Annotated in this window: 436 protein-coding genes, 6 tRNA genes and 2 other RNA genes (1 of these 444 cut by a window edge); 261 read left to right on the top strand and 183 right to left on the bottom strand. The window is 67.9% G+C overall.

Annotated elements, in window-relative coordinates; translation table 11 throughout:
* Nucleotides 1-51: 51 nt before the first annotated feature.
* Nucleotides 52-1,920 carry a flavin-containing monooxygenase gene (locus tag AC3B6C_RS24805; RefSeq protein WP_488374480.1) on the bottom strand — a complete coding sequence of 623 codons (1,869 nt, stop codon included), beginning with the start codon at nt 1,918-1,920 and terminating at the stop codon, nt 52-54.
* Nucleotides 1,921-2,082: 162 nt separating this feature from the next.
* Here AC3B6C_RS24805 and AC3B6C_RS24800 point away from each other — a divergent pair, with 162 nt between their 5' ends.
* Nucleotides 2,083-3,315, top strand: a complete 1,233-nt coding sequence (locus tag AC3B6C_RS24800) for a helix-turn-helix domain-containing protein (RefSeq protein ID WP_488374479.1) — start codon at nt 2,083-2,085, stop codon at nt 3,313-3,315.
* An 11-nt stretch (nt 3,316-3,326) separates the two neighbouring features.
* Here the strand turns inward: AC3B6C_RS24800 and AC3B6C_RS24795 are convergent, their stop codons facing one another.
* Nucleotides 3,327-4,013, bottom strand: coding sequence for a response regulator (locus AC3B6C_RS24795; protein ID WP_488374478.1), 687 nt, complete (start codon nt 4,011-4,013; stop codon nt 3,327-3,329).
* Nucleotides 4,010-5,182, bottom strand: a complete 1,173-nt coding sequence (locus AC3B6C_RS24790) for a sensor histidine kinase (RefSeq protein ID WP_488374477.1) — start codon at nt 5,180-5,182, stop codon at nt 4,010-4,012. The genes AC3B6C_RS24795 and AC3B6C_RS24790 overlap by 4 nt, the downstream gene beginning before the upstream one ends.
* 253 nt (nt 5,183-5,435) lie before the next feature.
* Between AC3B6C_RS24790 and AC3B6C_RS24785 the strand changes: the two genes are divergently transcribed.
* The 6 genes from AC3B6C_RS24785 to crcB (AC3B6C_RS24760) all read left to right on the top strand — a co-directional run bounded on the left by AC3B6C_RS24785 (nt 5,436) and on the right by crcB (AC3B6C_RS24760) (nt 9,968).
* On the top strand, nt 5,436-5,987 hold the full coding sequence (locus tag AC3B6C_RS24785) for a universal stress protein (protein WP_488374476.1): 552 nt from the start codon (nt 5,436-5,438) through the stop codon (nt 5,985-5,987).
* A gap of 26 nt (nt 5,988-6,013) precedes the next feature.
* The gene (locus AC3B6C_RS24780) at nt 6,014-6,625 is read left to right on the top strand and encodes an MSMEG_1061 family FMN-dependent PPOX-type flavoprotein (protein WP_488374475.1); all 612 of its coding nucleotides are present in this window, start codon (nt 6,014-6,016) and stop codon (nt 6,623-6,625) included.
* A gap of 145 nt (nt 6,626-6,770) precedes the next feature.
* On the top strand, nt 6,771-8,651 hold the full coding sequence (locus AC3B6C_RS24775) for a propionyl-CoA synthetase (protein ID WP_488374474.1): 1,881 nt from the start codon (nt 6,771-6,773) through the stop codon (nt 8,649-8,651).
* Between the two features lie 2 nt (nt 8,652-8,653).
* Nucleotides 8,654-9,136, top strand: coding sequence for a DUF6790 family protein (locus tag AC3B6C_RS24770; RefSeq protein WP_010844514.1), 483 nt, complete (start codon nt 8,654-8,656; stop codon nt 9,134-9,136).
* Nucleotides 9,137-9,150: 14 nt separating this feature from the next.
* Nucleotides 9,151-9,603, top strand: a complete 453-nt coding sequence (gene crcB / locus AC3B6C_RS24765; protein ID WP_488374473.1) for a fluoride efflux transporter CrcB — start codon at nt 9,151-9,153, stop codon at nt 9,601-9,603.
* Nucleotides 9,600-9,968, top strand: a complete 369-nt coding sequence (gene crcB, locus AC3B6C_RS24760) for a fluoride efflux transporter CrcB (RefSeq protein ID WP_488374472.1) — start codon at nt 9,600-9,602, stop codon at nt 9,966-9,968. Before crcB (AC3B6C_RS24765) ends, crcB (AC3B6C_RS24760) begins: the two co-directional genes overlap by 4 nt.
* 77 nt (nt 9,969-10,045) lie before the next feature.
* On the opposite strand, the gene AC3B6C_RS24755 is transcribed toward crcB (AC3B6C_RS24760), so the two are convergent.
* On the bottom strand, nt 10,046-11,269 hold the full coding sequence (locus tag AC3B6C_RS24755) for an acyl-CoA dehydrogenase family protein (RefSeq protein WP_488374471.1): 1,224 nt from the start codon (nt 11,267-11,269) through the stop codon (nt 10,046-10,048).
* Nucleotides 11,270-11,300: 31 nt separating this feature from the next.
* Nucleotides 11,301-12,671 (bottom strand): acyl-CoA dehydrogenase family protein, encoded by a 1,371-nt coding sequence (locus tag AC3B6C_RS24750; RefSeq protein ID WP_488374470.1) that lies wholly within the window; start codon nt 12,669-12,671, stop codon nt 11,301-11,303.
* 183 nt (nt 12,672-12,854) lie between these two features.
* On the opposite strand from AC3B6C_RS24750, the gene AC3B6C_RS24745 reads away from it, so the two are divergent.
* Nucleotides 12,855-13,313 (top strand): DUF2752 domain-containing protein, encoded by a 459-nt coding sequence (locus AC3B6C_RS24745; RefSeq protein WP_488374469.1) that lies wholly within the window; start codon nt 12,855-12,857, stop codon nt 13,311-13,313.
* Between the two features lie 43 nt (nt 13,314-13,356).
* Nucleotides 13,357-14,016 carry an MBL fold metallo-hydrolase gene (locus tag AC3B6C_RS24740; protein WP_055477005.1) on the top strand — a complete coding sequence of 220 codons (660 nt, stop codon included), beginning with the start codon at nt 13,357-13,359 and terminating at the stop codon, nt 14,014-14,016.
* Nucleotides 14,017-14,130: 114 nt separating this feature from the next.
* Here the strand turns inward: AC3B6C_RS24740 and AC3B6C_RS24735 are convergent, their stop codons facing one another.
* Nucleotides 14,131-14,706 carry a TetR/AcrR family transcriptional regulator gene (locus tag AC3B6C_RS24735; RefSeq protein ID WP_055477004.1) on the bottom strand — a complete coding sequence of 192 codons (576 nt, stop codon included), beginning with the start codon at nt 14,704-14,706 and terminating at the stop codon, nt 14,131-14,133.
* A gap of 149 nt (nt 14,707-14,855) precedes the next feature.
* Between AC3B6C_RS24735 and AC3B6C_RS24730 the strand changes: the two genes are divergently transcribed.
* Nucleotides 14,856-16,559 (top strand): nitroreductase family deazaflavin-dependent oxidoreductase, encoded by a 1,704-nt coding sequence (locus tag AC3B6C_RS24730; RefSeq protein ID WP_488374468.1) that lies wholly within the window; start codon nt 14,856-14,858, stop codon nt 16,557-16,559.
* A gap of 44 nt (nt 16,560-16,603) precedes the next feature.
* On the opposite strand, the gene hisN is transcribed toward AC3B6C_RS24730, so the two are convergent.
* Nucleotides 16,604-17,407: a histidinol-phosphatase gene (gene hisN, locus AC3B6C_RS24725; RefSeq protein ID WP_488374467.1), complete on the bottom strand. Its 804-nt coding sequence runs from the start codon at nt 17,405-17,407 to the stop codon at nt 16,604-16,606.
* A 19-nt stretch (nt 17,408-17,426) separates the two neighbouring features.
* Here hisN and AC3B6C_RS24720 point away from each other — a divergent pair, with 19 nt between their 5' ends.
* The 7 genes from AC3B6C_RS24720 to smpB all read left to right on the top strand — a co-directional run bounded on the left by AC3B6C_RS24720 (nt 17,427) and on the right by smpB (nt 22,797).
* Entirely contained in the window at nt 17,427-17,819 is a 393-nt protein-coding gene (locus AC3B6C_RS24720) for a hypothetical protein (protein WP_488374465.1), read from the top strand.
* Nucleotides 17,820-17,865: 46 nt separating this feature from the next.
* Nucleotides 17,866-18,981 carry a peptide chain release factor 2 gene (gene prfB / locus AC3B6C_RS24715; protein ID WP_010844503.1) on the top strand — a complete coding sequence of 372 codons (1,116 nt, stop codon included), beginning with the start codon at nt 17,866-17,868 and terminating at the stop codon, nt 18,979-18,981.
* Nucleotides 18,978-19,934, top strand: a complete 957-nt coding sequence (locus tag AC3B6C_RS24710; protein WP_010844502.1) for a mechanosensitive ion channel family protein — start codon at nt 18,978-18,980, stop codon at nt 19,932-19,934. The genes prfB and AC3B6C_RS24710 overlap by 4 nt, the downstream gene beginning before the upstream one ends.
* Nucleotides 19,934-20,491, top strand: a complete 558-nt coding sequence (locus tag AC3B6C_RS24705) for an Rv3103c transmembrane domain-containing protein (RefSeq protein ID WP_488374464.1) — start codon at nt 19,934-19,936, stop codon at nt 20,489-20,491. The genes AC3B6C_RS24710 and AC3B6C_RS24705 overlap by 1 nt, the downstream gene beginning before the upstream one ends.
* 90 nt (nt 20,492-20,581) lie before the next feature.
* Nucleotides 20,582-21,268, top strand: coding sequence for a cell division ATP-binding protein FtsE (ftsE, locus tag AC3B6C_RS24700; RefSeq protein ID WP_010844500.1), 687 nt, complete (start codon nt 20,582-20,584; stop codon nt 21,266-21,268).
* 53 nt (nt 21,269-21,321) lie between these two features.
* Nucleotides 21,322-22,230: a permease-like cell division protein FtsX gene (ftsX, locus tag AC3B6C_RS24695; RefSeq protein ID WP_010844499.1), complete on the top strand. Its 909-nt coding sequence runs from the start codon at nt 21,322-21,324 to the stop codon at nt 22,228-22,230.
* A gap of 90 nt (nt 22,231-22,320) precedes the next feature.
* A complete protein-coding gene (smpB, locus tag AC3B6C_RS24690; RefSeq protein ID WP_010844498.1) occupies nt 22,321-22,797 on the top strand; it encodes an SsrA-binding protein SmpB in 477 nt (158 codons plus the stop codon).
* 1 nt (nt 22,798) lies between these two features.
* On the opposite strand, the gene AC3B6C_RS24685 is transcribed toward smpB, so the two are convergent.
* Nucleotides 22,799-23,086 carry a hypothetical protein gene (locus tag AC3B6C_RS24685; RefSeq protein ID WP_488374463.1) on the bottom strand — a complete coding sequence of 96 codons (288 nt, stop codon included), beginning with the start codon at nt 23,084-23,086 and terminating at the stop codon, nt 22,799-22,801.
* A gap of 147 nt (nt 23,087-23,233) precedes the next feature.
* Nucleotides 23,234-23,590, bottom strand: a complete 357-nt coding sequence (locus AC3B6C_RS24680) for a hypothetical protein (protein WP_488374462.1) — start codon at nt 23,588-23,590, stop codon at nt 23,234-23,236.
* Between the two features lie 141 nt (nt 23,591-23,731).
* Here AC3B6C_RS24680 and AC3B6C_RS24675 point away from each other — a divergent pair, with 141 nt between their 5' ends.
* Together AC3B6C_RS24675 and ssrA are read left to right on the top strand one after the other, a co-directional pair.
* The gene (locus tag AC3B6C_RS24675; RefSeq protein WP_010844495.1) at nt 23,732-24,313 is read left to right on the top strand and encodes a TetR/AcrR family transcriptional regulator; all 582 of its coding nucleotides are present in this window, start codon (nt 23,732-23,734) and stop codon (nt 24,311-24,313) included.
* A 61-nt stretch (nt 24,314-24,374) separates the two neighbouring features.
* Nucleotides 24,375-24,748: a transfer-messenger RNA gene (ssrA, locus tag AC3B6C_RS24670) on the top strand.
* Nucleotides 24,749-24,804: 56 nt separating this feature from the next.
* Here the strand turns inward: ssrA and AC3B6C_RS24665 are convergent.
* The 7 genes from AC3B6C_RS24665 to AC3B6C_RS24635 all read right to left on the bottom strand — a co-directional run bounded on the left by AC3B6C_RS24665 (nt 24,805) and on the right by AC3B6C_RS24635 (nt 31,331).
* On the bottom strand, nt 24,805-25,683 hold the full coding sequence (locus AC3B6C_RS24665) for a metal ABC transporter permease (protein WP_010843460.1): 879 nt from the start codon (nt 25,681-25,683) through the stop codon (nt 24,805-24,807).
* Complete coding sequence (locus tag AC3B6C_RS24660) at nt 25,680-26,471, bottom strand: metal ABC transporter ATP-binding protein (protein WP_488374460.1); 792 nt, start codon at nt 26,469-26,471, stop codon at nt 25,680-25,682. Before AC3B6C_RS24660 ends, AC3B6C_RS24665 begins: the two co-directional genes overlap by 4 nt.
* A complete protein-coding gene (locus AC3B6C_RS24655) occupies nt 26,468-27,391 on the bottom strand; it encodes a metal ABC transporter substrate-binding protein (protein WP_488374459.1) in 924 nt (307 codons plus the stop codon). The genes AC3B6C_RS24660 and AC3B6C_RS24655 overlap by 4 nt, the downstream gene beginning before the upstream one ends.
* Before the next feature lie 76 nt (nt 27,392-27,467).
* Nucleotides 27,468-28,109, bottom strand: a complete 642-nt coding sequence (locus AC3B6C_RS24650; RefSeq protein ID WP_010843457.1) for a class I SAM-dependent methyltransferase — start codon at nt 28,107-28,109, stop codon at nt 27,468-27,470.
* The gene (locus AC3B6C_RS24645; protein ID WP_488374458.1) at nt 28,106-29,239 is read right to left on the bottom strand and encodes an ABC transporter permease; all 1,134 of its coding nucleotides are present in this window, start codon (nt 29,237-29,239) and stop codon (nt 28,106-28,108) included. Before AC3B6C_RS24645 ends, AC3B6C_RS24650 begins: the two co-directional genes overlap by 4 nt.
* The gene (locus AC3B6C_RS24640; RefSeq protein ID WP_014927682.1) at nt 29,236-30,075 is read right to left on the bottom strand and encodes an ABC transporter ATP-binding protein; all 840 of its coding nucleotides are present in this window, start codon (nt 30,073-30,075) and stop codon (nt 29,236-29,238) included. Before AC3B6C_RS24640 ends, AC3B6C_RS24645 begins: the two co-directional genes overlap by 4 nt.
* Nucleotides 30,076-30,095: 20 nt before the next feature.
* Nucleotides 30,096-31,331: a CaiB/BaiF CoA transferase family protein gene (locus AC3B6C_RS24635; protein WP_044508103.1), complete on the bottom strand. Its 1,236-nt coding sequence runs from the start codon at nt 31,329-31,331 to the stop codon at nt 30,096-30,098.
* Nucleotides 31,332-31,465: 134 nt separating this feature from the next.
* Here AC3B6C_RS24635 and AC3B6C_RS24630 point away from each other — a divergent pair, with 134 nt between their 5' ends.
* On the top strand, nt 31,466-33,250 hold the full coding sequence (locus AC3B6C_RS24630; protein ID WP_488374457.1) for a long-chain-acyl-CoA synthetase: 1,785 nt from the start codon (nt 31,466-31,468) through the stop codon (nt 33,248-33,250).
* 18 nt (nt 33,251-33,268) lie between these two features.
* On the opposite strand, the gene AC3B6C_RS24625 is transcribed toward AC3B6C_RS24630, so the two are convergent.
* Nucleotides 33,269-34,027 (bottom strand): alpha/beta hydrolase, encoded by a 759-nt coding sequence (locus AC3B6C_RS24625; protein WP_488374456.1) that lies wholly within the window; start codon nt 34,025-34,027, stop codon nt 33,269-33,271.
* On the opposite strand from AC3B6C_RS24625, the gene pgm reads away from it, so the two are divergent.
* From pgm to AC3B6C_RS24610, 3 genes are all read left to right on the top strand, one after another.
* A complete protein-coding gene (pgm, locus tag AC3B6C_RS24620; protein ID WP_488374455.1) occupies nt 34,026-35,669 on the top strand; it encodes a phosphoglucomutase (alpha-D-glucose-1,6-bisphosphate-dependent) in 1,644 nt (547 codons plus the stop codon). The genes AC3B6C_RS24625 and pgm overlap by 2 nt on opposite strands.
* Nucleotides 35,670-35,738: 69 nt before the next feature.
* Nucleotides 35,739-36,491 carry a DsbA family protein gene (locus tag AC3B6C_RS24615; RefSeq protein WP_488374454.1) on the top strand — a complete coding sequence of 251 codons (753 nt, stop codon included), beginning with the start codon at nt 35,739-35,741 and terminating at the stop codon, nt 36,489-36,491.
* A gap of 121 nt (nt 36,492-36,612) precedes the next feature.
* Nucleotides 36,613-36,685 (top strand) — tRNA-Ala (locus tag AC3B6C_RS24610).
* A 58-nt stretch (nt 36,686-36,743) separates the two neighbouring features.
* On the opposite strand, the gene AC3B6C_RS24605 is transcribed toward AC3B6C_RS24610, so the two are convergent.
* From AC3B6C_RS24605 to AC3B6C_RS24590, 4 genes are read right to left on the bottom strand one after another with little or no spacing between them, the layout of a single operon-like run.
* Nucleotides 36,744-37,043: a YciI family protein gene (locus tag AC3B6C_RS24605; protein WP_010843449.1), complete on the bottom strand. Its 300-nt coding sequence runs from the start codon at nt 37,041-37,043 to the stop codon at nt 36,744-36,746.
* Between the two features lie 18 nt (nt 37,044-37,061).
* Nucleotides 37,062-37,595 carry an SRPBCC domain-containing protein gene (locus tag AC3B6C_RS24600; RefSeq protein ID WP_488374453.1) on the bottom strand — a complete coding sequence of 178 codons (534 nt, stop codon included), beginning with the start codon at nt 37,593-37,595 and terminating at the stop codon, nt 37,062-37,064.
* Nucleotides 37,585-37,938: an ArsR/SmtB family transcription factor gene (locus AC3B6C_RS24595; protein WP_010843447.1), complete on the bottom strand. Its 354-nt coding sequence runs from the start codon at nt 37,936-37,938 to the stop codon at nt 37,585-37,587. The genes AC3B6C_RS24600 and AC3B6C_RS24595 overlap by 11 nt, the downstream gene beginning before the upstream one ends.
* Nucleotides 37,935-38,291: a VOC family protein gene (locus AC3B6C_RS24590; protein WP_488374452.1), complete on the bottom strand. Its 357-nt coding sequence runs from the start codon at nt 38,289-38,291 to the stop codon at nt 37,935-37,937. Before AC3B6C_RS24590 ends, AC3B6C_RS24595 begins: the two co-directional genes overlap by 4 nt.
* Before the next feature lie 195 nt (nt 38,292-38,486).
* On the opposite strand from AC3B6C_RS24590, the gene AC3B6C_RS24585 reads away from it, so the two are divergent.
* A complete protein-coding gene (locus AC3B6C_RS24585) occupies nt 38,487-39,212 on the top strand; it encodes an alpha/beta fold hydrolase (RefSeq protein ID WP_488374451.1) in 726 nt (241 codons plus the stop codon).
* Here the strand turns inward: AC3B6C_RS24585 and AC3B6C_RS24580 are convergent.
* The 8 genes from AC3B6C_RS24580 to AC3B6C_RS24545 all read right to left on the bottom strand — a co-directional run bounded on the left by AC3B6C_RS24580 (nt 39,196) and on the right by AC3B6C_RS24545 (nt 47,439).
* Nucleotides 39,196-40,149, bottom strand: a complete 954-nt coding sequence (locus AC3B6C_RS24580; protein WP_488374450.1) for a hypothetical protein — start codon at nt 40,147-40,149, stop codon at nt 39,196-39,198. The two genes, AC3B6C_RS24585 and AC3B6C_RS24580, sit on opposite strands and share 17 nt — an antisense overlap.
* Before the next feature lie 110 nt (nt 40,150-40,259).
* Complete coding sequence (locus tag AC3B6C_RS24575; protein WP_010843443.1) at nt 40,260-40,637, bottom strand: VOC family protein; 378 nt, start codon at nt 40,635-40,637, stop codon at nt 40,260-40,262.
* A 249-nt stretch (nt 40,638-40,886) separates the two neighbouring features.
* On the bottom strand, nt 40,887-42,179 hold the full coding sequence (locus AC3B6C_RS24570; RefSeq protein ID WP_488374449.1) for a vWA domain-containing protein: 1,293 nt from the start codon (nt 42,177-42,179) through the stop codon (nt 40,887-40,889).
* On the bottom strand, nt 42,176-43,480 hold the full coding sequence (locus AC3B6C_RS24565) for an AAA family ATPase (protein ID WP_488374448.1): 1,305 nt from the start codon (nt 43,478-43,480) through the stop codon (nt 42,176-42,178). Before AC3B6C_RS24565 ends, AC3B6C_RS24570 begins: the two co-directional genes overlap by 4 nt.
* Before the next feature lie 40 nt (nt 43,481-43,520).
* Nucleotides 43,521-44,906 (bottom strand): hypothetical protein, encoded by a 1,386-nt coding sequence (locus AC3B6C_RS24560; protein ID WP_488374447.1) that lies wholly within the window; start codon nt 44,904-44,906, stop codon nt 43,521-43,523.
* Between the two features lie 131 nt (nt 44,907-45,037).
* Nucleotides 45,038-45,472 (bottom strand): iron chaperone, encoded by a 435-nt coding sequence (locus tag AC3B6C_RS24555; protein ID WP_488374446.1) that lies wholly within the window; start codon nt 45,470-45,472, stop codon nt 45,038-45,040.
* A gap of 100 nt (nt 45,473-45,572) precedes the next feature.
* Entirely contained in the window at nt 45,573-46,328 is a 756-nt protein-coding gene (locus AC3B6C_RS24550; RefSeq protein WP_488376409.1) for an ABC transporter permease, read from the bottom strand.
* Nucleotides 46,329-46,425: 97 nt separating this feature from the next.
* Nucleotides 46,426-47,439 (bottom strand): ATP-binding cassette domain-containing protein, encoded by a 1,014-nt coding sequence (locus AC3B6C_RS24545; protein WP_488374445.1) that lies wholly within the window; start codon nt 47,437-47,439, stop codon nt 46,426-46,428.
* A 124-nt stretch (nt 47,440-47,563) separates the two neighbouring features.
* On the opposite strand from AC3B6C_RS24545, the gene AC3B6C_RS24540 reads away from it, so the two are divergent.
* Complete coding sequence (locus AC3B6C_RS24540; protein WP_055476648.1) at nt 47,564-48,325, top strand: TetR/AcrR family transcriptional regulator; 762 nt, start codon at nt 47,564-47,566, stop codon at nt 48,323-48,325.
* A gap of 25 nt (nt 48,326-48,350) precedes the next feature.
* Here AC3B6C_RS24540 and AC3B6C_RS24535 read toward each other — a convergent pair whose 3' ends face one another.
* Complete coding sequence (locus AC3B6C_RS24535; RefSeq protein WP_488374444.1) at nt 48,351-49,550, bottom strand: NAD(P)/FAD-dependent oxidoreductase; 1,200 nt, start codon at nt 49,548-49,550, stop codon at nt 48,351-48,353.
* A gap of 88 nt (nt 49,551-49,638) precedes the next feature.
* Between AC3B6C_RS24535 and AC3B6C_RS24530 the strand changes: the two genes are divergently transcribed.
* A complete protein-coding gene (locus tag AC3B6C_RS24530; RefSeq protein WP_488374443.1) occupies nt 49,639-51,300 on the top strand; it encodes an ABC-F family ATP-binding cassette domain-containing protein in 1,662 nt (553 codons plus the stop codon).
* Nucleotides 51,301-51,302: 2 nt separating this feature from the next.
* Here AC3B6C_RS24530 and AC3B6C_RS24525 read toward each other — a convergent pair whose 3' ends face one another.
* Nucleotides 51,303-52,673 (bottom strand): LLM class flavin-dependent oxidoreductase, encoded by a 1,371-nt coding sequence (locus AC3B6C_RS24525; RefSeq protein WP_055476646.1) that lies wholly within the window; start codon nt 52,671-52,673, stop codon nt 51,303-51,305.
* A 176-nt stretch (nt 52,674-52,849) separates the two neighbouring features.
* Here AC3B6C_RS24525 and AC3B6C_RS24520 point away from each other — a divergent pair, with 176 nt between their 5' ends.
* Together AC3B6C_RS24520 and AC3B6C_RS24515 are read left to right on the top strand one after the other, a co-directional pair.
* Nucleotides 52,850-53,221, top strand: a complete 372-nt coding sequence (locus tag AC3B6C_RS24520) for an ArsR/SmtB family transcription factor (protein WP_010843435.1) — start codon at nt 52,850-52,852, stop codon at nt 53,219-53,221.
* Nucleotides 53,222-53,224: 3 nt separating this feature from the next.
* Nucleotides 53,225-53,713, top strand: coding sequence for an SRPBCC family protein (locus tag AC3B6C_RS24515; protein ID WP_014927663.1), 489 nt, complete (start codon nt 53,225-53,227; stop codon nt 53,711-53,713).
* Nucleotides 53,714-53,716: 3 nt separating this feature from the next.
* On the opposite strand, the gene ygiD is transcribed toward AC3B6C_RS24515, so the two are convergent.
* Nucleotides 53,717-54,559 carry a 4,5-DOPA-extradiol-dioxygenase gene (ygiD, locus tag AC3B6C_RS24510; RefSeq protein ID WP_488376405.1) on the bottom strand — a complete coding sequence of 281 codons (843 nt, stop codon included), beginning with the start codon at nt 54,557-54,559 and terminating at the stop codon, nt 53,717-53,719.
* A 137-nt stretch (nt 54,560-54,696) separates the two neighbouring features.
* Here ygiD and AC3B6C_RS24505 point away from each other — a divergent pair, with 137 nt between their 5' ends.
* From AC3B6C_RS24505 to AC3B6C_RS24480, 6 genes are all read left to right on the top strand, one after another.
* Nucleotides 54,697-55,932: a serine hydrolase domain-containing protein gene (locus AC3B6C_RS24505; RefSeq protein WP_488374442.1), complete on the top strand. Its 1,236-nt coding sequence runs from the start codon at nt 54,697-54,699 to the stop codon at nt 55,930-55,932.
* Nucleotides 55,933-56,021: 89 nt separating this feature from the next.
* Nucleotides 56,022-56,621 carry a DUF1707 SHOCT-like domain-containing protein gene (locus tag AC3B6C_RS24500; protein ID WP_488374441.1) on the top strand — a complete coding sequence of 200 codons (600 nt, stop codon included), beginning with the start codon at nt 56,022-56,024 and terminating at the stop codon, nt 56,619-56,621.
* Between the two features lie 99 nt (nt 56,622-56,720).
* Nucleotides 56,721-57,572 (top strand): ABC transporter permease, encoded by an 852-nt coding sequence (locus AC3B6C_RS24495; RefSeq protein ID WP_010843430.1) that lies wholly within the window; start codon nt 56,721-56,723, stop codon nt 57,570-57,572.
* A gap of 40 nt (nt 57,573-57,612) precedes the next feature.
* Complete coding sequence (locus tag AC3B6C_RS24490; protein WP_010843429.1) at nt 57,613-58,401, top strand: ABC transporter ATP-binding protein; 789 nt, start codon at nt 57,613-57,615, stop codon at nt 58,399-58,401.
* A 39-nt stretch (nt 58,402-58,440) separates the two neighbouring features.
* Nucleotides 58,441-59,511, top strand: a complete 1,071-nt coding sequence (locus tag AC3B6C_RS24485) for an ABC transporter substrate-binding protein (RefSeq protein ID WP_488374440.1) — start codon at nt 58,441-58,443, stop codon at nt 59,509-59,511.
* 80 nt (nt 59,512-59,591) lie between these two features.
* Complete coding sequence (locus AC3B6C_RS24480) at nt 59,592-60,686, top strand: LLM class flavin-dependent oxidoreductase (protein WP_488374439.1); 1,095 nt, start codon at nt 59,592-59,594, stop codon at nt 60,684-60,686.
* Nucleotides 60,687-60,725: 39 nt separating this feature from the next.
* On the opposite strand, the gene AC3B6C_RS24475 is transcribed toward AC3B6C_RS24480, so the two are convergent.
* The 3 genes from AC3B6C_RS24475 to AC3B6C_RS24465 form a co-directional block, all read right to left on the bottom strand.
* A complete protein-coding gene (locus AC3B6C_RS24475) occupies nt 60,726-61,772 on the bottom strand; it encodes a PHP domain-containing protein (protein ID WP_488374438.1) in 1,047 nt (348 codons plus the stop codon).
* A 90-nt stretch (nt 61,773-61,862) separates the two neighbouring features.
* The gene (locus AC3B6C_RS24470; RefSeq protein WP_010843425.1) at nt 61,863-62,207 is read right to left on the bottom strand and encodes a histone-like nucleoid-structuring protein Lsr2; all 345 of its coding nucleotides are present in this window, start codon (nt 62,205-62,207) and stop codon (nt 61,863-61,865) included.
* A 191-nt stretch (nt 62,208-62,398) separates the two neighbouring features.
* Nucleotides 62,399-63,157, bottom strand: coding sequence for a hypothetical protein (locus AC3B6C_RS24465; RefSeq protein ID WP_488376402.1), 759 nt, complete (start codon nt 63,155-63,157; stop codon nt 62,399-62,401).
* Between AC3B6C_RS24465 and AC3B6C_RS24460 the strand changes: the two genes are divergently transcribed.
* From AC3B6C_RS24460 to AC3B6C_RS24430, 7 genes are all read left to right on the top strand, one after another.
* Entirely contained in the window at nt 63,048-63,275 is a 228-nt protein-coding gene (locus tag AC3B6C_RS24460; protein WP_488376420.1) for a hypothetical protein, read from the top strand. The genes AC3B6C_RS24465 and AC3B6C_RS24460 overlap by 110 nt on opposite strands.
* An 18-nt stretch (nt 63,276-63,293) precedes the next feature.
* Nucleotides 63,294-64,139, top strand: a complete 846-nt coding sequence (gene trhO, locus AC3B6C_RS24455; protein ID WP_055476639.1) for an oxygen-dependent tRNA uridine(34) hydroxylase TrhO — start codon at nt 63,294-63,296, stop codon at nt 64,137-64,139.
* Nucleotides 64,136-65,194, top strand: a complete 1,059-nt coding sequence (locus AC3B6C_RS24450; protein ID WP_488374437.1) for a CobW family GTP-binding protein — start codon at nt 64,136-64,138, stop codon at nt 65,192-65,194. The genes trhO and AC3B6C_RS24450 overlap by 4 nt, the downstream gene beginning before the upstream one ends.
* A gap of 207 nt (nt 65,195-65,401) precedes the next feature.
* Complete coding sequence (locus AC3B6C_RS24445) at nt 65,402-66,424, top strand: N-acetylmuramoyl-L-alanine amidase (protein ID WP_010843422.1); 1,023 nt, start codon at nt 65,402-65,404, stop codon at nt 66,422-66,424.
* Between the two features lie 91 nt (nt 66,425-66,515).
* On the top strand, nt 66,516-67,439 hold the full coding sequence (locus tag AC3B6C_RS24440; RefSeq protein WP_014927651.1) for an SDR family oxidoreductase: 924 nt from the start codon (nt 66,516-66,518) through the stop codon (nt 67,437-67,439).
* A 4-nt stretch (nt 67,440-67,443) separates the two neighbouring features.
* The gene (locus AC3B6C_RS24435; protein ID WP_488374435.1) at nt 67,444-68,241 is read left to right on the top strand and encodes a fructosamine kinase family protein; all 798 of its coding nucleotides are present in this window, start codon (nt 67,444-67,446) and stop codon (nt 68,239-68,241) included.
* Complete coding sequence (locus AC3B6C_RS24430; RefSeq protein WP_014927649.1) at nt 68,238-68,846, top strand: nucleosidase; 609 nt, start codon at nt 68,238-68,240, stop codon at nt 68,844-68,846. Before AC3B6C_RS24435 ends, AC3B6C_RS24430 begins: the two co-directional genes overlap by 4 nt.
* A 4-nt stretch (nt 68,847-68,850) precedes the next feature.
* On the opposite strand, the gene AC3B6C_RS24425 is transcribed toward AC3B6C_RS24430, so the two are convergent.
* From AC3B6C_RS24425 to AC3B6C_RS24410, 4 genes are all read right to left on the bottom strand, one after another.
* Nucleotides 68,851-69,828 (bottom strand): DUF6542 domain-containing protein, encoded by a 978-nt coding sequence (locus AC3B6C_RS24425; RefSeq protein ID WP_488374434.1) that lies wholly within the window; start codon nt 69,826-69,828, stop codon nt 68,851-68,853.
* Nucleotides 69,829-69,832: 4 nt separating this feature from the next.
* Nucleotides 69,833-71,086 (bottom strand): DNA recombination protein RmuC, encoded by a 1,254-nt coding sequence (locus AC3B6C_RS24420; protein WP_488376398.1) that lies wholly within the window; start codon nt 71,084-71,086, stop codon nt 69,833-69,835.
* A gap of 61 nt (nt 71,087-71,147) precedes the next feature.
* Entirely contained in the window at nt 71,148-71,792 is a 645-nt protein-coding gene (locus AC3B6C_RS24415; RefSeq protein WP_488374433.1) for a methylated-DNA--[protein]-cysteine S-methyltransferase, read from the bottom strand.
* Nucleotides 71,793-71,901: 109 nt separating this feature from the next.
* Nucleotides 71,902-73,458: a DNA-3-methyladenine glycosylase 2 family protein gene (locus AC3B6C_RS24410; protein WP_488374432.1), complete on the bottom strand. Its 1,557-nt coding sequence runs from the start codon at nt 73,456-73,458 to the stop codon at nt 71,902-71,904.
* 119 nt (nt 73,459-73,577) lie between these two features.
* Between AC3B6C_RS24410 and AC3B6C_RS24405 the strand changes: the two genes are divergently transcribed.
* The 5 genes from AC3B6C_RS24405 to AC3B6C_RS24385 all read left to right on the top strand — a co-directional run bounded on the left by AC3B6C_RS24405 (nt 73,578) and on the right by AC3B6C_RS24385 (nt 77,517).
* Nucleotides 73,578-73,925 carry a hypothetical protein gene (locus tag AC3B6C_RS24405; RefSeq protein WP_488374431.1) on the top strand — a complete coding sequence of 116 codons (348 nt, stop codon included), beginning with the start codon at nt 73,578-73,580 and terminating at the stop codon, nt 73,923-73,925.
* Between the two features lie 83 nt (nt 73,926-74,008).
* On the top strand, nt 74,009-75,307 hold the full coding sequence (locus AC3B6C_RS24400; protein WP_010843413.1) for an AI-2E family transporter: 1,299 nt from the start codon (nt 74,009-74,011) through the stop codon (nt 75,305-75,307).
* Between the two features lie 58 nt (nt 75,308-75,365).
* Nucleotides 75,366-76,445 (top strand): redox-regulated ATPase YchF, encoded by a 1,080-nt coding sequence (ychF, locus tag AC3B6C_RS24395; RefSeq protein ID WP_488374430.1) that lies wholly within the window; start codon nt 75,366-75,368, stop codon nt 76,443-76,445.
* Between the two features lie 7 nt (nt 76,446-76,452).
* Nucleotides 76,453-76,944 (top strand): peptide-methionine (S)-S-oxide reductase, encoded by a 492-nt coding sequence (locus AC3B6C_RS24390; protein ID WP_488374429.1) that lies wholly within the window; start codon nt 76,453-76,455, stop codon nt 76,942-76,944.
* 135 nt (nt 76,945-77,079) lie between these two features.
* A complete protein-coding gene (locus tag AC3B6C_RS24385) occupies nt 77,080-77,517 on the top strand; it encodes a VOC family protein (protein ID WP_488374428.1) in 438 nt (145 codons plus the stop codon).
* 2 nt (nt 77,518-77,519) lie between these two features.
* Here AC3B6C_RS24385 and AC3B6C_RS24380 read toward each other — a convergent pair whose 3' ends face one another.
* A complete protein-coding gene (locus tag AC3B6C_RS24380; RefSeq protein WP_488374427.1) occupies nt 77,520-78,887 on the bottom strand; it encodes a S1C family serine protease in 1,368 nt (455 codons plus the stop codon).
* 136 nt (nt 78,888-79,023) lie between these two features.
* On the opposite strand from AC3B6C_RS24380, the gene AC3B6C_RS24375 reads away from it, so the two are divergent.
* The 4 genes from AC3B6C_RS24375 (at nt 79,024) to AC3B6C_RS24360 (ending at nt 82,644) form a co-directional block, all read left to right on the top strand.
* On the top strand, nt 79,024-79,677 hold the full coding sequence (locus tag AC3B6C_RS24375) for a GNAT family N-acetyltransferase (protein WP_488374426.1): 654 nt from the start codon (nt 79,024-79,026) through the stop codon (nt 79,675-79,677).
* Nucleotides 79,678-79,687: 10 nt separating this feature from the next.
* Nucleotides 79,688-80,224 carry a putative immunity protein gene (locus AC3B6C_RS24370; RefSeq protein WP_488374425.1) on the top strand — a complete coding sequence of 179 codons (537 nt, stop codon included), beginning with the start codon at nt 79,688-79,690 and terminating at the stop codon, nt 80,222-80,224.
* A gap of 405 nt (nt 80,225-80,629) precedes the next feature.
* Entirely contained in the window at nt 80,630-81,607 is a 978-nt protein-coding gene (locus AC3B6C_RS24365; protein ID WP_488374424.1) for a glycoside hydrolase family protein, read from the top strand.
* A 155-nt stretch (nt 81,608-81,762) separates the two neighbouring features.
* Entirely contained in the window at nt 81,763-82,644 is an 882-nt protein-coding gene (locus AC3B6C_RS24360; protein WP_488374423.1) for a sulfurtransferase, read from the top strand.
* Nucleotides 82,645-82,690: 46 nt separating this feature from the next.
* Here the strand turns inward: AC3B6C_RS24360 and AC3B6C_RS24355 are convergent, their stop codons facing one another.
* Both AC3B6C_RS24355 and AC3B6C_RS24350 read right to left on the bottom strand, forming a co-directional pair.
* Nucleotides 82,691-83,662, bottom strand: coding sequence for an isopenicillin N synthase family dioxygenase (locus tag AC3B6C_RS24355; protein ID WP_488374422.1), 972 nt, complete (start codon nt 83,660-83,662; stop codon nt 82,691-82,693).
* Entirely contained in the window at nt 83,659-84,159 is a 501-nt protein-coding gene (locus AC3B6C_RS24350) for a nucleoside deaminase (RefSeq protein ID WP_488374421.1), read from the bottom strand. The genes AC3B6C_RS24355 and AC3B6C_RS24350 overlap by 4 nt, the downstream gene beginning before the upstream one ends.
* Before the next feature lie 89 nt (nt 84,160-84,248).
* On the opposite strand from AC3B6C_RS24350, the gene AC3B6C_RS24345 reads away from it, so the two are divergent.
* The gene (locus tag AC3B6C_RS24345) at nt 84,249-85,829 is read left to right on the top strand and encodes a PucR family transcriptional regulator (RefSeq protein WP_488374420.1); all 1,581 of its coding nucleotides are present in this window, start codon (nt 84,249-84,251) and stop codon (nt 85,827-85,829) included.
* On the opposite strand, the gene cynS is transcribed toward AC3B6C_RS24345, so the two are convergent.
* Nucleotides 85,817-86,269 carry a cyanase gene (cynS, locus tag AC3B6C_RS24340; RefSeq protein WP_044508091.1) on the bottom strand — a complete coding sequence of 151 codons (453 nt, stop codon included), beginning with the start codon at nt 86,267-86,269 and terminating at the stop codon, nt 85,817-85,819. The genes AC3B6C_RS24345 and cynS overlap by 13 nt on opposite strands.
* Nucleotides 86,270-86,524: 255 nt before the next feature.
* On the opposite strand from cynS, the gene AC3B6C_RS24335 reads away from it, so the two are divergent.
* Nucleotides 86,525-87,391, top strand: coding sequence for a formate/nitrite transporter family protein (locus AC3B6C_RS24335; RefSeq protein ID WP_035717720.1), 867 nt, complete (start codon nt 86,525-86,527; stop codon nt 87,389-87,391).
* 16 nt (nt 87,392-87,407) lie between these two features.
* Here the strand turns inward: AC3B6C_RS24335 and AC3B6C_RS24330 are convergent, their stop codons facing one another.
* Nucleotides 87,408-89,432: a DUF2339 domain-containing protein gene (locus AC3B6C_RS24330; RefSeq protein ID WP_488374419.1), complete on the bottom strand. Its 2,025-nt coding sequence runs from the start codon at nt 89,430-89,432 to the stop codon at nt 87,408-87,410.
* A 158-nt stretch (nt 89,433-89,590) separates the two neighbouring features.
* Here AC3B6C_RS24330 and AC3B6C_RS24325 point away from each other — a divergent pair, with 158 nt between their 5' ends.
* Nucleotides 89,591-90,100 carry a carboxymuconolactone decarboxylase family protein gene (locus AC3B6C_RS24325; RefSeq protein WP_488374418.1) on the top strand — a complete coding sequence of 170 codons (510 nt, stop codon included), beginning with the start codon at nt 89,591-89,593 and terminating at the stop codon, nt 90,098-90,100.
* A gap of 81 nt (nt 90,101-90,181) precedes the next feature.
* A complete protein-coding gene (locus tag AC3B6C_RS24320) occupies nt 90,182-91,432 on the top strand; it encodes an MFS transporter (protein ID WP_488374417.1) in 1,251 nt (416 codons plus the stop codon).
* Between the two features lie 29 nt (nt 91,433-91,461).
* Here the strand turns inward: AC3B6C_RS24320 and AC3B6C_RS24315 are convergent, their stop codons facing one another.
* The gene (locus tag AC3B6C_RS24315; protein ID WP_488374416.1) at nt 91,462-92,067 is read right to left on the bottom strand and encodes a TetR/AcrR family transcriptional regulator; all 606 of its coding nucleotides are present in this window, start codon (nt 92,065-92,067) and stop codon (nt 91,462-91,464) included.
* Nucleotides 92,068-92,181: 114 nt separating this feature from the next.
* Between AC3B6C_RS24315 and AC3B6C_RS24310 the strand changes: the two genes are divergently transcribed.
* The 6 genes from AC3B6C_RS24310 to urtE all read left to right on the top strand — a co-directional run bounded on the left by AC3B6C_RS24310 (nt 92,182) and on the right by urtE (nt 98,492).
* Nucleotides 92,182-93,228 carry an oxygenase MpaB family protein gene (locus AC3B6C_RS24310; protein ID WP_488374415.1) on the top strand — a complete coding sequence of 349 codons (1,047 nt, stop codon included), beginning with the start codon at nt 92,182-92,184 and terminating at the stop codon, nt 93,226-93,228.
* A 279-nt stretch (nt 93,229-93,507) separates the two neighbouring features.
* Nucleotides 93,508-94,821: an urea ABC transporter substrate-binding protein gene (urtA, locus tag AC3B6C_RS24305; RefSeq protein ID WP_014927625.1), complete on the top strand. Its 1,314-nt coding sequence runs from the start codon at nt 93,508-93,510 to the stop codon at nt 94,819-94,821.
* A 100-nt stretch (nt 94,822-94,921) separates the two neighbouring features.
* Entirely contained in the window at nt 94,922-95,809 is an 888-nt protein-coding gene (gene urtB / locus AC3B6C_RS24300; RefSeq protein ID WP_010843391.1) for an urea ABC transporter permease subunit UrtB, read from the top strand.
* Nucleotides 95,806-96,918, top strand: a complete 1,113-nt coding sequence (gene urtC / locus AC3B6C_RS24295; protein WP_014927624.1) for an urea ABC transporter permease subunit UrtC — start codon at nt 95,806-95,808, stop codon at nt 96,916-96,918. Before urtB ends, urtC begins: the two co-directional genes overlap by 4 nt.
* Complete coding sequence (urtD, locus tag AC3B6C_RS24290) at nt 96,915-97,796, top strand: urea ABC transporter ATP-binding protein UrtD (protein ID WP_488374414.1); 882 nt, start codon at nt 96,915-96,917, stop codon at nt 97,794-97,796. Before urtC ends, urtD begins: the two co-directional genes overlap by 4 nt.
* A gap of 3 nt (nt 97,797-97,799) precedes the next feature.
* Nucleotides 97,800-98,492, top strand: a complete 693-nt coding sequence (urtE, locus tag AC3B6C_RS24285) for an urea ABC transporter ATP-binding subunit UrtE (RefSeq protein WP_488374413.1) — start codon at nt 97,800-97,802, stop codon at nt 98,490-98,492.
* 11 nt (nt 98,493-98,503) lie between these two features.
* On the opposite strand, the gene AC3B6C_RS24280 is transcribed toward urtE, so the two are convergent.
* Nucleotides 98,504-99,244: a guanylate cyclase gene (locus AC3B6C_RS24280; protein WP_488374412.1), complete on the bottom strand. Its 741-nt coding sequence runs from the start codon at nt 99,242-99,244 to the stop codon at nt 98,504-98,506.
* Nucleotides 99,245-99,291: 47 nt separating this feature from the next.
* Between AC3B6C_RS24280 and AC3B6C_RS24275 the strand changes: the two genes are divergently transcribed.
* Entirely contained in the window at nt 99,292-99,471 is a 180-nt protein-coding gene (locus AC3B6C_RS24275; RefSeq protein ID WP_010843386.1) for a hypothetical protein, read from the top strand.
* 86 nt (nt 99,472-99,557) lie between these two features.
* Nucleotides 99,558-99,983 (top strand): hypothetical protein, encoded by a 426-nt coding sequence (locus AC3B6C_RS24270; protein ID WP_010843385.1) that lies wholly within the window; start codon nt 99,558-99,560, stop codon nt 99,981-99,983.
* A 117-nt stretch (nt 99,984-100,100) separates the two neighbouring features.
* Here the strand turns inward: AC3B6C_RS24270 and AC3B6C_RS24265 are convergent, their stop codons facing one another.
* Both AC3B6C_RS24265 and AC3B6C_RS24260 read right to left on the bottom strand, forming a co-directional pair.
* Complete coding sequence (locus AC3B6C_RS24265) at nt 100,101-100,433, bottom strand: transglycosylase family protein (RefSeq protein ID WP_014927620.1); 333 nt, start codon at nt 100,431-100,433, stop codon at nt 100,101-100,103.
* A gap of 278 nt (nt 100,434-100,711) precedes the next feature.
* On the bottom strand, nt 100,712-102,019 hold the full coding sequence (locus AC3B6C_RS24260) for a cytochrome P450 (RefSeq protein WP_488374411.1): 1,308 nt from the start codon (nt 102,017-102,019) through the stop codon (nt 100,712-100,714).
* A gap of 86 nt (nt 102,020-102,105) precedes the next feature.
* Here AC3B6C_RS24260 and AC3B6C_RS24255 point away from each other — a divergent pair, with 86 nt between their 5' ends.
* A complete protein-coding gene (locus AC3B6C_RS24255; protein ID WP_488374410.1) occupies nt 102,106-102,741 on the top strand; it encodes a TetR/AcrR family transcriptional regulator in 636 nt (211 codons plus the stop codon).
* Nucleotides 102,742-102,754: 13 nt separating this feature from the next.
* Here the strand turns inward: AC3B6C_RS24255 and AC3B6C_RS24250 are convergent, their stop codons facing one another.
* Nucleotides 102,755-103,840, bottom strand: a complete 1,086-nt coding sequence (locus AC3B6C_RS24250; protein WP_488374408.1) for an NADH:flavin oxidoreductase/NADH oxidase — start codon at nt 103,838-103,840, stop codon at nt 102,755-102,757.
* A 128-nt stretch (nt 103,841-103,968) separates the two neighbouring features.
* On the opposite strand from AC3B6C_RS24250, the gene AC3B6C_RS24245 reads away from it, so the two are divergent.
* The gene (locus AC3B6C_RS24245) at nt 103,969-104,757 is read left to right on the top strand and encodes an enoyl-CoA hydratase (protein ID WP_488374406.1); all 789 of its coding nucleotides are present in this window, start codon (nt 103,969-103,971) and stop codon (nt 104,755-104,757) included.
* A gap of 26 nt (nt 104,758-104,783) precedes the next feature.
* On the opposite strand, the gene AC3B6C_RS24240 is transcribed toward AC3B6C_RS24245, so the two are convergent.
* From AC3B6C_RS24240 to AC3B6C_RS24225, 4 genes are all read right to left on the bottom strand, one after another.
* Entirely contained in the window at nt 104,784-105,935 is a 1,152-nt protein-coding gene (locus tag AC3B6C_RS24240) for an acyl-CoA dehydrogenase family protein (RefSeq protein WP_014927612.1), read from the bottom strand.
* 20 nt (nt 105,936-105,955) lie between these two features.
* A complete protein-coding gene (locus tag AC3B6C_RS24235; protein ID WP_488374405.1) occupies nt 105,956-107,188 on the bottom strand; it encodes an acyl-CoA dehydrogenase family protein in 1,233 nt (410 codons plus the stop codon).
* 126 nt (nt 107,189-107,314) lie between these two features.
* Nucleotides 107,315-108,436, bottom strand: a complete 1,122-nt coding sequence (locus AC3B6C_RS24230) for an AI-2E family transporter (RefSeq protein WP_488376394.1) — start codon at nt 108,434-108,436, stop codon at nt 107,315-107,317.
* A 251-nt stretch (nt 108,437-108,687) separates the two neighbouring features.
* Entirely contained in the window at nt 108,688-111,093 is a 2,406-nt protein-coding gene (locus AC3B6C_RS24225) for an acetyl-CoA acetyltransferase (RefSeq protein ID WP_488374404.1), read from the bottom strand.
* Between the two features lie 173 nt (nt 111,094-111,266).
* Here AC3B6C_RS24225 and AC3B6C_RS24220 point away from each other — a divergent pair, with 173 nt between their 5' ends.
* The 5 genes from AC3B6C_RS24220 to AC3B6C_RS24200 all read left to right on the top strand — a co-directional run bounded on the left by AC3B6C_RS24220 (nt 111,267) and on the right by AC3B6C_RS24200 (nt 116,820).
* Nucleotides 111,267-112,505, top strand: a complete 1,239-nt coding sequence (locus AC3B6C_RS24220; RefSeq protein ID WP_488374403.1) for an acyl-CoA dehydrogenase family protein — start codon at nt 111,267-111,269, stop codon at nt 112,503-112,505.
* 19 nt (nt 112,506-112,524) lie between these two features.
* Nucleotides 112,525-113,817, top strand: a complete 1,293-nt coding sequence (locus AC3B6C_RS24215; RefSeq protein ID WP_488374402.1) for a wax ester/triacylglycerol synthase domain-containing protein — start codon at nt 112,525-112,527, stop codon at nt 113,815-113,817.
* Nucleotides 113,818-113,922: 105 nt separating this feature from the next.
* Complete coding sequence (locus tag AC3B6C_RS24210) at nt 113,923-114,324, top strand: hypothetical protein (protein ID WP_488374401.1); 402 nt, start codon at nt 113,923-113,925, stop codon at nt 114,322-114,324.
* Between the two features lie 160 nt (nt 114,325-114,484).
* Nucleotides 114,485-114,949, top strand: a complete 465-nt coding sequence (locus AC3B6C_RS24205; protein WP_488374400.1) for a hypothetical protein — start codon at nt 114,485-114,487, stop codon at nt 114,947-114,949.
* Nucleotides 114,950-115,104: 155 nt separating this feature from the next.
* Complete coding sequence (locus tag AC3B6C_RS24200; RefSeq protein ID WP_488374399.1) at nt 115,105-116,820, top strand: HNH endonuclease signature motif containing protein; 1,716 nt, start codon at nt 115,105-115,107, stop codon at nt 116,818-116,820.
* A 26-nt stretch (nt 116,821-116,846) separates the two neighbouring features.
* Here the strand turns inward: AC3B6C_RS24200 and AC3B6C_RS24195 are convergent, their stop codons facing one another.
* Complete coding sequence (locus AC3B6C_RS24195; RefSeq protein ID WP_488374398.1) at nt 116,847-117,815, bottom strand: hypothetical protein; 969 nt, start codon at nt 117,813-117,815, stop codon at nt 116,847-116,849.
* Nucleotides 117,816-117,884: 69 nt separating this feature from the next.
* Nucleotides 117,885-118,469, bottom strand: coding sequence for an HhH-GPD-type base excision DNA repair protein (locus AC3B6C_RS24190; protein WP_010841430.1), 585 nt, complete (start codon nt 118,467-118,469; stop codon nt 117,885-117,887).
* A 48-nt stretch (nt 118,470-118,517) separates the two neighbouring features.
* Here AC3B6C_RS24190 and AC3B6C_RS24185 point away from each other — a divergent pair, with 48 nt between their 5' ends.
* The gene (locus AC3B6C_RS24185) at nt 118,518-119,057 is read left to right on the top strand and encodes a hypothetical protein (protein WP_488374397.1); all 540 of its coding nucleotides are present in this window, start codon (nt 118,518-118,520) and stop codon (nt 119,055-119,057) included.
* Between the two features lies 1 nt (nt 119,058).
* Here the strand turns inward: AC3B6C_RS24185 and AC3B6C_RS24180 are convergent, their stop codons facing one another.
* The 5 genes from AC3B6C_RS24180 to AC3B6C_RS24160 all read right to left on the bottom strand — a co-directional run bounded on the left by AC3B6C_RS24180 (nt 119,059) and on the right by AC3B6C_RS24160 (nt 123,805).
* On the bottom strand, nt 119,059-119,721 hold the full coding sequence (locus AC3B6C_RS24180) for a lysoplasmalogenase (RefSeq protein WP_488374395.1): 663 nt from the start codon (nt 119,719-119,721) through the stop codon (nt 119,059-119,061).
* Entirely contained in the window at nt 119,718-121,016 is a 1,299-nt protein-coding gene (locus AC3B6C_RS24175) for an alpha/beta hydrolase family protein (protein WP_488374394.1), read from the bottom strand. Before AC3B6C_RS24175 ends, AC3B6C_RS24180 begins: the two co-directional genes overlap by 4 nt.
* A gap of 51 nt (nt 121,017-121,067) precedes the next feature.
* Nucleotides 121,068-121,970, bottom strand: coding sequence for a hypothetical protein (locus AC3B6C_RS24170; protein ID WP_010841426.1), 903 nt, complete (start codon nt 121,968-121,970; stop codon nt 121,068-121,070).
* Nucleotides 121,971-122,183: 213 nt separating this feature from the next.
* Nucleotides 122,184-122,843, bottom strand: a complete 660-nt coding sequence (locus tag AC3B6C_RS24165) for a GAP family protein (RefSeq protein WP_010841425.1) — start codon at nt 122,841-122,843, stop codon at nt 122,184-122,186.
* Nucleotides 122,844-122,974: 131 nt separating this feature from the next.
* Nucleotides 122,975-123,805: an Rv1157c family protein gene (locus tag AC3B6C_RS24160; protein WP_035717022.1), complete on the bottom strand. Its 831-nt coding sequence runs from the start codon at nt 123,803-123,805 to the stop codon at nt 122,975-122,977.
* 300 nt (nt 123,806-124,105) lie between these two features.
* Here AC3B6C_RS24160 and AC3B6C_RS24155 point away from each other — a divergent pair, with 300 nt between their 5' ends.
* From AC3B6C_RS24155 to AC3B6C_RS24140, 4 genes are read left to right on the top strand one after another with little or no spacing between them, the layout of a single operon-like run.
* Entirely contained in the window at nt 124,106-125,176 is a 1,071-nt protein-coding gene (locus tag AC3B6C_RS24155) for a thiamine ABC transporter substrate-binding protein (protein WP_010841423.1), read from the top strand.
* 37 nt (nt 125,177-125,213) lie between these two features.
* On the top strand, nt 125,214-126,839 hold the full coding sequence (locus tag AC3B6C_RS24150; RefSeq protein ID WP_488374393.1) for an ABC transporter permease: 1,626 nt from the start codon (nt 125,214-125,216) through the stop codon (nt 126,837-126,839).
* Nucleotides 126,836-127,873, top strand: a complete 1,038-nt coding sequence (locus tag AC3B6C_RS24145; RefSeq protein ID WP_488374391.1) for an ABC transporter ATP-binding protein — start codon at nt 126,836-126,838, stop codon at nt 127,871-127,873. Before AC3B6C_RS24150 ends, AC3B6C_RS24145 begins: the two co-directional genes overlap by 4 nt.
* A 22-nt stretch (nt 127,874-127,895) precedes the next feature.
* Nucleotides 127,896-128,789 carry an EamA family transporter gene (locus tag AC3B6C_RS24140; RefSeq protein ID WP_014927582.1) on the top strand — a complete coding sequence of 298 codons (894 nt, stop codon included), beginning with the start codon at nt 127,896-127,898 and terminating at the stop codon, nt 128,787-128,789.
* 8 nt (nt 128,790-128,797) lie between these two features.
* Here AC3B6C_RS24140 and AC3B6C_RS24135 read toward each other — a convergent pair whose 3' ends face one another.
* Nucleotides 128,798-128,974, bottom strand: a complete 177-nt coding sequence (locus AC3B6C_RS24135) for a hypothetical protein (RefSeq protein WP_010841419.1) — start codon at nt 128,972-128,974, stop codon at nt 128,798-128,800.
* Between the two features lie 210 nt (nt 128,975-129,184).
* Between AC3B6C_RS24135 and typA the strand changes: the two genes are divergently transcribed.
* The 7 genes from typA to cofG all read left to right on the top strand — a co-directional run bounded on the left by typA (nt 129,185) and on the right by cofG (nt 138,439).
* The gene (gene typA, locus AC3B6C_RS24130) at nt 129,185-131,098 is read left to right on the top strand and encodes a translational GTPase TypA (RefSeq protein ID WP_010841418.1); all 1,914 of its coding nucleotides are present in this window, start codon (nt 129,185-129,187) and stop codon (nt 131,096-131,098) included.
* A 63-nt stretch (nt 131,099-131,161) separates the two neighbouring features.
* On the top strand, nt 131,162-133,117 hold the full coding sequence (locus AC3B6C_RS24125) for an ABC transporter family substrate-binding protein (protein ID WP_488374390.1): 1,956 nt from the start codon (nt 131,162-131,164) through the stop codon (nt 133,115-133,117).
* Nucleotides 133,114-134,013 carry an N-acetyl-1-D-myo-inositol-2-amino-2-deoxy-alpha-D-glucopyranoside deacetylase gene (mshB, locus tag AC3B6C_RS24120; RefSeq protein ID WP_010841416.1) on the top strand — a complete coding sequence of 300 codons (900 nt, stop codon included), beginning with the start codon at nt 133,114-133,116 and terminating at the stop codon, nt 134,011-134,013. The genes AC3B6C_RS24125 and mshB overlap by 4 nt, the downstream gene beginning before the upstream one ends.
* A gap of 12 nt (nt 134,014-134,025) precedes the next feature.
* Nucleotides 134,026-134,433 (top strand): hypothetical protein, encoded by a 408-nt coding sequence (locus tag AC3B6C_RS24115; RefSeq protein ID WP_010841415.1) that lies wholly within the window; start codon nt 134,026-134,028, stop codon nt 134,431-134,433.
* A 60-nt stretch (nt 134,434-134,493) separates the two neighbouring features.
* Nucleotides 134,494-135,633, top strand: coding sequence for an FO synthase (locus tag AC3B6C_RS24110; protein WP_488374389.1), 1,140 nt, complete (start codon nt 134,494-134,496; stop codon nt 135,631-135,633).
* Nucleotides 135,634-135,689: 56 nt separating this feature from the next.
* Entirely contained in the window at nt 135,690-137,195 is a 1,506-nt protein-coding gene (locus AC3B6C_RS24105) for a flavin-containing monooxygenase (RefSeq protein WP_488376392.1), read from the top strand.
* Nucleotides 137,192-138,439 (top strand): 7,8-didemethyl-8-hydroxy-5-deazariboflavin synthase CofG, encoded by a 1,248-nt coding sequence (gene cofG, locus AC3B6C_RS24100; protein WP_488374388.1) that lies wholly within the window; start codon nt 137,192-137,194, stop codon nt 138,437-138,439. Before AC3B6C_RS24105 ends, cofG begins: the two co-directional genes overlap by 4 nt.
* Nucleotides 138,440-138,484: 45 nt before the next feature.
* On the opposite strand, the gene AC3B6C_RS24095 is transcribed toward cofG, so the two are convergent.
* Nucleotides 138,485-138,868 (bottom strand): rhodanese-like domain-containing protein, encoded by a 384-nt coding sequence (locus AC3B6C_RS24095; protein ID WP_488374387.1) that lies wholly within the window; start codon nt 138,866-138,868, stop codon nt 138,485-138,487.
* Entirely contained in the window at nt 138,865-139,521 is a 657-nt protein-coding gene (locus AC3B6C_RS24090; protein ID WP_010841410.1) for a cysteine dioxygenase, read from the bottom strand. Before AC3B6C_RS24090 ends, AC3B6C_RS24095 begins: the two co-directional genes overlap by 4 nt.
* A gap of 438 nt (nt 139,522-139,959) precedes the next feature.
* Between AC3B6C_RS24090 and fdxA the strand changes: the two genes are divergently transcribed.
* Together fdxA and dapC are read left to right on the top strand one after the other, a co-directional pair.
* A complete protein-coding gene (gene fdxA, locus AC3B6C_RS24085; protein ID WP_004019217.1) occupies nt 139,960-140,289 on the top strand; it encodes a ferredoxin in 330 nt (109 codons plus the stop codon).
* A gap of 10 nt (nt 140,290-140,299) precedes the next feature.
* Entirely contained in the window at nt 140,300-141,442 is a 1,143-nt protein-coding gene (dapC, locus tag AC3B6C_RS24080; protein WP_488374386.1) for a succinyldiaminopimelate transaminase, read from the top strand.
* Nucleotides 141,443-141,454: 12 nt separating this feature from the next.
* Here dapC and AC3B6C_RS24075 read toward each other — a convergent pair whose 3' ends face one another.
* Together AC3B6C_RS24075 and dapD are read right to left on the bottom strand one after the other, a co-directional pair.
* Nucleotides 141,455-141,700: a DUF3072 domain-containing protein gene (locus tag AC3B6C_RS24075; protein ID WP_014927574.1), complete on the bottom strand. Its 246-nt coding sequence runs from the start codon at nt 141,698-141,700 to the stop codon at nt 141,455-141,457.
* A gap of 60 nt (nt 141,701-141,760) precedes the next feature.
* Entirely contained in the window at nt 141,761-142,726 is a 966-nt protein-coding gene (gene dapD, locus AC3B6C_RS24070; protein ID WP_014927573.1) for a 2,3,4,5-tetrahydropyridine-2,6-dicarboxylate N-succinyltransferase, read from the bottom strand.
* A 190-nt stretch (nt 142,727-142,916) separates the two neighbouring features.
* Here dapD and AC3B6C_RS24065 point away from each other — a divergent pair, with 190 nt between their 5' ends.
* The 10 genes from AC3B6C_RS24065 (at nt 142,917) to AC3B6C_RS24020 (ending at nt 151,513) form a co-directional block, all read left to right on the top strand.
* Nucleotides 142,917-143,432: a DM13 domain-containing protein gene (locus AC3B6C_RS24065; RefSeq protein ID WP_488376388.1), complete on the top strand. Its 516-nt coding sequence runs from the start codon at nt 142,917-142,919 to the stop codon at nt 143,430-143,432.
* Between the two features lie 4 nt (nt 143,433-143,436).
* Nucleotides 143,437-144,537 carry a succinyl-diaminopimelate desuccinylase gene (gene dapE / locus AC3B6C_RS24060; RefSeq protein ID WP_488374385.1) on the top strand — a complete coding sequence of 367 codons (1,101 nt, stop codon included), beginning with the start codon at nt 143,437-143,439 and terminating at the stop codon, nt 144,535-144,537.
* A gap of 46 nt (nt 144,538-144,583) precedes the next feature.
* Nucleotides 144,584-145,375, top strand: a complete 792-nt coding sequence (locus AC3B6C_RS24055; RefSeq protein ID WP_010841403.1) for an LOG family protein — start codon at nt 144,584-144,586, stop codon at nt 145,373-145,375.
* A 43-nt stretch (nt 145,376-145,418) separates the two neighbouring features.
* Nucleotides 145,419-145,955, top strand: coding sequence for an LOG family protein (locus tag AC3B6C_RS24050; protein ID WP_010841402.1), 537 nt, complete (start codon nt 145,419-145,421; stop codon nt 145,953-145,955).
* A 76-nt stretch (nt 145,956-146,031) separates the two neighbouring features.
* On the top strand, nt 146,032-147,837 hold the full coding sequence (locus AC3B6C_RS24045; protein ID WP_488374384.1) for a long-chain-acyl-CoA synthetase: 1,806 nt from the start codon (nt 146,032-146,034) through the stop codon (nt 147,835-147,837).
* A 14-nt stretch (nt 147,838-147,851) separates the two neighbouring features.
* The gene (folP, locus tag AC3B6C_RS24040; RefSeq protein WP_488376385.1) at nt 147,852-148,733 is read left to right on the top strand and encodes a dihydropteroate synthase; all 882 of its coding nucleotides are present in this window, start codon (nt 147,852-147,854) and stop codon (nt 148,731-148,733) included.
* Nucleotides 148,730-149,761, top strand: coding sequence for a glucosyl-3-phosphoglycerate synthase (locus AC3B6C_RS24035; protein ID WP_010841399.1), 1,032 nt, complete (start codon nt 148,730-148,732; stop codon nt 149,759-149,761). The genes folP and AC3B6C_RS24035 overlap by 4 nt, the downstream gene beginning before the upstream one ends.
* 112 nt (nt 149,762-149,873) lie before the next feature.
* A complete protein-coding gene (locus AC3B6C_RS24030; RefSeq protein ID WP_488374383.1) occupies nt 149,874-150,269 on the top strand; it encodes a DivIVA domain-containing protein in 396 nt (131 codons plus the stop codon).
* 102 nt (nt 150,270-150,371) lie between these two features.
* Nucleotides 150,372-150,539: a DUF3117 domain-containing protein gene (locus tag AC3B6C_RS24025; RefSeq protein WP_004019232.1), complete on the top strand. Its 168-nt coding sequence runs from the start codon at nt 150,372-150,374 to the stop codon at nt 150,537-150,539.
* A gap of 2 nt (nt 150,540-150,541) precedes the next feature.
* On the top strand, nt 150,542-151,513 hold the full coding sequence (locus tag AC3B6C_RS24020; RefSeq protein WP_488374382.1) for a putative RNA methyltransferase: 972 nt from the start codon (nt 150,542-150,544) through the stop codon (nt 151,511-151,513).
* Here the strand turns inward: AC3B6C_RS24020 and glgA are convergent.
* On the bottom strand, nt 151,492-152,658 hold the full coding sequence (glgA, locus tag AC3B6C_RS24015) for a glycogen synthase (RefSeq protein ID WP_488374381.1): 1,167 nt from the start codon (nt 152,656-152,658) through the stop codon (nt 151,492-151,494). The two genes, AC3B6C_RS24020 and glgA, sit on opposite strands and share 22 nt — an antisense overlap.
* 130 nt (nt 152,659-152,788) lie before the next feature.
* Between glgA and glgC the strand changes: the two genes are divergently transcribed.
* On the top strand, nt 152,789-154,003 hold the full coding sequence (gene glgC, locus AC3B6C_RS24010; RefSeq protein ID WP_488374380.1) for a glucose-1-phosphate adenylyltransferase: 1,215 nt from the start codon (nt 152,789-152,791) through the stop codon (nt 154,001-154,003).
* Here glgC and AC3B6C_RS24005 read toward each other — a convergent pair.
* The 3 genes from AC3B6C_RS24005 to cofD are packed head-to-tail and all read right to left on the bottom strand — an operon-like array spanning nt 154,000 to nt 156,976.
* Nucleotides 154,000-154,596 (bottom strand): NUDIX hydrolase, encoded by a 597-nt coding sequence (locus AC3B6C_RS24005; protein WP_488374379.1) that lies wholly within the window; start codon nt 154,594-154,596, stop codon nt 154,000-154,002. The genes glgC and AC3B6C_RS24005 overlap by 4 nt on opposite strands.
* Nucleotides 154,593-155,942 (bottom strand): coenzyme F420-0:L-glutamate ligase, encoded by a 1,350-nt coding sequence (locus AC3B6C_RS24000; RefSeq protein ID WP_488374378.1) that lies wholly within the window; start codon nt 155,940-155,942, stop codon nt 154,593-154,595. The genes AC3B6C_RS24005 and AC3B6C_RS24000 overlap by 4 nt, the downstream gene beginning before the upstream one ends.
* A complete protein-coding gene (gene cofD / locus AC3B6C_RS23995; RefSeq protein WP_488374377.1) occupies nt 155,939-156,976 on the bottom strand; it encodes a 2-phospho-L-lactate transferase in 1,038 nt (345 codons plus the stop codon). The genes AC3B6C_RS24000 and cofD overlap by 4 nt, the downstream gene beginning before the upstream one ends.
* 693 nt (nt 156,977-157,669) lie before the next feature.
* Here cofD and AC3B6C_RS23990 point away from each other — a divergent pair.
* Nucleotides 157,670-157,927 (top strand): WhiB family transcriptional regulator, encoded by a 258-nt coding sequence (locus tag AC3B6C_RS23990; RefSeq protein WP_171011557.1) that lies wholly within the window; start codon nt 157,670-157,672, stop codon nt 157,925-157,927.
* A gap of 87 nt (nt 157,928-158,014) precedes the next feature.
* On the opposite strand, the gene AC3B6C_RS23985 is transcribed toward AC3B6C_RS23990, so the two are convergent.
* Nucleotides 158,015-158,536: a metallopeptidase family protein gene (locus AC3B6C_RS23985; RefSeq protein WP_035717019.1), complete on the bottom strand. Its 522-nt coding sequence runs from the start codon at nt 158,534-158,536 to the stop codon at nt 158,015-158,017.
* 122 nt (nt 158,537-158,658) lie between these two features.
* Here AC3B6C_RS23985 and AC3B6C_RS23980 point away from each other — a divergent pair, with 122 nt between their 5' ends.
* The 3 genes from AC3B6C_RS23980 to manA all read left to right on the top strand — a co-directional run bounded on the left by AC3B6C_RS23980 (nt 158,659) and on the right by manA (nt 161,827).
* A complete protein-coding gene (locus AC3B6C_RS23980; RefSeq protein ID WP_014927557.1) occupies nt 158,659-159,168 on the top strand; it encodes a DUF3499 domain-containing protein in 510 nt (169 codons plus the stop codon).
* A gap of 218 nt (nt 159,169-159,386) precedes the next feature.
* Nucleotides 159,387-160,544: a hypothetical protein gene (locus AC3B6C_RS23975; RefSeq protein WP_010841388.1), complete on the top strand. Its 1,158-nt coding sequence runs from the start codon at nt 159,387-159,389 to the stop codon at nt 160,542-160,544.
* Nucleotides 160,541-161,827, top strand: coding sequence for a mannose-6-phosphate isomerase, class I (manA, locus tag AC3B6C_RS23970; protein WP_488374376.1), 1,287 nt, complete (start codon nt 160,541-160,543; stop codon nt 161,825-161,827). The genes AC3B6C_RS23975 and manA overlap by 4 nt, the downstream gene beginning before the upstream one ends.
* A gap of 34 nt (nt 161,828-161,861) precedes the next feature.
* Here the strand turns inward: manA and eccE are convergent, their stop codons facing one another.
* A complete protein-coding gene (gene eccE / locus AC3B6C_RS23965; RefSeq protein ID WP_488374375.1) occupies nt 161,862-163,577 on the bottom strand; it encodes a type VII secretion protein EccE in 1,716 nt (571 codons plus the stop codon).
* A 222-nt stretch (nt 163,578-163,799) separates the two neighbouring features.
* Here eccE and eccB point away from each other — a divergent pair, with 222 nt between their 5' ends.
* Complete coding sequence (gene eccB, locus AC3B6C_RS23960) at nt 163,800-165,296, top strand: type VII secretion protein EccB (protein ID WP_488374374.1); 1,497 nt, start codon at nt 163,800-163,802, stop codon at nt 165,294-165,296.
* A 24-nt stretch (nt 165,297-165,320) separates the two neighbouring features.
* On the opposite strand, the gene hpxO is transcribed toward eccB, so the two are convergent.
* Nucleotides 165,321-166,478, bottom strand: coding sequence for an FAD-dependent urate hydroxylase HpxO (gene hpxO, locus AC3B6C_RS23955; protein ID WP_488374373.1), 1,158 nt, complete (start codon nt 166,476-166,478; stop codon nt 165,321-165,323).
* Nucleotides 166,479-166,587: 109 nt separating this feature from the next.
* A complete protein-coding gene (locus tag AC3B6C_RS23950) occupies nt 166,588-167,214 on the bottom strand; it encodes a TetR/AcrR family transcriptional regulator (RefSeq protein ID WP_488358014.1) in 627 nt (208 codons plus the stop codon).
* Nucleotides 167,215-167,331: 117 nt separating this feature from the next.
* Here AC3B6C_RS23950 and AC3B6C_RS23945 point away from each other — a divergent pair, with 117 nt between their 5' ends.
* The 5 genes from AC3B6C_RS23945 (at nt 167,332) to nrdF (ending at nt 172,530) form a co-directional block, all read left to right on the top strand.
* Nucleotides 167,332-167,889, top strand: a complete 558-nt coding sequence (locus tag AC3B6C_RS23945; protein WP_488374372.1) for an NAD(P)H-dependent oxidoreductase — start codon at nt 167,332-167,334, stop codon at nt 167,887-167,889.
* 394 nt (nt 167,890-168,283) lie between these two features.
* Nucleotides 168,284-168,517, top strand: coding sequence for a redoxin NrdH (locus tag AC3B6C_RS23940; protein ID WP_004019249.1), 234 nt, complete (start codon nt 168,284-168,286; stop codon nt 168,515-168,517).
* Between the two features lie 196 nt (nt 168,518-168,713).
* On the top strand, nt 168,714-169,181 hold the full coding sequence (gene nrdI, locus AC3B6C_RS23935; RefSeq protein ID WP_488374371.1) for a class Ib ribonucleoside-diphosphate reductase assembly flavoprotein NrdI: 468 nt from the start codon (nt 168,714-168,716) through the stop codon (nt 169,179-169,181).
* Nucleotides 169,182-169,266: 85 nt separating this feature from the next.
* Nucleotides 169,267-171,459: a class 1b ribonucleoside-diphosphate reductase subunit alpha gene (gene nrdE, locus AC3B6C_RS23930; RefSeq protein ID WP_014927549.1), complete on the top strand. Its 2,193-nt coding sequence runs from the start codon at nt 169,267-169,269 to the stop codon at nt 171,457-171,459.
* Nucleotides 171,460-171,525: 66 nt separating this feature from the next.
* The gene (nrdF, locus tag AC3B6C_RS23925; RefSeq protein ID WP_010841379.1) at nt 171,526-172,530 is read left to right on the top strand and encodes a class 1b ribonucleoside-diphosphate reductase subunit beta; all 1,005 of its coding nucleotides are present in this window, start codon (nt 171,526-171,528) and stop codon (nt 172,528-172,530) included.
* 49 nt (nt 172,531-172,579) lie between these two features.
* On the opposite strand, the gene AC3B6C_RS23920 is transcribed toward nrdF, so the two are convergent.
* Both AC3B6C_RS23920 and AC3B6C_RS23915 read right to left on the bottom strand, forming a co-directional pair.
* On the bottom strand, nt 172,580-173,389 hold the full coding sequence (locus tag AC3B6C_RS23920) for an SWIM zinc finger family protein (protein WP_488374370.1): 810 nt from the start codon (nt 173,387-173,389) through the stop codon (nt 172,580-172,582).
* Entirely contained in the window at nt 173,386-176,388 is a 3,003-nt protein-coding gene (locus AC3B6C_RS23915; protein WP_488374369.1) for a DEAD/DEAH box helicase, read from the bottom strand. The genes AC3B6C_RS23920 and AC3B6C_RS23915 overlap by 4 nt, the downstream gene beginning before the upstream one ends.
* A gap of 180 nt (nt 176,389-176,568) precedes the next feature.
* Here AC3B6C_RS23915 and AC3B6C_RS23910 point away from each other — a divergent pair, with 180 nt between their 5' ends.
* Entirely contained in the window at nt 176,569-176,739 is a 171-nt protein-coding gene (locus tag AC3B6C_RS23910; RefSeq protein ID WP_193363200.1) for a hypothetical protein, read from the top strand.
* 9 nt (nt 176,740-176,748) lie between these two features.
* Here the strand turns inward: AC3B6C_RS23910 and AC3B6C_RS23905 are convergent, their stop codons facing one another.
* Nucleotides 176,749-177,237 (bottom strand): beta-class carbonic anhydrase, encoded by a 489-nt coding sequence (locus tag AC3B6C_RS23905; protein WP_488374368.1) that lies wholly within the window; start codon nt 177,235-177,237, stop codon nt 176,749-176,751.
* 137 nt (nt 177,238-177,374) lie between these two features.
* On the bottom strand, nt 177,375-178,424 hold the full coding sequence (locus tag AC3B6C_RS23900; RefSeq protein ID WP_488374367.1) for a TroA family protein: 1,050 nt from the start codon (nt 178,422-178,424) through the stop codon (nt 177,375-177,377).
* A 291-nt stretch (nt 178,425-178,715) separates the two neighbouring features.
* On the opposite strand from AC3B6C_RS23900, the gene ctaD reads away from it, so the two are divergent.
* Genes ctaD through AC3B6C_RS23880 form a run of 4 tightly spaced genes read left to right on the top strand, consistent with a single transcriptional unit; the run spans nt 178,716 to nt 182,967 of the window.
* Nucleotides 178,716-180,500, top strand: a complete 1,785-nt coding sequence (gene ctaD / locus AC3B6C_RS23895; protein ID WP_488374366.1) for an aa3-type cytochrome oxidase subunit I — start codon at nt 178,716-178,718, stop codon at nt 180,498-180,500.
* Between the two features lie 3 nt (nt 180,501-180,503).
* The gene (serB, locus tag AC3B6C_RS23890) at nt 180,504-181,745 is read left to right on the top strand and encodes a phosphoserine phosphatase SerB (protein WP_010841372.1); all 1,242 of its coding nucleotides are present in this window, start codon (nt 180,504-180,506) and stop codon (nt 181,743-181,745) included.
* A 15-nt stretch (nt 181,746-181,760) separates the two neighbouring features.
* On the top strand, nt 181,761-182,531 hold the full coding sequence (locus tag AC3B6C_RS23885; protein WP_488376380.1) for an aminoacyl-tRNA hydrolase: 771 nt from the start codon (nt 181,761-181,763) through the stop codon (nt 182,529-182,531).
* Nucleotides 182,518-182,967, top strand: coding sequence for a cupin domain-containing protein (locus AC3B6C_RS23880; RefSeq protein WP_488374365.1), 450 nt, complete (start codon nt 182,518-182,520; stop codon nt 182,965-182,967). Before AC3B6C_RS23885 ends, AC3B6C_RS23880 begins: the two co-directional genes overlap by 14 nt.
* Nucleotides 182,968-182,971: 4 nt before the next feature.
* On the opposite strand, the gene AC3B6C_RS23875 is transcribed toward AC3B6C_RS23880, so the two are convergent.
* Nucleotides 182,972-183,976 carry an LLM class flavin-dependent oxidoreductase gene (locus tag AC3B6C_RS23875; RefSeq protein WP_488374364.1) on the bottom strand — a complete coding sequence of 335 codons (1,005 nt, stop codon included), beginning with the start codon at nt 183,974-183,976 and terminating at the stop codon, nt 182,972-182,974.
* Nucleotides 183,977-184,098: 122 nt separating this feature from the next.
* Between AC3B6C_RS23875 and AC3B6C_RS23870 the strand changes: the two genes are divergently transcribed.
* Both AC3B6C_RS23870 and AC3B6C_RS23865 read left to right on the top strand, forming a co-directional pair.
* Nucleotides 184,099-184,935, top strand: a complete 837-nt coding sequence (locus AC3B6C_RS23870; RefSeq protein ID WP_035717033.1) for an ABC transporter ATP-binding protein — start codon at nt 184,099-184,101, stop codon at nt 184,933-184,935.
* On the top strand, nt 184,935-185,759 hold the full coding sequence (locus tag AC3B6C_RS23865) for an NUDIX hydrolase (protein ID WP_488374363.1): 825 nt from the start codon (nt 184,935-184,937) through the stop codon (nt 185,757-185,759). Before AC3B6C_RS23870 ends, AC3B6C_RS23865 begins: the two co-directional genes overlap by 1 nt.
* Nucleotides 185,760-185,770: 11 nt before the next feature.
* Here the strand turns inward: AC3B6C_RS23865 and AC3B6C_RS23860 are convergent, their stop codons facing one another.
* A complete protein-coding gene (locus tag AC3B6C_RS23860; protein ID WP_488374362.1) occupies nt 185,771-186,370 on the bottom strand; it encodes a maleylpyruvate isomerase family mycothiol-dependent enzyme in 600 nt (199 codons plus the stop codon).
* A 108-nt stretch (nt 186,371-186,478) separates the two neighbouring features.
* Between AC3B6C_RS23860 and AC3B6C_RS23855 the strand changes: the two genes are divergently transcribed.
* Nucleotides 186,479-186,883, top strand: a complete 405-nt coding sequence (locus AC3B6C_RS23855) for a MarR family winged helix-turn-helix transcriptional regulator (protein ID WP_035717031.1) — start codon at nt 186,479-186,481, stop codon at nt 186,881-186,883.
* On the opposite strand, the gene ligD is transcribed toward AC3B6C_RS23855, so the two are convergent.
* Nucleotides 186,864-187,844: a non-homologous end-joining DNA ligase gene (ligD, locus tag AC3B6C_RS23850; protein WP_488374361.1), complete on the bottom strand. Its 981-nt coding sequence runs from the start codon at nt 187,842-187,844 to the stop codon at nt 186,864-186,866. The two genes, AC3B6C_RS23855 and ligD, sit on opposite strands and share 20 nt — an antisense overlap.
* A 101-nt stretch (nt 187,845-187,945) precedes the next feature.
* On the opposite strand from ligD, the gene AC3B6C_RS23845 reads away from it, so the two are divergent.
* Both AC3B6C_RS23845 and AC3B6C_RS23840 read left to right on the top strand, forming a co-directional pair.
* Nucleotides 187,946-188,734: an enoyl-CoA hydratase/isomerase family protein gene (locus AC3B6C_RS23845; RefSeq protein WP_010841363.1), complete on the top strand. Its 789-nt coding sequence runs from the start codon at nt 187,946-187,948 to the stop codon at nt 188,732-188,734.
* A gap of 63 nt (nt 188,735-188,797) precedes the next feature.
* On the top strand, nt 188,798-189,769 hold the full coding sequence (locus AC3B6C_RS23840; protein ID WP_488374359.1) for a class I SAM-dependent methyltransferase: 972 nt from the start codon (nt 188,798-188,800) through the stop codon (nt 189,767-189,769).
* 77 nt (nt 189,770-189,846) lie between these two features.
* Here the strand turns inward: AC3B6C_RS23840 and AC3B6C_RS23835 are convergent, their stop codons facing one another.
* On the bottom strand, nt 189,847-190,335 hold the full coding sequence (locus AC3B6C_RS23835) for a hypothetical protein (RefSeq protein WP_488374358.1): 489 nt from the start codon (nt 190,333-190,335) through the stop codon (nt 189,847-189,849).
* Between the two features lie 299 nt (nt 190,336-190,634).
* Here AC3B6C_RS23835 and AC3B6C_RS23830 point away from each other — a divergent pair, with 299 nt between their 5' ends.
* A complete protein-coding gene (locus AC3B6C_RS23830; protein ID WP_488376379.1) occupies nt 190,635-191,834 on the top strand; it encodes a class I SAM-dependent methyltransferase in 1,200 nt (399 codons plus the stop codon).
* 25 nt (nt 191,835-191,859) lie between these two features.
* On the opposite strand, the gene AC3B6C_RS23825 is transcribed toward AC3B6C_RS23830, so the two are convergent.
* A complete protein-coding gene (locus AC3B6C_RS23825) occupies nt 191,860-193,197 on the bottom strand; it encodes an outer membrane protein assembly factor BamB family protein (RefSeq protein ID WP_488374357.1) in 1,338 nt (445 codons plus the stop codon).
* A 129-nt stretch (nt 193,198-193,326) separates the two neighbouring features.
* Between AC3B6C_RS23825 and AC3B6C_RS23820 the strand changes: the two genes are divergently transcribed.
* On the top strand, nt 193,327-194,073 hold the full coding sequence (locus AC3B6C_RS23820) for an acyltransferase (protein WP_010841357.1): 747 nt from the start codon (nt 193,327-193,329) through the stop codon (nt 194,071-194,073).
* 49 nt (nt 194,074-194,122) lie between these two features.
* Here AC3B6C_RS23820 and AC3B6C_RS23815 read toward each other — a convergent pair whose 3' ends face one another.
* Genes AC3B6C_RS23815 through AC3B6C_RS23805 form a run of 3 tightly spaced genes read right to left on the bottom strand, consistent with a single transcriptional unit; the run spans nt 194,123 to nt 197,916 of the window.
* A complete protein-coding gene (locus AC3B6C_RS23815; RefSeq protein ID WP_488374356.1) occupies nt 194,123-195,463 on the bottom strand; it encodes a glycosyltransferase family 4 protein in 1,341 nt (446 codons plus the stop codon).
* Complete coding sequence (locus AC3B6C_RS23810; protein WP_488374355.1) at nt 195,460-197,094, bottom strand: 1,4-alpha-glucan branching protein domain-containing protein; 1,635 nt, start codon at nt 197,092-197,094, stop codon at nt 195,460-195,462. Before AC3B6C_RS23810 ends, AC3B6C_RS23815 begins: the two co-directional genes overlap by 4 nt.
* Before the next feature lie 3 nt (nt 197,095-197,097).
* Nucleotides 197,098-197,916, bottom strand: coding sequence for a class I SAM-dependent methyltransferase (locus AC3B6C_RS23805; RefSeq protein ID WP_488374354.1), 819 nt, complete (start codon nt 197,914-197,916; stop codon nt 197,098-197,100).
* Nucleotides 197,917-198,101: 185 nt separating this feature from the next.
* On the opposite strand from AC3B6C_RS23805, the gene AC3B6C_RS23800 reads away from it, so the two are divergent.
* The 10 genes from AC3B6C_RS23800 (at nt 198,102) to ligA (ending at nt 208,758) form a co-directional block, all read left to right on the top strand.
* On the top strand, nt 198,102-198,887 hold the full coding sequence (locus AC3B6C_RS23800; RefSeq protein ID WP_010841353.1) for an electron transfer flavoprotein subunit beta/FixA family protein: 786 nt from the start codon (nt 198,102-198,104) through the stop codon (nt 198,885-198,887).
* Nucleotides 198,888-198,940: 53 nt separating this feature from the next.
* Nucleotides 198,941-199,897: an electron transfer flavoprotein subunit alpha/FixB family protein gene (locus AC3B6C_RS23795; protein ID WP_010841352.1), complete on the top strand. Its 957-nt coding sequence runs from the start codon at nt 198,941-198,943 to the stop codon at nt 199,895-199,897.
* Nucleotides 199,898-199,997: 100 nt separating this feature from the next.
* On the top strand, nt 199,998-200,984 hold the full coding sequence (locus AC3B6C_RS23790) for a GNAT family N-acetyltransferase (protein ID WP_488374352.1): 987 nt from the start codon (nt 199,998-200,000) through the stop codon (nt 200,982-200,984).
* Nucleotides 200,981-201,925: a lysophospholipid acyltransferase family protein gene (locus AC3B6C_RS23785; RefSeq protein WP_488374351.1), complete on the top strand. Its 945-nt coding sequence runs from the start codon at nt 200,981-200,983 to the stop codon at nt 201,923-201,925. The genes AC3B6C_RS23790 and AC3B6C_RS23785 overlap by 4 nt, the downstream gene beginning before the upstream one ends.
* Before the next feature lie 61 nt (nt 201,926-201,986).
* Nucleotides 201,987-202,466: a DUF4334 domain-containing protein gene (locus AC3B6C_RS23780; RefSeq protein WP_010841349.1), complete on the top strand. Its 480-nt coding sequence runs from the start codon at nt 201,987-201,989 to the stop codon at nt 202,464-202,466.
* A 143-nt stretch (nt 202,467-202,609) separates the two neighbouring features.
* Nucleotides 202,610-203,830, top strand: a complete 1,221-nt coding sequence (locus AC3B6C_RS23775) for a cysteine desulfurase family protein (RefSeq protein ID WP_193748539.1) — start codon at nt 202,610-202,612, stop codon at nt 203,828-203,830.
* Nucleotides 203,830-204,948, top strand: a complete 1,119-nt coding sequence (mnmA, locus tag AC3B6C_RS23770; RefSeq protein WP_488374350.1) for a tRNA 2-thiouridine(34) synthase MnmA — start codon at nt 203,830-203,832, stop codon at nt 204,946-204,948. Before AC3B6C_RS23775 ends, mnmA begins: the two co-directional genes overlap by 1 nt.
* A complete protein-coding gene (locus AC3B6C_RS23765) occupies nt 204,945-205,964 on the top strand; it encodes a uroporphyrinogen decarboxylase/cobalamine-independent methonine synthase family protein (protein ID WP_488374349.1) in 1,020 nt (339 codons plus the stop codon). The genes mnmA and AC3B6C_RS23765 overlap by 4 nt, the downstream gene beginning before the upstream one ends.
* 41 nt (nt 205,965-206,005) lie before the next feature.
* Nucleotides 206,006-206,392, top strand: coding sequence for an MmcQ/YjbR family DNA-binding protein (locus tag AC3B6C_RS23760; RefSeq protein WP_010841345.1), 387 nt, complete (start codon nt 206,006-206,008; stop codon nt 206,390-206,392).
* A 275-nt stretch (nt 206,393-206,667) separates the two neighbouring features.
* Entirely contained in the window at nt 206,668-208,758 is a 2,091-nt protein-coding gene (ligA, locus tag AC3B6C_RS23755; RefSeq protein WP_488374348.1) for an NAD-dependent DNA ligase LigA, read from the top strand.
* A 4-nt stretch (nt 208,759-208,762) separates the two neighbouring features.
* Here ligA and AC3B6C_RS23750 read toward each other — a convergent pair whose 3' ends face one another.
* Nucleotides 208,763-209,278, bottom strand: coding sequence for an O-acetyl-ADP-ribose deacetylase (locus tag AC3B6C_RS23750; RefSeq protein WP_488374347.1), 516 nt, complete (start codon nt 209,276-209,278; stop codon nt 208,763-208,765).
* A gap of 29 nt (nt 209,279-209,307) precedes the next feature.
* The gene (locus AC3B6C_RS23745; protein ID WP_035717011.1) at nt 209,308-209,976 is read right to left on the bottom strand and encodes an ACT domain-containing protein; all 669 of its coding nucleotides are present in this window, start codon (nt 209,974-209,976) and stop codon (nt 209,308-209,310) included.
* Nucleotides 209,977-210,152: 176 nt separating this feature from the next.
* Between AC3B6C_RS23745 and gatC the strand changes: the two genes are divergently transcribed.
* Together gatC and gatA are read left to right on the top strand one after the other, a co-directional pair.
* Nucleotides 210,153-210,464: an Asp-tRNA(Asn)/Glu-tRNA(Gln) amidotransferase subunit GatC gene (gene gatC, locus AC3B6C_RS23740; protein ID WP_010841341.1), complete on the top strand. Its 312-nt coding sequence runs from the start codon at nt 210,153-210,155 to the stop codon at nt 210,462-210,464.
* Nucleotides 210,461-211,966: an Asp-tRNA(Asn)/Glu-tRNA(Gln) amidotransferase subunit GatA gene (gene gatA / locus AC3B6C_RS23735; RefSeq protein WP_010841340.1), complete on the top strand. Its 1,506-nt coding sequence runs from the start codon at nt 210,461-210,463 to the stop codon at nt 211,964-211,966. Before gatC ends, gatA begins: the two co-directional genes overlap by 4 nt.
* Nucleotides 211,967-212,007: 41 nt before the next feature.
* On the opposite strand, the gene AC3B6C_RS23730 is transcribed toward gatA, so the two are convergent.
* Together AC3B6C_RS23730 and AC3B6C_RS23725 are read right to left on the bottom strand one after the other, a co-directional pair.
* Complete coding sequence (locus AC3B6C_RS23730) at nt 212,008-213,252, bottom strand: alpha/beta-hydrolase family protein (RefSeq protein ID WP_488374346.1); 1,245 nt, start codon at nt 213,250-213,252, stop codon at nt 212,008-212,010.
* Nucleotides 213,249-213,950 carry a hypothetical protein gene (locus AC3B6C_RS23725; RefSeq protein WP_488374345.1) on the bottom strand — a complete coding sequence of 234 codons (702 nt, stop codon included), beginning with the start codon at nt 213,948-213,950 and terminating at the stop codon, nt 213,249-213,251. Before AC3B6C_RS23725 ends, AC3B6C_RS23730 begins: the two co-directional genes overlap by 4 nt.
* A 165-nt stretch (nt 213,951-214,115) precedes the next feature.
* On the opposite strand from AC3B6C_RS23725, the gene AC3B6C_RS23720 reads away from it, so the two are divergent.
* From AC3B6C_RS23720 to AC3B6C_RS23710, 3 genes are all read left to right on the top strand, one after another.
* Complete coding sequence (locus AC3B6C_RS23720) at nt 214,116-215,408, top strand: sensor histidine kinase (RefSeq protein WP_488374344.1); 1,293 nt, start codon at nt 214,116-214,118, stop codon at nt 215,406-215,408.
* Between the two features lie 9 nt (nt 215,409-215,417).
* Nucleotides 215,418-216,068: a response regulator gene (locus AC3B6C_RS23715; protein ID WP_010841336.1), complete on the top strand. Its 651-nt coding sequence runs from the start codon at nt 215,418-215,420 to the stop codon at nt 216,066-216,068.
* 149 nt (nt 216,069-216,217) lie between these two features.
* The gene (locus tag AC3B6C_RS23710; RefSeq protein WP_014927505.1) at nt 216,218-217,252 is read left to right on the top strand and encodes a 6-phosphofructokinase; all 1,035 of its coding nucleotides are present in this window, start codon (nt 216,218-216,220) and stop codon (nt 217,250-217,252) included.
* Between the two features lie 14 nt (nt 217,253-217,266).
* Here the strand turns inward: AC3B6C_RS23710 and AC3B6C_RS23705 are convergent, their stop codons facing one another.
* The gene (locus tag AC3B6C_RS23705) at nt 217,267-217,500 is read right to left on the bottom strand and encodes a PspC domain-containing protein (RefSeq protein ID WP_010841334.1); all 234 of its coding nucleotides are present in this window, start codon (nt 217,498-217,500) and stop codon (nt 217,267-217,269) included.
* Nucleotides 217,501-217,633: 133 nt separating this feature from the next.
* Here AC3B6C_RS23705 and gatB point away from each other — a divergent pair, with 133 nt between their 5' ends.
* Complete coding sequence (gene gatB / locus AC3B6C_RS23700) at nt 217,634-219,139, top strand: Asp-tRNA(Asn)/Glu-tRNA(Gln) amidotransferase subunit GatB (protein ID WP_010841333.1); 1,506 nt, start codon at nt 217,634-217,636, stop codon at nt 219,137-219,139.
* 460 nt (nt 219,140-219,599) lie between these two features.
* On the opposite strand, the gene AC3B6C_RS23695 is transcribed toward gatB, so the two are convergent.
* A complete protein-coding gene (locus AC3B6C_RS23695; RefSeq protein WP_488374343.1) occupies nt 219,600-220,796 on the bottom strand; it encodes a PQQ-dependent sugar dehydrogenase in 1,197 nt (398 codons plus the stop codon).
* 107 nt (nt 220,797-220,903) lie between these two features.
* On the opposite strand from AC3B6C_RS23695, the gene AC3B6C_RS23690 reads away from it, so the two are divergent.
* On the top strand, nt 220,904-222,106 hold the full coding sequence (locus tag AC3B6C_RS23690; protein ID WP_488374342.1) for a DoxX family protein: 1,203 nt from the start codon (nt 220,904-220,906) through the stop codon (nt 222,104-222,106).
* Nucleotides 222,107-222,175: 69 nt separating this feature from the next.
* Here the strand turns inward: AC3B6C_RS23690 and ilvD are convergent, their stop codons facing one another.
* The 3 genes from ilvD to AC3B6C_RS23675 all read right to left on the bottom strand — a co-directional run bounded on the left by ilvD (nt 222,176) and on the right by AC3B6C_RS23675 (nt 226,217).
* Nucleotides 222,176-224,020 (bottom strand): dihydroxy-acid dehydratase, encoded by a 1,845-nt coding sequence (gene ilvD, locus AC3B6C_RS23685; protein ID WP_014927502.1) that lies wholly within the window; start codon nt 224,018-224,020, stop codon nt 222,176-222,178.
* A 273-nt stretch (nt 224,021-224,293) separates the two neighbouring features.
* Nucleotides 224,294-225,640, bottom strand: a complete 1,347-nt coding sequence (gene mgtE, locus AC3B6C_RS23680) for a magnesium transporter (protein WP_488374341.1) — start codon at nt 225,638-225,640, stop codon at nt 224,294-224,296.
* Between the two features lie 97 nt (nt 225,641-225,737).
* Nucleotides 225,738-226,217 carry a PH domain-containing protein gene (locus tag AC3B6C_RS23675; protein ID WP_488374340.1) on the bottom strand — a complete coding sequence of 160 codons (480 nt, stop codon included), beginning with the start codon at nt 226,215-226,217 and terminating at the stop codon, nt 225,738-225,740.
* A 346-nt stretch (nt 226,218-226,563) separates the two neighbouring features.
* On the opposite strand from AC3B6C_RS23675, the gene AC3B6C_RS23670 reads away from it, so the two are divergent.
* The 3 genes from AC3B6C_RS23670 to ilvC all read left to right on the top strand — a co-directional run bounded on the left by AC3B6C_RS23670 (nt 226,564) and on the right by ilvC (nt 230,158).
* A complete protein-coding gene (locus AC3B6C_RS23670) occupies nt 226,564-228,528 on the top strand; it encodes an acetolactate synthase large subunit (protein WP_044506995.1) in 1,965 nt (654 codons plus the stop codon).
* Nucleotides 228,525-229,028, top strand: coding sequence for an acetolactate synthase small subunit (gene ilvN, locus AC3B6C_RS23665; protein WP_004019305.1), 504 nt, complete (start codon nt 228,525-228,527; stop codon nt 229,026-229,028). The genes AC3B6C_RS23670 and ilvN overlap by 4 nt, the downstream gene beginning before the upstream one ends.
* A gap of 116 nt (nt 229,029-229,144) precedes the next feature.
* Complete coding sequence (gene ilvC, locus AC3B6C_RS23660) at nt 229,145-230,158, top strand: ketol-acid reductoisomerase (RefSeq protein ID WP_010841326.1); 1,014 nt, start codon at nt 229,145-229,147, stop codon at nt 230,156-230,158.
* An 82-nt stretch (nt 230,159-230,240) separates the two neighbouring features.
* On the opposite strand, the gene AC3B6C_RS23655 is transcribed toward ilvC, so the two are convergent.
* The 6 genes from AC3B6C_RS23655 to AC3B6C_RS23630 all read right to left on the bottom strand — a co-directional run bounded on the left by AC3B6C_RS23655 (nt 230,241) and on the right by AC3B6C_RS23630 (nt 235,453).
* Nucleotides 230,241-230,522, bottom strand: coding sequence for a hypothetical protein (locus tag AC3B6C_RS23655; protein ID WP_488374339.1), 282 nt, complete (start codon nt 230,520-230,522; stop codon nt 230,241-230,243).
* Nucleotides 230,522-231,259, bottom strand: coding sequence for an SDR family NAD(P)-dependent oxidoreductase (locus AC3B6C_RS23650; protein WP_488374338.1), 738 nt, complete (start codon nt 231,257-231,259; stop codon nt 230,522-230,524). The genes AC3B6C_RS23655 and AC3B6C_RS23650 overlap by 1 nt, the downstream gene beginning before the upstream one ends.
* Before the next feature lie 27 nt (nt 231,260-231,286).
* Nucleotides 231,287-232,051: an SDR family NAD(P)-dependent oxidoreductase gene (locus tag AC3B6C_RS23645; RefSeq protein ID WP_488374337.1), complete on the bottom strand. Its 765-nt coding sequence runs from the start codon at nt 232,049-232,051 to the stop codon at nt 231,287-231,289.
* Nucleotides 232,048-233,424 carry an MFS transporter gene (locus AC3B6C_RS23640; protein ID WP_488374336.1) on the bottom strand — a complete coding sequence of 459 codons (1,377 nt, stop codon included), beginning with the start codon at nt 233,422-233,424 and terminating at the stop codon, nt 232,048-232,050. The genes AC3B6C_RS23645 and AC3B6C_RS23640 overlap by 4 nt, the downstream gene beginning before the upstream one ends.
* Nucleotides 233,425-233,521: 97 nt before the next feature.
* Nucleotides 233,522-234,400: a polysaccharide deacetylase family protein gene (locus AC3B6C_RS23635; RefSeq protein ID WP_488374335.1), complete on the bottom strand. Its 879-nt coding sequence runs from the start codon at nt 234,398-234,400 to the stop codon at nt 233,522-233,524.
* Between the two features lie 3 nt (nt 234,401-234,403).
* Nucleotides 234,404-235,453 (bottom strand): asparaginase, encoded by a 1,050-nt coding sequence (locus AC3B6C_RS23630; protein WP_488374334.1) that lies wholly within the window; start codon nt 235,451-235,453, stop codon nt 234,404-234,406.
* Nucleotides 235,454-235,699: 246 nt separating this feature from the next.
* Here AC3B6C_RS23630 and AC3B6C_RS23625 point away from each other — a divergent pair, with 246 nt between their 5' ends.
* The gene (locus AC3B6C_RS23625; protein WP_055475512.1) at nt 235,700-236,722 is read left to right on the top strand and encodes a LacI family DNA-binding transcriptional regulator; all 1,023 of its coding nucleotides are present in this window, start codon (nt 235,700-235,702) and stop codon (nt 236,720-236,722) included.
* Between the two features lie 123 nt (nt 236,723-236,845).
* Here AC3B6C_RS23625 and AC3B6C_RS23620 read toward each other — a convergent pair whose 3' ends face one another.
* Nucleotides 236,846-237,511, bottom strand: coding sequence for a chymotrypsin family serine protease (locus AC3B6C_RS23620; RefSeq protein ID WP_010841325.1), 666 nt, complete (start codon nt 237,509-237,511; stop codon nt 236,846-236,848).
* Nucleotides 237,512-237,853: 342 nt separating this feature from the next.
* Between AC3B6C_RS23620 and serA the strand changes: the two genes are divergently transcribed.
* Together serA and AC3B6C_RS23610 are read left to right on the top strand one after the other, a co-directional pair.
* The gene (serA, locus tag AC3B6C_RS23615; protein ID WP_044508049.1) at nt 237,854-239,449 is read left to right on the top strand and encodes a phosphoglycerate dehydrogenase; all 1,596 of its coding nucleotides are present in this window, start codon (nt 237,854-237,856) and stop codon (nt 239,447-239,449) included.
* On the top strand, nt 239,446-240,453 hold the full coding sequence (locus AC3B6C_RS23610) for a 3-isopropylmalate dehydrogenase (protein WP_488374333.1): 1,008 nt from the start codon (nt 239,446-239,448) through the stop codon (nt 240,451-240,453). Before serA ends, AC3B6C_RS23610 begins: the two co-directional genes overlap by 4 nt.
* Before the next feature lie 155 nt (nt 240,454-240,608).
* On the opposite strand, the gene AC3B6C_RS23605 is transcribed toward AC3B6C_RS23610, so the two are convergent.
* Complete coding sequence (locus AC3B6C_RS23605) at nt 240,609-241,838, bottom strand: MFS transporter (protein WP_488374332.1); 1,230 nt, start codon at nt 241,836-241,838, stop codon at nt 240,609-240,611.
* A 149-nt stretch (nt 241,839-241,987) separates the two neighbouring features.
* Between AC3B6C_RS23605 and AC3B6C_RS23600 the strand changes: the two genes are divergently transcribed.
* From AC3B6C_RS23600 to AC3B6C_RS23580, 5 genes are all read left to right on the top strand, one after another.
* Nucleotides 241,988-242,758, top strand: a complete 771-nt coding sequence (locus AC3B6C_RS23600) for a fumarylacetoacetate hydrolase family protein (RefSeq protein WP_055475510.1) — start codon at nt 241,988-241,990, stop codon at nt 242,756-242,758.
* Nucleotides 242,755-243,579 (top strand): alpha/beta fold hydrolase, encoded by an 825-nt coding sequence (locus AC3B6C_RS23595; protein ID WP_488374331.1) that lies wholly within the window; start codon nt 242,755-242,757, stop codon nt 243,577-243,579. Before AC3B6C_RS23600 ends, AC3B6C_RS23595 begins: the two co-directional genes overlap by 4 nt.
* 46 nt (nt 243,580-243,625) lie before the next feature.
* The gene (gene gltX, locus AC3B6C_RS23590) at nt 243,626-245,104 is read left to right on the top strand and encodes a glutamate--tRNA ligase (RefSeq protein WP_488374330.1); all 1,479 of its coding nucleotides are present in this window, start codon (nt 243,626-243,628) and stop codon (nt 245,102-245,104) included.
* Nucleotides 245,105-245,190: 86 nt separating this feature from the next.
* Nucleotides 245,191-245,262 (top strand) — tRNA-Gln (locus tag AC3B6C_RS23585).
* A 54-nt stretch (nt 245,263-245,316) separates the two neighbouring features.
* Nucleotides 245,317-245,389 (top strand) — tRNA-Glu (locus AC3B6C_RS23580).
* A gap of 131 nt (nt 245,390-245,520) precedes the next feature.
* Here AC3B6C_RS23580 and AC3B6C_RS23575 read toward each other — a convergent pair.
* Both AC3B6C_RS23575 and AC3B6C_RS23570 read right to left on the bottom strand, forming a co-directional pair.
* On the bottom strand, nt 245,521-246,018 hold the full coding sequence (locus tag AC3B6C_RS23575; protein ID WP_010841318.1) for a PPOX class F420-dependent oxidoreductase: 498 nt from the start codon (nt 246,016-246,018) through the stop codon (nt 245,521-245,523).
* Between the two features lie 60 nt (nt 246,019-246,078).
* A complete protein-coding gene (locus AC3B6C_RS23570) occupies nt 246,079-246,813 on the bottom strand; it encodes an IclR family transcriptional regulator (protein WP_010841317.1) in 735 nt (244 codons plus the stop codon).
* Nucleotides 246,814-246,921: 108 nt separating this feature from the next.
* Between AC3B6C_RS23570 and leuC the strand changes: the two genes are divergently transcribed.
* From leuC to AC3B6C_RS23555, 3 genes are all read left to right on the top strand, one after another.
* Nucleotides 246,922-248,385, top strand: a complete 1,464-nt coding sequence (gene leuC, locus AC3B6C_RS23565) for a 3-isopropylmalate dehydratase large subunit (protein ID WP_010841316.1) — start codon at nt 246,922-246,924, stop codon at nt 248,383-248,385.
* A gap of 51 nt (nt 248,386-248,436) precedes the next feature.
* Nucleotides 248,437-249,030 (top strand): 3-isopropylmalate dehydratase small subunit, encoded by a 594-nt coding sequence (gene leuD / locus AC3B6C_RS23560; RefSeq protein ID WP_010841315.1) that lies wholly within the window; start codon nt 248,437-248,439, stop codon nt 249,028-249,030.
* A 173-nt stretch (nt 249,031-249,203) separates the two neighbouring features.
* Nucleotides 249,204-249,833 (top strand): HU family DNA-binding protein, encoded by a 630-nt coding sequence (locus AC3B6C_RS23555; RefSeq protein WP_488358004.1) that lies wholly within the window; start codon nt 249,204-249,206, stop codon nt 249,831-249,833.
* Between the two features lie 118 nt (nt 249,834-249,951).
* Here AC3B6C_RS23555 and AC3B6C_RS23550 read toward each other — a convergent pair whose 3' ends face one another.
* The 3 genes from AC3B6C_RS23550 to cofC form a co-directional block, all read right to left on the bottom strand.
* Nucleotides 249,952-250,869 carry an NUDIX domain-containing protein gene (locus AC3B6C_RS23550; protein ID WP_488374326.1) on the bottom strand — a complete coding sequence of 306 codons (918 nt, stop codon included), beginning with the start codon at nt 250,867-250,869 and terminating at the stop codon, nt 249,952-249,954.
* Nucleotides 250,870-250,913: 44 nt separating this feature from the next.
* Nucleotides 250,914-253,112, bottom strand: coding sequence for an RNA degradosome polyphosphate kinase (locus AC3B6C_RS23545; protein WP_488374323.1), 2,199 nt, complete (start codon nt 253,110-253,112; stop codon nt 250,914-250,916).
* A 74-nt stretch (nt 253,113-253,186) separates the two neighbouring features.
* Nucleotides 253,187-253,918, bottom strand: a complete 732-nt coding sequence (gene cofC, locus AC3B6C_RS23540; protein ID WP_488374319.1) for a 2-phospho-L-lactate guanylyltransferase — start codon at nt 253,916-253,918, stop codon at nt 253,187-253,189.
* A 144-nt stretch (nt 253,919-254,062) separates the two neighbouring features.
* Here cofC and AC3B6C_RS23535 point away from each other — a divergent pair, with 144 nt between their 5' ends.
* Complete coding sequence (locus AC3B6C_RS23535; protein ID WP_010841310.1) at nt 254,063-255,070, top strand: NAD(P)H-dependent glycerol-3-phosphate dehydrogenase; 1,008 nt, start codon at nt 254,063-254,065, stop codon at nt 255,068-255,070.
* An 18-nt stretch (nt 255,071-255,088) separates the two neighbouring features.
* Here AC3B6C_RS23535 and AC3B6C_RS23530 read toward each other — a convergent pair whose 3' ends face one another.
* Together AC3B6C_RS23530 and AC3B6C_RS23525 are read right to left on the bottom strand one after the other, a co-directional pair.
* The gene (locus tag AC3B6C_RS23530) at nt 255,089-255,691 is read right to left on the bottom strand and encodes a DUF3515 domain-containing protein (RefSeq protein WP_014927484.1); all 603 of its coding nucleotides are present in this window, start codon (nt 255,689-255,691) and stop codon (nt 255,089-255,091) included.
* Nucleotides 255,692-255,774: 83 nt separating this feature from the next.
* Complete coding sequence (locus tag AC3B6C_RS23525) at nt 255,775-256,020, bottom strand: Lrp/AsnC ligand binding domain-containing protein (protein WP_014927483.1); 246 nt, start codon at nt 256,018-256,020, stop codon at nt 255,775-255,777.
* Nucleotides 256,021-256,248: 228 nt separating this feature from the next.
* Here AC3B6C_RS23525 and AC3B6C_RS23520 point away from each other — a divergent pair, with 228 nt between their 5' ends.
* From AC3B6C_RS23520 to AC3B6C_RS23510, 3 genes are read left to right on the top strand one after another with little or no spacing between them, the layout of a single operon-like run.
* The gene (locus AC3B6C_RS23520) at nt 256,249-257,289 is read left to right on the top strand and encodes a thiamine-phosphate kinase (protein WP_488374318.1); all 1,041 of its coding nucleotides are present in this window, start codon (nt 256,249-256,251) and stop codon (nt 257,287-257,289) included.
* 26 nt (nt 257,290-257,315) lie between these two features.
* A complete protein-coding gene (locus AC3B6C_RS23515) occupies nt 257,316-257,837 on the top strand; it encodes a gamma carbonic anhydrase family protein (RefSeq protein WP_488374317.1) in 522 nt (173 codons plus the stop codon).
* A 26-nt stretch (nt 257,838-257,863) separates the two neighbouring features.
* Nucleotides 257,864-258,547, top strand: a complete 684-nt coding sequence (locus AC3B6C_RS23510; protein ID WP_010841305.1) for a uracil-DNA glycosylase — start codon at nt 257,864-257,866, stop codon at nt 258,545-258,547.
* A 184-nt stretch (nt 258,548-258,731) separates the two neighbouring features.
* Here AC3B6C_RS23510 and AC3B6C_RS23505 read toward each other — a convergent pair whose 3' ends face one another.
* A complete protein-coding gene (locus AC3B6C_RS23505; protein ID WP_488374316.1) occupies nt 258,732-259,580 on the bottom strand; it encodes an enoyl-CoA hydratase/isomerase family protein in 849 nt (282 codons plus the stop codon).
* A gap of 107 nt (nt 259,581-259,687) precedes the next feature.
* Nucleotides 259,688-259,879: a 50S ribosomal protein L28 gene (gene rpmB / locus AC3B6C_RS23500; RefSeq protein ID WP_004023092.1), complete on the bottom strand. Its 192-nt coding sequence runs from the start codon at nt 259,877-259,879 to the stop codon at nt 259,688-259,690.
* Nucleotides 259,880-260,160: 281 nt separating this feature from the next.
* On the opposite strand from rpmB, the gene AC3B6C_RS23495 reads away from it, so the two are divergent.
* From AC3B6C_RS23495 to AC3B6C_RS23485, 3 genes are all read left to right on the top strand, one after another.
* Nucleotides 260,161-261,810 (top strand): DAK2 domain-containing protein, encoded by a 1,650-nt coding sequence (locus AC3B6C_RS23495; protein WP_010841303.1) that lies wholly within the window; start codon nt 260,161-260,163, stop codon nt 261,808-261,810.
* 8 nt (nt 261,811-261,818) lie between these two features.
* Nucleotides 261,819-264,053: an ATP-dependent DNA helicase RecG gene (recG, locus tag AC3B6C_RS23490; protein WP_488376375.1), complete on the top strand. Its 2,235-nt coding sequence runs from the start codon at nt 261,819-261,821 to the stop codon at nt 264,051-264,053.
* Between the two features lie 119 nt (nt 264,054-264,172).
* Nucleotides 264,173-264,961: an HNH endonuclease family protein gene (locus AC3B6C_RS23485; RefSeq protein ID WP_010841301.1), complete on the top strand. Its 789-nt coding sequence runs from the start codon at nt 264,173-264,175 to the stop codon at nt 264,959-264,961.
* A gap of 2 nt (nt 264,962-264,963) precedes the next feature.
* Here the strand turns inward: AC3B6C_RS23485 and AC3B6C_RS23480 are convergent, their stop codons facing one another.
* The gene (locus tag AC3B6C_RS23480) at nt 264,964-265,302 is read right to left on the bottom strand and encodes a DMT family transporter (protein ID WP_014927475.1); all 339 of its coding nucleotides are present in this window, start codon (nt 265,300-265,302) and stop codon (nt 264,964-264,966) included.
* Nucleotides 265,303-265,549: 247 nt separating this feature from the next.
* Between AC3B6C_RS23480 and AC3B6C_RS23475 the strand changes: the two genes are divergently transcribed.
* The 11 genes from AC3B6C_RS23475 (at nt 265,550) to AC3B6C_RS23425 (ending at nt 276,331) form a co-directional block, all read left to right on the top strand.
* Complete coding sequence (locus tag AC3B6C_RS23475; RefSeq protein ID WP_010841295.1) at nt 265,550-266,863, top strand: glutamate-5-semialdehyde dehydrogenase; 1,314 nt, start codon at nt 265,550-265,552, stop codon at nt 266,861-266,863.
* Nucleotides 266,863-267,807, top strand: coding sequence for an AAA family ATPase (locus tag AC3B6C_RS23470; protein ID WP_197282763.1), 945 nt, complete (start codon nt 266,863-266,865; stop codon nt 267,805-267,807). The genes AC3B6C_RS23475 and AC3B6C_RS23470 overlap by 1 nt, the downstream gene beginning before the upstream one ends.
* On the top strand, nt 267,807-269,204 hold the full coding sequence (locus AC3B6C_RS23465) for a vWA domain-containing protein (RefSeq protein ID WP_488374315.1): 1,398 nt from the start codon (nt 267,807-267,809) through the stop codon (nt 269,202-269,204). The genes AC3B6C_RS23470 and AC3B6C_RS23465 overlap by 1 nt, the downstream gene beginning before the upstream one ends.
* A gap of 48 nt (nt 269,205-269,252) precedes the next feature.
* Nucleotides 269,253-270,032 (top strand): nicotinate-nucleotide adenylyltransferase, encoded by a 780-nt coding sequence (gene nadD / locus AC3B6C_RS23460; protein ID WP_010841292.1) that lies wholly within the window; start codon nt 269,253-269,255, stop codon nt 270,030-270,032.
* A 10-nt stretch (nt 270,033-270,042) separates the two neighbouring features.
* Nucleotides 270,043-270,405, top strand: coding sequence for a ribosome silencing factor (gene rsfS, locus AC3B6C_RS23455; RefSeq protein ID WP_010841291.1), 363 nt, complete (start codon nt 270,043-270,045; stop codon nt 270,403-270,405).
* On the top strand, nt 270,402-271,115 hold the full coding sequence (locus AC3B6C_RS23450; RefSeq protein ID WP_010841290.1) for a histidine phosphatase family protein: 714 nt from the start codon (nt 270,402-270,404) through the stop codon (nt 271,113-271,115). Before rsfS ends, AC3B6C_RS23450 begins: the two co-directional genes overlap by 4 nt.
* Nucleotides 271,116-271,129: 14 nt before the next feature.
* Nucleotides 271,130-271,927 carry a diglucosylglycerate octanoyltransferase gene (gene octT, locus AC3B6C_RS23445; RefSeq protein WP_488374314.1) on the top strand — a complete coding sequence of 266 codons (798 nt, stop codon included), beginning with the start codon at nt 271,130-271,132 and terminating at the stop codon, nt 271,925-271,927.
* A 31-nt stretch (nt 271,928-271,958) separates the two neighbouring features.
* Nucleotides 271,959-272,819 carry a DegV family protein gene (locus tag AC3B6C_RS23440; RefSeq protein WP_488374313.1) on the top strand — a complete coding sequence of 287 codons (861 nt, stop codon included), beginning with the start codon at nt 271,959-271,961 and terminating at the stop codon, nt 272,817-272,819.
* Nucleotides 272,820-272,938: 119 nt separating this feature from the next.
* Nucleotides 272,939-273,922 carry a ComEA family DNA-binding protein gene (locus AC3B6C_RS23435; RefSeq protein WP_488374311.1) on the top strand — a complete coding sequence of 328 codons (984 nt, stop codon included), beginning with the start codon at nt 272,939-272,941 and terminating at the stop codon, nt 273,920-273,922.
* 3 nt (nt 273,923-273,925) lie between these two features.
* A complete protein-coding gene (locus tag AC3B6C_RS23430) occupies nt 273,926-275,323 on the top strand; it encodes a ComEC/Rec2 family competence protein (protein ID WP_488374309.1) in 1,398 nt (465 codons plus the stop codon).
* Nucleotides 275,324-275,482: 159 nt separating this feature from the next.
* Nucleotides 275,483-276,331, top strand: a complete 849-nt coding sequence (locus AC3B6C_RS23425) for a potassium channel family protein (protein WP_488374308.1) — start codon at nt 275,483-275,485, stop codon at nt 276,329-276,331.
* Between the two features lie 115 nt (nt 276,332-276,446).
* On the opposite strand, the gene AC3B6C_RS23420 is transcribed toward AC3B6C_RS23425, so the two are convergent.
* The gene (locus AC3B6C_RS23420) at nt 276,447-277,859 is read right to left on the bottom strand and encodes an amino acid permease (RefSeq protein ID WP_488374307.1); all 1,413 of its coding nucleotides are present in this window, start codon (nt 277,857-277,859) and stop codon (nt 276,447-276,449) included.
* Between the two features lie 165 nt (nt 277,860-278,024).
* Between AC3B6C_RS23420 and holA the strand changes: the two genes are divergently transcribed.
* Complete coding sequence (holA, locus tag AC3B6C_RS23415) at nt 278,025-278,993, top strand: DNA polymerase III subunit delta (RefSeq protein ID WP_010841284.1); 969 nt, start codon at nt 278,025-278,027, stop codon at nt 278,991-278,993.
* Nucleotides 278,994-279,109: 116 nt separating this feature from the next.
* Here the strand turns inward: holA and rpsT are convergent, their stop codons facing one another.
* Nucleotides 279,110-279,370 carry a 30S ribosomal protein S20 gene (gene rpsT, locus AC3B6C_RS23410; protein WP_010841283.1) on the bottom strand — a complete coding sequence of 87 codons (261 nt, stop codon included), beginning with the start codon at nt 279,368-279,370 and terminating at the stop codon, nt 279,110-279,112.
* 239 nt (nt 279,371-279,609) lie between these two features.
* Here rpsT and AC3B6C_RS23405 point away from each other — a divergent pair, with 239 nt between their 5' ends.
* The 4 genes from AC3B6C_RS23405 (at nt 279,610) to AC3B6C_RS23390 (ending at nt 284,551) form a co-directional block, all read left to right on the top strand.
* The gene (locus tag AC3B6C_RS23405; protein ID WP_488374306.1) at nt 279,610-280,755 is read left to right on the top strand and encodes a sulfotransferase family protein; all 1,146 of its coding nucleotides are present in this window, start codon (nt 279,610-279,612) and stop codon (nt 280,753-280,755) included.
* A gap of 93 nt (nt 280,756-280,848) precedes the next feature.
* Nucleotides 280,849-282,732 (top strand): circularly permuted type 2 ATP-grasp protein, encoded by a 1,884-nt coding sequence (locus AC3B6C_RS23400; RefSeq protein ID WP_488374305.1) that lies wholly within the window; start codon nt 280,849-280,851, stop codon nt 282,730-282,732.
* Nucleotides 282,729-283,706 (top strand): alpha-E domain-containing protein, encoded by a 978-nt coding sequence (locus AC3B6C_RS23395; protein ID WP_014927458.1) that lies wholly within the window; start codon nt 282,729-282,731, stop codon nt 283,704-283,706. The genes AC3B6C_RS23400 and AC3B6C_RS23395 overlap by 4 nt, the downstream gene beginning before the upstream one ends.
* The gene (locus tag AC3B6C_RS23390; protein ID WP_010841279.1) at nt 283,703-284,551 is read left to right on the top strand and encodes a transglutaminase family protein; all 849 of its coding nucleotides are present in this window, start codon (nt 283,703-283,705) and stop codon (nt 284,549-284,551) included. The genes AC3B6C_RS23395 and AC3B6C_RS23390 overlap by 4 nt, the downstream gene beginning before the upstream one ends.
* Nucleotides 284,552-284,564: 13 nt before the next feature.
* Here the strand turns inward: AC3B6C_RS23390 and AC3B6C_RS23385 are convergent, their stop codons facing one another.
* Together AC3B6C_RS23385 and AC3B6C_RS23380 are read right to left on the bottom strand one after the other, a co-directional pair.
* On the bottom strand, nt 284,565-284,990 hold the full coding sequence (locus AC3B6C_RS23385) for a type II toxin-antitoxin system PemK/MazF family toxin (RefSeq protein WP_488374304.1): 426 nt from the start codon (nt 284,988-284,990) through the stop codon (nt 284,565-284,567).
* Nucleotides 284,991-285,677 carry an alpha/beta hydrolase family protein gene (locus AC3B6C_RS23380; RefSeq protein ID WP_055475491.1) on the bottom strand — a complete coding sequence of 229 codons (687 nt, stop codon included), beginning with the start codon at nt 285,675-285,677 and terminating at the stop codon, nt 284,991-284,993.
* 130 nt (nt 285,678-285,807) lie between these two features.
* On the opposite strand from AC3B6C_RS23380, the gene lepA reads away from it, so the two are divergent.
* Genes lepA through AC3B6C_RS23365 form a run of 3 tightly spaced genes read left to right on the top strand, consistent with a single transcriptional unit; the run spans nt 285,808 to nt 290,729 of the window.
* Entirely contained in the window at nt 285,808-287,715 is a 1,908-nt protein-coding gene (lepA, locus tag AC3B6C_RS23375; protein ID WP_044508042.1) for a translation elongation factor 4, read from the top strand.
* Nucleotides 287,716-287,746: 31 nt separating this feature from the next.
* Nucleotides 287,747-289,804, top strand: a complete 2,058-nt coding sequence (locus tag AC3B6C_RS23370; protein WP_488374303.1) for a M3 family metallopeptidase — start codon at nt 287,747-287,749, stop codon at nt 289,802-289,804.
* Between the two features lie 7 nt (nt 289,805-289,811).
* Nucleotides 289,812-290,729, top strand: a complete 918-nt coding sequence (locus tag AC3B6C_RS23365; RefSeq protein ID WP_488374302.1) for a cation diffusion facilitator family transporter — start codon at nt 289,812-289,814, stop codon at nt 290,727-290,729.
* Nucleotides 290,730-290,742: 13 nt separating this feature from the next.
* Here AC3B6C_RS23365 and pcaC read toward each other — a convergent pair whose 3' ends face one another.
* Genes pcaC through pcaH form a run of 4 tightly spaced genes read right to left on the bottom strand, consistent with a single transcriptional unit; the run spans nt 290,743 to nt 293,674 of the window.
* Nucleotides 290,743-291,150 carry a 4-carboxymuconolactone decarboxylase gene (gene pcaC, locus AC3B6C_RS23360; RefSeq protein ID WP_488374301.1) on the bottom strand — a complete coding sequence of 136 codons (408 nt, stop codon included), beginning with the start codon at nt 291,148-291,150 and terminating at the stop codon, nt 290,743-290,745.
* On the bottom strand, nt 291,147-292,343 hold the full coding sequence (locus AC3B6C_RS23355; protein ID WP_488374300.1) for a lyase family protein: 1,197 nt from the start codon (nt 292,341-292,343) through the stop codon (nt 291,147-291,149). The genes pcaC and AC3B6C_RS23355 overlap by 4 nt, the downstream gene beginning before the upstream one ends.
* A complete protein-coding gene (pcaG, locus tag AC3B6C_RS23350) occupies nt 292,336-292,893 on the bottom strand; it encodes a protocatechuate 3,4-dioxygenase subunit alpha (protein WP_488374299.1) in 558 nt (185 codons plus the stop codon). Before pcaG ends, AC3B6C_RS23355 begins: the two co-directional genes overlap by 8 nt.
* Before the next feature lies 1 nt (nt 292,894).
* The gene (pcaH, locus tag AC3B6C_RS23345; RefSeq protein ID WP_014927449.1) at nt 292,895-293,674 is read right to left on the bottom strand and encodes a protocatechuate 3,4-dioxygenase subunit beta; all 780 of its coding nucleotides are present in this window, start codon (nt 293,672-293,674) and stop codon (nt 292,895-292,897) included.
* Nucleotides 293,675-293,745: 71 nt separating this feature from the next.
* Here pcaH and AC3B6C_RS23340 point away from each other — a divergent pair, with 71 nt between their 5' ends.
* Nucleotides 293,746-294,495, top strand: a complete 750-nt coding sequence (locus AC3B6C_RS23340; protein WP_488374298.1) for an IclR family transcriptional regulator — start codon at nt 293,746-293,748, stop codon at nt 294,493-294,495.
* A gap of 13 nt (nt 294,496-294,508) precedes the next feature.
* Here AC3B6C_RS23340 and AC3B6C_RS23335 read toward each other — a convergent pair whose 3' ends face one another.
* The 3 genes from AC3B6C_RS23335 to AC3B6C_RS23325 form a co-directional block, all read right to left on the bottom strand.
* Nucleotides 294,509-295,852, bottom strand: a complete 1,344-nt coding sequence (locus AC3B6C_RS23335) for an MFS transporter (RefSeq protein ID WP_010841268.1) — start codon at nt 295,850-295,852, stop codon at nt 294,509-294,511.
* A 39-nt stretch (nt 295,853-295,891) separates the two neighbouring features.
* Nucleotides 295,892-296,776, bottom strand: coding sequence for a shikimate dehydrogenase (locus AC3B6C_RS23330; protein WP_014927447.1), 885 nt, complete (start codon nt 296,774-296,776; stop codon nt 295,892-295,894).
* A 104-nt stretch (nt 296,777-296,880) separates the two neighbouring features.
* Nucleotides 296,881-297,525 carry a TetR/AcrR family transcriptional regulator gene (locus AC3B6C_RS23325; RefSeq protein WP_010841266.1) on the bottom strand — a complete coding sequence of 215 codons (645 nt, stop codon included), beginning with the start codon at nt 297,523-297,525 and terminating at the stop codon, nt 296,881-296,883.
* A gap of 107 nt (nt 297,526-297,632) precedes the next feature.
* Between AC3B6C_RS23325 and AC3B6C_RS23320 the strand changes: the two genes are divergently transcribed.
* Complete coding sequence (locus AC3B6C_RS23320; protein WP_488374297.1) at nt 297,633-299,426, top strand: bifunctional sugar phosphate isomerase/epimerase/4-hydroxyphenylpyruvate dioxygenase family protein; 1,794 nt, start codon at nt 297,633-297,635, stop codon at nt 299,424-299,426.
* A 30-nt stretch (nt 299,427-299,456) separates the two neighbouring features.
* Here the strand turns inward: AC3B6C_RS23320 and AC3B6C_RS23315 are convergent, their stop codons facing one another.
* The 5 genes from AC3B6C_RS23315 to AC3B6C_RS23295 are packed head-to-tail and all read right to left on the bottom strand — an operon-like array spanning nt 299,457 to nt 303,548.
* Entirely contained in the window at nt 299,457-300,239 is a 783-nt protein-coding gene (locus tag AC3B6C_RS23315) for an SDR family NAD(P)-dependent oxidoreductase (RefSeq protein ID WP_010841264.1), read from the bottom strand.
* Nucleotides 300,240-300,257: 18 nt separating this feature from the next.
* Nucleotides 300,258-301,475, bottom strand: coding sequence for a TetR/AcrR family transcriptional regulator (locus AC3B6C_RS23310; protein ID WP_010841263.1), 1,218 nt, complete (start codon nt 301,473-301,475; stop codon nt 300,258-300,260).
* Nucleotides 301,472-301,912 (bottom strand): MaoC/PaaZ C-terminal domain-containing protein, encoded by a 441-nt coding sequence (locus AC3B6C_RS23305; RefSeq protein WP_014927444.1) that lies wholly within the window; start codon nt 301,910-301,912, stop codon nt 301,472-301,474. The genes AC3B6C_RS23310 and AC3B6C_RS23305 overlap by 4 nt, the downstream gene beginning before the upstream one ends.
* Entirely contained in the window at nt 301,909-302,364 is a 456-nt protein-coding gene (locus AC3B6C_RS23300) for a MaoC family dehydratase N-terminal domain-containing protein (protein WP_010841261.1), read from the bottom strand. The genes AC3B6C_RS23305 and AC3B6C_RS23300 overlap by 4 nt, the downstream gene beginning before the upstream one ends.
* Nucleotides 302,364-303,548 (bottom strand): lipid-transfer protein, encoded by a 1,185-nt coding sequence (locus AC3B6C_RS23295; RefSeq protein ID WP_488374296.1) that lies wholly within the window; start codon nt 303,546-303,548, stop codon nt 302,364-302,366. Before AC3B6C_RS23295 ends, AC3B6C_RS23300 begins: the two co-directional genes overlap by 1 nt.
* Before the next feature lie 219 nt (nt 303,549-303,767).
* On the opposite strand from AC3B6C_RS23295, the gene AC3B6C_RS23290 reads away from it, so the two are divergent.
* The 10 genes from AC3B6C_RS23290 (at nt 303,768) to AC3B6C_RS23245 (ending at nt 313,103) form a co-directional block, all read left to right on the top strand.
* Nucleotides 303,768-304,592: an SDR family NAD(P)-dependent oxidoreductase gene (locus AC3B6C_RS23290; RefSeq protein WP_010841259.1), complete on the top strand. Its 825-nt coding sequence runs from the start codon at nt 303,768-303,770 to the stop codon at nt 304,590-304,592.
* 26 nt (nt 304,593-304,618) lie between these two features.
* Entirely contained in the window at nt 304,619-305,458 is an 840-nt protein-coding gene (locus AC3B6C_RS23285; RefSeq protein ID WP_488374295.1) for an enoyl-CoA hydratase-related protein, read from the top strand.
* A gap of 27 nt (nt 305,459-305,485) precedes the next feature.
* Entirely contained in the window at nt 305,486-306,475 is a 990-nt protein-coding gene (locus tag AC3B6C_RS23280) for a DUF7064 domain-containing protein (RefSeq protein ID WP_488374294.1), read from the top strand.
* Nucleotides 306,476-306,486: 11 nt separating this feature from the next.
* On the top strand, nt 306,487-308,046 hold the full coding sequence (locus tag AC3B6C_RS23275; RefSeq protein ID WP_010841256.1) for an AMP-binding protein: 1,560 nt from the start codon (nt 306,487-306,489) through the stop codon (nt 308,044-308,046).
* 17 nt (nt 308,047-308,063) lie between these two features.
* Nucleotides 308,064-309,110, top strand: coding sequence for a phosphotransferase family protein (locus tag AC3B6C_RS23270; RefSeq protein ID WP_488374293.1), 1,047 nt, complete (start codon nt 308,064-308,066; stop codon nt 309,108-309,110).
* A 2-nt stretch (nt 309,111-309,112) separates the two neighbouring features.
* The gene (locus AC3B6C_RS23265; RefSeq protein WP_488374292.1) at nt 309,113-309,520 is read left to right on the top strand and encodes a hypothetical protein; all 408 of its coding nucleotides are present in this window, start codon (nt 309,113-309,115) and stop codon (nt 309,518-309,520) included.
* 24 nt (nt 309,521-309,544) lie between these two features.
* Nucleotides 309,545-309,862 carry an AMP-binding protein gene (locus AC3B6C_RS23260; protein WP_488376372.1) on the top strand — a complete coding sequence of 106 codons (318 nt, stop codon included), beginning with the start codon at nt 309,545-309,547 and terminating at the stop codon, nt 309,860-309,862.
* A gap of 1,410 nt (nt 309,863-311,272) precedes the next feature.
* A complete protein-coding gene (locus AC3B6C_RS23255) occupies nt 311,273-311,644 on the top strand; it encodes a hypothetical protein (RefSeq protein ID WP_488374291.1) in 372 nt (123 codons plus the stop codon).
* Nucleotides 311,645-311,797: 153 nt separating this feature from the next.
* Nucleotides 311,798-312,256, top strand: coding sequence for a hypothetical protein (locus tag AC3B6C_RS23250; RefSeq protein WP_488374290.1), 459 nt, complete (start codon nt 311,798-311,800; stop codon nt 312,254-312,256).
* Between the two features lie 268 nt (nt 312,257-312,524).
* Complete coding sequence (locus AC3B6C_RS23245; RefSeq protein WP_488374289.1) at nt 312,525-313,103, top strand: hypothetical protein; 579 nt, start codon at nt 312,525-312,527, stop codon at nt 313,101-313,103.
* 469 nt (nt 313,104-313,572) lie between these two features.
* Here the strand turns inward: AC3B6C_RS23245 and AC3B6C_RS23240 are convergent, their stop codons facing one another.
* Together AC3B6C_RS23240 and AC3B6C_RS23235 are read right to left on the bottom strand one after the other, a co-directional pair.
* A complete protein-coding gene (locus AC3B6C_RS23240) occupies nt 313,573-315,501 on the bottom strand; it encodes a flavin-containing monooxygenase (protein WP_488374288.1) in 1,929 nt (642 codons plus the stop codon).
* Entirely contained in the window at nt 315,498-316,568 is a 1,071-nt protein-coding gene (locus AC3B6C_RS23235; RefSeq protein ID WP_488374287.1) for an LLM class F420-dependent oxidoreductase, read from the bottom strand. Before AC3B6C_RS23235 ends, AC3B6C_RS23240 begins: the two co-directional genes overlap by 4 nt.
* A gap of 299 nt (nt 316,569-316,867) precedes the next feature.
* Here AC3B6C_RS23235 and AC3B6C_RS23230 point away from each other — a divergent pair, with 299 nt between their 5' ends.
* The 5 genes from AC3B6C_RS23230 to AC3B6C_RS23210 all read left to right on the top strand — a co-directional run bounded on the left by AC3B6C_RS23230 (nt 316,868) and on the right by AC3B6C_RS23210 (nt 322,523).
* On the top strand, nt 316,868-318,070 hold the full coding sequence (locus tag AC3B6C_RS23230) for an acyl-CoA dehydrogenase family protein (RefSeq protein WP_238553907.1): 1,203 nt from the start codon (nt 316,868-316,870) through the stop codon (nt 318,068-318,070).
* An 88-nt stretch (nt 318,071-318,158) separates the two neighbouring features.
* Nucleotides 318,159-320,024, top strand: coding sequence for an acyl-CoA dehydrogenase (locus tag AC3B6C_RS23225; protein ID WP_488374286.1), 1,866 nt, complete (start codon nt 318,159-318,161; stop codon nt 320,022-320,024).
* Nucleotides 320,025-320,142: 118 nt separating this feature from the next.
* Nucleotides 320,143-321,039, top strand: coding sequence for an alpha/beta hydrolase fold domain-containing protein (locus tag AC3B6C_RS23220; RefSeq protein ID WP_010841247.1), 897 nt, complete (start codon nt 320,143-320,145; stop codon nt 321,037-321,039).
* Between the two features lie 27 nt (nt 321,040-321,066).
* A complete protein-coding gene (locus tag AC3B6C_RS23215) occupies nt 321,067-321,591 on the top strand; it encodes a flavin reductase family protein (protein ID WP_488374285.1) in 525 nt (174 codons plus the stop codon).
* Complete coding sequence (locus AC3B6C_RS23210) at nt 321,588-322,523, top strand: alpha/beta hydrolase fold domain-containing protein (protein WP_488374284.1); 936 nt, start codon at nt 321,588-321,590, stop codon at nt 322,521-322,523. The genes AC3B6C_RS23215 and AC3B6C_RS23210 overlap by 4 nt, the downstream gene beginning before the upstream one ends.
* A 20-nt stretch (nt 322,524-322,543) precedes the next feature.
* Here the strand turns inward: AC3B6C_RS23210 and AC3B6C_RS23205 are convergent, their stop codons facing one another.
* Complete coding sequence (locus AC3B6C_RS23205) at nt 322,544-324,544, bottom strand: glycoside hydrolase family 15 protein (RefSeq protein WP_488374283.1); 2,001 nt, start codon at nt 324,542-324,544, stop codon at nt 322,544-322,546.
* Nucleotides 324,545-324,694: 150 nt separating this feature from the next.
* On the opposite strand from AC3B6C_RS23205, the gene AC3B6C_RS23200 reads away from it, so the two are divergent.
* Nucleotides 324,695-324,895, top strand: a complete 201-nt coding sequence (locus AC3B6C_RS23200; RefSeq protein WP_014927430.1) for a hypothetical protein — start codon at nt 324,695-324,697, stop codon at nt 324,893-324,895.
* 396 nt (nt 324,896-325,291) lie between these two features.
* Here the strand turns inward: AC3B6C_RS23200 and AC3B6C_RS23195 are convergent, their stop codons facing one another.
* Genes AC3B6C_RS23195 through AC3B6C_RS23175 form a run of 5 tightly spaced genes read right to left on the bottom strand, consistent with a single transcriptional unit; the run spans nt 325,292 to nt 330,780 of the window.
* Nucleotides 325,292-326,029, bottom strand: a complete 738-nt coding sequence (locus tag AC3B6C_RS23195) for a sirohydrochlorin chelatase (RefSeq protein WP_488374282.1) — start codon at nt 326,027-326,029, stop codon at nt 325,292-325,294.
* On the bottom strand, nt 326,026-327,321 hold the full coding sequence (locus AC3B6C_RS23190; RefSeq protein WP_014927416.1) for a sulfate adenylyltransferase subunit 1: 1,296 nt from the start codon (nt 327,319-327,321) through the stop codon (nt 326,026-326,028). The genes AC3B6C_RS23195 and AC3B6C_RS23190 overlap by 4 nt, the downstream gene beginning before the upstream one ends.
* A complete protein-coding gene (cysD, locus tag AC3B6C_RS23185) occupies nt 327,321-328,286 on the bottom strand; it encodes a sulfate adenylyltransferase subunit CysD (RefSeq protein WP_425307016.1) in 966 nt (321 codons plus the stop codon). Before cysD ends, AC3B6C_RS23190 begins: the two co-directional genes overlap by 1 nt.
* A complete protein-coding gene (locus AC3B6C_RS23180; protein WP_488374281.1) occupies nt 328,268-329,020 on the bottom strand; it encodes a phosphoadenylyl-sulfate reductase in 753 nt (250 codons plus the stop codon). The genes cysD and AC3B6C_RS23180 overlap by 19 nt, the downstream gene beginning before the upstream one ends.
* Nucleotides 329,017-330,780 carry a nitrite/sulfite reductase gene (locus AC3B6C_RS23175; protein WP_488374280.1) on the bottom strand — a complete coding sequence of 588 codons (1,764 nt, stop codon included), beginning with the start codon at nt 330,778-330,780 and terminating at the stop codon, nt 329,017-329,019. Before AC3B6C_RS23175 ends, AC3B6C_RS23180 begins: the two co-directional genes overlap by 4 nt.
* A gap of 368 nt (nt 330,781-331,148) precedes the next feature.
* On the opposite strand from AC3B6C_RS23175, the gene hemW reads away from it, so the two are divergent.
* Nucleotides 331,149-332,348 (top strand): radical SAM family heme chaperone HemW, encoded by a 1,200-nt coding sequence (hemW, locus tag AC3B6C_RS23170; RefSeq protein ID WP_488374279.1) that lies wholly within the window; start codon nt 331,149-331,151, stop codon nt 332,346-332,348.
* 19 nt (nt 332,349-332,367) lie between these two features.
* Here the strand turns inward: hemW and AC3B6C_RS23165 are convergent, their stop codons facing one another.
* Entirely contained in the window at nt 332,368-332,826 is a 459-nt protein-coding gene (locus AC3B6C_RS23165) for a type II toxin-antitoxin system VapB family antitoxin (RefSeq protein WP_488374278.1), read from the bottom strand.
* Between the two features lie 161 nt (nt 332,827-332,987).
* Here AC3B6C_RS23165 and hrcA point away from each other — a divergent pair, with 161 nt between their 5' ends.
* The 14 genes from hrcA to AC3B6C_RS23095 all read left to right on the top strand — a co-directional run bounded on the left by hrcA (nt 332,988) and on the right by AC3B6C_RS23095 (nt 346,945).
* Complete coding sequence (gene hrcA, locus AC3B6C_RS23160; RefSeq protein ID WP_010841232.1) at nt 332,988-334,022, top strand: heat-inducible transcriptional repressor HrcA; 1,035 nt, start codon at nt 332,988-332,990, stop codon at nt 334,020-334,022.
* A 185-nt stretch (nt 334,023-334,207) separates the two neighbouring features.
* Nucleotides 334,208-335,374 carry a molecular chaperone DnaJ gene (dnaJ, locus tag AC3B6C_RS23155; protein ID WP_010841231.1) on the top strand — a complete coding sequence of 389 codons (1,167 nt, stop codon included), beginning with the start codon at nt 334,208-334,210 and terminating at the stop codon, nt 335,372-335,374.
* A gap of 57 nt (nt 335,375-335,431) precedes the next feature.
* Entirely contained in the window at nt 335,432-336,181 is a 750-nt protein-coding gene (locus AC3B6C_RS23150; RefSeq protein WP_488374277.1) for a 16S rRNA (uracil(1498)-N(3))-methyltransferase, read from the top strand.
* Nucleotides 336,178-336,957, top strand: a complete 780-nt coding sequence (locus tag AC3B6C_RS23145; protein ID WP_488374276.1) for an alpha/beta hydrolase family protein — start codon at nt 336,178-336,180, stop codon at nt 336,955-336,957. The genes AC3B6C_RS23150 and AC3B6C_RS23145 overlap by 4 nt, the downstream gene beginning before the upstream one ends.
* Nucleotides 336,958-337,087: 130 nt before the next feature.
* Nucleotides 337,088-338,170, top strand: a complete 1,083-nt coding sequence (locus AC3B6C_RS23140; RefSeq protein WP_035716998.1) for a PhoH family protein — start codon at nt 337,088-337,090, stop codon at nt 338,168-338,170.
* Nucleotides 338,167-338,754 carry an rRNA maturation RNase YbeY gene (gene ybeY / locus AC3B6C_RS23135; RefSeq protein ID WP_010841227.1) on the top strand — a complete coding sequence of 196 codons (588 nt, stop codon included), beginning with the start codon at nt 338,167-338,169 and terminating at the stop codon, nt 338,752-338,754. The genes AC3B6C_RS23140 and ybeY overlap by 4 nt, the downstream gene beginning before the upstream one ends.
* On the top strand, nt 338,751-340,220 hold the full coding sequence (locus AC3B6C_RS23130) for a hemolysin family protein (protein ID WP_488374275.1): 1,470 nt from the start codon (nt 338,751-338,753) through the stop codon (nt 340,218-340,220). Before ybeY ends, AC3B6C_RS23130 begins: the two co-directional genes overlap by 4 nt.
* Nucleotides 340,217-340,561: a cytidine deaminase gene (locus tag AC3B6C_RS23125; protein ID WP_488374274.1), complete on the top strand. Its 345-nt coding sequence runs from the start codon at nt 340,217-340,219 to the stop codon at nt 340,559-340,561. The genes AC3B6C_RS23130 and AC3B6C_RS23125 overlap by 4 nt, the downstream gene beginning before the upstream one ends.
* The gene (era, locus tag AC3B6C_RS23120; RefSeq protein ID WP_488374273.1) at nt 340,554-341,465 is read left to right on the top strand and encodes a GTPase Era; all 912 of its coding nucleotides are present in this window, start codon (nt 340,554-340,556) and stop codon (nt 341,463-341,465) included. The genes AC3B6C_RS23125 and era overlap by 8 nt, the downstream gene beginning before the upstream one ends.
* A 55-nt stretch (nt 341,466-341,520) precedes the next feature.
* Nucleotides 341,521-342,933 carry a YhgE/Pip domain-containing protein gene (locus AC3B6C_RS23115; RefSeq protein WP_014927405.1) on the top strand — a complete coding sequence of 471 codons (1,413 nt, stop codon included), beginning with the start codon at nt 341,521-341,523 and terminating at the stop codon, nt 342,931-342,933.
* 55 nt (nt 342,934-342,988) lie between these two features.
* Nucleotides 342,989-344,878: a pyruvate kinase gene (locus AC3B6C_RS23110; RefSeq protein ID WP_488374272.1), complete on the top strand. Its 1,890-nt coding sequence runs from the start codon at nt 342,989-342,991 to the stop codon at nt 344,876-344,878.
* Nucleotides 344,879-344,932: 54 nt separating this feature from the next.
* Nucleotides 344,933-345,736: a DNA repair protein RecO gene (gene recO / locus AC3B6C_RS23105; RefSeq protein ID WP_010841221.1), complete on the top strand. Its 804-nt coding sequence runs from the start codon at nt 344,933-344,935 to the stop codon at nt 345,734-345,736.
* The gene (locus tag AC3B6C_RS23100; protein WP_014927403.1) at nt 345,717-346,538 is read left to right on the top strand and encodes an isoprenyl transferase; all 822 of its coding nucleotides are present in this window, start codon (nt 345,717-345,719) and stop codon (nt 346,536-346,538) included. Before recO ends, AC3B6C_RS23100 begins: the two co-directional genes overlap by 20 nt.
* Entirely contained in the window at nt 346,535-346,945 is a 411-nt protein-coding gene (locus AC3B6C_RS23095) for a hypothetical protein (RefSeq protein ID WP_010841219.1), read from the top strand. The genes AC3B6C_RS23100 and AC3B6C_RS23095 overlap by 4 nt, the downstream gene beginning before the upstream one ends.
* 450 nt (nt 346,946-347,395) lie before the next feature.
* On the opposite strand, the gene AC3B6C_RS23090 is transcribed toward AC3B6C_RS23095, so the two are convergent.
* The 3 genes from AC3B6C_RS23090 to AC3B6C_RS23080 all read right to left on the bottom strand — a co-directional run bounded on the left by AC3B6C_RS23090 (nt 347,396) and on the right by AC3B6C_RS23080 (nt 349,819).
* Nucleotides 347,396-347,824 (bottom strand): Fur family transcriptional regulator, encoded by a 429-nt coding sequence (locus tag AC3B6C_RS23090; protein ID WP_488374271.1) that lies wholly within the window; start codon nt 347,822-347,824, stop codon nt 347,396-347,398.
* On the bottom strand, nt 347,821-348,195 hold the full coding sequence (locus AC3B6C_RS23085; RefSeq protein WP_010841217.1) for an ArsR/SmtB family transcription factor: 375 nt from the start codon (nt 348,193-348,195) through the stop codon (nt 347,821-347,823). The genes AC3B6C_RS23090 and AC3B6C_RS23085 overlap by 4 nt, the downstream gene beginning before the upstream one ends.
* Nucleotides 348,196-348,280: 85 nt before the next feature.
* The gene (locus AC3B6C_RS23080; protein ID WP_488374270.1) at nt 348,281-349,819 is read right to left on the bottom strand and encodes a M28 family peptidase; all 1,539 of its coding nucleotides are present in this window, start codon (nt 349,817-349,819) and stop codon (nt 348,281-348,283) included.
* Nucleotides 349,820-350,022: 203 nt separating this feature from the next.
* Here AC3B6C_RS23080 and AC3B6C_RS23075 point away from each other — a divergent pair, with 203 nt between their 5' ends.
* The 5 genes from AC3B6C_RS23075 (at nt 350,023) to AC3B6C_RS23055 (ending at nt 356,086) form a co-directional block, all read left to right on the top strand.
* Nucleotides 350,023-351,408, top strand: coding sequence for a glycine--tRNA ligase (locus AC3B6C_RS23075; RefSeq protein ID WP_010841215.1), 1,386 nt, complete (start codon nt 350,023-350,025; stop codon nt 351,406-351,408).
* A 135-nt stretch (nt 351,409-351,543) separates the two neighbouring features.
* Nucleotides 351,544-352,029: a cold-shock protein gene (locus AC3B6C_RS23070; RefSeq protein ID WP_055475468.1), complete on the top strand. Its 486-nt coding sequence runs from the start codon at nt 351,544-351,546 to the stop codon at nt 352,027-352,029.
* Nucleotides 352,022-353,338: a deoxyguanosinetriphosphate triphosphohydrolase gene (locus tag AC3B6C_RS23065; RefSeq protein ID WP_035716997.1), complete on the top strand. Its 1,317-nt coding sequence runs from the start codon at nt 352,022-352,024 to the stop codon at nt 353,336-353,338. The genes AC3B6C_RS23070 and AC3B6C_RS23065 overlap by 8 nt, the downstream gene beginning before the upstream one ends.
* Nucleotides 353,339-353,487: 149 nt before the next feature.
* Nucleotides 353,488-355,410, top strand: coding sequence for a DNA primase (dnaG, locus tag AC3B6C_RS23060; protein ID WP_044506955.1), 1,923 nt, complete (start codon nt 353,488-353,490; stop codon nt 355,408-355,410).
* A 124-nt stretch (nt 355,411-355,534) separates the two neighbouring features.
* Nucleotides 355,535-356,086: a dihydrofolate reductase family protein gene (locus tag AC3B6C_RS23055; RefSeq protein WP_488374269.1), complete on the top strand. Its 552-nt coding sequence runs from the start codon at nt 355,535-355,537 to the stop codon at nt 356,084-356,086.
* A 51-nt stretch (nt 356,087-356,137) separates the two neighbouring features.
* On the opposite strand, the gene AC3B6C_RS23050 is transcribed toward AC3B6C_RS23055, so the two are convergent.
* A tRNA-Ile gene (locus AC3B6C_RS23050) sits at nt 356,138-356,211 on the bottom strand.
* Between the two features lie 141 nt (nt 356,212-356,352).
* Here AC3B6C_RS23050 and AC3B6C_RS23045 point away from each other — a divergent pair.
* From AC3B6C_RS23045 to AC3B6C_RS23020, 6 genes are all read left to right on the top strand, one after another.
* On the top strand, nt 356,353-357,066 hold the full coding sequence (locus tag AC3B6C_RS23045) for a GntR family transcriptional regulator (protein ID WP_488374268.1): 714 nt from the start codon (nt 356,353-356,355) through the stop codon (nt 357,064-357,066).
* A 78-nt stretch (nt 357,067-357,144) separates the two neighbouring features.
* Nucleotides 357,145-358,572 carry an allophanate hydrolase gene (locus tag AC3B6C_RS23040; protein ID WP_488374267.1) on the top strand — a complete coding sequence of 476 codons (1,428 nt, stop codon included), beginning with the start codon at nt 357,145-357,147 and terminating at the stop codon, nt 358,570-358,572.
* Between the two features lie 32 nt (nt 358,573-358,604).
* A complete protein-coding gene (locus tag AC3B6C_RS23035) occupies nt 358,605-359,309 on the top strand; it encodes a cysteine hydrolase family protein (RefSeq protein ID WP_488374266.1) in 705 nt (234 codons plus the stop codon).
* Nucleotides 359,310-359,397: 88 nt separating this feature from the next.
* Nucleotides 359,398-360,996, top strand: coding sequence for a permease (locus AC3B6C_RS23030; RefSeq protein ID WP_010841207.1), 1,599 nt, complete (start codon nt 359,398-359,400; stop codon nt 360,994-360,996).
* 154 nt (nt 360,997-361,150) lie between these two features.
* A tRNA-Asn gene (locus AC3B6C_RS23025) sits at nt 361,151-361,223 on the top strand.
* Between the two features lie 191 nt (nt 361,224-361,414).
* A complete protein-coding gene (locus AC3B6C_RS23020; protein WP_488374265.1) occupies nt 361,415-362,479 on the top strand; it encodes a hypothetical protein in 1,065 nt (354 codons plus the stop codon).
* A gap of 59 nt (nt 362,480-362,538) precedes the next feature.
* Here AC3B6C_RS23020 and AC3B6C_RS23015 read toward each other — a convergent pair whose 3' ends face one another.
* Both AC3B6C_RS23015 and AC3B6C_RS23010 read right to left on the bottom strand, forming a co-directional pair.
* A complete protein-coding gene (locus tag AC3B6C_RS23015; RefSeq protein WP_010841205.1) occupies nt 362,539-362,727 on the bottom strand; it encodes a hypothetical protein in 189 nt (62 codons plus the stop codon).
* Between the two features lie 60 nt (nt 362,728-362,787).
* Nucleotides 362,788-363,180: a winged helix-turn-helix transcriptional regulator gene (locus AC3B6C_RS23010; protein WP_010841204.1), complete on the bottom strand. Its 393-nt coding sequence runs from the start codon at nt 363,178-363,180 to the stop codon at nt 362,788-362,790.
* A gap of 102 nt (nt 363,181-363,282) precedes the next feature.
* Between AC3B6C_RS23010 and AC3B6C_RS23005 the strand changes: the two genes are divergently transcribed.
* The 5 genes from AC3B6C_RS23005 (at nt 363,283) to AC3B6C_RS22985 (ending at nt 367,329) form a co-directional block, all read left to right on the top strand.
* The gene (locus tag AC3B6C_RS23005; RefSeq protein ID WP_055475464.1) at nt 363,283-364,143 is read left to right on the top strand and encodes an SDR family oxidoreductase; all 861 of its coding nucleotides are present in this window, start codon (nt 363,283-363,285) and stop codon (nt 364,141-364,143) included.
* Nucleotides 364,144-364,318: 175 nt separating this feature from the next.
* Nucleotides 364,319-364,966, top strand: coding sequence for a dihydrofolate reductase family protein (locus AC3B6C_RS23000; RefSeq protein WP_014927392.1), 648 nt, complete (start codon nt 364,319-364,321; stop codon nt 364,964-364,966).
* 110 nt (nt 364,967-365,076) lie between these two features.
* Nucleotides 365,077-365,829, top strand: coding sequence for an isocitrate lyase/PEP mutase family protein (locus AC3B6C_RS22995; RefSeq protein ID WP_010841201.1), 753 nt, complete (start codon nt 365,077-365,079; stop codon nt 365,827-365,829).
* Between the two features lie 67 nt (nt 365,830-365,896).
* Entirely contained in the window at nt 365,897-366,322 is a 426-nt protein-coding gene (locus tag AC3B6C_RS22990; RefSeq protein ID WP_010841200.1) for a pyridoxamine 5'-phosphate oxidase family protein, read from the top strand.
* A gap of 62 nt (nt 366,323-366,384) precedes the next feature.
* Complete coding sequence (locus AC3B6C_RS22985) at nt 366,385-367,329, top strand: hypothetical protein (protein ID WP_488374263.1); 945 nt, start codon at nt 366,385-366,387, stop codon at nt 367,327-367,329.
* A 5-nt stretch (nt 367,330-367,334) separates the two neighbouring features.
* Here AC3B6C_RS22985 and AC3B6C_RS22980 read toward each other — a convergent pair whose 3' ends face one another.
* Entirely contained in the window at nt 367,335-368,534 is a 1,200-nt protein-coding gene (locus AC3B6C_RS22980) for a TetR/AcrR family transcriptional regulator (RefSeq protein WP_035716995.1), read from the bottom strand.
* Between the two features lie 200 nt (nt 368,535-368,734).
* On the opposite strand from AC3B6C_RS22980, the gene AC3B6C_RS22975 reads away from it, so the two are divergent.
* The 5 genes from AC3B6C_RS22975 to AC3B6C_RS22955 all read left to right on the top strand — a co-directional run bounded on the left by AC3B6C_RS22975 (nt 368,735) and on the right by AC3B6C_RS22955 (nt 374,077).
* The gene (locus AC3B6C_RS22975) at nt 368,735-369,541 is read left to right on the top strand and encodes an enoyl-CoA hydratase-related protein (protein ID WP_010841197.1); all 807 of its coding nucleotides are present in this window, start codon (nt 368,735-368,737) and stop codon (nt 369,539-369,541) included.
* An 82-nt stretch (nt 369,542-369,623) separates the two neighbouring features.
* The gene (fadD5, locus tag AC3B6C_RS22970; RefSeq protein WP_010841196.1) at nt 369,624-371,228 is read left to right on the top strand and encodes a fatty-acid--CoA ligase FadD5; all 1,605 of its coding nucleotides are present in this window, start codon (nt 369,624-369,626) and stop codon (nt 371,226-371,228) included.
* A 229-nt stretch (nt 371,229-371,457) separates the two neighbouring features.
* Entirely contained in the window at nt 371,458-372,588 is a 1,131-nt protein-coding gene (locus AC3B6C_RS22965; RefSeq protein WP_010841195.1) for an NDMA-dependent alcohol dehydrogenase, read from the top strand.
* Nucleotides 372,589-372,611: 23 nt separating this feature from the next.
* Nucleotides 372,612-373,430 (top strand): serine hydrolase domain-containing protein, encoded by an 819-nt coding sequence (locus AC3B6C_RS22960; protein ID WP_488374262.1) that lies wholly within the window; start codon nt 372,612-372,614, stop codon nt 373,428-373,430.
* A 128-nt stretch (nt 373,431-373,558) separates the two neighbouring features.
* The gene (locus AC3B6C_RS22955; RefSeq protein WP_010841193.1) at nt 373,559-374,077 is read left to right on the top strand and encodes a DUF3145 domain-containing protein; all 519 of its coding nucleotides are present in this window, start codon (nt 373,559-373,561) and stop codon (nt 374,075-374,077) included.
* 58 nt (nt 374,078-374,135) lie between these two features.
* Here AC3B6C_RS22955 and AC3B6C_RS22950 read toward each other — a convergent pair whose 3' ends face one another.
* The 6 genes from AC3B6C_RS22950 to aceE form a co-directional block, all read right to left on the bottom strand.
* A complete protein-coding gene (locus AC3B6C_RS22950) occupies nt 374,136-375,587 on the bottom strand; it encodes an acyl-CoA carboxylase subunit beta (RefSeq protein ID WP_010841192.1) in 1,452 nt (483 codons plus the stop codon).
* 37 nt (nt 375,588-375,624) lie between these two features.
* Entirely contained in the window at nt 375,625-376,893 is a 1,269-nt protein-coding gene (locus AC3B6C_RS22945; RefSeq protein ID WP_010841191.1) for a KasA/KasB family beta-ketoacyl-ACP synthase, read from the bottom strand.
* The gene (acpM, locus tag AC3B6C_RS22940) at nt 376,893-377,195 is read right to left on the bottom strand and encodes a meromycolate extension acyl carrier protein AcpM (protein WP_010841190.1); all 303 of its coding nucleotides are present in this window, start codon (nt 377,193-377,195) and stop codon (nt 376,893-376,895) included. The genes AC3B6C_RS22945 and acpM overlap by 1 nt, the downstream gene beginning before the upstream one ends.
* A 131-nt stretch (nt 377,196-377,326) precedes the next feature.
* A complete protein-coding gene (locus AC3B6C_RS22935) occupies nt 377,327-378,235 on the bottom strand; it encodes an ACP S-malonyltransferase (protein WP_488374261.1) in 909 nt (302 codons plus the stop codon).
* Nucleotides 378,236-378,430: 195 nt separating this feature from the next.
* Complete coding sequence (locus tag AC3B6C_RS22930) at nt 378,431-379,702, bottom strand: PucR family transcriptional regulator (protein ID WP_014927379.1); 1,272 nt, start codon at nt 379,700-379,702, stop codon at nt 378,431-378,433.
* Between the two features lie 76 nt (nt 379,703-379,778).
* Entirely contained in the window at nt 379,779-382,661 is a 2,883-nt protein-coding gene (gene aceE / locus AC3B6C_RS22925) for a pyruvate dehydrogenase (acetyl-transferring), homodimeric type (RefSeq protein WP_442902690.1), read from the bottom strand.
* 152 nt (nt 382,662-382,813) lie between these two features.
* Between aceE and AC3B6C_RS22920 the strand changes: the two genes are divergently transcribed.
* The 4 genes from AC3B6C_RS22920 (at nt 382,814) to AC3B6C_RS22905 (ending at nt 385,882) form a co-directional block, all read left to right on the top strand.
* Nucleotides 382,814-383,431: a hypothetical protein gene (locus AC3B6C_RS22920; RefSeq protein ID WP_488374260.1), complete on the top strand. Its 618-nt coding sequence runs from the start codon at nt 382,814-382,816 to the stop codon at nt 383,429-383,431.
* A 216-nt stretch (nt 383,432-383,647) separates the two neighbouring features.
* Nucleotides 383,648-384,070 carry a DUF3052 domain-containing protein gene (locus tag AC3B6C_RS22915; protein WP_010841185.1) on the top strand — a complete coding sequence of 141 codons (423 nt, stop codon included), beginning with the start codon at nt 383,648-383,650 and terminating at the stop codon, nt 384,068-384,070.
* Complete coding sequence (locus AC3B6C_RS22910; protein WP_014927376.1) at nt 384,067-384,549, top strand: peroxiredoxin; 483 nt, start codon at nt 384,067-384,069, stop codon at nt 384,547-384,549. Before AC3B6C_RS22915 ends, AC3B6C_RS22910 begins: the two co-directional genes overlap by 4 nt.
* A gap of 130 nt (nt 384,550-384,679) precedes the next feature.
* Nucleotides 384,680-385,882 carry an RtcB family protein gene (locus AC3B6C_RS22905; RefSeq protein WP_488374259.1) on the top strand — a complete coding sequence of 401 codons (1,203 nt, stop codon included), beginning with the start codon at nt 384,680-384,682 and terminating at the stop codon, nt 385,880-385,882.
* A gap of 84 nt (nt 385,883-385,966) precedes the next feature.
* On the opposite strand, the gene AC3B6C_RS22900 is transcribed toward AC3B6C_RS22905, so the two are convergent.
* The 7 genes from AC3B6C_RS22900 to AC3B6C_RS22870 all read right to left on the bottom strand — a co-directional run bounded on the left by AC3B6C_RS22900 (nt 385,967) and on the right by AC3B6C_RS22870 (nt 388,960).
* Entirely contained in the window at nt 385,967-386,164 is a 198-nt protein-coding gene (locus AC3B6C_RS22900) for a CsbD family protein (RefSeq protein WP_010841182.1), read from the bottom strand.
* A gap of 87 nt (nt 386,165-386,251) precedes the next feature.
* Nucleotides 386,252-386,800, bottom strand: coding sequence for a hypothetical protein (locus tag AC3B6C_RS22895; protein WP_488374258.1), 549 nt, complete (start codon nt 386,798-386,800; stop codon nt 386,252-386,254).
* The gene (locus AC3B6C_RS22890; protein ID WP_488374257.1) at nt 386,797-387,393 is read right to left on the bottom strand and encodes a hypothetical protein; all 597 of its coding nucleotides are present in this window, start codon (nt 387,391-387,393) and stop codon (nt 386,797-386,799) included. Before AC3B6C_RS22890 ends, AC3B6C_RS22895 begins: the two co-directional genes overlap by 4 nt.
* Nucleotides 387,390-387,944 carry an Asp23/Gls24 family envelope stress response protein gene (locus AC3B6C_RS22885; protein ID WP_488374256.1) on the bottom strand — a complete coding sequence of 185 codons (555 nt, stop codon included), beginning with the start codon at nt 387,942-387,944 and terminating at the stop codon, nt 387,390-387,392. Before AC3B6C_RS22885 ends, AC3B6C_RS22890 begins: the two co-directional genes overlap by 4 nt.
* Entirely contained in the window at nt 387,937-388,116 is a 180-nt protein-coding gene (locus AC3B6C_RS22880) for a hypothetical protein (protein ID WP_004022968.1), read from the bottom strand. Before AC3B6C_RS22880 ends, AC3B6C_RS22885 begins: the two co-directional genes overlap by 8 nt.
* A complete protein-coding gene (locus AC3B6C_RS22875; RefSeq protein WP_488374255.1) occupies nt 388,113-388,451 on the bottom strand; it encodes a hypothetical protein in 339 nt (112 codons plus the stop codon). The genes AC3B6C_RS22880 and AC3B6C_RS22875 overlap by 4 nt, the downstream gene beginning before the upstream one ends.
* Nucleotides 388,451-388,960: an Asp23/Gls24 family envelope stress response protein gene (locus AC3B6C_RS22870; protein ID WP_014927370.1), complete on the bottom strand. Its 510-nt coding sequence runs from the start codon at nt 388,958-388,960 to the stop codon at nt 388,451-388,453. The genes AC3B6C_RS22875 and AC3B6C_RS22870 overlap by 1 nt, the downstream gene beginning before the upstream one ends.
* A gap of 124 nt (nt 388,961-389,084) precedes the next feature.
* Here AC3B6C_RS22870 and AC3B6C_RS22865 point away from each other — a divergent pair, with 124 nt between their 5' ends.
* From AC3B6C_RS22865 to AC3B6C_RS22800, 14 genes are all read left to right on the top strand, one after another.
* Nucleotides 389,085-389,738, top strand: coding sequence for an RNA polymerase sigma factor (locus AC3B6C_RS22865; protein WP_010841176.1), 654 nt, complete (start codon nt 389,085-389,087; stop codon nt 389,736-389,738).
* A complete protein-coding gene (locus AC3B6C_RS22860) occupies nt 389,731-390,207 on the top strand; it encodes a hypothetical protein (protein WP_488374254.1) in 477 nt (158 codons plus the stop codon). The genes AC3B6C_RS22865 and AC3B6C_RS22860 overlap by 8 nt, the downstream gene beginning before the upstream one ends.
* A gap of 281 nt (nt 390,208-390,488) precedes the next feature.
* Nucleotides 390,489-391,562 (top strand): tyrosine-type recombinase/integrase, encoded by a 1,074-nt coding sequence (locus AC3B6C_RS22855; RefSeq protein ID WP_488374253.1) that lies wholly within the window; start codon nt 390,489-390,491, stop codon nt 391,560-391,562.
* Nucleotides 391,563-391,985: 423 nt separating this feature from the next.
* Nucleotides 391,986-392,144 (top strand): helix-turn-helix domain-containing protein, encoded by a 159-nt coding sequence (locus tag AC3B6C_RS22850; protein WP_488374252.1) that lies wholly within the window; start codon nt 391,986-391,988, stop codon nt 392,142-392,144.
* 538 nt (nt 392,145-392,682) lie between these two features.
* The gene (locus AC3B6C_RS22845) at nt 392,683-394,092 is read left to right on the top strand and encodes a DUF3631 domain-containing protein (protein ID WP_488374251.1); all 1,410 of its coding nucleotides are present in this window, start codon (nt 392,683-392,685) and stop codon (nt 394,090-394,092) included.
* A gap of 417 nt (nt 394,093-394,509) precedes the next feature.
* Nucleotides 394,510-394,977, top strand: a complete 468-nt coding sequence (locus AC3B6C_RS22840; RefSeq protein WP_488374250.1) for a hypothetical protein — start codon at nt 394,510-394,512, stop codon at nt 394,975-394,977.
* Nucleotides 394,978-395,434: 457 nt separating this feature from the next.
* Nucleotides 395,435-395,680, top strand: coding sequence for a hypothetical protein (locus tag AC3B6C_RS22835; protein ID WP_488374249.1), 246 nt, complete (start codon nt 395,435-395,437; stop codon nt 395,678-395,680).
* 442 nt (nt 395,681-396,122) lie between these two features.
* Nucleotides 396,123-396,827, top strand: coding sequence for a hypothetical protein (locus tag AC3B6C_RS22830; RefSeq protein ID WP_488374248.1), 705 nt, complete (start codon nt 396,123-396,125; stop codon nt 396,825-396,827).
* Nucleotides 396,828-397,512: 685 nt separating this feature from the next.
* Nucleotides 397,513-398,025, top strand: coding sequence for an HNH endonuclease (locus AC3B6C_RS22825; RefSeq protein WP_488374247.1), 513 nt, complete (start codon nt 397,513-397,515; stop codon nt 398,023-398,025).
* A gap of 93 nt (nt 398,026-398,118) precedes the next feature.
* Nucleotides 398,119-398,604 (top strand): hypothetical protein, encoded by a 486-nt coding sequence (locus AC3B6C_RS22820; RefSeq protein WP_488374246.1) that lies wholly within the window; start codon nt 398,119-398,121, stop codon nt 398,602-398,604.
* Nucleotides 398,605-398,830: 226 nt separating this feature from the next.
* Entirely contained in the window at nt 398,831-399,205 is a 375-nt protein-coding gene (locus AC3B6C_RS22815; RefSeq protein ID WP_488374245.1) for a hypothetical protein, read from the top strand.
* 141 nt (nt 399,206-399,346) lie between these two features.
* On the top strand, nt 399,347-399,541 hold the full coding sequence (locus AC3B6C_RS22810) for a hypothetical protein (protein ID WP_488374244.1): 195 nt from the start codon (nt 399,347-399,349) through the stop codon (nt 399,539-399,541).
* Between the two features lie 15 nt (nt 399,542-399,556).
* Nucleotides 399,557-400,237 (top strand): hypothetical protein, encoded by a 681-nt coding sequence (locus AC3B6C_RS22805; RefSeq protein WP_488374243.1) that lies wholly within the window; start codon nt 399,557-399,559, stop codon nt 400,235-400,237.
* A gap of 162 nt (nt 400,238-400,399) precedes the next feature.
* Nucleotides 400,400-401,230: a hypothetical protein gene (locus tag AC3B6C_RS22800; protein ID WP_488374242.1), complete on the top strand. Its 831-nt coding sequence runs from the start codon at nt 400,400-400,402 to the stop codon at nt 401,228-401,230.
* Between the two features lie 477 nt (nt 401,231-401,707).
* On the opposite strand, the gene AC3B6C_RS22795 is transcribed toward AC3B6C_RS22800, so the two are convergent.
* The 8 genes from AC3B6C_RS22795 to AC3B6C_RS22760 form a co-directional block, all read right to left on the bottom strand.
* Nucleotides 401,708-402,067: a hypothetical protein gene (locus tag AC3B6C_RS22795; protein ID WP_488374241.1), complete on the bottom strand. Its 360-nt coding sequence runs from the start codon at nt 402,065-402,067 to the stop codon at nt 401,708-401,710.
* A 351-nt stretch (nt 402,068-402,418) separates the two neighbouring features.
* Nucleotides 402,419-402,655, bottom strand: a complete 237-nt coding sequence (locus AC3B6C_RS22790) for a hypothetical protein (RefSeq protein WP_488374240.1) — start codon at nt 402,653-402,655, stop codon at nt 402,419-402,421.
* A 379-nt stretch (nt 402,656-403,034) separates the two neighbouring features.
* A tRNA-Val gene (locus AC3B6C_RS22785) sits at nt 403,035-403,109 on the bottom strand.
* 324 nt (nt 403,110-403,433) lie between these two features.
* On the bottom strand, nt 403,434-404,141 hold the full coding sequence (locus tag AC3B6C_RS22780; protein ID WP_010841167.1) for a CPBP family intramembrane glutamic endopeptidase: 708 nt from the start codon (nt 404,139-404,141) through the stop codon (nt 403,434-403,436).
* 51 nt (nt 404,142-404,192) lie between these two features.
* A complete protein-coding gene (locus AC3B6C_RS22775) occupies nt 404,193-405,284 on the bottom strand; it encodes an NAD(P)H-binding protein (protein ID WP_488374239.1) in 1,092 nt (363 codons plus the stop codon).
* 103 nt (nt 405,285-405,387) lie between these two features.
* Nucleotides 405,388-406,371: a helix-turn-helix transcriptional regulator gene (locus AC3B6C_RS22770; RefSeq protein ID WP_488357991.1), complete on the bottom strand. Its 984-nt coding sequence runs from the start codon at nt 406,369-406,371 to the stop codon at nt 405,388-405,390.
* Nucleotides 406,372-406,446: 75 nt separating this feature from the next.
* On the bottom strand, nt 406,447-406,752 hold the full coding sequence (locus tag AC3B6C_RS22765) for a hypothetical protein (RefSeq protein WP_488374238.1): 306 nt from the start codon (nt 406,750-406,752) through the stop codon (nt 406,447-406,449).
* Nucleotides 406,753-406,929: 177 nt separating this feature from the next.
* Nucleotides 406,930-408,072, bottom strand: a complete 1,143-nt coding sequence (locus AC3B6C_RS22760) for a serine/threonine-protein kinase (protein ID WP_488374237.1) — start codon at nt 408,070-408,072, stop codon at nt 406,930-406,932.
* 157 nt (nt 408,073-408,229) lie between these two features.
* Between AC3B6C_RS22760 and AC3B6C_RS22755 the strand changes: the two genes are divergently transcribed.
* Entirely contained in the window at nt 408,230-409,054 is an 825-nt protein-coding gene (locus AC3B6C_RS22755; protein WP_488374236.1) for a maleylpyruvate isomerase family mycothiol-dependent enzyme, read from the top strand.
* Between the two features lie 117 nt (nt 409,055-409,171).
* Here the strand turns inward: AC3B6C_RS22755 and AC3B6C_RS22750 are convergent, their stop codons facing one another.
* Together AC3B6C_RS22750 and AC3B6C_RS22745 are read right to left on the bottom strand one after the other, a co-directional pair.
* A complete protein-coding gene (locus tag AC3B6C_RS22750) occupies nt 409,172-411,175 on the bottom strand; it encodes a protein kinase domain-containing protein (protein ID WP_488374235.1) in 2,004 nt (667 codons plus the stop codon).
* Nucleotides 411,176-411,307: 132 nt separating this feature from the next.
* Entirely contained in the window at nt 411,308-412,117 is an 810-nt protein-coding gene (locus AC3B6C_RS22745) for a spermidine synthase (RefSeq protein ID WP_488374233.1), read from the bottom strand.
* A 120-nt stretch (nt 412,118-412,237) separates the two neighbouring features.
* Here AC3B6C_RS22745 and AC3B6C_RS22740 point away from each other — a divergent pair, with 120 nt between their 5' ends.
* A complete protein-coding gene (locus AC3B6C_RS22740; protein ID WP_488374232.1) occupies nt 412,238-413,275 on the top strand; it encodes a cobalamin biosynthesis protein in 1,038 nt (345 codons plus the stop codon).
* On the opposite strand, the gene AC3B6C_RS22735 is transcribed toward AC3B6C_RS22740, so the two are convergent.
* Nucleotides 413,253-414,248, bottom strand: a complete 996-nt coding sequence (locus tag AC3B6C_RS22735) for an SURF1 family cytochrome oxidase biogenesis protein (protein ID WP_488374231.1) — start codon at nt 414,246-414,248, stop codon at nt 413,253-413,255. The genes AC3B6C_RS22740 and AC3B6C_RS22735 overlap by 23 nt on opposite strands.
* A 35-nt stretch (nt 414,249-414,283) precedes the next feature.
* On the opposite strand from AC3B6C_RS22735, the gene AC3B6C_RS22730 reads away from it, so the two are divergent.
* Nucleotides 414,284-415,288, top strand: a complete 1,005-nt coding sequence (locus AC3B6C_RS22730; protein WP_488357977.1) for a zinc-binding metallopeptidase family protein — start codon at nt 414,284-414,286, stop codon at nt 415,286-415,288.
* 113 nt (nt 415,289-415,401) lie between these two features.
* Here the strand turns inward: AC3B6C_RS22730 and AC3B6C_RS22725 are convergent, their stop codons facing one another.
* Together AC3B6C_RS22725 and AC3B6C_RS22720 are read right to left on the bottom strand one after the other, a co-directional pair.
* A complete protein-coding gene (locus AC3B6C_RS22725) occupies nt 415,402-415,881 on the bottom strand; it encodes a low molecular weight protein-tyrosine-phosphatase (RefSeq protein ID WP_488374230.1) in 480 nt (159 codons plus the stop codon).
* A 48-nt stretch (nt 415,882-415,929) separates the two neighbouring features.
* Entirely contained in the window at nt 415,930-416,616 is a 687-nt protein-coding gene (locus tag AC3B6C_RS22720; RefSeq protein ID WP_488374228.1) for an HAD hydrolase-like protein, read from the bottom strand.
* A 30-nt stretch (nt 416,617-416,646) separates the two neighbouring features.
* Between AC3B6C_RS22720 and cobC the strand changes: the two genes are divergently transcribed.
* The 6 genes from cobC to AC3B6C_RS22690 all read left to right on the top strand — a co-directional run bounded on the left by cobC (nt 416,647) and on the right by AC3B6C_RS22690 (nt 422,503).
* Nucleotides 416,647-417,852 carry an Rv2231c family histidinol phosphate aminotransferase CobC gene (gene cobC, locus AC3B6C_RS22715; protein ID WP_488374227.1) on the top strand — a complete coding sequence of 402 codons (1,206 nt, stop codon included), beginning with the start codon at nt 416,647-416,649 and terminating at the stop codon, nt 417,850-417,852.
* Nucleotides 417,830-418,972, top strand: a complete 1,143-nt coding sequence (locus tag AC3B6C_RS22710) for a Nif3-like dinuclear metal center hexameric protein (protein WP_488374226.1) — start codon at nt 417,830-417,832, stop codon at nt 418,970-418,972. The genes cobC and AC3B6C_RS22710 overlap by 23 nt, the downstream gene beginning before the upstream one ends.
* An 80-nt stretch (nt 418,973-419,052) precedes the next feature.
* Nucleotides 419,053-419,790 (top strand): zinc ribbon domain-containing protein, encoded by a 738-nt coding sequence (locus AC3B6C_RS22705; RefSeq protein WP_488374225.1) that lies wholly within the window; start codon nt 419,053-419,055, stop codon nt 419,788-419,790.
* A gap of 4 nt (nt 419,791-419,794) precedes the next feature.
* Nucleotides 419,795-420,487, top strand: a complete 693-nt coding sequence (locus tag AC3B6C_RS22700) for a histidine phosphatase family protein (protein ID WP_488374224.1) — start codon at nt 419,795-419,797, stop codon at nt 420,485-420,487.
* A 70-nt stretch (nt 420,488-420,557) separates the two neighbouring features.
* An RNA gene (rnpB, locus tag AC3B6C_RS22695) (RNase P RNA component class A) lies at nt 420,558-420,973 on the top strand.
* Nucleotides 420,974-421,054: 81 nt separating this feature from the next.
* A complete protein-coding gene (locus AC3B6C_RS22690; RefSeq protein ID WP_488374222.1) occupies nt 421,055-422,503 on the top strand; it encodes an RNB domain-containing ribonuclease in 1,449 nt (482 codons plus the stop codon).
* Between the two features lie 23 nt (nt 422,504-422,526).
* On the opposite strand, the gene AC3B6C_RS22685 is transcribed toward AC3B6C_RS22690, so the two are convergent.
* The 3 genes from AC3B6C_RS22685 to panB all read right to left on the bottom strand — a co-directional run bounded on the left by AC3B6C_RS22685 (nt 422,527) and on the right by panB (nt 425,935).
* Nucleotides 422,527-424,020 (bottom strand): CYTH and CHAD domain-containing protein, encoded by a 1,494-nt coding sequence (locus AC3B6C_RS22685; RefSeq protein WP_010841150.1) that lies wholly within the window; start codon nt 424,018-424,020, stop codon nt 422,527-422,529.
* Nucleotides 424,021-424,088: 68 nt separating this feature from the next.
* A complete protein-coding gene (gene pip / locus AC3B6C_RS22680) occupies nt 424,089-425,066 on the bottom strand; it encodes a prolyl aminopeptidase (RefSeq protein ID WP_488374221.1) in 978 nt (325 codons plus the stop codon).
* Nucleotides 425,067-425,089: 23 nt separating this feature from the next.
* A complete protein-coding gene (gene panB, locus AC3B6C_RS22675) occupies nt 425,090-425,935 on the bottom strand; it encodes a 3-methyl-2-oxobutanoate hydroxymethyltransferase (protein WP_055476622.1) in 846 nt (281 codons plus the stop codon).
* A 327-nt stretch (nt 425,936-426,262) separates the two neighbouring features.
* Between panB and glnA (AC3B6C_RS22670) the strand changes: the two genes are divergently transcribed.
* The 4 genes from glnA (AC3B6C_RS22670) (at nt 426,263) to AC3B6C_RS22655 (ending at nt 432,431) form a co-directional block, all read left to right on the top strand.
* The gene (gene glnA, locus AC3B6C_RS22670) at nt 426,263-427,603 is read left to right on the top strand and encodes a type I glutamate--ammonia ligase (RefSeq protein WP_010841147.1); all 1,341 of its coding nucleotides are present in this window, start codon (nt 426,263-426,265) and stop codon (nt 427,601-427,603) included.
* A 66-nt stretch (nt 427,604-427,669) separates the two neighbouring features.
* On the top strand, nt 427,670-430,720 hold the full coding sequence (locus tag AC3B6C_RS22665; RefSeq protein ID WP_488357967.1) for a bifunctional [glutamine synthetase] adenylyltransferase/[glutamine synthetase]-adenylyl-L-tyrosine phosphorylase: 3,051 nt from the start codon (nt 427,670-427,672) through the stop codon (nt 430,718-430,720).
* 77 nt (nt 430,721-430,797) lie between these two features.
* On the top strand, nt 430,798-431,748 hold the full coding sequence (locus tag AC3B6C_RS22660) for an endonuclease/exonuclease/phosphatase family protein (protein ID WP_010841145.1): 951 nt from the start codon (nt 430,798-430,800) through the stop codon (nt 431,746-431,748).
* Nucleotides 431,745-432,431 carry a biliverdin-producing heme oxygenase gene (locus AC3B6C_RS22655; protein WP_010841144.1) on the top strand — a complete coding sequence of 229 codons (687 nt, stop codon included), beginning with the start codon at nt 431,745-431,747 and terminating at the stop codon, nt 432,429-432,431. The genes AC3B6C_RS22660 and AC3B6C_RS22655 overlap by 4 nt, the downstream gene beginning before the upstream one ends.
* 42 nt (nt 432,432-432,473) lie before the next feature.
* Here AC3B6C_RS22655 and AC3B6C_RS22650 read toward each other — a convergent pair whose 3' ends face one another.
* From AC3B6C_RS22650 to glnA (AC3B6C_RS22640), 3 genes are all read right to left on the bottom strand, one after another.
* Nucleotides 432,474-432,659, bottom strand: coding sequence for a hypothetical protein (locus AC3B6C_RS22650; RefSeq protein ID WP_010841143.1), 186 nt, complete (start codon nt 432,657-432,659; stop codon nt 432,474-432,476).
* A 237-nt stretch (nt 432,660-432,896) separates the two neighbouring features.
* On the bottom strand, nt 432,897-433,154 hold the full coding sequence (locus tag AC3B6C_RS22645; RefSeq protein ID WP_488374220.1) for a hypothetical protein: 258 nt from the start codon (nt 433,152-433,154) through the stop codon (nt 432,897-432,899).
* Between the two features lie 140 nt (nt 433,155-433,294).
* Nucleotides 433,295-434,728, bottom strand: a complete 1,434-nt coding sequence (gene glnA, locus AC3B6C_RS22640) for a type I glutamate--ammonia ligase (protein WP_010841141.1) — start codon at nt 434,726-434,728, stop codon at nt 433,295-433,297.
* Between the two features lie 321 nt (nt 434,729-435,049).
* Here glnA (AC3B6C_RS22640) and AC3B6C_RS22635 point away from each other — a divergent pair, with 321 nt between their 5' ends.
* Nucleotides 435,050-435,553, top strand: a complete 504-nt coding sequence (locus tag AC3B6C_RS22635; RefSeq protein ID WP_014927344.1) for an RDD family protein — start codon at nt 435,050-435,052, stop codon at nt 435,551-435,553.
* A 223-nt stretch (nt 435,554-435,776) separates the two neighbouring features.
* Here AC3B6C_RS22635 and AC3B6C_RS22630 read toward each other — a convergent pair whose 3' ends face one another.
* From AC3B6C_RS22630 to AC3B6C_RS22605, 6 genes are all read right to left on the bottom strand, one after another.
* Nucleotides 435,777-436,517 (bottom strand): DUF4191 domain-containing protein, encoded by a 741-nt coding sequence (locus AC3B6C_RS22630; protein WP_010841139.1) that lies wholly within the window; start codon nt 436,515-436,517, stop codon nt 435,777-435,779.
* 64 nt (nt 436,518-436,581) lie between these two features.
* On the bottom strand, nt 436,582-437,658 hold the full coding sequence (gene lipA, locus AC3B6C_RS22625; protein ID WP_010841138.1) for a lipoyl synthase: 1,077 nt from the start codon (nt 437,656-437,658) through the stop codon (nt 436,582-436,584).
* On the bottom strand, nt 437,655-438,407 hold the full coding sequence (gene lipB / locus AC3B6C_RS22620) for a lipoyl(octanoyl) transferase LipB (protein WP_010841137.1): 753 nt from the start codon (nt 438,405-438,407) through the stop codon (nt 437,655-437,657). The genes lipA and lipB overlap by 4 nt, the downstream gene beginning before the upstream one ends.
* A complete protein-coding gene (locus tag AC3B6C_RS22615) occupies nt 438,400-439,299 on the bottom strand; it encodes a TIGR01777 family oxidoreductase (protein ID WP_010841136.1) in 900 nt (299 codons plus the stop codon). The genes lipB and AC3B6C_RS22615 overlap by 8 nt, the downstream gene beginning before the upstream one ends.
* Before the next feature lie 36 nt (nt 439,300-439,335).
* Nucleotides 439,336-441,147, bottom strand: coding sequence for a 2-oxoglutarate dehydrogenase, E2 component, dihydrolipoamide succinyltransferase (sucB, locus tag AC3B6C_RS22610; protein WP_044506932.1), 1,812 nt, complete (start codon nt 441,145-441,147; stop codon nt 439,336-439,338).
* Between the two features lie 229 nt (nt 441,148-441,376).
* Nucleotides 441,377-442,921 (bottom strand): leucyl aminopeptidase, encoded by a 1,545-nt coding sequence (locus tag AC3B6C_RS22605; protein ID WP_488374219.1) that lies wholly within the window; start codon nt 442,919-442,921, stop codon nt 441,377-441,379.
* A gap of 182 nt (nt 442,922-443,103) precedes the next feature.
* Between AC3B6C_RS22605 and gcvT the strand changes: the two genes are divergently transcribed.
* Nucleotides 443,104-444,222 (top strand): glycine cleavage system aminomethyltransferase GcvT, encoded by a 1,119-nt coding sequence (gene gcvT / locus AC3B6C_RS22600; RefSeq protein WP_488374218.1) that lies wholly within the window; start codon nt 443,104-443,106, stop codon nt 444,220-444,222.
* Between the two features lie 90 nt (nt 444,223-444,312).
* A complete protein-coding gene (locus tag AC3B6C_RS22595; protein WP_488374216.1) occupies nt 444,313-445,419 on the top strand; it encodes a branched-chain amino acid aminotransferase in 1,107 nt (368 codons plus the stop codon).
* Between the two features lie 28 nt (nt 445,420-445,447).
* Here the strand turns inward: AC3B6C_RS22595 and AC3B6C_RS22590 are convergent, their stop codons facing one another.
* A protein-coding gene (locus AC3B6C_RS22590; RefSeq protein WP_488374215.1) for an adenosylcobinamide-GDP ribazoletransferase crosses the window boundary here: on the bottom strand, nt 445,448-446,185 show its 3' portion. It continues 57 nt past the right edge of the window; only the last 738 of its 795 coding nucleotides appear in the window; its start codon lies off the right edge, out of view; its stop codon occupies nt 445,448-445,450.

Here is a 446,185-nt window from a genome sequence, read left to right as displayed (position 1 = left end):
ATCAAGAAATGCCCCGCAACCCCAGGTTGCGGGGCATTTCTCATACCCAGCTCAACTCAGGTGATGCACGTCGGCGAGTCCGTAGACGGGTGTCGGAACGCCCTCGTATCGGGCCTTCAACTGGAGCGCCAGGTAGAGCGAATAGTGCCGTGACTGATGGAGATTTCCACCGTGGAACCACAGGCCCGGCTGCTGGGTGGGCTTCCACATGTTCCGCTGCTCGCCCTCCCAGGGCCCTGGGTCCTTGGTCGTCTCGGATCCGAGCCCCCACACCTTGCCGACGCGGTCGGCGACCTCCTGACCCATCAGATCGGCGGCCCAGCCGTTCATCGATCCGTAGCCGGTCGCGTAGACAACGACGTCGGCCTCGATCTCGGTGCCGTCGGCGAGTACCACGGCGTTGGCGGTGAGGTGGTCGAGCTGACCGTGGACGAGCTTGATCGTCCCGTCGGCGATGAGTTCGCTGGCACCGACGTCGATGTAGTAACCGGACCCGCGGCGTAGGTACTTCATGAAGAGTCCGGAGTCGTCGTCGCCGAAGTCGAGTCGGAAGCCTGCCGCCTCCAGTCGGTCGTAGAAGTCCTTGTCCTGCTCGCGGATCTGGTCGTATACGGGTACTTGGAACTGGTGCATGATCCGGTAGGGCAGTGACGCGAAGGTCAGATCGGCCTTCTTGGTCGTCATCCCGGAAGCAACCGCCTCCTCGCTGTAGAGCGAGCCGAGGGCGATCGACCGCAGCGAGTCGGACTTCACGATGTGGGTCGAGGAGCGCTGCACCATCGTCGCGTCGACGCCGTTGTCCACAAGAGCTTTACAGATGTCGTGTGCGGAGTTGTTCGAGCCGATGACGACGACCTTCTTGCCGACATAACCGTCGGGCCCGGGGTGCGCGCTCGAGTGGTGCTGCTCGCCGGCGAACACATCCTGCCCGGGGACCGACGGGACCGCGGGCTTGCCGGACATTCCCGTCGCGAGCACCAGTTGCGTCGGATGAAGTGTGAGGCGCTCTCCATCGCGGTCGACCTCGACGGTCCAGCGGGCCTCCGCGTCGTCGTAAGCCGCGGACAGGCATGTGGTCTTGCTCCAGTACGGAACCTCCATGACCCTGGTGTAGAACTCCAGCCAGTCACCGATCTTGTCCTTCGGTGCGAAGACCGGCCAGTTGCTGGGGAACGGCAGGTACGGCAGGTGGTCGTACCAGACCGGGTCGTGCAGGCACAGCGACTTGTACCGTTTGCGCCACTGATCCCCGGGACGTTCGTGCCGGTCGACCACGATCGAGGGCACGCCCAGCTGGCGAAGTCTCGCACCGAGCGCTATGCCGCCCTGCCCGCCGCCGATGACCAGGACGTACGGCTGCGTGGTTCGACCGAGTGCCAGGTCCTCGTCGGCCTTCTTCTCCGCCCAGGAACGGGTGTCGGGGTCGGAACCGTGCACGGCGCCGAGCGGGCGGTTCGGGCCGGCCGGCTCCTCGTGGCCCTTGAGCTCCTGCATAGTCGTCAGCAGCGTCCAGGCCTTGTCCTCCCCGCCGACGTCTTCTCCGCCGACGTCCGGACCGCCGACGCTGCGACGGATGCGCAGGTGTCCTTCACAGCGTCCGACGGCGGTCTCGAACGCGATGAACGCCGAGACCACCCCGTCGCCGTCGTCGGTGGCCGGTTCGGTGGTGGTGAAGTTCGACGGCCGGGTGTCGGCGAGACGAGCGGTCAGCATGTCGGCTATCTGCTCGTGCCCTTCGACTGTCTTGATGTTCCACGTGAACGCCGTGAGGTCACGCCAGTAGCTGTCGGTCAGAAAGGCGTTCGTGGCCCGCGCGATGTCGAGCGCGCCGAGCGCGGACTCGAACTCGCGCAGCCAGGTCTCGATCCGCTGCTGGGGGGTGCGATCGAGCGGGACGACCGGTTCCAGTGTCTGGGTCATGATGCCTCCTCAGGTCTCAGGTGTGTGCCCGCGATCGTGATGTGGAACACAGCGGGTTGTGGACAGCAGACGCCCCGCCGCCGGGTGGCGGCAAGGGTTGCAGGGGGTTGCGAGGGGTGGGCAGCGTTGTCGTTGTGTGTGACGTGACGCACAATCAAGGGGATGAACGCTTACGAGTCGGTCTCCGACCTGGAGCCCGCGATGCACGCCGGTGACGATCCTCGCGAGTTCGCGTCCGTTCTCAGCGCGGTTCACGACGCCGCGATGTCGGGCGGGCGCATGCCGGCGCGTCCGCGCGGCGTCATCGACGACTCGTGGCAGCGGCTCCGTCGTGCCGGCCTGGACCCGGACGTGGCCTGCGTCAGCGAGCGGACCCTGCGGCTCGACGAGCTGGAGGATCGGCGCCGACGCTCCGGCCTCGCCGAAGTCGTCGACGAGCTGGCTCGCGGCCTCGACTCGCTGATCGCCGACGGTGACAACATCCTGGTCGTCTCGGATGCGGACGGGCACGTGCTGTGGCGCAGCGGGTCGTCGAAGGTGCTCACGCGCGCGGACGATCTCGGATTCGTCGAGGGTGCGGACTGGGCCGAGGGTTCGGTGGGGACCAACGCGATCGGTACGGCACTGATGTCCGGTCGTTCGGTTCAGGTGTTCTCGGCCGAGCACTTCGTGCGGAGCCACCATTCGTGGACCTGCACCGGTGCGCCGATCAAGGACCCACGGACCGGCGAGACGTTGGGTGTCGTCGATGTCAGCGGTCCGGCCGCCACCATCCATCCGACCACTCTGGCGCTCGTGCATGCGGTCGCCCGTCTCGCCGAGTCGCAACTCCGCGAGAGCCACCACCGCCGTCTGGACTCGCTGCGGGCGGTTGCCGCGCCGATCCTCGCGCGGATGCCGGGCCCGGCGCTGGCGGTCGACACCGACGGCTGGGTCGCGGCGGTGGACACCGTGTCCCCCCGATCGAGGCTCATCCTGCCACCGCGCCTCGGGCCCGGCCGGATCTTCGTGAACGCGCTCGGCGAGTGCGACGTCGAGGCGCTACCCGGTGGGTGGTTGGTGCGAGTCGCGGAGACGTCGCACCGCGCGACCACCAGGGTGGTCCTGCGGGTGACGGGTGGCGGCAACGTCGAGGTCACCGTCGAAGGCGCCAGTGGTGCGTGGACGCACCGGTGTTCGCCGCGCCACGGTGACATACTCACCTTCCTGGCGCGCCATCCCGAGGGCGTCACCGCGGCCCGGTTGTCGGCTCATCTGTTCGGTGTCGACGACCGCACGGTCACGGTCCGTGCCGAGTTGTCCCGTCTGCGCAAGCACTTCGGCGGTCTGCTCGTCGCGGGACCGTACCGCTTCGTCGACGGGGTCGACGTCGAGGTGCTCGACGCGAACGACTGATCGGCACGGGGTCAGTCGTACTCGGCGACCACCAGACCGCGGTCGAAGGCGTACACGATCGCCGCCGCGCGGTCGCGCAGGTCGAGTTTCGTGAAGATGTGATTGACGTGGCTCTTGACCGTCACCAGCGAGATGCCGAGGGCCGTACCGATTTCCGCATTCGTCCGGCCACGGGCGATCAGTCGCAGCACGTCGGTCTCGCGGTCGGTGAGTCCGGGGGCGGTGGTCACCTGCTCGCGGCCCGATCGTCGAAAACCCTGGAGCACCCGTTCGGTGACCGCGGGGTCGAGGAACGCCCCGTCGCGAACCACGGCGCGGACCGCCCAGATCAGCGCCTCGGCCGGCGAGTCCTTGAGGATGAACCCGGCCGCTCCGGCGCGCAGGGCCCGCGACAGGAGTACGTCGTCGTCGAAGGTGGTCAGGACCAGCACCGGTGGCGGTTCCCGCAGCGTCCGGACCATCTCGGTGGCGGTGATGCCGTCGACATTGCGCATCCGCAGGTCCATCAGGACGATGTCGGGTCGGTGCTCGGCGATCCCGGCGAGGACTTCGGACCCGTCTGCGCACTCACCCACGATGTCGAAGCCGTCGCGGGGACGGAGGATGCGACGCAATCCGGTGCGGATGAGTTCCTGGTCGTCGACGAGCAGGACCCTGATCGGGTCGGCCGGGGCCTCCGCCGGTCCGCTGGTCGTCATACGGGCACCCCGTCGGCGATCGACCGGGCGGGCAACGTCGCACGCACCGACCACGTGCCGGCGCGATGGGAGGTGTCCAGGGTGCCGCCGAGCAGTCTCGCGCGCTGGGTCATCCCCTCGATGCCGGTCCCGTCGCATTGTCGTGGACGGCCCTGGGCCGCGGGGTTCTCGACCGTCAGTGCGACCGCATCGGACACCGACACCGAGACCGACGCGCGTTTGCCCGCCGAGTGTTTGACGACGTTCGCCAACGATTCCTGGGCGATGCGGTACAGCGCCGCGCCGACCGGCCGCGAGAGCTCGGTGACGTCACCGGCGACGGTGAAGTCGATGTCCACTCCGGCCTTGCGGTAGTCCTCGACCAGCCGGACCAGATCGTCGGCACCCGGCGACGGGGCCGTCGTTCCCGCGGGTCCGGCTGTCCCCAGCACATGGACGATGGCGCGGATCTCGGTCATGGCCTGCCGGCCCTGGCGTTCGGCGTCGGAGAGCGCATCCAGGGCCTCCTCGACATCGCGATCCTGTTCGAGGGCGCGCCGGGCGCCGGTGACGTTGAGCATCGTGATCGACAGTGAGTGCGCGATGACGTCGTGGATCTCGCGTGCGATCCGGCGTCGTTCGTCGCCGGCAGCGCGGTCGGCTCGCTCGGCGAGCACGCGAGCCCGGTTGTCGGCCAGTCGTTTCTGGATCAGCACCATGTAGCCGATCAGCCATCCGCAGGCGACGCCGAGCGCGTAGAGCGCCGGTGAGTCGAGGCCGCCGAAGGCGCCGAACCAGACGATGACCGCGATGCACACGACCATCACGGCGATGCCGGTGAACAGGGGATACATCGCGGCCGCGATCGCCGCCATGAGGACGAGTTGCAGTGGTGCGGCGTCGGTCGGCGTCGGGATCATCAGAAAACAGACCGAACTGGCGATGATGCCGAAGCACGCGTACGAGGTCGGCGGCAGCGACAGATCCATCACCAGCGTCACCGCCGCGAGCACCAGGGCCGCGATCACCCACCAGACCTGCTCGAACGGAATGCGTTGGGCTGTGGACACCACGGTGACCACCAGGCTCGACGACAGGATGACGGCGGGATACAGCGGGGGATAGTCGCCGCCGGCCCGTTCGATGCGGCGCTGCAGCCCTGCGCCTGCGTTCGCTGTGAAGCCCGTCACCGTTCCATGATAGTTCCGCGTCACAGCCGAACGTCCGCCCGACGGTGGATTCCGATCTCCACCCTGGGGTGGAGTACGGGTCAACCCGCGGGATGGCGACGCGGATCTGTTGCCTCAATAGCGTTGTGAGCAGCTGATATCGCTGACCCAGGAGGACACGATGATGACGCTGAGGACACCACCCCGGCGATGGGAGACTCTCGAAACCCGGGAATTGGCAACCACTCTCGCCTCGGTAGCTACCTCCAGGGAGATGCGCGACGCCACGGCGAGCAGCCGCGGAGGGCTCGGCCGCCCGGTCGTCGTCGGCGTCGACGGTGGCGACGCCTCGTTGCGGGCGGTGAAGGTCGCGGCTCGCCTGTTGGGCGACTCCGGCGACCTGATCCTGATCTGCGCCACCCGCGGCCGCCGGAAGGAGGCGAGCACCACCCTCCATGACGCCCTCAAGGGCGAGTCCTACCTGCTCTCCGGACAGGCGCGGGTCGACGAGTGCCTGCGGACCGCGGCCGAGCTCGCGAGATGGCACGGTGCGCGGACGGTGTCGACCAGAAGCGAGGTCGGCGACCCGACGGCGGTCCTGCATCGGGCCGCGCAACGCGTCGGGGCAGGGACCGTCGTCCTCGGAAGGGGCGGCGCCCGCCCGGGCTGGACCGCCCGCCGCCTCGCCGGACGACTGGACGACGACCGCACCCTCATCGTCACCGACGGGTCGGTCCATCTCCGCCGGCGGTCCGGAATCACCGAGCACCCGCGCGGCATCGGATGGAATCTCCGCTGGCCGACGCCGGCGCCGGGACCTGCATAGCACCACCCACATGACACGATGTCCGCATGCACATCACCGACGAGGCGAGGCTGCGGGAGATCGTCGGCGAACCGGCTGCCGTGGTTCGCGACAAGGTCAGGCCGACGCTGTCCGACATCGATCGAGCATGGCTTGCCGCCTCACCCGTGGTGTTCCTGGCCACCGCCGACGCCCACGGACGCGTCGATGTCTCGCCCAAGGGCGACCCCGCCGGCAAGGTGGTGCACATCATCGACGACACCCGCATCGCGATTCCGGAACGTCCCGGGAACAGGCGCGTCGACGGTTATCTGAACATCCTGCGCAACCCGCACGCCGGCACCATCTTCGTCGTCCCCGGCCGCAACGACACCCTCCGGGTCAACGGGGCCGCCCGCGTCGTCGACGACGGTGACTACTTCGACGCCCTGGCGGTCAAGGGAAAGCGTCCGATCCTGGCCGTGGAGATCGACGTCGACGAAGTCTTCTACCACTGCTCCAAGGCGTTCCTGCGTGCGGATCTGTGGAAACCGGAGACCTGGACTCCCCGCACGCTGCCCACGGTGGCCGCCATCACCCGGATGGTCATGCCCGAACTCGATGTCCCGCTGGTCGACGACCGCGAGACCGACGAGCAGTACCGCAAGTACCTGTACTGACCGTTCGCCGCGAGCCGACGGCCGGTCGGCGCATGACCGCAGATCACGGTTCGTGGCGGCGATCACACCGATACCCTCGAAGGGCGATGCGGCACCCTGCAGCGGTTTCGGGTGCGGGCCACGACGAGACGGTGAAGGGAAGGCCATGGGCAGCTACAGCGAGGCGTTCACACAGGCGAGCGATGATCGTGAGGCGTTCTGGCTCTCCGCCGCGGAAGCGGTGGACTGGTACACCCCGCCGACCACGGCGCTCGACGATTCCGACGCCCCGTTCTACCGCTGGTTTCCCAGCGCCACGCTGAACACCTGCCACAACGCGCTCGATCGGCACCTCGCTGACGGCAACGACGGGCGGACGGCGCTGATCTGGGACTCGGCCATGACCGGGGAGCGACGGCACTACACCTACGCGGCGCTGCTCGATGTGGTCGCCAGATTCGCCGGAGTGCTGACTGCACAGGGTGTCTCGGCCGGAGACCGCGTGGTGATCTACATGCCGATGATCCCGGAGGCGGCCATCGCGATGCTCGCGTGCGCGCGGATCGGTGCGGTGCATTCGGTGGTGTTCGGTGGGTTCGCCGCCCGGGAACTCGCCACGCGCATCGACGATGCCGAGCCCGTCGCCGTCGTCACGGCGTCGGGAGGCCTCGAACCGGGACGCACGGTCGAGTATCTGCCGATGGTGGCGAAGGCCATCGAGATGTCGGCGACACCGCCTCGCACCGTCATCGTCAAGGATCGTCCGGAGATCACCGGCAGCGCCGCCGATCACGCCGGCTGGCTGGACTGGGATGAGGTCACCGACACCGCCGAACCGGTCGACCCGGTACCGGTCGCCGCGACCGATCCCCTTTACATCCTCTACACCTCGGGAACCACCGGGAAGCCCAAGGGAGTCGTCCGCGACAACGGCGGGCACGCGGTCGCGTTGACCTGGTCGATGACGAACATCTACGACATCGCCGCGGGTGACGTGTGGTGGACGGCGTCGGACGTCGGATGGGTCGTCGGGCACTCCTACATCGTCTACGCGCCGCTCTTCGTGGGGGCGACGACGGTGATGTACGAGGGCAAACCGGTCGGCACCCCCGACGCCGGCGCGTTCTGGCGGGTCATCGCCGATCACGGTGTCAAGGCCCTGTTCACCGCGCCGACGGCGATCCGCGCGATCCGCAAGGCGGACCCAGAAGCCACCGAACTCGCGAAGTACGACACGTCGTCCCTGCAGACCCTGTTCGCAGCCGGCGAGCGCCTCGACCCCGACACGTTCGCCTGGGCGTCCGACGTCCTCGGGGTCCCGGTCGTCGACCATTGGTGGCAGACCGAGACCGGCTGGGCGATCGCGGCGAATCTCCGTGGGCTCGAGCCGATGCCGATCAAGGCGGGTTCGCCGACGGTGCCCGTGCCCGGATATCGGGTGGGCGTCGTCGACGCCGAGGGCAACACGCTCGGAGCGGGGGAGGAGGGCAACATCGTCATCAGCCTGCCGCTGCCGCCCGGGACCCTTGCCGGCTTGTGGCGCGACGAGGAGCGTTACCGCAAGTCGTATCTGTCGGCATTCGACGGCTACTACCTGACCGGCGACTCCGGCTACGTCGACGCGGACGGATACGTGTTCGTCCTGGGTCGTTCAGACGATGTGATCAACGTTGCCGGACACCGGCTCTCGACCGGCAGCATCGAAGCGGTGGTGGCGTCGCACCCGGCCGTCGCCGAGTGTGCGGTCATCGGCATCCGGGACGACCTCAAGGGGCAGCGCCCCAGCGGCTACGTGGTGCTCAAGTCCGGTGTCGACATCGAGTCCGAGACATTGCGAAGCGAACTGGTGTCCCTGGTACGCAACGAGATCGGGGCGGTGGCCACCTTCCGGGACGTCACCGTCGTGCCGGCGCTGCCCAAGACGCGGTCGGGCAAGATCCTACGGAAGACCATGCGGCAGATCGCGGATCATGAAGAGTACACAGTGCCCTCGACCATCGAGGACCCCGACGTGCTGACGGCGCTGGCCGATCAGCTCAAGGGCTGAGCATGCTCGACGCCTTGATACGCAACGCGATCCGGCTCGTACCGTTCGTCGGGATCGTCGGCACGATCATCACCACGCTCATCGACGCGTTCACCCCCGGCGGTGACCTGGGCCGGGATCTGCTCGAGAATTCGGTGCTGTGGATGATCGGTGTCCAGGGATGGATGACCGGGTGCGGCCACATGTTCGTCGGTGAGCCGATCGCGGAGTCCATCGGTTGGCCACCGAAGACCCCGTGGCAGTGGGAGGTCGGGCTCGCCAGCCTCGCGACGGGTGTGTTGGGCGTGATCGCGTCGGGCTTCGGCGACGAATTCACCCTGGCCACCATCATCGCGTTCTCGGTGTTCTACCTGGGTGCCGCGGTGGGTCATGTGCGGGAGATGGTGATCCACCGGAACTTCAAGGCGGGCAACGCCGGCCCCATCTTCTTCTTCGACGTGCTGGTCCCGATCTATCTGATCGTGTTGTATGTGATCGTCGTGTAGCGGAGACTTGGCGCGTGCACCGAGACGAGCACCGCGAACTCCCCGTCGATCCCGACGAACGTCCGCTGCACCTCCGGGTGCATGCGCTCGCCTGGGTCTTCGCCGGGGGACTCGTCGGCACCGGCGTGCGGTACTGGGCCGAGGGAGCGTTTCCCGCCCAGCAGGGACACTGGCCGTGGGCGACGTTCGGGGTCAACATCATCGGCGCGTTCATCCTGGGGACGCTGCTGGAACTGCTTGCGCGGCGCGGCCACGACGAGGGATGGCGCCAGCGGATACGCCTGTTCGGCGGCACCGGCATCTGTGGGGCGCTGACCACTTACAGCACGTTCGCGCTGGAGATCACCGAACTGACACGGGCGTCGGCGGTGGTGACCACGTTGTCCTACGCGGTCGTCAGCGTGGTCCTCGGTCTCGCCGCGGCGGTCTGCGGGATCGCGCTCGCCTCCCGGGTGGCGCGGGCGTGATCGCGCTGGCCGTCATGGTGGCGGGTGCGCTGGGTGCGGTCACCCGGTTCGTCGTCGACGGAGCGGTCAGAAACCGATGGCCGACGACGACGCCCTGGGGCACGTTCGCGATCAACGTCAGCGGCTCCGCGTTGCTGGGGATGCTCGCCGGCCTCGTTGTCTTTCACGGGGCGCCACACGAGTGGCAGGTGATCGCCGGAACCGGGTTCTGCGGTGGCTACACGACTTTCAGCACGGCCGCGTTCGAGACGGTGCGGCTGGCGCAGCGGGAGGAGCGGTGGAGGTCCGGGGCATATGCGGTCGGAACGCTCGTCGCGTCGGTGACCGCGTGCGCGACGGGCATGTGGGTCGTCTGGCTCGCCTGACAGCCGGTTCGCGCCAACGGCTCGGCCCCGCGGCGAGAGTGTCGTCGCGGGGCCGAGAGGCGTTGTGTGTCAGCCGATCACTTGAGTTCGGCGCTGCTCTTGTTCAGCACACGCCGCGCGATGATCAGGTTCTGGATCTGCTGGGTTCCCTCGAAGATGTCGAGGATCTTGGAGTCACGGGCCCACTTCTCCACGAGCAGCCGCTCCGAGTACCCGAGGGTGCCGGTCAGTTCGACGACCTTGTTGGTGACGTCGGTGGCGGTGCGTCCGGCCTTGGCCTTCGACATCGACGCCTCGGTGGAGTTCGGCTGCTTGTTGTCGGCCATCCACGCCGCCCGCATCGTGTGCAGGTACGCGGCCTCGAAATCGGCTTCCATCCGCAGGAATTCGGCCGCGGCGGCATGCTGGTCGGCGGCGGGCCGATCGTAGTCGACCTCGATGCCGGCCTCGTCGAGAATCCGGCGCAGCTCCTCGAGCGCGGCGCGGGTCACACCCACGGCCATGCCGGCCACCAGCGGACGGGTGTTGTCGAAGGTCTGCATGACCCCGCCGAACCCCTTCTTGGTGTCGACCTCGGGTGAGCCGAGCAGGTTCTCCTTCGGGATGCGGCAGTTCTCGAAGCGGATCGCGGCGGTGTCGGAGACCTTGATCCCGAGCTTGTGCTCGAGACGTTCGACGGTGACGCCCGGATGGGTGCGGGGAACCACTAAGCTCTTGATGGCGGCCCGGCCGGCGCTCTTGTCGACCGTCGCCCAGACGACGATGTGGGTCGCGCGCGACCCCGCGGTCACGTAGATCTTCTCGCCGTTGATGACGTACTCGTCGCCGTCGAGCGTGGCCGTGGTGGAGACGGCGGCCGAGTCGGAACCGAAACCGGGCTCGGTGATGGCCATCGCGGCCCACACCTTGCCGAATCGTTCGAGCTGTTCGTCGGTGGCGACCGCGGCGATCGCCGAGTTGCCGAGTCCCTGGTAGGGGATGCTCAGCATGAGACCGACGTCGCCCCACGACGTCTCGATCACGTTGACCACGGACTGCATGTTGCCGCCGTTGACCACCGCGCCGTCGGACTTCGGCTTCTCCTTCTTCTGCTGGCTACGACCGCCGTCGGCGCCGGCACCGGCCTGGCCGGTCTCGGACAGGCCGTCGTACAGGCTTGCCAGGGTGTCGAGCTCGACGGGGTAATCGTGCTCGCGCAGGTCGTACTTGCGGGAGATGGGCCGGAAGATCTCCGCCGCCGCCTGATGGGCCTGGTCGACGGTGACGTTCAGCTTCTTCGGGAGTTCGAGATTGATGCTCATGAGAGATTCTTTCGCTGCATTCCGAACGCGGTCAGAGGACGACGATGCCTTCGCCGATGCCGGCGCCGCGGAGGTCGCGGTACCAGCGTTCGACGGGGTGCTCCTTGGTGAAACCGTGGCCGCCGAGCAGCTGGACGCCGTCGAGACCGATCTGCAGGCCCTTGTCGATCGTCAGCTTGCGGGCGAGTGCGGCCTCGCGGGCGAAGGACAGGCCCTGCTCGGCGCGGGCGGCACCGCGCAGCGTGACGAGGCGGATCGAGTCGACCTCGGTCGCCATCGTGGCGACCATGAAGGCCACCGCCTGACGGTTGGAGATGGGCTCGCCGAACGCTTCACGCTCGTTCACGTAGGGGATGACGTAGTCGAGGACGGCGCGCGCGGTGCCGGCGGCCAGCGCCGACCAGCCCAGGCGGGACAACCGCACGACGTCGCGGTAGGCCGTCGCGGCGGCGTCGGGCTCGCCGCCGATGATCGCGCTTGCCGGGACGGCGACGTCCTGCAGGAGCAGGCGCCCCATCCCCGCGGCACGCACGCCCATGCCCGGATCGGCTTCGACGATCAGGCCCTTGCTGTCGGATTCGACGATGAACAGTGTCGGCTTGCCGTCGAGCTGGGCGCCGACGATGAACAGTTCCGAGGAACCGGCGGCCGGGACGAAAGACTTGACGCCGTTGAGGCGGAAGCCGCTGGGCACGCGGGTCGCCTTGGTGTTCAAGGCGAAGGCGTCGAACAGCGGACGGGGCTCGGCGATGACGACGGCCGCCTGGGGCACGTTCTCACCGGCGAAGTCGGGCAGGTAGGTGCGCTGCTGCTCGTCGGTGCCGAAGTTGGTGAGCGTGGTGGCCACACCGCTCGGCGCGAGCAGCGGAAGCGCGAGTCCCATGTCGCCGTAGGCCATTGCCTCGGCGACGAGCCCATTGGTGACGACACCGCGCTCGGTGGCCGCGCCCTCGAACTCCTCGGGGACGTTGATCATCGTGATGCCGAGTTCAGCCGACCGCTTGACGATGTCCTCGGGTGCGGCGGCCGCCGCGTCGGCGTCGTGGGCGGCGGGGCGCAGGATCTCGGTGGCGAACTCCTTCACCGTCTCCGAGATCATCTGCTGTTCGTCGTCGGGGGTGAGGTTGAAGTAGTCCTTGGGTGCGCTGGTGAGTCGCTTGGCCTGACCCGAGCCGCCGCCCTGTGCTGCCTTGAACGCGCGGTTCGCCGCCCCGAGGGTCTGGAATCCGGTCTTGGTGCCCTGGTAGGCGATGCGGTTGATCGGCTCGCGGATCTTGTACTTCTCGGCGAACTCGGACCCGGTGACCGTGGTCAGGACGCGCATCGCGGTCCCGATGAAGTTGCGCGGATGCGGGTTGCGTCCGACTGCGGAGGTGTCGCGCGGTTCGGTGTGAGTTGTCATGATCACCAGCCGTTTCTTTCCAGTCGCCCCGGTCGGGGTCTCTGCGTGGATCCACATGTGTGGGTGGACAGGGTCGATGCGACCGATCTTACTCGGTAGTAAGTCCCAACCTTACTTCGGAGTAAGAAGTTTGTCACGCACTTGGCCGACCCCGCCCGTCCAGGCACCCGCTACGCTGGCGGCATGACCCTCGATCACCGCCGCGAACAGGGCTTATCGGCCAATCAGGTGGTGGGCGCGACGACCGTCGCCGTGGTCGGTGCCGCCGCACTCGGAGCCGCCTGTGTGTTCACCCCGGGCGGCGTCGACGCCGGACCGCAACTGTGCCCGTTCGCGGTGATGACCGGTCTCCCGTGCCCCGGATGTGGACTCACCCGCAGCTGGGTGGCGCTCATGCACGGCGACGTCGGGTCAGCGTTCACGTTCAACGTGTTCGGACCGGTGTTCCTGGTGCTGACCGCGACCACCGTGGTGGCTGCGACCCTCACCCTGGTGCGCCGTCGCGGGTCGCCGCTGTCGGGGTGGCGCGACCTCGTGCTCGGCCCGGTCGGTGCCGTTCTGCTGGGGGTGTGGCTGGCCTACGGTCTCGCGCGGATTCTCGACGCGGTGGTCGGTTGGGGGTTCTTCCCGGTCGTGGTGTGAGCGTGCCGCTGTGTGAGCGCGCGTGAGCGTGCACAGTGGACATATGCAGATCACCCACTTCGGCCATTCCTGTCTGCTCGTCGAGATCGACGGGACCAAGGTGCTCTTCGATCCGGGGAACTTCTCGCACGGGTTCGACGGCATCAGCGGTCTCGACGCCATCCTGATCACCCATCAGCATCCCGACCACTGCGACGTCGCGAAGCTGCCCGACCTCGTCGCGGCCAACCCCGACGCGATCCTGTACGCCGACCCGCAGACGACGAGTCAGCTCAACGGCGACGCCGTGGCCGGCGAGTGGACGGCCGCCCGCAGCGGCGACCAGATCGAGATCGGCTCGCTCACCGCTCGTTTCACCGGCGGCCGGCATGCGGTGATCCACCCCGAGATCCCGGTCATCGACAACGTCGCCTACGTCCTCGGCACCGCCGAGCAGCCGGGACAGTTCATGCATCCGGGCGATTCGTTCTACATCCCGTTCGAACACGTCGACGTGCTCGCGCTTCCGTCGGCCGCGCCGTGGATGAAACTCAGTGAGTCGGTCGACTATCTGCGCGCGATGGCGCCCCGCGTCGCGGTGCCCATCCATCAGGCGATCCTGTCCGACGCCGGTAGCGGGATCCACTACGGGCGCCTGGCCGACATGAAGGCCGACGCGACCGAGTTCACGGTGCTGGAGAAGGAGCGCGCCACGCAGGTCTGAGTGGGTTCGGGGGCCCTGCTCCCTAATCCGAAAGAACCACAGACCCGCTGGCCCGCCCTGCTCCCTGAGGAGCGCCCGGAGCTTGCGGAGGGCGCGTCACGAAGGGTCTCCGCCTCATCGATCGCCGGCGCCCCCCGGGTGCGCTCGGTGGACGGCGACGAGCTCGTTGAGGTGGGTGGCCACCTGGATCAGCGGGGTGGTGGTCTGTGACGCCTCCGACAGGACCACCGCGCCCTCGATCGCCGCGACGATGGTGGTGGCCAGGGAGGCGGTTGCTTCGGGCGCGATGCCGTCGTCGCGGAGCCGACGCTCGATCAGATCCCGCCACTCGTCGAAGACGTCGGCTGCGGCGGCCGCGGCTTCCGGTGCCGACAGGCGGCCCAGTGCGGCGGCCACCACGGGGCACCCGCCCTCGAAGTCCGTGGTGGACAGCGCTGCCGACCACATGTCGGCGAACGCCATGATCGGGTCGGCCTCGGCGACGATCTCGGTGAGGAGTGCGGTGATCATGCCGCCCGAGCTGCGCGTGGCGGCCGCCATCAGTTCCGACTTGCCGCCCGGGAAGTTGAGATAGATGGATCGGCGGGCGACGCCGCTGTGTTCGAGGATGTCCGAGACGGCGGTGCCCGCGACGCCGTGCCGTCGCATGAGATCCGCGGTCGCCTCGATCAATTGGTCTCGCGCTGCCATCGAATGCCACTCCCTCGTCCGTCACGGGCCCACCGGGCGACCGGCCGCTCCTTGCAGTATACCAATCGGTCTACTAGGGTCCTCGGAAGTAGACCAATCGGTATAGAACCGGGGTTGTCCCCGGGGCGCACGCAATCCAGTCGTAGGAGATGAAGATGACCGACACGGTGACACTGGCAGCACCTCTGACGCTTCCCTCGGGTCAGGTCCTGCCGAACCGGATCATGAAAGCAGCCCTGAGCGAGGGTCTGGGCGATGCGGGTGCCGGCCCGGACGATCGTCTGGAGCGTCTCTACTCGCGCTGGGCGGCGGGCTCCTACGGCCTGGTCGTCACCGGCAATGTGATGGTGGATCGGCGGTATCTCGGGGAGCCCGGGAACGTCGTGGTCGAGGACGACCGGCATCTCGATGCGCTCACGCGTTGGGCGAAGACCACGCAGGACGGTGGATCACCCATCTGGATGCAGATCAATCACCCGGGGCGACAAGCCAATCCGTTGACGACCGAGGGCCGTGTGGTGGCTCCGTCGGCCGTTCGCCTCGCCATCCCGGGGGTGCCGACCCCGCGCGCCCTCGCCGACGCGGAGATCAAAGAGATCATCTCGCGATTCGCGACCACCGCCGCGGTGGCCGAGGCGGCGGGTTTCGACGGGGTGCAGATCCACGGCGCCCACGGATACCTGCTGTCACAGTTCTTGTCGCCGCTGGCGAACCGACGCGAGGACAGGTGGGGCGGCTCCATCGAGAACCGGGCTCGTTTCGCCCTCGAGGTCGTCCGTGCGGTGCGCGCTGCAGTCCGGCCGGGTTTCGGCGTCGGCATCAAGCTGAACTCCGCGGACTTCCAGCGTGGCGGATTCTCCGAAGACGAGTCGCGCACGGTGATCGCGTTGCTCGCGTCCGAGCAGCTCGATCTCATCGAGATCAGCGGCGGCAGCTATGAGTCGCCCGCGATGATGGGGCGGCCCGTCCAGTCGGCGAGCACTCGCGAGAGGGAGGCGTACTTCCTGGAGTACGCCGTCACCGTCCGCGAACTCGCCGCGGGGATCCCGCTCGCCGTCACCGGCGGCTTCCGCACGCAGACAGCCATGGCGGCCGCGATCGCCGACGGCGCCTGCGACCTCGTCGGGATCGGACGACCGACGGTGACCACACCCACCGCAGCGCTCGACGTGATGACCGGCGACCTTGATCGTCTGACCTCGCAGCAGCAGCGGTTGCCGCTTCCGTCCCGACTGTCCGGCACCGCGACCGCCCGGTCTCTGGAAGGGGCACTCGACCTGCAGTGGCACACCGACCAACTGCACCGGATGGCCGGTGGCGAAGACCCGGACCCGGCCCGTCCGCTCTGGCGGACCGCGGTGACGACGGTGCGGCGCAACGGGATCGGCGCGCTGCGAAGCACGCGGAACGTGAAGTCGCGCGATGCCAGGGCGGTCCGGAAGTTCCGGTTCGAGCGCAACGTCGGACGTTACCTCGCCAATCCTGCTGTGGCCGCGCTCAACCGCCTCGGGATCGGCACCCATCTGGCGACGGACCTGGAGACCGTCGGCCGTAAGACGGGTCTGGCCCGCAGGGTTCCGGTGTCTGCCGCCTTCGACTCCGACGGGGCCTGGGTCATCAGTCAGCACGGCACGCGGTCGGGATGGGGGATCAACATCACGGCGAACCCGACGGTGCGCATCCGCCACGGCCGTCAGTGGCGCACGGGGACAGCGCAGTTCGTACCCGACGACGACGTGGTCGCGCGGGCGCGCACCTTCGCCACCAGTCCACTGTTCGCCGGTCTGACGTCGGCCACCATCCGCGCGCTCCAGAGTGACCCGATCTCGGTACGGATCACCTTCACCGACTGAAGTGCCCCCCTCCACGACTTCAGGCGCGCAGCGCCTTCGACACCTCAGGCGCGCAGCGCCTCCACGACCTCGTCGTGCAGCAGTCCGTTGCTGGCCACCGCGCTGCCGCCGGCGGGACCGGGCGTGCCGTCGAGGGCGGTGAACCGTCCGCCCGCCTCACGCACCAGGATGTCGAGGGGGGCCAGGTCCCACAGCGAGACCTCCGGTTCGGCGGTGAAGTCGACCGCTCCTTCGGCGACGAGGCAGTAGTTGAAGAAGTCCCCGTAGCCGCGCACGCGCCACACCCGGTCGGTGAGGTCGATGAATCGGTCCCGGATACCGCGGTCGGCCCAGCCGGACAGGCTCGAGAACGCGAGGCTCGCCGATCCGAGGTCGGCGACCCCGGACACCGACAGGCGTCGCACCTCGTCGTCGCCGAATCGGGCGTGGGCGCCGAGACCCGTTGCCGCCCACCAGCGCCGGTGGAGTGCCGGTGCCGAGACCACGCCCACCGTCGGCACGCCGTCGATGAGGAGCGCGATCAGCGTCGCCCACACCGGGACACCGCGCACGAAGTTCTTGGTGCCGTCGATGGGATCGATGACCCATTGCCGTCCGGACAGCGTGGCGTCGCCGCCGAACTCCTCGCCGAGGACGGTGTCCGCGGGCCGGCGTGCGGCGAGCCGTTCGCGGATCATCGTCTCGCAGGCCAGATCGGCGTCGGACACGGGTGTGAGGTCGGGTTTGTCGTCGACGCGGAGGTCGACGGCCCCGAACCGGTCCATCGTCAGCACGTCGGCGGAGTCGGCGAGTGAGAGTGCGAGTTCGACGTCGTCGCTGAACTTCGTCGGGCCGGGAGGGACGGACATGCCCGGTAGGGTAGCTCTCATGTGGCTGACCGTGACGTTCACCCTGTTGATCGCGGCACTCATCGTGGTGCTGGTGGTGCAGTGGCAGCGCGGGCGCAATCCGCAGCCGATGTCGGCGGCGAAGGCCTCCCAGTTCGTGCAGGGCACGTTCACGATCGTCGGGGTCTCCGACCGCGACGACGATCCGACCACGAGCGCCACCGACAAGAACGGCGACCGGTTCTGCACGATCTCCGGGACGATCGTCGGTCCCGAGACCAATCCCACCGAGGTGTACGGGACTCTCGTCCTCGGTGCGGGTGACCCGTGGCCCCAGATCGGCGACGATCTGCCGGTCCTCTACAAACCGCAGAAGGCCGCGACGTCGTGGCGGTTCGCGGTGATGCCCGAGCAGGGCCCCGGCCCACTCTGATCCTCCCGGGCGCTCGCGCGCCGGACTGTCGGTACTCTGGATAACCGTGCATCCCGACGTGACCGCAGACCTCGAATCCCTCGACGCCACCTTGACCACCGTTGAGAAGGTGCTCGATCTCGAGGAGCTCCGTCGTCGCATCGACGAACTCGAGATGCAGGCCTCTGACCCGGACCTGTGGAACGACCAGGACCATGCCCAGAAGGTGACCAGCGAGCTGTCCCACGCGCAGTCCGAACTCCGGAAGGTCTCCGAGCTGCGCCAGCGACTCGAGGACCTGCCGGTGCTCTACGAGCTGGCCGAGGCCGAAGAAGGTGACGACAGAGTCGCCGCGCTGGCCGACGCCGACTCCGAGCGCGAGAGCCTGCGGACCGACATCCAGGCGATGGAGGTCAAGACGATGCTCGCCGGCGAATACGACTCGCGCGACGCGGTCGTCAACATCCGTTCCGGCGCCGGCGGCGTCGACGCGGCCGACTGGGCGCAGATGCTGATGCGCATGTACATCCGCTGGGCCGAGCAGAAGGGTTACGGCGTCGAGGTCTACGACACGTCCTATGCCGAGGAGGCGGGCCTCAAGAGTGCGACCTTCGCGGTGAAGGCCCCGTACATGTACGGCACGCTCTCGGTCGAACAGGGCACCCATCGACTCGTGCGCATCAGTCCGTTCGACAACCAGAGCCGGCGGCAGACGTCGTTCGCCGAGGTCGAGGTGCTGCCGGTGGTCGAGACCACCGACCACATCGACGTCGACGAGAACGACATCAAGGTCGACGTCTATCGGTCGTCGGGTCCCGGTGGGCAGTCGGTCAACACGACCGACTCGGCGGTCCGCCTGACGCACATCCCGACCGGCATCGTCGTGACGTGTCAGAACGAGAAGAGCCAGCTGCAGAACAAGGCGTCGGCGATGCGCGTCCTGCAAGCCAAGCTCCTCGACCGCAAGCGGCAAGAGGAACGCGCCGAGCTCGATGCGCTGAAGGGTGACGGCGGCTCGAGCTGGGGCAACCAGATGCGTTCCTACGTCCTGCACCCGTACCAGATGGTGAAGGACCTGCGGACCGGCGTCGAGGACAACAATCCGACGTCGGTGCTCGACGGCGAGCTGGACAAGTTCATCGAGGCCGGGATCCGCTGGCGGATGGCGACCGCCGAAGCGTGATCGCCTCACCCGCCGATCTGCTGCTGGCCGCTGAGCCGAGCCCGACCGAACTCCTCCTCGGTCGGGTCTATGTCTGGCTCGTCACCAGCGGCCTGGAAATCGTGATCTGGATCCTGGGCGCGGTCCTGCTGGCCCGCCTGATCCGATGGTTCGCCGACAAATACGCCTCGCGTGTGGATTCGCGGTTCTCGACCAGCGATCTCATCGTGCAGACCGAGGACGCGAAGCATCGTCGGGCGCTGGTCGACGTCGTCGCCTGGACGTTGATCGTGGTGATCGCGATCATCGTGATCATCCACTCGCTGTCGGTGTTCGGTATCCCTCTGACCGGGCTGACCGGGCCCACGGCGGTGATCGGTGCCGCACTCGGCTTCGGTGCACAGCGCATCGTGCAGGACATCTTGGCCGGGTTCTTCGTCGTCGCGGAGAAGCAGTACGGCTACGGCGATGTGGTCGACCTGACCGTGACCGGCAATTCGCCGGCCGAGGGCACCGTGGAGGACGTGACGCTGCGGGTGACCAAGCTGCGCACCGCCGAAGGAGAGGTCATCACCGTTCCCAACGGGCAGATCGTCAAGGCCACCAACCTCTCGAAGGACTGGGCGCGCGCGGTTGTCGACGTCCCGGTTCCGTCCGAAGCCGACATCGGGATGGTCAACGAGACGCTGGATCGGGTCGGCCGCGAGTTCTACGCGTTGCCGCGGTGGCACGACATCCTGCTCGACGCACCGTCGTCGCTCGGCGTCATCAGCCTCGAGCTCGACGCGATCACGGTGCGCATGGTGACGCGCACCCTGCCGGGCAAACAGTTCGAGGTGGGACGTGCGTTGCGTGTCCACATCATCCGCGCGCTGGCACGTGAGGGAATCAACGTGCCCGCTCGCGAGGTACGCGCCGCCGGAGGGCCACCGGCAACGCAGGCCGACCAGGGCAACCGGGACGGGGGAGACTGATGGTGGACTCACCGAACACCCCGGGCCGGCACGGGTCCGGCGAGAACCACCCCGAGCGGCCCATCCCCGGCGCGGACGACCCGACACAGATCATCCCGACGCAGGGCATCCCTCCGCAGGACCCGTCACCACCCGAGTCGCCGGCCGCCCCCGACCGCAGGCGGCGGTTCGACTGGGGTCACATCGCACGGACCCGGGTCCGCACGAGCACCGCGATCCTCGTCGCCGTGTTCCTGGCGTGCTGCGTGCTGTACGGATACACCTCGCAGCGCTACGGCGTCGTGGCCCCGGCTCCCGCCCGACCCGCCCCGACGACCTCGCAGACGGTCGAACCGACCTACGAGCCACCGCCGACCACGTCGTCGACGACCACCACCAGCACCGAACCGTCGACGACCGACACGACAGGCGGCGTGGAGGGCACGGACGGCACCTCGACCGACGGAACGGGGTCGCAGACGCCGAGCACGAGCCGCGAGACCATCCCGGGACTGCCGAACATCCCGTTCCCGAATTTCGGCGGACAAACCCCGACCACGACGGTCCCGACACGCTGACGAGGCCGGAAACGGCTGGTCAAGCGTGCGGCCGCGCCGGTATGTCGCGCCTGAACACGCTCTCAGGAGTCGTCGTTACACTGGCACACCGTGATCAAGCTGGAGAACGTCACGATGCAGTACAAGGCGTCCAGTCGACCCGCTCTGAAGGATCTGAGCCTCGAGGTCGACAAGGGGGAGTTCGCGTTTCTGATCGGTCCGTCGGGATCGGGCAAGTCGACGTTCTTCCGGCTCCTCCTCAAGGAGGACCGTCCGACGAGTGGCGACGTGTATCTCGGCGAGTTCCACGTCAACCGGCTGCGGGCGCGCGCGGTGCCGAAGCTGCGGCAGTCCATCGGGTGCGTGTTCCAGGATTTCCGGCTGCTGCAGAAGAAGACCGTCGCCGAGAATGTCGCGTTCGCGCTCGAGGTGATCGGACAGCCGAAATCGACCATTCAGCGTGTCGTGCCCGAGGTGCTCGAGTACGTGGGTCTGGAGGGCAAGCACGATCGCATGCCCTACGAGCTGTCCGGCGGCGAGATGCAGCGCGTGGCGATCGCGCGCGCCATCGTGAACCGGCCGCTGGTGCTCCTCGCCGACGAGCCGACCGGAAACCTCGACCCGGAGACCAGTGAGGAGATCGTCGACGTCCTCGACCGCGTCAACCGTCGGGGCACCACCGTGGTGATGGCCACCCACGACCGCCACATCGTCGACGCCATGCGCCGGCGGGTCCTCGAGTTCGACAACGGACAGCTCGTGCGCAACGACCCCCAAGGTGTGTACGGGATCGGCTGACCAACCGCGCCCGGCAATCACACACCCACGACCCAAGGACTGTCTGAGCAAGCATGCGAGCGAATTTCATCCTGAGCGAGGTTCTCAACGGACTCCGCCGCAACGCGACCATGACCATCGCGATGATCATCACCACGGCGATCACGTTGGGCATGTTCGGCGGCGGTCTGCTGGTGATCCAGATGGCCGACAAGAGTCAGCAGATCTTCCTCGACCGCGTGGAGATGGAGTTCTACCTCAATCCCGAGGTGACCGAACGGGATCCGCAGTGCGAGTCCGACCCGTGTGCCCAGTTGCGTCGCGGGCTCGAGAACGAGCCGGGCGTGACCTCGGTGACCTACCTGGACAAGGACGAGGCCTTCAAGCGCGCCAAGGAGATCTTCGCGAACAACCCCGACCTCGCCGAGAACATCGTGGAGGGCACGCTGCCCGCCTCCCTGCGTGTGCGGGTGTCCGACCCAGGGCAGTTCGATGCGGTGCTCACCAAATACGCGGACCGGAAAGACCTGGGCGTGGACGCCTTCAAGGACGACCGCAAACTGGTGCAGCGGATCTTCAGCGTGCTCGACGGGGTCCGCAACGCGACGTTCGCCATCGCCTCGGTACTGGCGATCGCGGCGATCCTGTTGATCATCAACACCGTTCAGGTCGCTGCGTTCACCAGACGGACTGAGGTCTCGATCATGCGCCTGGTGGGCGCCACCCGGTGGTACACCCAGCTGCCGTTCCTCCTCGAGGCGGTGGTGTCGGCCTTCGTCGGCTCGGTGCTGGCCATCGGCGGTCTGCTGCTGGCCAAGAAGTTCTTCTTCGACAACGCGTTACGCGAGTTGTACGGGGTCAGTTTCTTCGCCCGGATCGAGTTGACCGACGTGCTGTTCGTCGCACCGTTCCTGGTGCTCGGCGGAATTGTGTTGGCCGGCGCGACCGCGTATGTCACGCTTCGTGTCTATGTCCGGGAATGATCCGTCCGTGCCGACGGTTCGGATTGTCGGCTGTCAGCAACACGTGGGTCGTCCGCAGGTCGGCCGGTATCGAGTCGAGGAGGTGAGTGCATGCCGAAGGAAAAGGGACGCAATGTGATCGCGTCCAACCGGAAGGCCCGGCACAACTACGCCATCCTCGACGTCTACGAGGCCGGGATCGTGCTCGTGGGCACCGAGGTGAAGAGCCTCCGCGCAGGCAAGGCCTCGCTGGTCGACGCGTTCGCGACGATCGACGACGGCGAGGTCTGGCTCCATGCCCTGCACATCGCCGAGTACGGCAATGGCTCGTGGACCAACCACTCTGTGCGGCGCAAACGCAAACTGCTCATGCACCGCCGCGAGATCGACAACCTGGTCGGCAAGATCCGCGACGGCAATCTCACGCTCGTGCCGTTGTCGATGTACTTCAACGACGGCAAGGTGAAGGTCGAGCTCGCACTCGCGCGCGGTAAGCAGGCCCACGACAAGCGCCAGGACATCGCCAAGCGGACCGCCCAGCGCGAGGTCGAGCGTGAGGTCGGTCGTCGCGTGAAGGGGATGGGGTGAGTCAGCCGCTCGTCTCGGGCTGACGTTGCTGCGGTCCACCCATCTGCGGTCCACCTCCCATTCCCGGGCCGTTGTCGCCCTGCTGCCAGACGGCGGCGGGTGTCGGCCGGTCAGACGTTGTATCGCCGGTGATGTAGCCGGCGCCGAACCCCAGTCCGCCCGCGACGATGGCCAGTCCGGCTGCGCCGGCGATCAGGGCCGACCGGGCCGGGGCGGTCTTCGGGGCCACCGGTCGCGGGGCGGGGGAGGCGTGGTCGGGTTCGTGCTCGCCGGGGGTCGGGGAGGTCATCTCGGTCTCGCTCTCGTCGGTCGGCCGAAGTCCGTCCTCGGCTCACGAGGTCTCCACGATCCCGGCGGCGCCTGGGCCGGGCCTGGCGGGCAGCTGTGAATGAGCTGGCAGCTCATCCGACCTCGCCCTTCGCGCGGGTCGTCGGCGTCACGCGGCGCGGTCGGCGCTGATCTGCTCGGTCCGGTGCAGCGTCGAGACGTCGGCACTCGGGCGGTAGGTGCGCTCGTAGCGCTCGATGTCGGCTCGTCGCAGGAGTGGTGTCATCGGGTCGGCGGAGAGGATGTCGCCGCCCGAGAAGCGTGATCGACGGCTGAGCACCGACTGATGCCGGAAGCATGCGACAGATGTCGTCAAGAGGACCGCCATCCCGACGCCGAACGGCCACGCGGGTGCGGCGACGCCATCGGCCAACGCCACCACGAACAACCCGAGAAACAGAAACGCGAGCAGCAGGATCAAGTATCCGGTGAAAGCAAAAGATGTCGATCGAGGTATTGCGCGCACGACGAACTCCTTCCGTTGAGTGGTCCCGACCCGATTCGCTACACCTACTGTAGCGCTACGCTACGTGTAGCGTTTCGACGCGCGGTATCATTCCTGCCAGAGATCGGATCCGGAGTGGCTGGAAGTGCGAGGTGATCACGAGTGGCAGGCGACAGCGGCACGAAAATCGTCCGGTCGACCCTCGAACTGCTCCGCACCCGCGGACCGGCTGGAGTCACGGTCGAGAGCGTCGCCGCTCACTCCGGGGTGGCGCGCACGACGATCTATCGCCGATACCGCAACCGGAACGAGATGCTCAGCGCCGCGTTGCTGGAGGTCGCGGTGGTCGAGCCGCCCGATGCGGACCTGTCCGCCGAGGCCCGGCTCCGCTGGGTGGTGCGCCACGCGGCGTCGATGGTGGTCGACGGCATCGGTTTCGGCGGCATGGCCGCCCTGCTGACCGATTCCGATCCCGAGTTCGGCGTCCTTTTCCGGCAGGTGCTGGCGCGGCATCGCTCCGAACTCCGGGAAGTCCTCGACGCGGGCAAACGGAACGGTCAGTTCGCGTCGTCGATGGAGCCTGAAGTGCTGGTCGACGGCATCGTCGGGGCGCTCGTCGCGGAGCGCGCCCGCACGGGAGGTGTCGCCGACGACTGGGAGGACCGAACGGTCACCGCCTTCGCTCCCATGGCCTTCGCCGCCGACGGTGACCGCCGCGGACGCGCGCCGGGGAAACGGGAATGAACTCTGCGCAACGAGTTGTTAGACTGAAGTGCTCGCTGACTTCCGTCGGCGGGTCCTACTCGGGGCTGATCGGTTTCGACTTCGTGCGTCGAGATAGGGGAAGCGTGTCGGTGCAGGCTGGAGACCACCGTAAGCGTCGCAGCAACCAATTAAGCGCCGATTCCAATCAGCGCGACTACGCCCTCGCTGCCTAAGTAGCGCCGGCTAGTCTGTCGGCCCGGGTTATGCTCCCAGACCCGGATGCCGGCATCATCCATGGGAGCTCACCGTCCTCGCCGGTCGCGGGTGAGGTCGGAACATCAAACAGCGACTGGGATCGTCATCTCGGCTTGTTCGCGTGACCGGGAGATCCAAGTAGAGACATAGCGGACTGCACACGGAGAAGCCCTAACAACACGACGGAGGACCCGGGTTCAATTCCCGGCAGCTCCACGAGAAAGCGCCCCGCCTGTTCAGGTGGGGCGCTTTCGTCGTCTCTACGGGCAGGTCGGCTACCCGGTGCTCAGCGCGTCGAGGGTCGCACTCTCGCGATGCTTGCGTCGCTTCGTCACCACGCCGTGGGTGGGGCTGAACAGGTAGACACCGAAGAACGTGATGCCCTGGACCAGGACGACCATCCCGCCGGGGGAGGTGTCCTGGTAGTAGGAGACGTACAGGCCGATGACACCGCAGATCGCCGAGATGGCGGGCGCGATGATCAGCATCCGGCCGAAGCGATCGGTGAGCAGTCGCGCGGTCGCGCCGGGGATGATGAGCATCGCGACTACCAGCACGATGCCGACGACCTGCAGGGCGGTCACCGCGGTGAGGGCGAGCAGCGCGAGCAGGGCCGCGCCCAGCAGCCGCGGGCTCAGGCCGATCGCGAAGGCGTGCGTGCGGTCGAAGGCGTACAGCGTGAAGTCGCGCCGCTTCAGCAGGAGCAGCGTCGCGACGATCGCGCCCAGGATCGCGATCTGCACCAGGTCCGACGTCGAGACACCCAGCAGGTTGCCGAAGATGATGTGGTTGAGGTCGGTCTGGCTCGGCGTCACCGAGATCAGTACCAGTCCGAAGGCGAAGAGGGTCGTGAAGACGATGCCGATGGCGGCGTCCTCCTTCACCCGGCCGCCATCGCGGACGGCGCCGATGAGTGCCACCGCGAGGAAACCGAAGATCACCGCGCCGATGGCGAACGGGACGCCGACGATGTAGGCGAGCACCACGCCCGGCAGCACCGCGTGCGAGACGGCGTCGCCCATCAGGGACCAGCCGATCAGCACGAGCCAGCACGACAGGAGCGCACACACGACCGAGGAGATCAGCGTCGCCCACAGTGCGCGCGTCATGAACGCGTACGCGAACGGGTCGAGGAGGATGTCGACGATGTTCACGCGACCTCCTCAGGATGCTCGGAGTCATGGGGTGCAGAAGTCGGTCGGGCGAGGGGATCGAGACCGAACGCGCGGACGAGATTCTCCGCGGTGATCACCTCGGTCGGCGCGCCCTGCGCGATCACCCGGCGCATCAGCAGAATCGCCTCGTCGGCCAGCTCCGGCAGGACCTGCAGGTCATGCGTCGAGACCAGGATCGTCGTCCCGGCATCGGCGAGTTCGCGCAGTAGCGCGGTGATGGTGGCCTCGGTGCGTTTGTCGACACCGGCGAACGGCTCGTCGAGCAACAGGATCCCCGCTTCCTGCGCGATGCCGCGGGCGACGAAGGCCCGCTTGCGCTGACCGCCGGACAGCCGGCCGATCTGGCGGTCGGCGAAGTCGGTGAGTTCGACGCGCGCCAGGGCTTCGTCGACGGCGTCGTGGTCGGCCCGCTTCGGTCGGCGCGTGAACCCGAGGTGGCCGTAGCGACCGGTCATCACGACGTCGCGGACCGAGATCGGGAAGCTCCAGTCGATGTCCTCCGACTGCGGTACGTAGCCGAGCGCGCCGGCACGACGCGCTGCGGTGGGGGTCCGGCCGCCGAGCCGGACCGTGCCGGTCGTCGGGGTCACCGAGCCCACGATCGTCTTGAACAGCGTCGACTTGCCCGAACCGTTCATGCCGACGAGGCCACACACCTGGCCGGCCGGCACGCGTACCGACGCGTGGTCGAGGGCGAGGATGTCGCCGTACCGCACGGTCACGTCTGTCACTTCGATAGCGGAACCGCTTGTCGCTGAGGCGTTCACGTGTTGCTCCCGGTCAGGCCCGACACGATGGTCGCGACGTCGTGGCGGATGAGGTCGAGGTAGGTGGGTACGGGGCCGTCGGCTTCGGAGAGCGAATCGACATACAGGGTCCCGCCGAAACGGGCGTCGGTCGCGTTCACGACCTGCTTCATCGGGGCGTCGGAGACCGTGGACTCGCAGAACACGCCGGGGACGCGGTTGGCCCGCACGAAGTCGATCGTCTCGGCGACCTGTTGCGGCGTCGCCTGCTGTTCGGCGTTGACCGGCCAGATGTAGCGCTCGGTGAGTCCGGCGTCGCGGGCGAGGTAGGAAAACGCGCCTTCGCACGTCACAAGTGCCCTTTCGTTGGCGGGTAGCCCGGCCAGGGCGGAGGTCAGGTCGGACTGCACCTCTTGCAGCTGCTTTTTGTATGCGGCCGCGTGGGATTCGAAGGTGGCGGCGCCGTCGGGGTCGAGCTCCGTGAACGCGCGGACCATGTTGTCGACGTAGATCTGGACGTTGACCGGACTCATCCACGCGTGCGGATTGGGTTTGCCCGCGTAGGCATCCGACGCGATGTCGATCGGCTCGACGCCCTCGCTGACGACCACGTGCCGGACGTCGAGTCCGTCGACGAACTGCGCGAACCAGGCTTCGAGGTTGAGCCCGTTGTCGAGGACCAGCGAGGCGGTCGCGGCGCGCCGGATGTCACCGGGGGTGGGCTCGTAGCCGTGGATCTCGGCGCCCGGCTTGGTGATCGACTCCACCTCGAGGCGATCGCCGGCGACCTCGGAGGCGATGTCGGCGAGCACGGTGAACGTGGTGAGTACGACCTTCTCGTCGGGTAGCCGGCTCGACAGCGTGCAACCGGCGAGGATCGTGCAGACGGCGGCGAGGAGTGCCCCTGCGGTGAGGAACCGACGACGCGCGGGCTTGGGCATGCCGACACTATAGTTTCGGTTGACCGAACTTTCTAGTTCGGGGGCTGGACGGCTCAGCCGATCTCGAAGCCGTCGCTCACCGCCGCCGGGCGAGAACGTGGAACTCGGGAAAGCGGTGATCGTCGTCGGCTCGGTGCACCGTTCGCCATTCCTCGTCGTATCCGGCGTCGGCCAGTGCGGCGGACATGCGGTCCGGGTGCCATCGCCACGCGGGTGCCACCCGATGATCGAAGTCGACGATGCCCTCGTCGGCGCTCGCCTGGCCGGCGACCAGGACGATGCTGCCCGCGTCCATCCGTTCCGCCCAGCCTGCCAACACCTCGGCTACGGCGTCGGGTGGCACATGGATCAGACTGAACCGGGCCAGGATTGCCGCGACGGTGACGCCGGCGAGCTCCGGCGCCCCGAGACGGGCGTCGTCGGAGACGAATCCGACTGCGGGGTGCGTCGACCGTGCGATTCGCAGCATCGATGTACTCGGGTCGACCCCGACCACATCGAATCCGCGTGCAGCGAGTTCGGCGGTCAGCAGGCCCGGCCCACACCCGACGTCGACCACTGTTCCGGTGACACCGCTGCCGCGGACGTGTTCGACGAACGCGTCGAAGGCGTGGCGTTGCAGGATGTTCGTGAACGGCGAGGGGAACGTCTCGGCGTACAGATCGGCCAGGGCGTCGTACCCCGGTTGGAACCCGGCGGTTCCGTGGCCGGCGCTCATGCGATCCGGACACCGCGCGGCAGCTTGCCGGCGGGTATCCGCAGACGTCGTGCCGCGACGAGATATCCCAGGCCGCCGAGCATCAGGTAGATCCCCAGTCCGACGTACCACGAGTCCCCCATCTCGGAGGTCTGGTGGGCTGTTTCGCGAGCGATGTGTCCGGTGGGGGCCTGCTGGTCGACGTAACCGAAGGATATGTCGTCACACGTGCGAGGGCCGATGTACGGGCCCGCCCGCACCGCCGACAGCGTCTGCGAGATCTCCTGCGCGATGCTGTCGGAGGCCTTCGTCGGATTCTCGGGTGTCGTGGACACGGCGTCGGCCACGATGAAGAACGGATTCGGGGCGAGGAGCCACCAGATGCGTTCGTGGTGGTGGAACTCTTCCTCGCGGGTGACCTCCTGACACGTCCAGGTGGGCGTCGGGCTCGATGGGTCCGTCACCGTGGTGTCGGTACGGATCACCGAATGCATTTGTGCCGTCGTCGGATACAGGAGACCGAACGCCACCGGCAGGCCGAGGAGGAGGAAGAAGACGGCCGACTGCGTCAGCACCGCGGATCCCGCCGGGCGCGCTGTCACCGCGGAGAATCCGAGTCCGATGCCTGCATACGACGCGAAGACGAGTGCCAGGACGACGATGCCGAGCACGCTGCGCCAGATCGACTGGGGCGCTTCGACCAGGCCCCAGATCAGGTACGGTGCGGCGACGGCGACCAGGGCGATGCCCGCCACCCAGCTCCCGATGAGTTTGCCCAGCGCCAGTTGCCAATTGGTGATCCCGGTGTCCTGGACCACGGCCAGGGTCGCGTCCTTGCGGTCACCGTTGATCGTGGTCGCCGCCAGCGTGGGAGCCACGATGATCCCGAGTAGCAACAGGAATCCGAGCAAGAGCGCGTAGAGATTCGACGCCCACCCGGTGTAGGTGCCGCCGAACACCCCCACGGCCAGGTACATGGACCCGAAGACCGCCAGCGAGGTCACGACGAAGGCCACGATGAGCGAGGCCTTCCATCTCGTCGTCCGCAGCCGCTGACGTAACTCGAGTTCGACGATGACGGCGACCATCCGCCACCACGACGAGAATCCGGTACGTGGCGAGTCGTCCGTCGGGAGCGTGGTCGTGGTCATCGGCGCTCCGGGTCCAGTGCGAGGTAGGCGTCTTCGATGCCGGTGGACACGTGCGCGAATTCGCTGACCGCCGCCCCGGAGGCCACCAGTTGTGCGAGGTGCCGGGCGGCGGCGGTCTCGTCGTCGAAGCGCGTTTCCTGCGCCTGCCCCGGCGGTTGCCCGACGAGCCGGATGCGCCACACCCCACCGGCGGTACTCGGCGCCGTGTGGGTCCGGCCCTCGGTCATCAGGACGACGTCGTCGACCATTTCCTCCAGCTCGGAGAGGATGTGGGAGGACACCAGGATCGAGCACCCGTCGTCGGCGAGCCGGCGGAGCTGGCCGCGCAAGTCCATCCGGGACCGCGGGTCCATTCCGGAGGCCGGCTCGTCGAGCAGCAGAATCCGGGGTCGGTGCACCAGTGCGCGTGCGAAGCCGAGGCGTTGTTTCTGGCCGCGCGACAGCTCGTGCGCCGGCCGCGCCGCGAGATCGGTCAGGTGGACCAGTTCGAGGAGTTCACCGGCGCGCTGACGGGCCCGGGTGGTGGGCATTCCGTACAGCTTGCCGAAGGTCGTCAGGATCTCGTGCGCCGTGAGGCTCTCCCAGGTGCCGAAGATGTCCGGCATCCACCCGGTCAACCGGCGCATGTCCGCGGGGTCCACCGCCGCGTCGTCGACCACGATCGTGCCGCTGTCGGGGGCGAGCAGGCCGGCGAGGAGCAGCAGCAGGGTCGTCTTGCCTGCGCCGTTGGGCCCGACGAGCCCGCTGATCCTGCCGGATCTGAGTTCGAGGCTCGCCTCGGCGACGGCGGTGTGCCGGCCGAAGGTGCGCGAGAGCCCGGTCGCGACCAGTGACATGCCACGACCGTAGCCCAGTCTCAGATGACTCCGGCTGCTCGCAACGCCGTGATCTCCTCGTCCGACAACCCCAGCAACCCGCCGTAGACGTCCTCGTTGTCGCAGCCGGGGGCCGGGGGACCGGCGTTGCGGATACCACCGGGAGTGTCGCTGAACTGCGGCACGACGCCGGGCCCGAGCACGGTGCGCTGCGCGCGTTCGTCGTAGTGTTCGGCGATCATCCCGCGCGCCCGCAGATGCGGGTCGGCGACCACCTCGGCAACCGAGTTCACCGGTCCGACAACCACTCCCGCGGCGCCGAGCACCTCGGTCAGCTTCTCCGGCGTGAACTGCCGCGACCAGTCGCCGATGAGTGCGTCGAGCTCGTCCTGGTTGCGTCCGCGAGCGGCGTGATCGGCGAACCGGTCGTCGGTCGCGAGTTCGGGCTGCCCCATCGCCGCGCAGAGCCGCGCGAAGACCGAGTCCTGATTCGCGGCGATGATGACGTGGGTGCCCTCGCTGGTCGGGTAGAGGTTCGACGGCGCGATGCCGTCGAGCCGGGTACCCGACGGGCCGCGCACGACACCGCCGGCGTCGTAGTCGGCGATGGCCGATTCCTGCACGGCCACACAGGATTCGATGAGTGAGGTGTCGACGACCTGACCCTTGCCGGTCACCGAACGCCGGTACAGTGCGGCGAGTGCGCCCTGCGCGGCGAACATGCCGGCGAGAGTGTCGCCCAGGGACAGGGCCAGCCGCGGCGGGAGCTGTCCCGGATACCCGTTGAGGTACCGAAGCCCGCTGGCGGCCTCGGCGACCGAGGCGTACCCGGCGCGCGTCGAATCCGGTCCGGTCTGGCCATAACCCGAGACACGCACCACGACGATGCCCGGATTGCGCGCGGACAGCACCTCGGGGCCGATATCCAGCCGCTCCAGTGTTCCGGGACGGAAGTTCTCGACGACGACGTCGGCACGCTCGACGAGATCGAGGAACAGGTCTCGACCTCGATCCGACCGCAGGTCGAGGGTGACCGCCTTCTTGTTGCGTCCGTGGACCGTCCAGTAGAACCGATGGCCGTCGACCTCGGCCTGCCCCCAGGTGCGGATCGGGTCGGGCTTGCCCGGCGCCTCGATCTTGATGACCTCGGCGCCCATGTCACCCAGCAACCGTGCGGCGTGGGGGCCTGCGATCAGCGTGCCCAACTCGATGACGGTGACGCCGTCGAGGGGGCCGGCGGGGTGTTCGCTCGTCGGTCGCGGCGAGGTATCGGTCATCAGGACAGTGTGGCCGGTCACCGAGAGCTCGCCAAGCCGCGACGCCGATGGAACGATTTGCTCCCACTGTTTCATTGACGCCGAACTCCGGCTAGGGTGTGTGTCGTCCAACACATCGGGGAGGCTGGAGAAACATGGTTGATCACGCGTCGGGAACGGGACTCCTGCCGGACATCCGGCTGGTCGACATGGTGTCGGGAGTCGCGTCGCTACGCGGTGACGCCGGGACGATCCTGCGGACGCTGCCGGAGATGCTGCCCAAACCGCCGACCACGAAGATGTCCATCGGCAAGCGGTTTCAGCAGAGTGTGCAGAAGTACCCCGATCGGGACTTCCTCCGGTTCGAGGGGTCGTCGATCTCCTACCGCGCGGCGAACGCCCATGCGAACCGGCTCGCGGACTTCCTCGTCCGGGAAGGTGTCGGTCGCGGTGACGTGGTCGCGGTGCTGTCGCGAAACCATCCCGACGTCGTCATCGCGATGCTGGCGATCGTCAAGATCGGGGCGATCTGCGGGATGCTGAACTTCAATCAGCGCGGCGCGGTGCTGGAGCACAGCCTCGGGCTCATCGAGCCGAAAGTGGTGCTCTACCAAGATGATCTGCTGGAAGCGTTGGAGTCGGTGCCGGCCGGGTGCCGCCCGGCGAAGGAGTACACCTTCGCCGAGCTCACGACGCTGACCGCACGGTGTTCGCCGCTCGACCGACCGGTCACCGAATCGATCGAGGTCGGCTCCACTGCGATCTACATCTTCACCTCGGGCACAACGGGTTACCCGAAGGCCAGCAAGATGAGCCACTATCGCTGGCTGGTCGCGATGAACGGCATCGGCGGTCTGGGAATCCGTTTGCGTGGTGACGACGTCATGTACACCGCGCTGCCGTTCTACCACAACAACGCTCTCACGATCTCGGTGTCGTCGGTCCTCGCGTCCGGTGCCTGCCTGGCCATCGGCAGGCAGTTCTCGGCGTCGAAGTTCATCGACGAGATCATCGAGAACGACGCCACCGCGTTCGCCTACATCGGCGAGCTGTGCCGTTATCTGCTTGCGCAACCGCCGAAGCCGACCGATCGCGCGCACCGACTCCGGCTGGCCGTCGGCAACGGTCTGCGCCCCGACATCTGGGACGCGTTCACCGAGCGATTCGGTATCGACCGCATCGTCGAGTTGTACGCGGCGAGTGAGGCGAACATCGGTTTCATCAACGTCTTCGGGTTGTCCAAGACGGCCGGGTTCTCGCCGTTGCCCTACACGATCGTCGAATACGACGAGGAGACCGGGGAGCCGCTGCGCGATCCCGACGGGCGGGTGAAACCGGTCGGCAGGGGTGGAACCGGTTTGCTTCTGGCGCAGATCAACTCGCGTGTGCCGTTCGACGGGTACACCGACCCGGAGGCGACCGAGCGCAAGATCGTCCGCGACGCGAAGCGTAAGGGCGACAAGTGGTTCAACAGCGGTGACGTCGTCCGCGATCAGGGTTTCTCACACATCGGCTTCGTCGACCGCATCGGCGACACCTTCCGCTGGAAGGGCGAGAACGTGGCCACCACCGAGGTCGAGGCGGTGCTCGACGCCCATCCGGCCGTCGAGGAGGCGGTCGTCTTCGGTGTGCCGGTTCCCGGCGTCGACGGGAAGGCGGGAATGGCCGCGATCAGTCTGCGCGAGGGCGAGACGTTCGACGCCGACGGGCTGGCCCGGCATGTGCGCGACGGTCTGCCCGCGTATGCAGTGCCGTTGTTCGTCCGGATCGTCGAAGCGCTGGAGCACACCTCGACGTTCAAGAACATGCGCACCGAACTCCGTAAACAGGCCTACGGCGAGACCGGCGACGACCCGCTGTATGTGCTCGCGGGGGAGAAGTACATCGAGTTCCATCCCGGGTACATCGACGAGTTGGCCGGAGCCCGCCCGAAGCGTTGACCGAACGGCGTCGACCGATCAACCGCGGCGCAGAGCGGAGAGTCGTTCGCCGACGAAGTCGAGCGCGCTGCGCTGCCAGAGCCCGATGTGGTCGAGCATGGCGTGACCGCCGCCGGGCACCGGGATGAACTCGGCGTCGACTCCCAGGGCCGACAGCTCGTCGATCCCTTTGCGGGTCCGCTTCGCCAGCGTGCGGGTGTCGGCGTCTCCGTGCACGGCGACGACCCGGGCACCGGGCTGGATGTGCCGCCAGTCGGCGAACTGCCACCACGGCGCCAGCCCGAGGACGCCGATGACCCGACGGTCGGCGGCGAGGTGCGCGGCCACACGTCCGCCCATCGAATGTCCGATGGCGACGACCGGCACGCCCGGGTGACGCCGGCAGATCTCGTCGAGCGCCGCACGGGCGGGGAGCATGGGCGAGTTCTCGTCGCCGTTCCAGCCGTACACGCGGTAGCCGACCTGACGGACGCGCACCGACCGGCCGAAACGCAGTCGCAGCGACCACGTGAACGGGTACATGCGCAGCGCGGACGGCTGCCAGGGACTGAAGGGTTTGTGACTGCTGTCCGTGCCGCCGGGGAGGACGAGCACGAGCAGGCCGGGGGAACGGCGTTCGGGTGACAACAGCCCCGACAATCCCGAGATCAGCATGTGTGCGGGTTCCTCCGATGCGGCGTCGACGTTCGTCTCACCGTAGCGATTCGGTTCCCGCGGCCGGACGGATCGGTTCGTCAACCGGGCGAACGGCGCGCGGGGTGGCAGAATCGCGGTCATGGCACATCCTCGCGCTGGTACCTTGGCCCTGCCCGAAGACCTCGTCGATGTGGACGCCTTGGTGCGTGCCTATTACGACAACACGCCCGATCCATGGGACCCGTTGCAGCAGGTCGTGTTCGGGACCTCGGGGCACCGTGGATCGAGCTTCGACAACGCGTTCAACGAAGCCCACATCCTCGCGACGACGCAGGCGATCGTCGACTATCGCCGTTCGGCCGGCATCTCCGGACCGCTGTTCATCGGCTTCGACACCCACGCTCTCTCGGTCCCGGCCTGGCGCACCGCACTCGAGGTGCTCGCGGCCAACGAGGTCACCGTCTACACCGCCGAGAGCGACTCGTTCACTCCCACCCCGGCAGTCAGTCGCGCCATCCTCATGTTCAACCGGGACAACCCGGGCGTGCTGTCCGACGGCATCGTCGTGACGCCGTCGCACAATCCGCCCCGCGACGGCGGGTTCAAGTACAACCCGCCCACCGGGGGGCCGGCGGACACGTCGATCACCTCGGTGGTCGCGGCGCGGGCGAACGAGCTTCTCGAGCAGAAACTCGAGGGTGTCGCGCGCATCCCGTTCGACCGTGCCCGCGGCGGCGAGCACGTCCACGACTATTCGTTCCTGCTCAACTACATCGACGGACTCGGCGAAGTGGTGGACATGCAGGCGATCCACGACGCCGGGGTCCGGATCGGTGCCGATCCGCTGGGCGGGGCATCGGTCGGGTACTGGGCCGGCCTCGCGTTCCGGTACAACCTCGACCATCTGACGGTCGTGAACCCGACCGTGGACCCGACGTTCTCGTTCATGACACTCGACACCGACGGCAAGATCCGGATGGATTGCTCGTCGGCCAATGCCATGGCCTCGCTGATCTCGGCCCGCGACTCCTACGACATCGCGACGGGCAACGACGCCGACTCGGACCGCCATGGCATCGTCACGCCCGACGCCGGCCTGATGAACCCGAACCACTATCTGGCGGTCGCGATCGACTACCTGTTCACGCATCGTCCGCAGTGGTCGGAGTCGGCGGCCGTCGGCAAGACGCTCGTCTCGTCGTCGCTGATCGACCGGGTGGTCGCCGGGATCGGGCGCCCGCTGCTCGAGGTCCCCGTCGGTTTCAAGTGGTTTGTCGACGGCCTGCTGAACGGTCGGGTCGCCTTCGGCGGCGAGGAGAGCGCAGGCGCGTCGTTCCTGACGTTCGACGGCAGTCCGTGGTCGACGGACAAGGACGGCATCATCATGGCGCTGCTGGCGTCGGAGATCCTCGCGGTGACGGGCAAGACGCCGTCGCAGCGGTATGCCGAACTCGCCGAGCAGTACGGGACGACGGCCTACGCGCGGATCGACGCGCCGGCCAGTCGGGAGCAGAAGGCGGTGCTGTCGAAGTTGTCGCCGGAGCAGGTGACGGCGACCGAGCTGGCCGGTGAACCCATCTCGGCGATCATGACGTCGGCGCCGGGCAACGGCGCCCCGATCGGTGGCCTCAAGGTGACGACGGAGAACGCCTGGTTCGCGGCACGCCCGTCGGGTACCGAGGACGTCTACAAGATCTACGCCGAATCCTTCAAGGGCACAGACCATCTCGCGCAGGTCCAGCAGGAGGCCCAACAGGTCGTCGACGCGGCGTTGGGGAGCTGATCTGCGGGCCCGCCCCGGCCCCGACGATCCCTCAGACAATTTTCAGCGCGCCGCCGTTATTGTCGGAATGTGAGCAAGAAGCGCAAGCCGGGAGCATCGGTGCCCCGCACGTCCAACTCGAAGTATCAGCCGAGCGCGCCGTCGAACACGATGACGTACGTGCTCGGCGGTGTGGCGATCCTGGTGATCGCCGGGCTCGTCATCGGCGGGATCTGGTGGAGCGGACGTGGCGAGGGTGAGACCGATCAGGCCGCGCTGGCGTCGAGTTCGACGATGATCGTCGGCCCCGAGACCGCCCCGTTGATCGACGTCTTCGAGGACCCCATGTGTCCGGTGTGCAAGGTGTTCGAGCAGCAGTCCGGGCCGGCCATCACCAAGGCCGTCACCGAGGGCAAACTCCGCGTGCGTTACCACACGCTGCACTTCCTGAACTCGCGATCGGCGACCGGTGACTACAGTTCGCGAGCCGCCGGCGCGCTGGCCTGCGTGGCCGACGAACAGAACACCGATCTGTTCCTCCGGTTCCACAGCGCACTGTTCGCCGCGCAGCCGCCCGAGGACCGCACCGGCAACATCACCAGTCCGGAACTCGCGCGGATGGCGACCGAGCAGGGTGCGACGCCGGCGACCGCGACCTGCATCACCGACAACGCGATGGTCGCCCAGGCCGAGGAGAACGCGCAGAAGTCGACCGACGAACTGTCGAAGGCCACCGGCGGCCAGGTCGGCACCCCGACCGTGCTGCACGACGGCAAGCCCGTCGACGGCGTGCTGGAGGGCAATGCCTGGCTCGACAGCATCCTCGGCGGTGGCAACTCCTGAGCTCTGGTCGTCCAGGACTCCGGCCCGGACCTGCCCGGCCGGAGTCCTGGCGATTTGGTTGCCGTCGCCGAGATGGTGTAACTTCGCCAGTGCCCTTGAACAGGGCGGAACAACAAAATACGGGGCTATGGCGCAGCTGGTAGCGCACCACACTGGCAGTGTGGGGGTCAGGGGTTCGAGTCCCCTTAGCTCCACTGAACGAAGCCCGTTCCGACCGATGTCGGGACGGGCTTCGTCGTTGTCCGGGTCCGATCAGTCCCGTCCGATGCCGACGGGCATCGGGAGGATCTCGACGCGCGCGAGGCCCGAGGTGATGGCCGGGTCGGCGGCGCTGATCGCCCGGACCTCGTCCTCGGAGTCCGCGCGGACGATGCCGAGGCCCCAGTTCCCGGCCGGGTCGACGACGGGTCCGAAGACGACCGCGGTGCCGTCGGCGAGCAGCCCCGACCAGTACGCGCCGTGCCGGCCCATGACGGCGGCCTCGTCGTCGGACATGTCGCCGGGCCCGAAGGTCGGCCTGGGCGGGACGAGTTTGTACACGAAGTGCGACATGGGATGGGCTTCCTTTGTTCAGGTGAGTGTGGATTCGATGACGGCGACCGATGCCGCCAGAGCGGCGGCCCAGCCGTTGGAGTACGCGCCGGAGCTGTAACCGCCTGGCGCGGCGCAGTCTTCGCGCAACTGATCCTCGCTGAGGCGCTCCCAGCCGCGGTGTTCCACGGACACTCGCGTCAGGGCCGGGCCGAGGGAGGTGAACGCCAACTCGACTTCGGTCGGCTCCGGGGTGTTCAACCACGACATGACGAAACGGTTCGGGGGCTCCCACACCGCGAGACGGCCCCACTCGGCGGTGGTGCCGTCGTCCCAGGTCTCGAAGACCCGCCCGCCCGTGTACTCGTCGATCGTCACGGTGCGGGCACGATCCCCGCCGATTGACATGGGCTGCAACGGCCACCAGACCCCGATGGTTCGGACGAAGGTGGTGAAGACGTGGTCGAGGTCGCTGCGGACGGTGGTGGACTGGCGTATCGGTGGACGCCGCAGCGGGAGAACGGAACCGCCGCCACCGCCGGGGGATTCGTCGACTCTGCGTTCACCCGGCACGGTTCACCTCGTCGTCGTCGGTCAGTCCGCGTTCGGCCTCGACCAGTTGCCGCGCGACGTCGAGAGATGACGCCCACATGTCGTCGAGCAGGTCGCGCAGTTGATCGATGCCCTCGGGTCGGGCGCGGTAGATGCGCCGGGTTCCCTCGCGCCGCTCGGCGAGCAGCCCGGCGTCCTTCAACACCGTGAGGTGCTGGGAGATCGCGGTACGGCTGACGTCGAACCGTGCGGCGATGTCGCCCGCGGACAGCTCCTCGCCGGAGACGAGTTCCAGAATGGCGCGGCGGCGGGGCTCGGCCATCGCGCGCAGGGCCTCGTCGACGCCCGGCATCTTGTCGGTCACGTCCAGAGCCCGATCGAATTGCCGTCGGGGTCGGCGAACATCGCGAAGCGGCCGTAGCCGTCCGGCAGCTCCGCGGGCGGCACGAGTGCGGTGCCGCCCAGTGTCTCGGCCCGGTCGAGGGATGCCTGCAGATCATCGACGCGCATGTACACACTCACCCCGCCGGTCCCGGCCGGGTCGGACACGGCACCGATTCCGCCGCCGACGGCGCCCTCACCCGCACCGGTGTCGACCAGCGAGTACTCCGGTCCGTGGCTCTCGTCGACGGTCCAATCGAACAGCTCGCGATAGAACGTGATGAGGCGGCTGGGGTCCTTCGAGGTGATCTCGAAAAACGCGACGGGTGCTCCCATGATGACTCCTTGTGTCAGATTCGTCGGCTGTCGCTAACGTTAGTGAATCCTGACAGATACCGCAATGGTTTGACGACATCCACCTCCGAGGTGCCGGCGATCTGTCCGACGTAGGGTGCAGGCAAGTTCTGCGACGTCGGTCGACCCCTCCTCGCGGAACGCACCGCCCATCATCGATGCGCCACAGGAGTGAGTGTGCCGTCTGCGAGTCCGTCGACCTGGCTGCTTCTGCCGGGGACCCCGTTGTCGCCGGCGGTGTGGGACGCGGTGCGCGCCGAGCTGTCCGAGCGCGGACACGTGATCAGTCCGGAGATCACTCCGCCACCCGGTTACGCCGACGCCGACCTGCAGGCTCGATTGGCCGCGGAGGTCGCGGAATCAGCTGAGGTGGAAGGGCCCTGGCATGTGGTGGGGCATTCGTTCGGCGGACAGGTCGCCCTGGAACTCGCGATCACGCGGCCCGATCTCGTGTCGCGCCTCACGCTTCTGTGCACCCGAGACACTCCCTTCCCGGCTTTCGACGCAGTGGCCGCCGCCGTGGAGGCCGGCTCGGTCGATGTCGACGGCGCACTCCGACGTTGGTTCAGCACAGGTGAATTGCAGGCCGACGGCCCGGTCGTCCGGTATGCGCGGGAGGCAGTGGCCACCGCGGACCGGGCATCCTGGGCGTCGGCGTTGCGCGCGATCGCGGGCTTCGACTGTTCGCAGCGCACACCGTCGATCGCGTGTCCGGTGACGGTGGTTGCGGCCGAACACGACACGGTGTCCGACGTCGGTTCGATGGAGGCGATGCATCGTCGTATCCCGGACTCGGAATTCGTCGTTCGTGCCGGCGCCTGGCACATGAGCGTCTTCGACGACCCGGTCGCGCTGGCCCAGGTTCTCAGTGACCCTGCTGCGCCGCCTAAGCGGCGTCCTTGATGACCTGTCGCTGCGCCGCGAACATCTCGGCCAGATTGTTGCTGACCTCGGAATCCATGGCGGGCGGAGTGTCGTCGACGGTGTTGTGCGTGACCGAGAACGAGACGCCTCGTTCCTCGCCGATCACGATGATCCCCGCCAGATTGAGCTCGAACCCACTGACCTCGTACGCGCCGGTCATGCGAACTGCTTTGTAGTCGCCGTCGATGGGCAGCTCCACCTTCTCGAGGGTGAGTGCGACCGGGACGTCGCCGTCGTCGAGAGTCAGCGTGAAAGAGGAGCAGGCGGAGAGGATCTCGTCGAATTCGTCGTAGCTGCTGTCGGCCGGTTTGGTGACGTCGGCGCTGTAGTTGTCGAGGCCGAAGAGGATCTCGCTCGACGACGAGGTCTCGGTGAGCTCGCGTTCGGCGCGTTCTCCGGTGGTCTGCTGGGAGTCGACCAGCGTCTTGCACTTCTCGTTGTCGACGGTGCTGCCATCGTCGTCGTTGGCACCCGTCTCGGTGGTGAAATCACCTGTGATGTCCGGGAACTGGTCCTCGGGAAGGACCAGCTCGAGTGCTGAGGCGTTGGGGACCGACGGCTCGTCGTCGCCACCACTCAGCGTCAGAGCCAGCACCACCGCCACGACGACGATGAGTACGAGGACGAGTCCACCGCCTCCGATGATCCACCACTTCTTGCCACCGCCAGAGGTCGGCGGTGGGGGTTGCTGGCCGAACTGCTGGTTGTACGGCTGGCCGTATGGCTGCTGTCCGAAGGGTTGCTGGCCATATGGCTGCTGACCATACGGTTGCTGACCGTACGGCCCCGAGTGGGGCTGACCCGGAGCCGCCTGCGGCCCACCGGGTTGGTGACCGCCGGCGGGCGGCCATCCGGGTTGCTGCGGCCCCTGCGGACCCATGGCGGTCGGCTGGTTGGGGTCGTAGGGACTGCCCACGGTCGGCTCCTATGCGCTCGGTGACCTCGGGAGATTACCGCGCGCGACGTGCCGGATCGTCGCGTTTCATGCAACCGAATGAGCCACGCTCGACCACCGGTCCCGACGGATCACCGGAGTGCGGGCGCTGGATATTTCGGCTCGTACAGGGTGATCTCGCCGGCGCCGGGAACCTTGAGTCCGACGGTGACGCCCCACCCCTCGTCGGTCGGGGCGCCGGCGAACTCCGCGCCGCGCGCCGAGAGTTCGCGCATCGTGGACTCGAGATCGTCGCACATGAACGACACGTCGAACTTCTGGTCGGTGCGTCCGGCGGTCCCTTCGTGCTCCCACGCATTCGGGTGGGCGCCCATCTCGCTGGGGCCGGTCTTGAAGATCAGCCATCCACCGCCGGTGTCGACGTGCGGAAAGCCGAGCACGTCGCGGAAGAAGGTGCGTGCGGCCTCCGGGTCGTCGCAGTAGATCAATGTGTGCACTGCGGTGATCATGGCGGTCAGAGTAGTCCGCGACGAGACTGTAGCCGGCGGAATGACCGCCTCGGGGTCGGGTGGCCCGGGCCGCTGGGAATGCGCTCCTATAGGTCGTCTCGAGAATTCTCGTCCCCGTGAGCACGGTCGAAGGGCAATGTGCCCTTCGATACCGCTGAGGGGGATGAGAATTCGTCGCCGGTCGCGGCAGGCACCTCCGGGAACGACGATCGCGACAGTTCTGCCAACGAGCCGACGGCGCAAGGGCGCTCACCGACCCGCCTCACCGATGCGCACGACGTGGGCCCAGTCGGGTGGCGCCGACCACCCGCCGGGATGGGCGCCACCGCCCCCGAATCCGGAGACGGGCGAACCGGTGAGCGGGGCATACGCACGGTGGTCGCGCGCGAAGAGGCCGACGATGGTGCGACAGCCGGGCGGGTGACTCGGCCACGGGGTGTGGCCGTCGGTCAGTGCGACGACGACGTCGGGTCGGGTGCGCAGGGCGCTGTCGAACCCGGTGCGCAGGTCGGTTCCACCGCCGCCGTGCAGCGGGATGTGCTCCGCACGGCAGATGGGTTGCGCGACATGCGCTGCGGCGTCGCACGACACCACGGTGAGCCGGTCACGCCGGCCGCTCACGGCGCGCGAGATGGCGGCGACCTCGAGCAGGGCGCTGCCGAGTTCGGCATCACTGACCGACCCCGAGGTGTCGATGACGACACTCACCTTCGGTGGCGTGCGCCGAAGGCTGGGAACGATCACGCCGGGCAGCGCCACCGACCGTCTCGCCGGCCGCCCGAAGGTGTAGTCGTCTCCGACACCGGAGGTCGACACCGCGGCGCGTATCGCGGCACCCAGTAGTGCCTGCCAGGGTTGTGGCGGGTGCACGGCGTCGCGTGCCCAGCGCCGCCAGCCGGCCGGCACGTCGCCTGCGCGGTTTGAGATCGACGTCGCCACCGCGAACCGGACGGCTTCGCGTTCCTGATCGCTCAGACCGTCGGCGCCATCCGGTCCCACTTCCCAGTCCCGATGACGGCCGTCGCTTCCGCTACCGCACTCGAGCCAGGCCATCTCATCGGTTCCCGGGCCCAGGCTGAACCACCGGAGGTAGTCCTCCATCAGCAATCCGGTGTCCAGATCGAGCGCGGACGGGTGGACGGCGTCGTCGGGCGTGATGAGTCCGTCCCCGTATACGTCGTCGTTGACCTCGAAGTCGGCGGCGATGTTCATCCGCAACCGTTCCGACGGACCGTCGGAGCCGTGGTCGTCGGCATACCGGTCGCTTCGGTCGGCGTGATCCCGGAGGAGATGAGAGACCAGGTGTACCAGGCGTGCTGCGATCTCCTCCTCGGGTCGGCTTGCGACGAAGGCGGGCGACAGATAGCAGCGCCAGTGACGGTCGACGCTCATGGTCGGGACGCGCGGCGATTCGACGAGGTGCAGGGCGTACAGCGCGGTTGCCATGTACGGCCGGGCACGGACCGCTTGCAGACGAGCCGCGTAGATCTTGTCCGAGATCGACTCCGATGCCGTCGACGCCGGTGCCTCCCTCAACGTCATCGCATCCGGCCCCGCCCTGGTCGAGCGGCGACCCGCTCGGCGGCGTCGTCGGCTGCGCGAGACACCGACACCACCCCCGCCAGCTGGTCGATCGTGCTGGGGATCTGCCAGTCGTCCCGGCGCAGGCTCGCCAGGGTGGTCGCCGGGACCACCACGAGGTCGGGAGCGCCGGTCTGCACCGCGACGGCCAGCACTTCCCATGCGGCGTCCCACCGGTCGCGGTCGGGTCGGCGCCGAACCGCCGCGACGACGGCATCGAGTGTGGCCTGACGCAGGTCGCCTCGCTCGGGGAGCTTGACCGCGGACGGATCGGCGAGCAGCGTTTCGGGGTCCGGGAGATCCATGCGATCAATACTCGCCAGCAGTTCGAAGCCGGGCCCGTCGCCGACCGTGCCGCGGATCAGCAGCGAGAGCACATCGGGTGACGCGGAGGCGGCTGTGGCGAACGCGATCAGTCGAACCGTCGCGGCCCAGCTTCGCGGCGACGGCCAGGCGCCGCCCCGACGGGTCTGGCTTCCGGGGAGCTTGTGGACCAGCGCGGGCCGCGCTGCCAGGAGTGTGCACACGGCGCGGCGGGCGAAATCAACAGCACTGGGGAACTTCTCCGGGTCCAGGGTCGGCAATGTCGCCGTGGGCCAGGTGCCTCCGAGACCGCGCACGACGACCTCGTGGTCGTGGGTCCAGTGCAGGTGGACGAATCGGTTGGCCAGCGGTGCGCTCAACTCCCAGCCGTCCGCCGCCGACGACGGTGGGTTCGCGGCGGCAACGATCCGGACTTCGGGAGGCAGTTGCAGTGCGCCCACTCGTCTTTCGAGCACGAGTCGCAGGAGCGCCGCCTGCACCGCGGGAGGTGCCGTGGAGAGCTCATCGAGGAAGAGCAGTCCGCGGCCCGCGTCGGCGAGTCGGACGGCCCAGTCGGGCGGCGCCATGGGAACGCCCCGAGTCGCCGGGTCGTCGCCGACGATGGGTAGTCCGGAGAAGTCCGACGGTTCGTGGACGCTCGCGATCACGGTCGTGAGGGGGAGATCCAGGGACGCGGCGAGTTGCGTCAGCGCCGCGGTCTTACCGATCCCCGGCTCACCCCACAGCAGGACCGGGAGGTCGGCGGCCACGGCGAGTGTGAGCGCCTCGAGCTGGTCATGGGAGCGCTGCTCGGTGGTCGTCTCCTCGAGCAGCGCGAGTAATCCGGCGGCCCTGTCGAGTTGAGCACCGCCGGATCGATCGCTGCCGGGCTGAGCGTTGGCGTCGTCTAGTGCGGACTCGGTGGTCCGGGGGAGTGTGGTCGAGGTATGTGCGGGCATGGTTCACCTACGGGTTGTGGAAGGGAAGGGGGGATCGGCGTCAGCGATGAGTCGCATGTCGTGGACGTGCGCGTCTACGTCGGCCGGTGTGGCCGCGGCGGCGGGGTCCACCGGGAATGGGTTGTGGGACAGTATCTATGTCGCCGGCGCGATAGGCGTCGTGGATCTCCACCTGAGCGCGAGCGCGTTCGACGGCGTCGCGTAACGGTCCGTTTCGCAGGATCGCCTCAGGGCCGAGCAGGTGCTCGACGATTGCGAGTGCGCCATCGATGTCGCCGAAGTCGAGTCGTTCCTGTACCCCGGTGAGACAGTCGGGCCGACGATGGGCGCGGTCGATCGCCTCCAGACAGGGTAAGGGCGTGCCGGTGAGGGACGCCAGCATCCCCTCGCGGCGAATCTCGTCGCGGTCGTGATCCAATGCCGACAGGACTCCGTTCGCGACCCCGATGCGATGCAGCTCGCCGCGACATCGAACCTCCTGAAAGGAATTGTCGACAAGCGCTTTTCGACGATGGGGTGACGAAGGGGAGTCGGGCGTCAATGCGGCCGCAACCAGAGGGTGCAACCGATCGGGAGTGATGGCGCCGTGTCGGAGCAACTCGAGGTCCGGGAGCGTTCTGGTCGCGGCGTCGGGCAGAACCGGGAACGTCGTGATCTTCCCTGGCGGCGGGTCGTTCACCCAGTGAGCAGCGGTGGGGTCGTCGATATCATTGTGCAGGAACAGATCTCCATGTGTTCCGAGCCGTATCCGCACGCACCCGGACCGGTGCCCCTCGGTGCGGAGCACCACAGTGGCTTCGGCCGCCCACCGATCGACGGCGCAGCCGTCCGGCAGGTCGGGAGGCGGGGACAGGATCGGCGGCGACGGTGATGAGTCGGCGCCGCAACGGATTCGGAGCTCACTGGTATGCCGGACGTCCCACAGGTGGCGGTGCAGGTCGAGGCGGTATCTGCGATCGGGTCGAGGGTGAGGGTGTGGGTCGGGCGTCGATCCGTCCCACAGGGCCAGCGAAACTCGCTGGCCCGCGTCGGCCCAGCGCGGTGCCGTCCGCGCGACCAGATACGTCGAACCCACTGTGCCGAAACGATTTCCGTGTTCGGGCCCGTAACGTGCCAAGGCGATGGTGAGGCCGGGTCGTAGGTGTCCTGCGGGACCTGTTCGCGGCAGATGCCAGCGCAACAGGTCGGGGGCGAGATGGAGAAGGTCGTCCCGTAGGTGTTCGGCCAGGTCGGGGCCGCACCTTCGACGGATGTCGGCGAGATCGATATCGGGGTCGAAACCCGCTGCGGCGCAAGCGCCGATCCAGTCACCGGCGCGGCGCGCAGCGGTGGCAGCTTCGATGATGGAGGGCGGTACCGCGAACTGACGGGCGCGGAGCCAGAGGGAGAGGCGGGGAGGAATTCCAGTCGTGGGCGGGAGGCGCATCAGCACTCACCGCGCACGACGTGGACCCCCAATCTTTGTTCAGAGGAAGTCAACACCCGTTGAAATATACCGTGTCGCAGTCCTCTTGGCCAGGGGTGGGCCCCGATGGCCTGCCCGCGGTCCTCGAACGGTCAGCTCACAGCCTTGGCGACGAGCGTCGTGATCGTCTTCTCGACCCCGGTGTCCACGGTGCTGACAGCGAACGACGTGGGCCAGAAACCGCCGTCGTCGAGGTGTGCGTTCTGGGTGAATCCGAACGTGGAGTAGCGCTCGTTGTCGTCGTGGCCGCTGCGGAAGAAGCACACGACCTTGCCCTTGAGCGCGTACGCGGGCTGCCCGTACCAGAGTTTGGGGGCGAGGTCCGGCGCGGTCGCGGTGACGATCGCATGGATGCGTTCGGCCAGCGCGCGATCGGCCGGGTCCATCTTCTCGAGCTTGGCGAGCAGATCGAGTTCCTCGGCCGCTCTCTTGTTGCCACGCCCGCGGGTCTTCTCCTTCTCGAGTTCCGCGGCGCGCTCCTTCATCGCGGCACGTTCCTGATCGGAGAATCCTCCCGAGTTGCCCATTCGCGTTCCTCTCGTGGTCGTCATGTATCGAGGTGTCACTCACGGTAGCGGGGCATGACCCTGTCGGGCTTCTCGATTCGTGACCGATGAGCCGGCTCGATCAGCGGCGGAGGTGCCGGAAGGCGGACACCGCCAGAGGAAGGAAGATCGCGATGATCGCCACCGGCCACGCGATGGCGAGAAGCGTGGCGTGGTCGGCGAACACACTGTCGCCGCCGCCGATGACAGGGGCGCCCAGGAGCTCGCGCAGCGCGGACGCGGTCGCCGACAGCGGGTTCGCGTCGGCAATCGTCGCGAGCCACCTGGGCATGGTCGACGTGTCGATGAACACTGTGGAGAAGAACAGGATCGGCCACACCAGGATGTTGAACGGAACCAGCGCTTCGGGACTGGTCGCCTTCAGGCCGATGAAGATCCCGGTCCAGAGCATCGCGATCCGGAGCAGGAGTAGCAGGCCGAGCGCGGCACACGCCTCGGGCGCACTGGTGTCGGGACGCCACCCGAAGGCCAACCCGCCGGCGACGACCACGACGAGCGTGATCAGCGAGTCGAGTAGATCGGCAACACACCGGCCACCAACCACGGCGATGCCGCTGATCGGCAGCGAGCGGAATCGGTCGGTGATCCCCCGTAGGGAGTCCTGGCTGACCGCTGCCATCGTGGTCTCGAGGCCGAGAAAGGCTGTCATGGCGAGGACACCGGGCATGACGAAGTCGATGTAACTGCCGCCGACATCGCCTCCGAGTGCACCACCGAGGAGGCCCAGGAACAGAGCCATCAGGACGATCGGCCACAACCAGCCGAAGATTCTGGCTCCGAGAAGGTGACGCCAGTGCTGGATGTCCCGACGGGTGATCGTCCATGTGTCGGCGAACGCGCGTACGACGGGGAGGTCGGTCCGTCGGGCGGGATGCTGGCGGGCGCGGCCTGAGGAGTGTGGGTGGTCGGGATCGTCACTTGTGGGCCTCCGCAATGGTGGGTGGGGTGTGTAGTCGTGTGTCGTCGGGCGCGTCCCCGAAGGGGGTGTGCCCGGTGACCTGGAGGAAGACCTCGTCCAGTGTCGGTGTGCGCACGGCGATGTCGCGGACTTCCAACCCGGCGTCTCGTAGGGCCGCCGACGCCCCGATCACCGATGCGGTGCGATCGGCCAACGGCACGCGGACGCGATTGCCGACGATGGTGATCTCGCCCGCGGACCACTGCGAGAGCATGCCCCGGAGCCGGTCGGCGTCGGCCTCGTGGGCCGTGCTGACCTCCAACCAGTCGTCGCCGGCGCGGGCTTTCAGTTCCGCCGGGCTGCCGTCGGCGACGACTCGACCGCTGCCGAGCATCGAGATGTGGTCGGCGAGCTGGTCGGCTTCCTCCAGGTATTGCGTGGTCAGCAGGACGGTCGTGCCGCCACGTACGAGTTCCCGGATCGCGTTCCACACATCCTGCCGCACACCGGGATCCAATCCGGTGGTCGGCTCGTCGACGAACAGGACCTCGGGAGCGGTGATCAGGCCGGCCGCGAGGTCGACACGACGCCGCATCCCACCCGAATACGTTTTCACCTGGCGATCGGCTGCTTCGTCGAGTCCGAACCTCTCGAGCAACTCCGCCGCGCGCCGAGCCGCGGTTGCCGGTCGATACCGGTTGAGTCGGGCGAACATCACCAGGTTTTGGCGACCCGTCAGGGCTTCGTCGACGGCGGCATGCTGACCGACGAGACCGATCCGCGCTCGCACCCGGCCGGGGTCGCGCACCGCGTCGACGCCGGCGACCCGGACGCGCCCTGCGTCGGGCGCGAGCAGGGTGGTCATGATCCGCACCGCAGTCGTCTTGCCCGCACCGTTCGGGCCGAGCAGGCCGTGCACGCTGCCACGCGTCACGGCGAGGTCGAGTCCATCGAGGACCGCCGCCGCCGATCCACCGCCGTATCGCTTGCGCACGCCTTCGAGCGTGATCGCTGAATCGGTGTCACCCACCGCGAGCCTCCTCGGGGCCATTTATACGACGTTATTTACACCGTACGTTACGAGCGTACGATACGGTGGCGCCGAACGCACGCGTCGGTGGAATCTGGTTGTGCGAGTGACTACGAGGAGGTTCGTGAACACGCCGAAATCCGCACCCGAGGTGGTGCGCAGCCTCTACCTGCTGTGGGGGCATCATCCGCCGGCGGGTCGTTCGGGCATCACAGTCTCGCGGATCGTGCATGCCGGGATCGAACTCGCCGACGCCGACGGGCTCGACGCCACCTCGATGCGCAAGGTCGCCGAGCGGCTGGGCGTCAGCACGATGGCGCTGTACAACCACGTGCCCGGCAAGGACGACCTCACCGCGCTGATGGTCGACGCCGTGTACGGCGGCCTCTACGACAACGCTGACTCGGCGACGGACGCAGGTGATTGGCGGGCTGGCATACAGTATGTCGCGCAACGGAATTGGGAACTGATCCTGCGCCATCCCTGGCTCCTCGACATCCACGACGCCCGCAGTCTGCTCGGGCCGAACGCCGGAGACAAATACGAAGCAGAGTTGCGTGTCCTCGACGGGATAGGTCTGTCGGATCTGCAGATGGAGGCCGGCCTGACGACTCTGTTGACCGTCGTCGAAGGCGCCGCGCGTGCATATCGCAGTGACCACGAAACCCGGCAGGCGTCCGGGATGGCGGACCCGGAGTGGTGGGCCATCGTCGCGCCCGCACTCGGCCATCTCATGAAGGACCAGGACTACCCGGTATCCGGGCGCGTCGGCACGACCGTCGGGGCCACCTTCGACTCGGCGCGCAGCCCGCAGCATGCGCTGGAGACCGGCGTGACGATCGTGATCGCCGGGATCGATGCACTGATCCGTGCCGACGGGGACTGACCCGGGTGTTCCTACCGGGCGCGGTTCACACGCGTCCGCGCAAGATCGCGTTCCAGTAGAGACGGGGCAGCACGTAGCGGTCGAAGGCCCACGCGCTCCGGCGCGGCTTCAGCGGGTCGATGACCGACGGCAGCGACGAGGTGATGGTTCCGTCGCGGTCGAACTCGGCGGCGATCAGATGGTGGGCGTCGGTTGCGATCGGCGCGACGGTGTACCCGTCGTAGGTGGTGAGTTCTTCGCCGGCGCGCGCGGCCGCGAGGTTGTCGACGAGTACCGCGACCTGGCGCCGCAGCCCGCCACCCGACGGGTCGGTGGCGATCGCGGCACCGTCGCCGGCACCCCAGATCGATGCGTGGGTGCGGTGGCGCAGCGTGTGGGGATCGATGTCGACGAGTCCCCGGTCGCGAGTGCCGGCCAGACCCGAGTCGGTCACGAGGTCGGCGCCCCGGAACGGCGGGACGAGATGCAACATGTCGTACTGCACGTCCTGGGTCTCCGAGCCGGTCACCACGGTGACCCGGCGATCGACCGGATGCAACCGGACGGTGCTGTCGAGCAGGACACGCACCCCGAGCTCGTCGAGGCATTCCGACAGGCGGGCGTCGAGGCCGTCGACGCCGAGCAGATGCGGCCGGTCGACGATCAAGGTGATGTCGAGGGACTCGAGGATGCCCGCGCGTCGCCAGTGGGCTGCCGCCAGGAACAGAGGTTTGAGGGTCGTGCCGGTGCAGCTGACGGGTGGGCGCGGGACGGTGAACACCGCGCGGCCACCCCGCGGCATCGAGGTCACGAGGTCCCAGGTCTGTTCGGCGCGGTCGAGGTAGTTGCTGGCGACCGCACGGTCGGCGATCGCGAGATCGACTCCCGGCATCGCGTCGCAATCGGGCACGAGTCCGACGGCCAGGATCAGGTCCCGGTAGCCGATGTCGGCACCCGAGGAGCAGCGGATCGTCCGCTTCCCCGCGTCGACGACCACGGCTGTGTCGCGCACCCAGGTCACCCCGTCCGGCGTCACCGATCGCTGGGTGCGTTCGGCCTCCCGAAGTGTCGCCTGACCTCCGCCGACGTAGGAGAGGAGCGGGCGGTAGGTGTGGACGGCCTGCGGTTCGATCACCGCGACATCGGGAAAGCCCAGACGCAGCAGCCGCGCCGCTGCGCTGAGGCCGGCATTTCCGCCGCCGACGATGACGACGTCGAAGTGTCGGGTCTCGCGAGTTGAGGTCATGCGGGCGGGTACCCGATGGGCAGGTCGGGAAACCGCGGGCCGGTCTGCCGGCTCCGGGCGGTCGACGACGTGGTGCGACCATGGACGGATGACCGCCACGCTCGTTGCCAAGGACGTCGCCGGGGGATATGCCCACCGCGTCCTGTTCGATCACCTCGATCTCACGGTGGCACCCGGGGACGTGGTCGGCGTGGTCGGCGCCAACGGTGCCGGGAAGACCACTCTCCTGCGGGTGCTCGCCGGTGACCTCGCGCCGCTGGAGGGCACGGTGACACGAGCGCCCGCCGATGCCTTCGTCGGATGGTTGCCGCAGGAGCACGAGCGACTTCCCGGCGAGGTCGTGCGCGCATACGTCGCCCGGCGGACCGGCTGTGCGGAGGCCACCGTGGCGATGGACGCTGCGGCCGACGCGTTGGCCGACCCGGACGTGACGGTCTCGGGAGACCCGGCCGAGACGTATGCCGCCGCGCTCGACCACTGGCTGGCCACCGGTGCCGCCGATCTGGACGAGCGGTTGCCCGCGGTCCTCGCCGATCTCGGGCTCGGCGACGGCGTCATCGACCCGGACGCCACCCTGATGACGGATCTGTCCGGCGGTCAGGCCGCGCGGGTTGGGCTGGCCGCGCTGCTGTGCTCGCGGTTCGACATCGTGCTCCTCGACGAACCGACCAACGACCTCGACCTCGACGGTCTCGCGCGACTGGAGGAGGTCGTGGCCGGGATGCGCGGCGGCGTCGTCCTGGTCAGTCACGATCGAGAGTTCCTCGCGCGCAGCGTCACCCGGGTCCTCGAACTCGATCTCGCGCAACACACCAACACCGTCTACGGAGGCGGTTACGAGAGCTACCTCGAGGAGCGGGCCGTCGCCCGGCGTCACCGCCGCGAGGAGTACGAGGAGTTCGCCGCCAAGAAGGCCGATCTCGTCTCCCGGGCGAGGACGCAACGGGAGTGGTCGAGTCAAGGCGTCCGCAATGCCATCCGCAAGGCGCCGGACAACGACAAGATACGACGCCGCGCCGCAACCGAATCGAGTGAGAAGCAGGCGCAGAAGGTCCGGCAGATGGAGAGCCGGATCGCGCGGCTGGACGAGGTCGCCGAACCGCGCAAGGAATGGGTGCTCGAGTTCACCATCGGCTCCGCGCCTCGCTCCAGCTCGGTGGTCGCCACACTCAACGGAGCGGTTGTACGGCAGGGTGATTTCGTACTGGGTCCGGTGTCATTGCAGGTGAACGCCGGCGAGCGCATCGGCATCACCGGCCACAACGGCGCCGGTAAGACGACGCTGCTGCGACTGCTCCTCGGGCGGGTCGAGCCCGACGAGGGGAGTGCCCAGCTCGGCGCCAACGTCGCGATCGGTGAGATCGACCAGGCGCGTGGTCAATTCACCGGTCCCCGGCCGCTCGCCGAACGGTTCGTGGCCCTCGTTCCCGAATTGTCCACCGCGGACGTGCGGACCCTGCTCGCCAAGTTCGGTCTGCGCGCCGACCACGTCGACCGTCCGGTGGGAGACCTGTCGCCCGGCGAGCGCACCCGGGCCGGCCTCGCACTGTTGCAGGCGCGTGGCACCAACGTCCTGGTGCTCGACGAGCCGACCAACCACCTCGACCTGCCCGCGATCGAACAACTCGAGTCCGCCCTCGACTCCTACGACGGCGCAGTGCTTCTCGTGACACACGATCGGCGCATGCTGCAGAACGTGCACGTCGACCGGCACTGGGATGTCGACGGCGGGCGGGTCACCGAGCGCTGAGGTCAGCCCGCCAGTCGGGTGTCGACCCCGCGGATGTCCGCGGGCAGGTCCTCCTCGGCGCTCCCGAGCCCGAGGTGTTCGCGCAGGGTCGCGCCCTCGTACTCGGTGCGGAACAGTCCGCGGCGCTGCAACTCGGGGACCACGTAGTCGACGAAGTCGTTGAAGGTGCCGGGGGTCTGGGCGCTCGAGACGATGAATCCGTCGGCCTCGCCGCCGGTGAAGGACTCCTCGATCTGGTCCGCGACGTCGGCGGCCGTACCGACGAACTGTGGCAGCAGAACTCCCTGCGCATACAGTTTGCCGATGTCTCGGAGGGTGAGACTGTCGCGCTCGGAGAGGCGTCGGGCGACGTCGAACAGCCCCTGGGTGCCGCTCACCTGAACGTCTTCGACGGGGGCGTCGAGATCGTAGGCGGAGAAATCGTGATCGGTGTGGACCGACAGGGTGATCAGGCCCGAGATCGGGTCGGCGAGCTCGTTGTGGAACGCCTGCTTCTCCCGGGCGATCGACTCGGTCTCACCGATGAACGGGATGAAGGACGGGAAGATCTTGACGTGGTCGGGGTTTCGGCCGAAGTTCACGGCCCTCGACTTCACGTCGTCGTAGTAGGCACGGCGACCCTCCGGCGTCGGGTCGATCTCGAAGATCGCCTCGGCCCACCGCGCGGCGAAGTCCTTGCCGGTGTTCGACGATCCCGCCTGGATGAGCACCGGGCGATGCTGCGGTGAGCGGGGCTGGTTGAGCGGCCCCCGCGTCCGGTAGTGCGTGCCCTCGTGGTCGACGGTGTGGATCTTCGACGGATCCGCCCAGACGCCGGACTCCTTGTCCGCGGTCACGGCGTCGGCGTCCCAGCTCGACCACAGTTTGATCGCCGTGCTGACGAACTCCTCGGCGCGCACGTACCGCTCGTCGTGTCCGACGTGGTCGTCGAAGCCGAAGTTCTGGGCCTCGGCCTGCGACAGCGACGTCACGATGTTCCAGGCGATGCGGCCGCGGGTGAGGTGGTCGAGGGAGCCGAAGACGCGCGCGAGCTCGTAGGGGTGGAAGTAGGTGGTGGACTTCGTGACCGCGATGCCGAGTCGGGTGGTGACCGCGGCGATGCTCGCCGCCACCAGGCTCGGGTCGATCGTCGCCGCGGCCTGCGTGCCCCGCCGGAAGGGTTCGGACTGATCGCCGCCGAATCGGACCGGTGCGGCGAGCAGGTCGGCGAAGAAGGCGAAGTCGAACTTGCCGCGTTCGAGGATGCGCCCCACCCGGTGATAGTGGTCGGGCCCGAAGTAGTCCGTCACCGAGCCGGGATGACGCCATGCGGCGTGCGAGTGGGTGACGGGGGAGGCGATCAAGAATCCACCGAGGTGAAGCTGACGGGTCACGAGTGGGTGTCCTTCGTTTCTGGTGTGGCCGTGGCGAACGGGAGTGTCGCCACGGCGTGCGCAGGCTGGCGGGGTCGGGACAAGTCAAGGCCCACCGAACGAGAGTGGCCATGGTTGCGCCCGACGTGATCGCAACAGCCTCTTGACATACAACCGATTGGTTGTATGTTTGAGATGTGGCCGAGAACGCAGGCGAACCGACAGACGAGGACCGGGCCGACGCCCTGTTCCACGCGCTGTCGGACCGCACCCGTCGCGACATCTTGCGACGTGTGCTCGCCGGTGAACACTCGGTCTCGGTACTGGCCGCGAAATACGACATGAGCTTCGCGGCCGTGCAGAAGCATGTCGCCGTCCTGGAGAAGGCCGGCCTGCTCACCAAACGTCGTCACGGGCGGGAGCAGCTGGCCAGTGGCGACGTCGCGGCAGTGCGTTCGGTGGCAGCGATGCTCACCGAGCTCGAACAGGTGTGGCGCGGTCGTATCGCCCGCATCGACGATCTGCTCTCGATCGAATCACCCTCACCCACAACACCATCGGAGGATTGAACAATGCCTGTCATCGACGTGACGCCGGACCTCGACGCCCGCACCATCACCATCAACGCCGAATTCGCGGCGCCGATCGACCGCGTGTGGCAGATCTACGCCGACCCGCGCCAGCTCGAGAAGATCTGGGGTCCGCCGACCTACCCAGCCACCGTCGTCGATCACGACCTGCGTCCGGGTGGCCGGATGACCTACTACATGACCAGCCCGGAGGGCGAGAAGTTCGGCGGTTACTGGAAGGTCGAGTCCGTCGACGAACCCCACGGCTTCACCTTCCTCGACGGCTTCGCCGACGCGGACCTCAACCCGATCACCGACATGCCGGAGTCCCGCAACTCCTACGCCTTCACCGAGAAGAACGGCACCACGGTCGCCACGTTCATAAGCACCTACGATTCGGCCGAGGCCTTGCAGAAGGTGCTCGACATGGGAGTCGTCGAAGGTGCGTCCTCGGCGATCAACCAGATCGACGACTTCCTGGCGGCGGCCTGAGGCTCACAGGTTCGAATCGAGTGTCGGAAACCCCTGGGGCAGTTCGGCGGCCGGTCCACCGGTCCCGGATCCCGGGGGTTCGACCTCGAGCCCGAGCGTGTAGGCGGCCATCGAGATCGACCCGGCGGCATGACCATCCACGAGCAGGTCCAGGGGTGAGTCACCGGCGAGTCCGGCGATGTAGAGCAGCGGAAGATAGTGGTCGGGAGTCGGCACGGATCTGTCGAAGTCGGGATGCCCGTCCAGACTCAGTACATTTGACGGATTGTCCTGCAACACTTCGCGTGTGGCGTCGTCGAAGCGATGGGCCCAGTCGAATCCGCTGTCAGATCTTCCGAAGTCGACCGCCCGCAGATTGTGCACGATGTTGCCGCTGGCGATGATCAGCACGCCCTGCTCCCGGAGCGGGGCGAGTCGGCGACCCAGCTCGTAATGGTGTTCGAGGTCCTTGAAGGCGTTGAGCGACAACTGCAGTACGGGTACCGAGGCATCCGGGAACGTGTGCACGAGAACCGACCAGGTCCCGTGGTCGATGCCCCAGCTGTCGACGTCGTGGCCGCACCACGTGGGTTTGACGACATCGGAGACCATCTCGGCGACCTCGGGGTCTCCCGGAGCGGGGTACTCGACGTCGAAGAGGTCCTGTGGGAATCCGTAGAAGTCATGGATCGTCCGCGGTCGCCGCATCGCGGTGACCGCGGTGGCGTTGGTGTACCAGTGCGCCGAGATCACCAGGATCGCACGAGGTTTCGGCACCGACGCGCCCAGTGCTGTCCAGGCTTCGGTGTACCTGTTGCGCTCCAGGGCGTTCATCGGGTTGCCGTGCCCGATGAACGCGGCCGGCATCGGTCCCGACGCCGGGCCCGTTGCGTGTCCTGCTGTCATCGTCGACCTCCTCCGCCGGTGCCACCGACCAGGACGACGGTACTCCGGAATTGGCGAAGTCACCGACAGGGGTTCGGTGCTCGTGGGACAATCCGGTGATGCAAAAGCGCTGGTCGATGCTGATTGTCGCGGTCCTGGCGATCGCGCTGGCGGCGTGCGGTACCGACAGCGGCTCCGATGGCGCGTCCTCGTCGGCCGCGTCGTCGAACCCACAGCAGGCGGCGGAGATCGAGCGGATCGTCGAAGGGCTGATGGAGTCCAAGCACCTGAAGGCGGCGATCGTGCGCGTCACCGACGACGGCCGGGACGTGATCACCAAGGCGTTCGGCGAATCCCAGACCGGCATCCCGGCCACCCCGGACATGCACTTCCGCAACGGATCCGTCGCCATCGCCTACGTCGCGGCGGTGCTGTTGCAACTCGTCGACGAAGAGGCTGTCGGCCTCGACGACATCATCGCGAAGTGGGTTCCCCAGATCCCCAACAGCGACAAGGTCACTCTCCGGCAATTGGCGACGATGACCTCCGGGTACCAGGACTTCGTGCTCGGGAACGATGCGTTCGAGACCGAGGAACTGACGAACCCGTTCAAGGCGTGGACCACCGAGGAGATGCTGTCCTACGCCGTGAACAAGCCGTTGCTCTACGAGCCGGGAACGAACTGGAACTACGCGCACACCAACTACGTGATCCTCGGGCTGGCCCTGGAGAAGATCACCGGTGAATCGGTCGCCGATCTGCTCCGGCAGCGGATCTCCGAACCGCTCGACCTCGGCAACACCGTCTCGGATCTGACCGCGGTGATCCCCGAACCAGCCCTGCACGCCTACTCCTCAGAACGGCGCGGGATTCTGAACCTCCCGCCGACGACTCCCTTCTACGAGGAGACCACCGGTTGGAACCCGTCGTGGAGCATCACCCACGGCGCCATCCAGACATCGAACATCTACGACGTCGAGGCGACGGCGCGCAAACTCTTCGCGGGCGAGACACTGTCATCGGAGTCCTACGACACGATGGTCTCCACAAGCACGCGTGACGTGGCGCGCCCACTGGCCGGCTGCGCAACGTGCATGCCGATGAGTGACCGATACACCTACGGGATGGGCGTCGTCCTCACCGGTGACTGGATCGTGCAGAACCCCTTGTTCAACGGGTACTCCGCGGTCGCGGGATATCTGCCGGCGGAGAAGATCGCCATCGCGGTGTCGGTGACGTACGAGCCCGAGGCATTCGGACCCGACGGCTCCTACGACAACGGCGGCAACCCGATCTTCTCGCAGATCGGCGCGCTGATGGCACCCGACGCCGCGCCGCCGATCCCGCGGAACTGACCGGGCCGCACCCGTGCCCCGGTGGCCGCGAGGACCACCGCGAAACGGTGCGACACACCGTCGCGAAGCGGTGCAATAAAGTGGCAGGCATGGTCGACCGCCTCCCCGACGACGATCTACGGGTCGGGAACCCGGAACGCGAACGAGCCGTCACCCTGCTCAATGACGCGTTCTCGTCCGGATACCTGGAGATCGCGGAGTTCGAGGAGCGTTCGGGCCTGGTGTACACCGCCAAGACCCGAGCCGATCTGCGGGCCGTCCTGGAGAACCTGCCGAACGCCGGCCGTCTGTTCAACGATCCGACCCACGCCGTGACCACGATGCCGGCCGTCGCCGTGCCGCCGACGTCGCCTCTGCACCTGGAGGCCGAGTGGGACACGGTTCGACGCAAGGGGAGCTGGCATGTCCCGCCGTCGACCCTCGTCACCGGCAGCATGGGCACCGTCGATCTGGACTTCACCCACGCGTCGTTCCCCGGGCCGTCGACGACGCTGCAATTCCAGGTGTCCACCACCACCGTGAAGCTCCGGATCGGTCCCGATCACGAGATCCGATACGGCGACCTGCAACTGTCCGGGTGGTCGAAGGTGAAGGACAAGGCCGGCGCACCGACGCGTCCGGGCGGACCGGTGATCGAGCTGACCGGATCGGCGTCAGGGATGACCGGGATCACGATCAGACGGGGCTGACCACTCGTCGGTACGCGAACAGCGGATCCATGGCCTACTTGTGCTCAGGCTGAACTCAATGGTGTCGCGAGTGTTTCCCGATTCGTAACGTAGCCGCACGTGGCCGACCCAACACTCAGTATCAGCGCGCCCGGCGACCCGCGGGCAGTGGAACCGGGTTCGACCGACGCCTCGTCGGCATCCGCCAAGTCGGGCAGATCGTCGCGGCTGCACACGATCCTGCGTGCGTTGTCGCCCATCGCCGTCCTCGTGCTCTGGCAGGTCGGCAGCGCACTGGGGATCATCCCGCAGGACAAGCTGCCCGCTCCGTCGCTGATCGCCGAGGCCGGATGGGAGGTTCTCGCCAACGGGCAGCTCGTCGATGCCATCGCGGCGTCGGCCCAGCGAGTCGCGATCGGGCTGACCATCGGCGTCGCGGTCGGAATCGGCCTCGGTCTGCTGGTGGGGCTGAGCAGGATCGCCGACTCGGCCATCGATCCGAACATGCAGGCGATCCGCGCACTTCCGCTGTTCGGTCTCATCCCGCTGTTCATCTTGTGGTTCGGCATCGGTGAGACGCCCAAGGTCCTGCTCGTGTCCCTCGGCGCTCTGTTCCCGCTCTACCTGAACACGTCGGCCGCGATTCGCCAGATCGACGGCCGGCTGGTGGAAACCGCTCGCGTGCTGGGCTTCTCACGACTGACCACGATCCGGGATCTCATCATCCCGGGCGCCATGCCGCAGATCCTGGTCGGCCTACGACAGGCCCTGGCCATCGCGTGGCTCAGCCTGATCGTCGCCGAACAGATCGCGGCGACGTCCGGACTGGGATACCTGATCAACAACGCGCGCGACTTCCTGCGCACCGACATCATCTTCTTCGGCCTGATCGTCTATGCCGCACTGGGATTGATCACCGACGCCATCGTGCGTGCGCTCGAGCGCTACACCACGCGATACCAGAATCGGTGACGCTCGCAGCCCGTACACCCCGAGTAGAGGAGGCCCGACCATGACCGCCATCGCCACCCGAGATCTCGAGGTTCCGCTCGCCGAGGAGCGTGCCGGCGCCGTGTCATACGCCGCGGAGGTCGAGCACGCGAGCCTGCGCTACGGGGACAATGTCGTGCTGCGGGACGTCTCGCTGCGAGTGGGCGCCCGCGAGATCGTCGCGCTCATCGGACGCAGCGGCAGTGGCAAGTCGACCCTTCTGCGACTGCTCGCCGGGCTGTCGACCACCGAGTCGGGCAGCGTGCGGACCGCCGGTCACCCGGCGGTGTCCTTCCAGGAACCACGGCTCTTCCCATGGCGCACCGTGCTGCAGAACGTCGCCTTCGGCCTCGTCCGCGAGAAGGTCGGCAAGACCGAGGCCCGGGAACGGGCGCGCCGCACCCTCGACGAGGTCGGCCTCAGCGACAAGACGGGTGCCTGGCCGGCGCAGCTCTCCGGCGGCCAGGCACAACGGGTCTCCCTCGCCCGTGCCCTCGTGGCACGTCCGCAGCTCCTGCTGCTCGACGAGCCGTTCGGCGCGCTCGACGCCCTCACCCGGCGCACGATGCACGAACTGCTCATCAGACTCTGGCGCGACAACGGCTTCGGCGCACTTCTCGTCACCCACGATGTCGACGAGGCACTGCGGCTCGCCGACCGTGTCGTCGTCCTGGCCGGCGGCGAGATCGTCGAAGACCTCGCCGTGCCCCGGCCGCGGCAGACCGGCGACCCCGACGACGCCGACTCCGAGATCCCGCGCCTGCGAGCCCGATTGCTGACCGCCCTCGGCGTCGCCGATCCCGCGCACTGACCCGCTCACCACCCATCCGCTTCAACCGAAGGCACTCCGATGACCGACGCCCATCTCTCCGTGCGCGCCTCCCGGGCCCGGCGCCGTGTGCTCGCCGCCGTCCTGGCCACCGCCGCCCTCACTCTGGGCCTCGCCGGATGCGTGCAGCGCGAGGACACCGCCGAGTCGATCGCAAACGACACGGTCGACGTCGCCTCCCTACAGGACCTCACCCTTCGTGTCGGGGACCAGAAGGGCGGCACGGAAGCCCTGCTGCGTGCCTCGGGCGAACTCGAGAAGCTCCCGTTCACCGTCGAGTTCTCCACCTTCACCTCCGGCCCGCCCCAGATCGAGGCGGCGACCGCCGGCAAGATCGATTTCGCCGTCACCGGGAACACACCGCCCATCTTCGGCGCAGCGGCGAACGCCAAGGTCAAGATCGTCACCGGTTACGCGAACAATGCCAGTGGCGATGCGATCCTGATCCCGGGCAACTCGACACTGGCCTCCGTCGCCGATCTGAAGGGCAAGAAGGTCGCCGTCGCCAAGGGCAGCTCGGCACACGGACACCTGTTGCTCCAGCTGAACAAGGTTAATCTGACCCTGGGGCCCGGCAAGGACGTCGAGCCGGTCTTCCTGCAGCCCGCAGATGCGTTGTCGGCGTTCACATCCGGCAATGTCGACGCATGGGCGATCTGGGACCCGTACACCGCGATCGTCCAGCTCGAGAACAATCCGAAGACGCTCGTCACCGCCGAAGGCGTGTCCAACGGCTTCGGCTTCGGTATCGCCGGCGACGAGGCGCTGGCCGATCCGCGCCGTAACACCGCGGTACGAGAGCTGGCCCTCGGCATCGCGCGTGCCGCCAACTGGGCCAAGGCCAACCCCGACGTGTGGGCCGAGAAGTACTCGGCCGAGGTCGGAATCGACCCGCGGGCAGACAGGATCGCCCAGGGTCGGAGCCTGCGTCCGGCCATCGCACTCGACGACAGCGTCGTGGCGTCCGAGCAGACTCTCGCCGACGCCTTCGCCGACTCCGGGCAGCTGCAGGGGCAGGTCGACGTCGCGAAGTTCGTCGACAACCGCTACGACGCGTCTCTCGCACCGCTGTTCGGCGCGCCTCAGTCCTGAGGGTCGTTCGGAGACCGGACGCCCATCTCCGAGACCACCCCGAACACCGGCCCGTCCACCCGTAGGAAGGGAACACGCCCATGAGTCATTTCCACTGGTTTCTGCCGACCGCCGGTGACAGTCGCGGAATCGTCGGAGCGTCGCACGCGTCGGCGACGAAGCGCCATCCGCCGGGTTATCGGGCGCCGGAACTGCCGTATCTGATCGATGTCGCGCGCACCGCCGATCGGCTCGGCTACGAGAGCGTACTGACCCCGACCGGAACCTGGTGTGAGGATGCGTGGCTCACGACCGCCGCCGCGATCACGCACACCGACCAGCTGAAGTTCCTCGTGGCGTTCCGTCCCGGCCTGATCTCACCGACCCTCGCCGCCCAGCAGACCGCGACGCTACAGCGTTTCTCCGGTGGGCGAATCGCGGTCAACATCGTGACCGGCGGCGACGAGGTCGAACAACGACGCTTCGGTGATTGGGTCGACCACGACCGCCGATATGCACGCACCGACGAGTTCGTGCAGATCGTCGAGAGACTCTGGGCCGGTGAAACCGTCGATTTCGAGGGTGAGTTCTATCAGATCGCCGGGGCATTCCTGCCGGACCCGCCGGCCGTCAAGCCGCAGATATTCTTCGGCGGTTCGTCGGATCCGGCGCTGACGGTGGCCGCTGCGCGGGCCGAGGTCTACCTCACGTGGGGTGAACCGCCCGCGGTGGCGGGGGAGAAGATCGCCGAGGTGGCGCGCCGCGCGGCGACGGTCGGCCGGTCACTGGAATACGGTGTGCGACTCCATGTCATCGCGCGCGAGACCTCGGAGGAGGCGTGGCGGGTCGCCGACACCCTGCTGCAGGGAATCTCCGACGAGGAGATCGCGACGGCCTTCGCCCTGCACTCGGGTTCGGACTCGACCGGTCAGCGCCGGATGGCGCAGCTGCACGGCGGCCGTCGCGACGCACTCGAGATCCATCCCGGCCTGTGGGCGGGTGTCGGCCTCATCCGCGGCGGAGCCGGCACGGCACTCGTCGGCAGCTACGACGAGGTGGCGGGGCTGATCGGCGAATACGAGTCCGAAGGATTCTCACACTTCATCCTGTCGGGATACCCGCACATCGAGGAGGCGCACTGGTTCGCCGAAGGCGTGCTGCCGGTGATCCGGGACCGGGTCGGCGCCCTGAGCTGACGACCGAGCGCGGCGCATTTCCCACCCGATTCTGCCGGCTCAGCGAGAGAGCCACTCCGACAACCGCTCCGACGACCACGTCGTGACGATCCGCTCGGGATCGATCCCGTGCGCCGCGGCCCGCTGGGCGCCGAGGATCTTGAAGTCGAGTTGTCCGGGCGCGTGTGCGTCGGAGTCGATCGCGAACAGACATCCCGCGTCCAGGGCGATCGCGATCAATTCGTCGGGCGGGTCGACCCGCTCTGGCCGGGAATTGATCTCCACGACGGTGTCGTGGGCCGCGCACGCGGCGAAGACGGCCTCGGCATCGAAGGTCGAGGGCGGACGGTGGCCCCTCCCGCTGAGCACCCGACGGCCCGTGCAGTGGCCGAGGACGTGCACCCGGGGGTCGGAGGCCGCGGCGACGAGCCGGGCGGTCATGGCATCGTGTGCCATCCGCAGATTGGAATGCACAGATGCGGTCACGACGTCGAGCCGGGCGATCATCTCGTCGGACTGATCGAGCGCGCCGTCGTCGAGGATGTCGATCTCGATGCCACGAAAGAGACGGAAGTCGCTTGTGTGACCGGCGTTCCAGACATCGATCGCCTCGATCTGAGAGGCGAGCCGCTCCGCGCTGAGCCCGTTCGCGATCGTCAGGCGCGGCGAATGGTCGGTGATCGCGAGCCAGTCGTGACCCGACGCCTCCGCGGCGGCAGCCATCTCGTCGATCGGCGCCCCGCCGTCGCTCCATTCGGTGTGGGCGTGCAGGTCACCGACCACGGCCTCGACGAGGTCCTCCGCCTCGCCCGGGGCGGTGGGCGGATCCTCGCTCTGCAGCCGTGCGAGGTACCCCGGCAGCTCGCCGTCGATGGCCTCGGCGATGACGGCCGCGGTGGTCTTGCCGATGCCCTTGATCGCGGTCAAGGTGCCGGCGACGGCCCGCGCATGGAGTTCGGACGGATCCAGCCCGGCCGCCGCCTGCCCGGCACGGCGGAAGGCCTCGACGCGGTAGGTGCTCTCCCGACGACGCTCGAGCAGCCACGAGATGCGCTCGAGCGCACGAACCGGGTCCACCGGAGCCGACAGCGGGGTGAAGGACCTCACCGTGAACAGCCCTCCCAACGCCTACCGCCCGGCGCGCGAAGTGCGGCCGGGCAGTAGGTCTCGTCGTCGGTGACGGTCAGGTCTGACCGATCAGTGTGCGGCTTCGAACGCCTCGATGATGCTTTGCGGGATACGGCCGCGGTCGCTCAGTTCGTAGCCTTCTTTGATGGCCCATTCCCGAATCGCCTTGGTGGTCTCCTTGTTGCGGCCGCTTCCGGTCGCAGTCGAGGCCGTTGCTGCACGCTTGGTCACGCGGCCGGTCTGACGGGAGATGTCGAGGTACTTCGACAGCGAATCGCGGAATTGCTGCGCATGCTTCGACGATGTGTCGAACTCATAGTTCTTTCCATCGAGCGACCACCGGACGGTTTCGTACTGATCCAGTACCTTGCCGTCGAGATCGTCGATGACCTGAACGATTTCCTTTTTCGCCATGAAATACTTGTCCCCTCGAATTGTGTCATCCGACCAAGACGGACGCGCGAAGGCCCAAAACCTGCGTCCCCCCGTTTTGATCTATTCCAACTGTGCACAGCTTAGACTCAAACCATGAGTACTTGCTGAGAACCCCCGCCTAGACCATAAATCATTAGAAAGCATTAGGGAAGTCGAGACACGACCGATTGTTAACGAGTCGGCTCGGTGCTGGTCCGCGACGTCGGGTTACGGGGAGTGGCGGTCCGGTTCGATGTCGGTGTGGTCTCGTCCGTGGGGTCTGCCCCACCCGTCCGCCGGGACGATTCGTCCGATTCCTCGGGGGACACGCTCACCAACGATTCAGGTGCGCGATCTGCCGCATAGATCGTTTGGTAACCGTTCGGGGTGATTGCGAATCCTGATTTGGATCGCGATTCGAGACAAAACATCCCCACGGTCTCAACGAGACAAGAAAAGCGCGATATGGAAATGGTGCGGCCGAAGTCCACAATCGAACTCCGATAGAGAACCGGATATCGATTGGCGCACGCACCACGCTGCGGCCCGTCCGGTCCCAGGACGGCGAGATTCCGCTCCCAGTCGCAGGCCGCCGGGGCAGACGAGGGAGGTCGAGTCGGGTCGTCGTCCCGCTCGTCGTCGATGCGGCACGCAAGTGCCGACGAACCGTTGGTGCCGGTGGAGCAATTCACCGCCCGGTCCGGTGTGGAGAAATGGAAACCGGATGAGTCCTGCAGTGGTGAATCCTCGGTCACCGAGCCCTGATGGAAACGCGAATTGTCGACGCGCGGGGCCATCGCCACCACCCGTCCGATTGTCCAATCGGGCAGATTCTGTGCCGTGTCCTCTCCGGTTGTCGAAGTCGTCGACGAGGACTCGGTCTCGGTCACCGTCGACAACTCGTCGGTGGGCGGAATGACGATTCGAGAGGGGCCCGACTCGGACGGCAATGAGCAGCCGGCGAGCGCGACCGAAACGATCAGCGTCCCGATTGCCGCGGTAGCGCAGATCACGCGCAGGAATCGGCGGTCGCGGGACCCCGATGTGGATTCGGGGCGGGTTCGCTGATTTACGTACCCTTGCACTGTGCCGACCCCCAAGATCGTTCTCTTCTACGTCTTCGTCCCGCTGCCGGATCCCGAGGCCATCCGGTTGTGGCAGCTGGCGGTGTGCGAGTCGCTCGGGGTCCGGGGCAGGATCATCGTGTCACGCCACGGGATCAACAGCACCGTCGGAGGCGACATCGCCGCGGTCAAACGGTACGTCAGGACGACCCGTGCGTACCCCGGGTTCGCCGGAGCGGACATCAAGTGGTCCGACGGCACCGGCCGTGATTTTCCGCGGCTGAGCGTGCGCGTCCGCCCCGAGATCGTGACCTTCGGGGTTCCCGACGAGATCGAGGTCGACGAGAACGGCGTGGTCGGCACGGGGACGAGGCTGAGCCCGGAGCAGGTGCACGAGCTCGTGGACGCCCGCGGTGACGACGTGGTCTTCTTCGACGGGCGCAACGAGATCGAGGCGCAGGTCGGACGATTCGCCGGCGCGGTCACGACCAAGGCGCGCACGACCCGGGACTTCGTGCCGCTGATCGAGAGCGGCGCCTTCGATCACCTCAAGGACCGGCCGATCGTCACCTACTGCACGGGCGGGGTCCGCTGCGAGGTCCTCAGCACGGTCATGCGCCACCGCGGGTTCTCCGAGGTCTACCAACTCGACGGCGGGATCGTGCGCTATGGCGAGCGCTACGGCGACGACGGGCTGTGGCAGGGATCGCTGTACGTCTTCGACGATCGCATGGGCGTGGAGTTCTCCGACCACGCGGAGGTGCTCGGTCGGTGCGTCGACTGCGGCCGTCCGACGAGCAATGTCGCCAATCACCCCGATCGAGACGGACGCGATCTCGCCGTGATCTGTCCCGACTGCCTGGGATGAGCGCCGCGGGGACACCCGAACGTCGCGGCCCGGTCCCGGTCGTCGTGGTGGCCGGGTACCTGGGCTCGGGAAAGACGACGTTGCTCAACCACCTGCTGAGGTCCGCCGGGATCACCGGCACACGCCTGGGGGTGCTGGTCAACGACTTCGGCAAGGTCAACATCGACGCACTGTTGGTGTCGGCGCAGGCCGACGGCACCGTGAGCCTCGGGAACGGGTGCATGTGCTGCACCGTCGACGCCGACGGCCTCGCCGACGCGCTGGCGTCGCTGGTCCGTCCGAGTGTCGGGCTCGATGCCATCGTCATCGAGGCGAGCGGGATCGCCGAACCCAAGTCGCTCATCCGCATGGTGACGTCGGTGGCCGACGCTCGGCTGCGCTACGGCGGACTGGTGTACGTGGTCGATGCGGCGCATCTCGACGAGGTACGTCGGACGCACCCGGAGCTGGACGGTCACGTCGCGATCGCCGATCTCGTTCTCGTGAACAAGGCCGACCTGATCCCGGAGGAATCCCTGCGTGCTGTCGAAGAGATTGTCGCACAACTCAATACAACCGCTCCGCGGGTGGCCACGCGGAACGCCGCGATCGACCCGGAGCTGCTGTTCGACGTGGCCCGTCGTGAGGTGGAACAGACTCGTCCCGGTCAGCTGACCCTCGACGAGCTGTTGCTGGCGGACGCCGGTCACGATCATCACGAGCATCTGCACGCGGCGTACGAGTCGGTGTCGTTCTCCAGCGACCGGCCGATGGACCCGCGGCGCCTCGCCCGTTTCCTCGAACGGCCGCCGGCCGGCTGTTTCCGGATCAAGGGAGTCGTCCACTTCGATGTGCCACGGCACCGTCAGCGGTTCGTCGTGCACGGTGTGGGCGGTTTCGTGCGCGTGCTGCGCGAGCCGCGGGGAGACCGGCGCCCGACCACCGACCTGGTCGCGATCGGGCGCGGACTCGATGTGGCGACGGTGAATGCCGAACTCGAGGCCGCCGTCGCGCGTCCGGAGGATGCGGCCGACGAGAACGGGATCCTCGGGATCCTTCGCCACCTGGTGGACTGACCCGCGACGCGCCGGGCATGTCACGTACACGCCGATGCGTAAGTCACATCTCCCTAACGAAAACCGGTTGTGCCAGGACGACCATTTCGGATTCCCCGGTTCATTTGTTTCACTGTTAAGTCTGTGACCAGTGTGACCAGTGGTACTCAATGGGAGGGAGTGAGGCAAGTGATCACGCATCTGCGTGCGTCACGGCCTCGACAGAGCATGTTCCGAAAGACGACGACACAACGCCTGACCACCATCGCGTTCGCGGTGGCCGCCGCCACGTCGACGGTGGTCGCCTCGAACCTGGTTGCGCCCGCCGCCGATGCGGCCCCCGCACGCGGGACGGCCCTCGCGGGCAAGACGGTCTTTCTCGACCCGGGCCACCAGGCCTCGGCGGCCGGCCACGACCTGAGGGCGCAGGTGCCCGACGGGCGCGGCGGCAAGAAGGACTGCCAGACCAGCGGTGCCACCGGCGTCAACGGCGCCCGGGAGCACACCGTCAACTGGCAGATCGGGCAGCTCGTCAAAGCAGGTCTCGAGAGTCAGGGGGCCCGGGTGGTCCTGAGTCGCCCGGACGACACCGGGTGGGGCGGGTGTGTGGACGAACGGGCCGCGGCGGCCAGCCGTTCCGGCGCCGCGGTCGCAGTCAGTCTGCACGCCGACTCGACCGCGCGGGGAGCCGACGAGTCCAAGAAGGGCTTCCACATGATCGTGCCGTCGCTCCCGGTGCCGGACCCCACTGTCGATCGCGTGCAGTCCGGCGAGGGACGCAAGGCCTCGACGACGATGCGGGACGCCTTCGTCAAGGCCGGGTTCCCGTCGGCCAACTACGCCGGCGTCCGTGACGGCATCCAGACCCGCTCCGACATCGCGGCGGTGAACCTGACCAAGGTGCCGGCGGTGTTCATCGAGATGGGCAACCTGGCCAACCCGGGGGAGGCCAGGGCACTCGCCGCGCGCGAGGGCCAGGTCAAGTACGCCATGGCCATCACCGACGGAATCCTCAACTACGTCAACGGGAACGCCGCCACCGGAGCCGGCCCGGCGCCGTCGACGCCGACCGACGACGCGAGTGGACTGTCCTCGGTGATCCCGTTCGTCGAGCAGCTTCTCGCCACGGAGGATCCCGAAGCGGTGGCACGGTTGCTGATGACTCAGGGGCAAGACGTGTCCGCGCAGGTGCTCAAGGCGATGCTGACCATCGTCTACGGACTGTTCGACGGAAAGCTGCCGATCGGCTGAGTGTGCGGGGTCGGGTCCCGCGAAGGCGGGCCCGACCTGCCGATCCGCCGATCGGCTGAGGTCCGCCGCGGCGGACGGCTAACCTCGCGTCATGGGTCTCAGAGAGCTGCTGTTCATGGACACCCCGGTGCCGTCGCTGCGCGGCCGCAAGGTCCTCATCACGGGCGCGGCGAGCGGAATAGGCAGGGCGACGGCGCAGGCCGCCGCCGCCCGGGGCGCCGAACTCGTGCTCACCGACCTGCACGCCGACCAGCTCGACGAGGTCGTCGCGTCCATCACCGCGGCCGACGGAACGGTTCTCTATCACGTCGCGGGCGACGTCTCGGATTTCGACTGGGTGGCCGGCTTCGCCCGCCAGGTCGACGCCGAGGTCGGGGTCATGGATGTGGTGATGAACATCGCCGGCATCTCGGCGTGGGGGACGGTGGAGAACCTGGAACACCGCCACTGGCGAAAGCTGGTCGACGTCAACCTGATGGGGCCGATCCACATCATCGAAAGCTTTGTGCCGCAGATGATCCGGCGAGGCCGCGGCGGTCACATCGTCAATGTGTCGTCGGCCGCCGGCCTGCTGGCCCTGCCGTGGCACGCCGCCTACAGCGCCAGCAAGTTCGGTCTGCGCGGCGTGTCCGAGGTGTTGCGATTCGACCTGCGGCGCCACGGGATCGGTGTCTCCCTGGTGTGCCCGGGCGGGGTCGACACACCGCTGGTGGACTCCGTCGAGATCGTCGGCCTCGACCGCGAGAATCCCCGGGTCAAGGCCGCCATCAACGGTTTCCACAAAGTCGCGGTGTCGCCGGACGTCGCGGCGGCGGCGATCCTGAAGGGTGTCCGCAAGAACCGTTTCCTGGTCTACACCTCGTTCGACATCCGCTTCGGATACTGGTGGGCGCGAAAGTTCGCACTGCCCTATGAGATCGCGATGCGGGTGGCCAACGATCGGTTCGACCGGCTCGCCCGGGTGAGCGCCAAGAGCCTCGAGGCGAAGGCGGCCGACGAGCATTCGCCCCGGTGAGCCCGTGACCCCGACCTTCGTCAAGACGCTGCGTGACAGTGGTCCGCCGGGCGGTCATCCGGACTTCTTCGCGGCCGAGGCCGCCGGACTGCGCTGGCTCGCCGAGGCGGGAGCACCTGTCGTACGGGTGATCTCGGCCGGTGAGGACATCATCGAGCTGGAACGCCTCGAACCCGGACGTCCGACGCGCGAGGCCGCGCGGGACTTCGGGGCCGCGCTCGCTCGGATGCACGACGCCGGCGCTCCGCACTTCGGTTCTCCGCCTGCCGATTCGGCGGGAACGCCGTTTCCCGGCCAGCTCTTCATCGGTCGGCGGGCGCTCAGCTCCGTCGAATACGAGTCGTGGGGCGAGTTCTACGCGCGTGAACGGGTGGAACCCTATCTGGTTCCGGCCCGCGAGGCCGGAAACCTGACCGCCGCCGACGAGGACGCGGTCCGCGACGCGTGTGAGCTGATCGCCGGCGGCGTGTTCGACGACGACGAGGGGCCCGCGCGGATCCACGGCGATCTCTGGAACGGCAACGTGATGTGGAGTCCCGATGGTGTCGTGATGATCGATCCGGCCGCGCACGGCGCTCATCGGGAGACCGATCTCGCGATGCTCGCGCTGTTCGGGTGTCCGCACCTCGACGCGATCGTCGACGGGTACCGGGACGCCCACCCGCTCGTGTCCGGCTGGCAGGACCGCGTCGAGGTCCATCAACTGCATCCGCTCGCCGTGCACGCCGCGGGCCACGGTCCCGGATACGGGTCATCGCTGGGCCGGGCGGCGCGGGCATCCTCGGCGCTCGCGCGTGGATGACGCACGCGATAATCGACGGCGTGAGTCGTACCGGTGGTCCCTTGCAGAGTGTCCTCGTCGTCTCGGCGACGCGTGCCGAGGCCAGACATGTGCCACCCGGCACGCGGGTGCTCGTGACCGGCATCGGCAAGGTGCGGGCGACGATGGCTCTGAGCCGGGAGCTGGCCGGCGGCCCACCGGTCACCGAGGTCATCAACATCGGTACGGCCGGTGCCCTGCGCGACGGCGTCACCGGCGACGCCGAGCTGGGCCTCTTCCTGCCGTCGGCAGTGCTCGAGCACGACATCAGCAGCACCGAGCTACGGGCGATGGGTTATGAGATGACCGATCGCTGGGAGCTTCCCGGCGGGGACGGCACCGTGCTGGCCTCCGGTGACACCTTCGTCGCCGATCCGGTTCGTCGACGAGAACTCGCGCGGCACGCACACCTCGTCGACATGGAAGGGTGCGCGGTCGCGCATGTGAGCACCGAGTTCGGCGTGCCCTGCCGACTGGTCAAGGCGGTCACCGACAACGCCGACGAGGGCGCGATGGAGTGGCCCGATCTCGTCGACGCCGCGGCCCGTCGCCTGGGGCGATGGCTGGAACTCAACGTCGAGAGCTGAGATCTCAGGACCGGGTGTCGCCGACCCCGGCCGGGGGCGTGTCGGTGGCCGACTCGTACGTGGGGATGTCCGAGCGGCGCGGTGGGGCGGGCGAGGCGTCCGACGGGGTGAGGTCGGGCGCCGCGAGATCGGCGACCGTCGGTCGCTGTGTGCCCGACGCGGAACGGGAAGCACTCGCCGAGCGAGATGGCGGAGACGGCCGGTCGGGGGCGCCGTTGGTGCGGGGCTTGCGACGGCTGCCCGGAGCGGTCTGCGTCTTCGGGGCTTGCGGTTTCGGCGCGCGGGTGGTCCTCGAGGCGGGCGACTCTGCCGGGGGAGCGGGCGGCGCGCCCTGCTCGGCGGATCGGGTCTTGTCGGCGGGCGACGCCGGCGGGGCATCGGCGGCCGATCCGGCCGATCCGGCCTTGGCACGGCGATGCGATGTCGCGCGTCGGCGTTGACTGTCGGTGCCGCTGTCGGTCGTGGCCTTGGTGGTCGAGGCCTTGGTGGTCGGGTTGCGGCCCGACTTGTCGCGGTTCGGGGTCCTACGGTTCGTGGACTCGGCGGGGTCGCGGGTGAGGAACCACCGGGCCAGCACGAGCGCCAGCGTCACCAGGAACGTCGTCAACATCCACGGGAAGTCTGCGGCGATCGGCAGCAGGACGTTGAAGATCAAGCTCTTCAGACCCGACGACGCCTGCTCGGAGTTGAGGCCGTAGAGGGTGACGATGCTGACGAAGAACGCGATGAGCGGGGGCTGCGCGGCGGCGGTGAACAGCGCCCGGCGGCGGACGGCCAGCGCGGCGATCACACAGCCGACGAGGTAGCAGAACTTGTAGATCGACCCGAGCGAATCGTTGCTGCCGGCGTCGATGGCCGCGCCGAGGCCCGTGATCCCGGTACCCAGGAGAACGGCGCCCCACCACGGCACACCGCGGACCGCGGGCAGTACCGACTGCTGGTCCAGCGGTACCGCGGTTTGGAGACGTTGCGGGGAAGGCACATGGTCACGGTACCGGTTCGTCGACGGAATTCGTTCCACCCCCGGGCCGTGGCGTCGGTGCCGGCTCCGTCGTCGTCCCAGGTGTGACCGCCGCCCCCGCGGCGCGGCAGGTGTCGTGGATCACTGGAGGTCGCGGGGCCTCGGGGACGTCGCCCAGGGCGTCGAGCTCGGCCAGGCGGCGGGCGGTGACGCCCAGCCGGCTGTCGACCGAACCGATCGTCGAGTTGTAGGCGTCGACTGTCCGCTGCAGGGACGTGCCAAGTGAGCCGAGATGACCGAGGACGCCGGCGAGCCGCTGGTGGAGTTGCAGACCGAGGTCGTGGATGACCGCGGCGTCGCGGGCCATCGCGTCGTGACGCCAGCCGAGCGCGACGGTGCGCAGCAGGGCGATGAGGGTGGTCGGGGTGGCGATGACTACGTTGCGGGCGAAGCCGAACTCGAGCAGATCGGGATCAATGCGCGCAGCGGCTTCGAGGACGACGTCGCCGGGCAGGAACAGCACCACCATCTCCGGCGTGTTGTCGAAGGCGGACCAGTAGGACTTGGCGGACAGTCGTGCGATGTGGGCGCGTAATGCGCGGGCATGCTCGCCGATGAGTCTGTCGCGAGTGGAGGAGTCGGTGGCCTCGGCCGAACGCAGGTAGGCGTCGAGGGGCACCTTGGCGTCGACGATGATGTCGCGGCCGCCGGCGAGATGGACGACGAGGTCCGGACGCAGTGTGGTGGAACCCCGGCCGTTTGCCGAACCGTTGGCGCCGGACGTGTCGGTGACCGACACCTGTGTGCTGAAGTCGCAGTGTTTGGTCATACCGGCGAGCTCGACCACACGCTCGAGCTGGACCTCCCCCCACCGGCCGCGTGCGTGGGGACTGTGCAGCGCGTTGGCGAGCTGCCGGGTCTGATCGTTCAGCGCGACCGATGCCGAGTGGATTCCGCGCACCTGCTCGGTCAGGCCCGCGTAGGCGCCGATCCGGTTGTTCTCGACCCTGCGCAGTTCGTCGGCGAGTTGCGCCAGGTTGGCGCGCAACGGCTCGACGATGTGGGCGACCGAACTGCTGATCGCCGACGACTGCCGCCGGGCCGCGTCCTCGGTTGCCCACGACAGCGAGGACGCGACGTCCTCCCGGCCGGCGCGCAGCATCTCCACCTCGGCGCGAGCGGCGGACACGGTGGCGGCGCTGCGGGCGGCGTGCGCCCACCAACCCAGCGCGATGCCCAGGACGAGGCCGACGACGAGGGAGAGCGCAGCAGCAGTCATGTCGTCGATGGTGTCGGACACCCCCGACAAGTTCGGTCAGACCGTCGGGGTCGAGTGCTAGCTAGTGCCCGTCCGAAGCGTCGCTTGCCCCTGCCTCGAAGTCGAGCAGCCACTGCTTCGTGGGCAGGCCGTACCGGAAACCGCCGAAGGTGCCGTCGCTGCGCTTCACCCGGTGGCACGGCACGAAGAGCGCGGCCGCGTTGCGGGCGCAGGCCGCGGCCGCGGCCCGGACCGCCGCCGGCTGCCCGGCCAGTTCGGCGAAGCGCGTGTAGGTCACGGGGTGTCCGGCCTCGACCTTGCGCAGGGCGTCCCAGGCCGGGCCCAGGAACACCCCTCCGGAGCGTTGGACGACGGGAATGCGCGACGGTGCGGCGAGATCGCCCGCGTAGTAGGCCGACACCGCGTCGGTGATCTCGCCCAGCTCGGCCGATGGCTGTAGTGATCCCGGCCGGAGAGCGCGGTGGACGAGTGCCGTCAGGTAGGCGGGGTCGTCGGTCCACCCCGACGCCAGGACGTTGTGGTCGGAGTCGGCGACGACCGTGAACGGACCGTTGGGTGTGGATACGGTGGCATGGATGCCGATTGTCGTTGTGGGACCGTTGGTTTCGTGACCGGCCGGGACGGTGCCAGCGGGTTCGGTGTCGGCTGGTTCGGTGCCGCTCGCTATGGAGCCGGTGGTGTCGGGGGTGGTGGTCGGTGCGGACATGTCACTCCTGAGAGATCGGTACGGCTGGGGATCGGTGAAGCTGTCGGATCGGTGAGGTCGTCATCGGTACGGAGACCGAACCGCGACGCGGTCGTCGGAAGTCTGCTCGTCACACGACCTGTCCGGCGGCGTCGAGTCGGTGTCGCCAGAGGTGCATGGTCGCGTACGAGCGCCACGGTGCCCAGTGCCCGGTGTCCCGCAGATCGATTCCGAGGTCGGCGGCCGCGCGGACCACGACGAGGTCGTTCGTGAGCAGGACGTCGGGATCGCCGGTGACCCGCATCGTGACGATGTCGGCGGTCCAGGGGCCGATCCCGGGCAACTCGAGAAGCTGGGCACGAAGATCAGACGCATCGACCCCCACATGCGGTTCCATCCGACCTTCGGCGAGCGCTTCGGCGACGGCGATCACGGCGTCGACCCGGCGCCTCGGCCCGCGCAGGACCTCGTGTCCGCGGGCGGCGATGACGCTTGGCGTCGGAAAGGACTTCGACGGTGGATCGTCATCTGCCGTCGATGCTTCGGATGCGACGGCGAGCGAGTCGCTGACGGGTTCACCGAGGACGTCGACGAGACGGTCGATCTGGTTGCGGGCGGCGGCGAGGCTGACCTGCTGACCGAGCATGGTCCGGATGATGGTCTCGGCCGGGTCCAGACTGCCGGGCGCCCGGAGCCCGCTCGCCCGGTCGAGAAGTCGTCGCATCGTGTCGTCGGCGGCGAGCGCGTCCTGGACGGCGGTGATGTCGGCGTCGAGGTCGAGCAGACGACGTATCCGATTGACCGCTACACCGAGATCGCGCATGTCGAGTCCGCGGAGCGAGACGACGGCGTGGTCGTCTCGCGGTTCCACCTCCGCCGAGGCCGGGCCGTGCGGTAGTGCGAGGACCCGCCGATAGCGCCAGCCGTGTGGGCTGCCCGGGGCGTCGACGACCGATTCGACGCCCGCGGCGGCGTGTGCGTGCAGGAACCACCGCATCCAGGGCCATCGGTACGGCGCGCGGAACGGCAGGCGCAGGGTGACGCTCCCCGGGGCGGAATCGTTGTCGTCGTTCGGATTTCTCTTCCGGCTGGGAAGTCGACGGAGTTCGGTCGGGGTCAGTCCGAAGACCGCGCGGACGGTGTCGTTGAACTGGCGGACGCTCGCGAACCCGGCGGCGAATGCGATGTCGGTCATCGGCATCGTCGTGCACTGGATGAGCACGCGGGCGTTGGTGGCGCGGTGTGCCCTCGCGAGCGCGAGCGGCCCGGCGCCCAGATGCCGGGTCAGCACTCGGGTGAGATGTCGGGGCGAGTACCGCAGGCGCGTGGCGAGACCCTCGACGCCTTCGCGTTCGACCACACCGTCGGCGATGAGCCGCATCGCGCGAGCCGACATGTCGGCGTTGATGTTCCACAGCGGGGACCCGGGCACGGCATCGGGTGCGCAACGCCGGCAGGCGCGGAACCCCTGCTGCTGGGCGGCCGCGGCGGTGAGAACGAACGCGACGTTGCCCGGCCGGGGCGTCTGGGCCGGGCACGACGGCCGGCAATAGATTCCGGTGGTGCGGACCGTGACGAAGAACTGTCCGTCGAAACGGGCGTCGCGGGCCTGCACGGCGCGGTAGCACCGGTCGAAGTCCGGCGCGCCACCTCCGGTGTCGGGTTCTGCTGCGGTGCCTGTGGTCACCCGTTCACTGTGTCACCCGGCGACGACACGGTCTGGCGGGATTCGGACACGACAGCATCCGTCCCACCGAGCGGGCGAAAACTGTGATCTGGGTAACACCTCTGTGGCACCATGGCGCCATGACGACCCGGTTCGATGGCCGCCGACGAAGCCGGCACGACGACCTCCCGCTCACCGGACTCCCCGCATGGGGGCTGGAGATGATGATGGGCCTCTACGGCCCCGAGACGATCAGGCGTGTGTGCGCCGAGGAGGCCGAACTCGGTGTCGTGCCTCCGCCGGTCGAGCCGTCGCCGCGGTGTGCCGAGCACGCACTCTCGTCGGCTGACGACGACTGCCCACCGCGATCGGGCGGGGAGACCGGCGAGGGCGGGGACTGCCCGGCCGTCTTCAATCACGTCGACGCGGAACTCGAGGCGATCAACTCGCTGGTCCGTTTCCTCGGGCGAAAGCTCCGGCGCCGCTGATCGCGTCGTCGGCCGATCGCATGTTCGGCCGATCGTCGCCGCGTCGATGTCGCTTTGTCACCGTGATGTGTGAGGATCCTCGGGTGACCGACAGCTCGGACGACAAGCGCGCGGACGACACGTCCGCCGACGCGAGACAAGAGACCAGCAAGCTCGGTGCCGATGCCGTCCTCGGCGGCGACGCGGTGCTCGGCGGCGGGGAGAAGTCATACCCGACTCGCGCCCAGGTGATGATGTCGGGCCTGCGCTCGAGCGCGACGGTCGGGCTCCAGATCGTGCTGGTCGCCGCCGCGACCTGGGTGCTCTTCTGGCTGCTGGGCAAGTTCTGGGTGATCCTGCTTCCGATCTTGCTGGCGATCATCGTGTGCACCATCCTGTGGCCGCCCGTCCGGTGGATGCGCAACCACGGGGTCCCGGCCGCGGGGGCGTCGCTGTTGATGATGCTGGTCGGACTCGGGGTCCTCGGCGGGGTGGTCGGGCTGATCGTGCCGTCGGTCGTGGATCAGGCTCCCGAACTGGCAAGTCGTGCCACCGATGGTGTGGAACGTCTGCAGGAATGGGTGCAGGGTCCGCCGCTGAACTTCGACGACAAGCAGCTCGACAACATGGTCGACACCATCACCGGCCGGCTCCAGTCGAGCGCCTCGACGATCGCGGCCGGCGTGTTCAGCGGCGTCGGTACCGCCACCTCGGTTCTCATCACGATGTTCACGGCGCTCGTGCTGGTGTTCTTCTTCCTCAAGGACGGCCCGAAGTTCGTGCCGTGGCTCGACCGCACCGTCGGCAAGCCCTCCGGCAATCACCTCGGCGAGGTGCTGACCCGCATGTGGAACAGCCTCGGGGGCTTCATCCGGACGCAGGCGATCGTCAGCTTCGTCGACGCCGCGCTCATCGGTCTGGGCCTGTTCATCCTGGGTGTCCCGCTCGCCGGTGTGCTGGTGGTCATCACCTTCCTCGGCGGGTTCATCCCCATCGTCGGTGCATTCGTCGCCGGGGCCCTCGCGGTCTTGATCGCCTTGGTGTCCAACGGGCTGACCACCGCGCTCATCGTGCTCGGCATCATCCTCGCGGTGCAGCAGCTCGAGGGCAACGTGCTGCAGCCGTGGCTGCAGTCCAAGTCCATGGATCTGCACGCGGTGATCGTGCTCCTGTCGGTGACGCTCGGCGGCACGCTGTTCGGAATCACGGGCGCGTTCCTCGCGGTGCCTGCGGTGGCTTCCTTGGCCGTCGTCCTGCGCTACCTGAACGAGCAGATCGCCGAGCGGGCCGGCGAATCGTTGCCACCGACGAACACCCCGGTGACGACGCAGGTCGGCGTTCCGGACAAGGACCCGCCCACGGATCCGCCGAACCCGGTGAAGGGGTTGCTCGACCGCGACTGAGGCGCCCGATGCCACGCCCCGGCGGACTCCGCACCGCCTGCCGATAGACTGGGCGCCCGTGAGTCTCACCCTGGGAATCGTCGGTCTGCCCAACGTCGGTAAGTCGACCCTGTTCAACGCCCTGACCCGTAACGACGTGCTTGCGGCGAACTATCCGTTCGCGACCATCGAGCCCAACGTCGGCGTGGTCGAACTGCCGGACCGTCGGCTCGATCGTCTCTCGGAGATCTTCGGCAGCGAGCGGATCCTGCCCGCCACGGTGTCCTTCGTCGACATCGCCGGCATCGTCAAGGGCGCATCGGAGGGCGAGGGCATGGGCAACCAGTTTCTGGCCAACATCCGTGAGGCCGACGCCATCTGCCAGGTGGTCCGGGTCTTCGACGACGGCGACGTCGTCCACGTCGACGGTCGCGTCGACCCCTTCGCCGACATCGAGGTCATCGAGACCGAGCTGATCCTGGCGGACATGCAGACCCTGGAGAAAGCCATCCCGCGCCTGGAGAAGGACGCGCGCAAGAACAAGGATCTGGCCGAGACCCTGGCGGCCGCGAATAAGGCGCAGGAGCTCCTCGACAGTGGAAAGACGCTGTTCTCGCAGAAGGATTCGTTCGACCTGGCGTCGGTGCGCGAGCTGCACCTGATGACCGCGAAGCCGTTCCTCTACGTCTTCAACTCCGACGAGGGCGTGCTGACCGACGACGCCCGCAAGGCAGAACTGCGTGCCGCCGTCGCACCGGCCGATGCGGTGTTCCTCGACGCCAAGGTGGAGAGCGAACTCCTCGAACTCGACGAGGAAGACGCGCAGGAACTGCTGGACTCCATCGGCCAGGACGAGCCGGGCCTGACATCGTTGGCGCGGGCCGGTTTTCACACGCTCGGTCTGCAGACCTATCTCACGGCCGGTCCGAAGGAATCGCGGGCCTGGACCATCCACCAGGGCGACACCGCCCCCAAGGCGGCCGGTGTCATCCACACCGACTTCGAGAAGGGCTTCATCAAGGCCGAGATCGTCTCCTTCGACGACCTCGACGCCGCCGGATCGATGGCCGCTGCCAAGTCCGCCGGCAAGGTCCGTATGGAGGGCAAGGACTACGTCATGAAAGACGGCGACGTCGTCGAGTTCCGGTTCAACGTCTGATCGAACGATGAGTTCCGTCGCGCCGAACGAAGAGCTCTACCTCGCCGGCGGATGCCTCTGGGGCGTGCAGGCGTTCGTTGCGACTTTGCCGGGCGTGACGTTCACCGAGGCCGGCCGGGCCAACGGCACGACCCACACCCTCGACGGTGAGTACGACGGATACGCCGAATGCGTGCGGACCCGATTCGATCCGGCCGTGGTGAGCGTCGAGCAGTTGGTGGCGCACCTCTTCGAGATCATCGATCCGTACAGCGTGAATCGACAGGGTCCCGACGTCGGCGAGAAGTATCGCACCGGCGTGTACTCCGACAGGCCAGAGCACCTCGAACAGGCGCGAGCCTTCATCGGTGCGCGCGACGACGCGGATCGCATCGCCGTCGAAGTGCTCCCGCTGACGAACTATGTCCGTAGCGCTGACGAGCACCAGGACCGGCTCGCGCGGTTCCCGGAGAGCGCGTGCCACCTCCCGCAGGAGCTGCTCACCAAGTACCGCGGCTGAACGTTCAGCAATAGGTATCGCTCAGCGATACCTAATGCTGAATTCACGCGCCATTGGCTCCCCGTCTCACATTCAACTGATGCCCAAAGACCGGACAGGTCGTATTCGTCGGGGGCGCCCACTAGCGTGGCGGTCATGCCCATCAAACTCGAGAACGTCGCCATCGCCGTGCGCGACCTCGACGCCGCGATCGCCTTCTTCACCGACCTGGGTCTCGACGTCATCGGCCGGGACACCGTGAGCGGGGAGTGGACCGACACCGCCGTCGGGCTCGACGGCAACCACGCGAAGATCGCCATGCTGCAGACCCCGGACGGGCACGGGCGCCTAGAACTCTTCGAGTACATCCACCCGGAGGCCGTCGAGACCCGGCCCACCCAGCCCAACGACATCGGGATGCATCGCGTCGCGTTTTCGGTCGACGACATCGACGCAGCCCTCGAAGTGGCGGCGCGGCACGGGTGTCATCCGTTGCGCGGCGTCGCCACCTATGGGGACCTGTACAAACTCACCTACGTGCGCGGCCCCAGCGACATCATCGTCATGCTCGCCCAGCAACTCTCACCGAGCTGACGTCACGGGATCCGGCCGAAGGGGTTGCCGCCGAACGGCAACGGAGAGCCGCCCGATCCGCTTCCGGACTCCGGCACCGTCGTCTCCTGCTTGTCGACGGCACTGCCCAGCTTCACCTCGACCGTGCGGGCATCGGAGCCCGAACCGATGGTCACCGGTACGGTCTCACCGGGCTTGTGGGTGAGGATCTGCGCCATGAGGTCGGCGTAATCGGCGACGGTGGTGTCCCCGATCTTGGTGATGACATCGCCCTGCCGGATTCCCGCAGCCGCGGCGGGGCCGCCCTGCTGCACCGATGACACCGTCGCGCCCTCGGCCTGGTCGCCGGCCGACAGCGAACCCGACACGCCCAGAACCGGTTTGGTCGCCTGGCCGTCCTGCAACAGCTGATTCGCGATGCGCTTGGCGGTGTTGATCGGGATGGCGAAACCCAGCCCGAAGGACTGCGGACCGCCGGACGCGGCCTGGCCGGTGTCCACCGCCGAGTTGACCGCGATCACCTGTCCCTGCAGATTCACCAGTGGCCCACCGGAATTGCCTGGGTTGATCGGAGTGTCGGTCTGCAGGCCGTTGTACACGGTGAGTGACGAACCGCTCTCGTCCCCGGCGGTCACCGTGCGCGACAGCGCGCTGACGATGCCGGAGGTCACCGTGTTGGACAGGCTGTCGGGGCTGCCGACGGCCACCACCTGCTGGCCCACCTTCAGCGCGTCCGAGTCGCCGAGCGCCGCCGGGGTGAGTCCGGATGCTCCCTCGAGCTTGATCACTGCCAGGTCGTACGACGGGGAGGTCCCGGTGACGGTCGCCTTGTGCTGGTGTCCGTCGCCGGTGGTGACGACGATCGTGCTCCCGGAACCGGCGCCTGCGACGACGTGATGATTGGTCAGAACATACCCGTCGGGGGACAGGACGATCCCGCTGCCCACGGAGGTGCCGTTCGCGGTCTGCACCTTGATGTCGGCCGTCGACTTCGACGCCACGCTCGCGGCATAGGTCACCGAACCGGGTTGCGCGTCCGCGACATTGGCCGCCGCGGCCGACTGCGAGCTGAGGACCGGAACCGAGGCGGCGTCGTGCCCGAGCAACGCACTGCCCCCGATGCCGACGGCGCCACCGAGTAGCCCGGCAAGCAACGCGGTCACGATGATCGGCCTTGTCACCCCGGCGCGTGGACGCGACACCGGTGGCATCGCCGACGGCGGCAGGGGCGACGTGGGCGGCGGGGTGATGTGCTGATTCATCAACCAAGGACCCGGCGATTGCGCCGGTCCGCGGGGCGGCACAAAGGGTTCGGTGATCGGATCGTGGTCGGGGGTCTGCGGCATGGGGGTCTGAGGCGTGTTCACGGCACCACGATGCCCGGACCTCATGTGAACAGGGCTACAGAAATCCTGCGGATTTCCTGACAAGCTCGACGCGGACTCTCAGGTGTTTCTGACCTGCGCACAGCGGATTTCCCACGGGGCCGCGAGAAAATTGTTGTCGACCGAATGTGATTCCGCGGTAGTGTGGCCCGCCGACCACCCGACACCCGACGCAACCTTCGAGGGCAGTGACATTTCCATCGACCATGCGATCGTCGCGGATCTCGACGATGCCGCCGGCACTCTCGCCGCCGCTTTCGACGCCTATCCCTGGACCAGATGGTCCATTCCCGAGGACGGTTATCGTGAACGGCTGCAACGACTTCAACGGATGTATCTGGGATATGCCCTCGACCACGGCGTCGTGTTGGTCACCACGGATCGGTGCGGCGTGATCGCTCTGCTGCCCCCGGATGTGCCGGCGCCGGACGAGCAGTTCCAGGCAGAAGTGGCCGACCTGCACGGCGACCGGCTGGCCGCGGTCACCGGGGCTGAGACACCCGCGCCTCCGGCGGGCGCATGGCACCTGGTGACACTCGGTGTCCGACCGGGCAGCCAGGGCAAGGGTCTGGGGAGCTCGCTGGTCCGCGCCGGGCTGGCCGTGCTCGACGACAAGACTCCTCCGGGTGCACTGGTCGCGCTCGAGACCTCCGACGATCGCAATGTGATGATCTACGAACGCGTCGGGTTCGTCGTCACCGCAACGACTCCGGTCGACACGGGCCTCGTCGTACATTCGATGCTCCGCGACCCGGGTGCTGTCGGGTTGTCCACGACCGGGTGCGGACGCTGCTAGCGTTCGGCCGATGGCAGACTTCGAGTTGACCGACGACGACCTGCGCGTCGTCGTGCGTTATGCAACGGAGTGGGCTGCAGAAGTACTGCCGGTCTTCGAGCGAGCGCTGCCCGGTGATGAGCGGCCGCGCGCAGCCATCGAGGCGGCGCGGGAATTCGTCGGCGGTGCACAGAGATCCGCGCTGCAGCGGACTACGGCGTTTGCGGCGCACCGGGCTGCGAAGGATGCGCCGTCGGAAGTCGCGCGACTGGCCGCACAAGCCGCCGGCGACGCCGCGGCGGCCGCCTATCTGCACCCGATTGCGAAAGCGCACCAGGTCGGGCACATCTTGCGGGCGCCGACGAACCGGGCGCTCATCGCCGAACTCGAGAGCGGCAACGACCCCGGTGTAGGCGACGAAGCGATCGAGGCCGTGTGTAGACGGACGCCGCCCGAACTCGTCGACGTGTTGTGCCGATACCCGGAACCGCGCGGTGGGGCGTCGCGATCCACGTGTCTGATGGCCGATCTCGACAGGCGATTGCGGGCGTCGAGACAAACGACTTAGACGCCTGACTGAGACGACCGGCCGTTCGGTATCGCTCAATCACACTGCGCGGGAACGTTTTTGTGGCTCATTTGCCTGACAAACGACACGCGGCCGTGGGAGTGTGTGGTCTGGTCGGTGAGCAGTCCGGTTCACCGGCCGTCGAAGTCGGCTCATGTCGAAAGGTGTTCAGTGTCCTCGTCTGATATCGGTCTCACCGTCCTGTTCGCGTTCATCGGTCCGCTCCTGGCGCTGTACGCCAACGGCAGCTAGAAACGCCGGGGTCTCCCGCGGACTCCGTGATCCTCGTCGGCCGCACGGGTTCGCACTGGTGGTCCGTGCGGCCGATGGCGTCACGGCGGACGCTTATCGACCTTCCGGGCGAAAGTTGCACATCGCGTGCCGATCGTCGTCGATACTGCACCGGTGACTCTTTCCAGACGAACCGTCCTCTCCGCCGTGACCGTGGTGTTGTTGTCGGTGGCCGGACTGCTCGTCCCGACACCGGCGGGCAGCGACGCCGCCCCTTCGGGCTGGCGTTACACGATGGTGGCGTTCAGCAATTCGAGTGCGCGCGACATGGATGTGTACGAGTCCACCGACGGCCTCGAGTACCGCATGGTGCGCAAGTCCGCCTATCGGCCGCCGACGGGGTACGTCCGAGACGCGAGCATCTTCCGGCACACCGACGGCTGGTACTACGTGACGTATACGACCGCCGACGGGGCCAGCATCGGTTTCGCGCGCAGCCGCGACCGCGTGAACTGGAGCTTCCTGTACAACTGGCCGGTGCCGCTGTGCTGCGCGTTCCTTCCGGGCACGGGTGACGGCCGGGGTCTCGGCTCGTCGAGCGGGCCCGGCTCCTCCGGGTCGGCGGGTTCGAGCGACGGTCCCTCGTTGTCGCCCTTCACGACCAAGGCCTGGGCTCCCGAGTGGTTCGTCGAGGGTGGCCGGGTCAGCGTGATCCTGTCGATGTCCACCGGGGGTGGCTTCGTCCCCTATGTGATGACGGCGCTCGATCCCGGGTTGCGTATCTGGAGCCCGCCCGTCCCGTTGTTGAGCATCGGTGCGGATCACATCGACACCACGGTCATCAAGGTCGGCCCGACCTACCACGCGTTCACCAAGAACGAGACGAAGAAGTTCATCCAGCACGGGGTCGCGACGTCGTTGCTGGGGCCCTACCGCTTCGTGCCGCCGGGCAACTGGGGTCTCCTCGTCGAAGGGCCGGCGGTCGTCCAGCTTCCGAACGGTGCCTGGCGCATGTACCTCGACGCCTACCGGAACGGGCGATATCTGTACTCCGACAGCACCGATGGAATGCGCACCTGGACGCCGGTGAAGCAGATCCCCGGGATCTCGGGGACGGTCCGTCACGTCGGGGTGATGCGCGAGCGGGCCTGACCGGGAGTACGTGCTCGCAACCGGGCACACGCTGCCCCGTGCGCGGCGGTCCGTCAACCGTCGTGCTCGGTGAGATTCGGCACCGTGCCGAGGCATCGACGGACACCTAGTCTCGGAGGAGTCGGGGTGTTTTGCCCGTTTCTCGAGAGGTTCAGATGAGTACACCTGCCCTGCCCGCCCTGGTCGATGTCGCCTGGTTGCGGGAACGTCTGGATGACCCCTCGCTGGTCATCGTCGACGCGACCACCCACCTCCCCATTCCGAAGGAGGGACCGTACGTCCCGCAGTCGGGTGTGGAGTCCTATCGCGCGGAACACATCCCGGGCGCGGTGTTCGCCGACCTGCTCACCGACTTCGCCGACGCCGCGAGCGCCGAACCCTGGACGGTCCCGTCGTCGGAACAGTTCGCCTCTGCGGCTTCGGCATTGGGCATCGGCGACGGAGCCACCGTCGTGGTCTACGACCAGCTCGAGGGATTCTGGGCCACGCGTTTCTGGTGGCACCTGCGCCTCGAGGGATTCGACGCCGTGACCGTGCTCGACGGCGGGCTGCAGGCATGGAAGGCCGCCGGTGAGCCGGTGACCGATGCCGAGTCGACCGCCACTCCGCGCAGCTTCAGCGGGACGCGCCGCCCCGAACTCCTGCGGTCGACCGCCGATATCGCTGCGTCGCTGGATGATCCGTCGACTCTGCTGGTCAACGTTCTCGACGAGGCGACCTATCGCGGCGAAACCACCACGTACGCGCGCCAGGGTCACATCCCCGGGTCGGTGAATCTGCCGGTGTTCTCGATCCGCAACGCCGAGACCGGCGATCTTCGACCCCTCGACGAATTGCGCCGGGAATTCGAGGCGGCCGGGTTGCTGGCCGACGACACCAAGGTCGTGACCTACTGCGGCGGCGGGATCGCGGCTACCGGAATCGCCCATGCACTCGCGCTCGTCGGTCGCGACGATGTCGCGGTGTACGACGGATCGATGACCGCCTGGGCCAACGACCCATCGCTCCCGCTGGTCACCGGATCCGAGCCTCGCTGACGACGCCTCTGCTCCCTGGGGTGCCTCAGGGAGCAGAGCGCACGTCTCAGCCGACGGTGATCGCGTCCAGGCGCTGCCTGATGAAGTCCCCCGAGACCACCGGCTCGAGTCCGGCGCGGCGCCCGACAGGCGGGGCGAGGGGAGAGATGAGCGCGTCGTGGTCGAGCTCGTAGAAGAAGATCAGCGAGACGAGGTCCTCGGCCGGTGCGTCGGATTGCGGTGGGAGGACGCGGTGCCGACCCGCGGGCCAGCGTCCGGCCGACCAGTATTCGAGGATGTCGCCGATGTTGACGGTCAGGGCCTCGGGGTTCCACGGCGCGTCGGCCCAGCCGGACTGCTCGCTGTAGACCTGTAACCCACCGGCGCCCGGCTCACGGTCGAGAATGGTGACGGTGCCGAAGTCGGTGTGCGGTCCGATGCGGAACTGGCCGGGTTCAGGATGTCCGACGTCGTGCAGCGGCGGGTAGTGGTTGATGTTGGACGACCACGTCGGGTTCGACGCGAGGTTCCGGAACGGGTTGTCCGGACCGGCGAGGCCGAGCGCGGCGGCCATCAGCCCGAGCAGGTCATCGGACAGTTTCCTCATCTGAGAAGTCCACGCGGTGAACAGTTCCCGGAGTTCGGGTGTCTCGTCCGGCCACACGTCCGGAGCGAACCAGTACTCGTCGATCTCGGATGTGCCCACCGGTGTCTGCGCGCCGGAGGTGAACGATTCCTTGAGATCCGGCGGAGTCTCGGTGCCCTCGGAGAAGCCGTTGGCCTCCTTGCCCGGTCCGATCCAGCCGCGACCGCCGACGCCGACGGAGTACTTGGTCTTCACGTCGGTGGGGAGAGCGAAGAAGCGTCGGGCCGCCGCGCGAAGGGACCGCGGCAACTCGGGATCGAGCCCGTGCCCGGTGACGAGGAGGAACCCGGCGCGCTGCAGTGACTCGTCGACGGCGGCGCACACCCGTTGTGCGGCAGCTCCTCCGGAGTGCCACTCGCTGAGGTCGACGGTGAGGACGGGGCTGTCGGTCATGCCTTCCGCTCCGTCGCATCGGCGGGAGCGATCCCGATGTCCTCGTTCCACACCGCGGGATTCGCCGCGATGTACGACGACATCATCGTCGTGCATCGCTCGTCGTCGAGCACGATGACCTCGGTCCCGTGATCGCGCAGCCAGTCCTCACCGCCGTAGAAGGAGGTGTGCTCGCCGATGACCACCGTGCCGATGCCGAACTGACGGATGAGACCCGAGCAGTACCAGCACGGCGACAGGGTGGTCACCATGATCGTCGAGGCGTAGTCCTGCTGCCGCCCTGCGGCGCGGAACGCATCCGTCTCACCGTGTGCCGACGGGTCGTCGGCCTGCACACGCCGATTGTGGCCCGCGCCGAGCACGGTTCCGTCCGCGGCGAAGAGGGCCGCGCCGATCGGGATGCCGCCCTCGGCGAGGCCCTGACGTGCCTGCTGGTAGGCGACATCGAGCATCTCGGAGAGGTCGAGACCGGCGCGGTCGGGGAGCGAGAGCGTCATGCAGTCGAGAGTGCCGTGCGGCATCGGCAGCCGCAACTGACAGATCGTCGCCCTGCAGAGGACGTGGCCAGTGCATAGTGTCTCGGTTCATGACAACCGGCCGACACCCGACGAACACCGTCACGCCGACGCTGCGAGAGATCCTCGACAACGAGCTGGCCGCGGCCGAGCCACGGATTCTCAGCGGCCACGAGCACCTCGACGCGCCGGTGCGGTGGGTGCACTCGAGCGAGATCTACGAGATCGGACCGCTGCTCACCGGTGGCGAGCTGTTGTTGACGACGGGACTCGGGTTGCGTGGGCTCGACGCGGGAACCCGCAAACACTACGTCCAGGACCTCGCGCAGCGTGGCGTCGCGGCGGTGGCGATCGAGGTGGGCCGCACGTTCGAGAGCGTGCCCGAGGAGATGGTGAGGGCCGGCTCGGTGGCCCGGCTGCCGATCATCGAGTTGCGGGCAGTGGTCCCGTTCATCGATGTGTGCCGCGCGGTCAACACCTCGATCGCCGCGCGTGAGGTCGACGAACTGCGTCTTCGCTCCACGCTCGTCGACGCCCTACACGACGACCTGGCGGCGGGTGCCGGCGTCGCACCCATGCTCGGTCATCTCTCCGAGATCCTCGGTGCCCCGGTCGTTCTGGTGTCCACCTCCGACGCGCTGCTGTCCGCACACGGCGTCGACGACGACTCAGCGGCGTGGCGGATCGTCGACCGGGCCGTGGCCGAGGCCGTGGTCCTCAGCAAGGGGCGTCCGATGGCGCGGCTGGTCGTGGGCGAGCGTGCCGACGCCGGCCCGAATCCGTTCGCCGAGAGCCTGCTGCGCGCGGCTGCCGGTCCCGTGGCGGTCGGCCTGACCCGTACCGGTGTCCGCGGATCGGCCCTGGCCGCGCGGCTCGTCGAAGATCTCGTCGACGGCAGGCCCATGCGGCCCGCGGACCTGCGGACACGTTTGGCCGGCGCGGGGGTGTCCGTGGCGGGACCCACCGTGGTGGTGCCCCTGGCAGCCGAAGCTCCCGACCCGCGGATGGCCGACGCCGCGGTCGCCGGGGCCGCGCTGGATTCGGTGGCGCGCAGCATCGTCGACGCCACGGTGTATGCATTGGTCGCGGTGCCGGCCGGTGGCGGCCAGGGCACCCCCGATCCGGTCGACCGAGTGGTGTCGTCACTGGTACCACGGGGCAACCGGCTGCCAGGCGCCACCGTCGTGGTCGGAACTCCCTGCCGCCTGGACGATCTCGGGCCGGGCACGGATACGGCGGCCGTCCTCTCCGAGTCGCTGCGCCGGTGCGGGCGACAACTCGGTCTCGCGGCGTCGACCGCCGCTCGCCTCGGGACGGATCGCCGGGTGTTCACCTCTCGCGAACTGCTCGCCGACGATGCCGTCCGTATGCTCGACCCCGCGGTCCGCGCAGAGCTCCGGTCACTGGTGGAACCGCTGGTGTCCAACGATGAACGCTCGTCGTCCGACCTCGTCCGGACGCTGGCGGTGCATCTGTCGAACGGGTGCAGCGCGACTCGGTCGGCCGCGGCGCTGCACATCGGCAGGCAGAGTCTCTACCAGCGCATCGAGCGTATCCGCACGGTTCTGGGTTTCGACCCCACCGAACCGGCCGTGTACGCCTCGATGATGCTCGCGCTGCGATCGCTGACGGGTGACATTCACCAGTTGTAGTCGAGGAACTTGCCGTCGAAGGTCACGATCACCCGGTCGCCGTTCGGGTCCGGCCGGCGTTCGAAACCGATCTTGAAGTTGATCGCGCTCATGATGCCGTCACCGAATTCCTCGTGGATGAGTTCTTTGAGCGCGGGCCCGTAGACGGCGATCGCCTCGTGGAAGCGGTAGATGGTGGGATCGCTCGCCACGGCCTCGTCGGCCACACGTGTGGGCTGCTGACGCAGGCTCTCCGCGACGCCTTCGCCGAGACCCAGCAATTCCACGACGGCGGTGGCTTTCGCGGCCGGGACCGGGTGTTTGCCCAACAACGCCGCGACGGTCCAGACCAGGGGGGCGTCGATCTTCTCGGCGATCGTCGCCCAGGTGAGTCCCTGGCGTATCCGTGCGGCGTTGATCAGCTCTGCGGCATCGGCTTTCGGCATGATCGGGGTGGTCATCGTCATCTCCATCGATAGTGTTGGACCACATCCACATTGCCCATCGGCGCGCGCGGTGCCAAGTCGACGCAGCAACATTCGGCAGTGTTCACACGAACGACATGTGGTTCGGCGCCGCCGGCGTCATCTGAATTTCACACCGCGACGTGGTGGGAGTGAGGTCGGTGTAACAGGGCGACTCGTCGATGACACCGGACGGTCATGTGACCTCGGTTCCATGGGGCCCGACAAACTGAGGAATTCGAGGAGAACCACATGTCCTATGTGAAACCGTCCGAATTCGCGGTGAAGATGGTCGACGCCGGCGAGTCGAAGGCGTTCATGTCCACCCGCGACACTCTGATCAGAGCATTCATGGCCGGCGCGATCCTGGCTCTGGCCGCGGCGTTCGCGGTGACGGTCACGGTGCGAACCGGTGAGCCGCTGCTGGGGGCAGTGCTGTTCCCGGTCGGGTTCATCCTGCTCTACCTGATGGGATTCGACCTGCTCACGGGTGTGTTCACGCTGGTGCCGCTGGCATTGCTCGACAAACGTCGAGGTGTGACCGTCCGGTCGATGCTGCGCAACTGGGGCCTGGTGTTCGTCGGGAACTTCCTCGGCGCCATCCTGGTCGCGGTGATGATGGCGGTCATCCTCACCTATGGGTTCAGCGTCGCACCCGACGAAGTGGGGCAGCAGCTCGGCGAGATCGGGCACAGCCGCACCGTCGGGTACGCCGAGCACGGGGCGGCCGGCATGCTGACGCTGTTCATCCGCGGTGTGCTGTGCAACTGGATGGTGTCCACGGGCGTCGTCGCCGCTTTGATGTCGACGTCGCTGCCCGGCAAGGTCATCGGTATGTGGATGCCGATCATGCTGTTCTTCTACATGGGCTTCGAGCACTCGATCGTCAACATGTTCCTCTTCCCGTCGGGTCTGATGATGGGTGGCGACTTCTCCATCGCCGACTATCTCGTGTGGAACGAGATCCCCACGGTGATCGGCAATCTCGTCGGCGGACTCACCTTCGTCGGGCTGACGCTGTACCTGACGCATGTCCGGACCGCCCCGGATCGTCGACCTCCCGCCCACGATGCGACGACCGAGGTCGACGTGGCTGCGCCGGTTCGTACGACCACCTAGTCCTTCATCGCCAGGGTCAGGCGGCTGTCACCGAATCCGGCTCCGAAGGATTCTCCTGCAGGGCGCGTGCGTACCAGGCGCCCAGTCCGAGGAGGATGAGTCCGGTCACGATGAACACGATGACGCGGAAGATGCCGTCGAGGGTCGCCAGGTCGAACAGGAACAGCTTGGCGATCGCCGCGGCGACGAGGACCAGGCCTCCGGTGACCGCGGCGGTGCGAGCCGCGCCGTTGCGATGTCGGGCATATGCGAGCGCCGCGCCGGCGAGCACCATCCAGCAGGTGGTTGCCAGAACATGTCCGGCCAGGAATCCGTCTGGCCCACCGATGAGGACACCTGCGGTCACACTGATCACGGTGAGCGCATAGACGACGACCATCCCGGCGGCGATGTGGGCTGCGCGAGAAAGCGCCTCGTCGGTGAGGCGCACCCACCCCGCAGCCAGGACGAGCGCTCCAGCAGCCGCGAACAGGCTCGCGACAACGATCTCCAGGTTCGCATCGCGTCCGATCAGGTCGGCGTCGGCGAGCACGTACGGAGGCGCCGCGTGGAGCAGGGCCGCGAAACCGATCGCCCAGATGACCGAGCTGCCGGCGAGAAGCACACGCGAGGTCGTCGACCACGTCCGTGCCACGAGACCGGTCACCGTGGCCAATCCCAGCAGTACGGCGACCGCCACCGTGCCGTCGAAGGTCTCGAGGACCGCGACGAACAGCAGGAGAAGTGCGGTGGCGGACCAGATCTGGGCGACGGTGTCGGGCACGAACCGGGCGCGGGTGCCCGAGAGTGCCGAACCGATCAGCACGGTGCCGATGAGCGCGAGGGCGATGGAGGCCTGGAGGATGACCGCGCCCGGCAGATGCATCGCCGAACCGGCGAACAGTGCCGGGATGGTGGTCGCACTCGCCAGGCCCGCCATCGCTTCGGGGAACGCCGTGGTGGGCATGGCCAGCAGGGCGCCGCCGACTGCCAGCACGACGACCACGACGACCGCTGTCGCGAAGACCGGGTCGGAGCCCCCGGGCGCACCCCATCCGACGAGGCCGGAGAGGCCGACCAGGGTGAGCGGGATCGTCGGGGCGGCCAACCGCACCGCGTGCAACCAGATCCAGTCGCGACCGAGCTGGACCCACGCCGACGCGGCGCAGAGCACCACCATGAACGCGATCAGGGTCGTGTCCAGTCCACCGGTGAGGACCGGTGCCAGGACGATGAGTGGCACCACGACCAACAGACCCAGGTGTTCGCTGCGCCACCGGTGGGCCAGCACGAGACCACCCGCCGCGACGAGGCCGGCGACGCCGAGGCCCGGGACGATCGGTAGCCACTCGTAGATCTTCGTCGCGGCGAGGACATCGAGGTAGCCGGTTGCGATTCCCGTGGCGGTCAGGGCAATGGCACCGATCCGACCGTCGGTGCGGCCGTGCAGCCACATTCCGCCGGCGACGAGTGCGGCGGCGAGCACCGCGCCGCCGGCGACGCGAAATTCCGGACGGAGGATTCCGGCCTGCGCGGCCAGGACGAGGAGCAGTGCGACACCGATGAGGGTCACGCCCACGCCGGCGGTGGCGAGGATCTTGCCGATGAGCCCGCGTTCGGCAGCCGCGCCGATACGGTCGGACATCGACGGTGCGGGTGGTCGAGGCGGCGGGGCGGCCGACGGTCCGGGCGGTCGGTACGACGGTATGGTCGTCGGACGAGGCATCTGCGGTGACACCGCGGCGCCCGCCGGATTCGGGGGAGCGGCCGGGGGCCGATGGGGTGGTGAGAACGGTGGCGCCGGCGGGGCCCACGCCGTCACCGTCGGCGGAGTGAAGCCGGGAGGCGGTGTCTGTATCTGCACCGATGGCCGGGGCGCGGGTCGCGGGGCGGTGCCCGTCTCGCGGGCGGGTTCGAGCGGCTCGGCGACGATGCGCCGTAGCTCTGCGAATTCGGCTGACACGGTGGACATCTGGCGCGCGATGGCGTCGAACTCGGTCGAGATCCGCGCGAGCGTGGCAGTACTCGGATCGCCGCCGAACATGCTGCTGGGAGAGGTCATGCTCCGACGATGACCGACCGCGTCCCGGCACGGATGAGTAGTCCTACCCAGACGGCGTGGGGACTTCGTGTGATCAGACGGGTGGGTGCTGTACCCGGGCGTTGTCCGGCTGACGCAGCGGTTCGTGGGCGGCGACCGCGGGCGGTTACTGTTGGGCCATGCCTGCGCAACGGGTGCGAATAGACAAGACCACACCGCAGGTCTATCGAAAGCTGATCGCGGTGTCGGCCGAGGTCGCCGCGGCCGCCGAAGCGATCGGGTTGAGCCGCTCGCTCGTCGAGCTGGTGAACCTGCGGTGCTCCCAACTCAACGGTTGCGCCTACTGCATGGATCTGCATGCGCAACTGGGCCGTTCCGCGGGTCTGTCGACGCAGCAGATCGACGTCATCGCGGGGTGGCGCGACGCGCCGGACCTGTTCGACGACGTCGAACAGGCCGCCCTGGAGATCGCCGAACTGGTCACCGAGCTGCCCGCGCACGACGCCGCCGACCTGGCCTACGACCGGGCCACAGACATCCTCGACACCGACCAGACCTCGGTGCTGATCTGGGCGGCGGTGACCATCAACGCGTTCAACCGCATGTCCATCGTGAGCGGTTATCGGCCCAGACCCGGACGGTCCCCGCGCAAGGCGGCGGCACCGTTCGCGAAAGACGCGAACGGCTAGCCGGCCGCCCGCACACGAACACGTCTGCGCCGACCCGCCGCCGCGTGGGGCATGATGTCACCCATGTCGAGGCCGAGGTCCATGTCGACCCCGCACTCCGGTCGGCTCGCTGTCGGCACCCTCGTGTTGCTCACAGTCCTCTACTTCGCACAGGGTCTGCCCTATGGCTTCTTCAGCCAGGCGATACCCGTCATCCTCCGTGAGGAGGGTTACTCGCTCACCCAGATCAGCGTCTACGGACTGCTGTTCGCGCCCTGGGGCCTGAAGTTCCTGTGGGCGCCCTACGTCGACGCCTACGGAACCCGGCGCAGATGGCTGCTGACCCTGCAGTTGTCGTCGGCAGTGGTCGCGCTCGTGCTGGCGTGCCTCGACCTGTCCGGGACCCTGGTGTGGTTGCTGGTGGGCATCGCGGTCATCAACCTGCTCTCGGCGACGCAGGACATCGCGACCGACGGCCTCGCCGTGTCGATGCTCGAGCCGCGTCAACGTGGTCTGGGCAACGGAATCCAGGTGGGCGCCTACCGGATCGGCATGATCGCCGGGGGCGGCGGCCTGCTCTGGCTGTTCTCACTCGCCGGGTGGCGTGCCCTCTTCGTCGTGATGTCGGTGCTGCTGTTCGCGGTCACCGTCGGGGTGTGGTTTCTCGCCTGTGAACCCGGGCCGCGAGCCGGCGATGGACCGTCGGCGTCACCGACGCCGGTGTCGCCGCGTTTGTTGCTGACGGGGTGGTGGTCGCGGCTCCGACGCCCGGGCGTGATCGGTTTCATCCTCGTCGTCGGCGCGTTCAAATTCGGCAACTCGATGGCGTCGGCGCTGGTCGGGCCGTTCATGTCCGACATCGGACTCACGCTGGGACAGATCGCACTCGTCGAAGGTGCGCTGTCGTCGGCCGGGGCCCTCGGCGGGGCAGCCCTCGGCGGGTGGCTCGCCTACACCTACGGCCGGCGGCACGCGCTGCTCGTCGGCGGTGTCACCCAGACGCTCAGTCTCGGTCTGTATCTGGTGGCGTCGATGGGGGTCGGCGGTTTCTGGCTCGTGGTCACCGCCAGTCTCGCCGAGCACATCCTGGGTGGGGCGGCGACTGTCGCGGTCTTCACACTGATGATGGACGCGTGCCAGAAGGGCTACGAGGGCAGCGACTACACCCTGTTCGCCTGCGCCGTGGTCGGCGTACAAGGCGCTGCCGGGTTCGCCGCGGGGATCATCGGTGACCTGTTCGGGTTCCCGGCGATCTTCGCGAGCGGGCTGGTCCTGTCGGGTCTCGGGTGCCTCATCATGATCCGCGCCCTCGACCGCGGTCTCATGAAACGCCTAGAACCCGCGATTCCGTAGCGCGAGTGCGCTTTTGGCGCGCGTTGTCGCTACGGAATCCGGGTGGGGAGCAGGGTGGCCATCGCCTCGTCGACGACGCGGTCCAGATCGTCGCCCAGGCTGCCCGTCAAGAACTGCTGCACCAGTTCGGCCATCGCGCCGGTGAAGATCGCGGCTCGGACCCGACTGGTGAGCGGGTCGGCGTCCCGGGCGTCGGCCTCGGCGAACGCCATGTCGCGGAGCATCGCCTGGGTGACGGCACGCCGTTGGGCAAGAACAGGATTGGTGACCCCGGCGGTGAACAACACGCGGCCGCGACGCGGATCCGAGGAGGCATGGCCCAGCACCGCACGGATTCCCGCGCGCGTGCGCGACCGGACCGAGGGATCCGCCTCGCCCATCGCCGCGGCGACCACCGTGCCGAGTTCCGCGGCGGTGGCGTCGTACACGGCGCCCAGCAGCTCGTCGGTGCCGGTGAAGCTCTCATAGAAGTACCGGGTGTTGAAGCCGCAGTGGCGACACACCGAGCGGACCGACAGTTCGGACTCGGCGCCGCCGCCCCCGAAGATGTCGAAGGCGGCCGCGATCAGGTCGGACCTACGCTCTGCGCGCCGGTCCGCGAGCGGCACGCCAGCCCAGCGGGTCGGTAGGGACATCGTCTCACCATAGTCGGCGGCGACCCGGCCGGGCCAGATCTGGTCACACCCGTAGCCAAAGAGCTAGTCTGGATACGACCGTCTCCAAAGGTCGCCCCGAGCGGAAGGTCTCCGATGACTGTGTCCATGGCTCCTCTCCGGTTGCCGTCCACCGACTGGGTACCCGTTCCGCTCCCGCACGAGTTCGTCGGTTCCTGGCTCAACGGCAAGTTCGACGCCCACGTGCGTGCGAAGTTCTTTCGCGGGATGGACTTCGAGAATCCCGCGGGGGACCCGGGCTGGTTCGGCCCGGACAGCGCGACCTGGTATGTCCACTCGCACACGCCCGCGCTGATCTTCGGCCTGCAGTGCGCGTCGTACCTCGAGCGCCTGGACCCGAGCATCTTCTGGATGGGCGTCCAGCACTCGCGACTGGTCCGGCGGCGCGAGGACGGTACCCCGACCCTGTCCATCGACCCCGACGGCGCCATGACCAGGCTTGGGCACTCGCTGGCTTTCTTCATGGGGACGGCATACGGCTCGACGGAGTCGGCGGAGCGATTGGCCCGGACGGTGCGCGCGATGCACCACACCATCAAGGGCGTCCGGCCCGACGGTGCGACCTACGACGCCGACGATCCGGCCTGGTTGCGATGGAACTACGCGACGGTGGTCTGGGGTATCGCGACCGCGCACGAGATCTATCACCCGAAGCCGCTGCGTGGCGACCAGCTCGACTGCTATTACCGGGAATTCGTACGGGTCGGTCATGCGCTCGGTGGTACCGACCTGCCAACGACCAAGGCCGACACCCTTGCCTGCCTTGCGGAGTATCTGCCGAAACTCGCACTGACACATGGCAATGCGATGGCGACCGGGTTGAACGTGCGCAACCCCGCCCAGGGTGCCGTGGACTGGGCGATCCGGGACACGATGCCTCGCTGGGCCAGGGAGCTGATCATGTACCGGGCGCCCAATCCGATCGAGCGGCGCGCCCGGCGGAGCGCGGTGTGGAGCATCATCAACTCCGCGCATCTGACGATGGGAGAGGCTCCCGAGTTCGCGGCCGCGTGCCGCCGTGTGGCGCCGGGAACCACCGTCCCGCACACCCTTCCCCGATATGAGCTCGGATCTGACCCCGAGCGTACCCGCGCCGAGATCGAGGCATCCTTCGCCCACTAGCGCCTGCGGGCCGTCGTGTCAAACCGGACCTCTCTGAATCATCAATGAAGGCAACAGAATTCGGCGACGCCCGGCCGCGGTGACGCATCCGGAAGCGGAAACATCGATTTCATCTCACGTCACGTCGGCGTAACAAAGTCAAAATACGTTTACCCCCCATACGCCAGATCGCAAGCTTCTTGCGGCGCGTATCTCATCGGGGGTCATGCGGTGACATGCCGCGTGTTCGTCGTGCCCCCACCTGAGTGGACCTGAGACGTAGTGAGAAAGGCTTCGCCGATGCCGTCTGTTCCGTTGCCGTCCGGCTCTTCGCCGACGGACACCCCGCCGCCCGCCACCACCCGCTCACGCCGGCGGCGGTACGGCATTCTCGTCCCCGCGGCCCTGTCCGCGGTGGCGCTGGTCCTCAGCGCGTGTGGCAGCTCGGCCAGCGATGAATCGGCGTCGAGTGCCGAATCGTGCGTCGACACCTCCGGTAGCACCATCAAGGTGGGGTCGCTGAACTCCTTGTCGGGAACGATGGCGATCTCCGAGGTCACCGTTCGCGACTCGATCAAACTCGCCGTCGACCAGATCAACGACAACGGCGGCGTCCTGGGCAAGCAGCTTCAGCTCATCGGCGAGGACGGCGCGTCCGAGCCGACGATCTTCGCGGAGAAAGCCGAGAAGCTGATCTCCAGTGACTGCGTCGCAGCGGTGTTCGGCGGCTGGACGTCATCGAGCCGCAAGGCGATGCTGCCCGTCTTCGAGGACAACAACTCGCTGCTGTACTACCCGGTGCAGTACGAGGGACTCGAATCGTCTCCGAACATCTTCTACACCGGTGCGACCACGAATCAGCAGATCGTGCCCGCGCTCGAATACCTGAAGGAAAAGGGCGTGAAGTCGCTCTACCTGGTGGGTAGCGACTACGTGTTCCCGCAGACGGCCAACCGGGTCATCAAGGCATACGCAGAGGCCAACGGCATCGAGATCAAGGGTGAGGACTACACCCCGCTCGGCTCGACGGACTTCTCGACCATCGTCAACAAGGTCCGTACCGCCGACGCCGACGCCGTGTTCAACACTCTCAACGGCGATTCCAACGTGGCGTTCTTCCGCGAGTACAAGAACGTTGGACTGACCCCGCAGGCCATGCCCGTCGTCTCGGTCTCCATCGCCGAAGAGGAAGTCGGCGGCATCGGTGTGGACAACATCGAGGGCCAGCTGGTCGCGTGGGACTACTACCAGACCGTCGACAACCCGGCGAACGCATCGTTCGTCCGTGATTACAAGGCCGCCTACGGCGCCAACAAGCCGACCTCCGATCCGATGGAGGCCGCCTACGTCTCGGTGTACCTGTGGAAGAACACCGTCGAGAAGGCCCAGTCCTTCGCGGTCGCGGACGTCCAGAAGGCCGCGGGTGGAGTCACTTTCGACGCCCCGGAGGGACTCGTCACGATCGACGGCGAGAACAACCACATCACCAAGACCGCGCGTATCGGTGAGATCCGCGGCGACGGACTGATCTACAGCGTGTGGGATTCGGGTCAGCCGATCGAGCCGGACCCCTACCTGAAGTCGTACCCGTGGGCCGAGGGCCTGAGCAACTGACACCGTCGACGACCCGTCCCGCGTCTCGCGACGTGGGACGGGTCGCGTACGGCCCCTCCCTGGAGTAAGCGGCGCACGCCGACGACGAACGGAAAGTCACGTGGAAACCGTTATCGGACAGCTCTTCACCGGGCTCAGTCTCGGTTCGATTCTGCTCCTCGCAGCTCTCGGCCTGTCTCTGACCTTCGGGCAGATGGGCGTGATCAACATGGCCCACGGGTCGTTCATCATGGCCGGGTCGTACACCGCCTACTCGGTGCAGGAGTACCTGATCTCCGATGCCGGGGTGTCCCTACTGGTCTCGCTCGTCATCGGCTTCCTGGTCGGCGGACTGATGGGGGTCCTGCTCGAGGTCACCCTGATCAAGCGCATGTACGACCGCCCCCTGGACACACTCCTCGTCACCTTCGGCGTGGGACTGATCCTCCAGCAACTCGCCCGAGACATCTTCGGCGCACCGGCGGTCGACGTGGTCGCGCCGTCGTGGTTGTCCGGCGGCGTCGACATCCTCGGCGCGGTCGTCCCCAAGACGCGTCTGTTCATCATGCTGCTCGCGATCGTGGCGGTGACCGCCATCGCGGTCACCATGAAGTACACGCCGATGGGCCGTCGTATCCGAGCCGTCGTCCAGCACCGCGATCTGGCCGAGACGAGCGGTATCTCCAGCCGTCGCACCGACATCACGACGTTCTTCATCGGGTCGGGACTGGCCGGCGTCGCGGGCGTGGCGCTGACTCTGATCGGCTCCACCAGTTCGAACACCGGGATGACGTACCTCATCGACGCATTCCTGGTGGTCGTCATCGGCGGTCTGGGCCAGATCAAGGGCGCGGTCATCGCGGCCATCGCCCTCGGTGTCCTGAACTCGTTCATCGAATACAACACGACGGCGTCGGTGGCGAAGGTCGCCGTGTTCGTCATCATCGTGATCTTCCTGCAGATCCGGCCGCAGGGTCTTTTCACGGTCCAGTCGAGGAGTCTTGTGTGAAGGACTATTTCAGCGGTTCCTGGAAGGTCTGGGCGGGGTTCGGGTTCGCCGCGATCCTGCTGTTCGCGGTCGCACCGGCCGTCTTGTCGGACTTCCGGCTCAACCTGCTCGGCAAGTTCCTGTGCTTCGGCATCGTCGCGGTCGGCATCGGCCTGGCGTGGGGACGCGGCGGCATGCTCACCCTGGGCCAGGGCGTGTACTTCGGTCTGGGTGCGTACATCATGGCGATGCACCTGAAGATCTCCGACGCCGAACTCCGCGGCGACGACGTGCCGGACTTCATGCAGATCGCCGGGATCACCGAGCTGCCCGGGTACTGGAAGCCCTTCGCCTCGCCCCTGGTGACGATCCTGGGCATCCTGCTGGTTCCCACGTTCCTGGCGATCCTGCTGGGCCTCGGTGTGTTCAAGCGGAGGGTCAAGGGCGCGTATTTCGCGATCCTGTCCCAGGCGCTGGCCGCGGCCTTCGCGATCCTGCTCATCGGTCAGCAGACCACCGGTGGCAGCAACGGGCTCAACCGCTTTCGCAGTTTCTTCGGTCTCGCGCTCAACGACCCGGTGAATCGGCAGCTGCTGTTCTTCATCACCGCGGCCATCCTGCTCGCCGTCGTCGCCATCACGCGTCAGCTGATGTACAGCCGATACGGCGAACTGCTGGTCGCCGTCCGCGACCAAGAGGAACGGGTCCGGTTCCTCGGCTACGACCCGGCCAACGTCAAGGTCGTCGCCTACGCCATCGCTGCGCTGTTCGCCAGCATCGCGGGCGCCATGTTCGTCCCCATCGTCGGCATCATCTCGCCCGCGGACGTCGGGATCGTGCCGTCGATCGCGTTCCTGATCGGCGTCGCGATCGGCGGGCGCACAACGCTTCTCGGTCCGGTCCTCGGCGCCATCGCGGTGGCCTGGGCGCAGACGAGTCTGTCGGAGAGTTTCCCGTCCGGGTGGACCTACGCCCAGGGCATCCTGTTCATCGTGGTCGTGGGCTTCTTCCCGGCCGGGCTGGCCGGGCTCGGGGCGCTGGTCAAGTGGCGTCGGAGAAGAACGCCGGACCCGACCCCGACCGGTGACATCGATGAGCACAGCGTCAGCAAGGTAGGAGCGTCGTCATGACCGAGACAGAATCGACGGTCGTCGAACACCCGCCGGTCGCCGGCGGCAATGCCGGAATGGACAGCGACTATCTCCAGGTGCGCGGTCTCAGTGTCGAGTTCGACGGCTTCAAGGCGGTCTCCGATGTCGACCTCACCCTGCTGCAGGGTGACCTTCGGTTCCTGATCGGACCGAACGGTGCCGGGAAGACCACGATCATCGACGCGATCACCGGTCTGGTGAAGCCGACCGGGTCGATCCAGAAGTCCGGTGTCGAACTCGTCGGCAAGAAGGTGCACCAGATCGCGCGTCTCGGTGTCGGCCGGACCTTCCAGACCGCCAGCGTCTTCGAGGAACTGAGTGTGCTGCAGAACCTCGACATCGCGGCGGGTGCCGGGCGCTCGGTGTGGACGATGCTGCGGCGTCGGCCGACGCAGATCCCCGACTCGATCGCCGAGGCGCTGGAGACCATCGGTCTGCAGGACCTCGCCGACACCCCGGCAGGCGTGCTCGCGCACGGCCAGAAACAGTGGCTCGAGATCGGGATGTTGCTGGTGCAGAACGCCTCGGTGCTCTTGCTGGACGAGCCGGTCGCCGGCATGAGCCATGAGGAGCGCGAGGAGACCGGGAACCTGTTGCGCCGCATCGGTGGTGAACGCACCGTGGTGGTCGTCGAACACGACATGGATTTCATGCGGTCCTTCGCGACCTCGGTGACGGTGCTCGCCCGCGGCCGGGTGCTCGCCGAGGGCACGGTGGCCGAGGTCCAGGCGAATCCGAAGGTCCAGGAGGTGTACCTCGGAACCGCCGCCGGCGGCGAGGAACTCGAGGAGATCGCCGCCGAGACCGACGCCGACGTGACGGGCACCTCCACGCAATCGACTCAGGACAAGGGCTGAATCATGCTGAAACTCTCCGGAGTCCACGCGGGCTACGGTCGTACCGAGGTGATCCACGGGGTCGACATCGAGGTACCCACCGACGGCGTCGTCGCGGTGATGGGACACAACGGCGCGGGGAAGACGACCCTGCTGCGCGCGGCCGTCGGACTCGTCAAGACGACCAAGGGGTCGATCACCTTCGACGGCGTCGACATCACCCGGGCGCGCCCCAGCGCCCGGGTGGGGCACGGCATCGCCTATGTGCCGCAGGGCCAGCAGAGTTTCGGGCACCTCACCACCGCCGAGAATCTGCAGGTCGTGGCCGACGGCCGCAAGCGCGGCAAGGAACTGGTAGCCGAGATGCTGGACATGTTCCCGGCACTCGAGGAACTGCTGGGACGACGCGCCGGTCTGTTGTCCGGAGGACAGCGTCAGCAGCTGGCGATCGCTCGCGCGCTCATCACCGAGCCGCGCATGCTGATCCTCGACGAGCCGACCGAGGGCATCCAGCCCTCGGTGGTCGCCGAGATCGAGCAGACCATCACCACGCTCACGCAGCGTGGCGGACTGGGAGTGCTCCTCGTCGAACAGCACATCGGTTTCGCACTCGAGGCGGCGCAGCGGTACTACGTGCTGGAGAGCGGACGCGTCACGTCGTCGGGTGACGGCGGCTCGGCTGCCGAAAGTGCTGTGCGCGAGGCGATGACGATCTAGTCGCCGGACGGTCAGTCCAGCCGGACCCCCACCTCCGAGGTGAGTTCGTGGGGCGGATGGAGGGGGAGTTGATCGCCGCTCCAGAATCGCCCGGGGTCGAACCAGTTGGAGTCCTTGGAGGCATCGAGGATGCCCATCTCGCGATAGGTGATCGCGACCACCTCGGCGCAGTAGGCGGCTTCGAGTCCGACGCCGTCGGTTTTCTGGCTGCGGCGCTGCTGCCGTTCGTCGCGTCGTTGACGGACCTTGCGGTCGAGGTAGGGGATGCCCCGGACGAGGTCGGTCGAGTTGGGCACCCGGCCACGAAACCACCGTCCGGCGAGGCGTGCGGTCGTCGGGAACGGGGTCCCGTCGAGTTCGGCGATCACCTTGAGCAGAGCGTTCTCCTGATCCGGGGTGACCTCGGGGGTGAGCTGACGAAACCAGCATGCCTGTTTGTAGCGGATCATCCACTGCTCCACGGCTTCGCGCGCGTCATGTAGCTGAACCCCGCGATGATTCGACCCGGTCCACACGTCGGTCAGCCGATCGCCGAGTTCGGCGTGCCAGAGCAGCGGCGGCAGGTCGTCGATGCACACCGCCATCGCGACATGGTTGACCGGCGCGTTGGTCAGGGTGCGGATGGCCCGATCCGGCCCGGAATGGCCTCGGAAGAGCCAGATGTCGCCGGTGCGGGTGGCGTCGAGCGCGTCGGTCAACGAGATCCCGGAGTCGGCGCGGTCTCGGCCGAAGAGAATTCTGCTGGTGGGCACGAGAGAAGGCTAATGCGTCCGCGTGCCGCGCGACCTATCCTGCCCGCATGAGGAACTTCTGGAAATGGCTGGGACTGGCGGGCGCGGTCGGGGTGGCCACCGGCGGGGCGATGGTCGCGCGGGATCAGCGGCAGCGGAAGTCCTACTCGGCCGACGACGTCCGCGCGCGTCTGCATCAGCGGCTCGACGAGACCGGGACCGAGGATGGCGGACCTGCTGATCGGTGAGGGCCGGGTGGCGGAGCCGCTGATTTCTGAGGACACTGGGCAGTGTTGCCCGACGCTCGTCAGAGTGAACGGAGAAAGGTGGCACCATGCCCGACAACAGCGGTTCCGGCGGATCGTTCAATTTCGGCCCCGAGGACTTCGACCGGTTCGCACGTGAGGCCGGGGAGGGACTGCGTGACGTCTTCGGCAAGCTCTTCGAGGGGCAGGCCGGACCGGCAGCCTTCTCGATGTTCTTCGACGAGGCCTCGCGTGGCCGGACTCGTACCAAGCCGCAGCCGCGCGAAGAGACCACGGGGGAGGCCGGCTCCGGAGTATGGGCGGTCTTCGTTGTCGACGACGACGGCGGTGCCCGGGTCGAGCAGGTCTACGCCACCGAACTCGACGCCTTGCGTGCCAACAAGAGCAACACCGATCCGCGCCGCAACGTGCGGTTCCTGCCGTACGGCATCGCGGTCAGCGCGTTGGACACGACGGTCGGCGACTCCGGCGACGACACCCCGACGGTGACGTAGGAGCCTCAAAGACGCGAGAGGCCGGCGGGTCCCTGGTGGACCCGCCGGCCTTGCTGTCACCGCTGCTGCGACATCACGGGATGTGACGCGCCGGTGCGGTGGTCAGAAGTGCGTGCGTCAGAGGTTGGCGCCGCACGTCGGCCAGGCTCCGGGGCCCTGCGTGGCGAGCACGTTCTCCGCGACGCGGATCTGCTCCTCGCGGGATGCGTCTGCCGGGTTGCCGGTTCCGCCGTTGGCCTGCCAGGTGCTCATCGAGAACTGGAGACCGCCGTAATATCCGTTGCCGGTGTTGGTGGCCCAGTTGCCGCCGCTCTCGCACTGAGCGACCGCGTCCCAGTTGCCTGCCGCGTGCGCAGTGGACGTCAGCATCCCGAAGGGCGCGGCAGTCAGTGCGCCGACGATCGCGGCGCGGGCGACGAGCTTGGTCATGTGGGTCTTGGTCATACGCATGGTCTTCGTTCCTCCTCACCGCCCTGGGGTTGGCAGGGCAGTTGATCTCGGACCGTGGGCGACCATACGGGTTCGGTAACGGCTGGGTCACGTCGAGCCCCTGACCAGCGCTATTCGGATAACGCCTGGATAACGCTGTTAGCTTTGCGGTGAATTCCCAGCGCATACCGCAATTCGGCGGGGGTGTTCGGACATACGTGTTCGGCCGCGTTCGATGACGAAGGTCACAGCAGAAATGTGGGACCCGTCACCGTTAGGGGTGTCTGCGGCCGAGTGGGTCAGCGGGGCAGGACCGCGATCCGACCGCCGCGGGACGGGGCGTAGGCCACCCCGCGCGAGAACCAGCGCTCCGCGCGGGCGGTGGTCGGCAGCAGTGCGAACTGCTCGAGCAACGTCCGCAGGGTGACGTCCATCTCCATGGTCGCGAACGCCGCCCCGATGCACCGTCGGGTCCCGCCGCCGAACGGGAGCCACGCCGACGAGGGCTTGGTGCCCAGAAAGCGGGTCGGGTCGAAGACCTCGGGCCGGGCGAATTCGCTGCTGTCGTCGTGCAGCAGGGCGATGGACACGAGCACGTTGTATCCCTTGGGTATCCGCCAGTCGCCGAGGTCGAGATGGTCGGCGACCACGTGCCGGCCGGCGAAGTCGATGACCGGTCGGCTGCGCTGGACCTCCAGGATCGTCGCGTGGCGGTAGTCGTGTCCGCCGGCGTCCACCTCGGCCACGAGCTCGCGCACCACCTCGGGGTGCCGCCGTAGCCGCTCGAGCGCCCACGCGAGGGTTGTTGCCGTGGTCTCGTGCCCGGCCGCGAGCATGGTGGCCAGTTCCTCCGCGATCTCGCTATCGGTCATCGGACTGCCGTCGTCGTAGGTGCTGCGGAGCATGATGGCCAGGATGTCGGTGCGCTCGTCCAGGTGAGAATCGTTGCGCGCCTTGGTGATCAGTCCGCTGACATAGTCTCGGTATTCGGCATTGCGGCGCGCGTACCGGTGATTGGGATCGATCGGCCGGAGAAGGCGGGGGAGTGGGGGTACCGTAGCGGCGCGCGAACCGACGGTCACCATGGGCGGGATCATGTCGCGGAGCCGGTCGAGCTCGCTGCCCTCGGCGCCGAAGACCGCGCGGAGGATGACGTTCAGGGTGATGCGCATCATCGGTTCGATGCAGGCGAACTCGACCCCGGGGCGCCACGTCGCGGTCTCGGCGCGGACCTCGTCGACGACGATCTGTTCGTACGACCGAATCGGCTTGCCGTGCAACGGCGGGGTGAGCAGCTTGCGTCGCGCGCGGTGCCGGGCGCCCTCCAGCGCGAACATCGATCCGGTGCCGAGGATGCGTCCGAGGTTGGGCTGGACGTTCTCGACCTTGTCGCCCGCGGTGAACAGCTCGCGCGCCATGGCGGCGTCGGAGATGACGACGGACGGACCGAAGACGGGCAGGTTCACGGTGAACGCCGAGCCGTGTCGGTCGTGGAGATGGCGGAAGAAGTGTCGGCGCGACACGACCGCGCCGAGCCCCTGGATGGCGGACGGGATCGACGTGGTGGGCGGGAGAACCGCCTCACCACTTCGGGTCGGTGTGTTCACGAGCGTGGGGTCCTCTCGCCGCGGCGGCTGGTACGTTCACGTACCAGCTGACGGTACGCGTACGTACCGGGTCAGACAAGGGGCCTATGCTCGACGGTGTGAATCCTGGATCGGGCCCGCTCCCGCCGCCCTGGCTGATCTCGTCGGCTGGGGCGTCGACCCGGGATCGGCTGCTCGCGGCGATGCTCGAGTGCATCGTCGAGGCGGGATACCGGGAGACCACCGTCGCCGACATCGTGCGTGTCGCGCGGACCTCGAGGCGGTCGTTCTACCAGGAGTTCGCCGACAAGCAGGCATGCTTTTTCGCGCTGCTGACGGTGACCAACGAGTTCATGATCGCCGAGATCGTGCGTCGCGTCGACTCCGAGGCAACCATCGAAGATCAAGTGCGGCAGGCGGTCTCGTCATACGTCGCAGCGAGTGAACGGTACCCGGGTCTCACGTTGAGCTGGATTCGGGAATTGCCTGCGCTCGGCAGTGCGGCCCAGTCGGTCAAAGACGAAGCGCTGGAAGCGTGGATCGAGCTCTTCGTCGGTCTCACCTCGACCCCGACGATGGCCGCGGCGGGGGTGATCCCGATGGACCGCCAGCGCGCCATCTTCCTGTGGGGTGGTTTCCGCGAACTGACCGCCGGTGCCGTCGAATCCGGTGTTCCGCTGGCGTCGATCATCGAACCGGCGACCGCGGCATCCCTCGCCCTGCTGACGCCGCGGCCGGTGTGACGATCTCAGTGGCTCAGTGCCACGAACCCCGTTGGTACTGAGGGGGATACGGCGCCTGCCGGCGTTCGATGCCCAGCTCGTGCGCGGCGCGAAGCGGCCACGACGGCTCCCGCAGGGCGACGCGACCGAAGAACACGGCGGTGATGTCGTCGTCGCCGGCGATCTTCTCGGCTTGATCGGGCTCGGTGATGAGGCCGACGGCCGCTGTCGGCACGCCGGACTGCCGGTGGATGGATCGGGCGAGGTCGACCTGGTATCCGGGCCCGATCGGGATGTCGGCGAGCACGTTGCCTCCCGAGGAGACGTCGACGAGGTCGACACCGCGGCCGGCGAGGAGTTCGGCGAGGCGCGCGGACTCCTCGACATCCCACCCGCCCTCGGTCCATTCGGTGCCGGACACCCGGATGAACAGCGGCTTCGACGACGGCCACACGGCGCGGACCGCGTCCACGACCTCGAGGGTGAGCCGGATGCGTCCCTCGAAGTCGCCGCCATAGGCGTCGGTGCGCCGGTTCGAGAACGGGGAGAGGAACTGATGGAGCAGGTAGCCGTGCGCCGCGTGGATCTCGACCACGTCGAACCCGGCGTCATCGGCGCGGCGGGCGGCCGCTGCGAACGCGTCCACCACCGCTGCGATCTGCTCGGTCGTCATCGCGACGGGAGAGGGCAGCCCTTCGAAGGCGACGTCGGACGGACCGAACGTGGTCCAGCCGCCGTCATCGAGCGGGATCGACCCGGAGCGGTCGTCGAAGGGCGCGTAGGTGGAGGCCTTGCGGCCGGCGTGGGCGAGCTGGGTGCCGATGACCGAACCCTGCGAGTGCGCGAAGTCGACGATCCGTCGCCACGCCGCGGCCTGGTCGTCGTTCCACAGACCGGCGTCGTGCGCACTGATCCGACCTTCGGGCACCACGGCCGCGGCCTCGGTGAGGATGAGTCCGAAACCACCGGCGGCCCGGGCCCCGAGATGGGTCAGGTGCCAGTCGGTGGGCACCCCGTCGCCGGCGAAGCAGCTGTACTGGCACATCGGAGCGAGCCAGATCCGGTTGGGGATGTCGACGTCGCGGATGGTGAGCGGTTCGAAGAGCGCGGTACTGGTCACGAGGAGACACAACGAACGATCGGGCCTCGTATTCCCTTCTCGCTGCCATATCGTGAAGATCCGCCGCTCTCGCCGCGCTCCCGGCGCGGAATGACCGGCGACGACGAACGGAAGAGAGGCCGCCGGACATGACCGATCAGACCGCGCACGATGCGGTGTCGACGGACGTCGCCGAACCCCTCGGGGTGATCACCCTGGGCGACGCGCGACGTCGTAACCCGTTGTCCACCAGCACGATGCGAGCCATCACCGCTGCGCTACGTGCTTTCGGCGACGACCCGCGCGTGCGTGTGATCGTGATCCGGGCGCTCGGGCCCGCGTTCTCCGCCGGGCACGACCTCGGTGAACTCGTCGACCGAACTCTCGACGACGAGCGGGCGGTGTTCGCGACGTGCACGGAACTGATGCGGACGGTCCACGACGTACGGCAGCCCGTCATCGCCGAAGTCGCGGGCATGGCCTTCGCCGCGGGGTGCCAACTCGTCGCCACCTGTGACCTGGCGGTCGCGGGACGCAGCGCACGGTTCAGCACCCCGGGCGTGCGCATCGGGTTGTTCTGCTCGACTCCGATGGTCGCGCTGTCCCGGGCGATCGGACGCAAGCGCGCCATGCACATGCTGCTCACCGGCGAGGCCGTCGACGCCGAGACCGCCGCGGAGTGGGGACTTCTCAGCGGCGTCGTCGACGATGCCGACCTGGCGGACACAGTGCGCGACCTGGCACTGCACATCGCCGGCTCGAGTGCGCGGACGGTGTCCATCGGCAAGCAGGCGTTCTACCGGCAGATCGAGCTCGACGAGTCCACCGCCTACGACGAGATGGGCGAGACGATGGCGACCAACGCGATGACCTGTGATGCGCAGGAGGGCATGTCGGCATTCCTGCAGAAGCGGAAGCCGGTCTGGACCGACAGCTGAGCCCCTGGGGTCGCCGGCAGTGCCGGTCAGGCGTCGATCTGCGCGCCGGCCCTCGCGAAGCGTGCGAGATGGGCATCGGCGGTGCCGAATTCGTACTCGATCGCGGTCAGACGTTTGAAGTAGTGGCCGATCGCCAGCTCCTCGGTCATGCCCATGCCGCCGTGTAGCTGCACCGCGTTCTGGCCGATGAACCGGGCGGCGCGACTGACCGTCGCCTTGGCGGCCGAGACCGCCGCTGCGCGCTCGGCCGGTGAGCCCTCGAGTGACAGGATCGCGAAGTACTGTGCGGCGACCGACTGTTCGAGCTCCAGGTGCATGTCGACCATGCGGTGCTGCAACACCTGGAAGCTGCCGATCGGGACCCCGAACTGCTCGCGCTGCTTGGAGTATTCGACGGTGTCGGTGAACACCTTGCGCATGAGTCCGACGGCCTCGGAGACGACTGCGGCGGTCGCGGTGTCCCAGGCCTTCTCGAGGATCTCGATCGCGTTGTCGTCGGCGATGAGTGCCTCGGCGGGCAGACGCACGTCGTCGAACGTGATGTCGGCGGCCTGGCGGTCGTCGATGGTGCGCAGGGTGTGCAGTTCGAGACCGTCCGGACCGCCGCCCGCGAGGTCGATCAGGAACAGCGAGACTCCCGCGGGGTCGTGTGGCTCGCCCGCGGTGCGGGCGCTGACGATCAGATAGTCGGCGAGCGGCGCCGTGGTGACGACGGCCTTGGTGCCGTTGAGCACCCACTCGTCACCGTCGCGATCGGCGCTGGTCTCGATGCGGGAGAGGACCCCGCCCGAGCCGTCTTCGAGCGCGGCGAGGGCGCTGAGCGCCTCGCCCTCGGCGATCCGGCCGGCGGCTTCGAGGGCGGCCGGGTTGCCGGTCGCGTGCAGCAGCCCGGCGCCGAGCACCACCGAGTCGACGAACGGCTCGACCACCAGAGCATGGCCGAGCGCCTCGGTGACGACCATCAATTCCTCGGGGCCGCCGCCGAATCCGCCGATGTCCTCGGGCAGGCAGGCGCCGACGACGCCGAGGTCCTCGACGAAGGCCTTCCAGATCTTCGGCTGCCAACCCTCGCCGACCTTCGCCGCGTCGCGACTGACCTGCAGGTCGTATCGTGCGTCGAGGAACTTGTTGAGACCGTCGGACAGCAGCTGCTGTTCGGGTGTGAGTGTGAAGTCCATCAGTTATCTCCTGTGACCCGTCAGAGACCCAGAGCGGCTTTGGCGAGGATGTTTCGTTGAATTTCGTTGCTGCCGGCGTAGATCGAGCCCGCGCGGTCGTTGAAGTAGTGCAGCGGCGCGACGGCCTGCCACGGTTCGCCGCTGACGTAGCCGTCGGTGGGCGGTGTGTACTGGAAGATGGGTCCGCCCGGCTTGGTGGCGTGCGGCTGGAAGACGCGTCCGTGGGGGCCGGCGGCTTCCAGGCTCAGCGTCGTGATCTCCTGGCTCAGCTCGGTCCCGAGGATCTTCAGCATCGACGCGATCGAACCGGGGTCCTTGCCCGAACTCATCGCGGCCAGCGCCCGGTACTCGAGGACCTCCAGGATCTTCGCGCGGACCTGGAGGTCGGTGAGTTTGGCCGCGAACGCCGGATCCTCGGACAGGGGACCGCCGTTCGGGGCCGTCACCGATGCCGCGTCACGACCGAGCTGCTCGGCCATGACCTGTAGTGCCGGAGCCGCCGCGCCGCCCCCGCGCTCGAAGACGAGCAGGTACTTGGCCACGGTCCAGCCGTCGTCGATCTTGCCGAGGACGTTCTTCTTGGGCACGCGCACACCGTCGAAGAAGACCTGCGCCTGCACCTGCTCACCGGACGCGAACACCAGGTTCTGCACCTCGATACCCGGCGAGTTCATGTCGATGAGCACGAAGGTGATGCCCTGCTGCTTGCGTTCCTGGCGCGAGGTACGCACGAGGCAGAAGATCCAGTTCGCCTCCGATGCGTGCGTGGTCCAGATCTTCGAACCGGTGACAACGAGGTCGTCGCCGTCGTCCACCGCGGCCATCGACAGCGACGCGAGGTCCGACCCCGACTCGGGTTCGGAGTAGCCCTGGCAGAAGAACACGCTGCCGTCGAGGATGCCCGGCAGGAAGAAGTTCTTCTGCTCGTCGGTGCCGAACGCCATGATCGCGTGGGACACCATGCGGATGCCCATCGGCGACAGCGAGGGCGCGCCGGCGAGGATCGACTCCCGGCTGAAGATGTAGTGCTGGGACTGCGACCAGTCGCACCCCCCGTACTCCACCGGCCACGCGGGAGCGGCCCAGCCACGCTCGTGCAGGATCGCCTGCCACTCCATCGCGGCCTCGTGGTCGGAGTAGACGCTGGTGCGCAGCGTGCCCGCCGCGCGCAGGTCGGGGGTCAGTTTCTCGTCGAGGAACGCGCGGACCTCGTCGCGAAACGCAGCGTCGTCCGGAGACCAGTTCATGTCCATGAGCGGTGCGCAACCTATCTGTAAACGGTTGTGGTCAGATGGGGGTCGAAAGGGAATCTACCCAATGATCGGCGCGGCGCGTAGCCCGCCTCACCTTTCCGGTTCCAGTGTGACGCCCGCGGCCGGTCAGGGGGTGGGATCCTGCCCCTTCGTGTCCGGAGTCTTCGCGACCCCTACGGGTTCGTCAGCGGGTTCGTCGTCGGGTGTCTCGTCGGGTGTCTCGTCGCCGGGCTTCCCACCCGACGACAGCAGCACGTCCGCCCATCGGGTCGCGGGGTCGATGTCGATGAGCAGGGCCTTGGCGAGCAGCGTGAGCGGTACCGCGAGGATCGCCCCCAACGGTCCGATCGCCCACGCCCAGAAGAGCAGGGACATGAAGGTCAGAGTGGTCGACAGTCCCACGGCGTCGCCGACGAACTTCGGCTGGATCACCGATTGGATCGTGACGTTGATGGCGCTGTAGACGACGATCACGATCAGCATTTTGGTCGGTCCGCCGTCGAGGAGGCCCAGCAATGCGGGCGGGACGAGACCGATGATGAACCCGACGTTCGGGATGTAGTTGGTGATGAACGAGAGCAGTCCCCACAGGATCGGCAGGGGGATGGACAGCAACGCGAGGGCCACGCTGTCGAGTACGGCGACGATCAGGCCGAAGACTGTCGACACCCAGAGGTAGCTGCGCGTCCCCTGCGAGAAGGAGCGGAACGCCGAAGCGATGTCGGGACGCATCCGGTCCAGGATGTTCATCCGGTCGTCGAAGCCGACCGAGTCCGCGGCCATGAACAGCAGCAGCGCGAGAACGAGCACGAGTGTCGACGCGACACTGAACGTGCTGGCCAGCACGTCGGTCACCGCGCTGACGACCTTGCTGGTGTCGACGTGGGAGATCATGTCCTGCACCTTGTCGTGGCTCACGCCGTGACTGGTGAGGAAGTTCTGGAAGCTGGTGACGAGATCATCGAACTTGTCGTCGTACTGCGGGAGGATCGATGCCAGGCGTGCGACGGAGAACACCAGCGCCGCAAAGAGTCCGATCAAGATGCCGTAGACGAGCAGCACGGTCGTCAGGAACGCCGCCCAGCGCGGCAAGCCTTTCGTGCGCAACCAGGTCGGGACCGGCTGGACGGCGACCGTGAGCATCAGTGCGAGGAAGACCGGCGCGGCCAGGGAAGCGACCGACTTGATGCCGGCGACCGCGACGACGAGGCCGGCGATGGTGAGGAGCACGATGGTGCCCCGGGGCAATGTCCAGTCAGGTGGATCCACACGGTACGAGCTTTGTGGCGGAGTGCGTGTGGATGTCGTGGTTCCGCTTGCCCTACTACGACCGGACATGGTGTGCCGCCTTTCTGGACACGACTGATGTGTCGTAACAGCGGCCACCCGGTACGCGGAGCGCGTTCGGAGTGGCCGCCGACCAAGTGTTCAGCATCCGGCGACCATCCGCGCGTTCTCGGCGTGCTTTCGTCCTTGTGTGAGTGGTTCGGACTGAGTCCTCAGTGGCCCTTCCAGTTCGGGGTCCGCTTCATCACGAACGCCATGATCCCCTCGAGGGTGTCGCCGCTGATCACCAGTGAGTCGAGCACCGAGGTGCTGGCGTGGACGGCGTCGACGGTGTCGGTGATGGCGTCGGACTGCTCCATGGTGGCGATCGACGCCCGCACGGATGTCGGTGAGGCGGCGAGGATCTCCTCGGCCACCCCGCGAGCGGTCTCGAGAACTTTTCCGGCGGGGGCGATCCGGCTCACCAGGCCGGCGGCCGCGGCCTCGGCGGCCGAGATCCGGCGGCCGGTCAGGATCATGTCGCGCGCGAGTGCCGGTGGCACCATCCGCGGCAGGCGGACCAGCCCGCCGGCAGCCGCCGCGAGTCCGACCTTCACCTCGGGCAGGCCGAACGAGGCGTCCTCGTCGGCCACCACGATGTGGCAGGCCATCGCGATCTCGCAGCCCCCGCCGAGCGCGAAGCCGTTGACCGCGGCGATCACGGGTTTGGGCAGGCTGCGCCGTGACGTCAGGCCGGCGAACCCGTTCTTGGGCACCGACAGTGCGGCCGGGCCAGCGGTCGCCGCGAGGTCGTTGCCCGCGGAGAAGGCCTTGTCTCCCTTGCCCGTCAGGATGGCCACCCACAGGTCGGGATCGGCGAAATACGCCTCGAAGATCGAGTCGAGTTCGGCGTTGGCCGCGGGATTCAAGGCGTTGCGTGCGTCCGGGCGGTTGATGGTCACCTCGAGCAGCCGGCCGTCCCGACGGATCTCCACGTGCTCGTAGGAATCGCGGAAAGCCGGTGCGACAACCGGATGCCGGGAGTCCATGGCCGAAGCGGTCAGGGCCACCCGATTGCCCTTGTCGAACGACCGCACCACGATCGGCGTGCCGACCGGATCGTCGGAGGTGAGGAGGAGCTCGAAGAACTCGTCGTCGTCGGAATCGAGGTTGGCGACGAACCGCGCGCCGAGTCCCTCCGGGGAGGTCGAGTCGACGAGCCGGCCGATGACCACGCCGGTGCGGCGGCCGCTCTTCTGCGGGATGACCGTGTAGGTCTCGATCACCGCGGGGCCGTCGGCGTCGGCGATGGTGGGAACGGTTGCCACCGCGTCGAGCTCGGCCTGGACCGGGCCGCTGGTGTCCGGACGCCAGGGCGCCGGCGTCGTCGAATACACCCCGGCGGCATGCTTGCTCAGCACCCCGCCGTTGGCGACCACCAGGCCGAATTCGCCCGGTGATCGCCGGACCCGGGTGACGACTTCCGCGATCGCGTGCAGGGAGTAGTCGTTGCCCGGGCCGCCGAAGAACGGCAACCCGCCGGTCACGGTCAGTCCGCGTGGATCGTCGGGCGCCATCCCGATTCCGTCGAGGACGTTGAACACCGCGATCGGGAAGCAGCTGTAGATGTCGACGACGGAGATGTCGTCGAGTTCGAGTCCCGCGACCCGCAGCGCGTGGTGTACCGCCGCGGGAGCCGCGGGGGCGGAGCCGAGTTCGGGACGGGCCAGTACCGGCTGCTCGACGGTTGACGAATGCCCATGCAGGAATACCCATTTCGTGGGATCGATACCGGCGGCCTGCGCTGCCCGCACCGACATCACGACGACCGCCGCGGCCTGGTTCACCTGGTCGCGCGCCACGATGTACCGGGTGAAGGGATCGGACACGACCCGGTTCTCGGGGGTGACGGTGACCAGTTCGGCCGCGGTGCGCGCTGTCGGTGCCGCCGAATGCGGGTTGGCGGCGGCGACCTCGGTGAAGGGTGCGAACAACTCACCCATCGTTGCGATGTAGGCGTCGCGGCCCAGGCCCGAGGCGTGCCGGCGGGCGTTCTCCAGCAAGGCGTACTGCGGCAGCACCGACGCGAGGCCGTGCCGCATCTCGGCGACGGTGATGATGCCCTTCAAGCCGAAACCACGGTCGTCGAGCTGGCCGCCGACCTCCTCGGCGAAGCTCGGACGCTGATCCTCCGGCTGGGACATCAGATGACGGACGGTCGACATCACCTCGGCGCCGAACACGACCGCGCCCTCGGAGTCGCCGGCGGCGATCGTTCCGGCGAGCTCGGTGAGAATCGTCTGCGGGGTCTGACCACCGGTCACCGCCTGCACCGCGCGTCGCGGGTCCACACCGACCCGGTTGCCCACCGCACGCGGCATGTTGTCCGGCCGGCCCAGCGGTGACGACGACAGCGGGCTCGAGATCTCGAACGACCGGATCGCGGCGATCGTGTCGATCGACGCGGCGACATCGCCACCGGAGTCGGCGAATGCGGCGGTCACAGCCCGGGCGGCGAGGTCGGCCTCGCCGAGAGCTTCGTAGCCGGGATCGGTCAGGCGTTCCGATGCCTGTCCCACGCCGACGACGACAGGCGTGTTCGGATCGATATCAACGAGCGTTGTTGGCATACCAAACATTGACACACCACGTGACCGCGGTCTCATCGGAGGTGTCCACGAATGTCCCGCGCCAGTGTGCGGCGGTCCCGCCGGGAACGTCAGTGTTGCGGTCAGCGCGGTTACAACCGTGGTCGGCCGATGCGGTTCGGACCAGACTGTCGCCGACCGGATTGCGATCGAAAGGACCACCGATGACGTCCACTGTGCCCACCACGAGGCCTTCAGGCAGCGCCTCCGACGGAACGAGCGACGAGCGGCTCGACGAGGTGTTCGCGCCGATCTTCGCCCGGATCGCCGAGGGCGCCGTGCAGCGCGAGGACGACCGCAGGCTTGCGCACGATGAGGTCTCGTGGCTCCGGGAGGCGAAGTTCGGTGCGCTGCGCGTGCCGGTGGAACTCGGCGGATACGGCGCGTCGATCCGTCAGCTGTTCCGGTTGCTCATCGACCTGGCCGCCGCGGAGTCCAATCTGCCGCAGGCCCTGCGGGTGCACTGGTCGTTCGTCGAGGACCAGCTCGCCGCCCTGCCGGACGAGGGTGCGCAGCGGTGGTTGCGCAAGGTCGGTGAGGGCACGCTGGTCGGCAACGCGATCACCGAACCCGGCGTCGGTGCCATCGACCGCTATCAGACGCGGCTCACTTCGGACCCCGCGAGCCCGGACGGCAGGTTCCGGCTCGACGGCACCAAGTACTACAGCACCGGCAGCCTGTACTCCGACCACATCCTCGTCGCCGCCGACCAGGACGGCGAGCGGGTCTCGGTGCTCGTCGACGCCGACGCCGACGGCGTCACCCAGCACGACGACTGGGACGGTTTCGGCCAGCGCCTGACCGCCAGCGGTACCACTGAGTTCGCCGGTGTCGAGGTTCCGGCCGAGCGTGTTCTCGGTCCGGGTTACGGCGGGGAAGGGCGCACATACGCGACGTCGTATCTGCAGCTGGTGCAGCTCTCGGTGCTCGCGGGTATCGCGGCGCGTGCGACCGACGACGTCGTGGAGTGGGTGCGCAACCGCACGCGCACCTTCACCCACTCGACGGCCGACCTGCCGCGCCACGATCCGCTCGTGCAGCAGGTGATCGGTCGTCTCTCGGCCGCGGCCTACACCGCGCGCACGCTGGTCCTCGACATCGCCGACGAGCTCGATGAGCTTGCTCTCGCCGGGTGGGAGGACGCCGAACTGCTCGACCGCGTCGAGTTCGACGTCGCCCGGGCTCAGGCCGCGGTCATCCCCACCGTGCTCGATGCGACCACGCAGCTGTTCGAGGTCGGCGGCGCGTCGATCACCTCCGAGCGTCTGCGCCTCGACCGCCACTGGCGCAATGCCCGAGTGATCTCGGTGCACAACCCGCTGATCTTCAAGCTGCAGGCGGTCGGCGACCACGTGCTCAACGGCACCGATCTGCCCTACGCCTGGAGCGCCGGGCAGAAGTAGCGCCGCTACGCTGGCGGTCATGCACAGGATGGCCGCCGCGGACGCGGCGTCGTACTGGATGTCGCGCCGTATCCCGAACGACCAGTTCCTGGTGTATTGCTTTGCCGCACCGAGCAGTTCGGTCGAGGACTGTGCGGCGCGACTCCGGCTCCGCGCCGCGCTCGTCGACGACCTGTGCCTCCGGATCCGCGATGTGCCGGGCACGGTCGACCGCCCGTACTGGGAATCCGTCAGTCCCGCCGACTACCAGGTCCGTGTCGATTCGACGCGCCGGACCTGGTCGTCGTGCCTGGCCGAGATCACCGGGCTCATCGCCCGGCCACTCGACCCCACGCGGGCGGCGTGGCGTGCGCATCTGTTCGGTCCCGTCGTCGACGCACCGGGCGCCGCAGGCGATGTCTACGTCGTCGCCGTGCAGATGTGTCACGCACTGGGCGACGGGCGCCGCGCGTCTCGGATCGTGCGCGAGTGGTTCACGGCGCCCGCCACACCGCGACGGCCAGCGTCCACGCGTTCGTCCGGTCGCGAACTGCTGGTCGACGCGGGGACCTTTCTCGGCGGCGTTCTCCGGTTCCCCGGCGAGTTCGTCACCACGGCTCGGCGAGGGTTCCGCGTGGCGCGCCTGGCCCCGGCGTCTGCGCCTGGACCGTCGGGATACCCGCCGACACGGCTGAATACCCCACCAGGACCGCGACGGACCCTTCGGGTGCTGGTGTTCGACCGCGACCATCTCACCCGCCGTGGGCAACCGGTCACGGTCGCGGTACTCGCCGCGATCTCGGCAGCGCTACCGGAGTACCTGGGCGAGACCGGGCGGCGGTTCGGCGTCGAGCTGACGATCGGGAGAACGGGAGAACCGCAGGACCGCAACCACTTCCGCAATGCTGCGGTCGACCTGCACGTCGACGTCGCCGATCTGGCCGAGCGCGCGCGACTCATCGGCGCCGATGTCGCCGCCGCCCGCGCGGCCGAGGCGGACCCGGTGCGGTTCGCACAGCATCGCGCGTCGGAGTCGACCCCCGCGATCCTGGCCCGATGGGGGATCGGGGCTGTCGACCTCGAGACCGCGCCGGAGACGGTCACCGGCGTCACGGTGGTGTCGTCGGTGGACCGTGGCGCCGCCGACATCGATCTCGACGGCGGCGAGATCCTGTTCACGACCGGATTTCCCGCGCTGTCACCCGCCCAGGGACTGACCCATGGCGTGCACGGCATCGGTGATCGCATCGCCCTCTCGGTGACCACGAGTCCCGAGGTGATGGGCGATGTGGACCGGTATGTGGAGTTGCTGGGCCGAGCGGCAGGTGGTTGAGAAGGGTTGCAATGCTGGTGTGGCCACGGTCGAAGCGAGCGCGTGCCGGGGTCGACACGCCCGGGAGTCGACACGCAAAAGCGATGGCTCAGCTGGAAGGAACGCATGACCAGGCTCTGTATGCAACGAGAGCCGTCAGTCCTGATCGGCGCGCTGTGGTGGGTGACCGTGGCGGTGTGCCTCGGAATCGCAGTCTTCACCGCAGGGGAACCGACCCTCCAATACACGGAGTGCGAGATAAGCGGGCGCAACGAACCGGCTTGTACGAATTCGACACTCGGCGAGCATGGTGTCGGCTACGCCCTCCGTGCAGCTGTCCTCGTGGCTCTCGGCGTGTGTACGGCGCTGGTCCGCAATCTCCTCACCAGTGCCATTTTCGTCGCGGTCTACATCCTCTTGCTATTCAGCGCTCCGTACATGCTCTATTTCCTCCCCTTGGGGTTCTTCGCCGTTGTCGCGCTGGTTGTACAAGTCGCGGTCACAATGGCGCGCAGCGCCGGCGGTTAGGGCATCGACGGCCTGTCGGCTGTGCTCTGATGGTTCGGTGGTGTTGAAGCCGTGCGAGACAACTCGAGCTGCAGCCTGGATCGTTGAGTCCGGCCAGCCCTGGCAGGATCTGGCTGGTTTCGGCCCGTCGGGGTTCGAGTCCTACGCACGATTGCGGTTCATGCCCGATCCCGGCAGTGGATCCGACGTCGCCGACCCCGACGAACCCACAGATCAAGCCAAGGTCGCCCGTCTCTGTGCGCTGCTTCGCAGTGCAACAGCCACTCCCGACGATAGTTACTTCGCGATCTGGGAGGGCTGGCCGAATTCTTCCGCCCTCATGCGTCAGAGCGCTCGGATGCACGTACCGAACCGATCCTACTACCTGCTTCGCGGCAGTCTGTCCGAATTCGGGCAGTGGGGCGTGCCGGAGACGGGGCACAACCCGGCCGCGTTCGTGTGGCCGGCGGATCATGCGTGGTGCATTGCCTCTGATGTCGACGATCACTGGGCGAGTGTGGGCGCGAGTGCAGCGGTGATCGAGGGGCTTCTGATCAATGGCGGCCTCGACATCGTCACGGCCGATCCCGATCTCGGTGCTGACTCGCAATACTGCCCGCCCGCCGGGTACTTCCGGCGACGCTGACCCGGCCCCACGCAAAGCAAGCGTTGGCAAACACTGTAGTGGGGTCGTTGAGGAGGGCTGTCGACGCGCAATTCTTGTCGGTGGTCGGGTCTATCTTGGTAGGTGAACAGTCGGACCGGCCAACAATGCCGGGCTGCAACGACTTTGGAGTCACCGTGGGGGAATGGGTCGATCTACCGGGCGAGTTCCTCGCCGGGGTCGATGCTGCCTGCCCGTCGGATGCCGACACGGTCTCACACATGCAACGCCTGGGTGCTGTCCGGGCTGGGGAGTCGTATCTGGCGTGGTGCCGCTATCAGACGATCCTGGTGCTGTGTGACCGATTGTTGACCCCGACCGGTTCCAGTTACGTCTCTGATGGATTCGGCGACATCGTCGCCCGGGTGGCCCGCGAAGCGGGCATCACCCGCTACCGTGCGGCGGCGCTGGTCGACGACGCGCTGTGTCTTCGTGATCGGCTACCGCGGGTGTTGGAGACGTTGCGCGACGGGATCATCGCTCCGCACCAGATCCGCGAGATCATCGGTCGCACCCACCTGGTGTCCGACGATCACCATCTCGATCCCGACGACCCCGACAGTCGCCGGATCATCGAGGTGCTCGACGAATCGATCGCCGACTTGCTACGCAGTCGGGCCGGGTCGTGGTCGACGTCGGGTCTGCGCGACATGATCGACCGTCTGGTCTTCGGCCACGATGCCGACGCGGTCCGCGAACGGCGCCGCGAAGCGCTCGACAACCGTGGCGTGTGGACCGAGAACACCGGCGACGGCACCGCCGAGATCACCGCGGTCATGGCCGCCGAGAACGTCCGGGCCTGCCAGGCGTCGGTGCGCGCGCTTGCCGCATCGGTGTGCGAGCGGGATGGGCGCACCCTGGGTCAACGTAAGTCCGATGCCATGTGCGCATTGCTCACCCGAACTGCGTTCGCGTGCGCATGTGGCGAACCCGACTGCACCGCACCACCTCCTGACCCAACCGCCGCGGCGTCGGGCACCGAGATCGTGATCCACGTCGTGACCGACGCCGCCACGCTAGCCGGTGGGCCCGGGCCCGGATGGGTCGACGGACACGGCGTGATCTGCGACGAGCATGTGCGCGACCTCGCCGCCCGGCACGACGCCACCCTGACCCCGGTCACCCCGATACGCACACCACCCGCCCGGGTCGTCGCCGACGACGAGACCACCACGACCGCGCATGCAACCGCACCCCGCAGAGACACGAGCAGCCGGGTCCCGGAGCCGGACCGGGAGTCGGAGTCGGTGTCGTCGGAGCTTGTGGTGGTGTTTCCGGGTGCTCTGCCCGCTGATCCGTATCGGCCGACCAGTGCGTGTGCGCAGTTCGTGCGGGTGCGCGACGGCTACTGCACCGAACCCGGCTGCACGCGGTCGGCGTTCACCGCCGATGTCGATCACGTCGCCGAGTACGACCACGCCCGCCCGGCCCGTGGCGGCGCGACCTCGAGTGAGAACCTCAACGCGAAATGCCGTGCCGGGCACCTCCACAAAACCCACGGCGACTGGACCGACGTGCAGTACCGCGACGAGCATGGCCGGCTGGTCACCGAATTCGTGACGCCGGAAGGTTTCGTGATCCCCGGCGAGGCTGAAACCCTCGAAGACCTCTTCCCCAACCTGCGTCGTATCCGATTCGAGCAAGCCGCGAAAGCCCCACCGAGCCCGCGGGTCATCGTGCCCGACCGGCACGGCCGACCACCGCGCACGATCACCGAACGAACCGCCGCGAAACACGCGAAGCGGCGAGCCGAACGTGCCCGCAACCAGGCACAGCGCGAAGCGAATCGACATGCCCGGACCGCGGCGGCCAACCGTCAGCCGAAGACCGATGACAACCCGCCGCCGTTCTGAGTGGCTGCGCGTGCAGTGTCCGGAGGCTAGGCCCGCGGGTATCCGTTCGGGTCGGCGGGAGCGGCGTCCCCGTTGCCGTTGCCGCCAGAACCCTTGGGGGGACGGGTGAGTCGTTTGGGGAGTCGTTCGGCGAGGCCGCCGAGGGGAGCGACCGTCTGGTTGAGCAGGTCGACGGTCTCGGCCAGCTCGTGCACGGTGTCCTGCATCGCGAGCAGGTTCGGCGCCAGTTGGCCGATGACCTCTGTCAGCTCGGTGATCCGGTCCAGCGGCCCGCCGGGGGCGATGGCCCGTTCGACCGCGCCGTCCTCACCGACGAGTTGATCGAGCAGCCCGCCGTCGGCGGCGAGACGATCGAGGATGCCGCCGGCAGCGGTGACCTTCTCCAGCACACCGTCGGGTGCCGTCAGCTTGTCGACGATCCCGCCCTCGGAGGTCAGGCGTTCGAGGATGCCCTCGTTCTCGGTGAACTGGTCGACGACGCCGCCGGGGCGGGTCAACCGGTCCAGGGGGCCGTCCTTGGCGGTGAGCCGGATCAGGATGCCGCGTTCGTCGGCCATCTGATCGAGGAGCCCGCCCTTGGCGGTGAGCTTCTCGAGCGGGCCGTCGGGCGCGGTCAAACGGTCGATGACGCCGCCCGGGTTCAGCAACCGCTCCAGTGGCCCGCCGTTGGCGAGGATGCGCCCGAACGGCCGGTCGGGTCCGAGGAGTTCGGACAACTGGTTCAGCAGGGCGAGCGGCGTGCGGGCACTGCCCAACTCGTCGGCGTCGACACCGACGGCCAGCGCGAGTTCGTGCTGGACGCTGCTGGCGGTGACCCGGGCGATCGTGACGGCGGACTCGGCGGCGCTCAACACCACGCCGGTCACGGCGAATCCGATTCGGAAGGGCATCTCGACGAGAGCACGGCCGGGATCGAGCGCAGCCTGACGACGCTCGACTTCGCGTCGACCGGGGACGGGACGGTCGGGGAGAGACCGATCCGGAAGGGACTCCATGGTGTTCGACCCTAGGCCAACCGGTGTGCGTTCGGGGTGAGGGTTGCGCGATTCCGGCGGACGGTGCCGCTAGGAGTCGGTGCCCGAGGCCTCCGCGGCCTTGGCAGCCTTTGCCGCCTTCTTGAAGTCGCGGACCTTCTGCAGCGACTCCGGGCCGGTCACGTCGGCGACCGAACGGAACCCCTTCTTGCTGTAATCCCCGGCGACCTTGGTCCAGCCGGACGGTTTGACGTCGAGTTGCTTGGCGACCAGGGCGACGAAGATCTTGGCCTTCTGGTCGCCGAACCCGGGCAGTGCGCGCAGCCGCTTCATCAGGTCCGCACCGTCGGAGGCCTCGGTCCAGATGCGCGCGGCATCCCCGCCGTACTCCTCGGCGACGACCTTCGCGAGTGCCTGGACCCGACCGGCCATCGAGCGTCCGTAGCGGTGGATGGCCGGGGGTGTGGCGCACAGGTCGGCGAACGCCTCGGGGTCGGCGTCGGCGATCTCGACCGGGTCCATCGTGCCGAACCGATCGCGGATCTTGGCCGGCCCGGCGAACGCCCGCTCCATCGGGAACTGCTGGTCGAGCAGCATTCCCGTGAGGAGGGCGAACGAATCGCTGGAGAGGAGTTCGTCGGCCGCGGGTTCCTGGGCGATCTGGATCTTCGGCATGGATCGATTCTGGCAGACGTCACCCGTGCACGGCTCTAGACTGCCTCCATGATCAGCGGGGAGAACACGGTCGGCGTCGGGAACAGCAGGGTCCGGCGCATCGGTTGGGGGACGGTCGCGATGGTGGTCGGAACCGTGATGGGGCTGGCGGTGACGCTGTTCGGCACCGGTGTCGCCGCGGCGGCACCAGCCGACCACGGGGCGAACTACGTCACCACGCTGCGGTGCGACAGCGTCAACCCGTGGCCCGCGGGCACGGTCAAGGTCCGGGTCGACGTGTTCAACCAGATCCAGCACCCGGCGGACGGCCTGCCCGGCCCGGTCATCGCGCTCATCGGCACCGACCGCGCGCAGCGCGTCGCACTCGAATACACCTACGAGGTGTCGGTGTCGTGGCGGAATCTCCGCACCGGACGGACCGGCGTCACGACGGTCCCCGGCCGGGGGTACACGGTCAAGTGGCAGGTCGACATCCACCCGGGAAGCGGCCCCGTGGCCTTCACGATCCGGCAGAAGATCGGCGCGCTCGCGTTCTTCCCGATGACCAACCCGAAGTACTCGACGTGTTCGGGTCGCGCGGTCGCGTGACCTACCGGTCGGCGAGTCCGCCGACCAAGAGGTACTGCGCGGTGAAATAACTCGCGAGCACCCAGGCCTCGCCGGCCACCCTGAGTCGCGGATCGCCGACCAGGTGCCGTCGGTTGATGATCGCGAGATCGGAGAGCAGGAACATCCATCCGCCGGCGCGCATCCGCGGTTGCGGTGCGGATACGTCCGACGCCAGCGCCGACATCGTCGCGAGCGTGTTGCCGTACGTACTCAGCACCGGCAGGAGTGCCGGACGGTGGCGGGCCAGCACCGTCGCCGATTCGGCGAGGATGCTCACCCGCGGTGCGACGGTACGGACCGACGGTCGTGCGCCGGCGCGCCACATCGCGGCCGTGTAGCTCAGTTGCGCACCCGCGAAAGAGGTTGCGCCTCTGCGGAGGTATCGATCCTTCGCCACCGGGTCGTCGTGTTCGAACTCCTCCCGCAGCATCAGTCGGTCGCCGACGGCCGAGAACCCGAGTACGGCCGCCAGTGCGACGGTGTCGGCCACCGGGCGACGTCGAGCACCTGCGGCCACCCGTGCCGCGAGCAGCACGATCGGCAGCGGCTTGGTGATCTCGGCGCGGCGCCGGCCACCGGCGGACCCGGTGATCGTCGCTGCCGCGGCGGCGGCCGCATAGGCGATCCGGAATGCTCGATTCACCGCAGGATTCGGGCGACGAACCCACGGATGTCGGTGTCGGAGAGACGCTTCGAGTGCGCGCCGTCGAGCGTCAGGTACGTGCGTGCCGACACCTTGGTGTCACCGGCCCGGGCGTCGTTGAGGTACTTGAGGGTGAGCGGCACGACGACGGAGGTGTCCTGCAGTGTCTGGGTCATCAGGACGGGACGCTCGAAGTCACGGGTGGGCAATTCGGTCGCCTTGGTGAGCAACGCGGTGAGTTCGGTGTTCCCCGACAGGGGTTTGGTGAACAGCGAGCCGATCGCCAGACCGTCGACCTCGCGGACGAATTCGGTCGCGCACGAGGCGGCGGCCCTGGTCATCCACTTCTTCCCGGCGTCGGTCAGGTAGGCGTCCAGGTCGATGTCGGACTGCGCGTTGCGGATCGCGCTCAGCGTGTACAGCGCGTCGGCGGCCAGCCCGGACGGCATCGCGGCCGACGACGGGCCGAGATTGGCCACCAGCGAACCGAATTGGGCCGGGATCGAACTGGCCGCGGCACCCTTGAAGTCGAGTTTGCCGCCCTGGATCGTCGGGGCCAACCGGGCGAGCGTGATGGCGGCCGCCGCTCCCTGTCCCTCGCCGACGACCGCCCACGAGCGCGACAGGTTGTCGGCGATGTCACGCGAGGCGCGCACGGCGTCGACGATGTTGCGAGCGGTGGCCTCGAGGTCGTAGTACTGCGGGGTGCCGGGCGTTCCGACACCGGCGTAATCGGTACTGACGACGGCATATCCACGTCCGAGCCAGCGCTTGAGCTCCTCGGTGTCCTCGGCGGTGGGCCGTGTCGACGGCGCGCATCTGTCGGCGATGCCGCGCGAACCGTGCGCCCAGGCGACGATCGGCCAGCCGCCGGCCGGGGCGCGCCCGGTGGGCACCATCAGCACGCCGGAGGAGAGATGGGCCTTGCCGTCGGCGCCGGTGCTCCAGTAGGTGAAGTCGTTGCCCGAGGCGGCGCCGCTGACCGTACGGGCCCGGGAGAGTTCACGATTGGCGTAGACCGCGCCCGGGGCCTGTCCCGGACCCCGGGTGTCGACGGTGCCCGCGTTGTCGTCGGCGGGGGCGGCCCCGTCCGCGGTCGACGGTTCCGAGGCCGGGGCGGATGTGCCCGGTGTCGATGAGTCCGGTGTCGATGTCCCCGGGGTCGGTTCGGCGGCGGCGGTCGCCGTCAGGCCGAGCGCGGCCGGGGCCACGACGATCGTCAGGGCCGCAGCGGCCGCGAGGGCACGGGCGAGATGGGCACTCCGGGGTTTCGAAGCGTTGCCGTGGGGGTTCATGTGTCGTCAGTTCGTTCTGTGAGAGGAGGCGAGTACCGAAGGCGTTGCGGCTCAGGCGTTGACGACGCCGACGGCCGGTAGGAACCAGCAGTTCTGGGTGCCGTTGCTCGCGTTGCCGAAGACCGCGGACAGGATGGTGCCGCTGCCGGTCTTCACCGGTGCCAGGCGAACCCCGGACAGCAGGGGCAGTGCGGTCAGCGCGGTCTGATCGGTGATCGGGTCGAGATCGGCGAATCCGCCCTGCAGGGTGCTGGTGTTGAACCAGGCGACCTGCATGGTGCCGCCGCTGCCGGCCGTGGGTGAGGCGGGCACGAACGCGTAGGCGGTCTCTCCCTTGTCGACGAGGTTCAGCTTCTCGGGCAGCTTGACGCCGGGGATCATGTCCAGCAGCGGCTTGAGCTGGGTCAGCGGATCGGTCTTCATCGGCCACGGACCCGCCACGGCTCCCGCGCCGGCGGTGACGAGACCGAGCGGGTTGTCGGCGGTCGGTGCGGTGCAGAACGGCGACACCGACGGGGTGAGTGTCTGGATCCCCAGCGTGCGGAGCAGGGCGATGGGATCGGTCGGCGCGGCGGCGGGAGTGGCGGCCGACGCGGGTGCACCCTCGGCGGCGGCCGGCAGCGGGAGGGCTCCCGCACGACCGGCGATGTCCTCGACCGACAGCTGCCCGGCGCTGCCCATGATCGTCTGCGCGGCCTGAACGGCGATCTGGTCGACGCCTGCAGCCTTCAGCAGACGGATCGCGCCCGCCAGCTCGGCGTCGAACGGGATCGACAGCGCACCCAGCATGTTCGCCGGGATGAGTGGCTCGGCGGCCGCGGGTGCCGACGTGGCGGTGAGTGTGGCCGCCGCCATCGCCACACCCATGAGTCCGGCACCGCAGCGTCGCATTGCGCGGTTGCGGGTGACGCGACGGTCGGCGTCGGTGCGCGTGAACCGAGACGTGAGGGACATGGCTCTCCTTATGGCAACCCCGGTGATGACAACCGAGCACCCGCCACGTGTGGCGGGTGTGACAGATGGGACTCGAGTTACACGAGACCACGCGGGCGGCGGCCGCGGCAAGTCGCGAGTCCGACCTGTGACACGGGCGCGATCAGCGAGAGACCGAACCCGCGGCGACCTGCGTCTTCGCCTGTGGCCGGGCGAGCCGTGTCCTCGGTGTGCCTATCCGCTCGCCGCGCCGATTCCCTTGCCGATCAACACGATTCCGATCACCAGGATCAGCACCGCCATCACGGTCGCATTGTTCGCCTGCAGCCACGACTTCAGGCGGTCGAGGGGGCCGCGCAGGCGTGCCGCCGCGACCTGGAAACCGACGACGGGCACCACGACCGAGGTCGAGGCCAGAAGCGCGAACACCGCGACGGCGACGACGTCGCCGGACGCCGACAGCGCGCCGGAGGCGATCGTGACCCCCGCCGCCGCGCAGAGTACGAGGTTCTTCGGATTGATCGCCGCCAGCGCGAACGCTATTCCCAGCGCGGTCAGCGGCCGCATCTCGTCGATCGCCGACATCCATTTCGGCGTCGCGGACTCCGCGTCTCGCGAACGCCACTGGCGCAGGCCGACGACGAGCAACACACCGCCGAGCGCGATCTTGACCCAGCCGGTGCCCGACGACGAACCGCCGATGTCGACGGCATTGCCGAGCGCCACGAACACGACCACCGCGACGACGATGCCGACGAGCCATCCGACCGCGAACCCGATACTCGTCGTGCGCGCGTGGCGGCCCAGAAGCATGAGGATCGCCGCGATGATCGGGATCGGCGACACCGCGACACCGACCGCAAGGGGTAACAGCTCACCGAGCACGGGTCCCATCGAGAACTCCTCACGACTGGTGGCGACACCTAGTTGTACGCCATGGGGGTGGTGACTGTCCGAACATCGGTGTCACGACGAAGGCACCCCGGCGATGTGCCGGGGTGCCTTCGTCTGTGAGAGGGGGAGAGTCAGATGATCGCGAGTCCGATGACCGGGACGATCGTGCAGGAGACGACCTTGCCCTTCGTCTTGGTGGTCACGTTGCCGTGGATCGCCGAGATGACACGGCCCTTGCCGGTCCGCGAGATACCGGTGAAGGTGCCGGGACCCTCCTGGACGTTGATCTTGGGATTGCGCTTCAGCGTCGTCATGCCCGTGCGGCCGGTGTCGACGTTGAACCAGCTCACCGTGAGGGGTGCGGCCTTGTTGTCGATGGCCGGGCCGGTGCCGAGCGAGGTGTAGACGTAGCCGCTCTCGCCGCGCTTGGGTCCGGGAGCCGGGGCCTCCTGCGGTCCCGCGGTGACCAGGGCGCGCCCGAGCGAACCGCCACCCGGGATGCAGCCGAGGCCGAAGGTCGGGTAGAGGAATTCCTGGATCTTCGGGGCGTTCGGGCCCTGCGGGATCTCCGGGTCGCCGGGCTTGCGCTCGGCGGCGAGTTCACGCGCGGCCTGCTTGCGGCCGGGTTCGCCCAGGAAGTCGGCGATCGAGCGCCAGATCTTGCTGACCTCGCCGGGCATCCCGGGAGTGTCGGCGAACGACTGGGCCTGACGGAGCAGATCGGCCGAGACCTTGCCGTCGGGTCCGGGTGTCGCCACCGAACCGATGATCGCGGGTGCGAACGCGCCGAGCGAGTCCAGAACGCGCTGATCGACCTTCGGGGCGGGTGCGGCCTGTGCGGCAACCGGCAGGGCGAGCGAGGTGGCCGCCGCCAGCGCCGACACGGCGACGAGGAGGCGACGAGTCCGGATTCGATGCGGGGCATTGCCGGGCCGCAACCTCGGTGGCCGGGAGAAACGCACTGGTGTGTCCTAACGGTCGTGGCGCCGGCGGGAGAGCCGTGCTGCGCCTCGTGGTCGTGTCATCCGCCCGGGTGTCGGGTCGCGACAGTCCATCCTCTCACCCGAGTCGTCGCGGGTCATTCTAAGCCCCCTGCGGGTTCCAATGTCCAGGCCGTGACGGCGTTACGGGTGAGGTTTATGTGGTTATTGATGCAATTGTTACTGAAGTGATGTTCAGTCGGTCGAATCGAGCGCCCTGTCGGCAACCTGGTTGGATGAAGAGAATTCGGGGAACACGGACGGGTCGAACAGGAGTCTGATGTGAACGAGCTGCGCACCGACGGCTTGCCGGGTCGTCGACGCGGGAGATCGCGACTGACGCGCGCGGTCGTCGCCGCGGCCGCGATCGCACTGGTGGCGACGACCGCGAGTGCATGCGCCGACGACTCGTCGTCGGGTGCCGAGGTCACGCTGCTCACCCACGACTCCTTCGAGCTTCCCGAGTCGGTGCTCGACGCGTTCCGCCAGGAGACCGGTCTGACCCTGAAGATCGTGAAATCCGGCGATGCGGGGCAATTGGCGTCGACGGTGTCACTGACACCGGGCGCACCCAAAGGGGACGCGGTCTTCGGCATCGACAACACCTTCGCCTCACGGCCGATCGACGCCGGCGCCCTGGAGTCCTACGAGTCGCCCGCCGCGGCCGACGGTGCCGCGGACTATGCGGTGCCCGGCGCGGAGGGGCAGCTGACGGCTGTCGACCGGGGCGACGTGTGCCTCAACGTCGACGACGGGTGGTTCGAATCCAGGTCGCTGACCCCGCCCGCGAGTTTTCGCGACCTGACCCGGCCGGAGTTCGCCGCGCTCACCGTGGTGACCGACCCCGCGACATCGTCACCGGGTACGGCGTTCCTGCTCACCACGGTCGGTGCGCTCGGAAACGGCTGGCAGGACTACTGGAAACAGGTCGTCGGTGGCGGTGCGACCGTCGTCTCGGGGTGGGAGGTCGCCTACAACCAGCTCTTCACCGCCGGCGAGGGCCGCGGCGACAAACCCATCGTGCTGTCCTATGCCTCGTCGCCGGCGGCCACGCCTGGGACGAGCGCGCTGCTGGACAGCTGCTTCCCCCAGGTCGAGTACATCGGCGTCCTGAAGGGCACCCGGAACTCCACCGGCGCACGTAAACTCGTCGACTTCATGCTCAGTCCCACTGTGCAGAAAGAACTTCCGTCGTCGATGTACGTCTACCCGGTGCAGCGCGACACGCCGCTCCCGGAAGGGTGGCCGGCGCGCGCGGAGGTGCCCGCCTGGATGTCGTCGCTGCCGCCCGCCACGATCGCGGAGAACCGCGAGATGTGGCTCGATCAGTGGCGTGCCGCGGTCGGCCGGTGATGCCTCGGTGACCCGAGCCGCGACGGCGGTGACCCGAGTGACCCGGGCTGCCGGACCGGTGGCGCTGTGGGTGATCCCGGCTGTGTTCATCGTGGTGCTGTTCGCGTGGCCGGTCGTCGCGCTCGTCCGGCGGGCCGTGTCGATCGCCCGCGACTCGGGGACCGGCCTGGGCGAACTGCTCGAACGCACCGACGCGCTGGGACTTCTCGGCGTCACCCTGGGGCAGGCGGCGGCCTCGACCGTCCTGGCACTCGCCGCCGCGGCACCCATCGCGTGGTTGTTCGCCCGGGTCCGCGGGACCACCGCGGTCGTCCTCGCCGTCGTGGTCACGGTGCCGTTCGTGCTGCCGACGGTCGTCGTCGGCGTGGCGTTCCGCTCGCTGCTGTCCGGCCCGTTGGCATTCCTGCACATCGAGTCCGGACTGCCGGCGGTGCTCGCGGCGCATGTCTTCATCAACGTCGCCGTCGTCGTGCGCGTCGTCGGTGCAGCCTGGCGCAACCTCGACCCACGGCTGCTGGAGGCGGGACGGTCGCTCGGCGCGAGCCGGATACGCGCGACGCTGACCGTGGTCGTGCCGCGACTCGTGCCCGCGATCGCCTCGGCCGCAGCGCTCATCTTTCTCTTCTGCTCCACCAGTTTCGGTGTCGTGATCATCCTCGGCGCCGGTGAGCTGCGCACCCTGGAGACCGAGATCTACACCCAGGCCATCGGGTACTTCCGGATCCCCGAGGCGGTCGCGCTGTCGATGCTGCAGATCGTCGTGGTCCTCGCCGCGCTGCTGCTGACGCGGGTGTTCGCCGACCCGGCGGGCCGAGGATCGGGTGGCGCCGGGCGACGGACCGAACGCGACCGCAGGGTCGCCGGCGGCCGGTGGACGCGGCCGGCCGTCTGGGCGGTCGGGGTGTGGACGGCGCTGCTCCTCGTCGGGCCCGTCCTGGTGCTGGTGGTGCGGTCGGTCCGGCCGGTCGCGCACGGTGACTGGACGCTCGCCGGTTATCGCGCACTGGCCGAACCGGTCAATGGCGTGACACCGCTGGAGAGTCTGCGCTACTCACTGGTGACCGCAACCGCGGCGACCGCGATCGCGCTGGCGGTCGGGACCCTCGCCGCCGTCGCGTTGCACCGGGCACACGGGGTGGTCGGGGCGATCGGGTCGGCCATCTCGCTCGTACCACTCGGGATCAGTGCTGTCACGCTGGGATTCGGATACCTGATCGTGCTGGCATCGCTACCGTACGAGATCGCCGCGTCACCCGCGGTCATCCCGCTCGTCCAGGCGCTCATCGCCATACCGGTGGTCATCCGCATCATGATGCCCGCCCTCGAATCGGTTCCCGCCCGGCTCCGGAATGCGGCGGCGACGTTGGGGGCCAGACCGATTCGGGTGTTCGCCACGGTCGACCTGCCGATCGTCGGCAGGTCGATCGGAGCAGCCGGCGGTTTCGCCTTCGTCATGGCCCTGGGCGAGTTCGGCGCCACCAGCTTTCTCGCACGCGCCGACACGACCACCCTGCCCGTGCTGATCGGGTCCGCCCTGAACCGGCCGGGCGCCGACAACCTCGCGACCGCCATGGCCGCCTCGGTGGTCCTGGTCGTCGCGACGGTGCTCGCCGTCGTCGTGGTCGAGGCGTTCCGTCCGCGCTCGGAGGTTCCACTGCTGTGACCTCGGGGAACTCATTGGAAGTCAGTGACCTCACCGTCGCCTATGGGGGTGACATCGTCATCGACGGCCTGTCCTGGCGCCTCGGGGGAGAGGGTTCGCTCGTGACCGCGGTCCTCGGCCCGTCGGGGTGCGGAAAGTCCACGCTGATCCGGGCGATCGCCGGGCTCGAGTCCCCGGTCCGGGGAACCGTGCGGTTCGGCGGTGTCGACCTCGCCGGTGTCGAGGTCCATCGCCGGGACTTCGGCGTCGTCTTCCAGGACGGGCAGTTGTTCGGCGGACGCAGCGTCGCGTCGAACATCGGTTACGGACTCCGGATGCGGCGCTGGTCGCGCCGCGCCATCGCCGAACGAGTCGGCGAGATGCTCGACGTCGTCGGCCTCGCCGGCTACGACACACGTCTCGTCGACACCCTGTCGGGCGGTCAGGCGCAGCGGGTCGCACTTGCGCGCGCGCTGGCCCCCCGTCCGCGTCTGCTGTTGCTCGACGAGCCGCTCGCGGCCCTCGATCGTCGTATGAGAGATGAACTGGCCGTGGAGATCTCAGAGATCGTCCGGGCGGCAGGCGTCCCGACGATGGTGGTCACGCACGACCATACCGAAGCCGCGACCATGGCCGACGAGATCGCGGTGATGCGGGACGGGGTGATGATCCAGACCGACGCCCCGGCGGCGCTGTGGCGACGCCCGGTCGACGAGTGGACCGCGCGATTCCTCGGCGCCACCACCGTCATCGACGCCCAGGTCCGGTCGGGCGTGGCCGACACCGTGCTCGGTGGGATGCCGCTGGACCTTCCCGATGGCTCCCGCAGGCTCGGTCTGAGGCCCGAGTCGGTGTCGATCGGCCCGCTGTCGTCCGGAGAGGCCGAGGACGCGGCGGCGACCGTCGTGCTCGTCGCCGAACTCCCGGCCGGTCCGCGGGTGCGCATCGACACCCCGATCGGCGAGATCGACGCCGTGACGAACACTTCGGTGGCCATCGGTGACCGGGTGCGGATGCGTCTGGTCCCCGAGCGGGTCGCGGTGATCGGGCCGTGACGACGCGCGCGGTGGGACGGACGTGGCCGTGCCGGTGACGCGACGCGACCTGCTCGTCCCGCCGGGTCTGATGATCGTCGGTGCGACGTCGATGTACCTCGGGGCGGCTGTCGCCGTGGGCCTGTTCGATGTCATCGCCCCGGCCGCGGTCGCCTGGTTGCGGATCGCCGGGGCGGCCCTGGTGTTGCTGCTGTGGGTGCGGCCGCCCCGGACCGCGTGGCGCTGGGGGCGACTGCGCCTCGCGGCCTGTTTCGGGCTGATCACCGCGGGGATGAACATCGCGTTCTACGAGGCGCTCGCGCATCTGCCGCTGGGAACGACCGTCGCCCTGGAGTTCCTGGGGCCGATCGTGGTGGCCGCGTTGGGCTCGGCGACGCGTCGCGATGTCGCCGCCCTCGTCCTGGCGGCGGTCGGCGTGGTCCTGATCGCCGATGTCCGGTGGTCGGGAACGGCGATCGGCGTCGTCCTGGCGCTCACCGCGGCCGCCTGCTGGGCGGGGTACATCGTCCTGGGCAAGCGCGTGGCGGCGCGAGGCGCCGGCGTCGAGGATCTGGCGACGGGTTTCGCGGTGGCCGCGTTGCTCACCGCGCCGCTCGCGTGGTGGGTGGCCGACGCGGTGCGCGAGGGTGCCGCGCTGCCGGTCGTGCTGGCCCAGGGCCTCCTGCTGGGCATCGCGTCGACCGCGGTGCCGTACGCCCTGGACCAGGTGGTGCTGCGGCGGGTCGGCCAGGCGAGGTTCGCCATTCTGCTCGCGCTGCTACCGGTGACCGCGTCGGTGATCGGCCTGCTCGCGCTGGGACAGGTCCCGCGGCCGCTCGAGGCGGTCGGGATCGCGTTCGTCGCGGTGGCCGTCGCGGTCCGATCGGTCGACGACGACCGGCTCGCCGAACGCGAGGGGGACATCCCGCCGGGGTGAGGTCGGGCTCAGGCCGCGCGCGCCTTCTTCAGCGCCTTGTGGAGTTCTTTTTTCGACATGTCGGAGGTGTCGAGCTTGCGCATCCGGTGGATGACCACCGGACAGCGGACGCAGCGCGTGGAACTCCGGCAGCACTTCTTCTTGGGCTTCAGAGAGCCCACTTTGGTCGGGTCGACCTTGCCCATACGGCGAGGTTAGCAGACCCTAACTAGACCGCTTCCGGGTGCTGTGATCGCGGTCTCACCGTCCGAGCCGATACTCTGTCACATTGAATCCCTAGGTGATCTGCTCCCCGCGCCGGTCAGAGCCGTTCGGATGCGAGCGTCGCCGACGTTCCGCAGTCGAGCCGAGCGCCGGCCGCCGCCGCAGGTCCCCACCCACACGAAAGAGAGCCAGTGAGCGCTGCCCCCACCTTCCGCAACGTCGCGATCGTCGCGCACGTCGACCACGGAAAGACCACACTCGTCGATGCCATGCTGCGCCAGTCCGGCGTCTTCGGCGAGCGCGCCGAGGTCGTCGACCGGGTGATGGACTCCGGTGACCTCGAACGTGAAAAGGGCATCACCATCCTCGCCAAGAACACCGCGGTCCACCGGCGCCAGCCGGACGGCACCGAGGTCGTCATCAACGTCATCGACACCCCCGGCCACGCCGACTTCGGTGGTGAGGTCGAGCGCGGTCTGTCGATGGTCGACGGTGTGGTGCTCCTCGTCGACGCCTCCGAGGGCCCGCTGCCGCAGACGCGCTTCGTGCTCCGCAAGGCGCTGGCCGCCGAGCTGCCGGTGATCGTCGTCGTCAACAAGACCGACCGTCCCGACGCCCGCATCCAGGAGGTCGTCGACGAGACGCAGGACCTGCTGCTCGATCTGGCCTCGGACCTCAGCGACGAGGCCGCCAAGGCCGCCGAGCTGGTCCTCGAACTCCCGGTGCTCTACGCTTCGGGCCGCGCGGGCAAGTGCAGCACCGTCCAGCCCGCCAACGGCGAGGTCCCGTCGGGGGAGAACCTCGACGACTTCTTCAACGTCCTGCTCGAGCACGTCCCGGCGCCCAAGGGTGACCCGGAGGCTCCGCTGCAGGCGCACGTGACCAACCTCGACGCCTCGGCGTTCCTGGGTCGTCTGGCGCTCGTCCGCATCCACAACGGCACCCTGCGCAAGGGTCAGCAGGTGGCCTGGTGCCGCGAGGTCGACGGCGAGGCCGTCGTCGAACGCGCCAAGATCACCGAACTCCTCGCCACCGTCGGCGTCGAGCGGGCACCGGCCGAGTCGGCATCGGCCGGCGACATCGTCGCCGTCGCCGGTATGCCGGAGATCATGATCGGCGACACGCTGGCCGACGTCGACAACCCGCAGCCGCTCCCGCGGATCACCGTGGACGAGCCCGCGATCTCGGTGACGATCGGAACCAACTCGTCGCCGCTGGCCGGCCGCGTCTCGGGTCACAAGCTGACCGCCCGCATGGTCAAGTCGCGCCTGGACGCCGAGCTGGTCGGCAATGTCTCGCTGCGCGTACTCGACATCGGCCGCCCGGACGCCTGGGAGGTGCAGGGACGTGGTGAGCTCGCGCTGGCGATCCTCGTCGAGCAGATGCGCCGCGAGGGTTTCGAGCTGACCGTCGGCAAGCCCCAGGTGGTCACGCGCAAGGTCGACGGCAAGGTTCAGGAGCCCTTCGAACACCTGACCGTCGACGTCCCCGAGGAGTACCTCGGTGCGGTGACCCAGCTGCTGGCCGCCCGCAAGGGCCGCATGGAGCAGATGAACAACCACGGCACCGGGTGGGTCCGGATGGAGTTCATCGTGCCCTCGCGTGGCCTGATCGGTTTCCGCACCGACTTCCTCACCGAGACGCGCGGCACCGGTATCGCCAACGCCGTCTTCGACGGATACGACGCCTGGGCCGGCGAGATCCGCGCCCGCCACACCGGCTCGCTCGTCAGCGACCGCGCCGGCACGGTGACCCCGTTCGCGATGATCCAGCTGGCCGATCGCGGCACGTTCTTCGTCAACCCGGGCGACGACAGCTACGAGGGTCACGTCGTGGGTATCAACCCGCGTCAGGAAGACCTCGACATCAACGTCACCCGCGAGAAGAAGCTGACCAACATGCGGCAGTCCTCGGCCGACGTGATGGAGACCCTCGCCAAGCCGATGCAACTCGACCTCGAGGCGGCGATGGAGTTCTGTGCCGCCGACGAGTGTGTCGAGGTGACCCCGGAGGTCGTGCGGGTGCGTAAGGTGCACCTCGACTCGAACACGCGGGCACGTGAGCGTTCGCGGGCCAAGTCCCGAGACGCCGCCGTCGGATCCTGACCGCGGCCGGCGACCGGGGCGGTGGCCTCGACACGTCTTGACGGACCGAGCAGCTTCTTTGTCATGGGGGTATCCGAGGTGAATCGCGCGAGACCACGTCCTGGCCGCGAGGCCGCGAACCGGGTCCGTGGCCGGATCCTCGGTGTGCTCTCGTGCGGTGTCGCGCTGCTCGTCGTGCTGACGGCGTGTATGTCCGATCCGCCGCCCCCGGTCCGCGACACGGGGCCGCCGCCCACCCCGACCGAGTACCCGGTGGAGAAGACGATCTACATCGCCACCGACTCGGTCGGCTCGGGGTTCAATCCGCACATCGCCGCGGACCAGAACCCGGTGACCACGGCGGTCGCGGCGATGACGCTGCCCAGCGCCTTCGCCCCGGTCCAGACACCGCGCGGGACGGTGTGGGAACTCCAGCGTTCGTTCGTGACCTCCGCGGAGGTGACGTCGCGCGCGCCGTTCACGGTCACCTACCGCATCCACACCGACGCCCAATGGTCCGACGGCCTCCCGGTGACCGGTGACGACTTCAACTTCCTGTGGCAGCAGATGTCCCGGCAACCCAATGTCGTGGCTCCGGCCGGTTACCGACTCATCGATTCGGTGCAGTCCAGCGAGGGAGGCAAGGTCGTCGAGGTGCGGTTCGAGCGGCCGTATCCGGCCTGGCGAGAGCTCTTCACCGGGCTGCTGCCGAGCCACGTGCTGAAGGGTGCGCCCGCGGGTTTCCAGACCGGGATGGACACCGGCAAGCCGGTGTCGGCCGGTCCCTACGCGATCGTGGGCATCGACAAGACCCGGGACGAGGTCCGACTCGCCCGCAACGATCGCTACTGGGTGACACCGCCGCGGCTGGATCAGATCGTGCTGCGTCGCGCGGGCACCGAGGCCCAGATGCTCGACTCCGTGCGCTCCGGCGATTCGGCCGTCGTGGCCCTGGGTGCCTCGCCGGCCACCGACGCAGAACTGACCGCCCTGCCCGGTCTGGAGACCGCGCGCAGCCTGACAGCGCGATCGCTGGGCGTCAGCGTGAACGCCCGGACCGACGCGATGAGCTCGGTCGAGGTCCGGCGCGCGATCCTCGGGCTGATCGACCCGCGGCTGACGACCTTCGCCGGTGCCGGGGACTGGGTCGTCGAGCCGTACGCCAACACGGTCTTCGCGCCGTCGGACCCCGGTTATTCGCCGGTGGACCGACCGCGTGCCGGACCGGCCGAGATCGACGCCCTGCTGGCCGGCGCCGGTTATCGTCGCGCCGCGCCGGAACCGGTCGGTTCCGCGTCCCCGGTGCCCGCGCCCTCGTCCGAGTCGCCGTCGTCCGAGTCGCAGTCCTCGTCCCCCTCCCCGTCCCCGTCCGGTTCATCCGCGGTCCCGGGTTCGGGCGAGGCCCCGATCGAAGGGCTGGCCGAGGTGCCGGAGCTGCCCGAGGGCATCCTGCCGTTCCAGCGAGACGGTCAGGACCTCATCGTGCGTGTCGGCGCGGTCGCCGGCGATCCACGGACCACGTCGGCCGCGTCGAGCATCGTCGACCAGCTCCGCGGCGCGGGGGTGCGCGCGCAGGTCGTCACACTCCCCAACAGTGAGCTGTACGGTTCGGCCCTCACCAACAAGCGCGTCGACCTGGTGGTCGGGTGGTCGGGGCTCGGCGTGCCGCCGGCGGCATCGCTCGCCTCGCAGGTCGACTGCAACCAGCCCAAACCCGGCACCGAACCGTCGCCCGCGACGCCGCCGACCCCCACCAGCATCGCGCCGAGCGGCGGCGATCCCGGGGACAGCTACGCCAGCAACATCTCCGGACTGTGCGATCCCCGTCTGATCGAGCTCGCACGGACCGCGCTCTCCGAGGACGACCCGGTCCCGACGCTGAACGAGGCCGAACCGCTGCTGGCCGCCCAGGCCGTCTATCTGCCGCTGTACCAGGACTCGATGGTCGTCGGAACCACGTCCGCCGTGCGCGACGTCCCGCTCACCGGACCCATCCAGGTCTCGATCTTCGGGACCGCGGTGGACTGGGAGCTGTCGTGACCGGTACCCCGGACGGTCGCCGATTGCTGCTCGTCCACGCTCATCCCGACGACGAGACGATCATGACCGGCGGCACCATCGCCCGGTATCTCGCGGAGGGCGTCGACGTGCGGGTCCTGACCTTCACGCTGGGCGAGGAGGGCGAGGTCATCGGTGACGAGTGGGCGCAACTGGTCGCCGACGGAGGTGCCGACCAACTCGGTGGTTTCCGGGTCCTCGAACTGACACGGGCCCTGGCCGAGCTCACTCCCGACGGCCGGGCCCCGCTGCGGCCGCGATTCCTCGGCGGCGCCGGACGCTGGCGGGATTCCGGAATGGCCGGCGCGCCGTCCGCGAACCACCCGCGCGCACTCGTGCGGGCACCGTTCGACGAACCGGTCCGCGCGCTGGTCGATGTGCTCACCGAGTTCGCACCCCAAGTGGTCGTCAGCTACGACGCCTCGGGGACGTACGGACATCCCGACCACAAACTCGTGCACGAGGTCACCGCGGCCGCGGTCGCCCGCGCCCGCGAATTGGGCCGGGGCCCCGTGAAGGTCTATGAGTCGGTGACCGAACGCAGCGCCCTCGAGTCCGGTCTGGCCCGGGCCGTCACGGTGCCCGACGACTGGCGGATGCCCCGTGCGGGGGAGTTGCCGAGCTACCCCGATGCCGACATCACCACCGAGATCGACATCAGTGCGTACCTCGACCGCAAGGTTGCCGCCCTGGCCGCCCATGCCACCCAGGTGACCGTCGCCGCGTCGGGTACCGAATACGCGCTGTCGAACAACATCCTGCAGCCGATCGCGAGCGCGGAGCACTACATCCTCACCGAACCGGAACGCCACGAGTCGCTCGGTGCCCCGGACGACCCGGGCGCACGTGAGTCGGACCTGTTCGCCGGGATCGACTGAGACCCGGGATCGATGAAGCCGATGACACGTTCCACTCGCCCCGCGCCGGGGTCCGTCCTCGACCGGGTCCTCCTCGGATTCCTGATCGTCGACGGGTTCGCCATCGGACTGCTCGGCGTCGCGTTCACCTACCAGCGTTTCGGTGGCGTCGCTCTGCCCGTCGCCGCCCTCGTCGCCGGGGTGGTCAACGCGGTCCTGCTCTGGCTCGCGGCCGCCTTCACCGCCACCCCGTGGCGGTACGGCCCCCTCGCCGCGTGGGGACTCGTGGTCGTCATCGCCGGCGGACTCCCCGGTCCGGGCGGTGATGTCGTGCTCTCGATCAGCGGCGGCTACCTGGTGCAGACATTGCTGCTCCTCGTCCTCGGGGTCGGGCCGTGCGCCGCGCTGGCCTGGACCGGTCGGCTGCCCGAGCCCGACTGACCGCACCTGCGCGGGGGCGCTCTGCGCTGCACTGCGGCGGGCGGCGTTAGAGTGAGAGACATGCTTCTGCGCGCGTGGGCCGAAGACATCCTGGCCCCGAACGAGCGCGTCACGGCCGCATTGAGCCGTGTTCGTGACGACCCGACTCTCGGGGCCGACGCCCTCGACGATGACGGCTGGGTCGCGCTGCTCGGCGCTTCCGGCGCGCACCTCGACGAACTGTGCGACCTCGCCGACTCCGTGCGCCGTCGCGTCACCGACCCGGATGCGCTGACCTTCGTGGTCAACCGCAACTTCGACACCGGCGTCGTCAGTCGTCTCGGGCCCGACGACCCGGGGTTGGACGAGCTGGTGGCCGAGGCGGTCGGGCTCGGCGCGACCGAGATCTGCATGCAGGGTCCACTGCCCGCCGAGTTGCCGGCCGATGGGTACGTCCGGCTCGTCGAGGAGATCACCGGTGCCGCCGACGGGTTGCACCTGCACGCCTACCGGGCCCCGGAGATCGTCGACGGCGCCGAGCGTGCCGGGGTGTCCGTCGCCGAACATCTCGAGCGGTTGCGGTCGGCGGGCCTGGGATCGGTGCCGGGGACCGCCGCCCAGATCCTCGACGACACCGTCCGGGCGACGCTGTCACCCTCCGGCTCGGCCCCACCGGTCGGCAGCTGGGTCGACGTCATCGAGACAGCCCATCGCGTGGGCCTCTTCTCCACCGCGACGATGCTCTACGGACACGTGGAGACGCCCGCGCACCAGATCGCACATCTGCGGCTACTTCTCGAGATCCAGCGTCGCACGGGCGGTTTCAGCGAGCTGATCCTGATGCCGCTGCTGCCCGAGAACGTGCCTCCGCACCTCGCCGGGTCCGCCTCGCGGACGGCGTCGGAACGGGAGACCCGCGCGTTGCATGCCGTCGCCCGGCTCATGTCCGCGGGCCTCCTCGACCATCTCCAGGTGGCCTGGACGAAACTCCCGGCCGCCACCGTCGACCTGGTGTTGCGCGGCGGGGCGGACGATCTGGGTGGTCTGCTGCTCGACGGCGCGCTGATGCCGGCCGCCGGCCCGGAAGCGGGTCGCGTGCTCGACGCCGCCGCCGTCGTCGACATCGCGGCGCGCGCCGGACGCACACCGCGTCAGCGCACCACCCGCTACGAGGAGCCCGGATCCGATCGGCAACTCCCGCTACCCCAGGTGTCCGCGTGAGTGGGACACCCTCCGCGGTCGGGTCGTCGACCGCAACGCGGCAGCCCCCGCTGACCATGGACGACGTCGATGTCGTCATCATCGGCGCGGGCTTCGCCGGCCTCGGGATGGCAACGCAACTCGCGCGTCGCGGGCAGGAATCGTTCGTCGTGCTCGAACGGGCCGACGGCGTGGGGGGCACGTGGCGCGACAACACATATCCCGGTATCGCCTGCGACATCCCGGCACATCTCTACTCGTTCTCGTTCCGGCCACCCGCGGACTGGTCGACGCGGTTCCCGCGCGGTGCCGAGATCCGCGGCTACCTCGAGCAGATCGTCGTCGACGAACGGCTGGCCGACCACATCGAACTCAATCGTGAACTGCGCGAAGCGGTCTGGGATGAGCGGGCCGCGCACTGGGTGATCACCGCGGCAGCGCCGGACGGAAGGTCCGCCACGTTCTGTGCCCGCACGCTGGTCCTGGCCGTGGGGCGGCTGTCGGAGGCGCGCATCCCCGACATCGACGGACTCGACACCTTCCCGGGGCAGGTCGTCCACACGGCCGGCTGGCACGACGAGGTCGCCGTGACGGGGAAGCGGGTCGGGGTCGTCGGGACCGGCGCGTCGGCGGTCCAGCTGGTCCCGCACCTCGCCGACGTCGCCGAGGAGCTCGTCGTCTTCTGCCGCACCGCACCATATGTCGTGCCTCGGGCGGATCGGAGCTACACCGACGACGAGCGCGCCGCGATGCTCGATCCCGTCGTCGCCTCCGAAGTGCGCGACCGACTCCTCGCCGAGGCCGACGTGGCATTCCGGCAGCGGCTCGGGCTGCATCCCGACATCGACGAGATCCGGGCGCGGGCCCGTGACCACCTGCACGGGCAGGTGGCCGACGCCGACCTCCGTGAACAGCTGACCCCCGACTACGAGATCGGTTGCAAGCGAATACTTCTCAGCGACGACTTCTACCCGGCGCTGCAGCGGTCCAACGTGGTGTTCGAGCCGAGCGCACTGACGTCGGTCACCGAGTCCAAGGCCACCGCGCACAGCGGTCACACCTACGACCTCGACGTGCTGGTGATGGCAACCGGTTTCGAGTCCGCGCGGCCCCCCGCGGCGTCGCGCATCACGGGACGGGTCGGCCGGCGGTTGTCGGAGCACTGGTCCGCGGGTATGACCTCCTACGCCTCGACCGTCGTCAGCGGATTTCCCAACATGTTCGTCCTCGACGGGCCGAACGCCGCACTCGGACACAACTCGGCGATCTACATGATCGAGACGCAACTCGACTACGTCGTGGGTGCGTTGGAGTACATGGCCGACAACGGGGTCGCGACCCTGGCGGTCTCGCCTGCGGCGGAGGACGCGTACACGCGCGAGATCGACGCGCGCAGCGAGTCGACGGTGTGGCTGACCGGTTGTGACAGTTGGTATGTCGACCCCGACAGTGGTCGCCTGACCCTGCTCTGGCCGGGCACCGCGGCCTCGTTCCGGGAACGCAACGGCACCTTCGACCCCCAGCCGTATGAACCAGGTCCCGGCGACACCCGCACCGGAACACCCGAGGAGGGGGAGGAATGACCGACCAGACCACCATTCGTGCGGCGCTGGCCGCCGCCCGCGACCGGGCGCCGATCGGTCTCGACGAGGCCGAGGCGCTCCTGGCCTGTTCGGGAGACGACCTCGCCGAACTCCAGTCCATCGCCGGGGCGATCCGCGACGAAGGACTCGAGGCGGCCGGCAGGCCGCGTCAGATCACCTACTCCCGCAAGGTGTTCATCCCGCTGACCCGGCTTTGCCGCGACCGCTGCCATTACTGCACCTTCGTGACGGTCCCCGGGAAGCTCGCACGCGCGGGGGAGGGCCTCTACCTGGAACTCGACCAGGTCGTCGACCTTGCGCGACGAGGTGCCGAACTCGGTTGCAAGGAAGCTCTTTTCACCCTCGGTGACCGGCCCGAGGACCGGTGGCCGCAGGCCGGCGAATGGCTGGCCGAACGCGGTTACTCCTCGACGCTGGACTATGTGCGTGCCGCGGCGGTCGCGGTGCTGTCGGAGACGGGACTGCTGCCGCACCTCAATCCCGGGGTGATGAGCCTCGAGGAACTGCTCCGGCTTCGGCCGGTCGCGCCGTCGATGGGCATGATGCTGGAGACGACGTCACGCCGCCTGTTCACCGAGAAAGGCCAGGCGCACTACGGAAGTCCCGACAAGGACCCCCTGGTCCGCATGCAGGTGTTGCGCGACGCGGGCGCCGCACGCGTTCCGTTCACCACCGGCATCCTGGTCGGGATCGGCGAATCCCTCACCGAGCGAGCCGAATCGCTGGTGGCGATCGCCGATGTGCACGCCCGGGGCGGGCACATCCAGGAGGTGATCGTGCAGAACTTCCGCGCGAAGCCGGACACCGCCATGCGCTCGACCCCCGATGCCGAGATGACCGAGTTCCTCGCCGCCGTCGCGGTCGCCCGGATCGTCCTCGGTCCGCACATGCGGGTCCAGGCGCCGCCGAATCTGGTGTCGCCCGCCGAATGCGCGGCACTGATCGCGTCGGGCGTCGACGACTGGGGTGGGGTGTCGCCGTTGACGCCCGATCATGTCAATCCGGAGCGCCCGTGGCCCCACCTCGACGCCCTGGCCGCACGCACCGCGGAGTCCGATTTCGTTCTCACCGAACGCATCACCGCGCAGCCGCCCTATGTCCTGAACGGTGCCGACTGGATCGACCCGGCTCTGACCCATCACGTCGCCGCACTCGCTGACCCGGTGACCGGGCTCGCCGTCGACACCCGACCGGCACCCCGTCCCTGGCCCGCGGTCGCCTAGTGTTGTCCTGCTCCCTGAGGTGCGAGCGAAGCGAGCCTCGAAGGGTCAGTCGAGAACGGGTGCGAGGGCCTCGAACCCGCCGATGACGTCGGTCGCTCGATGGAGCCCGAGATCCTGCAGCGCCGCCGCGGCGAGGCTGGAGGTGTATCCCTGTGAGCAGAGGATGATCCAGCGGACGTCGTGGTCGACGGCTTGGTCGATCCGCGCGTCGCTCTGCGGGTCGCAACGCCATTCGAGGACGTTGCGTTCGATCACTAGAGCCCCCGACGCCTCGCCCTCCTCGGCGCGCTGGGCAGCAGGCCGGATGTCGACGAGGACGGCGCCGGCGGCGAGTTCGGCGGGAACAGCCGCGGCGTCGACGCGGTCCAGACGGGCCCGTGCCTCGGCGAGGACGTCGTCGATGGTCTTGGTCGGCCGCGTCCCGGTCATTCGGGTTCGTCGGTGAGAACGGTCCGGTTGCGGCGCAGGTGTCCGCCCTCGGAGATGTCGTAGTAGGACATCGCGGTCAACGGCGGTGAATACGCGTGCACGCTGAGCGTGGGCGTCACCAGGGCGACGGGCTCCTCGTTCGGCGACGAGTCCGGCGTGGCCGCAACCGGGTTCCGCACGACGTCGTGCACCCACCCGAGGGGGAAGGCGGCCTGGTCGCCGGCGTCGAGGATGCGCACCGCCAGATCGTCCCCCGTCCAGTGGTACTCGCGCAAGCTTCCCGACAGGACGGTCAGCGCGCCGAGCGAGCCGGCGTGGTCGTGGAGTTCGGTGGCCTCACCCGGCGTCCAGCTGATCAGCCACACGTCGACGTCGTCGTCGGCGTGCAGACGTGTCGACCAGCGGTGCCGCTCGTCCCACACCTCCGGAAGGAGTGCGTCGTGCCGGCCGTCGAGAACGTCCGCGACGCCCTGGTCGGTGATGCGAAGGAGGTCGGCGGGCCGAAGCCGCGTCGGCAGGTGGCTGAGGGCGCGCGGGGCAGCGGTCACGGGACGCTCACGGAGCGACGAGGAGTTCCGCGCACGGCGGGCGGGGGAGAGGGACGGCGTCGAGGACGGAGATGCCCATTCGGTGCGGGCGAGTGTGGAGGTCATGGCGAATCCTTGCGAGGGTCGATGGATGTGGTGTGGCCGATCGGTTCAGCAACAGCACATCGACATCGACCGCGCCGTGGGTCGGTGCGGCACCCGAGCGCATGCGCCCACGGGGCGGTGGCCCGTGAGGACGGATTCGTCGACGACGATCATGTGCCCGAGACTGCCCGCCGACCGCCGTGGCGTCGAGGTTTGGCGGCACGCTGAGCGAAACCCGGGACGTCGGTTTACCGCCCGAGTGTGATCCTCGTTACTCGAAGGGCGATCCAGGTGCTTCTCGACGGGGGCCGATTTCGTCGCAGCGTCCACCGGGGCGGATACTGTGGGGTGCGGTTCGACCAGCCCTCGGGCCGCACCGGCGCCGATGCCGGAGTGCTGTTCGACGCCGAACCGCGCTTCTCGTCGCGCCGACCCGGATCTTCCCTAGCGAAGGAGTGAGTGGTGACCTACATCATCGCGGAGCCTTGCGTCGACGTGTTGGACAAGGCTTGCGTGGAGGAATGCCCCGTCGACTGCATCTACGAGGGTGGACGCATGCTCTACATCCAGCCGGATGAGTGCGTCGACTGTGGTGCGTGCGAGCCGGTGTGCCCGGTCGAGGCGATCTTCTACGAGGATGATGTTCCCGACGAGTGGGAGCCCTACGTCAGCGCGAACGCCGACTTCTTCGACGACCTCGGTTCGCCGGGCGGTGCCAGCAAGGTCGGCAAGACCGATGCCGATCCGGCGTTCATCAAGGGCCTCCCGCCGATGAACGAAGAGGACTGACCGGCTCCGCATGAGCAGCTCCGTCTCCCGTGCGGCCGCACCGTTGCGTGTCTCCTCCACTCGTGTGAGCGGACGCCTGCCGGACTTTCCCTGGGACACGATCGCCGGCGCGAAGGCAACAGCCCAGGCTCACGCCGACGGCATCGTCGACCTGTCGGTCGGCACACCCGTCGACCCGGTGCCCGCCCTCATCCGCGACGCACTCGCCGACAGTTCGACGTTCCCCGGATATCCGACGACGACCGGAACGCGCGAGTTACGCGAAGCGGCCGCGGAATCGTTGATCCGACGGCACGGCGTCACGTCGCTCGACGAGACGGGCATCCTCCCGGTGATCGGGACGAAGGAGGCCATCGCCGGGCTCGCATCGACCTTCGGGCTCGGTGCCGGCGACGACGTGGTCATCCCCGAGGTCGCGTATCCGACGTATGAGGTGAGCGCCCTGCTCGCGGGTGCCCGGCCGGTGCGCGCGGATTCGACCGTCGCCCTGGGACCGATGAACCCGGCCCTGATGTTCATCAACTCGCCGTCGAATCCGACCGGCAGGATTCTCGGCCTCGACCATCTCCGCAAGGTCGTGGGGTGGGCACGCGAGCGTGGAACCGTCGTCGTCTCCGACGAGTGCTATCTCGGCTTGAGCTGGGAGGGCGAGCCGCTGTCGATCCTCGACCCCAGGGTCTGCGACGGCGACCACACCGGGCTGCTCGCGGTTCACTCGCTGTCGAAGATCTCGAACCTGGCGTCGTATCGCGCGGGCTTCTTCGCCGGCGACCCCGAGCTCATCGGTGAACTCCTCGCGGTCCGCAAGCATGCCGGACTCATCGTGCCGTTCCCGATCCAGGGGGCGATGACCGCCGCGCTGCGGGACGATGCCCATGTCGACGAGCAGCGCGAACGCTATGCCGCGCGCCGTCGTCTGCTGAAGGGTGCGGTCGAGGCCGCGGGCTTCCGGGTCGACCACTCAGAGGCGGGCCTGTATCTCTGGGCCACCCGGGATGAACCGTGCCGGGAGACCGTCGACTGGCTCGCCGCGCGTGGAATCCTCTGTGCCCCCGGCGATTTCTACGGGCCGGCAGGCGAACGCCATGTGCGCATGGCGCTCACCGCCACCGACGAACGCATCGGTGCGGCGGTCGCCCGTCTGGCCGACTGAGTCCCGGCCTGGTCAGCCGCGCCCGCTCTTCTTCTGCAATCGGTCGATCTCTTCGGAGGCCTCCGCCTTGGTGAGGTCGGCCGAGATCGTCTCACCGGCCTCCCGTGCGAGGGTGTCGAGGTAGCTGCGCTGCGCCCCGGTCATCGGCTCGTCACCGGTCACCCAGTCGTCGGGATCCTTCTCGGTGGAGTTTCCGGCGCCTGCGCCGAGGACCTCGTTCTCGGTGTCGTTCGTCGAACGATTGTTCGATGTGCTCATGAGCCCACCATACGTCGGGATCGCCGATCCGGCCAGTGAGCGGCGATCCCTCCGAGGGACTCAGTCGTTCTTGTGCAGGGCCTCGTTGAGGGCGATGCCGTCGCCCTTCCACGGCACGACCTCGACCGCGCCGGTCAGGCTGTTGCGACGGAACAGCAGGTTGGACTGTCCGGACAGGTCGCGCGCCTTGATCTGGGTGCCGTCGGGCCCGGTGACCTTGGTGCCGGCCGTGACGTAGAGACCGGCCTCGATGACACAGTCGTCACCCAGCGGGATGCCGCAGCCGGAGTTCGCGCCGAGCAGGCACCGCTTGCCCAGCGCGATGATCTCCTTGCCGCCACCCGACAGGGTGCCCATCGTCGATGCGCCGCCGCCGATGTCGGAGCCGTCGCCGACCACGACACCCGCGGAGATGCGACCTTCCACCATCGACGAACCGAGGGTTCCGGCGTTGAAGTTGACGAAGCCCTCGTGCATCACGGTGGTGCCGGCCGCGAGGTGCGCGCCGAGGCGGATACGGTCGGCGTCGCCGATGCGGACGCCCCCGGGCACGACGTAGTCGACCATGCGCGGGAACTTGTCGATCGAGTAGACGGTGACCGGGCCACGCGCGCGGAGCTTCGCCCGCACCGACTCGAAGTTCTCGACCGCACAGGGGCCGTGGTTGGTCCACACCACGTTGGTGAGCATTCCGAAGATGCCCTCGAGGTTGGCGCCGTGCGGGGTGATGAGCCGATGCGACAGCAGGTGCAGTCGCAGGTAGACATCGTAGGCGTCGATGGGTGCGGCGGCGATGTCGGCGATCCCGGTGCGGACCGCGATGGTCTTCACCCCGCGGGCCTCGTCGACTCCCACCAGCTCACGGAGGTGGGCCGGCGTCGACTCCTCGTCGAGGGTCACCGTCTCCGCGGTCTCGACACCGTCGAGTTCGGGCTCGGGGAACCAGACGTCGAGGACGACGCCCGGAGTCGAACCCCCGTCGATCACGGTCGCGATGCCAGTTGCGTGTGCGCCAGTAGAAGTCACGACACGTGAGTCTAGGTGATCGATGCCGGACGTCCACGCCCCGCCACCGACGCCGCGGCGCCGACCCGTCGTCATCCATTCGGCCCAAAGTCCTGGTCACGCGTAGTGCGCCGCTCGTAGGGTCGCCACCATGACCGGTCATCCGCAGCCGCCCGCACCACCACGGCGCCGACGCCGGCGCTGGCCGTGGGTGCTCGGCGGGCTCGGCGTCGTGGTCATTGCGGCGCTGGCCGTCGGAGCCGTCGTCTTCCAGCCGTGGCTGATCTTCGTCGACACCGAGGTCGACGACGCGATCCCCGTGGCGGTCACCCCGACGACGTCGGCGCCGGGGCAAGCGCCTCCCGCCGGACCGGTGGTGGTCTCGCGGGGCGATCTGATCAGCCACGAGCACTCGACCTCCGGGACGGTCTCGATCATCGAGCAACCGGACGGGTCGCGGGTCCTGGCGATCGAGAACCTGGACACCACGACCGGCCCGGACGTCCACGTGTGGCTGTCGCAGGGGGACGTCGTCGAGGGATTCAGTGGCTGGCGCACGGCCGCCGGGGTCCCGCACGTCGACCTCGGCATGATCAAGGGGAACAAGGGCAACCAGGTCTACGAGATCCCCGCCGACGTCGACCTGGGTGACTATCCGTCGGTGTTTCTCTGGTGCGTGAAGTTCAGCGTCTCCTTCGGCGCCGCAGAGATGGGCTCACTACGGTGAAGGGGTGAGCATTCCCGATCTCGACCTGACCGCCGACCCCGTCGACCTGACCGCCGCACTGGTCGACATCGAGAGCGAGTCGCGCAACGAGTCCGCCATCGCCGACGCGGTCGAGGCCGCCCTGCGAACGCAGACAACCGGTTTCGAGATCATCCGGCACGGCAACCGCGTTCTCGCGCGCACCGATCGCGGTCTCGCCCAGCGGGTCATCCTCGCCGGACACCTCGACACCGTGCCGGTCGCGGGCAACCTCCCACACCGTCGTGAGACCCATCCCGAGGAGGGCGACATCCTGCACGGATGCGGGACCGTCGACATGAAGTCCGGTGACGCGGTGTTCCTCCACCTCGCGGCGACGCTGCCCGAGCCCGCCTCGGATCTGACGCTCGTCTTCTATGACTGCGAGGAGATCGCGGCGGAGTTCAACGGCCTGAACGACATCGAGCGCGAGCTCCCCGAGTGGCTGGCCGGCGACGTGGCGATTCTCGGCGAGCCCACCGCGGGGCTCATCGAGGCGGGATGCCAGGGAACGCTGCGGGTTCGTCTGTCGACGACGGGCACCCGTGCGCATTCGGCCCGGTCGTGGATGGGCGACAACGCCATTCACAAACTCGGCGGTGTCCTCACCACGCTGGCGGGTTACCGGGCCCGCCGGGTCGACATCGACGGCTGTGAGTACCGCGAGGGGCTGTCCGCGGTCGCGGTCGGTGGCGGCGTCGCCGGCAACGTGATCCCGGACGCCGCGCACGTCGACGTCAACTTCCGCTTCGCGCCGGACCGCTCGGTGGACCAGGCGCTCGATCACGTGCGCGAGGTGTTCGCCGCCGATCTGGCCGACGGCACCCTCGGGCTGGAGGTCACCGATTCCGCCGCCGGTGCCCTGCCCGGGCTGGCGCATCCGGCGGCCGCGGCGCTCGTCGACGCGGCGGGCGGGCGCTTCCGCGCGAAGTACGGCTGGACCGACGTGTCCAGGTTCTCGGCCCTCGGGATCCCGGCCGTGAACCTGGGCCCCGGCGACCCCAACCTCGCGCACCGCGTCGACGAACGAGTGCCGGTGGAGCAGATCCGCGCGGTGACCGAACTGCTTCGCGCGTACCTGTCCTGACCTGGCGAGACCGTCCGGTCCGGGCGGCGCTGCTAGCGTGACCGCCATGTCGACCACGCCCGATCCCGCCGCAGCCGTCAACGAGGCCGACGAGGCCGGGGACGCCGACACCTGCTACGTCGGACCGATCCGGATCCGTCGAGACCAGCAGGGCAAGACCACCGACCGTCGGCTGCTGGAATGGGTCGACCCGCGCGACGCCGCGCGTCGTTCCGACCGGACCATGCGTGACTCCTGGCGCGTCCTGCGCATCCAGTCCGAGTTCGTCGCCGGGTTCGACGCGATGAGCGAGGTCGCCGAGGCCGTGACGGTCTTCGGCTCGGCGCGACTGCATCCGGATTCGCCGGAGTACGCGCTCGGCGTGCGCGTCGGCCGGGCGCTGGGCGAGGCCGGCTACGCGGTCATCACCGGCGGCGGACCCGGTGCGATGGAGGCTGCGAACCGGGGCGCGCACGAGGCCGGGGCGGAGTCGATCGGACTCAACATCGAGCTGCCCTTCGAACAGGGCCTCAACCCGTGGGTCGATCTCGGCATGAACTTCCGCTACTTCTTCGTGCGCAAGACGATGTTCGTCAAGTACGCGCAGGCGTTCGTCTGCCTTCCCGGCGGGATGGGCACGCTCGACGAGCTCTTCGAGGCGCTGACCCTCGTGCAGACCAAGAAGGTCGTCCGGTTCCCGATCGTGCTGGTGGGCAGTGACTTCTGGGGCGGACTCCTCGCCTGGATGCGTGACGTCCTCGCCGCGCGCGGGATGATCTCGCCGGAGGATCTCGACCTGCTCACCGTGGTCGACGATCCCGATGACGTGGTGGCCGCCATCGAAGCAGCCACGCCCTGAGGGCCGATATGACCTCGCCGGGCCGCGATGGCACGATTGCCCGGTGAGTGCTGTCTGTGTCTATTGCGCGTCCGGTCCCGTCGACCAGCCCTACCTCGATCTCGCCGCCGAGGTGGGCCGGACACTGGCCGAGCAGGGGCACGTGGTCGTCTCCGGTGGCGGGAACATCTCCATGATGGGAGCGCTGGTCAACGCCGCTCGCGAGGCCGGCGGCCACACGGTCGGCATCATCCCGCGCGCGCTGATGAAACACGAGGTCGCCGATCTCGGGTCGGGTGAACTCGTCGTCACGGAGACGATGCGCGAGCGCAAGCGACTCATGGACGAGCGCGCCGACGGGTTCATCACCCTGCCGGGCGGTATCGGGACGCTCGAAGAACTCTTCGAGACCTGGACCGGCGGATACCTCGGAATGCACGACAAGCCGGTCGTCCTGCTCGATCCTTCCGATTTCTACGCGCCGTTGCTCGACTGGCTGCGAGAGTTGTCGACAACCGGGTTCGTCGCCCGTCGATCGCTCGACCGACTGCTCATCACGCGCTCGGTGTCCGACGCGGTGGAGTTGGCAACGGCCCGGTGAGGCCTTGCTACCGGCCGGTAAGGTAGCGCGAGGGTGCGCGGAGCACTCGAAACGCCAGCGGGAGAGCGGAGGGCAGATGTCCCCAGAGGTCGAGCAGCAGGACAGTCGGCAGCAGAGTGTGAAGAAGACGGTCGGTATCCCCGACCTTCTTCGTGGTGTGGTGAAGATGGCGCCACACGCGACCGGGATGATCAAGCACGCACCGGGGCTCATCCGACGCCCACCCGAGGCCAAGCGCACGATCGGTTCGGTCTTCCAGAAGCACGCGGCCGAACACCCCGACCGGCCCTTCGTCCGGTTCGAGGGCCGCACGACGACCTACGGCGAGGCCAACCGCCGAGTGAACCGTTATGCCGCAGCGCTTTCGGCCGACGGGGTCGGCAAGGGTGACGTGGTGGCGCTGCTGTCCAAGAACTGCACCACCGACCTGCTGCTGATGCTCGCCACCGTCAAGCTGGGCGCGATCGCCGGGATGCTGAACTACAACCAGCGCGGTGAGGTGCTCGAGCACAGCGTCGGACTGCTCGAGGCGAAGGTCCTGATCCACGATCCCGACTGCGCGGAGGCCTTCGAGTCGATCCCGGAGTCGGTCCTGCCCCGGCACGTCTACGACTTCGCCGAATTCGACGCCGCCGCCGACGGGCTCTCCGAGGAGAACCCCGAGGTCACCGAGCAGCTGCCCGCGTCGACCAAGGCCTTCTACATCTTCACCTCCGGCACCACGGGGATGCCTAAGGCGAGCGTGATGAGCCACAACCGGTGGCTGGCCAGCCTGTCCGGCATCGGTGGTCTGGCCGTCCGGTTGCGCCACAGCGACACGATGTACGTGCCGCTGCCGCTGTACCACAACAACGCGCTGTCGGTCTCGCTGTCCTCGGTCCTCGCCTCCGGGGCGTGCATCGCCATCGGACGGTCGTTCTCGGCGTCGAAGTTCTGGGACGACGTGATCCTCAATCGCGCGACGGCCTTCTGCTACATCGGCGAGCTGTGCCGCTACCTCCTCGCCCAGCCCGAGAAGCCCACGGACCGCCAGCATTCCGTGCACACGGTGGTCGGCAACGGCATGCGCCCGGACATCTGGGACGAGTTCCGCGAACGCTTCGGCGTCGACCGTGTCGTCGAGTTCTACGGGGCCAGCGAACTCAACCTCGCGTTCGTCAACGCGTTCAGCGTCGACAAGACCGCCGGCTTCTGCCCGCTCCCGTACAAGATCGTGGAGTACGACGAGGAAGGGAACCCGAAGCGCGGCGACGACGGTCGGCTCGTGAAGGTCGGCCGGGGCGGCACCGGTCTGCTGCTCGCCCAGATCAGTGACCGGGTACCCGTCGACGGATACACCGACTCGGAGGAGACCGAGAAGAAGATCATCCGCGACGCCTTCAAGGACGGCGACGCCTACTTCAACTCCGGTGACCTCGTGCGCGATCAGGGCTTCGCGCACATCGCCTTCGTCGACCGGCTCGGCGACACCTTCCGATGGAAGGGGGAGAACGTCGCCACGACCCAGGTCGAAGGTGCGGTGGACTCCTACGAGGCCGTCGCCCAGTCGGTGGCGTACGGCGTCGAGGTCCCGGGAACCGACGGTCGTGCCGGAATGATCGCGATCAAGCTGCGCGAGGGTGCCGAGCTCGATCCGAGCGGCTTCGCCCGGCACCTCTACGACGCGCTGCCGTCCTACGCGGTACCGCTGTTCGTGCGGGTCGTCGACGACTTCGAGCAGACCTCGACCTTCAAGAACCGCAAGGTCGAGCTCCGCAAGGAGGGATACACCGACGTCGAGGCCGAACGGCTCTACGTGCTGCTCGGCAAGGAGAAGGGATACACCGACTACTACGACGGCTACCCCGACGACGTCGCCGCGGCCAAGGTGCCCAAGGGGTGAGTTCGACCCCGGAGGTGCCGGTGTCGCCGACGCTGTGCGGGCGTCGGGTGCCGACCGATCGCGCGCTGGTCATGGCGATCGTCAACCGCACGCCCGACTCGTTCTACGACCGGGGTGCGAGCTTCGACGACACCGCCGCCCAGGCGCACGTCGACCGGGTGGTCGCCGAGGGCGCCGACATCATCGACGTCGGCGGGGTCAAGGCCGGACCCGGTCGAGAAGTCGACGCCGCGACGGAGGCAGCCCGGGTCGTCGGGATGATCTCCTGGATCCGCGACCGCCACCCGGACGTGCTGATCAGCGTCGACACGTGGCGCAGCGAGGTCGCCGATCAGGCCTGCGCCGCCGGGGCCGACCTGATCAACGACACCTGGGCGGGGTTCGATCCCGAGGTGGTCGCCGTCGCCGCCGAACGCGGCGCGGGAATCGTCTGCTCTCACACGGGCGGCGCGGTGGTGCGTACGCGGCCGCACCGCGTCTCCTACGGGGATTCCGTCGACGCCGTGGTGGCCGATGTGCTCCGGGAGGTGACCACGGCAGCCGACCGGGCGCTCGCTGCCGGGGTCCGTCGTGACTCCATCGTTATCGATCCGACGCACGATTTCGGCAAGAACACTCACCACGGGCTGGCTCTGTTACACGGTGTGAAAGATCTTGTTAACACGGGCTGGCCGGTGCTGATGGCACTGAGCAACAAGGATTTCGTAGGGGAGACTCTGGGTACAGACCTAGCGCAACGATTGGAAGGGACTCTGGCCGCGACGAGTCTGGCCGCCGCCCAAGGCGCCCGGATCTTCCGCGTTCACGAGGTCGCAGCCACTCGTCGTGTGGTCGACATGGTCGCTGCCATCGCGGGAACGAGACCACCCGCCCGAACAGTCAGGGGACTCGCATGACCAAGCAGCAGAAGCGACGTAAGCCCAGCACCGTCAGCAGCCGGGACAAGGCCGCGGTGTGGCCGACGGTCGCACAGGCCCCGGGAACCGAGCAGCGTTGGTCGGCAACCCACACCTGGGAACAGCCGGAGTGGACGATCGACGAACTCGTGGAGGAGAAGCGCGGCCGGACGATCTCGGTCGTGCTCCCCGCGCTGAACGAGGAGGAGACCGTCGCCGACGTCATCGCCACGATCATGCCGCTGTACGGAACCCTGGTCGACGAGATCATCGTCTTGGACTCCGGCTCCACCGACGCCACCGCCGAGCGTGCGCTCGCCGCCGGCGCCCAGGTGGTCACCCGCGAGGAGGCGGTGCCCGAGCTGGACCCGGTGAAGGGCAAGGGTGAGGTGCTGTGGCGTTCGATCGCCGTGGCGACCGGCGACATCATCGCCTTCGTCGACTCCGACCTCATCGACCCGGACCCGATGTTCGTGCCCAAGATGCTGGGCCCGCTTCTGGTCAACCCCGAGATCCAGCTCGTGAAGGGCTACTACCGGCGTCCGCTGCGCACCGGAGGTACGCACGACGCCAACGGCGGCGGCCGCGTGACCGAGCTCGTCGCCCGCCCCCTCCTGGCCTCCCAGAAACCCGACCTCACCGCCGTCCTGCAGCCGCTGGGCGGCGAGTACGCCGGCACCCGCGAGTTGCTGTCGTCGGTACCGTTCGCGCCGGGGTACGGGGTCGAGATCGGGCTGCTCATCGACACCTACGACCGCTACGGCCTCGCCGGAATCGGTCAGGTGAACCTCGGTGTCCGGACTCACCGCAACCGCCCGCTGGTGGAACTTGGGGTCATGAGCCGGCAGATCGTCGGAACCCTCATGCGCCGATGCGGTATCGGGGACTCGGGCGTCGGGCTGACCCAGTTCACCGCCGAGCCCGACGGGTCGTTCACGCCGCACACCACCGAGGTCTACCTCGAGGATCGTCCGCCGATGAACACCGTGCGGGTCCTGGACGCGAAGACCGAGGAGATGGCCTCCTAACGCGTCCCAGACGCCGACCCGGCGACGCCGCGCACCTGCACCGAGAGCGAGCCGTCGTCGGGTCTGTGCTGTGCCGGACCCTCGTCCGGCGGCTTCTGTCAGGATGGATCTCATGCAGACGCTGCTGCTGTACCTGCTGATCATGGGGCTCGTCGTCGCGGCCGTGTTCGCCGTTGTCTGGTTCGTGTTCGGACGTGGCGAAGACCTGCCGCCGGTCGAGCCCGAGACGACCCTCACCAGACTGCCGTCGGTGGGGATCACCGGCGACGACGTCCGCGCGTTGCGCTTCGCGCAGACACCGCGCGGCTACAAGCAGGCCGAAGTCGACTGGGCGCTGGCGCGTCTCGCGCATGAGGTCGACGATCTCCGCTCGGTCATCGCGCGCCTGCGCGACCGCGAGCCGGTGCCCGGGACGCATGCGGGGACGCATCCGGACGACCCGGCCGCCGACGGCGCCGAGAACGCCGCGGGAGCCTGGCGGTCGGGCCCGCCGACGGCCCCGGGGTAGTCGCACACCGGTTCTGCGCGGCGCGCGTGTCGCGCACTGGCAATCGTGTGAGACGCGGGCACGTATCATGTTCGGAGCAAGGACCTTGAAGGGAGCTTGAGAATGGCGGCAATGAAGCCACGTACTGGGGACGGCCCCCTCGAAGCGGCCAAAGAAGGGCGTGGAATCGTTGTCCGGATTCCGATCGAGGGTGGAGGTCGACTCGTCGTCGAGCTGACCGCCGACGAAGCAGCCGCGCTGGGCGAGGAACTCCGCGGGGTCACCGGCTGAACATGCCCCACGAGGGCAGTTCCCATGAGGCCCGGGCGGACACACCGACACCGCACCGGGCGCATGGCCTCAACTCGATCGTCGAGATCCTACGATGCCCGGTGTGCGCCGGGCCCCTTTCGGTCGACGCCACCTCGTTGCGTTGTCCCGCCGCTCACTCATTCGACATCGCGCGGCAGGGCTATGTCTCACTGCTCGACGGCCGGTCGGGCGCGTTGCGCGCCGACACCGCGGCCATGGTCGCCGCGCGGGCGCGGGTGCATGACGCCGGTTTCTTCGGCGCCGTGGTGGATTCCGTCGCCCGACGCGCCGCCGAGTTCGCGAGCGGACTCGCCAGGCCCGTGATCCTCGACGCGGGCGCCGGTGGCGGACACTATCTTCGCGCCGCGGTCGACGCGGGCGCAGCGGCGGGCGGTGTCGAACGCTCCTCCGTCGCCGGGATCGGCATCGACCTGTCCAAGTACTGCGCTCGGGCCATCGCCCGCGGCCCGCACTCACTCGCGGCGATCGTCGCCGACGTCTGGCGAGGACTGCCGGTTGTCGATGACGCTGTCTCGGTGGTGCTCTCGGTGTTCGCGCCCCGAAACGCCCCCGAGTTCGCCCGGGTGCTCGCGCCCGATGGCGCACTGATCATCGTGAGTCCGGGACCCGACCACCTCGCCGAGCTCATCGAACCGATGGGGATGCTGCGGGTGGACTCCGCGAAATCCGCACGTCTCCACGCCGCACTCGACGACGGTTTCGAGCTGGTCGACGAATCACCCCTGCGGTACACCGCGAGCGTCGACGCCGCGACCGTCGGCGACCTGGTCGCCATGGGGCCCTCGGCATTTCACTCCGAGGAGGCCGACATCCGCTCGCGGGCAGATGCCTTCGCCGGGACGGGACGCGTGCCGGTGACGGTGTCGGTCGTGGTGACCACCTGCCGGCCGGCCCGCGGGCGACACCCCGGTCAGCGCCGGACGGACTCGTAGATCCCCAAGGTCTGCTCGGCGATCGTCGCCCAGGAGAATTCGGCGCCGGCGCGCTCGCGGCCGGCCGCGCCCATCGCCGCGGCCGCGGCTGCATCGGAACTGACCGCGTTCACCGTCTCGGCGAGATCGTGTTCGAAGGCCGCCGGATCGACGGGGTCGTACCGCACGAGGCGGCCGGTGACGTTGTCGCGCACCACCTCGGGGATGCCGCCGACATCCGACGCCACCACCGCGGTACCGCAGGCCATGGCCTCGAGGTTGACGATGCCCAGCGGTTCGTACACCGACGGGCACACGAAGACCGTTGCCGCTGTCAGGATCTCGCGGATACGCGGGAGCGGCAGCATCTCGCGCACCCAGTGCACGCCGGGGCGTGACGCGGACAGTTCACCGACGGCCCGCTCGATCTCGGCGCCGATCTCCGGGGTGTCCGGCGCGCCCGCGCAGAGGACGAGTTGGATCTCCGGGTCGAAACGGTGGGCGGCGGCGACGAGATGCGCCACGCCCTTCTGCCGGGTGATCCGGCCGACGAACGCGACGATGGGCCGGGTCGGGTCGAGCCCGAGGGCGGTGGGCGTCGAATCGGGCCCGAACGGGTCGTCGACCGGATACCACTGTGAGGTGTCGATCCCGTTGCGCACCACGTGGACACGCTCGGGGTCCAGGCGTGGGTAGGTGTCGCAGATCTCGGTACGCATACCCGAACTGACCGCGATGACGGCGTCGGCGTACTCGACCGCGTTGCGTTCGACCCAGCTCGAGACCCGGTACCCGCCGCCGAGTTGCTCGGCTTTCCACGGACGCGACGGTTCGAGCGAATGCGCGGTGAGCACATGCGGCACGTCGTAGAGCTGGGCGGCCAGGTGCCCGGCGAGACCGGTGTACCAGGTGTGGGAGTGCACGACGTCGGCGTCGGCCGCGCCGACAGTCATCCGCAGGTCGGCCGAGAGCGTGGTGATCGCCGCATTGGCCCCGGCCAGCCCCGGGTCGGGGGTGTACACCGCGGCGGTCTCCCGCTCGGCACCCATGCAGTGCACGTCGACGGTGATGAGATCGCGGAGATGGCGGACCAATTCGGTGACGTGGACACCGGCACCGCCGTAGACCTCAGGTGGATATTCTCGTGTCATCATCGCCACCCGCATGATCTCGACGCTAGTGCCATCGCGCGCAGTTCGCCATCGGTGCCGGTAAACGGTGGCCGCGGCCGGGACACGCCCATTCTTCCCGCCCGGTCATCTGGCCGACGGGTTCGATCGCGGTTAAGTTGGGGGAGTGAGATCTGAGCCGCACGTCCTCGGCATCGTCCTCGCAGGCGGCGAAGGCAAGCGTCTGTACCCGCTGACGATGGACCGCGCCAAACCTGCGGTGCCCTTCGGCGGCGCCTACCGGCTGATCGACTTCGTGTTGTCCAACCTGGTCAATGCCGGTTACGAACGCATTTGCGTGCTGACACAATACAAGTCGCATTCGCTGGACCGGCACATCTCGCAGACCTGGTGGACGTCTGGATTCCACGGCGAGTACATCACGCCGGTCCCGGCCCAGCAGCGACTCGGACCGCGCTGGTACACCGGCAGCGCCGACGCGATCTTCCAGTCGATGAACCTCATCACCGACGAACGTCCCGAGTACATCGTCGTCTTCGGCGCCGATCACGTGTACCGGATGGATCCGTCGCAGATGGTGGCCGCGCACGTCGAATCCGGCGCCGACGTCACGGTGGCCGGGATCCGCGTGCCGCGAGCGGAAGCCACGGCTTTCGGCTGCATCGACTCCGACGAGAGCGGGAAGATCACCCGCTTCCTGGAGAAGCCGACCAACCCGCCGGGCACTCCCGATGATCCCGACTCGACGTTCGCGTCGATGGGCAACTACGTGTTCACCACCGAGGCGCTGGTCGACGCGCTGCGAGCCGACGCCGCCGACTCGGACTCCGATCACGACATGGGCGGCGACATCATCCCGGCCTTCGTCAATCGCGACACCGCATTCGTCTACGACTTCAAGGACAACCAGGTCCCCGGTGCCACCGAGCGCGACACCGGGTACTGGCGTGACGTCGGAACCGTCGATGCGTTCTACGAGGCGCACATGGACCTGGTGTCGGTTCATCCCATCTTCAACCTGTACAACGGCCGCTGGCCCATCCGCGGTGAGACGCACAACCTCCCGCCCGCCAAGTTCGTCCAGGGCGGCGTCGCCGAGGACTCCGTGGTCGGGTCCGGTTGCATCATCTCGGCCGGCACGGTGCGCAATTCGGTGCTCTCGTCGAACGTCATCGTCGAGGACGGGGCGGTGGTCGAGGGCAGCGTGCTGATGCCCGGCGTGCGCGTCGGCAAGGGCGCGGTCGTCCGCAAGGCGATCCTCGACAAGAACGTCGTGGTCGGCGACGGCGAGCAACTCGGTGTCGACGTCAGCGCCGACCGCGAGCGGTTCTCGGTGAGCGCGGGCGGTGTGGTCACGGTGGGGAAGAACCTCCGCGTTTAGCGCGGCCGTCCGTCCCGTAGGGCCGCGCCGATGAGTGTCGCGATGTCGTCTCCGGCGTCGTCCGGCAGGGCGTCGACCGGCCACCAGCGCAGGTCCACCGACTCGTCGCTGCGCACGACGCGTGGGAGTTCGCCGTCGGACGTCGGAGCGGCGACCACGCGATAGCGGACATCGAGGTGGCGGGTGGGGACCCCCAGCGAGCAGGTGATCGGGTGGGTGTGGAGATGCACGATCCCCCCGCCGGGATCCGCGGGGTCTGGCGTGTCGAGCACGAGTTCGGGCATGCCCGACTCCTCCCGCGCCTCACGCAGCGCCGCGTCGGCGATGGAGTCGTCGGTCGGTTCGCAGTGCCCGCCGAGCTGAATCCACTTCCCGACCCGGGGGTGCAGGGTGAGCAGGACGTGGCGGCGCGTGGCGTCGAAGACGATCGCCGAACCCGTCAGATGTCCCGGAGCGCTGGCTCGCAGGCATCCCTCCGGGGACGCCGCGAGGAAGGCGAGGTACGTGTGCCGGAGGGTGTCCTGAGCGGGATCGGGTGTCTCCCACCGGGTGAGGGCCTCGACGGCGGATGCGTGCAGCGACTCGGCGGTCACAGCTCGACGACCCAGTCCGCGGTCGGGGCGGGCTCGCGCAGCCCCGCCGGCTCGAGGGGATGGCCGATGGCGACCGCGCCGAGTGGTTCCCAGCCCGGGTCGAGGTCGAGGACCCGGCGCACCGTCGGCGCGGCGAAGATGGTCGAGCCGATCCAGCAGCTGCCGATGTCGCGGACCGACAGTGCGGTGAGCAGGGTGGCGACCGCCCCGCCCGCTGCCACGGTGAACATCGTGTGCTCGGCCGCGTTGCGTCGTTCGTCGCGGTATTCGTGGACGCCATCGGGAACCAGGAACGGGATCACCAGTTCCGGTGCGTCGTAGAGGATCTGGCCGCGCCGCAGCCGCTTCTCGATGGACTCGGCTGTCTTGGAATCCGATTCGAGATCGGTGCGCCACTCGTGCGCCATCGCGTCGAGCAGCTCGCGGCGCCGCGAATCCGACCGCAGCCAGACGAAGCGAACGGGATGCGTGTGGTGGGGGGCCGGGGCGGTGAGCGCCTCGCCGAGCGCAGCACGCAGCTCTTCGGGGTCGACGGGCCGGTCGGCGAAGGTCCGCACCGACCGCCGGGTGCGGACGGCCTCGCGGCGTCCCTGCGCGATCGCCTCCTCGGTACCGAGACGGAACAGGTCCTCGTCGTGAGGCCGGATCAGGTCGGCGGCGGTGGTCCCGTTCTCGGCCGGTGCGAAACCACGGACGACCGCGACGGGGACGGCCGCGAGTTTGCCCTTCACGAGGTCGGCCGCGGCGGCCAGCTCGTCGGCCACCGCGATCTCGGTGACGATCAACGGGTTTCCGTAATCGTCGACTCCGCCCTCGTACGGATGGGTGACGGCGATACCCGCGGCGCCGATGGCGACGTCGGTCTGCCCGGTCCGCCAGGCCCGGCCCATCGTGTCGGTGATGATCACCGCGACGTCGAGGCCGGTGGCGTCGGCGACGTCTCGCCGGAGCTCAGCGGCGCTGCGGTCGGGGTTCTCCGGGAGCAGAGCGAGCTGGTCGCTGCGCACGTTCGAGCCGTCGATCCCGGCCGCGGCCTGAACCAGGCCCAGGCGGTTCTCGGTGATCAAGGTCCGGTTCTTGCGTGCCAGCACGCGTACCGATTCTTGGTCGACGAGGCGACGGCGCAACGCGTCCCGCGCCTCGGGGTCGCTCGGCGCGTCGACCATCCGGCCCTCGGCCTTGGAGATGATCTTGCTGGTCACGACCAGGACGTCACCGGATTCGAGCCACGGTGCGGCGGTGAGGATCTCGCGGGCGACGTCCGAGCCGGCGGTGAACTCGGGCAGGCCGGTCACCGGACGGATCTCGAGGTGGCCCGGGGCACGATGGTCGGGGCGAGCGGTCACGCGCGGCCCTTGTTCGAATCGGGGAGCGGGACGTCGACGAGTGCGCACGCCGCGCGCACCATCTGGGCGGTGGCCGCGGGATCGGTCATGAGGAGTGGGGCGGCGCCGACGGCGATGCCGTCGACGGAGGCATGGTCGCCCTCGGCGATCAGCCATCCGTCCAGAATCCCGTTGCCGCTGCGGGCGCCGTAATGTCCGGCGATGCCCTCGGCCGAGGACTCGACCTCGATCACCGACAGGCATTCGTCGGCCATGCCGCGCAGCGGGCGGTTGTCGATGACCGGTGAGATGCCGACGACCGGGGCCTTCGTCTGGCGCAGCGCGCTGCGCATCCCGGGAACGCTGACGATCGCGCCGATGCTCACGACCGGGTTCGACGGTGCGAGCAGCACCACGTCGGCGTCGGCGATCGCGTCGAGGACGCCGGGGGCCGGAGTGGTGTCGTCCGAACCGACCTGTGCGAAGCCGAAGGTCGGGATCTGGGCGCGATGGCGCACCCACCACTCCTGGAAGTGGATCGCGACCCGTTCGCCGTCCTCGCCGTCGGGTTTGGCGACGACGACGTGCGTCTCGTGACGGTCATCGGTCACGGGTAGGAGCCGCACGCCGGGGTTCCATCGCCGGGACAGCGCGGCGGTGACATCGGACAGCCGATATCCCGCATCGAGCATCTGGGTGCGGATCAGGTGCGTGGCGAGATCGCGATCGCCGAGGCCGAACCAGTCCGGGTCGGCGCCGTACGCGGCGAGTTCCTCCTTCGCGTGCCAGGATTCGTCGCGCCGGCCCCATCCGCGCTCGGGATCGATCCCGCCGCCGAGGGTGTACATACACGTGTCGAGATCGGGGCAGATGCGGACGCCGTGCATCCACGCGTCGTCGCCGACGTTCACGATCGCGGTGATCTCGTGTTCGCTCGCCTGGGCGCCGGACGCGTCGTCCTGGGGGACGGGGAACGCCGTCGGGCCGAACAATTCGCGCAGACCGAGGAGGAATCGTGCCCCTCCGACGCCCCCGACGAGTACGGTCACCTTCACAGCAGGTACTCCTTCACACCGCCACTGTAGTGCGCGGTGTGAGAGGGCGGTCAGGCGCTGTCGGCGCGGTCGGGATGAGTCCTACCGGTGCCGGGGTCGGTGTGACTTTGACGTCGGGTTGAGGTCAACGTCGTGTCGAGTCACACCGTTGTCGGATCCTGGTGGTAAACAGAGAATCTTTGACTTCAACTTGACCGCGACCGCTCCGGGCGTGTGTAATCACATCAGTGTCATTCCGAGTTTGAGATCGAGAACCTCTGGATCGAAAACCGCTGGACTTCAACGGATTCGATTGTATGTTCGAACTCGGGTGAGGGTCGGTTCCGGCACTTCGCGGGCCGTCGCTCGGGCGCTGTGTGTGTACGTCTGATGTGGGAGTTTCCGCATCCGTAGTACAAGTGGTGTGGCAACAGTGGTGGGTGCGGCACACAGGCCGTGTTCGCAAAGGACGCAGAAACTACCAACATCCCGAGCTAGGAGGCGCCGACGATGGCTTTGGAAAACCCGATCGGCAATCCGCTTGAACCACAGAATCGCCCGCAATTCATCGCCGAATTCAATACCCTTGGCCCCGTTGACGATTCGATGATCGGTGGCACCGCCACCTCGTCGGCCGTCGGTGCCAGGACCGATGTCGGGTCGCCACTCGGGCCCGTCGTCGACGACACGGACCCGGGCCGTCGCCATCTCTCGTTGGTGCCCAACGACTTCGACGATCTCTTCGATGCCGTCGAGGAGCAGTGGCAGGACCGCGCGCTGTGCGCGCAGACCGACCCCGAGGCGTTCTTCCCCGAGAAGGGTGGGTCGACGCGCGAGGCCAAACGGATCTGCCAGGGCTGCGAGGTGAAGTCCGAATGCCTCGAGTACGCGCTGCACAACGACGAGCGCTTCGGAATCTGGGGCGGCCTGTCGGAGCGTGAGCGCCGCCGCCTCAAGCGCGGCATCATCTGAGTCGGGTCCCCGAACGGGGATCGCTCGACATCACCGATCATCTCGCCGCGGTCGGCCGAACGGCCCCCGCGGCACTTCGACCGCGGATCACTCTGGTCCGCGGTCGATCGTGTCCTCGTCGACACCCAGGTGCGTCGCCACCTGTTGGACGAGGACCTCGTGGATCAGGTCCAGCAACTCGGTGCCCTTCTTGGCGCGGGATTCCAGCGGCCGGCGGAACAGGATGATCTGCGCACGCGTCGGCGCACCGTTCACATCCATCCCGGCGGGGATCAGCCGTGCAAGCGGGACTGCGCCGTCCGCGGTCACCTCGTCGGGCCACTCGACGGTCTCCGGGTCACGCGGCAGCAGCCTCGGTATCTCGTCGACGGCGATGTCGAGGCCGGCGATCTGGTCGTGCCATTGCGCGTCGATCTCGGCGAAGGCCTCGAGCGCCACCGCGTCGAATTCGTCGGACCGGCTGTTGTGGGCGGGGACACCCTGCGGGAGCAACGGCGAGCGCAGTCCGCGTCCGCGACGGTCTCGGTGACGGCCCACCCGCCGCCGACCGCGGCGCGCCTCCGGCAGGCCGGAGGAGCCACGTGGAGTCGGCTTCGGGTCGATACGCATGGCGAGAGTGTAGGAGGTCGGGCGAGCCCGTGTCTCCTCTGGCCGCCCGTGTGTTCTCCGGCGGCCCGCGCGGTGAGCGTGTCGTCGACGTGGTTGCGAGCGACGAGGGCTAATCTCGTCACGTGAAGCTTCCCCGACTGTGCTGCCGACCCGGCTGCGCCCGATCCGCGGTGGCTACCCTGACCTTCGTCTATGCCGAGTCGACCGCGGTGATCGGTCCGCTCGCGACGTCGCAGGAGCCGCACTCGTGGGACCTGTGCGACGACCACGCACGACGGATCACCGTCCCGCGTGGCTGGGAGATGCTGCGCAGCGAGCGTGGCTTCTCCGCACCGCCGGCCGAGGATCAGGAGCTGACCGCCCTGGCCGAGGCGGTCCGGGAGGCCGGAGCCGTCGCCGGTGGTGGACGCCCGCGCTATGTCGATCGCGGTCCGATCGACGCACTCGATGCTTTTGAGGACACCCACTTCGCCGACGCTCACCGGGACGCCGTCGAGGACCGTCGTTCGGGGCGCCATCGTGCCGGCCCGGTCGACGCACCGCCGCAGCCCGCCGGGGCGCCGCGGCACCAGACCCGGCCGCGTCCGGGGCGTCGCGGACATCTCCGGGTACTACCGGATCCGGTCGACTGACCGGTCACCACCGCGCGGGGGGCGTGGACCTCATCGACGTCGAGGAGGGACGTCGCCACCGCGACCATGCGCCGTCCCCGTCGACTGGGCGTCGTCTTTCGTCGACTGGGCATCGTTTCTCGTTCACTGTGCGTTGTTCAGTGACGACACAGTCCGGTGTTGCCCGGACTGTGCCGAGTACGTGGGCGCCGACTCCGCGACCTGGCTACCCTGGTGGCATGCGAACCGGTTCCCCCGACCTCGACAACGCCGAGGAGCTGATCTCGGCTGATGTCGACGGTTTGCTGAGATCGGTCGCACTCGCCGGTGCTCAGATACGCGCCGTCGCCGAAGCGGTTCGGGAAGGCGTGCTCGCGCCGCTCGCCGATCTGCGTCCGCGCAGCGTGGTCGTGGTCCACGGGTCCAGCGGGGTGTCCCATCGGGCCACCGACTTCGCGGTGGCCACGCTCGGCGCCCGGGTGGACGTCCCGGTGGTCAGCGGTCCGGTTTTGCCCGGGTGGATCGGGCCGCTGGACGTCGTGATCATCGCCGGCGACGACGCCGGGGACATGGCGCTCGCCGACGCCGCCGCGCGGGCATTGCGCCGGCGCGCAGAGGTCGTGGTGGTCGCGCCCGTGGCCGGACCACTCCAGGATGCGCTGGGCGGCAACGGGATCAACCTCGCGCCCCGCTTCGACATCGAACCCCGCTTCCGGTTCGTCGGCTTCGCCGCGGCGCTGCTCGCGGTGTTCGGGGCGTTGACGCAGGTCCGATTCACCGGAGCCGTGCCCGTGCTCGACGACCTCGCCGACGCGCTCGACGACGAGGCCTCCACCGGACATCCCTCGCGCGATGCCTTCCACAACCGCGCGAAGTCGCTGGCCTTGCGTGTCCAGGGGCGCCCCACCGTCTGGACGGCGGACAGCCCGGCCGGTGCGGCCATCGCCCGTCACGCTGTCGCCGGTCTCGTCGGCGTGTCCGGGATCGTCAGCGCCGCAGCCGAACTCACCGATGTCTCGCGGATGGTTCAGTTGCTCGGGGCGCGCCCGGACAGCGGGCCACCCGCGGACTCCATCTTCTACGATCCCGACTTCGACGGACCTCCGCCGGCTCCCGCCCCGCGAGTCCAGGTCATCTCGACCGGTCGGCGGGAGTGGTTCACGCGTCAGCGTGTCGCCGGCCTGGGCGAGATCGATCTGCTCGTCGGAGCCGATCGTGCACAGCAGACTTCGGCCGCCGGGGGCACGGACGGCCGGGAATGGGACGACCGGCGCCCGGCGCCGGGCGAGGATCCGGTGGCCGACGGCCCGGGGGATGTACTGGACTTCCTGATCGTGGCACTTCGGGTCGAGATGGCGGCGGTGTACCTCCGCCTGGTTGGGAACGCGATGCAATGAGGATTATCGACGGTGTGGTGCGGCCCTACGCGTGGGGTTCGCGGACGGCGATCGCGTCGATGCAGGGCAGGCCCGTGCCGTCGGCGCACCCCGAGGCAGAGCTCTGGTTCGGTTCCCATCCCGCGGGCTCGGCCCGGTGTGTGGACGTTGCCGGTATCCAGCAAGACCTCGTCGACGTGATCGACGCGGATCCGATCGGCACACTCGGCCCGGCGAGCACCGCCGCCTTCGGCGAGCGTCTGCCGTTCCTCCTCAAGGTACTCGCCGCCGAGGAGCCGTTGTCCCTGCAGGCCCACCCGTCCGCCGAGCAGGCGCGCGCGGGGTTCGAACGCGAGAACTCCCGCGGCGTCGCCCTCGAGGCTCGCGACCGCAACTATCGCGATCCGTGGCACAAACCCGAATTGATAGTCGCCACGACCCCGTTCGACGCCCTGGCCGGTTTCCGCCGACCGGAGGACACCATCCGGTTGCTCCGTGCGTTGCAGGTGAGCGAACTCGACCCCTATCTCGGGATGCTGGCCGGTCAACCGGATTCCGAGGGCTTACGGGCGCTCTTCACGACGTGGTTGACCCTGCCCGAGTCCCTGCTCCGCCAACTCGTCCCCGCGGTGCTCGCCGGCGCGGTCGCCGTCCTCAGCGCGGGCGAGACCGAGTTCGTCGCCGAACTGCGGACGGTCTGCGAACTCGGCGAGGCGTACCCGAACGATCCCGGTGTGCTGGCGTCGTTGCTGCTCAACAACATCCATCTCGAACCCGGCCAGGGCCTCTATCTGGCCGCCGGCAACCTCCACGCCTATCTCCGCGGTACGGGTGTGGAGATCATGGCGAACTCCGACAACGTGCTGCGGGGCGGACTGACGCCCAAACACATCGACGTCCCCGAACTGTTGCGCGTCCTCGACTTCACCCCCGTCGACGTCGCCGACCTGACACCTCAGGTCCGGACGATCGGTGCCGAGCGGGTCTACCTCACCCCCGCCCCCGAGTTCCGGCTGTCGCGTGTCGAGCTCGACGGCACCGGACTTCACCACGCGTCGTCGATCTGCTTCGACATGCCGGGTCCGCAGATCCTCGCCGTGCTCAGCGGTGCGGTGGAGGTCCGGCCCATGGGCGGGACCCCGCTGACCGTGACGGCCGGACGGGCGATGTGGATCACCGACGACGACCCGGACGTCATCGTCCGCGCGGCGTCGGCCCGGGCGGTCTTCTACCGCGCGCTGGTGCCGGCTGCGGTCACCGCAGACCCCGGGCTGACCTCGACGGTGGCGACCGCGGCCGAATGAGCCGATCACAGCGCGGGATTCGGCGCTGGGCAGATCAGCCCCGGGCGGGTACCGCCGGCGCGGCGGCCGCGGGTTCGGGGTAGCCGCCGATCAGGGTCCATTCATCGGGGGTCGCGACCATCGTGACCAGGGTCGGCCGGTCTCCGGTGTCCAGTGAGATGTCCTGTGGTGTGCGCGGATTCTGACGCAGCGCGACCGTGGCACCGTCGGCGGGCTCGCCGAGTCCCGGTGCGACGACGATCATCCGGGTGGTGTCGGGCTGGGGCGAGGGGGGACTGACCCCGTCGACGATGATCAGGGCCGGGCCCGGGCGCGCGGGGGTGCGGTCACCAGAGAGTGACAGGGCACTCGGATCGCCCACGGCGGTGACCACCGGGGTCCACCGGTGCGGGCGGTCGGTGTGCACGCGTACCGCGGCGCCGACCGCGACTGCCCGCAGGGCGATCTGGGCGACGACGTGGATGCCCGCGGCGACCGTGACCGTCGGGATTCCGGGCCCGACGAGCCGGGTGGCGACCGCGCGACCGGCGTGATCGGCCCCGATCAGCTGTCCGCAACCACCGGCCGGAAGGCGTGCCGAGGCGAGGAACGCGTCCGCCTCGGCTCCCGCGAGCACCGGGACAGCCCGGTCGAGGCGCGTCGGGGTCGAGATGGGGAGACTGGCTGCGAGAGCGTCGAACTGGCGTCCGTCGAGAGGGATCAGCCCGGCGGGCCACTCGGTCAGTGAGCGCCGTGCGGCAGGGAACTCGTTGAAGCGGACGATCCCGGAGACCTCGACCGTCGTGAGATCACTGCGGCGCCTGCCCTCGGTCGCTCGCGGACGCAACCGGACGGTGACGGTTGTCGAGACCGCGGAGTTGACCCAGATGCCACGTAGTACGTCGGTGAGTGCGGCCGGTTCGATGGCCGCGCTGCGCATCCGCAGTCCGGCCACGCCGACCGAGTCGCGTTCCTCCGCCAGTGAGTCCAGGGTCGCGCCCTCGGTCAGCTGCGTGGCAATGGCGGTGATCTGCGCCGCCGACAGGATCGTCGTCGACAAGCCCTGCCCGGCAAGCCGCTTGGCGACGCGGCGGGTGGTCACGGTCGCGGTGCGCAGTGCACCGGTCGCGCCGCCGCCGCGACGGGCGACCGCGTCGGCGCAGTCGAGCGGGTTGAGGCGCAGGACGACGAGCACCGACCGCTGGGCCGTCGCCGACAGCGGGCCCAGGGTGCGGTCGTAGGTGGCCGGCGCGACGCCCGAACCCCACACGCGCACACCGTGGCTGATGACCTCGATGGAGCTGAGTCGGATGTCGTAGGGGCTGATGCACTCCGCCAGGACCCCGAGGGGGATCACCTGCCCCGCTTCGTCGCCCATCTCGTTGTGCCCGGGGGTCAGGTAGGTCACGGCCGGACCTCCCGGGTCGACCCGGACCACCGTCACCAGGGTGTCGCCGACCCACCGCGCGCCGATCGTCGTCGGAGCCGGTGAACGTCGTGCCGCGGCGTGGGTGCCGGGTGCCGGCAACGGGATGTCGAAGGGCGCCGGGGCCAGATCGGCGTGGTCGCGGCGCATCCGCGACCACGAGAACGAGATGTGCGCGACGATCCGGCCGAACACCGACGCCCGGCCGCCGAGCCGCACCAGACCTGCCGAGACGATCACGGCGACACCGAGCGCGCCTGCGCCCCACACGCTGCCGGACACGGTCCAGATGATGAGCCCGACCGCCAGGATCACCTCGATCACGACGAGTGTGGGCAGTGCCATCCCACGCGTGTTGCGCTCCACGGTTGCGACCCCCTCGATCACCGCTGCCGACTGCCGCGTGCCCCCCCGACTGTGTGCACAAGCGGTGGAGCCCCACACGTCAGGGGCATGTTTGTCGGTTAGGCTACTACCGCGCGGCAGGGGGTATGCCGCAGGAGATCACAACCCGCCCGCCTCCGGACCAGGACCGACGGCGTGGAACGGGTGCGGACAGGGGGAGTCGTGGCACGTCAGCTGACGACCAAAGCCCAGGTCAACGGCTACCGTTTCCTGATCAAGCGGCTCGAGCACGCGCTGGTGCGCCGCGACGTCCGGATGCTGCACGATCCCATGCGTTCCCAGTTGCAGGCCCTCGTGGTCGGCACGGTCCTCGGTCTGCTGGTCCTCGGCGGGTGCGGGATCTGGGGCCTGATCCGACCCCAGGGCTCGGTCGGGGATGCCACGATCATCGTCAGCAAGAACAGCGGCAGCACCTACGTCCTGATCGAGGACACTCTGCATCCCGTGCTGAACCTCGCCTCCGCGCGGCTGGTGACCGGGAGTTCGGAGTCGCCGACATCGGTCGGCGACAACAAGCTCAAGCCCTATCCACGCGGGCCCCTGCTGGGCATCCCCGGTGCGCCGGCCGCCCTGCCTCGGTCGGCCCACCCGGACTCCTCGACCTGGACGGTGTGCGATTCGTCGACGGTCTCGGAGGCGCCGACCGAGGCGATCGAACAGACCGTCATCGCCGAGACCCCGCGCCTGGGCGAGTCGATCGGCGCGGCGCGTCCCGCCGATGCCGTGCTCGTCGACGCCGGTGACGAGACCTTTCTGGTGTATCAGCTGTTCCGGGACGGTGTCTGGAGCCCGGTGCGCGCCTCGGTCGACACCGGGAGCGCGCCGGTCATGCGGGCCCTCGGGCTCGACGGGGTCACGCCGCGACAGATGTCGACCGGCCTTCTGAACACCTTCCCGCTGGTCGATCCGCTTGCGGTGCCGCAGATCCCGGGTGCGGGGCAACCGGGCGCGGTCGACGGGGCGAGCATCGGCAGCGTCGTCAAATCGGTCGGTGTCGACGACACGACCAGCTACCATCTCGTCCTGCGCGACGGGGTCCAGGAGATCAGTGCGCCGACCGCCGAGCTTTTGCGACTGGCCGACTCCGATGCCTCGCCCGTCGCCACCGTTGCCCCCGGACAGCTCGCCGCGCTGAGAACCGTGCGTTCCGAACCCGTCTCGGACTTTCCCGAGGTCGCGCCGGAGCTGCTCGACGTGAGTGGCGATCCGACGCTGTGCCGCACCTGGACGCGGGGCTCCGGGGAACCCCGGGCGCAGACATCGTTGCTCGCGGGTCGCCGACTCCCGCTCGACTCGGACGCGGTACCGGTCCGATTGACGTCGTCCGACGGTGCCGGGCCGAACCTCGACGCGGTCTACCTGCCGCCGGGCTCGGGCGAGTATCTGCAGGTGACCGGCAACGAGGCGGACAGCGCGCGCACCGAATCCCTGTTCTACGTCAACGATTCGGGTGTTCGGTTCGGCATCCCGGACTTCGAGACCGGCGGGATTCTCGGACTGGGGGACTCACCGTCCCGCGCTCCGTGGTCGGTGGTGGCCCTGCTCGCGCCCGGGCCGACCCTGTCTCGCGAGAACGCGCTCGTCGCGCACGACGGCCTGGAGACGGTCGGACTCGAGGCCGGCATGGAGCCCACCGAGGGACCGTCGGCGGGAGGCTGACCGAGGGCAACCTCCCGCTCGGCCCTACGTGAGCGGACCGCCGACGATGTTGCCGACGATGCCGCGGATGACGTTCGTGCCGTCCTCGGATCGAAGTTCCTTGTACCAGGCCGCCGTCGCCTCCGGGTCTTTGCCGTGCGTGACGTCGCACCGCTTGCGCGCGCGCAGCACGAGGTCGGCGGCCCGCTCGGTGCGTGACGCCTCGTAGGCCGCGAGTGCCGCGTCCGGGTCGTCGGCGTGGTCGCGGAAGGCGAACTGCAGCGCGATCGCATCCTCCATCGCCGAGCAACCACCCTGGCCGATGTCCGGGGTGGTGTTGTGGGCGGCGTCGCCGAGCAGCGCGATGCGTCCCTTGACCCAGGTGTGGAACGGATCGATGTCGAGGATCTCCACCCGGTTCGTGGTCGTGGGATCCAGTGTGGCGATCAGCTTCTGGACCCCGGGCGCCCAACCCGCGAACTCCTCGGCGAGCACGTCGCGTGCGGTACCGCGCTCGAACGGGACTCCTTCCGGCATGGTGACGTCGAAGAAGAAGTAGAAACGGTCGCCCGCGACCGGCATCACCGACACCCGGCGCGAATCACCCACGTAGGTGGTCCATTCGGTGGCCGGTCCGATCTCCTCGTCGATCGGCACCAGCCCGTTGAAGTTGACGTATCCCGCGTAGCGGCGTTCGACGGTGTGGCCGAGCACATGGTCGCGGGCAAGCGACTTCGCACCGTCGGCGGCGATGACGACGTCACCTTCGGCGGTGGTGCCGTCGGCGAACTCGACGGTGGCGCGCTCCGGACCGTCGTGGACGGCGACCATCTTCTTGCCGAATCGGATCTCGTCATGACCGAAGGCGTTCATCAGCATGAGCTGTAGTTCGGCGCGGGCGATCGGATACGGTCGCTGGCCGACCTCGTCGATGAGTGGTGCCATGCTGAAGCGGCACATCGTCTCTCCGGTGAACGCGTCGACATAGCTCATCGAATCGACGATGCCGCCGAGTGCGGCCGTCTCCGCCTCCAGGCCCAGGTGGTTCAGGCACTTCACCCCGTTGGACCACACCGAGATCGCCGCGCCCACCGGCCGGTTCTCGGTGACCTGTTCGTACACTTCGACCTCGTGCCCGAGCTGTCGCAACGCGATGGCCGCCGAGGTTCCGCCCATACCGGCGCCGATGATCACTGCTTTCACAGGAACCCAGGCTAGGTGTCCCGGCGTCCCGGCGCGCGACGAGTGTCTCCGACCCCGGCCGCGACGGCCCGTACCGGGCGGATGTCGTGGACAGCGCGCAACCCGCGGGTCAGCCCCGGTGGTGTCCGGTGACGAGCGCGGTGACCATCTCCTGCCACTGGCGGGTGATCGTCTCGAGGTCGAGCCCGACGTCGACGAGCAGGTAGCGCACCGAACTCGCCGACATCGGCGCCTGGACGGTGAGCGCCAGGAAGTCGAGTGAGTCGTCGAAACCCAACTGACGCAACAAGATCTGCACGTGCTGGGTGGACGTCCGGGCCACCGGGTGGCTCATGAAGTCCTCGGCGCCCGCGCCTGCCTCCAGCAGGACGTCCAGGTGGTCGGAGGTCAGCTTGAGGCGCGCGCGGCCGTAGGCGAGCAGGCGATCGAGCGGGGGAGCGCCGGGGCCCAGCGGCTCGGGGCCGGACAGGTAGGCCTGCTGGATCTCGGACTCGCTGTGGTCGAGGAGGGCGAGCATGAGGCCGGTCCGGCTGCCGAAGCGACGGAACACTGTGCCCTTGCCCACACCCGCCTCGCGCGCGACAGCTTCCATCGTCACCGCGGCCGCGCCGTGGTGATCGATCAGGTTCTTCGCGGCGGCCAGCAACAGGCGCCGGTTGCGTGCGGCATCGGCACGTTCGGTCCCCGAGGGGTTGAGCGAGATGTGGAGCGGTGAGTGGTCGGGCCCATTCGGCACGTGATGAGCGTAACTCTTGACCAGATCCGGAATGAATCGGACCCTGGTCCGGTTACTGCAGGTCGTAGAAAGGTCCCGCGGACGCCCGTGGACCCCTGTGCCATCGAGAGGAATCACATGTCTGAACGAGTCGTCGAATTGGTCGCGCTGGTCGGAAGCCTGCGCGCAGCGTCGGTGAACCGCCAGCTCGCCCACGTGGCCGCGGACAACGCGCCCGCCGGAGTCTCCATCACGGTCGTCGACGACCTGGGCTCGCTGCCGTTCTACAGCGAGGACGTCGATATCGAGGATCAGCTCGACGCGGGCGTGGCGAAGCTGCGCCAGGTGGTCGGCTCGGCCGACGGCGTGCTCATCGCCACCCCGGAGTACAACGGCACCATCCCCGCTGCGCTGAAGAACGCCATCGACTGGCTGTCGCGGCCCTACGGCACCGGTGCGCTGACCGGCAAGCCCGTCGCGGTGCTGAGCGCGGCTCTCGGGCAGTACGGCGGCGCGTGGACCCGGGAGGACACCCGTAAGTCGGTCGGCATCGCCGGCGGTCGTGCGATCGAGGAGGCCGACCTGGGCCTGCAGGTCGCCGCTCTTCCCGAGGGGGGCCTGAGCGATCCGGCGGTCGTCGAGAAGATCGTCGCCTCGGTCTCCCGGCTCGTCGACGAGGTCACGGTCAACGCCTGACCCACTCCCGACTCCGACGCCGCGCCCGGCTCTGCCCGGCGCGGCGTCGTCGTGTCCGGGGTGCGACCGGCTCGGGTGTGGATGGTCGGTGGACACGTTGTGGACCGCCTCGGGACAACCTGTGAGCGACACGCCGAACATGCGGTGGACACGCCCGGATTTGTGATCGTGCACCGCTCCGACCTGCAAGTCTTCCATCAATGTTATTCACAACCCCTTGTGGTGACCAGAAATGTCAGCCACTAGGTGTAGTGTTTGCGTTACCAGTCAGGCACAAGACGAGAAGCGGTTCGACTCCTCGACGTAGCTGCCGAGATGGTGATCCAGATCACCATCTTCACGCTGGAAAACCGCACGTCACTGGCGATTCCTACGACCCGAGGAGCACCTCCGAATGTCAATCACCGTCTACACGAAGCCGGCCTGCGTCCAGTGCAATGCCACCTACAAGGCCCTCGACAAGCAGGGTCTGTCCTACGAGATCGTCGACATCAGTGAGGATGCCGAAGCGCGTGACTACGTCATGGCACTCGGTTACCTGCAGGCGCCCGTCGTGGTCGCCGGCGACGCGCACTGGTCGGGCTTCCGCCCCGACCGCATCAAGGCGCTCGCCACTGCCGCTGCCTGATCCGTCGTCACCATGACGGTGACGACGGCCGCCCGACTGGCGGTGCAGAGGCGATCCGACGGGGAAGCCGGATCGCGCCGCATCGAGAAGTCATCGAGGAAATGGTCACGCCGGTCACGGCGTTGATACCGACAGTGCCCGGCCGGAGATGATCTCCGGCGGGCGAGATCCCGAGAACGACCAGGTTGGAGGAGACATGGCGGCAGCGACATCGCCGTTGATCGTGTACTTCTCCTCCGTATCGGAGAACACCCACCGGTTCGTCCAGAAGCTGGACATGCGCGCCGAGCGCATCCCGCTCCTCGATCGGACCGGTGTTTTCCGTGTCGAAGAGCCGTACGTCCTGGTCTGTCCGACCTACGGCGGGGGCAAGGCGACGGGGCAACCCGGCGGCTACGTCCCCAAGCAGGTCATCCGCTTCCTCAACGACGAACACAATCGATCGTCGATCAGGGGGGTGATCGCGGCGGGCAACACGAACTTCGGTGAGGAGTTCTGCTACGCCGGCGACGTCATCGCACGAAAGTGCGGGGTGCCCTACCTGTACCGATTCGAACTGATGGGCACCACCGACGACGTCGACCGCGTTCGCGCGGGGCTCGCCGAGTTCGCCCTGAGTCCGGCGTTCGCGGCCGATGTGTCGCTGAGCGCCTCGCCCGCCTGACCTGGCGCTCCGCGCGTTCCCAGGCCTGTCGTACACCATCGCTACTCTGCCTTCACCGGCCCACTACCCGCAGGAGTCATCTGTCGTGTCGCCCACCGCCGCAGTCTCGGACACCACTTCAGCCAGCAAGTCGGGCGTGCACCCCGGACCTGCGGGGCATGATCCCGGAGAGCTGGACTACCACGCGCTCAACGCGATGCTCAACCTGTACGACGCCGACGGCAAGATCCAGTTCGACAAGGATCGCGAGGCCGCGAACCAGTACTTCCTGCAGCACGTCAACCAGAACACGGTCTTCTTCCACGACCGCGACGAGAAGCTCGACTACCTCATCGAGGAGAACTACTACGAGCCCGAGGTCCTCGCGAAGTACGACCGCGCGTTCGTGAACGAGCTCTTCGACTACGCCTACGGCAAGAAGTTCCGGTTCCCGACCTTCCTCGGCGCGTTCAAGTACTACACGAGCTACACCCTCAAGACCTTCGACGGAAAGCGGTACCTCGAGCGGTTCGAGGATCGTGTGTGCATGGTGGCACTGACCCTGGCCGACGGCGACACGACCCTCGCCCGGAATCTCGTCGACGAGATCATCGAAGGGCGCTTCCAGCCGGCCACGCCGACCTTCCTCAACTCGGGCAAGAAGCAGCGTGGTGAGCCGGTCTCGTGCTTCCTGCTGCGTATCGAGGACAACATGGAGTCGATCGGCCGGTCGATCAACTCCGCGCTGCAGCTGTCCAAGCGGGGCGGCGGAGTTGCGTTGCTGCTCAGCAACATCCGTGAGCACGGTGCGCCGATCAAGAAGATCGAGAACCAGAGTTCGGGTGTCATCCCGATCATGAAGCTGCTCGAGGACTCCTTCTCCTACGCCAACCAGCTCGGCGCCCGGCAGGGTGCGGGCGCGGTGTACCTGCATGCGCACCACCCCGACATCTACCGCTTCCTCGACACCAAGCGTGAGAACGCGGACGAGAAGATCCGCATCAAGACGCTCTCGCTCGGTGTGGTGATCCCGGACATCACGTTCGAGCTGGCCAAGGCCAACGACGACATGTACCTGTTCAGTCCGTACGACGTCGAACGTGTCTACGGCGTTCCTTTCGCCGACATCAACGTGACGGACAAGTACCACGAGATGGTCGAGGATCGCCGCATCCGCAAGACCAAGATCAAGGCCCGCGAGTTCTTCCAGACCCTCGCCGAGCTGCAGTTCGAGTCGGGTTACCCGTACATCATGTTCGAGGACACGGTGAACCGCGCCAACCCGATCGACGGGAAGATCACCCACTCCAATCTGTGCTCGGAGATCCTGCAGGTGTCGACGCCGTCGACCTTCAACGACGACCTGTCGTATGCCGAAGTGGGCAAGGACATCTCGTGCAACCTGGGGTCGCTGAACATCGCCAAGACGATGGATTCGCCCGACATCGGACAGACCATCGAGACCGCGATCCGCGGACTCACCGCGGTCAGCGACCAGACCTCGATCACGTCGGTGCCGTCGATCGAGCACGGCAACAACAATTCGCACGCCATCGGACTCGGACAGATGAACCTGCACGGGTATCTGGCACGTGAGCGCGTCTTCTACGGCAGCGAAGAAGGCATCGACTTCACGAACATCTACTTCTACACGGTGCTGTTCCACGCCCTGCGCGCGTCGAACAGGATCGCCAAGGAGCGCGGGCGGGCTTTCACCGGCTTCGAGAAGTCGAAGTACGCGAGCGGTGAGTTCTTCGACAAGTACCTCGAGAAGGTGTGGGAGCCGCAGACCCAGAAGGTGCGGGATCTGTTCGGCCAGGCCGGAATCCACATTCCCACGCAGGACGACTGGCGTGAGCTGAAGGCCGCCGTCCAGCGCGACGGTATCTACAACCAGAACCTCCAGGCAGTCCCGCCGACCGGCTCGATCAGCTACATCAACCATTCGACCAGCTCGATCCACCCGGTCGCCGCCAAGATCGAGATCCGCAAGGAAGGCAAGATCGGCCGCGTCTACTACCCGGCGCCGTACATGACGAACGACAACCTGGAGTACTACCAGGACGCGTACGAGATCGGGTACGAGAAGATCATCGACACCTACGCCGCGGCCACGCAGCACGTCGACCAGGGTCTCAGCCTGACGCTCTTCTTCAAGGACACCGCCACCACGCGTGACGTCAACAAGGCGCAGATCTACGCATGGCGCAAGGGGATCAAGACGCTCTACTACATCCGCCTGCGTCAGATCGCGCTCGAGGGGACCGAGGTGGAGGGCTGCGTCAGCTGCATGTTGTGACCCGCTGCGAGGCACCATCTTTCAGGACTTCCAGACTTCAATTGACCAGTTAGACGAGGAAGAGTCATGACCTCCACCGAAAGCCACAGCCCCGCCGACGGCGCACCCATCAAGCTGGTCAGCCGGGTCTCGGCGATCAACTGGAACCGCGTCCCCGACGAGAAGGACGCCGAGGTGTGGGATCGCCTCACCGGCAACTTCTGGCTGCCCGAGAAGGTGCCGGTGTCCAACGACATCCCGTCGTGGGGCACGCTCACCGAGTACGAGAAGCAGCTCACCATGCGGGTGTTCACCGGACTCACCCTGCTCGACACCATCCAGGGCACGGTCGGCGCGGTGTCGCTGATCCCGGACGCGACCACTCCGCACGAGGAGGCGGTACTCACCAACATCGCGTTCATGGAGTCGGTGCACGCCAAGAGCTACAGCTCGATCTTCTCCACGCTCTGCTCCACCAAGGAGATCGACGAGGCGTTCCGCTGGTCGGAGGAGAACGAGCAACTCCAGCGCAAGGCCCGGATCGTCATGGACTACTACCGTGGCGACGACCCGCTGAAGCGCAAGGTCGCCTCGACGCTGCTCGAGTCGTTCCTGTTCTACTCCGGCTTCTACCTGCCGATGTACTGGTCGAGCCGCGCGAAGCTCACCAACACCGCCGACCTGATCCGTCTGATCATTCGCGACGAGGCCGTGCACGGGTACTACATCGGTTACAAGTACCAGCGCGGGCTCGAGGTCGAGACCCCGGAGCGTCGTCAGGAGCTCAAGGACTACACCTTCGAGTTGCTGTTCGAGCTGTATGACAACGAGAGCGACTACACCGAGGCGCTCTACGACGAGGTCGGACTCAGCGAGGACGTCAAGAAGTTCCTGCGCTACAACGCGAACAAGGCCCTGATGAACCTGGGCTACGAGGCGATGTTCCCGCGCGACGAGACCGACGTGAACCCGGCGATCCTGTCGGCCCTGTCGCCCAACGCCGACGAGAACCACGACTTCTTCTCCGGGTCGGGCAGCTCATACGTCATCGGCAAGGCCGTCAACACCGAGGACGAGGACTGGGACTTCTAGTCCCCCTGGGGATTTCGTAGCGTCAATGCGCACATGGCGCGCATTGACGCTACGAATCGTCGGCGGTGAGGCGGTCGTAGAGGTCGCCGAGTTCGTCGATCGTCTCGGCGATGTCGGCGGGCGCCACGCCGGTCGCGCGCAACGCGGCGCGCAACTCCCCGCCGTCGAGCGCGGTCAGCGGATTCATCCGCGACGGCGACGGGAGCGCCGGCAGCGTCGACGTGGTGCCGTAGTAGTCGTCGGGTCGCAGGGAGTCCGATGACCCGGCGTCGTCCGACGTCCGTGCTTCCACGGGGCGCGAATCGATCTCGGCCAGCAGTGCCCGCAGGGCGGTGCCCATAACGGTGAGCAGGGTCAGCGGGGTGCGGTCGATCTCGGCGGCGACCTCGTAGCAGGTGACGAGCGCGTGGATGCACCGCGGGGCCTCGTCGGGGCAGGTGCAGTCGGTCTCGACGTCGGCGGACTCGGTGGGCACCAACAGCTCGCCCAGCGTCGGCGGTTGCTCGCCGCGTGTCAGCAACATGAGTTCGTCGACGGCGGCCCGCTCGCGGAGAAGGGTCGCGAGCGTGGTGGTGTCGACGGTGCGGGTGGTCAGGATGACATCGAACGGTTCGAGCTGTGTGCCCTCGACCGAGGCGGTCACCTGTCCGGCGCCGATCCGCAGACCGCGCACATGGCGATCACGGAAATACCTGCGCGCCTTGGTGATGCGGCGGCTGTCGGCGACCGACTCGCCGTCGGCTCCGCGTCCCTCCACGACGTCGACGAAGGCGCGCGACCACGAGGTGAGGCCGTAACCGCGGACCGCGATCGTGCCCCGTTCGCCCCGGCGTTGCGTGCCCTTCTTGCGCACCGTCATTCGCTGACTGCCTCCTCTCGCAGCCGGAACAGCTCGAAGAGTTCGTCGTCGGCGACGTCGGACACCCAGTTCTCGCCGGCCGCGACCGTCAGCCTGGAGAGTTCGCGCTTCTTGGCGATCATGTCGTCGATACGCTCCTCGATGGTGCCGACACAGACGAACCGGTGCACCGACACCTTCTGCTCCTGGCCGATCCGGTAGGCGCGGTCGGTGGCCTGGTCCTCGACGGCCGGGTTCCACCAGCGGTCGACGTGGATGACGTTGTTGGCGGCGGTGAGGTTGAGTCCGGTGCCGCCGGCCTTCAAGGTCGCCAGCAGGACCGGCGGCCCGTCGTCGGACTGGAAGTCGGCGACGAGGCGGTCGCGCTCGGTGCGCCCCAGACCGCCGTGCAGCAGCGGGATCTCGGTACCGAACTCCGAACTCAGCCACGACGAGAGCATGTCGCCGAAGGCGGCGAACTGGGTGAAGACCAGAGCGCGGTCGCCCTCGTCGGCGACCGTGGAAACGATGTCGGCCAGCAGTTCGACCTTGCCGGAACGGTGTTCGCCGTCGCGGACGAGGTCGGTGCCGTCGCCGAGATAATGCGCGGGGTGGTTGCACACCTGCTTGAGGCGGGTCAGTGCGGCCAGCACGTTGCGGCGTCGCAGGGTGCGCTGCTGTTTGTCCCGGAGTGCCGCCATCAGCTCGTCGATCACCGCGCGATAGAGCGCGGCCTGCTCGACGGTGAGGTTGGCGCGGACGGCGAAGTCGGCCTTCGCCGGGAGGTCCGCGGCGATGGCCGGATCGGACTTCTCGCGGCGCAGGATGAAGGGGCGGGTGATCGCGGACAGCCGTCGGAGCGCCGACGGATCGCGGTCCCGTTCGATCGGTTCGGCGTAGCGCGCCCGGAAGACCGATGCCGATCCGAGCAGGCCGGGGTTGACCAGGTCGATGACCGCGCGGAGGTCTTCCAGTCGATTCTCGACCGGGGTGCCGGTGAGGGCGAGTCGATGATCGGCAGGCACCGCCCGAACTGCCTTGGCCGCAATGGTGTTCACGTTCTTGAGGTGCTGGGCCTCGTCGACCACGATCCGATGCCAGGGTCGGGACGACAGCAGCTCGTGGTCGCGTGCCGCGATGGCGAAGGTGGTGACAACGACGTCGACCGAGTCGCGAATCCCGGCGAAGGCGGCCCCGGACTCACGGGAGGGTCCGTGGTGGATCGCCACCCGCAGCGTCGGCGCGAAACGCGCGAACTCCCGCGCCCAGTTGCCGACCAGGGACATCGGGCAGACGACGAGCGTCGGCGTCGTGGGGTCGGCGTCGGACGAGCCGGTCGAACCGCTCCGCTCGTGGCATTCGAGGGCGATGACCTGCAGGGTCTTGCCCAGACCCATGTCGTCGGCGAGTACGCCCCCGACGCCCAGCGCCGACAGATGGGCGAGCCAGTCCAACCCGCGCTGCTGATAGGGGCGCAGGGTGGCGGCCAGATCCGCCGGCGGCGTGATGGATTCGGGACGGAGGGCGCCGCTGTCGGCGATGTCGTCGAGCCACGAGAGGCCCTCCACGCGCGAGACCGGAACGGGCAGCCGATCCGATTCGCCGGTGACGAGGTTGAACAGCTCGCCGAAGTCGCTCGGTGGTTCGGTCGCGGCCAGTGCGCGCTGGGCGGCGACGAACGCGGCAGCCCGGGTGAGCGCGGCACCCTCGGCGCGCATCCACACCCCGCGCACCCGGACCAGGTCGCCCTTCTGCCCGGACAGCTCGTCCAGATCGGCGTCGGTGAGCGTGATCGCGTCGGATGTGTCGCCGAGGGCGAGGCGCCACTCGAACTCCCGGATCTCCCGCAGACCGACCATCGCCGCCGGCGCCCCGCCGCCGGGCGGCGCGAGCGCACGCAGGGTCAGGCTCGGACGGACCTCGGCGATGGTCCGGGGGAGCAGAACCGGGATGCCGACCGCCCCCAGTGCCGCCGCGCCGGTGGCGAAGAGTTCTTCGGCGACCTCGGTCGGCAGCAGGAAGTCGAGCGAGCCGCGGTCGGGATCGGCCCGGCCGAGATCCGGGAACTCACGGACGGCCGTCGCCAGTTCGGTTGTCAGCTCGTCGATTTCGTGGGCGTCGAGCCGGTGCGGTGCGACGGGTTCGACCTGTCCGTCGATGCTCCGACGGCAGACCTGCAGCCGCCACCGCGAGCTCTCGTCGACCTCGGCTCGGCTCGGCTCGGGGACGGAGTCGTCGTCCCACGCGTCGTCCCACTGGTTCTCGGCGAGATCGTCGTACTCCGGCTCGTGCAGACGGAAGATCAGCGACCGGTCGTCTCGTGGGGCGCCGGAGTTCCACCTCGACCAGCCGCCCGCTGCGGCCGCAAGGCGTTCGGGCGAGCTGGGCGGACGGGGGTCCGCGTCGGGGAGAAGGGCCCGCACGATCGGCGACGCGGGTCGGGGTTCGCCGAGACGAAGTGCGGAACGAGCGATGGCAGAACGGCATTCGTGGTCGACGAGTTCGGCGAGGAAGTCGTCGAGGGCCGGTGCGGAACCGTTGTGCAGCAATGCGTCCGGCGCGCTTCCCACGACGACCGCATGCCAGCTGCGCCACGTCGGGGTCGCGATGACGACCCAGCGGACCATCCATTCCCCCGCGACCTGCAGCACCGACGGCACCACCGTGCCGGACCGCACGAACGACCGCACGCCGTCGAGGAGATAGCGGTACCACCGGACGTCGCCGGTCACCGCGGCCGCACGCGACGAGTCGAGCAGCGTGACCGCCGACGTCATGCCCAACGTGGCGGCGGGGACGAACCGCCGGCGACCGTCGGCGTCGACGACGGGGATCTCGCTGCGGAACCGCCGGCCGTCGAGAACGTCGCGCAGCGACGATGGCAGGTCGGACAGATCGCCGTCGATCCACACCGCCATGCCGACGCCCGGCCGCCAGAGGGCGTGGAGGGGCGCGGCGCGATGAGGCTTCGGGGCGGAGTCCGGGGGAGTCCGCCCGCTGGATGGGGAGTCGTATGGCATCGAGGATCGTCGGCCAGTTTAGCCGCGGCCCCCGACACCGGTCGCCGTCGCGGACCGACGGTGTCCGGTCGGACGGTGGTCGGCAGGACAGTGGTCGGCCGGTGGTTTGTCCCCACGACGTCCCGGGTATCGACGATCCTCGCAGCCGATACGCCGGCCGGCACGATCACGGAGGTACCGATGGGACAGTCCGAGAGCAACAAGACTTCCGGGTCAGAGGCTTCTGACAAGGAAGTGGAGAAGGATCCGCCCGGCCCGCGTGACCACGGGCGCGACGGTGGGATGGCCACCCGTGAGAACGCCCCCGAAGCGGTTCAGCGCTCCGAGGGCGGCGACTCGACGGACGACTAGGTACTCGGGTCAGGACACCTCGCGCAGGAGCCCGGTCGCCACGTCGAAGACGAATCCGCGCAGCGACGTGGTCTTGGTGACGAACGGACTGTTCCGGATCCGGGTGAGCGACTGGCGGACGTCCTCGTCGAGGTCGCCGAACGCCTCGGCCGACCAGGCCGGCTTCTGACCGATCTCGTCCTGGATCTGCCGCTTGAAGTCGTCGTCGGTGAAGGTCAGCATGCCGCAGTCGGTGTGGTGGATGAGGATGATCTCGGTGGTGCCGAGGAGTCGCTGACTGATGGCGAGCGACCGGATCTCGTCGTCGGTCACCACGCCTCCCGCGTTGCGGATGACGTGGGCTTCGCCGTCGTTCAGTCCGAGAATTCGGTACACGTCGAGGCGAGCGTCCATACAGGCGACCACCGCCACGTGCTTGGAGGGAGGCAGGGGCAGCGGGCCGGTGAAGGTCTTGGCGTAGTCGGCGTTGTTCGCGAGGTATTCGTCGGTGACACTCATGCGCCGATCCTGATGTGTCTCAGCCGGCCCGGCGAGGGTTTGGACGCCGGTGATCCGAAGTGACCGCGACAACCCCAGCAGATGTAGCGAGTCGTAGCGCGTGCCGCAACGAAATGCGACACCTGAGGACAAACGGGTCAGGAGTTCCCGTCGAGAGATCCCTTGACGTCGTTGAGGACCAGCCACGCCGCGGCAAGTCCCGATGACTCGTACCAGAGGGTGTCGTCGACGGCGAGGACCCGCTTCCACACGGGAGCGCCGAGGCTGAGCCATTCGTCGCTCAGCAGGACGTCCTCGCCATGGGCGAGGCCCTGTTCTCCTTCGAAGCTGACGTAGATGAGGTCGGCGTCGGCGTCACGGAAGTTCTCGTCGGTGACGGGGAAGGAGTCGGGCACGCGTTGCGGGCCGGGGCGCTGGACGCCGATGTCGCCGAGGACCTGCCCGGCGAAGGTGTCCATGCCGGCGATGGTCTCCGTGTCGTCGCCGAACCTCACCAGCGACACCTGCGTGTGCGCGGCATCCATCCGCTTGCCCGTCTTGGTGGCCTCGGTCGTGTACTCGGCGAGCCGGCTGCGACCCGCCTCGCTGCGGTTCACCGCATCGGCGACCGCCTGGAACTTCTCCTGCCACGTGCCGTCGGCCGGGATGGTGACGGCACGGACCCCGGTGAACGCGCGGGCCGAGTCCGCGGTGTCGGCGGTGGTGAGCACGAGGCCGGCATCGGCGTCGCCGACCGCCGCGGCGTCGGGGGCCGACCCGATGGCCGGGACCGAGGTCAGTTGCGGACCGAGATACGCCGGGACGGATCCGGGCTCGGCCGCCACCGCGACGACCTGCGGGCCGAGGCCGAGCGCGCACAGTGCGTCGAGAACGGCCGGGTCGGTGACCATGATGCGTTCGACATCGGGCAGGCCGGGATCCGGCGCGGTGGGTGCGAGGCAGGTCGTCGCGTAGTCGCGGTCGGCCGAGACGATGTTCACCTCGGCCACCCGGGTGGTGACGGTGGAGATGGGGGAGCCGTCCGGGGTGGTCAGCGGTTGTTCGCCCGAACAGGCGGCCAGCGCGACCACCGTCAACCCGATCGTCGTCGCCAGGCCCAGGCGTCGGACGAGGGAGAGGCGGGTGCCGCCGGTGGCGGCGTCGACACTTCTGTCAGCCTCGTTCGCGACCGTGACCCTGCGTTGCACCCGCCCAACCTAGCACCGGCCCCGCGGCCTCCGGCGTAGGCTCGGACGGGCACATCCAGGCACCGGACGAGGGCGCCCGGATGGCAGCTCCGAGAGCCTGGCGCGTCGTCGAAGAAACCGCCGATGAGCACTGCCGATCCGGCGGCTCCGGCATCGAATACGACAGATCGTAGGACCCGTTCGGCTCGGGCACCGGTGAGGGTTTAGGATCAGTAACCAGCGCTCGGTTTGTTCATGTGCCGACCCACGTCCGAAGGGGTTCGGAGTGGGTTTCGGGCAAGAGGAGGATCTGTGACCGCGGTAGACCAACCCACCACGCAAGTGGCTCCAGTGCGTCCGTTCCCGGAGCGCTATCAGCCCAAGGGTTCGTTCATCTACAAGTTGCTGACGACGACCGATCACAAGTTGATCGGCATGATGTACATCACCGCCTGCTTCGCGTTCTTCCTCATCGGCGGCCTCATGGCCCTGCTGATGCGTGGCGAGCTCGCGATGCCGGGCATGCAGTTCCTGTCCACCGAGCAGTTCAACCAGCTCTTCACGATGCACGGCACCGTGATGCTGCTGATGTACGCGACCCCGATCGTGATCGGCTTCGCCAACTTCGTGCTTCCGCTGCAGATCGGCTCGCCCGACGTCGCCTTCCCGCGACTCAACGCACTCGGCTTCTGGCTGTTCGTCTTCGGCTCGACCATCGCGGTCGCCGGCTTCATCACCCCCGGTGGCGCGGCCGACTTCGGGTGGACCGCCTACACGCCGCTCACCGACGCCGTGCACAGCCCCGGCATCGGCGCCGACCTGTGGATCATGGGTCTGGCCGTCTCCGGTCTGGGCACCATCCTCGGTGGCGTCAACATGGTCACCACGGTGATCTGCCTGCGCGCACCCGGTATGACGATGTTCCGCATGCCGATCTTCACCTGGAACATCCTGGTGACCAGCGTCCTGATCCTGCTGATCTTCCCGCTGCTGACCGCGGCGCTGATGGGTCTCGAGGTCGACCGCCAGTTCGGCGCCCACATCTACGACCCGGCCAACGGCGGTGTCATCCTGTGGCAGCACCTCTTCTGGTTCTTCGGACACCCCGAGGTCTACGTCATCGCCCTGCCGTTCTTCGGCATCGTGTCGGAGGTCTTCCCGGTCTTCTCGCGTAAGCCGATCTTCGGCTACTCGGGCCTGATCTACGCCACCCTCGCCATCGCCGCACTCTCGGCGGCGGTGTGGGCGCACCACATGTACGTCACCGGTGCCGTGCTGCTGCCGTTCTTCTCCTTCATGACGTTCCTGATCGCGGTGCCCACCGGCGTGAAGTTCTTCAACTGGATCGGAACGATGTGGCGAGGTCACATGACGTTCGAGACACCGATGCTGTTCTCGGTCGGCTTCATCGTCACGTTCCTCTTCGGTGGTCTGACCGGTGTCCTGCTCGCAAGCCCGCCGCTGGACTTCCACCTGTCCGACAGCTACTTCGTGGTCGCGCACTTCCACTACGTGCTCTTCGGCACGATCGTGTTCGCCACCTACGCCGGCATCTACTTCTGGTTCCCCAAGATGACCGGGCGCATGCTCGACGAACGCCTCGGCAAGATCCACTTCTGGCTGACGTTCATCGGCTTCCACATGACCTTCCTCGTCCAGCACTGGCTGGGCAACGAGGGCATGCCGCGCCGCTACGCCGACTACCTGCCGTCGGACGGGTTCACGACGCTGAACATGATCTCGACCGCAGGCGCCTTCATCCTCGGCCTGTCGACCATGCCGTTCCTGTGGAACGTCTTCCGCAGCTACCGCTACGGCGAGGTCGTCACCGTCGACGACCCGTGGGGCTTCGGCAACTCGCTCGAATGGGCCACCTCCTGCCCGCCGCCGCGCCACAACTTCACCGAGCTGCCCCGCATCCGGTCGGAGCGTCCGGCGTTCGAGCTGCACTACCCGCACATGATCGACCGGATGCGTGCCGAGGCGCACGTGGGTCCGGGACACGAAGCGGGCAAGGATCGTCAGATGGAAGAGGCTCGCCGCGAGCCGTTCACCGTGGGAACGCACGAGGGGTCTCCGGACCCCGACCCGCGCTGACCGGTGAGCAACGACTCAACAGCCAGTTCCGGTACGACCGTCCTGGTCACCGTCACCGGTCCCGACCGGCCAGGTGTCACCTCTGTTCTCATGGGTGCCCTGGCCGGTCAGGCCGTTGCACTGCTCGACGTCGAGCAGGTGGTCATTCGGGGGCAGCTGACACTCGGGGTTCTGGTGTCCTCCGACGGCGACCCCGAGGCGCTGCAGGAAGTCGTCGAACAGGCGATGGCGTCCATCGGGTTCGAGGTCCGGGTGGAGATCGGGGTGGACCCCGGTAGCCGTTCACCGTCATCGCACGCCGTCGTCATCCTCGGCAGCCCCGTGACCGCCGCCGCCTTCAGCGCGGTGGCCGCGAAACTGGCGAGCCAGGGCGGAAACATCGACTCGATCCGCGGGATCGCGGACTATCCGCTCACCGGGCTCGAGCTGATGGTCAGCGTCGCCGGTCGAGGAGGTGTCGCGGCAGACGCGGCCCTCCGCAAGGGCCTCGCCGAGGTGGCCGCGAAGAACGCGGTCGACATCGCGGTGGAGCGTGGCGGGCTCGCCCGGCGTGCCAAGCGGCTCATCGTCTTCGATGTCGACTCGACCCTCATCCAGGGTGAGGTCATCGAGATGCTCGCCGCGCACGCGGGTCGCGAGGCCGAGGTGGCCGCGGTGACCGAGGCGGCCATGCGCGGTGAACTCGACTTCGCGCAGTCCCTCCACGAACGTGTCAAAGCGCTGGCCGGACTCGATGCGAGTGTCCTCGACGATGTCGCCAAGTCGCTCGAGCTGACTCCCGGTGCGCGCACGACGATCCGGACGCTGCACCGGCTCGGATTCCACTGCGGACTCGTGTCGGGCGGCTTCCGCCAGGTCATCGACGGCTTGGCGCACGAACTCGAACTCGACTTCGTGCGGGCCAACACGCTGGAGATCGTCGACGGCAAGCTCACCGGCCGCGTCGTCGGCGAAGTGGTCGACCGGATGGGCAAGGCGAACGCCCTGCGGTCGTTCGCCGACCAGGTCGGGGTGCCGATGGAGCAGACGATCGCCGTGGGTGACGGCGCCAACGACATCGACATGCTCAGCGTCGCCGGGCTCGGTATCGCCTTCAACGCCAAGCCGGCGCTGCGCGAGGTCGCCGACACCACGCTGAATCACCCGTTCCTCGACGGGGTCCTGTTCATCCTGGGTGTGTCCCGCGACGAGATCGAGGCGGCCGACGCTGCCGACGGTGTCTATCGCCGGGTGCCGCTGGGCTGAGTGCGTCCGCTCTCCATGGATGTCGAGGCGATCGCCGCGGATCATCGCCGGCTGGCCGGTTATGTCGGTGGCGGCGATGACCCGTCCGATCCCGCCGACGTCCTGGCGATGGCGATGGTGCTGCGGATCGAGAAGAACGATCCTCCCGACCGCACCGAACTGCTGACCGCTGCGGCGCGAGCCGTCGCGCTGCTGTGCCTCGACGAACGCTGTGCCGGCGAGGGGCCGTGGGCCTCGGCGATGGACGACTGGTGCAATGCGCGCATCCGGAAGATCGCGCGACGCGCGCGTGGAGCGCAATGGGCTGCCGCGCAAGAGGTCTGGGGTGTGACCGCGACCCAGGGCGGCGCATCGGCGCGCGCCTTCGTACCCGGACGCGTGGGCGACCTCGACCGCCGTGTCGCGAAGCTGCAGATCGGCGGGACCGACGTCGAGGGGGCGCTGTCCGGCGAACCTCCCGGGCGCGGCGTCGTGCTGTGGACCAGTCCGGTCCTGGAGATGACCGTCGGCAAACTGGCCGCGCAGGTCGGGCATGCGTCGATGCTCGCCGCGAAGTTGCTGACGAGCGACGAGGCGATTCGATGGCGATCGGATGAGTGCCCGCTCGTGGTTCGCCAGTCCGGTTCCGAGCGATGGCGCGAGCTCCTCGCCGCAGACGCGGACGGGGAGGCGGTGGCCGTGCGCGATGCCGGCTTCACCGAGATCGCGCCCGGATCGGTGACCGTGATCGCCGAAGTCGTGCGACACGATGGGGAGACGGACGGAGAGCACGATGAGCGCGGCTGAACTGCCCGACTGGGTGCGTGAACTAGACCTGCAGCCCCACCCCGAAGGGGGCTGGTACCGGCAGACCTGGCGAAGCGAGGTCGAGATCCCGCGCGACGCGCTGCCGGGGGAGTACTCCGGCGACCGGGCCGCCGGGACCGCGATCTACTTCGTCCTCATGCCGGGCGACGAGTCCGCGTGGCACACGGTCCGCGGCGCCGAGTTGTGGTTGCACCATCGCGGCGCTCCGGTCGAACTGGACCTCGGCGGCGACGCCGACGCCCCCGGCGGCCCGACCACCGTTCTCGTCGGGCCCGACATCGAATCCGGACAGCATCCTCAGGCTCTCGTGCCGCCGGGTGTGTGGCAACGGGCCCGGCCCGCCGGCGACGAACCGTCGCTGGTCAGCTGTATCGTGGTGCCGGGCTTCGACTTCGAGGACTTTCGGCTGGCCTGAGCGACTACCGGGCAGCTGCCAACGGTGTGTTCACCGGGGCCAGATGACCGAACGTCGCCAGCCAGGACTCGCGGTCGGGTGCGAATGACGCGACGATCAGCTCGTCGGCATCGGCATGGCCGGCGAACCAGGTGAGGTACTCGCGAACCTGCTCGGGTGTGCCGACGCCCGTGTAGGTCGACATCTCGTCGATCTGGCGGCCCTGCGGCATCGACAAGATGGCATCTGCCTCGTCGTCGGTGAAGGTGCGACCGCGGCCGAAGAGCAGCGACACTCGTTGGCGTTTCGAGATCTGGAGTAGTTCCTTCGCGCGGTCGCCGTCGTCGTCCGCTATGGCCCCGACACCCGCGATCACGTACGGCTCGGCGAGGACCTCGGAGGGCCGGAATTCGCGGCGGTACAGCGCAACAGCCTCGGTCAGGGCCTGCGGTGCGAAGTGGGACGCAAAGGCATAGGGGAGACCGAGCGCGGCGGCCAGCTGGGCGCCGAACAGCGAGGAGCCCAGGATGTACAGCGGGACGTGCGTTCCGGCGCCGGGGGTGGCGCGGACGCCCTCGACGCGGGACTCGTCGCCGAGGAACGCCTGCAGCTCCAGGACGTCGTGCGGGAAACGCTCGGCGGAGGCGTGAGTCCGTCGGAGGGCGGTGAAGGTCTGCTGATCGCTGCCCGGGGCGCGTCCGAGACCGAGGTCGATACGTCCGGGATGAAGCTCGGCCAGTGTGCCGAACTGTTCGGCGATGGTGAGCGGGGCGTGGTTGGGAAGCATGACCCCACCGGCTCCGAGGCGGATGGTCGAGGTGTGCGCCGCCACGTGAGCGATCAGCACGGCCGGCGCCGACGACGCGATCGTCGGCATGTTGTGGTGCTCGGCGTACCAGATCCGACGGTAGCCCCACTCTTCCGCGCGCTGCGCGAGTTCGACACTGGCGGAAAGGCTTTGCTGAGCCGTCTCGTCGGGACCGATCTGCGCGAGGTCGAGGATCGACAAGGGGAGGTTCGAAGACGTCACGAACGAGGTCAACCGTGAGCACGCCCGTTCCTATTCCCGTGCGGTTGTGGGGTTTCCCGATCACCTCGACGGCGCCGAGAGTCGACACGTCCGGACGCGGGGTCGTGGTGCAGGATGGGGGAGTGACCGATTCCGATCCCGACCTCCTGATCGATTTTCGCGATGTCGCCGTCATCCGTGGCGGCAAGACCCTCGTCGGCCCGCTGTCCTGGCAGGTGGAACTGGACGAACGGTGGGTGATCATCGGACCCAACGGCGCAGGCAAGACGACACTGATCCGGCTGGCCGGTGCGGAGATCCATCCGACCTCGGGAACCGCCTTCGTGCTCAACGAGAAGCTCGGCCGGGTGGAGATCCGCGAACTGTCGACCCGGATCGGTGTCTCCAGCCCGTCGCTGGTCGACCGGGTGCCGCCGGAGGAGATCGTCAGCGACGTCGTGATCTCGGCGGGCTACGCGGTCCTCGGCCGCTGGCGGGAGAGTTATGACGCGATGGACCGCGCGCAGGCCGTCGAGTCGCTGGAATCGATGGGCGCCGAGCACCTCGCCGACCGCCGCTTCGGCACGCTGTCCGAAGGTGAGCGCAAGCGCGTCGTGATCTCGCGCGCGCTGATGACCGATCCCGAACTCCTGCTGCTCGACGAACCCGCCGCGGGCCTCGACCTCGGCGGACGCGAAGAGCTCGTCGACCGTCTTGCGCGTCTGGCCGCCGATCCCGACGCCCCGGCCATCGTGTTGATCACCCACCATGTGGAGGAGATCCCCGAGGGTTTCACCCACGCACTCATCCTGTCCGAGGGTGGCGTCGTGGCACAGGGTCTGCTCGAAGAGGTGCTCACCAGTGAGAATCTCACCGCCGCCTTTCGGCAGCAGATCGTTCTGGACAAGGTCGACGGTCGGTACTTCGCGCGGCGACGGCGCCGCGCGGGCGGCCATCGGCGAGCAGCAGGAGGTAATTGATGACGTCGACGGAACCGGGTCCGGGAGTCGTGTCCGCGCCGTTGCGGGACGCCGCGACGGTCGTGCTCGTCCGCGACGCCGCCGAGGGCATCGAGGTGTTCCTCCAACGCCGCGTCAAGCAGATGGCCTTCGCGGGCGGCATGACGGTGTTCCCGGGCGGCGGGGTGGACCAGCGCGACGCCGACGCCGACCTGGCGTGGACCGGTCCCGACGCGGCCTGGTGGGCCACGCAGTTCGCCAGTGACGCCGAGACCGCGCAGGCGCTGGTGTGCGCCGCGGTCCGCGAGACCTTCGAGGAGTGCGGCGTCCTGCTCGCGACGGACGCCGACGGCGCGTTCGCCGACCCTGCCGGCCTGGCCGACGATCGGCGACGCCTCGTCGAGAAGTCGTTGTCGTTCGCGCAGTTCCTCACCTCGCGCGGGCTCACGCTGCGTGCCGATCTTCTGCGGCCGCTCGCCCACTGGATCACCCCGGTCAACGAGAAGCGACGCTACGACACCCGGTTCTTCCTGGCGGCGATGCCCGACGGGCAGCATGCCGACGCCGAGACCACCGAAGCCGAGGTCGCGAGGTGGGTGAATGCCCGGGTCGCGATCGACTCATGGGCGGCGGGCGCGCATTTCCTCATGCCGCCGACGTGGTCGCAGCTCAACTACGTCTCCGGGTTCTCGAGCATCGACGAACTGCTCGACGCCGAGCGCGTCATCGAACCGGTCCTGCCCGACTTCACGCCCGGCGCGGGACTCGCCGGCCTCGGTTTCCCCAACTCCGACGAGTACTTCCGAACGCTCGGCGATCAGAAGCCGCCGGACATCACGCTCTGACGCAGGCGCTCTCAGGGGGAGGGCGCCAGCACCCCGGCGGCGCTGGACCGCCCGCCGAACAGCATCACGATGTCGCGAATCGGTGCCTCGACGACTTCACCTTCGCCGACCGCGAACCCGCTGTCGGTGGCCACGAACCGTCGTCCGGCGTTGCGTCGCCGCGCATGGAACGGAAACCCGGTCGACCACAGGTAGGCGGCACACGCCGTCGCGGCGTCGGGCGGCATCGTCCGGTCGATGGCGAGGGGCACCGTGATGTCCTGCCCGTGCAGCAGTGAGTCGAGGAGCGGAGCCATCGGGGTCGTCCCGATCGGATGACGGCGGGACCCGACCATGGCGCGCAACGTGGCGGCCGCCTCGTCGGCCGAGGTGTGGTCGCGCAACGCGAGTTCGCGGATCATCGTGTCGAACCGGAACCCGTACCGGCATGCGGCGAGCATCGCGCGTATCGGTGAGGTGTGTGAGTGGGTGAGGTGGACCGCGACGTCGCGCACCGTCCACGCGTCGCAGAGCGACGGGGTGGCGAGTTGTTCGGAAGTGAGGGTCTCGATCAGCGCGGCGAGTTCGAGCCGTTGCTCGTCGATGTGTTGCCAGATGAGGTTGGTGTCCATGATCGCTCCCACCACGGATCGATAGTCAGGTTCCCTGACTGATATTAGTCAGGTCTTCGTACTAACGTCAATGGGGTGTCCGACGACCAGCCGCAGATCGCCGTCCTGATGTTCATCGCCCACCGTGCGACCGAGCGTCGGGTGTTGGCACGGATCGCCGAAGAAGGGGCCGGCGACATCACCCCGGCGCAGTCCCGGGTCCTGCAACGGCTGGCGCCCGAGCCGATGCGGCTGACCGACCTCGCCGAGCAGGCGGGTGTCACCAAACAGACCGCGGGCGGCATCGTCGACCAGCTGGAAGCCGCGGGCTACCTGACCCGGGTGCCCGACCCGACCGACCGTCGCGCGCGGCTGGTGACCCTGAGCGAACGGGGTGTGCGGCTGTGCGAGGTCGCTGCCCGCGAGGTCGAGGTGCAGGAGCAGGAGTGGCGCGAGCATCTCGGTGCCGAACAGTTCGCCGCCCTCGAGGAGGCGATGCGGTCGTTGCGCGAGGTCACCGATCCATATCGATGACCTCGGCGCCCTCGTCGTCACCGATGTCGTCACGGTCGGCCCAGTCGATGAGCGTGTCGAGGCGGTGGGCGACATCGTCGATCTCGCCGTGGAGGTCCCCGAGTTCGGCGAAGCGGGCCGGCACGGTGGCGATCGTGAAGTCGTCGGGTTCGATGTCGTCGATCTCGGCCCAGGTGATCGGTGTCGACACGGTGGCCCGTTCGTTACCGCGCACGGAATAGGCCGAGGCCATCGTGTGGTCGCGGGTGTTCTGGTTGTAGTCGACGAAGACCGCGGCGGGGTCACGGTCCTTGCGCCACCACGTCGTCGTCACGTCGTCGGGCGCCCGGCGCTCGACCTCCCGCGCGAACGCCAGCGCGGCGCGTCGGACCTGGGGGAAGCCCCATTGCGGTGCGATGCGGACATAGATGTGCAGGCCTCGACCACCCGAGGTCTTCGGGAACCCGCGCATGCCCAGCTCGTCGAGCACCTCTTCGACGACGTGCGCCACGCGGCGAACCCGCGGAAACGTGCACTCGGGCATCGGGTCGAGGTCGATTCGCCATTCATCGGGGGTCTCGGGATCGGCGCGACGCGAGTTCCAGGGGTGGAACTCCACGGTCGACATCTGCACCGCCCAGATCACCGACGCCAATTCGGTGACGCACAGTTCGTCGGCGGTGCGGCCGAACCGCGGGAAGTAGATCTCGGTGGTTTCCAGCCAGTCCGGTGCGCCGGCCGGGACGCGTTTCTGGTGCACCTTGTTGCCGCTGACGCCCTTGGGAAACCGGTGCAGCATGCACGGGCGGTCGCGCAGGGCGCGCACGATCCCGTCGCCCACTGACAGGTAGTACTCGGCGAGGTCGCGCTTGGTCTCGCCGCGCTCGGGAAAGTAGACGCGGTCCGGGCTCGACAACCGGACGGTGCGGTCGCCGACCTCGAGTTCGATGGGATCACCTGCGGAAGCCGACGTTTTCGCCATGACCGTCACTGTATGACTCCGGCGTCCGCGGCGGCGGACTCTGCGGGCCGCGTCTCCGGGCTGGGGCATCGACGGGACTTACCAACCGGTAGCCTTCGACCATGCCTGAGTTCGTGACCCTCGAGTGCTCCGACGCTCATCCGGGCGTCGGCACCATCCTGCTGCAGCGGCCACCGATGAACGCGTTGAGCCGGCAGGTGCAGGCCGAACTGGCCGCCGCGGCCGAGGAGGCGTCCGTGCGCACGGACATCAAGGCGGTCGTCGTCTACGGCGGCCCGAAGATTCTCGCGGCCGGCGCCGACGTCACCGAGATGCGAGACATCGGCTACGCCGAGATGAGCCGGGTGGCGGGTCGTCTGCAACGCGATCTCGGCGCGATCGCCGCGATCCCCAAGCCGACCGTCGCCGCCATCACCGGATACGCGCTCGGCGGCGGGCTCGAAGTCGCGCTGGGTGCCGACCGTCGCATCGCCGGCGACAACGCGAAGCTCGGCCTGCCCGAGGTGCTGCTCGGACTGATCCCGGGCGGCGGCGGAACCCAGCGGCTGGCTCGCCTCATCGGCCCGTCGAAGGCCAAGGACCTGATGTTCACCGGGCGATTCGTCGACGCCGAGGAGGCGCTGGCCATCGGACTCGTCGACGAGGTCGTCCCGCCCGACGAGGTCTACAACGCCGCGCTCGCCTGGGCCGGGCAGTTCACCGGCGCCGCCTCGGTGGCGCTCGCGGCGATCAAGAAGGCCGTCGACCAGGGGTTGGACGTCGACCTCGACACCGGACTCAAGATCGAGGAGCAGCTGTTCGCCCCGCTGTTCGCGACCGAGGACCGCGCCATCGGCATGGCGTCGTTCGCCGAGAACGGCCCGGGGAAGGCGGAATTCGTCGGCCGTTGAGCCGGCGGAGTCACCGCGATCCCCGACTTCATCACCGACACCACCACGCAACAGGAAGCGATCATGACCACCGATGCCACTCCGGGCACTGATCCGGCTCCGAACCCGCACGCCACCGAGGAGCAGGTCAAGGCGGCACTGACCGACACGAAGCTCGCCCAGGTGCTCTACCACGACTGGGAGGCCGAGACCTACGACGAGAAGTGGTCGATCAGCTTCGACGAACGGTGCATCGACTACGCGCGTGGCCGTTTCGACGCCGTCGCCACCGACGAGCCCCTCCCGTACGGCCGCGCGATGGAACTCGGTTGCGGCACCGGCTTCTTCCTCCTGAACCTGATGCAGTCGGGGGTCGCGGCCAAGGGGTCGGTGACCGACCTCTCGCCCGGCATGGTCAAGGTCGCGCTGCGCAACGCGGAGAACCTGGGGCTCGACGTCGACGGTCGCGTCGCCGACGCGGAGAAGATCCCCTACGACGACGACACTTTCGATCTCGTCGTCGGACACGCTGTGCTGCACCATATCCCGGACGTCGAGCAGGCACTTCGTGAGGTGTTGCGGGTGCTCAAGCCCGGCGGTCGGTTCATCTTCGCGGGTGAGCCGTCGACGATCGGCGACTTCTATGCACGCTGGATGAGCCGCGCCACCTGGTTCGCCACGACGAAAATCACCAAGCTGGGCCCGCTGCAAGGATGGCGGCGCCCGCAGGAGGAACTCGACGAATCCTCCCGCGCGGCCGCGCTCGAGGCCGTGGTCGACATCCACACCTTCGATCCCGACGAGCTCGCCGGCATCGCCCGCGCCGCCGGTGCGCACAAGGTGGACACCGCCACCGAGGAACTGGCCGCCGCGATGCTCGGCTGGCCGGTGCGCACCTTCGAAGCCGCGGTGCCGCCGGAGAAGCTGGGGTGGGGCTGGGCTCGGTTCGCCTTCGGCGGATGGAAACGCCTCACCTGGCTCGACGAGAACGTGCTGCGCAAGATCGTGCCGCCGAAGTTCTTCTACAACGTCGTAATCAGCGGCTACAAACCCTGAAGGGGCAGGTCAGACCCGGTGGGGTCGGAGAGCGCCCCCGCCGGATTCAGTCTGCATCTCGGTCGACGTCTTGCATGTCATCGAAGTTCGAACTCGTTGAAGGGGTAGGACTGCGTCTCCCTGCAGAATTGCGTCGACTCACAGTCGATACCGAATCGGGTGGAATAAAGGGTCATCCGGATCGCCGCTTGGTCTCCGCCATCGAAGGCGAAGTTCAAGATGGCCTCCGTCCGCACCGGTCCTTCGCAGCGCGCATCGACTTCCGCGGTGAAGGAAACGCGAGATTGATTAACAAGGCGATGAGGTACCTCGAGCCCGGGGGTGGTGATACACGACGAGTCTCTCTCCGGATTCACCCTCGTGATGATGACGGAGCGAGATCCGGACTTGATCTCGACCTGCGCGCTGGGTGCGGTCGTACCCGGTCCCAGAGACCCGAAGTCGAACCCGCGGAGCGTGTCGGTCAAGGGGTCGGCCACCGCGGCGGTCTGAGGTGCGAGTCCGAGCGCCGCGACGGCGATGGTCGCGGCGGCCAGTGCGGTGGCGAGGCGGGTGAGTAGCGTCACGGACGTGCTCCTCAGCGGTGGCTCACGATCCAGAAAGATCGCGATCAAGTCATCAGTGCACCACATAGACAGCTGAAATGTCATACCTCCGACGGCAACCGACCGGCCACCCGACCAACTGGTCCGTTCGGACTACACCCGCGTCCGCCCGAGAAGTGCGGGAATCGGCGCAAGGAGGCCGGCGCCCCAACCAGTAACGGTCGCGTCAGCGGTGACGAGCCTCATGACTTCGACGGGTACCCTGCACTGGTGGCAGTTGCGCAGTGCACCCCGACGTCGTCGACGCCCCGCACCTTCTCGTGAGCTACTCCTTCAGTCTCGACGACGTCGCGTTCCTGCGGTCGCGGCACGGTGAGAAGGCGCTCGAGACGGTGTCCGGACTCGATCTCACCCCGTCGACCATGCTGTCCGACATCACCGAGGTCCGCAGCCGGTACGCGCCGCACGATGCCGCGCTCATCGAGACGGTGCGGTGCCGCCGGCGAGCGCGCTCGAAGCTGCGTGACGCCGATGGCCTCCTGCTCACCGACGACGCCGGGCAGCAGGCGACCGCGTCGGTGGTCGCCGCGCACCGCGCCGCCGAGGTCGCGGGACGATTCCCGGGATCGGTGGTGCACGACCTGACCTGCTCGATCGGCGCGGAACTTCGAGAGCTGGTGCGTGTCAGCGGTATTCGTGGTGTCATCGGCAGCGACATCGATCGGGTCCGGCTCGCGATGGCGCGGGCGAACGTGCCCGACGCCACGTTGCTGATCGCGGATGCACTCACCCCGACATCGACCGCGGACGTGCTCCTCGCGGACCCGGCACGGCGGTCGGACGCGGGCCGGACCTTCCGGCTCGATCAGCTGACGCCACCGCTCTTCGAGCTGCTGACCACCTATCCGGGCCGCCTGATGATCGTGAAATGCGCTCCCGGACTGGATCATCAGATGCTGCGGAACCGCTTCGGCTTCGACGGCGAGGTCCAGGTCACCTCGCTCGACGGCGGCGTGCGGGAGGCGTGCCTGTGGTCGGGACCGGGTGTAAAGCCCGGTCGCCGGGCCACCGTCCTGCGGACCAGGCCTGACGGTACGGTCGCCGAGGTCGAGATCACCGATCGCGAAGACGACGACGTGCCCGCCGGTGAGGTCGGGGAATGGATCGTCGACCCGGACGGGGCGATCGTGCGGGCGGGGCTGGTCAGGCACTACGCCCACCGGTTCGGACTATGGCAGCTCGATCCGCAGATCGCTTACCTGACCGGCACTTCCGTCCCCGAAGGAGCGCGCGGATTCCGGGTGATCGAGCAGACGGGGGTGACCGAGAAGTCGCTCCGCAAGGCGCTCGCCGCGCTGGACTGCGGCCCGCTCGAGATCCTTGTCCGCGGACTCGACGTCGACCCCGATCGGCTGCGAAAGAAGCTCAAGCCCAAGGGCTCCCGCTCGCTGTCGGTGGTGCTGACCCGGATCGGACGCAAGGGCGTCGCGTTCATCTGTGAGCCGGGAGTCCGGTTCTAGACCGCTTTCGCCGGTCTACCGGCGACTATTCGAGGTTGGCCTTGCTGTCGAAGAAGTAGACCTCTCCGAGGTTGGTCGCGGTGGCGATCTGTCCGGAGTAGGACACCGAGACCCCGGTCGCGAAGCCGCGCGATTCAGGCAGCGGGAGAGTGCGCTTCGTCGCGCCGTCGGCGGTGGACACCTCGACCAGGGACAGGGTGTCCTTGCCCGGATCGCGCGCCACCGTCCACGCGGTCTGCTGCTGGGTCAGCGCCGACAGGCTCACCGTCGCCAGATCGGTACGCTGCCAGACCTGTTCGGCTCGGTCGCCCTGGTCGCGCAGCAGGGTCAGCGGGGCGCCCAGTGAGCCGGTGGGGATGATCAGGCCGTCCGGTGAGACGGTCATCGTCGCAAAACCGTGCCCGCCGATGTCGTAGGTCCACCGCGTCGATCCGTCCTCGGCGTTCAGCGCGACGATCTTGCCGTCGCGTGAGAATGCGTAGATGGTCGCGCCGTCGGCTGACAGTGTCGGGGTCCCGACGACGCCGCTCGGGACGTCGGCCTGCCAGGCGGTGCGGACCTCGCGCGCGCCGGCGACCTCGCCGTATTTCATGGCGCGGATCTGTGAGGTCGCGGCGCCTTCGGGAAAGAAGTTGAGGTAGAAACGTTCTCGTTCGGTGTCGACGGCGGCGGGAGCGGGAATCGCGCACTGCGGCCCGTTGCGCACGCAGTCTCCGAAGCCGCGGAGCGGCTGCGCGGGATCGGCGTCATCGCGCAGGTTCACCTCGGGAGCGAGGAGTTCGTTGCGCTGGGTGTCGATCAGCAGGATCTGTCCCTGGGTGGTGACGACCAGCACCGCGCTGGGGGCCGCGAACTTCGCCGAGAGCGGCACGCCGATCACGCCCGCGCGCCAACGGATGGCGCCGCCGGCGTTGAAGGCGAGGAAGGTCGTCTCCTCGCCGAGATAGGGCTGGTCGTACTGGTCGACGAGCATGGCGCTGATCTCGACACCGGCGCGCATGTCCTTGCAGAAGTTCTTCCGTCCCGACCGGCTGTCGAGCACGAGGACGTTGCAACCCTCGGCCGCATTGGACGTCACACCCACGTTGCCCTTGCCCGAGATGGTCACCGGCGCGGTGACCGGACCGCCGGTCGGGCGTGTCCAGCTCAGCGTCAGATCTTCCGGCACATCGGCATACGCGAAGTTGGCGTTCCCCGGGACACCGCCGTAACTGGGCCAGCCGACGCTCGGGACGGACCGGACGTCGATGTGGCCGTCCGAGCAGGCGGCGAGCACCAGCGAGCACACGGCCGTGAGCGCGACGAGCAGGCGGGTCAGCGCAGATCGGCGGCGTCGAGACACCTGCGGTCGTGCGAAAGCCATCCTGCTCCTCGTCGTCGTGTCCGGAGTCGTCGTCGAACCAAGGCACCGGACATGCCATCGAACCGGCACCCGACGTGCCAGCAGTGAGCCTATCGTGCGCGAAAATCGCGTCGATTAGGGTTTCTCGTCATGACCACCATGTGGAATGCCTCGTACCGGTCCCGCCGGCGCGCAGGCCGACGCCGCGACCCCGACCAGGCGCGTTTCCTCACCCTCGATTCGCTGCGCTGGGTGAAACGCAATCGCGCGTACACACCGTGGTACCTCGTGCGCTACTACCGTCTTGCACGGTTCCGCCTGGCCAATCCGCACATCGTGCTGCGGGGCATGGTGTTCCTCGGGCGCAATGTCGAGATCCACGCGACACCGGAACTCGCCCGCATGGAGATCGGGCGCTGGGTACACATCGGCGACGGCAACTCCATCCGCTGTCACGAAGGCAGCCTCCGCATCGGCGACAAGACCGTCTTCGGCTGCAACAACGTGGTCAACTCCTACCTCGACCTCGAGATCGGCGGGTCCACCCTCATCGCCGACTGGTGCTACATCTGCGACTTCGACCACAAGATGGACGACATCACGCTGCCGATCAAAGACCAGGGCATCGTGAAGGGCCCGGTTCGGATCGGCCCGGACACCTGGGTCGCGGCCAAGGTGTCGGTCCTGCGCAACACCATCGTCGGCCGAGGATGCGTGCTCGGCTCGCACGCCGTGGTCAAGGGCGTGATCCCCGACTACGCCATCGCGGTCGGCGCGCCCGCCCGGGTGGTCAAGAACCGGATGGACGACTGGGCGTCGAACGCGGCGGAGCGCGCCGAACTCGAACGCGCTCTCGCCGACATCGAACGAAAGAAGGCCGCGGCCGAACGGGAGTGACCCTTCGTGACGCCCTCCGCAGGCTCCGGGCTCCTCAGGGAGCAGTGGGCTACGCCTGGCCCGGGTCCCGTTCCGGCAGAGGACGTTCGGGAATGTCGGGACGTCCGATCGCATGCCGGACCCGACGCTTCGCCGCGAGGTGCACGCTCGCGGTCCGCTCGGCGACCTCGGCCCAGGAGAACTCCGCGGTGAGCCGCGCCCGGGCCCGGAGTGCCCGTTGCGCCGCCGCGCCCGGATCGGACAGGGTCGCACGGACCGCTGCCGCCAGACCGGCGACGTCGGCAGGCTCGAAGGTGAGTCCGGTGTCGGGCTCGCGGACCGCCTCACCCAGACCGCCCGCGGTCGACACGATCAGCGGCGCGCCGGTCGCCGCCGCCTCCAGCGCCACGATCCCGAACGGCTCGTAACGGCTGGGCAGAACGATGGCGTCGCAGCGGTGCATCAGCGTCACCAGCTCGCCGTGGTCGACCGGACCGACGAAGGTCACCGCCTTGCCGACCCGGTGCCTGCGCGCCTGCTCCATCAGCCAGTCCCGCTGGGTGCCGTCACCGGCGACGGTCAGCGTCGTACCCGGATGGCTGCGCCGGATACGGGGCAGCGCGGCCAGCAGATCCTGCACGCCCTTCTCGTATTCGAGCCGTCCCGCGAACAACAACTCGGCCGGTCCGCCCGTCCGCGGACGCTCGGCGAACGGCCACGTCCGGATGTCGATGCCGTTGTGGATCACCGTGATGTCGGCCGCGTCGTACCCGAACAACCGGTTCACCTCGTCGCGCATCGACGCCGAACACGTGATGAGAGCATCGGACTCCGACACCAGCCACCACTCCACCGAATGCACCTGACGGTTCGTCCGGCCGCTCACCCAGCCGCTGTGCCGCCCCGCCTCGGTCGCGTGGATCGTGGAAACCAAAGGCACATCGAAGAATTCGGCCAGTGCGATGGAGGGATGGGCGACCAGCCAATCATGCGCGTGCACCACGTCGGGCACCCACCGCGATGCCGATCCGCTCCCGGCGCCGTGCAGATTCGGCCCGCTCGCTTCGCTCCCGGCGCCGTGTGGATCCGGCCCGCTCGCTCCACTCCCGGCGCCGTGCAGAATCCGCAGCCCCGCCCGAACGAACGCATGCCCCATCGCGAGCGTCCAGGCCATCATGTCCTGCCCGAACTCGAACTCCGGCGGATCCTCGGCGACCGCCACGACGCGCACACCCTCGACGACGGTGTCCGTCGTGGGATGACTCACCGCATCGGTTCCCGACGGTCGACGGGTCAGGACCACCACGTCGTGACCCGCGGCGGCCATCTCGGTCGCCAGGTGATGCACGTGCCGGCCGAGTCCGCCCACCACGACCGGTGGGTACTCCCACGACACGAACAACACCCTCATCCGATTTCCCCCTCGGTGTCGATCCCCCTTGGGCCGATGTCCGCTGGACGGGCGGTCTCGGCACCGGTTCCGGCATCGCCGGTCTCGGTGCCGATCCCGTCGGCGGTCAGCGTGGTCTGCAGACGGCGCGCATCGAGAGCGGGGAACAGATTGTCGGCGCGCGACCAGTTCGCGGCGAGCAACTCGGCAGCGTCGTCGCGGCCTCGCATCGCCGCGTTGCTGATCTCGCGGGTGGCGTGCGCATGCGTGTGAGCTCGCGACACAGCGTACTGCGCGGCAGTGTCCTTCGACACCATGAACGGCCAGTCCGACGACACGGTCAGCAGCGCCTCCCGCACGATCTGATCGGCCACGCGACTGCGCTCGCCACCCCGGTGCCGCAGCTTGGCGACGGCGTCGAGGGCCGTCTCGGTGACCTCGGCGTTCAGGTCGACCAGGTGTTGTACGGCCGGGCCGTTCCACACCCGCCAGTCCTTGCCCGACCCCCACGACGACCGGGGAAGGTCGAACGGTGCACCGACGAACCCGGCTCGTGTCGCGCCCGCGAGTGTTCCGACGGTGACCCCGACCTCGGGCAGGCGGCGGAGCACGCGTTCGAGCCAGACCGGCCCCTCGTGCCACCAGTGGCCGAACAGCTCGGTGTCGAACGCCGCGACGACCAGCGCCGGGCGGCCGATCCGGTCGGACTCGTCGACGAGGCGGGTGCGCACGTGCGCGACGAAGTCCTCGACGTGCCGGTCGAGAACCGCGTCGACCCGTGCCGGGTCATAGGGCTTCTTGTCCTCGCCCGACACGGTCCGGCCGGTGACGCGGAACCGCTTGAGCCCGGTCTCGTGGTCGTACGTGTGGAAGTCGCGGTAGACGGCGTGGCCCGGATAGCCCGACTTCGGTGACCAGACGCGGTAACTCACCGTCAGGTCACGCCCGTAGGCGATGACGGCGGCATCACCGACGGGGCGCCCGAGCGCGGTGTCGCCCTGCAATGCCGGTCCGTCGACCAGGAAGTGACGCACGCCCGCGCGGTCGTACTCGGTCTCCATCCCCGGCGCGAAAGCGCACTCGGGCGCCCAGATGCCGGACGGGTCGAAACCCCAGCGCGCGTGCGCGTCCGCGAGCCCCTCATCGAGCGAGAAGCGGCGCATTCGCGGATCGAGCAGCGGCGCGAACGGGTGGGCGAGCGGACCGCCCAGGATCTCGGCGACCCCGCTCGAGGCCAGCCCGCGGATCAGTGGCGACGCACCGTGACGCCATCGACTCGCGAAGGTGTCGAGAGCGCGCTGGGCGTCGAGGTACTCGCGGCGTCCGGCCGCCGCACGGTCGGCGTCCCGGGACATCGCGGCCTGGGTGGCCCGCAGTTGCCAGTCCGCGAGCCACTCGTACATCGACGACGCGCAGTGCGGGTCGTCGAGCTGCGCGGCCAGTACCGGCGTGATGCCCAGGGAGAGCTGATCGGTGAAGCCGTCGGCGGCCAGACGCTCGAGCATGTCGACCAACGGCAGATACGACGCCGCCCACGACTGATACAGCCACTCCTCGCCGACCGGCCAGCGGCCGTGATTGGCCAGCCACGGCAGATGCGAATGCAGGACCAGCGTGAACTGGCCGGGAACGGGCGCGGTACCGATGGCCACCCCTCAGCCCCGCAACGCGACCGCGAACAGGTCGAGGGAGGCGTCGATGTCGCACTCGCCCGAGTCGACGACCTCGAAGTCCTCGGCGACCACGCCGGCGACGTCCGCGGTCAGCTCGTCCGGCCACGGCTCGCCGGCGACCGCGCGCTCGATCTGGGCGTCGATGAGTGAACCGCCCCACTTGGTGTCGAGCGCCCGCAGCCGCGGACCGTGCACGACGCCCAGCATCGCGTCGACCACGAAGTCCCCGCCGAGAAGCAGGTCGGTGAGTTCGGCCGCGTCGAGCTCACGGGTGTGGAACGGGTTGAGCGGTGTGTCGCGACCGGGGGAGAAGGTGATGCGGTTGGGCGTCGACATCAGCAACAGCCCGCCGGGGCGCAGCACACGGTGGCACTCGGCGACGAAACGTGGCTGATCCCAGAGGTGCTCGATCACCTGGAAGTTGACCACGACGTCGACCGAGGCGTCGTCGAGCGGGAGGTCGACGAGATTGCCCTGGTGGACGACGAGTTCGGGGTAGCGGCGACGGGTGTGCTCGACCGCGACGGTGTCGTAGTCGACGCAGACCACCGACGACGCCCCGGCGTCGGCGATCATCGCGGCGCCGTAACCCTCGCCGGACCCGGCTTCGAGAACGGCACGGCCCGCGCACCGGTCGGCGATGTGGCGATAGGCGATCTCGTGGCGCCGGAACCAGTAGTTCTCGGCGGGGATCCCCGGGACCGTGCGCTCGCCGGTGAGCGCGAGTTGCTCGTCGGTGTCGAGCGCCTCGAGACCAGTGGTTGCCGTCCCGCGCGACGATCCGAGGTCTGCGTCAGTCATCTGAGAGAGACTAGGGCATGCCCCGCCGGTCACCGGGTCCGTCGTACCGAGCGAGCGAACGGTCGCCGCATTGTGTGAGGTAGTCGATGTTTAGTGAGAGGATAGGAGACGCTAAAGTGGTGAGGACCCATGGCCTTACCCGCCGGTAAGTTGCCGAACCCGATGCAGGAGGTCGACGAAGACCCATGACAAACATTGTCGTACTGATCAAGCAGGTTCCCGACACGTGGTCCGAGCGCAAGTTGTCCGACGACGACTACACCCTGGACCGTGAAGCCGCTGACGCCGTCCTGGACGAGATCAACGAGCGCGCCGTCGAGGAAGCGCTGAAGATCAAGGAGGCAGACGGCGGTGAAGTCACCATCCTGACTGCGGGACCCGAGCGCGCGACCGACGCCATCCGCAAGGCGCTGTCGATGGGTGCGGACAAGGCGATCCACATCAAGGACGACCTCATGCACGGCTCGGACGCGGTCCAGACCGCATACGTGCTCGCGCGGGCACTCGGCACGGTCGAGGGTGTCGAGCTGGTCATCGCCGGCAACGAGGCCACCGACGGTCGCGTCGGCGCCATCCCGGCCATGATCGCCGAGTACCTCGAGCTCCCGCACCTGACGCACCTGCGCAAGCTGACCCTCGAGGGCGAGACCCTCAAGGGCGAGCGCGAGACCGACGACGGCATCTTCCACGTCGAGGCCACCCTGCCGGCCATCGTCAGCGTCAACGAGAAGATCAACGAGCCGCGCTTCCCGTCCTTCAAGGGCATCATGGCTGCCAAGAAGAAGGAAGTCACCGTCCTCACCCTCGCCGAGATCGACGTCGAGGCGAGCGACGTGGGCCTGGAGAACGCCGGCTCGGTCGTGACGGCGAACACCCCGAAGCCGCCGAAGACCGCGGGTGAGCGCGTCACCGACGAAGGCGACGGCGGCACCAAGGTCGCCGAGTACCTGGTCGGCCAGAAGATCATCTGACCTTCTCGACGCAGACCACCGGCGAACCCCCAGACATTCAGGAGAGAACCACCATGTCAGAAGTACTCGTGCTCGTGGAGCAGGACGCCGAAGGCGCCCTGAAGAAGGTCACCAGCGAGCTCATCACCGCCGCCCGCGCTCTCGGCACCCCGTCGGCAGTCGTGGTCGGCAAGCCCGGCTCGGCCGACGGCATCCTCGACGGCCTCAAGGAGGCCGGCGCGGAGAAGGTCTACGTCGCCGAGTCCGACGACGCGGGCAACTACCTCATCACCCCGCAGGTCGACGTGCTGGCCTCGATCGCCGAGTCGGCCTCGCCGGCCGGGATCCTGGTCGCGGCGACCGCCGACGGCAAGGAGATCGCCGGCCGGTTGGCCGTGCGTCTCGGCTCCGGCGTCCTCGCCGACATCGTCGACGTCAAGGAGGGTGGCGTGGGCGTCCACTCCATCTTCGGTGGCGCCTTCACCGTCGACGCGCAGGCCAAGGGAGACGTGCCCGTCTTCTCGATCCGCCCCGGTGGTGTCGAGGCGGCTCCGCAGGCCGGCGCCGGCGAGCGTGTCGACGTCGAGGTCCCCGCTCAGGGCGAGGGTGCGGTCAAGATCACCAAGGTCGAGCCGAACGTCGGCGGCGACCGCCCGGAGCTGACCGAGGCGTCGATCGTCGTCTCGGGTGGCCGCGGTGTCGGCAGCGCCGAGAAGTTCTCCGTCGTCGAGGAACTCGCCGACGTGCTCGGTGCCGCTGTGGGCGCCTCGCGTGCGGCCGTCGACTCCGGCTACTACCCGGGCCAGTTCCAGGTCGGCCAGACCGGCAAGACCGTGTCGCCGCAGCTGTACGTCGCCCTGGGCATCTCGGGCGCCATCCAGCACCGCGCCGGCATGCAGACCTCGAAGACGATCGTGGCCGTCAACAAGGACGAAGAGGCCCCGATCTTCGAGATCGCCGACTACGGCATCGTCGGTGACCTGTTCAACGTCGCGCCGCAGCTGACCGAAGAGGTCAAGAAGCGCAAGTGATCATGCGCTGATCCGCTCAGAAACCCGGTGACCCCCGACCCCGTGTCGGGGGTCACCGTGCGTTCGGGGGTCGTTCACCCGCTCGTGGCCGTCGCGGGTCGTGTTCACCCGGTGGCGGCCCGAGTTCACCGAACCCGCACCGACACGACACACTGCGGTGGTCCCGCCGATGCCCGGTCTGGCTTTCATTCGAGTCATGAACGCCATGCAGTCGCCAGTCCGCACCAGCCACGTCTCGCGCGCACCGTTCACGCGAGCCGAGCCGAGGACCCTGCTCACCGCGGGGCCCATCCGCGTCCTCGTGTCCGACGATTCCGCCGACATCGTCGCCGCACAAGAGTTGCGGTACCGCGTCTTCGCCGACGAACCCGGTTTCTCCGATCGCATCGGTGACTCGGCCACCGGTCGCGACGCCGACCGCTTCGACGCCTTCTGCGAGCACCTCATCGTCCGCCACACCGACGACGGTGTCGTCGGATGCGCGCGAGTCCTCGCCCCGGCCCGGGCGATCGCCGCCGGCGGGTGGTACTCGGCGACCGAGTTCGATCTTCGCGAGATGAACGACATCGTCTCCGCCACAGTCGAATTGGGGCGTGCCTGCGTGCACTCCGGGTACCGCGACGGCTCGGTGACCGCGCTGATGTGGGCGGCGCTCCTCCAGTACATGGACGACGCCGACCTGCGCTACCTGATGGGGTGCGTGTCGGTGCCGCTGCACAGTCCGGGGGAGTGGCTGCCGGGGTCGTCGCTGCGCGCCCTACGGGACCGACTGCGCGACGAGCATCGGGATGCACTGCGTCAGGCCCACCCGCTCGTGCCGGCACGCGTGGGCGGACGCCTGCTCGACGACATCGTGCCCTCGGACACGGTCGCGATGCCGCCGCTGATGCGCGGATACCTGCGCCTCGGTGCCCGGATCTGCGGCGAACCGGCGGTCGACGACGTCTTCGACGTCGCGGACTTCCTCACCCTGCTCGACCGCGAGGGCGCGAACAAGCGCTACCTGGACCGGCTGCGATCGAGTGCCAGACGGCTCGGCTCGCCCCGCATGGATGCCGCGCCGGAGCCCGGGGGCGCGGCACGATGACCGCGCTGCTGGCCGGTCCGGTCTCACCGCGCACGGCTGGTCCGCGACGCGGCCACGCACAGTGCCCGCCGGCCCGCCCGTCCGGCGCGCTCACGCATCCGTGGTTCCCGATCAGCACCTGCGGCGAAGGATGCCTCGGCCCGACGGTGGCGCGGCGCTTCGACGCGATCGCCGACGCGACGATCGTCGGGTGGCGCCTGTGCCGGCTCGCGGCGGTCGCGATGTGGATCGTCTGGGCCGTCCTGACCGCTCGGGCGGTGGCGGGTCTGTGTCGACGACCGCCACGTTCGCTCCGCGCCCCTGCATCGAGTGCACTGCTGGCGGCCCTGGGGATCTCCGTCGACGTCGAGGACCGCCGAGCAGACCCTGCCCGAGCGGGGCTGGTGGTCGCCAATCACATCTCCTTCCTCGACGTGCTCGCACTCGCGCTGATCAGCCCCGCGCACGTGGTGGCCAAATCCGATGTCGTCGGGATGCCGGTGGTGTCCTCCCTCGCGCGCAGGTTCGGCGTCATCGCCGTCGACCGCGGCACACTCCGCGGGTTACCGGAGACGGTCGGCGAGGTCGCCGGACGCCTGCACCGCGACTCGTCGGTGATCGTGTTCCCCGAGGGCACCACCTACTGCGGTCGATCCGGCGGCGCGTTCCGCCCGGCGTTCTTCCAGGCCGCGATCGACGCGGATGTCCCGGTGGTGCCGGTGAAGCTGCGATTCGTCGGCACCGACGGGACCACCGCGACGGCGCCGAGTTTCATCGGCGCCGACACCCCGGCCGACACCCTCCGGCGGGTTCTGCGGGCACGTGGCCTGGCCGTCACGATGGTCATCCACCCACCCGAGGCGCCCGGCCGGGATCGTCGCGAGCTGGCGGGTCGATGCGAGCGCGTCGTGGCGGGCCTTCCCGCCGCCGCGGAAAGTGACATCATTCGTTCTCTCATATAGGTTTCACCGGTAGCCGTCCGCAGGTCTGTGGACGATAACCGCGTACCTCCAGGAGGCGACGATGACGTCCACCCGAACCCGAGAAGCCGCGCGCACCAAGTTCTTCGAACTCCGCGATGTCGACGGCCGGGTCGACGACGCCGATCTCGACACCGTCTGGGCCGGATTGTCGACGCTCCGGCCCGAAGAGATGCTCGGCGCCTGGAAGGGTGGCGAGTTCACCACCGGACACGCCATCAACGGCACGCTCGCCAAGGCCAACTGGTTCGGCAAGACCTTCACCTCGCGCAGCGACGTCCAGCCTCTGGTGTGCCGTGACGACAACGGCAATCTCTTCTCCAACACGAAGCTCGGCAAGGGCGAGGCGAGCCTGTGGGCGATCGAGTTCCGCGGCGAGATCACCGCGTCGATGGTCTACGACGGCCAGCCGGTCATCGACCACTTCAAGCGGGTCGACGACACCACGGTGATGGGGATCATGAACGGTAAGGGCGGCGTCATCGACGGCCGTCACCTGTACTTCTATCTCGAGCGGGTCTGAGCGCGACCGGTCGCCGGAGTGGCCTCACACCTCCCGACGTGCGCGTTCGGCGTCGTGCGACCGCTACCGGGTCGGCAGGCCGGCGATCGGCGGCCCGATCGCGGAATTTGTCGGCGACCTACGCGCGTTTATCCTTGCTAGCGATGCCCGTGCCAAGCCGACCGCCCGTGAAGGCGCCTGTCTACCTCGATCACGCCGCTTCGACGCAGATGCTGCCCGAAGCCGTCGAGGCGATGACGGCCGTCTTCGCCCAACCGGGTAACGCCTCGTCGCTGCACGGATCCGGCCGCACCGCGCGCCGTCGGCTCGAGGAGGCGCGCGAGGCCATCGCCGCGGCTGTCGGCGCCCGGCCGTCCGAGGTCGTGTTCACCGGGGGCGGGACAGAGTCCGACAATCTGGCGGTCAAGGGCATCTACTGGTCCCGGCGGAACGCCGACCCGCGCCGTCGCCGGATCATCACCTCCGCGGTCGAACACCATGCCGTCCTCGACCCCGCTCAGTGGCTCGCCGACGAGGCCGGCGCCGATCTCGTACTGCTACCCGTCGACGCCGACGGTGTGATCTCGCCGGCCGACCTGCGTGCCGAGCTCGAGGCGCACGCGGACGAGACCGCTCTCATCTCGGTCATGTGGGCCAACAACGAGGTCGGCACGATCCAGCCGATCACCGAGATCGCCGCGCTCGGGTCCGAGTTCGGCATCCCCGTGCATTCCGACGCGATCCAGGCCGTCGGCCATCTGCCGGTCGATTTCGCGGCCAGCGGCCTCTCGGCGCTCAGCCTGGCCGCCCACAAGTTCGGCGGGCCGCAGGGTGTCGGCGCCCTGCTGCTCGGTCGGGACGTCGGGTGTGTGCCGCTGCTGCACGGCGGCGGCCACGAACGCGACGTCCGGTCGGGAACGCAGGACGTCGCCGGCGCGGTCGGCATGGCCGCCGCGCTGTCGTGGTGCGTGCAGAACCTGGACACCAACACCGCCCACCTGCGGGCGCTGCAGACCCGGTTGACCGAGGTCCTGCTCGGCGTGGACGGAGCGGTGCGCAACGGGGCCGACGGTGCCGGCCGCCTCCCGGGCAACGTGCACGTGTCGTTCGCCGGATGCGAGGGTGACTCGTTGCTGATGCTCCTCGACGCCAAGGGTGTCGAATGCTCGACCGGATCGGCCTGCACCGCCGGGGTGGCGCAGGCCAGTCATGTGCTCCTCGCGATGGGGCTGGACATGGCCGACGCACGGTCGTCGTTGCGGTTCTCCCTCGGCCACACCACCACCGACGCCGACATCGACGCGGTCGCCGCGGTCATCGACGAGGTCGTCGACCGGGCACGAGCCGCGGGCCTGGTATCGGTCCCCGGCGGAAGGATCTCTTGATGCGAGTACTGGCGGCGATGAGTGGCGGCGTCGACTCGGCGGTCGCCGCGGCGCGAGCGGTCGAGGCCGGTCACGAGGTGGTCGGTGTTCATCTGGCACTGTCCACGGCTCCGGGTGCGCTGCGCACCGGGTCGCGCGGATGCTGTTCACGCGAGGACGCCTCCGACGCCCGCCGGGCGGCCGATGTCCTCGGAATCCCGTTCTACGTCTGGGATTTCGCCGACCGCTTCAAAGATGATGTGATCGACGAGTTCGTCGAGGCCTACGCGGCCGGACGCACACCGAACCCGTGCCTGACGTGCAACGAGAAGATCAAGTTCGCCGCCCTCGCCGACAAGGCGGTCGCCCTCGGTTTCGACGCGCTGGCCACCGGCCACTATGCCCAGCTCGTCGACGGGGAGCTACGGCGTGCGGTCGACGCCGACAAGGACCAGTCGTATGTGCTCGCCGTCCTGACGCGTGATCAGTTGTCGCGGGCGATGTTCCCGATCGGCGACACCCCGAAGACCGAAATCCGAGCCGAGGCGGCCCGCCGCGGGCTGGCCGTCGCGGACAAGCCGGACTCCCACGACATCTGCTTCATCCCGAGTGGCGACACCCGCGCATTCCTCGGTGCTCGCATCGGTGTTCGGCCGGGGGCGATCGTGGACGCGGCGTCGGGTGAGCGTCTCGCCGAGCACGACGGAGTCCACGGTTTCACCATCGGTCAGCGCAAGGGCCTCGGAGTCGAGGCGCCCGCCGCAGACGGCAAGCCGCGCTATGTCACCGAGATCGATCCCTATTCGGGGACGGTCACCGTCGGGACGGCAGCCGACCTGCAGGTCTGGGGGATCACCGCCACCCGCGCGGTCTGGACCTCGGGGGTCACTCCCGGCGAACCTTTCGATGCGATGGTGCAGGTCCGCGCCCACGGCGGACTCGCGCCGGTGCGTGCGACCGCGACCACGATCGACGGGGGACCAGGCATCGACATCGTCCTGCAGGAGCCACTCACCGGCGTCGCCCGCGGTCAGGCCGCGGTGCTGTACCTGCCCGATGCCCGGCGCGGCGACCAGGTCGTCGGGTGCGGGCGGATCGCCACCACCTCGTCGCAGCCGTCTGTCGTGCCGTCTCCGTGACCGGCTCATCGGCTCTGCCCACCGGTGTGGGCACCGGTGTGGGATCGATGCCGGGCACCGACGCGCGTGCCGCGGCCGAGGTGGTGAACGGCGAACTCGACCTCGCACACCTCGTCGAACTCCCCGGCCGTGGTATCGGCTCGGATCTGATCGGCCGGATGGCGGCGATCCTCGTCGATCTGCCGATGGACACCGCGACGTGGGGATACCGTCTCGCGCAACGCCACTCCCGCCTGGCACGGCGGGCGGCAGATCTCCTCGCCGAGGACCTCGACGTCGTCGAGGAGCTCTGGGAGACCGCGGGTTTCGTCGGTACCGGACGGCCGTTCAAGGTGCAGGTCGCCGGCCCGTTCACGACCTCGGCATCCGTCGAGCTGGCAAACGGGCAGCGTGTCCTCAAGGATCACGGCGCGGTCCGCGACATCGTCGAGTCGACGGCCGAGGGCGTGCGCGCGCATGTCGCCGAGGTGCAACGCCGGCTCGGCGCGCGCGTGGTGGTCCAGCTCGACGAGCCGATGATCGGTCAGGTCATCGACGGCACGGTGAAGCCGCTGACGCGCTTCGACCCCATCCAGGCGATACCGGTGGTCGAGGTGGCCCGTGCACTCACCGAACTCATCGACCATGTCGGCGCACCGGTGATCCTGCACGACTGCGGCAGACCGCGATGGGAACTGATCGAACACCTTCCCGGCGTCGGCTATTCGATCGACCTGACCAAGCCCTCCCCGGCCGATCTCGACGGCATCGGCATGCTCGTCGATCGCGGCGGCGTGCTGCTCGCGGGACGCGTGCCGTCGACCGCACCCGATCGCCCGTTGGCCGCCGAACACGTGGCGACCGAACTCGCCGCGCTCACCGATCGCATCGGTCTGAGCCGGAAAGTTCTGTCGGACAACATCATCGTGACCCCGACCTGCGGTCTGGCCGGCGCGTCGACGAGCTGGGCCAAGACGGCGCTTGCGGTCACCGCGAAAGCCGGTCAGCTACTCGGCAGCGATCCGTCGGCACTCTGAAACCCCTGCAGGCCCGACCTCGCAGACCTATCCTCGTCGGTATGCCGCACCCGATCATGTTCGACGACGCGGACCCCTACCTGGTCCGCGTACGGACGATCGCGCTCGCGCTGCCCGACGCGACCGAGGTCGTCGCGCACGGCCGCCCGACCTTCCGCTGCGGCAAGATGTTCGGCAACTACGGCGGCGGGGTCAAGGGCAGCAAGATCCGTCACGACCAGTCGATCCTGGTCCTCGCCGACGATTCCGAACGGCCCGCCCTGCTGGACGATCCGCGATTCTTCCTGCCCGCCTACCTCGGCCCCGCCGGCTGGGTGGGCCTGATCCTCGACGACGACACCGACTGGGACGAGGTCGCCGAACTCCTCGACACGAGCTACCGCCAGATCGCACCGAAGCGGTCGCTGGCCAAGCTGGACCCTTCGTGACGCCCCTCCGCAAGCTCCGGGGCTCCTCAGGGGGCGGGGTGTGACGCCGCTCTGCTCCCCGAGGAGCGAGCGTGCGGGTGTGTCTCCTGCTCCCTGAGGGGCGAGCGTGCGGGTGTGTCTCCTGCTCCCTGAGGAGCGAGCGTGCGGGTGTGTCTCCTGCTCCCTGAGGAGCGAGCGTGCGGGTGTGTCTCCTGCTCCCTGAGGAGCGAGCTTGCGAGCGTCACGAAGGGTCAAGACCTGCAAGACCTGTCCTAACGCTCCGATACCCTCGGAACGTGGCAGATACAACGGAGTCGGGTCAGCCGGTCACCGAGCAGTCGGGGCCCGAGGGCGATCTGCGCGAGGAGTGGACGGCCCTCGCCGAGGAGATCCGGGAGCACCAGTTCCGCTACTACGTCAAGGACGCGCCGGTCATCACCGATGGCGAGTTCGATCTGCTCCTGCGGCGTCTGCAGTCACTCGAGGACGCGCACCCGGAACTCGCGACCGCCGACTCACCCACCAAGCTCGTCGGTGGCGGCTTCTCGACGGCGTTCTCCCCGGTCGACCACCTCGAGCGAATGATGTCGCTGGACAACGTCTTCGACCACGACGAGATGCGCACCTGGGTCGACCGGGTGTTCGCCGACGCCGGGGCCAGGGCGGACTTCCTGTGTGAACTCAAGATCGACGGGGTGGCCCTCGCGCTGGTCTACCGCAACGGAGTCCTCGAGCGGGGTGTCACCCGTGGCGACGGCCGGACCGGCGAGGACGTGTCCCTCAACGCGCGCACCATCGACGACATCCCGATGCGCCTGACCGAGTCCGCGGAGTACCCGATCCCCGACGTCCTCGAGGTGCGTGGCGAGGTCTTCTTCCGCGTGGAGGACTTCGAGGCGCTGAACGCCTCGCTCGTGGCGGAGGGCAAGGCGCCCTTCGCGAATCCGCGCAACTCGGCCGCCGGATCGCTGCGCCAGAAGAACCCGCAGATCACGGCCCGTCGCAGGCTGCGGATGATCTGCCACGGCATCGGGCACACGGAGGGCTGGCGCCCGGCATCCCTGCACGACGCCTACCTGGCGCTCGGCGCCTGGGGTCTGCCGGTGTCGACCCACACCACCAAGGTGTCCGGCGCCGAGGAGATCATCGACAAGATCACCTACTGGGGCGAGCACCGCCACGACGTCGAGCACGAGATCGACGGCATCGTGGTCAAGGTCGACGACTTCGGGGTGCAGCGACGCCTCGGTTCCACCTCGCGGGCGCCGCGGTGGGCGATCGCCTACAAGTACCCGCCCGAGGAAGCCACCACCAAGCTCTCCGATATCCAGGTCAACGTCGGGCGCACCGGCCGCGTCACCCCTTTCGCGGTCCTCGAACCCGTGCTCGTCGCCGGGTCCACGGTCTCGCGTGCGACCCTGCACAACGGTTCGGAGGTCAAGCGCAAGGGCGTGCTGATCGGCGACACCGTCACCATCCGCAAGGCGGGCGACGTGATCCCCGAGGTCCTCGGGCCCGTCGTCGATCTACGCGACGGCACCGAGGTCGAGTTCGAGATGCCGGAGCTGTGTCCGGCATGCCAGACGCCGCTGCGACCGGAGAAGGAGAGCGACGCCGACCTCCGCTGCCCGAACCAGGAGAGCTGCCCGGCTCAGCTGCGCGAGCGGCTCTTCCATCTCGCCGGCCGGGGCTCCTTCGACATCGAGGCGCTCGGTTACGAAGCCGCGTCGGCCCTGCTGTCGGCGGGTGTGCTCACCAACGAGGGTGATCTCTTCTCGCTGACCGCCGACGATCTGGTCCGCACCGACCTGTTCACCACCAAGGCGGGGGCGCTCTCGGCGAATGGCAAGAGGCTGCTGGCGAACCTCGACAAGGCCAAGGACGTGGCGTTGTGGCGCGTGCTGGTCGGGCTGTCGATCCGCCATGTCGGGCCCACCGCGGCCCGGGCCCTGGCCACCGAGTTCGGTTCGCTCGAGGCGATCGAGGCCGCCGACATCGACCAGCTCGCCGGCGTCGAAGGGCTGGGGATGACCCTCGCGCAGTCCATACACGACTGGTTCACCGTCGACTGGCATCGGGACATCGTCGAGAAGTGGCGCGCCGCAGGCGTTTCCATGGAAGACGAGCGGGACGAGTCGATCCCGCGGACCCTCGAGGGCAAGACGATCGTCGTGACCGGATCGCTGGTGGACTTCTCGCGCGACGGCGCCAAGGAGGCCATCCTGCAGCGCGGTGGCAAGGCGTCGGGTTCGGTGTCGAAGAAGACCGACTACGTGGTGGTGGGGGAGTCGCCGGGCACCAAGGCCGACAAGGCCGAACAGCTCGGCGTGCCGGTGCTGGACGAGGACGCGTTCAAGAAATTGCTGGAGACCGGCAGCCCGGAGTGACCGATCAGGCCAGTGCGGCCTCGAACGCGCGGTAGGCGCGCTGGTCGAAGAGGACGAACCGGACCTCCTCGATCGAGGTGTCCGGCACCGCGGCACGCACCGTGTCGACCGCCTTGCGGGCGCCGTCCTCCATCGGCCAGCCGTAGACGCCGGTCGAGATCGCCGGGAAGGCGATCGTGGTGGCCCCGAGTTCGATTGCGACACGGAGTGATTCGCGGTAGCAGGAGACGAGGAGGGCGGAGCGGTCCTCGTCGTAGGAGTGGACCGGTCCGACAGTGTGGATGACCCAGCGCGCGGGCAGGTCTCCCGCGGTGGTGGCCACCGCCTCGCCGACCGGCAGTCCGCGGCGGTAGGAGCCCGCGCGTAGCTCCTTGCACTCCGCGAGGATCGCCGGGCCGCCGCGCCGGTGGATCGCGCCGTCGACCCCGCCGCCACCGAGCAGGGTGGAATTGGCGGCATTGACGATCGCGTCGACGGACTGCGTCGTGATGTCGCCCTGTACCAGCGTGATGGACGTCATATGTCCATGATGCCCGACGACCGTCGGGACTAACTCTCGGCGCGTAGGACGGTGCTGACGATCCCGGCGAGGTAACCGAGCCGGGCGACCTCCGACGGCCGGAAGTCCGGCCCGCCGATGCGTCCGAGCAGGATCGCCTTCGACTCCGAACCCAGCGGCGCCGCGGCAAGGCGGGTGTCCATCTCCTGCCACGCACCCGGAACCCAGTCACCCTCGGCGTCGAGCTCGGTGGCTCTCTCCAGAGGAAGCCAGTCGGCCCTGGTCAACGGGGTCTCCGGGGCTCCAGATGAGCCGAAGAGTTGCAGCACGCCGCCGCTGGCGGGGGTGATCACCATCGCCCACGAGACGCGCAGCACCCGAGGTGCGTTGTCCACCAGGACCTGTAACCGGTCACGACCGGCGGTGGCCACCCGGTCGACCAGCTCGAGTTCGCGGTGGGTGTCCAGGACACCGGAGTAGGGCCGGATCGAGTCGACGCGGACACCGTTGACCTTCTCCGCCGCGGTGATCAGGCTGTCGGGAAGCGAACCGGGCGCCACCTCGACGACGAGATCGTCCACGGCGTAGCCGTTGCCGCGCTCGACGACCTCGAGTGACAGGATGTCTGCACCGACCGAGCCGAGCTGCACGGCGAGCACGCCGAGGCTGCCCGGCCGGTCTTCGAGGTAGACCCGCAACAGGTAGGACACGTGCGACATTCTCGCACCCGCGTGCGTGCCGCGCGCAGCGCCCGCGGCGCAACCGGTGGCTGGGGTGAGTCCCTCTCGTGGGTTCCCATAGTCTGGAGACGTTGTGCGAGCCGTGTCGACGACGCGATGACGCGAGCACAGATGACGACAGACGAACGAACAGTGATGTGAGGAAGGACGCTGCAGTGGCTGGCGAACCGAAGTCCATATCGCGGGATGAGGTCGCGCACCTGGCGCGATTGTCACGACTGGCCCTGAGCGAGGACGAACTCGATGTCTACGCCGAGCAGCTGGACTCGATCCTGACTCACGTCGCGTCGGTGTCGGAGGTGGCAGCCGACGACGTGCCCGGTACCGCTCACCCGGCCGAACTCGCGAATGTGCTGCGTCCGGATGTCGTGGTCCCCGGGCTGACGACCGACGCCGCCCTGTCCGGTGCACCGGCGGTGGAGCAGGACCGTTTCGCCGTCCCGCAGATCCTGGGAGAGGAACAGTGAGTCCCGAGTCCAGTGCCGCAACCCCGCGTCCCGCTGGTGATCTGACCGGGTTGTCCGCCGCCGAACTCGCCACCAAGATCGGCGCGCGCGAGGTCAGCTCGGTGGAGGTCACCCAGGCCCACCTCGACCGCATCGCCGAGATCGACGACCAGCTCGGCGCGTTCCTGCACGTGAGCGGTGCCGAAGCGCTGGTCGCCGCCAAGGCGGCCGACGATGCGATCGCCGCCGGCGAGACCCCATCGGCGCTCGCGGGTGTGCCCATCGCACTCAAGGACGTCTTCACCACCACCGACGCGCCGACGACCTGCGGCTCCAAGATCCTCGAGGGATGGGTTCCGCCCTACGACGCGGCGGTCACCGAACGTCTTCGCGCCGCGGGCATCCCGATCCTGGGCAAGACCAACATGGACGAGTTCGCCATGGGCAGCTCGACCGAGAACTCGGCGTACCAGTTGACCCGGAACCCGTGGGATCTCACCAAGATCCCGGGCGGCTCGGGTGGCGGTAGCGCGGCGGCACTGGCGTCGTACGAGGCCCCGCTGGCGATCGGTACCGACACCGGCGGCTCCATCCGCCAGCCGGCCGCGGTCACCGCGACCGTCGGCGTCAAGCCGACCTACGGCACCGTCTCGCGCTACGGCCTCGTCGCCTGCGCGTCGTCACTCGACCAGGGCGGCCCGTGTGGCCGCACGGTTCTCGACACCGCGATGCTGCACGAGGTCATCGCCGGGCACGACCCGCGCGACTCGACGTCGATCAACGTCCCGGTACCCGACGTCGTCGCGGCCGCCCGCGAGGGCGCCGAGCAGGACCTCAAGGGCGTGAAGATCGGTGTCGTCACCGAACTGCAGGGCGAGGGTTACCAGTCGGGCGTACTCGACTCCTTCCACCAGGCCGTGAAGTTGCTCACCGAGCGTGGCGCCGAGGTCATCGAGGTGAGCTGCCCGCACTTCACCTATGCGCTCGGCGCGTACTACCTGATCCTCCCGTCGGAGGTGTCGTCGAACCTCGCACGGTTCGACGCGATGCGCTACGGGTTGCGTGTCGGCGACGACGGTTCGCATTCCGCCGACGAGGTCATGGCGCTGTCCCGCGAAGCCGGTTTCGGCCCAGAGGTCAAGCGCCGCATCATGATCGGCACCTACGCCTTGTCGTCGGGTTACTACGACGCGTACTACGGTCAGGCGCAGAAGGTCCGCACCCTGATCTCGCGCGACTTCGCCACGGCCTTCGAGAAGGTGGACGTGCTGATCTCGCCGACCACGCCGACCACCGCGTTCCCGATCGGGGAGAAGGTCGACGATCCGCTCGCGATGTACCTGTTCGATCTGTGCACGCTGCCGGTGAACCTCGCCGGCATCGGCTCGATGTCGGTGCCCTCGGGCCTGTCGGTCGACGACGGGATGCCCGTCGGTTTGCAGATCATGGCTCCCGCCCTCGCCGACGACCGCCTGTACCGGGTCGGCGCCTCCTACGAAGCGGCTCGCGGCCCGATCGTCTGACCGGCACTGCACGGCTCATCGGTGTGCCGGCCGGCGGACCGTCAGCCGCGCAACGGATGTGGCGGCCCGGCCTGTTCCGACCCGTATCGGTGGCCGACGCCGGCCGCCCCGTCGAGCGCGCCGAGCAGGTCGATGCTCGTCTGCACGAAGCTGACCACGGGTAGCCACGGTGCGTCGGGCACCCGCGGACCACGGATGTGGGTGTCGCCGGTCGCCCGGTGCGGTCGCCACAGTTCGGCGAACGACCAGCGCACGACCGGATCGCTGGAATTGGCGAGGACCGCTCGCGGGGTACGGGACACCGCGGCGACGGTGCCCGCCGGCGGCGCGACCAGCACGGTCTCGTCGAGCAGCGCGGGATGTTCGTTCTCCAGCCACACCCGTGCGGCGTCGGCACCCACGGCGCCGAGACTCTGCCCGTAGAGAACCACTCGCGGACGTTCGTGCTCGGGCACACGATCGAGGACGGTCGCCAGCGCCGACACCACGGCGATCGCCGATTCCGCGGCCCTGGTCCGGTCGGACAGGAAGGCCTGCCAGGACGGCACCTGGGCGTACGGGAGGGTGAGAACCCGGACATCGCCGGCGAAACGGCTGGCGTAACCGTCGACGGCTGCGGAATCGACCCACCCCGATCCGGTCGGCACCGCGACCACGACCGCGCGCGCCGAAGGTCCGTCCGACACCGCCCACGTCCGCGTCAGTTCCGCTGCGGCATCGTCGAATCGGCCGTCCCTGAGCTCGCCGCGCAGCACGATGCCCGACTCCTGCTGCGCCGACGACGAGACCGGCAACGGCTGCCCGTCGGCCCCGGCGTCGGCGGGCGCCAGCAGTCCGGCCGTGAGTGCGAGGCCACCGGCAGCGGCCATCGCGGTGATCCGCGGGACGGCCACGATCGCCGCCACGATCAGCGCGGACGGCAACGTCGCCGCAGCGCACCACCCGAGACCCGCGGGTGCGGCGTCGACCGCCGACCGGATGAGGTTCTGCCACCAGAGCGCTACGCCCACAGCGCATCCGAGGATCACCACGCACGAGCCGAAGACGACGCGTCGGGCCTGTTCCTCCGGCTGCCGACGGGTACGCCGCGCGAGAATCATGCCGGTGCACGCTCCCAGAGCGCTGAGCACAACGGTCAGGATCGCCGTCGTCGTCGCGTCGCGCGGCAGTGTGCCCGGGTAGAGCGCGACGAGGTGACCGAGCGTGGCGGCGACACTGACGGCCGGGTGCGGCCACGATCGGAAAGTGCTGTCGCGCAACCACCGCGCGTCCCGGTGCGACGTCATCGCCGCACCTCGTACTCGTCGGGGTCGACCAGGGCGCGCTCGACGGTCGTGCCGACCAGCGCGGGCAGCGACTCGCCCCGGGCCGGGGGACCGCCGTACTGACGCCAGGTGTTCCACGCCAGCCCGATGCGGGCCCCGTGCGCGGCGATCGTGCAGGCGGGCGTGCCGCAGGAGGCGTACATCCGGTCGATCAGCATGCGGTCCAGCGCGATCCGGGCCCACGCGCCGAGCGGTGCACCGTCTCGCTCGGCCGCCCGCAGCAGGTCGTAGCCGAGATCATGGGTGCGACACAGGGATGTGAACTGCGCCGGCAGGGGGACCGGTGACGAGCAGTCCCCGTCCGGGTCGACCGGGTATCCGTCGACGATCCGGGGCGAGTATCCCTGCGCCACGACGAAGGTCGGAGGAAGGAGCGTCACCGCGGTGGCCGGGTGCGGTCCCACGAGGGCGACGACCACGGCCGCGTAGGGGTTGTGCGCATCGTCCGATGGCGCCGCCACCGACGTGCTCGTCGCTCCGAGAAGCGGACCCGCCACGGCGTGCGCGGTCGAGACCCACTGCCCGGCGAGGAGCGCGGTGAGGGTGAGCATTGCGGCCCACCAGTGCGAGCGCCGCCGGCGGCCCGGTGCGAAGGAATCGAGGGAACTGTGGAAGCCGTTGTCCGAAGGTGGTTTTCGGAAGTCCTGTGATCCGGTCATGGTCACCGACGCTATGAGGTCGGACCCGACCGGCACATCGCTCCGCGGAGCCGTCCGAGGTCGTCCCCAGGCGGGTCCGCCGGCGCCGGACCCGTACGCCGGTATCGGGTCGTCTCCCTCGAAAGTATGAGGTCTTCGGGTGGTCGACGGGCCTAGGGTGAGTGCATGTTCGGATACCGCAAGAAGCTCCGCGCGGTGGGGGCGTCCTCACTGGAATGGGTGTCGACCGCACCCGTGGCCCAGGACCCCGCGGTGCGGCACTACTTCTCGTCGCGCCTGAACTGGTTCTTCCTGTTCGTGGCGCTCGTCATGTACTCGGTCGCCTGGCCGACACTGCCCATCACCCACTCCATGCCGGTGTTCGTGCTTCCCGTGGTCGCCGCCTTCGCCGCCCTGCCGATCGCCCTCGCGTGGTCGGCCCCGCTGCTGGGATGGGCGATCTCGGTGGTCTCCGCGCAACTGATCGGCATCGTCGTCCCGGTTCGGGGTACGTGGGAGCTGACGATCCAGGTGACCCATCTCATCGAACTGCTGGTCCTCACGTTCATGGCCTTTCTCAAGTGCCCGCTGCGGTGGATTCCGGTGGTCTGGGTCTCGACCTCCATCGTCATCGCGTTCGCCGTGCAGCCGACCGCGCGCGTCGGGTGGGTCTTCGGGATCTCCGTGCTCGCGGTCGTGGTCGCGTTGTTGCGCGGCCTGATGGCCTCCCGCCGGCAGCTGGCGGTTCGCACCGAGCAGACCGAGGCCGCCGAAGCAGAGGCAGCCGTCCTCCAGGAGCGGGCACGCATCGCCCGGGACCTGCACGACGTGGTCGCCCACCGGATGTCGATGGTGGTGGTGATGTCGCAGACCGCGAGATATCGCCTGCCGGATGTGAGTCCCTCGGCCGCAGCGGAATTCGACGCGATCGCCGACGCGGCACGTACGTCCCTCGATGAGGTCCGGCAACTGCTCGGGGTCCTGCGCGTCGAGGGTACGGACGCCTCGCCGGCACCGAATCCGGGCCTGGGCGAACTCGATTCGCTGGTCGCCGAGACACGACGCGCCGGCGCCGAGGTCGCGCTCGTACTCGACGTCGACGGGGACGAGGTCGGTGAATCGGCTGCCCTGGTGATCTATCGAATCGTGCAGGAGTCGCTGGCCAACGCGACCCGACACGCCCCCGGCGGACGCGTGGACGTCGAGGTGTCGCGGACCGACGACGGCCTCGTCGACGTCGCCGTCGTCAACACTGCCGCGACCGCCGAGCCGCTGCAGATCGGTGGGAGTGGTGTGGGTATCCCCGGGATGATCGATCGTGCTCAGGCAGTGGGCGGTTCGCTCGTCGCCTCGCCGACCCCGGCCGGGGGATTCGAGGTACGCGCCCGAATCCCGGCGTCGCCGCGACGTGAGGTCGTCGTTCCCGAGCCGATCGTGACCTCGTCGGGTTCCGGTGAGCCGCGGTCGCGACGACGGTAGCGTAACGGCGTGCCGATCACCGTAGTCATCGCAGATGACCAGGCCATGGTGCGTCAGGGCTTTTCGGCTCTGCTCGCCGCGCAGCCCGATCTCTCGGTCCTCGGCGACGCCGCCGACGGGGTCGAGGCCGTCGAGGTGTGTCGCCGCGTCCGTCCCGACGTCGTCCTGATGGACGTGCGCATGCCGCGCAAGGACGGTTTGTGGGCGGCCGAACAGATCCTCTCGTCGTCGTCGGAACCGCCCACGCGTGTGCTGATGCTCACGACCTTCGACATCGACGACTACGTGTACGAAGCCCTGCGGATCGGTGCCTCGGGCTTCCTGCTCAAGGACGCACCCGCCGACGAGCTGGTGCGGGCGGTGCGGGTGGTGGCCGCGGGCGAGGCGTTGCTGGCGCCGTCGATCACGCGGCGCCTGATCACCGAGGTCACCGCCAACCGTCGTCGACCGTCGCGGGACGACAAGCTCGACACCCTGACCCCGAGGGAACGCGAGGTCCTCGATCTGGTGGCGGACGGCAAGTCCAACGCAGAGATCGGTGCCGACCTGTTCGTCACCGAACAGACGGTCAAGACGCACGTGAGCAGCCTCCTGAACAAACTCCGACTCCGGGACCGAGCCCAGGCGGTCGTGTTCGCCTACGAGAACGGCATCAAGTGATTTCGCGGCCAGCGCCCGGCTCACCGGGGCACTAGATTGGGGATGTTCGTGCCGCGTGCTCGGCACCGGCCGTGTCCCCGGAGATGACGTCAAGGCTCCGGAGATGATGCAGGTTCGACGGATGACGACAGGGAGGGTGGTCTCACCAGATGGCCAAGAGGTTCGGCATTCTGACGTCCGGGGGAGACTGCCCCGGACTGAACGCGGTGATCCGCGGCGCAGTGCTCAAAGGTGAGACCGTGTACGGCCACGAGTTCGTCGGGTTCCGGGACGGCTGGGCCGGACTCGTCTACGGCGACATCGTCGAACTGAACCGGTCGACGGTACGCGGCCTGTCCAATCAGGGCGGCACCATCCTGGGCACGAGCCGGTTCGGTCCCTACTCCGAACCCGACGGCGGACCCGAGAACATCAAGAAGGTTCTGAAGAACCTCGAGATCGACGGCGTGATCGCGATCGGCGGGGAGGGCACCGCGGCGGCGTCGAAGAGACTGTTCGACGACGGCATCAACATCGTCGGGGTTCCCAAGACCATCGACAACGACATCGCCGCGACCGACTACACGTTCGGGTTCAATACGGCCGTGGAGATCGCCACCGAGGCCATCGACCGGCTTCGCACCACCGGCAATTCGCACAAGCGGTGCATGGTGCTCGAGGTGATGGGCCGCCACGCCGGCTGGATCGCCCTGCACTCCGGGATCGCGGGCGGCGCGCACGTGATCCTGATTCCGGAGAATCCGGAGAGCCTCGACCAGATCTGCGCCTGGGTCACCAGCGTCAAGTCGCGCGGCCGTTCACCGATGGTCGTCGTCGCCGAGGGCTTCACCCTCCCGGAGATGAAGGAGGCCCACTCCACCAAGGGCCTCGACGGCTTCAACCGTCCCCGGCTCGGCGGTGTGGCCGAGGTGCTCGCCCCGCTCATCGAGGAGCGGACCGGCATCGAGACCCGCGCCACCGTTCTCGGGCACATCCAGCGCGGCGGGGTGCCGTCGGCCTACGACCGGGTCCTGGCGACACGGATGGGGATGGCGACCGCCGACCTCGTCGCCGAGAAGGGCTGGGGGCAGATGGTCGCCCTGCACGGCACCGAGATCGCGCGGATCACCTTCGACGAGGCGCTCGGCGAACTGAAGACCGTGCCGCTGGATCAGTACAAGGAGATCCGGGTCATCTTCGGTTGAGCTCGGTGGCCGCGTCAGGCGACGGGCGCGGCCGTCGCGGCGGGCTCGCGCGGGATGATGATCCAGAGTGCCAGGTAGAGCAGCACCTGGGGTCCCGGCAGCAGCATCGACAGGATGAACAGGACGCGGACGAGGGTCGGGTCCCAGCCCCAGCGTTCGGCGATGCCGCCGCACACACCGCCCAGCCAGGAATTGGTGCGTGAACGCATCAGGCGTGGGCCGGTGTAGGCGGGTTGTGGGGTGGTCATCTCGTCCTCCTGGGTGGGCGTCCGTTGCGACGTTGTCCGTCGATGTCGTCGACGCTACGAGCGGGCGCACCTTTCCGGCATCGGTGATCACCCTGAACGTGCCCCTGGGATATCGCCGCATAAACTGACTGCCATGACTTCCGCAGCCGTCGACCTGTTGGACTACGACGACGTCCTCGCCGGTTTCGATCCGGTGATGGGCCTCGAGGTGCACGTCGAGCTGGGCACCGCGACCAAGATGTTCTGCGGGTGCCCCACCGAGTTCGGCGCCGACCCCAACACCCAGGTCTGCCCGGTGTGCATCGGCCTCCCCGGCTCGCTCCCGGTCGCCAACGCCAAGGCCATCGAGTCCGCGATCCGCATCGGCCTGGCACTCAACTGCGCCATCCGGCCGTCGAGTGTCTTCGCGCGGAAGAACTACTTCTACCCGGATCAGCCGAAGAACTACCAGATCTCGCAGTACGACGAGCCGATCGCCTACGACGGTTTCCTCGACGTCGTGCTCGGTGACGGCACCACATGGCGGGTGGAGATCGAGCGCGCCCACATGGAGGAGGACACCGGAAAGTCTCTGCACATCGGCGGGTCCACGGGCCGGATCCACGGGGCCAGTCACTCGCTGCTCGACTACAACCGCGCCGGCGTGCCGCTCGTCGAGATCGTCACGCGGCCCATCGAGGGCGCCGGGGAACGTGCGCCGGAGGTCGCCAGGGCGTATGTGTCGGCGCTGCGTGATCTGCTCAAATCGCTGGACGTGTCGGACGTGCGCATGGACCAGGGGTCGATGCGCTGTGACGTCAATCTGTCGCTGAAGACGAAGGACGCCACCGAGTTCGGCACCCGCACCGAGACCAAGAACGTCAACTCGCTCAAGAGCGTCGAGGTGGCCGTCCGTTACGAGATGCGCCGCCAGGGCGCCATCCTGCGGGCCGGGGGTGAGATCGTCCAGGAGACGCGGCACTTCCACGAGACCGACGGCACCACCTCGGCCGGCCGTCGCAAGGAGACCGCGGAGGACTACCGCTACTTCCCGGAGCCGGATCTGCCGCCGGTGCAGCCGGACTCGGCGTGGATCGAGGAACTCCGAGCGACCCTGCCGGAACTGCCGTGGCTGCGTCGTGCCCGCATCCAGGAGGAGTGGGGAGTGTCCGACGAGGTGATGCGCGACCTCGTCAACGTCGGCGCGGTCGACCTCATCATCGCCACCGTCGACGCCGGGGCATCACCCGAGGCCGCACGCGGATGGTGGGTGTCCTTCCTTGCGCAGCAAGCGAACTCGCGTGGAGTCGAACTAGCCGACCTGCCCATCACGCCCGGCCAGGTCGCCGAGATCATCGGGATGGTCGACGAGGGCAAGCTCACCACCAAGCTCGCGCAGCAGGTCGCGACCGCCGTCCTCGACGGTGCGGGTGAACCCGCGCAGATCGTCGCCGACCGCGGTCTCGAGGTGGTTCGCGACGACTCCGCTCTCCAGAAGGCCGTCGACGACGCCCTCGCCGCGAACCCCGACATCGCCGAGAAGATCCGCGGCGGAAAAGTCCAGGCCGCCGGCAAGATCGTCGGCGATGTCATGAAAGCGACTCGCGGACAAGCAGACCCGGCTCGCGTCAAAGAACTGGTCATCGCGGCCTGTTCCTGACGGCTGACCGCAGAACTCCCGCTCCCTGAGGAGCGAGCTTGCGAGCGTCACCCCGCTCCCTGATCCGAATGAGCTACAGGTCCTTTGCTCCCTGATTCGAGTGAGCTGCAGGTCCTTTGCTCCCTGATTCGAGTGAGCTGCAGGTCCTTTGCTCCCTGATTCGAGTGAGCTGCAGGTCCTTTGCTCCCTGATTCGAGTGAGCTGCAGGTCCTTTGCTCCCTGAGGTGCGAGGAGCGATAGCGACGAGCCACGAAGGGCCTGGTGACGCAAGTTTCGGAGCCCTTCGTGGCTCGCTTCGCTCGCACCTCAGGGAGCAATGGGGGCGCTTCGCTCGCACCTCAGGGAGCGGTTGGGGCCGCTTCGCTCGCACCTCGGGGAGCGGTTGGGGCCGCTATAGCTTCTCGCACCTCGCACCTCGGGGACAGAGGGTGTGCGGGTCCGCGGTACTGAGAGCCGAGCGTCACGTCCGGTCGTTGCCGCCCCCGGCGGGCAGGAAGCGGAACACGCGGTCGTCGGTGGGCTTCGGTGTCCCCACTTCTTTGTTGACGGTCGCCACCTGCAGCAACCCGTTGGGCAGCGCGGCCATCCGGCCGAGTGCGCCGTACCGGCGTTCGAGCACGACGGCCGGTGCGGTGATCGTCGGCTCCTCACGCGTCGGCTCGTTGATGGCCTCGATGCGCTGGGTGCGCGTCGTCGACACGAAGATGCTGCCGGCGGCGACACCGCACCCGGCGATCTGTGGCCGGTCGGGCCAGGTCCACAGCACCTTGGGTCCACCTTCTTCGAGCACCTGCACGCGATCCTCGGTGGCCGTCTGGTCGGCGACGTAGACGGTCCCGGTGGAAGCGTTGGGGCACAACGACACCGTGGACCCGAACCCGGATGCGAGGATCGCCGGACGGGGACTCGCGCCCGAGGTGAACGAGGTGACCAGCAGCACCTTGCCGGCAAGCGAAGACGGATCGTCGGCGGCCGCGGGATTCCCGGCGTTGCCGGTGGCGACCACGAGTTCGGTCGGCGACCGGAAGTACATCGCGCCCATGTTCCCGGTGGCGCCCTTCGGGATGCCGGTGAGGATCGGCTTGGGCACGTCACCCGGCGCCAGGCGGACGATCCGATTGTCCGACGGGGTCGTGATGTAGGCGTAGATCAACCGGTCCTGGGAGTAGGTGGGGGAGAAGGCGAAATCGATCAGACCGCCGTCACCGGACGCGTCGACCGGCGCCTCGCCCAGGGTCCGGGCGGGACCGTAGCGCTTGGTGGTGAGGATCTTTCCGGTCGTGCGTTCGGCGACGACCGTCACCTCGCCCTGCTCGTCGCCGGGCATCACACCGCCGGTCGACGCGAGGCACGTGGCGATGACTGCGGGGTCGGGGTCGACGCACGGGCCGGTCGGCGGCGGCTGTGTCTCCCGAGGGGTCTCGGGGGGCGGAGTCGGCTCGGGCTGGCCGCTCGGCCGGTTGTTGGGGCTGAACGCGCCGGCCTCGCGCTGGTTGTCCTGCGCGGTGAAATCCGCACAGCCGCCGACCAGGACGACCACCGCGGTCAGCACCGTCAGCAGGGTGCGCCACCGAACCCGTACCCGTCGATCCGCCGAGGCGGGTGAACTCGTCCGGCCGGCATGACCGCGCGTGCCCGTCGGGCGCCCCTTCCACATGGCGTCCACAGTAGTGGTGCCCCGGCTCGTGGTGCCCGAGCGTGGTGCCCCGACTCACCCCGCCGGGGTGCGAGGGCCGCGGTGCGCGAGCCTCTAGAGTCGGGCGTGTGAGCGAACGCGACACGTCGGGCACCAGCGGGCGCGACACACCGGCGACGAGTCCCTACGACGAACCGACCGGACAGATTCCGGTCCCGGGTACCGGGGGTGGAGTGCCCGGCGCGGGCACCGGCCCGGGGGCCGCGCGTCCCGAGGCCGGTCCGCCGACACCACCGGCGGTGACCGACCGCGACGACTTCTACAACCGGCACGCCCGGCGGTCCCCGGCGCCCTATTCACGAGTGGACGACCTCGACGACCTCGATCCCGGCGACGTGGAGACCCGTCCCGCCGCCGCGGGTCCGCCGACGACCTCGAGTCCTGCCGCACCGCCCCCACGCTCCGCCGCACCGGCCACGGGCCCGGCAGCGCCGGCGGACGACGATTTCGAGACCGTCCAGTTCGCGAAGCCTCCCGGGCCCGCGCGCGTGCCGCCCGCGGACGACGCGATCACCACCCCTGAGCCCGCCCTCCCGCCGGCCGGCACCGCGCGCTACGACTTCCTCGATGACGACGACGATGCGTCATCCCGCACCCGTGCCCGCGACGAGTCGGCGGCCACCGAGGTGTTGGACGACGAGCCTCGCGCGCGTCGTCGGTTAGGCCGTCGCCGAACCGACGACGACACCGACGTCCGGCCGGACGCGGCGGCCGACGACGACCTGGAGGAGGCCCTCGCGAAGTCGCGGCGCGGCACGATCGACCTGGGTCTGCTGGTACTGCGCGTCGCGCTCGGCGGTCTGGTCGGAGCCCACGGGCTGCAGAAGCTCTTCGGACTGTGGAACGGCCCGCGACTCAGCGGATTCGAGTCGATGCTCGTCGACGCCGGGTTCACCGCCGACTATGCGCAGATCCTCGCGATCGTCGGCGCCCTGTCGGAGACGATCGGCGGACTCATGGTGATCCTCGGCCTCCTGACGCCGATCGGGGCGTCGGCGATCCTCGGCACGATGCTCGTCGCCGCGGCCTTCAAGATGTCGATGGCGGACGGCTTCTCGTTCTTCGCCGCTGCCGGCGGAGTCGAGTTCGAGCTCTTCCTCGCGGTGGCCGCGGCGGTCGTCATCCTGACCGGACCGGGTCTGTACTCACTCGACTATCCCCGAGGCTGGGCGCGGCGGCCGTTCGTCGGCTCGTTCCTCTGGCTCATCGTCGGCGCGGCCGCGGCCGTCGCGGTCTGGGTGCTCGCGAACGGCAGCAATCCACTGGTGTGACCCGAGCGGACAACGAATGCGGGGTACGTGTCGGATTCCGACACGTACCCCGCATTCTGTGGTGAGGGGTCAGTCGACCTGACGCACCGCGCCGCGGTCGGCCGACGTTGCGAGCTTGGCATAGGCGCGCAGCGCGGTGGTGACCGTGCGCTGGCGGTCCTTCGGCTGCCACGGACGCTCGGAGGCCTCCATCTTGGCGCGGCGCTCAGCGAGCACGTCGTCGTCGACGAGGACCTCGAGACGGCGGGTCTTGACATCGATGAGGATCCGGTCGCCGTCCTCGACGAGCCCGATGGCACCACCCGACGCGGCTTCGGGAGACATGTGGCCGACCGACAGACCCGACGATCCGCCGGAGAACCGGCCGTCGGTGATGAGGGCGCACTTCTTGCCCATCCCGGTGCCCTTCATGAAGGCCGTCGGGTGGAGCATCTCCTGCATTCCGGGGCCGCCCGCGGGACCCTCGTAACGCACCACGAGGACCTCGCCGGCCTGGATGGTCTTGGACAGGATGACCTGGACGGCGTCCTCCTGGCTCTCGACGACGCGGGCCGGGCCCTCGAAGTGCCACAGGTCCTCGTCGATGCCCGCGGTCTTCAGGACCGCCCCGTCGGGCGCGAGGTTGCCGCGGAGCACGCACAACCCGCCCTCGACGGTGTAGGCGTGCTCGAGGTCTCGGATGCATCCGCCCTCGGCGTCGGTGTCGAGCGAACTCCACCGGTTGGCCGTCGAGAACGGGGTGGTGGTGCGGACGCCGCCCGGTGCTGCGTGGAAGAGTTCGACGGCCTCGTCGATCGCCTTGCCGCCGCGGATGTCCCAATCGTCGAGCGCCTGGGCCATCGTCGGGGTGTGGACGGTCGAGGCGGTGTCGTCGAGCAGACCCGCGCGCCGCAATTCGCCGAGGATGGCCGGGATTCCGCCTGCCCGGTGAACGTCCTCCATGTGGTAGTCGGAGTTCGGCGAGACCTTCGAGAGGCACGGGACGTTCCGGCTGATCTCGTCGATGACCGTGAGGTCGAAGTCGGCGACCTCGCCCTCCTGCGCGGCGGCGAGGATGTGCAGAACGGTGTTGGTCGAGCCGCCCATCGCGACGTCGAGTGCCATGGCGTTACGGAAGGCGGTCGGCGTCGCGATGTTCCGCGGGAGCACCGACGCGTCGTCGTCGCGGTACCAGCGCGTCGCGGCGTCGACGACGACGGTGCCGGCGCGGCGGAACAGGGCGCGACGTGCCTCGTGCGTGGCCAGGGTCGAGCCGTTGCCGGGCAGGGCGAGCCCGAGCGCCTCGGTCAGGCAGTTCATCGAGTTGGCGGTGAACATGCCCGAACACGATCCGCAGGTCGGGCATGCCGCCGCCTCGACCTCGCTCAGGCCCGCATCGTCGACGTCGCTGTTGGCCGACGCGGAGATGGTGGTGATCAGATCCGACGACGGGTGCGCGACATCGCCGACGACGACGGCCTTGCCGGCCTCCATCGGTCCGCCCGAGACGAACACGGTCGGGATGTTCAGGCGCATCGCGGCATTGAGCATGCCCGGGGTGATCTTGTCGCAGTTCGAGATACACACGAGCGCGTCCGCGGTGTGGGCGTTGACCATGTATTCGACGGAGTCGGCGATGATCTCGCGACTGGGCAGCGAGTAGAGCATGCCGCCGTGACCCATCGCGATGCCGTCGTCGACGGCGATGGTGTGGAACTCGCGAGGCACGCCACCGGCGGCCCGCACGGCCTCGGCCACGATGTCGCCGACATCCTTCAGATGCACGTGCCCCGGCACGAACTGGGTGTAGGAGTTGGCGATCGCCACGATCGGCTTGCCGAAATCGTCGTCGGTCATCCCGGTGGCGCGCCACAGGGAGCGGGCGCCGGCGGCTTCACGGCCGACGGTGGTGGTGCGTGACCTCAGGGCAGGCATGGCTTCCTCGAATCGATCGTGTGGCTCGGGTGGGCCCGGCGCGATCGGACGTGCGATGACGGACCGGCGCCGGACTCTTCGGCTCAACACCGCGACCCCGGGTGTTGTTTCCCACGGGCTGTGGCCGGGACGAGGCTGTGTTGACGGGCGCCGCCTCGCTGAGGGTGGGCGTGGGGGAGCGCCGAGAAGTCAGGCTACTCCGCCGTGACATGGGGGAACAAAACGATTCGGACGTGCACGGCACGACCTCGCCGGCGCCGCGTCGCGGCGGTGTCAGATCCCCAGCACCGCTTTGGCGATCGAGAAGTAGACGAGGAGCCCGGTGGCGTCGCAGAACGTGGAGATGAACGGGGTGGAGAAGACCGCGGGATCGACGCGGATGGACTTCGCGACCAGCGGCATCACGCCGCCCACGGTCGCGGCCAGCGCGCACACCGACAGGATCGTCAGACCGATGACCACACCGATGTCGAGGCCGTACACGAGTGCGGCGACGGTGAAGCCGGCCAGTCCGAGCAGTGCGCCCATGGTCAGTCCGACGCGGACCTCCTTGGCGGCGACGCGGGCGACGTCGCGTGGGGCGACCTCCTCGGTGGCGAGTGCGCGGGTCACGGTCGTCGCCGCCTGCGAACCGGTGTTGCCGCCGATCCCGGTGAGCAGGGGGATGAACAGGGCCAGCGCGACCCGCTGTTCGAGGGTGCCCTCGAAGATCTCCAGGACGTTGACGGTGAGGATGGCCGACACCGCGAGGACGAACAGCCACACGATCCGGGCTCGGGTGATCGACAGGATGGAGGCGAACAGGTAGGGATCGCGGAGCGGTTCGCGCGCGCCGGCCCGAGCCTCGTCGGTGTCGCGGGCCTGCTCGACGACTTCGACGGCGTCGTCGATGGTCAGGACCCCGACCAGGCGCCGGTCGTTGTCGACGACCGGCATCGCGAGAATTCCGCGGTCCACGCACCGCTGCGCGGTGGCCTCGGCATCGTCGTCGGCATGCGCGAACATCGGTTTGTTCATCAGGTCGCGGACGGAGTCGGCGGGATCGGCCAGGAGGAGATCGCGCAGGCTGACCACACCGCACAGGGAACGGGACCCGTCGAGGACGGGGACGGTGTAGATCGTCTCCGCGGCGTGTCCGCGTTCGCGCACGCGAGCCAGGGCGTCGCCGGCCGATTCGTCCTCGCGTGCGTGGACGAACTCGGGGCTCATCCGGCGCCCCACCGAACCTCTCGGATAGCCGAGGACGACGGCGGTCATGTCGCGTTCGGCGGGGGAGAGTTGCTGGATCAGCGACTTGGCGACTCCCGCGGGCAGCTCGTCCAGCAACTCGGCGCGGTCGTCGGGGTCGAGACGGTCGAAGGCGGCGGCCACCTCGGCGGTTCCGAGATCGTCGATGAGGCGGCGCTGTGAGCCGGCGGACAGGTCGTCGAACACCTCGACCGCGAGTTCCTTGGCCAGCAGGCGGAACGCGACCCCGCGGGATTTGTGGGGGAGCCGGTCGAGCAGGGCGGCGATGTCGCCCGCCGGCAGCGTGGACAGCATCGTCCCGGCGTCTGCGAGGCGTCCTGCCGAGATCAGTTCGTCGAGTTCACCGGCGTCGAGTGTTCGGGCGTGCTCCACGGCCGCACTCTATCGCCGCCACGCCGGGCGACGAGATGAGGTGACGAGATCAGAAGAAGGCGCGGCGGTGCTCTCCGATCGCGCGTGCCGCCGACGACTATTCGGCGGAACGGGCCGCCTCGAAGGGGTCCGGGATTCGACCGCCGCTGACGATCGACAACGCCGGGAGATCGCGGAAACCGATGGCGGGCAGACGGACTCGACTGCCGTCGGTCAGCACCGCCCGCACCGAACTCCATTTCGGGAACTGCAGCCCCGCGACCTCCGGCCAGGCGATCTCGGTCGTGGAGAACATCCGGACGGCGCGCAGGCCGTTCTCGGTGACCACGGTCCGCAGCCGGTGGATCCACAGCCACAGCACCACCGGCACGACCAGGGCGAAGGTGAACCACGGAGAGGCGCCGACCAGCAGCACGACCACCAGGGCGACCATCGGGACCGTGAAGTAGGCGATCCGGTTGATACGGAACGTCACCGGGTAGTCGAACGTGACGTCGTCGTCGGCCGGGGCCGTGCTGGTCTTCGGGTCTGTCGTGGCGGTCTTCGGGTCTGCGGGGTCGGTGGAATCTGTCGGCACTCGTCCATTGTGCCAACCTCGTCGGAGTCTCCCTGTCGACGGGTTCGTCGCGCCGGACCCGATGGGCACTGCGGAAGCGACCGGCACGACCTGTGCGTTCCCACAGTGTGGGACGGCATGGTCCGGAGTTTGACTCAGAACCGAACACAGTCCTACCGTGAACGCGTGATGCAGAACGGGATCCTCGTAGTAATCGGCTGGCGCGTCTTCGCCTGACCGGTCACTCGCAGACCCCCAACCGGCATCGACGCGCCACCCTCGAACAGCGGAAGCTGTCGGGGGTTTTTTCATGCCAGGTACTTCCATCACCGATATCGGATTCCACAACCAAGATGAGGATCGTGCAGTGAGCGCACCAACAGCACGCACCGACGCCGGCCGCACCGAGCCGTCGCGTAACGCAGGACTGCGGCAGCAGTCTCCGGCGGCGGGCAACCTCCGTGCGGTAAACCAGCACACCGTTGCGCCCGAGCGCGTCAGCGGCGCCCAGTCTGTGGTTCGTTCCCTCGAGGAACTCGGTGTCGAGGTCGTCTTCGGCATTCCGGGTGGCGCGGTCCTGCCGGTCTACGACCCGCTCCTGGACTCACAAAAGGTCCGGCACGTCCTCGTCCGTCACGAGCAGGGCGCCGGCCACGCCGCGACCGGGTACGCCCAGGTCGCCGGACGCGCAGGCGTCATGATGGCCACGTCCGGTCCCGGTGCCACCAACCTGGTGACCCCGCTTGCCGACGCCCAGATGGATTCGGTGCCCGTCGTCGCGATCACCGGCCAGGTCGGACGCGCGCTGATCGGCACCGACGCGTTCCAGGAAGCCGACATCTCCGGTATCACCATGCCGGTCACCAAGCACAACTTCCTGGTCAGCCGGGCGATCGACATCCCGAAGACCATCGCGGAGGCGTTCCACATCGCCGAGAGCGGTCGTCCCGGCGCGGTCCTGGTCGACATCCCCAAGGACATCCTGCAGGCGCAGACCACGTTCTCGTGGCCGCCGCAGATCGACCTGCCCGGCTACCGTCCGGTCACCAAGCCGCACGGCAAGCAGGTTCGCGAGGCGGCCCGCCTGATCAACGCCGCGACGTCGCCGGTGCTCTACGTCGGCGGCGGTGTCATCAAGGCGAACGCGTCGGCGGAACTGCTCGAACTGGCCGAGCTCACCGGTATCCCGGTGGTCACGACTCTGATGGCGCGCGGCGCGTTCCCCGACAGTCACCAGCAGCACCTGGGCATGCCGGGCATGCACGGCACGGTGGCGGCGGTCGCGGGTCTGCAGCGCAGCGACCTGCTGATCACCCTGGGAGCGCGCTTCGACGACCGGGTCACCGGCCAGCTGTCGTCGTTCGCGCCGAACGCGAAGGTCATCCACGCCGACATCGACCCTGCGGAGATCGGCAAGAACCGGCCCGTCGACGTGCCGATCGTCGGTGACTGCAAGGCGGTCATCGAGGAGCTCACCGAGGCCCTGCGCGACGAGCGGGCGACCAGCGGCTCGACTCCCGACATCTCGCAGTGGTGGTCCTACCTCGACAACCTGCGGCGGACCTACCCGCTGAGCTACGACCGTCAGACCGACGGTTCGATGTCGCCGGAGTTCGTCATCCAGGCCCTCGGCAAGGCCGCCGGACCGGACGCGGTGTACTGCGCGGGCGTCGGCCAGCACCAGATGTGGGCCGCGCAGTTCATCTCCTACGAGAAGCCGCGCACGTGGCTCAACTCCGGCGGTCTGGGCACGATGGGCTACGCGGTGCCCGCCGCCATGGGCGCCAAGGCCGCCGACCCCGACGCCGAGGTGTGGGCGATCGACGGTGACGGCTGCTTCCAGATGACCAATCAGGAACTCGCGACCTGCGCGATCGAGGGAATCCCGATCAAGGTGGCGCTGATCAACAACGGCAACCTGGGCATGGTTCGTCAGTGGCAGACGCTCTTCTACGAGGAGCGGTACTCGAACACCGATCTGTCGACCCACTCGCGGATGATCCCGGACTTCGTCAAGCTCTCGGAGGCGCTGGGCTGCGTGGCATTCCGCGTCGAACGCGAAGAAGACGTCGACGAGGTGATCGCGAAGGCCCGGGAGATCAACGACCGTCCGGTGGTCATCGACTTCATCGTCGGCAAGGACGCCCAGGTCTGGCCGATGGTCGCCGCCGGCACCGGCAACGACGAGATCATGGCCGCACGCAACATCCGGCCGCTGTTCGACGACGAGGAGTCGGCGTCGGGTCCGGTGGAGATCCACCAGACGATGGACGGCCATCAGACGGTCGAGAACGCACCGGCCGACCGCGCAACCGAGAAGGACGAGCAGTGAGCACCACCCATACCCTCAGCGTCCTGGTCGAAGACCGGCCCGGCGTCCTGGCGCGCATCTCGGCGTTGTTCTCGCGGCGCGGGTTCAACATCGAGTCGCTCGCTGTCGGCCCCACCGAACTCAAGGGCATCTCCCGGATGACGATCATGGTCTCGGTGGAGGACTTCCCGCTCGAGCAGGTCACCAAGCAGCTCAACAAGCTGATCAACGTGATCAAGATCGTCGAGCAGGACCCGGGGAGTTCGGTCTCGCGCGAGCTGATGATGGTCAAGGTGCGCTCGGACTCGACGGTGCGCACCGAGGTCATCGAGGTCGTGAATCTGTTCCGCGCCAAGGTCATCGACGTCTCGCCCGAGTCGCTCACCATCGAGGCCACGGGTACGTCGGAAAAGCTCGAAGCACTTCTGCGGATGCTCGATCCGTATGGAATCCGGGAGATCGCGCAATCGGGTGCGGTGACCCTCGGTCGAGGACCGAAGAGCATGTCGGCCAACCGCTGACAGAGAATCCCGCTGTCGTCGTGTGCATCTGAGCACCGGCGATGAGCGACAAGAGAATTACGTCCCCGGCGGATTCCGAAATCCACCGAGGACACCACATATCGAAGGGAAACATAGTGGCCATCGAACTGTTCTACGACGACGACGCGGATCTGTCGATCATCCAGGGTCGCAAGGTCGCGGTGATCGGCTACGGCAGCCAGGGCCATGCGCATTCGCTGTCGCTGCGCGATTCCGGCGTCGATGTCGTGATCGGCCTGCGCGAGGGCTCCAAGTCCAAGGCCAAGGCCGAGGAGCAGGGCCTCAAGGTGCTCACCGCCTCCGAAGCCGCCGCATGGGCCGACGTGATCATGGTCCTGGCGCCCGACACCTCGCAGGCCTCGATCTTCACCGAGGACATCGAGCCGAACCTGCAGGACGGCAACGCGCTGTTCTTCGGCCACGGCCTCAACATCCACTTCGGCCTCATCAAGGCGCCGGAGAACGTGACCGTCGCGATGGTCGCCCCCAAGGGCCCCGGCCACCTCGTGCGTCGCCAGTTCGTCGACGGCAAGGGCGTTCCCGCGCTCATCGCCGTCCACCAGGATCCCAAGGGCGAGGGTCAGGCACTCGCTTTGAGCTACGCCAGCGCCATCGGCGGTGGTCGTGCCGGAATCATCAAGACCACCTTCAAGGAAGAGACCGAGACCGACCTCTTCGGCGAGCAGGCCGTGCTGTGCGGCGGCACCGAGGAACTGGTCAAGACCGGCTTCGAGGTCATGGTCGAGGCGGGTTACGCCCCGGAGATGGCCTACTTCGAGGTGCTGCACGAGCTCAAGCTCATCGTCGACCTCATGTACGAGGGCGGCATCGCCCGCATGAACTACTCGGTCTCCGACACCGCCGAGTTCGGCGGATACGTGTCGGGCCCGCGGGTCATCGACGCCGACACCAAGGAGCGCATGCGCGGCATCCTCACCGACATCCAGGACGGCACCTTCGTCAAGCGCCTCGTCGCCAACGTCGAGGGCGGCAACAAGGAGCTCGAGGGTCTGCGCAAGGAGAACGCCGAGCACCCGATCGAGGTCACCGGCAAGAAGCTGCGCGACCTGATGAGCTGGGTGGATCGCCCGATCACCGAGACCGCCTGAGTCGCAACGACAAGCGGGCCCGCACCGAAAGGTGCGGGCCCGTTCTGCTGTCGGGGGAGAGTTTTGCCCGGACGACCTTCGCTCACTCGATCCGTTCGCGCTCGGCCGCGGGCCGACCACGGTCCCGTACCGCGGCGATGTCGAGTCCGGAGTGTCTCGACACCGCGGCGACGAGCTCGTCGTAGGTACGGCACACGGTCGCCGACCCCGTGAGGGAGGCGACGACCCATCCCGACGGGATCGGGCGCACCGTGTGCCGGCGCAGCACCTCCGACATCCGGCGCGCCACCTGGGCGCGTCGGCGCGGACCGCTCACGAACTCGGCGGCCCAATCCGGGGGTGCCCCGGCGCAGCCCCCGCACATCAGGGCATCACGTCGCCCGAGTTGGGGCCGAGGACCTGACCGACGAACAGATTGCCGCCCGGATCGGAGGCCAGAAGCACCGCGGCCGGGGCGATCTCCTCCGGTCGCCCGAACCGGCCGAGTGGCAGCTCGGCGCGTTTGCTGTGCTTCCACTCGTCGTCGATGCCCTCCACCATCGGGGTGTCGACCGGACCGGGAGCGATGGCGTTCACCAGCACGCCGCGTCCGGCGGTCTCGAGGGCGATCGACTTCGACATGGCAATGACACCTGCCTTCGCCGCGGCGTAATGCGCCAGTGAGACACCGCCTTTGATGGCGAGCTGCGACGCCACGTTGATGATGCGGCCGGCACCCTGGTCCAGCATCGGTCGCAGCGCCGCCCGATTGCACAGGAAGACGCTGGTGAGATCGATGTCGACGGTCTCGCGCCACAATTCGGTCGGCATGTCCACGGTGGGCGACTGGGTGAGGATGCCGTGCGAGCAGACGAGGATGTCGAGTCCGCCGTCCTCATCGACGACGCGCCCGATCAGGGCGTCGACTTCGGGCTCGGACGTCGCGTCCAGGACGACACCACGCCGGGCCCCGATCTCGTCGGCCACCGCGCTCACCCGGTGGTCGCGATCGGCCAGTGTCACCACGGCGCCCTCGGCGACGTAGGCCGCGGCGATCGCGCGACCGATCCCCGATGCTGCACCGGTCACCAGGGCGCGCCTGCCCGGTAGTACTCCGGTCATGTCGGATCCTCTCTCTCAGATGTTCGTTCAGTCGCGCATCGCAGTGGTCAGCGCGCCGTCCACCACGATCGCCTGGCCGCTGACATAGGACGCCTGCGGACTGGACAGGAAGGCGATGACCTCGGCGACCTCCCGCGGATCACCGACCCGGCCCCACGGGATGTAACCCCCGGCCCGGTCGAGCCCTTCGGGTCCCAGAGAATTGACGGCGTCGCTCGACTGCGGGGTGCGGATGAGCCCGGGGATGATCGCGTTCGCGCGGATGGCCCGGGGTCCGTATTCGACGGCGAGACTGCGCGCGAGGCCGATCACCCCGGCCTTGGCGGTCGCATAGTGCGCGTGATCCTGCCACCCGTAGACACCGCCGGCGATCGACGAGATCACGGTCACCGATCCGCCTGCGGTCATGTGGCGCAATCCGGCGCGTGCGGTCCGCATCACCCCGTGCAGGTCGACGTCCATCATGTCGTGCCACTGGTCGTCGGTGATCGAGTCGAAGGACGCTTCGCGCAGGATTCCCGCGTTGGCGACGGCGATGTCGAGACGCCCCCACGTCGCCACGAGTTCGTCGGCGAAGGCATCCACCGACTCGGTCGACCGGACGTCCACTTCGACGATCCGTCCCTGTCCTCCCGCGTCGCTGACATCCCGCAGGGTCGACTCCGGGTCGTGGGGATCGCCCGGGAACGTCCCGATGCCCACCCGCACACCGCGTTCGGCGAGGCACACCGCGGTGGCGGCACCGATACCGGAGGCCGCACCGGTGATCATCGCGACGGATTGCTCGCTCATGCCTGGGCCCCCGCGGTCGTCGTCGGGCCCGCCGACACACCTGCGGACGGAGGCGCGTCGGCGACCTTGCGCGCGAACAACACCACCACGGCCGAGACGATCGCGCCGAGCGCACCGACCCACAGTGCGGCGGTGGAGTATCCGATGGATGCGGCCGTGAGCCCGGTGAGGATGAAGCCCGAGATGATCGCTCCAGGTTGCGACATCGCGCCGATGAACGCACTTCCGGTTGCGCGGCAATCGGTGTCGAAGCACTCCGCCTGGAAGAACATGATCGCGGCGTAGGGCCCGAGGAGGAAGAACAACCCCATCATGTAGGTCACCAGAACGAAGATCTGGCTCGAGGGTCCCAGCAGCATCGCGCCGAAGAACAGCCCCGACAGCAGCCACCCCACCGCGATGGTGTTGCGGCGACCGAAGCGGTCACCGGCCCACCCGTGGGCGAGGTAGCCGGCGACGGCGACCAGGTTCGAGAGCACGACGAGGATCAGGGTGCTCGAGGCGTCGATACCCTTGCCCTTCTCGAGCACCGTGGTGCCCAGGACCGAGAAGGTCTGGATCGCGAACCAGTTCAGCAGCCAGGCGAGCGAGAGAACGACCGTGTTGCGCAGGTGCTTACCCGTGAAGATCCGCTTGAACGGTGCCGCGGTCTGCTCGACCGTCGCGGTGGCGGCGGCGAGAGCGTCCGCCTCGTCGTGCTTCCCGGCCTTGCGGAGCTGCTTGACGGCGTGTTGGGCCTCGAACTGCGGGCTCTCCTTGAGCTTTCGGCACACCAGCGCGACGATGATGGCCGGAATGGTCGCCAAGAGGAAGGCGATTCGCCACGAGTCGGCACCGAAGATCGCGGTGACCACGGCGACGAATCCGGCGGCGAGAAGTGCACCCGCGGGCCACCCGGTCTGCACCATCGAGTAGACGAATCCTCGTCGCTTCTTGATCTTGTCGTCCTCGGTGAGCTCGTAGAGCTCGTTGAGATAGGTCGCGTTGACCGATTGTTCGGCGAGCCCGAGTCCGCTGATCGCGCGGACGCCGATCAGTGAGGCCGCGCCGAACGTCGCCGCGGTGGCGGCCGATGACGCAGCCGTGCCGCCGACGGAGATGATCATGCCCTTGCGACGGCCGACCTTGTCGACCAGCGGGCCGACGAGGAGGACCACGATGGCCGTGCCGACGCTGACGAGCGTCGAGACCAGCAGCGCGTAACTGGTCGTCCAGCCGAACGATTCCTCGATTCGCGGCAGGAGCGTCCCGAAGAGGATGAAGTCGTAGACCGCGATCGTCCAGGCGAAGAAGGCAATCCCCGAGGCGCGCCGGGTCTCTGTCCCGGTGACGCGCCGGAACCCCGTTGGGGTGGCGGTGTTCTCGTGAGTCATTGTCGTGCTCTCTTGCTCGATGGTGATGTCGATGAGGTGCCGGCGCGTCGTCGGGTCGGCGATGGGTGGGCAACGGGGACGTCGCCCCGGGCAGACGTCAGAGTCGGGGTGACCGCTTCTTGAAGTCCTCGGCGATGGTGTCGAAGTTCGCCCAGCGGACGCCGTCGTGTGAATTGATGTGCTCGATCAATCGCTCGAGCATGAGCAGGACCTGCGGGCGGCCGGAGACATCCGGGTGGATGGTGAAGGTGAAGACCGCATAGTCACTCTCGCGGTAGACCCAGTCGAACTGATCGCGCCACATCTCTTCGATGTGCCGCGGGTTGACGAAGCCGTGGCTGTTCGGGCTGCCCTTGATGAACATCATCGGGGGCAGGTCGTCGAGGTACCAGCTCGCCGGGATCTCGACGAGGTCGGTCTCCTCGCCGCGGACGAGAGGCTTCATCCATTCCGCCGCCGGCTTGTCGTAGTCGATGGGGGTCCACGAGTCACCGACACGGACGTAGTACGGCTCGAAGTCACGGTGCATCAGCGAGTGGTCGTAGGTGATCCCGCGCTCGACGAGCAGCTCGTTGGTGACCTTGCTGAACTCCCACCACGGTGCTACATATCCGGTGGGCCGCTTGCCGGTTCGATTGCTGATCAGATCGATGCAGTGATCGAGGATCTCCGACTCCTGCTCGCGTGTCATCGCGATCGGGTTCTCGTGACTGTAGCCGTGCAGACCGATCTCGTGTCCTGCGGCGACGACCTGATCGAACTGTTCGGGGAATGTCTCGACCGAGTGCCCCGGCCAGAACCAGGTCGCCGGGAGGTCGTATTTCGCGAGCAGGTTGTTGAGGCGGGGGACACCGACCTCGCCCGCGAAGACACCCCGCGAGATGTCCCCGGGCGAGTTCTCGCCCCCGTACGAGCCGAGCCAGCCGCCGACCGCGTCGACGTCGATTCCGAAGGCTACGAAGATTTCCTTGGCCATTGTTCAGTCCTCCTTGGTGGTGTGGCGAGTGGTGGGATGGTGATCGGTGTGGTTGTCGGCCGATGCCAGGTCGGCGTAGGTCGAGATCAGCTCGGTGAGCGACTCCGTACGGGTGAGACCGGTGGACAGCAACAGCGCCAACAGGATTCGTGCCTGGGTCGCGGGTAGGCCGGAGACGGGTGGGACGCCGGCGGCGACCAGGTCGGCGCCGCCGCCGTTGCCGTAGACACCGCGGACGGGGCCGGCCGGTACGCGGGTGGACAGGACGAGAGCGAGGCCGTCTCCGACGAGATCGGCCGCGGCTTCGACGATGTCCGGGTTGCCGTTGCCGATTCCGGTGCCGGCCAGCACGATTCCGGCGGCGCCGCAGTTCGCGGCCGCGCGCAGCAGCGCGTCGTCCGCACCGGGATAGACGTCGACGAGGTCGACGCGCGTGTCGTCGAACGCAGCCCCTGGGCGCGGCAGCGGGTCGGGCCTCGGCGCCGAGTGCCCGAAGCACACCCGGCCGTTCGCCACGGTGCCAGATGGCGGAGAGACGACAGAGCGGAACGCGTCGAGTGCGATCGTGTGGATCTTTCGTGCCCCACGGGCGGGGATGATCTGCCCGGCGAAGACGATCATGACCCCACGGTCGCGGGCGGCCGGCGACGCGGCGACGCGGACTGCGTCGGTGAGATTGCCCGGACCGTCGCCGTCGGCGGTGTCTCCGGCCCGTTGGGCTCCCGTCAGGACGACGGGGCGGGGATCGTCGTGGACGAGGTCGAGAAGGATCGCGGTTTCCTCCATCGTGTCTGTTCCGTGCGTGATCACCACGCCGTCGACCGGTTCCGTGGATCGCGCGAGAAGTGTTGCGACCGCGTCACTGATCTGCCGCAGGTGTCCGAGCGTCAGCCGGTAGGACCCGACCGTCATCAGATCGACGGTCTCGACCTCGACGTCGTCGAGGCCCGCGTGTTCGACCAGCCGCGCGGCGGTCCGGGTGGCCACCACTCCGGCGTCGGTCGCCTCGGACGCGATCGTGCCCCCCGTGGCGATGACTGCGATCCGCGTCATCGGCTACGGCTCGGCGACGGGGTGGGGCTCCCGGCATCGGGGGCGAAGGTGAGGACTGTGACGTGCATGACGTGAAGTGAACCACGAGACAAACGTTTGTCGCAATCGTTTGTGTAACGTCCGCCAAACGTTTGTGTAAATCGCGACGTAACACAACGCGTTGGGTACGCTGTGGGCCACCGACGAGAGAGGGCCGGGTTGAGAAAGCCAGCAGAGGGGCCGGCACAGGGACCGCTGACGCTCCGCATGATCGCGACCGAACTCGGGGTGAGCCCGTCGACCGTGTCCCGTGTGCTCAACACGCCTGGTGACGCCGCGCTCCGTTGGGGTTCGTCCGAGACGGTCGCCCGGATCCGCGCGTTCGCGGCCGAGCACGACTACTCGCCGAACCCGCAGGCGTCGAGTCTCCGCACACGGCGCTCGGGATTGATCGGGGTGCTCGTGCCCCGGCTACAGGACTACGTCCTCGCCACCATCTACGAGGGAATCGAGGAGGCGGCCTACGAGTCTGGTCTGTCTACGTTCGTCACCAACTCGCTGGACAAGCCGGACAACCAGCGGGCGCGTACCCGCATGATGATCGACCGTCGGGTCGATGGCCTGATCTACGGGGACGCCCACCTCGACCATCACTTTCTCGACGAGATCTATTCGCAGGGAATCAAATTCGCACTCGTGTCCCGAACGGCGGGGGACTATCCCTCGGCGACGGTCGACGACGTGAAGGGCGGACGGCTGGTCGGGGGACATCTGCTCGACACGGGACGGCGAGACGTCGCGGTACTCGCCGGCTGGGAGTTCGCCTCCACCGCCCGCGACCGGACCAACGGGATCGTGACCACGTTCGCCGAACACGGCGTCGAGATCCCGGACGACCGAATCGTCTATTCGGGCTTCGACCCGGCCGGCGGTCGTGCCGCCGTCGAACAGCTGCTCGCGACCGGTCCGGTGCCCGATGCCATCTTCGCGACGAACGACTTCGCCGCGATCGGAGCTTTCGGCGCCTTGCGGGATCGCGGGATCCGGGTACCCGACGACGTCGCACTCGTCGGTTACAACGACACGCCCATCGCCGCGGGCGGCGCCGTCCCGCTCACGACGATCCGCTCACCGATGCACGAGATGGGCAGGCGCGCCGTCGGATTGCTGCTCGAGGTCATCGGTGGCCGGACACCCGAGTCGGTCGTGCTCGAGCCCGAACTGATCGTCCGCTCGAGCAGTACCTCCGCGAACGTCCAGACGGGTGGCCAGCCATCTGTCGAGGCCTGACGAGCGAACTCCCCACACTCCGACACCGCACGCGCTGACACCGAACACGATGACGCCCCAGAACACGACGACGCCCCGGAGGAGAATCATCCGGGGCGTCGGTGGGGGTGGGACTCGGAGTCGTCAGGCGACCCGGAAGCCCCGGTAGGCGTCGAGCGAAGCGATCCGCTTGAGGATCGGCTGGATGTTGGTACCGGTCTCGGGGCCGAGGCAGCCGAGGAAGTAGTAGGCGTTGACCATTCCGACGAGGCGATCGCCGACGACGACCGGGCTGCCGGAGTCACCTTCGATCACGCACATCTGGCTGACGTGGACGTCGCCGTCGGAGAACCAGGCGATACCGCAGGTGTTGCCGGTGGTCCGGCCTTCTTTGCAGGCGATCGTCGGGAAGGCGAGGGGCTTCGGGTCGACCGAGCGGATCGTCACGCCGCGCACGGTACGCAGCGGCACGACGCGCGAGGCGTCGAATTCGATGATCGCCATGTCGAGATCGGGAGCGGTGTACGTGATGGTGCCCGCCTGGCCGCGATCCTGGAAGGTCTCGGAGTAGACCTTCTGACCGGGTGTGCCGCAATGTCCCGCGGTGACGCCGATGAGCTTGTTGGTCTTCGAGCGGCCGATGGTGGTCATCGTGCAGGCCGCCGCCGAATTGCCGCCCTTGAGCACCAGGATCCCGGAGCCGCCTCCGAGAAAGATCTTCGCCGGTGCGGCGACCGCGACGCCCCCTCCCCAGCCGGCCAGCACCGTCGCAGCCAAAACCGCCAACAGCACTGTCAGCTTCTTCGTCATCCGCACTCCACTTCTCGGGTCCAACCAGTTCTCGGTCACGGGCATTCGGCCACCCGTCGGGACTTCGAAACTGGCGGCAAGCACACCGTACCGGTCCCCCCGGGCGCTCACGGCTGCGTGGGATCGACCCGCGGTCGGTTTGCAACACTTCCGTGATGCTCCATGCAAGGTAACCGTAATGCGGGTCACACTCTACCGATGCAGGAGGACAGGACTCCGAATTCGGGGTAGGCCACGTGCTCGGCGGCACCTACCACACCTTTAAGCTGTCGTACGGAGTCGTCACCGACACTCCGCATCGCCGATCGTGAAACCGCACTCCCCGAACCTGGAGAAATGACTGTGAGCTCTGCTGGCCGCCCGGTTGTACTCATCGCCGACAAGCTGGCGCCGTCCACCGTGGAAGCACTCGGTGACGGTGTCGAGGTGCGATGGGTCGACGGTCCGGATCGTCCCAAGTTGCTCGAGGCGGTCGTCGACGCCGACGCCATCCTGGTCCGCTCCGCGACGACCGTGGACGCCGAGGTCCTCGACGCGGGCAAGAAGCTGAAGATCATCGCCCGGGCGGGTGTCGGTCTGGACAACGTGGACGTCCCCGCGGCCACCGAGCGCGGCGTCATGGTCGTCAACGCCCCGACCTCGAACATCCACACTGCCGCCGAACACGCCATCGCGCTGCTGATGTCGGCGTCGCGTGAGATCCCCGCTGCTGACGCAACCCTGCGTGAGAAGACCTGGAAGCGTTCGTCGTTCAACGGCGTCGAGATCTTCGACAAGACCGTCGGCGTCGTCGGGCTCGGCCGGATCGGTCAGCTCGTGGCTGCCCGGCTGGCCGCTTTCGAGACCCACATCATCGCCTACGACCCCTATGTGTCGCCCGCCCGCGCGGCCCAGCTGGGCATCGAGCTGGTCAGCCTCGACGAACTGCTCGAGCGCGCCGACTTCATCACCGTGCACCTGCCGAAGACGCCGGAGACCCTGGGTCTCATCGGCGCCGAGCAGCTCGCCCGGACCAAGAAGGGCGTGGTCATCGTCAACGCCGCCCGCGGTGGCCTGATCGACGAACAGGCCCTCGCCGACGCGATCACCTCCGGTCAGGTCCGCGCCGCCGGACTCGACGTCTTCGCCACCGAGCCCTGCACCGACTCGCCGCTGTTCGAGCTCCCGCAGGTCGTCGTGACCCCGCACCTCGGTGCGTCGACCAGCGAGGCGCAGGACCGCGCCGGCACCGACGTCGCCAAGAGCGTGCGGCTCGCGCTGGCCGGACACTTCGTCCCCGACGCGGTGAACATCACCGGCGGCGCCGTCGACGAAGAGGTCGCGCCGTGGCTCGAGGTCGCCCGCAAGGCCGGCGTCCTCGTCGGTGCCATCAGCAAGGAACCGCCGACGTCGCTGGTCGTCGATGTCCGCGGCGAACTGGCCGCGAAGAACGTCGAGGTGCTCGGTCTGTCGGCGCTGCGTGGCCTGTTCTCCGCCGTGCTCGACGAGCCCGTCACGTTCGTCAACGCCCCGGCCGTCGCCGAGAGCCGTGGCGTCACCAGCGAGGTGACCACCGCACCGGACAGCCCCAACCACCGCAGTGTCGTCGACGTGAAGGCCGTCTTTGCCGACGGTTCGGTGCACAACGTGTCGGGCACCCTCACCGAGCCGCGTCTCGTCGAGAAGATCGTCAACATCAACGGCCGCAACTTCGACCTCCGCGCCGAGGGCCACAACCTCATCGTCAGTTACGCCGACCAGCCGGGTTCGCTGGGCAAGATCGGCACGCTGCTCGGCAACGCCGGCGTCGACATCCTCGCCGCCGGCCTGTCGCAGGACGCAGAGGGCGGCGGCGCCACGATGATGCTGCGCGTGAGCAGTGTCGTCGACGACGACGTCGTCGCCGCGATCGGTGACGCCGTCTCGGCAACCCTCATCGAACAGGTCGACCTCGCATGAGACTCGCAGTCATCGCCGGCGACGGCATCGGACCCGAGGTCGTCGGGGAGGCGCTCGGCGTCCTCGAGGCGGTCGTTCCGTCGGTCAGCACCACCGAGTTCGATCTCGGAGCGCGCCGCTACCACCGCAACGGCGAACTGCTGACCGAGGACGACCTCGAGTCCCTCCGCCGTCACGACGCAATCCTGTTGGGCGCCATCGGAGATCCATCGGTGCCGTCGGGTGTGCTGGAGCGCGGGCTGCTCCTCACCATGCGATTCGCCCTCGACCACCACGTCAACCTGCGCCCGTCGCGTCGTTTCCCCGGTGTCTCCTCGCCGCTCGCCGGTGACCCCGACATCGACTTCGTGGTGGTCCGGGAGGGGACCGAGGGTCCCTACACGGGCAATGGCGGTGCCATCCGGGTCGGCACCCCGAACGAGGTCGCCACCGAGGTCAGCGTCAACACCCGCTTCGGCGTCGAGCGTGTGGTGCGCAACGCTTTCCAGCGCGCGCAGCAGCGTCGCAAGAAGCTGACGCTGGTCCACAAGACCAACGTCCTGACCTTCGCCGGGTCGATGTGGAGTCGCGCGGTCGACGAGGTCGGCGCCGAGTTCCCGGACGTGACGACCGACTACTGCCATGTGGACGCGGCGACCATCTATCTGGTCACCGATCCCGGACGCTTCGACGTCATCGTCACCGACAACCTGTTCGGCGACATCATCACCGACATCGCCGCTGCGGTGAGCGGCGGCATCGGACTGGCCGCGTCGGGCAACATCGACGCCACCGGTGCCAACCCGTCGATGTTCGAGCCCGTCCACGGGTCGGCTCCCGACATCGCCGGTCAGGGCAAAGCCGATCCGACCGCCGCGATCCTGTCGGTGTCACTCCTGCTCCAGCATCTCGGCGACCTCGACGCCGCCGCCCGGATCGAGAAGGCCGTCGCCGACGACCTCGCCGACCGCAGCGGCACGTTCGGCACCGCTGAGATCGGGGCACGCATCCGCGAGCGGCTGTAGTTCCGGCCCCGCGCCGACCACTCTCGCGACCGACAGACCTCAACTCGACTGGTGGACTTCGATCGAAGTCCACCAGTCGAGATGAGGTTCATCGGTCGGGTTGGTATTCAGCACAGGACGTTCGCGCATCCTGTTCTGTCAGAACAGCTCTGCATTCACGCGTCCACCAAGTCGTCGGCTCCCGGCGACCGATCGCGGGGGACCAGCGGTGTCGCGACGAGCGGCGCGAGGGCGGTGGCCGCGAACGCGATGGGGAAGCCGACCGCCGCGATCAGTGCCCCCAGTAGGGGTGTGGTGGCCGCGGTGACCAGATACTGCCCGGTGTTCTGGACGGCGAGGCCGCGCCCGCTCCATTCCGGTCCCACGTATTCGGCGATGGCGGTGAACGTCAAGCCGTTGTCGGCGACGGAGATGATGCTCGCCACCGCCATGAGGGCGGGTGCCAGCGGACTGTCGAACCAGTCGGCGATCGCCAGCGCGGACATGGCGGCGACACCGGCGACCGCGATCACCCGTACGGGTCGCATCCGCGACAGCCAGGCATCCGACCATCGTCCGGCGACTATCCGGCCCAGCGCACCGATGACCTGGGTCACCGTGATCAGCGTGCCGGCGCCGGCCGGTGACCATCCGTGCGCGACGATGAGCCAGGTGGGTACGAAGGTCCACAGCATCGACTGCGGGATGACGAGCAGCATGCTGACGATGTGGACACGCGCGAGGAAATAGTTGCCGCGGTAGGGATTCGCACGTGCGGGAGAGTCGTCGACCACCGCGGCGGGTGTTGTGCGGCGCGGTGGGTCGGTGATGCCGACGATCACCGCGACCAGGCCTGCGGCAGTCACGATCGCTGGGATCGCCAGTGCCGCAGCAGGTCCCGAGCCCGCCGCGACAACCGGCATGGTGAGTGCGCAGACGCCGATTCCCAGCGGCTGGGCCATCTGTCGGATGCCCATCGCGGTCCCGCGCTGATGGGCGGGGAACCAGCCGACGACGATGCGGCCGCTGGCCCCGTTGGCAGCTCCCGAACCGAGACCGCCCACGAAGAGTGCGGCGCCCACGACGAGGTACGACGCGTCGGCCGCCGCGGCGACCGCGGCCGCGATCGCGCCGCTGAGGGAGATCGACAGCGACAGCAACAGGATGCGGCGTTCGCCGTAGCGGTCCAACAGGATCCCCCAAGGGATCGTCGCGGCCATCAGGCCGATGGTCGGGATCGCGGCGAGCGTCGACGCCTCGGTCAATGAGAGTCCGGCGTCGGTGTGGAGCGCCGGGATCAGGTAGGCGACACCGCTGACCACGCACGTCGTGGTGAGTGCGGCGAGGAGCGAGCAGCCGAGGATGACCCACCTTCTGGCAGTGGTGATGTCGTCGACATCGGTCATGTTCTGCTCACCTCGCTGTCTGATCAGACGGATGCCCGTGGTGCGGATCTCAATATATGAAACTCGGCGTCCACATTCTAAAACCGGCTCGGAGGTCTGCCAACTCGGCTCCCAACGTGTGGGATCGACGGTGCGATAAGGTCTGGGACATGCGCTTAGGTCGAATTGCGAGTCCTGACGGCGTGGCATTCGTGTCCGTCGAGGGCGATGGTGACGACGCCGTGATGAAGGAGATCGCCGAGCATCCCTTCGGCACGCCGACGTTCACCGGCCGCTCGTGGAAGGCGGCAGATGTGCGGATTCTGGCACCGATCCTGGCCAGCAAGGTGATCTGCATCGGGAAGAACTACGCCGCGCACGCCGCGGAGATGGGTGGCGAGGCGCCCGCCGATCCGGTGATCTTCCTCAAGCCCAACACCTCGATCATCGGGCCCGAGCTGCCCATCGTGCGCCCGCCGTCGTCGGAACGCGTGGACTACGAAGGTGAACTGGCGATCGTCATCGGACGCGCGTGCAAGGATGTGAAGGCCTCGCAGGCCAAGGACGTGATCCTCGGTTACACGGTCGCCAACGACGTGACCGCTCGCGACCACCAGCAGGCCGACGGGCAGTGGACGCGGGGGAAGAGCTACGACTCCTTCTGTCCGCTCGGTCCGTGGATCGACACCGCGTTCGACCCGGCCGATGTCGAACTCGTGACCGAACTCGACGGCGAGGTCAAGCAGCGGACCCGGACGTCGTTGATGCTCCACGACGTCGGTGAGATCGTGGAGTGGATCTCGCGCGTCATGACCCTGCTGCCGGGTGACGTGATCCTCACGGGTACCCCGGAAGGTGTGGGGCCGATGGTCGCCGGCCAGCGTGTCTCGGTGACCGTCGAAGGAATCGGTACGCTCTCCAACCCGGTGGTGGACAAGTGACAGCTCCCAGCACGGCACGAGTCAACGGCATCGACATCTCCTACAGCGTGGCCGGTTCCGGCCCGCTGGTCGTCATGGTGATGGGGACCGGTAGCCCCGGACGCGTGTGGAAGGCCCACCAGGAACCGGCGTTGGTCAAGGCCGGGTTCACCGTGGTGACCTTCGACAACCGCGGTGTCGCCCCGTCATCGGAGTGTGCCGAGGGATTCACCCTCGACGACATGGTCGCCGACACGGCCGCCCTGATCGAGCACCTGGGTCGCGGTCCGGCGATCGTGATCGGCACCTCGCTCGGCGCCCGGATCACCCAGGAGCTGGCGCTGGCGCGGCCGGATATGGTCAAAGCGGCAGTGATGGTCGCGACCTATGGCCGCAACACTCCACTGCAGGAGGCGATCTCGGCCGGGGAGCGGGCGCTCTACGACAACAAGATCAAGCTGCCGCCCGACTACGAGGCCGCGATCACCGCCCATCTGAACCTGTCGCCACACACGCTCGACGACGACCGCACCGCGCGCGACTGGCTCGACATCATCGGGTTCTCCCCGCAGACGATCACCCCGGGTGTGCGTGCGCAGCTCGAACTCCACAACAAGGAGTCCAACCGCCTCGCGGCCTACCGCGGCATCACCCGGCCCGCCCTGGTCGTCGGTTTCGCCGACGATCGGACGCTGCCGGCGAAGCTGGCGCGCGAAGTCGCCGAGGCCATTCCGGGCGCGCAGTACGTCGAGATCGAACGAGCCGGTCATTTCGGGTATCTCGAACAGCCGGCCGAGGTGAATCGGGTCCTCGTCGAGTTCTGCGAGGCGCACCGGGCCTGACGGCGGGCATGTCGGGGGCGTGGCACGGCTTCGATACCCTGAGCCAATGACCAGTACTGAGGGTGTGCGCGTCCGATTCTGTCCGTCTCCGACGGGGACGCCGCACGTGGGGCTCGTGCGGACCGCGCTGTTCAACTTCGCCCAGGCCCGCCACGACGCCGGCACTTTCGTCTTCCGCATCGAGGACACCGATGCCGCGCGCGACAGCGAGGAGTCCTACGCGGCGATCCTCGACGCGCTGCGCTGGCTGGGACTCGACTGGGACGAGGGCCCCGAGGTGGGGGGACCCTACGGGCCCTACCGGCAGTCGGAGCGTCGGGAACTCCATGCCGACGTCGTCGCCCGGTTGCTCGCAGCGGGCGAGGCCTATGAGGCCTTCTCCACACCCGAGGAAGTCGAGGCCCGTCATCGCGCCGCCGGCCGTGACCCGAAACTGGGTTATGACAACTTCGACCGCGACCTGACTCCCGATCAGCGCGCTGCGTACGTGGCCGAGGGACGCAAACCCGTTGTCCGACTGCGCATGCCGGACACCGACATCTCGTGGGACGATCTCGTGCGCGGTACGACGACCATCAAGGCCGGGACCGTGCCGGACTTCGCCCTCACGCGCGCCTCGGGCGATCCGCTCTACACCCTGGTCAATCCGGTCGACGACGCCATGATGAAGATCACGCATGTGCTGCGCGGCGAGGACCTCTTCTCGTCGACCCCGCGCCAGCTCGCACTGTACGACGCGCTGATCCGCATCGGCGTCGCCGATTCGGTTCCGTCCTTCGGCCACCTTCCGTTCGTCATGGGGGAGGGCAACAAGAAGCTCTCCAAGCGCGACCCGCAGTCGAATCTGTTCCACCACCGCGACCGCGGGTTCATCCCCGAAGGCCTGCTCAACTACCTCGCGCTGCTCGGCTGGGGGTACAAGAGTGATGTCGACGTCTTCAGCCTCGACGAGATGATCGCGGCTTTCGATGTGCGGCAGGTCAATTCCAATCCCGCGCGCTTCGACCAGAAGAAGGCCGACGCCATCAACGCCGAGCACATCCGCCGGTTGGACCTCGGCGACTTCACCGCCCGGCTCAAGTCGTATCTCGTCGCGCAGGGCAAGCTCGCCGAGACCGCCGACGACGAGACCTTCGCAGCTCTGGCCGAACTGGTGCAGACGCGCATCCAGGTCCTGGGTGACGCCTGGGATCTCATCCGGTTCGTCTACGTCTCGGACGCCGACTTCACGATCGACGAGAAGGCGGCGAGCAAGAACCTGGGTGCCGACGCCGTGCCGGTTCTGGACGCCACCATCGCCGCGATCGAGTCGCTGGATTCCTTCACCACGACCGCGCTGCAGGACGCGCTGAACGCCGCCCTGGTGGACGATCTGGGACTCAAACCGCGCAAGGCGTACGGTCCGGTGCGCGTGGCCGTGACCGGTTCGCAGATCAGTCCTCCGCTGTTCGAGTCGATGGAGATCCTGGGTCGCGACAAGACGCTCGCGAGGCTGGCCTCGGCCCGGCGGATTGCAGCCGAATAAGGGGTCTGAGCTGCACGTTTGTGGACTTCCGGCAACCCTTTGATACTCTCTTTCTCGGCAGTTTTCCGCAAGGAGAACCACGCCAATGGGGTATGGTGTAATTGGCAACACAGCGGTTTCTGGTACCGCCATTCTAGGTTCGAGTCCTGGTACCCCAGCGGACAGAAAGAGATCGAGACCGTGCTAAGGTCTTGATCGCCGGAAGTTCCCATGGCCCCGTCGTCTAGCGGCCTAGGACGCCGCCCTCTCAAGGCGGTAGCGCGGGTTCGAATCCCGTCGGGGCTACGAGAAACACCCTCCCTCTGCACTGCAGGGGGAGGGTGTTTTGCTATGCGCCACAGGCCATCTCGCCTGAGTCGCGCTGATCACAGCGCGACGCGGACGGAGCTGGGTCGGCGTCTGTCACCGTCGTCGGGTTACAGGAACTCGGCGGTGCTCCCGGAGGCGGGCATCTCGGGGATGCCGAGCTTGCGGTGATCCCAGGAACGAGTGCGAGACGGTCTGATCCGGACGGCCACGCGCTTGTTCATCATCTGCTCCACGAAGGGCCGCGATTCCTCGGTGTAGGGCGCGGTGTAGCGCTCCCAGACGCTGATGCCGACCTTCAGGCACGAGTCGGGGTCGTCGAGGATCTCCGCGTTGCCCTCGAACGCGACGCCCCGGAGGGTGTCGTAGGTGTCGCCGTCTTCGATCATCACCGAGCACCGGCTGTTGCGGCGGATGTTGACGGCCTTCTGCGACTTGGATTTCGTCTCGAACCAGATGTCGCCGTCGACGATCCCGTACCACATCGCCACCAGGTGGATGTTCCCGTCGGGTCCGGTGGTGGCGAGGGTGGCGGTCCGGCTGCGCGCGACGAACTCGGTGATCTCGGCCTCGGACATGACGATCTGACTGCGTTGATTGACTCCCATTCCCCGACGCTAGCCCACCGACGGGTGCATCGGAACGGCACCGGGTGCAACGGCTCTGGGTCAGGGGCGTGCCGCCTGGAGGCGTTTGTGGATGGCGTCCGCGGCGGCGAGCAGATCGGCGGCCCAGCGCGCACCCGGCCGGCGGCCCATGCGGTCGATCGGCCCGGACACCGAGATCGCGGCGACGACGTCACCGTTGCCGTCGCGCACGGGAGCCGACACACTCGCCACTCCGGCGGCGCGTTCGCCTGCGCTCTGCGCCCACCCGCGGCGGCGGATCTCGTGGAGCGCGCGCTCGCTGAAGATGCTGTCCGGCACGAGCGCACGTTGGGTCGCGGGATCGGCCCAGGCGAGCAGGACCTTCGCCGCCGACCCCGCGCTCATCGGGAAGCGGGTGCCCACCGGCACGGTGTCGCGCAGTCCGGTCGGTGGTTCCATCGCGGCGACGCAGACGCGTTCGGCTCCTTCGCGGCGATAGACCTGGACCGATTCGCCGGTGATGTCGCGGAGCCGGGGGAGGACCATCAGGGCCGACTCGGTGATGGGATCGTGTGCCGAGGAGGCGAGTTCGCCGAGGACGGGGCCGGGCTGCCAGCGCCCGGTGACGTCCCTGGTGAGGAAGCGGTGGGTCTCGAGCCCGACCGCGAGCCGGTGCGCCGTCGCCCGCGGCAGGCCGGTTCGTTCGCAGAGCTCCGACAGGTTGCACGGGGCCTCGGCGATCGCGTGCAGCACCGCCACGGACTTGTCGAGCACGCCGATTCCGCTGCTGACCGCAGATGCGGTATCCTTTCCCATAGGACGATACTAGCTGTCCAAATAGTGAGATGCACGTTCGAAAGCCAGCCAGAACGTCGAGACCGCGTGCAGAGTCCGAAGAACCCGAGACAGATAACGAGTGCAGCCATGAGCAACAGCCCAGCCCAGCCGCTAACTCTCGCCGAGAAGGTGTGGCGCGATCACGTCGTGGTCCCCGGTGGCGCCGACGCGTCGGGCACCAACGATCCCGACCTGATCTACATCGACCTCCACCTCGTACACGAGGTCACCAGTCCGCAGGCCTTCGAGGGCCTGCGTCTCGCCGGGCGACCGGTCCGGCGACCGGACCTGACGATCGCGACCGAGGACCACAACGTCCCGACGATGGACATCGACAAGCCCATCGCCGACCCGGTCTCGCGCACTCAGGTCGACACACTTCGCAGCAACTGCGAGGAGTTCGGCATCCGCCTGCATCCGATGGGTGATGCCGAGCAGGGCATCGTCCACGTCGTCGGGCCGCAGCTGGGCCTGACCCAGCCCGGCATGACCGTCGTCTGCGGCGACAGCCACACGTCGACACACGGCGCCTTCGGAGCGATCGCGATGGGAATCGGCACCAGCGAGGTCGAGCACGTGCTCGCGACACAGACCCTGTCGCTGCGGCCGTTCAAGACGATGGCCATCAACGTCGACGGCGAGCTGCCGCCCGGTGTGACGAGCAAGGACCTGATCCTCGCGATCATCGCGAAGATCGGCACCGGCGGCGGACAGGGCTACGTGCTGGAGTACCGCGGCGAGGCCATCCGGAAGCTGTCCATGGAAGCCCGGATGACGGTGTGCAACATGTCGATCGAGGCGGGGGCCCGGGCGGGGATGATCGCGCCCGACGAGACCACCTATGAGTTCCTGAAGGGGCGCCCGCATGCCCCGGCCGGTGCCGATTGGGATGCCGCGGTTGCCTATTGGGACAGCCTGCGCACCGATCCCGACGCCACCTTCGACGCCGAGGTGCACATCGACGCCTCCACGCTGACCCCCTTCGTCACGTGGGGGACCAACCCGGGCCAGGGCGCGCCGCTCGGCGCCGCGGTACCGGACCCGGCCGATTACGGCGACGAGGTCAAGGCAGGCGCCGCGGCGAAGGCGCTGGAGTACATGGGCCTGGAGCCCGGAACGCCGCTGCGCGACATCAAGGTCGACACGGTCTTCGTCGGCTCGTGCACGAACGGCCGGATCGAGGATCTGCGCGAGGTCGCCGACATCCTGAAGGGGCGCAAGGTCGCGGACGGCATGCGGATGCTGATCGTCCCCGGCTCGATGCGCGTACGCGCGCAGGCCGAGGAAGAAGGACTGGGTGAGATCTTCGTCGCCGCCGGCGCCGAGTGGCGGCAGGCCGGGTGCTCGATGTGCCTGGGCATGAACCCGGATCAGCTCGCCCCGGGCGAGCGGTGCGCCTCGACCTCGAACCGCAATTTCGAAGGGCGCCAGGGCAAGGGTGGTCGAACCCACCTCGTGTCACCGGCAGTGGCGGCGGCCACCGCCCTGCGCGGCACCTTGTCCGCGCCCGCCGATCTGGACTCACTGCCGGCGACCGCCGATCTCGGTTGAGTCACGGTCCGAACCACATCCCGGCCACATCATTCGAACAGGGGCATTCTCATGGAACCGTTCACCGAACACACCGGCATCGGCGTCCCGCTGCGCCACAGCAACGTCGACACCGACCAGATCATCCCGGCCGTCTATCTGAAGCGGGTGACGCGCACCGGCTTTGAAGACGGTCTCTTCGCCGGCTGGCGAACCGATCCCGACTTCATCCTCAACAACGAGCCCTGGAGCCGCGGGTCGGTCCTGGTCGCCGGCCCTGACTTCGGCACCGGCTCCTCGCGTGAGCACGCGGTCTGGGCCCTGTCCGATTTCGGCTTCCGCGTGGTGATCTCGTCCCGCTTCGCCGACATCTTCCGCGGCAACTCGGGCAAGGCGGGTCTGGTGGCCGCCCAGGTCGAGCAGTCCGATGTCGAGCTGCTGTGGAAGCGGCTCGAGGAGACTCCGGGCCTCGAACTGACGGTGAGCCTTGTCGATAAGACGGTCACCGCCGGAGACCTCGTGGTGCCGTTGGCAATTGATGACTACACGCGGTGGCGTCTGATGGAGGGTCTCGACGACATCGGCCTCACGTTGCGCCAGGTAGACGCGATTTCCGAGTACGAGTCGACGCGGCCGGGCTTCAAGCCGCGCACCCTGGCGGGCTGATTTCTCGCTGCCGCGGCGGGGCGATCCCGTCGCGGCGGCACCGTCGTGAGCTGCCATGCCATTTCGCAACACGGCATCCTAATTGGCGTGGAAGATGGACGTTTTCACATCCGACGTTTACCGTGTGTTGGTAGCTGGCCGAAACTCGGTCAGATCAGCTTGCGGAGGTACTCATGAACAAGGCGGAGCTCATTGATGAGCTGACCAAGAAGCTCGACGCGGATCGCAAGACTGCGACAGAAGCGGTCGAGCTCGTCGTCGACACGATCGTTCGCGCAGTCAACAAGGGCGAGAGCGTGACGATCACCGGCTTCGGCGTATTCGAAAAGCGGAAGCGCGCACCGCGCGTCGCCCGCAACCCGCGGACCGGCGAGACCGTGAAGGTCCGCGCAACATCTGTTCCGGCGTTCCGTCCGGGAGCTCAGTTCAAAGCCGTTGTGGCCGGCAAGCAGAAGCTGTCCGCCACCGGTCCGGCTGTGAAGCGCGGCAGCGGAACCACCACCACGGCAGCCAAGAAGGCTGCGCCGGCGAAGAAGACGGCCGCCAAGAAGGCGACCACCGCGGCCAAGAAGACCACCGCGGCCAAGAAGGCTCCGGCCAAGACCACGGCGGCCAAGAAGACCACGACGGCCGCGAAGAAGGCTCCGGCCAAGACCACGGCGGCCAAGAAGACCACGACGGCCGCGAAGAAGGCTCCGGCCAAGAAGGCCGCGCCGGCGAAGAAGGCCACGGCCGCGAAGAAGGCTCCGGCCAAGAAGGCTCCTGCAAAGAAGACCGCAGCCAAGAAGACCACCCGTCGCTGACCCGCGGACTACCGCGGTCGACAACCACAGTTCAGCCCCCGGCGTACTTCCCCCGCCGGGGGCTGAGCTGTGTTCGGACGATCACCGGAGGCGGTGTCGTCCGCGTGCTGACTCCGACTCAGGTTGCGGGAAGCGGTCCGGCGATGTGGTCGGCCGCCACCAGGCGGCCGTCGTACAGGGACAGAACCCATACGCTTCCCTTGCGATTGGACGCCTTGGGGAGCGAGATCGAGTCCCGGTCGGCCCACCACTCCATGAGGGGCGGAATCACCTTGCCCTGGCTGCAGACCGCCAGGGTCGACGTCGTGTCGGCCGCGAGTCGAAGGATCCGGTGTTGCGCCGCTGCCGGATTCGTCCGGTACGTCTCCTCCGAAAGGTCCGGCTCGGCATGCAGCTCGACGCCGAGGCGGTCGCGCAACGGTTCCAGGGTCTGCTCGCATCGCACGCGATCAGCCGAGTGGACGCGGCCCGCCCCGAACGCCAGCAGCAACGGGACGAGGGCGGCGGCCTGCGCCCGGCCCAGCTTGTCGAGGGGGCGCAATCGGTCGTCGCCCTTGTATGTCGAGCGCCGGCCGGCCTTGGCGTGCCGGACCAACAAAAACGTGTGCAGGTCCGCGGGTAGTCGCACGAACTCCTCCAGGATCGTGCGGTCGAGCGGGTAGCTCAAGGCCTCCCGGGCCCTGTCGACCGAGAGCCAGTGCAGATCGTCGACCTCGCTGCCGGCGACGAAAGCCCCGTCGATGGCCCGTGCCGACCAGTAGCGCACATGCTTGCGGGTGCCACCGAGGTCGTAGTGGACGTCGTCGAGGTGCCGGCCGAGGACGACGTGTTGTCCGGTCTCCTCGGCGATCTCGCGCACCGCGGTGTCGATGAGCGTCTCGCCCGGCTCGGCCTTTCCCTTGGGTAGCGTCCAGTCGTCGTACTTCGGGCGGTGGACGACCGCGATCTCGACACCGTCGGTCTCGGCGGAACCGGAGACCCCCGGCCGCCAGACCACGCCGCCCGCGGCCCACACCTCATTCGTCTTCTTCGCCATATCGGTGGTGATGGTAGAGGCCGAAGGTTACGCGTCGGTGCCGGTCACGAACTGGTCTCCGGCCGACGACGATTGCGCCGCATCATCTGTCGCTGATGGTCGCGCACCTCCTCGCCCTCGGCGGGTGAGGCGACCCAGCTCCCGTCGGAATGCAGAACCCAGCAGCGGGTTCGGGGGTCGAGCGCGGAGGCGAAGATGTCGCCGAGTTCGCCGGCCAGACGTTCATCACGGACGTTCACCATCACCTCGACGCGCCGATCCAGATTGCGATGCATCATGTCCGCGCTGCCGAACCAGTACTGGTTCTGCGCACCGAAGTACAGGATTCGCGAGTGCTCGAGGAACTGCCCCAGGATCGACCGCACGTGGATGTTGTCGCTGTAACCCTCCACCCCGGGCCGCAGGGCGCTGATGCCCCGGACGACGACATCGACCGGTACCCCGCTCTGGGAGGCCCGGTAGAGCGCATCGATCACCTGCTCGTCGACAAGGGCATTCGCCTTGAGCTGGATCCGCGCTCGAGTGTCCCCCTCGCGGAAGAGCTCGATCTCGCGGTGGATCCGCTTGATGATGCCGGCCCGGATGCCGTGCGGCGCAACGAGGATGTTGCGGTACTCCTGCTTGCGTGAATAACCGGTCAGGGTGTTGAACAGGTCGGTCAGATCGGCGCCGATGTCGGGTGCGGCGGTCAGCAGGCCCACGTCCTCGTAGAGCCGTGCTGTCTTCGGGTTGTAGTTCCCGGTGCCGATGTGGCAGTACCGCTTGATCGTCGAGCCCTCACGACGCACCACAAGGCAGGTCTTGCAGTGGGTCTTGAGTCCCACGAGGCCGTAGACGACGTGGACGCCGGCCTGCTCGAGCTTGCGTGCCCACTTGATGTTCGCCTGCTCGTCGAAGCGTGCCTTGATCTCGACCAGGGCGACGACCTGTTTGCCGGCCTCGGCGGCGTCGATGAGCGCGTTGACGATCGGGGAGTCGCCGGAAGTGCGGTACAGCGTCTGCTTGATGGCGAGTACCTGGGGGTCGGCCGCGGCCTGCTCGATGAACCGCTGGACGCTCGTCGAGAACGAGTCGTACGGATGGTGCACGAGCACGTCGCCGTCGCGCAGTGTCGAGAACACGCTCTTGGGTGTTTCCCGCTCGCCGAACGCCGGATGGGTGGCGGGGACGAACGGGCGGTCCTTCAGGTGCGGGCGGTCGAGCGCGTAGATCTCGAAAAGTGATGACAGATCGAGGAGTCCGGGCACCTGGATGACATCGGCGGGGTCCACCTCGAGCTCGCGCAGCAACAACTCGAGCATGTGCTCGGTCATGTCATCGGCCACCTCGAGCCGCACCGGGGAGCCGAACCGGCGCCGGGCGAGTTCACGCTCCAGGGCCTGGAGCAGATCCTCGTCCCGGTCCTCCTCGACTTCGAAGTCGGCGTTGCGGGTGATCCGGAACACGTGGTGCTCAACGATTTCCATCCCCGGGAACAGATTGCCGAGGTTGGCCGCGATCAGACTCTCCAGCGGCAGATACACCGCGCGTTTGGTCGCCTTGTCGTCGGTGCCCCGATACGGCGACAACCGGTCGACCCGGATGAAGCGGTTCACGTTGTCGGGGACCTTGACCCGCGCGAAATGCTCGCCGCTCTCGTTGACGTCGCGGACCGTCACGGCGAGGTTCAACGACAACCCGCTGATGTACGGGAACGGGTGAGCGGGATCGACGGCCAGCGGCGTCAGGACCGGGAAGACCTCGTCCTGGAAGTAGTCCGTCATCCGCGCCTGCTGCTCGTCCGTGAGCTGTGACCAGGTCACCACGTAGATGTCGTTGTCGGCCAACGCCGGTCGGACCGAGTCGAGGAATACGCGCGCGTGGCGGTCGGCGATGGTCTGGGCACGGCCGGCGATCCGCATGAGTTGCTCTCGAGGCGACAGCCCGTCCGCGGACCGAACCGACAGGCCGGTCTCGTCACGACGTTTCAGCCCGGCCACCCGGACCATGAAGAACTCGTCGAGATTCGAGGCGAAGATCGCGAGGAACTTCGCGCGGTCGAGGAGCGGCAACGAGGTGTCCTCGGCGAGCGCGAGCACGCGGGAGTTGAAGTCCAGCCAGCTCAATTCCCGGTTGAGGTAGCGGTCCTCGGGCAGGTCGGCGGACTCGTCGGGAACCAAGGTGGCGGCCGGCGGTGCGTGGGGTATCGGTGACATGGTGAACGTGGTGGTGGTCTTGGAGGAGTCGTCGTCGGCGGGGCTCACCCCCCAATGATGACCCATCTCGGTCCTCGGCGTACACGCCCGCCGGATAGACCGGGATCGATGCCGTGTGCGGGTCAGAGATGACGCAGCGCAGCGGTGGTGTGTGGTCCGAGACCGAGTTCGCGGGCGACGGCGAGGTCCGTCGCGGTGTCGACGTCGGTGCGCAGGTCGGGCCAGTTCCGGCCCGCGGGATCGAGTTCGATGGCGCCGGCGGATCGGTGTGCGGCCGCGGAACCGGGGCCGAAGCGCGGTGCCGCGTCGTCGGCGACGGTTCCGTGCAACAGGACCGTCCCGGTGCCGTCGCGGTCGGTGAGGAAGCTGGATCGATGGTGCTGTGCCTCACGCAGCACGGCGGTGATCGACGTGCTCGTCGCGGCGGGCAGGTCCGCCTGGACGTACATCATGCCCGTCGACTCGGGCCAGGCCTCGCGTGCCCATCGTGCGCCGTCGACGAATGCGGCATTGAGTCCCGCATCCGCAGGAGCCGCCGACTCCCGTAGGCCGCGCATGCCCGAACGCCGCGCCGCGGCGAGGACCTCGTCGTCGGGGCTGACGACGACGATGCGGGAGATCCCCGCGCCGCGCAGGGCGTCGACGGTGTCGAGGAACATCGCGAGCACCAGCGAGCCGCGGGTGACCGGATCATCGCCTTCGAACGCGGTGGACAGGGTTGCGGCCAATCGCGACTTCGCCCGATGCAGGCTCTTCACCGCCAGCACAGCCGCGACGGTCGGCGCGACGGGCTCGCTGCCCCCGGCGTCGACGATCGTCGGGTCGGCGTCCGCGCCGACAGTGCCGTGTTCCATGCAGACCATCATGATGCACCGGCCGATGGCCGGTGACATTCCGGGTCGGTCACACCGGGGAGGGCACTAGTGTGAGCAGGGTCGCCACGGCCAGGAGGCCGCCGGTGTGGATGTGGAATTGGGCTTGCCCGGTGGGAGGTTGCGGTGCGCGCGGCGGTGATGGGAGCGGGTTCCTGGGGAACCTCGGTGGCGAAGGTGCTCGTGGATGCCGGGACGGACACCGTGATCTGGGCCCGACGCCCCGAGCTCGCCGAGGCCATCAACACCGAGCACGTCAACGCCGACTACCTACCCGGGATCACGCTGCCCGGTGCTCTGACGGCGACGAGTTCGGCGGTCGACGCCCTGATGGGTGCCGACATCGTCGTCTGCGGTGTGCCCTCGCAGTCGTTGCGCCCCAACCTGACGCAGTGGACCCCGTACATCGGTTCGGATGCGTCCCTGGTGTCGCTCGCCAAAGGCATCGAATCGAACACCCTGCTACGGATGAGCGAGGTCATCGCCGAGGTGACCGGCGTCGACGACAACCGGATCGCGGTGCTGACCGGTCCGAACCTGGCCCGTGAGATCGCCGAGGGGCAGCCCGCGGCGACGGTCATCGCCTGCGCCGACGAGGCGCGGGCGGTGACTCTGCAGAGTGCGTTCAGTACGCGGTACTTCCGGCCGTACACGAACACCGACGTCGTCGGATGCGAGATCGGCGGTTCGGCCAAGAACGTCATCGCGCTGGCCTGTGGGATGGCGAGCGGCATCGGGTTCGGTCAGAACACGTTGGCGACGATCATCACGCGCGGGCTCGCCGAGACGATCCGCCTGGGTGTCGCGGTGGGCGCGCAGATCGAGACCTTGGCCGGCCTGGCCGGGATCGGGGACCTCGTTGCGACGTGCTCGTCGCCGTTGTCCCGCAACCGGTCGTTCGGTGCACGGCTGGGGGAGGGCGCCACCATGGCGCAGGCTCAGGAGGCCACGAACGGACAGGTAGCCGAAGGCGTCAAGTCGTGCTCGTCGGTGCGCGCGCTGGCCGAGCGGCATCAGGTGCCGATGCCCCTCACGGACGCGGTCCACCAGGTCTGCCACGAGGGGATGTCGGTGGCCGACGCCGTCGACTCGCTACTCGGCCGCAGTACCAAGCCGGAGATCTACCGGGACTGATCTCCCCGGCTCGGAGGATCAGCCGAAGTCGAGCGGTCCTCGTTCGAGGGTGCGGTCGATCAGGCCCGAGATGTCGGTGATGGGTCCGTTGCCGGCGTTCGCCGGAATCCACATCGCGACATACGGCCGGTGATCGACGCACACGTAGGCCTGGCCCGAGCCGTCGACGGTGTCGGTGATGAACCACTGGACGCCGGCCTGACCGACCGCGTGGATCTCCTGGAGATTGCTCGTGGGAGACAGCTCCGCCGGCCGGGTCACCCCGCACCGCAGTGTCATGTCGTCGCCAGAGCCGGTCGCCGGCCACGTCGCGCTGTCGCCGGACACCTCTTTCGGGCCGAATCCTTCGAAAGTCTCCGGTGCTTCGGCGAGGAGTCGGCTGCACCCCTCGGCGACCGGGCCGGCGGAGTCGTAGGACTCGATCGGGGTCACCGGGTCGGGACGCAGCGCGGCGAACACGATGAACCCGGCGAGCACCATCACCGGGATGGCGACCAGCGTCGCGACGAGTGCCGGGCTGAGCCGCCCGCCGCCGCCGTACCGCGAGGTGTCCTCGGTGGGGTCGTCGGGATCACTGCCGAGGGGGCTCTGCGGAGTGTCATCCGAACCTGCTGACGTCACCCCACAACAGTAGGAGTCCGATTGTCGGACCCGCGCGCGGGGACCCGTCGCCGGGGATGCGCGCGGACGGCCGCCGCCGACGGTCAGCGCGTGGTCGTGACCACCGGGCAGGTGAGGGTACGGGTGATCCCGTCGACCTTCTGGATCTGCGGAACCACGTTCTCGGTCAGATGCGTGACATCGGCCGCATCGACCCGGACGATCACGTCGTACGGCCCACTGACCTCCTCGGACGAGGCGACCCCGGCGATCTCGGCGATGGTCGCCGCCGCGAGTGCGGCCCTGCCGACCTCGGTCTGGATCAGTATGTATGCCTGAACCACGGACATCCTCTCCGTCTGTGTCGTACCCGGGCCACCATCATCTGGGGCACATCGCCGACACGGGCTGTCGATACCGGCGGCTCGGCGCGTGCACGATCGTCGGGCAGTGTACGACGCCGTCGGCCGACCCGGGGTCTGCTCCGAACCGGTCTCGCCCGGCGGCCCATACACTGTGGCACACATTGTCACCGACAACCCCGTGCGCGCGCGACCGGAAGAGGAAAGGCCCGACGAGTGACCTTCGACGAGACCGGTCGGTCCGATCTCCCGATCGACCGGACCGCCACGGTCGGTGCGATCGGTGAGCGTGCCGTGATCGCGGCGCTGACCGCATCCGCGACATCTGGTGAGCCCACGCAGGACATCGTGATCGGATCGGGTGACGACGCAGCCGTTCTCGACATCGGCGGGTCGGCGGTGATCAGCACCGACACCGTCGTCGAGGGTCGCCATTTCCGGTTCGACTGGTCGACGCCACAACAGGTCGGTGCCCGCGCGGTGGTGCAGAGTTCGGCCGATGTCGCCGCGATGGGTGGTCGCACAACGGGTCTCGTCGTATCCATCGCATGTCCGGCGGAAACGCCGGTCGGCGTGGTCCTCGACCTCAACGACGGCGTGGTCCGTGCGGCGCACGACCTGGGCGCGCGGGTACTGGGCGGTGATCTGGTCGCCGCGGGTCAGGTGGTGGTGAGTGTCACCGCGGTCGGTGCCCTGGAGGACCGCCGCCCGGTGTCGCTGGGTGGCGCGCGAACCGGTGACGTCCTTGCCGTGAGCGGTCCGCTCGGAGCCAGTGCGGCGGGGCTCGCGGTGCTGTCCGATCCGCGTGCCGCCGACGAGGATTGGCCGGAACTCGTTGCGCTGCATCGTGTGCCGGCTCCCGACCTCACCCAGGGGCCGGTCGCCGCAGCGGCGGGCGCGCACGCCATGACCGACATCTCCGACGGTCTGGTCGAAGAACTGCTCACGATGTCGAGAGCCGCGGAGCTCACGATGACCGTCGATTCCGATGCCGTGCCGCGACGCCCCGATCTGGCCGAGGCGGCAGACCGGCTCGGGGTGGACATCGCGCGGTGGGTTCTCGCGGGGGGCGAGGACCATCACCTGCTCGCCGCGTTCGAAGCGACGTCGGTGCCCCCGGGCTGGAGTGCGATCGGCTCGGTCGGTGCGAGGTCGTCGTCGGCGCCCGAGGTCTGGATCGACGGCCGGCGCGTCGGCGGGCCCGACGGACCGGACCTGCACGGGTGGCAGTCCTTCGCCGACCCGACCGGTGACTAGCGAGACGCCCCACTAGAGTCGCCGTCATGGCGATCTACGCACTCGACGATCGAGAACCGGTCCTGGGACAGGACACCTACGTGCACCCGGACGCGGTGGTGATCGGCGCGGTCACCCTGGGCGACGGGGTGTCGGTGTGGCCGGGCGCGGTCCTGCGGGGCGACTACGGGACCATCACCGTCGGTGCTCGCACCAACATCCAGGACGGCACCGTCATCCACTGCACGGTGTTCGAACCGACAGTGATCGGCGAGCGGTGCGTCGTCGGCCACAACGCCCACATCGAGGGCGCGACGATCGGTGACGACTGCCTCATCGCATCGGGCTCGGCGGTCTTGAACGGCTCGACGGTCGGCGACGGCGCGATCGTCGGCGCCGGCGCGGTGGTCCCGTTCAAGTTCGACGTCCCGCCGCGACGGATGGCGCTCGGTGTGCCGGCACGGCTGCGCGACGGCTACGAGGTCCCGCAGGGGCACACCGAACTCAACTGTGAGATGTACTTCCAGAACGCACAGCACTACCGCACCGCGCTCAAACGACTGGACTGACGACCACGCACGACGGAGGCAATCGAGTGACCGCACCACCCAAACCCCTCGCCGAACTGATCGACCCGGGTTGGGCGCAGGCGCTGGCCCCGGTCGAGCCGCTCATCACCGAGATGGGCCGGTTCCTGCGCACGGAGATCGCCGAGGGGCGCCGCTATCTGCCTGCGGGACAACATGTCCTGCGGGCATTCACGCGTCCCTTCGAAGACGTGCGCGTCCTGATCGTCGGGCAGGATCCGTACCCCACGCCCGGACACGCAGTCGGACTGAGCTTCTCGGTGGCGCCCGACGTGCGTCCGATCCCTCGCTCACTGACGAACATCTACACCGAGTACTGCGCGGATCTCGGCTACCCGACACCGACCACGGGTGATCTGACGCCCTGGGCGGACAATGGTGTGCTCCTGCTCAACCGTGTGCTCACGGTGGCGCCCGGCGAACCGGCCTCCCATCGTGGCAAGGGCTGGGAAACGGTGACCGAGTGCGCCATCAAGGCGCTCGCGGCTCGCGACGAACCACTCGTCGCGATCCTGTGGGGCCGGGACGCCGCGGGTCTGGAGAAATGGCTTCCCGATGTACCGACCATCGTGTCGGCGCATCCGTCGCCGCTGTCGGCCTCGCGCGGCTTCTTCGGCTCCCGGCCCTTCAGCCGGGCCAACGAGGAACTGCTCGATCTCGGCGCGGAGCCGGTGGACTGGCGCCTGCCCTGACCCTTCGAGGCTCGTCGCTCGCGCTCCTCGCGCCTCAGGGAGCAGGGGGCGGCGCTCGCGTTCCTCGCGCCTCAGGGAGCAGGGGGCGGCGCTCGCGTTCCTCGCGCCTCAGGGAGGGGGCGACGCTCGCGCTCCTCGCACCTCAGGGAACAGGCGGGCCAGCACGTCTGACGGTTCTCTGGGATCAGGGAGCAGTGGCGGCGCGCCCGCGGGTGAAGTCCGGTGCACGCTTGCCGACGAAGGCGTCGACACCCTCGATGCCCTCGGGCAGCCCGGACCGCTCGGAGATCGAGCGGGCCTCGAGAGCGAGGTGCTCGATCAGCGTGGTGTCCGCGGAGACGGCCAGCAGATGCTTCGTGGCGGCGTCGGCGGCGCGGGGGCCCGACGCGATGGTCTCGGCTGCCGTGCGCGCGGCGGATTCGACCTCGTCGTCGGCGACGATCTCCGAGAGCAGCCCCCACTGCTGGGCCTCCTCCGCGTTGATGACGCGGTCGGTCAGGATGATCTGTCGCGCACGGGCGGCGCCGACGGCGCGCGGGAGTGTCCACGTGAGTCCACCGTCGGGGGTCAACCCGATGCCGCGGTAGGCGGGCCGGAGCCTGGTCGACGAACCGCCGATGGCCACGTCGGCGTGCAGAACCAGGGACATGCCGGCGCCGGCGGCCCAGCCCTTGGCCGCGACGACGACGGGTCGGTCGGCCTCGTAGAGGGCGCCGACGAGCCGATGGAAGTTGTCGGCGATCTCGCGGAGGTAGGTCGGACGGTCGTCGGCGCCGGCGAAGGCGCGGACGTTCCCGCCGGCGCAGAAGTTCTTGCCCGGCCCGACCAGCAGGACGGCACCGACGTCGCGCTGACCGCGCGCGACCTCGCGCAGCGCCTGTGTGCCCGCGGCGACCGCCGCGTCGTCGAGCGAGTTGCCCGCGCCCGTGGTCGACACCGCGATGGTGAGTACTCCGTTGTGTTCGGTCACCAGGGCGTCGGTGTCCGCCTCGGCAGCGGTTCCGGTGGGGGCGGCGTGGTTCGATGAGGCCATGTGCGAAACCCTATCGCGCACACGACAAAGACCCGACGCCGGGGAGCTTGCGCTCGCGGCACCGGGTCTCGCGTCTCGGCTTCTGCACCCGCGGGGGGTGCGGAAGATCAGACAGCTGCGGTCTTGCCGGCCTTCAGGCAGGAAGTGCAGACGTTCTTGCGCTTGCGGTTGCCGGGGGCGACCTCCACGCGAACGGACTGGATGTTCGGGTTCCAGCGTCGGTTGGTACGGCGGTGCGAGTGAGACACCGACTTGCCGAAGCCCGGGCCCTTGCCGCAAATATCGCAGACGGCAGCCATCGTCGAACTCCCTTGGTAGATGATCATGGTCTGTGGTCAGCCTCTCGGATCGATCGGCACCACCTGGAGGTGTGCACGCCCGAGGCGAAAGGCAACCCTGCAAGGATAACCAGGTCGTGGGGGCGTGACCAAATCCGGGTCGATCCCGGCACGCGGTCCAGCTCGGTCGCGTCGCACGGTCGGACACCCCGAGTAGCCTTGCACACAACCTCACCCGCCGGTCACGTCGCCCGCGAGAGCACTGCCCGTCGCGCGCCGCGTCTGCAAGAAAGAGTCACCGTGTGATCGCCCGCACCGTCAACCCGCAGTTGCTGCGCGACTGGGCCCGTGCCTCGGTCGACCAGCTCGAGTCGCTGCGCGGTGAGATCAACGACCTGAATGTCTTCCCGATCCCGGACTCGGACACCGGCAGCAACATGCTCTTCACGATGCGCGCGGCGGCCGAGGCAGTGGAGAAGACCCCGCCCGACGCATCCCTGCCCGAGGTGGCGCGTGCGATGGCCGACGGTGCGGTGGCGCAGGCGCGCGGCAACTCGGGGATCATCCTCTCCCAGGTCCTCGTCGGCTTCGCCGACGGTGCGGAGATCCTGGGCGACACCGACGCGCTGACCTTCGCCGAACTGTCGACGCTGGGTCTCCGGCTCGGTTCGCTCGCCGCGACCCGCGCCGTGAGCGAGCCGCGTGAGGGCACGGTCCTCACCCTCGTGCGGGTGGCCGCCGAGTCGGCTGCGGCACACGAGAGCGAGTCGCCGGCCGACCAGGTGCGCGCGGTGGCCGACGACTGCGCCGAGGCGCTCGAACGCACTCCGGAACAGCTGTCGGTGCTCGCGAACGCGGGTGTGGTGGATGCGGGCGGGCGCGGATTCCTCGCGATCGTCGACGCCATGGTCAAGGTGATCACCGGGGTCTCCCACCGCCGGCGCCGCTACCGGGGCATCCTCACCGACAGCACCACGCTCGGACACGGGCCGGACGACAGCTGCGTCGACGGCAGTGACCAGGACTTCGAGGTCATGTACCTCCTGGACGGGGCGGCCGGTGAGCAGATCGCCGAACTCCGCGCCCGGCTCGACGACCTCGGTGACGCCGTGGTGATCGTGGGCGACAGTTCCAGCGGTGAGGGCGAACGCTTCTCGGTGCACGTCCACACCTGCGATCCGGGTGCGGCGGTCGAGGCCGGCGCCGGGATCGGCCGGCTCTCGGACGTCCGGATCAGCTGCTTCGCGCTCGACGCCATTCGGGCACAGGCTGATTCGTCGGAGCCCCCGCCTCGGCACAAGCGTGCGGTGGTGGTCGTCGTGTCCGGTGACGGTGCGGCCGAGTTGTTCGGCGAGGCCGGCGCGGTCGTGCTGCGCGCCGACGAGGGTCTGTCCGCCCACGACCTGGGGCGGGCGATCCGCGACACCGACAGTGCGCACGTCGTCGTCATGGCCAACGGGGCGTTGACATCTCAGGATCTCGTCACGGTGGCCACCGAGGTGCGCTCCACCCAGCGTTCGGTACTCATGCTGCCGACGTCCTCGATGACCCAGTGCCTGGCGGCGCTCGCCGTGCACGATCCGAGTGAGGTGCCCGACGTCGACGCCTACGCGATGGCCGAGGCCGCTGCCGGTGCGCGGTGGGGCTCGCTGCAGTCGGCGACCACGAGGATGATGACGCTGGCCGGGATGAGCGACGTCGGCGACGTGTTGGGGTTGATCGGCGACGACGTGCTCGTGGTCGCGCCGGATCAGACGTCGGCGTGCACCGCCCTCGTCGACCTCATGCTCTCCACCGGAGGCGAACTCGTCACGGTGCTCGCCGGCGTCGACGTCGACGAGGCCGCCCTCGAGGCCGTCGCCGAACAGATGAGGCGCAGTTACCCCGGTATCGAGCTGGCGGTGTATCGCACCGGGCAGCGCACCGATCTCGTCCAGGTGGGTGTGGAGTGACGGAGCTGATGCTGTCGGATTCGCTGGCCGACGTGCTGGGGGTCAAGCCCGCCGAACAGCTCGCCACCGTGGGAGTGCACACGGTCGGCGAACTGCTGCGGTACACGCCGCGCCGATACATACGACGCGGCCACGTGGCCGACCACGAACGTCCCGAACCCGGTGAGTGGCTGACGATCGTCGGGCGGATCACCAAGTCCGATCTCATCAAGATGAGGAGCCGCAAGGGATCGTTCCTCAAGGTGAAGATCACCGACGACAACGACGTCTACGAGGCCAGCTTCTTCAACCCGTACCGGATCAAGGGACTGCTGCGTCCCGGTGCGCGGGTGATGATGGCCGGTGCGGTCAAGTACTTCCGCGACCAGATCCAGTTGTCCCATCCGGAGTGGATGATCCTTCCCGACGGCGATCCGGAGATCGAGGACGTCGTCGGTTCCAAGATGCTGACCGAGATGTACGCGATCGAGGAGCAGGTCACCGGAGAGCGCGGTGACCATCCGCTGATCACGATGTTCGACCGGGACATCCTGCCGATGTACCCGGCCAACAAGAACATTCAGACCTGGGACATCCTCGGTGCGGTCCGGCGGGTGCTGAGCGAGAGCGCGCCGATCCCCGATGCGCTCACCGAGTCCGAACGACGGGCGCGGGGACTTGTGAGCACCGACGAGGCGATCCGCAAGATCCACCTGCCCGAGTCCGAGGACGACGTGAAGATCGCGTCCCATCGGCTGAAGTTCGACGAGGCACTGGCCATCCAGACCGTGCTCGCCCAGCGTCGGCTGGCGGGACGGAATGAGTCGGCGCCACCGTGTCCGCGTGTCCCCGGCGGTCTCGAGGACAAGTTGCGTGACCGACTCCCGTTCACGCTGACCGATGGTCAGGTCGAGGTGGGGGAGGAGCTCGCCGAGGATCTCGCCCGCGCACAGCCGATGTCTCGATTGCTGCAGGGTGAGGTCGGCTCCGGCAAGACCCTCGTGTCGTTGCTCGCGATGCTCCGGGTGGTCGACAACGGTTTTCAGTGCGCGATCCTGGCGCCGACGGAAGTTCTTGCCGCTCAGCATCATCGGACGATGAGGACGATGCTGGGCGACCTCGCCGAGGCGGGTGAGCTGACCGCCGCCGAAGGTGCGACGCGAATCGCGCTGCTGACGGGTTCGATGAAGACCAAGGGCCGGCGCGAAACGCTGCTCGACGTGGTCACCGGGCAGGCGGGGATCGTGATCGGGACGCATGCGCTCCTCGAGGACAAGGTGGAGTTCTTCGACCTCGGCCTCGTCGTGATCGACGAACAGCACCGATTCGGTGTGGAGCAGCGAGACGTCCTGCGCGGCAAGGGGCGCAACGGACGCATTCCGCATTTCCTCGTGATGACCGCGACGCCCATCCCGCGAACCGTAGCCATGACCGCCTTCGGCGATCTGGACACCTCGGTACTCCGGGAACTGCCGCGCGGCCGTCAGCCGATCACCACCTCCGTGGTGCCCACGAGCAGAGCCTCGTGGGTCGACCGGGTCTGGTCGCGCGCCAATGAGGAGATCGCGGAGGGTCGCCAGGTCTACGTGGTCTGTTCGCGCATCGGCGACGGCCCCGAACCCGAACCGGACGGGGACGAGGAGAAGGGCCCGAAGACGACGTCGGTGCTCGAGCAGTACGAGGCCCTCGTCTCCGGACCGTTCGCACACCGGCGGGTGGAACTCTTGCACGGCCGGTTGCCCGCCGACGAGAAGAACGCCGTCATGGACGCGTTCGGCCGGGGCGAGATCGACGTCCTGGTGTCGACGACCGTCATCGAAGTGGGTGTCGACGTACCCAATGCGACCACGATGGTCATCGTCGACGCCGATCGCTTCGGCGTGAGCCAGCTGCACCAGTTACGCGGTCGCGTGGGGCGCGGTCGGCATGCCGGACTGTGCCTGCTGATGACGAACGCCCGGGACACGTCTCCGTCGATGGACCGCCTGCGTGCCGTCGCGGGATCGAACGACGGATTCGAACTCGCACGAGTCGATCTCGAACAGCGGCGGGAGGGCGATCTGCTCGGGTCGCTGCAGTCGGGCGTGAACACCTCGTTGCGGTTCCTCTCGCTGCTCGAGGACGTCGAGGTCATCGAAGATGCGCGCGAACTCGCGGAAGACGTTGTGAGCGAGGACATCACGTTGCTCGAGCATCGGCCTCTCGCCGACCTCGTCGACGGCATCCTCGTCCCGCACAAGATCGCGTACCTCGACAAGTCCTGACGGACACGACCGGCGCTCAGTCGTAGTGCGCCGTTGCGCGGGGCGCCACGATCTGCGACACCTGCGCGCGACCGCGTTCCCGACGGAACCGGATGCGCATCGCGTGCGTCTGAGCATGCATGGTGGTGCGCGATCTTCGGCTGCGTTCGCCGGCACTGCGGCGCCTGCGCATGCGGGTGCGATGGATGCTTTCGAATCCGCGGAACGCGCCGTCCTGGCCGACGCGCCGGTGGGCGGCGCTGGTCGCTGTCGTCGTGACAGCGGTGGCGGTCGCTGTCGGCGTCGACGGTTTTCGGGCCGATCCCGACGTCGGTCCGAGGATACGGGCGATGGCGAGTGAGGCGGCAGCGTCCCTGGCCGCGATACCGGTCTCTGCGAGCCGTACCGACCGCGAGGACTACGACCGGTCCGCGTTCGGCAGTGCCTGGTCCGACGCCGCGTCCGTACCCGGGAGTGCCAACGGATGCGACACGCGCAACGACGTCCTGGCGCGAGACCTGCGCGAGGTCGACGCCGGCCCGGTGTCGAGTTGCCCGCGGGCGGTGCTTGCCGGCGAGCTGCGGAGTCCCTACACCGGCGACTTCGTCGTCTTCCGACGAGACCGAGGCGCGTCCGCGGTACAGATCGACCACATCGTCCCGCTGTCCTACGCTTGGGACATGGGTGCGTGGTCGTGGACAGCCGCCAAGAGACTGGACTTCGCGAACGATCCGGCCAATCTCGTTGCTGTCGACGGGCATTCGAATCAGGACAAGAGCGACTCGGAACCGGCGCGCTGGATGCCGCCCGCGACGGGCTTCTGGTGCCAGTACGCGATCCAGTTCGTGATCGTCACCGCCGCCTACGGATTGGCGATCGACGAACCATCACGTCGCGTCTTGTCCGAAGCGTTGCGGTGCGGGGGATAGCGTCAGTGCGCCTCCGCGCCCGCCGTGTTGTGCAGGAGATTCAGTCCGACGACCCCGATCAGGATCAGGAAGATACATCCCAGGCGAGCGAGACCGGCGGGTTCGCGCAGGTACAGGATGCCGTAGATCGCCGTGCCGACCGCGCCGATCCCGACCCAGACCGCATAGGCCGTGCCGAGCGGGATCGAACGGATCGCATAGGCGACACCGGCCATGCTGATGACGACGCCCACGACGAACACGGCCGTCCACAACGGGCGTGTGAAGGTGTTCGACTTCTCCAGGGCTGCCATGTAGATGATCTCGACCAGACCCGCGGTCACCAGGACAAGCCACGCCACTTCGCGATACTCCCGTCGTCGGACATCCGTACCGGCGTCACAGTAGGCGGGTGACGGGCGGGATGCGCGCCGAGACCAGTCCGAGAACGTCGGGGGTTCCTCCCGCAGGCCGCTTCATCGGTCAGAAATCAACTGAGGGGGTGGAGACCGGTACATCTCGTTGGGTACTCCGAACCGCCGGCGCTACTCTTGAGAACGGCACTTTCCGGCGATGCCGCCCGGAACCACCGCGAAGTCGAGGATGTTGATGAGCGCACCCACCGCAGAGCAGTCCGTCGCAGGAGGCGGGCCCGGCTCCGAGAAGTCCGCCGGCGAGAAGTCCGACATCGAGAAGGTCGTTCTCGGACTCGCCCGAGCGGCCCGGTCGGCGTCCCGCTCGCTGAGCGGTCTGACGACAGCCGCCAAGAACGAGGTCCTGCTCGCCGCGGCCGACGCCGTGGAGGCCGCGACGGAGACCATCCTCGCCGCCAACGCCGAGGACATCGCGCGTGCCGAAGAAGCCGGCACCGAGGCGAGCCTGCTCGACCGTCTGCGGCTCGACGAGTCGCGCGTGGCGGGGATCGCCGACGGTCTGCGGCAGGTCGCCGTGCTCCCCGATCCGATCGGCGAGGTGGTCGCGGGAAAGACCCTCCCCAACGGCCTGCAGCTGCGCCAGCTCCGTGTACCCCTCGGCGTCGTGGGCATCGTGTACGAAGCGCGGCCCAACGTCACCGTCGACGCATTCGGGATCTCCTTCAAGTCCGGCAACGCGGTCCTGCTGCGTGGCTCGTCGTCCGCTGCGTCGTCGAACGCCGAGCTCGTCCGCGTGCTGCGGGAGACCCTCTCGTCGAAGGGCGTCAGCGCCGATGCGGTCTCGTTGCTGCCCAGCGACGACCGGTCCAGCGTGACCGCACTCATCCGGGCGCGCGGACTCGTCGACGTGGTCATCCCCCGTGGTGGCGCCGGGCTCATCGAAGCCGTGGTGTCGAATGCGACCGTGCCGACGATCGAGACCGGTGTCGGCAACTGCCACGTCTACGTGCACGCACTCGCCGACCTCGACGTCGCGGCGCGTGTCATCCTCAACTCCAAGACCCGCAGGCCCAGCGTCTGCAACACCGCGGAGACCGTGCTCATCGACAAGGCTGTCGCCGCCGACGCACTGCCGCGGATCACCTCGGTCCTGCAGACACAGGGTGTGGTCATCCACGGCGACGAGCCGGGCATGGAGCCGGCAACCGAGGACGACTGGTCCAAGGAATACCTGTCGATGGACATCGCCATGAAGGTGGTCGACGACCTGGACGCGGCCGTCGCCCACATCGACACCTACGGGACCGGCCACACTGAGGCGATCATCACCACCGACCTGTCGGCCGCCGACGAGTTCACCCGGCGCGTGGACGCCGCGGCGGTGATGGTGAACGCCTCCACGGCTTTCACCGACGGCGAGCAGTTCGGTTTCGGGGCCGAGATCGGCATCTCCACCCAGAAGCTCCACGCCCGCGGCCCGATGGGTCTGCCGGAACTGACCTCGACCAAATGGGTGGTCTGGGGCAACGGCCACGTGCGGCCCGCCTGATGAGCGGCACCACCCCGGGCGAGGGGACTGCTCAGTACACGGGTTCGGGACCGGCCGTCGTGCCCTCGTTCGAGGGTGTCGACGACGTCGTCGGACGTTTGCGGGCGACGGGTTATCTCGCCGACGACGCCACCGCGACGTCGACCTTCCTCGCCGATCGGCTCGGCAAGCCGCTTCTGGTCGAGGGGCCCGCGGGTGTCGGCAAGACCGAACTGGCCCGATCCATCGCGGCGGCCACGGACGCCGAACTCATCCGACTGCAGTGCTACGAGGGCATCGACGAGGCCCGCGCCCTCTACGAGTGGAATCACGCCAAGCAGATCCTGCACATCCAGGCGACGGGGGACCGCGCCTGGGATGAGGCCAAGGCCGACATCTTCTCCGACGAGTTCCTGCTGCCGCGGCCGTTGCTGAAGGCGATCTCGCGCGAGGGTGCCACCGTGCTCCTCATCGACGAGGTCGACAAGGCCGACGTCGACATGGAAGGCCTGTTGCTGGAAGTCCTCAGCGACTTCGCCATCACCATTCCGGAGATGGGAACCGTTGCCGCGCAACGGCGTCCGATTGTGTTGCTCACGTCGAACGCGACCCGCGAACTGTCCGAGGCGCTCAAGCGCCGGTGTCTCTACCTCTACATCGACTTCCCGGACGCCGAGCGCGAGAAGGAGATCCTCGCGTCGCGGGTGCCCAATCTCTCGGACTCGCTCAGCGCCGAACTGGTGCGGATCGTCGGTGTCCTGCGCACCTTGGACATCCGCAAGAAGCCGTCGGTCGCCGAGACCATCGACTGGGCCAACACGCTGCTGGCGCTGGGAGCCGGCGAGAAGGCAACTGCGCGAAGCGGGGGCGGATTCGACGACGGGCTCATCGCCCGCACGCTCGGTGTGGTCCTCAAACACCGACCGGACCTCAAGACGGCCCTCAAAGAACTCAAGCTGGGCTGATGACGGCTCCGCTCGTCGCGCACCTCACCGACTTCGTCGATGAACTACGCCGACGCGGAATCGTGGTCGGGCCGTCGGCGCTGATCGACGCGGCTGGTGCGATGGAGGTTCTCGACCTCCTCGAACGTCCACGGCTGCGGGAGGGCCTGGCGACGACGCTGCTCGTCGATCATGCTCATCGCGGTGTGTTCGACCGTGTCTTCGACCTGTGGTTCCCGGTCGGTGCCGGAATGCGCACCGTCACCGAGGATCTGCCGCGTACGCCCGACGGCCGACTCGACATCGACGCGGTGCGGGACGCGCTCGCGGAGATGCTCGCCGACGACGCGGCAGCCGGCGACGGCCGGCTCGATCAGGCCGTCGCGATGATCGTCGACGAGTTGGGGCGATACGGATCGACGCGCGGCGAGGCGTTCTCGGCCTACCAGGCCATCAACGCGGTGAGCCCGCAGACGCTGATCGCGAAGATCGCGGCGGCCATGGCCGGCGAGTCGGGCGGTGATGACGGCGGACGAGCCGGCACCGAACCGCTGTACCGGCGGGCGGCGCGCCAGAAGGCCGGCGATCTGCGTGCGGCGATCGAGCGAGAGACGCAGCGACGCATGGCCGACCGCAACGGTCGCGAGAAGGTCGGCGCCTACGCGGTGCCGCCCCTGCCGGAGAACGTCAACTTCCTGTCGGCGGGTGCCAAGGAGCAGCTCGAGATCCGCAAGACCATCGAACCGCTGGCCAGATTGCTGGCCGCGAAGCTCGAGACACGTCGGCGCCGAGCTCATCGGGGCGCGGTCGACGTCCGGAAGACGTTGCGCGCGTCGATGTCCACCGGAGGCGTGCCCATCGAACTCAGCCACCGCAAGCCACGGCCGGGGCGTCCGGAACTCGTCATCATCTGCGACGTGTCGGGCTCGGTCGCCGGGTTCAGTCAGTTCACGTTGCGACTGGTGTACGCACTGCGACAGCAGTTCTCGAAAGTGCGGGTGTTCGCGTTCGTCGACACCGTCGACGAGGTGACGGACTACTTCGACCACGGCGAGGAGGACTTCGGCGCGGCGATGCACCACATGATCTCTACCGCGCGGATCTCGACCCGCGACGGTCACTCCGACTACGGCAACATGCTGGCCGGGTTCGTCGCCGACTACGGCGACTCGCTGACCCACCGGGGTGCGTTGCTGATCCTCGGTGACGGCCGGAACAACTACCACGACCCCCACGCAGCCGCCCTGGCGGAACTGGTCGAACGTGCCCGCCACGCCTATTGGCTGAACCCGGAGGCCAAGCAGCACTGGGGCACGGGGGACTCGGTCGCGACCGACTACGCGGATGTGATCGACATGTTCGAATGCCGCAACGCCACGCAACTGGGCACGGTCATCGCCGACCTCCTGCCGATCTGAGCAGCGCCGCCGTTTTCGATCAGCGCCCGACGCGTAGACTGACCGTCCATGTCACCCGACCGCCCACGTGCGCGCCGTATCGGCGTGATGGGCGGCACGTTCGACCCGATCCACAACGGGCACCTCGTCGCGGCCAGTGAGGTCGCCCACCGGTTCTCGCTGGACGAGGTGATCTTCGTCCCGACCGGCCGTCCGTGGCAGAAGATCGGCGAGCAGGAGACCGTGAGTCCGCCGGAGGATCGCTACCTCATGACGGTCATCGCAACCGCGTCGAACCCGCAGTTCAGCGTGAGCCGCGTCGACATCGATCGCGACGGCGACACCTACACCGTGGACACCCTCCGCGATCTTAGGGCGCTGCTCCCGGAGGCCCAGCTCTACTTCATCACCGGTGCCGATGCGCTGGAATCGATCCTGTCGTGGCAGGACTGGGAAGAACTGTTCGGGCTCGCCCGGTTCGTGGGCGTCAGCCGGCCGGGTTACGAACTCGACGCCACACACCTGGCGCACCACCTCGAAGCCATGCCCGAGGACACCCTCCACCTCCTGGAGATCCCGGCTCTGGCGATCTCGTCCACGGAGTGCCGGACGCGCGCGTCGCTCGGACGGCCCGTCTGGTACCTCGTGCCCGACGGCGTCGTCCAGTACATCGCGAAGCGGAAGCTGTATCGTGCGCCTCGGGCGTCGTCACCGGGTGTTTCCGCCCCCGCTCTGCCGGGGGCCAACCGCCCCGAGAAGCTCCCGGCCGAAGAGTTCCGGCCGGGGGAGTCGACGGACGGTACCGATCGATCGGGCCGGGCCGTGGGCGAACAGGCCGTAAGCGAATGAGAGGACAAGTGTGACTGCGTCAGCTGAAGCGCTGGAGATGGCCAAGGTGGCCGCCCTGGCCGCGGCCGAGAAGCTCGCCCACGAGGTGACGGTGATCGACGTGTCGGAGCAGTTGGTGATCACCGACGCCTTCGTCATCGCGTCGGCGGACAACGAGCGCCAGGTGAATTCGATCGTCGACGAGGTCGAGGAGAAGCTGCGGGAGGCCGGTCACAAGCCGCTGCGGCGTGAGGGCACACGCGAGGGTCGCTGGGCGCTCCTCGACTACGCCGACATCGTGGTGCACATCCAGCACACCGACGAGCGGCGCTTCTACGCGCTGGAGAGCCTCTGGAAGGACTGTCCGGTGGTCGAGGTGGAAGGGCTGTCGTGAGTGGCGGTCCGGATTCACATGACACCGCGGTCGAACGTCTCACCCCGGTGGTCCGACGCCTGATCCTGTTGCGGCACGGGCAGACCGAATACAACGCGGCGAGTCGGATGCAAGGCCAGCTCGACACCGATCTGTCCGAACTCGGTGTGAAGCAGGCCAATTCGGCGGCAGTGGAGCTCGCCAAACGGCAGCCGGTGGTGATCTGGTCGTCGGATCTGCGGCGGGCACGTGACACCGCCGAAGCGCTGGCGCAGCGCACCGGGTTGCCGGTGACCACCGATGCCCGCCTGCGCGAGACGCATCTGGGTGAGTGGCAGGGGCTGACCCATCTGGACGTCGATGCCGCGATGCCGGGGGCCCGTGCCATCTGGCGTGACGACGCGACGTGGACGCCGCCGGGCGGGGAGAGTCGCGTCGACGTCGCCCGACGTTCCACCCCGCTGGTCGACGAGTTGATCGAGCAGCTGCCGGAGTGGGGTGTCGGCGACAATCCGGAGGCTCCGGTGGTGCTCGTGGCCCACGGCGGCGTCATCGCCGCGATGACGGCGGCACTCCTCGGACTGCCGGTGGAGAACTGGCCTGCCTTCGGAGGCCTCGCGAACACGAGCTGGGTGCAGCTGTCGGGTCACGGTATGCCGGGCGAACTGCCGCGATGGCGCCTGGACGTGTGGAACGCGTCCGCCGAGGACTCCGACCCGGCGGTGCAGTGAACTCCGGTCCTGCGATGAGCGGGACTGCCGGCGGTACTCGTCGGTCCCCCGACGCGCCGGACCGGTGCGTGCTGGTCCTCTCCGACTCGCTGGCCTACTACGGCCCGCAGGGCGGTCTGCCCGCGGACGACCCCCGTATCTGGCCGACGCTCGTGGGGGCCGCGACCGGTTCGCCGGTGCGGCTGTTCGGCCGGATCGGCTGGACCAGTCGGGACGTCTGGTGGGCGCTCACCCAGGATCCGAACATCTGGGCCACCGTGCCCCGTGCCGATGTCGTGGTGCTCGCGTTCGGCGGGATGGACACCTTGCCGTCACCACTGCCCACGGCGTTCCGGGAACAGATCCGCTATATCCGGCCGAATGGATTGCGGCAGAAGATCCGTGAGGCCTACGCCTGGGTCCAGCCGCGGGGCGCGCGCCTCGGGTGGCCGCTCGCATTGCCGCCGCGCGTCACGATCGAATACCTCGAGAAGATCCGGGCGGCGCTCACCCAGTTGCGACCGGATCTCCCGATCGTCGTGTGCCTGCCGCCCACCCACCGCAGTCCGTACTACGGCAACGTCCACACCGGCCGGATCCCGACGACCGCGGCGATGTCCCGGTGGGCGTCGCGCCATTCGCTGCCGTGCGTCGACTTCTACCCGGTCACCCGGGACTCGTTCGACGACCCGGAGGTCGAGATGAACCCGGACGGGATCCACTGGGGATTCGAGTGTCATCGGGGGATCGCCGAGCTGGTCGCCCCGGTCATCGACGCGGCCCGGGAGAGCAGGGACCGCGACGTCGAGGGGCCGACGGCGACGCCCGTGTGAGCTCGGCGCGTGAACCCGTTAACGTAGACGCGTGCCTGTCGTCGTCGTCACAGACTCCTCGTCCCGACTGCCGCGGTCGGTGACCGAGCATTACGGGATCCGGCAGGTCCCGCTGCACGTCACGGTGGATGACAAGGACTACCGCGAGGGCGTCGACGACATCCCCACCGACATCGTGTCGACGCCGGGCGTGACCACATCCGGGGCGAACCCCAGCGATCTGTCCGAACACTTCGACGCCGCGCTCGAGGCGAGTCAGGGCGACGGGGTGGTCGCCGTCCACATGTCCCGCCGACTGTCGGGAACGTGGAGTTCGGCCCGGATGGCCGCGGAGAAGTTCTCCGGGCAGGTGCGTGTCGTCGACTCCCGATCTGTCGGTCTCGCAGTCGGTTTCACCGCCGTCGCGGCCGCCCAGGCCGCCGCGGGCGGAGCCGACCGCGACCGGGTGTACGAGTCCGCCATCCGGCAGGCCGCGACGGTCGACTCACTGCTGTGCGTGCAGCAACTCGACAATCTGCGCAACAGCGGCCGGATCAGTGCCGCGGGCAAGCTGTTCGGGTCGGCGTTGTCGATCAAACCGATCCTGCACATGGTCGACGGCACCCTGACGCTCAGGGAGCGTCATCGTACGTTCTCCAAGGCGCTGGACAAGATGGTCGACGCCGCCGTCGACTCCGCGGGTGGCCGCGCGGTGACGGTCGGGATCCAGCACTGCCAGAGCCCCGACGTCGCCGAGGAACTGCGAGCCACGGTCCACGCCAAGCTGCGGGTGGTGACCTCCGAACTGATCGTCGACCTCGGACCCATCCTCGGCACCCACGTCGGCCCCGGTGCGGTGGGCGTCGTCATCGCCGCGCACCTCGACCCGATCGAGGGTCTCGAGGAGCACTGAGAACGGGCAGGCCCGCCCGTCCGGCACCATCCACAGGTCTCAGTGACCGTCCACAGATTCCGGTGTTCGCCCGTCCGGACGTGAAGAAGTGGTGGTGACGGGACCTACCGTGTGGCGTCATGAGCGCATCAGGACGGCGGAATCCGCTGGACCGGCTGGCGCCGGTGGCCGAGCTGCCGGGCCGCCGGAACGGCGCGGCAGGGATCGATCCTGATTCCCCGGCACGCGCATCGGAGACCGATGACCCGGCCGGACCGGTCGGGGAGCCCGAGCACCCCGGGTGGGGGATCGGCGGAATGCCGACCTGGCTCGACACCCCGCCGGCGCGATCGCCGCGTCGGCGAACGGACCCTGACGACGTCGACACCGAGGACGATGACGACGCCGACGACGATCCCTTCCCTCGACGGCGCTTCGGGGTCGCACCGCCGGCCGCTCTCGCACTGATCGCGGTCGGTGTCGTCGTCTGTGCGGTGGCGGCGTTCGGGCTCTTCCGTGGTTCGGAGTCGGCGCCCGTGGTGGATTTCGGTGCGGTGGCCGGCACGTCGCAGGTGCCGGATTCGTCGCCGCCTTCGACGCCGGCCGAGCCGACTCCGGCGCAGATGGTCGTCAGTGTCGTCGGGCTGGTCCACAAGCCGGGGCTGGTACGCCTGGCGCCGGGGGCGCGGGTCGCCGAGGCGATCGACCGGGCGGGTGGGGTGCGCAAGAATGCCGACCTGCTGTCCCTGAATCTCGCGCAGGTGCTCCGGGACGGCGATCAGATCCTCGTCGGCTATGCGGGCGGCGAAGGACGGATGTCGTTGCGCAGTGCCGTCGTCGGGGCTGCCGGCGCGCCATCCCCGCCGGCCGGTGAGAACCCGACCGGTGCCGGTGCTCCCGACGGCGGTGCGGGAAGTACGCCGGACACCGGTGGACTCGTGAACCTCAACACCGCCACCGAGGCCGACCTGGATGAGCTGCCCGGAGTCGGACCCGTCACCGCGAAGGCCATCCTGTCGTGGCGGGAACGGAACGGACGCTTCACTTCCGTGGACCAGCTCGCCGAGGTCGAGGGGATCGGTCCGGCACGTCTGGCCAGACTGCGCGACCTCGTGACGGTGTGAGGGGTGGACTACCGCCTGCTGGTGCCGGCGGCGGCGGTGTGGTCGGTGACGGCGCTCGGGCTCGCGGTGCCGACGGCGTACACGCTCGCGCTGGCGATCTGCTCGGGCGCGGTCGCGCTCGCCGGCACGGTGGCCTGCCTCACCGGTCGGATCGGTTGGGACACGGTCGGTCTGGTTGTCGTGGTCGCCGGACTCGCGGCGGTGTGCGCGACCTCGCTGGCCCTTCGGCAGGAGGCCCGCACCGAACATCCGCTGGCGTCGACGACGGGCAAGGCGACGGTCGTGCTGACCGTGCGCGGCGACCCGACGATCGTCGGACAACCGTCCGCAGGGCGGGTGCGCGTCCGGGTGGGGGTGGAACAGATCGGATCGCAACGAGTTCGACCGGCTGCTGCCGATCTGATGGGTGATGTGCAGGAGTGGTCGGGGCTGTTGCCCGGCCAGCGGGTGGTGACGATCGTACGGGTACGACCGCCGCCCGCACACTCACTTCTCGTGGCGACGGTGACGGCACAGCGGCCCCGGCCGGTCGGACCACCGCCCGGCCACCAGGAGGTGGCCGGTGCGGTCCGAGAGCGGCTGCAGACGCTGGCCGCACGAGGACTCGACGCGGATGCGGCCGGACTCCTGCCCGGGCTCGTACTCGGCGACGAGAGCTCCCTCGACGACGGCCTACGCGAGGACTTCCGCGACGCGGGACTCAGTCACCTCACCGCGGTGAGCGGCAGCAACTTCGCGATCGTGTGCGGCGCAGCACTTCTGGTGGTCCGCAGTGTGGGTGTCCCGCCGCGGGCCGCCGCGATCGTCGGCTTGGTCGTGATCCTGGGGTTCGTCGTTCTCGTCCGCCCGTCGCCGAGTGTGCTGCGTGCCGCCCTGATGGGCGCCGTCGGGGTGCTGGCGCTGTTCGCCTCTCGTCGAGCGCAGGCTGTTCCGGCGTTGGGAGCGGCGGTCGTCGGCGGCCTGCTGTGGTGGCCCGAACTGGCGCTGCAGCCGGGCTTCGCGCTGTCGGTCGCCGCGACCGGAGCCATCGTGGTGTGGGCGCCGAGACTCCGGGATCGGCTACGCGAGTGGCGATGTCCGCCCGGCGTGGCCGAGGTGATCGCGATGGCGGTCACCGCCCAGGTGGTGACGGCGCCGATCGTCGTCGTGGTGACCGGAACGTTCTCGGTGGTGGGGATCGTCGCAAACCTCCTCGTCGCGCCGGTCGTCGCCGTGATCAGTGTGGTCGGCACCCTCGCCGCACTCATCGGTGCGATCGGGCCGCCCGACGGGCCCGGGGCGCTCGTGGGCGAATTGCTGGTGCGCGCCCTCGCGCCCGAGCTGTGGTGGATGGTCGCCTGCGCGCGCACCCTCGGCGGGGTGAGCTGGGCGAGTGTGAACTTTCCCCTGCCGTGGACGTGAACGGATGTCAGGGATGCCGCTCGTCGGCTGATTGTGCCGATGAGACCATGCCAGTGCAGACACAACCTCAAACGGCTTTCGCAAAGGCACGGCAAGATCGCCCGGGTGGTGCACGCGCGTTGGACGCGCGCGACGGCAGTCTGCGCATGGAGTTCGGAGATGTCGAAGTGGGGGACTGTGATCGGCGAAGAGAACACAATTGGCAGCAGTCAAGCACTAGACCGGTGGGAAGGCCGTGCGGAGTGGCCGTTGGCCATCGTCGCAGTAATCTTCCTGGTCGGATACTCCGTCCAAGTGCTTGCCGACCCAAACGTTTCCGTACGCGTGGGCTTGGATTGGGTGCTGGCGATCGCGTGGTTCGTCTTTGTAGTCGATTACGTCGCGAGGCTCGCGTTGGCGCCCGACCGCGGGCGGTGGTTCGTCCGGCATATCTTCGATCTCGCCATCGTCGTCCTCCCTGCCCTCCGGCCTTTGCGATTGCTGCGACTACTGGTGGTCGTCTCTGCGCTGCAACGAGCAATCGGGACGGCGATCCGTGGCCGGGTCGCTGTCTACACCGTGTGCAGCGCAATCCTCTTCCTCTACGCGGCCTCTTTGGCGATCTACGAGACAGAACGAGATGTCCCGGGAGCGTCGATCACCTCGTTCGGCGATGCCCTGTGGTGGTCGGTCACGACCGTGACCACAGTCGGCTATGGCGATTACTCCCCGGTGACTGCATCAGGCCGTGTCATCGCTGCATGTCTGATGATCGGTGGAATAAGTCTCATCGGTGTGGTGACTGCGACCATCGCGTCCTGGATCGTCGAGCGGGTGTCGGAGGGCGACGATGCGAACGCGGCCGCGACGCGAGCCCAGATCGAGAACCTCCGGGATGAGGTCCAGAATCTGCAGGCTCTGCTCGCAGCGGCATGGGAGGTCACCGACCCTTCGGCTGCCTCAGATGCACGTCCTCATCGAACTCGGCCGGCGAGTGGCGCTGCAAGTATCGAGGAGACCTCAGGCTGACTCCGCCTGTGCGAATGGTTGCCTGCCCGCACCCTCGGCGGGGTGAGCTGGGCGAGTGTGGACGTGTGGTCGCCGTTCGGGTGAGGGCGTCGGATTCGCCGGCCGACCTCGGCGGTCAGACCTCGCGGTCGGCCAATTCGCCCGCGGTACGGTTCCACACCAGGTAGCCGATGCCGACGGCGGTGAACCAGACCGCCCCGACGACGAGCGCGATCCGGCCGTCACTGTCGAAGAACAGCAGGACGAACACGAGCGCGAGGAAGCCGAGTGCGAGCCACGTGGTGACCGGGGCGCCGGGCACCCGGTAGTCCGAGCGAGGCAGTTCGCCGCGCGCGACCTTGCGGCGGTAGGCCATCTGGCACAGCAGGATCGTCGACCAGATGACGATGATGCCCACCGTCGACACCGCGGTGATGTAGGCGAAGGCGTGCTCGGGGTCGATGACGTTCACCACGACGCCGATCGCCATGACCGCGGCGCTCAGGGTGATGCCCGCGGCCGGGACCTTGCGGCTCGAGAGCCAGGTCAGCTGGCGCGGGGCGTCGCCGGTGTGGGCGAGGGAGCGCAACATGCGACCGGTGGAGTAGATGCCGGAGTTGCACGATGACAGGGCGGCGGTCAGCAGGATGAAGTTGACGATGCCGGCCGCGCCGGGGATGCCGATGTAGGAGAACACCGAGACGAAGGGGCTCTCGCCTTCCTGGAAGTCCTTCCAGCTGCGGACCGAGAGGATCACGATCAGTGAGCCGACGTAGAAGATGCCGATGCGGAACGGCACGGTGTTGATCGCCTTGCGCAGCGTGACGCGCGGGTTCTGCGCTTCGCCCGCGGTCACGCCGACGAGCTCGACACCGACATAGGCGAACATGACGATCTGCAGGCTCAGCAGGGCGTTGCTGAACCCGGTCGCGAAGAATCCGCCGTCGTTCCAGAGGTTCGTCACCGACGGCCCGGTCTCGGGTCCGAGTCCGGCGATCGGGAGCAGCACGCCGATGCCGACGATGATCATGCCGAGGATGGCGGTGACCTTGATGGCGGAGAACCAGAACTCCGCGCGACCGAACACCCCGACCGAGATCAGATTCGCGCCGAACAGCACGATGAGCGCGATGAGGGCGGTGACCCAGACCGGAACCGACGGCCACCAGTAGTTGATGTACTTGCCCGCCACGGTGATCTCGGCCATGCACGTCGTCGTCCACACGGCCCAGTAGGTCCAGCCCTGGCTGAAACCGGCGAAGCGGCCGAGGAACTCGTCGGCGTACTCGCTGATGCCCCCGGAGACGGGCCGGTAGATGAGCAGTTCGCCGAGGGCGCGCATCACGATGAAGATCGCGAGCCCGGCGAGCGCGTACGCCAGGATGAGTGCGGGGCCCGCCTTCTCGATCGCACCACCCGCGCCGTAGAACAGTCCCGTGCCGATCGCGCCGCCGATGGCGATCATCTGCACGGTGCGGGCGGTGAGGCCGCGCTGGTATCCCTCGTCGGTGTCGGCACCTGTGTCGGTGCCGGGATGCTCCACAGTCACGCGGGCGACTCCCTGAAATGTCGGTGGACCTCTGGCAGAAGCTCACCGTAACGAGCCGCGATCACCCCGATTCATTCGGCCACAGGCGTTGTCCACTTTGTCGTATTCGGCCGACCTGGTGGCGGTCCGGCGATCGTGTCGGGTTCGTCTGGCACCATTGTTGCCGTGACCGATCGCCTGCACCTGCTGCTCGGAGACGACGACTTCCTCACCGGCCGGGTGATCTCGGCGGTGGTCGACGCCGCGACGAAGGCTGCGGGAACCCCCGTCCCGGTGACCCGGGTGCGCGCCGGCGATGTGAGCGAACACGAACTCGCCGAACTGCTCAGTCCGTCCTTGTTCGCCGAGGAGCGGATCGTCGTCGTCGAGGCCGCCGCCGAGGCGGGCAAGGAGCCGGCCGGGCTGATCGTCGCGACGGCGTCGTCACTGCCCGAGGGCATCACCCTGATGGTCGTGCACCACGGCGGAGGGCGGGCCAAGTCGATGGTCCCCGCACTCAAGAAGGCCGGTGCCGTCGAACACGAGACCACGGCCCCGAAGTGGCCGTCGGAGCGGATGACATTCGTGCGCAACGAATTCCGGTCACTGGGCGTGAAGGTCGGCGCCGACGTCGTCGAGCAGGTCGTCGAAGGCGTGGGATCAGAACTGCGCGAGCTGGCCGCCGCGTGCGCGCAGCTCGTGGCCGACACGGGTGGCAAGGTCGACCGCGACGCCGTGCGGTTGTACTACCAGGGTCGTCCCGAGGTGACCGGTTTCGAAGTGGCCGACCGTGCGGTGACGGGCGACCGCGCGGGCGCGCTGGAGTCCCTGGCCTGGGCCCTGCACCACGGAGTGCCACGGGTGCTGCTGGCCGACGCCCTCGCCGAGGCCGTGCATGCGATCGCACGCATCCGGCCGATGGGATCGATCAACCACTTCGATGCGGCCCGAGAGCTCGGCATGCCGCCCAACCGGGTCAAGAACGTGCAGGCGAAGGCCAAGGCGTGGGATTCGGAGTCGATCGCGCGCGCGATCGGCGTGGTGGCCGCGCTCAACGCCGATGTGAAGGGGCAGGCCGCCGACCCCGACTACAGCCTCACCCATGCGGTCGCGACGGTCGCCGAGCTCAGGCCCGACGGGCGTCGACGCAGCTGACCCACCTGACAGAACGCCGCTCACCCCGGCAGCTGCGTGGACGCTGCCGGGGTGAGCGGAGATACGAAGGAATGGCGACGGGTCAACCCGCCGGGCCGACCGGGGTCGGTGTCAGATCAGAGCTTGTTGACCGCGAGGGCGATGGCCGACTTCTTGTTGGCGGCCTGGTTGGCGTGGATGACGCCCTTGCTGGCAGCCTTGTCGAGCTTGCGGCTGGCGGTCTGCCCGAGCTCGGCAGCCTTCGCCTTGTCGCCGGAGTCGACAGCCTCACGGAAGCTGCGGATCGCGGTACGAAGGGCCGACTTCACCGACTGGTTGCGCTGGCGGTTCGCTTCGTTGGTGCGATTGCGCTTGATCTGAGACTTGATGTTTGCCACGCGTGTTACCTCTGTCGTTGCTGGTGGATACGTCTGTCTGTTCGGGTCGGGCGGTCGGCCTGGGAGGTCGAACTCGCACCGGGCGGCGTCGGCGCGTGAAGCATCTCCACGGCGTCACCGCAACAGCGCACAACATTACCAGTCGGGATCAGCCCGCCAAAATCCACGCCGCGGACACGCTCCGTGCTCGCGCCGCACGATAAGAATCATCGTGAACGAAAGTCTACGGTGGACTCATCATGTCCGTCGTTTATGTGCACATCGGCCTCCCCAAGACCGGGACCACCCATCTGCAGGATCGCCTCTGGCGAAACCGCGACCTGGCGTTGCAGTCGTCCGGACTGCTGTACCCGGGAAATGTGATCTCCGATCACTTCCACGCCGCGGTGCACCTGCAGCCCGAGCGATACCTCGACTGGGTCGATCCCGCCTTCGCCGGCACCTGGCCGAAGCTGCTCGGTCAGATCCGCGCCTGGCCGCAGATCTCCCTGCTCTCCCATGAGCTGTACAGCACCGCGACGGTCGACCAGATCGAACGGCTGATGACCGATCTGTCCTTCGCCGACGAGGTCCACGTGATCGCGACCGTCCGCGACCTGGGCCGTCAGCTGCCCTCCGTGTGGCAGGAGAATGTCAAGAACCAGCGCCGGGCCTCGTTCGACGAGTTCGTCGATTCGGTGGCGTTCGCGTCCGAGGGGCGCCGCAACGGCGGACCCGTCACGGCGGATGCCTCGGACGAGGAGCCGTTCTGGGAGTTCCAGGACTACATCGGCATCCTCGAGCGCTGGTCTCGATTCGTCGGCCCCGAGCGTGTGCACGTGGTCACCGTGCCGGGGCGTGGGGCCGCGCCGGGTGGCACCTTGTGGGACCGGTTCCTGGGGGTGATGGGCATCGACCCGACGCCGCTGCGCATTCCCGTCCCCAGCCTGAACAGTTCTCTGTCCGCGCCGCAGGCGGAGTTCCTGCGGGGGCTCAACCGCCGGCTGCAGCCCGAGGTCATCGAATGGCGCCGGTACGAGCGGATCATCAAGGGTCAGCTGATCGGCGAGATCCTGTTCGAGGCGCCGTCCGGTCCTCCGCAGGGACTCTCGGACAAGAGTCGGGAATGGGCGGCGGGGGAGTCCCGGCGGATGGTCGCGGCGGTTCGTGAGGCCGGCTACGACGTCGCCGGCGACCTCGCCGACCTGGTGGTGTCGGCAGAACACGACGCCACGGACGTACCGTCGCCGTCGGACGGCGAGGTGCTCGACGTCGCTCTCGACACGATCGCGGCGATGGTGCTCGCGGCGCCACTGCCCAAGGTGGGTCCTCGTGCGCGGACCCGCGCGGCGAACGTACTCAGGAGGGTCAAACGGCGGGTGATCGCCGCGCGCCGATCGTCCTGACCGGCGACCTCCGCGCGACGTTCGGGGCCTCGTCGATGACACGGCCGGGCGACGTCGTGCCGATTTCGGCATTCTGTAGCACCATGGCAGTTTATGACCCCCGCATCGACAAGTGCGCCTACCAAGAAGGCTGCGCGTAAGTCCGCAGCCGCGAAGTCGGCGTCTTCGAACTCATCAGGCCGTGCTGCATCCGGACGTAACGGCGCGGCGAAGGGCGCTGGTTCGGGTGGCAAATCGGCGAAGTCGACGACCGTGGACAATTTCACCGGCAACTTCGGCGGATACGCAAAAGGCCCGTACGGCAAGGCATATGACGAGATGTTCGACGCCGCCGGCGAGGTGCGCACGCCGTACCGCGGCATCTACAAGGCGATGGCCGACGAGGATCAGTCCGACCTGGTCGAGGCCCGTGTGGAAGCCCTCGGACGTGCCTACCTCGACCAGGGCGTGACCTTCTCGCTCTCCGGTAAGGAACGTCCGTTCCCGTTGGACGTTGTGCCACGGGTGATCTCGGCGGCCGAGTGGAACAAGCTCGAGGCCGGCATCACCCAGCGGGTGCAGGCCCTCGAACTGTTCCTCGACGACATCTACGGCGAGCAGGAGATCCTGCGTGACGGGGTGTTGCCCAAGCGACTCGTCCACTCCTGCGAGCACTTCCACCGGCAGGCCGCAAACATCCGGCCGCCCAACGGTGTTCGCATCCACGTCGCGGGTATCGACCTGATCCGCGACGAGAACGGTGACTTCCGCGTCCTCGAGGACAACCTGCGGTCGCCGTCGGGTGTGTCCTACGTGCTCGAGAACCGGCGGGCAATGGCGCGTGTGTTCCCGGACCTGTTCTCCAAACACAAGGTGCGTGCGGTCGCCGACTATCCGAGTCATCTGCTCCGCGCACTGCGCGCGTCGGCGGCGTTCAACGAGGCCGACCCGAACATCGTCGTGCTCACCCCGGGCGTGGCGAACTCCGCCTACTTCGAGCACTCGCTCCTGGCGCGGCTGATGGGCGTCGAACTGGTGGAGGGCCGGGACCTCTTCTGCCGCGACAACGTCGTGTACATGCGCACGACCGAAGGTGAGCAGCGGGTCGACGTCATCTACCGGCGCATCGACGACGACTACCTCGATCCCATGCAGTTCCGTCCGGATTCGATGCTGGGCGTGGCCGGTCTGCTCAACGCGGCCCGCGCGGGCAACGTCGTGATCTCCAGCGCCGTCGGCAACGGCGTCGGCGACGACAAGCTGATCTACACCTATGTCCCCGAGATCATCCAGTACTACCTCGGGGAGAAGCCGAGCCTGCAGAACGTGGACACGCTGCGGTGCTGGCTGCCCGACGAGTGCGAGGAGGTGCTCGACCGCATCGACGAGCTCGTCGTCAAACCCGTTGAGGGATCGGGTGGTTACGGCATCGTCTTCGGGCCCGACGCCAGCGGGGCGGAACTGGATGCGCTGGCACGCAAGGTCCGCAACGATCCGCGCGGATGGATCGCCCAGCCGGTCGTGCAGCTGTCGACGGTGCCGACCAAGATCGGCGACGACATCCGCCCGCGTCACGTCGACCTGCGTCCGTTCGCCGTCAACGACGGTGAGTCCGTGTGGGTCCTGCCCGGGGGGCTCACCCGGGTCGCGCTGCCGGAGGGATCGCTCGTCGTGAACTCGAGTCAGGGTGGCGGTTCCAAGGACACCTGGGTGCTGGCCTCGCGCACCTCTGAGGGAGACCGCGAACTGTCGGGCGCCAAGGTCGTCACGACGAGCGGGGTCGCCGCCGCCCGGCCCGCCGAGAGCGCTCCCGATCCGGTCCACACGCAGACCCAGCAGCAACAGCAGGGCGCCATGACACAGCACATGGGCGGCATGACGCAGCTGACCCCGATGTCCCAGTCTGCCTCGATGTCCCAGTCCGGCTCGATGACCCAGTCCGGCTCGATGACCCAGTCCGGCTCGATGACGCAGCGCGAGGACGGTGATGTCCGATGATGCTGGCGCGGAACGCCGAGTCGCTGTACTGGATCGGCAGATACGTCGAGCGCGCCGACGACATGGCGCGGATTCTCGACGTCGCGATCCATCAGATCCTCGAGGACACCACGGTCGACGTCGACCGGCAGGCGCGGCTGATCATCCAGGTGCTCGGGCTCACCGCGCCGGAGGACGACGAGGAACTCGACGTCTGGTCGCTCACCGAACGCGTCGCCTACGACGCCGACGCGGTGGGATCGATCGTCGACCTGATCCGCGCGGCGCGTGAGAACGCCCGCGGCGCACGCGAAGTCACCTCCAGCGAGTTGTGGGAGTGCTTGAACACCACTTACAACGGGCTCGACGCCGCCGAACGTCGTTCGCGTCGTCTCGGTCCCCACGAGTTCCTGTCGTATGTGAAGAACCGGGCGGCGATGTTCGCCGGGTTGGCCGACGCCACCCTCAGCCATGACGACGGTTACCGGTATCTGTTGCTGGGCCGGTCGGTGGAGCGGGTCGACATGACGATCCGGATGTTGCTGTCGCGCGCCGGGGATCGGACGTCGTCGCCGGCGTGGGTCAACGTGCTCGTGAGTGCGGGCGGGCACGACACGTTCCTACGGACATACCGAGGGGTGCTGGACGCAGAGAACATCGTCGAGTTCATGCTTCTCGACCGGTTGTTCCCGCGGTCGATCTTCCATGCCCTCAGCGTCGCCGAACACAATCTGGGTCAGCTCGAGAAGGGGCCCAGCCGTGTCGGTGCGCAGGCGGAGGCCCAGTTGCTCCTGGGCCGCGCGCGCAGTTCACTGGAGTTCCTCGAGCCCGGCAAGTTGCTCGACGATCTGCAGGACCGGCTCGTCGACCTGCAGGACACCTGCCGCGCGGTCAACGAAGCCGTGACGAAACAGTATTTCCATGTGTCGCCCTATGTCTCGTGGGCGGACGCCCGGGTGAGCGACGGGAATGTCATCGAGGAGAGTGAGCTGTGAGCTGGCGTCTGCGTGTCGTCCATTCCACCGGTTTCGCCTACCACAGTCCTGTCACCTCGTCGTACAACGAAGCCCGGCTCACCCCGCGCAGCGACACCCGGCAGAACGTCATCGTGAACCGGGTCGAGACGGTCCCGGCGACGAGGTCGTACCGCTACACCGATTACTGGGGCACGGCGGTCACCGCATTCGATCTGCATGCGCCGCATGACGAGCTCGAGGTGTCGGGTCTGTCGGTGGTCGAGACCGAACGCGGACATCGTCCGTCCGAGGACGACGAGGCGTCGTGGGATGACATCAACGGCGACGCCGTGAAAGACCGGTACGACGAAATGCTCTCGTACACAGAATTCGTGGCGAGAAACAGGCAGTTGTTGTCGACAGCCAAGAGAGTGACCAAGGGCCTGACGCCGCAGGAGGCGGTCGAAGAGGTGAGCCGGTTCGTCCACACCGAGATGGAGTACGTGCCGGGGACCACCGGGGTGCACACCACGGCCGTCGATGCGTGGACCGATCGTAAGGGCGTGTGTCAGGACTATGCGCACCTGACCCTGCTGATGCTCCGTGGTCTCGGCATCCCTGCTCGGTACGTATCCGGTTATCTCCATCCCGAACCCGACGCCGAGATCGACAAGACGGTGCAGGGGCAGAGCCACGCCTGGATCGAGGCGTGGACGGGTGGCTGGTGGGGTTACGACCCCACCAACGACACGCCGATCACCGAACAGCATGTGTCGGTCGGGGTGGGCCGTGACTACGCCGACGTGTCGCCGCTGAAAGGCATCTACACCGGCGGGGGTGCCACCGACCTCGACGTCATCGTCGAGATCACCAGGCTCGCCTGAGGATTCACGCCGGTCAGCGCCAGCCGTGGTGCTCGCGCAGTTCGCTCGCGACGGCGTCGAACATCGGACGACCGAGGATCGCGCCCTCCCGGCGGATTCCGTCGTCGTCGACGACGAGTACCCGGTCGAGCCGCACGAAGCTCGGCCGGCCCTGAGGATCCCACGCTCCCGATCCGACGGGAAGCCAGTTGCCGTCGGATCGGTGGTCCTTGCTCGACAGCATGAGACCGAGCACGGAGTCGGGTCGCCCGGCCCGGGCGTCGCGGCCGACGACCAGCACCGGCCGGTCCTTCCCCTGGCTCGGGTCGTCTTCGTAGGCGACCCAGGTCCACACGATCTCGCCGGGATCGGCGTCCCCGTCGAGGTCGGGGGAGTAGCTGATGGTGCGGGCGAGATCGGTGGTCGGCCGGAGGTCGGGCCGGGCGTCGCGGATCGTCACTTACGCATCTCCTCGGTCTGACGGGAACAGGGGCATCAGGAAATCCCGGACCGCGTCGGCGGTGAGGGCGGCGGTCGGCTTCTTCTTCGGATTGAGGTCGTGCCCGACCTTCTCCAGTTCGACGATGTGCGTCGGCGCATCGATGAGGCCGACCGCGCGGCTCATCTCGTCGGTGGTGCCGAACGGGTCGGTACTGCCGTGGACCACGAGGGTGGGGACCGTGATCGACGGCAAGTGCTCGGTGCGCAGCCGGTCGGGTTTTCCCGGCGGATGCAGCGGATACGACGTCAGCAGCAGGCCGTCGGCCAGGTCAGCCCCGTCCTCGGCCACGGCCATCGAGGCCTGCCGGCCGCCGTAGGAATGCCCGCCGACGATCAGCGGCCCGTCGGACTCACCGCGGAACATCGCGCACGCAGCGCGGATGCCGTCGCGGTCGCCCGGTGAGGTGGACGGGCTGGGCGGTCCCTTCGGCCGGCGCCGCCGGTACGGCAGGTCGATGCGGGCCACGACGTATCCGCGGTCGCACAGCTCCTCGGCCAGCGCGCGGAGGATCACGGCGTCACGGTTGCCGCCCGCGCCGTGCGCGAGGACGAGCGTGGCCCGGGCCGGGCTGCCCGGACGGTGGACCTCGGCGGCGACGTCGTCGGTCTCGATGGTGGTGACGGTGGACGCGGACACGGCTGCCACCGTAGCGCCTCACCGCGGTTCGCGGACTTCCCCGATCCCTGAGGAGGCCCGGACCTTGCGGAGGGCCGTCTCGAAGGGAAACGTGGCCGGGCGCGGTGCGTCGGCGGGTCATGAGAAACTGGACCACAACCTGTATCCGCGCCCGTTCTCTACCGCAGTTCTCGTTCGAGGAGTAGTTCCCATTCCCAACTTCGCCGACACCACCTTCACCGATCCGGCACGTATCCGGAACTTCTGCATCATCGCCCACATCGACCACGGCAAGTCGACGCTGGCGGACCGGATGCTGCAGCTCACCGGCGTCGTCGAAGAACGGCAGATGCGGGCGCAGTATCTCGACCGGATGGACATCGAGCGCGAGCGCGGCATCACCATCAAGGCGCAGAACGTGCGTCTGCCCTGGACGGTGAAGTCCCCGGCCGGCGACGAGGACTACGTCCTGCACCTCATCGACACCCCCGGGCACGTCGACTTCACCTACGAGGTCTCCCGCGCGCTCGAGGCGTGTGAGGGGGCTGTGCTCCTCGTCGACGCCGCGCAGGGCATCGAGGCGCAGACGCTCGCCAACCTGTATCTGGCGATGGAGAACGACCTCACCATCATCCCGGTGCTCAACAAGATCGACCTGCCCGCGGCCGACCCCGAGCGCTACGCCGCCGAGCTCGCGCACATCGTGGGGTGCGAGCCGGAGGACGTGCTGCGCGTGTCGGGCAAGACCGGTGTCGGCGTGACCGAATTGCTCGACGAGGTCATCCGGACGGTGCCCGCCCCCGTGGGCGACCCCGACGCTCCGGCGCGCGCGATGATCTTCGACTCGGTCTACGACACCTACCGCGGCGTCGTCACCTACGTCCGGGTCGTCGACGGGAAGGTCGTGCCGCGGGAGAAGATCCTGATGATGTCGACCGGCACCACGCACGAGCTTCTCGAGGTGGGGATCGTGTCCCCGGAACCGAAACCGACCAAGGGTCTCGGTGTCGGCGAGGTCGGTTACCTGATCACGGGTGTGAAGGACGTGCGGCAGTCGAAGGTCGGTGACACCGTCACCACCGCCCGGCACGGTGCCGAGCAGGCGCTCACGGGGTACCGGGAGCCGCGGCCGATGGTCTACTCGGGTCTGTACCCGCTCGACGGCTCCGACTATCCGGTGTTGCGCGAGGCGCTCGAGAAGCTACAGCTCAACGACGCCGCCCTGACCTTCGAGCCGGAGACCTCGGTCGCACTCGGCTTCGGTTTCCGCTGCGGATTCCTCGGCCTGCTGCACATGGAGATCACTCGCGAGCGACTCGAGCGCGAGTTCAACCTCGATCTGATCTCGACCGCCCCCAACGTGGTCTACCGCGTCGTGATGGAAGACGGTTCCGAGCACGTGGTGACCAACCCGTCGGACTGGCCGGAGGGCAAGACCCGGCACATCTACGAACCCATCGTCAAGACGACCGTCATCGCGCCGAGCGAGTTCATCGGCGCGATCATGGAACTGTGTCAGTCGCGCCGCGGCGAGCTCGGCGGCATGGACTACCTGTCGGAGACGCGTGTGGAGCTGCGGTACACGTTGCCGATGGCCGAGATCATCTTCGACTTCTTCGACGCCCTGAAGTCCCGCACCCGTGGCTACGCCAGCCTCGACTACGAGGAGGCGGGCGAGCAGGAAGCCGACCTGGTCAAGGTCGACATCCTGCTGCAGGGCGAGGCGGTCGACGCCTTCAGCGCGATCGTCCACAAAGACGCCGCCTACGCCTACGGCAACCGGATGGCGATCAAACTCAAAGAGCTCATCCCGCGCCAGCAGTTCGAGGTCCCGGTCCAGGCCGCCGTCGGCTCGAAGATCATCGCGCGCGAGAACATCCGCGCCATCCGCAAGGACGTGCTCGCGAAGTGTTACGGCGGTGACATCAGCCGTAAGCGCAAGCTGCTCGAGAAGCAGAAAGAGGGCAAGAAGCGGATGAAGACCATCGGTCGCGTCGACGTTCCGCAGGAGGCGTTCGTGGCCGCGCTCTCCACCGACGCGGTGGGTGACAAGCCGAAGGGGAAGTGATGGGCGGGCAGACCATGAGTGGGGCGAGACGATGACCGCAGCGCACGACGCGGCGAACGTGAATCCGGTACTGGCACAGAGCGGTCTGCCCTACGATCTCCCCGATTTCGCGTCGATCTCCGACGACGACTTCCTACCGGCGTTCACCGCCGCCATGGCCTCGCACGTGGCCGAGGTCGACGCGATCGCGGCCGACCCCGCGGCGCCCACCTTCGTCAACACGATCGAGGCGCTGGAGCTGTCCGGTCGCGATCTGGCCCGCGCATCGGGGATCTTCTTCAATCTGGTGGGACCCGACACGAACCCGAAGCGCAACGAGATCTCCCAGGAGCTCTCGACGCTCCTCACCGATCACGCGAACACGATCGCGATGAATCCGGTTCTCTTCGAGCGCATCTCCGATCTCCACACCCGCGCCGACGAGCTCGGACTCACCGAGCCGCAGCGTCGCCTCCTCGACAAGAGGTACCGGGAATCGGTCCGCGCCGGTGCCGGACTCGCCGCCGGCGAGCAGCAGGAGATGCGCGAGATCGCCTCTCGGCTGGCCTATCTGACCACCACGTTCTCCCAGAAGATCCTCGACGACACCAACGACTCGGCGGTTCTCGTGGCCGATGCATCCGAACTCGACGGCCTGTCGGCCGGACAGATCGCGGCCGCGCGCCGCGCGGCGGTCGAGGCGGGACACGAGAACGGACACCTCATCACGCTCGAGTTGCCGACGAGCCAGTCGGTGCTGACCGAGCTGACGAACGCCGATGTGCGACAACGGGTTTTCGACGCCTCGGTGAACCGGTGCGCTCGGGGCAACGAGCACGACACCCGTGAACTGGTCCTCGAGATCGTCCGCCTGCGGGCGCGTCGCGCCGAGTTGCTCGGATACCGCGACCACGCCGAGTTCGTGATCGTCGAACAGACCGCGCCCGACCCGGGAGCCGTCGACGACATGCTCCGGGAACTCAACGCGTCGGCCATGCGCGCCGGCGGCCGCGAACTCACCCGCCTCACCGAATTCGCGGGCGACGCGACCATCGGTCCCGCCGATCTCACGTACTGGCTCGACCGTGAGAAGCGGACGCACGCGGCGGTGCCGCTCGACGGGTTCGCCGACTACTGCGAACTCGACACGGTGCTGACCCGCGGCGTGTTCCACGCCGCGAACAAGCTGTACGGGCTGCGCTTCGTCGAGCTCACCGATCTGCCGCTCTATCACCCCGACGTCCGCGCGTGGGAGGTGCGCGACGATGCCGGCGTGGGCATCGGCCTGTTCCTCGGCGACTTCTACGCCCGTCCGTCGAAACGCGGCGGGGCCTGGATGAACAACATCGTCGATCAGTCGTCGGTCCTGCACACCCAGCCGATCATCGTGAACGTGCTGAACCTGACGAAACCCGACGCCGGGCAACCGTGTCTGCTCACGATGGATCAGCTCACGACCCTGTTCCACGAGTTCGGGCATGCACTGCACGGACTGCTGTCGTCGGTCGAGTACCCGTCGCAGTCCGGGACGTCGGTGCCGCGGGACTTCGTGGAGTTCCCGTCGCAGGTGAACGAGATGTGGGCACTGCACCCCGAGGTACTGGGCAACTATGCCCGCCATCACGAGACAGGTGAGCCGATTCCGGCCGAACTGGCCGAGGCGGCAAGGGAATCTGCGGGAACCGAGTCGGCGCACGGCACCATCGAATACCTCGCCGCGTCGTCGCTGGACCTGGCCTGGCATCGGTTGTCGGTGTCGGAGGCCGAGGCGGTCTCCGATGTCGAGGCCTTCGAGTCGCAGGCGCTCACCGCCGCGGGACTCCACACCGACCTGATCCCGCCGCGCTACCGGAGTTCGTACTTCAACCACATCTTCGGCGGGGGCTACTCCGCCGGGTACTACAGCTACATCTGGTCAGAGGTGCTCGACGCCGAGACCGAACAGTGGTTCCTCGCCGAAGGCGGGTTGCAGCGCGAGAACGGCCGGCGGTTCGCCGAGGCCACCCTCTCCCGCGGCGACAGCGTGGATCCGCTTGTCGCGCACGAGGGGCTGATCGGCCGTCGACCGCGGATCGACCCGTTGCTGCGGCGCCGGGGACTCGCGGCCTGACCGGGGTGTGCCCGTGACGACGACGCGCAGCCCCCGCCGCGACCTGTCGGCGTTCGCGGTCCTGAGCATCGTGACCGCGATCGTCGTGATCGGTCTCAAGCTGATCGCGTGGCGGGTCACCGGCTCGGTCGGTCTGCTTTCCGATGCATTGGAGTCCGTGGTCAATCTCGTTGCGGCGGTGGGCGCCTTCGTGGCGCTGCGCGTGGCGGCGAAGCCACCGGACCGGAGCCACAACTTCGGGCACACCAAGGCCGAGTACTTCTCGGCGGTGTTCGAGGGGGTGATGATCGTCGTCGCGGCGGTCGTCATCATCGCGACGGCCGTCGACCGCCTGCTCGATCCTCGGGAGCTCGAGGAGGTCGGCGTCGGACTGGCGATCTCGGTCGCGGCGACCGCGGTCAATGCGGTCGTCGGCTGGGTGCTCATCCGTGCCGGACGCCGTCATCGGTCCATGACCCTCGAAGCCGACGGCAAGCACCTCATGACCGACGTGTGGACGACGGCCGGGGTGGTCGTCGGCGTCTTCCTGGTGGCCGCCACGGGCTGGTTGCCGCTCGACCCGCTGATCGCCATCGCGGTGGCCGTCAACATCCTCGTCGTGGGCGGGCAGCTGGTGTGGCGATCCGGTGCGGGACTGATGGATTCCGCACTGCCCGACGACGAGCGCGCCACCATCGACAGGGTCCTCGCGGCGCACCGCGCCGACCGGATCGACTTCCACGACATTCGCACTCGCGAGGCGGGTCATGAACGTTTCGTGCAGTTGCACATGCTCGTGCCCGGTGACTGGTCGGTGCAGCGCGCGCACGACCTCGCCGAGCAGATCGAGAACGAACTCCGTGCCGCGGTCGAGGATCTCAACGTGACGGTGCACGTCGAACCGATCAACGACCCGCGCGCGTACGAGGACTGGCGGCTGGACTGAGCGGACGACGCTCTCAGCCGGCGGAGGGGCCGTCGCCCTGGTTCGCGTGCTCTTCGCCGTCCTCGGCGAGCACCCGGGACGCGATCCGAAACGCCGTGTTGGCATCGGGCACACCGCAGTAGATGGCGCTCTGCAACAGCACTTCCTTGATTTCGTCGTCGGTGAGCCCGTTGCGTCGAGCGGCGCGCACATGCATCGCCAACTCCTCGTGGTGGCCCCGGGCGATCAACGCGGTCAGGGTGATCATCGACCGTGATCGCCGGTCCAGGCCGGGTCGTGTCCAGATCTCACCCCATGCGTACCTGGTGATGAGGTTCTGGAAGTCGGCCGTGAAATCCGTGGTGGCCGCGAGTGCGCGGTCGACGTGATCGTCGCCGAGCACCTCGCGACGCACGATCATGCCGTCGTCGTCGATGGTCATGGTGTGTCCTTCAGGTAGTCGCGTGCGCGCTGCAGCGCGTTGTCGATGAAGATGTCGGAGGCGCCCAGGTAGTCGGGTGCGGGTTCTCTGCCGGTCAATTCGGCCATCTTGTGCTGTTCGGTGCGAATGCCCTGGGCATCGGCGAGGTTCTCGGCAGCTCGACCGGTGTCGACCTGCAGCCCGGCCAGCAGGTCTGCCGCCTCCGCCGCGGCGACCACGGTGCGACGCGTGAGAGTGGCGAGCGTGGCCCATTCGGCGTGCCATCCGCCGTCGGAGCGTTCGTCGACGCTGGCCGCGGACGCCGCGTGCAGGGTGGCCCCCAGTGGGGGAGCGGTCAGTGCGGCCCGGCGCAGTAGCACGGTGAGTACCGGATTGTTCTTGTGCGGCATGGTCGACGAGCCACCGGCAGATCCCTCGGACAGTTCACCGGCCCGGATTGCGGCGGCGACGTCGTTGCCGAGATGCCCCCAGGCGTCACAGCAGCCGACCAACGCGTCGCCGGCTCGGGTGATGACCGAACGGGTGGTGTGCCAGGGATCGCCCGCCGCCAGTCCGAGACCGTCCGCCCACGATCGGGTCAACGACACCGCGGCCTCCGGAGATCCGGTGAGCTCGGTGGTCGCGGCCAGGGTTCCGGCCGCGCCACCCGCGGCGATGGGCAAGGCGGGCAACGCTTTCAGACCGTCGGCGGCGTCGAGGATCGCGGTCAGCCAGACGGCGAACTTGCGGCCGATGGTGCCGGGCAGAGCGGCTTGGGTCAGGGTCCGGGTCAGCATCGGCCTGCCGCGGTTCGTCTCGGTCAGTTCGATCAGTTCGTGAAGCTGCCGACCGATGTCATCGGTGATGGTCTCCAGGGCGTCACGCAGGCACCACATCAGTGCGGTGTCCAGCACGTCCTGACTGGTCAGGCCCCGGTGTAGCCAGCGGGATGGTTCGCCTTCGACGCGGGACCGCATCAGCGCGACGAGGCTGGTGACCGGGTTGCCGTCACGCTCGGCGGCTCTGGCGATCTGGTCGAGGTCATCGGGCCGGATCAGGTCGGACAGATCGGCGGCGGCGGTGCCGGGCGCGATGCCGGAGTCGACAAGTGTTGCCAACCAGACATTCTCGGCGCCCACCATGGCGTCGAGGAAGGCGGCGGCGCTCATCACGTCTCCGGCCCGGTGATCACCCGGCCAGAACAGGTCACTCACCGGCCGAGAAGCGCAGGAAGACGGTTTCGTTCTCGCCCTGCAGTCGGATGTCGAACCGCAGCCCATGTGCGTCGCGCTCGGCGATCAGGGTCTGCCTGCGATCCTCGGGCAGGCCTGCCAACAGTGGCTCGTCGACAAGGTCGGGGCCGGGCACGTATGCGCGGGTGAACAAGCGGTTGAGCAAGCCGCGACCGAACACGGTGATGGCGATGAACGGTGCACGGCCGGGGTCGGTCGGCCCGGGTTCGACAGTGGTGAAGCTGTAGCGGCCCTCGTCGTCGGTCGAGACCCGGCCCCAACCCGTGAACGTCCACCCGTCGCGGTGCAACGACCCGCTCGATCGGGGGGTCGTCCCGTCACCGTCGGCTTGCCAGATCTCCAGCATCACGTCGGGCACCGGCTCACCCGCACCGTCGGTGACGAGGCCGTGGAATCGGATCGAACCCGGAACACCCGGCGGAACCAGCTCGTTGCCACGCTCGAACGGGAGGGCGTAGCCATAGAAGGGGCCGATGGTCTGGCCCGGCGTCGCGGTCAGCAGTGTGCCCATGTCAGTCCTCCTCGAAAAGCGTGCGGTGCGGGCCGGCCAGGACGATGTCCCAGCGGTATCCGGTGGCCCATTCATGGGTCGTGACGTCGTGATCGTAGGCCGCGACCAACCTGTCGCGGGCTTTCTGGTCGGTGATCGCCTGGTAAATGGGGTCCAGGGCGAAGAGGGGGTCACCCGGGAAGTACATCTGGGTGATCATCCGCTGGGTGAAAGCCTGTCCGAACAACGAGAAGTGAATATGTGCCGGACGCCAGGCATTGCGGTGGTTCTTCCATGGGTAAGGGCCCGGCTTGATCGTGGTGAATCGGTAGGTGCCGTCGTCATCGGTGAGGCACCGCCCGACGCCGGTGAAGTTGGGATCGATCGGCGCCTGGTGCTGGTCACGTTTGTGGATGTAGCGGCCGGCCGAATTGGCCTGCCAGATCTCGACGAGCTGGCGGCGCACCGGTCGCCCTTCGCCGTCGACGACGCGTCCGGTCACCACCATGCGCTCACCGATCGGCTCACCGTCGCACTGGATCGTCAGATCTGCTTCCAGTGGATGGACGTCTCGCGCTCCGAACACCGGCGCCCAGGTTTCGATGGTCTCCGGATCGGCGTGATGGAGGTTCTTGGTGGGGTGGCGTAGCAGGCTACTGCGGTAGGGCGCGTAGTCCAGACGTGGCTGCGTCTCCTCGACACCGGTTTGTAGATAACCGGTTTCGATGGCGGAGATCTCGGCATTGATCTCCGCCTGGCTCGTCGACGCACTGTCGGGATTGGTGTCGATAGGGACTGTCATGACCGTGAGGCTAACTATTCCTGGCTCGCGAACGGAAGGCTATACTTCCGCTCAGTGAAAGGACTGGACAAATGGCCGGAAACACTTCGGTGCCTGGGGCCACGGTGGCGTCGCGAGTGCTCGCGATCATCGGCGCCTTCGACGAAGGACATCGTGCGCTGACACTGACCGAGCTCGCACAGCGGTCGAACCTGGTGCTTCCCACAGCTTCTCGGCTGGCGGGGGAGTTGGTCGCGGGTGGGGCGCTGGACCGTCGTGACGACGGACGCTACGTCATCGGCAGGCTGTTGTGGGAGGCCGGCTTGCAGGCTCCGGTCGAGGGCAGGCTCAAGCAGGTGGCGGAGCCGTTTCTGCACGACGTCTACGCAGCCACGCTGGCGACCGTGCACCTGGCCGTGCTCGATGGCGCCCAGGTGTTGTATCTCGAGCGGATGGCGGGCCGTGCGTCGGTGCCGATTGTCAGTACGGTGGGCAGTCGACTGCCCCTGCACTGCACCGGCGTGGGCAAAGTCTTGCTCGCGCACGCCTCGAAAGATGTGGAGCGGCAGGCCTTGGCGAACCTCACCCGGGTGACGCCGTACACCATCACCGCGCCCAACGTTCTTGTGGCACAGCTGGAAAAGGTGCGGCGCGACGGCGTGGCCACCACCGTCGAGGAGATGTCACTGGGGGCGTGCTCGATGGCGGTACCGGTGATACGGGTCTCCGACGACACCGTGGCGGCCGCGATCGGAGTGGTGGTACCCACTCTCAAACGCGACCGCCAGCGGTTGCTCGGAGCCCTGCAGGTCGCCGCGCGAGGGATCGGGCGCCTACTGTAGCCGGTACTGGAAATCAGTGGTGGACGAGATCTTTGGCAGATTCCGGAACTTTGTGACCCAGCATCGTGGTGGGGACGTCCTTGGTTTCGCGTGCGGTCAGCGCCGCGGCGGCGGAGATGAGACAGACCACCGCGGTGAAGATGCTGATCACCACCCAGCCGCCTTCCCGCACCCCGCCCAGCGCGGTGACGATCGAGGGTGCGAACCCGGCGACGAGAAAGCCCAGTTGAGTGCCGATCGCCATGCCGGAGAAACGAACCCGCGTGGAGAACATCTCGCCGTAGAACGAGGGCCACACCGCGTTGGCGGCGGCGTAACCGCACGAGAACGTGGCCACCGCGAGTGCGAAGGTCAGCAGATTGTTGTCACCGCTCATCGAGAGCATGTAGAACGGCATCAGCACGGCCGAAGAGACTGCGCCGTAGACGAACACCGGCTTGCGTCCGATGCGATCGGCGAGGATTCCGAACATCGGCTGGGTGCCGAGTGCGACGACGTTGGCGACCACGACCAGCCACAACGTGACGTCGGTGTCCAGGCCCACTTCTTTGCCGTAGGCGATCGCGAGGTTGCCGAAGACCGTCGAGACCGCGGCGATGAACGCGCAGAGGATCACGCGCAGTACGTCACGCCAGTGGTCGCGAAGCAGCGGCACCAGCGGCACCCGCGCGATCGTCCCCGCGGCCTTCGCCTCGGCGAACTGAGGTGTCTCGTGCAGCTGGCGGCGAATGAAGTAGGCGACGACGACCACGACAGCGCTCAGCCAGAACGGCACGCGCCAGCCCCAGCTGTACTTGGCTTCGTCGGGCAGGGAAACGAACGGAATCAGCACGAGCGAGGCGAGGATGAGTCCGCCCTGGGTTCCGGTCAGGGTCCAGGAGGTGAAGAACGCGCGCCGGTCATCGGGTGAATGTTCGAGGGTCAGCGAACTGGCCCCGGCCTGCTCTCCCGCGGCCGACAAGCCCTGCATCAACCGACAGATCACCAGCAGGGCCGGGGCGGCCCAGCCGATCGTCTCGAAACTGGGCAGGCAGCCGATCAGGAACGTCGACAGGCCCATCAGCACGAGCGTGAACATCAGCACGCGCTGGCGACCGATCCGGTCACCGAAATGACCGAGGATGAACGCTCCCACGGGCCTCGCCACGTAGGCGAATCCGAACGTCGCGAACGACATCACCAGCGCGGCTTCGTCGTCGGAGGGGAAGAACACGTGCGGAAAAATCAGTGCGGCAGCCGATCCGAACAGGAAGAAGTCGTAGTACTCGACTGCGCTGCCCATGAAGCTGGCCAGCGCGGCGCGTTTCGGTGTTCGTCCGTCTGGCTCGTCTGGCGTCGACGGGGCGTCGTTGGTCATCGGCTGCTCCTTAACGAGATGGTGCTGGATGTGAGGGGTCTAGGTGGCGGTTCGAGCGACGAGGTCGCGAAAGTGGGCCGACATTCTCTCGGCGTCCGGCGTACGTCCGGTGATCAGCGCGAAGGCGTCGACGGCTTGGTACACGGCCATGTGCCCGCCGTCCAGGGTCCGACAACCGGCCGCGCGGGCCGCCTGCAGCAGCGCGGTGTCGATGGGCCGGTAGACGATGTCGGCCACCCACAGGCCGGGGTGCAGCAGGGCGGCATCGAACGGCAGTCCGGGGTGCTCGGCCATGCCGGTCGGCGTCGCGTGGACGACGCCGTCGCTGTCGGGCAGCAGCACCGACAGCTTGTCGAGCGAGGACGCGTCGACGCGGGCCGACGCGTGTCGGTCGGCGAGTTGCCAGGCCAGCGTGGCGGCCCGGTCGACGTCGAGGTCGACGACTGTCAGGTGGGCGACACCCATCCGCAACAGCGCGTCGCCGACAGCCGAGCCGGCGCCGCCGGCGCCGATCAGCACGGCGGCGGCCATCGGCGCCGCGGGCAACCCCTCGGCGAAGCCATGGGCGAATCCGGTGGTGTCGGTGTTGTACCCGACGGTCCGCCCGCCGTCGAAGACCACGGTGTTGACCGCTCCGAGCGTGCGCGCGGTCTCGTCGACGTCGTCGAGATGCTCGATGACGAGCTGCTTGCACGGATGGGTGATGTTCAGTGCGTCGTAGCCGAGGGTCTGCGCCCACGACAGCACGTCGCCGATCCGGTGCGGGGCAACCCCGAATGTGTTGAGGTCGATCGTCCGGTACACGTAGTCCAGGCCCTGCGCACGGCCTTCGGCCATGTGCAGAGCGGGAGTCAGGGAGGGGCCCACACCGGTGCCCACGAGGCCCACCAGGTAGGGCCGTCCCGCGTCCGATTTGGAGGTCATCAAGCGTTTCCTTAATGTACGAACTAGTACGTACGGAAAGTACAGCACTGTGGTGCGGGTCCCGTCAAGACACGAATGTGAGGTGGGACTCGCCGAGGGCGGGATTATGGGCGGCTGGTGAGCCAGCCGACCACCATGTCGCCGAGCATGCGACGCAGGTGGGCGCGCTGCGAGGTCTCGGAGAGGTCGACGTCGAAGAGGTAGCCGAATGTGTAGCGGTTGGCGACCTGGAACACGCAGTACGAGCTGATCACGAGGTGGACGTCGAGGGCGTCGACGTCATCACGGAACGCGCCGGCTTCGCGTCCGGCACGCAGGATCTCGTCGAGCAGCGACGTCGCCGGCCGGGAGAGTTCGGGTAGCTCGCGCAACTGTCGGACGAACTCGCCCCGGTGAATGTTCTCGATGGAGACCAGGCGGATGAACGCGTCGTGGGCGATGTGATGGTCGAACGTCACCTCGGTGAGCCTGCGGATCGCGACCACGGGATCGGAGTGATCAACCCGCAAACGCTGCTCAGCAGTGCGGATGCCGCGATATGCGTTGTCCAGTACGGCGAGATACAGCTGCTGTTTGCCGCCGAAGTAGTAGTAGATCATCCGCTTCGTGGTGCGGGTGCGCTCGGCGATCTCGTCCACTCGCGCCCCGGAATATCCCGACTCGGCGAACACTTCGGTGGCCACCTCCAACAGCTCCGCTCGCGTGCGCTCGGCATCACGCTGCAGCTCGGCTCTCGGTTTGGCGACCATGTCGAGAGAGCTTACTGGGGACCCGGTAGCGGCCTGAGCAACCCTTCCGACTCAATTAACTGTTTGGTACATTGAGGTCGGAAGTGGCACCCATCACAGGAGGAAAGATGAAGACGTCGATCGCCACGGTCTCACTGTCCGGATCGCTCGTCGAGAAGCTGCACGCCTGTGCCGATGCCGGATTCGACGGCGTAGAGATCTTCGAGCCCGACCTGATCGCCAGTGAGCACTCGCCTGAGGAGATCCGACATCTGGCGCGTCGCCTCGGGTTGTCCCTCGACCTCTATCAGCCGCTGCGCGACCTCGAGGGCGTCGACGAGACGACCTTCACCGACAACCTGCGCCGCGCCGGCGCCACGTTCGCCACGGCGCAGCGGCTCGGTATCGACACCGTGCTCGTCTGCAGCAACGTCGCCACCGCCACCATCGACTCCGATGAGGTCTCCGCGGACCAATTGCGCCGCATAGGCGACCTGGCTGCCGGGTACGGCATCCGCATCGCTTTCGAGGCGCTGGCCTGGGGCCGGTTCATCGACGACTATCGCCGGGCCTGGCGGATCGTGCAACTCGCCGACCATCCGGCAGTGGGTATCTGCCTGGACAGCTTCCACGTTCTCTCCCGCGGCCACGATCCGGCGGCGATCGCCGACATCGATGGCCAGAAGATCTTCTACCTGCAGCTCGCGGATGCCCCGGCACTGAAAATGGACGTCTTGTCGTGGAGTCGTCACCACCGGTTGTTCCCCGGCGAAGGTGCCTTCGACCTGGCCGAGTTCGTGCGGTACACCCTTGCCGCCGGTTATACGGGCCCGCTGTCGCTCGAGGTTTTCAACGACACCTTCCGCCAGACCGACCCGGGCCACACCGCGGTGCACGCATTACGGTCGTTGTTGTGGCTACGCGACCAGGTGTCGTCGACCCTCACCGACGCCAAACCGCCAACCGGGTTCGACTTCGTGGAGCTCAAGGCGGAGGACATGACCGAAGTCGAGGTCCTGCTGGGCCAACTCGGATTCACGCCGCGCGGCCGGCATCGCACCAAGCCGGTGTCGCTGTGGTCGGCCGGTGGTGCGCGCGTCGTGCTCAACGAGCAACAGGCACGAGACGAGGTGGCGCATGTCGCGGCCGTCGGGCTCCAGGTGCCGGATGCGGATGCCACCTCTCAACGGGCTGCCGAGCTGATGGCACCGGTCGCCTACCGACGCACATTTGCCGCCGAACAGCCGTTCGGCGGTGCGATCGCGCCGGACGGCACCGGATTCTTCTGGGTGACCGAGCCTGCGGGGGACGGCATTCCGGCGTGGGTCGCGGAGTTCGAACGCGGTCTGCCTGATGCCGATCCGGGCTTCGTCGGCGCGATCGACCATGTGAACCTGACCCATCCGTGGCAGACCGCCGAGGACGGCCGGTTGTTCCTCACGAGTGTGTTCGGCATGACCGCCGATGCCCCCGCCGACGTACCGGGCCCCACGGGCCTGGTCCGCAGCCAGGTGCTGCGCAACGCGGATTCGTCGGTGCGGTTGCCGCTCAACGTCGCTCCCCACATCCTCGACGACGCCGGACTGCCACAGCACGTGGCGTTCGCGTGCTCGGACGTGATCGCCTTGGCTCGGTCGGCCTCGGCCGCCGGACTGGTGTTCCTGACCGTGCCGGACAACTACTACGACTACCTGTCGGGACGGTTCGGCCTGCCCGACGCCACCGTTGCCGAATTGCGTGAACTCAACCTGCTCTACGACCGCAGCCCCGACGGGGGACACTTCATCCACTTCTACACCCGCACGGTCGGCACGGTGTTCTTCGAGTTCGTCCAGCGGTTCGGCGGCTACGACGGCTACGGTACGGACAACGCGCCGGTACGCCTTGCCGCGCAGCGCGGCGTCGGTACCGTGCGCAGATAGCGCTCGTCGGGCGATCTGGTACGGCCGTACTCAGACGGCCGAGGCCTGAAAGTGCTTGAGCAGGTCCGGGTAGCGGACCAGGTGCGCGCCGCCGTTGAGGTCGAGACTCTCTCCGGTGAGCCAGGATGCATGAGTCATGTAGACCGCGGCCTCGGCGATCTCCTCGGGGGTTCCCGATCGCCCGAGCGGGGTGTTGGCCAGGTAGTCGTCCTCGAGGCCCGGCACCGACATCGACGGTGTGGTCAGGGGAGTCATCACGATCCCCGGCGCGATCGCATTGACGCGGATGTTCCGCCCCGCGAGCTCGAGTGCGGCGACCTGGGTCAGCATCGCGAGCCCCGCTTTGGCCGAGCAGTACGCGCTCATGCCGGTTCCCGGCTGCCGAGCGTTCAACGATGACAGCGAGATGATGACCCCGCCGTCGTCCATCGTGCGTGCGGCGTGTTTGATGACCGCGAACGCGCCGGTGAGACAGACGTCGACAACGCGGCGGAACTTGTCGATGGGCAGGTCTGTGACGGCTCCGGCCGCGCTGAGTCCGGCGCTGTTCACGACGATGTCCAGGTGCCCGCGGCGAGACCGTACCGACTCGAACAGATCACGGACCGACTCTTCGTCCACCACGTCGACGGTCGCTGCGTCGTGTGGCGAGCCGAGTTCGGCGGCAAGGGTTCTCGCGAGTCCGATGTTGCGATCGGCGACGGTGACGGCAGCGCCGTCGGCGGCCAGTGCGCGCGCGATGGCGGCTCCGATACCGGAGGCGCCCCCTACGACGACGGCACTACGAGATTCGGGAGAGGACAAGGCAGACATCCCTTCGACATGTGGGGATCACGAGGGTTCGAGACCCTCGGGAACGACCATCGCGTGGGCGAGCGCCGACAGCTGCTCGGCGAGGCCGGGACGGGTCTTGAGTTCCGGGTTCTGGCTGACGTCGGTGATGACCGAGATCGCCGCCTGCGCGAGCGCGCGCGCGTCGTCGACGGTCACCTCGTCGGACATCGCGCAGATCGCCTCTATCCACTCGGCGACGTACTCGCGCTGCGTTTCGCGCAGCCGGAACTGTTCGTCGTCGGAGAGGTAGAGAAGGTCCGCGGCGAGAATGTGCATGATGCGTCCGTGAACGCCGAGTGCCTGGTGAATGTAGGTGTCGACAAGCGATCTGAGGACTTCTTCGGGCGTCGTCGCATGTGCCAGTGCTTCGGCGGTGACGTACAGCAATCCTTCGGCACCGCGCTCCAAGATCGCTTTGAGCACCTGGGTCTTGCCGGTCACGTGCTGATAGAGCGTCGCCACCGACATCTCTGAGGCCTTCGCGATGTCGTCGATGCGCACGTCGTAGAAGCCGCGCTCGTCGAACAGGGCGGTCGACGCCGTGAGAATCCTCTCCCGCCGCCCGGCGGGTTTGCGATGGACCAGCACGGGGGCCGGCACGGAGTCGGCGTCGACAGCCGGCAGTCGGCAACCGATGATCTTGCGAGCGATCGTCTGCTGGACGGCGATCAGGCGCTCGGGCGTCAGATTGCCGCGGATGCTGGGCGTGTTGGAGTACATGGTCAACACGGCGAAACCCAGTAGCTCCCGATCCTGCCTGGCCGTCTCCGGTCGGACCGCGGCGATCTTTGCGGCGATGCGATCCCGGTTCTTCCGGAAGTCCTCCTGGAACTCGGCCCGATCGGCTTCGCGCAGATGTCGTTGTTCCCGACGCCACAGGGTCGCTTCGTCGCCGTTGGCGGTGATGTCGGACAGTCCGTCGAGGAACAGATCCAGACGCTCCTGCGGGGTCGTGCCCTCTCGATCGGCGCGATCGGTGAGCTCCTCGACCAAGGCGACCTGGCTGCGCAACGCCTGCACCAGGATTGCGTACTTTCCCTTGAAGTGCCGATACATGGCCGGTCCCGTGAGACCCACCGCGGAGCCGATCTGGTCGATGCTGACGTTCTGGTACCCCAGATCTTGGAACAGGAGGGTCGCGGCCCGCACGATCTGTCCTGCTCGGTGTTCACCTCGGCTCGAGGAGGGAGGCGCGACGTGGGTGGTGTCGGTCATGGAGTAAGTGTCGCATTCGGGTCCCGGTCGGGACCGGACCAAGCCACGACGGCCGTGCCGGACAGCGTCCGGGTCCCATCCGCCAGCCGGACGTCGAGATCGAGTACGACGCGCTGCTCGTCCGCGACCGCGATCAGCTCCTTGACCGTGGCGGTGAGGACCGGCTCGGCGAGGACCGGGGTGATCGCGGTGAACCGGGTCGACAGCTCCCGGATGCTGCTCTGCGGGAAGTGCGCGGTGAGCAGGCGCCCGAGGTAGGCCATGGACAACATCCCGTGGGCGAAGACGTCGTCCATGCCTGCGGCCCGAGCCGAGTCGATGTCGATGTGGATCGGGTTGTGGTCCCCGGATGCGCCGGCGAACAACGCGAGAGTCGTACGCGTCACCGCGCCGGGTTCGAGTACTCCGACGACGTCGCCGGACATCGGTGTGCTCATCTCGTGCCCTCCGGATTCCTGATCACGCTCACGCTCTCCAATTCGGCGACGACCTCGTCGGAACGCCTCACAGTGGTGCGTCGGACCAAGAAGTCCAGAGCGCCACCGGCTTTCGAGTAGGTGTCGACGTAGCGGGTCTCGAAGCTCACCGTGTCGCCCGCATGCACGTCGGCGAAGTACCTGAAGCGTTGTTCGCCGTGGAGCACAGTCGCCAGATCGACGCCGTGCGCGGCGAGGTCGCCGAACACATCCGAGTTCTCCAACTCGAGACCGAAGAGGAAGGTCGGCGGCGCGAGGACGTCGGGATGGCCGGCGGCGACCGCCGCGTCGCGATCGTGGTGAACCGGATCGTCTTCGCCGATCGCCGTGGCGAACTGGCGGATACGGCCGCGTTCGACGTCGGCGACGACCGTCGGGGACACGACGTCGAGGATCGTCCGGTCGAGCGGCATCAGGACACCTTCTCGTACAGGCTGACGACACACGCACCGCCGAGCCCGAGGTTGTGCTGCAGCGCGATTCGCGCACCCTCGACCTGACGCTCCCCGGCCTGACCTCGCAGCTGCCAGACCAGCTCGGCACACTGGGCCAGTCCGGTGGCGCCCAACGGATGTCCCTTGGACAGCAGACCACCGGACGGGTTGGTCACGACGCGACCGCCGTACGTGTTGTCGCCGTCGAGGATGAACTTCTCGGCCGTGCCCTCGGGAGTGAGGCCGAGCCCCTCGTAGGTGATGACCTCGTTGGTGGAAAAGCAGTCGTGCAGTTCGACGACGGGGATGTCGAGGGGGTCGACGCCGGACTGCTCGTAGACCTCCGCGGCGGCTTTGGCGGTCATGTCATAGCCGGCGACCCGCATCATGTCGGTGGTGTCGAAGGTTCCGGCCACGTCGGTGACGAGCGATTGGGCGCGGAGGCGGACGCTCGAGTCGATACCGCGGGAGCGGGCGAATTCCTCACTGCACACGATGGCCGCTGCCGCGCCGTTGGTCGGCGGGCAACACATCAGCAGGGTGAGGGGTCCCCAGATCTGCTTCGACGACATCACCGTATCGAGGTCGATGGGGTCGCGGAACACGGCCAGCGGATTCCGGCCGGCGTGCGTGCGTGCCTTCACCGAGACACGGCCGAAGACCTCCGACGTCACGCCGTGTCGGTCCATGTATTCGACACCTGCACCGCCGAACATCTTGGCCGCCATCGGCGCATCGGCGTCGCCACCGGGGCGTGACAGCGCGATCTCCTCGCCGCGTGCGGTGGGGCTCGGGCGATCGCCGTAGGCGTTGACCAGCGCGCCGGGCTGCATCTGTTCGAATCCGAGGGCGAGTACGCAATCGGCTGTGCCCGAGGCGACCGCCTGACGCGCCAGCCACAATGCGCTCGAACCCGTGGAGCAGTTGTTGTTGACGTTCACGGCCGGAATGCCGGTCAACCCGATCTCGTAGAGCGCGTTCTGGCCGGAGGTCGAGTCGCCGTACACGTAGCCGACATAGGCCTGTTGTACGTCGGTGTAGTCCAGCCCCGCGTCGGCGAGCGCCGCGCGGGCGGCGGTCGCGCCCATCCGGTCGTAGGTCTCGCTCTTGCCGGGCTTGGTGAACGGCATCATCCCGACACCGCTGATGCAGACGTTGGTCATTGGTCCAGCTTTCGTTTCGTCGAGCAGTCGTGGGGCAAGCTAATCACATAGAGTCGTCACTAACAATATCCACATATCACCAGTAAAAGCGCTATTGACTTGCGTCTACAACTGAAGTTAGCATTCACCACAGTGACTGGGGTCACATACTCCAGAATCGTGGACGAAGCGCAGGGTGCGTCGACCGCGAGAACACCGAAACTCTTTGGGAGGCAGCACGTGAGCGTGCAGAAACTTCAGGACAAAGTCGCACTCGTGTCGGGCTCGGGCCGGGGCATCGGGCGGGCCGTCGCAGTGAAACTCGCTTCCGAGGGCGCACGGGTGGTGGTCAACGACCTCGATCCGGAGCCCGCGAAAGAGGTTGTGGCCGAGATCGAGTCGGCCGGCGGACAGGCTGTCGCCTGCATCGGCAGCGTCACCGACCCCGAGTTCGCCGATCACTTCGTGACAACCGCGGTGGACAACTTCGGCGGAATCGACATCATCGTGAACAACGCCGGATACACCTGGGACAACGTCATCCAGAAGATGACGGACAAGCAGTGGGCGGACATCCTCGATGTCCACCTGACCGCCCCGTTCCGCATCCTCCGCGCCGCCCAGCCGATCATCAGCGCGGCGGTGAAGCGCGAGCGTGAGCAGGGCCCGGTTCCCTGCCGCAAGGTCGTCAACATCTCCTCGACCTCGGGCCTGCTCGGAAACCCCGGCCAGGCGAACTACTCGTCGGCCAAGGCGGGGATGGTCGGTCTCACCAAGACCATCGCCAAGGAGTGGGGTCGCTACAACGTGACCTCCAACGCGGTGGCCTACGGAGTGATCAGCACGCGCCTGACGTCGGTGACCACCGAGGCGAAGACGATCAAGGTCGAGGACCGCGACATCCGGGTCGGAATGGACCCGGCGGTGATGGATGCGGCGACCAAGGGGATCGCCCTCGGACGCGCCGGGACGGTCGAGGAGGCGGCCGGTGCCGTCTACCTGCTGTGTAGTCCGGAGTCGAGCTACATCACCGGACAGGTACTCGTCTGCGGCGGCGGACTGTGACGAATCCGCCTGCGGCACAGCATGCAATGGACAGACGATACGAGGAAGTGGGTTACGAGGTCGCCGACGGCGTGGCCGTGGTGACTCTCGACGCCCCGCACCGCCGCAACGGTATGCGGGTCCAGATGCTCGTCGATGTGCTCCATTCCCTCGATCGTGCCGACCGGGATCCCGAGGTCCGGGCGGTCATCGTCACCGGAGCCGGCGAGTCGTTCTCGGTGGGGGCGGATCTGGACGGGCCCGAGACGCTCTCGCGCGCACTCGTCGAGGACATCGACGGCCACACTCCTACCGGTTATCGCGAGCCGGCCGGCCGGATCAGTGAGCGGTTGTTCGCGATGTGCAAGCCGGTGATCGCAGCCCTCAACGGGCACGCGATCGGCGGCGGGGCGACGATCGCCGCCGCGATGGACATCCGCGTCGCGAGCGAGAACGCCCGATTCGGGTTCGTGTTCACTCAGCGCGGGGTCGTCCCGGAAGGTGCGTCGTCCTGGTTCCTGCCGCGACTCGTCGGACTCGGTCGTGCCACCGACTGGCTGCTGACCGGCCGGGTATTCGATGCGGCGGAGGCGTACGAGGCCGGGTACCTCACGAAGGTGGTGCCCGCCGATCAGGTGATGTCGGCCGCCCGTGAGTACGCGCGGATCTTCGTCGAGGACACGTCGCCGACCTCCGTGGCGTTGTCGCGACGATTGCTCGCCAACGCCTGGCTGCACACGCATCCCGGCCCGGCTGCGGCCGAGGAGTCCCGCACCTACGCCGGACGAGTCGACTCCGACGACGCCCGCGAGGGTGTCATGTCCTTTCTGGAACGCCGACCCGCAGTCTTCCCCCCGCTCGACCCGCCGCCGGCGCAGCGCTTCTGAGCTGATCGTCGAAGACCAAGGAGCACAATGACCAGCCAGCCGTTCACCGTGTGCAAATACGGCGCCGACGCCGAGGGGACACACGACTCCGTCGGAATCCACAACTTCAACGAGAGTGTCTATTTCAACTTCGTCGATCCCGTCTCTCAGCTGGGCGGTCTCGTCCGGATCGGTAATCGTCCCAACCTCGGTTACAGCGAGGCCTCCGTGCAACTGACGCTGCCGGGCGGCGCCATCGCGTTCCGTGCGGGGCGTACGCCGCGCGACACCAACGACAGCTTCGCCGGACAGGGCCTCGAGATCGAGTTCACCGAGCCCACCCGGAAGGCGGAGATCACCTATCGCAACTCGGTGGCCCGCGTCACCCATCCGTCCCTGATGGCGGAGAACGGGCGGATCGCGCTCAAGAACGCGCCCGCCGAGGATTGCGAGATCGAGCTCACCTATGAGGCCTCGAGCCCGATGTTCGTGATCAACAGTGATGGCGACGGCGATTGCACGCCTGGCGATTCGACCTTCGCCAGCGATCACTACGAGCAGTTCGGTCACCTCTCGGGAACCATCCGGGTCGGCACCCGGAAGTGGGTTCTCGACAAGGTCACCTCGTTCCGGGACCATTCCTGGGGTCCTCGCGAATGGGCTTCGTACACCGGGGAGTGGGTGGCCGGTTGGCTGGCCGACGGAACCGCGTTCAGCGCCTATGGCGAATACGAGAAATCCGGGGTCAGGGTGTCGGCGGGAGCCGTTCTGACCACCGACGGTGTCGCCCATCCGATCACCGATTACCGCGTGCTCACCGACTACGCAGGCGAATCCACGTACACGGGCCGGCACGTCGGCGTGATCCAGGCGGAGGGGCTCCCGACGATCGTCGTCGACGGGTCGATCCGCCACTTCGTCCCGGTCACCCAGCGCACCGAAGACCGCGCCGTGCGGATGGGCCAGATGACCGTCGATCTCGCCGACGGCCACGGTGGATGGGCCGTGGCCGAGTTCCTGCGACCGATCCGCCCGTAGAAGGAGTTCCTATGTATCCCGGACGTCATGCCGTCGAACATCCCGACCGCCCGGCCGTGATCATGGCGGGCAGCGACGAGGTCCTCACGTATGGAAACCTCGACTCGCGCGCCAATCGGCTCGCCGCGCTCCTGCGGGCGCACGGATGTGAGCCCGGCGACCACATCGCCCTGTTCATGGAGAATCACGTCGAGATGATCGTGGCGATGTCCGCCGCCGAGCGCAGCGGACTGTTCTACACGCCGGTCAACTCGTTCCTGTCCGCTGCCGAGGCCGCGTACATCATCAACGACTCGCAATCGAAGCTCGTCATCACCACGGCAACGAAATTCGATGTCGCACAGGAGTTGCCGCAACTCTGCCCTGCGGTGGGTCGCTGGCTCCTCGTCGACGCGGATCACGTCGTCCCGGTGCCGCACCCGTTCGAGTCCTTTGCCGAGGCCGTCGCCGGGTTCGACGACGCTCCCGGCGAGAACGAGCGCCTGGGCACCCCGATGTTCTACTCCTCGGGCACCACGGGCCGCCCGAAGGCCATCAAGCGTCGCCTGCCGGACGCACATCCAGGGCAGATCCTCGACATCGAGGACTTCGGCCGAAAGGTCTTCCATCTACGGGAGGGCATGCGTTTCCTGTCGCCCGCGCCGCTCTACCACTCCGGACCACAGTCGTCGGTCGCCATCGGAATCCGTCTCGGCGCCACGGTCGTCGTGATGAAACGGTTCGACGCGCGCGAGTATCTGGACCTGATCGAACAGCATCGGATCACGCACTCCATGGTGGTCCCCACCATGTTCTCGCGCATGCTCAAGCTCCCCGAACAGGAACGGCAACAGGATCTCTCGTCGCTGGAGGTCGTGGTGCACGGGGCCGCACCCTGCCCGGTCGCCGTCAAGCAGGCCATGCTCGACTGGTTCGGTCCGGTCATCTACGAGTACTACGGCGGCACCGAGGCCAACGGCATCTGTGGCTGCACACCCGACGAGTGGCTGGCGCACAAGGGAACCGTGGGACGTCCCTTCATGGGTGAACCGGTCATCCTCGACGACGACGGGAACGAATGCCCGCCGCGAGTACCCGGAACCATCTGGTTCCGCGGCGTCGGCGCGACCTTCGAGTACTTCAACGATCCGGCCAAGACGGCCGAGGCGCGGGACGCCGACGGCACGATGTCGAAGATCGGGGACATCGGATACCTCGACGAGGACGGCTTTCTCTATCTCACCGACCGTCAGGCCTTCGTCATCATCTCCGGCGGGGTGAACATCTATCCGCAAGAAGTGGAGAATCTCCTCGTCACCCACCCCGAAGTGCTCGACGCCGCGGTCTTCGGCGTGCCCGACGAGGATTTCGGCGAGGCCGTCAAAGCGGTGATCCAACCGGTGGATCCGCACGTCGATCAGGGTCAGCTGGCCGTACGTCTGGCGGACTTCTGTCAGGCGGGCCTGGCGAAGTTCAAGTGCCCCAGATCATTCGACTTCATCGCCGAGATGCCCCGCCTGCCAACCGGAAAGCTCTACAAGAAGCCGCTGCGTGACGCGTATTGGCCGGCACGTGCGAGTGCGCACGCGTGAGACAGACCGGGGCCACGATGAACACCAACACGATCGAGTGCTTCCTCGACGATCTCACCGCCGAACTCGATCGCGCGATCGGCGCGGACGGGACGCTGCGTCTCACCGATGTCGACAAGCGCGGGGAGGGCAACTCCTGGGAGACCTACCTCGTCACCGTCACCTGGGATGGCCCGGGGGACCCGCAGGCGGTCACCTATGCCGTCAAGCGGCAACCCGTCAGCGGCATCGTCGGTGACTACGACGTGGCTCGCGAAGTCGCTCTGCTCGATGCCGCCGACGCGATCGGGATGCGCGTCCCGAAAGTGGTCGCGTCCGTCGTGCCCACCGGCGACGCCCGCGGATGGTTCGCGATGGAGAAGGTCCACGGGCAGATCCCGATGCCACCCACGATCTCTCGGATCGTCCCGGACCCGGCGGTGCGGGAGGAACTCGGTCGGGATGTCGCCCGCGAGATGGCGCGTCTGCACGCGGCCGATCCGCAGACCATGGGTCTGACCGTCCTTGGGCCGGTCCCGGCGCCGGGCGACACCGGGAAGACGGAGAACGACAAGTGGTCGCAGGTGTATCAGGAGGTCGTCGACATCCCGATACCGATCCTCGACCTCGCCTTCGCCTGGCTCGATCATCGCCGGGACGCTGTCTCGGGCCGGGTCTCGCTCGTCCACAACGATTTCCGAATCGGCAACCTGGTGATCGCCGACGGCTCCATCACCGGAGTGCTCGATTGGGAGACCGCGCACTTCTCGGATCCGACCGCCGACATCGCGTGGTTCGCGCAGCGGACATCGAGGGGACGTTCGCCCCTGCTGTGCAAGTTGATCGAGCTCGAACCCTTCCTCGACGAGTACGAGGCGGCGGGCGGTTGGCGACCGTCCCCGGAGGCGCTCACCTGGTGGACGGTGCAGTCGTTGACCAAGACGGCCGTCGGGTGCCTGCAGGCGGTCGACATCTACTCGCGCGGGGAGCGCGACGAACTGCGCTACTCGAACATGGCGCACAGCGTCTACTACAGCATTGGATGGCTGTCGAAGATGTTGCGCGACAAGGAATGGGGACACTGACCATGACCGTCTACTCCACCGAACCGAGTCAGGTCTTCGCCACCATCCGCGACACCCTGGCCCATCGCGTCGCCGGGGATCTGACCGACACGACCGCCCGGCTGGAGCTGGCCGCGGTCATCGAGGCCCTCGACAACATCGTCGACCGGATCGACTGGAACGCCGAGAGATTGACGCGGAACATCCACGCGACTGACGTTCTCGCGCGGGATCTGGGTCTCGATCACGACGTCGTCGGGCAAGGCGTCGAGGGCCTACGGCAGGGGCGTCGAGCGATCTCGGCGGCGCTGGCACGGTCATACGTCGATCCGGACACCTCGTCGAAGGCGGTGGACGCCGTCCTTCGCTTCACCGATGACGATGTCCACGAGCAGATCTCGACCGCTTTGCGCAGCGGACTGCCGGGCTGACGCTCCTCGACCGGCTGTAGTCGCATCGCGCTGTATTTCGGCGCATCCCGTGCGGGTGTGGTGCCCGTGCCGCTCAATTTCCGACTGGCGCCGCCGGAGTGGGAGTACATCGTCACCGACGCGGGATGTCGTCTGGCCGTGGTCCACGAAGACCACGCCGCGGCTCTGGGTGCGGTTCTCCCGGCAGATGTGCCGATGTCGGTGCTTCGCGACGATTCGTCCACGGTGCTGCTCGTCTCCGCAGAGATCGCCGAGGCTTCGGCACACCGGGTGCAACGAGACGTATCGCCGGACTCGGTCTATCACCAGATGTACACCACGCTGGATTCGACCTCGTGGTGAATAATCGGGGACTAACTCACTCAATGGTCGGTGGTCTTTTTGTGACGTTGGCTCTTCTGGCGGGCGTGACTGCGTGCGGCGAAGAGCCCACTGCACCACAGCAATCACTTACCAACGGCGGCGCATCGTGGGAGCGCGTAGACGGCCCTCTACCGTCATTCGAGCCTTCGCAGGAAGGCGACTACGTAGGGGAATGGAGAGGCTACCTCCGGTACCTCAATCTGGCTGCCGATGGGACCGGCTCAGTCGAGATACAGAAAGACACCGCCAAGCTTCCCGACGGGCGAGGCGTCGGGGAACGATGGTCGCTGCGTTGGGCTCATAAGGGGCACTCGATCACGATTACTTTCGGACCGCGGACTGCGCTCGACGGCGATGGGTCGAGCGGGATCATTGCAGAGAACGTCCCCTACAGCGCATCTCTGGTCACTGATTCCAGTGGCGCGACGATCATGCTGATGTCTGGGTCGATTCACCCGGCAGTTCGTTTGCCGTGGTGCCGGCCAGCTGCAACTACATCATGTGTCCCGTGAGTCTGGATTGAGAGCGACATGACCGAGCGGATGTGGCTCAAGCCCTGGGGTGAACTGAGGTGAGCGCGGCAGTCGGCGCCTCGGACCGCGGAAGTTCTGCGTCTCCTACGTCCGGGGACGACTCAGCGTCTGGCGATTGCCCTCTCGGGGCGTGTATCTCGTGCACTGTTCCCGTCACCCGAACCTGCTAGCGGGCCGAGAACGGAAGTTGGGTTCATACAATGAGATGCTACGGATGACCCAGTCGAAGGTCTGCGCTACGAAGTCCAGCAGGTGTGGCCTTGGCGTCGCCGCTAGTCCGCCGTCGCCGCCAGCGAGGGTGACCCCGGCCCAGATGGTTTGACATCGATGCGCGAGCACGGCCGTGAACGACACGAACGGTCTCGGTAGGTCTCATGGGTTTTGTCGGGTTTGGAGAGCGCTGACGTAGAGCGTTTGGGGAGCTCGTCCCGGATCCCAAATAACAGTGAGGTCGCTGCGGGAGTCCCATCGGGAGAAACGCATCAGCGTAGGACCAGGAGTCGGCGCGTGATCGCGTTGGGGCTTAAGGCACGGTCGGGGGCGACCTCTGTAGACGGGGCAGTCCCGATCGCTAGAGCATCTGGAGGGATCTATCCACTGACGGAGTCGCGACGAGGTACGCGCCGGAATCCGGAAACGAACTCGTCACCTCGCCGTAAACGACGTTGTCACGTCGCCGGGGGTCAAGCCCATGCTCTCGGCCATGCCGCGCACACCATTGGTCGAGCCATACGGTTGCCGCGGAACAGGGTAGTAGTAATGAACCGACATCTGCTGTCGATGAGTGGGTATGAACTCGCTCCGCGCTCGGCTCACCGCTGTTGCTGCATCTCTATGTGTCGCCGCTATGTCGTGGATGGCAGGCACCGCCCACGCCGACGTTGCACGCATCGACGTCGTACCGCTGGGACCGGGCGCTGGGTACGGCACCGGATGCACCTATGCGCTCGTCGCGGTCACGAAGGACAGCTACAACACACCACGCGATCTGCCGGTCTCGTTCTACGACCTCAGTGGCGGCGCGTACATCTTCCCCCAGGACGACTTCTATGCGCGTAAACAAATCTACGTCTCCCCGGTACTCGCCAACCACGCCTTCGCGCTGTGGACACCCACGCGGCCTGGTAAACACACTTTGACCGCCTATCAGACCTCTGCAGGTGGCCCGACCCGTACGGTCACTGTCCGGCCCGGTACCCCGATCGGGCCGGGATGTGTAATCCGCTGAGCTCGAACAGAACCTCTACTGAGATGTCGGGCCGCTGGACCCTTGGCTGTGACTCCACCTGAACCGGACCGTCGGAAGCCTGGTATCGACAAGCCAGCTGATCGACAATCTCGTCACGGGCAGGCCGCCCGCTGTTTCCGATGGTGGAAAGGCGTGGCCGCAGTACTTCTTGTTGTCGTTGGCGTCGCGGCGGGCCTCGCCGGCCTGAGATGGGCGCTGTTCGAGTGGATCGACCGGGGGATGACCTCGCATACCTACGAGTCAGCCGATGACGCCACGAGTTTGGCCGAGGGAATCGGACTGATACTCGTCGACGGTGACGAAGTCGTCTACGGCGAGGTGTTCAGCGCGTTCCCCGACTCGAGCGCATATCTGGTCATTGTCACACCGTCTGCTGATCGGCTGGTCCAGTTACTCGACCGGTCAGGATTTCCCCCACCCACGCCGATCACTCCGGACCTCTCCGATGTGCGAAGCCAGGACCGTCACGGGCCGGCGCCGAGTTCGACGCTGGTGCGATCCACTCGATGGCAGTCCACTAACTACCTCACTGCCACATGGGATCCAGTACGAGCCCCCCGGACGATCTACCTCAACGCCACCCAAACCTGATCCGCAGCCACCGATGGGGCGTGAAAGTTGAACCAACCTTATGTCACACATGTGGGAAGTGTTCTCCCCCCGGTACATTCTCAAATGCCGACAAGCATCGAATGGCAGGTAAACCCATCAGGAGCAATTCGGCCCGCCGATCAGGAACTGGTGGTTACCTACCTCGACCTCATCCCACGTAGTCATCAAGCGACGTCAGCAACCGAAAGCGACAGCTCTCATTCACCATCCGCACGCACACGCAACTAGGCAGGCCGCGGGGTCGGCGGTGATTGGTGCTGTCGTAGGTCTTGTGGCGGTGTTCGGCTGGCGGTATGCGAGTCCGCGCCGGCTCGTTCTCAGCGATCCTACGGGCGAGTTCGCCGGGCAGGATCGTGGGTTCTTCACCTTCGACTACCTGCTGGCGGTAACAGGTCCGCGCTGGTTTCCCGAACTTCTGCTGTTTCCCGTTGTCGGACTCCTGGTGGGGGCTGTGATCGGCCTGGCTGCGGTGCCGGTCTCGGCTACCGGGCTGGGGTGGCGAAAGACAGCGGTCTCGACGGTGGGCGCGTTTGTAACCGGGGCTGTCATCGGACTGTTCGCTGCCCTCTACGCGCGTCAGGTGTACCCCAGTCAGCTGGTCCAAAAAGTCGATGACCCGTCATTCGTCCTGACCGATGCTTGGATCGAGGCCAATCCCTTTCTGACACGTGGCGGCCCACCGTACTTCGACGTCTCGCCAGAGCTTGTGTATTTCCCGCTGGCAGGGGCACTTTGCGCGCTCCTCGTCGTCCTGATTGTCGAAGCGATCCGCCGCGTGATCTCGCGTGAGAGGCGGGCGCCACGCTCCCCTCACGAGGGACAGTGACCGTCGTCGATTGAGCCAACGGCGCAGATCGGCGCAGAAAGATCCATACCGGCCACGCACACAGACAGTAGGTCCTCGATGTGCTGGTCATGTGGAACTCCGCATAGGTTCGGGCCGTTACATGGTCGATACCGCCAAAATTGGAGGTGGTTCGATTTCCGAACTCGCTCGCCTTCACCCAGTGGTCGGCGAGTGATGGGGGCACGGAGTCGTTCGATCTTGGGGCGCGGGTGTTCAGAGTTGACGGTCACTATCTCCTCCGGAAACGCACGATGGACGGGATCTGCGGCACAGTCGACGGGATTTGACGCACGATCGACGGGATCTGACGCCCAGTCGACGAGATTTGACGCACGGTCGACGAGATTTGACGCACGATCGGCGGCACGGTCGACGAGGACCGGGCGTTCCATGAGACCGGGCGCTCGACGGCGACCATGCCGCCGACGAGACACCAGCAGGCTGAGGTTCAGGGGAGCGGGGTTTTCACGAAGTCGCTCGGCTCCGGGTGGGCCGTTCGGCTCCAGTATTCGCGAACCGGCCACGGCGAATTGGTCACCACCCGGCCGCTGGAGTTGCGGTAATAGCTGTCGACGCCGTCCATGGCATAGACCATGGCGTCGTTCGCGGCGTCGAGCTCCTCGTTGTATCGCTCGTAGGGCTCCGGGCGGCATTCGATCGAGGCCAGATCATCGGTGACCAGTCGAGAGATCGATTCGACGATGTAGCGCACCTGGGCCTCTGCGATGGTGATGTAGCTGCCCCCGGGAGGATTGGTGTTGGGCCCGTACAGGAAGAAGAGATTCGGGAAGCCGGGTGTGGTGATTCCCAGGTAGGCGCGACCGTTGTCGTCAGACCAGCTCTCCCGCAATGACGTTCCTTCTCGGCCGCGGATCTCCATCGGGAACAGGAATCGCTGCTGCTGGAAACCGGTGCACAGGATGAGCACGTCGATCTCGCGTGCCACGCCGTCGGCTGTCACGATTCCTGTCGGCGTGAGTCGCTCGACGCGGTCGGTGAGCAGCTCGACGTTGTTCTTGCGCAGGGTGGCGAACCAGCCGTTGTCGATGAGGAGCCGTTTGCCGAACGGAGGATGGTCAGGGGTCGTTCGGCGGATCAGATCAGCGTCGCCGCCGAGCTGATGTTCGAGATAGGCGGTGAAGTGTGCCCGGAAGGCATCGTTCAGCGAGCTGACCTGTTTCCCCTTCGCGGCGCGGTCCGGATCCACGGGAAGCGCGGCAAAGGTGCGTTCGGTGTAGAGCCAGTAGAGGCGGAAGCGGTACCAGCCGCGATAGAACGGGATGTTGTCGAACAACCAGTGTTTGGCGGTATCCGACGGCGCGAAGTAGTGCTCGTTCGGAGTGATCCACTGGGGTTGGCGCTGCACGATCGTCATCGACTGGACCTGCTCGGAGATGGCGACGACGAGTTGCATCGCGCTCGCTCCGCTTCCGACGACCGCGACGCGTTTGCCGGTGAGGTCCAGGTCGGCGGGCCATTGCGCGGAGTGGACGATCTGTCCGGTGAATTCAGATGTACCCGGGTACGCGGGGATGTTCGGCGTGCTGTGCAGTCCGGCGGCCGTCACCAGCGCGGTCGCGCCGACGTCGTGCTGTCGGCCGTCGGGGCCGGTGACCGACAGCACCCACCGCTGGTCCGCGTCGTCCCACACCGCGGAGTCCACGGTGTGCCGCAGGCGAACCCGCTCGACGATGCCGTGTGCCCGGGCCACGTCCGAGACGTAGTCGAAGATCTCGTCCCGCCTGGCGAAGTACTCCGACCAGTTCTTCGGATGGAAGGAGAACGAATAGAGGTCACTCGGGATGTCCACGCGAGCACCGGGATAGCGGTTGGCCCACCACGTGCCGCCGAGGTGTTCGTCTCGTTCGAAGATCGTGTACGGAATGCCCGCCTTCTCGAGATTGATCGCGCAGACCACACCGGAGATTCCCGCACCGACGATCGCGACATGGAAGTCGTTGCGCGAGCCCTGGATACGGCTTCTGATGTCGACCGGTTGATAGGGGGCGAAGCCGAGTTGCTCCGCCACCATCGGCGAGTACTCCGCACCGATCGACTCACCCATGGCGGTGCTCATCAGGCGGGCGAGCTCCGCGCCGGACGGTGACGGGTAGGCCGGTGGCTTCCCGTTACACCAATCGAGGACCGCGTCGGTCACCGCGTCGTAGATCTCGGCGCGGATCTCGGGCGGTAGACCGCCGTCGTTCAGCTCTTCGAACCCCCTGGGTGACCGTGGGGTGTACGGGGCCGACAACCACTTCTCCTCACCGGTCAGCTGGTAGAGGACCGGCAAGAGGCAGGCGACGTTGCCCGCCGAGACGGCGCCGTGCACGGTCTCGCGGTCGAGTTGCGGATTCGGCGTGATGGTGAGGGTCATGACTCCTGCTTTCCAGGGGGGTCTGTTCGATCGACGAGGTCACGGAGGGACTCGACCGCGGCGAGGCGTTCGGTATGTGTGTCAGCCATCGGGACGACGTTGAGCAATCCGACGCCGAGCTCCTCGAGCATGGCGACGCGGTCGGCGACGTAGGACGCGGGCCCGATCAACGATGTCGCGCGAACCAGTTCGTCGGGCACGGCCGCTGCGGCCTCCTTGTGGCGTCCGGACAGGAACAGGTCCTGGATGGTGCCGGCCTCCGCGTCGAATCCGTACCGTCGCGCCAACGAGTTGTAGAAGTTCTTCTCACGCGATCCCATCCCGCCGATGTAGAGCGCGAGCTGGGGTCGGGCACGATCCAGCCACGCCGAATCGTCGTCGACGATGGCGAACGGTAACCGGACGATGATGTCGAGATCACCCAGAGCGGGATCGCGAGCCGCCTGACCGCGTCGCAGGGCCTCTCCCCAGACCGCCTGCATCTTCTCGGGATAGAAGAAGATCGGTTCCCACCCCTGCGCCAGCTCCGCGGTCAGCGCGACCATGGTCTCGCCCAGCGCGGCAATCGAGATCGGGATGTCCGATCGCACAGGATGATTGATCAACTTGAGGGGCTTTCCCAAGCCGGTTCCGCGCTCGGGCGGAACCGGTATCTGAAATCGGCGGCCATCGTGGCGGAGTGGTTCGCGCCGCCACACCGTGCGGCAGATGTCGATGATCTCGCGAGACTTTCCCACTGCGTGCTCGAATGCGACGCCATGGAATCCCTCCACGACCTGGGGTCCGGAGGCGCCGATCCCGAGGCGAAACCGCCCCTTCGACACGTAGTCGAGTCCGGCGGCGGTCATCGCCAAGGTCGCGGGGGTTCGCGCATCGAGCGCGAGTATGCCCGTGGCGAGCTCGATCGTGGTCGTCCGCGCGGCCAGATATCCGAGCTGAGACACCGCGTCGAAGGTGTAGGCCTCCCCGAGAGTTGCGGAATCGAGTCCGACCGACTCGTAATCAGCTGTCTCGGTGGCGATCTGGTCGAAACTGCGGCCATGGCCGAGAACGGTGCCGATGCGCATGGTGGGAATCCCTGCTTCCTCGATGGTGTCGCCCGATCGCGAATCCGACAGTGGTGTGTGGCTCGGTCTGCTGTTGCTCCGAAGACCTGGTGTTAATGCTTACTATGGCTTGACTCGGCGGTCAATAACCGCTTCACCTGCAAAATTGACGCTTGACATTAGTACTTACTATGTTAGCTTAATCACATCCGGTCGTTCGAGCAGCGAACGTCGAGCACCGAGAGTTCAAGAAACACCGGTCGCGTCCAAGGAAGTCGACGTGGGCACGCCGGATGGACATCCGTACGGAAGGCATGGTCATGACCGAAGTTCTGAGCCCCGACACCACCGCCACGTCCTCGAAAGAGGCCGACTACCTTCAGCGCGCCCGATCGATCACGTCCCTGATCCGTGACGAGGCCGCGGCCATCGAACGGGAACGCACCATCACCAAGCCGGTGGCCGATGCGCTGGTCGAGCTGGGATTGCACGGAATGCTGATCCCCGAGGATCTGGGCGGCGGAGGTCTTCTGCCCAGTGAGGGCATGCGCGTGTTCGAGGAGGTGACCAAGGCCGACGCCTCGGTGGGGTGGGCCTGGATGGCCAGTGAGTGGGGCACCGCGGGCGTCGTGGGATACCTCGCACCGGAGGTCGCCGCGACCGTCTTCGGTGCGGATCGCCCGTTCATCGCCGCCGGTCAGCTCCTTCCCCGTCACATGGGAGTCAAGGTCGACGGCGGCTACATCATCGACGGTGACTATTCGTTCGCGAGCGGTTCGGACCACGCGACCTGGATCGGGGCGGGGTTCGTCGTCGCCGACGAGAACGGCAACCCGATCCTGGGTGAGAACGGGCAACCGCAAGCGCGCATCGCCTTGATGCCCAAGGATCAGGTGGAGTTCTCGACGAACTGGGACGTCTGGGGTCTGGCGGGCACCGGCAGTCACGACTACCGGGTCACCAAGCAGTTCGTCCCGGCCGAGTACACGACGCCGACCTTCGGTGGCACACCGACGCGACCGGAGGTCATGTACCAGCTGACCAACGAACTGGCCGGTGGTCTGCCGCACGCGTCGATCGCACTCGGGATCGCCACCCGCGCACTGGAACTGGTCGCGGATCTGACCACGGGAAAGATGCGCCCCAACTACACGATGCCGGTCGGCGAAGCCGATTTCTTCCGCATCGACTTCGCACGCAAGGAAGCCAACCTGCGCGCTGCCCGGCTCTACGTCTACGACGTCACCCGTGCAGCCGAGGCCACCGTGGCGGCGGGTGACCCGATCACTCCCGAGCACGTTGCGCGAGTCACCCAGATGCTGTCGTGGGTGCACGAAGTCGCGCTGGACGTGGTCGAGTTCGCGCACCGGTGGGGTGGCAGCAAGAGCATCGGCTCGACCAGCACACTCGGCCGTTATGTACGGGACATGCACGTGGCGACGCAGCATCTGCTCGTCGATCCCAAGATGCTCGTCGACTCCGCCGCCGTGCTCCTGCCGATCTATGCACAGGCGAAGGACTGACACAGCAGACAGCCGCCGGCCGCAGGTGATCCGGGCATCGCGGTTGCATGTGCGGTCATGGGATCGGTAAGTGAGGAGGTGATCGACAATGGGGCACTACCGAAGCAATCTGCGCGACATCGAGTTCAATCTCTTCGAGTTGTTCGGTCGCGACGCGGTTTTCGGTGTCGGACCGTTCGGGGATGTCGACGCCGATACGGCCCGCCTGGCGTTGCGGGAGGTGGAGCAGCTCGCGCGAGACCACCTCGCGGAGTCCTTCGAGGAGTCCGACCGCGCGGAGACGACATTCGACCCGGTCACGGGAACCGTCACGGTTCCGGCGTCGTACGCATCCACCTACAAGACGTGGCTCGACTCGGAGTGGTGGCGATTTCGGGTGTTGCCCGAGCTCGGCGGCACCGCCGCGCCGAGCTCGCTCAACTGGGCGCTCGCGGAGTTCGTCCTGGGGGCACATCCGACCCTGTGGACCTACCTCGCGTTTCCGACCGGGAGCCGGGTGGTGTGGCGCCGAGGGACCGACCGGGACAAGCGGATTGCCGAGATGGTCGCATCGAGGCATTGGGGAGTGACGATGATGCTCACCGAACCGGATGCCGGTTCGGACGTCGGCGCCGGAAAGACGACGGCAACCCCCAACGAGGACGGTACGTGGAACCTCGTGGGGGTGAAGCGGTTCATCACCGCCGGCGAGCACGATCTGGCCGACAACATCCTCCACCTCGTGCTCGCCCGGCCCGTCGGAGTCGAGGGTGCGGGTGGACCGGGAACCAAGGGCCTCAGCCTGTTCCTGGTGCCGAAGTACCACTTCGACGTCGCGACCGGTGACCTCACCGGTGAACGCAACGGGGTGTATGCGACCCGGATCGAGAAGAAGATGGGTGTCAAGGTCTCGGCGACGTGCGAGATGACGCTCGGCGCCGACAGGCCGGCTCGCGGGTGGCTCCTCGGTGAGGTCCACGACGGTATCAACCAGATGTTCGACGTACTCGAGGACACCCGGATGATGGTGGGCTGCAAAGCGATCGCCACGCTGTCCACGGGATACCTCAACGCCCTCGAATACGCCAAGGTCCGCGTCCAGGGTGCAGATCTCGCTGCGGGATCGAATCCGAACGCCCCACGCGTTCCCATCACCGCGCATCCTGACGTCCGTCGCTCCCTGCTCACGCAGAAGTCCTATGCCGAGGGTCTGCGGTCTCTGGTCCTGTATGCGGCGTCATGGCAAGACGAGATCGCGATCGGCTCCGCCGAAGGCACGGACACCCGCTTGGCCGAGGCGGTGAACGACCTGCTGCTCCCGATCGTCAAAGGGTATGGGTCCGAGCGGTCGTGGACCGTACTCGGTACCGAATCGCTACAGACCCTGGGCGGTTCGGGCTATCTGCAGGACTACCCGGTCGAGCAGTACGTGCGCGACGCCAAGATCGACACCGTGTACGAGGGCACGACGGCGATGCAGGCGCAGGATCTGTTCTTCCGCAAGATCGCGAGGAACAGGGGAGTCGCGCTCGACCACCTGCTGGAGGAGATCACCGTCTTCGCCACGCGGGAAGGCCGACGCGTGCCGGCCGACGCGAGCGCCTTGCTGGCCGAGGCCACCCAGGCCGTCCGCGACGTCGTGACCGCGATGCTCGCCGACTTGACGGCCTCTGATCCGAGATCCGAAGACGGCCGTGCGAAGGGCATCTACCGCGTCGGATTGAATGCGACGCGACTCATGTTCATGCTCGGTGACCTCGTGGTGGCCTGGTTGCTTCTTCGTGCCGGCGACGTCGCGGAGGAAGCTCTGCAACGGTCGGAGTTCGGCCGCAGCAGTGACCGATCGTTCTACGAGGGCAAGGTGGGCGCGGCAAAGTTCTTCGCCCGCAACGTGCTTCCGGTGGTGATCGCCGATGCCCGGAGCGCCTGCGACGTGGACGATTCGGTCATGGACTTGGCCGTCGATGCGTTGTGACCGCGCGACTTCACAGCGCCGATTCGACATGTAAACGCTCGAACCCAGACAGAAGATCAGTCAGTCGTCGCCACGCGAGCGCGATTCGCGTGGCGACACAGAACCACTCGGAGGAATCATGACCAGGACCCCTGCCCTCGAACGTGTCGAGAAGATGTATCTCGAGGGCTTCCCCGACCCCGCGACAGCGACGGTCGATGACCTACGCGAGGCGTACGACCGCCTGTTCCTGCAGTTCGAACTTCCCGAAGGTGTGCAACCGAGGGAGGACGAGGTCGGTGGCGTTCCCGTGCTGCGGGTTGCGGCCAAGGGTGCAGTCGAGAACAAGGTCCTCGTCTGGTTCCACGGTGGCGGCAACATCATGGGCAGTGCCCGTGGCTTTCAGGAACTCGGACACAACCTGTCGCGGGCTTCGGGCGTCTCGGTCGTGCTCGCCGACTTCCGTCGTGCCCCCGAGCATCCGTTTCCCGCCGCCGCGCATGACGCCGTCGACGTGATCGCCGCGCTGGTCGCGGAGTACGGTGCGTCGAATGTCGCTGCCGGTGGCGACTCCGCAGGAGGCGGGCTGGCCCTCTCGGCGCTGGTCGCCCTGCGCGACAGGGGTGAGAGTCTGCCGGCTGCAGCGGTGTTCATCTCACCGCTGCTCGACCTGACCGCGAGCGGCGACAGCATCGACGAATTCGACGGTAAGGACATCGCCGTCTCCCGTGGGTCGATCGGCAACGTCAGCGAGGCCTACCTCCAGGGTCACGATCCCGCCGACCCGCTGGCCTCCCCGCTGTTCGCCGAACTCAACGACCTCCCCCCGGCCCTGTTCATGGTCGGATCAGGTGAAGTGCTGCGCGATGATTCGCGACGAGCGGCCGCCAAGATCGTCGAGGCGGGTGGCTCGGCCTCGGCATCCCTCTACGACGACATGGTTCATGTCTGGCCGCTGTTCTCGTCGATCCTTCCCGAGGGGATCCAAGCGGCCGACGAAGCCGGCGCCTTCCTCCGTAAGAACCTCTCGGTCTGACGACTGCGACAACGAAAGGACACTCTCATGGCTGCTCAGCAGGACGGTGACCTGATCGCCAGGTTCCGGGACGCCATGGCCACCGTCTGTACGCCGGTGGCGGTGGTGACGGCCATGGACGGGCACCGTCCGCACGGCACGACCGTGAGTGCCTTTGCCTCGCTGTCGATGACACCGCCCTCGCTGCTGGTCTCGCTGGACCGTGGATCCGAGTTGCTGGGTCTGGTGTTGGGCTCAGGATTCTTCGGGATGAACGTCCTGGGGAGTTCGCAGTCGGGACTGGCCGGAAAGTTCGCCCGGAAAGGCGCCGACAAGTTCGACGGGGTGTCGTGGCGCGAGGATGCCGGAGTGCCGCGAATCGCGGGCGTCCAGCATTGGCTGGCGGCAGAGGTGATGCAGACCAGCGAGGTCGCGGATCACATCATCCTGTTCGGCCGTGTTCTCGACGTGGCCAGCGATACGGTCGCGCCCCTGACCTACCACGCGCGCAGTTTCGGTACCCACGCGGCGCTGCCGCCGGTGGATGCGGCTCTCGGTGGCACCCGCTCGTGAGTACGACAGATGCGATCGACAGTGAACGCCGGGAACCGCTCGCGCGGGCCCTCGGCCGCTTCGCCGCGGTGTTCGGCGACGGCAGGCTGGGCGTGGCGGAGTTGCGGCGCAATCTCGACGCCATGATGCTCGAAACCGCACCGGCCGAGGATGTCTCGGTGACCGAGGTCGTTGTCGGTGGGGTGTCGGCGCTTCGTGTCGAGGCGGGTCCGGTGTCCGGCGACGGTGTCCTCGTGTGGTTCCACGGTGGTGGCTACGTGATGGGCAGTCCGCACGGATACCGGTACGCCGCGTCGGAGCTGTCGAGGTCCGCGCGGGTGCCGGTCATCGTGCCGGACTACCGGCTCGCGCCCGAGCATCCGTTTCCGGCCGCGGTCGACGATGCGGCAGCCGTCACCGCCGCGGTGATCACCGAACACGGGGCCCATCGCACGGTCCTGGGCGGAGACTCGGCCGGCGGCGGACTCACCCTCGCCGCGCTGCTTCGTCTGCGGGAGAACGGAGACGGGATGCCGGCCGCGGCGGTGGCCGTGTCTCCGCTGGCGGACTTCACCGCCACGGGTGACAGCGTCGCAGTCAACGGGGAATCCGACCCGGTGATCACGGAGCGCTCGCTGCGCAACCTCGGCGGCGCCTACCTCCGCGGCACCGCCCCGGACCATCCTCTCGCCTCGCCGGTCTTCGCCGACCTCCGGGATCTGCCGCCGATCCTCCTGTTGGCCAGCGATTCCGAGATACTGCTCGACGACGCGGTGCGTCTGAACCGGTCGATCCAGGCGGCCGGCGGGCGGAGTGTGCTCTCGGTGTATCCCGACACCTGCCACGCCTGGACCCTCTTCAGCGACTTCCTTCCGCAGGCCAGGCGCGGCGTCGACGAGATCGGCACGTTCATCGATGCGGCTCTGCGCCCGACGCCGGCGTCCGGCGCGTAGATCGGATTCGCCGGTGCCGCTCAGTGATTCGCCGGCTGGAAGGTGGCCTGGTGGGCTGCCTCTTCGGCGCGGATCACGTGCATCACCGCGTTGATGAGCGCAAGGTGGGTGAACGCCTGCGGGAAGTTGCCGAGGTGCTGTCCGGTCTTGGCGTCGATCTCCTCGGCGTAGAGCTTCAGCGGGCTCGAGTAGGAGAGCAGACGCTCGCAGAGTGTCTTCGCACGATCGAGCTCACCGATCTCGACAAGCGCGGAGACGAGCCAGAACGAACAGATCGTGAAGGTTCCCTCCTCACCGGTGAGGCCGTCGTCGGTCTCCTCGACCCGGTAACGCAGCACCAGTTCGTTCTCGGTGAGTTCGTCGGCGATCGCGAGAACCGTTGCGCGCACCCGACGATCGTCCGGCGGCAGGAATCGCAGCAGCGGGACGAGCAGCAGCGAGGCGTCGAGGGCGTCATCGCCGTAGCGCTGGGTGAACACCCCGCGCTCATTGACGCCGTGCGCGAGGACGTCGGCCTTGATCTCGTCGGCGATCGCCGCCCATTTGGTCGCGTGGGCCTGCTCGCCGTGCATGGTGGCCAGACGCGACCCGCGGTCGAGGGCGACCCAGCACATCACCTTCGACGACGTGAAGTGCTGCGGTTCCCCGCGCACCTCCCAGATCCCGCGGTCGGGGTCCTTCCAGTGGGTGATCGCCTCTTCGACCTGTGCTTTCAGCACCGGCCACAGGGTCTCGGGCACCGCCTCGTGTGACTTGATGTTCAGGTACACCGAGTCGAGCATGGTGCCCCAGATGTCGTGCTGCGCCTGGTTGTACGCGCCGTTGCCGATGCGGACCGGCCTGGCGCCGTCGTAACCGGACAGGTGCGTCAGCTCTTCCTCTTCGAGAGTGCGCTCGCCGCCGACGCCGTACATCACCTGCAGCGGATGGCGTTCACCGTTGGTGATGCCCGAGACATCGGCGATGAAGGAGAAGAAGTCGTCGGCTTCCCGGTCGAGGCCCAGCGTGTACAGACCCCACAGCGCGAACGTCGAGTCACGCACCCACGCATAGCGGTAGTCCCAATTGCGTTCGCCCTGCGGTGTTTCGGGCAGCGAGGTGGTCGCGGCGGCCAGCAGCGCGCCGGTGGGGGAGTAGGTGAGGCCCTTCAGTGTCAGGGCCGAACGCTGCAGATGCGAACGCCACGGGTGGTCAGGGAAGCTGCCGATGTTGATCCACTGACGCCACGACTCGCTCGTCGCCCACATCTTCTGAGCCGCTTCCTCGAAGTTCTGCGGCGCCGGCTGGCGGGACCAGCTGAGTGCGACGAAGCGGTTGTCGCCCTCGACGAGCCGGGTGCGCGCCCGCGCTTCGCGACCCTCCAGCCCGAGGCGGAGATCCGTGGTGAGTTTCAGAGTGGGCGTGTCGGCGTCGGTGTCCTTGGCGTGTGCGATCGCCTCGCCATAGGCCGGCCCGGAGTACTCCCATTTCGTCGTCCCGCGGTGGTAGTCGAAGGCCGGTTCGCAACTCATGTGCAGTTCGACTGTGCCCGACACGCAGCGCACGGTGCGCAGCAGGATGTGCTCGGCGTCCCAGTCGGTGGGGGTCCGCCGGTGCGTCTTCGAACGACGCTCGTTGTCGTGCCACGGACCCATGACCAGTGCGTCGCGGATGATGATCCACCCGGTGTCGGTCTGCCACGTGGTCTCGACCATCAGACTGCCGGGCAGGTAGCGCCGGTCCACCGGGACGTTCACACCGTAGGGCGCGAGCCGGAAATGACCGGCGCTCCGGTCGAGGATGGCGCCGAAGACGCTCGGCGAATCGGGGCGGGGCACACACATCCACTCCACCGATCCGTTGCGCGCGATGAGACAGTTGGTCTCGGTGTCGGAGAGGAACGCGTAGTCGCCGATGGGTGGGAACGCGCTCGTGTGCGACGGCGAAGGCACCGGCGTGACGTCGGCGTCGGCCGCAGTGCCGGACGCCCGCGTCGGCGAGGTCGGCAAGGACGTTACGGTGGAGTCATCTGCGACAGACATGGGTCCTATCATTGCGACGGGCGTTCACCGACGCCACTTGGCTCACGGGAGCCGGGCGGTTGCAGTGATCACGGACCACGAAACCGCAGCCGCGCGAACAGCCTGAACCGCTGTTCACGCGATCGGGTACTCGGATGACGGGGTGATGAGGTGTCGGCGTTCTTCGCCTGGTGGGACAGCGTGGAGGAGTGGCTCACGGGCCTGTCCTTCGTGCCCCAGTTGCTGGTGACGGTTGCCGTCGTCATCCCCGTGGCGATCGCCATCGCCTACGTGCTCAGTCTGCTGGTCGACGCCGCTGCCACGCTGGTCGACCGACGCCGCTTCGCCGACGACGACGGGACCGGATTGTGAAGAAGACACTGCGCTCGCCGGTCACGCTGGCGCTCCTCGCCCTGCTGGTCCTCGTCGTGATCGCGTGGCTGATCACGGGCTGAGTGTCCGAGGTTGATCGTCACGGGTCGGCGTGCTCGGAACCCCTTCGTGACGGCCCTCCGCAGGCTCCGGCCTCCTCAGGGAGCGGGGTGGTTTGCGCCCGTCGTGGACTACGAAAAGAACACTCGTGAGCGTCCGAATCTCGTGCTCCCTGAGGTGCGAGCGAAGCGAGCCACGAAGGGTCTCGCAAGGTATCTCACCAGGCCCTTCGTGGCTCGTCGCTTGCGCTCCTCGCACCTCAGGGACCACTGGGTGTCTGATGCTTTCGGATTAGGGAGCGGGTGGTTCGCGCGTGTTCCTCGGCGAGCGGACGGTTCAGTGTCCGGCGGGCACCGTGGTCCGGGCGGCGGTGAGTCGGTAGAGCGAACAGATCGCGTCCACGACATCCGGGTGCGTGCCGAGCGGCCCGGCCACGAGGGTCTCCTCGACGATGGAATCGAGGGCGCGCTCGACCCGATCGGTGAGCAATCCCGCCGAGAGGAAGTACGGACTCACTGCGATCCGGCGGGCTCCACCGGAGCGCAGGCGGCGCACCGCGGACGCCAGCACACGATCGCCGGTGCCGAGCTTTGTCGCGAAGACGACCTCGACCGGCCGGTGCAGTCGCGTCGACAACTCGAGCGCCCGGAGACGGACGGAACGGTCCGCATCGGGGTCGGACGAACCCACCGCCGACAGGATCACGCCGTCATGTGGTCCCAGACCGGCCTCGACGAGCCGATCGGCCATGGCGCCGGTCAGCGACCGCGTCCCCATGACATCGGTCTGGCGTGCGGACGGGTGAGTCGCGGCGATGATCGAGGGGAGATCGATCTTGTGGTGGAAGCCTGCCGACAGCAGCATCGGCACGACGATCGTGTCGCCATCGCCGCCCGCGGAGGTGCGCAATCCCCGGAGCACGTCACCGACGAGTGGTTCGTCGAGGTCGAGGTAGGACAGGATCACCTCGACGCCTGGCAGCTGCGCCGCCACGGCGTCGCGCACACGGCGCGCGGTCGCGCCGAAGCGCGGATCGCGGCTGCCGTGTGCGACGAGAACGAGAGTCGGTGTCACACCAGCTCTTTGAGATGCAGCGGCGCCAGCGCGTCGCCGACCAGGCCCGCGGCCAGCGTGTTGCCGCCCTGCGGGTCGATGAGCAGGAAGCTGCCCGACTCACGGTTGACCTGGTAGTCGTCGGCGGGGATCGGCTCGGCGGTCTGCACCGAGATGCGCACGATCTGGTTGAGCTCCACCGAGTCCGGGGCGTCGACGAGCGCGAGGTTCTGCTCGTCGAACTGCGCGTCGAGTGCGCTGACGATCGCCTGGGTCGTCTTGGTGCCGTGTTTGAGCAGCAGTCGCGCGCCCGCCCGCAACGGCTTCTCGGCCAGCCAGCACACGGTCGCGGTGAACTGCTGCAACGGCTCCGGAGCGTCGGCGACCGCGGCGATCAGATCGCCGCGCGAGATGTCGACGTCGTCGGCGAGCAGGATGGTGACGCTGCGTCCGGTGTGCGCGGTCGCCAGTTGTCCGTCGGCGGTGTCGATCTGGCTGACGGTGGTCCGTTGCCCCGACGGCAGGACGACGACCTCGTCGCCGACGGAGACTCGGCCGGCGGCGATCTGACCCGCGTAACCGCGGTAGTCGGGGTACTCCGGCGTGCGAGGACGGATGACGTACTGCACGGGGAAGCGCAGACCGACGTCTTTGCGCTCCACCAGATTCGGCACGGTCTCGAGATGCTCGATGAGTGTCGGGCCGTCGTAGAACGCGGTGGTCTCCGAACGGATCGCCACGTTGTCGCCGTGTAATGCCGACACCGGGATGGCGGTGACCTGCTCGTCGGTCCAGCCCAGCGACCGGGTGAGTTCGGCGAACTCGGCGGAGATCTCGGCGAACACCGACGCCTGATCCGAGACGAGGTCGATCTTGTTGACCGCGAGCACCAGCTGCGGGACGCCGAGCAGCGCCATCACCGCGGCGTGGCGGCGGGTCTGGGCGACGACGCCGGTCCGGGCGTCGACCAGCAGGATCACCAGCTGCGCGGTGGACGCGCCGGACACGGTGTTGCGCGTGTACTGCACGTGGCCGGGAGTGTCGGCGAGGACGAATGACCGTGCGGGCGTGGCGAAGTAGCGGTAGGCGACATCGATGGTGATGCCCTGCTCGCGCTCGGCCCGCAACCCGTCGACGAGCAGGGACAGGTCCGGGGTGTCGAGGCCACGGTCCACCGATGCCTTCGTGACCGCATCGATCTGATCGGCCAACACGGATTTGGTGTCGTACAGCAGTCGGCCGACGAGCGTCGACTTACCGTCGTCGACGCTGCCCGCGGTGGCGATGCGGAGGAGATCAGGGGCGTGCTTCATCAGAAATATCCTTCGCGCTTACGGTCTTCCATGGCGGCCTCGGAGACCCGGTCGTCGCCACGGGTCGCGCCTCGTTCGGTGAGCCGCGACGCGGCGACCTCGGCGAGCACGGCTTCGTTGTCGGCGGCGTCGGAGAGCACCGCTCCAGTCGACGAGCCGTCGCCGACGGTGCGGTAGCGAACCGACAGGCGTTGCAGCTCTTCACCTTCGCGCGGCCCACCCCATACCCCTGAGGTCATCCACATGCCGTCACGCTGGAACACCTCGCGCTCATGGGCGTAGTAGATCGAGGGGAGGAGTACCTGTTCCCGGGCGATGTAGCGCCAGATGTCGAGCTCGGTCCAGTTCGACAGCGGGAACACCCGCACGTGCTCACCCGGTGCGTGGCGGCCGTTGTAGAGGTTCCACAGCTCGGGGCGCTGGCGCTTCGGGTCCCACTGGCCGAAGGCGTTGCGCAGCGAGAAGATCCGCTCCTTGGCGCGGGACCGTTCCTCGTCGCGACGACCGCCGCCGAACACCGCGTCGAAACGGTTCTCGGTGATCGCGTCGAGCAGGGGGATCGTCTGCAGCGGGTTGCGCACACCGTCGGGGCGTTCGGTGAGGCGCCCGTCGGCGAGGTAGTCCTCGACCTTGGCGACGTGCAACCGCAGGTTGTGACGTGCCACGACCTGGTCGCGGAACTCGAGGACCTCGGGCAGGTTGTGCCCGGTGTCGACATGCAGCAACGAGAAGGGCAGCGGCGCAGGCCAGAACGCCTTCAGCGCGACGTGCAGGAGCACGGTCGAGTCCTTGCCGCCGGAGAACAGGATCACCGGCCGCTCGAACTCGCCCGCGACCTCCCGGAAGATGTGGATGGCCTCGGATTCCAAGGCGTCGAGTGTGGTGAACTCGTCGGCCTCGGCGACGACGCCGGACGCCTGCGGAACGGACGGTGTTTCGGTCACGGTCATGCGTGCAGCCCACATTCTGTCTTGGCGCGACCGGCCCAGCGGCCGCTGCGCGGATCGGATCCGGGTTCGGGTTTGGCGGTGCACGGTGCGCACCCGATGGAGGGATATCCCTCGTCGACAAGCGGATTCACCAGCACTCCGTTGGTGTCGATGTAGTCCTGCATCGTCTCGTCGGACCAGGCCGCGATCGGATTGATCTTCACCAGTCCGAAGCCTTCGTCGAAGGAGATGAGCGGGGCGTTGGCCCGCGTCGGCGCCTCCACGCGACGAATCCCGGTGATCCATGCGTCGTAACCGGCGAGGCCCGCCTTCAGCGGCACGACCTTGCGCAGGCGGCAGCATTCTCCCGGGTCGCGGGCGAAGAGGTTGCGGCCCAAGAGCTCATCCTGCTCGGCGACGCTGTGCTCGGGTGTCAGGTTCACCATCTCGACGCCGTACACCTGCTCGACGGCGTCCCGGGTGCCGATCGTCTCGGCGAAGTGGTAGCCGGTGTCGAGGAAGAGCACCTTGACCGGGTCGCCATCGAGGAGATCGCGGTCGATGTTCTTCACGGCGAGATCGACGAGGGCCGCGTCCTGCATGTTCGACGCGACGACGAAGTTGGTGCCGAAGGTCTGTGCGGTCCAGCGGATCAGTTCCTCGGGGGTCGCGTCGGAACCGAGGTCCGCAGCGCCCTTCTCCGCGATGTCGCGCAGCTGGTCTTCGCTGAAGCGTCGTCCCGGTGCCCTGGTGGTGGTCTCGATGGTCATCGCAGTGCCTCCTCGTCGGCACGAACGGCCCACTGCGCGAACCGCTCGCCCTCTTCGCGCTGGTCGACGAAGTTGCGGACCACGCGCTCGATGTAATCGCCCAATTCGGTGCCCAGCACCTTGTGCTGACGCAGTTTGCGACCGAAACCCGAATCCAGCCCGAGGCTGCCCCCGAGGTGGACCTGGAAGCCGTCGGTCTGGTTGCCGTCCGCGTCCTCGACGAGCTGTCCCTTGAAACCGATGTCGGCGATCTGCGACCGCCCGCAGGAGTTGGGGCAACCGTTGATGTTCACCGTGATCGGCACGTCGAGCTTCGCGTTGATGTCCGCGAGCCGCTCGTCCAGTTCCGGGGCGAGGACCTGCGAACGCTTGCGGGTCTCGGTGAACGAGAGCTTGCAGAACTCGATGCCGCTGCACGCCAGGAGGTTCCGGCGCCACCGCGTCGGCCGGCCGTGCAGGCCGAGCGGCTTGAGCTCGTCGATCAGCCAGTCCACCTTGTCGTCGGGGACGTCGAGGACGATCAGCTTCTGGTACGGGGTGAAGCGAACGCGGTCGGACCCGGCCGCGGCGACGGCTTCCGCGGCCTTGGTCAGGATCGTGCCCGAGACGCGTCCGGCGATGGGGGAGAAGCCGATCGCGTTGAGTCCGTTGCGCAGCTTCTGCACGCCGATGTGGTCGATCGGGCGTTCGGGCTGTTCCGGTGCCGGACCATCGATGAGCTTGCGGCCCAGGTACTCGTCCTCGAGCACCTGGCGGAACTTCTCGATGCCCCAGTCCTTGACGAGGAACTTCAGGCGGGCCTTGGCGCGCAGCCGTCGATACCCGTAGTCGCGGAAGATCGAGACCACGGCCTCCCACACATCGGGCACCTCGTCCAGCGGGACCCAGGCGCCGACGCGCTGGGCGAGCATCGGGTTGGTGGACAGTCCGCCGCCGACCCAGAGATCGAGGCCGGGGCCGTGCTCGGGATGGACCACGCCGACGAAGGCGACGTCGTTGATCTCGTGCACCACGTCCTGCTGGCCCGAGATCGCGGTCTTGAACTTGCGCGGCAGGTTGGAGTACTTCGGATCGCCGATGTAGCGGCGGACGATCTCGTCGATGGCCGGGGTGGGGTCGAGGACCTCGTCGAGGGATTCTCCGGCGAGGGGTGAACCCAGGACGACGCGTGGGCAGTCGCCGCACGCCTCGGTGGTCTTGAGCCCGACACCTTCGAGGCGCTCCCAGATCGTCGGGACGTCCTCGATCCGAATCCAGTGGTACTGGACGTTCTCGCGGTCGGAGAGGTCGGCGGTGTCGCGGGCGAACTCGGTGGAGATCTCACCGAGGGTGCGCAGCTGCTCGACGTTGAGTGCGCCGGCGTCGCAGCGCACCCGCATCATGAAGTGGCTGTCCTCGAGGATGTCGATGTTCTCGTCGCCGGTCCAGGTGCCGTCGTAGCCCTCGGCACGCTGGGTGTACAGGCCCCACCAGCGCATCCGGCCGCGCAGATCCTGTTTGTCGATCGAGTCGAAGCCCTGCTTGGAGTAGATGTTCTCGATGCGCGCGCGCACGTTGAGCGGGTTGTCGTCCTTCTTGACCTGCTCATTCGGGTTCAGCGGCTCGCGGTAACCGAGTTTCCACTGGCCCTCGGCACGGCGCTTGGCCGGACGGGCCTTACGGGCCGGCCGCGCGGGCTTCCCGGCGGCCGGAGCTGCGGAGGCAGCCTCGTTCGGTGCACCCGGGCCGGAAGCGGCCGGGGCGTCGGTGGTGGACGTCATGAACTCTCCTGTGCCGGCGCACAGGGCCGGCGTTCGTTGCACGAGTTACGGGCTGAAACGTGCCGGCATCCCCTGTCTGAACAGGGACGATTCGGGGCCGAGACGTCGCTAGATGCGACAGAAAGCGCTGTTGACGCGCTTGAGATCAATGTGGCGTCGAGCTGCGAGCCACACCCCGGGGAAAATCACGCGGTCCATAGTGCCACGCTCCGCATCGGCTCGTCTACTTGGGGTTATTTTCCATCATCATGAGGGAAACCGGGCGGGACGGTCCCTACCTGAGCGGCACAACGCCGCGGATGGGTGAATCTGTTCCCGGAGGGGCCGGCGATTTCCGGCATGTCGGTGCGATCGGCATGATGGGAAGGATGAACCTCGACCTCGCAGCGCCGGCGGAATCGTTGGTCGCGGCCGCCTGCGCCGAGGTCGACCCGGACGTGCCCCTCGCGCTCTACCTGCACGTCCCGTTCTGTGCGACCCGCTGCGGATACTGCGACTTCAACACCTACACCGCCGGCGAACTCGGTTCCTCGTCCTCGCCCGACTCGTGGCAGGAGGCGGTCGCCCGCGAACTGGAGGCCGCGGCGCGGATGCTGACGCCGAGCCGCCCGGTCTCGACGATCTTCGTCGGCGGCGGGACACCGTCGCTCCTCGGTGGCGCCGGTCTCACGCGGCTCCTCGACGCGGTCCGGGCGAACTTCGACCTGTCCGGCAGCGTCGAGATCACCACCGAGTCGAACCCGGAGTCGACCTCGCCCGAGTTCTTCGACGACCTCCGGTCGGCCGGATTCACCCGGATCTCGCTCGGTATGCAGTCGGCGGCCGAGCACGTGCTGAGACTGCTCGACCGCACGCACACCCCGGGCCGGGCCGTCGCGGCCGCGCGAGAGGCACGGGCGGCCGGATTCGACCACGTGAACCTCGACCTGATCTACGGCACGCCCGGCGAGACCGACGCGGACCTGAATGCCACCGTCGACGCCGTACTGGACGCCGGTGTCGACCACGTGTCCGCCTACGCGCTGATCGTCGAGGACGGCACCGCGCTGGCGCGCCGGATCCGACGTGGGGAGATGCCCGCTCCCGACGACGACGTCCTGGCCGACCGCTACCAGATCCTCGACCGCCGCCTGCGCGCCGACGGCCTCGACTGGTACGAGGTGTCGAACTGGGCACGCGGCGACGACTCGGTGTGCCGCCACAACATCGCCTACTGGCACAGCCATGACTGGTGGGGCATCGGTCCCGGGGCGCATTCCCATGTCGCCGGTGTCCGCTGGCTCAACGCCAAACATCCTGCGCGCTACTCGAAGTCGCTGTCGGAGGGCGTTCTGCCGATCGCGTCGGCAGAACAGTTGACCACCGAGGACCGGCACCTCGAGGCCGTCATGCTGACCACGCGGTGCCGGAGCGGGCTGCCGCGCGATCTCCTCGACGACGCCGAGACCGCGCATGCCGAGCAGCTCTGCGCCGACGGTCTGCTGAGCGCGAGCGCCGATGCCTACGTGCTCACCGACGCGGGCCGGTTGCTCGCCGACGGTGTGATCCGCCGCGTGCTCTGGGGCTGACGCGCGACCAGGCGTACGGCTACCAGCTCTGATCGGGGCGAGGCGGACTCGTCCATCCCGTCGATCGGGCACCACGTCGGTGCGCGCCCGCGCCGTCGGGTGCGGTCGGCGGCCGGCGCGCCGGGATCTCGGCGGTGTCCTCGAGCTGCTGGTCCAGCGGCTTGGCCGTCTCGGTCAGGTCCAGGGCGTCGAGGTCGAGTGTGCGCGCGTGGATGATGTGACGGTTCCGCAGTGCTGACCGGACGGCGCGATGCAAACCGTCCTCGAGGTAGAGCTCGCCCTCCCACCGCACGACGTGGGCGAAGAGGTCGCCGTAGAAGGTGGAGTCCTCGCTGAGGAGTTTGTCCAGGGCGAGGACCTTGGTGATCGGGGTCAGCTGGTCGAGCCGGAGTTGTCGCGGCGGGATCTTGGCCCAGCCCCGCGTCGACAACCCGTGGTCGGGGTAGGGCTTGCCCTCCCGCACCCCCTTGAAGATCATGCGAACTCCTCCGACGCCCGGCTTCGACGAATGCTGCTCTTCGGCGACGCGTCGACGGTCAGTGCGCGACACCACGCCGTGACACGGTGATCGCGATCCCGTTTCGTACTATGGAACGCACCCAACTGTATGACAGGGGTCCGAGTCAGGAGGTGTACCGCGTGTCTACCACCGATGATCGTCGCTTCGAGATCTTGCGTGCGATCGTGACCGACTACGTCGACACGCAGGAGCCGATCGGTTCGAAGGCGCTCGTGGAGCGCCATCAGCTGGGAGTGTCGAGCGCCACCGTCCGCAACGACATGGCGGTGCTGGAGGCGGAGGGGTACATCACCCAGCCGCACACCAGCTCCGGCCGGGTGCCCACCGACAAGGGATACCGGATGTTCGTCGACCGGATCAGCGAGATCAAACCGCTGTCGGCCGCCGAGCGCCGCGCGATCCTCTCGGTGCTCGATTCCGGCGTCGACCTCGACGACGTGCTCCGCCGGTCCGTGCGGCTCCTCGCCCAGCTGACGCGACAGGTCGCGGTCATCCAGTACCCGGTGCTCTCGGCGGCGACCGTGCGTCATCTCGAGGTCGTCACCCTCTCGCCATCGCGTCTGCTGCTGGTCGTCATCGTCGACAACGGCCGGGTCGAACAGCGGATGGTGGCACTGAACGAAGACCACGACGAGGACGAGATCGCCCGGTTGCGCGATCTGTTCTCGGCCGCTCTGCACGGCAAACGACTCGAAGCCGCGTCGGCCGCGGTGGCCGAGCTCGCCAACTCCGCGCCCGAGGATCTGCGCGGTGCGGTCCTCAACATCGCGACCGTGCTGGTCGAGACCCTCGTCGAACGCGGCGACGACCGGCTGGTGCTCGGCGGCACGTCGAATCTCGCCCGCTCGGCAGCCGACTTCACGCCCGTCGTCGGCGGGATGGACACCGTTCTGGAGGCACTCGAGGAGCAGGTGGTGGTGCTCAAGATCCTCGCGACGACGCAGGACATGGGCCAGGTCACGGTGCAGATCGGCGAGGAGACCCGGACCGAGAACCTGCGTGGGACCTCGGTGGTGTCGACAGGGTACGGTGCATCGGGAACCGTGTTCGGCGGCGTCGGTGTGCTCGGCCCCACACGGATGGACTACCCGGGAACGATTGCCTCGGTGGCGGCCGTTGCCAAATACATCGGCGAGGTGCTCGCCGAACGATGACCGCAGATTTCCCATGACCGCCGCTCGGCAGGCCGCTGTTCGGCGGCCCGCTACGTGGACGACGGCGGCCGCGCGCGAAGCAGCGTCGATGATCGGCGGTCGGGACGGCTCCCCGCACGGGTCCCGCGCGATCGTGAGAGCACACGCCGCCAGGCACCAACTGAGACCGAAGGATCACTACAACCGTGGCACGTGACTATTACGCAATCCTGGGTGTGGCGAAGGGCGCCAGTGATCAGGAACTCAAGCGCGCCTACCGCAAGAAGGCGCGTGAGTTGCACCCCGACGTCAATCCGGGCAAGGAAGACGAGTTCAAAGAGGTCAGCACCGCCTACGAGGTGCTGACCGATCCGGAGAAGCGACGCATCGTCGACGCCGGCGGCGACCCGCTGGCCGGCGCCGGTGCGGGCGGTTTTGGCGGTTTCAGTGGCGGCGGCGGGGGATTCGGCGACGTCTTCGAGGCGTTCTTCGGCAACGGCGGCGCCTTCGGCGGTGGCGGCGGGTTCGGTTCCGGTCGCGGGCCCAAGTCACGGGTCCAGCCGGGCGAGCCTGCACTGGTGAACCTGACCCTGGATCTCGCCGAGTGCGCGAAGGGGGTCGCCAAGGAGATCACCGTCGACACCGCGATCCTCTGCGATGTGTGCACCGGCTCGGGAACCAACGGTGACAGCAAGCCGGTGACCTGTGACATCTGCAAGGGCGCCGGAGAGATCCAGTCGGTGCAGCGCTCGTTCCTCGGCCAGGTCATGACCGTGCGCGAGTGCCCGACCTGTCACGGCGTCGGTGAGGTCATCCCCGATCCGTGTCACAAGTGCGGTGGCGACGGACGCTACCGCTCGCGGCGCACGATGACCGTGCGTATCCCCGCCGGGATCGAGAACGGCATGCGCGTGCGTCTCACCGGCCAGGGTGAGGTCGGTCTGGGCGGCGGTCCCGCGGGCGACCTGTACGTCGAGGTCTCCGAGCGTCCGCACGAGGTGTTCCTGCGCGACAAGGACGACCTGCACTGCACCGTCAAGGTGCCGATGGCCGACGCGGCGCTCGGTGCCGAGTTCGAGGTGGAGACCATTCTCGGGGACCCGGTCACCGTGACGGTCGCACCCGGCACCCAGCCGGGGCAGATCGTGAAACTGCGGGGCCAGGGCATGCCGCACGTCAGTTCCGGCGTGCGCGGCACCATGCACGTCCACCTCGACGTCGTCGTACCGACCAGGCTCGATGCGGCACAGACCGAGGCGCTGAAGAAGTACCGCAAGATCGCCGCCGACGAGATCGAGGTGGTCAACACCTCGGCTGCCGCGGCGCCTGGCGGCCTCTTCTCGCGGCTGCGCAACGCGTTCGCCGGGAAGTAGACCCGGCGTGGCGGTGGGGTCCTGGCGCTTGTGCTCGGCCCGGTCGGCGGGTGTGCGGTGAGTCCACCGCTGTTCTGGGCGGATTCCGTGCCCGCGCCCGGGGCGGATCTGACCCTGAGCGGACCCGAGGGCCGTCATGCCGTGACCGTCGCCCGGCTCGGGGTCGGCGAGCGGATCCTCGTCGGCGACGGCGCCGGTTCGGTGGCCGGTTGCGAGATCCGGGAGATCGTCGCCAAGGACACGCTGGTCGCAGCCGTGCACGACCTGTCCTTCGAGGCACGCCCCACCCCGCAGGTGACGCTCGTGCAGGCGCTGCCGAAGTCCGAACGCTCCGAGCTCGCGGTCGACCTGGCCACCGAGGCCGGTGTCGACGTGATCGTGCCCTGGCAGGCGCTGCGGTGCGTGTCGCGATGGACGGGCAAGGCGGACAAGGGCGTCGGCAAATGGCGGGCCGCGGCGTCGGCCGCCGCCAAGCAGAGTCGGCGCCCGTGGATTCCGGAGGTCACCGACCTCGCGACCACCATCGACGTCCGTGCCCGCTGCGCCGACGTCGTGACCAGGGGCGGCGTCGTCGCCGTCCTGCACGAGGAGGCCGCGCAGCCCCTCGCGCGACTACCCCTCGCCGACGCCGCCGAGATCGTGCTCGTGGTCGGGCCCGAAGGCGGTCTCGACGGCGGAGAGATCGCGGATCTGACCGCGCTCGGCGCGCAGTCGGTCGTGCTGGGCCCGGAGGTGCTGCGCACGTCGACGGCAGCCGCGGTGGCGCTCGGCGCGATCGGGGTGCTCACCCGTCGGTGGACGCGATGAGTGTCGTCGGACGCCGCTCCGTGCGTCGAACGAAGATCGACTATGGCCCGGCGCCTTCACAATTCGGCCACCTGTACGTGCCCTCCGACGGTCTCGACGCGGGGTCGCCCGCGCGGCTGGTGGTACTCGTGCACGGCGGCTCCTGGTCCGTCGAATTCGGTTCGACGACGCAGACCGCCATCGCCCGCATGCTCGCCGAGCGTGGGGCGGCGGTGTGGAACATCGAATACCGGCGGGTCGGTGAGGAAGGCGGCGGATGGCCGAACACCGGCCGTGATGTCATCGACGCGCTCGGTGCTCTCGACGGACCCGTCCGTGACCTGCTCCCGGCCGGCGGCGTCGACTTCTCCTCGACGGCGGTCGTCGGGCATTCGGCGGGTGGCCAGCTCGCGGTCTGGGCCGTCGGGCAGCTCGGCGCGCGCACCGCAACGGCCACCATCACCACCGTCGTCGCCCAGGCGGCCGTGCTCGACACCGTCGGTGCGGCCGACCGAGAGTCGGTGCGGGCGTTCATGGGTCGGCCGTTCAGCGAGTCGCCGCGCCGCTACCGCGACGCCTCGCCGCTGCTGGCGCCCGTCGTCGACGCCCACGTCGTGGCGATACACGGCGAGGCCGACGACCTCATCCCCATCGAGTCCAGCAGGCGGTACGTCGACGCCGCGATCGCGCGCGGACAGTCCGCGGAGTTCCTCGCCGTTCCCGGTGAGGGACACGACGCCTTCGTCGACCCACGCAGCGTGTGCACGCGGCAGACGATCCGGGTGCTGGGGATCTGACGGAAATATTGCCTGCTGATCGGCTGTTGCACCGCGATACACTGACCACACCTCTGCGGGCCGCGGTCGCGACGCGCAGGGACATCCAGATCAGAACATCCAGAACAGAACACCAGGAGTGATTTCATACGTGAGTGACGACAACCCCGACCAGAGCGGGCAATCCAGCCGTACGCAGCCGCGCCGGTCTGGGGTCACATCCACTGTCGAAGTCTCTCCCGGAGTCGTGTTCGGGCTGCTCGGCGCCAGTGACGTCAACCTGCGCACCCTCGAGCAGCTCCTGCCCGCCGACATCCATGTCCGTGGCAACCAGGTGACCCTGACCGGTGAACCCGCCGACGTCGCCGGGTCCGAGCGTGTCATCGCCGAACTCGTCGACCTCGTCGGCCGGGGGACCCCGCTGACACCCGATCTCGTCCGGCACAGCGTGTCGATGCTGTCCGACGGCACCGAGGAGTCGCCGGCCGACGTGCTGTCGCTCGACATCCTGTCGCGGCGCGGCAAGACGATCCGACCCAAGACGCTCAACCAGAAGCACTACGTCGACGCCATCGACAAGCACACCATCGTGTTCGGTCTGGGTCCGGCCGGTACCGGCAAGACCTACCTGGCGATGGCCAAGGCGGTCCAGGCGCTGCAGTCGAAATCGGTCAACCGCATCATCCTGACGCGGCCGGCGGTCGAGGCCGGCGAACGCCTCGGCTTCCTGCCGGGCACGCTGAGCGAGAAGATCGACCCCTATCTGCGCCCGCTGTACGACGCGCTGCACGACATGATGGATCCCGAGGCGATCCCGAAGCTGATGGCGGCCGGGGTCATCGAGGTCGCGCCGCTGGCCTACATGCGCGGCCGCACGCTCAACGACGCGTTCATCATCCTCGACGAGGCGCAGAACACGACGAGTGAGCAGATGAAGATGTTCCTGACCCGTCTCGGCTTCGGGTCCAAGGTCGTCGTCACCGGCGACGTCACCCAGGTGGACCTGCCGGGCGGTGCGCGCAGCGGACTCCTCGCCGCCTCGGAGATCCTGGAAGGGATCGACGACATCCACTTCTCCCGGCTCACCAGCCAGGACGTGGTCCGGCACCGGTTGGTCGCCGACATCGTCGACGCCTACGGACGGGCCGAGGAGGCGCAGCGAGGACTGCCCAACACGGCACTCGGCGGCAACCGTGCCGCACGTCGGGCCGCCGCGCAGGGACGTCGTTCATGAGCATCGAACTGGCCAACGAATCCGGGGTCGAGGTTCCGGCCGAGCTGATCATCGACGCCGCACGCTTCGCGGTGAACGCGATGGACGTCAATCCGGCGGCGCTGCTGTCGGTGCTGTGCGTCGACGAGGACACCATGGCGGACATGCACGTGCAGTGGATGGACCTGCCCGGTCCGACCGACGTGATGAGCTTCCCGATGGACGAACTGGTGCCCGGCGGGCGGCCGGACGCGACCGACCCCGGCCCGGCGATCCTCGGTGACATCGTGCTGTGCCCGGATTTCGCCCGGAAACAGGCGCGCGAGGCGAAACGGTCCTTCGAGCACGAGCTGGCGATGCTGACGATCCACGGGGTGCTCCACCTCCTCGGTTACGACCACGCCGAGCCGGAGGAGGAGCGCGAGATGTTCGGGCTGCAGAACCGGATTCTCGACGCGTTCTACGCCGAACGCCACCGACGTGCCCAGGAGCAACGACAGACCGACCGCGATTCGCGGTTGCTGACCAACATCGGCTTCACCGGTCCCGAGGGCGGGTCTCCTGCCCCCGGCGCCCCGACCCGGTCCGAGGAGGACCGAGGGTGACCTCTGACTACTGGTTCATCGTGGCCGCAGTCGTGTTGATCGGGGTCGGCGGGGTGTTCGCGGCGGTCGACACCGCGGTGTCCACGGTGTCGAACGCCCGGGTGGACGACATGGTCCGGGAGGGGCGCGCTGGTGCGCGCCGCCTGGCGGGCATCCTCGGCGCACGCGCGACCTACGTCGGACTCGTGGTGCTTCTCCGCGTGGTGTGCGAGACCGCGGCCGTGGCGCTCGTCGCGGTCGCCGCGACACAGCTGATCGGCGTCGGCGGGGGACTCGCGGTGGCCATCGCCGCCATGGCGGTCGTCTCGTACGTCGCCGTGGGCGTCGGCCCGCGCACCCTGGGCCGGCAGCACGCGTACACGATCGCGCTCGCCTCGTCGTACCCGCTGTTCGCGCTGGGAGTGCTGCTCAAACCGCTGACCCGTCTCCTGATCCTGATCGGAAACGCGCTCACCCCGGGTCGCGGGTTCCGCAACGGCCCGTTCGCCACCGAGATCGAGCTGCGTGAGGTCGTCGACCTCGCGGAGGCCTCCGGTGTCGTCGCGGCCGACGAGCGCCGCATGATCCAGTCGGTGTTCGACCTCGGCGACACGAGCGCCCGCGAGGTGATGGTGCCGCGCCCGGAGATGGTGTGGATCGAGGCCGACAAGACCGCCCTGCAGGCCACGAGCCTCGCGACGCGGTCCGGGCACTCGCGGATCCCGGTGATCGGCGAGAACACCGACGACGTCCTAGGCATCGTGTATCTCAAGGACTTGGTGGCCCGGACGGTCGCCCAGCGCGTCGACCCCACGACCCTGCGCGTGGTCGACGTGATGCGCGACGCCGAGTTCATCCCCGATTCCAAACCACTCGACCGTGTCCTCGCCGACATGCAGCGCGAGCGCAATCACATGGCGATGCTCGTCGACGAGTACGGCGGTATCGCCGGGCTGGTGACCATCGAGGACGTGCTGGAGGAGATCGTCGGCGAGATCACCGACGAGTACGACACCGACGAGCTCGCGCCGGTCGAGGACCTCGGCGACGGGTCCTACCGGGTGTCGGCGCGGCTGCCGGTGGAAGATCTCGGTGAGCTGTTCGACGTCGAGATCGCCGAGGAAGAGGTCGAGACGGTCGGCGGACTCGTCGGCCTCGAGCTGGGCCGCGTGCCGCTGCCGGGCGCCCGGGTGGAGTCGCACGGGCTGCAACTGGTGGCCGAGGGCGGTCCCAATCGCCAAGGGCGCCAACGCATCATCACGGTGCTCGTGACCCGTGTCCCCGGCGCGGAAGAAGATTCGGGAGCCGACGAGCGCCGTGGCAACTCGAACCGATCGCAGGGACGTACCGACCGCGCCGCGGGCCGCGACCACGAGGACGAACGGCGAACCGAGCGTGCGGCGAGAGACAAGGGCGGCGACGACCCGGCTGTGGACGCCGCCGATCGCGACAGGGCAGACGACTCGAGAGCAAGGATGAACCAGTGACCGAGACCCTCACCGACGAGGATCGCAAGCTCGTGGTGCTCGCCCGGGGTGCGCTGGCGCGTGCCGAGTCGGCCTCGGGCGCCGCGGTTCGGGACGGTGACGGCCGCACCTACGCCGGGGCCGACGTGCGGACCCGCACACTGACCCTCACCGGGTTGCAGGTGGCGGTGGCGTCCGCGATCTCGAGCGGCGCCCGCACCTTCGAGGCGGCAGTCGTCGTCAACGGTGCGCCCGACGACCCGGGTCTGGACACCCTGCACGAGCTCAGCCCGGAGGCGTACGCGGTCCTCACCGACACCGCGGGTGCACCGCAACAGCGCATCGGGCGTGCGGATGCCTGAGTTCCGTTCGGGTTTCGTCTGTTTCGTGGGGCGTCCCAACACCGGCAAGTCCACGCTCACCAATGCCCTGGTCGGCGAGAAGATCGCGATCACCTCCAATCGCCCGCAGACCACCCGCCACACCATCCGCGGGATCGTCAACCGGCCCGATGCCCAGCTGATCCTCGTCGACACCCCCGGCCTCCATCGCCCGCGCACCCTGCTGGGTCAGCGCCTGAACGATCTCGTCCGCGACACCTACTCCGAGGTCGACGTGATCGGCGTCTGCATCCCCGCCGACGAGGCCATCGGGCCGGGTGACCGCTGGATCATCTCGCAGGTCCGCGAGATGGCACCCCGCACGACGATCGTCGGTGTGGTCACCAAGATCGACCGCGTCAGTCCGGAGCAGGTCGCCAAACAGCTGCTCGCGCTCTCCGCGGTCCTCGGACCCGACTCGGAGGTCGTCCCGGTGTCGGCGAAGTCGGGCAAGCAGCTCGACGTGCTGTCCGACGTGCTCGTCGGCCTCATGGAAGAGGGGCCGGCCTTCTACCCGGACGGTGAACTCACCGACGAACCCGAGCAGGTGCTGATGGCGGAGTTCATCCGCGAAGCCGCGCTCGAGGGTGTGCACGACGAGTTGCCGCACTCGCTCGCGGTCGTCATCGAGGAGGTCATCGACCGGGAGGACCGGGATCCCGAGCTTCCGCCGATGGTCGACGTCCACGCCGTGCTGTTCGTCGAGCGCGACAGCCAGAAGGGCATCATCATCGGCCGCAAGGGCGCGCGGCTGAAAGAGGTGGGTACAGTTGCCCGCGCACAGATCGAGCGGCTGCTGGGGACCAAGGTGTACCTGGATCTGCATGTGAAGGTCGCCAAGGACTGGCAACGCGACCCCAAACAGCTGCGTCGATTGGGTTTCTAGCAGCGTGTCCTGACGGCCTGGCGCCGACCGGGGCGGCCTGCGGGGAGGTACGCCGATGGGAACGCACGAGTCGCCGGTTCAGCCGGGGGACGCACTCGGTCAGGGAGCGCACGAGGCGCCGGACGCCGACCAGCCGACGGGGCGGACGATCGCGGGGGTGCTGGGGTCACCGCGATTCTGGCTCGCACCACTCGCGCTGGTGGCGGTGATGTTCTCGCTGATGGCCGCGTTGTACATGGCCGCTGTCGTCGACCCGCAGCGCCACCTGCACGACTTTCCGGTCGCGCTCGTCCAGGAGGACGCGGGCGGTGAGGTGCAGAACGCCGAGGGGCAGTCCACGCAGCAGAACTTCGGCGAACAGGTCGCCGAGGGCATCATCTCCTCGGCTGCGGAGAACGGGATCGTCGTCTCCCGGACCGACCGGTCGACCGCCCTCTCCGAACTCAACAGCGGCAAGGTGTACGGCGTCATCGTCGTCGGGTCGAATTTCACGAATCGTGCTGTCGCACTCGGCCGGTCGACGGTTCTCACCGCCGAACCGGCGAAACCGACCATCGACATCTTCATCAACCGTGGCTCGGGTGCGTTCGCGTCATCGATCACCACCACCCTGGCCGACCAGGTCCGTACGCGCGTCAACGAGCAGGTCGGCACACAGCTGACCGAACAGGTCCGCGCACAGCTCGACCGCAACGACATCACCTTCACCGGCGCGGCGCAGCTCGCACTCGCGACCCCGGTGGCCGTCGAGGTCTCCGAGCCGACGCCGCTCCCCGACGGTGCGGGCAACGGTCTGTCGGCGTTCTATCTGACCCTGCTGCTCGTGCTCGCCGGCTTCACCGGGGCGATGATGGTCAGCATCGTCGTCGACGGCATGCTCGGCCAGACGCCCATCGAATACGGGCCGTTCTATCAGCTGCGTGAGCGGCTCGCGATCAGCCGATGGGCGACACTCGCGGCGAAGTGGACGATCATGTTCCTGGTCGCGGTGGTGCTCTCGACCCTGTTCATCGCCGTCGGCGCCATGGTCGGGACATCGATCCCGAACGGATTCGTCCTCTGGATGCTGTCGGTGCTCGGCATCTTCGCCGTCGGGGTGAGTGCCAGCGCGATGATGGCGGTGTTCGGCAACCCCGGGCTGCTGTTCAACCTGATCTTCTTCGTGGTGTTCGGGCTGCCGTCGTCGGGCGGGACCCTTCCGCTCGAGGCGAGTCCGCGCTTCTTCGAGTGGATCGCCGCGATCGAGCCTATGCATGTGATCTACCTGGGTGTGCGTGCGGTCCTGTATTTCGACGCCGACCTCTCGGCGGGCCTGGGCCGGTCCATCATCCAGTGCTTCATCGGTCTGCTCGTCGGGGTGCTCCTCGGTCTGCTCGGCACCAAGTACTACGACCGCAAGGGTTGGCACCGGTATCCGGGCGGCATGACGCTGCCGCCGAAGCTGGACAAGATCGTCAACGCCGGCTGACACCCCGGGCGCCCTCACGCCCCGACCGTTCACCCGGGTCTGACACCGTGGCCGGATGGGTACTCCCGTCGTCATGTCGATCCCCGAACTGTCCACGGCCCTGCACGAGCTGCGCGACGACCTCGACCGCGCCGAGCTGCAGGCCGAATCGCTCATCGCCGCGGTCGCCGACCAGCATCGGCACAGCGCCCGAAACCTCGTGCACTACGTCGCGGTCCGACGCCATGACCTGCGTCCGCTGCAGGAGTCGATGTCCGCACACGGACTGTCGAGTCTCGGCCGGATGGAGTCGATCGTCTACTCGTGGATCGAGACGGTCATCGAGACCGTGGACGCCTTGGCCGAGGGGCGCACCCGGCACCCGATCTGGGGTGATCTCGCCGGCGGCGTGCGAACCCTGACCCGCAATCGCGACCGGCTCCTCGGGCGCGTGCATCCCGGTGGCGGACACGACGCGACCGCCGACGGCCCCGGGGAATCACGCGGCGAGCGGGCCACCCGTGTGATGGTGACGATGCCGACCCCGGCCGCCGACGATCCCGACCTCGTCCGCGCCATGGGTGCCGCCGGGATGGACGTCGCGCGGGTCAACTGCGCGCACGACGGCCCGGCCGAGTGGTCGCGGATGATCGAGTCCGTGCGATCCCTCCCCGGCCGGGTGCGGGTGGCCATGGATCTCGCCGGCCCGAAACTGCGTACGGGGCCGCTCGAACCGGGGCCCGAGGTCATCAAGGTGAAACCGGTCCGCGCGGACGACGGCACGGTGGAACGGCGGTCGCGGGTGCGGTTCGCCACAACACCTTTCGATCCCGGCGCGCGGCTGCCCGACGGGATCGACGCGGTCATCCCGGTGGGCGCACTCGCCGACGTCGGGCAGGGAGACCGGCTGAGGTTGCGTGACGCCCGTGGTCGCCGGCGACGCCTCGAGGTGGTGGCGGTGTCCGAGGCGGGGATCGATGCCGAGAGCGATCGCACCGTCTACTACGAGACCGGCATGCCGATCGAGGTGCCCGGTGCCGACGGCGCGGACACCCGCCGATCCGAGGCCCGCTCGCGGGGCCGTCTCGTCGTCGGCGAACTGCCGGAGAAGCGACAGCATCTGCTGGTGCGCACCGGCGACGAGATCCGGTTGCAGCGCGAGCTCACGCCGACCCCGGCGACGCGGACCGGACCGCATCGGATCGGCTGCGAACTCGGCGAGGCCTTCGACGACGTGACGCCGGGCCACCGAGTGCTGTTCGACGACGGCAAGATCGCGGGGCGAGTCCGGGAGAAGCGCGACGACGAGATCGTGGTCGACGTCGAGCGCGCCGCCCCGGGCGGGACCAAGCTCCGTGCCGAGAAAGGCATCAACCTCCCGGACACGACGTTGCACATCCCGGCTCTCACGGCGTCCGACCGGCAGGACCTCGAGTTCGTCGCCGCGCACGCCGACATGGTGAACTGCTCGTTCGTCCGGTCGCCGGAGGACGTGGCCGACCTGATCGACGAACTGCGCCGTCTCGGTGCACCGGACGTGGGCATCGTGCTGAAGATCGAGACCCGCGCAGCCTTCGAGTCGTTGCCGCAGATGCTGCTCGAGGCGATGCGCTGGGACTCGGTCGGGGTCATGATCGCCCGTGGCGACCTCGCCGTCGAGGTCGGCTTCGGCCGGCTCGCCGAGGTGCAGGAGGAGATCCTGTGGCTCTGCGAGGCCGCGCATGTCCCGGTCATCTGGGCGACCCAGGTGCTCGACGGGCTGGCCAAGAAGGGTGTGCCCTCCCGCGCCGAGGTCACCGATGCCGCGATGAGCCGCCGCGCCGAGGGCGTGATGCTCAACAAGGGGCCCTACATCGTCGAGGCGATCGAGGCGCTGACGTCGATCCTGGACCGGATGGGCGGTCACGTGGAGAAGAAGCGCTCGCTGCTGCGCCCGCTGAACTCCTTCGACATCGATCCGGGGTAGGCCGGCGGGCATGTCGGGACCTGTCGTGTCGGTGCTCGGTGGGAGAATGTCCCGGTGAGGTTCTACCGGGATGAGGCCGTCGTGCTGCGCCAGCACAAGCTGGGCGAAGCCGACCGCATCATCACGCTGCTCACCGCCGAACACGGTCTCGTGCGCGCGGTCGCCAAGGGTGTCCGGCGGACACGGTCGAAGTTCGGCGCCCGGCTCGAACCCTTCGCCCACATCGACGTGCACCTGTACCCCGGTCGCAGCCTCGACGTGGTCACGCAGGTGCACAGCCTGCACGCCTTCGCCGACGCCATCGTCGCCGACTACGGGCGCTACACCACGGCCTGTGCGGTCCTCGAGACCGCGGAACGGCTCGCGGGTGAGGAACGAGCGCCCACCCGCCAGCTGCACCGGCTGACGGTCGGGGCCCTGGAGGCGCTGGCCGACGACCGCCGGCCCCGGGAACTGATCCTCGACGCCTACCTGCTGCGTGCCATGTACAGCGCGGGCTGGATGCCGGCGCTGGAGGAGTGCGCGCGCTGCGCGACGCCCGGCCCCCACCGCGCCTTCCACGTCGCCGCGGGCGGCGCCGTCTGTCTGCCGTGCCGCCCGCCCGGATCGGCGACACCGTCCCCGGGCGTTCTCGACCTCATGGAGGCCCTGTTCCGCGGCCGGTGGGACGACGTGGTCGACGCGACTCCGTCGCTGCGTCGCCAGGCCAGCGGACTCACCGCCGCGCATCTGCAGTGGCATCTGGAACGTCAGCTCCGAACCCTGCCGCTGATCGAACGCACCGCCCCTCATAGGCTGATGGAGACGGGTGTGGACACGGGTGCGAGGAGGGTCGACGATGGCGTTGCGGCCGGGTAGTTCGGGAAAGGCACGCAAGGCCGCGAGTCTCCGCGCCGATGTCCGTCCACCCGACCCGCATCCGAGCGGCGCGCGGCCACCCGCTATTCCCGCCGAGTTCGTACCGAAGCACGTTGCGCTGGTGATGGACGGCAACGGACGCTGGGCCACCGATCGCGGCCTCCCGCGTACCGAGGGGCACAAGCGCGGTGAGGCCGTGCTGATGGACACCGTGTGTGGCTGTATCGAATTGGGGGTCGGCTGGTTGTCGGCCTACGCCTTCTCCACCGAGAACTGGTCCCGCAGTCCCGACGAGGTGCGGTTCCTCATGGGCTTCAACCGCGACGTCATCCGGCGCCGGCGCGACGAGATGCACGAGATGGGGGTCCGCGTGCGCTGGGCCGGACGCCGACCACGCTTGTGGCGCAGCGTGATCCGCGAACTCGAGATCGCCGAGGAGATGACCCGGGACAACACCGTGATGACGCTGACGATGTGCGTCAACTACGGCGGCCGCGCCGAGATCGCCGACGCCGCACGTGAGATCGCGCGACGCGCGGCGCGCGGCGAGATCGATCCCGAGCGGATCTCGGAGTCGACGTTCGCGCGGTACCTCGACGAGCCGGACATGCCCGACGTCGACCTCTTCCTGCGCCCGTCGGGGGAGCAGCGGATCTCGAATTTCCTGCTGTGGCAGTCGGCGTACGCCGAGATGGTCTATCAGGAGAAGCTCTTCCCGGACTTCGATCGTCGCGACCTGTGGGCCGCCTGCCTCGAATACGCCTCGCGCGACCGGCGTTTCGGCGGGGTGAAGCCGTCATGACCGGCGCCGCGGGCCTCCTCGACCGTACGGCGGAGATCGTCGCCGAACTCGGACCCGTCGACCGTCCCGACGCCGATTCGCTCGTGGTGCAGGTCGGTCCGACGCGCGCGTCGATCCGCGTGCTCACGCTGGCCGATGGGCTCGACGTGCTCGCCCTCACGCAGATGGTGGCGATGGACCTGCCCAACACCCCGTCCCTGCGCGACGACGTCGAGGCGTGCGCCGCGCAGCTCAGCTTCGGCAGCCTCCGCCGATCCGATCGTGCCGGGGTCACCACAGATGTGTTGCAGTACTACACGTTTCCGGCCGGGCAGCTCGACGATGTGCCGCTGCTGACGGTGTTGCACATCGTGCTCGCCGCGGGTGTCGACGCCGCCGAACGACTGGTGGGCCCGACCTCTGCTTGAGGCGACCACCCCCCGCCGCTCCCTAATCCGAAAGAACACACACCCACTGGTCCCTAATCCGAAAGAATCACGCACCCACTGGTTCCTGAGGTGCGAGGAGCGATAGCGACGAGCCTCGAAGGGCCTGGTGAGGCACGTTGCGATGCCCTTCGTGGCTCGCTTCGCTCGCACCTCAGGGAGCAAGAAATTCGGACGCTCACGAGTGTTCTTTCGTAGTCCACGACGGCCGCCAGGCCGCAGATACTGAGGAGCGCCCGGTGCGTGCGGCGGACCACCCATTGCTCCCTGAGGAGTGCCCGGAGCTTGCGGAGGGTGCGTCACGAAGGGTTCGGCGACCGAGGTTGCAAGACCCTTCGTGACGCTCGCAAGCTCGCTCCTCAGGGAGCGGGGGGTGACGCTCGCAAGCTCGCTCCTCAGGGAGCAGGGTGGAGTGTCGACAACCGTTCTCGCTCAGTCGTTTCCGGCGGCCCGACAGTCACCGCATCGTCCGAAGACCTCGACGGTGTGATTGATGTCGGTGAAGCCGTGCTGGGCGGCGATCTTCGCGGCCCAGCGCTCGACCGGCTCGGCCTGCACCTCGACGGTGGTTCCGCATTCGCGGCACACGAGGTGGTGGTGGTGTCCCGACGAGCAATGGCGGTACCGGGTCTCGCCGGAGCCGTCCCACAGGACGTCGATCTGCCCGGCCTGACTCAGCGCCTGCAGATTGCGGTAGACCGTCGTCAGGCCGATCGATTCGCCCCGGCCCTTGAGGATCTCGTGGAGTTCCTGGGCGGAACAGAAGTCATCGGTGCCGGCGAGGGCGTCGGCGATCGCGGCCCGCTGGCGGGTCGAGCGGATGCCGGTGACCGGCTGCGGTCCCGAGGCGACCCCGCTCATTCGTTCACCGCTCGGGAGGTCTCGGACGGCACGGCGCGGCCGTCACTGGTCTCGTTCGCGTGGATCAGGGCGTCGCCGACGATGTGCGCGACGTGGTCGTCGAGGAGTTCGTAGGTGATCTCACGACCGTTGCGCTGGCCGCGGACGACGCCGGCGTCCTTCAGGACGCGCAGGTGCTGGCTGACCAGTGGCTGACTCAGGCCCAGGTGCCCGACGAGCTCGTGTACGCACTGCACCCGCTCGCGCAGCGACAGCACGATCGCGACGCGGGTGGGGGAGGCGAGGGCGCGCAGGAGATCGGCCGCGGCTTCCCGCGCCGCGGCGTCGGCCGCCTCGGCCGGGTCGGGCCCGTCCAGTGGTTGGGTCGACATCGCGCTCCTCTCGCCTGGCTCGCGCCTTTGATCCGCCCATTCTAACGGAAATGGTTTTCAATCCATGTTCGGGTGTCGTGGCAGGTCAGCCGCCGTCGGCGCGTCGTCGTTCGGCGACGGGCGGCACCCCGTTCTCTCCCGCGGTCGACAACGCGTAGGTCGCCACCGCGTACGCGACCGCGGACGAGTTGACGGCCAGGAGATCGGTGTTGACGTTGTCGAGGGTGTCGCGCGCGGTGTGATAGGCGGGATCGAAGGCCTCTCCTGCCCGGCCGCCCCACATCTCCGCCTGCGCCTCGCTCTTCTCGCTCTCCGCGCCGGTGAACACACCGCCGGCGGGGATGCCCACCGCGATGAACGGGCCGTAGTCGGAGCGCCCGTCGAAGTCGTCTGGGGCAAGGGGGATCCCGCGATCGGCATAGAACTTCTCGAAGGTCCGCTCGATGCCCCCGGAACCGTCCGGGCCGGCGCCGGCCCCCTCGCGTTCGGAGTCGTCGCCGTCGTGGGTGAAGTAGCCGCCGTTGGGCGAGGCGAGCATGTCGAAGTTCAGGTACAGGGCCACCGCGGCACGGGCGGCGGGGTCGAGCCCCCGGACGTACTCCGCCGAACCCACCAGCCCGTCCTCCTCCGCGCCCCAGAACGCGAACCGCACCCGATGCGGAACGCGGGGGGTCGAACCGAGCCGCAGCGCGGTCTCGAGCACGGCCGCAGTGCCGCTGGCGTTGTCGTTCGCGCCGGGCCCTTCGACGACGCTGTCGAGGTGCGCCCCGGCCATGACGACGTCGTCGGCGGTGCCCGTGCGAGTCTCGGCGATCAGCGAGCGCGTGCTGATCCGGGTGGTCTTCGCCTCGACCTCGAGAGTCACCGATCGCGCCGACCGCACCCGTTCGGCGTCGTCCGCGGAGACCCCGAGGACGGGGATCGACGGGCGGTCGTCCGGCCCGAGCGTGGCACCCGTGAGTGGGCCGGGCTCGTTGTTGACCATGATCGCCGCGACCGCGCCGGCCGACTGCGCGTTGCGCGCCTTGTCGGCGAAGGTGCAGGTTCCACGGACGATGACCGCGACGGCCCCGCGCACCGAGCCCGGGTAGTCGGTGCTCGCGCATCCGAGTCCCGCGACCGCCACGGGCGCGGCGGTGACCGGGGTGTCGCCGGTCCCGGCCGAGTACTCGACGATGCGCGTCGCGACCTTCAGGTCGTCGGCCGTCAGGCTCACCGGCCCGCCGTCGAAGCGCTCGTAGTCGACGGTGGGCGTGGTCACGTCGAAACCGGCCGCACGGAGCAGACCGGCGACGTAGTCCAGTGAGGCGTCGTACCCGGATGTGCCGGCCGCCCGGTTGCCGCCGTTGTTGTCGGCGATCTGCTGGAGGGCGCGAACGTGCGCCATCACGTTCTCGATCCTGACGGCATCGCTCAGCGCGGCCGGGGTGACCTCGTCTATCGGGGGTGCGGGGGCGGGGGTGGAGACCGGTGCCGAGGAAGGCCGATCGACCTCCGCGGTCTGATCGTCTCCGCAGGCCGCGACCAGCGACAGGGTCAGTACCAGGGACGCGGCGAGGGACACCGACCGGCGATACCGGGCCGGAGTGTGGACGCCGACGCGTCGTCGAACTCGAACGATCACAGTGCCACTCTGGCAGTTCCGGTCCGCCGGTGCGTGCCCTACGGTTCGCGACAGGGGGCTCGGTTGCCGGTGCTTTCGGGAAACGGGACACCTGCTCGGTAGTCTGTACGGGTTGCCGCCTGTATCTCGTGGATGCACGCCGAGCACCGAGCGTCAGCACGACCGTCCCAGCCGAACACTCAACCCGTGGAGAGCAGTTAACCGTGGCCGCCCAGTCCAATGTGGAATCCGTCGTCAACCTCGCCAAGCGTCGGGGCCTGGTCTACCAGTGCGGTGAGATCTACGGCGGTACCAAGTCGGCGTGGGATTACGGCCCGCTCGGCGTCGAGCTCAAGGAGAACATCAAGCGCCAGTGGTGGCGCGCGATGGTCATCAGCCGTGAGGACGTCGTCGGACTCGACTCGTCGGTCATCCTGCCGCGCCAGGTCTGGGAGGCCTCCGGCCACGTCGAGGTGTTCACCGACCCACTGGTGGAGTCGCTGCACACCCACAAGCGCTACCGTGCCGACCACCTCATCGAGGCCTACGAGGCCAAGCACGGGCACCCGCCGGCGAACGGTCTGGCCGACATCAACGACCCGGAGACCGGGCAGCCGGGCAACTGGACCGAGCCCAAGGCGTTCAGCGGTCTGATGAAGACGTTCCTCGGCCCCGTCGACGACGAAGAGGGCCTGCACTATCTGCGGCCGGAGACCGCGCAGGGCATCTTCGTGAACTTCAAGAACGTTATGACCACCGCGCGCAAGAAGCCGCCGTTCGGCATCGCGCAGATCGGCAAGAGCTTCCGCAACGAGATCACGCCGGGCAACTTCATCTTCCGCACCCGCGAGTTCGAGCAGATGGAGATGGAGTTCTTCGTCAAGCCGGGCGAGGACGAGGAATGGCACCAGTACTGGATCGACCAGCGCTTCGACTGGTACGTGAACCTGGGCATCGACCCGGAGAACCTGCGGCTCTACGACCATCCGAAGGAAAAGCTGTCGCATTACTCCAAGCGGACCGTGGACGTCGAGTACAAGTTCGGCTTCACCGGTAACCCGTGGGGCGAACTCGAGGGTGTCGCCAACCGCACCGACTATGACCTGTCCACGCACAGCAAGCATTCGGGCGAGGATCTGTCGTTCTTCGATCAGGCGTCGGGCGAGCGCTACACCCCGTACGTGATCGAGCCGGCGGCCGGCCTGACCCGCTCGCTGATGGCGTTCCTGTGCGACGCCTACACCGAGGAGGAAGTGCCGAACGCCAAGGGCGGCACCGATACTCGCACCGTGCTGCGGCTCGACCGGCGTCTGGCGCCGATCAAGGTCGCCGTGCTGCCGCTCTCGCGCAACGAGAAGCTCTCGCCCAAGGCCCGCGACCTCGCCGCCGAACTCCGCAAGCACTGGAATGTGGAGTTCGACGACGCGCAGGGCATCGGCAAGCGTTACCGCCGGCAGGACGAGATCGGCACGCCGTTCTGCGTGACCGTCGACTTCGACACCCTCGACGACCAGGCCGTCACGGTCCGTGAACGGGACACGATGAGCCAGGAGCGGGTCGCGCTCGACAAGGTCGCCGAGTATCTCGGCGGCAAGCTCCTCGGCGCCTGAGCGCTCTCGCGTCGCCACGGGCGTACGCTCTCGATTCCGCCTGACCTGCGGATGTCTGTCACAATTGATGGCGAGTTGTCGCGTGACGTGGGGCATGGGGTCCGGCGTGCATGCGACGAGAGAGTGAGTGGAGTCGTGTCTGTCAGCGGGAAAGTCGTTCATTACGACGCGAATCGGGGCTTCGGATTCTTGGCGCCGGAATCGGGCGGTGCCGATGTGTTCCTCCACATCAACGACATCGACATCGACGAGAACTCGTTGAAGCCCGGCGCGAAGGTGTCCTTCGACGTCGAGGAGACCGACCGCGGTTCGAAGGCGGTCAACGTCGCGGTGACCGAGGCCGCGCCCGCCGACGAAGCGGGCGCCCGGGCGCATCGTCGCGAGGATCACCACGGCCGGGATCGGGGCGAGCGGGGTGATCGCGGCGACCGCGGACGCCACGACGACCGCGGCAGCCGTCGTCCGCGCGCTGGTGGTGGTTCCCTGGACGCCGCCGCGTTCACCGAAGAACTCACCGAGCTCCTGCTCGATGCCGACGGCGCCCTCACCGCGCGGCAGATCGTGGCGATCCGGCAGCGGGTCACCGACTTCGCAGTCGCCCGGGGCTGGGTGCTTGACTAGCACCCGCCATGGGCCCGAGACCGTCGGGCATGTCCTCCCGGCGGTCGCCACCTACGCCGACGAGGCCGTCGAGCGATACGTGCCCGAGGGGGCGAAGGTCGCGAGCCTGCCCGGCACCCGGACCGATCATCGGAGCGACTTCGCCCGGGACCGCGCGCGGGTCCTGCATTCCGCCGCGCTTCGCCGGCTGGCCGACAAGACACAGGTCGTCGGCCCGCGCGAGGGTGACACCCCCCGTACCCGGCTCACGCATTCGCTCGAGGTCGGGCAGATCGGCCGCGGGATCGCGATCGGTCTCGGCGCCGAACCCGACCTCGTCGAACTCGCCGGACTCGCCCACGACATCGGGCATCCGCCGTACGGGCACAACGGCGAACGCGCGCTCGACGAGGTGGCCGCCGACCACGGCGGTTTCGAGGGCAACGCGCAGAATCTCCGGATCCTGACCAGGCTCGAGCCCAAGCTGCTCGACGCCGACGGGCAGAGTGTCGGCCTCAATCTCGCGCGCGCGTCGCTGGACGCGACCCTGAAGTATCCGTGGACCCGGCGCACCCCGGGTGGGAAGTTCGGGGCCTATGACGACGATGCCGGGATGCTCGAGTGGATCCGTCGGGATGCGCCCGGGACCCGGCAGTGCGTCGAGGCCCAGATCATGGACTGGTCCGACGACGTGGCGTACTCCGTGCACGACCTCGAGGACGGCGTGATCGGCGGGCGGATCGACCTGCGAACCCTCGGCGATCCGCAGGATCAGCGCGCGCTGGCCGACATCGGCGCCAAGGAGTTTCCCGGCCTCGACCCCGAGGCACTGGTCGACGCCGCCGGCCGACTGCACCGCATGGACATCGTGCGTTCGGTGGGTGTCTTCGACGGAACGCTCGACTCCTACGTCGCACTCAAGCGACTGACCAGCGAGTTCATCGGCCGATTCGCGTCGGCCGCGATCACCGGTACCCGCGAGGTGGTGGGGGACCGGCCGGTGTCGCGCTACGACGCCGATCTGGAAGTGCCGGAACTCATCGCGGCCGAGGTGTCGATGCTCAAGACCCTGGCCCTGCGGTTCATCTTCTCCAACGAACGCCACAAGGCGACCCAGCGTCGCCAGCGGGAGCGCATCCACCGGGTCGCGAACTGGTTCGCCGAAGCGGCGCCGGGGGGACTGGACCCGGTGTTCGTGCCGTGGTGGAACGCCGCCTCCGACGACGCCGCCCGCATGCGCGTCATAGTCGACCAGATCGCATCCATGACCGAAGGCCGGCTCGAGCGCACCGACAAGCACAACTCGGGGGCCCAGGCGCACCTGGGGTAGGCCGGGGTCCGTCGGTCCGCGCCGAAGGGGTTGTCGTCAGAGTCGGAGCCCACCCCTGGTATCCGCCCGGGACGTCGGCCCCGGTCGGGTGGACGACCGGTGTCGAGTACCAGGTCGGGCCGGCCGCGCGGCGTCACTACACTGGTCGCGTGGCAGGCCGAATTCCCGATCGCGACATCACGGCGATCCGTGAGCAGACGAGGATCGAGGACATCGTCGGCGATTACGTCGCCCTGCGCCGTGCCGGTGCCGACAGCCTCAAGGGCCTGTGTCCGTTTCACGACGAGAAGTCGCCGTCGTTCCACGTCCGGCCCAACCACGGTCACTTCCACTGCTTCGGCTGCGGCGAGGGCGGTGACGTCTACAGCTTTCTGCAGAAGCAGGAGCACGTCAGTTTCGTGGAGGCGGTCGAGCAGCTCGCCGACCGCATCGGTTACCAGATCAACTACGAGGGCGGTGGCACCGCCATCAAGCGCGACCGCGGTACGCGCGCCCGCCTGGTGGCGGCCAACGCGGCCGCCGCGAAGTTCTACGCCGCCGCGCTGCAGTCACCGGAGGCGCAGCCGGCGCGCGATTACCTGAAGGAACGCGACTTCGACGCGGTGGCGGCGGTCCGATTCGGTTGCGGCTACGCGCCCGCCGGCTGGGACACGATGACCAAGGCGCTGCTGTCGCAGGGATTCGAGTTCAGCGAGCTCGAGGCGGCCGGTCTGTCGAAGCAGGGACGCAAGGGCCCGATCGACCGGTTCCACCGCCGTCTGCTGTGGCCGATCCGCAACCTGGCCGGCGACATCATCGGCTTCGGAGCCCGCAAACTGTTCGACGACGACAACCTCGGCAAGTACATGAACACGCCGGAGACCATGCTGTACAAGAAGTCTCAGGTGCTGTTCGGACTCGACCACGCGAAGAAGAGCATCGCCAAGGGACATCAGGTGGTGGTCGTCGAGGGCTACACCGACGTCATGGCGATGCACCTGGCCGGCGTCACCACCGCGGTCGCGTCGTGTGGCACCGCGTTCGGTGAGGACCACCTGGCCCTCATCCGGCGTCTGATGATGGACGACTCGTACTTCCGGGGCGAGGTCATCTACACCTTCGACGGTGACGACGCCGGTAAAGCGGCTGCCCTCAAGGCTTTCGAGGGAGAGCAGTCGATCTCGGGTCAGACGTTCGTGGCGATCGCACCCGATGGGATGGATCCCTGTGAACTGCGTCAGGAGAAGGGCGACGCCGCCGTCCGCGATCTGATCGCGCGGCGGGTGCCGATGTTCGAGTTCGCGATCAAGGCGCTGCTCGCCGGACACGACCTCGACACGGCGGAGGGGCGTGTGCACGCCTTGCGCGACACCGTCCCGGTGGTCGCCCGGATCAAGGACATCGCTCTCCGCGACGAGTACGCGCGGCAGCTCGCCGGCTGGGTCGGGTGGGAAGAGGTCTCCCAGGTTCTCGGGCGAGTGCGCGAGGAGGGTGCCAGAATCCGGAAGGCGCAGGGCGTCAGCACTTCCGGAGGTCGGGGAAACGCGCGCGGCGCCCGTAACCGACCGGAGGCGGAGTCGGCACCGACCTCGGCGCGGCCCCAGCCCAACGATCCGCGCCTGTGGCCGCAACGGGAAGCGCTGAAGGCGGCGCTGCAGTATCCGGCGATCGCCGGCACGGTGTTCGACTCGCTGCCCGTCGAGTGCTTCAACGAACCGGCCTACGCGATCGTCCGCCAGGCGATGACCGGGCTCGGCGGGACGTCGGCCGGCATGGGTGGCGCGGCCTGGGTCGACGCCGTGCGCAATGCCGTCGACGACCCGATCATCGATCCGCTGGTGACCGAACTCGCCGTCGAATCGATGCCGGTCGACGAGGACAACATCGCCCGCTACATCTCGAGCGTGCTGGCCCGGCTGCAAGAGGTGTGGGTCGGCACGCAGATCGCCGACATCAAGTCGCGCCTGCGCCGGATGGCGCCCAGCGACGACCCGGACGGTTACAACGCGGTGTTCGGAGATCTGGTCGCCCTCGAGGCCTATCGTCGCAGCCTGCTGGAACAGGCCGTCGACCCCATCGTCGGCGCGGGCTGACGGGCTCGCCGACGTCGGGAGCTGCGCGATCGATCCGCGCGTGAGCGCGAGACCGATGAGTTCCCGCCTCCGCGGAGGTCTGCACCGTGGACACCTCGACTCGACCGAACGAAGGCAGGAGTTCATGGCGACCACCATCTATTCGGCGACGGCATCTCTCGACGGATTCATCGCCGGGCCCGGCGGTGACATGTCCTGGCTGACGCCGTTCTTCGAGGCCCCGACCGACGAACGGACCGAGGCCGCCGCCGATGCCGCCTCGCGGCTGATGCGGGGGACCGGCGCGCTACTGGTCGGCAACCGGTCGTTCGGCGGCGACGATCCCAACAAGGGCACCGACCGCGAAGGCGCGTTCGGCGGTGAATACGACGGGGACGCAGTCGTTCTCACCCACAACCCGCCTGCGGAGGCCGTCGCCGGCGTCACATTCGTCTCCGACCTCCACGATGCGGTCGAGGCCGCCGCGCAGATCGCGGGCGATGCCTACGTCACCGTCATCGGGGCCGATGTCGCGCGACAGATGATCGATCACGGGCTGCTCGACGAGGTTCTCGTGTTCTTCGTCCCGGTCTTCCTCGGTGCGGGCGTTCGACTGTTCGACCGGCCAGACGGCGGCGAGGTCCGGCTGACGCCGATCCCCGGCGAGACCGAGTACTGGTGTCGCGTCGAGCGATGAGCTCGCGCGGTGTCCGGGAACCGGAATCGAACCGTCGGTGCGGCTGATGAGTGGGGAGTGCGGGGCTCGAACCCGCGACCTACGGATTATGAGTCCGCGGCTCTAACCGACTGAGCTAACTCCCCGCGCAGATGTCGCTGCCTGCGGGAGGACAATACCGCACCTCGGAAGAACGACGACAGACGAGTGCGCGCAAAACGGTCGACTGTCGACGCCGCTACACTGGCCGCAAAATCGGGCACGAGTGTGGCGGGAAGTGGTAGCAGATGACGGTCGCGGACGGGGTCGGTGGTGACCTGCCGGAGAGCCTGGTGGACGTCGCCGCGCGGCGGCTTCGTGACGCGATACTGAGCGGCGCACTCGAACCGGGACAGAAGATCGTCGAAGAGACGCTGTGTGCAGATCTCGGGATCAGCCGGGCTCCCGTTCGCGAGGCGTTGCGCCTGTTGGCGCAGCAGGGGCTCGTCGAACATCAACCGCGGCGCGGGGTCCGGGTGGCCGAGTGGTCGCCGACGGACATCCTGCAGCTGTTCGAGATCCGCCAGGTGCTCGAACGCCATGCCGTGGAAACAGCGCTACCGCTGACCGATCCCGACCGCCAGCTGGAACCCGTGCGCGAGGCGATCGACGCGATGCGTCGCGCGGGTGACGATCTGGAGCGCGACGATGCCCACCGCCGTTTCCACGCCGCGGTGGTCGCGCTGGCCGGGAACCGCCAACTCGACGTCACCCTCGCGCCGATCCTGCTGAAACTGCAACTGCCGATGGCGGTCAATCTGCGTTCCGAGACAGCTGACCATCACGGACCCGCGGACGGGTTCACCCGGCATCAGGCGATTCTCGATGCACTCGAACGCAACGACGCCGAAGCGGTCGTGGCCGCGCTCGGCGACCACGGGCATCTGCACTACCTCGGGTTGGTGTCCGCGAGCGCGGGCGAGTCCCCGGAGCACGTTCACGGGCACGCGCACACGCCCTGACCCGCCCACGGCGATGCCCTAACACGATCGACACACAGCCGTTCCGCAAGCGCCATCATTCTGTCGACAATCGACGTTATGACGAAAGCTGCCGGTCCGACGACGGGACCCACGGTCGCCGAGATACTCGACTCGCACCTCCACGGAAGCGGGTCGCCGACCCGCACCGCGCGAGCCGTCCTCGATGCGATTGAGGCGCGAGGTGACGACGGCACCTGGCTGTCCACGGTTCCTCGGGACCAGCTCATCGCCGCGGCTGCGGCTCTCGAGAACCGTTCCGACGCACGGGACCTGCCGCTGTACGGCGTCCCGTTCGGGGTGAAGGACTCGATCGATGTCGCGGGGGTGCCCACGACGTTGTCGTGTCCCGCGTACGCGTACGTCCCCGAGACCACCGCCCCGGTGGTCCAACGACTCCTCGACGCCGGTGCGCTGTATGTCGGCAAGACCAATCTCGACCAGTTCGCCACCGGACTCAACGGGACGCGTACCCCCTACACCGTGCCGCGCGGGGTCTACGGCAACGAGATGATCTCCGGCGGTTCGAGTTCCGGCTCTGCGCTCGCGGTGGCGCACGGGGACGTCCCGTTCGCCGTCGCCACAGACACCGCGGGATCCGGGCGTGTGCCGGCGGCGCTCAACGGCATCATCGGATACAAGCCGTCCCGCGGACTGATCAGCACGACCGGCCTCGTGCCCGCCTGCAAGTCGCTGGACTGCATCACCGCGATGACCTCGACCATCGCCGACATGGACGTGATCATGAACGTGATGATCGGCCGCGACGACGCGGATGCCTGGTCGCGCGACAGGGGAGCCCGCCACTCCGGCGGCACCCTCACCGTCGGCCTGCCCGCTCCGGACGAACTGGAGTTCTTCGGCGACGATGCCATGCGCGACGCCCACCTGTCGTTCCGGGCGCGGTTGGCGCATCTGGCGGTGCCCGGGGGTCTCGAGATCGTCGATGTCTCGCTGGCCCCGTTCCTCGCCGCGGGGGAACTGTTGTACTCGGGGCCCTGGGTCGCCGAAAGGCTCGTCGAATTCGCCGGCTTCCTGGCCGAACGGCCCGACGACATCCACCCGGTGGTCCGCGAGATACTGCGCGGCGGCGAGAAATACACCGCAGTGGACGCCTTCTCCGCACTGCAGCGGTTGCAGGAACTGCGCGCCGAGGTCGGCCGGGTGTGGCAGGAGATGGACGTCCTGGTGGTCCCCACCATCGGCCGCACCTTTACCGTCGACGAGGTGCTCGCCGAGCCGATCGCGACCAACACGATGCTCGGTCACTACACCCACTTCGGGAACCTGCTGGACCTCACCGGTGTCGCCATCCCGCAGGGTCTCACCTCCGACGGGCGGCCGCACAGCGCGATGCTGCTCGGCGATGCGCTGACCGACGACGCCGTGCTGCATCTGGCGGCCGCACTCCTCGACGAGCCGCGCGCCCGACCGGCGGATGACACGCCGGCACGCGCCCCGATCACCTCCGCCGCTCCGACCCCCTGAAGTCCGACGACACCGTCCCCCGAAGGAACCCCATGTCCGACACCGTCACACTCGACGCGCAGCCCGGCCCCATCGAACTCGACCTCGCGCACACCGCCCTGATCATCATCGACATGCAACGGGACTTCCTGCTGCCCGGTGGTTTCGGCGAGACGCTGGGCAACGACGTCAGTCAGTTGCAGCGTGTCGTCGCTCCGCTGGTAGGTCTGCTCGACGCCGCCCGCGCGGCCGGCATGCTCATCGTCCACACGCGAGAGGGGCACCTGCCCGATCTGTCGGACTGTCCGCCCGCCAAGCTCAACCGCGGGCTCCCGTCCAAGCGGATCGGTGATCCGGGAGCCTTCGGCCGCATCCTCATCCGGGGCGAATACGGCCACGACATCGTGGACGAACTCGCACCGCTCGACACCGAGGTCGTCATCGACAAGCCGGGCAAGGGTGCCTTCTATGCGACGGAGCTGGCGGCGATCCTGGCCGACAACGACATCACCCAGTTGCTCGTCACCGGTGTGACCACGGAGGTCTGCGTACACACGACAACGCGCGAAGCCAACGATCGAGGGTTCGAGTGCGTCGTCGTATCCGATTGTGTCGGTTCGTATTTCCCTGAGTTCCAGCGTGTCGGACTGGAGATGATCGCCGCGCAGGGCGGCATCTTCGGCTGGACCGCACCGAGCGAGGACGTCATCGCCCTGCTGACGTCCGCCACCGCTGAGGACGTCGTCGGTTCGGCGTGAGCCGTCCGGGACCGACGACTCCGATCCCAGACCCCTTCTCGAGACACCGGCGTCTCGTACTCCCAACTCGACCACTCCGGAGGAAGTCATGAGCGCCACCACCGATCCAGCCCCTACGGCCGACCCGCCGTCACCCCCACAGCAGTCCAAGGTCGCCTGGTGGACGCGCGGGGACACCAACGCGTTCTTTGGTCTCGGGTTCAACATCCTGGTCAACGTGCTGACGCTGACCGGACTGATGATCGGGGTGATCGGTCTCAGCGCGGAGAACGTCCTCGGTACCGTGCTGCCCGCCCTGGGGGTGGCTCTGATCCTGGGCAACCTGTACTACACCTTCCTGGCACGACGCCTCGCCGCGCGTGAGGGACGCGACGATGTGACCGCGCTGCCCTACGGTCCGAGCGTGCCGCACATGTTCATCGTGGTGTTCGTCGTGATGCTGCCGGTGTACCTGAACACCAACGACGCGATCCAGGCGTGGCAGGCCGGTCTGGCGTGGGCGTTCATGATCGGCGTCATCGTGATGATCGGCGCCTTCGTGGGTCCCTACGTCCGCAAGCTCACCCCGCGAGCGGCGATGCTGGGAACCCTGGCGGGCATCTCGATCACCTTCATCTCGATGCGGCCGGCCGCGCAGATGTGGGAGGCGGCGTGGATCGGCCTCCCCGTGCTGGCGATCATCCTCATCGGGTTCTTCACCGACGTGAAGCTGCCCGGCAACATCCCGGTCGGCCTGGCGGCGCTGCTCGTCGGCACGGCGATCGGCTGGGCCGGCGGGTACATGTCCGTGCCCGACCTGACCTCGGCGGTGGAGAACGTCGCGATCGGCATCCCGGATCAACGTTTCGATCTGCTGTTCAACGGACTCGGTGATCTCGCACCCCTGCTCGGCACGGCCATACCGCTCGGTGTCTACAACTTCACCGAGGCGATGAGCAACGTGGAGAGCGCCGCGGCGGCGGGAGACAACTACAACCTGCGCAGCGTCCTGCTGGCCGACGGTGCCGGCGCGTGTATCGGTGCGGCTTTCGGGTCTCCGTTCCCGCCCGCGGTCTACATCGGACATCCCGGCTGGAAGGACGCGGGTGGGCGCGCGAGCTACTCCCTCGCGAGCGGTGTGGCCATCGGACTGCTGTGCTTCCTGGGTATGTTCGGAGTGCTCAACGCACTGTTGCCGGTCCCGGCGATCGTCCCGATCCTGCTGTTCATCGGCTTGCTCATCGGCGCTCAGGCCTTCCAGGCGGTGCCGCGCCTGCACGCGGTCGCGGTGGTGGCGGCACTGCTGCCGAACCTCGCCGAATGGGGTCGAGGGCTCATCGACAACGCGCTCGCGGCGGCCGGCACCACCGCCGACGAAGTGGGTATGGAGGCGCTCGGCGGCGCCGGGGTGATCTACGAGGGCCTCAAGACGCTGGGCGAGGGTGCGGTGCTCGTCGGTCTGGTCCTCGGCACCATCGTCACGTTCATCCTCGAGAAGAAATTCCACTACGCCGCGATCGCCGCGTCGGTCGGCGCCGTCCTGTCGTTCATCGGGCTGATCCACGCGCCCGAGGTGTCGTGGGCGGCGGCCCCCGCGGTCGCGCTCGGCTACCTTCTCTTCGCGGCAGTGTGCATCGCGCACTGGTTCCTACCGGGGGCGCGCACGCCCGTGGTGGTCGACGAGTCGGACGTGGTCGCCGGTCACTGACCTCGATGACCAGGCGGTCGGGCCGGTGCGACACACCGGCCCGATCGCACCGATGTCTGCTGACCGCGCGTTTTGTTCTCCGGCGCGACCATGCGCTAGAGTCTGACCTCGGTTCTGGTGAAGCATCTGCGGGTGCCGAACGGAGCCGGAGCAATCCCCCATAGCTCAATTGGCAGAGCATTCGACTGTTAATCGAACGGTTACTGGTTCGAGTCCAGTTGGGGGAGCAGAACAACCCCCGTCACCTGTACCAGCAGGGGGCGGGGGTTTTCTCGACTCACGCCACCCACGGAAGACCCACGGGAAACCCGGTCCCGGTCTCGTCGCGCTGCGGCGAGCCGCTGCTCGGACTCCGCATCGCCCGAAAATTCGGTGAAGTGATGCGTTTGGCGGCGGAAGGGGAGGGTAGGCGACCTCCATGCACCCAGAACCATCGTCACGGTCTGTTCTCGTGATCGCCGATCCCGGTGCGACGGAGTCGATCGGCGAACACTTGTCCGAATCACTGTCAGCGGTCGAAGAGAGTACGGATCGTTGGCAGGTGTCCACCCGAAGTCATGCGTACCCGATCGACGAGCACACCGACTTCGCCGAAGTGGTCGATACTGTCGATCCCGAGTCGGCGACCGAAGACATCGTCATCTACCTCACCGACCTACCCCGTCGGCGGGGGACGGCCCCGATCATCGCCGAGATCGATCTGTCGAAACGCCTCGGAGTGATCTCGATACCCGGTATGGGTGCTGCCTTTGTCGATCGGCGTGCGAGGAACCTGGCTCGGATGATCGTGACCGAGGTGTCCCGCGGACCGGCTGAACCCGGAGCGGAGAACGAGCGCTTTCAGCGGGTGCAAGATCACGACGTCGTCCAGTATGTCTCGCCGTCGAGGCTGTCACGCCTTCGGCTTCTCGCGGGCATGGTCTACGCCAATCGGCCCTGGCGAGTCGTCGCCGGAATGTCGAAGGTGATGATGGCGGCGTTTGCGACCGGAGCGGTGAGTCTGGCGTACGGGACCATGTGGCAGCTGTCGGACATGATGGGCCCGTGGCGGCTGGGGGTGGCCACCATTCTGTCGATAGCTGCGATGATCGCCTGGCTGATCGTCGAGCACGATCTGTGGGAACGGCCGCCCTCGCGGGAGGAACGCGAGCGAGCGGTGCTCTACAACATGTCCACCATTGTCACGCTGACGATCGGGGTGATGGTCTTCTACGTTGTCGTGTTCGCTCTGCTGCTCCTGACAGCATGGTGGACGATACCGCCGGAGATGGTCGCGGACCAGATCGGTCACCCGGTGGGCGCCGCGTCCTTGGTGACGATGGCGTGGTTGGTGGCGTCGGTGGCGACACTGGGTGGCGCCCTGGGGTCGGGTATGGAGGATGACGACGCCGTGAGAGCGGCGACCTACGGAGCTCGACAACGCCAGAGATTCGAGCGCGACGACCGTGGTGGTCGGCGTTCGGGGAAGAGTCAGGGTCGGTGACGACAGCGGAAAGCCCTTCGGCTGCATGAGCAGCTGAAGGGCTTTCCGCATCGACGGCCCTATTCGCGGGGGTAATCCTCGGGGTCGGTCTCGACCTCGGTGGCCTGCTCGGCGGCGTCGGCGTCGTTGGCATCGAACGGCACGGTGGGCTCCGCCGCCTCGGCGGGGTCGGGGTCCGTCGGCTGGGCTTGCTCGATCGCGTCGGCCTCGTTTGCCTCGATCGGCAGGTCGGCTTCCGGTGACGTCATCGGGTTGATCCTCTCGTCGTCGAACTCCTACGTATCCACGTGTACCCGACGAGATGGAATTCAGTCTCCGCCGCTGTGTCGCCCGTCGTACTGCGCCTGCGCGTCCCGGACGACGGGCATGTTGTCCTGCACGAGTTCGATCAGTCCGCTCAACTGGTCGGCGACCTGGCGGCCCAGCGGGGTGAGGTGATACTCGACCTTCGGCGGGATGGCCTCGAGGACGGTGCGCACGATCATGCCGTCGCGCTCGAGGTTCTGCAGGGTCTGCGACAGCATGCGTTCACTCACGCCGTCGACGCGTCGTCGCAAGGCGCTGAACCGATAGTTGCTCTCTCCCAACGCCATCAGCACGAGGCTTCCCCAGCGACCGGTGACGGTCTGCAGCGTCGTCCGAGATGAGCAGTCTCGGGCGAAGACATTCGCTTCGAGGGACTCGTCGCTGGTCTCGGTCACGTCCTCAACGGTAGTCGAAGCGACGAGATCTTGCTAACACATCGTATTGCACTTACTAAAAGTTAGTGCATACTGGCGACCACCACCCAGAAAGAGGACACCATGACCACAGCAGTGACCGGCGCGACAGGACATCTCGGCGGACTCGTGATCGAGGAACTACTCGCTCGTGGCGTCGCGGCCACCGACGTCGTCGCGATCGTCCGGGACGAGTCGAAGGCGTCGAAGCTCGCGTCGCAGGGCGTCTCGGTCCGCGTCGCCGACTACGACGACCCGGAGTCGTTGCGGACCGCACTCGCCGGAGTCGACAAGCTGCTGCTCATCTCGGGCGCCGACATGGGCCGACGTGTCGCCCAGCACACCAACGTGATCGAGTCCGCGGAGGAGAACGGCGTCGCACTCATCGCCTACACCAGCCTGCTTCACGCGGACACGAGTGGCTTGAGCCTGGCCCCCGAGCATGTCGCCACCGAGGCCCGGCTGAGCAAGTCGCCGGTTTCCACCGTGATCCTGCGCAACGGCTGGTACTGGGAGAACTACCTGGCGGCCATCCCGCAGGCGGTGTCGACCGGGACGCTCTTCGGGGCGGCCGGTGAGGGAAGGCTCGCGGCCGCTGCCCGTGCCGACTACGCGGCCGCGGCCGCGGCTGTCCTCACCGCCGATTCCGATCAGGCCGGCAAGGTCTACGAGCTGGGTGGGGACGAACGGCTGACGTACGGAGAGTTCGCCCGCGCGATCGGTGAGGCGGCGGGTTCGACCGTAGAGTACCGCGACCTCTCGGAGTCCGATTACCGGGCGAGTCTGGTCGGCGCGGGCCTGCCCGAGCCGGTCGCCGCGATGCTGGCGAGCTCGGACGCGGGGATCAGTCGCGGCGAACTCGACACCACCTCCGGTGATCTCCGGTCGCTCATCGGCCGGTCGTCGACCCCCGTCGCCGACGTCATCGCCCAGGCGCTCGGCTGACGCTGCTTCGCTGTCGCCGCCTCCGGTCATCCGTATCGGTCACCTCCGTCGTGGGTCCGCAGGCGGCGATCGCGGCGTGGATCATCCGGTCTGCGCCGCGGCGATGAGTTTTCCGGCGCCACCGGGTCTGTCCGCATATATTGCTCGTGCCGACAGACGACGGGAATGCCAAGCCATGCCGCAACTACTCAGAGTCCAGAACTTCTCCATCTCGCAGGACGGGATCGGGGCGGGGGAGAACCAGACGTTCGAGCGTCCCTTCGGTGACCGCGTCGAACCCTGGGAACTGATGTCATGGGCGGGTGCCACCGCCGGCTGGCCCAACCGGACCGACCCGGGTGGCACGCGGGGCCTCGACGACTACTTCACGCGCGACTTCTCCCACAACATCGGCGCGGAGATCATGGGCCGCAACAAGTTCGGCCATCAGCGCGGCCCGTGGACCGACCATGAGTGGCAGGGTTGGTGGGGCGACGAACCGCCCTTCCACACGCCCGTCTTCGTGCTGACGCACCACGTGCGACCGTCGTTCACGCTCGGCGACACCACTTTTCACTTTCTCGACGCGACACCCGCCGAGGCTGCCGAGCAGGCGAAGGCCGCGGCCGACGGCAAGGACGTACGCATCGGCGGCGGCGTGAGCACCGTGCGGGAATTCCTCGACGCCGGCCTCATCGACACCCTGCACATCGCCGTCGCGCCGGTCACGATCGGGGAGGGGCTGAAACTCTGGGAGTCGCCCGAGGAACTCGAGGACCGGTACCACCACGAGTCGGTCCCCAGCTCCAGCGGGGTCACTCATCACCTGTTCTGGCGCGAGTAGGGCCGGCCGGCCGCTACCCGGTTGCGTTTTGTCCCGGCATCCGGGACAAACCACAACCGGATGGCGGCGGCGGTGGAATGCGATCGCCGATCGGCGTAGTTGTAGGGACCATGACGGAACTCTCCAGCAAGGCCACGACTCTGCTCGACCTCCACCAGCCCGGAAATCCGGTCATCCTGCCCACGGTCTGGGATGCGTGGTCGGCGAATCTCGCGATCTCCGCGGGGTTCACCGCGCTCACGGTCGGGAGCCATCCGGTGTCGGACTCCATCGGCAAACCCGACAACGAGGGCATCACATTCGATGAGCTGACCACCCGGATCCGGCAGATCACGGCGGCCGTCGACGTCCCGATCTCCGTCGACATCGAATCCGGCTACGGGGAAGACCCGAAGACACTGATCGACGGGTTGATCGCGGCCGGCGCCGTCGGCCTGAACATCGAGGACACCGTGCACAGCGAGGGCGGTCGTCTCCGCGAGGCTCAGGAGCACGCCGACTTCGTGGGCGCATTGCGGGCCGCGTCCGACGCCACCGACGTCCACGTGGTCATCAACGCGCGTACCGACCTCTTCGTGAAACAGGTCGGGGACGAATCCGATCGCGTCGACCGCGCCATCGAGCGACTGAAGCTGGCCGCCGAAGCCGGTGCGGATGTGTTGTATCCGGTCGGTTTCCACGACGACGCCACGCAGAAGCGGCTCACCGCGGAGCTGCCGTTGCCGGTCAACGCGATCGGGCATCCGACCAAGAACTCGAAGTCGGCCCTGGCCGAACTCGGCGTCGCCCGGGTCAGTTTCGGGCCGATCTTCCAGATGGTGCTCGCCGAGCGCGCCGCCGAGGTACTCGAGCCCTGGAAGTAGCCAGAACATCCCGTCCGGGTCGAAAGAACCCGGACGGGATGTCGGTGGTGCGGTCTACCGTCGGCACATGGCACTCACGAAATCCGAACGAGAAGCGTTCCTGTCCGAACCCCACGTCGCGGCGTTGTCGGTGGAGGCCGAGCCCGGCCGGGCGCCACTGACCGTCCCGGTCTGGTACCAGTACGAGCCGGGTGGACGTCCCTGGCTGCTCACCGGGACCGAGTCGCGCAAACTGCAGCTCATCCGGGCAGCCGGGCGCTTCACGCTGATGGTCGACGAGGTGACGCCGCGGCTGATGTACGTGGCCGTGTCGGGGGATGCGGTCGACATGGTCGCCGGCACTCGCGCCGACCTCCAGGAGATGGCGGCGCGCTACCTCCCGCCCCAGGCGGTGGACCCCTACGTGGAGATGGCCGAGAAGGACCACGGCCCGCAGACGAAACTGTTCCTCGAGCCGAAGCAATGGGTGTCTCTGGACCTCGGCAGCCTCTGATCGTCGGGCACTGATCCGGCAGCGAGACGAACCGGCCGGGAACGTCTCGCTACATTGAACGCATGCCGAAGCCGCGTTCCACGTCCGACCAGCCCGACTCCGGGGGCACCGCACCCGGTGCCGAGTCCGATCTGTCCGTCGACCCCGGCTCGGCACCGGCGAATCCCCCCAGCGACGCCGCGGAGGTGAACCCTCTCCACGGCGCCGAGTTCCTGCAGGCCAACCGCAGCAACCGCGACAAGTACCGCGCCGAGGCCGAGGCCAAAGCGGAGAAGGCGGCTCGCAAGGCCGGTCGCAAGCGTGGCTCGGAGGGTTCCGGTCCCGCAACCCGTTCGGCGGCGACCGATTCCGCAGGCCCGGACCCCGCCGCGCCCACCGACGACCCGCCCACCGACGACCCGAAGTCCACCGACACCGATGCGGACCGCACGCCGCGCAAGATCGACCCCGCGGCGTCCGGTCGTCGTGGCTCTCGGTGGACCGGATGGACCTCGGCGGTCGGCGCCCGGCCCTGGGCCGTGATCGCGCTGGTCGTGGCGGTCATCGCCCTCGCGGCGTCGACCGCGGTACTCGCGGTGGCCTATGTGGACGCCGACGAGCGGGCCGAGACGAGCGCGTCGGCCGGCGCCACGTCGTCGCTGCTCGAGACGGCGCGCCGGTACGCGGCCGAGATCTCCACCTACAACTCCGCCGATTACGCCGACCTCGACCGGCGCATCCGGGAGATCTCGACGCCCGCCTTCACCCAGACCTACATCGAATCCTCGCAGGACGCGAGACGCGGATCGACTGCGGCCGAATCGGTCTCGACCGCGAAGGCCGACAACGCCGGCATCATGTCCGTCGACGACGGCAAGGCCGTCGTGCTGGTGACGCTCGACCAGACGCTGAAATCGCCACAGACCGCCCAGGAGTTTCCCGAGGGATTCCCGTACCAGTCGCGGGTCAAGGTCACTCTCGTCGAACAAGACGGCCGCTGGCTGATGGACGACTTCGCGGTGCTGTAGGGGCGTCAGTCGGCCACGTGTGGGCCGAGCAGTATCCGCATCGCGAGCGCTTCGATCCGCTCGGGCGAGGGCGGCGGGGACTGGCGCGACAGGTCGGTCACCACGTTGAGTGCCGCGTGCACGAGGAACCGGGCCTGTGAGAGCGACAGCTCCTCGCGGTCCCGGGTGAGCCACGTGGCGAATTCGTCGACGGTGATCCGTTGCTGATTGCGCAGTTCGGCGCGAGCCTCTGGGGTGGTGTGCCCGATCTCGGTCTCGTAGATCGAGATCAGATCCGTTGTGCTGGAGCTCAATCGGATGTAGGCGGCGAGTATCGCGACGATCGCCTCCCGGGGCGTCGTCGATGCGGCGAGGGCGTCGGCGATCGCAGACGTGACCCGATCGGTGGCGCGCCAGAACGATGCCTCGAGGATCGCGACCTTGCTCGGGAAGTGGCGGTACACGCCCGACGCGGGCAGGTCGGCCGCGTGTGCGATGTCCTCGATGGTGACGTCCCGGAACCCGCGGGCGGCGAAGAGTCCGATGGCCTCGGTCAGGATGACCTCACGTTTGGCGGCGGGGGCGAGTCCGGTGACTGTCGGTCGTTCGCGAGCGGTGGGGGCGGGTAACCCGACGTCGAGCAGGCCGATCGCGGCGCCGGACATCAGCGCCGTCGCCTCACGGGCGGGCAGCGCGGCGCGGTGGGTCGTGGGACTGGCCGCGACGCTGATCATCGCCGCGGCGACGAGATTGGCGTCGGAGTCGTTCAGCGATGGCCGCAGTCGCCGGGCGGCCGCCCGCACGCGACGGTGCTGGTGCACGACGACGTCGCGGACGATCGCGACGTCGGCGGGCTCGAGGTACCGCGATTCCCAGCGATACAGCCCGCCGCGGCGCCGGTTGTCGAACGAGGTGGCGGTGATCGCCTCGAGGAGCGCGTGCAATTCCTCCGGGGACCCCTCGGGGACGGTGTCGAGTACGTCGCGCAGGCCGGTGGCGAGTTCGGCGGTGGTCTCGGCGAACAGTGCGTACTTGTTCGGGAAGTGCCGGTACAGGGCCGGCGCGGAGATGCCGACGGCCTCGGCGATGTCGTCGAGTCGTACCGCGTGATATCCGCCGTCGCTGAACGCCTTCGCTGCGGCGTCGACGATCATGCGTCGCCGGTCGGCGGGGCGACGACGCCGGACGCCCGGGTCCGGGCGTGACGTCTGCGGGCGGGCGGTCATGACGACACAGCCTAGCCGGAGACCACGTTCTCGTGACAGATTTCCGGGCCAGGCGGTAAAACCGCAGTAGAGGAGCACAAACTGATCTGATAAGTTAACGAGAATTCTCGTGATCTGCGTCGCATTGTGATAGTAGTCTAGGCGATGGCACAGATGCGGGGCACTGTGTCTATCGGAACCGGCATGAATGGGGAGTGGTAGTGAGCGACGAGATCACGCACGACGGAGTGGTGACGTCCGTGGACGATTCCGGGATCGGACGTCTGACGATTTCTCGACCGGAACGGATGAACGCCCTCGACGGCCGGGCCGAAAAGGCGATCGAGGAGACCTTGTCGGAGTGGTCGAAGCGGGATGACGTCCGCGTCGTCGTGATCGACGGCGCCGGTGGCAGTTTCAGTGCCGGTGCCGACGTCCGGGGGTTCGCCGAGCGGTCGACCGAAGGTGGCGCGTCCGGCTTCACCCGGGAACAGGCCCGGGCGATCATCTCCGGCGGCTCCGCCCTCGTACGTGCCGTGCGTTCGGTTCCGGTCCCGGTGATCGCCTCCGTCGACGGCGCGGCCGCCGGGATCGGTGCGTCACTCGCACTCGGCGCCGACCTCATCTACACGACGGCGCGGTCGTACTTCCTGCTCGCATTCGTCAACATCGGTCTGATGCCCGACGGCGCCGCGTCGATGTCGTTCGCCACGGCGGTCGGTCGCGTACGCGCCAACGAGCTGGCACTCCTCGGCGAGAAGCTGCGTGCCGCAGAAGCTCTCGAGGCCGGACTCGTCAACGGGGTCGTCGACGACCGTGCCGCGCTCGACGAGGTGGTCGGCACTGTGGCCCGAAAGCTGGCGGGCAAGAGTGCCGCTGCGCTCCGGCTCACGAAGGCAGCGCTCGACGCGCACACGATGTCCGGTTTCGACGCCGCCATCGAGCGAGAACTCGACGGCCAGACCGAACTGCTCCAGTCCCCGGAGTTCCAGGCGGCGATCAGTGCGTTCGCCGGCGCCTCCCGGTGATTTTCGCGCCACGCCGGAAGAACCACACACCACCCGTCCCGACCCCATCACCACCAGAGAAGACAACGAGGAGACCGATCGTATGACCGCGACCGTCGACACCTTCAGCGACCTGGCCACCGAGCCACTGCGTTCGCGCCGCAACCACTGGAACAACCAGATCCGCCGCCACGCCTTCATGACCCCGGACAAGCCGGCGCTGAAGTTCCTGGGCAACGTCACCACCTGGAAAGAACTCGACGAGCGCAGCCGGGCGTTTGCCGCCGCGCTGAGCCGACGCGGCGTGCAGTTCGGTGACCGGGTCCTGATCGTCCTGCTCAACCGCTCGGAGTACGTCGAAGCGGTTCTGGGCGCCAACCTGATCGGCGCCATCCCCGTGCCGGTGAACATCCGGATGAGCCCGGCCGAGGTCGCCTTCCTCGTCAACGACAGCGGTGCCAAGGTGATCGTCACCGAGACGCTCCTCGCGCCGCTGGCCGACGCCGCGGGCGCCGCCACCGGCGCGATCGAGCACACCATCGTGGTCGGCGGATCGGACAAGGAGAATCACCTCGACTACGAGTCGCTGGTTGCCGAGGATTCGTCGGATCTCGAGGAGATCGACGTTCCCGAGGACACCGTCGCGCTGATCATGTACACCTCGGGCACTACCGGAAAGCCCAAGGGCGCCATGCTCACCCACACGAACATGCAGGCGCAGGCCGTCACCTGTCTGCAGGCTCTGCAGACCCGGTCCGATGACATCGGCTCCTGCGTCGCGCCGATGTTCCACATCGCCGGCCTCGGCGCGATGGCGCCTCTGTTCTACATGGGTGCGCTCTCGGTGATCCATCCGCTCGGTGCGTTCGACCCCGACGACATGCTCGACACGATCGAGAAGGAGGGCACCACCTCGATCTTCCTGGTGCCCGCGCAGTGGCAGGCCGTCTGCGCCGCGCAGCAGGCCAAGCCGCGCGACCTCAAGCTGCGGGTGATCAGCTGGGGCGCCGCCCCGGCGTCGGACACGGTCCTGAAGGCGATGAACGAGACCTTTCCGGAAGCGCTGAACGTCGCTGTCTTCGGGCAGAGCGAGATGTCTCCGATCACCTGTGTGCTCGAGGGCCGGGACGCGCTGCGCAAGATCGGCTCGATCGGCAAGGTCGTCCCCGCGGTCACCGCCCGCATCGTCGACCCCGAGGGGAACGACGTGGCGCAGGGTGAAGTCGGCGAGATCGTCTACCGGGGCCCGAACATGATGAAGGGGTACTGGCAGAACGAGCAGGGCACCGCCGACGCCTTCGCCGGCGGCTGGTTCCACTCCGGCGACCTGGTCCGCGCGGACGAGGAGGGCTTCCTCTACGTCGTCGACCGCGCCAAGGACATGATCATCTCCGGTGGTGAGAACATCTACTGCGCCGAGGTCGAGAACGTGCTCTTCGGTCATCCGAGCATCACCGAGGCGGCGATCATCGGTCGGGCGCACGAGAAGTGGGGCGAGGTGCCGGTGGCCGTGGTGGTGCTGGCCGACGGAGTCGAGGACCTGACCCTCGCCGACCTCGAGCCGTACCTCAACGAGAACCTCGCCCGGTTCAAGCATCCGAAGGACATCGTCATCGTCGACGAACTGCCGCGCAACGCCGGCGGCAAGGTCGTCAAGCCGACGCTGCGTCAGAGCTACGGCAGCAAGGACGCCGGCCTCTCCGACTGACGCCACCCTCCAGACCGACACCCTCCGACCTGGGCGCGAGCACTCGCGCCCAGGTCGTCGTGGTCTCGTCCGTCTCGATCGCACCGGGCGACTGCGCGGCCTGGAAACACGTACTAGAACACGTTCCAATTATGTGGTTGAGTGATGACTGTCACGTCATGGCGGCAACCGTCGGAGTGAGTAGATCCTCCCGGTGTGAGACGTCGCCGGGTTCGAACGGAGGAGTTCAGTGAAGACAAAGGGTGCACTGCTGCGGGAGCACAACAAGCCGTGGGCGATCGAGGACATCGAGATCGGCGATCCCAAGGCCCACGAGATCAAGATCAAGATGGAAGCCGCAGGCATGTGCCATTCCGATCATCATCTGATGACCGGTGGCATCCCGATGGCCGGGTTCCCGATCCTGGGCGGACACGAGGGTGCGGGAGTCGTCGCCGAGATCGGCGAGGGCGTCACCGACTTCGAGGTCGGCGACCACGTCGTGCTGTCGTTCATCCCATCGTGTGGCAAGTGTCCGTCGTGTCAGTCGGGGATGGCCAACCTGTGCGACTTCGGCGCCATGCTGCTGCAGGGTGAAGCCGTGTCGGACAACACCTTCCGCATCCAGACCGCATCCGGCGAGAACGTCTACCCGATGACGCTGCTGGGGACCTTCGCGCCGTACATGGTCGTGCACGAGGCGTCCGCGGTGAAGATCGACAAGGACATCCCGTTCGAGGTCGCCGCGCTGTGCGGTTGCGGCATCCCCACCGGTTACGGCTCCTCGACCCGGAGCGGCGACGTGCGCCCGGGCGAAGACGTCGCCATCGTCGGTGTCGGCGGCGTCGGTACCGCGGCACTGCAGGGCGCGGTGATCTCCGGTGCCCGCAACCTGTTCGCCATCGACCCGGTCGAGTGGAAGCGCGAGCAGGCGCTGAAGTTCGGGGCCACCGCGGCGTTCGCCTCGGTCGAGGAGGCTGCCATGGCGATCGCGGAGACCACGCACGGCGGCATGTGCCAGAAGGTGATCGTCACGGTCGGCGAGGTCCACGGCAAGGACGTCGACCTCTGGATGGGCATCACCGCCAAGGGTGGCACCTGTGTCCTGACCGGTATGGGCAACATGCTCGAGAGCGATGTGAACCTGAACCTCGCCATGCTGACCCTGCTGCAGAAGAACCTGCAGGGCTCCATCTTCGGCGGCGCCAACCCGAAGCTCGACATCCCGCAGCTGCTGTCGATGTACAAGATCGGCAAGCTCAACATCGCCGACATGATCACCCGCCAGTACCGGCTGGACCAGATCAACGAGGGCTATCAGGACATGTTGGACGGCAAGAACATCCGCGGTGTCATCCGCTACACCGAAGAGGACTGGTGAGCATCCGGGTAACGTGACCCGATGTGTCTGTCCTTGAATCTCTGACGGAATGGCCCGTCGACCACGCGTCGGCGGCGATCATCACCCGTGACGGGGTCGCCGACCAGTTCGGCGACCCCGCTCGCGTCTACGAACTCGCCTCGGTCACCAAGCCGCTGGTGGCCTACGCGATTCTCGTGGCGGTCGAGGAAGGTGCCGTCGAACTCGACGACCCGGCGGGGCCGTCGGGATCGACTCTCGCTCACCTCCTCTCGCATGCGTCCGGACTGGCCTATGACACCCGCGAGGTCGAGGCGCCGCCGGGGGAGCAGCGGATCTATTCGAGTTCGGGCTTCGAGGTGGCCGCCGAGGCCGTGGCGGAAGCTACCGGTATCGAGTTCGGCCGGTATCTCTCCGAAGCCGTGTGTATGCCGCTGGGGTTGTCGTCGACGACCCTCTACGGGTCGGCCGGGCATGCGGCGCGCTCGAGTGCGGCGGATCTGGCGGTCTTCGCTCGAGAGCTGTTGAATCCGCGGCTGCTGGCGCCGGAGACGTTCGGAAAGCTGACGTCGGTCCAGTTTCCCGGTCTCGACGGATTCGTTCCGGGTTACGGCAAGCACCGCCCCAACGACTGGGGGATCGGCTTCGAGATCCGCTCGGAGAAGTCGCCGCATTGGACCGGGACACGGAATTCTCCGCGCACGTTCGGGCACTTCGGGCAGGCCGGGACGTTTCTCTGGGTGGACCCGGTTCTCGACGCCGCATGCGTCGTGCTGACCGACCGGCCGTTCGGACCATGGGCGAAGCCGCTGTGGAGCGAGTTCAACGATCGTGTTGTTGATGAACTCTCGTCACAGAACTGAATTTTTCTCGCACCAGAAACTGGCGCAACACGTGCCTCATGAGGCACAATTGATCTCACGAGTGTGATATCCGCTGTCGCGAGGTGTGTTGGGGAAGACGTTCCTCGTCGACAACGGAGGTGAACAAGGTGCGCAATCTGAACCAGTTTGCGGACATGACAACAGGAGTGGTGTACATCCACTCGGCGCCGGTGGCGCTGTGCCCGCATGTGGAGTGGGCTCTGTCGTCGACCCTGAATGCGCGCGCCAACCTGAAATGGTCGGCACAGGATGCCGAGCCGGGCATGCAGCGTGCCACTGTCGACTGGGCAGGGCCGGTCGGCACTGCCGCACGTCTGGTGACGGCTCTCCGTGAGTGGTCGGCGCTTCGCTTCGAGGTGACCGAGAATCCGAGCGAGGGCGTCGACGGCGAGCGGTTCTGCTACGTCCCGGGACTGGGCCTGTGGCGCGGCTCCACGAGCGCCAACGGCGACGTCATCATCGGCGAGAACCAGTTGCGCTCGATGATCGAATCGCAACCCGACAGCGCCGGCCTCGCCGGTGAACTCGAAGGCGCACTCGGTACCGCGTGGGACAACGCCCTCGAGCAGTACCGCATGGGCGGCGCCGGCGCCGAGGTCACCTGGTTGCAGCAGCGGGTGGGCTAGCGCAGACGAGAAGTGCCCCGGTCCTCGAAGGACCGGGGCACTTGTCAGGTGCGACGCGTCAGAGCGGGATGTTCTTGTGGCGTCCGCGGCGTGCGGGTGCTGCCGCAAGCGCTTCGGCGATGATGCTGCGCGTGTGCGCCGGGTCGATGATCTCGTCGACCACCCCGATGGACTGAGCGCGGCCGACACCGCCGGCGATGGCCTCGTGCTCGGCGGCCAGGCGGTCGTGCAGGGCCTCTCGCTCATCGTCGGGTGCGGCGGCGAGGGCCTTCTTGTGGAGGATGCCCACCGCGGCCTTGGCGCCCATCACGGCGACCTCCGAACCCGGCCAGGCGAAGACCGCGGTGGCGCCGAGCGCACGCGAGTTCATCGCGATGTAGGCGCCGCCGTAGATCTTTCGGGTCACCAGCGTGACGCGGGGGACCGAGGCCTCGGCGAACGCATGCAGCAGCTTCGCGCCGCGCCGGACGACGCCGTTCCACTCCTGGCCGACGCCGGGAAGGTACCCCGGTACATCGGTGATGACGATGAGCGGGATTCCGAAGGCGTCACAGAGGCGGACGAAACGCGATGCCTTCTCCGCACTCTCGGAGTTGAGGCAACCGCCCATCCGCAGCGGGTTGTTCGCGATGACACCGACACTGCGTCCGGACAACCGGCCGAAGCCGACGACGATGTTCGGCGCCCACTTCGCCTGCAGCTCTTCGAAACTCGAGATCTCCGTCTCGCCGTCGGCGGCCACACCGGAGTCGAGCAGCTGCTCGACGACGGGGTGGACGTCGTAGGCGCGACGATTCGACTCGGGCAGCAGGGCCTTGAGGTCGGTGTCGCCGGCCCGGGCGTGATCGCGGTCGAAGTGTCCCTGCTGGGTGAACGTCGACACGAGACGCCGCGCCCGCCACAGCGCATCGGGCTCGGAGTCGGCGACGATGTGGCAGACGCCGGACTTCTTGCCGTGTGTGGTCGGGCCGCCCAGCGACTCCATGTCGACTTCTTCGCCGGTGACGCTCTTGACGACATCCGGCCCGGTCACGAAGACCCGGCCGGCCGGCGCCATGATCACGACGTCGGTCAGCGCCGGGCCGTAGGCCGCGCCGCCGGCCGCGAACCCGACGACGACCGAGATCTGCGGGATGTAGCCGGAGGCGCGCACCATCGCCTCGAAGACCTGGCCGACCGCGTGCAACGCCTCGACACCCTCGGCGAGGCGAGCGCCACCCGAGTGCCAGATGCCGATGACCGGCGCCTGCTCGGTGATGGCGGTGTCGATGGCGTTGACGATGTGCGCACACCCCACGACACCCATGGCGCCACCCATGACGGTGCCGTCGGTGCAGTAGGAGACCGTCCGGACCCCGTGGACCAGACCGACGGCGGCCTGGACGCCCGACTTGTCGCGTGGATGGAGCAGCGACATCGTGCCTTCGTCGAAGAAGTTGGTGAGCCGCAACAGGGGGTCGCGGGGATCGGCGGCTTCTTCGCGGCCGGCAACGGGAGCCAAGGTCGTCATCGATGTCTCCTGGGTGTCGGGGGTGTGGCGGGAGTGCTCAGTAGCGACCGAAGGCGAGCGCCACGTTGTGCCCACCGAAACCGAACGAGTTGTTGATCGCGTACTCGATCTGCCCGTAGCGGGGCTCACCGTGCACGACGTCGATGTCGCATTCCGGGTCCAGATTTTCGAGGTTGAGGGTCGGCGGGATGACGCCTTCCTCGACACTCTTGATGGTCAGGACCGACTCGAGCGCCCCGACGGCACCGATGGAGTGTCCGAGCGCGGACTTCGGTGCGTACACCGCCGCGTGCTGGCCGATGGCGGCGAGAATGCCCGCGGCCTCGGCGGTGTCGCCGATGGGGGTCGACGTGGCGTGCGCGTTGATGTGGGTGATGTCAGAGCGCTGCAGACCGGCGGTCTGCAGGGCCCGGGTCATCGCCCGCGCGTTGCCCTGTCCACTGGGGTCGGGGGCGACGAGGTGGAATCCGTCGGAGGTGATGCCGGAGCCGAGGAGGCGGGCGTGGATGTGCGCGCCGCGTGCGCGTGCATGATCCTCACGCTCGAGGATCAGCATCGCCGAGCCCTCGCCGAAGACGAACCCGTCGCGGTCCTTGTCGAACGGCCGCGAGGCGGCCGCGGGATCGTCGTTGCGCGTGCTCATCGCACGCATCATCGAGAAGGCGGCGATCGGCACCGCGTCGATGTGACCCTCGACGCCGCCGGTGACGACCATGTCGGCGTCACCCATGACGATGTGGCGCCAGGCGTGTGCGATGGCCTCGGCGCCCGATGAACAGGCCGAGACCGGGGTGATCACGCCGGCGCGGGCGCCGACGTTGAGTCCCGCGACGGCCGCCGGTCCGTTCGGCATCGCCATCGAGACGGCGAGCGGGGACACCTTGCGGTAGTTCCCGGTGGTCTCCATGGCCTGGACCGCGTCGACCATCGCGTCGGCGCCGCCCTGACCGGTACCGATCACGACGGCAAGGCGGTCCTTGTCGACGTCGGGTTCGCCGGCCTGAGCCCAGAGGCGCTTGCTCATGACGTGCGCGATGCGCTCGACGTAGGCCATCCGCCGGGACTCGACGCGCGTGACCTCCTCGGCGGGATCCTGGAGGAGACGACCACCGATGCGCACCGGGAGGTTGTACTTGGTGATGAAGTCGTCGGTCAGCTCACGGATTCCCGATTCGCCGGCCAGCAGGTTCTTCCAGGTCGAGTCGAGGTCCCCGCCCAGCGAGGTGGTGGCCACCATGGAGGTGACCACCACACTCGGGAAGTTCCCACCCAGCGTGGAGTACTCGCGGAGGGAAGAGGGAGTCATCAGTTCTCGTCTGCCTCGACCTGCGCCTTGATGGCTGCAGCGGCCTCGGGGTTCTCGTTCTCGAGCTTCTGGATGTAGGCGACGGCGTCGCCGACGGTGCGGAGGCCGGCGAGATCCTCGTCCGGGATCTTCACGCCGTACTTGTCCTCGGTCTGGACCGCGATCTCGACCATGGACAGCGAATCGATGTCGAGGTCGTCGACGAACGACTTCTCGAGGGTCACCTCGGACGGCTCGATGCCGGTGACTTCTTCGATGATCTCCGCGATGCCGGCAATGAGTTGTTCCTGGGTGGCAGCCACTGTGGCGTTCCCTTTCCTTAGCTTCGTTGACTTGATGGTTCCGGAGCGCATGACGGACAGGAGAGTCCGCGCGCTTGGACACGCCGGCTCGAACAGCCGACGTTCCGGGGGTCGCGGACTACCCGCGACCGCTATCCAAGTTCGGTGATCTTCGTGATGTCGTCGGGCTCCTTGAGCGCCAGCGCGGGAGTGCCCTTGAGTTCGCGCTTGGCGATACCCACCAGCGTCCCCGCCGGGGGCAGTTCCACCACGGCGTCGGCCGAGTGGTCCCGCAGGTACGCCGAGCAGAGATCCCAGCGGACCGGCCTGGTCACCTGTCCCACCAGTTTTGTCAGTGCGTCGGCGCCGTCCGTTACAGGCTGACCGTCGGAGTTCGACAGCAGCGTGCGGACGGGGTCGGACGGGGTGATCTGTGCCGCGGCAGCGGCGACGGCCTCTTGGGCCGGAGCCATGAAGTGCGTGTGGAACGCGCCGGCGACGGCGAGCTTGCGGATGCGAGCCTTCTCCGGCGGCGACGCGATGAGTTCGTCGATCTGGGCGACCGCGCCGGCGGCGACGATCTGACCCGCCGCGTTGCGGTTGGCGGGGACGAGGTCGAGTTCGTCGAGGCGCGCGAGCACCGCGGCCTCGTCGCCACCGAGAACGGCAGCCATGGTCGTGGGCTCGAGCGCGCAGGCCTTGGCCATCTCGGCACCGCGGATCGCGGCGAGCGTGACCGCTTCGTCGGCGGAGATCACACCGGTGATCGCCGCGGCGGCCAGTTCACCCACCGAGTGTCCGGCCACGACGGCGTCGGCAGGCAGCTCGCCGTGCTTGCGGACCTCGTCGTAGGCCAGCAGCGCCGCGACCACGACGAGCGGTTGGGTCACCGCGGTGTCGGTGATCTCCTCCGCGGTGGCGGTGGTGCCGAGCCCTTCGAGGTCCAGCTGGATGAGCTTGGACCAGGTGGCGAGCTGGTCACGCGCGCCCGGCAGTTCGAGCCAGGGCACGAGCATTCCGGGTGTCTGTGAGCCCTGTCCGGGGGCAAGCATCGAAAGCACGTGACCAGAGAACACCCTTTGCCCGTGGGATGTGGGTGTGGAGAAGCATGAACCTTGTCGCCGCCTTTTGTGGGGTTCCCACAAAGGTGACCTACAGGTCACCTGGTTCGTCACCAGTCCGAGATTTGTTACCGAACCGTGTTCTTAAGGCTTCTATCAGCACAAACGGTGAATCGGACATGAAACCGGTGTGACTCATGTGGCTGATGAATGCGATTTGTGCCGGAAGTGTGTCAGTCGACCCACCGTCGACGCGACCCTCAGAACGTAGGCGTCGCGAGGGTTAGTTGGGTCACGTCCTGTGATTTCTGAAATTTTCTTCAACCGGTAGCGGACCGTATTTGGATGTATGTACAGAATCCGAGCGCACGATTCCACCGAGCCGCCCGAGTCGAGGTAGGCGTCGAGCGTCGTCGTCAACGTCGAGCCGCCCTCGGCCAGCGGTAGGACGAGGGATTCCACCAAAGCGGTCATCGCTGACTCGTCGCCGTTGAGCGCGCGTTCGGGGAGCAGTTCGAGACTGTGGACCGGGCGCGGGGCGTTCGGCCAGCCCGCCACCGCCTCTATTCCGGCCATCGCCTCGGTCGCACTCGTGTGCGCACTGCCGAGGTTCGGCATCGTCGGTCCGATGACGACCGGGGCATCGGCGAAGTGGGACAGCAGCGCGCCGACGAACTTCTCGGTCGGACGGGCCGGACCGCTCACGATGGCCACCAGTACCGAACCCTGCACCACCGAGAGGGCCGACCGGTCGAAGGACTTGGCCGTGTTGTGGATCGCCAGCGGCACCGAGACGTTCTGTTCCGGCGGCGGGGTCCCGACGATGACGGTGGCGGGTGCATCCGATTCCCAGTTGAGCGCTGCTGCGCGAGACAGCAACTGGGCTCCGGTGTCCCCGCGGACGACCGCGTCGACGACCAGGGCCTCGAGCCGGGAATCCCACGCACCCCGCGACTCCGCGGCCGAAGCGTAGATGGATGCCGCGGCGAAGCCGATCTCCCGTCCGTACCGCAGCACCGACTCGGTGAGCGCGCGGAGCTGGGCATCGTTGCGGGCCAGGAGCGGGAGCCACTTCTCGAAGAACTCCATCGCCACGCGGACCATCTCGACGGTCTGCAGGAGGGTGATCCGGCGGGCGAGATCCTGGGGGACCACCTGGAAGGCCTGGACCGTGAACTTCACGTTGCCCTCGGGGTCCTGGATCCACTCGACGAAATTGACCACCGCGGTCTGCACGACGAGTTGCACACTCGCGCGCTGCGCCGCGTCGAGATCGGAGAAGTACGGCAGCTGGTCCTGCATCGAGTGGACCGCCTCGGTGGCGAGCCGGCCGCTGTACTGCTTGACCCGCCGGAGCAGTGTGTCCGGGAGCGCGTCGTGCACGGTGGCGGGGGCCGGTACATGGGCGCCCCGCTCACCGAACACATCAGCCGGCGGTGGCTTCCTGTTCACGCTGGCATCGGACACGACCTCAATCTAGACCCTCGGCCGGCCTGAGTCGCCGACCGTGGGCGAGACGAGGCCGCGTCCGTCGACGCGACGCTCAGGCGACACCCGGATCGCTGGTCTGCTCGGGCGCGGCCGAGACATCGTCGATCCGGTACTTGTCGGCGGCCTGCTTGGCGACCGACATCTCGATGTTGCCGTCCCGGGCGAGCGCGACGAGCACGGCGACCACGATCGACTCGGCGTCGACGTTGAAGAACCGGCGCGCCGCCGGACGGGTGTCGGAGAACCCGAAGCCGTCCGTGCCGAGCGTGAGGTAGGTGCCCGGGAGGTAGGCCCGGATCTGCTCCTGGACGCCACGCATGTAGTCGCTGACTCCGACGAACGGGCCGGCGGCGTCGGCGAGCAACTCGGTCAGGTAGGCCGGGGCCGGTTCGGCCCCCGGATCGCGCACCGCCTCGCGGTCGGCGCGGATGCCGTCGCGGGCGAGTTCGCTCCACGAGGTGACCGAGTAGACGTCGGCGCCGACGTTCCATTCCTCCGCGAGCATGTCTGCGGCGCGCAGCGCGTCGGGCATGGTCACGCCGGAGACGAGGATGTTGGCCGGATGCTGCTTGCCCTCGGGAGCCTTCTGGAACCGGTACGCGCCCTTGACGATGCCGGCCGGATCGAGCCCCTCGGGCTTGGCCGGCTGACTGATCGGCTCGTTGTAGACGGTCAGGTAGTAGAAGACGTTCTCCGGGTCGTCGCCGTACATGCGCTCGATGCCGCGCTCGACGATGTGGCCGAGCTCGTAGGCGAAGGCCGGGTCGTAGGCGACGACCGCGGGGTTCGTGGCGGCCAGCAACGGGGAGTGCCCGTCGGCGTGCTGGAGCCCCTCACCGGTCAGTGTGGTGCGCCCCGCGGTCGCGCCGATGACGAAGCCCCGCGCCATCTGGTCCGCGGCCGCCCAGAAGCTGTCGCCGGTGCGCTGGAAACCGAACATCGAATAGAAGATGTACAGCGGGATCATCGGCTCGTCGTGGGTCGAGTAGGACGTGCCGACTGCGGCGAAGCTGGCCGCCGACCCGGCCTCGTTGATGCCCTCGTGGAGGATCTGGCCCTCCGAGCTCTCCTTGTAGGCGAGCATCAGTTCGGCGTCGACCGAGGTGTAGAGTTGCCCGTTGCGGTTGTAGATCTTGAGGGTCGGGAACCACGAGTCCATCCCGAACGTGCGCGCCTCGTCGGGGATGATCGGGACGATGCGCTTGCCGATCTCCTTGTCGCGCAACAGATCCTTGAAGACACGTACGAGCGCCATGGTGGTGGCGACCTGCTGCTTGCCCGAGCCCTTCGCGGTGGCCTTCAGCGCCGAACTCATGTCCGCCTTCAGGACTTTGGACTTCGTGCGCCGGCTCGGCAGGAACCCGCCGAGGGTCTTGCGCCGGTCGAGCATGTACTGGAGTTCCGGCGAGTCCTTGCCGGGGTTGTAGTACGGCGGCAGGTACGGGTCCTTCTCGAGCTGCTCGTCGGTGATCGGGATCCGCGTGCTGTCGCGGAAGGCCTTCAGGTCGTCGAGCGTCAGCTTCTTCATCTGGTGCGTCGCGTTGCGACCCTCGAAGTGCTTGCCCAGCGTGTAGCCCTTGATGGTGTGGGCGAGGATGACCGTCGGCTGTCCCTTGTGGGTCATCGCCGAGGCGTAGGCGGCATGGATCTTGCGGTAGTCGTGACCGCCGCGCTTGAGGTTCCAGATGTCGGCGTCCGAGAGATCCTTGACGAGCTCCTTCGTACGCGGGTCGCGGTTGAAGAAGTGTTCGCGGACGAACGCGCCGTCGTTGGCCTTGTAGGTCTGGAAGTCGCCGTCGGGTGTGGTGTTCATCAGATTGACCAGAGCGCCGTCGCGGTCGGCGTGCAGCAGCGAGTCCCACTCACGGCCCCAGATGACCTTGATGACGTTCCATCCGGCGCCGCGGAAGAAGGACTCGAGTTCCTGGATGATCTTGCCGTTGCCGCGCACCGGGCCGTCGAGACGCTGCAAATTGCAGTTGATGACGAAGGTCAGGTTGTCGAGGCCCTCGGTGGCCGCGAAGCTGGCGAAGCCGCGCGACTCGGGCTCGTCCATCTCGCCGTCGCCGAGGAAGGCCCACACATGCTGATCGGAGGTGTCCTTGATCCCGCGGTCGTGCAGGTAGTGGTTGAAGCGCGCCTGGTAGACGGCGTTCATCGGGCCGAGACCCATGGAGACGGTGGGGAATTCCCAGAAATCGGGCATCAGGCGCGGATGCGGATACGACGGCAGGCCGCCGCCCTCGCCGGCGTGGCTGTGCTCCTGGCGGAAGCCGTCCATCCGGGCCTCGTCGATCCGGCCCTCGAGATAGGCGCGGGCGTAGATGCCCGGGGACGCGTGGCCCTGGATGAAGATGTGGTCGCCGCCGCCGGAGTGATCCTTGCCGCGGAAGAAGTGGTTGAAGCCGACCTCGTACAGCGACGCCGACGAGGCATAGGTGGAGATGTGGCCGCCCACACCGACACCCGGCCGCTGGGCGCGATGCACCATGATCGCGGCGTTCCACCGGATCATCTGACGGAAGCGGCGTTCGACGTCCTCGTCGCCGGGGAACCAGGGCTCGGCCTCGGTGGGGATGGTGTTGACGTAGTCGGTGGAGGTGAGTGCGGGGATCGACACGCGCTTCTCGCCGGCCCGCTCGAGAAGTCGCAGCATCAGGTACCGAGCGCGACCGGGTCCCGCGGCATCGAGGAGGGCGTCGAACGAGTCGAGCCATTCGTCGGTCTCGTCTGGGTCGATGTCGGGCAGATAGGACGCGACTCCTTCGCGGATGACCCGGACTCGTTGTCCGGCGGCGCGCCCGTTCGAGCGGGGGCCGGTGTTCCCGGCGGGTTCGCTCGGCGAGACGTCCTGTGTCGCATGGTCCATCTGGTTGGTCACGGTGATGCCTACTCCCTCTGACAGGCCGGACTCGGGGTGGTGGTCCGACTGCATGGCGTCGGGCACCGCGCTCCGATGTTGTGCGGTGCCTCCCCTCATCGTGCCCCATGTGGGGTGGCTTGGCACCGGGTGGATCCGTGTCGGCTGTCGCGATCGCGTCGATGCGGTAGCGTCCAGAAACTATTACTGACCAGTAGGGGGAGTGGATGCCGGAGCGAGGAGCGGGAACGGTGAGGCGCCGCCGGGGCCGCGTCATCCGGTCGGCGACCGCGGCCACGATCGCCCTCGGGGCGGCGCTGTCGGGTGCGTGTGCCTCGACGGTCGGTGGCGCGGGCACCCCGGCGCCGGGCGAGGTCGCGGTCTACCGGTCCGAGCTGTCGGCCTCGGCGGCCGCCGAGGTACGGGCCGAGGGGGTCGAGCTGTGCCGCGAGTCGATGGCGTCGATGGTCGTGATGGTCCGGGGGTTCAACGCTTTCGTCACCCGTCTGAACGTCGCACAGTCGTATCCCGGGGTCGGCGATCTCGACGAGAAGGCACGGGCCAGTCTGATCGCCGGCGCCGATCAGATCCGTCCCAAGATCACCGCAACCGCGCCCGCGGACGTCTCGACGCCGGCGCGGACATTCCTGGAATCGACCGCACGGCTGGAGAACGCGATCCGTCGTGAACTGAGTGCCGGCCTCAACCCGGTGTCGGGTCAGTGGTCCCGCGACAAGCAGCGGCTGCTCGACGTGTGCGGCGGTTACACGCCGCTTCCGGCGGCCTCCTCGGCCACCCCGCGCCCGTCCGTCCCGTCGACGACGTCGGACCGTCCCGGCGGGTAGCGCCGCCGCCCCGCGATGATTGGGATCGCGGCACCCGGGGTACCGGTTGTGCACAGGCTGTCGCGAAACGCCCGAAATCACTGACGGCGTTCGGCTTGCAATGTGAGGCTTTAGGCTGTTGCCTATGCTGACAGGCGAACAGCGTGCGAGAACGTACGCTGATTCGGCACAGACGACGCACACAACGATCCACACATCTTCAGGAGGTCACGCGCGGTGGTAGCCGCCACAGACGGTAGCAACGCCCAGAAACTGGGCTTGACCGCAGGCTTGGTCGTGCAGGAACTCGGCTGGGACGAGGACACCGACGACGAACTGCGCGCTGACATCGAGGACGCGATCGACGCCGAGATGGTCGACGAGGATGCCGATGACGTCATCGACGTCGTGGTCCTCTGGTGGCGCGACGGCGACGGTGACCTCGTCGACGCCCTGATGGACGCGATCGGCCCACTCGCCGAAGACGGCTTCGTGTGGGTGCTCTCGCCGAAGACCGGCAAGTCCGGCTATGTCGACCCGAGTGAGATCGCCGAGGCGGCCCCGACCGCGGGCCTCACCCAGACCTCGGCCATCAGCCTCGGCGACTGGTCGGCGGCCCGACTCGTCCAGCCCAAGGCCCGCGCGGGCAAGAAAGCATGAGCGGTGCGCTGCCTTCTGCGCCCCTGACCGTCGGCGATCGGGCACCGGACTTCGCCCTTCGCGACCAGAACAACCAGCTCGTGTCGCTCTCGACGCTACGAGCCGATCGCAATGTGCTCGTCGTGTTCTTCCCGCTCGCATTCACCGGCACGTGCCAGGGCGAGCTGGGCTACATCCGCGACCAGCAACCGCGCTTCGAGAACGACGACGTGACGACGGTGACCGTGTCGGTCGGTCCCTCGCCCACACACAAGGTATGGTCCGCGGCGCAGGGATTCCTGTTCCCGCTGCTGTCGGACTTCTGGCCGCATGGTGACACCGCGCGCGCCTACGGCGTGTTCAACGAGGACCGTGGTTACGCCAACCGCGGCACCTTCCTCGTCGATCGAGACGGCACGATCGTCTTCGCCGACATGGTCGGCCCGGGTGAGGTACGCGAGAACGCGGTCTGGGACAAGGCTCTCGGCGTCATCGGCTGATCGGGTCCGGCCGTCCTCGGATCAGAGTGCCGAGCGGCATGGCAGGAGAAAACCGTTTGCCGCCCGGAGGATTCGACGGTGTGATGTGAGAGCCCGTCGACCCGGGCGCTCACGAAAGGACGATCCTCCCATGCCGACCAAGTCGTCGCCCAAGGTGCTGAACTACGCATCGCACGTGGACGACAACACTCTGACCCAGGCGGCCGAGACCGCCCGAATGCCGTTCGTGCACCCGCACATCGCCCTCATGCCCGATGCCCACTTCGGGAAGGGCTCTGCGGTGGGCACGGTCATCCCGACGACCGGTGCGGTGATCCCCGCGGCCGTCGGCGTCGACATCGGCTGCGGCATGATCGCGGTGCAGACGCGACTGCGCGCCGCGGACATCGACGGGATGGACCTCGGCCGACTGCGAGGGAAGATCGAGGATGCGATCCCGCTCTCGCCCGGCAACTACAACCGCGGTCTGGACCGGTTCGGTTTCACGCGGGCACGGATCGACTCGCTCGACGAGCAGGCGAACGACGGTGTGGACCTCTCGCATTCGCCGAAGTGGCGGGAACAGCTCGGGTCACTCGGCGGCGGCAACCACTTCATCGAACTGTGCCTCGACGAGCGGGACGTGGTGTGGCTGTTCCTCCATTCGGGTTCGCGCGGCGTCGGCAACAAGATCGCCCAGAAGCACATCAAGATCGCTCAGCGGCTGTGCCGCCAGTGGTGGATCAAGCTGCCCAACGCCGACCTCGCGTACCTGCCGCAGGGAACGCCGGAGCTCACGGCGTACCTGCGGGATCTGTCCTGGGCTCAGCGGTTCGCGTTCGAGAACCGCGCGGAGATGATGGATCGATTCGTCGCGGTGTTCGCCGAGTGGTTCGGCGACAACGTCTCCGGTGTTCGCGATGCCGGGGCGGAGTCGCTGGAAGTGGATCGGATCAACTGCCACCACAACTACACCGTGCGGGAAACGCACGCGGGCAAGGACGTCTGGCTGACCCGGAAGGGAGCGATCGACGCCCATGAGGGCGTCCGGGGTGTCATCCCGGGCTCGATGGGAACGCGGTCGTATGTCGTGCGCGGCAAGGGCAATCCGGCAGGCCTGTGCTCGGCGCCGCACGGTGCCGGTCGGCGGTACTCCCGTAGCGAGGCCCGGAGGCGGTTCACCGCCGCGGATCTCGCGGCCCGCATGACGGGGATCGAGTACCGGCACGGCGACGAGTGGGTCGACGAGATCCCCGACGCCTACAAGGACATCGATCAGGTGATGGCCGACGCCGTGGACCTGGTGGACATCGAGCACACCCTGCGGCAGATCCTCAACGTCAAGGGGACGTGACCGGCCGCGTTCGGCCATGAGAACGAGACGAATCCCGAAGGTGCTGAGCACCTTCGGGATTCGTCTGTCGAGCTGGCGGAGATCTCAGTTGCCGGACAGCTTGTCCTTGATGTTCGACGCGGCGTCCTTCACGCTCTCCACGCCGTCCTTGACGGCCGCGGAGAGCTGATCGCCCTTGCCCTCGCTCTTGAGCTGGTCGTCACCGGTCACATCGCCGGCGGTCTCCTTGGCCTTGCCCGAGAGGTCCTCGGCCTTGTTGCTGACCTTGTCGCTGAATCCCATTTCTCTTCTCCTTCATCTCATGTGTTCATTCATCTGTTCGACGACAACCTCGGGTGAGGTCGTCGGTCGGTGCGGGTGTCTGCCTGTTCACCGATCGAGGTGGACGAAGGCCTGCACGTGTACTCCGGAGTCGCCCAGCGCGGTCCGGATCGCGGTGACGGTGTCGGCGACCGGTGCGGTGACCTCGCCGAAGCTCCGGTTCGGCCTCGCCGACACCTCGAGCCGGATGATGCTGCGCGACCGGTCGTCGATCGCCTTCGCGGTCGCTTTCTGGAACAACGGGTTGCCGGCCAGTTCCGCCGCGGCCGCGTTCGCGATCAGTTTCGGTGCGACGGTGAGCGTTCCGGTCTGATCGGAACCGTCGAGCACGGCGTCGTCGACGGCGCGTGGCCTGATGTTGGTGGCCAGCAACAGCAGACCCCAGCCGACCGCGATCACGGTGAGACCGGCCAGCGCCCAGATCCACCAGGACGCCTGTGCCGCATCGAGAGCGGCGCGCTCGTCGAGACGTTCCACCCATCCGGCCACCGGCTCGATGCCGACCCGCCATGCCATGGCCGCCGCACCGACGACGATGAGAAGCACGGCCACGAGTCCGACCGACAGTCGATGTGCGATGGCGGGAAGACGATTCATCGGACGCTCCTCGTTCCTTGCACGCGCAACCGCACGACGACCTTGGGGGACGACCGCACTTCGGCGGCCGTGTGAGCGACGGTGTCTTCGATCAGCTGGCGGTCGACACCCTGTGGCCGGACCGCCACCGTGCACCGGATCTTTCGCCGGGTCACCACCGTGTCGGCGTCGAGTACGCCGGGTAGGTCGGAGACGGCAGCACTGCACCGCCTCGCGACGTCCCCGGGGCGGGTCCACATCCCGTCGCCGCCGGCGAGGGCGAGATGTGTCCTGCGCCGCGGTTTGACCGCGACCCACAACAGGATCAGACCCAGCACGATGGCTCCTACCGCGGCGGGCCACATCCAGTTCTGCCACTGCAGGTCCGAGATCCATTCGGCGGCGGTGACCGACCACTCGCGTCCGTCGAGCCAGTTCGCGCGGACGGCGATGTCGCGCACGGCCACCGCGCCGAGCGCGATGAACCCGAGCCCGAGTGCGGCGCCGGCGATCGCGGCTCCCGGAAGGGCCGCGGGCGGGAAGACGTGTTCCGAATCGGTGTTCCGCCCGCTGTCCAGACGTTCGGTATCCGGTTCGAGTGCGGTCTGCGTCATCGTCGTACCCCCGGGTCGGTGCTGATGGTCGAGGTGAGCGTCGCGGTGTCGTGCTGCGGGCCCTGCGGGTCCGGCCTGTCCGACGGCACGCGGACCGTGCGCGGGGCCTCGGTGTGGGGGTCGTCGCCGACCGGTGGCAGGTCGACGTAACCCCGTTGGCGTCGCCGGATCGCCTGTCGTGGCTCGAATGTGGACACGGTCACGTCGACGCGTGTCGGTGCGACCCCGGCGAGGCGTTCGACCTCCGCGGCGACGTGATCGCGCGTGCGACGGGACACCTCGGCGACTGCACACGGCCACTCGAGAGCGAGGGACAGCGTGATTCTGGTGCCGCCCGCATGGACGGTCGCGTCGGGTAGGGCGGACCTCTCGCCGATCGCCCCCAGGACCGAGCCGACGCCGCCGCGATGGCGGACGACGCCCGGGATGTCGAGGGCCGCCCGGGCCGCGATCTTCTCGAGGACGCGGTCGGCGACGGTGAGTGTCCCGGGCGGCGAGTCGTCCCCGGAGGGGGCGCCACCCGTCACCGGCCCGCCGGTGTGCTCAGCCACGACCCCGGCTCCGCAGGAGGGCACCCAGGTCGATGGCGCCGTCACGGTTGAGACCCAGGACGAGTCCCGCGGCGCCGAGCACAACGGCCAGCAGGAAGCCCGCCAGTCCACCGGCGACGGCGGCCAGTGCGAGGAGCAGGCCGACGAACAGACCCACCACTGCGTTGTTCATTTCGCTTCTCCTTCATGCGGACTCGGCTTCGAGCTGACGCTGATGTCGGCCACGGTCACCGAGATCGGTCTCGCGGCGAGCGTTTCGGCGATGTCGCGGACCTGTGCGGCGACGCCCTGCAAGTCGTGCGCGGCGTCGACCACGATGTGGACCTCACCGCTGTCGTCGGCGAGGGACACGCCCGAGACCCGATGTCCGGGTAGGTAGGTGGCGATCTCCCCGAACAGACCGCTGTGCAGGTCGTGCACGCCCGGGACGGCGAGCACGGCGGCGGCGAGGCGATCTGCCAGTGAGCCGCCGTCATCCGTCCGCGCCGTCGGGAGGTCCGACGTCATCACTGGACCCGCGGGGTGGTGTTCGATTCCTGCTCGTCGTCGCCGAACGCGATGTCGTGCACGGTGACATTGACCTCGGTGACCTCGAGACCGGTCATCTGCTCGATCGCGGTGATCACGTTGCGTCGGATGGCTGCTGCCAGTTGATGGATCGCGACGCCGTACTCGGCCACGATGGAGACGTCGACGGCGGCCTGGCGTTCGCCGACCTCGACCTCGATGCCCTGGGTGGTACTCACCGTCGTGCCCGGCAGGACGTCGCGAACCCGGCCGACCACCCGTTCGGTGGTCCCGCCCAGATCGTGGACGCCGTCGATCTCCCGCGCGGCGATGCCGGCGACCTTCGCGACGACGATGTCGGCGATGGAGGTGCGTCCCCGATCGCCCGACGAATCACGGCGGGCGAGGGCGCGACCCGCGGCGGCGTCGGTGGCGCCGGTGGTCGACCCGTCGAGGCCGGCCGCGTCGTCCTTCGTGGCGTCCTTGGTCGGGGTGGCGCTTGCGGACATGTCGAACTCCTTCGGTCGTCGTGTCTTCTTCGTTGACGGACCGCCTTCGGATGATGCGCTATCGCAAAGGCTGTTCACGATCCGTCTGTAAGGTCAGTCGGGACGGACGGGGGGAGTTGCACGCATGGGACCCAGTGATTCGGCTCACAGACAGTCGCTCGACCTGTCCGAGCTCGGCGATGACGAACTCGCGGGCGCGGCCGCTGTCGGCGACACCGAGGCATTCGACGTGCTCGTCCGACGCGTGACGCCGGGTCTACTGCGGTACATGCTGCGGATGGTCGACGGTCAGCAGACTGCCGAGGACCTCACCCAGGAGACGTTGCTCGATGCGTGGAAAGGGCTGCCCGACTTCGCATTCCGAAGCAGTTTTCGTACCTGGATGTTCACCATCGCGCACCGGAAGGCGGCCGATCACCACCGGCGCAGGCGCGACGTCCCGTTCGACGACGAGCGGTTCGCCGAACTCGAGGCCGCCGGACCGTTGCCCTCCGACATGGCGGAGCGGAGTCTGCTGATCGACGCCCTGCGCGCCGAATTGGACAATCTGCCCGCGACGTCGCGCGCCGCGTGGTGGCTCAAGGAAGTCGAGGGGCTTACGCTCGAGGAAATCGGACAGGTGCTGCGCATCACAACGGGCTCGGTGCGCGGACACCTCCAACGCAGCCGGAAGTTCCTGTTGACCCGTTTGGCACCGTGGAACCCTGGTAAACCGACAACCACACCGACGGCCACGACGATCGTCGGCAACGCGGAGGGAGGCGAGGCCGGTGCCTGACAAGCACATCCGCGACGCCGAGACCGCCGACATCGCCGACGCCTGGCTGGTCGAGGCCACGCAGCGGCTGGCCGACGAGCCTTCGAGCGACGTCGACCGCCTGATCACCTCCATTTCGGGGAGCCTGCAGCGCATCCGGCGGCCGGCGCGAACCCTGGCCACCGACGGGCTGCGCATCACCACCAGCGACCGCGTCGTCAAACAGCTGATCGCCGTCCGCACCCGACGCGAACTCGGACGACTGACGGTCTTCGTGTCGGTGGACGGAGCCGGCGACACCGTCGACGGCGTGCGCGTCGGCCTCATCGCCCGCTACGCCGACGACCTCCCCGCGCTGTCCGACGACGTGCGCGACATCGTCGACGAGGTTCTGATCGAGACTCTCGGCGCCGAGAGCAGCGCCGCCGCCCGACGCAACATCTCGGTGCGTTGGCAGGACGTGTACACGCGGGAGTGGCTCAGCCGGTAGCTGTTTCACAGCCCGAAGCCGCGCTCGGCGCGGGTTGGGGCTATGGGATCGGGTGGTGCGCGCAAAGGGATTCGAACCCCTGACCGCTGGTGTGTAAGACCAAGTGGAATATTCCTATCATGTCCTCGTGTGGTCGGTCAAGTACTTGAGTACGCCCTGCTCAGTGGTGTTTCGGGACTGACCGCAGGTGCACGGTGGCCTATGAGGGGACACCGAATCGCCGAATCTGTTGTACGTGGTTGCACGAACATGCAACAGGTGTTGCACGCTAGCATCGCTGCATGGGCTACGCACGCAAGCTGCCGTCAGGTCGGTGGCAGGGCGGTTACCGCGACGCAAACGGCAAGCAGCGATCCGCCGGCACGCACGACACAAAGAAGGCAGCGATAGCTGCTGCGGTCCTCGCTGAAGGTGCACCAACGCCGAAGGCCAAAGAAGCGACACCGGTCACGTGGGGTCAGTGGGAGCGTGACGGCTGGACACGACAAGTCGAGGCATCGACGCTCGCCGCCGACGAATCACGGCTAGAAAACCACCTACGTCCTCGCTGGCGGGATACCCCGCTGGCTGAGATGAACCGTGCCGAGATACAAGCTTGGCTTGACGGCCTGTCGTGCGCAGCGACGACGAAGAAGAAGCTCGGCCATCTGCTGTCCGCGTCAATGAAGGCGGCGATGGTTGCCGGACTGTTGGACTCAAACCCGTGTGTGGGACTCAAGTACCCGAAACCTGACCCTTCGCCTCAACGCTGGCTGTCTTCTACCGAAATCGACGCAGTTCGGTCTGCGATGCCCGCCGAGTACATCGAGTTGTTCAACTTCCTCGTTGGTACCGGGGTGCGATGGGCCGAGGCTGTTGGTGCGCACTGGGACCAGATCGACCTAGATCGAGCAGTCTTTACGGTGCGGTGGTCGCTCGACAGAAGCGGCGTGTTTAAGGCTCCGAAGTCGGGGAAGTCGCGGTCGGTGCCGCTGGGGGAGTCTCTAGTGGCCGAGTTGCGGGGCCGGCTTGAACGAAATGGGCTGGGGGAGCCGCCGACTGGTGTCTCGTATACGCGAGGAAACAGGCCGTTGTACGGGTTGGTGTTCACTTCGCCGACGGGTCGTCCGGTCGAGAGTCGACGGTTTGCGTTGGCACTCGCGGCTGCCGGGAAGGCTGCGAAGGTGAACGGCAAGGCGGTTGGGCATATTCGCCCGCACGACTTACGGCATTCGTTCGCGAGCGGTCTTGTACAGAAGGGGATCGGCCTCGACACTGTGCAAGCCTTGTTGGGGCATAGCAGCGTGGTCGTGACTCAAAGGTACGCGGATGCGGCTCAGTCGCAGTGGGATGCGGTGCGTGGCGTGCTTGGCTGATTGCCACTTGTGAGTACTTGGACATCTCGTGTGACCGCGCCCTAGACAAGAACTTCGGTGAGGAACTACGCCGACCCGAAAATCCAGATCGACATCAACTCGAAGCGCGCGAAGTTCGGCGCAATGTTCGGTTGCGCCGTGACCAGCCAGAACTAGGCAGTCCTAAGGAGCTTTTCCGCAGTTCGCAACGCCAGAGTTCTACAGTCCGTAGACTCGCTCCAACCTTCCCGTGCTGGGCAAACCGGGCGAGTAGGAGGGGCTGAGCACCGACATTTCCGGTCTTGCTGCCGGTACCCGCTTGTAGCTTTGTGTTCGTCGGTGGCCGCGTGTGTCCCCTTCCCCAACTCTCGGAGCCTGGACCCGCCACCGCACCCCACAGACTCCCGAGGCGCATTGCCTCTCTTCACGAATGGTGCGACACAGATGGACTGGTTGACGGTGGCAGAAGCAGCACGCGAGGCGAAGGTGAGCGAGAAGACGATCAGGCGCTGGTACCGCTCGGGCAGGCTGCCAATCGACCGGCTGGGACCTCGGTTAGTCCGGGTGCGGCGTGCGGACCTGTTGCAGATGGGTTCGGCGTGAGCTGACCGGGCTCGATCGACAAATCGGGCATCGCGTGCCGATTTGTCGGACCCTAGCCGGTCTATTCGCGGGCCGTTCAAATTTGATCTAATTAGTATCTGGATCATTTACGCCCTTTATTCTATGCCTCTTATTCAAGACTGCGAATATTATGCAAGGCGGTTATCTGTCGTTTCTGCTGGTCGCAGGGTATATATCAATTAATCGCCCTATAGACCGTTTATTGATAATTATTCGCTCTTCTATTGCATAAAAGGTCACTACGCACTCGTTTACTACGATACCCAATATACATAGAACATTCTATCCGAAAAGAAAGACAATGACCTTCATAGACGACTATATCGACATCCCCGAGGTTGCCTTCCGGACGGGATATGCAGAGTGCACCGTTCGAAATAAAATTAGGTCGGGCGCGCTGCCTGCCATTCGGCGAGGGCGAAAGCTTTTCGTCAATGTTGATGATGTGCCGCTGCTTTTCACGCCGGCCAAATAAATCAAGAATTAAGACGACCCGCATCTTGCGGGAGGAGAAATTATGGTCACATTTAACACCGAAACCAACATGTTCGAGGGTGTCACGGACAACGTCACGCTCAAAACCTCTATCCGTGACGCGAGCGTGACAACAAAAACTACCTCTGAACTGCAGGAATACGTGAATGTCACGTTTGGCACGGACGGCACGCACATGGGCGGGTCACGGGTTCTCGATTTAATCGAGGAATGGCTCGACGGTTATCTCAGCCTACCTAGCAAACATGCCCTCACCGCGATCACGCTGTGGAGCGCGCACACCTGGGCCATCAATTCCTTCTATGTCACACCCCGGCTTGTATTGGATTCACCAGAGCCTGGTAGTGGTAAGACTCGTGTTCTTGAACTATTAGCCCTCCTATGCCGGTCGGCGAAACTGACCATCTCATCCACTACGCCCGCGCTATATCGACGGATCGCAGCGGCCGAGGATCAACCGCCCACCATTCTCCAAGATGAGGCAGACGCAATCTGGGGGCGAAACAACCCCGCATCTGAAGACCTCCGCGCACTCTACAACGCAGGCTATAAGCGCGGCGCGACCGTCGACCGTTGTGAAGGTGACTCTAAAAACATGAAGGTTGTGGAGTTCCCTGTGTTCGCTCCGGTAGCTATGGCGGGGTTGTCGGGGAAGATTCCCGCCACCATCACCAGCCGCGCAGTGAATATCCACATGTCTCGTCGTGCGCCTGGTGAACACGTACGTGAATATCGCGAACGTGTCGCTGCCGATGAGGCTGAAGTCCTGCGGGAACAGCTTTCAGGGTGGATGGAATCTAAAGCTGACAATTTGAGGTACGCAACTCCGCTACTTCCTGAGGGAGTACGTGACCGGCCCGCCGAAGTCTGGGAAGCGCTCGTTGCCATCGCGGATGCTGCCGGTGGTGACTGGCCTGATAAAGCGCGTGCCGCTTGTAAGTGGTTCGTGTTGGAGACCGACGCCGACGAACTCTCCCTAGGGGCGAGGCTCCTCCGAGACATCCGAGAGGTCATGGGGGAGCGTGACGTAATCCTCTCCGCCCACCTCATCAATGAACTGATTGAACCGGACGAGTCGGAGTGGGCGGACCTTTGGGGGAGGGCACTTGATCAACGTCGCCTTGCCCGCGAACTCAAGCGTTACAACATCAAGTCGACCACCATCCGCGACGGACTACATCGGGGAAAGGGGTACCGGGTGTCCGGCGAGGATGGGCTAGGTCAGGCGTGGGCACGGTACCTCCCAACTTCTGCACCTATGCGTGATGGCCGTGACAACCGTGACAACGACGAATCTTCCCAGTTGAAAGACGGTTTAGGCTGTCACGCTCGCGTCACGGACGACACGGAACAAGCGTGCCAGGTGTGTGACGCGCTGATGACGTTCACCTCAGACATCGAACAAGGCTTCCACGAGGGGTGCTCACGATGACCCACCCAAGTCGAACGATCTCCGAGGGCCGAGGAACCCCTATCTGGGTGGCCGATCGCCCCGGCGATGGGTTCCTTATCCGGCAGTCCCGCTCCACGATCAGAGTCTCGGATGTCGAGGCACGCGAACTCGCCTCATACCTGTTGACGGTGCTTGGTGATTAGCCCGCGATGCCACTGCGGCGCCGACCACGACAGTCACACATGCGACCTCCTGGGCCAGCTTCGCCCAGCGCCCAATTTTCGGTACTGGGGCGAAGACTGGCCCGGATCGGATGCCGCCCGTAAAGCCTGCAAGGGGCTCGACTACGACGCTCTTCACACCGCTTTCTGTGACGCAAACTCCGGGCGGACCGCCCCATCCTCGGTCTTCGAGAAGGAATTCATTAAAGCTGTGAGCACAATTAAAAGAGGATAAATGGGCGCTGATCCACTAGATGATTTATGCCTGTCCGAACTGTCGAGTCTTCTCCCTGAGATTCTGGCTGTTCTCCGCGCGGAAGTTCACCTGAACCGTCGCAACCCTGATGCTCCGATCGAAGCCGCCGACACGCTATTCTCCCAGGTATGCCGCCTCGCTGAGAATGTTGGTCTGGACCTGGAAGGTATCCCAACTTGGCGCAATGGGTACGGCGAGATAATTGGTATGAGGCCGGCAACGAAGATCATCCACCTGAAATGGATAATTGAAGACGTTATAGCAAAGACTCGATATACGCCGTCTGCACGCCTCGTGGAAAGCACTTTCCGGTATTTGGTCAGAATGTCTTGTCGATCCAGAAACGTCGCTTCCATCCTCACTGACGAACTTGAAAGAAAGGCGATGCGGTCGCTGTCTTCCGAGTTTGCAGAGGTCGCGGCCGGAATGAGGGGTGCAATAAAGTGATGGTTTCCGTTAGAAATGCTGCGAAACTCACCGGTCGAAGTCTGTGGACCATGCGTGACTGGATTGTACGGCAGGAAATAGCTGCTGATCGACCTGGATCATTCCCGGACGGCTGGTTCGTTGACACCGATGACCTGCTCAGGACCGCACAGACGCAGCTCCGCCGCTATCAAGAGCGTCCCATCAGGCCAGGTCCAGGGCGAGGCAAACGAGGGTTCCCCGCAGGGCCGTTACGGCAACGAGGTCGTGATGAGTAGGCGAAGGAAGCTGCTAATTAAACGCGGCGACAACCACCACATCCTGATCAAACGCGGTCATATCTATTTGGCGATCAGCAGTGACGACGAGGCGATTGAACTCGCGGACGCCCTGGTCGACTTTGTTGAGAACAAAGCAGCATTGAGTGTGATGGACCGATAAATCGGGACACCCGGGAATTTACCCGCTAAGGGGAGAAATGAATGAAGTAACGCACCGGCTGAGTCCGGGTCGAGGATTTTTCGAAATTAGCTTCCGTGTTGAGGAGCGTCGCGGTCATCCCGTCGCTGTGATTGCGCAGGGCACCAGTTGGCTCGCGATCCCGCTCGACACCTGGGCTGTGCTCGCAGACTTGATCGACGACGAGATTGACGCAACACCGCAGCTCGGACGCTTGTTCCGCTCAAGCGAAGCAGTCTCGCCCGCAAAGTGGGCCAAGTCGTGAGCCGTAAACTAAGCGACCGTTTCGCGCTGAGACTGACGGGCGATGAGCAGGACGTATATGTGCTTGAGCATGGCCCGGTGTCCTGGATCAACTTTCCTAAATCGCATCTCGGCGCGTTGTACCGGCTGCTAGAGCGGCAGTTCTCCGCAGATTCGGACACCGAGTAGTTGGCCCGCGCACTACTCACCAACATCAGGCTCGGCGCATCAACCAGCCGGCACGGCGGTGTCCTCCTACGTGTCCACTCGCCGACAGGGCTCATGCACGCCGGATTCGATCTGACACCCGACCAGGCAGCACAGATCATTGTCGACCTCGTCGAGTCGCTCGGATGGGTCGATCACGATCGGTCGGTCCGCGCCGTCGATGAGGCGATAAGTGCCCTCCACCAACACAAGCTAGTAGCAGCGAATAATGCTGCCGGACAACAAAAGGCAAAACTATGATCACTATCCGAGCAATCCGACGCCACCTAGATAGCCTTCGCGGCATCCTCAGTGATGACGAGTCCGCCGAACTCGATCGGCTGATGCTGCGGCACGACCGCGCGAACTCGCTGGCCGTCCATTCAGAGAATGCGGTTACCACGGTCGCGCAGACCGTCGCTGACTCGCTGCCTGCCGATGCATCCGATGCAGACCTGATCCACGCGGCGTCTCAGGTACCTGACCCCGTCTCACTCAAACTAGTTGCCGATCGTGTGGCACGAGCCGCCGAACGCGAAGCCCGCCAGCTCGTCACTGACAAGCGCGGCGATCTCGTGGCGACACTGAACAGTGAGTTCGTTGCGATCCGTCAAGAAGCCTCGAAACTGTTGCCGACGGTGTTGCCCCTCGAATCTGCCAGCGACGCTATCCGGTCGGGCAAGGCGAAGGAGTGGGCGCGCGCCGAAGACCTTTACGCAGCGCACCAAAACCTCTGCCGAGAGGCGGACAGTCTCCGTAGCGACAGTCTTCTGCCGACGATCAAACACGGCCACGAGGGTTACGGGCACTGGAGGCACCCCAAGTCTGAGCCGGGTTATCACCAACTGTCGGACTTCCGTAAGTTCGCGGACGACGTTCGCCGCGAGGCATACATAGCCGCCAGCCAGGCTGAGGTCGACCAGGCGCGTGCAGCAGATCGCGAGGCCGCCCATGTGGGGTGACGACATAGAGGCTGCTCTCAGTGCCGCTGAGGAGCGAGAGCAAGGCTGCCCATCCGATCCCCAGTTGGCGGCGATCTGGCGGGATGAACGCGATGGCCGGCACTGGCACCCGGACCCAATCATCCGAGAGGCCTTGAACGCCACATCGCACCTGCCTGAGACCGGACCACCGGAACCCTCGCCGCCTACCCCCGTTGTTCGCCCGGAACCACGGGGCGGAGGCGATCCGTGGGGAGAACACGAACAGATGAAGGCCGACGTACAGGCTGCACACGACGCAGCAATGTGGCGCGCCTACGGATACAAGGGTGAGCACTGGCAGCCGGGAAAGGTGGCCGGCCGATGAAACGTGACCCCGACCGGCTAGCAAGAGCGACAGCGATCAGCCCGGAACCTCCAGTAGACCCAAGGACAGTCATCGCAGTCCACCCGCACACTCCACTCGACTCCGTGACCGTGCTCAATCTGATCGGCATCCGAACGGCAGAAGCGCGAGCCCTCGCCGACTGTCCCGAAGCCGCTGGGTGGTGGTTCGAACCATCCCGGACCCCATCAGATGTCCGTCTGGCGATCTGGAACTCGGTACTTCGCGCGGTGCGAGGCCACGACCCCGCATTCACGCCCGATGAGGTAGCTGCGATCGTCTCGGACCCCAAGCGTCACGGCAGGCGCGTAGGAGACCAAGATGTCTACGGCGAGTGAACGGTCTGGTCGCAGATGGGCCGAATTCACAGCCAGATTCTGGTCGAACTATTCCCAGTTCGATCCGGTGTGCGCCCTATGCGGACATCAAATTAATGTGTCGTTGCGCGGCCAAACTCCGTGGTCCCGATCAGTCGACCACCGAATACCCGTCACCAAAGGCGGTCGCTCTTTCGACCCCAACAATTGTCAACCCGTTCACTGGGCGTGCAATACAGCTCGGCAAACCCGCGATATGTCAGAATTCGCCACAGCAGAACAACGCGCGGCATTCCGCAAAGTCGTCGAGGCACAAGTAGTTGTCCAAGAAGCCAAACGGGCACACCAGGCCACCAACCGCGTCCTGACACAGCCTCTACCAGGACAGAAGCGTCACTTCGTTCCGTGGGGGTGGGGCAACAACGAAGGCGTCACGCCCGCAGGGGAACGATTCTGGACCTGCTGCAACGAGGCCGCGATAAACATCGAATACGTCCACGAATGCCGATCCCTATAGAGCAAAAAACCGCCGTGTGTAAAAGGCGCGGACGAGGGTCGCAGATGTTCTGAGGAGGGATTTCGGGGTACCCGGCAGGGGTGTTGTTAATGGTTGGCCGGCGGTGTATTACTGAATGCATCGCCGGTTTCATTCATTCATTCACTGGGGGTTTCCATGTGGTTGTTGTGGGCTTTGTTTGTTGGTGCGGTGGTGGCGGGTCTTGTTTGGTACGGGGACTACATCCAGAGGCGTGACCGGGACGCTCAGGCCGCAATGGTGGCCGCTGCTGTGAAGTCGTCGCAGCCCTCGTTGGATGAGCTTGTGGCACGTGTTCGTGCCGAGCTTGAGGCTGAGATGGCCAAGCAGATGACGGATGCCATCTCGGATGTCCAGGACAACATTTTGAGCGCGGTGTCGACTGTGCTGGCTGAGGGGCGCGGTCAAGCCGTTGGTGTTCCGGCTACAGGAGACACATCCGAGGCTGTGACAGCTCCGATCCGTAATGGTCGGCCTGCTCACTGCTTGCAGTGGGACGACGTGCGCGGCGTCTGGGTTGACCCGAACACTGAGCGAGTGGTGAGCCGCGCTGCTGCGTGAGCTGCGTTTCATGGCGTGTATCGACGTTCCTTCGACCCCACACGTTGCTTTGCAGCGGGTTGAAGAAGCGATGTTGGTCCACGCGCGGAGCACCATGGGCCTCGTGATCAGCGGAGTGACCTCTTAACTGAACAGCGAGACCCATGGTTGTCAGACCTGTGTGATGTCATCGGGCTTACCGACGCACTAGACGGGAGAACAGGCGATGGGTGCAAGAGTTGTGCAGGTGGCCGGCGTTGACGTGACTGCCGCAGTGAATGGCGACCTGCGTGTGACGTGGTCGCTGGCGAAGCCTTTGCCGCAGGCTGGTGCTGTACTGCTGTCGGTCATGCTCACGTCCGGGTCCGACTACCTGATTCGTAGGCAGATCGGATACAAGGTGTTGAACGGCCAGCAGGTCGCATGCTTCGTGTTCGACTACGACCGTGGCGTTCAGGACAACCTTATGGGCGCAGCCATGGAGCGTTCCTTCAGCGAGGAGGTGCAGGTGATCGTACCTGCCAGGTCGCTGGCTGGTGTCTCGGAGTGGAGTTGGTGGGCTTCTGTGAACGTGGACGGAGTCGACGTGGAGCGCATCCATCCCCAGAATTGCAGCCAGTAGTCGTCTGCGCTCAGTTCCAGTCGTGCCGTTGTCCCGCAGCCACCGGGTGGATGGTAACGAAAAACATGCAATGTCCTGGGAGGTCCAGATGCATACCGCGTCTACACTGACCAGAACGTCTAGATGAAGAAGGTGACTGACATGACCGCTGTCGCTGAGCCAGACGTCTACGTGGCTGACCGTGATGACCTGCGGCGAGCTGTCGAGAACGCTCTCGAGCGAGCCCACTGCACGTTCGACGAACTCGCGGAGCAGGCACGGCGAGGAGATTTCGACTCCACGCGCGCCAGATTGGCGTGGATGGCTATTGGTGACCTGTACCAAGTGGACCTGTAGCCAGAGCCCGGCCTGGTGAAACTCAACCTCGTCTCAGAGGCAAGCAAACTCGCCCATGCTCTGAGCGACGTTCTAAACGGGTCGGTGACCAGTGGGATCAGAATCACGGCTGCGGTATCGCAGGAGGACCGGGGCGTCCCAACACGAATGAATGTCGGCTACGGGGTTACGAGCCAGAACCAGGACCTGCAGAAGGGCATCCCGCTCTCCTGCACTGCCAAGCAGGCAAGGCTGTATCTGGGCTACTTCATGCACCTCGAAGCCGACGCCGAAAGTCAGTACATGATGACCACAGACTCGATCATCATTCTGTCGCTAGACCAAGAGTTATCTGACGAGTTGTTGCACTACGACTACGAGCGAGACAAACAGGACGGGTATACCGAAGCTCATCTACAAGTGTGCGCCGCATCAGACGCCTGGGACGAAGCCCTAGTGCGCCTAGACGGTAAGCGCCGACCACTGCACAAGCTTCACCTACCAGTCGGCGGGCGACGCTTTCGGCCGTCCCTGGAAGACGTGATCGAGTTCTTAGTTTCGGAGAAGTTGGTTGAGGCGCGCCCCGACTGGAAGGCTGCGCTCGACGACAGTCGGAAGGCGTTTAGAGAGATCCAGCTGCGCGCTGCGGTCAGGCGGAACCCTGGGGTTGCGGCTGATGCGCTACGCCAGCTTGGTTGGACCGTCCAAGAGGGGTAGATAGTGTCTCGCTCACCGTCGTGTCGGTTCTACTTCCAAGACAGCACGGCCGGCACCAGGTCAAGTGTCTGGAAGGTCTGGACCGGTAGCAAAGGTCGGGACGTATACGTGGCCCCTCGTCCTATCGCTGGCGAGTTCAAGCTAAGTATCCATCGCGATGGAATGAATCAGATCGGGTACTACAGCAAACAAGTTAAGGCTCAGATTCGCGCTGCGGACAAGCATTACTTAGATCGCCGTCCCCGAAAGGCGGTGCCGTTCTTACGTGACGGTTGGCTTGCGTTGTGCGCCCTGGTGTTCAACTCGCGAGAGTTCGAGTCGGTGCCGTTTGAAGATGATGGTAAGCCGACCTGCCTAATAAACGCCCCTAGCGAAGACCTGGACGCTTACGTTTTAGTTCTCGAAACTGATGATCGTACCCGCGCGGAGAATCTCGACGGGCTGACGATCATCGAGGAGTTTCCGCGTCCAGACGGCGGTGCCGTTGTAGTCGTCGCGACCGTGGTGCCGCACGACCCTACGGTCGTCGCAGCCGTGGACACAGACCGTAACGGCTTCGGTTGGCAACCGCCCGCGACGAAGGACTCCAATGAACCCTTCGGATTTGTCTACGCCATCGCGGACTTGCCCCGATTTGCTGAGTACTCGACGCACAAGCATGACCCGCCGCCACTTGTTCCTCACCTTCCCGGCCTAGATGGAGTCGCGCACTCCTGGAGCGATGTGCCACCCGAGTTTGCTGGCGGAGAAATATTCTGCGGCGTTGTAGCGTGCTCAGAGGCGGGCGCAAGTCTGTACGTCGATCCTCGCGCGCACTGTTCGCTTGGCCACTTAGTCTCCGACTCGAACGACCTCATAGAGGCATACCGGACCGGGCGAACTGACGATCAATGGCGTCGGCTTAGCGACGGTCGCCTGGCCACGGGCATCACAACAAGAGCCACAGCCGAAGCCGCTGGGATTCGTGACTACCTGCCTAACCCAATGAAGTGACATGGTCCTGCGTGGGTGAGCGCGGTACGGCACCAGAGGCGGTCAGGGTCGTACGGTGCACGCGCGCACTGACTGCTCGGTCCCACGCATCACGTACATAGACGAAGCCCGCCCCAAACGCCTGAATGGCTGTTTGGGGCGGGCTCTCTTTGTGCTTCATTCAGTGGGCTAGCGACGTTGGTCGAGCCAATCAGCGCCCCTGAGGAGTTCAGCTGCAAGCAGGCGCGCGTTGTGGGCGTTGAGGGGTCGGCTGCAGTCTGCTCCTTCAGTTTGTAGAACCAGTTGGCGGGATTCGGTGTTGTCCCACTGGATTCTTGAGGCTGCCAGGGTGTGAGTGGTGTCGCCGCTGGGGGCCTTTAGTTCGATGAGACTGAGCCGTCCCATATGGACAGGAGCGTCCGTGACTGCATGACGGTATTCGCGTGTGGGGATGGTGCTGATCATAATTTGTTCTCCTGAGGTTGGGGGACGGACGGCCTACTTGGCGGCGGCTTTAATGGCGTCGGTGACCTGGAGCAACCGTGTGTGGGCGCGGGTGAACGCTTCGGCGTGGTCGTGTGCCTGCCGCAGGTTGAGGATTTCGCCGTCCACGCGTCCGCTCATCCGTACGACGGACTCGATCCTGCCGCCCGTCAACGGGTAGAACGACTCGACTTCAATTTCGAGATCGTCGCTGACCGCTTCGGATGACCAGGTGGCGTTCACGCTCTCTTCATCGGTGGTTACGAGGGGTGGGTAGCCGAGTGCTTCGGCGGCTCGGGCGAGGAGTGTTGCGTTGCGTTCGTTCCGTTGGGCGACGTGGGTCAGGCTGCTGAGGGTGGTCTCTTGGGCGGGCATTGCCGATCCTCTCGGGGTTGAGGTGTGGACGAGTGTGCGCCGATGCGAGTGGCGGTGTCAACAGGCAAGTTTTGAAATAGGTTGCGGCACAGTGTGTAACACCTGTGACACTCGGATTGTTTGTCTTCGATCGCGGCAATGTGTGTAACACGTGTTACGGCACAGTCGGTTTCGGATTAGTGGCGTCAGTCATTGCCTTACGGAAACCGGCACAGTAACGCGGGTCGTCTGCTGGATCGTCGTTGACGGCCAACAACTTTCGCGCAAAAAATCCAACCAAAGGGCCAGGCAATTCGTTTAGAATCTCGCTGGCTGTGTTGTAGCCGCTGATCCACGGATTGGTAGCGGCGGTCATTGTTTCGGCACCACCAAAATCAAAGCGTCGACCGCGATCCTGTGGGTCGTGGACAAGGCCGCGAGTACGTCGATGGCGGGCCGGTCGTGGGTGAACTGGTGGGTGAGGGTTTGTGGGCTGATGCCGGCCTTGAGGGCGAGCTGGCGGTCGGAACGGATGCCGTGCTTGTCCTTCACCTTCTGGACGTTGATTCTGGTCCACTTGGCGGCGACCTGCATCACAGGCCCAGCCACGCGGCCACCGAGGGCGTCGGCGCAAGAAGTTCGCCAACCTCATCGCCCGACGCGATGGCGAGTGTCTGAACGACCTCACGGCCAAGCTGGGGGAGTTGAGCAGTGCGTCCGAGGTCGGTGGCCTCTTCTAATCGCCAGACAGCGTCACGGAGCATGTCAGCGTTGGGGTCGTTGGGTTCCTGCTCCCACAAGTCCCATGCGTTGCGGATCAGGGTCTCTGCGGGTGAGCAGTCTGTTTTGGTGTGCACGTGTTGCCTTCCGAGGTGTGAGGTACCTGGACGGGACACCAGTGGACACCGAACTGTTGCACGGATTGTTGCAATCAGAGCGTGTGCAACAGTGGCGGAGAGTACAAAACCTGCGTTTACCTGTGATTTACTGGTGCGCGCAGTAGGATTTGAACCTACGACCGCTGGTGTGTAAGACCAGAGCTCTACCGCTGAGCTATACGCGCGTGCCGCGCCGACATTCGTGGCGCTGCGCACACGAATTTAGTCGGTTCGGCGCCGATCGCCCAAACCGGGCTGTGTCCCAGGGGCGGAGGCTCGGGTCGCCGACCCTTCGAGGCTCGTCGCTTGCGCTCCTCGCACCTCAGGGAGCAGGGGGTCGTCGCTTGCGCTCCTCGCACCTCAGGGAGCAGGGGGTCGATGCTTGCGCTCCTCGCACCTCAGGGAGCAGGGGGTCGATGCGCGCGCACGTCAGGGAGCGGCGACCGGCAGACTCCAACTCGACTCCCAGACTTCGATCGAAGTCTGGGAGTCGAGTCGAGGTCTGGCAGTCAGGCGAAGACGGGCGGGAGGGCCAGGACCATGACGGCGCCCCAGATGACGTGAGTGATCGCGGGTGCGAGGATGCCTGCGGTACTGCGTCGGAGGATCGCGCACACGGTGCCGAGCACCGCGCCGGCGAAGCCGAGCATCACATTGCCGCTGGCCATGGTGACCAGCACGTAGATCACCGTCGACACGAGGATCGGGTTGTGCGGGCGTGCCGCCGAATAGACCGAGCCGCGGAAGAACAGTTCCTCGGCCAGGCCATTGATCATCGTGATCGCGGTGACCACCGCGAGGCTGCCGTAGTCGGCGAAGGCGAGTACCTGATTGGCCAGGTCGCTGACGCCGGGGATCATCCTGGCCACGAGACCGCCGACCAGGAACGCCCCGCCCACCGCCACGCCCACGACGACACCCAGCCCGATCGCGCCGATGCGTCCGGGCGGGCGTGAGGGCGTGGGGCTGAAGGCGCCGAGCCGCAGCGGACCGGACAGGAACGCGCCGACGATCCAGACCGCCGCGAGCGCGAGCGTCAAGGGGTAGAACGCCGCGTCGCCCGGTTCGACACGCAGCGACACGCCCAGCACGACGGCGCCGATGACGAGGAAGACGCCGACCAGCCAGCGTCGTCGGACGTAGTGGGCGCCGGGATCGGGGTCTCGGTCCGCGGCGACGGACTCGTACAGGTCGCGCGCCAGTGAGGTCACCAGCACATCACCACCTAGTTCGATCGGTCAGGGAATCGGTCGATCAACGGTTACCGGTCACGACGCTACATCGGGGCGCGGCGGGCGGAGGACCCCGACGACCTTGGCCGCCACTCCGAGGGACGTGCCGATCGTCTCGACGACGCTGCGCTTGACCCGCAGCCAGTCGCCGCCGGCCCAGGCCGGGTCCGTGTCCGCGAGGTGATGCAGGTCGTCGAGGTCGCACACCGATCGCGGATACGGCGACCGTACCGAGGCGTGAATGGCTTCGCGCATCGGCGTCAGACCGCCCGCCGGTGGCGGGACGAGATCGCGGATACGGTGCTCGGACGCCGTCATCGGGTGGTCGAGCGAGGTGACGAGCTCTTCGGTGAGCGACGTGGGGACCGGCACGAGCATGCCACCCACCCGTCCGGCAAGGCGGGTCGAGATCCCGAAGACCGGCAGCCGCAGCCTCGGCATCCGGATCGCCGACACGTACTCGTGCAGGATCGAGATGTAGCGCGCGCTGTCGGGGCCCGAGATGTCGTAGTCCCCGGCGGGCAGAACGGACGAGTCGCACGCCGCGGTCAGGTAATGGACGGCATCGCGGATGGAGATGGGGTCCATCTCGTTGGTGATCCAGCCGGGCTCGGGAATCACCGGCAGCCGGTCGGCCATGTACCGGATGATCTCGAACGACGTCGAGCCGGCGCCGATGATCACGGCGGCACGCAACCACACGAGTTCGGGCCCGCCGTCGACGACGAGCCCCTCGGCGACGTCGGCCCGGCTCTGCAGATGGGTCGACAGCTTGTCGTCCGACGGCACGAAACCACCGAGGTAGATGATGCGGCCGACTCCGGAGTCGCGGGCCGCCTCGGCCACGTTGCGCGCCGCGTCACGGTCGCCGTTGGCGAAATCGCCCTGGCCGATGGCGTGGACGAGGTAGTAGACCGCGTCGATCTGCCCCGCGTCCGACATCGCCTCTCTGACCGAAGCCGGGTCGTCGGCGTCCATGGTCACCATGCTGACCTGGGACGACCAGCCGAACGTGGCGAGCTTGCGGGTGTCCCGCGAGGTGACGACCACGTCGTGTCCCTGTTTGAGCAGTGCGCACACCAAGCGGGAACCGACGTACCCCGTGGCGCCAGTGATGAGAAGTCGCATGACACCGACGGTAGAGACATTCGACGGAATGGGTCGGCCTACGGACTCGCATGTGACAGACACGGTGCCGGTGTCACGGCGAGATCACGAGGTGTGACCGTGGTCACGGCTGCGCGTCGACCGCCCGACGATACCGCTCGGCGACCTGGTCGTGGTACTCCGCAGCCGCCACCAACTCGGCACGGAGCTCGACCGGCTCGATGACGGTGAAGTCCGCCCCGAAGGCGTACATCCAGCGCGCGATCGATGTCAGCGACGTGCTGTAGAGGGTGACCTCGCAGCTGTGTTCGTCGCCGGACTCGAGAGCCCCCCACGACTCGTGGACCATCGCCGAGACCTCGTCGAGCGGGGCGTGGATGCGCACCCGCGCGGTGGCCCGCCGGTACACCGAACCGAGACCGCGGAGCACGAACGCCGCGGCGCCGCCTTCCGGTGGTTCGCGCGGGGTGAAACGCGGTCCGGTCGGGACCTTAGGTTCCATCCGGTCGACGCGGAACGATCGCCACGCCGCGCGCTGGACGTCGAAACCGACCAGATACCAACGATTTCCGTTGCGGACGAGCCGATAGGGTTCGATCTCGCGCCGACTCTCCTCGCCGTCGTTGCGCCGATAGTCGAACCGCAGGCGCTCGTTGCGGTGGCACGCGGTCGCGATCTCGGTGAGGCGGTCGGCGGACACCGCGCTCGCCGGTGCGGTGCGGGGCACGGCCTCGATCCGCAGGGCGTCGAGCCGGTGGCGCAGCCGCGACGGCATGACCTGCCGGAGCTTCGCGAGCGCCCCCGCCGACGCCTCGGCCATGTCGGCCACCGCGCCGGTTGTCACCGCGTCGAGCCCCAGGGCGACCGCGAGGACCTCCTGGTCGTCGAGCAGCAGTGGGGGCATCTCCGCGCCGGCGCCCAGTCGGTAACCGCCGCGCGAGCCGACGTTGGCGTCCACCGGATAACCCAGTTCGCGTAGCTTGTCGACGTCGCGGCGCACGGTGCGGGTGGTGATGTCGAGCCGCTCGGCGAGTTCTCGGCCCGACCACTCCCGTCGTGTCTGCAGCAGTGACAGCAACGCCAGCAACCGCGCGGAGGTTTCCAACATGCATCACATCGTGCCCGATGATGCGGACAGTTTCGGTCCTTGTTCGGCGCGGCGTCACACCGGGCCGGCCGAAGGTCAGCAGGTGATCGGCGATGCCGGGTCGGTGGTGTAGTCGAGCCATTTGCCATACGCGGCGCCGCCGATCCGGTTGCGCAGCGTGCAGATGTCGCCGAGCGTCGGGCCGGCGACGTAGTAGACCGCGTAGATCGGGGTGCCCACGTCGCTCACCTGCTTCAGCGACGGACACGACTGGTCGGTGCGGAGGTAACTCGCTCCCGGGTATCGGTTCAGGTAGGACTGCACCTCGCCGGGGTAGTTCCCGGGTGCGATCGCGTTGGCGACCACGACGATTCCCGTTCCGTCGCACGCCGGCCGGGTCATCGGCACGGTGAGACCGAGATCGCCGGGGCGATCGTGCGCGGGACGCCCGCCGATGGCCCGGGGCCGGGTTGCGACGACGGACCCGGTTCCGATGCCGGTCCGGGGCTCGGGCCGGTTGCAGTCGAGGCCGACGTCGACGGGAGCGTGGCGTCGGCGGTGGTCGACAACGGCGCGGCATCACCGGCGGTGCCGGCCGGCTGGTCCTGTCGGGTCGTGGCGATTGCCCACGCGACGATCCCGGCGCAGATCAGCAGTACGACGACCGTGGCCACGATGATCGGGATCAGAGGTGATCGCCGTCGGGGCGGTGCGGTCCATGCCGCGGCTCTGGTGGCTTCCCACGGCGTGCCCGGACCGGGCGGTCCGCCGGCCGGTCCATGCCGCGGCTCTGGTGGCATCCCATGGCGTCCCCGGGCCGGGCGGTTCACCGGGTGTGGACACGGTCGGAGCGACGGGCACGGCGGGCCGGGGTCCGCCCGGAATGATCGTCGGCGCACCGCCGAGAGGCTCCGAGCGCAGGGCCGCGCCTGCGTCGGCGACCAATTCGGCAGACGAATGCTGCCGTTGCGCGGGATCTTTCGCCATTCCGCGGGCGATGACCTCGTCGACGGCCGCGCCGAGCCGCGGCGGCGGGGCGGTGAGATGAGCGGCGATGAGCCGCTCGATGGTGGTCGCCGAGGCGAACGGGTGTGTGCCGGAGAGGCATTCGAAGAGCACGCACGTCAGCGCGTAGATGTCCGCGGGCGCTCCCACGACGCCGTCGCCGAAGCGTTCCGGCGCCATGTACCCGAACGAACCGACTGCGGTGCCGGTGCTCGTGAACCGGGTATCCGTGTCCGCCTGCGCGAGGCCGAAATCCACGAGGTACGCGAAGTCGCGATCGTCGACGAGGATGTTGTCGGGTTTGACGTCGCGGTGGACCAGCCCGGAACGATGTGCCGCGTCGAGGGCGTCACCGATCTGGCCGACGATCCGAAGCGCGCGTTTGGCCGGGAGGGGACCGTCTTGGAGAAGCAGCGTGCGCAGGTCGCGACCGTCGACCAGGCGCATGTCGATGAACAACCGCCCGTCGATCTCGCCCCAGTCGTGGATCGGGATGACGTGTGGATCGTTGAGGCGGGCTGCGACGCGTGATTCGCGATGGAACCGGTCGCGGAAGGCGGGATCGTCGGCGACCTGGGGGCCGAGCAGCTTCAGGGCGACGACCCGATCCTTGCGGGTGTCGGTGGCGCGGTACACCTCACCCATTCCGCCCCGGCCGATCAAGCCCTCGATGAGGTAGGGACCGAGCCGGTCGCCGGCGCGTAGGGATGCTGACACGCGGACAAGCGTAGGGGGCCGTGGTCGTTCACCGACGCCGACACCGCGCGATGTCGCCCGTTCGGCGGGTTCCGGGATCCGCGGAGCGGTCCCCGATACGGTTGTCCCGAGTGAGCCGTCGGCGACGTTTTCGCCGGCACGGACCCGAGGAGTGACGATGGGGACGACGATCCTTCCGATCGGCGAGGTGACCGGGGCGCTGATCGCCCAGTGGGGTGCGCTCGGTGAGCTCGCCCGCGCGCTCGATGACGACGCGTGGTCGGCGCCGTCGGTCCTGCCCGGTTGGACCAACGCCGACATCGTCGCCCACATCGTCGGCACCGAGAGCATGCTCGAGGATCGTGACGTCGAGGCCACCCGCACGGTCAGCGCCCTCGATCACGTCCGCAATCCGATCGGCGAATTCAACGAGAAGTGGGTCGACCACTACCGTCCGAAGCCGCGTGCCGAGGTGGTCGCCGCCCTCGACGAGATCGTCGGCGTGCGCACCGCGGCGCTGAAATCGATGTCGCAGGCGGACTTCGACGCCGAGGCGATGACGCCCGCGGGACCCGAGACCTACGCTCGCTTCATGCGGATCCGCATCTTCGACTGCTGGGTGCACGAGATCGACCTGCGTGACGGCACCGACCGTTCCGCGGTCGTCGATCCGGTGCCGGCGTCGTTCGCACTGGACGAGCTCGCCGCGTCGCTCCCGTTCGTCGTCGGCAAGCGGGCCGATGCGCCGAAGGGCAGCACCGTGCTCTTCGACATCACCGGGCTGTCCCCGCGAACGGTACGGATCGCCGTCGGGGACCGGGCGGGCATCGTCGACGAGTTCGACGGTGGCGACGACGCGGCCGATGTGCGTATCCGGCTGGACGCGACCAACCTGGCGCGGTTCGCCGGTGGTCGACGCGACGCGGACCCGTCCGCGGTGGAACTGCACGGCGATCAGGCTCTGGGGCAAGCGATCCTGAGTCGGATGAACTACGTGATCTGATCGGCGGTCCGTCGAGATCGTCACGCCGCGGTAACAGCCGGCTGGTCTCGAAGTTCCGGTTGCGCTTTGTCCCGGTATCCGGGACAAACCGCAACCGGAACACGGTGTGCTCGCGCGTTATTCGCTGACGGTGGCCTTCTGGATCAGCAGGTTCTGGTTCGGCGGGCCTGATGCGGCACCGGGGCGGGTCGGGGTGAAGCCGCCCGCCAGGACCTTGTCGAGGACGGCCAGCCCGGACGGGTCGATGCTGCCGGCGATCGAGTAGGTCAGGGGGAGTCGGGTGTCGTCGGCCAGCAGGAAGAACGTGGTCGATCCGGTTGCGCCCTCGTCGTCGGGTAGGTCGAGGATGCCGACGGAGCCGCGCGGATAGGTGACCTGCGGTACCCCGTCGTCGTCGGTGCCGGCCGACGGCAAATTCTCGGGCAGCTCGTCCGGGCTGGTCCAACCCGGATTGGTTCCCTCCCGGCCGCCGGAGGAACCGCAGATGAGGTACTGCCGCGAAGCGCGGTGACATTTGCTGTTGTCGTAGAAGCCGGACTTGATCAACGAGACCACCGCCCCGACGTTGCAGGGCGCCTCCGCGCGGTCGAGCGTCAGATCGATCGTGCCCTGGCCCGCGATGGGGATCTGCGCCTCGACCGTTCCGGTGTTCGGCTGGGTCGCGGCCGGTGCGGGCTCGGTGATTCCGCCCACGGCCGTGCGCTCGGGGTAGTCGCACGTCACGGTGCCCGCCGGCATCGCGCTGGTCGACGTGTCCGGGGTGGCCGTGTCGTCGTCGCCGCCGGAACCGGCCAGGACGACCACGATCCCGGTGACCGCCAGCACGATCACCACCAGCCCGACTCCCACCGCCATGGCGACATTCCGTCCGGTGTTCGACTTGTGCGGCGTGGGTGTCGGCGCACCGCCATAGGGATTCGGGCCCGAGAAGTACGGGCCGGCAGGGGATCGCTGGGGACCGGAGAACTGTTGGGGACCGGAGAACTGTTGGGGACCGGAGAACTGCTGGGGGCCAGGGAACGGCTCGGGGCCCGAGTGTCGTTGTGCAGATGGTCGCGGTGGGTCGGAAGGTCTCTGCGGGCCGGGACCCCCGTGCGGCGAGAGGAAGCCGCGCGCGGCGCCGGCCGGGCCCGGTGGGGGCGTGCCGGGCGAGATGATCGTCCGATCCGAGGGGACCGGACCGCCGGGCGTCGCGGGCGTGCCCGAGCCGGACCCACCCGGTGCGTACGTCGGCGGTGACATCGTTGGTGGGGCCATCGGCGGGGGTGTCACGATGCGGGGTGTCACCGTCGGCGGCGCTGACGGGGCGGGCGGCTCGGTGAGCGCGGTCGACGCGGCCCGGATCAGTTCGCGCGCCGTGGGGTAGCGCTGGGCGGGGTCCTTGGCGAGTCCGCGTGCGATCACCGGGTCGAGCGGACCACCCATCGTCGGCGGTTCCTTGGTGATGTGCGCGGCCATCAGACCCTGGTCGGTCTTCGCCGGGTACGGCGGCTGACCTGTCACACACTCGTAGAGCACGCAGGCGAGTGCGTAGTTGTCCGAGCTCGGCCCGGCGGGATCGTCACCGAAACGCTCCGGCGCCATGTACGCGAGTGTCCCGAGCGCCGTCCCGATCTGTGTGAGCCGGCTGTCGGTGGTTCCCTGCGCGATCCCGAAGTCGACGAGGTAGGCAAAGTCGTCGGAGTCGACGAGGATGTTGTCGGGCTTGATGTCTCGATGGACGAGGCCGCCGCGGTGTGCGGCGTCCAGCGCGGACGCGACCTGACCGAGGATCGAGATCGCGCGGGTCGCGGGCAGTGGACCGGAGGCGAGCAGTGCGCGCAGGTCTTGTCCGTCGACGAGTCGCATGTCGATGAACAGGACGCCGTCCTTCTCGCCCCAGTCGTGGATCGGGATGACGTGCGGGTCGGAGAGTTTTGCCGCGGTCTTCGATTCGCGCTCGAACCGCTCGCGGAAATCCTTGTCGTGCACCAGATGTGGGGGAAGGAGTTTCAATGCGACCCGGCGTTCGCGGACGGTGTCGAAGGCCTCGTACACCTCGCCCATGCCGCCGCGACCCAGGAGTCTGTCGATGCGGTACGGGCCCAGCGTCGTCCCCGCCCGCGACGATGGATCGCTCACGTCATCCTCGGTTCCTCGGCGTCGGGATCGAGTAAACCCTATCCATTCACCGAGGTCGACGTGCAGCGCGCCTCGGCGCTCGGGATCTCCGAGGGACGGCCCGCTCCGGCGGTACCTCACGGCCGCCGAGCGTCACGCCTCGTCGACGAGCGCCTCGCCGCGGGCGAACTCCCGCGCTCGACCTCCGGAGAGGATCTGGGCCGGCAGCGGATCGCTGAGCAGGGTGCGGATCAGCGTTGCCGACGGGTCGAGCGGGGCATCGCTGCCCGCGATCACGATGTTGCCCGTGCGTCGACCCTTGAACATCGCGGCGTCGGCGATGAGCGCGAGATGATCGAACACCGCTCCGACGGTCGCGGCCTCGGCGCGGGCACCGGCGAGGTCCCGGCTGTCGCCGCAGTTGGCGAGGTACAGGCCACTGGGGGTGAGGACGTCGCGGACGTGTTCGGTGAACTCGGTGGTCGTCAGATGTCGCGGGGTGCGATCGCCGGCGAAGGCGTCCCGCACCACGACGTCGCGCGTGCCGGGTTGGAGTGCCTCGACGACCTCGCGCGCGTCGCCGACGCGGATACGCAGCTTCGGCGCCCGGGGTAGGTCGAACCATTCGCGTACGAGGCGTGCGAGTTCGGCGTCGATCTCGACGGCCACCTGGCGGGCGTCGGGATAGCGATTGTCGAGGTGGCGTGCCAGTGCGCACGCCGCACCGCCGAGGTGCAGGACCCGGAGGCGTTCGGTGGCGGGGTGGCGTTCCTCGATGACGGCGGCCATCTGTCGCAGATACTCGAAGTCGAGCGCGGTGGGGTCGTCGGGGTGGATGTGTGAGCTGTGGGCTCCGTTGATCGTCAGCAGCCAGCCGCCCGCGATGGTGTCGGGGCTCAGCTCGGCGACGCCCGTGTCGATGTCGTACCGACCGGGTGTTGGCTGTGCGTGTGTCCGGGCCACGGGGGCCAAGTGTCCCAGCCGGCGCCGGGAGCGGAGCGAGCGGGCCGAATGATGCCGGCGCCGGGAGCGGAGCGAGCGGGCCGAATGATGCCGGCGCCGGGAGCGGAGCGAGCGGGCTGAATGTGCACCGGCCCGGGTCGATACCATCGCGCGGTGCCCAGACCACCGCGTGTTCATCGCCCGCGTCCAGATCGCCGGCGCGGTGCGGTGACCGCGGCGGGGATGCTGGTCGGTTTCGTGCTCGACGGTCTGTTCGGGGATCCGTCCCGTGGACATCCGGTGGCCGGCTTCGGTCGGCTGACCAGCGCGGTCGAGCGTCGCCTCTACCGGGATTCGCGGAGAGCGGGTGCGGGTCTGGTCGGGGTGATGGTGGGGTCGACGGTGGTCCTGGCGGCGGTGCCGGATCGACGCGCGACGGGCGTCGCCGGTGTCGCGGTGACCGCCGCGGCGACGTGGGTTGCCCTGGGTGGCACCTCGCTGTGCCGGGTGGGCGACGCGGTCGCGGAGGCGTTGGAGGCCGGTGACATCGACGCCGCGCGTGCGCTCATCCCGAGCCTGTGCGGCCGGGACCCGGAGTCGCTCGACGAGGCGGGTCTGTGCCGTGCGGCTCTGGAGTCGATCGCGGAGAACACCTCGGACGCGACGGTCGGGCCGCTGGTGTGGGGGGCGCTTGCCGGTGTCCCCGGCGTGCTCGGGTACCGGGCGGTGAACACGCTCGATGCGATGGTCGGCTACCGGAACCGGCGTTATCGGAACTTCGGTTGGGCGGCCGCGCGCCTGGACGACCTCGCTAACCTGCTGCCGGCGCGATTGGCGGGTTCGTTGCTGGTGATTCTCGGCGGTGCTCCGCGCCGGACGATCGCGGCCTGGCGTCGCGACAGCGGTGCCCACCCGAGTCCGAATGCCGGCGTCGTCGAAGCCGGGTTCGCGGGTGCGCTCGGGGTGCAGCTCGGCGGACTGACGGTGTACCCGCACGGCGTCGAGGTGCGTCCGACCCTGGGTTCCGGACCGGCGCCGGGGCCGGCGGATCTCCGCGCCGCGGTCGCCCTGTCGCGACGGGTGCAGCGGGCCACCGTGCTGACCTGTGCGGCCGTCGCCCTGGCGCGACCGGGGGTGACGGCCGCGTTGCGCCGGCTCAGCCGCCGTACCGCCGGGTGAGTTTGTCGCGAACGTCGCGGGACTCGTCGGCGGTCCGCGGCCCGTGGCCGATCTCGCCGACCTGCTGGGTCATCGTGGTTCCGGCGGCTGCCCGGAGCTCGTCGCGACGGTGCTGGCGGCGCTGAGCGCGCGATTCGGCGGCCGGACCGGGAGGTGCCGCCGGGGCGGACGAGGGGTCGGAGTCGGTACCGGGCGCGGTGGCGTCGGCCGTGGTGGCGGACGCCGAGGCCTCGGCGGCAGCACGGCGTCGGGCGCGGATCTCGGAGAACAGGAAGTATCCGACGCCGAGGGGCGCCATCACGCCGAAGGCGAGCCACTGCAGGCCGTAGGACAGGTACGGGCCGGTGTCGAGCTGCGGGAGCGAGATCTCACCGAGTGACCCCGGCTGGTCGGGGGAGAGCTGGAGGTAGAAGTCGTCCATCGGCGTCGAGGTCGCGTCGGCGACCAGGCCCGGGTTGATGGTCGCGACGGTCAGTGCGCCGTTCTCGACGCGGGCGCCGCGATCCGTGCTCACACTCTCGGCTGCGCGGATCCGGCCGTCGACGGTCTGCTCGCCGGCCGGCGGCGCGGGGATGTCGGGGACCGCACCCTCGACGGGTCGGACGTACCCCCGGTTGACGAGGATCACCCGATCGGACCCGCTGACCGCGAACGGGGTGAGTACTTCCACCGCGGGACGCTGGTCGATGTTGCGGAGCCGCACGAGGGCCTGCCGGTCGGTCAGATAACGACCGGTCACCGCGACCGACCGCCACTCGGAGGACGGCACGAAGGCCGACGACGGCGCCACCTCGGCCAGTGGGGCCGTCTCGATCGACGTGGCGGTGCGGATCAGGTCGTTGCGGCGCTCGGTGTCGGAGTTCTTGCCGAGCTGCCAGGGCGCGAGGAGGGTGAAGCAGGCCACCGCGAACGCAGCGACCACGACACCGAGGGCAATCCACCCGGGCCGAAGGATCGTTCGCAGTACGTGCACACCGCCAGGCTACCGAGCGGGGTAGCCTGGTCGAAATGCGAGACTTCCTCTGCTTGAACTGCGGTCAACGTCTCTCCTTCGAGAACAGCCTGTGCCTGAATTGCCGGAGCCCTCTCGGCTTCTGGCTGAAGACCAGGTCGATCCACGTCCTCGACGACAAGGCGCGCGCGGAGGTGGACGGCGTGCTGCTCGAGCGCTGCGCCAACACCAAAGTCGCGCAATGTAACTGGATGGTGAAGTGGACCGGCAAGCCGACCATGTGCGAGTCGTGCCGACTCACCCGCACCCGGCCCGGTGACGACGACACCGAGGCGCTGCCCATCTTCGGCCAGACCGAGACCGCCAAGCGTCGTCTCATCCTGGAGCTCGACGAGTTGGGGCTGCCCATCGAGACGCGGGATGAGAACCCGCAGTCCGGACTGGCTTTCGACCTCCTCTCCAGCGCGCAGCAGTCGGTGATCACCGGCCACGCGAACGGGGTCATCACGCTCGACCTCGCCGAGGGCGACGACGTGCACCGGGAACAGATGCGCGTCGAACTCGCCGAGCCGTATCGCACCGTCCTCGGGCACTTCCGGCATGAGATCGGTCACTATTACCAGTTGGTCCTCATCACCGACGACCGTCGTCCGGGCTTCGAGGAGCTGTTCGGCAACCCCGACGACGACTACCAGGCGGCTCTCGACCGCCACTACAGCGAGGGCGCCCCCGAGGGCTGGCAACAGGACTACGTGTCGTCCTACGCGACGATGCACCCAGCCGAGGACTTCGCCGAGACGTTCGCGCACTACCTGCACATCCGCGACACCCTCGACACCGCGGCGGCGTTCGCGATGGCGCCCGCCGGAGCGACTTTCGAGGGGGTGCCGCCGGGCGACGTCGGCTTCGATCGCCTCCTCGACGAGTGGCTACCGCTGACGTGGGCGCTCAACCAGATCAACCGGTCGATGGGTCACCCGGACCTCTATCCGTTCGTGTTGCCCGAGAAGGTGCTGACGAAGATCCGCTTCGTGCACAACCTGGTGGCCCCGGCGCCCTGAGGCTGTCATCTCGGTCCAAACACCACAACGCCCTGCTCCTCGCACCTCAGCTCAGGGAGCAGGGCGGCTCACCGTTCGCCCGTCAGGCCCAGCGCGTGACTTGCGGATCGAGCTCAGGACACCCCGAGTTCGCCGCGTACCCAGTCGATGAGACCCGGCATCGAACTCTCGATCTGTTCGCGCGTCACCACGAAGTCCTCGGTGGTGCCGTAGTACGGGTCGGCGAGATCGAGGTCGTCGACGGGGGCGGAGGGGTCGAACGAGCGCAGCAGCCGTGTGCGGTCGCCGAGCCGCTTGCGTTCGAGTTCGCGCACGTGGCCCTCGTCCATGGCGAGCAGGAGGTCGGCGTCGAAATGCTCGGGTCCGAGCAGGGCGGCGACATGGGCGTCGGAGTAGCCGTGCGCGACCAGCTCGGTCCGCGCACGGTTGTCGGCCGGTTCGCCGACGTGATAGCTGCTCGTCCCGCCGCTGGACACACGCACCTTGCCGCCGAGCCCAGCGTCGTCGAGTGCGGTCCGGAAGATGTTCTGCGCCATCGGTGACCGGCAGATGTTGCCCGTGCACACGAAGCAGATGTGAAGTTCGTCAGCCACTGCTACCTCACAAGTCGATTCGCCGTCAGCCGGGATTCGGGGTGCGGATCACGCACCCAGGACGTCGCGCAGTTCGGCCACGGACCCGACTGCCCAGGTCGCGCCCTGTTCCTCCCCGCCCAGAGCGTAACCCCAACGCACGAGAATCGCTGGGATGCCGAATGCCGCTGCGCCCAGCACATCATGGCTGCGATCGCCGATCATCACGACCGGACCGGTGACGTGCCCGGACTGTGGGTCGGTGGGTATCCGGAGTTCTTCCAGCGCAGAGGCGATCACGTCCGATTTCTCGCGGCGGGTGCCGTCGTCGCTGGCACCGGCGATGTAGCGGAAGTGGTCGGCGAGACCGAAGTGCTCGAGGATCCGACGCGCGGTGGTCTGGTTCTTCGACGTGGCGATCGCCAGCGTGCGGCCCCCGGCGGCCAGATCGGCGAGCAGGTCGCCCATCCCGTCGAACACCGAGTTCTCCAGCCAGCCGACCTCGGTGTATCTCTCCCGGTACGCGCGCATCGCCTTGTCGGCCACCTCGGACGAGAGCCCCAGCGCATTGAGCGTGTCGATCATCGGCGGGCCGGCGATCCCGGCCACGAGGCGCGGGTCGGGCTCGGGTGCTCCGACCGTGGCGAGCGCGTGCCGAAAGCTGTTCTCGATTCCTGCGAAACTGTCGGTCACCGTGCCGTCGAGGTCGACGAGTAGGACGGTCTCGGGGTGGCGTGGATCCGGCGTCGTCGTCACGTCTCCATCGTGCACGTAAGGTCTGAACACATGACAGCTGGGTACGACGCGCTCGATGTCGAGACCGGGCCCTCGCGTCCGTCCGCGTCCGACGGACGGACACGCGCCGGTCACGCCGGTGCGGGGCCCGCCCAGACGCACCCTCCGCGCGCCGATCTCACTGACCCGGAACGCCACGGTGACCAGGACGCCGCCCCGGGACTCGTCGACTTCGCGGTGAATGTCCGTGGTACGCCGCCCGCATTCGTGCTCGACGCCATCCGGTCGGGACTCGACGACCTCGCGCGGTATCCGACCGGAGCGCAGGAGCGACGTGCCGTCGACGCGATCGCCGCGGCACACGACCGCCGCCCCGAGGAGGTGCTGCTGCTCTCCGGAGCCGCCGACGGATTCGAGATGCTGCCGCGGCTGGGGTCTCGGCATGCGGCGCTGATCCAGCCGTCGTTCACCGAACCGGAGATCGTGCTGCGAGCCGCCGGCATCCCGATCTCGCAGGTGGTGCTGACCGAACCCTGGCACCTGCCCGCACCGGACGGGATCGGGACCGCCGCGACCGTGCCGGACGATGCCGACCTGGTGATCCTGGGCAACCCCACGAATCCGACCTCGGTGCTGCATCCGGTCGAGGCCGTTGCCGCGTTGCGCCGCCCGGGCCGGATCATCGTCGTCGACGAGGCCTTCGCCGACCTCACGCTGAGCGCCGACGCAACGCCCGAACCGCAGTCCCTCGCCTCCGCGGACTGGCCCGATCTGCTCGTGATCCGAAGCGTGACAAAAACATTCGGACTGGCCGGTTTGCGTGCGGGCTACCTGCTCGGACCGGTCGGCCTGCTCGACCGGCTGCGCGCCGGGCGCCGACCGTGGGCGGTGTCGACCCCGGCGCTCGCCGCGCTGACCGCGTGCGTCGAGGAGCAGGGACAGCGATACTGCGCCGAGACCGCGCGGACGGTCGCCGAGGAGCGCGCCGACATGGTGGACGAACTCACGCGCGTCGGGCTCCGCGTGGCGGCCGAGCCCGCGGCGCCGTTCGTCCTGGTCGAGATGCGCGACGCCACCGAGGGGAAACAACGTCTGATCCGCCACGGTTTCGCGGTCCGCAGCTGCGCCAACTTCGTCGGTCTCGGTGATTCGCACCTTCGTCTCGCCGTCCGTCGGCTTCCGCAGGTTCGGGCGCTCACGCGCGCGATCGAGCTGGTACGAGAGGAGATCGACCGTGAAGTCGGAACCCCGCGCTGACGCGTCCGTGACGGTCGGCGACGTCGTCGACGTGGTCGAACGTGCCTATCCATCCGCCCTCGCCGAATCGTGGGACGCGGTCGGTCTGGTGTGCGGCGACCCCGCCGACTCCGCGCGCGGCGTGCTGGTGTGCGTGGACGTGACCGATGCGGTGGTCGACGCCGCGGTCGAGACCGGCGCCGGGATCGTCGTCGCCCACCACCCGCTGCTGCTGCGCGGCGTCACCTCGGTGGCCGCCGACACCCCCAAGGGACGGATCGTTCATCGGCTGATCCGCAACGGGATCGCGCTTCTGTGCGCACACACCAACGCCGACAGTGCGCGGCCCGGCGTCTCCGACGCGCTCGCCGACCGTCTCGGACTGCGCGGCACCGTCCCCATCGAGCCGAAACCGGTTGCGGCGATGGACAAATGGGTCGTCATGGTGCCGGAGGGAAACGTCGAGCAGGTGAGTGAGGCGATGTTCGCCGCGGGCGCGGGGGCGATCGGCGACTACCGGGACTGCTCCTGGACGGTCGTCGGTACCGGACAGTTCGAGGCCGGTGAGGACGCGTCGCCGACCATCGGCGAGATCGGGATGCGCACGCATGTCGACGAGGCGCGGGTCGAGATGGTCGCGGCACGAGGGCTGCGCGCCGGTGTCCTGCGCGCCCTGCGTAACGCGCACCCCTACGAGGAACCGGCCTTCGACGTGTTCGAGCTGGCCGACCTCAGCAGCGACGTCGGGCTGGGGCGGGTCGGGTCGCTCGAGGAACCGATGACCCTGCGCGACTTCGTCGACCGGGCCGCCCGGGTGCTGCGCACTCCGACCGGCGTCCGCGCCGCGGGTGACCCGGATGCGCTGGTGCGGACCGTTGCGGTGTGCGGCGGGGCCGGGGATTCCCTGCTCGGACGTGTCCGCGGTCTCGGCGTCGACGTCTATCTGACCGCCGACCTGCGTCATCATCCGGTCGACGAGAGCCTCCGCGACGGCGGGCCGGCAGTGGTCGACGCCGGGCACTGGGCGACCGAGTTCCCGTGGTGCGCTCAGGTCGGGGCGCTTCTGGAGGCCGAATTGGGCACGCCGGTGAGTGTGTTCGAGGCCCCGACCGATCCGTTCGCGCTGCACAGTGCGGGCTGAGTCACCGACACCGAGCCGCCGCCGACTCTCCCGCACCTCCCGCGTACGGTAGGGGGACTTTCGCCGAAGAGGAGACCGCAATGAAAGTCGACGCCGCCGTGCAGCGACTGCTGCTCGATCTCGCGGACTCCGATGCCGAGATCAACCGTCTCGTCCATCGCCGCAAGACCCTGCCGGAGGACGCCGAGATCGCCGAGCACAATTCCGCGATCGACGCCGCGCGCGACGACCTGGTGCGCGCGGAGATCGCCGCGGAGGACCTTGGCCGCGAGTACCGTCGGATCGACTCCGAGGTGACCGGCATGGCCAACCGCGAAGCCAAGGACTCGGCTCTGTTGACCGGCGGTGGCCTGGCGCCGAAAGCCTTGTCGGAGTTGCAACACGAGCTCGCCGGGCTGGGTCGTCGGCGGGCCGTGCTGGAGGACGAGATGCTGTCGCTGATGGAGCAGCAGGAGGCCGTCGAGTCCGAACGCACCCGCGCGGCGGCGACCATCAGCCACCTTGAGGAGAAGGTCGCCGAGGCGCAGGTCCGGCGAGACCGGTCGCTGGAGTCCATCGACGAGGACCTGTCGCGTGCCCGGGAGCGCCGGGAGTCCCTCGAGGCCGAGATCGATCCGCCGCTGCTCGCGGTGTACGAGAAGCAGCGTGCCGGAGGCCGCATCGGTGCCGGCCTGTTGCGGGCCCGCCGGTGCGGGGCGTGCCGGATGGAACTCGACCGCGGGACCATCGCGGCCATCGGTGCGGCGCAGTCCGACGAGGTCGTCCGATGCGAAGAGTGCGGCGCGATCCTGGTGCGCACTGTCGAGTCCGGAATCTAGATCCATGACGGCAACGGCCGAAGAGTCTGTGCCCGAAGGCGATTCGGCGGCGAAGGCGCCGTCGTGGCAGGGACGGCGCGGGGAGCCGACGCGGTTCATTCTGCTCCGGCACGGACAGACCGCGCTGTCGGTCGGACGACGCTACTCCGGTCGCGGCAATCCCGAACTCACCGACGAGGGCCGACGCCAGGCCCGCGCGGCCGCGGAGCGCGTCGTGCGTGAGGACGGGATCGCCGCGATCGTGACCTCGCCGTTGCGTCGTGCGCGCGCCACCGCCGAGGAGGTCGGCGCGCTGACCGGGATCGAGGTCGTCGAACACGCCGGGCTGATCGAGAACGACTTCGGCGACTGGGAAGGCCTGACGTTCACGGAGGCGTCCGCGCGTGACCCGGAGCTGCACCGCTCCTGGCTGTCCGACGTCACCGTGCCGGCACCGGGTGGGGAGAGCTTCGCCCAGGTCGCCGAGCGCATCGCGCAGACGAAAGCCGAACTGCTGGACTGGTATCCGGGGCAGACGGTGGTCCTGGTCTCGCACGTCACCCCCATCAAGACGATGTTGCAGGATGCGCTCGGCGTCGGACCCGAACTGCTGTTCCGGCTGCACCTCGACCTCGCTTCGGTGTCGATCGCCGAGTACTTCGACGACGGCGGGTCCGTGGTCCGGCTCGTCAACGACGCCGCACACTGGCGCGTCTGACCGTCGCAGTCCGGTGTCAGAACACCGGTGCCGTCGACTCATAGTCCCGGGCGTATCCTGAGTGCGCGAACGAGTCGGCCGGGCGGCCGCGGTGCGCGGAACGGGCGGTTTCCCGCCACGCCGCGCATCGAGGAAAGTCCGGACTCCGCAGAGCAGGGTGGTTGTCAACGGCAACCCGGGGTGACCCGCGGGACAGTGCCACAGAGAACAGACCGCCGGCCGCAAGGCAGGTAAGGGTGAAACGGTGCGGTAAGAGCGCACCAGCGGCACGGGTGACCGTGCCGGCTAGGTAAACCCCACCCGGAGCAAGGCCGAAGCACGCACCTCGCGGTGCGTGTGCGCGGGCGTCACGAGGGCTGCTCGCCCCAGCCCGCGGGTGGGCCGCTCGAGGTACCCGGCGACGGTGTGCCCAGATGGATGGTCGCCACCCGCATCGGTCTCACGACCGTGCGGGTACAGGATCCGGCTTACGTGCCGACTCGTTCGCCTCTCTCGTCCGGTCGATGCCGTGCCCATCGGCGCGCGTCGCGCCCCACCCGGGTCGTCGTGCTCTCTAGGGTTGGGGGAGTGAAGCGCATTCTCTCGGCCCCCGACATCGACTTCGCCGGTATACGCACCGAACTGGGCGTCGACGAGGAGTACGGCGAGGATGCCCTCGCCGAAGCACGGGCCACCGCGGAACTGATCGAATCCGGCGCCGCGGGCGCCGACCGGTACGCCGATGTCCGCGAGGACCACACCGAATTGCCGTTCGTCACGATCGACCCGCCGACCTCGCGAGACCTCGACCAGGCGGTGCACATCACCGCAGACGGGGGCGGGTTCGTCGTCGACTACGCGATCGCCGACGTCGCAGCCCTGATCACTCCGGAGGGCGCCCTCGACCAGGAGAGCCGACGACGCGGCACCACCGTGTACTTTCCGGACGGCTCGGTCCCGCTGCATCCTCGCGAACTGTCCGAGGGCGCGGGTTCTCTTCTGCCCGAACAGGTCAGGCTGTGTGTGCTGTGGACGATCCGGGTGGACGGAGACGGATCGGTGACCGATGTGCGGGTGCGTCGATCCCGAATCCGGTCCGTCGCGCGCCTCGACTACGCCGGCGTCTCGGCCGATGCGACCGCAGGCCGGCTGCATCCGTCGATCGCGGCTCTGCCCGCGTTCGGCGAACTCCGGCACGAGGTCGCGCTGGAGCGGGGCGCGGTCGAACTCGACCTGCCCGATCAGACGGTCACCCGCACCGACGACGGGTGGCGGCTCGATCTCGAGGCGCACACACCCGCCGACATGTGGAACGCGCAGGTGTCGCTGCTGGCCGGGATGTGCGCGGGCACGCTGATGGCCGAGGCCGGTGTGGGGCTGCTGCGCACACTGCCGCCGGCCGAGGACAACGCGGTCGAGGACCTGCGCGCCGCCACCCGGGCGCTCGGCGTGCACTGGCCGGACGGGCTGTCGGTGGGACGGTTCCTGGCGGGTCTGCCGGGTGACGAGCCGAGCACGCTGGCCCTGCAGTCGGCCGCCGGGGGCCTGATGCGGGGCGCCAATTATCTCGCGCTCACCGGGGCCGGTGAAGCCGATCGCGTCGACGACGCACTCATGCGGCATTCGGCCATCGGTGGTCTCTACGCACATGTCACCGCGCCCCTGCGTCGCCTGGGCGACCGGTTCGCCACCGAGGTGTGCCTGGCGGTCACCGCTGGTACGCTGGTACCGGACTGGGTGCAGCGTGCGTTGCCGACACTTCCCAAGATCTTGCGGTCCGCCGACACGCTCGGCGCCACCGCGGACCGGGCGAGCATCGACCTCGCCGAGGCCGTCATCCTCCGGGAACGGGTGGGTGAGCGCTTCGAGGCGGTGGTGATGTCCGGTGCCACCGAGCGACGGCCGGCCCAGATCTTTCTGGCCGATCCACCGGTCGTGGCGCGGTGCGCGGGTGATCTCCGGCCCGGCGACCGCGTCGTCGTGGAACTCGTCACGGCCGACGAGGTCAGCCGGACGGTGGAGTTCCGCCGGGTCTGACCTGTCGTGGCTGCGCCGGCGGGTCAGAGTTCCTTCGCGACCCGACGGTACGCGGCGATCGCACGGTGTCCGTCGGCCTCGAGCCGGGCGTCGATCCGGCCGAGGACGAACATGTCCGGGCCACCGAGGTTTCCGGCCGCCGCGATCTCCGCGAGTCGCGTCCGATTGATCCGGGTGTCGTTGAAATCCCCCAGGGCGGACTGGATCTTCTTGGCAGCCGAGCCGACCTCGCGGTACTTCTTCTTGCCGAGCGGTTCGGTCGCGTCGATGCTGTAGCGCAGCCGCTTCGCCCGCTTGCGGATGGTGTGCAGCTGCTCTTCCCATTCGTCGGAACCCTCGGTGAACCCGGCGAGGCGGGCCTGCGCTCGATGAATGTGCTTGCGGCTGCGGGCGATCGCCTTGTCGACGACCGTGGTCGCCGGTAGGTCGGCGTCGGGACCCGGAGGGGGCGAGGCGATCAGGCCGTCGATGCTGTCGAGCAGGGTGAAGTACCTCTTCGACGACATGGCGGCGTGCGCCGCGCGAAGTGCCCGGTCGTGCGCGGTGACCTCGGTGCCGGCGAGCTCGGCGAGCAGTTCGGGCGAGGCGTTCTCGCCACGCAGCAGCGACTCGCTCAACTCCAGCTGCACCTCCGAATCGCGCGCGTCACCCAGGATCTGGGCGAGCAGCTTCAGTTCGGCGCCGACGTGCGCGGTGCGCTCGGCGTCGAGGACGGTGGGGAAGCCCGACAACACGCTGCGCAGGCGTCGGCAGGCCACGCGCATCTGGTGCACCGCGTCGGGGGCGTCGACGCGCACCAGCGGGTCGTAGGCGACCAGTGAATTGCGGTGGAGCGCGATGTCGGTCACGACGAGTTCGAGTGCGGTGGGCCGCTTGGAGAGTCGCGGCTCGTGCACGGTCGGTGTCGCGCCGATCGCCCGGGCGAGCTTCGACGCGCTCGACGCCTCACGACCGCCACCGGCGCGCAGCGCCTTGTCGGCCGCCTTGAGCAGCTTGGGCGTGCCGCCGGAGAGCAGTTCGAACTCCCACTCCGCCCACTGCTGGCAGTGGCCACCCGGCAGGAGCGACTGCGCGGTCACCAGATCCTCGGCGAGCTCGGCGAGCGGCTCGTCGTCGGCACCCAGCAGCCGGGTCACGGTGCGCGTCGTCGAGATCACCGCGACCGGGATCAGCGTTCGCGCGCGGATGTGGGCCAGGACCGGGCCCGACAGCGCCTCGGGAACCTCGCCGTCCGCGGGCGCCTCGTCGAAACCCACCTGCAATTCGCGCCGTGCCCCGGGAATGTCGGTGGGGCGCTTGAGGTGCCAGCCCTCGTCGGTCCCGCCGGTACGTCGGCGCATGGTGATCTTGTTACCGGCGAGATCGAGATTCTCGGTGTCGAAGTAGGTGGCGTCGAGGGAGAAGGTCTCGGGGGTCGTCGCCGAGACGACGCCCGGCAGCGCCCGCAGGTCGGGGGCCGCGTGGCCGGCGTCCACATCGAACTTGAGCTCCACCTCGACCTGTTCGGATGCGGCCACCTGTTCCTCCTGAAGTCGTCGACGGCTGTCCGTCGAGTCTAGTGACCTCGGCCGACCGTCGGCGTCGGCTACCGCGCGAAGCGGTCGGTCGCCTCGATGAGGTGATGGCGGATACCCGGTTCATAGGACGCGTGTCCGGCGTCGGCGACGATGTGCAGATCGGCGGCCGGCCACGCCCGGTGCAGGTCCCAGGCGCTGCGCGCCGGGCACACCACGTCGTACCGGCCCTGGACGATCACGCCGGGTATGGAGGCGATCCGGTCGATGTCGTCGAGGAGCTGGCCGTCGCGGAGGAATCCGTGGTTGACGAAGTAGTGGTTCTCGATCGACGCGAACGCGAGGTCGAAGCGGCCGGTGTCCTCGGCGTCGTCTCCCGAGGAACCGTCCGAACCCTCGTCGGGGCGGGGGAGGAGGTAGCTCGTCGCCTGCTCCCAGCCCGTCCAAGCGCGGGCCGCGGCGCGGGCGGTCGCGGCATCGCCGGAGGTGAGCAGCCGGTGGTACGCCTCGACCAGGTCGCCGTCGCGCTCGTCGACCGGTATGGGATCGAGGTAGCTCTCCCACAGGTCGGGGTAGATGTGTGCGGCACCGCCGTTGTAGTACCAGTCGATCTCGCTGCGCCGCAGGAGGAAGATGCCGCGCAGCACGAGTTCGGTGACCCGCTCGGGATGTGTCTGCGCGTAGGCCAGTCCGAGCGTCGAGCCCCACGATCCGCCGAAGACCTGCCAGCGCTCGATCCCGAGATGGGCGCGGAGCCGTTCCATGTCGGCGATCAGGTGCGGCGTCGTGTTGACCGTCAGGTCGGCGCCGTCGGCGATGTGGGGCCGCGACTGTCCGCAGCCGCGCTGGTCGAACAGCACGATCCGGTACTTCGCCGGGTCGAAGAACCTGCGTTGCGCGGGGGCGGTTCCGCCACCGGGCCCGCCGTGCACGAAGACGGCGGGTTTCCCGTCCGGGTTGCCCGACGTCTCCCAGTAGATCTGCTGGCCGTCGCCGACGTCGAGGTGACCGGCGGCGTAGGGCTCGATCTCCGGGTAGAAGTTCCGCATGGACGCCAGCGTAGGCGCCCCGATCAGTAGCTGTGCTCGGGACCCGGGAACACCCCGCGGCGTACCTCGTCGGCGTATTGCTCGGCGGCCGAACGCAACTCGCCACCGACGTCGGCGAAGCGCTTGACGAATCGGGCGGTCTTGCCGTGGGTGAGGCCGGCCATGTCCTGCCACACCAGGACCTGGGCGTCGGTCTCGTTGCCCGCGCCGATCCCCACGGTGGGGATGGTGAGCTTGCGGGTGATCTGACCGGCGAGGTCGGCCGGGACCATCTCCATCACCACGGCGAACGCACCCGCCTCCTGGACGGCGATGGCGTCGGCGATGAGCTGATCGGCGCCGTCCCCGCGGCCCTGGACGCGGAATCCGCCGAGCCCGTTGACACTCTGCGGGGTGAAACCGATGTGCGCCATGACCGGGATCCCGGCGGCGGTCAACGCGGCGATCTGGGGTGCCACACGCTCGCCGCCCTCGAGCTTCACCGCGTGTGCGCCGGTCTCCTTGAAGATGCGGAACGCGTTTTCGAGGGCGTGCTGCGGACCCATCTCGTAGCTGCCGAACGGCATGTCGGCGACGACGAGTGCGTGCGGTGCGCCGCGTACGACGCCGCGGATCAGCGGGATCATCTCGTCGACGGTGATCGGGATCGTGGTGTCGTAGCCCAGGACGACGTTGGCCGCGGAGTCGCCGACGAGGAGCACGGGGATCTCGGCGGCATCGAAGATGCGGGCGGAGGAGTAGTCGTACGCGGTGAGCATCGACCACTTCTCGCCTTCGGCCTTCATCTGGGCCAGGTGGTGGATGCGGGTCACGCGACGCTTGGCGGACTGGCCGGAGGCGGGCGCACCATAGACCGAGGAATCGGACATCATTGTCTCTTTTCTGCCTCGAGTCCCGACTGGCCGGAGATCGGCGCGGCGGGTACCCGGGTTGAACACGGACGTAGGCCATTGTTTCACCGGCGCGGCCAGTTGTGACCGGTCGTCTCTATGCGATTGGTCACACGTGCGAGCGTCCCGACTTTCGGCGTATGCGACTCTGGACACCGAGCCGGCGGTACGACTGTGCCGTGCCGGATCCCAGGTGACCGGCCAGCCGTCTCATCATGTGGGATGGCGTCGGCAAAGCCGCTGCACAGCGAGTTGGATTCGCGCGTGTAACACGGATTTAACAGCGTACTTCTAAGGTCGGCGACCATGGATCGCCAAAAGGAATTCGTGCTGCGGACCCTCGAAGAGCGCGACATCCGTTTCGTCCGTCTGTGGTTCACCGACGTCCTCGGTTATCTGAAGTCCGTGGCGATCGCCCCCGCCGAACTCGAAGGCGCGTTCGCCGAGGGGATCGGCTTCGACGGCTCGGCCATCGAGGGCTTCTCCCGGGTCTCGGAGGCCGACACCGTCGCCAAACCCGATCCGTCGACCTTCCAGGTGCTGCCGTGGACCACCTCGGCCGGCCGGCACCACTCGGCACGCATGTTCTGCGACATCGCGATGCCCGACGGCACCCCCAGCTGGGCCGACTCGCGTCACGTCCTGCGCCGGCAGCTGAACAAGGCCGCCGACCTCGGCTTCAGTTGCTACGTCCATCCCGAGATCGAGTTCTTCCTGCTGAAGGAGGCCCCTCTCGACGGGTCGGTGCCGACCCCGGCGGACTCGGGCGGCTACTTCGACCAGGCCGTCCACGACGCCGCGCCGAACTTCCGGCGGCACGCGATCGAGGCGCTCGAGTCGATGGGCATCTCGGTCGAGTTCTCCCACCACGAGGGCGCTCCGGGGCAGCAGGAGATCGACCTGCGCTACGCCGACGCCCTGTCGATGGCCGACAACGTGATGACGTTCCGCTACCTCATCAAGGAGGTCGCGATCAACGAGGGCGTCTGGGCGACCTTCATGCCCAAGCCGTTCAGCGAGCATCCCGGGTCGGCGATGCACACCCACCTGAGCCTCTTCGAGGGCGACATCAACGCCTTCCACAACCCCGACGACCCGATGCAGCTCTCCGTCACCGGCAAGAAGTTCATCGCCGGCATCCTGCACCACGCCTCGGAGATCAGCGCCGTCACCAATCAGTGGGTCAACAGCTACAAGCGGCTCATCCACGGCGGTGAGGCGCCCACCGCGGCGACCTGGGGTGGCGCGAACCGGTCCGCGCTGATCCGTCTCCCGCTCTACACGCCGAACAAGGCGTCCTCGCGGCGCGTCGAGGTCCGCAGCCCCGACTCCGCCTGCAACCCGTATCTGACCTTCGCGGTCCTGCTGGCCGCCGGACTCAAGGGCATCAACGAGGACTACGAGCTGCCCGACGAGGCCGAGGACGACGTCTGGGCCCTCACCTCGGCCGAGCGTCGCGCGATGGGCTACAAGGAACTCCCCGGAAGCCTGGCCGACGCGTTGAAGGAGATGGAGAACTCGGAGCTGGTCGCCGAAGCACTCGGCGAGCACGTCTTCGACTACTTCCTCCGCAACAAGTGGACGGAATGGACCAACTACCGCAGCCTCGTGACACCGTTCGAGCTGAAGAACTACCTGCCGCTGTAGGGGTGCTGCGGCCCGGTCCGGGACCGCGATGTCGTATTCGGCGGACCCGGTCGCTACTTTTGTGATGTGACAACACGATCGGGACCACCCCCGGCACGGTCCGGACTCCCTGGGCGAGCCGGACGCAGCACGGTCCCCAGCGCGGGCCGCCTGGGTCTCCTCGACGACTCCGCACCCCGGAACCTGGCCGATCTCGGCTGGAACACGCCCGAATCGGTCGACGTGTTGTGGGCGCTGTCGCGATCTCCCGACGCCGACCTCGCGCTGCGAACCCTCGTCCGGCTGCGCGGTGCGGTCGGCGACGAGTGGTCCGAGATCGACGCCCTGGTCCGCGCACAACGCTCGTTCCGCGGGCGCCTGTTCGCGGTCATCGGTTCCTCCGACGCACTCGCCGATCACCTCGTCGCCGAACCGTCGAGCTGGCGGCTGCTGGTCCCCGACGAGTTGCCCGACCGCGCCGAGGTCGACCGGCTGATGCTCGCCTCGGTCGATGCGCAGCCCGTGCCGGGTGAGATCGAGAAGGGCAATCGGGTGTACCGGGCCCGGCTCACCGGCCCGAAGGCCGTGGTGGCGCTGCGTCTGGCCTACCGAAACCTGATCCTGCAGCTCGCCGCACACGACGTCGCCTCGACCGTCGAGGACGAGCCGGTGATGTGGCTGCCCGAGGTCGGGGCGTACCTGTCCGACCTGGCCGACGCCGCCCTCACCGCGGCACTGGCCGTCGCCTTCGCGGAGGTGTGCGGGGACAAGCCGATCTCGGTTCGCCTCGCCGTCGTCGCGATGGGCAAATGCGGTGCGCGCGAACTCAACTACGTCAGCGATGTCGACGTCATCTTCGTCAGTGACCCGGCCGACGGCACCGCGGCGCGCATCGCCGGCGAGATGATGCGCATCGGTTCGCTCGCCTTCTTCGAGGTCGACGCCGCGCTGCGGCCCGAGGGGAAGTCCGGCGCGCTGACGCGGACCCTCGAATCGCATGTCGCCTACTACGAGCGCTGGGCGAAGACCTGGGAGTTCCAGGCGCTCCTGAAGGCACGGGCGATGACCGGCGACATGCAACTCGCCGACGACTACATCGCCGCCGTCAAACCGATGGTGTGGAAGGCCGCCGAGCGACCCGACTTCGTCCCCGAGGTCCAGAAGATGCGACGCCGGGTCGAATCGCTGGTGCCCGAGGCCGAGCGGGAACGCAACCTCAAACTGGGACGCGGCAGTCTGCGCGACGTCGAGTTCGCGGTCCAGCTCCTGCAGATGGTGCACGGCCGGGTCGACGAGAACCTGCGAGTGATGCCGACCGTCGACGCACTGGCCGCGCTCACCGCGGGCGGTTATGTCGGACGCGACGACGCCGCGAATCTCAGTGCGTCGTACCAATTCCTGCGTCTGCTGGAGCATCGTCTGCAACTGCAGCGGATGTCCCGGACCCACCTGCTGCCCCAGCCCGACGACCACGAGGCCCTCCGGTGGCTCGCGCGCGCCGCGCACATCCGGCGCGAGGGCGAACTCGACGCGACCGGGGTGCTGCGCGAACAGATCCGCCACCAGAGCCTGCGGGTCCGGCGCCTGCACCAGAAGCTGTTCTACCGGCCGCTGCTCGAAGCGGTCACACGCTTCAAGACCGACGAGCTGACCCTGACCGACACCTCGGCCGAGAGACGGCTGGCCGCACTGGGTTACGCGAAGCCCGAGCGCGCGTTGAGTCACATCCGCGCGCTGTCGAACGCGCCGGGGCGGCGTGGCCAGATCCAGCTCCTCATCCTGCCCCAGCTGCTCGAGCACATCGGGGACACCCCCGATCCCGACGCGGGTCTGCTGAACTATCGCCGGTTGTGCGAGGTCATGGAGGACACCGACTGGTTCCTGCGGCTGTTGCGCGACGACGGCGTCGTCGCGGCGCGGCTGATGAAGGTGCTCGGGACGTCGGAGTACATCGCGAACATGCTGATGCGCTCGCCCGAGGTGATCCACCAGTACTCCGACGGGCCCGACGGGCCCAAGCTCTGCAACGTACGACCCGAGGACGTCGCCAAGGGCCTCATCGCGTCGACCGTCCGCCAGCAGGACATGAAACGTGCGGTGGCCGTGGCCCGGTCGCATCGACGGGCCGAGCTGGTCCGCATCGCTTCGGCCGACGTCCTGGGGCTTCTCGACGTGCCTGCCGTCTGCAACGCGCTGTCGAGTGTCTGGGCGGCGGTGCTCAACGCCGCGCTCACCGTGGCCATCGACATCTCCGAACGCGAGCGGGGGAGCCGGGCGCCGGCCCGCATCGCGGTGATCGGCATGGGCCGGCTCGGCGGCGGTGAGCTCGGCTACGGTTCGGACGCCGACGTGATGTTCGTGTGCCAGCCCGATCGGGACGCCGAGGAGTCCGAGGCGCTCAAGTGGGCGCAGACGATCGCGGAGAACGTGCGGTCGATGCTGGGCAGTCCCAGTGCGGATCCGCCGTTGGAGGTCGACACGGGTCTGCGCCCGGAGGGCCGGAACGGTCCCATCGTGCGGACCCTCGCGTCGTATGCCGCGTACTACGCGCAGTGGGCGCAGCCGTGGGAGGTCCAGGCGCTGCTCCGTGCGCATCAGGTCGCCGGCGACGAGGCGCTCGGCATCGACTTCCTGCACATGATCGATCACGTCCGCTACCCGGCCGGCGGGGTCAGCAACGACGCCGTCAAGGAGATCCGCCGGATCAAGGCCCGGGTGGACGCCGAACGTCTGCCGCGCGGTGCCGATCCGGCCACCCACACCAAACTCGGACGCGGCGGCCTCGCCGACATCGAGTGGACCGTGCAACTGCTCCAGCTCAAGTACGCGCACCGCTACCGCAGCCTGCACAACACGTCGACCCTCGACTCGCTGGACGCCATCGGCGCTGCGGAGCTGTTGTCGGAGAACGACGTCGCGCTGCTCAAGGACGCCTGGACGACCGCGACGAAGGCGCGCAACGCGCTGGTCCTGGTCCGTGGCAAGCCGATCGACCAACTCCCCGGACCGGGTGCACAGCTGCGTCAGATCGCCTTCGCCGCCGGATGGCCGGAAGACCAGGCCAACGAATTCCTGGAGAATTATCTACGGGTCACGCGCCGGGCCAAGGCCGTGGTGCTCAAGGTCTTCGGGGCCTGACGCGCCGACGCGACTGACCAGGCCCGAGAAGGGCTCAGACGAATCCGGCGGGGGACACCGGACCATTTGGGGGAGCGATGACGAGATTTCTGTGGGCGGCCGCGTACGTCCTGGGGTGGGCGATGCTCGCCGGCGTGGTGCTGGGCGTGTTCCTGCACTTCTACCCGTCGCGCGGCGACGTCGCGCTGTACCTCACGAGCGGGGTGCAATTCGCCCTCATCCCCGGGTTGATCGCGATCGTCGTCTTCGGGGTCCTGCGACGCTGGTTCATGCTGGCGCTCGCGGTCGTGGCGGCCGGCGCGCTGGCCTACACCCAGGTGCCCCTCGTCGTCGCCGAGCCCGTGCCGGCCGGCGAGCGGTTCACCGTGGTGTCGTCGAATCTGCTCTTCGGCGGTGGCGACCTCGGTGTGCTCGAGAAGATCGTCGCCGACGCCGATCCTGATCTGTTGTCGCTCCAGGAGGTCACACCGGAGGCGTTGGAGCGCCTGCGGCGCAGCGAGATCGGCCGCGCGCTGCCTCATCAGTTCGCGATCCCGTACACCTACGCGGCCGGCACCGCATTGTTCAGCAAGAAGCCGCTCGACGAGCGGTACAACATCCCGGGTACCGTGCTGCACAATCTGCAGGCCCGTACGGATCTGCCGGGGGCGGCGGGGACCCAGGTGCTGGCGATCCACCCGGCTGCACCGCTGTGGGGCCGGAACTGGGACTGGCTCGCCGACATGGACACCCTCGCCGAGCATTTCGAGCAGCTCCCACCCGGGCGGGTCATCGCGATCGGGGACTACAACTCGACCTGGAATCACGCGAAGTACCGCAACCTGCTGACCAACGGACTCGTCGACGGGACCGACCTCGCGGGCGCCGGCTTCCTGCCGAGCTATCCCACCGACAAGCGGATCGGCAACCGGCCGCTGGTCGCCATCGACCGGGTCATCCTGCGCGGCTTCGTGGCGACCTCGATGGACACCCACTACCTTCCGGGTTCCGATCACCGGACTCTGGTGGTATCACTGGTGGCATCATGACCCCCGATCCCGAGAAGGCCGGACCCCAGACCGCCGACGGCCCGAGTGTTCCCGAGTACCCGAGTATCTCCGCGCGACTCCGATCGGCGACCGCGGTGGCGCACGAACGCGCCGAGCATGCGCCGTTCATCGACGATCTGATGTCGGGCCGGCTGGACACCGGGGAGTATCAGCGTCTCGCGATCCAGCTCTACTTCGTCTACGAGGCACTCGAGCGCGTCGGTGCGGAACTGGCCGGGGACCCGGTCGCCGACGCCGTGCTGGACCCGAAACTGCTACGCCTGCAACGACTCGGTGCCGACCTCGCGTCGTTCGGCATCGACCCGTCGCGTGAGACGCCGTTGCCGGCCGTGCGGCGTTATGTGACAGCGATCGAGTCCACCCGTGCCGATCCGGCGCGCTATGTGGCCCATCACTACACGCGTTACCTCGGCGACCTCAGCGGCGGCCAGGTGGTGGCCCATCGCATGCGGGAGCACTACGGCGTCGACGACGACGCGCTGAGTTTCTACTCGTTCGACGAGATCGACAAGCTCAAGCGCTACAAGGACGCCTACCGGGCGCGGCTCGACGCGCTACCCCTCGACGCGGACGGGATCGATCGTCTCGTCGACGAGGCCGTGGCGGCGTTCGATCACAACCAGGCAGTGTTCGGCGATCTCGACGGTGCCCGGGCAGCCTGACCCATAGGTCCGCCCGAGCGGCCGGGATCTGTCGAGCTCGGCTCAGTTGACCTGCAGCTTGACCGTGCGGTGCAGCACGACCTCGCTCACATCGTCGTGGCCCTTCACGAGCTCGATACGCAGCTGGTTGTCGTCGAGACGACTGGTGGTGCGAACCACGCGAGGGGTGCCTTCGAGGCTGATCCGGTCGCCGGGTACGAGGTCTTCGACATATACATCACGGGTCATCCGTCCAAACTACGGTCGTACCTTGTGAGTCGGCAGAGCAACAAGTCCTAAAAGTGATATGGATCACGTGTGAGGGTCGCCACGCCGGCGACCGATGGTTCGACGATCGCCGTTTCACGGTCTCACCGTGAGACGAATCGTCGGCGCGATCGAGCTTGCTCTACGGGCCGGGCCGGCACACGTCAGGAGTCGGCGAGGAAAGCTGCGACGGCCATGCGCCCGAGGTGCGTGGCGTCGTTACTCTCTCGCCTCGGGGATGGACAGCACGACGGTGGTTCGCTCGTCGGAGTCCAGCGTGTCGTCGTCGGGAGTGTGATCGACCAACGAGAGGTGCGCGACGTTGGCGAGGTTCACGAGGTGAGCCGATCCCTCGAGTTCGAGGGCGATCGGTTCGCGTTGCCGGACCACGTCGCGGACGAACTGCATCACCTCCGGGACCGACTCCGCGAACAGCAGGCGGATCTCGAACTCGTCGGACGTCAGAAGTGTGCCCATGCGGCTCATCGTCGCACGGTGCGCCGGTCGAATTGGGCGCCTCGCGCGGATTGACGTGCCGGTAGATGTGCAACGAAACGGCCCGCTCGGCGATCGGAGTGCGATCGCGGAGCGGGCCGGGTCGATGTGAGCCGAGTGGCTCAGCAGTCGTAGTACAGCGAGAACTCGTACGGGTGCGGACGGATCTGCACCGGCTCGATCTCGTTCTCACGCTTCAGCGCGATCCAGGTCTCGATGAGGTCCTCGGTGAACACGCCACCGGCGGTGAGGTACTCGTGATCCTCTTCGAGGCGGTCGATGACCGCGGCCAGCGAGGTCGGAGCCTGCGGGATGCTCTTCGCCTCCTCCGGCGGGAGCTCGTAGAGGTCCTTGTCGACGGGCTCGTGCGGCTCGATCTTGTTCTTGATGCCGTCCAGGCCGGCCATCATCATCGCGGCGAACGCCAGGTACGGGTTGCCCGAGCTGTCCGGGCAACGGAACTCGAGGCGCTTGGCCTTCGGGTTGTTGCCGGTGATCGGGATACGCACACAGGCCGACCGGTTGCGCTGGCTGTAGACGAGGTTGATGGGGGCCTCGTAGCCCGGCACCAGACGCTTGTAGGAGTTGACCGTCGGGTTGGTGAAGGCCAGCAACGACGGCGCGTGGTGCAGGATGCCGCCGATGTAGTAGCGCGCCAGGTCCGACAGGCCCGCGTAGCCGGCCTCGTCGTGGAACAGCGGCTTGCCGTCCTTCCACAGGGACTGGTGGGCGTGCATGCCCGAGCCGTTGTCACCGAACAGCGGCTTCGGCATGAAGGTGACCGACTTGCCGTTCTGCCACGCGGTGTTCTTGATGATGTACTTGAACAGCTGCACGTCATCGGCTGCGTGGAGCAGCGTGTTGAACTTGTAGTTGATCTCCGCCTGGCCCGCGGTGCCGACCTCGTGGTGGCCGCGCTCGAGCTCGAAGCCCGAGTTCTGCAGGTTGGTCGACATCTCGTCGCGCAGGTCGACGTAGTGGTCGTACGGAGCGACGGGGAAGTAGCCACCCTTCGGGCGGACCTTGTAGCCGAGGTTCGGGCTGCCGTCGGGATCGGTCGGGGACGCTGTGTTCCACCAGCCGGACTCGGACTCGACCTCGTAGAAGGTGCCGTTCATCTCGGAGCCGAAGGACACCGAGTCGAAGATGTAGAACTCGGCCTCGGCGCCGAAGAAGCAGGTGTCCGCCACGCCGGTGGAGGCGAGGTAGTCCTCGGCCTTGCGGGCGACGTTGCGCGGGTCGCGGCTGTAGGCCTCACGGGTGAACGGATCGTGGACGAAGAAGCTGAGGTTCATCGTCTTGGCCTTGCGGAACGGGTCGATCCGCGCGGTGGCCGGGTCGGGCAGCAGCATCATGTCCGACTCGTTGATGGACTGGAAGCCACGCACCGACGAGCCGTCGAATGCCAGACCGTCCTCGAAGACGTCCTCGTCGAAGGCCGACGCGGGGATCGAGAAGTGCTGCATGACACCGGGCAGGTCGCAGAATCGGATGTCGACGTACTCGACACCTTCCTTCTTGATGCCCTCGAGTAGTTCTTCTTTACTGCTGTACACCGTGCGGTGACTCCTTCGTGATCGGTGGTCCGTGTATGGGGACACGCCACATCCGCCACTGAGAAACAGCAGCGGATCTCAGCGGCAACCGTATGGAGGCGAAGTTGCCCATGCGCTAAGTCCGTGTTTCCCCCGTGTTACACGCGAGTGGTATTCGCTACACGGTGTGTCCGGGGCGCGACGCACTCGGCGCACCCCAACCCTAGCGGGAGGCCCGAACGGGCGGGACGGGTCGCCACAACCAGCGACTACGATGGTTCCCAGTGCGGCGACGACGCGGACCGAGGGGGTTGCGCGGTCGCGTGAGAGGAGTCATCACCGATGGGACGAGTCACGGGTTCCTGGCTGTCGGGACCGCAGATCGGTCCCGCGACCGGCGTTGACAACGAGTACCGAGGGCAAGATCTCGGCCTGCCGGAGAGCGGTCCCGGGTCGCTGGCGACCGGCTGGCCGCGGGTTGCGGCTCTGCTCGTCGACTGGCTGATCGCCGGTGGTCTGGCAATGGCGTTCGTCGGGTTTCCCTCTGCCCACCTGGGCACCACCCAACTGGGCATCTGGTTCGTCATGGGCGTCTTCGCGGTGACGCTGTTCGGCTTCACACCCGGCCAGCTCGTCATCGGGATGCGAGTCGCGCGAGTCGACTTCGGCGCTGAACGCAACACCGCGGAGGCGACCGGCGAACAGAGCCCGGCTGCCGTCGGGATCGTTCGGGCCTTCTTCCGTCAGCTGCTGATGGTGTTCCTGGTTCCGGCCCTGATCAACGATTACAACGGACGCGCTCTCCACGACCGCGCGACCGGCACCGCGCTCGTCCGGACCCGCTGACAGGCGCCGAGCCGCCCGCGGACCCACCACTCACCGACAAACCCACCACCGATCGGACTCGGTCCGGATCGGTGGTGGGTTTGGTCGTATGCAGGGCGCACAGTCGATGGGATTCAGCGCACGGTCGACGGGATCGGGCGCCCAGTCGACGGGATCGGGCGCCCAGTCGACGGAATCGGGCGCCCAGTCGACGGGATTTGACGCCCGGTCGACGGGTGTGGCGTCAGCCGCGGCGGCGTGCCGTCCGCTGCATGCTGCGCATCTTGGCGTTCCCGGGCAGGGGCCCCTTCGGCATCCCGGGGCCGGGAGCCTTGCTGCCGAGGGCGGAGAGCCGTCCCTCGAGGGTCTCCATCCGCTTGCGGTCGATGTTGCTGGGCAGCTTGTTGAGGTGCCGCTCGAGCTTCGACAGCGGGACCTGGCCGTCGTCGTTGCCGACCATGATCTCGTAGATCGGGGTGTCGCCGACGACGCGCGCGACCTTCTTCTTCTCCTGGCCGAGCAGGGACTTGATGCGCGTGGGCGAGCCCTCACCCACGAGGATGACGCCCGGCTTGCCGATGACCCGGTGCACGGCGTCGAGCTGGGACGTCCCGGCGACGGCCTGCTTCACCCGCCACTGTCCGCGCATGTTGCCCAGCGCCCAGCCCGCGGCGCCCGGCTGTCCCTCGGCCTTGGTGTACACGTTCTTCTGGACCCGGCGGCCGAACAGGATGAATGCGCCCAGGATGCCCAACACCACGCCGAGGGGGATCAGCAGCCACGGCGAGCCGAGCACGAACCCGAGGACGGTGAAGACGGCGATCGACAGGACGATCACACCCACCATGTAGGGGATGAGCCGTTTGTCTTCCTTGCGCTGCATCTGGAAGGCCTGCCACAGCTGCTGGCGCCGTTCCTTCGATGCCGCCTTACGGGCCTTCTTCTTCTCGGCCTTGACCTCTTTGTTCACCTGCGCCTTTGCCATGACGCCAGTTTACGTCCGCGCGTCCGGCGACCGCCGGAAAGGTCACCGTACGCCGCACGAGGGGTCAGCGGGCGAGGCGTGCCATCAGGCTGGAGGCCTCCTGGCTTGCCGATCCCTCGGCTGCCAGGTGGGCCAGAGCGGGTGAGATGTCGCGGCCGTGGTGGGCCATTGCCTGCGCATAGAGCCGGCCTGCCCGGTACGACGAGCGCACCAACGGACCCGCCATGACACCGGCGAAACCGACCTCGGTGGCGAACTCGGAATGGTCGACGAACTCCTCGGGCTTGACCCAGCGCTCGACCGGATGATGCCGCGGCGACGGGCGCAGGTACTGCGTGATGGTCAGGATGTCGCAGCCCGCCTCGTGCAGATCCACGATCGCCGACTGCACCTCCTGCGGGGTCTCGCCCATCCCCAGGATCAGATTCGACTTCGTCACCAGACCGAAATCGCGTGCGGCGGTGAGGACTTCGAGGGACCGCTCGTAGCGGAACGCCGGGCGGATGCGCTTGAAGATGCGCGGCACGGTCTCGAGGTTGTGTGCGAGCACCTCGGGCCGGGCGTCGAAGACCTCGGCCAGCAGATCGGGCTTGGCATGGAAGTCCGGGATGAGGTTCTCGACACCGGTGCCGGGATTGAGGCGATGGATCGCGCGGACGGTCTCGGCGTAGAGCCAGGCGCCCTCGTCGGGCAGGTCGTCGCGGGCCACGCCGGTGATGGTCGAGTAGCGCAGGCCCATCGCCTGCACGCTCTCGGCGACGCGGCGGGGTTCGTCGCGGTCGAGGGCGGCGGGCTTGCCGGTGTCGATCTGGCAGAAGTCGCAGCGGCGGGTGCACTGTTCGCCGCCGATGAGGAAGGTCGCCTCGCGGTCTTCCCAGCACTCGTAGATGTTGGGGCAGCCGGCTTCTTCGCAGACGGTGTGCAGGCCTTCACGCTTGACCAGGCCCTTGAGTTCGGTGAACTCCGGGCCCATCGTCGCGCGGGTCCGGATCCACTCCGGCTTGCGTTCGATGGGGGTCTGCGCGTTGCGCACCTCGAGGCGGAGCAGTTTGCGGCCTTCGGGGGCGGGGTTTGAGGGTGCCGTTGCCGAGGGTGTGGCTTCGGGGGCACCGGGTCCGGGGGTGAGGGGGGACGCGGTCACTGTATCGATCCTACGCTTGCAGAAGTGGGTGTTCCGGACTGTGTGGCGGCCGGCGCCGGGGTGCCGGTGGTGTCGGAATGGGTGACGTCGAAAGTGGGTGCGTCGAGTGCGGACAGCACCGCGTCGGCGGTGACGTCGAGCACGTCGTGCACCGACAGCGGCCGCGCGAGTTCGCGGGCGAGCGAGGTCACCCCGGCGTCGGCGATCCCGCAGGGGACGATCGCCTCGAAGGCTGCCATGTCGGGGTCGACGTTGAGCGCGAACCCGTGCAACGCGACTCCGCGCGCGACGCGGATACCGATCTGCCCGAGCTTGCGTTCCCCGGCGTCATCGGTGATCCACACTCCCGACCGGCCGTCGACGCGCCCGGTCGTCACGCCGAGTCCGGCGCAGACCGAGATGAGTGCTGCCTCGAGCCGCCGTACGTACTCGACGACGTCCAGCGGCTCGGCGAGCTTGACGATCGGGTAGCCGACGAGCTGCCCGGGGCCGTGCCAGGTGATCCGCCCGCCGCGGTCGACGTCGACCACCGGTGCGCCGTTCGTGGGGCGGTCGGAGTCCTCGGTGCGTTTGCCCGCGGTGTAGACGGAGGGGTGCTCCAGCAGGAGCAGGACGTCGTGGTCGAGGAGGCCGTCCGCGCGTTCGGTGGCCAGACCGTGCTGCATGTCGTAGGCAGCCTGGTAGTCGAGGACGCCGAGCCGACGGATCTCGACCGGTTCGGTACTCGCGCGGATCGGACGATCAGTCATGGCGATTGGTTCCGGTGGCGTAGGCCAGGGCCTCGTCGACACCGGGATGGGTGAAGGTGAATCCGTGATCGGTCAGCACCTCAGGTGCAACGCGTTGACTGAACAAAATCATTTCCTCGGCCATCTCGCCGCCGACCCGGCGCGCCGCGAAGGCCGGAACCTTGAGCACCGTCGGGCGGTGTACGGCGCGGCCCAGCGCCGACGCGAACTCGCCGAACGGCACCGCGCCCGGCGCGCTCAGGTTCACGGGCCCGGACACGTCGGAGTCGAGAAGGAACTCGATGGCACGTACCTCGTCGATGAGGCTGATCCAGGAGAAGTACTGCTTCCCGTCGCCGATGGGTCCGCCGAGCCCCAGCTTGAACAGCGGACGCAGCTTGCCGAGAAGACCGCCCTGCGCACTCAACACCGGTGCGGTCCGCAGGAGGACCAGACGGGTGTCGGTGCCGACGTTGGTACGGGCGGCGGCCTCCCAGTCGACGACCAGGTCCGCGAGGAATCCCTCTCCGGGACCGTCGGTTTCGACGGCGGGACGGCTGCCGGTGTCGCCGTAGAAGCCGGACGCACTGGCGCTCACGAACGTGGGGATGCCGAGATCACGCACGGCCTCGGCGAGGACCTCGGTCGGCGTGACCCGGGAGTTCCGCAGCTCCTGTTTGAAGCGCCCGGTCCACCGGCCGTTTCCGACCCCCACGCCGCCGAGCGACACCACCGCCTCGACGCCCTCGAGACTCTCGGGCGGCACGCCGATGGTCTCGGGATCCCAGCTGAACTCGTCATCGGCGCGTGCCTCGCGGCGGACCAGACGGGTGACCGTGTGGCCCGCCGCGCGCAGCGAGTTGACCAGGGCGTTGCCGATGAGCCCCTGCGAACCTGCGACGGCGATGCGCATCGTGAGTCCTCGGTGTGCCGTAACCGGAGATCCGGGCTAGAGGCCCAGGTCCGCGGCGAAGGCGGCCTCTTCGAGGCGCTTCTTCACCGTGGTGAGGAAGCGGCCCGCGTCGGCGCCGTCGATGAGACGGTGATCGTAGGTCAGCGGCAGGTAGGACATCGACCGCACTGCGATCGACTCCGAGCCGTCCTCGCCGGTGATGACGACCGGACGCTTGACGATCGCTCCGGTACCGAGCATCGCGGCCTGCGGGGGGACCAGGATCGGGGTGTCGAAGAGCGCACCCTGACTGCCGATGTTGGTGATGGTGAAAGTGCCGCCGGCGAGCTCGTCGGGCTTGAGTCCGTTGGAGCGTGCCCGCGCCGCGATGTCGGCGATGGCGCGTGCCAGGCCGGCGATCGACAGGTCATCGGCATTGTGGATCACCGGCGACAGCAGTCCCTGCGGGGTGTCGACGGCGATGCCGAGATGCACCTTGTCGTAGTAGGTGATCTCCTTCTTGTCCTCGTCGATCGAGGCGTTGACGTTGGGATGCGCCTTCAGCGCCTCCACGACGGCCTTCGCGATGAACGGGAGGTACGTCAGGTTGACACCCTCGGACGCCTTGAAGCTCTCCTTGGCCGCCTTGCGGAGTCCGGCGATGCGGGTCATGTCGACCTCGAAGACCTGCGTGAGCTGTGCGCTCTGCTGCAGCGACTCGCGCGTCTTCTTGGCGGTGATCTGACGGATGCGGTTGATCTTCTGCGTGGTCCCGCGCAGCTCGGCCAGCTCGGGGCGGATCTCCGGCGATGCGGACTTCCCGGCCGATGCCGCGGGTGCCGACGGAGCAGCAGCGGCGGGCTTCTGCTCGGGGGCAGGTGCCTTGGCCTCCTCGGCGGCGGCGAGCACGTCCTGCTTGCGGATCCGGCCACCGACACCGGTGCCCTTGATCGCGTTGAGGTCGATGTTGTTCTCCGCGGCCAGCTTGCGCACCAGCGGGGTCACGTACGGAGTCGACTCGACGGTCGGCGGATCGGACTTCTCCGCGGCCTGCGACTTGGGCTCCGAGGTCTTCGGTTCGGCCTTGGGTGCGGGCTTCTGCTCCTCCTCGGGGGCGGGCGCCTGCTCGGGCTCGGGTTCCGGCTCCGACTTCTGCTCGGGCTCGGGCTCGGGTTCCGGCTCCGGTTCGGGTTCCGGCTCGGGCTCCTTCTTCGACGGTGCTGCCGAGGCATCACCGATGACGGCGAGCTTGCCGCCGACCTCGATCACGTCGTCCTCCTGCGCGAGGATCTCGAGCAGGGTGCCGGCGACGGGGGAGGGGATCTCGGTGTCGACCTTGTCGGTGGAGACCTCGAGGAGCGGTTCGTCGGCGGCGACCTCGTCGCCGACGGACTTCAGCCAGTTCGTGACGGTGCCCTCGGTGACCGATTCGCCGAGTTCGGGCATGAGCACGTCGGTGCCCTCTGCGGAGCCGGAACCGGTGTCGGCCGTGGGCTTCTCGGCGGGAGCGTCCTCATCGGTGGAGGGCTCCTCGGCGGCCTGCTCGGGCTCGGGCTCGGGGGCGGCCTCGGTCGGCTCGTCGCCGCCGGCGGAATCCGAGCCGGAATCGTCCGAGCCGGAATCGGCCTCGTCGGCGTCACCGATCAGGGCGAGGTCGCCGCCGACCTCGACGACGTCGTCCTCCTGCGCGATGATCTTGGTCAGCACACCCGAAGTGGGCGCCGGGATCTCGGTGTCGACCTTGTCGGTCGACACCTCCAGCAATGGCTCGTCGGCCTCGACGGTGTCGCCCTCCTCCTTCAGCCACCGGGTGACTGTCCCCTCGGTGACACTTTCACCAAGGGCGGGCATCTGGACGGAGAAGGCCATCGTTGTGAACTCCTGAACTCGACGTGGTGGTCTGTAGGTGATGCCCAATGGTGTGTGCGCCGTGGGCACGGGGTCGGGGGCGGTTCGGAGCCCGCGCAGATGAGTGGCGGATCAGCCGCTCATCCCCGCGGCCAACCCTACCCGTAGGGTGCGTCGCCGACTCGGTTCGGCTCGTACTCGTCGGTAACGATTCTCATCGGGCCGGTGCGCGGGTGCCGGTTGCTGTCGGTCAGCCGTTCGCGGCGATGTCCTCGAGCACCGCGGCGATGGTCCGGACGGGCACGCCCGTACCGCCTTTCGTGGTGTAGCCCCAGGCCCCGCCGGTGTTGAAGGCTGGTCCGGCGATGTCGATGTGGGCCCACTGCACGTCCTCCGGCACGAACTCCTTCAGGAAGATGCCGGCGGCGAGCATCCCGCCCCAGCGGTGCGGGGTCACGTTCGCCAGGTCCGCGACGCGGGACTTCAGGTCGGCGCGGAGTTCCGCGGGCAGCGGCATGGCCCAGGCGTTCTCGCCGACATCGGCCGACCGGGCCGCCACGCGGTCGCGGAACTCGTCGGTGCCCATCACGCCGGGAGTCCGGGTGCCGAGCGCCACCATCTGTGCGCCGGTCAGGGTAGCGGTGTCGATGAGGTAGTCGGGATCGTCCTCGCAGGCCCGCACGATGGCGTCGGCGAGGATGAGACGACCCTCGGCGTCGGTGTTGAGGACCTCGACGGTCCGTCCGCCGTACTGCGTCAGCACATCACCGGGCCGCTGCGCGGTCGACGACGGCATGTTCTCGGCCATCGGCACGGTCGCGGTGACCGTGACGTCGACGTCGAGGCGGGCGGCCAGGATGGTCGCGGCGATGACCGCGGCGGCGCCACCCATGTCGGAGGTCATGGCGTCCATGTTCGCGGCGGGCTTGATCGAGATGCCGCCGGTGTCGAAGGTGATGCCCTTGCCGACCAGCGCGACCTTCTTGGGCGACTTCTTGGCGGTGTGGGTCAGTCGGACCAGGCGCGGCAACCGGGAGGATCCCTTGCCGACGCCGATGATCCCGCCGTAACCCTGGGCCTCGAGCTGTTTGTCGTCGAGGATCTCGACCTTGAGGCCGGCCTTGCTCCCGAGCGTGCGGGCGCGGGCGGCGAACTCCTCGGGATAGAGGTGACTCGGCGGGGTGTTGACGAAGTCGCGGGCGATGGCGACGGAGTCGGCGACCGCGACGGCCCGCTCCAGGCCCGCCCTGGCCTCCTTGGACTTCGATTCGACGAGCAGCGTGATGCGTTGCGGCGGAGTCTTCTTCGGCTTCGACTTCGCCGAGCGGAACTCGTCGAACCGGTAGGCGCCGAGGAACAGGCCCTCGGCCGCGGCGGCCAGGTCGATCGCGGAGAGCGTGGTGGACACCGACTCGTGTCCGTCGAGTTCGCGGGCGACGATGCCCGCTGCCTGCCGGACCTGATCGGCGTCGTCGAGGTTGTCGGCGTCGCCGAGGCCCACGGCGACGACGACATCGACCGGCAACGAATCGGGAGCCGCGGTCCGGGTGACCTCGCCGTGCGAGCCGGTGGCCCCGAGCGCGGTGAGGGCGGCGCTGATGGCGGCCGCCTGGGCGTCGTCGAGGATGCCGTCACCGATGGCCAGGGTCGGTTCGGCGGCGGGGCCGTCGGCGTCGTCGTCGGGGGACGACGTGCTGATCAGGCCGATGACCAGGGCGGAATCGCCCTTGCCGATCGAGGTGGACAGTTCGAGTTCGGGGCCGCGCGTGCGGTCGACGGTGTCGTTCTTGCTCACCCGCTCAACTCTGCCACAGCGCCGACGCGGCGGGGCTGCCACGAACCTCATCGGCCGGGACGCGCCGTCTCGGGGTGCATGCGTGGACAACGGTCGGCCGGTACCACCCGTGGCGTTCTGCGCCGCCGCCGGCGCGGATGGTCCGCGCCCGGCGGCACGGATCGCCCGATAGCGTGGACGCCATGAGTGAACTCCTCGCCGGGCCGATCGCCGACCGTCATGCCGCACTGGGGGCCACCTTCGCCGAGTTCGGTGGCTGGAACATGCCGGTGTCGTACTCGGGCACCGTCGCCGAGCACGCGGCGGTGCGGGAGAGCGTGGGCATCTTCGATGTCAGCCATCTCGGCAAGGCGCTGGTGTCCGGGGCGGGCGCGGCGGCGTTCGTCAACTCGACGCTCACCAACGACCTCGGCAAGATCGTCCCCGGCAAGGCTCAATACACGTTGTGCTGCAACGATTCCGGTGGTGTCGTCGATGACCTGATCGCCTATCTCGTCGGTGACGACGAGGTGTTCCTGGTGCCCAACGCGGCGAACACCGCGGCTGTCGTGGCCCAGCTGCAAGCCGTTGCGCCGGAGGGTATCTCGATCACCGACCGGCACCGCGACCTGGCCGTCCTGGCGGTACAGGGGCCGAGATCGCCCGACATCCTCACCGGGCTCGGGTTGCCGGCCGACATGGAGTACATGGCCTTTGCCGACGCCGATCTGGCGACGGCCGACGGTCCGGCTCGCGTGCGGGTCTGCCGGACCGGATACACCGGTGAGCGGGGGTATGAGATCGTGCCGCGATGGGACGACGCCGGTGCGGTCTTCGACGTCCTGCTGGAGGCGATCACCGAGGCCGGTGGGCTGCCCGCGGGACTGGGCGCCCGGGACACCCTGCGCACCGAGATGGGTTATGCCCTGCACGGACACGAGCTCGGTCCGGACATCTCGCCGGTACAGGCGCGTTCGAGCTGGGCGGTCGGCTGGGACAAGCCGTCGTTCTTCGGCCGCGACGCGCTGCTGGCCGAGAAAGAGGCCGGTCCGTCGCGTCGTCTGTACGGGCTGAGGGCGACCGGGCGCGGGGTGCCGCGGGCCGGGTGCGCGGTTCGTCTCGCGGGCGACACCCAGAGCGGGGGGCAGATAGGGACCTGTACGTCGGGCACCTTCTCGCCCACGCTGAAACAGGGCATCGCGCTCGCGCTGCTGGACACGGCGTCGGGTGTGCGCAAGGGCGACGAGGTCGTGGTCGACGTTCGCGGCCGCGACCTCGCGTGTGAGGTCGTGATCCCGCCGTTCGTGCCGTCGCACGTGTGACCTGCGGCCACCGGTACGAGGCCCCGCCGGGGTCCGGGGGTGACCCACCGGGCACGGAATTGCTTTTGTGGCCGGCGGTACGATGGCGCCATGACCTTGGAGTTCAACCGTACCGAGCACCCGCACCCGGTGTCTGAGGGCCGGCGCGCGGAGATCTTGTCCGCCCCGGGATTCGGGCGCCACTTCACCGACAACATGGTGATGATCGACTACGACGCCGAGGTGGGTTGGCACAGTGCCACGGTGAAGCCGTACGGTCCGATCGCGCTGGACCCCGCCGCCACGGTCCTGCACTACGGCCAAGAGGTGTTCGAGGGGCTCAAGGCCTATCGCCAGCCGGACGGTTCGATCGCCGCGTTCCGGCCGGAGGCCAACGCGGCACGGCTGCAGCGCAGTGCCGAACGACTCGCTATGCCGGCGCTGCCGGTCGAGGATTTCATCGGCTCGCTCAAGGCTCTGCTGGCCGCGGACAACGAGTGGGTGCCCGCCGCCGGCGGCGAGGAGTCGCTGTACCTGCGTCCGTTCATGTTCGCCTCGCAGGCGAGCCTGGGTGTGAACGCCCCGTCGACGAGCTACATCTACTCGGTCATCGCCTCGCCGGCGGGCGCCTACTTCGCCGGCGGCATCAAGCCGGTGAGCGTCTGGCTCTCCACCGAGTACGTCCGCGCGGCGCCGGGCGGCACCGGATTCGCCAAGTGCGGAGGCAACTACGCCGCGGCGTTCCTCGCGCAGCGGCAGGCGACCGAGCAGGGTTGCGACCAGGTCGTGTGGCTCGACGCGATCGAACGCCGCTTCATCGAGGAGATGGGCGGCATGAATCTGTTCTTCGTGTTCGGTTCGGGCGCCGACGCCCGACTGGTGACCCCCGAACTGTCGGGGTCACTGCTGCCGGGGATCACCCGTTCGTCGCTGCTCACCCTGGCCACCGACGCCGGCTTCGAGGTCGAGGAACGCAAGATCACCACCGAGGAGTTGCGCAAGGGCGTGGCGTCGGGCGACATCACCGAGGTGTTCGCCTGTGGCACCGCCGCGGTCATCACCCCGGTCGGTCGGGTCAAGGGTGAGAACGAGGACTACACCATCAACAACGGCGAGACCGGCGAGGTGACGCAGGCATTGCGTGACACCCTGACCGGCATCCAGCGGGGGACGTTCGCCGACACCCACGGCTGGATGACGGAGCTCTACCGCAGCTGAACGTTCGCGTGACGGGTCCCGTGGCGGGTCAGAGCAACAGCCCGACGACGGCGAGTGCGACCCCGACTTCGATGGTCGCGCCCAGTACGTCACCGGTGATCCCGCCCATCCGGCGCGCACAATGTCGGGTGAACCACCAGGCGAACGCGGCGACACCGAGCACGATCGCGTCTCCTCGGACGACGGCGGCCACCTCGAGGTGGCCGCCGTCGAATCCGTTGGCGGACAGTCCGAGTGGGATGGCCGCTACGAGCGCGAGAACCAGCCACACGGCGACGGAGAGATGTTGTGTGCCCGCGACCAGGGCGCCGAAACCGTTGGGGTGGGCCGGTTTCAGCGACCTCCGGGTGCCGATGACGGCGCCGATCCGGCCGAGGCCGATGGCGAAAGCCAGGCCGTACCACTGTGACTCATCGGCGAGTGCGGCGAAGCCGGTCGACTGCACAGCGAGTACCAGGACCAGGGTGGCCACCCCGAAGGGGCCGACGGTGCCGCTGCGCATCACCTCGGTGACCCGATCGGGTGGCCCGTAACACCCCAGTCCGTCAGCGGTGTCGGCGAGCCCGTCGAGGTGCATGCCCCGGGTGGCCGCGGCGAGCAGGACGACGACGAGCACGCCGATCAGCAAGGTCGGGAGTCCGGTGTGGGTGAGCCCGAAGGCCACGGATGCCGACGCGGCACCCAGGAGCGCGCCCACCACCGGGACCGACGCCATCACCGCCGCACCCAGCGACCGATCGGGCGCATCCGACGCGTGTCCGCCGAC

Source organism: Gordonia sp. 11cp (genome assembly GCF_057767225.1).
Note: the sequence above shows the minus strand (reverse complement) of the source record. Positions and strands in the feature narration are given on the sequence as shown.

What these genes read in the sequence shown, in the direction of transcription:
- AC3B6C_RS24805 (WP_488374480.1), bottom strand. Translation starts at nt 1,920, where the DNA reads ATGACCCAGACACTGGAACCGGTCGTCCCGCTCGATCGCACCCCCCAG.
- AC3B6C_RS24800 (WP_488374479.1), top strand. Translation starts at nt 2,083, where the DNA reads ATGAACGCTTACGAGTCGGTCTCCGACCTGGAGCCCGCGATGCACGCC.
- AC3B6C_RS24795 (WP_488374478.1), bottom strand. Translation starts at nt 4,013, where the DNA reads ATGACGACCAGCGGACCGGCGGAGGCCCCGGCCGACCCGATCAGGGTC.
- AC3B6C_RS24785 (WP_488374476.1), top strand. Translation starts at nt 5,436, where the DNA reads ATGCGCGACGCCACGGCGAGCAGCCGCGGAGGGCTCGGCCGCCCGGTC.
- AC3B6C_RS24780 (WP_488374475.1), top strand. Translation starts at nt 6,014, where the DNA reads ATGCACATCACCGACGAGGCGAGGCTGCGGGAGATCGTCGGCGAACCG.
- AC3B6C_RS24775 (WP_488374474.1), top strand. Translation starts at nt 6,771, where the DNA reads ATGGGCAGCTACAGCGAGGCGTTCACACAGGCGAGCGATGATCGTGAG.
- AC3B6C_RS24770 (WP_010844514.1), top strand. Translation starts at nt 8,654, where the DNA reads ATGCTCGACGCCTTGATACGCAACGCGATCCGGCTCGTACCGTTCGTC.
- AC3B6C_RS24755 (WP_488374471.1), bottom strand. Translation starts at nt 11,269, where the DNA reads ATGAGCATCAATCTCGAACTCCCGAAGAAGCTGAACGTCACCGTCGAC.
- AC3B6C_RS24750 (WP_488374470.1), bottom strand. Translation starts at nt 12,671, where the DNA reads ATGACAACTCACACCGAACCGCGCGACACCTCCGCAGTCGGACGCAAC.
- AC3B6C_RS24745 (WP_488374469.1), top strand. Translation starts at nt 12,855, where the DNA reads ATGACCCTCGATCACCGCCGCGAACAGGGCTTATCGGCCAATCAGGTG.
- AC3B6C_RS24740 (WP_055477005.1), top strand. Translation starts at nt 13,357, where the DNA reads ATGCAGATCACCCACTTCGGCCATTCCTGTCTGCTCGTCGAGATCGAC.
- AC3B6C_RS24735 (WP_055477004.1), bottom strand. Translation starts at nt 14,706, where the DNA reads ATGGCAGCGCGAGACCAATTGATCGAGGCGACCGCGGATCTCATGCGA.
- AC3B6C_RS24730 (WP_488374468.1), top strand. Translation starts at nt 14,856, where the DNA reads ATGAAGATGACCGACACGGTGACACTGGCAGCACCTCTGACGCTTCCC.
- hisN (WP_488374467.1), bottom strand. Translation starts at nt 17,407, where the DNA reads ATGTCCGTCCCTCCCGGCCCGACGAAGTTCAGCGACGACGTCGAACTC.
- AC3B6C_RS24720 (WP_488374465.1), top strand. Translation starts at nt 17,427, where the DNA reads ATGTGGCTGACCGTGACGTTCACCCTGTTGATCGCGGCACTCATCGTG.
- AC3B6C_RS24705 (WP_488374464.1), top strand. Translation starts at nt 19,934, where the DNA reads ATGGTGGACTCACCGAACACCCCGGGCCGGCACGGGTCCGGCGAGAAC.
- ftsX (WP_010844499.1), top strand. Translation starts at nt 21,322, where the DNA reads ATGCGAGCGAATTTCATCCTGAGCGAGGTTCTCAACGGACTCCGCCGC.
- smpB (WP_010844498.1), top strand. Translation starts at nt 22,321, where the DNA reads ATGCCGAAGGAAAAGGGACGCAATGTGATCGCGTCCAACCGGAAGGCC.
- AC3B6C_RS24685 (WP_488374463.1), bottom strand. Translation starts at nt 23,086, where the DNA reads ATGACCTCCCCGACCCCCGGCGAGCACGAACCCGACCACGCCTCCCCC.
- AC3B6C_RS24655 (WP_488374459.1), bottom strand. Translation starts at nt 27,391, where the DNA reads ATGCCCAAGCCCGCGCGTCGTCGGTTCCTCACCGCAGGGGCACTCCTC.
- AC3B6C_RS24650 (WP_010843457.1), bottom strand. Translation starts at nt 28,109, where the DNA reads ATGAGCGCCGGCCACGGAACCGCCGGGTTCCAACCGGGGTACGACGCC.
- AC3B6C_RS24645 (WP_488374458.1), bottom strand. Translation starts at nt 29,239, where the DNA reads ATGACCACGACCACGCTCCCGACGGACGACTCGCCACGTACCGGATTC.
- AC3B6C_RS24640 (WP_014927682.1), bottom strand. Translation starts at nt 30,075, where the DNA reads ATGTCACTGGTCGCGACCGGGCTCTCGCGCACCTTCGGCCGGCACACC.
- AC3B6C_RS24635 (WP_044508103.1), bottom strand. Translation starts at nt 31,331, where the DNA reads ATGACCGATACCTCGCCGCGACCGACGAGCGAACACCCCGCCGGCCCC.
- AC3B6C_RS24630 (WP_488374457.1), top strand. Translation starts at nt 31,466, where the DNA reads ATGGTTGATCACGCGTCGGGAACGGGACTCCTGCCGGACATCCGGCTG.
- pgm (WP_488374455.1), top strand. Translation starts at nt 34,026, where the DNA reads ATGGCACATCCTCGCGCTGGTACCTTGGCCCTGCCCGAAGACCTCGTC.
- AC3B6C_RS24625 (WP_488374456.1), bottom strand. Translation starts at nt 34,027, where the DNA reads ATGACCGCGATTCTGCCACCCCGCGCGCCGTTCGCCCGGTTGACGAAC.
- AC3B6C_RS24605 (WP_010843449.1), bottom strand. Translation starts at nt 37,043, where the DNA reads ATGTCGCACTTCGTGTACAAACTCGTCCCGCCCAGGCCGACCTTCGGG.
- AC3B6C_RS24590 (WP_488374452.1), bottom strand. Translation starts at nt 38,291, where the DNA reads ATGGGAGCACCCGTCGCGTTTTTCGAGATCACCTCGAAGGACCCCAGC.
- AC3B6C_RS24575 (WP_010843443.1), bottom strand. Translation starts at nt 40,637, where the DNA reads ATGATCACCGCAGTGCACACATTGATCTACTGCGACGACCCGGAGGCC.
- AC3B6C_RS24570 (WP_488374449.1), bottom strand. Translation starts at nt 42,179, where the DNA reads ATGACGTTGAGGGAGGCACCGGCGTCGACGGCATCGGAGTCGATCTCG.
- AC3B6C_RS24565 (WP_488374448.1), bottom strand. Translation starts at nt 43,480, where the DNA reads ATGCCCGCACATACCTCGACCACACTCCCCCGGACCACCGAGTCCGCA.
- AC3B6C_RS24560 (WP_488374447.1), bottom strand. Translation starts at nt 44,906, where the DNA reads ATGCGCCTCCCGCCCACGACTGGAATTCCTCCCCGCCTCTCCCTCTGG.
- AC3B6C_RS24555 (WP_488374446.1), bottom strand. Translation starts at nt 45,472, where the DNA reads ATGGGCAACTCGGGAGGATTCTCCGATCAGGAACGTGCCGCGATGAAG.
- AC3B6C_RS24535 (WP_488374444.1), bottom strand. Translation starts at nt 49,550, where the DNA reads ATGACCTCAACTCGCGAGACCCGACACTTCGACGTCGTCATCGTCGGC.
- AC3B6C_RS24530 (WP_488374443.1), top strand. Translation starts at nt 49,639, where the DNA reads ATGACCGCCACGCTCGTTGCCAAGGACGTCGCCGGGGGATATGCCCAC.
- AC3B6C_RS24515 (WP_014927663.1), top strand. Translation starts at nt 53,225, where the DNA reads ATGCCTGTCATCGACGTGACGCCGGACCTCGACGCCCGCACCATCACC.
- ygiD (WP_488376405.1), bottom strand. Translation starts at nt 54,559, where the DNA reads ATGCCGGCCGCGTTCATCGGGCACGGCAACCCGATGAACGCCCTGGAG.
- AC3B6C_RS24505 (WP_488374442.1), top strand. Translation starts at nt 54,697, where the DNA reads ATGCAAAAGCGCTGGTCGATGCTGATTGTCGCGGTCCTGGCGATCGCG.
- AC3B6C_RS24500 (WP_488374441.1), top strand. Translation starts at nt 56,022, where the DNA reads ATGGTCGACCGCCTCCCCGACGACGATCTACGGGTCGGGAACCCGGAA.
- AC3B6C_RS24490 (WP_010843429.1), top strand. Translation starts at nt 57,613, where the DNA reads ATGACCGCCATCGCCACCCGAGATCTCGAGGTTCCGCTCGCCGAGGAG.
- AC3B6C_RS24485 (WP_488374440.1), top strand. Translation starts at nt 58,441, where the DNA reads ATGACCGACGCCCATCTCTCCGTGCGCGCCTCCCGGGCCCGGCGCCGT.
- AC3B6C_RS24480 (WP_488374439.1), top strand. Translation starts at nt 59,592, where the DNA reads ATGAGTCATTTCCACTGGTTTCTGCCGACCGCCGGTGACAGTCGCGGA.
- AC3B6C_RS24470 (WP_010843425.1), bottom strand. Translation starts at nt 62,207, where the DNA reads ATGGCGAAAAAGGAAATCGTTCAGGTCATCGACGATCTCGACGGCAAG.
- AC3B6C_RS24450 (WP_488374437.1), top strand. Translation starts at nt 64,136, where the DNA reads ATGAGCGCCGCGGGGACACCCGAACGTCGCGGCCCGGTCCCGGTCGTC.
- AC3B6C_RS24445 (WP_010843422.1), top strand. Translation starts at nt 65,402, where the DNA reads ATGTTCCGAAAGACGACGACACAACGCCTGACCACCATCGCGTTCGCG.
- AC3B6C_RS24440 (WP_014927651.1), top strand. Translation starts at nt 66,516, where the DNA reads ATGGGTCTCAGAGAGCTGCTGTTCATGGACACCCCGGTGCCGTCGCTG.
- AC3B6C_RS24430 (WP_014927649.1), top strand. Translation starts at nt 68,238, where the DNA reads ATGACGCACGCGATAATCGACGGCGTGAGTCGTACCGGTGGTCCCTTG.
- AC3B6C_RS24420 (WP_488376398.1), bottom strand. Translation starts at nt 71,086, where the DNA reads ATGACTGCTGCTGCGCTCTCCCTCGTCGTCGGCCTCGTCCTGGGCATC.
- AC3B6C_RS24415 (WP_488374433.1), bottom strand. Translation starts at nt 71,792, where the DNA reads ATGTCCGCACCGACCACCACCCCCGACACCACCGGCTCCATAGCGAGC.
- AC3B6C_RS24405 (WP_488374431.1), top strand. Translation starts at nt 73,578, where the DNA reads ATGACGACCCGGTTCGATGGCCGCCGACGAAGCCGGCACGACGACCTC.
- AC3B6C_RS24390 (WP_488374429.1), top strand. Translation starts at nt 76,453, where the DNA reads ATGAGTTCCGTCGCGCCGAACGAAGAGCTCTACCTCGCCGGCGGATGC.
- AC3B6C_RS24385 (WP_488374428.1), top strand. Translation starts at nt 77,080, where the DNA reads ATGCCCATCAAACTCGAGAACGTCGCCATCGCCGTGCGCGACCTCGAC.
- AC3B6C_RS24380 (WP_488374427.1), bottom strand. Translation starts at nt 78,887, where the DNA reads ATGAGGTCCGGGCATCGTGGTGCCGTGAACACGCCTCAGACCCCCATG.
- AC3B6C_RS24370 (WP_488374425.1), top strand. Translation starts at nt 79,688, where the DNA reads ATGGCAGACTTCGAGTTGACCGACGACGACCTGCGCGTCGTCGTGCGT.
- AC3B6C_RS24360 (WP_488374423.1), top strand. Translation starts at nt 81,763, where the DNA reads ATGAGTACACCTGCCCTGCCCGCCCTGGTCGATGTCGCCTGGTTGCGG.
- AC3B6C_RS24355 (WP_488374422.1), bottom strand. Translation starts at nt 83,662, where the DNA reads ATGACCGACAGCCCCGTCCTCACCGTCGACCTCAGCGAGTGGCACTCC.
- AC3B6C_RS24350 (WP_488374421.1), bottom strand. Translation starts at nt 84,159, where the DNA reads ATGACGCTCTCGCTCCCCGACCGCGCCGGTCTCGACCTCTCCGAGATG.
- AC3B6C_RS24345 (WP_488374420.1), top strand. Translation starts at nt 84,249, where the DNA reads ATGACAACCGGCCGACACCCGACGAACACCGTCACGCCGACGCTGCGA.
- cynS (WP_044508091.1), bottom strand. Translation starts at nt 86,269, where the DNA reads ATGACCACCCCGATCATGCCGAAAGCCGATGCCGCAGAGCTGATCAAC.
- AC3B6C_RS24335 (WP_035717720.1), top strand. Translation starts at nt 86,525, where the DNA reads ATGTCCTATGTGAAACCGTCCGAATTCGCGGTGAAGATGGTCGACGCC.
- AC3B6C_RS24330 (WP_488374419.1), bottom strand. Translation starts at nt 89,432, where the DNA reads ATGACCTCTCCCAGCAGCATGTTCGGCGGCGATCCGAGTACTGCCACG.
- AC3B6C_RS24325 (WP_488374418.1), top strand. Translation starts at nt 89,591, where the DNA reads ATGCCTGCGCAACGGGTGCGAATAGACAAGACCACACCGCAGGTCTAT.
- AC3B6C_RS24320 (WP_488374417.1), top strand. Translation starts at nt 90,182, where the DNA reads ATGTCGACCCCGCACTCCGGTCGGCTCGCTGTCGGCACCCTCGTGTTG.
- AC3B6C_RS24315 (WP_488374416.1), bottom strand. Translation starts at nt 92,067, where the DNA reads ATGTCCCTACCGACCCGCTGGGCTGGCGTGCCGCTCGCGGACCGGCGC.
- AC3B6C_RS24310 (WP_488374415.1), top strand. Translation starts at nt 92,182, where the DNA reads ATGACTGTGTCCATGGCTCCTCTCCGGTTGCCGTCCACCGACTGGGTA.
- urtA (WP_014927625.1), top strand. Translation starts at nt 93,508, where the DNA reads ATGCCGTCTGTTCCGTTGCCGTCCGGCTCTTCGCCGACGGACACCCCG.
- urtD (WP_488374414.1), top strand. Translation starts at nt 96,915, where the DNA reads ATGACCGAGACAGAATCGACGGTCGTCGAACACCCGCCGGTCGCCGGC.
- urtE (WP_488374413.1), top strand. Translation starts at nt 97,800, where the DNA reads ATGCTGAAACTCTCCGGAGTCCACGCGGGCTACGGTCGTACCGAGGTG.
- AC3B6C_RS24275 (WP_010843386.1), top strand. Translation starts at nt 99,292, where the DNA reads ATGAGGAACTTCTGGAAATGGCTGGGACTGGCGGGCGCGGTCGGGGTG.
- AC3B6C_RS24270 (WP_010843385.1), top strand. Translation starts at nt 99,558, where the DNA reads ATGCCCGACAACAGCGGTTCCGGCGGATCGTTCAATTTCGGCCCCGAG.
- AC3B6C_RS24265 (WP_014927620.1), bottom strand. Translation starts at nt 100,433, where the DNA reads ATGCGTATGACCAAGACCCACATGACCAAGCTCGTCGCCCGCGCCGCG.
- AC3B6C_RS24255 (WP_488374410.1), top strand. Translation starts at nt 102,106, where the DNA reads ATGCTCGACGGTGTGAATCCTGGATCGGGCCCGCTCCCGCCGCCCTGG.
- AC3B6C_RS24245 (WP_488374406.1), top strand. Translation starts at nt 103,969, where the DNA reads ATGACCGATCAGACCGCGCACGATGCGGTGTCGACGGACGTCGCCGAA.
- AC3B6C_RS24240 (WP_014927612.1), bottom strand. Translation starts at nt 105,935, where the DNA reads ATGGACTTCACACTCACACCCGAACAGCAGCTGCTGTCCGACGGTCTC.
- AC3B6C_RS24235 (WP_488374405.1), bottom strand. Translation starts at nt 107,188, where the DNA reads ATGGACATGAACTGGTCTCCGGACGACGCTGCGTTTCGCGACGAGGTC.
- AC3B6C_RS24225 (WP_488374404.1), bottom strand. Translation starts at nt 111,093, where the DNA reads ATGTTTGGTATGCCAACAACGCTCGTTGATATCGATCCGAACACGCCT.
- AC3B6C_RS24220 (WP_488374403.1), top strand. Translation starts at nt 111,267, where the DNA reads ATGACGTCCACTGTGCCCACCACGAGGCCTTCAGGCAGCGCCTCCGAC.
- AC3B6C_RS24215 (WP_488374402.1), top strand. Translation starts at nt 112,525, where the DNA reads ATGCACAGGATGGCCGCCGCGGACGCGGCGTCGTACTGGATGTCGCGC.
- AC3B6C_RS24210 (WP_488374401.1), top strand. Translation starts at nt 113,923, where the DNA reads ATGACCAGGCTCTGTATGCAACGAGAGCCGTCAGTCCTGATCGGCGCG.
- AC3B6C_RS24205 (WP_488374400.1), top strand. Translation starts at nt 114,485, where the DNA reads ATGCCCGATCCCGGCAGTGGATCCGACGTCGCCGACCCCGACGAACCC.
- AC3B6C_RS24195 (WP_488374398.1), bottom strand. Translation starts at nt 117,815, where the DNA reads ATGGAGTCCCTTCCGGATCGGTCTCTCCCCGACCGTCCCGTCCCCGGT.
- AC3B6C_RS24190 (WP_010841430.1), bottom strand. Translation starts at nt 118,469, where the DNA reads ATGCCGAAGATCCAGATCGCCCAGGAACCCGCGGCCGACGAACTCCTC.
- AC3B6C_RS24185 (WP_488374397.1), top strand. Translation starts at nt 118,518, where the DNA reads ATGATCAGCGGGGAGAACACGGTCGGCGTCGGGAACAGCAGGGTCCGG.
- AC3B6C_RS24175 (WP_488374394.1), bottom strand. Translation starts at nt 121,016, where the DNA reads ATGAACCCCCACGGCAACGCTTCGAAACCCCGGAGTGCCCATCTCGCC.
- AC3B6C_RS24170 (WP_010841426.1), bottom strand. Translation starts at nt 121,970, where the DNA reads ATGTCCCTCACGTCTCGGTTCACGCGCACCGACGCCGACCGTCGCGTC.
- AC3B6C_RS24165 (WP_010841425.1), bottom strand. Translation starts at nt 122,843, where the DNA reads ATGGGACCCGTGCTCGGTGAGCTGTTACCCCTTGCGGTCGGTGTCGCG.
- AC3B6C_RS24135 (WP_010841419.1), bottom strand. Translation starts at nt 128,974, where the DNA reads ATGGGCAAGGTCGACCCGACCAAAGTGGGCTCTCTGAAGCCCAAGAAG.
- AC3B6C_RS24125 (WP_488374390.1), top strand. Translation starts at nt 131,162, where the DNA reads ATGGGGGTATCCGAGGTGAATCGCGCGAGACCACGTCCTGGCCGCGAG.
- AC3B6C_RS24115 (WP_010841415.1), top strand. Translation starts at nt 134,026, where the DNA reads ATGAAGCCGATGACACGTTCCACTCGCCCCGCGCCGGGGTCCGTCCTC.
- AC3B6C_RS24110 (WP_488374389.1), top strand. Translation starts at nt 134,494, where the DNA reads ATGCTTCTGCGCGCGTGGGCCGAAGACATCCTGGCCCCGAACGAGCGC.
- AC3B6C_RS24105 (WP_488376392.1), top strand. Translation starts at nt 135,690, where the DNA reads ATGGACGACGTCGATGTCGTCATCATCGGCGCGGGCTTCGCCGGCCTC.
- cofG (WP_488374388.1), top strand. Translation starts at nt 137,192, where the DNA reads ATGACCGACCAGACCACCATTCGTGCGGCGCTGGCCGCCGCCCGCGAC.
- AC3B6C_RS24095 (WP_488374387.1), bottom strand. Translation starts at nt 138,868, where the DNA reads ATGACCGGGACGCGGCCGACCAAGACCATCGACGACGTCCTCGCCGAG.
- AC3B6C_RS24090 (WP_010841410.1), bottom strand. Translation starts at nt 139,521, where the DNA reads ATGACCTCCACACTCGCCCGCACCGAATGGGCATCTCCGTCCTCGACG.
- dapC (WP_488374386.1), top strand. Translation starts at nt 140,300, where the DNA reads ATGAGCAGCTCCGTCTCCCGTGCGGCCGCACCGTTGCGTGTCTCCTCC.
- AC3B6C_RS24075 (WP_014927574.1), bottom strand. Translation starts at nt 141,700, where the DNA reads ATGAGCACATCGAACAATCGTTCGACGAACGACACCGAGAACGAGGTC.
- AC3B6C_RS24055 (WP_010841403.1), top strand. Translation starts at nt 144,584, where the DNA reads ATGTCGACCACGCCCGATCCCGCCGCAGCCGTCAACGAGGCCGACGAG.
- AC3B6C_RS24045 (WP_488374384.1), top strand. Translation starts at nt 146,032, where the DNA reads ATGTCCCCAGAGGTCGAGCAGCAGGACAGTCGGCAGCAGAGTGTGAAG.
- AC3B6C_RS24035 (WP_010841399.1), top strand. Translation starts at nt 148,730, where the DNA reads ATGACCAAGCAGCAGAAGCGACGTAAGCCCAGCACCGTCAGCAGCCGG.
- AC3B6C_RS24030 (WP_488374383.1), top strand. Translation starts at nt 149,874, where the DNA reads ATGCAGACGCTGCTGCTGTACCTGCTGATCATGGGGCTCGTCGTCGCG.
- AC3B6C_RS24025 (WP_004019232.1), top strand. Translation starts at nt 150,372, where the DNA reads ATGGCGGCAATGAAGCCACGTACTGGGGACGGCCCCCTCGAAGCGGCC.
- AC3B6C_RS24020 (WP_488374382.1), top strand. Translation starts at nt 150,542, where the DNA reads ATGCCCCACGAGGGCAGTTCCCATGAGGCCCGGGCGGACACACCGACA.
- glgA (WP_488374381.1), bottom strand. Translation starts at nt 152,658, where the DNA reads ATGCGGGTGGCGATGATGACACGAGAATATCCACCTGAGGTCTACGGC.
- AC3B6C_RS23985 (WP_035717019.1), bottom strand. Translation starts at nt 158,536, where the DNA reads ATGCGTATCGACCCGAAGCCGACTCCACGTGGCTCCTCCGGCCTGCCG.
- AC3B6C_RS23975 (WP_010841388.1), top strand. Translation starts at nt 159,387, where the DNA reads ATGCGAACCGGTTCCCCCGACCTCGACAACGCCGAGGAGCTGATCTCG.
- manA (WP_488374376.1), top strand. Translation starts at nt 160,541, where the DNA reads ATGAGGATTATCGACGGTGTGGTGCGGCCCTACGCGTGGGGTTCGCGG.
- eccE (WP_488374375.1), bottom strand. Translation starts at nt 163,577, where the DNA reads ATGGCACTGCCCACACTCGTCGTGATCGAGGTGATCCTGGCGGTCGGG.
- AC3B6C_RS23945 (WP_488374372.1), top strand. Translation starts at nt 167,332, where the DNA reads ATGTCTGAACGAGTCGTCGAATTGGTCGCGCTGGTCGGAAGCCTGCGC.
- AC3B6C_RS23940 (WP_004019249.1), top strand. Translation starts at nt 168,284, where the DNA reads ATGTCAATCACCGTCTACACGAAGCCGGCCTGCGTCCAGTGCAATGCC.
- nrdI (WP_488374371.1), top strand. Translation starts at nt 168,714, where the DNA reads ATGGCGGCAGCGACATCGCCGTTGATCGTGTACTTCTCCTCCGTATCG.
- nrdF (WP_010841379.1), top strand. Translation starts at nt 171,526, where the DNA reads ATGACCTCCACCGAAAGCCACAGCCCCGCCGACGGCGCACCCATCAAG.
- AC3B6C_RS23920 (WP_488374370.1), bottom strand. Translation starts at nt 173,389, where the DNA reads ATGACGGTGCGCAAGAAGGGCACGCAACGCCGGGGCGAACGGGGCACG.
- AC3B6C_RS23915 (WP_488374369.1), bottom strand. Translation starts at nt 176,388, where the DNA reads ATGCCATACGACTCCCCATCCAGCGGGCGGACTCCCCCGGACTCCGCC.
- AC3B6C_RS23910 (WP_193363200.1), top strand. Translation starts at nt 176,569, where the DNA reads ATGGGACAGTCCGAGAGCAACAAGACTTCCGGGTCAGAGGCTTCTGAC.
- AC3B6C_RS23905 (WP_488374368.1), bottom strand. Translation starts at nt 177,237, where the DNA reads ATGAGTGTCACCGACGAATACCTCGCGAACAACGCCGACTACGCCAAG.
- AC3B6C_RS23885 (WP_488376380.1), top strand. Translation starts at nt 181,761, where the DNA reads ATGGATGTCGAGGCGATCGCCGCGGATCATCGCCGGCTGGCCGGTTAT.
- AC3B6C_RS23880 (WP_488374365.1), top strand. Translation starts at nt 182,518, where the DNA reads ATGAGCGCGGCTGAACTGCCCGACTGGGTGCGTGAACTAGACCTGCAG.
- AC3B6C_RS23865 (WP_488374363.1), top strand. Translation starts at nt 184,935, where the DNA reads ATGACGTCGACGGAACCGGGTCCGGGAGTCGTGTCCGCGCCGTTGCGG.
- AC3B6C_RS23860 (WP_488374362.1), bottom strand. Translation starts at nt 186,370, where the DNA reads ATGGACACCAACCTCATCTGGCAACACATCGACGAGCAACGGCTCGAA.
- AC3B6C_RS23855 (WP_035717031.1), top strand. Translation starts at nt 186,479, where the DNA reads ATGTTCATCGCCCACCGTGCGACCGAGCGTCGGGTGTTGGCACGGATC.
- ligD (WP_488374361.1), bottom strand. Translation starts at nt 187,844, where the DNA reads ATGGCGAAAACGTCGGCTTCCGCAGGTGATCCCATCGAACTCGAGGTC.
- AC3B6C_RS23845 (WP_010841363.1), top strand. Translation starts at nt 187,946, where the DNA reads ATGCCTGAGTTCGTGACCCTCGAGTGCTCCGACGCTCATCCGGGCGTC.
- AC3B6C_RS23840 (WP_488374359.1), top strand. Translation starts at nt 188,798, where the DNA reads ATGACCACCGATGCCACTCCGGGCACTGATCCGGCTCCGAACCCGCAC.
- AC3B6C_RS23825 (WP_488374357.1), bottom strand. Translation starts at nt 193,197, where the DNA reads ATGGCTTTCGCACGACCGCAGGTGTCTCGACGCCGCCGATCTGCGCTG.
- AC3B6C_RS23820 (WP_010841357.1), top strand. Translation starts at nt 193,327, where the DNA reads ATGACCACCATGTGGAATGCCTCGTACCGGTCCCGCCGGCGCGCAGGC.
- AC3B6C_RS23815 (WP_488374356.1), bottom strand. Translation starts at nt 195,463, where the DNA reads ATGAGGGTGTTGTTCGTGTCGTGGGAGTACCCACCGGTCGTGGTGGGC.
- AC3B6C_RS23805 (WP_488374354.1), bottom strand. Translation starts at nt 197,916, where the DNA reads ATGACTGACGCAGACCTCGGATCGTCGCGCGGGACGGCAACCACTGGT.
- AC3B6C_RS23800 (WP_010841353.1), top strand. Translation starts at nt 198,102, where the DNA reads ATGACAAACATTGTCGTACTGATCAAGCAGGTTCCCGACACGTGGTCC.
- AC3B6C_RS23795 (WP_010841352.1), top strand. Translation starts at nt 198,941, where the DNA reads ATGTCAGAAGTACTCGTGCTCGTGGAGCAGGACGCCGAAGGCGCCCTG.
- AC3B6C_RS23785 (WP_488374351.1), top strand. Translation starts at nt 200,981, where the DNA reads ATGACCGCGCTGCTGGCCGGTCCGGTCTCACCGCGCACGGCTGGTCCG.
- AC3B6C_RS23780 (WP_010841349.1), top strand. Translation starts at nt 201,987, where the DNA reads ATGACGTCCACCCGAACCCGAGAAGCCGCGCGCACCAAGTTCTTCGAA.
- AC3B6C_RS23775 (WP_193748539.1), top strand. Translation starts at nt 202,610, where the DNA reads ATGCCCGTGCCAAGCCGACCGCCCGTGAAGGCGCCTGTCTACCTCGAT.
- mnmA (WP_488374350.1), top strand. Translation starts at nt 203,830, where the DNA reads ATGCGAGTACTGGCGGCGATGAGTGGCGGCGTCGACTCGGCGGTCGCC.
- AC3B6C_RS23760 (WP_010841345.1), top strand. Translation starts at nt 206,006, where the DNA reads ATGCCGCACCCGATCATGTTCGACGACGCGGACCCCTACCTGGTCCGC.
- AC3B6C_RS23750 (WP_488374347.1), bottom strand. Translation starts at nt 209,278, where the DNA reads ATGACGTCCATCACGCTGGTACAGGGCGACATCACGACGCAGTCCGTC.
- AC3B6C_RS23745 (WP_035717011.1), bottom strand. Translation starts at nt 209,976, where the DNA reads ATGTCGCACGTGTCCTACCTGTTGCGGGTCTACCTCGAAGACCGGCCG.
- AC3B6C_RS23730 (WP_488374346.1), bottom strand. Translation starts at nt 213,252, where the DNA reads ATGACGTCGCACCGGGACGCGCGGTGGTTGCGCGACAGCACTTTCCGA.
- AC3B6C_RS23725 (WP_488374345.1), bottom strand. Translation starts at nt 213,950, where the DNA reads ATGACCGGATCACAGGACTTCCGAAAACCACCTTCGGACAACGGCTTC.
- AC3B6C_RS23720 (WP_488374344.1), top strand. Translation starts at nt 214,116, where the DNA reads ATGTTCGGATACCGCAAGAAGCTCCGCGCGGTGGGGGCGTCCTCACTG.
- AC3B6C_RS23710 (WP_014927505.1), top strand. Translation starts at nt 216,218, where the DNA reads ATGGCCAAGAGGTTCGGCATTCTGACGTCCGGGGGAGACTGCCCCGGA.
- AC3B6C_RS23705 (WP_010841334.1), bottom strand. Translation starts at nt 217,500, where the DNA reads ATGACCACCCCACAACCCGCCTACACCGGCCCACGCCTGATGCGTTCA.
- gatB (WP_010841333.1), top strand. Translation starts at nt 217,634, where the DNA reads ATGACTTCCGCAGCCGTCGACCTGTTGGACTACGACGACGTCCTCGCC.
- AC3B6C_RS23695 (WP_488374343.1), bottom strand. Translation starts at nt 220,796, where the DNA reads ATGTGGAAGGGGCGCCCGACGGGCACGCGCGGTCATGCCGGCCGGACG.
- ilvD (WP_014927502.1), bottom strand. Translation starts at nt 224,020, where the DNA reads ATGCCTGCCCTGAGGTCACGCACCACCACCGTCGGCCGTGAAGCCGCC.
- AC3B6C_RS23655 (WP_488374339.1), bottom strand. Translation starts at nt 230,522, where the DNA reads ATGTGCGGGGGCTGCGCCGGGGCACCCCCGGATTGGGCCGCCGAGTTC.
- AC3B6C_RS23650 (WP_488374338.1), bottom strand. Translation starts at nt 231,259, where the DNA reads ATGACCGGAGTACTACCGGGCAGGCGCGCCCTGGTGACCGGTGCAGCA.
- AC3B6C_RS23645 (WP_488374337.1), bottom strand. Translation starts at nt 232,051, where the DNA reads ATGAGCGAGCAATCCGTCGCGATGATCACCGGTGCGGCCTCCGGTATC.
- AC3B6C_RS23640 (WP_488374336.1), bottom strand. Translation starts at nt 233,424, where the DNA reads ATGACTCACGAGAACACCGCCACCCCAACGGGGTTCCGGCGCGTCACC.
- AC3B6C_RS23635 (WP_488374335.1), bottom strand. Translation starts at nt 234,400, where the DNA reads ATGGCCAAGGAAATCTTCGTAGCCTTCGGAATCGACGTCGACGCGGTC.
- AC3B6C_RS23630 (WP_488374334.1), bottom strand. Translation starts at nt 235,453, where the DNA reads ATGACGCGGATCGCAGTCATCGCCACGGGGGGCACGATCGCGTCCGAG.
- AC3B6C_RS23625 (WP_055475512.1), top strand. Translation starts at nt 235,700, where the DNA reads ATGATCGCGACCGAACTCGGGGTGAGCCCGTCGACCGTGTCCCGTGTG.
- AC3B6C_RS23620 (WP_010841325.1), bottom strand. Translation starts at nt 237,511, where the DNA reads ATGACGAAGAAGCTGACAGTGCTGTTGGCGGTTTTGGCTGCGACGGTG.
- AC3B6C_RS23610 (WP_488374333.1), top strand. Translation starts at nt 239,446, where the DNA reads ATGAGACTCGCAGTCATCGCCGGCGACGGCATCGGACCCGAGGTCGTC.
- AC3B6C_RS23605 (WP_488374332.1), bottom strand. Translation starts at nt 241,838, where the DNA reads ATGACCGATGTCGACGACATCACCACTGCCAGAAGGTGGGTCATCCTC.
- AC3B6C_RS23600 (WP_055475510.1), top strand. Translation starts at nt 241,988, where the DNA reads ATGCGCTTAGGTCGAATTGCGAGTCCTGACGGCGTGGCATTCGTGTCC.
- gltX (WP_488374330.1), top strand. Translation starts at nt 243,626, where the DNA reads ATGACCAGTACTGAGGGTGTGCGCGTCCGATTCTGTCCGTCTCCGACG.
- AC3B6C_RS23575 (WP_010841318.1), bottom strand. Translation starts at nt 246,018, where the DNA reads ATGGGAGTCAATCAACGCAGTCAGATCGTCATGTCCGAGGCCGAGATC.
- AC3B6C_RS23570 (WP_010841317.1), bottom strand. Translation starts at nt 246,813, where the DNA reads ATGGGAAAGGATACCGCATCTGCGGTCAGCAGCGGAATCGGCGTGCTC.
- leuC (WP_010841316.1), top strand. Translation starts at nt 246,922, where the DNA reads ATGAGCAACAGCCCAGCCCAGCCGCTAACTCTCGCCGAGAAGGTGTGG.
- leuD (WP_010841315.1), top strand. Translation starts at nt 248,437, where the DNA reads ATGGAACCGTTCACCGAACACACCGGCATCGGCGTCCCGCTGCGCCAC.
- AC3B6C_RS23555 (WP_488358004.1), top strand. Translation starts at nt 249,204, where the DNA reads ATGAACAAGGCGGAGCTCATTGATGAGCTGACCAAGAAGCTCGACGCG.
- AC3B6C_RS23550 (WP_488374326.1), bottom strand. Translation starts at nt 250,869, where the DNA reads ATGGCGAAGAAGACGAATGAGGTGTGGGCCGCGGGCGGCGTGGTCTGG.
- cofC (WP_488374319.1), bottom strand. Translation starts at nt 253,918, where the DNA reads ATGGAACACGGCACTGTCGGCGCGGACGCCGACCCGACGATCGTCGAC.
- AC3B6C_RS23525 (WP_014927483.1), bottom strand. Translation starts at nt 256,020, where the DNA reads ATGTCCGTGGTTCAGGCATACATACTGATCCAGACCGAGGTCGGCAGG.
- AC3B6C_RS23515 (WP_488374317.1), top strand. Translation starts at nt 257,316, where the DNA reads ATGGCGATCTACGCACTCGACGATCGAGAACCGGTCCTGGGACAGGAC.
- AC3B6C_RS23505 (WP_488374316.1), bottom strand. Translation starts at nt 259,580, where the DNA reads ATGGCCTCATCGAACCACGCCGCCCCCACCGGAACCGCTGCCGAGGCG.
- rpmB (WP_004023092.1), bottom strand. Translation starts at nt 259,879, where the DNA reads ATGGCTGCCGTCTGCGATATTTGCGGCAAGGGCCCGGGCTTCGGCAAG.
- recG (WP_488376375.1), top strand. Translation starts at nt 261,819, where the DNA reads ATGCTGTCGGATTCGCTGGCCGACGTGCTGGGGGTCAAGCCCGCCGAA.
- AC3B6C_RS23485 (WP_010841301.1), top strand. Translation starts at nt 264,173, where the DNA reads ATGGTGGTGCGCGATCTTCGGCTGCGTTCGCCGGCACTGCGGCGCCTG.
- AC3B6C_RS23475 (WP_010841295.1), top strand. Translation starts at nt 265,550, where the DNA reads ATGAGCGCACCCACCGCAGAGCAGTCCGTCGCAGGAGGCGGGCCCGGC.
- AC3B6C_RS23470 (WP_197282763.1), top strand. Translation starts at nt 266,863, where the DNA reads ATGAGCGGCACCACCCCGGGCGAGGGGACTGCTCAGTACACGGGTTCG.
- AC3B6C_RS23465 (WP_488374315.1), top strand. Translation starts at nt 267,807, where the DNA reads ATGACGGCTCCGCTCGTCGCGCACCTCACCGACTTCGTCGATGAACTA.
- nadD (WP_010841292.1), top strand. Translation starts at nt 269,253, where the DNA reads ATGTCACCCGACCGCCCACGTGCGCGCCGTATCGGCGTGATGGGCGGC.
- octT (WP_488374314.1), top strand. Translation starts at nt 271,130, where the DNA reads ATGAGCGGGACTGCCGGCGGTACTCGTCGGTCCCCCGACGCGCCGGAC.
- AC3B6C_RS23435 (WP_488374311.1), top strand. Translation starts at nt 272,939, where the DNA reads ATGAGCGCATCAGGACGGCGGAATCCGCTGGACCGGCTGGCGCCGGTG.
- AC3B6C_RS23425 (WP_488374308.1), top strand. Translation starts at nt 275,483, where the DNA reads ATGTCGAAGTGGGGGACTGTGATCGGCGAAGAGAACACAATTGGCAGC.
- AC3B6C_RS23405 (WP_488374306.1), top strand. Translation starts at nt 279,610, where the DNA reads ATGTCCGTCGTTTATGTGCACATCGGCCTCCCCAAGACCGGGACCACC.
- AC3B6C_RS23400 (WP_488374305.1), top strand. Translation starts at nt 280,849, where the DNA reads ATGACCCCCGCATCGACAAGTGCGCCTACCAAGAAGGCTGCGCGTAAG.
- AC3B6C_RS23395 (WP_014927458.1), top strand. Translation starts at nt 282,729, where the DNA reads ATGATGCTGGCGCGGAACGCCGAGTCGCTGTACTGGATCGGCAGATAC.
- AC3B6C_RS23370 (WP_488374303.1), top strand. Translation starts at nt 287,747, where the DNA reads ATGACCGCAGCGCACGACGCGGCGAACGTGAATCCGGTACTGGCACAG.
- pcaC (WP_488374301.1), bottom strand. Translation starts at nt 291,150, where the DNA reads ATGACCATCGACGACGACGGCATGATCGTGCGTCGCGAGGTGCTCGGC.
- pcaG (WP_488374299.1), bottom strand. Translation starts at nt 292,893, where the DNA reads ATGGGCACACTGCTGACCGCGACGCCGGGCCAGACCATCGGCCCCTTC.
- pcaH (WP_014927449.1), bottom strand. Translation starts at nt 293,674, where the DNA reads ATGACAGTCCCTATCGACACCAATCCCGACAGTGCGTCGACGAGCCAG.
- AC3B6C_RS23340 (WP_488374298.1), top strand. Translation starts at nt 293,746, where the DNA reads ATGGCCGGAAACACTTCGGTGCCTGGGGCCACGGTGGCGTCGCGAGTG.
- AC3B6C_RS23335 (WP_010841268.1), bottom strand. Translation starts at nt 295,852, where the DNA reads ATGACCAACGACGCCCCGTCGACGCCAGACGAGCCAGACGGACGAACA.
- AC3B6C_RS23330 (WP_014927447.1), bottom strand. Translation starts at nt 296,776, where the DNA reads ATGACCTCCAAATCGGACGCGGGACGGCCCTACCTGGTGGGCCTCGTG.
- AC3B6C_RS23325 (WP_010841266.1), bottom strand. Translation starts at nt 297,525, where the DNA reads ATGGTCGCCAAACCGAGAGCCGAGCTGCAGCGTGATGCCGAGCGCACG.
- AC3B6C_RS23320 (WP_488374297.1), top strand. Translation starts at nt 297,633, where the DNA reads ATGAAGACGTCGATCGCCACGGTCTCACTGTCCGGATCGCTCGTCGAG.
- AC3B6C_RS23315 (WP_010841264.1), bottom strand. Translation starts at nt 300,239, where the DNA reads ATGTCTGCCTTGTCCTCTCCCGAATCTCGTAGTGCCGTCGTCGTAGGG.
- AC3B6C_RS23310 (WP_010841263.1), bottom strand. Translation starts at nt 301,475, where the DNA reads ATGACCGACACCACCCACGTCGCGCCTCCCTCCTCGAGCCGAGGTGAA.
- AC3B6C_RS23305 (WP_014927444.1), bottom strand. Translation starts at nt 301,912, where the DNA reads ATGAGCACACCGATGTCCGGCGACGTCGTCGGAGTACTCGAACCCGGC.
- AC3B6C_RS23300 (WP_010841261.1), bottom strand. Translation starts at nt 302,364, where the DNA reads ATGCCGCTCGACCGGACGATCCTCGACGTCGTGTCCCCGACGGTCGTC.
- AC3B6C_RS23295 (WP_488374296.1), bottom strand. Translation starts at nt 303,548, where the DNA reads ATGACCAACGTCTGCATCAGCGGTGTCGGGATGATGCCGTTCACCAAG.
- AC3B6C_RS23285 (WP_488374295.1), top strand. Translation starts at nt 304,619, where the DNA reads ATGGACAGACGATACGAGGAAGTGGGTTACGAGGTCGCCGACGGCGTG.
- AC3B6C_RS23280 (WP_488374294.1), top strand. Translation starts at nt 305,486, where the DNA reads ATGACCAGCCAGCCGTTCACCGTGTGCAAATACGGCGCCGACGCCGAG.
- AC3B6C_RS23275 (WP_010841256.1), top strand. Translation starts at nt 306,487, where the DNA reads ATGTATCCCGGACGTCATGCCGTCGAACATCCCGACCGCCCGGCCGTG.
- AC3B6C_RS23270 (WP_488374293.1), top strand. Translation starts at nt 308,064, where the DNA reads ATGAACACCAACACGATCGAGTGCTTCCTCGACGATCTCACCGCCGAA.
- AC3B6C_RS23265 (WP_488374292.1), top strand. Translation starts at nt 309,113, where the DNA reads ATGACCGTCTACTCCACCGAACCGAGTCAGGTCTTCGCCACCATCCGC.
- AC3B6C_RS23255 (WP_488374291.1), top strand. Translation starts at nt 311,273, where the DNA reads ATGGCAGGCACCGCCCACGCCGACGTTGCACGCATCGACGTCGTACCG.
- AC3B6C_RS23240 (WP_488374288.1), bottom strand. Translation starts at nt 315,501, where the DNA reads ATGACCCTCACCATCACGCCGAATCCGCAACTCGACCGCGAGACCGTG.
- AC3B6C_RS23235 (WP_488374287.1), bottom strand. Translation starts at nt 316,568, where the DNA reads ATGCGCATCGGCACCGTTCTCGGCCATGGCCGCAGTTTCGACCAGATC.
- AC3B6C_RS23230 (WP_238553907.1), top strand. Translation starts at nt 316,868, where the DNA reads ATGACCGAAGTTCTGAGCCCCGACACCACCGCCACGTCCTCGAAAGAG.
- AC3B6C_RS23225 (WP_488374286.1), top strand. Translation starts at nt 318,159, where the DNA reads ATGGGGCACTACCGAAGCAATCTGCGCGACATCGAGTTCAATCTCTTC.
- AC3B6C_RS23220 (WP_010841247.1), top strand. Translation starts at nt 320,143, where the DNA reads ATGACCAGGACCCCTGCCCTCGAACGTGTCGAGAAGATGTATCTCGAG.
- AC3B6C_RS23215 (WP_488374285.1), top strand. Translation starts at nt 321,067, where the DNA reads ATGGCTGCTCAGCAGGACGGTGACCTGATCGCCAGGTTCCGGGACGCC.
- AC3B6C_RS23205 (WP_488374283.1), bottom strand. Translation starts at nt 324,544, where the DNA reads ATGTCTGTCGCAGATGACTCCACCGTAACGTCCTTGCCGACCTCGCCG.
- AC3B6C_RS23190 (WP_014927416.1), bottom strand. Translation starts at nt 327,321, where the DNA reads ATGAAGCACGCCCCTGATCTCCTCCGCATCGCCACCGCGGGCAGCGTC.
- cysD (WP_425307016.1), bottom strand. Translation starts at nt 328,286, where the DNA reads ATGTGGGCTGCACGCATGACCGTGACCGAAACACCGTCCGTTCCGCAG.
- AC3B6C_RS23180 (WP_488374281.1), bottom strand. Translation starts at nt 329,020, where the DNA reads ATGACCATCGAGACCACCACCAGGGCACCGGGACGACGCTTCAGCGAA.
- AC3B6C_RS23175 (WP_488374280.1), bottom strand. Translation starts at nt 330,780, where the DNA reads ATGACGTCCACCACCGACGCCCCGGCCGCTTCCGGCCCGGGTGCACCG.
- hemW (WP_488374279.1), top strand. Translation starts at nt 331,149, where the DNA reads ATGAACCTCGACCTCGCAGCGCCGGCGGAATCGTTGGTCGCGGCCGCC.
- AC3B6C_RS23165 (WP_488374278.1), bottom strand. Translation starts at nt 332,826, where the DNA reads ATGATCTTCAAGGGGGTGCGGGAGGGCAAGCCCTACCCCGACCACGGG.
- AC3B6C_RS23145 (WP_488374276.1), top strand. Translation starts at nt 336,178, where the DNA reads ATGAGTGTCGTCGGACGCCGCTCCGTGCGTCGAACGAAGATCGACTAT.
- ybeY (WP_010841227.1), top strand. Translation starts at nt 338,167, where the DNA reads ATGAGCATCGAACTGGCCAACGAATCCGGGGTCGAGGTTCCGGCCGAG.
- era (WP_488374273.1), top strand. Translation starts at nt 340,554, where the DNA reads ATGCCTGAGTTCCGTTCGGGTTTCGTCTGTTTCGTGGGGCGTCCCAAC.
- AC3B6C_RS23115 (WP_014927405.1), top strand. Translation starts at nt 341,521, where the DNA reads ATGGGAACGCACGAGTCGCCGGTTCAGCCGGGGGACGCACTCGGTCAG.
- AC3B6C_RS23110 (WP_488374272.1), top strand. Translation starts at nt 342,989, where the DNA reads ATGGGTACTCCCGTCGTCATGTCGATCCCCGAACTGTCCACGGCCCTG.
- AC3B6C_RS23100 (WP_014927403.1), top strand. Translation starts at nt 345,717, where the DNA reads ATGGCGTTGCGGCCGGGTAGTTCGGGAAAGGCACGCAAGGCCGCGAGT.
- AC3B6C_RS23095 (WP_010841219.1), top strand. Translation starts at nt 346,535, where the DNA reads ATGACCGGCGCCGCGGGCCTCCTCGACCGTACGGCGGAGATCGTCGCC.
- AC3B6C_RS23090 (WP_488374271.1), bottom strand. Translation starts at nt 347,824, where the DNA reads ATGAGCGGGGTCGCCTCGGGACCGCAGCCGGTCACCGGCATCCGCTCG.
- AC3B6C_RS23085 (WP_010841217.1), bottom strand. Translation starts at nt 348,195, where the DNA reads ATGTCGACCCAACCACTGGACGGGCCCGACCCGGCCGAGGCGGCCGAC.
- AC3B6C_RS23055 (WP_488374269.1), top strand. Translation starts at nt 355,535, where the DNA reads ATGGCGACCACCATCTATTCGGCGACGGCATCTCTCGACGGATTCATC.
- AC3B6C_RS23045 (WP_488374268.1), top strand. Translation starts at nt 356,353, where the DNA reads ATGACGGTCGCGGACGGGGTCGGTGGTGACCTGCCGGAGAGCCTGGTG.
- AC3B6C_RS23040 (WP_488374267.1), top strand. Translation starts at nt 357,145, where the DNA reads ATGACGAAAGCTGCCGGTCCGACGACGGGACCCACGGTCGCCGAGATA.
- AC3B6C_RS23035 (WP_488374266.1), top strand. Translation starts at nt 358,605, where the DNA reads ATGTCCGACACCGTCACACTCGACGCGCAGCCCGGCCCCATCGAACTC.
- AC3B6C_RS23030 (WP_010841207.1), top strand. Translation starts at nt 359,398, where the DNA reads ATGAGCGCCACCACCGATCCAGCCCCTACGGCCGACCCGCCGTCACCC.
- AC3B6C_RS23020 (WP_488374265.1), top strand. Translation starts at nt 361,415, where the DNA reads ATGCACCCAGAACCATCGTCACGGTCTGTTCTCGTGATCGCCGATCCC.
- AC3B6C_RS23015 (WP_010841205.1), bottom strand. Translation starts at nt 362,727, where the DNA reads ATGACGTCACCGGAAGCCGACCTGCCGATCGAGGCAAACGAGGCCGAC.
- AC3B6C_RS23005 (WP_055475464.1), top strand. Translation starts at nt 363,283, where the DNA reads ATGACCACAGCAGTGACCGGCGCGACAGGACATCTCGGCGGACTCGTG.
- AC3B6C_RS23000 (WP_014927392.1), top strand. Translation starts at nt 364,319, where the DNA reads ATGCCGCAACTACTCAGAGTCCAGAACTTCTCCATCTCGCAGGACGGG.
- AC3B6C_RS22995 (WP_010841201.1), top strand. Translation starts at nt 365,077, where the DNA reads ATGACGGAACTCTCCAGCAAGGCCACGACTCTGCTCGACCTCCACCAG.
- AC3B6C_RS22990 (WP_010841200.1), top strand. Translation starts at nt 365,897, where the DNA reads ATGGCACTCACGAAATCCGAACGAGAAGCGTTCCTGTCCGAACCCCAC.
- AC3B6C_RS22985 (WP_488374263.1), top strand. Translation starts at nt 366,385, where the DNA reads ATGCCGAAGCCGCGTTCCACGTCCGACCAGCCCGACTCCGGGGGCACC.
- AC3B6C_RS22980 (WP_035716995.1), bottom strand. Translation starts at nt 368,534, where the DNA reads ATGACCGCCCGCCCGCAGACGTCACGCCCGGACCCGGGCGTCCGGCGT.
- fadD5 (WP_010841196.1), top strand. Translation starts at nt 369,624, where the DNA reads ATGACCGCGACCGTCGACACCTTCAGCGACCTGGCCACCGAGCCACTG.
- AC3B6C_RS22950 (WP_010841192.1), bottom strand. Translation starts at nt 375,587, where the DNA reads ATGACGACCTTGGCTCCCGTTGCCGGCCGCGAAGAAGCCGCCGATCCC.
- AC3B6C_RS22945 (WP_010841191.1), bottom strand. Translation starts at nt 376,893, where the DNA reads ATGACTCCCTCTTCCCTCCGCGAGTACTCCACGCTGGGTGGGAACTTC.
- aceE (WP_442902690.1), bottom strand. Translation starts at nt 382,661, where the DNA reads ATGCAGTCGGACCACCACCCCGAGTCCGGCCTGTCAGAGGGAGTAGGC.
- AC3B6C_RS22920 (WP_488374260.1), top strand. Translation starts at nt 382,814, where the DNA reads ATGCCGGAGCGAGGAGCGGGAACGGTGAGGCGCCGCCGGGGCCGCGTC.
- AC3B6C_RS22910 (WP_014927376.1), top strand. Translation starts at nt 384,067, where the DNA reads ATGAGCGGTGCGCTGCCTTCTGCGCCCCTGACCGTCGGCGATCGGGCA.
- AC3B6C_RS22905 (WP_488374259.1), top strand. Translation starts at nt 384,680, where the DNA reads ATGCCGACCAAGTCGTCGCCCAAGGTGCTGAACTACGCATCGCACGTG.
- AC3B6C_RS22900 (WP_010841182.1), bottom strand. Translation starts at nt 386,164, where the DNA reads ATGGGATTCAGCGACAAGGTCAGCAACAAGGCCGAGGACCTCTCGGGC.
- AC3B6C_RS22895 (WP_488374258.1), bottom strand. Translation starts at nt 386,800, where the DNA reads ATGAATCGTCTTCCCGCCATCGCACATCGACTGTCGGTCGGACTCGTG.
- AC3B6C_RS22890 (WP_488374257.1), bottom strand. Translation starts at nt 387,393, where the DNA reads ATGACGCAGACCGCACTCGAACCGGATACCGAACGTCTGGACAGCGGG.
- AC3B6C_RS22880 (WP_004022968.1), bottom strand. Translation starts at nt 388,116, where the DNA reads ATGAACAACGCAGTGGTGGGTCTGTTCGTCGGCCTGCTCCTCGCACTG.
- AC3B6C_RS22875 (WP_488374255.1), bottom strand. Translation starts at nt 388,451, where the DNA reads ATGACGTCGGACCTCCCGACGGCGCGGACGGATGACGGCGGCTCACTG.
- AC3B6C_RS22870 (WP_014927370.1), bottom strand. Translation starts at nt 388,960, where the DNA reads ATGTCCGCAAGCGCCACCCCGACCAAGGACGCCACGAAGGACGACGCG.
- AC3B6C_RS22865 (WP_010841176.1), top strand. Translation starts at nt 389,085, where the DNA reads ATGGGACCCAGTGATTCGGCTCACAGACAGTCGCTCGACCTGTCCGAG.
- AC3B6C_RS22855 (WP_488374253.1), top strand. Translation starts at nt 390,489, where the DNA reads ATGGGCTACGCACGCAAGCTGCCGTCAGGTCGGTGGCAGGGCGGTTAC.
- AC3B6C_RS22850 (WP_488374252.1), top strand. Translation starts at nt 391,986, where the DNA reads ATGGACTGGTTGACGGTGGCAGAAGCAGCACGCGAGGCGAAGGTGAGC.
- AC3B6C_RS22845 (WP_488374251.1), top strand. Translation starts at nt 392,683, where the DNA reads ATGGTCACATTTAACACCGAAACCAACATGTTCGAGGGTGTCACGGAC.
- AC3B6C_RS22840 (WP_488374250.1), top strand. Translation starts at nt 394,510, where the DNA reads ATGGGCGCTGATCCACTAGATGATTTATGCCTGTCCGAACTGTCGAGT.
- AC3B6C_RS22835 (WP_488374249.1), top strand. Translation starts at nt 395,435, where the DNA reads ATGAATGAAGTAACGCACCGGCTGAGTCCGGGTCGAGGATTTTTCGAA.
- AC3B6C_RS22830 (WP_488374248.1), top strand. Translation starts at nt 396,123, where the DNA reads ATGATCACTATCCGAGCAATCCGACGCCACCTAGATAGCCTTCGCGGC.
- AC3B6C_RS22825 (WP_488374247.1), top strand. Translation starts at nt 397,513, where the DNA reads ATGTCTACGGCGAGTGAACGGTCTGGTCGCAGATGGGCCGAATTCACA.
- AC3B6C_RS22810 (WP_488374244.1), top strand. Translation starts at nt 399,347, where the DNA reads ATGACCGCTGTCGCTGAGCCAGACGTCTACGTGGCTGACCGTGATGAC.
- AC3B6C_RS22800 (WP_488374242.1), top strand. Translation starts at nt 400,400, where the DNA reads ATGAATCAGATCGGGTACTACAGCAAACAAGTTAAGGCTCAGATTCGC.
- AC3B6C_RS22795 (WP_488374241.1), bottom strand. Translation starts at nt 402,067, where the DNA reads ATGCCCGCCCAAGAGACCACCCTCAGCAGCCTGACCCACGTCGCCCAA.
- AC3B6C_RS22775 (WP_488374239.1), bottom strand. Translation starts at nt 405,284, where the DNA reads ATGCGACTTCTCATCACTGGCGCCACGGGGTACGTCGGTTCCCGCTTG.
- AC3B6C_RS22770 (WP_488357991.1), bottom strand. Translation starts at nt 406,371, where the DNA reads ATGTTGGAAACCTCCGCGCGGTTGCTGGCGTTGCTGTCACTGCTGCAG.
- AC3B6C_RS22765 (WP_488374238.1), bottom strand. Translation starts at nt 406,752, where the DNA reads ATGACCCGGCCGGCGTGCGACGGAACGGGAATCGTCGTGGTCGCCAAC.
- AC3B6C_RS22755 (WP_488374236.1), top strand. Translation starts at nt 408,230, where the DNA reads ATGGGGACGACGATCCTTCCGATCGGCGAGGTGACCGGGGCGCTGATC.
- AC3B6C_RS22740 (WP_488374232.1), top strand. Translation starts at nt 412,238, where the DNA reads ATGTGCACCGGCCCGGGTCGATACCATCGCGCGGTGCCCAGACCACCG.
- AC3B6C_RS22730 (WP_488357977.1), top strand. Translation starts at nt 414,284, where the DNA reads ATGCGAGACTTCCTCTGCTTGAACTGCGGTCAACGTCTCTCCTTCGAG.
- cobC (WP_488374227.1), top strand. Translation starts at nt 416,647, where the DNA reads ATGACAGCTGGGTACGACGCGCTCGATGTCGAGACCGGGCCCTCGCGT.
- AC3B6C_RS22705 (WP_488374225.1), top strand. Translation starts at nt 419,053, where the DNA reads ATGAAAGTCGACGCCGCCGTGCAGCGACTGCTGCTCGATCTCGCGGAC.
- AC3B6C_RS22700 (WP_488374224.1), top strand. Translation starts at nt 419,795, where the DNA reads ATGACGGCAACGGCCGAAGAGTCTGTGCCCGAAGGCGATTCGGCGGCG.
- pip (WP_488374221.1), bottom strand. Translation starts at nt 425,066, where the DNA reads ATGCGGAACTTCTACCCGGAGATCGAGCCCTACGCCGCCGGTCACCTC.
- panB (WP_055476622.1), bottom strand. Translation starts at nt 425,935, where the DNA reads ATGTCCGATTCCTCGGTCTATGGTGCGCCCGCCTCCGGCCAGTCCGCC.
- glnA (WP_010841147.1), top strand. Translation starts at nt 426,263, where the DNA reads ATGGATCGCCAAAAGGAATTCGTGCTGCGGACCCTCGAAGAGCGCGAC.
- AC3B6C_RS22660 (WP_010841145.1), top strand. Translation starts at nt 430,798, where the DNA reads ATGACGAGATTTCTGTGGGCGGCCGCGTACGTCCTGGGGTGGGCGATG.
- AC3B6C_RS22655 (WP_010841144.1), top strand. Translation starts at nt 431,745, where the DNA reads ATGACCCCCGATCCCGAGAAGGCCGGACCCCAGACCGCCGACGGCCCG.
- AC3B6C_RS22650 (WP_010841143.1), bottom strand. Translation starts at nt 432,659, where the DNA reads ATGACCCGTGATGTATATGTCGAAGACCTCGTACCCGGCGACCGGATC.
- AC3B6C_RS22645 (WP_488374220.1), bottom strand. Translation starts at nt 433,154, where the DNA reads ATGGGCACACTTCTGACGTCCGACGAGTTCGAGATCCGCCTGCTGTTC.
- AC3B6C_RS22635 (WP_014927344.1), top strand. Translation starts at nt 435,050, where the DNA reads ATGGGACGAGTCACGGGTTCCTGGCTGTCGGGACCGCAGATCGGTCCC.
- AC3B6C_RS22630 (WP_010841139.1), bottom strand. Translation starts at nt 436,517, where the DNA reads ATGGCAAAGGCGCAGGTGAACAAAGAGGTCAAGGCCGAGAAGAAGAAG.
- lipB (WP_010841137.1), bottom strand. Translation starts at nt 438,407, where the DNA reads ATGACTGATCGTCCGATCCGCGCGAGTACCGAACCGGTCGAGATCCGT.
- AC3B6C_RS22615 (WP_010841136.1), bottom strand. Translation starts at nt 439,299, where the DNA reads ATGCGCATCGCCGTCGCAGGTTCGCAGGGGCTCATCGGCAACGCCCTG.
- sucB (WP_044506932.1), bottom strand. Translation starts at nt 441,147, where the DNA reads ATGGCCTTCTCCGTCCAGATGCCCGCCCTTGGTGAAAGTGTCACCGAG.
- gcvT (WP_488374218.1), top strand. Translation starts at nt 443,104, where the DNA reads ATGAGTGAACTCCTCGCCGGGCCGATCGCCGACCGTCATGCCGCACTG.
- AC3B6C_RS22595 (WP_488374216.1), top strand. Translation starts at nt 444,313, where the DNA reads ATGACCTTGGAGTTCAACCGTACCGAGCACCCGCACCCGGTGTCTGAG.